This window comes from Verruconatronum alginivorum, from assembly GCF_056590205.1.
Genome location: NZ_JBWPVQ010000001.1, coordinates 1,499,454 through 1,960,826 on the forward strand (window position 1 = coordinate 1,499,454; position 461,373 = coordinate 1,960,826).

General features: G+C 60.4%; 297 protein-coding genes, 3 tRNA genes, 4 pseudogenes and 1 riboswitch (1 of these 305 cut by a window edge). Of the genes and pseudogenes, 163 read left to right on the top strand and 141 right to left on the bottom strand.

The features are described 5' to 3' along the window. Positions 1–272: 272 nt before the first annotated feature. From rpmH to ACWUI2_RS05355, 7 genes are all read left to right on the top strand, one after another. On the top strand, positions 273–413 hold the full coding sequence (gene rpmH / locus ACWUI2_RS05325; protein WP_486981825.1) for a 50S ribosomal protein L34: 141 nt from the start codon (positions 273–275) through the stop codon (positions 411–413). A gap of 32 nt (positions 414–445) precedes the next feature. Then, on the top strand, positions 446–811 hold the full coding sequence (gene rnpA / locus ACWUI2_RS05330) for a ribonuclease P protein component (protein ID WP_486981826.1): 366 nt from the start codon (positions 446–448) through the stop codon (positions 809–811). Then, positions 808–1,155: a membrane protein insertion efficiency factor YidD gene (gene yidD, locus ACWUI2_RS05335; protein WP_486981827.1), complete on the top strand. Its 348-nt coding sequence runs from the start codon at positions 808–810 to the stop codon at positions 1,153–1,155. The genes rnpA and yidD overlap by 4 nt, the downstream gene beginning before the upstream one ends. Before the next feature lie 10 nt (positions 1,156–1,165). Beyond that, positions 1,166–2,986, top strand: a complete 1,821-nt coding sequence (gene yidC / locus ACWUI2_RS05340) for a membrane protein insertase YidC (protein ID WP_486981828.1) — start codon at positions 1,166–1,168, stop codon at positions 2,984–2,986. Between the two features lie 123 nt (positions 2,987–3,109). After that, positions 3,110–3,868 (top strand): YebC/PmpR family DNA-binding transcriptional regulator, encoded by a 759-nt coding sequence (locus tag ACWUI2_RS05345; RefSeq protein WP_486981829.1) that lies wholly within the window; start codon positions 3,110–3,112, stop codon positions 3,866–3,868. 50 nt (positions 3,869–3,918) lie between these two features. Beyond that, complete coding sequence (gene metX, locus ACWUI2_RS05350) at positions 3,919–5,070, top strand: homoserine O-acetyltransferase MetX (protein WP_486981830.1); 1,152 nt, start codon at positions 3,919–3,921, stop codon at positions 5,068–5,070. Continuing rightward, on the top strand, positions 5,067–5,732 hold the full coding sequence (locus tag ACWUI2_RS05355) for a methionine biosynthesis protein MetW (RefSeq protein ID WP_486981831.1): 666 nt from the start codon (positions 5,067–5,069) through the stop codon (positions 5,730–5,732). The genes metX and ACWUI2_RS05355 overlap by 4 nt, the downstream gene beginning before the upstream one ends. An 888-nt stretch (positions 5,733–6,620) precedes the next feature. Here the strand turns inward: ACWUI2_RS05355 and ACWUI2_RS05360 are convergent. Beyond that, complete coding sequence (locus ACWUI2_RS05360; protein ID WP_486981832.1) at positions 6,621–7,502, bottom strand: hypothetical protein; 882 nt, start codon at positions 7,500–7,502, stop codon at positions 6,621–6,623. A 166-nt stretch (positions 7,503–7,668) separates the two neighbouring features. Here ACWUI2_RS05360 and ACWUI2_RS05365 point away from each other — a divergent pair, with 166 nt between their 5' ends. The 7 genes from ACWUI2_RS05365 to gndA all read left to right on the top strand — a co-directional run bounded on the left by ACWUI2_RS05365 (position 7,669) and on the right by gndA (position 14,732). Further along, on the top strand, positions 7,669–8,727 hold the full coding sequence (locus tag ACWUI2_RS05365; protein WP_486981833.1) for an MBL fold metallo-hydrolase: 1,059 nt from the start codon (positions 7,669–7,671) through the stop codon (positions 8,725–8,727). A gap of 190 nt (positions 8,728–8,917) precedes the next feature. Next, positions 8,918–9,274 carry a hypothetical protein gene (locus ACWUI2_RS05370; protein ID WP_486981834.1) on the top strand — a complete coding sequence of 119 codons (357 nt, stop codon included), beginning with the start codon at positions 8,918–8,920 and terminating at the stop codon, positions 9,272–9,274. 71 nt (positions 9,275–9,345) lie between these two features. Continuing rightward, positions 9,346–9,699 (top strand): type II toxin-antitoxin system RelE family toxin, encoded by a 354-nt coding sequence (locus tag ACWUI2_RS05375; RefSeq protein ID WP_486981835.1) that lies wholly within the window; start codon positions 9,346–9,348, stop codon positions 9,697–9,699. A gap of 103 nt (positions 9,700–9,802) precedes the next feature. Next, positions 9,803–10,690, top strand: a complete 888-nt coding sequence (pssA, locus tag ACWUI2_RS05380) for a CDP-diacylglycerol--serine O-phosphatidyltransferase (RefSeq protein ID WP_486981836.1) — start codon at positions 9,803–9,805, stop codon at positions 10,688–10,690. Positions 10,691–10,912: 222 nt separating this feature from the next. Continuing rightward, complete coding sequence (dnaN, locus tag ACWUI2_RS05385; RefSeq protein ID WP_486981837.1) at positions 10,913–12,037, top strand: DNA polymerase III subunit beta; 1,125 nt, start codon at positions 10,913–10,915, stop codon at positions 12,035–12,037. Positions 12,038–12,113: 76 nt separating this feature from the next. Beyond that, the gene (locus ACWUI2_RS05390; protein ID WP_486981838.1) at positions 12,114–13,022 is read left to right on the top strand and encodes a hypothetical protein; all 909 of its coding nucleotides are present in this window, start codon (positions 12,114–12,116) and stop codon (positions 13,020–13,022) included. Between the two features lie 207 nt (positions 13,023–13,229). Next, positions 13,230–14,732 (top strand): NADP-dependent phosphogluconate dehydrogenase, encoded by a 1,503-nt coding sequence (gndA, locus tag ACWUI2_RS05395; RefSeq protein ID WP_486981839.1) that lies wholly within the window; start codon positions 13,230–13,232, stop codon positions 14,730–14,732. A 496-nt stretch (positions 14,733–15,228) separates the two neighbouring features. Here gndA and gmk read toward each other — a convergent pair whose 3' ends face one another. The 7 genes from gmk to ACWUI2_RS05430 form a co-directional block, all read right to left on the bottom strand. After that, positions 15,229–15,849, bottom strand: coding sequence for a guanylate kinase (gene gmk / locus ACWUI2_RS05400; protein ID WP_486981840.1), 621 nt, complete (start codon positions 15,847–15,849; stop codon positions 15,229–15,231). Between the two features lie 7 nt (positions 15,850–15,856). Then, positions 15,857–16,399 (bottom strand): hypothetical protein, encoded by a 543-nt coding sequence (locus ACWUI2_RS05405; RefSeq protein ID WP_486981841.1) that lies wholly within the window; start codon positions 16,397–16,399, stop codon positions 15,857–15,859. Between the two features lie 64 nt (positions 16,400–16,463). Continuing rightward, positions 16,464–17,858 (bottom strand): tRNA (N6-isopentenyl adenosine(37)-C2)-methylthiotransferase MiaB, encoded by a 1,395-nt coding sequence (gene miaB / locus ACWUI2_RS05410; protein ID WP_486981842.1) that lies wholly within the window; start codon positions 17,856–17,858, stop codon positions 16,464–16,466. Between the two features lie 180 nt (positions 17,859–18,038). Continuing rightward, positions 18,039–18,983: a GDP-L-fucose synthase gene (fcl, locus tag ACWUI2_RS05415; protein WP_486981843.1), complete on the bottom strand. Its 945-nt coding sequence runs from the start codon at positions 18,981–18,983 to the stop codon at positions 18,039–18,041. Then, complete coding sequence (gmd, locus tag ACWUI2_RS05420) at positions 18,980–20,014, bottom strand: GDP-mannose 4,6-dehydratase (RefSeq protein ID WP_486981844.1); 1,035 nt, start codon at positions 20,012–20,014, stop codon at positions 18,980–18,982. Before gmd ends, fcl begins: the two co-directional genes overlap by 4 nt. A gap of 70 nt (positions 20,015–20,084) precedes the next feature. Next, on the bottom strand, positions 20,085–20,456 hold the full coding sequence (locus tag ACWUI2_RS05425; RefSeq protein WP_486981845.1) for a dUTPase: 372 nt from the start codon (positions 20,454–20,456) through the stop codon (positions 20,085–20,087). A gap of 922 nt (positions 20,457–21,378) precedes the next feature. Then, positions 21,379–22,161 carry a hypothetical protein gene (locus ACWUI2_RS05430; protein ID WP_486981846.1) on the bottom strand — a complete coding sequence of 261 codons (783 nt, stop codon included), beginning with the start codon at positions 22,159–22,161 and terminating at the stop codon, positions 21,379–21,381. A 45-nt stretch (positions 22,162–22,206) separates the two neighbouring features. Between ACWUI2_RS05430 and ACWUI2_RS05435 the strand changes: the two genes are divergently transcribed. From ACWUI2_RS05435 to ACWUI2_RS05445, 3 genes are read left to right on the top strand one after another with little or no spacing between them, the layout of a single operon-like run. Next, complete coding sequence (locus ACWUI2_RS05435) at positions 22,207–22,410, top strand: hypothetical protein (protein WP_486981847.1); 204 nt, start codon at positions 22,207–22,209, stop codon at positions 22,408–22,410. 36 nt (positions 22,411–22,446) lie between these two features. Continuing rightward, on the top strand, positions 22,447–23,763 hold the full coding sequence (gene murA / locus ACWUI2_RS05440; RefSeq protein WP_486981848.1) for a UDP-N-acetylglucosamine 1-carboxyvinyltransferase: 1,317 nt from the start codon (positions 22,447–22,449) through the stop codon (positions 23,761–23,763). Between the two features lie 11 nt (positions 23,764–23,774). After that, positions 23,775–24,491, top strand: a complete 717-nt coding sequence (locus ACWUI2_RS05445; RefSeq protein WP_486981849.1) for a hypothetical protein — start codon at positions 23,775–23,777, stop codon at positions 24,489–24,491. 1,014 nt (positions 24,492–25,505) lie between these two features. Here ACWUI2_RS05445 and atpC read toward each other — a convergent pair. From atpC to ACWUI2_RS05485, 8 genes are all read right to left on the bottom strand, one after another. After that, complete coding sequence (atpC, locus tag ACWUI2_RS05450) at positions 25,506–25,913, bottom strand: ATP synthase F1 subunit epsilon (protein WP_486981850.1); 408 nt, start codon at positions 25,911–25,913, stop codon at positions 25,506–25,508. 5 nt (positions 25,914–25,918) lie between these two features. Further along, positions 25,919–27,352 carry a F0F1 ATP synthase subunit beta gene (gene atpD, locus ACWUI2_RS05455; RefSeq protein ID WP_486981851.1) on the bottom strand — a complete coding sequence of 478 codons (1,434 nt, stop codon included), beginning with the start codon at positions 27,350–27,352 and terminating at the stop codon, positions 25,919–25,921. Between the two features lie 37 nt (positions 27,353–27,389). Then, positions 27,390–28,274, bottom strand: coding sequence for an ATP synthase F1 subunit gamma (gene atpG, locus ACWUI2_RS05460; RefSeq protein WP_486981852.1), 885 nt, complete (start codon positions 28,272–28,274; stop codon positions 27,390–27,392). Between the two features lie 34 nt (positions 28,275–28,308). Continuing rightward, on the bottom strand, positions 28,309–29,844 hold the full coding sequence (gene atpA, locus ACWUI2_RS05465; RefSeq protein ID WP_486981853.1) for a F0F1 ATP synthase subunit alpha: 1,536 nt from the start codon (positions 29,842–29,844) through the stop codon (positions 28,309–28,311). 19 nt (positions 29,845–29,863) lie between these two features. Continuing rightward, positions 29,864–30,262 (bottom strand): F0F1 ATP synthase subunit delta, encoded by a 399-nt coding sequence (locus ACWUI2_RS05470; RefSeq protein ID WP_486981854.1) that lies wholly within the window; start codon positions 30,260–30,262, stop codon positions 29,864–29,866. A gap of 9 nt (positions 30,263–30,271) precedes the next feature. Further along, positions 30,272–30,814 carry a F0F1 ATP synthase subunit B gene (gene atpF / locus ACWUI2_RS05475; RefSeq protein WP_486981855.1) on the bottom strand — a complete coding sequence of 181 codons (543 nt, stop codon included), beginning with the start codon at positions 30,812–30,814 and terminating at the stop codon, positions 30,272–30,274. Between the two features lie 75 nt (positions 30,815–30,889). Beyond that, complete coding sequence (locus tag ACWUI2_RS05480) at positions 30,890–31,102, bottom strand: ATP synthase F0 subunit C (RefSeq protein WP_486981856.1); 213 nt, start codon at positions 31,100–31,102, stop codon at positions 30,890–30,892. 81 nt (positions 31,103–31,183) lie between these two features. Continuing rightward, a complete protein-coding gene (locus ACWUI2_RS05485; RefSeq protein ID WP_486981857.1) occupies positions 31,184–31,999 on the bottom strand; it encodes a F0F1 ATP synthase subunit A in 816 nt (271 codons plus the stop codon). A 189-nt stretch (positions 32,000–32,188) separates the two neighbouring features. On the opposite strand from ACWUI2_RS05485, the gene ACWUI2_RS05490 reads away from it, so the two are divergent. Next, positions 32,189–32,434 carry a hypothetical protein gene (locus ACWUI2_RS05490; protein WP_486981858.1) on the top strand — a complete coding sequence of 82 codons (246 nt, stop codon included), beginning with the start codon at positions 32,189–32,191 and terminating at the stop codon, positions 32,432–32,434. 17 nt (positions 32,435–32,451) lie between these two features. Here ACWUI2_RS05490 and trmB read toward each other — a convergent pair whose 3' ends face one another. The 4 genes from trmB to recA form a co-directional block, all read right to left on the bottom strand. After that, positions 32,452–33,069, bottom strand: coding sequence for a tRNA (guanine(46)-N(7))-methyltransferase TrmB (gene trmB / locus ACWUI2_RS05495; protein ID WP_486981859.1), 618 nt, complete (start codon positions 33,067–33,069; stop codon positions 32,452–32,454). Positions 33,070–33,076: 7 nt separating this feature from the next. Beyond that, the gene (mnmG, locus tag ACWUI2_RS05500; protein WP_486981860.1) at positions 33,077–34,957 is read right to left on the bottom strand and encodes a tRNA uridine-5-carboxymethylaminomethyl(34) synthesis enzyme MnmG; all 1,881 of its coding nucleotides are present in this window, start codon (positions 34,955–34,957) and stop codon (positions 33,077–33,079) included. 308 nt (positions 34,958–35,265) lie between these two features. After that, complete coding sequence (gene mnmE / locus ACWUI2_RS05505) at positions 35,266–36,633, bottom strand: tRNA uridine-5-carboxymethylaminomethyl(34) synthesis GTPase MnmE (protein WP_486981861.1); 1,368 nt, start codon at positions 36,631–36,633, stop codon at positions 35,266–35,268. 178 nt (positions 36,634–36,811) lie between these two features. Beyond that, complete coding sequence (recA, locus tag ACWUI2_RS05510) at positions 36,812–37,894, bottom strand: recombinase RecA (RefSeq protein WP_486981862.1); 1,083 nt, start codon at positions 37,892–37,894, stop codon at positions 36,812–36,814. 355 nt (positions 37,895–38,249) lie between these two features. On the opposite strand from recA, the gene ACWUI2_RS05515 reads away from it, so the two are divergent. The 14 genes from ACWUI2_RS05515 to ACWUI2_RS05580 all read left to right on the top strand — a co-directional run bounded on the left by ACWUI2_RS05515 (position 38,250) and on the right by ACWUI2_RS05580 (position 57,857). Then, positions 38,250–38,888 (top strand): hypothetical protein, encoded by a 639-nt coding sequence (locus ACWUI2_RS05515; RefSeq protein WP_486981863.1) that lies wholly within the window; start codon positions 38,250–38,252, stop codon positions 38,886–38,888. Between the two features lie 600 nt (positions 38,889–39,488). Further along, entirely contained in the window at positions 39,489–39,824 is a 336-nt protein-coding gene (locus ACWUI2_RS05520; RefSeq protein WP_486981864.1) for a glutaredoxin family protein, read from the top strand. A gap of 115 nt (positions 39,825–39,939) precedes the next feature. Beyond that, on the top strand, positions 39,940–44,478 hold the full coding sequence (gltB, locus tag ACWUI2_RS05525; protein ID WP_486981865.1) for a glutamate synthase large subunit: 4,539 nt from the start codon (positions 39,940–39,942) through the stop codon (positions 44,476–44,478). A 635-nt stretch (positions 44,479–45,113) separates the two neighbouring features. Then, positions 45,114–47,627 carry an ABC transporter substrate-binding protein gene (locus ACWUI2_RS05530; RefSeq protein ID WP_486981866.1) on the top strand — a complete coding sequence of 838 codons (2,514 nt, stop codon included), beginning with the start codon at positions 45,114–45,116 and terminating at the stop codon, positions 47,625–47,627. A 22-nt stretch (positions 47,628–47,649) separates the two neighbouring features. Further along, complete coding sequence (locus tag ACWUI2_RS05535; protein ID WP_486981867.1) at positions 47,650–48,783, top strand: ABC transporter permease; 1,134 nt, start codon at positions 47,650–47,652, stop codon at positions 48,781–48,783. Then, positions 48,780–50,111 (top strand): ABC transporter permease, encoded by a 1,332-nt coding sequence (locus ACWUI2_RS05540; RefSeq protein ID WP_486981868.1) that lies wholly within the window; start codon positions 48,780–48,782, stop codon positions 50,109–50,111. Before ACWUI2_RS05535 ends, ACWUI2_RS05540 begins: the two co-directional genes overlap by 4 nt. Before the next feature lie 3 nt (positions 50,112–50,114). Continuing rightward, positions 50,115–51,104: an ABC transporter ATP-binding protein gene (locus ACWUI2_RS05545; protein WP_486981869.1), complete on the top strand. Its 990-nt coding sequence runs from the start codon at positions 50,115–50,117 to the stop codon at positions 51,102–51,104. Then, positions 51,101–52,135: an ABC transporter ATP-binding protein gene (locus ACWUI2_RS05550; protein ID WP_486981870.1), complete on the top strand. Its 1,035-nt coding sequence runs from the start codon at positions 51,101–51,103 to the stop codon at positions 52,133–52,135. The genes ACWUI2_RS05545 and ACWUI2_RS05550 overlap by 4 nt, the downstream gene beginning before the upstream one ends. A 54-nt stretch (positions 52,136–52,189) precedes the next feature. Beyond that, a complete protein-coding gene (locus tag ACWUI2_RS05555) occupies positions 52,190–52,372 on the top strand; it encodes a hypothetical protein (RefSeq protein ID WP_486981871.1) in 183 nt (60 codons plus the stop codon). A 257-nt stretch (positions 52,373–52,629) separates the two neighbouring features. Continuing rightward, on the top strand, positions 52,630–53,490 hold the full coding sequence (locus ACWUI2_RS05560; protein ID WP_486981872.1) for an oligopeptide/dipeptide ABC transporter ATP-binding protein: 861 nt from the start codon (positions 52,630–52,632) through the stop codon (positions 53,488–53,490). 36 nt (positions 53,491–53,526) lie between these two features. Then, positions 53,527–53,901: a GxxExxY protein gene (locus tag ACWUI2_RS05565; RefSeq protein ID WP_486981873.1), complete on the top strand. Its 375-nt coding sequence runs from the start codon at positions 53,527–53,529 to the stop codon at positions 53,899–53,901. Positions 53,902–53,950: 49 nt separating this feature from the next. Then, positions 53,951–54,760, top strand: a complete 810-nt coding sequence (locus ACWUI2_RS05570; RefSeq protein ID WP_486981874.1) for an ABC transporter ATP-binding protein — start codon at positions 53,951–53,953, stop codon at positions 54,758–54,760. 108 nt (positions 54,761–54,868) lie between these two features. Then, on the top strand, positions 54,869–56,815 hold the full coding sequence (locus ACWUI2_RS05575; protein WP_486981875.1) for an AMP-dependent synthetase/ligase: 1,947 nt from the start codon (positions 54,869–54,871) through the stop codon (positions 56,813–56,815). After that, on the top strand, positions 56,805–57,857 hold the full coding sequence (locus ACWUI2_RS05580) for a bile acid:sodium symporter family protein (RefSeq protein ID WP_486981876.1): 1,053 nt from the start codon (positions 56,805–56,807) through the stop codon (positions 57,855–57,857). The genes ACWUI2_RS05575 and ACWUI2_RS05580 overlap by 11 nt, the downstream gene beginning before the upstream one ends. 279 nt (positions 57,858–58,136) lie before the next feature. Here the strand turns inward: ACWUI2_RS05580 and ACWUI2_RS05585 are convergent, their stop codons facing one another. Continuing rightward, positions 58,137–58,379, bottom strand: a complete 243-nt coding sequence (locus ACWUI2_RS05585; protein WP_486981877.1) for a hypothetical protein — start codon at positions 58,377–58,379, stop codon at positions 58,137–58,139. Between the two features lie 117 nt (positions 58,380–58,496). Here ACWUI2_RS05585 and ACWUI2_RS05590 point away from each other — a divergent pair, with 117 nt between their 5' ends. The 6 genes and pseudogenes from ACWUI2_RS05590 (at position 58,497) to ACWUI2_RS05615 (ending at position 66,220) form a co-directional block, all read left to right on the top strand. Then, the gene (locus tag ACWUI2_RS05590) at positions 58,497–59,480 is read left to right on the top strand and encodes an IS630 family transposase (RefSeq protein ID WP_486985042.1); all 984 of its coding nucleotides are present in this window, start codon (positions 58,497–58,499) and stop codon (positions 59,478–59,480) included. A 470-nt stretch (positions 59,481–59,950) separates the two neighbouring features. Continuing rightward, positions 59,951–62,413, top strand: a complete 2,463-nt coding sequence (hsdR, locus tag ACWUI2_RS05595; protein WP_486985043.1) for an EcoAI/FtnUII family type I restriction enzme subunit R — start codon at positions 59,951–59,953, stop codon at positions 62,411–62,413. Continuing rightward, positions 62,403–63,206 carry a transposase gene (locus tag ACWUI2_RS05600; protein WP_486981878.1) on the top strand — a complete coding sequence of 268 codons (804 nt, stop codon included), beginning with the start codon at positions 62,403–62,405 and terminating at the stop codon, positions 63,204–63,206. The genes hsdR and ACWUI2_RS05600 overlap by 11 nt, the downstream gene beginning before the upstream one ends. Continuing rightward, a pseudogene (locus tag ACWUI2_RS05605) lies at positions 63,203–63,508 on the top strand (KilA-N domain-containing protein); the annotation flags it as partial. The gene ACWUI2_RS05600 and the pseudogene ACWUI2_RS05605, both read left to right, overlap by 4 nt. Before the next feature lie 174 nt (positions 63,509–63,682). Beyond that, a complete protein-coding gene (locus ACWUI2_RS05610; protein ID WP_486981879.1) occupies positions 63,683–65,134 on the top strand; it encodes a type I restriction-modification system subunit M in 1,452 nt (483 codons plus the stop codon). Positions 65,135–65,395: 261 nt separating this feature from the next. Next, positions 65,396–66,220, top strand: coding sequence for a DUF3800 domain-containing protein (locus tag ACWUI2_RS05615; RefSeq protein ID WP_486981880.1), 825 nt, complete (start codon positions 65,396–65,398; stop codon positions 66,218–66,220). A 111-nt stretch (positions 66,221–66,331) separates the two neighbouring features. On the opposite strand, the gene ACWUI2_RS05620 is transcribed toward ACWUI2_RS05615, so the two are convergent. Then, entirely contained in the window at positions 66,332–66,469 is a 138-nt protein-coding gene (locus ACWUI2_RS05620; protein ID WP_486981881.1) for a hypothetical protein, read from the bottom strand. Positions 66,470–66,493: 24 nt separating this feature from the next. Between ACWUI2_RS05620 and ACWUI2_RS05625 the strand changes: the two genes are divergently transcribed. From ACWUI2_RS05625 to ACWUI2_RS05665, 9 genes and pseudogenes are all read left to right on the top strand, one after another. Continuing rightward, a complete protein-coding gene (locus ACWUI2_RS05625; protein WP_486981882.1) occupies positions 66,494–68,155 on the top strand; it encodes a restriction endonuclease subunit S in 1,662 nt (553 codons plus the stop codon). Position 68,156: 1 nt separating this feature from the next. Then, positions 68,157–69,119, top strand: coding sequence for an SIR2 family protein (locus tag ACWUI2_RS05630; protein WP_486981883.1), 963 nt, complete (start codon positions 68,157–68,159; stop codon positions 69,117–69,119). After that, a complete protein-coding gene (locus ACWUI2_RS05635) occupies positions 69,119–72,091 on the top strand; it encodes a hypothetical protein (RefSeq protein ID WP_486981884.1) in 2,973 nt (990 codons plus the stop codon). The genes ACWUI2_RS05630 and ACWUI2_RS05635 overlap by 1 nt, the downstream gene beginning before the upstream one ends. Before the next feature lie 11 nt (positions 72,092–72,102). After that, positions 72,103–72,384: pseudogene (locus tag ACWUI2_RS05640) on the top strand (DUF262 domain-containing protein); the annotation flags it as partial. A 329-nt stretch (positions 72,385–72,713) separates the two neighbouring features. Next, positions 72,714–73,574: a hypothetical protein gene (locus ACWUI2_RS05645; protein WP_486981885.1), complete on the top strand. Its 861-nt coding sequence runs from the start codon at positions 72,714–72,716 to the stop codon at positions 73,572–73,574. After that, positions 73,558–74,328 carry a hypothetical protein gene (locus ACWUI2_RS05650; protein WP_486981886.1) on the top strand — a complete coding sequence of 257 codons (771 nt, stop codon included), beginning with the start codon at positions 73,558–73,560 and terminating at the stop codon, positions 74,326–74,328. The genes ACWUI2_RS05645 and ACWUI2_RS05650 overlap by 17 nt, the downstream gene beginning before the upstream one ends. Positions 74,329–74,820: 492 nt before the next feature. Continuing rightward, a complete protein-coding gene (locus ACWUI2_RS05655; protein ID WP_486981887.1) occupies positions 74,821–75,141 on the top strand; it encodes a hypothetical protein in 321 nt (106 codons plus the stop codon). A 59-nt stretch (positions 75,142–75,200) separates the two neighbouring features. Next, a complete protein-coding gene (locus ACWUI2_RS05660; RefSeq protein ID WP_486981888.1) occupies positions 75,201–75,941 on the top strand; it encodes a PQLLE family protein in 741 nt (246 codons plus the stop codon). A 1,079-nt stretch (positions 75,942–77,020) separates the two neighbouring features. Further along, positions 77,021–79,927, top strand: coding sequence for a DEAD/DEAH box helicase (locus tag ACWUI2_RS05665; RefSeq protein WP_486981889.1), 2,907 nt, complete (start codon positions 77,021–77,023; stop codon positions 79,925–79,927). Between the two features lie 491 nt (positions 79,928–80,418). Here ACWUI2_RS05665 and ACWUI2_RS05670 read toward each other — a convergent pair whose 3' ends face one another. The 4 genes from ACWUI2_RS05670 to ACWUI2_RS05685 all read right to left on the bottom strand — a co-directional run bounded on the left by ACWUI2_RS05670 (position 80,419) and on the right by ACWUI2_RS05685 (position 86,379). Next, positions 80,419–81,609 (bottom strand): aminotransferase class I/II-fold pyridoxal phosphate-dependent enzyme, encoded by a 1,191-nt coding sequence (locus ACWUI2_RS05670; RefSeq protein ID WP_486981890.1) that lies wholly within the window; start codon positions 81,607–81,609, stop codon positions 80,419–80,421. 513 nt (positions 81,610–82,122) lie between these two features. After that, entirely contained in the window at positions 82,123–83,346 is a 1,224-nt protein-coding gene (locus ACWUI2_RS05675; protein WP_486981891.1) for an aminotransferase class III-fold pyridoxal phosphate-dependent enzyme, read from the bottom strand. Positions 83,347–83,398: 52 nt separating this feature from the next. Further along, the gene (locus ACWUI2_RS05680; RefSeq protein WP_486981892.1) at positions 83,399–84,199 is read right to left on the bottom strand and encodes a hypothetical protein; all 801 of its coding nucleotides are present in this window, start codon (positions 84,197–84,199) and stop codon (positions 83,399–83,401) included. A gap of 116 nt (positions 84,200–84,315) precedes the next feature. Then, on the bottom strand, positions 84,316–86,379 hold the full coding sequence (locus ACWUI2_RS05685) for a glycosyltransferase (protein ID WP_486981893.1): 2,064 nt from the start codon (positions 86,377–86,379) through the stop codon (positions 84,316–84,318). A gap of 238 nt (positions 86,380–86,617) precedes the next feature. On the opposite strand from ACWUI2_RS05685, the gene ACWUI2_RS05690 reads away from it, so the two are divergent. From ACWUI2_RS05690 to ACWUI2_RS05715, 6 genes are all read left to right on the top strand, one after another. Then, entirely contained in the window at positions 86,618–87,565 is a 948-nt protein-coding gene (locus ACWUI2_RS05690) for an SDR family oxidoreductase (RefSeq protein WP_486981894.1), read from the top strand. Further along, positions 87,562–88,647 (top strand): dTDP-glucose 4,6-dehydratase, encoded by a 1,086-nt coding sequence (gene rfbB, locus ACWUI2_RS05695; protein ID WP_486981895.1) that lies wholly within the window; start codon positions 87,562–87,564, stop codon positions 88,645–88,647. The genes ACWUI2_RS05690 and rfbB overlap by 4 nt, the downstream gene beginning before the upstream one ends. After that, on the top strand, positions 88,644–89,591 hold the full coding sequence (gene rfbA, locus ACWUI2_RS05700; RefSeq protein ID WP_486981896.1) for a glucose-1-phosphate thymidylyltransferase RfbA: 948 nt from the start codon (positions 88,644–88,646) through the stop codon (positions 89,589–89,591). Before rfbB ends, rfbA begins: the two co-directional genes overlap by 4 nt. A gap of 16 nt (positions 89,592–89,607) precedes the next feature. Next, a complete protein-coding gene (locus ACWUI2_RS05705; RefSeq protein ID WP_486981897.1) occupies positions 89,608–91,422 on the top strand; it encodes a glycosyltransferase in 1,815 nt (604 codons plus the stop codon). 8 nt (positions 91,423–91,430) lie between these two features. Continuing rightward, positions 91,431–92,741, top strand: a complete 1,311-nt coding sequence (locus ACWUI2_RS05710) for a glycosyltransferase family 4 protein (protein ID WP_486981898.1) — start codon at positions 91,431–91,433, stop codon at positions 92,739–92,741. 61 nt (positions 92,742–92,802) lie between these two features. Then, the gene (locus ACWUI2_RS05715; protein ID WP_486981899.1) at positions 92,803–93,351 is read left to right on the top strand and encodes a hypothetical protein; all 549 of its coding nucleotides are present in this window, start codon (positions 92,803–92,805) and stop codon (positions 93,349–93,351) included. Between the two features lie 227 nt (positions 93,352–93,578). Here ACWUI2_RS05715 and ACWUI2_RS05720 read toward each other — a convergent pair whose 3' ends face one another. Next, a complete protein-coding gene (locus ACWUI2_RS05720) occupies positions 93,579–95,414 on the bottom strand; it encodes a phosphotransferase (RefSeq protein WP_486985089.1) in 1,836 nt (611 codons plus the stop codon). Between the two features lie 69 nt (positions 95,415–95,483). Between ACWUI2_RS05720 and ACWUI2_RS05725 the strand changes: the two genes are divergently transcribed. Beyond that, the gene (locus ACWUI2_RS05725; RefSeq protein ID WP_486985090.1) at positions 95,484–96,128 is read left to right on the top strand and encodes a hypothetical protein; all 645 of its coding nucleotides are present in this window, start codon (positions 95,484–95,486) and stop codon (positions 96,126–96,128) included. Between the two features lie 39 nt (positions 96,129–96,167). Here the strand turns inward: ACWUI2_RS05725 and ACWUI2_RS05730 are convergent. From ACWUI2_RS05730 to ACWUI2_RS05760, 7 genes and pseudogenes are all read right to left on the bottom strand, one after another. Further along, positions 96,168–97,253 (bottom strand): annotated as a pseudogene (locus tag ACWUI2_RS05730) (glycosyltransferase family 2 protein); the annotation flags it as partial. Further along, positions 97,250–98,929 carry a polysaccharide biosynthesis/export family protein gene (locus ACWUI2_RS05735; protein WP_486981900.1) on the bottom strand — a complete coding sequence of 560 codons (1,680 nt, stop codon included), beginning with the start codon at positions 98,927–98,929 and terminating at the stop codon, positions 97,250–97,252. The gene ACWUI2_RS05735 and the pseudogene ACWUI2_RS05730, both read right to left, overlap by 4 nt. Positions 98,930–98,960: 31 nt before the next feature. Next, positions 98,961–100,058 (bottom strand): KpsE/RkpR family capsule polysaccharide export protein, encoded by a 1,098-nt coding sequence (locus tag ACWUI2_RS05740; RefSeq protein WP_486981901.1) that lies wholly within the window; start codon positions 100,056–100,058, stop codon positions 98,961–98,963. A gap of 35 nt (positions 100,059–100,093) precedes the next feature. Continuing rightward, positions 100,094–101,503: a tetratricopeptide repeat protein gene (locus ACWUI2_RS05745; protein WP_486981902.1), complete on the bottom strand. Its 1,410-nt coding sequence runs from the start codon at positions 101,501–101,503 to the stop codon at positions 100,094–100,096. Positions 101,504–101,612: 109 nt separating this feature from the next. Further along, a complete protein-coding gene (locus ACWUI2_RS05750; RefSeq protein WP_486981903.1) occupies positions 101,613–102,065 on the bottom strand; it encodes a GxxExxY protein in 453 nt (150 codons plus the stop codon). Between the two features lie 49 nt (positions 102,066–102,114). Next, on the bottom strand, positions 102,115–102,915 hold the full coding sequence (locus ACWUI2_RS05755) for an ABC transporter permease (RefSeq protein WP_486981904.1): 801 nt from the start codon (positions 102,913–102,915) through the stop codon (positions 102,115–102,117). A 28-nt stretch (positions 102,916–102,943) separates the two neighbouring features. Then, on the bottom strand, positions 102,944–103,423 hold the full coding sequence (locus ACWUI2_RS05760) for a GbsR/MarR family transcriptional regulator (RefSeq protein WP_486981905.1): 480 nt from the start codon (positions 103,421–103,423) through the stop codon (positions 102,944–102,946). A gap of 171 nt (positions 103,424–103,594) precedes the next feature. Between ACWUI2_RS05760 and ACWUI2_RS05765 the strand changes: the two genes are divergently transcribed. After that, positions 103,595–106,531 carry a glycosyltransferase gene (locus tag ACWUI2_RS05765; protein ID WP_486981906.1) on the top strand — a complete coding sequence of 979 codons (2,937 nt, stop codon included), beginning with the start codon at positions 103,595–103,597 and terminating at the stop codon, positions 106,529–106,531. A gap of 6 nt (positions 106,532–106,537) precedes the next feature. Here the strand turns inward: ACWUI2_RS05765 and ACWUI2_RS05770 are convergent, their stop codons facing one another. From ACWUI2_RS05770 to ACWUI2_RS05785, 4 genes are all read right to left on the bottom strand, one after another. After that, the gene (locus ACWUI2_RS05770) at positions 106,538–107,398 is read right to left on the bottom strand and encodes a hypothetical protein (protein WP_486981907.1); all 861 of its coding nucleotides are present in this window, start codon (positions 107,396–107,398) and stop codon (positions 106,538–106,540) included. 9 nt (positions 107,399–107,407) lie between these two features. Next, on the bottom strand, positions 107,408–108,169 hold the full coding sequence (locus ACWUI2_RS05775) for a class I SAM-dependent methyltransferase (RefSeq protein ID WP_486981908.1): 762 nt from the start codon (positions 108,167–108,169) through the stop codon (positions 107,408–107,410). Positions 108,170–108,302: 133 nt separating this feature from the next. Next, positions 108,303–109,343: a hypothetical protein gene (locus ACWUI2_RS05780; protein ID WP_486981909.1), complete on the bottom strand. Its 1,041-nt coding sequence runs from the start codon at positions 109,341–109,343 to the stop codon at positions 108,303–108,305. Between the two features lie 159 nt (positions 109,344–109,502). After that, a complete protein-coding gene (locus tag ACWUI2_RS05785) occupies positions 109,503–110,570 on the bottom strand; it encodes a glycosyltransferase family 4 protein (RefSeq protein ID WP_486981910.1) in 1,068 nt (355 codons plus the stop codon). 104 nt (positions 110,571–110,674) lie between these two features. Here ACWUI2_RS05785 and ACWUI2_RS05790 point away from each other — a divergent pair, with 104 nt between their 5' ends. Beyond that, positions 110,675–111,838: a glycosyltransferase family 4 protein gene (locus tag ACWUI2_RS05790; protein ID WP_486981911.1), complete on the top strand. Its 1,164-nt coding sequence runs from the start codon at positions 110,675–110,677 to the stop codon at positions 111,836–111,838. A 48-nt stretch (positions 111,839–111,886) separates the two neighbouring features. Here ACWUI2_RS05790 and ACWUI2_RS05795 read toward each other — a convergent pair whose 3' ends face one another. After that, positions 111,887–112,984, bottom strand: coding sequence for a glycosyltransferase (locus tag ACWUI2_RS05795; RefSeq protein WP_486981912.1), 1,098 nt, complete (start codon positions 112,982–112,984; stop codon positions 111,887–111,889). 151 nt (positions 112,985–113,135) lie between these two features. On the opposite strand from ACWUI2_RS05795, the gene ACWUI2_RS05800 reads away from it, so the two are divergent. From ACWUI2_RS05800 to ACWUI2_RS05825, 6 genes are all read left to right on the top strand, one after another. Next, the gene (locus ACWUI2_RS05800; RefSeq protein WP_486981913.1) at positions 113,136–113,504 is read left to right on the top strand and encodes an acyl carrier protein; all 369 of its coding nucleotides are present in this window, start codon (positions 113,136–113,138) and stop codon (positions 113,502–113,504) included. After that, complete coding sequence (locus tag ACWUI2_RS05805; RefSeq protein ID WP_486981914.1) at positions 113,474–113,944, top strand: 3-hydroxyacyl-ACP dehydratase FabZ family protein; 471 nt, start codon at positions 113,474–113,476, stop codon at positions 113,942–113,944. Before ACWUI2_RS05800 ends, ACWUI2_RS05805 begins: the two co-directional genes overlap by 31 nt. A gap of 17 nt (positions 113,945–113,961) precedes the next feature. Then, positions 113,962–115,233 carry a beta-ketoacyl-[acyl-carrier-protein] synthase family protein gene (locus ACWUI2_RS05810; protein WP_486981915.1) on the top strand — a complete coding sequence of 424 codons (1,272 nt, stop codon included), beginning with the start codon at positions 113,962–113,964 and terminating at the stop codon, positions 115,231–115,233. Beyond that, on the top strand, positions 115,221–116,066 hold the full coding sequence (locus ACWUI2_RS05815; protein WP_486981916.1) for an SDR family NAD(P)-dependent oxidoreductase: 846 nt from the start codon (positions 115,221–115,223) through the stop codon (positions 116,064–116,066). The genes ACWUI2_RS05810 and ACWUI2_RS05815 overlap by 13 nt, the downstream gene beginning before the upstream one ends. Next, on the top strand, positions 116,063–117,292 hold the full coding sequence (locus tag ACWUI2_RS05820; protein WP_486981917.1) for a glycosyltransferase family 4 protein: 1,230 nt from the start codon (positions 116,063–116,065) through the stop codon (positions 117,290–117,292). Before ACWUI2_RS05815 ends, ACWUI2_RS05820 begins: the two co-directional genes overlap by 4 nt. Before the next feature lie 178 nt (positions 117,293–117,470). Next, entirely contained in the window at positions 117,471–117,878 is a 408-nt protein-coding gene (locus tag ACWUI2_RS05825; RefSeq protein ID WP_486981918.1) for an endonuclease domain-containing protein, read from the top strand. Positions 117,879–118,125: 247 nt separating this feature from the next. On the opposite strand, the gene typA is transcribed toward ACWUI2_RS05825, so the two are convergent. Both typA and ACWUI2_RS05835 read right to left on the bottom strand, forming a co-directional pair. Further along, positions 118,126–119,949 carry a translational GTPase TypA gene (gene typA, locus ACWUI2_RS05830; protein ID WP_486981919.1) on the bottom strand — a complete coding sequence of 608 codons (1,824 nt, stop codon included), beginning with the start codon at positions 119,947–119,949 and terminating at the stop codon, positions 118,126–118,128. Positions 119,950–120,049: 100 nt separating this feature from the next. Continuing rightward, complete coding sequence (locus ACWUI2_RS05835) at positions 120,050–120,580, bottom strand: glycine cleavage system transcriptional repressor (RefSeq protein WP_486981920.1); 531 nt, start codon at positions 120,578–120,580, stop codon at positions 120,050–120,052. A 273-nt stretch (positions 120,581–120,853) separates the two neighbouring features. On the opposite strand from ACWUI2_RS05835, the gene ACWUI2_RS05840 reads away from it, so the two are divergent. Next, positions 120,854–121,243, top strand: a complete 390-nt coding sequence (locus ACWUI2_RS05840; protein ID WP_486981921.1) for a hypothetical protein — start codon at positions 120,854–120,856, stop codon at positions 121,241–121,243. A gap of 342 nt (positions 121,244–121,585) precedes the next feature. Further along, on the top strand, positions 121,586–122,851 hold the full coding sequence (locus ACWUI2_RS05845) for a glycosyltransferase family 4 protein (RefSeq protein ID WP_486981922.1): 1,266 nt from the start codon (positions 121,586–121,588) through the stop codon (positions 122,849–122,851). A gap of 37 nt (positions 122,852–122,888) precedes the next feature. Here the strand turns inward: ACWUI2_RS05845 and ACWUI2_RS05850 are convergent, their stop codons facing one another. Beyond that, on the bottom strand, positions 122,889–123,536 hold the full coding sequence (locus ACWUI2_RS05850) for a lysophospholipid acyltransferase family protein (protein WP_486981923.1): 648 nt from the start codon (positions 123,534–123,536) through the stop codon (positions 122,889–122,891). Positions 123,537–123,705: 169 nt separating this feature from the next. Between ACWUI2_RS05850 and ACWUI2_RS05855 the strand changes: the two genes are divergently transcribed. From ACWUI2_RS05855 to ACWUI2_RS05885, 7 genes are all read left to right on the top strand, one after another. Further along, positions 123,706–123,837, top strand: a complete 132-nt coding sequence (locus tag ACWUI2_RS05855; protein WP_486981924.1) for a hypothetical protein — start codon at positions 123,706–123,708, stop codon at positions 123,835–123,837. Between the two features lie 244 nt (positions 123,838–124,081). Further along, the gene (locus ACWUI2_RS05860) at positions 124,082–125,023 is read left to right on the top strand and encodes a vWA domain-containing protein (RefSeq protein WP_486981925.1); all 942 of its coding nucleotides are present in this window, start codon (positions 124,082–124,084) and stop codon (positions 125,021–125,023) included. An 801-nt stretch (positions 125,024–125,824) separates the two neighbouring features. Beyond that, positions 125,825–127,186: a replication-associated recombination protein A gene (locus tag ACWUI2_RS05865; RefSeq protein ID WP_486981926.1), complete on the top strand. Its 1,362-nt coding sequence runs from the start codon at positions 125,825–125,827 to the stop codon at positions 127,184–127,186. 131 nt (positions 127,187–127,317) lie between these two features. Then, complete coding sequence (locus tag ACWUI2_RS05870) at positions 127,318–128,007, top strand: DUF4412 domain-containing protein (RefSeq protein WP_486981927.1); 690 nt, start codon at positions 127,318–127,320, stop codon at positions 128,005–128,007. 314 nt (positions 128,008–128,321) lie between these two features. Beyond that, positions 128,322–128,397 (top strand) — tRNA-Ala (locus tag ACWUI2_RS05875). 91 nt (positions 128,398–128,488) lie between these two features. Next, a tRNA-Ile gene (locus ACWUI2_RS05880) sits at positions 128,489–128,564 on the top strand. A 291-nt stretch (positions 128,565–128,855) separates the two neighbouring features. Continuing rightward, the gene (locus ACWUI2_RS05885) at positions 128,856–129,587 is read left to right on the top strand and encodes an SDR family oxidoreductase (RefSeq protein ID WP_486981928.1); all 732 of its coding nucleotides are present in this window, start codon (positions 128,856–128,858) and stop codon (positions 129,585–129,587) included. Between the two features lie 24 nt (positions 129,588–129,611). Here ACWUI2_RS05885 and ACWUI2_RS05890 read toward each other — a convergent pair whose 3' ends face one another. From ACWUI2_RS05890 to ACWUI2_RS05905, 4 genes are all read right to left on the bottom strand, one after another. Beyond that, complete coding sequence (locus ACWUI2_RS05890; RefSeq protein ID WP_486981929.1) at positions 129,612–131,090, bottom strand: DUF7305 domain-containing protein; 1,479 nt, start codon at positions 131,088–131,090, stop codon at positions 129,612–129,614. Continuing rightward, positions 131,087–131,689, bottom strand: coding sequence for a PilW family protein (locus ACWUI2_RS05895; protein ID WP_486981930.1), 603 nt, complete (start codon positions 131,687–131,689; stop codon positions 131,087–131,089). The genes ACWUI2_RS05890 and ACWUI2_RS05895 overlap by 4 nt, the downstream gene beginning before the upstream one ends. Then, the gene (locus ACWUI2_RS05900) at positions 131,646–132,125 is read right to left on the bottom strand and encodes a type IV pilus modification PilV family protein (RefSeq protein WP_486981931.1); all 480 of its coding nucleotides are present in this window, start codon (positions 132,123–132,125) and stop codon (positions 131,646–131,648) included. Before ACWUI2_RS05900 ends, ACWUI2_RS05895 begins: the two co-directional genes overlap by 44 nt. A 90-nt stretch (positions 132,126–132,215) precedes the next feature. After that, positions 132,216–132,545, bottom strand: a complete 330-nt coding sequence (locus ACWUI2_RS05905; protein WP_486981932.1) for an FtsB family cell division protein — start codon at positions 132,543–132,545, stop codon at positions 132,216–132,218. Positions 132,546–132,604: 59 nt separating this feature from the next. On the opposite strand from ACWUI2_RS05905, the gene ACWUI2_RS05910 reads away from it, so the two are divergent. After that, positions 132,605–134,065, top strand: a complete 1,461-nt coding sequence (locus ACWUI2_RS05910) for a UTP--glucose-1-phosphate uridylyltransferase (protein ID WP_486981933.1) — start codon at positions 132,605–132,607, stop codon at positions 134,063–134,065. Between the two features lie 48 nt (positions 134,066–134,113). Then, positions 134,114–136,075, top strand: a complete 1,962-nt coding sequence (locus tag ACWUI2_RS05915; protein ID WP_486981934.1) for a phospho-sugar mutase — start codon at positions 134,114–134,116, stop codon at positions 136,073–136,075. 139 nt (positions 136,076–136,214) lie between these two features. Here the strand turns inward: ACWUI2_RS05915 and ACWUI2_RS05920 are convergent, their stop codons facing one another. Next, a complete protein-coding gene (locus ACWUI2_RS05920; protein WP_486981935.1) occupies positions 136,215–136,517 on the bottom strand; it encodes a P-II family nitrogen regulator in 303 nt (100 codons plus the stop codon). Beyond that, entirely contained in the window at positions 136,514–137,479 is a 966-nt protein-coding gene (locus tag ACWUI2_RS05925) for a sodium-dependent bicarbonate transport family permease (protein WP_486985044.1), read from the bottom strand. Before ACWUI2_RS05925 ends, ACWUI2_RS05920 begins: the two co-directional genes overlap by 4 nt. A gap of 129 nt (positions 137,480–137,608) precedes the next feature. On the opposite strand from ACWUI2_RS05925, the gene ACWUI2_RS05930 reads away from it, so the two are divergent. After that, a complete protein-coding gene (locus tag ACWUI2_RS05930) occupies positions 137,609–140,935 on the top strand; it encodes a PAS domain S-box protein (RefSeq protein ID WP_486981936.1) in 3,327 nt (1,108 codons plus the stop codon). A 16-nt stretch (positions 140,936–140,951) separates the two neighbouring features. Here ACWUI2_RS05930 and ACWUI2_RS05935 read toward each other — a convergent pair whose 3' ends face one another. Next, positions 140,952–142,358 carry a CCA tRNA nucleotidyltransferase gene (locus ACWUI2_RS05935; RefSeq protein WP_486981937.1) on the bottom strand — a complete coding sequence of 469 codons (1,407 nt, stop codon included), beginning with the start codon at positions 142,356–142,358 and terminating at the stop codon, positions 140,952–140,954. A 79-nt stretch (positions 142,359–142,437) separates the two neighbouring features. Continuing rightward, the gene (locus tag ACWUI2_RS05940; protein WP_486981938.1) at positions 142,438–142,824 is read right to left on the bottom strand and encodes a DUF423 domain-containing protein; all 387 of its coding nucleotides are present in this window, start codon (positions 142,822–142,824) and stop codon (positions 142,438–142,440) included. A 165-nt stretch (positions 142,825–142,989) separates the two neighbouring features. Between ACWUI2_RS05940 and ACWUI2_RS05945 the strand changes: the two genes are divergently transcribed. Then, a complete protein-coding gene (locus tag ACWUI2_RS05945; RefSeq protein WP_486981939.1) occupies positions 142,990–143,730 on the top strand; it encodes a TorF family putative porin in 741 nt (246 codons plus the stop codon). Positions 143,731–144,043: 313 nt separating this feature from the next. Here the strand turns inward: ACWUI2_RS05945 and ACWUI2_RS05950 are convergent, their stop codons facing one another. After that, positions 144,044–144,439 (bottom strand): DUF3568 family protein, encoded by a 396-nt coding sequence (locus tag ACWUI2_RS05950; protein WP_486981940.1) that lies wholly within the window; start codon positions 144,437–144,439, stop codon positions 144,044–144,046. Between the two features lie 236 nt (positions 144,440–144,675). Between ACWUI2_RS05950 and ACWUI2_RS05955 the strand changes: the two genes are divergently transcribed. The 13 genes from ACWUI2_RS05955 to ACWUI2_RS06015 all read left to right on the top strand — a co-directional run bounded on the left by ACWUI2_RS05955 (position 144,676) and on the right by ACWUI2_RS06015 (position 259,094). Next, a complete protein-coding gene (locus ACWUI2_RS05955) occupies positions 144,676–205,893 on the top strand; it encodes a proprotein convertase P-domain-containing protein (protein ID WP_486981941.1) in 61,218 nt (20,405 codons plus the stop codon). A 17-nt stretch (positions 205,894–205,910) separates the two neighbouring features. Then, positions 205,911–206,084, top strand: coding sequence for a hypothetical protein (locus ACWUI2_RS05960; protein WP_486981942.1), 174 nt, complete (start codon positions 205,911–205,913; stop codon positions 206,082–206,084). Further along, entirely contained in the window at positions 206,084–224,515 is an 18,432-nt protein-coding gene (locus ACWUI2_RS05965) for an LEPR-XLL domain-containing protein (protein ID WP_486981943.1), read from the top strand. Before ACWUI2_RS05960 ends, ACWUI2_RS05965 begins: the two co-directional genes overlap by 1 nt. Next, positions 224,515–226,176: a chitobiase/beta-hexosaminidase C-terminal domain-containing protein gene (locus tag ACWUI2_RS05970; protein ID WP_486981944.1), complete on the top strand. Its 1,662-nt coding sequence runs from the start codon at positions 224,515–224,517 to the stop codon at positions 226,174–226,176. The genes ACWUI2_RS05965 and ACWUI2_RS05970 overlap by 1 nt, the downstream gene beginning before the upstream one ends. A gap of 99 nt (positions 226,177–226,275) precedes the next feature. Continuing rightward, the gene (locus tag ACWUI2_RS05975; protein ID WP_486981945.1) at positions 226,276–246,633 is read left to right on the top strand and encodes an LEPR-XLL domain-containing protein; all 20,358 of its coding nucleotides are present in this window, start codon (positions 226,276–226,278) and stop codon (positions 246,631–246,633) included. Beyond that, a complete protein-coding gene (locus ACWUI2_RS05980) occupies positions 246,633–248,540 on the top strand; it encodes a hypothetical protein (protein ID WP_486981946.1) in 1,908 nt (635 codons plus the stop codon). Before ACWUI2_RS05975 ends, ACWUI2_RS05980 begins: the two co-directional genes overlap by 1 nt. Before the next feature lie 197 nt (positions 248,541–248,737). Beyond that, positions 248,738–249,733 (top strand): autotransporter outer membrane beta-barrel domain-containing protein, encoded by a 996-nt coding sequence (locus tag ACWUI2_RS05985; protein ID WP_486981947.1) that lies wholly within the window; start codon positions 248,738–248,740, stop codon positions 249,731–249,733. A gap of 205 nt (positions 249,734–249,938) precedes the next feature. Beyond that, positions 249,939–251,465: a TolC family protein gene (locus ACWUI2_RS05990; protein WP_486981948.1), complete on the top strand. Its 1,527-nt coding sequence runs from the start codon at positions 249,939–249,941 to the stop codon at positions 251,463–251,465. Positions 251,466–251,475: 10 nt separating this feature from the next. Further along, entirely contained in the window at positions 251,476–252,270 is a 795-nt protein-coding gene (locus ACWUI2_RS05995; protein WP_486981949.1) for an efflux RND transporter periplasmic adaptor subunit, read from the top strand. 64 nt (positions 252,271–252,334) lie between these two features. Further along, positions 252,335–254,158 carry a GAF domain-containing protein gene (locus tag ACWUI2_RS06000; protein WP_486981950.1) on the top strand — a complete coding sequence of 608 codons (1,824 nt, stop codon included), beginning with the start codon at positions 252,335–252,337 and terminating at the stop codon, positions 254,156–254,158. A gap of 22 nt (positions 254,159–254,180) precedes the next feature. Then, positions 254,181–256,328: a hypothetical protein gene (locus ACWUI2_RS06005; protein ID WP_486981951.1), complete on the top strand. Its 2,148-nt coding sequence runs from the start codon at positions 254,181–254,183 to the stop codon at positions 256,326–256,328. 100 nt (positions 256,329–256,428) lie between these two features. Then, a complete protein-coding gene (locus ACWUI2_RS06010) occupies positions 256,429–258,435 on the top strand; it encodes a preprotein translocase subunit SecA (RefSeq protein WP_486981952.1) in 2,007 nt (668 codons plus the stop codon). A gap of 203 nt (positions 258,436–258,638) precedes the next feature. Continuing rightward, positions 258,639–259,094, top strand: coding sequence for a nucleotidyltransferase (locus ACWUI2_RS06015; protein WP_486981953.1), 456 nt, complete (start codon positions 258,639–258,641; stop codon positions 259,092–259,094). A 290-nt stretch (positions 259,095–259,384) separates the two neighbouring features. Here the strand turns inward: ACWUI2_RS06015 and fabV are convergent, their stop codons facing one another. The 8 genes from fabV to ACWUI2_RS06055 form a co-directional block, all read right to left on the bottom strand. Next, positions 259,385–260,560 carry an enoyl-ACP reductase FabV gene (fabV, locus tag ACWUI2_RS06020; RefSeq protein WP_486981954.1) on the bottom strand — a complete coding sequence of 392 codons (1,176 nt, stop codon included), beginning with the start codon at positions 260,558–260,560 and terminating at the stop codon, positions 259,385–259,387. A 175-nt stretch (positions 260,561–260,735) separates the two neighbouring features. Next, complete coding sequence (locus ACWUI2_RS06025; RefSeq protein WP_486981955.1) at positions 260,736–262,169, bottom strand: nitronate monooxygenase; 1,434 nt, start codon at positions 262,167–262,169, stop codon at positions 260,736–260,738. A gap of 163 nt (positions 262,170–262,332) precedes the next feature. Next, positions 262,333–263,661 (bottom strand): NnrS family protein, encoded by a 1,329-nt coding sequence (locus ACWUI2_RS06030; protein ID WP_486981956.1) that lies wholly within the window; start codon positions 263,659–263,661, stop codon positions 262,333–262,335. Between the two features lie 286 nt (positions 263,662–263,947). Then, complete coding sequence (locus ACWUI2_RS06035) at positions 263,948–264,397, bottom strand: cupredoxin domain-containing protein (protein WP_486981957.1); 450 nt, start codon at positions 264,395–264,397, stop codon at positions 263,948–263,950. 68 nt (positions 264,398–264,465) lie between these two features. Next, positions 264,466–265,404: a heme o synthase gene (gene cyoE, locus ACWUI2_RS06040; protein WP_486981958.1), complete on the bottom strand. Its 939-nt coding sequence runs from the start codon at positions 265,402–265,404 to the stop codon at positions 264,466–264,468. Positions 265,405–265,797: 393 nt separating this feature from the next. After that, positions 265,798–266,187 carry a ribosome hibernation-promoting factor, HPF/YfiA family gene (hpf, locus tag ACWUI2_RS06045; protein ID WP_486981959.1) on the bottom strand — a complete coding sequence of 130 codons (390 nt, stop codon included), beginning with the start codon at positions 266,185–266,187 and terminating at the stop codon, positions 265,798–265,800. 949 nt (positions 266,188–267,136) lie between these two features. After that, positions 267,137–267,712: a DNA-binding protein gene (locus tag ACWUI2_RS06050; RefSeq protein WP_486981961.1), complete on the bottom strand. Its 576-nt coding sequence runs from the start codon at positions 267,710–267,712 to the stop codon at positions 267,137–267,139. Between the two features lie 8 nt (positions 267,713–267,720). After that, complete coding sequence (locus ACWUI2_RS06055) at positions 267,721–268,878, bottom strand: helix-turn-helix domain-containing protein (RefSeq protein ID WP_486981962.1); 1,158 nt, start codon at positions 268,876–268,878, stop codon at positions 267,721–267,723. A 1,378-nt stretch (positions 268,879–270,256) separates the two neighbouring features. On the opposite strand from ACWUI2_RS06055, the gene ACWUI2_RS06060 reads away from it, so the two are divergent. Beyond that, positions 270,257–270,547, top strand: coding sequence for a hypothetical protein (locus ACWUI2_RS06060; RefSeq protein ID WP_486981963.1), 291 nt, complete (start codon positions 270,257–270,259; stop codon positions 270,545–270,547). Between the two features lie 408 nt (positions 270,548–270,955). Here the strand turns inward: ACWUI2_RS06060 and ACWUI2_RS06065 are convergent, their stop codons facing one another. Further along, positions 270,956–271,306, bottom strand: a complete 351-nt coding sequence (locus ACWUI2_RS06065) for a MerR family transcriptional regulator (protein WP_486981964.1) — start codon at positions 271,304–271,306, stop codon at positions 270,956–270,958. A 190-nt stretch (positions 271,307–271,496) separates the two neighbouring features. Next, a complete protein-coding gene (locus ACWUI2_RS06070; protein ID WP_486981965.1) occupies positions 271,497–273,734 on the bottom strand; it encodes an MEDS domain-containing protein in 2,238 nt (745 codons plus the stop codon). Between the two features lie 769 nt (positions 273,735–274,503). On the opposite strand from ACWUI2_RS06070, the gene ACWUI2_RS06075 reads away from it, so the two are divergent. From ACWUI2_RS06075 to phnE, 3 genes are all read left to right on the top strand, one after another. Continuing rightward, the gene (locus ACWUI2_RS06075; RefSeq protein ID WP_486985045.1) at positions 274,504–275,232 is read left to right on the top strand and encodes a phosphate/phosphite/phosphonate ABC transporter substrate-binding protein; all 729 of its coding nucleotides are present in this window, start codon (positions 274,504–274,506) and stop codon (positions 275,230–275,232) included. A 67-nt stretch (positions 275,233–275,299) separates the two neighbouring features. Continuing rightward, positions 275,300–276,157: a phosphonate ABC transporter ATP-binding protein gene (gene phnC, locus ACWUI2_RS06080; protein ID WP_486981966.1), complete on the top strand. Its 858-nt coding sequence runs from the start codon at positions 275,300–275,302 to the stop codon at positions 276,155–276,157. 51 nt (positions 276,158–276,208) lie between these two features. Then, positions 276,209–277,009, top strand: a complete 801-nt coding sequence (gene phnE / locus ACWUI2_RS06085) for a phosphonate ABC transporter, permease protein PhnE (protein WP_486981967.1) — start codon at positions 276,209–276,211, stop codon at positions 277,007–277,009. A gap of 399 nt (positions 277,010–277,408) precedes the next feature. Here phnE and ACWUI2_RS06090 read toward each other — a convergent pair whose 3' ends face one another. The 5 genes from ACWUI2_RS06090 to ACWUI2_RS06110 all read right to left on the bottom strand — a co-directional run bounded on the left by ACWUI2_RS06090 (position 277,409) and on the right by ACWUI2_RS06110 (position 286,154). Further along, positions 277,409–277,837 carry a PIN domain-containing protein gene (locus tag ACWUI2_RS06090; RefSeq protein ID WP_486981968.1) on the bottom strand — a complete coding sequence of 143 codons (429 nt, stop codon included), beginning with the start codon at positions 277,835–277,837 and terminating at the stop codon, positions 277,409–277,411. Further along, on the bottom strand, positions 277,834–278,091 hold the full coding sequence (locus ACWUI2_RS06095; RefSeq protein ID WP_486981969.1) for a type II toxin-antitoxin system Phd/YefM family antitoxin: 258 nt from the start codon (positions 278,089–278,091) through the stop codon (positions 277,834–277,836). The genes ACWUI2_RS06090 and ACWUI2_RS06095 overlap by 4 nt, the downstream gene beginning before the upstream one ends. A gap of 267 nt (positions 278,092–278,358) precedes the next feature. Further along, positions 278,359–278,529 (bottom strand): hypothetical protein, encoded by a 171-nt coding sequence (locus ACWUI2_RS06100; RefSeq protein ID WP_486981970.1) that lies wholly within the window; start codon positions 278,527–278,529, stop codon positions 278,359–278,361. Between the two features lie 194 nt (positions 278,530–278,723). Next, complete coding sequence (locus ACWUI2_RS06105) at positions 278,724–285,716, bottom strand: putative Ig domain-containing protein (protein WP_486981971.1); 6,993 nt, start codon at positions 285,714–285,716, stop codon at positions 278,724–278,726. 141 nt (positions 285,717–285,857) lie between these two features. Then, complete coding sequence (locus tag ACWUI2_RS06110; protein ID WP_486981972.1) at positions 285,858–286,154, bottom strand: MFS transporter; 297 nt, start codon at positions 286,152–286,154, stop codon at positions 285,858–285,860. A gap of 372 nt (positions 286,155–286,526) precedes the next feature. On the opposite strand from ACWUI2_RS06110, the pseudogene ACWUI2_RS06115 reads away from it, so the two are divergent. The 4 genes and pseudogenes from ACWUI2_RS06115 to ACWUI2_RS06130 all read left to right on the top strand — a co-directional run. Beyond that, positions 286,527–286,646 (top strand): annotated as a pseudogene (locus ACWUI2_RS06115) (topoisomerase DNA-binding C4 zinc finger domain-containing protein); the annotation flags it as partial. Positions 286,647–287,655: 1,009 nt separating this feature from the next. Further along, positions 287,656–289,503, top strand: a complete 1,848-nt coding sequence (ilvD, locus tag ACWUI2_RS06120) for a dihydroxy-acid dehydratase (RefSeq protein WP_486981973.1) — start codon at positions 287,656–287,658, stop codon at positions 289,501–289,503. A gap of 144 nt (positions 289,504–289,647) precedes the next feature. After that, positions 289,648–291,108, top strand: a complete 1,461-nt coding sequence (cls, locus tag ACWUI2_RS06125) for a cardiolipin synthase (RefSeq protein WP_486981974.1) — start codon at positions 289,648–289,650, stop codon at positions 291,106–291,108. An 89-nt stretch (positions 291,109–291,197) separates the two neighbouring features. Further along, positions 291,198–293,120, top strand: a complete 1,923-nt coding sequence (locus tag ACWUI2_RS06130; RefSeq protein WP_486981975.1) for a M48 family metalloprotease — start codon at positions 291,198–291,200, stop codon at positions 293,118–293,120. Positions 293,121–293,535: 415 nt separating this feature from the next. On the opposite strand, the gene ACWUI2_RS06135 is transcribed toward ACWUI2_RS06130, so the two are convergent. Then, positions 293,536–294,348 carry a hypothetical protein gene (locus ACWUI2_RS06135; RefSeq protein ID WP_486981976.1) on the bottom strand — a complete coding sequence of 271 codons (813 nt, stop codon included), beginning with the start codon at positions 294,346–294,348 and terminating at the stop codon, positions 293,536–293,538. A gap of 182 nt (positions 294,349–294,530) precedes the next feature. Here ACWUI2_RS06135 and ACWUI2_RS06140 point away from each other — a divergent pair, with 182 nt between their 5' ends. Then, the gene (locus tag ACWUI2_RS06140) at positions 294,531–295,487 is read left to right on the top strand and encodes a hypothetical protein (RefSeq protein ID WP_486981977.1); all 957 of its coding nucleotides are present in this window, start codon (positions 294,531–294,533) and stop codon (positions 295,485–295,487) included. Here the strand turns inward: ACWUI2_RS06140 and ACWUI2_RS06145 are convergent. Next, positions 295,424–296,842 carry a glycoside hydrolase family 140 protein gene (locus tag ACWUI2_RS06145; protein WP_486981978.1) on the bottom strand — a complete coding sequence of 473 codons (1,419 nt, stop codon included), beginning with the start codon at positions 296,840–296,842 and terminating at the stop codon, positions 295,424–295,426. The genes ACWUI2_RS06140 and ACWUI2_RS06145 overlap by 64 nt on opposite strands. A 161-nt stretch (positions 296,843–297,003) precedes the next feature. Here ACWUI2_RS06145 and ycaC point away from each other — a divergent pair, with 161 nt between their 5' ends. The 6 genes from ycaC (at position 297,004) to ACWUI2_RS06175 (ending at position 302,802) form a co-directional block, all read left to right on the top strand. After that, a complete protein-coding gene (ycaC, locus tag ACWUI2_RS06150) occupies positions 297,004–297,645 on the top strand; it encodes an isochorismate family cysteine hydrolase YcaC (protein ID WP_486981979.1) in 642 nt (213 codons plus the stop codon). Further along, positions 297,642–298,571 carry a YceI family protein gene (locus tag ACWUI2_RS06155; protein ID WP_486981980.1) on the top strand — a complete coding sequence of 310 codons (930 nt, stop codon included), beginning with the start codon at positions 297,642–297,644 and terminating at the stop codon, positions 298,569–298,571. The genes ycaC and ACWUI2_RS06155 overlap by 4 nt, the downstream gene beginning before the upstream one ends. 26 nt (positions 298,572–298,597) lie before the next feature. Next, entirely contained in the window at positions 298,598–299,491 is an 894-nt protein-coding gene (locus ACWUI2_RS06160) for a LysR family transcriptional regulator (RefSeq protein ID WP_486981981.1), read from the top strand. 127 nt (positions 299,492–299,618) lie between these two features. Further along, positions 299,619–301,187, top strand: a complete 1,569-nt coding sequence (locus ACWUI2_RS06165) for a tetratricopeptide repeat protein (protein ID WP_486981982.1) — start codon at positions 299,619–299,621, stop codon at positions 301,185–301,187. Between the two features lie 406 nt (positions 301,188–301,593). Further along, positions 301,594–302,127, top strand: a complete 534-nt coding sequence (locus ACWUI2_RS06170) for an LA_2272 family surface repeat-containing protein (RefSeq protein WP_486981983.1) — start codon at positions 301,594–301,596, stop codon at positions 302,125–302,127. A 231-nt stretch (positions 302,128–302,358) separates the two neighbouring features. Continuing rightward, entirely contained in the window at positions 302,359–302,802 is a 444-nt protein-coding gene (locus tag ACWUI2_RS06175) for a DoxX family protein (protein WP_486981984.1), read from the top strand. Positions 302,803–302,847: 45 nt separating this feature from the next. On the opposite strand, the gene ACWUI2_RS06180 is transcribed toward ACWUI2_RS06175, so the two are convergent. The 3 genes from ACWUI2_RS06180 to ACWUI2_RS06190 form a co-directional block, all read right to left on the bottom strand. Beyond that, positions 302,848–304,029, bottom strand: a complete 1,182-nt coding sequence (locus ACWUI2_RS06180; protein ID WP_486981985.1) for a hypothetical protein — start codon at positions 304,027–304,029, stop codon at positions 302,848–302,850. A 90-nt stretch (positions 304,030–304,119) separates the two neighbouring features. Further along, on the bottom strand, positions 304,120–304,617 hold the full coding sequence (locus ACWUI2_RS06185; protein ID WP_486981986.1) for a response regulator: 498 nt from the start codon (positions 304,615–304,617) through the stop codon (positions 304,120–304,122). A 12-nt stretch (positions 304,618–304,629) separates the two neighbouring features. Next, the gene (locus tag ACWUI2_RS06190) at positions 304,630–305,808 is read right to left on the bottom strand and encodes a sensor histidine kinase (RefSeq protein WP_486981987.1); all 1,179 of its coding nucleotides are present in this window, start codon (positions 305,806–305,808) and stop codon (positions 304,630–304,632) included. Positions 305,809–305,970: 162 nt separating this feature from the next. On the opposite strand from ACWUI2_RS06190, the gene deoC reads away from it, so the two are divergent. After that, a complete protein-coding gene (gene deoC / locus ACWUI2_RS06195; RefSeq protein ID WP_486981988.1) occupies positions 305,971–306,669 on the top strand; it encodes a deoxyribose-phosphate aldolase in 699 nt (232 codons plus the stop codon). A gap of 79 nt (positions 306,670–306,748) precedes the next feature. On the opposite strand, the gene ACWUI2_RS06200 is transcribed toward deoC, so the two are convergent. The 11 genes from ACWUI2_RS06200 to ACWUI2_RS06250 all read right to left on the bottom strand — a co-directional run bounded on the left by ACWUI2_RS06200 (position 306,749) and on the right by ACWUI2_RS06250 (position 321,033). Further along, positions 306,749–308,899 carry a hydrogenase iron-sulfur subunit gene (locus tag ACWUI2_RS06200; protein WP_486981989.1) on the bottom strand — a complete coding sequence of 717 codons (2,151 nt, stop codon included), beginning with the start codon at positions 308,897–308,899 and terminating at the stop codon, positions 306,749–306,751. Between the two features lie 1,476 nt (positions 308,900–310,375). Further along, complete coding sequence (locus tag ACWUI2_RS06205; RefSeq protein WP_486981990.1) at positions 310,376–311,320, bottom strand: SCO family protein; 945 nt, start codon at positions 311,318–311,320, stop codon at positions 310,376–310,378. A gap of 187 nt (positions 311,321–311,507) precedes the next feature. Beyond that, positions 311,508–313,301: a cbb3-type cytochrome c oxidase subunit I gene (locus ACWUI2_RS06210; RefSeq protein ID WP_486981991.1), complete on the bottom strand. Its 1,794-nt coding sequence runs from the start codon at positions 313,299–313,301 to the stop codon at positions 311,508–311,510. 11 nt (positions 313,302–313,312) lie between these two features. Continuing rightward, complete coding sequence (locus ACWUI2_RS06215; RefSeq protein WP_486981992.1) at positions 313,313–313,837, bottom strand: cytochrome C oxidase subunit II; 525 nt, start codon at positions 313,835–313,837, stop codon at positions 313,313–313,315. Between the two features lie 13 nt (positions 313,838–313,850). Beyond that, a complete protein-coding gene (locus tag ACWUI2_RS06220; protein ID WP_486981993.1) occupies positions 313,851–313,997 on the bottom strand; it encodes a hypothetical protein in 147 nt (48 codons plus the stop codon). 10 nt (positions 313,998–314,007) lie between these two features. Continuing rightward, entirely contained in the window at positions 314,008–315,531 is a 1,524-nt protein-coding gene (locus ACWUI2_RS06225; RefSeq protein ID WP_486981994.1) for a heme-copper oxidase family protein, read from the bottom strand. 786 nt (positions 315,532–316,317) lie between these two features. After that, positions 316,318–316,932: a DUF445 domain-containing protein gene (locus ACWUI2_RS06230; RefSeq protein ID WP_486981995.1), complete on the bottom strand. Its 615-nt coding sequence runs from the start codon at positions 316,930–316,932 to the stop codon at positions 316,318–316,320. A 19-nt stretch (positions 316,933–316,951) separates the two neighbouring features. Next, positions 316,952–318,331, bottom strand: coding sequence for a protoporphyrinogen oxidase (gene hemG / locus ACWUI2_RS06235; RefSeq protein ID WP_486981996.1), 1,380 nt, complete (start codon positions 318,329–318,331; stop codon positions 316,952–316,954). A gap of 110 nt (positions 318,332–318,441) precedes the next feature. Continuing rightward, positions 318,442–319,467, bottom strand: a complete 1,026-nt coding sequence (gene hemE / locus ACWUI2_RS06240; RefSeq protein WP_486981997.1) for a uroporphyrinogen decarboxylase — start codon at positions 319,465–319,467, stop codon at positions 318,442–318,444. A 30-nt stretch (positions 319,468–319,497) separates the two neighbouring features. Beyond that, positions 319,498–320,457 carry an oxygen-dependent coproporphyrinogen oxidase gene (gene hemF / locus ACWUI2_RS06245; RefSeq protein ID WP_486981998.1) on the bottom strand — a complete coding sequence of 320 codons (960 nt, stop codon included), beginning with the start codon at positions 320,455–320,457 and terminating at the stop codon, positions 319,498–319,500. A gap of 126 nt (positions 320,458–320,583) precedes the next feature. Then, complete coding sequence (locus ACWUI2_RS06250) at positions 320,584–321,033, bottom strand: response regulator (RefSeq protein WP_486981999.1); 450 nt, start codon at positions 321,031–321,033, stop codon at positions 320,584–320,586. Between the two features lie 590 nt (positions 321,034–321,623). On the opposite strand from ACWUI2_RS06250, the gene ACWUI2_RS06255 reads away from it, so the two are divergent. Both ACWUI2_RS06255 and ACWUI2_RS06260 read left to right on the top strand, forming a co-directional pair. Continuing rightward, positions 321,624–322,340, top strand: coding sequence for a Bax inhibitor-1/YccA family protein (locus ACWUI2_RS06255; protein WP_486982000.1), 717 nt, complete (start codon positions 321,624–321,626; stop codon positions 322,338–322,340). A 284-nt stretch (positions 322,341–322,624) separates the two neighbouring features. Further along, the gene (locus ACWUI2_RS06260) at positions 322,625–323,233 is read left to right on the top strand and encodes a YajG family lipoprotein (protein ID WP_486982001.1); all 609 of its coding nucleotides are present in this window, start codon (positions 322,625–322,627) and stop codon (positions 323,231–323,233) included. A 376-nt stretch (positions 323,234–323,609) separates the two neighbouring features. Here ACWUI2_RS06260 and ACWUI2_RS06265 read toward each other — a convergent pair whose 3' ends face one another. From ACWUI2_RS06265 to ACWUI2_RS06275, 3 genes are all read right to left on the bottom strand, one after another. Further along, positions 323,610–324,479, bottom strand: a complete 870-nt coding sequence (locus ACWUI2_RS06265) for a hypothetical protein (protein WP_486982002.1) — start codon at positions 324,477–324,479, stop codon at positions 323,610–323,612. 84 nt (positions 324,480–324,563) lie between these two features. Next, complete coding sequence (locus ACWUI2_RS06270) at positions 324,564–325,223, bottom strand: RloB family protein (protein ID WP_486982003.1); 660 nt, start codon at positions 325,221–325,223, stop codon at positions 324,564–324,566. 3 nt (positions 325,224–325,226) lie between these two features. Beyond that, positions 325,227–326,597, bottom strand: coding sequence for an AAA family ATPase (locus ACWUI2_RS06275; RefSeq protein ID WP_486982004.1), 1,371 nt, complete (start codon positions 326,595–326,597; stop codon positions 325,227–325,229). A 95-nt stretch (positions 326,598–326,692) separates the two neighbouring features. Between ACWUI2_RS06275 and ACWUI2_RS06280 the strand changes: the two genes are divergently transcribed. From ACWUI2_RS06280 to ACWUI2_RS06290, 3 genes are all read left to right on the top strand, one after another. Next, a complete protein-coding gene (locus ACWUI2_RS06280) occupies positions 326,693–326,968 on the top strand; it encodes a hypothetical protein (RefSeq protein ID WP_486985091.1) in 276 nt (91 codons plus the stop codon). Further along, the gene (locus tag ACWUI2_RS06285; protein WP_486985046.1) at positions 326,880–327,284 is read left to right on the top strand and encodes a Cap15 family cyclic dinucleotide receptor domain-containing protein; all 405 of its coding nucleotides are present in this window, start codon (positions 326,880–326,882) and stop codon (positions 327,282–327,284) included. The genes ACWUI2_RS06280 and ACWUI2_RS06285 overlap by 89 nt, the downstream gene beginning before the upstream one ends. 69 nt (positions 327,285–327,353) lie before the next feature. After that, on the top strand, positions 327,354–328,313 hold the full coding sequence (locus tag ACWUI2_RS06290) for a nucleotidyltransferase family protein (RefSeq protein ID WP_486982005.1): 960 nt from the start codon (positions 327,354–327,356) through the stop codon (positions 328,311–328,313). A gap of 400 nt (positions 328,314–328,713) precedes the next feature. Here ACWUI2_RS06290 and ACWUI2_RS06295 read toward each other — a convergent pair whose 3' ends face one another. The 5 genes from ACWUI2_RS06295 to ACWUI2_RS06315 form a co-directional block, all read right to left on the bottom strand. After that, complete coding sequence (locus ACWUI2_RS06295) at positions 328,714–328,932, bottom strand: NAD(P)H-dependent oxidoreductase (protein WP_486985047.1); 219 nt, start codon at positions 328,930–328,932, stop codon at positions 328,714–328,716. 58 nt (positions 328,933–328,990) lie between these two features. Continuing rightward, positions 328,991–329,896, bottom strand: coding sequence for a thioredoxin-like domain-containing protein (locus tag ACWUI2_RS06300; RefSeq protein WP_486982006.1), 906 nt, complete (start codon positions 329,894–329,896; stop codon positions 328,991–328,993). Positions 329,897–330,076: 180 nt separating this feature from the next. Beyond that, entirely contained in the window at positions 330,077–330,514 is a 438-nt protein-coding gene (locus tag ACWUI2_RS06305) for an SEC-C metal-binding domain-containing protein (protein ID WP_486982007.1), read from the bottom strand. 114 nt (positions 330,515–330,628) lie between these two features. Next, the gene (locus ACWUI2_RS06310) at positions 330,629–331,570 is read right to left on the bottom strand and encodes a 1-phosphofructokinase family hexose kinase (protein WP_486982008.1); all 942 of its coding nucleotides are present in this window, start codon (positions 331,568–331,570) and stop codon (positions 330,629–330,631) included. 169 nt (positions 331,571–331,739) lie between these two features. Continuing rightward, a complete protein-coding gene (locus tag ACWUI2_RS06315) occupies positions 331,740–333,053 on the bottom strand; it encodes a hypothetical protein (protein ID WP_486982009.1) in 1,314 nt (437 codons plus the stop codon). A gap of 501 nt (positions 333,054–333,554) precedes the next feature. On the opposite strand from ACWUI2_RS06315, the gene ACWUI2_RS06320 reads away from it, so the two are divergent. Further along, positions 333,555–334,160 (top strand): inorganic pyrophosphatase, encoded by a 606-nt coding sequence (locus ACWUI2_RS06320; protein WP_486982010.1) that lies wholly within the window; start codon positions 333,555–333,557, stop codon positions 334,158–334,160. A gap of 30 nt (positions 334,161–334,190) precedes the next feature. Here the strand turns inward: ACWUI2_RS06320 and ACWUI2_RS06325 are convergent, their stop codons facing one another. The 5 genes from ACWUI2_RS06325 to ACWUI2_RS06345 all read right to left on the bottom strand — a co-directional run bounded on the left by ACWUI2_RS06325 (position 334,191) and on the right by ACWUI2_RS06345 (position 339,368). Beyond that, complete coding sequence (locus ACWUI2_RS06325; RefSeq protein ID WP_486982011.1) at positions 334,191–335,795, bottom strand: PP2C family protein-serine/threonine phosphatase; 1,605 nt, start codon at positions 335,793–335,795, stop codon at positions 334,191–334,193. Between the two features lie 79 nt (positions 335,796–335,874). Further along, positions 335,875–336,660: an NUDIX hydrolase gene (locus tag ACWUI2_RS06330; protein WP_486982012.1), complete on the bottom strand. Its 786-nt coding sequence runs from the start codon at positions 336,658–336,660 to the stop codon at positions 335,875–335,877. Between the two features lie 284 nt (positions 336,661–336,944). Then, the gene (locus ACWUI2_RS06335; RefSeq protein ID WP_486982013.1) at positions 336,945–337,679 is read right to left on the bottom strand and encodes an SIMPL domain-containing protein; all 735 of its coding nucleotides are present in this window, start codon (positions 337,677–337,679) and stop codon (positions 336,945–336,947) included. A gap of 46 nt (positions 337,680–337,725) precedes the next feature. Then, positions 337,726–337,959 (bottom strand): hypothetical protein, encoded by a 234-nt coding sequence (locus tag ACWUI2_RS06340; protein ID WP_486982014.1) that lies wholly within the window; start codon positions 337,957–337,959, stop codon positions 337,726–337,728. 74 nt (positions 337,960–338,033) lie between these two features. After that, complete coding sequence (locus tag ACWUI2_RS06345; protein WP_486982015.1) at positions 338,034–339,368, bottom strand: mechanosensitive ion channel family protein; 1,335 nt, start codon at positions 339,366–339,368, stop codon at positions 338,034–338,036. A 191-nt stretch (positions 339,369–339,559) separates the two neighbouring features. On the opposite strand from ACWUI2_RS06345, the gene ACWUI2_RS06350 reads away from it, so the two are divergent. The 4 genes from ACWUI2_RS06350 (at position 339,560) to ACWUI2_RS06365 (ending at position 342,878) form a co-directional block, all read left to right on the top strand. Then, positions 339,560–339,820, top strand: coding sequence for an AbrB/MazE/SpoVT family DNA-binding domain-containing protein (locus ACWUI2_RS06350; protein ID WP_486982016.1), 261 nt, complete (start codon positions 339,560–339,562; stop codon positions 339,818–339,820). Continuing rightward, complete coding sequence (locus ACWUI2_RS06355) at positions 339,817–340,227, top strand: putative toxin-antitoxin system toxin component, PIN family (RefSeq protein ID WP_486982017.1); 411 nt, start codon at positions 339,817–339,819, stop codon at positions 340,225–340,227. Before ACWUI2_RS06350 ends, ACWUI2_RS06355 begins: the two co-directional genes overlap by 4 nt. A gap of 174 nt (positions 340,228–340,401) precedes the next feature. Beyond that, the gene (gene recD2 / locus ACWUI2_RS06360; protein ID WP_486982018.1) at positions 340,402–342,603 is read left to right on the top strand and encodes an SF1B family DNA helicase RecD2; all 2,202 of its coding nucleotides are present in this window, start codon (positions 340,402–340,404) and stop codon (positions 342,601–342,603) included. After that, on the top strand, positions 342,600–342,878 hold the full coding sequence (locus ACWUI2_RS06365; RefSeq protein ID WP_486982019.1) for an Rdx family protein: 279 nt from the start codon (positions 342,600–342,602) through the stop codon (positions 342,876–342,878). Before recD2 ends, ACWUI2_RS06365 begins: the two co-directional genes overlap by 4 nt. A gap of 231 nt (positions 342,879–343,109) precedes the next feature. Here ACWUI2_RS06365 and ACWUI2_RS06370 read toward each other — a convergent pair whose 3' ends face one another. Beyond that, positions 343,110–343,442: a hypothetical protein gene (locus tag ACWUI2_RS06370; protein WP_486982020.1), complete on the bottom strand. Its 333-nt coding sequence runs from the start codon at positions 343,440–343,442 to the stop codon at positions 343,110–343,112. Between ACWUI2_RS06370 and ACWUI2_RS06375 the strand changes: the two genes are divergently transcribed. From ACWUI2_RS06375 to argS, 4 genes are all read left to right on the top strand, one after another. Further along, positions 343,441–344,577, top strand: a complete 1,137-nt coding sequence (locus tag ACWUI2_RS06375) for a transposase (protein ID WP_486980878.1) — start codon at positions 343,441–343,443, stop codon at positions 344,575–344,577. The genes ACWUI2_RS06370 and ACWUI2_RS06375 overlap by 2 nt on opposite strands. A gap of 180 nt (positions 344,578–344,757) precedes the next feature. Continuing rightward, positions 344,758–345,849: an NADH-quinone oxidoreductase subunit NuoH gene (nuoH, locus tag ACWUI2_RS06380; RefSeq protein WP_486982021.1), complete on the top strand. Its 1,092-nt coding sequence runs from the start codon at positions 344,758–344,760 to the stop codon at positions 345,847–345,849. Between the two features lie 12 nt (positions 345,850–345,861). Beyond that, on the top strand, positions 345,862–346,398 hold the full coding sequence (locus tag ACWUI2_RS06385) for a NuoI/complex I 23 kDa subunit family protein (RefSeq protein WP_486982022.1): 537 nt from the start codon (positions 345,862–345,864) through the stop codon (positions 346,396–346,398). Positions 346,399–346,591: 193 nt separating this feature from the next. Further along, positions 346,592–348,349: an arginine--tRNA ligase gene (argS, locus tag ACWUI2_RS06390; protein ID WP_486982023.1), complete on the top strand. Its 1,758-nt coding sequence runs from the start codon at positions 346,592–346,594 to the stop codon at positions 348,347–348,349. A gap of 1,621 nt (positions 348,350–349,970) precedes the next feature. On the opposite strand, the gene ACWUI2_RS06395 is transcribed toward argS, so the two are convergent. The 5 genes from ACWUI2_RS06395 to bcp all read right to left on the bottom strand — a co-directional run bounded on the left by ACWUI2_RS06395 (position 349,971) and on the right by bcp (position 352,900). After that, a complete protein-coding gene (locus tag ACWUI2_RS06395; RefSeq protein WP_486982024.1) occupies positions 349,971–350,651 on the bottom strand; it encodes a Uma2 family endonuclease in 681 nt (226 codons plus the stop codon). Positions 350,652–350,662: 11 nt separating this feature from the next. Next, positions 350,663–351,109 carry an ExbD/TolR family protein gene (locus tag ACWUI2_RS06400; RefSeq protein WP_486982025.1) on the bottom strand — a complete coding sequence of 149 codons (447 nt, stop codon included), beginning with the start codon at positions 351,107–351,109 and terminating at the stop codon, positions 350,663–350,665. Between the two features lie 43 nt (positions 351,110–351,152). After that, positions 351,153–351,563, bottom strand: coding sequence for an ExbD/TolR family protein (locus ACWUI2_RS06405; protein ID WP_486982026.1), 411 nt, complete (start codon positions 351,561–351,563; stop codon positions 351,153–351,155). 117 nt (positions 351,564–351,680) lie between these two features. Continuing rightward, complete coding sequence (locus ACWUI2_RS06410) at positions 351,681–352,424, bottom strand: response regulator transcription factor (RefSeq protein WP_486982027.1); 744 nt, start codon at positions 352,422–352,424, stop codon at positions 351,681–351,683. Between the two features lie 2 nt (positions 352,425–352,426). Next, positions 352,427–352,900, bottom strand: a complete 474-nt coding sequence (bcp, locus tag ACWUI2_RS06415; RefSeq protein WP_486982028.1) for a thioredoxin-dependent thiol peroxidase — start codon at positions 352,898–352,900, stop codon at positions 352,427–352,429. Positions 352,901–353,011: 111 nt separating this feature from the next. Between bcp and hisG the strand changes: the two genes are divergently transcribed. The 8 genes from hisG to ACWUI2_RS06455 all read left to right on the top strand — a co-directional run bounded on the left by hisG (position 353,012) and on the right by ACWUI2_RS06455 (position 360,210). After that, positions 353,012–353,872 carry an ATP phosphoribosyltransferase gene (gene hisG, locus ACWUI2_RS06420; protein WP_486982029.1) on the top strand — a complete coding sequence of 287 codons (861 nt, stop codon included), beginning with the start codon at positions 353,012–353,014 and terminating at the stop codon, positions 353,870–353,872. Between the two features lie 15 nt (positions 353,873–353,887). Beyond that, positions 353,888–354,748, top strand: coding sequence for a carbon-nitrogen hydrolase (locus ACWUI2_RS06425; RefSeq protein WP_486982030.1), 861 nt, complete (start codon positions 353,888–353,890; stop codon positions 354,746–354,748). A gap of 30 nt (positions 354,749–354,778) precedes the next feature. Then, a complete protein-coding gene (locus tag ACWUI2_RS06430) occupies positions 354,779–355,822 on the top strand; it encodes an agmatine deiminase family protein (protein WP_486982031.1) in 1,044 nt (347 codons plus the stop codon). 147 nt (positions 355,823–355,969) lie between these two features. Further along, positions 355,970–357,313 (top strand): thymidine phosphorylase, encoded by a 1,344-nt coding sequence (locus ACWUI2_RS06435; RefSeq protein ID WP_486982032.1) that lies wholly within the window; start codon positions 355,970–355,972, stop codon positions 357,311–357,313. Between the two features lie 58 nt (positions 357,314–357,371). Then, a complete protein-coding gene (gene nadC, locus ACWUI2_RS06440) occupies positions 357,372–358,307 on the top strand; it encodes a carboxylating nicotinate-nucleotide diphosphorylase (RefSeq protein ID WP_486982033.1) in 936 nt (311 codons plus the stop codon). A gap of 35 nt (positions 358,308–358,342) precedes the next feature. After that, positions 358,343–359,176: a histidinol-phosphatase gene (locus ACWUI2_RS06445; RefSeq protein ID WP_486982034.1), complete on the top strand. Its 834-nt coding sequence runs from the start codon at positions 358,343–358,345 to the stop codon at positions 359,174–359,176. Positions 359,177–359,216: 40 nt separating this feature from the next. Beyond that, positions 359,217–359,699, top strand: coding sequence for a hypothetical protein (locus ACWUI2_RS06450; protein ID WP_486982035.1), 483 nt, complete (start codon positions 359,217–359,219; stop codon positions 359,697–359,699). Positions 359,700–359,718: 19 nt separating this feature from the next. Beyond that, positions 359,719–360,210: a gluconokinase gene (locus ACWUI2_RS06455; protein ID WP_486982036.1), complete on the top strand. Its 492-nt coding sequence runs from the start codon at positions 359,719–359,721 to the stop codon at positions 360,208–360,210. 685 nt (positions 360,211–360,895) lie between these two features. On the opposite strand, the gene ACWUI2_RS06460 is transcribed toward ACWUI2_RS06455, so the two are convergent. The 3 genes from ACWUI2_RS06460 to ACWUI2_RS06470 all read right to left on the bottom strand — a co-directional run bounded on the left by ACWUI2_RS06460 (position 360,896) and on the right by ACWUI2_RS06470 (position 363,846). Next, the gene (locus ACWUI2_RS06460) at positions 360,896–361,840 is read right to left on the bottom strand and encodes a shikimate dehydrogenase family protein (RefSeq protein ID WP_486982037.1); all 945 of its coding nucleotides are present in this window, start codon (positions 361,838–361,840) and stop codon (positions 360,896–360,898) included. Beyond that, positions 361,800–362,669: a transglutaminase-like domain-containing protein gene (locus tag ACWUI2_RS06465; RefSeq protein WP_486982038.1), complete on the bottom strand. Its 870-nt coding sequence runs from the start codon at positions 362,667–362,669 to the stop codon at positions 361,800–361,802. Before ACWUI2_RS06465 ends, ACWUI2_RS06460 begins: the two co-directional genes overlap by 41 nt. Positions 362,670–363,123: 454 nt before the next feature. Then, positions 363,124–363,846 carry a YggS family pyridoxal phosphate-dependent enzyme gene (locus ACWUI2_RS06470; RefSeq protein WP_486982039.1) on the bottom strand — a complete coding sequence of 241 codons (723 nt, stop codon included), beginning with the start codon at positions 363,844–363,846 and terminating at the stop codon, positions 363,124–363,126. A gap of 34 nt (positions 363,847–363,880) precedes the next feature. Between ACWUI2_RS06470 and ACWUI2_RS06475 the strand changes: the two genes are divergently transcribed. From ACWUI2_RS06475 to ACWUI2_RS06490, 4 genes are all read left to right on the top strand, one after another. Further along, positions 363,881–364,789 (top strand): LysR family transcriptional regulator, encoded by a 909-nt coding sequence (locus tag ACWUI2_RS06475; RefSeq protein WP_486982040.1) that lies wholly within the window; start codon positions 363,881–363,883, stop codon positions 364,787–364,789. Between the two features lie 586 nt (positions 364,790–365,375). Further along, positions 365,376–366,044: an adenylate kinase family protein gene (locus ACWUI2_RS06480; protein WP_486982041.1), complete on the top strand. Its 669-nt coding sequence runs from the start codon at positions 365,376–365,378 to the stop codon at positions 366,042–366,044. A 150-nt stretch (positions 366,045–366,194) separates the two neighbouring features. Then, positions 366,195–366,368 carry a DUF1328 domain-containing protein gene (locus ACWUI2_RS06485; RefSeq protein WP_486982042.1) on the top strand — a complete coding sequence of 58 codons (174 nt, stop codon included), beginning with the start codon at positions 366,195–366,197 and terminating at the stop codon, positions 366,366–366,368. 235 nt (positions 366,369–366,603) lie between these two features. Continuing rightward, positions 366,604–368,406, top strand: coding sequence for a protein-disulfide reductase DsbD family protein (locus ACWUI2_RS06490; RefSeq protein ID WP_486982043.1), 1,803 nt, complete (start codon positions 366,604–366,606; stop codon positions 368,404–368,406). A 3,648-nt stretch (positions 368,407–372,054) separates the two neighbouring features. Here the strand turns inward: ACWUI2_RS06490 and ade are convergent. Together ade and ACWUI2_RS06500 are read right to left on the bottom strand one after the other, a co-directional pair. Next, positions 372,055–373,695 carry an adenine deaminase gene (gene ade, locus ACWUI2_RS06495; protein ID WP_486982044.1) on the bottom strand — a complete coding sequence of 547 codons (1,641 nt, stop codon included), beginning with the start codon at positions 373,693–373,695 and terminating at the stop codon, positions 372,055–372,057. A gap of 44 nt (positions 373,696–373,739) precedes the next feature. Next, on the bottom strand, positions 373,740–374,741 hold the full coding sequence (locus ACWUI2_RS06500; protein ID WP_486982045.1) for an MDR family NADPH-dependent oxidoreductase: 1,002 nt from the start codon (positions 374,739–374,741) through the stop codon (positions 373,740–373,742). A 187-nt stretch (positions 374,742–374,928) separates the two neighbouring features. On the opposite strand from ACWUI2_RS06500, the gene gspG reads away from it, so the two are divergent. Together gspG and ACWUI2_RS06510 are read left to right on the top strand one after the other, a co-directional pair. Next, positions 374,929–375,387 (top strand): type II secretion system major pseudopilin GspG, encoded by a 459-nt coding sequence (gspG, locus tag ACWUI2_RS06505; protein ID WP_486982046.1) that lies wholly within the window; start codon positions 374,929–374,931, stop codon positions 375,385–375,387. Beyond that, on the top strand, positions 375,329–375,892 hold the full coding sequence (locus tag ACWUI2_RS06510) for a GspH/FimT family pseudopilin (protein WP_486982047.1): 564 nt from the start codon (positions 375,329–375,331) through the stop codon (positions 375,890–375,892). Before gspG ends, ACWUI2_RS06510 begins: the two co-directional genes overlap by 59 nt. Before the next feature lie 35 nt (positions 375,893–375,927). Here ACWUI2_RS06510 and ACWUI2_RS06515 read toward each other — a convergent pair whose 3' ends face one another. Further along, entirely contained in the window at positions 375,928–376,713 is a 786-nt protein-coding gene (locus ACWUI2_RS06515) for a M14 family metallopeptidase (protein ID WP_486982048.1), read from the bottom strand. 323 nt (positions 376,714–377,036) lie between these two features. Between ACWUI2_RS06515 and ACWUI2_RS06520 the strand changes: the two genes are divergently transcribed. Continuing rightward, positions 377,037–377,519, top strand: a complete 483-nt coding sequence (locus ACWUI2_RS06520; RefSeq protein ID WP_486982049.1) for a hypothetical protein — start codon at positions 377,037–377,039, stop codon at positions 377,517–377,519. Between the two features lie 101 nt (positions 377,520–377,620). Here the strand turns inward: ACWUI2_RS06520 and ACWUI2_RS06525 are convergent, their stop codons facing one another. The 3 genes from ACWUI2_RS06525 to ACWUI2_RS06535 form a co-directional block, all read right to left on the bottom strand. Beyond that, complete coding sequence (locus ACWUI2_RS06525) at positions 377,621–378,424, bottom strand: MotA/TolQ/ExbB proton channel family protein (RefSeq protein ID WP_486982050.1); 804 nt, start codon at positions 378,422–378,424, stop codon at positions 377,621–377,623. Between the two features lie 184 nt (positions 378,425–378,608). Continuing rightward, positions 378,609–379,601, bottom strand: a complete 993-nt coding sequence (locus ACWUI2_RS06530) for a hypothetical protein (RefSeq protein WP_486982051.1) — start codon at positions 379,599–379,601, stop codon at positions 378,609–378,611. Further along, positions 379,598–382,450, bottom strand: a complete 2,853-nt coding sequence (locus tag ACWUI2_RS06535; RefSeq protein ID WP_486982052.1) for a tetratricopeptide repeat protein — start codon at positions 382,448–382,450, stop codon at positions 379,598–379,600. Before ACWUI2_RS06535 ends, ACWUI2_RS06530 begins: the two co-directional genes overlap by 4 nt. 240 nt (positions 382,451–382,690) lie before the next feature. Here ACWUI2_RS06535 and ACWUI2_RS06540 point away from each other — a divergent pair, with 240 nt between their 5' ends. From ACWUI2_RS06540 to ACWUI2_RS06555, 4 genes are all read left to right on the top strand, one after another. After that, entirely contained in the window at positions 382,691–384,226 is a 1,536-nt protein-coding gene (locus ACWUI2_RS06540) for a right-handed parallel beta-helix repeat-containing protein (RefSeq protein ID WP_486985048.1), read from the top strand. A gap of 84 nt (positions 384,227–384,310) precedes the next feature. Further along, positions 384,311–384,387 (top strand) — tRNA-Pro (locus ACWUI2_RS06545). A 130-nt stretch (positions 384,388–384,517) separates the two neighbouring features. Further along, positions 384,518–385,117: a LysM peptidoglycan-binding domain-containing protein gene (locus ACWUI2_RS06550; RefSeq protein WP_486982053.1), complete on the top strand. Its 600-nt coding sequence runs from the start codon at positions 384,518–384,520 to the stop codon at positions 385,115–385,117. Further along, entirely contained in the window at positions 385,117–385,695 is a 579-nt protein-coding gene (locus ACWUI2_RS06555; RefSeq protein WP_486982054.1) for an NUDIX hydrolase, read from the top strand. The genes ACWUI2_RS06550 and ACWUI2_RS06555 overlap by 1 nt, the downstream gene beginning before the upstream one ends. Positions 385,696–385,820: 125 nt before the next feature. On the opposite strand, the gene ACWUI2_RS06560 is transcribed toward ACWUI2_RS06555, so the two are convergent. From ACWUI2_RS06560 to ACWUI2_RS06575, 4 genes are all read right to left on the bottom strand, one after another. Further along, entirely contained in the window at positions 385,821–386,492 is a 672-nt protein-coding gene (locus ACWUI2_RS06560; protein ID WP_486982055.1) for a type II secretion system protein, read from the bottom strand. A gap of 41 nt (positions 386,493–386,533) precedes the next feature. Continuing rightward, positions 386,534–389,083, bottom strand: coding sequence for a DUF4838 domain-containing protein (locus ACWUI2_RS06565; protein WP_486982056.1), 2,550 nt, complete (start codon positions 389,081–389,083; stop codon positions 386,534–386,536). A 632-nt stretch (positions 389,084–389,715) separates the two neighbouring features. Further along, a complete protein-coding gene (locus tag ACWUI2_RS06570) occupies positions 389,716–389,874 on the bottom strand; it encodes a hypothetical protein (RefSeq protein WP_486982057.1) in 159 nt (52 codons plus the stop codon). A 16-nt stretch (positions 389,875–389,890) separates the two neighbouring features. Further along, positions 389,891–392,191, bottom strand: coding sequence for a hypothetical protein (locus tag ACWUI2_RS06575; RefSeq protein WP_486982058.1), 2,301 nt, complete (start codon positions 392,189–392,191; stop codon positions 389,891–389,893). A 153-nt stretch (positions 392,192–392,344) separates the two neighbouring features. On the opposite strand from ACWUI2_RS06575, the gene ACWUI2_RS06580 reads away from it, so the two are divergent. From ACWUI2_RS06580 to ACWUI2_RS06635, 12 genes are all read left to right on the top strand, one after another. Next, positions 392,345–393,418, top strand: a complete 1,074-nt coding sequence (locus ACWUI2_RS06580; RefSeq protein ID WP_486982059.1) for a LacI family DNA-binding transcriptional regulator — start codon at positions 392,345–392,347, stop codon at positions 393,416–393,418. Positions 393,419–393,696: 278 nt separating this feature from the next. Then, entirely contained in the window at positions 393,697–394,686 is a 990-nt protein-coding gene (locus tag ACWUI2_RS06585) for a PEP-CTERM sorting domain-containing protein (protein WP_486982060.1), read from the top strand. Positions 394,687–394,943: 257 nt separating this feature from the next. Then, positions 394,944–396,938, top strand: coding sequence for a hypothetical protein (locus ACWUI2_RS06590; protein WP_486982061.1), 1,995 nt, complete (start codon positions 394,944–394,946; stop codon positions 396,936–396,938). Between the two features lie 238 nt (positions 396,939–397,176). Beyond that, positions 397,177–400,341, top strand: a complete 3,165-nt coding sequence (locus tag ACWUI2_RS06595; RefSeq protein WP_486982062.1) for a DUF4838 domain-containing protein — start codon at positions 397,177–397,179, stop codon at positions 400,339–400,341. 195 nt (positions 400,342–400,536) lie between these two features. After that, on the top strand, positions 400,537–401,550 hold the full coding sequence (locus tag ACWUI2_RS06600) for a glycoside hydrolase family 130 protein (protein WP_486982063.1): 1,014 nt from the start codon (positions 400,537–400,539) through the stop codon (positions 401,548–401,550). 363 nt (positions 401,551–401,913) lie between these two features. Further along, the gene (locus ACWUI2_RS06605) at positions 401,914–402,594 is read left to right on the top strand and encodes a succinate dehydrogenase cytochrome b subunit (RefSeq protein ID WP_486982064.1); all 681 of its coding nucleotides are present in this window, start codon (positions 401,914–401,916) and stop codon (positions 402,592–402,594) included. A 146-nt stretch (positions 402,595–402,740) separates the two neighbouring features. Further along, positions 402,741–404,654: a fumarate reductase/succinate dehydrogenase flavoprotein subunit gene (locus tag ACWUI2_RS06610; protein ID WP_486982065.1), complete on the top strand. Its 1,914-nt coding sequence runs from the start codon at positions 402,741–402,743 to the stop codon at positions 404,652–404,654. After that, entirely contained in the window at positions 404,654–405,433 is a 780-nt protein-coding gene (locus tag ACWUI2_RS06615) for a succinate dehydrogenase/fumarate reductase iron-sulfur subunit (protein WP_486985049.1), read from the top strand. Before ACWUI2_RS06610 ends, ACWUI2_RS06615 begins: the two co-directional genes overlap by 1 nt. 43 nt (positions 405,434–405,476) lie before the next feature. Further along, the gene (locus ACWUI2_RS06620) at positions 405,477–405,965 is read left to right on the top strand and encodes a cupin domain-containing protein (protein WP_486982066.1); all 489 of its coding nucleotides are present in this window, start codon (positions 405,477–405,479) and stop codon (positions 405,963–405,965) included. A 97-nt stretch (positions 405,966–406,062) separates the two neighbouring features. Next, positions 406,063–406,326: a type II toxin-antitoxin system RelB/DinJ family antitoxin gene (locus ACWUI2_RS06625; protein ID WP_486985050.1), complete on the top strand. Its 264-nt coding sequence runs from the start codon at positions 406,063–406,065 to the stop codon at positions 406,324–406,326. A gap of 4 nt (positions 406,327–406,330) precedes the next feature. Next, positions 406,331–406,594 (top strand): type II toxin-antitoxin system YafQ family toxin, encoded by a 264-nt coding sequence (locus ACWUI2_RS06630; protein ID WP_486982067.1) that lies wholly within the window; start codon positions 406,331–406,333, stop codon positions 406,592–406,594. Between the two features lie 42 nt (positions 406,595–406,636). Then, positions 406,637–407,107 carry a hypothetical protein gene (locus tag ACWUI2_RS06635; RefSeq protein ID WP_486982068.1) on the top strand — a complete coding sequence of 157 codons (471 nt, stop codon included), beginning with the start codon at positions 406,637–406,639 and terminating at the stop codon, positions 407,105–407,107. 380 nt (positions 407,108–407,487) lie between these two features. Here the strand turns inward: ACWUI2_RS06635 and ACWUI2_RS06640 are convergent, their stop codons facing one another. Continuing rightward, complete coding sequence (locus ACWUI2_RS06640) at positions 407,488–409,323, bottom strand: PRC-barrel domain-containing protein (protein ID WP_486982069.1); 1,836 nt, start codon at positions 409,321–409,323, stop codon at positions 407,488–407,490. Positions 409,324–409,685: 362 nt separating this feature from the next. Here ACWUI2_RS06640 and ACWUI2_RS06645 point away from each other — a divergent pair, with 362 nt between their 5' ends. Further along, a complete protein-coding gene (locus ACWUI2_RS06645) occupies positions 409,686–410,996 on the top strand; it encodes an AMP-binding protein (protein ID WP_486982070.1) in 1,311 nt (436 codons plus the stop codon). A gap of 70 nt (positions 410,997–411,066) precedes the next feature. Next, positions 411,067–412,833 (top strand): DNA polymerase/3'-5' exonuclease PolX, encoded by a 1,767-nt coding sequence (gene polX, locus ACWUI2_RS06650; RefSeq protein ID WP_486982071.1) that lies wholly within the window; start codon positions 411,067–411,069, stop codon positions 412,831–412,833. A 159-nt stretch (positions 412,834–412,992) separates the two neighbouring features. Here the strand turns inward: polX and moeB are convergent, their stop codons facing one another. Then, positions 412,993–414,150, bottom strand: coding sequence for a molybdopterin-synthase adenylyltransferase MoeB (gene moeB, locus ACWUI2_RS06655; RefSeq protein WP_486982072.1), 1,158 nt, complete (start codon positions 414,148–414,150; stop codon positions 412,993–412,995). A 497-nt stretch (positions 414,151–414,647) separates the two neighbouring features. Here moeB and ACWUI2_RS06660 point away from each other — a divergent pair, with 497 nt between their 5' ends. From ACWUI2_RS06660 to ACWUI2_RS06690, 7 genes are all read left to right on the top strand, one after another. Beyond that, positions 414,648–415,730 (top strand): mannose-1-phosphate guanylyltransferase, encoded by a 1,083-nt coding sequence (locus tag ACWUI2_RS06660; RefSeq protein WP_486982073.1) that lies wholly within the window; start codon positions 414,648–414,650, stop codon positions 415,728–415,730. A gap of 19 nt (positions 415,731–415,749) precedes the next feature. Beyond that, positions 415,750–416,208, top strand: coding sequence for a Holliday junction resolvase RuvX (ruvX, locus tag ACWUI2_RS06665; RefSeq protein ID WP_486982074.1), 459 nt, complete (start codon positions 415,750–415,752; stop codon positions 416,206–416,208). Further along, positions 416,171–416,968 carry a tRNA pseudouridine(38-40) synthase TruA gene (truA, locus tag ACWUI2_RS06670; RefSeq protein WP_486982075.1) on the top strand — a complete coding sequence of 266 codons (798 nt, stop codon included), beginning with the start codon at positions 416,171–416,173 and terminating at the stop codon, positions 416,966–416,968. The genes ruvX and truA overlap by 38 nt, the downstream gene beginning before the upstream one ends. A gap of 492 nt (positions 416,969–417,460) precedes the next feature. After that, positions 417,461–418,408 (top strand): ABC transporter ATP-binding protein, encoded by a 948-nt coding sequence (locus tag ACWUI2_RS06675; protein ID WP_486982076.1) that lies wholly within the window; start codon positions 417,461–417,463, stop codon positions 418,406–418,408. Then, positions 418,401–419,261 (top strand): ABC transporter permease, encoded by an 861-nt coding sequence (locus ACWUI2_RS06680; RefSeq protein WP_486982077.1) that lies wholly within the window; start codon positions 418,401–418,403, stop codon positions 419,259–419,261. The genes ACWUI2_RS06675 and ACWUI2_RS06680 overlap by 8 nt, the downstream gene beginning before the upstream one ends. Positions 419,262–419,265: 4 nt before the next feature. Continuing rightward, positions 419,266–420,882 carry a S8 family peptidase gene (locus tag ACWUI2_RS06685; RefSeq protein ID WP_486982078.1) on the top strand — a complete coding sequence of 539 codons (1,617 nt, stop codon included), beginning with the start codon at positions 419,266–419,268 and terminating at the stop codon, positions 420,880–420,882. Between the two features lie 378 nt (positions 420,883–421,260). After that, positions 421,261–421,401: a hypothetical protein gene (locus ACWUI2_RS06690; protein ID WP_486982079.1), complete on the top strand. Its 141-nt coding sequence runs from the start codon at positions 421,261–421,263 to the stop codon at positions 421,399–421,401. A gap of 98 nt (positions 421,402–421,499) precedes the next feature. On the opposite strand, the gene ACWUI2_RS06695 is transcribed toward ACWUI2_RS06690, so the two are convergent. From ACWUI2_RS06695 to ACWUI2_RS06770, 16 genes are all read right to left on the bottom strand, one after another. Next, positions 421,500–422,876, bottom strand: coding sequence for a dynamin family protein (locus ACWUI2_RS06695; RefSeq protein WP_486982080.1), 1,377 nt, complete (start codon positions 422,874–422,876; stop codon positions 421,500–421,502). A 236-nt stretch (positions 422,877–423,112) separates the two neighbouring features. Then, a complete protein-coding gene (locus ACWUI2_RS06700) occupies positions 423,113–423,364 on the bottom strand; it encodes a hypothetical protein (RefSeq protein ID WP_486982081.1) in 252 nt (83 codons plus the stop codon). 276 nt (positions 423,365–423,640) lie between these two features. Continuing rightward, positions 423,641–424,225 carry a superoxide dismutase family protein gene (locus ACWUI2_RS06705; RefSeq protein ID WP_486982082.1) on the bottom strand — a complete coding sequence of 195 codons (585 nt, stop codon included), beginning with the start codon at positions 424,223–424,225 and terminating at the stop codon, positions 423,641–423,643. A gap of 184 nt (positions 424,226–424,409) precedes the next feature. Further along, complete coding sequence (locus ACWUI2_RS06710) at positions 424,410–425,279, bottom strand: deoxyribonuclease IV (RefSeq protein WP_486982083.1); 870 nt, start codon at positions 425,277–425,279, stop codon at positions 424,410–424,412. 55 nt (positions 425,280–425,334) lie between these two features. After that, positions 425,335–428,049 carry a hypothetical protein gene (locus ACWUI2_RS06715; RefSeq protein WP_486982084.1) on the bottom strand — a complete coding sequence of 905 codons (2,715 nt, stop codon included), beginning with the start codon at positions 428,047–428,049 and terminating at the stop codon, positions 425,335–425,337. 27 nt (positions 428,050–428,076) lie between these two features. Further along, complete coding sequence (locus ACWUI2_RS06720) at positions 428,077–429,963, bottom strand: DUF4340 domain-containing protein (protein WP_486982085.1); 1,887 nt, start codon at positions 429,961–429,963, stop codon at positions 428,077–428,079. A 2-nt stretch (positions 429,964–429,965) separates the two neighbouring features. After that, positions 429,966–431,444, bottom strand: coding sequence for a GldG family protein (locus ACWUI2_RS06725; RefSeq protein WP_486982086.1), 1,479 nt, complete (start codon positions 431,442–431,444; stop codon positions 429,966–429,968). Positions 431,445–431,448: 4 nt separating this feature from the next. Continuing rightward, positions 431,449–432,210: an ABC transporter permease gene (locus ACWUI2_RS06730; protein WP_486982087.1), complete on the bottom strand. Its 762-nt coding sequence runs from the start codon at positions 432,208–432,210 to the stop codon at positions 431,449–431,451. Positions 432,211–432,259: 49 nt separating this feature from the next. After that, positions 432,260–433,300 (bottom strand): ABC transporter ATP-binding protein, encoded by a 1,041-nt coding sequence (locus tag ACWUI2_RS06735; RefSeq protein WP_486982088.1) that lies wholly within the window; start codon positions 433,298–433,300, stop codon positions 432,260–432,262. A 272-nt stretch (positions 433,301–433,572) separates the two neighbouring features. Then, on the bottom strand, positions 433,573–435,204 hold the full coding sequence (gene ligD / locus ACWUI2_RS06740) for a non-homologous end-joining DNA ligase (RefSeq protein WP_486982089.1): 1,632 nt from the start codon (positions 435,202–435,204) through the stop codon (positions 433,573–433,575). A 149-nt stretch (positions 435,205–435,353) separates the two neighbouring features. Next, positions 435,354–436,190: a non-homologous end joining protein Ku gene (gene ku, locus ACWUI2_RS06745; protein ID WP_486982090.1), complete on the bottom strand. Its 837-nt coding sequence runs from the start codon at positions 436,188–436,190 to the stop codon at positions 435,354–435,356. Positions 436,191–436,193: 3 nt separating this feature from the next. Beyond that, on the bottom strand, positions 436,194–436,319 hold the full coding sequence (locus tag ACWUI2_RS06750) for a hypothetical protein (RefSeq protein ID WP_486982091.1): 126 nt from the start codon (positions 436,317–436,319) through the stop codon (positions 436,194–436,196). A gap of 1,046 nt (positions 436,320–437,365) precedes the next feature. Continuing rightward, positions 437,366–438,502 (bottom strand): IS110 family RNA-guided transposase, encoded by a 1,137-nt coding sequence (locus ACWUI2_RS06755; RefSeq protein WP_486981276.1) that lies wholly within the window; start codon positions 438,500–438,502, stop codon positions 437,366–437,368. Between the two features lie 218 nt (positions 438,503–438,720). Then, positions 438,721–440,319 (bottom strand): transposase, encoded by a 1,599-nt coding sequence (locus ACWUI2_RS06760; protein WP_486982092.1) that lies wholly within the window; start codon positions 440,317–440,319, stop codon positions 438,721–438,723. A gap of 189 nt (positions 440,320–440,508) precedes the next feature. After that, entirely contained in the window at positions 440,509–441,174 is a 666-nt protein-coding gene (locus ACWUI2_RS06765) for a hypothetical protein (protein WP_486982093.1), read from the bottom strand. A gap of 145 nt (positions 441,175–441,319) precedes the next feature. Continuing rightward, positions 441,320–441,820: a ferritin-like domain-containing protein gene (locus ACWUI2_RS06770; RefSeq protein ID WP_486982094.1), complete on the bottom strand. Its 501-nt coding sequence runs from the start codon at positions 441,818–441,820 to the stop codon at positions 441,320–441,322. 251 nt (positions 441,821–442,071) lie between these two features. Between ACWUI2_RS06770 and ACWUI2_RS06775 the strand changes: the two genes are divergently transcribed. The 5 genes from ACWUI2_RS06775 to ACWUI2_RS06795 all read left to right on the top strand — a co-directional run bounded on the left by ACWUI2_RS06775 (position 442,072) and on the right by ACWUI2_RS06795 (position 445,771). After that, positions 442,072–443,658 (top strand): FAD-dependent oxidoreductase, encoded by a 1,587-nt coding sequence (locus ACWUI2_RS06775; protein ID WP_486982095.1) that lies wholly within the window; start codon positions 442,072–442,074, stop codon positions 443,656–443,658. A 207-nt stretch (positions 443,659–443,865) separates the two neighbouring features. Beyond that, entirely contained in the window at positions 443,866–444,216 is a 351-nt protein-coding gene (locus ACWUI2_RS06780) for a type II toxin-antitoxin system Phd/YefM family antitoxin (protein WP_486982096.1), read from the top strand. Beyond that, on the top strand, positions 444,213–444,599 hold the full coding sequence (locus tag ACWUI2_RS06785) for a type II toxin-antitoxin system VapC family toxin (protein WP_486982097.1): 387 nt from the start codon (positions 444,213–444,215) through the stop codon (positions 444,597–444,599). The genes ACWUI2_RS06780 and ACWUI2_RS06785 overlap by 4 nt, the downstream gene beginning before the upstream one ends. A 99-nt stretch (positions 444,600–444,698) precedes the next feature. After that, positions 444,699–445,034 (top strand): hypothetical protein, encoded by a 336-nt coding sequence (locus ACWUI2_RS06790; protein ID WP_486982098.1) that lies wholly within the window; start codon positions 444,699–444,701, stop codon positions 445,032–445,034. Then, the gene (locus ACWUI2_RS06795) at positions 444,998–445,771 is read left to right on the top strand and encodes a BPL-N domain-containing protein (RefSeq protein WP_486982099.1); all 774 of its coding nucleotides are present in this window, start codon (positions 444,998–445,000) and stop codon (positions 445,769–445,771) included. The genes ACWUI2_RS06790 and ACWUI2_RS06795 overlap by 37 nt, the downstream gene beginning before the upstream one ends. A 479-nt stretch (positions 445,772–446,250) precedes the next feature. On the opposite strand, the gene ACWUI2_RS06800 is transcribed toward ACWUI2_RS06795, so the two are convergent. The 9 genes from ACWUI2_RS06800 to ACWUI2_RS06840 form a co-directional block, all read right to left on the bottom strand. Continuing rightward, entirely contained in the window at positions 446,251–447,513 is a 1,263-nt protein-coding gene (locus ACWUI2_RS06800; protein ID WP_486982100.1) for an L-lactate MFS transporter, read from the bottom strand. A 31-nt stretch (positions 447,514–447,544) separates the two neighbouring features. After that, entirely contained in the window at positions 447,545–448,327 is a 783-nt protein-coding gene (pflA, locus tag ACWUI2_RS06805) for a pyruvate formate-lyase-activating protein (RefSeq protein ID WP_486982101.1), read from the bottom strand. Positions 448,328–448,339: 12 nt separating this feature from the next. Next, complete coding sequence (pflB, locus tag ACWUI2_RS06810) at positions 448,340–450,625, bottom strand: formate C-acetyltransferase (RefSeq protein WP_486982102.1); 2,286 nt, start codon at positions 450,623–450,625, stop codon at positions 448,340–448,342. 582 nt (positions 450,626–451,207) lie between these two features. Further along, on the bottom strand, positions 451,208–453,124 hold the full coding sequence (thiC, locus tag ACWUI2_RS06815) for a phosphomethylpyrimidine synthase ThiC (protein WP_486982103.1): 1,917 nt from the start codon (positions 453,122–453,124) through the stop codon (positions 451,208–451,210). Between the two features lie 55 nt (positions 453,125–453,179). Further along, positions 453,180–453,294: riboswitch (TPP riboswitch) on the bottom strand. Between the two features lie 192 nt (positions 453,295–453,486). Then, the gene (locus ACWUI2_RS06820; protein ID WP_486982104.1) at positions 453,487–454,707 is read right to left on the bottom strand and encodes a sensor histidine kinase; all 1,221 of its coding nucleotides are present in this window, start codon (positions 454,705–454,707) and stop codon (positions 453,487–453,489) included. Positions 454,708–454,720: 13 nt separating this feature from the next. Then, on the bottom strand, positions 454,721–456,373 hold the full coding sequence (locus ACWUI2_RS06825) for an ATP-binding protein (protein WP_486982105.1): 1,653 nt from the start codon (positions 456,371–456,373) through the stop codon (positions 454,721–454,723). A gap of 356 nt (positions 456,374–456,729) precedes the next feature. After that, positions 456,730–458,610 (bottom strand): ATP-binding protein, encoded by a 1,881-nt coding sequence (locus ACWUI2_RS06830; RefSeq protein WP_486982106.1) that lies wholly within the window; start codon positions 458,608–458,610, stop codon positions 456,730–456,732. A gap of 116 nt (positions 458,611–458,726) precedes the next feature. After that, the gene (locus ACWUI2_RS06835; RefSeq protein WP_486982107.1) at positions 458,727–460,892 is read right to left on the bottom strand and encodes an ATP-binding protein; all 2,166 of its coding nucleotides are present in this window, start codon (positions 460,890–460,892) and stop codon (positions 458,727–458,729) included. A 2-nt stretch (positions 460,893–460,894) separates the two neighbouring features. Next, positions 460,895–461,373, bottom strand: the final stretch of a protein-coding gene (locus tag ACWUI2_RS06840) for a beta-ketoacyl-[acyl-carrier-protein] synthase family protein (protein WP_486982108.1). 769 nt of this gene lie beyond the right edge of the window; the window shows 479 of its 1,248 coding nt (coding positions 770–1,248); the start codon falls outside the window, past its right edge; its stop codon occupies positions 460,895–460,897.

Consider the following 461,373-nt stretch of genomic DNA (forward strand, 5'->3'; position numbering starts at 1 on the left):
CTCCGATTGTCGGATGGCTGCCGGGCGCGCGGCCATCACTGAGCGTTCGAAAGCGGTGCGGGGACGGACCGCACTTGCTCCAAAGTGCTTCGCGCGAAAATAAACAACGAGGTTTCATAAATAACGCCTGGGTTGTGGCATGGCCACTGCCCGAAGCCGGGACGGCCTCGCCACTTTGGGGGAGTTTTTCTTAATGCCCTTACGGCTTGACAGGGAAACCGCCGATCCTAATGTTCTTTCCTTTTTCATCATCTCAGCGAGGTAAATAGACAATGCAACCAACATACAGACCTTCCAAATTGAAGCGCGCCCGCAAGTTCGGTTTCCGCGCCCGCATGGCCACCCGGGGCGGCCGCGCCATCATCAACGCCCGCCGCCGCAAAGGTCGCAAGCGTCTTTCCGCTTCCGTCTGACCGGGGGCGCGAACTCCCGCCTTCATGGGCTCATGCGCTTCACCTCCCGCCAGCGCTTGCGCCGTACGGCAGAATACGAGGCGGTGCGAAAGGACGGCCGCGGAATTGACTGCGGCTCGTTTCTTTTCAACATCCTGCTTAAACCGGGCGGCGAGGCGCCCCTTCGTCGCGTGGGCGTGATCGCTTCCAGAAGAACCGGCCACGCCGTCCTTCGCAACCGAGCCAAACGCCGGTTGCGCGAACTTTTCCGGATCCACCAGGACCAGCTGCCGCCGCAGTGCGACGTGGTCCTGATCGCCCGCCGCTCCCTCCCCCACGAAGCTTTCGCCAAAACGGAGGAACGGTTTCTCAAGGCCTGCCGCCGGGTGAGCGGATGGTCCCAATCTTCCGCCAAATGAGCGCGCCGTCCCTCTTCTTCCACCGGGTGATCCGGTTGCCGGCATCGGGAGCGGTCCTCCTGATCCGGTTTTACCAGCTGGTCCTTTCGCCGATGAAGGTGGCGATTTTCGGTCCGGGCGGGGCCTGCCGGTTTCATCCGACTTGCTCCGAATACGGGATCGAAACAATCCGCCGCCATGGTTTGCTTTTGGGTCTCGGCCGCACAACATGGCGGATTTTGAAGTGCCATCCGTTCCATCCGGGGGGATACGATCCCGTTCCTCCCCGGCGGTGCTCCCACGGAACGGCTCCCGACTCCGCCGCGCGCGGCGACCACCGTCAGTTTTCTCCTTTTTCCCACTAGATAGATCGTAATGGACAAAAAAAACACAGTGATCGGGGTTTTGCTGCTGATGGCGGCTTTTACCCTCATGGTCTTTCAGCAACAGCCGCAACCGGTTGTTGAGCCGCCGGAAGCGCCCGACGCCCCGGAGGCTACCCGTCCGGCCCCCGCCGAACAGCAGCCGCGCACCGCCGCCCCGGCCACCCCGGCTCTGCCGGAGGCCACCGAGCCGGATCCGGAGATCGAAGAGGAGATCGTCCGGCTGGAGAACGAATATTTCATCGTCGAGTTCACCAACATCGGCGGCGCGATCCATCGGGTGAAACTGAAGGATTACGCGCTGACCAAGGGGAGCGAGGAGCGCTACGTCCTGAACGATCCGGCCACCTTGCCGGCGCTCAGCCTCGATGGACTGCCGGGGGCAGACGCCAACGCCGGTTACCGGTTGGTGAGCCACAGCGACACCGAAGTCGTTTTCGCCGTATCGATCGGCGGGAATCTGGAGGTTGTCCGTCGTTACGGCATCCAGACCGGCGCGGGCCGCCGCGATCCGGGCGCCTACCTGATCACCCACTCCACCGCTTTCCGCAACCTCACCGACGACCAATACATCCCGCTGAACCAGTTCGGCGTCCATCTCGGCACCGCGATTCCGACCGGCCGCCAGATGATCGGGATGGAGCACCTCAATTTCAATTACCACGACGGCAACCGGTTCCGCCACCTCGCCCCCCGGAAATTCCGCGGCGGCGGCTTCCTCGCCTGGATCGGAATGGCTTCCGGCGAACCGAAGGAATTCATCCAGGAACAACGTCCGGTGGTCTGGGGCTCGGTCAAGAACCAGTTTTTCACCAACATCTTCACCCCCGACCAGCGCGCCGTCGGTTTCATCGCCCAACCGGTCGATCTGCCCGGCGAGGAAGGCCAGCGCCGTCCGTTGCAGGGAATGACCGGCAACCTCCTTTTCGATCTCCGCGGGATCGACCCGAACGCCACCCAGGAATTGACCGGCAGTTTCTACGCCGGACCGAAGGAATTCCGCCGGTTGGAGGCGATGGGGCAGGAGCAGGACCGGGTCATGCAGTTCGGCTGGCGACCGATCGCCTTCATCAGCAAGCTCTTGCTCAGCATGATGGTCGGGATCCACGGCTGGGTGCCGAACTTCGGCCTCGCGATCATTTTTGTCACCATCATCATTAAAACCATCCTTTGGCCGCTGACCGCAACCGCCGCCCGTTCCTCGAAACGGATGGCGAAAATCCAGCAGCCGATGAAGGAGTTGCGGGAGAAATACAAGGACGACCCGCGGAAGATGCAGATGGAGACGATGAAGCTCTTCCGGGAAAACAAGGTGAACCCGGTCGGCGGCTGTCTGCCGATGTTGGTCCAGATCCCGATCTTCTTCGCCCTCTTCCGGATGATCATGAGCGCCTCGGAACTCCGGTTCGCCGAGTTCCTCTGGGTCACCGACCTCTCCGCGCCCGACACGATCGGTCATGTTTTCGGCCTGCCGATCAACATCCTGCCGGTGTTCATGGGAATCACCATGTATTACCAGATGCGGATGATGCCGATGGCGATGGACAGCACCCAGCAGAAGATCTTCCGCCTGATGCCGTTCATTTTCTTCATCTTCTGTTACAGCTTCTCCTCGGGACTGGTCCTTTACTGGACGGTTCAGAATTTGCTCACCATCTTGCAGCAATACCTGACCAACCGTAAGTTCGACGACGATTCTCCGGCCGTCGCCACCGCCAACGGGGCCGACGACCGGCCGGTTTCTCCTTACCTGAACAAAGGAAAAGGCAAAGCGGCGCGGGCGAAGGCGGCGAAGGAAAAGAAGAAAAAGTAAATCGCTCCGCTCCCGGCCGCCGGACCGCGGGGGAACGTGCGGGATTGATTCCCGCCCGGCTTTCCCTACAGTATCGGTTTTTGCGCCGGGAACCGGCAAACCTACCAAACGAAAGAACCGACCATGGCTGGACATAGTAAATGGGCTACGACCAAACGGCACAAAGCCGCCGTTGACGCGAAACGCGGCAAGCTTTTCAGCAACATCAGCAAGGAAATCACCATCGCCGCCAAAGAGGGCGGAGGCGCCCCCGACATGAATCCCCGCCTGCGCACCGCCTTGTTGAAGGCGAAAGGCGCGAACATGCCGAGCGACAACATCGATCGGGCCATCAAGAAGGGCACCGGCGAACTCCCCGGCGTCAGTTACGAGGAAATCGTTTACGAAGGATACGGGCCGGGCGGCGTGGCGCTCATCATCGAAACCACCACCGACAACAAAAACCGCTCCGCCTCCGAGGTCCGGAGCACCTTGTCGAAAAACGGCGGCAACCTCGCCGGCACCGGCGCGGTCGCCTTCCAATTCACCCATGTCGGCCAATTCCTCATCGCCCGGGAGAAAATTTCCGAAGAGGAACTGATGGAGGTCACCCTCGAAGCCGGCGCCGAGGACATCAAATCGGAATCCGACCATTACGAAGTGCTCTGCCCAATCTCTTCGTTTTATTCGGTCAGCCAGGCGTTGGAAAAGAAAAACGTCGAGCCCGACTCGGCCGAACTCGCCTACGTCCCGACCAACACCGTGCCGGTGAGCGATCCGGAGACCGCCAAACAGGTGCTGCGGTTGATCGACATCCTCGAAGAACTTGACGACGTGAACAACGTGCATTCCAACTTCGAAATGGAGGACGGGTTGCTCGAAGCGGTCGAAGCCGAGGGCTGAGGAGACGCCGGGACAACCGGTCCGCCCTCCGGGTTCCCGGTCGAATTCCGATGAACGACGCCTCCAGCACATGTTTCCAGACCGGCTCCGGGGAAGTGGGGCTGGTCGAATACAAGGATTTCGTCTGCGACGAACCGTTCCGGTTCGAATGCGGCCGGAGCATTCCGTCGTTTCAACTCCGCTACGAAACCTACGGTCGTCTTAACAAGACCCGGACCAACGCCATCCTGATCTGCCACGCCCTCAGCGGCGACCACCATTGCGCCGGCATCCATTCGCTCGACGACCGGAAACCGGGTTGGTGGAACAACATGATCGGTCCCGGCAAGGCGATCGACACCAACCGCTACTTCGTCGTTTGCTCCAATTGCCTCGGCGGTTGCCAGGGCTCCACCGGTCCGTCGTCGATCAATCCGGCCACCGGCAAACCGTACAACCTCGATTTCCCGTTCGTCACCATCCGCGACATGGTGCTGGCCCAGAAACGCCTGCTCGACCATCTCGAACTGCCCGAACTCTACGCGGTGGTCGGCGGATCGATGGGCGGAATGCAGGTCCTGCAATGGGCGGTGGAGTTTCCCGGTTTCGTCAAACGGATCCTCCCGATGGCGACCACCGCCCGGCAAGGTCCCCAAACCATCGCCTTCAACGAGGTCGGCCGTCGGGCGATCATGCAGGATCCCGAATGGCGCGGAGGCGATTACCAGGATGGTGAGGGTCCGCGGGTCGGACTGAGCATCGCCCGGATGATGGCCCACATCACCTATCTCTCCGACAAAGGGATGGACCGCAAATTCGGCCGTCGCCGCCGCAAAGGGAGCGAGAACGATTTCAGCCTCGATGTCGCCTTCGAAGTGGAAGGTTACCTTCGCTATCAGGGACAAAGCTTCATCAACCGCTTCGACGCCAACACCTACCTTTATTTCACCCGCGCCCTCGATTATTTCGATCTCGGCGACCAAACCGATTCGCTCGAGGAGGCGTTCCATCCGGTCCAGGCCCGGACGCTGGTGGTTGGTTTCACCTCCGATTGGCTCTTCCCGCCCGAGCAAAACCGCGAGATCGTCCATGCGATGCTCAAGGCCGGCAAATACGCCAGCTACGCCGAGGTCGCGATGGATTTCGGCCACGATTCCTTTTTGGTCGATTCGCCGTTTCTCTACGATCTGGTGCGGGCCTTCTTGAAACAAGATTTCTCATGAGCGACGCGGAAACGATTGCATCTCCGGAAACCGACGAAGAACGCCGCGATCTCCCGCGGCGGACCACCGAGAAACGTTCGGTCGACATGCAGATTATCAGTGAATGGGTGGAGCCGCGAAGCCGGGTGCTCGACCTGGGTTGCGGCCGTGGCATCCTGCTCGAATACCTGACCCGGAAAAAATCGGTTTTCGGAGTCGGGGTCGACATCGACGCCCGCAAAGTCCTCGGTTGCATTCGCCGCGGCGTGAACGCCTATCATGGCGACCTGCTGGAATTGATGCGGCAATTTCCCGACAATTTCTTCGACCGCACCATCTGCTCCCGCACCCTCCAGGAGTTGAACAACCCCGCCGCCACCGTCCTGGAAGCGCTGCGGGTCTCCCGCTTCGTCACGGTCGGATTCATCAACTACGCGTATTGGAAAAACCGATTCAGCCTGTTGAAAACCGGCAGCCGGATCCGCAACGAAGTGTATCCGCAGGAGTGGTACCAAGCTCGCACCACCCACCCGGTTTCGGTGGCCGAGTTCGAACATTTCTGTCTGGTCCAGAACATCCGTATCGTCCGCAAAGTCTATCTCCGCGGCGACTGGAAAACCCGCTGCCGCTATATGCCCAACCTCCTCTGCGGTCACGCCGTTTACGACCTGCAGAAAGATTAGGAGCGACGCGTCGGACGACGATGCCCATCCGGCGAAAGCCGGGATGCTACGGATTGCTCGATAAGTAGTGGGGTTGGCTCCGCCGCCCCATTTTGTGGCGTTCGGCCGACGCCGACGCTACATCCCGTCCGGATCCCGGGCCCCAGCCGGGAGCTTTGTGCTTTAGCCGAAGACCGTCGGCCACGGAGATCGTCCGCAAACTCCGCCTATCCAACGACGGCGGCTGAAGCGCGCCGCTCCTAAATCCGGCACGCAACATCGGAAAGCATTCACCTCACCCGCACCGGCCGACGTCAAACTTCAAGCCGACGGTCCCGGCCGCTGCTGTCGGGCGGCAAAGCCAACCCGACCACGGCTAGGTTAACGCTACGTCCCGTCCGGCTTCGGAGGCCCAGCCCGGAGCTTCGTGCTTTAGCCGAAGACCGTCGGCCACGGAGATCGTCCGCAAACTCCGCCTATCCAGCGACGGCGGCTGAAGCGCGCCGCTCCTAAATCCGGCACGCAACATCGGAAAGCATTCACCTCACCCGCACCGGCCGACGCCAAACTTCAAGCCGACGGTCCCGGCCGCTGCTGTCGGGCGGCAGAGCCAACCCGACCACGGCTAGGTTAACGCTACGTCCCGTCCGGCTTCGGAGGCCCCGCCGGGAGCTTCGTGCTTTAGCCGAAGACCGTCGGCCACGCGGGTCGTCCGCAAACTTCGCCCGTCCAACGACGGCGGCTGAAGCGCGCCGCTCCTTCAGTCGACTCGGTGAGTAGTGGGATTGGCTCCGCCGCACCATTTTCTGCGACGGCTGAAATCAAACTTCAAGCCGACGGTCCCGGCCGCTCCTGTCGGGCGGCGAAGCCAACCCGACTACGGCCGGACCTCCTCGCCACCATGAACCATCACTCTTCGTCCGCGTTCTCCTTGGACGGCGATTCCTTCGACTTCAATGCCGTCAATTGCTTTTCCAAGGCCGCCTTGTTCGCCGCCAACACCGGTTGATTTACCTTCGCCAGCAGTGTCTCCGCTTCTTCGATACGTCCGCGTTTGATCGCGATGTTCGCCCGGTGGAGGGTCACGGTTTCTCTTTCCACCGCCGAGGTCGCTTGGCGCTCGACGCGATCCCAGGCTTCCAAGGCTTGGTCCCATCGCGGTTCTTCCAAATCATAGAACGCCTCGGCGAAGCGGTAGGCGAAAGCCGGCTCTCCCGGGGCCAATGACGCGGCCCGGCCGAATGCTTCCAACATCGTTTTGTCCAGAACCGTCCGGGTGAAAATGTTTTCGTCCAGGAAACCGTCCCGAAATTCGTGCAGGAGTTCGCCGAGTTGATAGTGATAGACCGGCTCGCCCGGTTCCAACTCGGTCGCGGCCAGATAATATGGAAGCGCCTCGGCGAACCGTTCTTCTTCCACCAGAAAGTTGCCCAACTGATTTTTCACGAGCGGTATGTTCGGGTCCAACCGGTTCGCTTGCATGTACAATGCCCGGGCCGCGCGGTCCTCCCCCACCCGTTCCAGCAGGCGCGCATAGGCCACGTAACCGACCGCGAAATCGGGATTCGCCTGAATGAACCCGTCGTAGCGGTGGATCAACCGCTGGAAACGGCGCTCCAGGATTTCGGTGTCGTGAGTCCCGTCCGGCCGCTCCGCCGCGCGCAAAATCCGTTGCTCCTCCTCGACCATCTGCCGAAGCTGACGCTCGGCCATGTTTTCCTGTCCGACCACCACAACCGGCGACAGCCATACCCACCCCATCAAAACGAGGACCCAACTTTGGAATTTCATCTTTTCATGCCTTCGTGTTAATTCGTCGGTGGTTTGTCACCAGCGAAATGGACCAATCGACCAATTTTTTTGAAATTTTCCCTTCGTGCGGGATAGTAAGGCCCCAATGACTCGAAAACGCAAACAAGGTTCCAGCCTGAAACGTCTCATTTCCTTGCCTCGCCGGATGGTTACAGGATTTCTCGTCGGCTGGGGTTACGCCTTCCGCAACAACGACGGCCCCACCCTCGATGAAGAGAAGCCCCACCATGGCGAAAACGGTTTCCGCAATCTCCATCCCCATGCCCGTCACAATTTCCGCGACTTCTTCCGCTGGCAATTCCGCCTGGGCGAAAAAGACCCGGTGGTCGTCAGCAAACGCGAACTTCCCCGCCGCTACGTCCCGCGCCGAGCGCGACCGAATGTCGAAGCGGTCCGCAACCCCGATCCGGATGTGCTCCAAATCACCTGGATCGGCCACACCACCTTCCTGATCCAAGCCGCCGGACTCAACATCCTGACCGACCCGATTTTCAGCAAACGGTGTTCGCCGGTCCGTTTCGCCGGTCCCCGCCGCAAAGCCGAACCCGGCCTCCACCCTTCCCAACTTCCACCGATCGACGCGGTGGTGATCAGCCACGACCATTACGACCACCTCGACAAACATTCGATCCGGCTCCTCGGCGACGTTCCCCGTTATTTCGTTCCCCTCGGACTCTCCCGCTGGTTTGAGAAACGAGGGCTTTCGAATTTTGAGGAAAAGGATTGGGGCGAAACCGCCAGTTTTGGGCCAATGACCTTGTATTGCCTTCCGGCCCAGCATTTCTCCGGACGGACCTTGTTCGACCGCAACAAGACTCTCTGGTGCAGTTGGATGCTCCAGATCGCCGACAAGCGGGTTTATTTCCTCGGCGACACCGGTTACGCCCCTTTCTTTAAAGACGCCGGCGAGTCGTTCGGTCCGATCGATTGCGCCTTGATCCCAATCGGCGCCTATCGGCCGCGCTGGTACATGCATCCGGTCCATGTCGACGTCGAGGAAGCGGTCCAGATCCACAAGGACATCCGCTCCCGCTTCTCGATCGCTTCCCATTGGGGCACCTTCGCTCTCGCCGACGAACCGGCTCACGAACCGCCCCTGTATTTGGATAAAGTGATGGCGAAGGAAGGCCTCCCCCCCGACACCTTCCGCGCCGTCCACTTCGGCGAAACCGTGCGCCTGGTGCCGACGGAGGTCGAGTCCTAGTAGGTGACACGGACATTCCTGTCTGTGGAGAAAGACAGGCAGGAATGCCTGTGCCACAGCAGCACGTGACACGGACATTCCTGTCTGTGGGAAGAAACAGGCAGGAATGCCTGTCCCACGGATATTCCACTGATACCGCCCGCTCGGAAATTGGCTTGGCGTTTTATTTAGAACGGGCTATCCTATCTTGATGAAAAAAATCAGCTTACTGGTTCTTCCCTTGATCGCTTTCACCGGTTGCGACGTCAATACCAGCGGCAACAACAACGGTGGCGGCGGCGCCCGCCAGGCGGCCGAAGAGGCCGCTACTGCTCCTTCCCGTTACGTCGGAGCCAACATCCAGGCCCGCAATCAAGCTCAAGTGACCTCCGCGTTGAGCACCGTCAACAACGCGATTCGTATGTACAACGTTTCCGAAGGACAAAACCCTTCGAGCTTGAGCGACCTGACCCAGAAGGGATACTTGGCCCAGTTGCCGGATCTCCCGAGCGGTGTCTCTTACAACTACAACTCCCGAACCGGGGAAGTCACCGTCACCGGCTACTGATACTCTTTCCCGTCCGCCACCGCAACGGCGCGCGCACTTACCGACACCGCTATCCGTTCCACACGGTCTCCATGTACCAAGTAACCTTCAGCGAACAGGCGATGCACGAGTTGAGCAAACTCGGCACCCGCGAGCAAATGCAGTTGATCGAACCGGTCAGCAATCTTACCGCGACCGATCTCGCCAATCCCCGCGAACCGATCGGTCGTTTCAATCGGGGCAACAAGGTCTTCTACCGGCTCCGTTGCGGCGAGTTCCGGGTCTACTTCGAAGTCACCGACGCCGAAACCCTCTATTGCGAATATATCCTCCACAAGAACAGCCTGACCGATTTCGTCTTCCGGACGAAACTTCCGGTGTCGGAAGAGCAACTTCTGGAGCAACACCACTCCTTCTGGAAATATCTCGAAAGCCTGAAACGCTGATCCGCGAGGACCAAACCAACCCGCCGCCTCTCCCCGCCACCCCGCGGCCGGCGGATTTTCCACCGATCTCCTTCCTTCACCGCTTCCCCCACCATCCTTTCCCATGTCGAACCACGACCTAAAGAAAGACATCTTCGAAAGCACCCGGGCCAGCCGGATCTACGTCCTGCCCAACCTGATGACGGCCGGAAATCTGTTTTGCGGGTTCGTCGCGGTGATCAAGTGCATCCAGGCCCACATCGCCACCCAGACCGGCCAGGACGCGCTCTCGATGGAGCTCTACACTCACGCCGTCCTCTTCATCCTGGCGGCGGTCATCTTCGACGCCCTCGACGGAGCCCTCGCCCGGATTGGCGGCCGGGAGTCGTTGTTCGGCAAGGAATTCGATTCGCTCGCCGACGTGGTCTCCTTCGGGATCGCCCCGGCCTTGATGGTGTTTTTCCTCATTCTCTCTCCGACCGAACAATATCCCTACTTCCTCTGGATCGGTTGGTTCATCGGGTTCATCTACCTGCTTTGCGCGGCGATCCGTCTCGCCCGCTTCAACGTGCTGACGCATCCCGCCGTTTACACGGTCAAACAAACCGACATCGGCAAGGACTTCATCGGACTGCCGGTTCCGGCCGCCGCCGGGTCGATCACCAGCCTGGTCTTCTTCCTCAACACCTACGATCTCCAGCGTTGGGCGATCCTGCTGCCGCTGCTGATGCTGTTGATCGCCTACCTGATGGTGAGCGTCATTCGCTACCCGAGCCTCAAGGGCGTCAATTGGAAGGCCCGGATCCGTTTCCGCTCCTTCATCCTGCTCTTGATCGCCGCCGGACTTCTCTGGCGTTTCTGGGGCGTCGGACTGGCGATCGTATTCCATGGATACATCTTCTACGGAATCTTCCGCCATATCCAAAAAGTGAACCGCCGGACCAAGCGCCTGATGGAGCTCCGGGAACAGCGTCCAAACCTTGTGAAAAACGCCCGGAAAAACAGCGAATAAAATGGGGAATAAAACCGGCTTGGGAAAAAGTCAGGGATTTCCCTAGGTTATTGGATGGTTTTTCACACCATTCAAACCATCGGGGAATCCCCTAGAATCTCGGGTTCCGCCTAGTTGTTTCACTTCTCCCCATACCATAATAATAAGAATACTCTTTTTAAAATAATCTTCTATTCTTAATGGATTGTCAGCAGTCTCGAAATTTCCCTAACTAGTATCTCCATGAAGTTCAAAATCAACCGCGACCATTTCAGCAGCGGCCTGCAGCAGGTTCTTAACGTGGTCAGCCCTCGGGCGACCATGCCGATCCTGGGCAACGTTCTCATCGAAGCCGAAGACGACCGCATTTTTCTGACCACCACGAATCTCGATCTCGGGATCCGGTGCTCGATCAAGGCGCAGGTTTCGGAGAGCGGCGCGGTCACCCTCCCGGTCCGGCGTCTGGCCACCATCGTCCGCGAACTTCCGAACACCGACGTTTCCGTCGAAACCGCCGAAGACCACAACACCAAGGTTGCTTCCGGCGGATCCACCTTCCGCATCATGGGGATCGGCAAGGAGGAGTTTCCCCCGCTGCCGACGTTCAGCAAAGACCGCACCTTCGTCATCGACCAGGACCAGTTGGCGACCATGCTCCGCAGCGTCTCCTACGCCCAGTCTTCCGACGAAGCCCGCTACATCCTCAACGGGGTCTATTTCAATTTCGACGACGGCAAACTCTCCCTCGTGGCCACCGACGGCCGTCGTCTCGCCTTGATCAGCAAGGAACTCGAGTTCCCGCCGGAACAAAGTGGCAAGATCATCATCCCGGCCAAGACCGCCGGGGAATTGCTCCGTCTGCTGGATCTCGGACGGCAGGTCACCATTTCCTTCAGCGACCGGCAGGTCGCGTTCGACATCGAAACCAATGACGAAGCGGGCGGGATGACCGGTAGCGTCAACCTGATTTCCAAGATCGTCGAAGGGAATTATCCGAATTACCAACAAGTTATTCCCAAAGAAACCCACCAGAGGATCAAGCTCGAACGGGAACTCCTCCTCCAGTGCGTCCACCGCGCCGCCTTGGTTTCGAGCGACAAGAGCAACACCGTCCGCCTGAAGGTTTCGCCCAATCTTCTCGAAATCACCGCCTCCAGCCCCGACTTCGGGGAAGCCCACGAATCGATGGCTATTTCGTATGAGGGCCCGGAAATCGAGGTCGCTTTCAACCCGTATTTCCTGATGGATCCGCTCAAGGCGTTGACCAAGGACGACGTTTATTTCGAGTTGAAGGACGAGCTCAGCCCGGGGGTGTTCAAGTCGCTCGAAAGCTTCATCTGCGTGATCATGCCGCTCCGGTTGAACTGACGCCGTTTTTGCGGCAAGTTTTTCACAGGATTTTCCGGTTGGCCGTTTTTCCTCGAAACCGGCCGATCTTTCCCCCATGCAAGGAGGGAGGATGATGGACACCCAGCCGTCAATTTTGATCAATATCGTGGTGGCGTTGGCCATCGCATCGGTGGCGCTCGCCTACGGCAACAACCGTTGGGGCCTTCCCCAGGTTGGCATCCTCAATCGTTGGCTCCGCTGGTTTGTCTTCGCCTTCGGTTTGGCCCTGGTCGCCCGGGAACTTGGCTGGACGGAACGGCCCTTCTGGGTGCTTTCGCTTAGCGCCTTCCTTCTCTGGTTTCTCGGAGAAACGATGGTCAACTGGATGGCGATCGGAGCGCTCAGCCAAAGTTCGATTCCGCTGTTTCCCCGGTTTTCCGACAATTCTCACACCCAGGAATGGCCGGCCCAGAAGAAGTTCCTCAGCCTGCGCGACTGGTTGCGCAACGAAGGCTTTAATCAGGTCCAATCACTGAAATCGGATCTTGGAATGGGCCTGGTGATTCGGAGCATCGTGTTCCAAAGCCAGGATCAGTTGACTCGTTTGCAGGTGATTTTCGTTCCCCAACGCTCGGGGACAGTGAACGAGTGTTTCAGTTTTCACTCGATGACCGACGACGGCCTTCGAGTAATCACCGACAACCTTTACATTCCGTTCGGTGGTTTTTATCCGGAAAATTGGCGGGTAGTCCGCAAGACCCTGATTCGCAACGTGGCCCGGCTCCACCGTCTCCATCTTCGGCGGATCGAGCGGGAAGGTCTTCGGTTGGAAGCGTGGGATTCGGATCCGTTGGAAGATCTCAACGGTCAACAAGCGGTCCTCGAACGCCTCAATACCGACCTCGGGTTTCTTTATCCTCAACACATGCGCGACGAACACGGGAAAATGACCTCCGAAGGCCGTTATCGCGTCTGGAAGGAAGTCTGGTTCCTCAACTACTTCGGCAAATCGACCTCCGCCTGAAGACTTTGGTTTTTTGTGTCACGCATCAGGTGGAACAGGCATTCCTGCCTGTTTTTTATTACAGACAAGAATGTCCGTGTCACGTTTGCCTCTCTTCCGCAAAACCCGAAATTTCTTTGTCGCCAGCGATCGTCTATTTCCGCTAGAACTTTGCCTTTGCAGTTCCGACCAACGGACTGCGGGTTCACAATCAAACCCACCGAAACTATGGCAGAGAAGCAATCAGACATCGGACTCATTGGATTGGCCGTTATGGGGCAGAATCTGGCCCTCAACGTGGCCGACCATGGCTTTCAAATCTCGGTTTACAACCGAACGACCTCCACCATGGAGAAGTTCGTGGAGAAAAACCCCGATACCCCGGGCGGCTTGGTCGGTTGCGCCACGCTGGAAGAGTTCGTCTCCTCGCTGGCCCGTCCCCGCCGGGTGATCATTCTGGTGAAAGCCGGTCGGCCGACCGACGCTGTCATCGAGAGCCTCCTGCCGCTCCTCGAGAAGGACGATATCATCATCGACGGCGGCAACGCCCATTGGCTCGACACCATCCGCCGCGAGAAGGAATTGAAGGAAAAGGGTTTCCGTTTCGTCGGATCCGGCGTGTCCGGCGGCGAGGAAGGGGCCCGTTTCGGTCCTTCCCTCATGCCGGGCGGCGATGCGGGAGCCTGGAAAGAGATCGAACCGATCTGGAAAGCTATCGCCGCCAAGGTCGACGGCAAGACCGGCCGTCCGCTCGAAGGAGCCGAACCGGGCAAACCGGTCGAAGGCGGGGTGCCCTGCACCGCCCACATCGGTCCCGACGGCGCCGGCCACTACGTGAAGATGGTCCATAACGGCATCGAATACGGCGACATGCAGATGATCTGCGAAGCCTACGAGCTGATGAAGGACGTTCTCGGTATGAGCGCCGACGAAATGGGCGAGGTGTTCGCCGACTGGAACAAAGGGGCCCTCGACTCCTTCCTGATCGAGATCACCGCCGACATCCTCAAACAAAAGGACCCGGCCACTGGAAAGCCGTTCGTCGACATCGTCCTCGACACCGCCGGACAAAAGGGAACCGGCAAATGGACCTCCGTCAGCGCCCTCGACCTCGGTTGCCCGGCCCCGACCATCGCGGAAGCGGTCTTCGCCCGGTTGATCAGCGCGGTCAAGGACGAGCGGGTCGCCGCCTCCAAGATCCTCCCCCGTCCGAAGAAAGCCTACGACGGCGACCGGGCGGAGTTCATCGAAGCGGTCCGTGACGCGCTCTATTGTTCCAAGATCTGTTCGTATGCCCAAGGTTTCCAGCTGATGCGGGCCGCCCAGGAGGAATACAACTGGAAGCTGAATTTCGGTGAAATCGCCCAGATCTTCCGCGGCGGTTGCATCATCCGTGCCGTTTTCCTGCAAAAGATCACCGAAGCCTACGAACGCGATCCGAACCTCGCCAACCTCCTGCTTGACCCGTATTTCCGCGAAACCGTGGAAAAAGCGGAGAGCAACTGGCGCAAAGTGATCGCCACCGGTGCTTCCCATGGCGTTGCGATTCCGACCTTTTACTCGTCGCTCGCATACTTCGACGCTTATCGGTCGGAACGTCTTCCCGCCAACCTCCTCCAGGCCCAGCGCGACTACTTCGGCGCCCACACCTACGAGCGAGTCGACCAACCGCGCGGCAAGTTCTATCACATCGATTGGCCCGCCAAGGACCGTCCGCAAATCGAGTCCTGAAGCGGAAAACCGTCGAGTTGGACGTTTCCATCAAACGACCGCGGTCTAACCGGCCGCGGTCGTTTTTTTTCGCTTAATCGAGCCGACCTTCTTCTGACGCCGAAGGCGGACGGCAGGATGCCATCCCTCCCAGTGACGGGCATGCGCCGCTCGCCGTAGTCGGGTTGGCTCCGCCGCCCGACAGCAGCGGCCCAAACCGTCCGCACTAATGATGTCCAGCGTCGAACCAGGCTCCAGAGCCCCGGGCCTTTCGACCATCGTGGAGAATGGGGCGGCAAAGCCAACCCTACTACTCACACACCCCACCATGCTGGCGCATGGTCCCCCCCTCTCAAGAGGGGAACTTTTCACGTAGATCCCCTCTTTGAGAGGGGGGGACCGCTCGCTAGAGCGGTGGGGTGTGTCGTCGTGCAGATTCGGCGAGCGTTTATGCGGGTTGCAGAGCGACCAAATCGGGGGGTTGTCTTCCAGCGGTGGAAGTTAACGCCCTGTTCCCTCAGACCAACCGGCTCACGCGGCGGCGTTCGGCGGTCACGATGCTGAGGAGTTGGTGGAAATCCTCCTCCCGCGAACCGCTGCGGATGCAGTAATCGTATTCGGGCCATTGGCGCATTTCGATCTCCGCGTTGCGAAGGCGGCGGTCGATCGAGGCGTCGTCGTCCGCTCCCCGGGTAAGCATCCGTTCCCGCAACACCTCCAAACTGGGAGGAAGGATAAAGATCGAAACCAGGCGTCCTTGGAAAAAACGATCCGATTCCGCCACCGCCCGCATCGAGGCCGCGCCTTGGACGTCGATGTTGAGCACCACGCTGATGTTGCGCTCCAATTTGCCGAGCACTTCCCGTTTCAACGTTCCGTAACGGGCCCCGTGTACTCCGGCGTGCTCCAGGAACTCTCCGTTGGCGACCGCTTTCTCGAATCCCGATTCGTCGAAAAAGTAATAATCCTCCCCATGCGTCTCTCCCGGGCGTGGCGCGCGGGTGGTGCAGGTGACCGCCCGCTGGATCGAAACATCGCTGACAACCAACGTTTCACACAGAGTCGTTTTCCCGCAACCGGCCGGGCCGGATACGATCAGGAGAAGCGCGGTTTCCTCTTTGGGAACGGGATACGACATCTGAATCTCAACTCGGATACTTGAACGCGACCACGCTCAACAAGATTCCGTAAGCCACCAAGCAGCCGCCCAGGATTTGGGGGCGCCGGTCGGTGGCGAAAAGCCAGTTAAAGAAATCGCGCAGACGGAATGGCGAAACTCCGAGGTAAAGGGCGATGACGATCGCCACATAAACCAAACTAACCAGGAAAAGCCGACTCGCCGGTTCCTGCAAATAGGCGGGAGTCAACAAGGTCCAGGCGACGAGCAGAATCAGCACCGCCAAACCGCGGACCGCGAGGAAATCTTTGACGTATACAAACGAGAGAACCGCAATCGCCGCGAATCCGAGGAAGAGGTAATGTCGGAAGTCCCCGAAATCGGCCTCGCCCAACTGTAGGACATGATAAAGGAACCATATGGTAGCGATTCCCATCGTCAGATAGGTCGCCCGTTCCGACCGGGGAAAAGCTTGGGCGATCGCCGCCGTCGCTTTCGGTTTTCCCAGCAGCAATCCGCCCGTGACGATCAGGACCAGGCCGGTGAGAAATGTGGCGAAAAACAAGGACATCGAGTGAGAAAAAGAGGATGAGTATCGGCGATCCGGGACGAATTGCAAAAGGAAAGCGGCGGGCTCATCGCGCGCCCGTCGCCACCGCCATCTCCGGAGTTTCGACTCCCTCCAGGACGATCGAGCCGTAGAGGGAACTTGAGGTGACGCGTTCGATCCGGACCGGAACCATCTCGCCGACCAGCCGCTCCGAAGCTTCGAACAACACCACCCGGTTGCCCCGGTTGCGGCCGGTGAAAAGCCGGCCTTTTTTGCTCGGCCCTTCGATCAAGACCTCCTGGTTGGTTCCGAGCAATGACTGGTTTCGTCTCTTCGAACTTTCGGTCAACATCCTGAGCAGCACTTGGTTGCGGGCTTCCTTCACTTCGTCGGGAATCTGGTCCGGCATCGATTCCGCCGGGGTGCCGCTGCGGATGCTGTATTTGAAAATGTAGGCCATGTCGTATTCGACCCGCGCGAACATCTCCCGCGTTTGCTCGAAATCTTCCTCGGTCTCTCCGGGGAAACCGACGATGACATCGGTCGAAAAATACATCCCGGGAGCCGCGTCCCGCAGCATGTCGACGATTTCGAGGTATTTTTCGCGGGAGTACGGACGGTTCATCGCCTTCAAGATCCGGTTGGATCCGGACTGGAGCGGCAGATGGACGTATTCGCACAATTTCGGCAAATCGCGGTAAGCCTGGGCGAGATCCTTGTTGAAACCGCGCGGATGGGGTGAGGTGAAGCGGATCCGGGAAATGCCGTCGATCTCGTGCAACCGCTCCAGCAATTGGACGAAGGCGCTTTTGCCGTGAGCCACCGGAATCATGCCGCGCCCGTAACTGGTGACGATTTGTCCGAGCAAAGTGACCTCGCGGGTGCCGTTCGCCGCCAACTCCTCGACCTCGCGCGCGATTTCCTCGATCGGCCGCGACCGTTCCGCCCCACGGGTTTTCGGCACGATGCAGAAGGCGCAACTCATGTTGCAACCCTGCATGATCGACACGAAAGCCGAAACCTGCCGTCCGTTTTCGAGGTGGTGGTCCTTGATGGTGTTCTGGGAATCCGGCTCCTCGTCGAGATCGACGATGGTGGAAGGAACCGGGGTCTCTTCCGCCCGGTCCCGTCGCAGGCGGTCGAGGTAATCCGGCACATGGTGGAACCGCTGGGTGCCGACCACCAAATCGAGATCGGGCAGACGGTCGATCAATTCCGCTCCCCGGTTTTGGGCCATGCAGCCCATGATTCCGAGAATGAAACGCGGATTTCTCTTCTTTCGCGCCGCCAGGTGGCCGCCCTTGCTGATCGCCTTTTGTTCCGCCAGATCCCGGACGCTGCACGTGTTCAGCAGGACGATGTCGGCCGTTTTCTCATCCTCCACGATCCGATAACCCCGGTCGCGCAACATCGCCGCGACTGCTTCGGAGTCGCGCACATTCATCTGGCAACCGTAGGTTTTGATGTATACGCGGTTCATGGACAAGAGGAACAAAAAGAAGCACTCTTATGAAACGCCGTGACCAGGTCAAACGGTTATCCGCTTTTATCGAGGAACCGTAGGCTTGGAAAGGAGAACGGACATTCCTGTCCGTTTCCCAGCAGGTCAAGAGATGCCGTCGGCTCTGAAACGGGCTGGAAAACCCGTTCTCCTTTGCTTTTACAACCGCGCGACTTGCTCGCGGGAGGTTTTCAAAAAATCCTGGTAGGCGGCGGCGATGCCGTCGCGGAGCGGGATGCGGGCGGTCCAGCCGAGGTCCTTGGCTTTTGAAACGTCGAGCAACTTGCGCGGAGTTCCGTCGGGCTTCGTCGTGTCGAAGGTCAGTTGACCGGAGAATCCGACGACTTCTTTCACCAACTCCGCCAGTTCGCGGATGGTGACGTCGGTGCCGGTGCCGAGATTCACCCAATCGGGCGGGCTGTCGGTTTGGACCAAATGGAAACAGGCGTCGGCGAGATCGTCGACATGGAGGAACTCGCGGCGGGGGGTGCCGGTTCCCCAGACCACCACTTCCGAGGCGCCGGCTTCCTTTGCTTCATGGAAGCGGCGGATCAGGCCGGGCAACACGTGGGAATTCTCCGGGTGGTAGTTGTCGCCGGGACCGTAGAGATTGGTCGGCATGGCGGAGTGGAAGAGGACGCCGTATTGGCGACGGTAATACTGGCAGAGCTTCAAACCGGCGATCTTGGCGATGGCGTAGGCCTCGTTGGTCGGCTCCAAGGGACTGGTGAGGAGGCAATCCTCCGGCATCGGCTGGGGAGCGAACTTCGGGTAGATGCAGGAACTGCCGAGGAACAACAGCCGGCCGACCCCGTGTCGCCAGGCGGCGTGGATGGTGTTGGCGGCAATCTGGAGGTTGTCGTGGATGAATTCCGCCGGGTAGGTATTGTTGGCGTGGATACCACCGACTTTGGCGGCCGCCACGATGATCAAATCGGGCTTCTCGTCGCGGATGAAACGGTCGACGTCGGCTTGGGAAATAAGGTCGAGCTCCTGCCGGGTCCGAAGAAGCAGCCGTTCGCAACCGGCCGCCCGGAAATGACGGACCAGGGCCGACCCGACCATGCCGCGGTGGCCGGAGATGAAGATCTTCTGCTCCTTCACGGTTGGGAAGGGATTTTCGATGACATGTATTCCTTCAAGCCGGCTTCCTGTTCGGCCAGCGCCAAGTCGGACTCGACCATCAGGCGGACCAGTTCCTTGAAGCGAACCTTCGGTTCCCAGTTGAGCTGTTTCTTGGCTTTGGCCGGGTTGCCGATCAAAAGATCAACCTCCGCCGGGCGTTCGTAGCGTTTGTCGTATTTGACGTATTTCTCCCAGTCGAGGTCGAGGATCGCAAAGGTTTCCTGAATGAACTCCCGGACGCTGTGGGTCTCGTTGGTAGCGATCACGTAGTCGTCGGGTTGGTCCTGTTGGAGCATCAGCCACATCATTTCGACGTATTCCTTGGCGTAACCCCAGTCGCGCTTGGCGTCGATGTTGCCGAGGTAAAGGTGTTCCTGGAGACCGAGTTTGATGCGGGTCGCGGCGCGGGTGATCTTGCGGGTGACGAAGGTTTCGCCCCGGCGCGGCGATTCGTGGTTGAAGAGGATGCCGCTGCTGGCGTGGAGATCGTAGGACTCGCGGTAATTGACGGTGAGCCAGTGGGCGTAAACTTTCGCGCAGGCGTAGGGCGAACGCGGCCATAACGGCGTGGTTTCGACTTGGGGAACCTCCTGCACCTTGCCGAACATTTCGGAAGAGGAGGCTTGATAATAGCGGACCTTTCCAACCAAACCGGCCTCCCGGATCGCTTCGAGGATCCGAAGGGCGCCCAGACCGTCGACGTCGCCGGTGTATTCGGGCACGTCGAACGAGACCCGGACATGGCTTTGCGCGCCGAGATTGTAAACTTCGTCCGGCTGGAGCGCGTAAAGAAGCTTCACCATCTGGACCGAATCTGCCAAGTCGCCGTAATGCAGGAAGAGCCGCACCCCATTGACGTGCGGATCGCGGTAAAGGTGGTCGATGCGACTGGTGTTGAAGGTCGAAGCCCGGCGGATCACGCCATGCACTTCGTAGCCCTTTTCCAAGAGCAATTCCGCCAGATAGGATCCATCCTGACCGGTGATGCCGGTGATCAATGCTTTTTTCATACTACTTCAATCTCCCTCCGTCCGGTCGATCCGCAAACCGATCGACGAATCCATGCAAGGGCCGGGCCGATCAGATGTGCCGGGAATCTTCGTGGTCTTTGGCGATGTAGCCGGCTTCCTGGCGGCTGTGGTTCACTTTGTTCTTTTTCTCGTAGGCGTCGAAAACGTCCTGGGCGCTCATGCCGAGGGCTTGGGCGAGCGAGACGAGGAAATGGAACAGATCGATGACCTCCACCCGGGCGTTTTGCTTGTCGAATTCCTGGTATTTGGCCCACCATTTCCACGGCACGGAGTCGACCAGTTCAGCCAACTCCTGTTGCATGGCTCGGGTGTAATTAAGGACCCATTGGATTTGCTCCTCCTCGGTCCGGTCTTTCAGGGTAACGCCGATGCGGGCGTTCAAAGCTTCCTGTAGGTCAAAGATGCGTTCAAGTTTGTCCATTAGGGAAAAGTTTCCTAGGCCTCGCCCCGGTCCATAGCAAGCTTCAAAACGGGACCGGATCGTGACGCGGACATTCCTGTCCGTTCCCGTTCCGGCAGCGCCGCCGCCCTTCCTTTACAGCTAGGTCCCGTCCGAAAAGGTTTTCAGCGACCGGATCGGCCCGGAAACACACCCCACCGCTCTAGCGAGCGGTCCCCCCCTCTCAAGAGGGGATCTTTTTGTAAGCAATTCCCCTCTTGAGAGGGGGGGACCATGCGCGAGCATGGTGGGGTGTGTCACCGCTGTTTCAGCCAGCGAACGTCCGAAACCTTTTTCGGATACCCTCTAGCTTATCTCTTCTCCCACAACGGCTGGGATCCGCTCATTTCTAAGGAGATACCAATTTAATGATTGTATTTCCTGGTTCGATGATTTGAATATCGAGGATTAACCGGTAGGTTGATTTTTCCGCGGTGCCATCAAGAGCACATACGGCCGCCAAGGCTCGGTGTTCCCGGTCGCGATCGAAAACGCGAACCGGTGAAAACCGCAGAAAAGCAGTCGATGTATAGGGCAACCTCCGATCGCTTCGGATGAGTATTACCCGAAGCCCTTGCCAGAAAGGGGGATCCGCAAACGCCGCCACCATGGCCGACTCGGGTTCTGGAAAGCCTCACGGCTTCGTCCCCCTCCCCTATACATTACCCAACATCGGGTCCTATGGGACCACAGTCATCAAACACTAATGGAAGATACGAATAGAAACAGAGAGCAAGATTCCGCGAAAAACGAAGGCGGTGCCGCATCCGAGGCCGCAGCCGATTCGTCCGCGAATTCTCAGAACCGGTCTGCGCAACGCAGACGTCCCCCCCGCAACAACCCTCCCCTCCCCCACGAAGCAGGCGCCTCCGCGTCCGCCGACCGCCCGTCGGAGACCACCGGATCATTCGCCGAGAAGCCGACCGCCCCAGCGCCGTCGGCCCGTGGCGAAACCGGAGGGGGATCGAACGCTTCCTCCACCGGCGACCGTCCGAGCCGGGCCCGTCGCAGCCGGGCCCGCCGTCCTGCGGGCGAGCGGCCGTCGGCCGGTGCCGCGCCGGAGACTACCGGCGGCGGAGAGGCTTCGGCCGCTCCGTCGGAGGAAACCCGCCAACCGCGCGCCGAACGCGAAGAATCCTCCCGGGAGGATCGTCGGGAAGACCGTCCCCGCAGGGAACGCGGCGAACGCCGTCCCCGCGGAGAGCGTGGCGAACATGGCGAGCGCGGAGAGCGTGGCGAGCGCGAGGGGCGTGAAGCCTCCGGCGAATCGGGAGACGAAGAAGGTTCCCGTCCACGTCGGCGTCGGCGCCGCGGAGGTCGCGGCGGTCAACGCGGGGGCGAAGGGGGACAACCCGACGCAGAAGATACCGGCGGGGATCGTCAGGACGGCCAGGAGGGCGAACGCCGTCCCCGGGGCGAGCGTCGTCCCCGCGGTGAACGTCAACAAGGCGGCGAACGCGGCGAACAAGGCGGCGGCGAGCGCGGACAGCGCGGCGGTCGCGGGGGTCGCGGCGGCCGTGGGGGTCAACGAGGGCCCCGCGGCGAGCGCGGCGGTCAGCGTGGTCAAAGTGGCCAAGGCGGCCAAGGCGGCCAAGGCGGCAACCAGCGCGGTGGACGCGGTGGCGACCGTCGTCAGCGGGACGACCGTCAGCGCGGCCCCCGGAGCGAACAGCCGGAGCGGATTCATCACGAGCCGCAAGCCGAGACCCCGGTCAAGAAGGTTGTCGGCTGGGTGAAATCCCTTTTTGGGGGCGACAAGGAGAAATCCGCCACCCGCAATGAACCGGCCCGCCAACCGTATTCCGGGTCCGAACCTTACGAGGGACGGCCGGAAAAGGGGCAAAGCGCTCGGGGCCAGCGCAATAGCGGAAACCGTTCGGGATCGCGCCGGGAAAATATTCCCGCTTCGGGCGACGAATGGCGTCCGGGTGATTGACACCCTTCCTTGGATTGTCTCTCCTGACGGCAACTTATGGACGTTGTTCGCATCAGGGGAGGCAATCCCCTTCAAGGAATCGTCGGAATCAGCGGCGCGAAAAACGCCGCTCTTCCGATATTTGCCGCGACTCTTTTAACCGAAGAGCCGTGTATCATCGAGAATGTCCCGGATTTGAGCGACATTCGATTCATGGGCGAGCTGCTTGCCCATTTGGGTGCTCACGTGGAGCGCCTCGACCCGCACACCTGGCGCATCCAAGCCGGTGAAATCTCCCACACCGCCCCCTACGAATTGATGCGCAAAATGCGCGCTTCGGTCTGTTTGATGGGACCATTGGTCGGCCGGTTGAAACGCTCAGTCACCTCGCTCCCCGGCGGATGCGTGATCGGTCCCCGCCCGATCGATCTCCACTTGAAGGGCTTCGCCAAACTCGGCTGCCGGATCGATATCGAAGGCGGCTATGTGAAGATGGATGGTTCCGGCATGAAGGGAGCCGACGTCTTCCTCGGAGGACGCCACGGCAGCACCGTGTTGGGAACCGACAACATCTTGATGGCCGCCGTCCTGACCCCCGGTGTTACCCGGATCGACAGCGCCGCATGCGAGCCGGAAGTGGTCGATCTGTGCAACATGCTGGTGGCGATGGGGGCCAAAATCAGCGGGATCGGAAGCCACGCCCTTGAGATCGAAGGAGTCGAGCGCTTGGGTGGATGCAACTACCGGATCATTCCGGACCGGATCGAAGCCGGGACGTTTGTGATCGGCGCGGCCCTGACGAAAGGGAAGATCGCCTTGGAAGGCGCCCGGTTCGACCATTTGACCGCCCTGTTCGACAAGTTGGAAGAAGCCGGGTTGGGCATCACGCGCAATGGATCGGACACAATCCATGTCGACGCCACCGGACTCCGGCTATCGCCGGTCGATGTGATCACCCTCCCCCACCCCGGCTTCCCGACCGATTTGCAGGCGCAGATGTGCACCCTGATGGCCTTGACGCCCGGGTTGAGCATCGTGACGGAAAAGGTTTATCCCCACCGCTTCATGCATGTGCCGGAACTCCAGCGAATGGGAGCCGACATCGCCATGGAAGGCGCCAGTGCGATCATCAAAGGGGTTCCCCGTTTGTCGGGCGCGCCGGTGATGGCCTCGGATCTCCGGGCCAGCGCGGCGTTATTCCTCGCCGGAGTGGCCGCCAAAGGGGAAACCTGGGTGCAACGGATTTACCACATCGACCGCGGATACGAGCGGATTGACGAGAAACTCCGCGCCCTCGGGGTCGACATCACCCGCATGCCCGACAGCGAAATGCCCGCCCACTTCCTCGACGAAGCGGCGATGGCCACGATTTGATCGGCGGACCGATGACGGAGACACCGGCGGTCGCATTCACCATCCGTGGGTTTACGGTCGGCCGGGTCAAGGACTTGTCGGGATTCGCCCGTTTTCACCAGGAGCCGGAAGATTATTCAGCGGCGGCGTTGCGTTTCGTGGAGACGGCGGGCGGTCAGGAAGTGGCCGCCCGGGCGGAAGCGATTTTCGGGGCGATCCGGAAGGAGTATCGGTTCAAACGGAAGGAAGTGACGGTCGTCTGCGAAGACGGCGGGGCCTCGATCAGGACGCCCCGTTTTCAGGTGGCGCTCAACATCGAGCAGGATCCGGAGACGGTGGCGAATTACCGGATGGTCACGGAAGTGGCGGTGAATGCTCGAGGCGATGAGGCGTTGACGGATCCGCGATTCGCCGCGGTTTTTTCCCCGTATTGCGATACGGTGGTGTTGCGTTTCCCGGGACGGCTCGATTTGGAGGAGCGGATCGACCACATTGAAGAGAACGGGGAATTGGCCGATTACCTCGATTATGATTCGGCCTGCACGTGGTTTACCCTGAAGTTACCAACCTTGGTGGTGAACGTTACCGCGACCGAAATGGTCTGCCGCCTTCCCGGCGAGCGACGACTCGCGGACCTGATCGAACAGACCCAAGCGGTGCTGGCCAAACTGGGAACGACGATGGGGAAAGCGCCCCCGCACCCGGCCGGAAGTTCCGGGACGAGCGGCGCGCTTCAGCCGCCGTCGTAATCGTTCGAAGTTTTCTGAGGTCCGCCGTGTCGATGTCTGGTTTGGCCGTAGTCGGGTTGGCTTCGCCGCCCGACAGCAGCGGCCGGGACCGTCGCCTGAAGTATTACGTCGCGCGTCGCGGGTCGCGGGTGAGGTGAATGTTTCCCGGTGTTTCCGAACGCCACAAAATGGGGCGGCAAAGCCAACCCCACTACTCTTCGATGCCGGATTCAGGAGCGGCGCGCTTCGGTCGCCGTTGTGCGTTCGGAGTTCTCGGATGTCCGGCATGTTCGACGTCAGTCTGGCCGTAGTCGGGTTGGCTTTGCCGCCCGACAGCAGCGGCCGGGGACCGTCGCTTGAAGTTTGACGTCGCGCGTCGCGGGTGAGGTGAATGTTTCCCGGTGTTTCCGAACGCCACAAAATGGGGCGGCAAAGGCCAACCCCACTACTCAGAGCGGCGCGCTTCAGCCGCCGTTGTGCCGCTCGGAGTTTTTGGAGGTGAGCCGTGTCGATGTCTGGTCTGGCCGTAGTCGGGTTGGCTTCGCCGCCCGACAGCAGCGGCCGGGACCGTCGCCTGAAGTTTGACGTCGCGCGTCGCGGGTCGCGGGTGAGGTGAATGTTTCCCGGTGTTTCCGAACGCCACAAAATGGGGCGGCAAAGCCAACCCCACTACTCTTCGATGCCGGATTCAGGAGCGGCGCACTTCGGCCGCCGTTGTGCCGCTCGGAGTTTTTGGAGGTGAGCCGTGTCGATGTCTGGTCTGGCCGTAGTCGGGTTGGCTTTGCCGCCCGACAGCAGCGGCCGGGACCGTCGCCTGGTGTTTGACGTCGCGCGTCGCGGGTCGCGGGTGAGGTGAATGTTTCCCGGTGTTTCCGAACGCCACAAAATGGGGCGGCAAAGCCAACCCCACTACTCAGAGCGGCGCGCTTCAGCCGCCGTTGTGCCGCTCGGAGCCGTTTGGTCCTTGGACGTTCCCCGTTTCCGACGGTCTTCGGCTAAAGCACGAGGCTCCGGACCGATGTCGGGTCGCTCCGCTTACCGCTTCTTCCGTTTGACCAGAAGCTGGGCGGTGGCGAAACGGACCACTTTTTCCAGGCGCTCCAATTCGGCGGGATCGAGGGTCTCCTCGCCGGCGAGAGCGTCCTGGGCACGTTTCATCGCGGCCTCCACGGCGGATTCGTCGATCTGCTCTTCGCTGATTGCCGATTCCGCCAGGACCGAGACCTTGTCACCCGAGATCTGGGCGAAGCCGCGGCCGACGGCGAGATACTCGGTCTTGCCGTCGCGTTGGAGGCGCACTTCGCCCGGGGCCACTTGGGTGAGCAAAGGAAGGTGCCCCGGCAGGATGCCGATCTCGCCGGCGGTGGTCGGGATGACCACGTTGTCGGCGGTATCGCTGTAGGCCCGGTTTTCCGGTGTGACAATTTCCAGGACGAGTGGCATGGCGGTTAGGCGGTCGCGGTCTGCTTCTCGGAAGCGGCGATCGCTTCGTCGATGCCGCCCTTCATGTAGAAGTCGTTTTCGGCGACATGGTCGAGCTCGCCGTCGAGGATCATCTTGAAACCGCGGAGGGTGTCCTTGACGGAGACGATCTTGCCCGGGAAGCCGGTGAAGACCTCGGCCACGTTGAACGGCTGGGAGAGGAACTTCTGGATTTTGCGGGCGCGATAGACGAGCTGCTTGTCTTCCGGCGAAAGTTCGTCGAGACCGAGAATCGCGATGATGTCCTGGAGGTCCTTGTAACGTTGGAGGACGTTCTGGACTCCGCGGGCGATGTTGTAGTGCTCTTCGCCGACGATCGCCGGATCGAGCGCCTTCGAGAAGGAGGCGAGCGGATCGACGGCCGGGTAAATCCCGAGCTCGGCGATGGAACGCTCCAACACGATGGTGGAGTCGAGGTGGGCGAAGGTGTTGGCCGGGGCCGGATCGGTCAAGTCGTCGGCCGGCACGTAAACCGCCTGGAACGAGGTGATCGAACCCTTTTTGGTCGAAGTGATCCGTTCCTGCAGGTTGCCCATTTCGGCGGCGAGGGTCGGCTGGTAACCGACGGCCGAAGGCGAGCGGCCGAGGAGCGCGGAGACCTCGGAGCCGGCTTGGGAGAAGCGGAAGATGTTGTCGACGAAGAGGAGCACGTCCTGGTTCTTTTCGTCGCGGAAGTATTCCGCCATCGAAAGGCCGGTGAGAGCGACGCGCATCCGGGCGCCGGGAGGCTCGTTCATCTGGCCGTAGCAAAGGGCCACCTTCGACTTGGAGAGGTCGTTTTGGTCGATGACCCCGGCGTCGGACATTTCGTGGTAAAGGTCGTTCCCCTCGCGGCTGCGCTCCCCTACCCCGGCGAAAACCGAGAAACCGCCGTGGGTTTTGGCGATGTTGTTGATGAGCTCCATGATGACGACGGTCTTGCCGACACCGGCTCCCCCGAAGGCGCCGACTTTACCGCCCTTGATGAAGGGGCAGATGAGGTCGATAACCTTGATGCCGGTTTCGAGAATGGTCGCCTTGGTGTCCTGGTCGACCAATGGCGGCGGCATGCGGTGGATCGAGTATTTCTTCTCGTGCTTGACGGGACCGCGCTCGTCGACGGCGTCGCCGGTGACGTTGAAAATGCGCCCGAGCACGCCTTCGCCGACCGGGACGGAGATCGGGTTGCCGGTGTCGGTTACTTCGTAACCGCGGACGAGACCTTCGGTGGAGGTCATGGCGATGGTGCGGACGAGGCCGCCACCGAGGTGTTGTTGCACCTCCAGGGTGATGAGGTTCTTTTGTCCTCCCACCTCGAAATCAATCGTCAGCGCCTGGTAGACATCCGGGGTCTGGTTTTCCGGGAATTGGACGTCGACCACGGGGCCGATGATTTGAACGATTTTTCCTTTGTTGCTCATTGTCTTTAAAACAGTTGGTTCGGTCTGGCGGATGGGATCAGGCGTTGGCGGCGGCGGAGGCGGAGATTTCCAGGATTTCCTGAGTGATCGCCGCCTGGCGGGCCTTGTTGTATTCGAGAGTCAGGTCTTCCAGCAGGTTCGAAGCGTTGTCGGAAGCGGTTTTCATCGCCACCATCCGGGCGCTGTGCTCGGAAGCCTTGGCGTCGAGGATGAAGTGGTAAATCTGTTGGTTGATGTAAAGCGGAAGCAATTCCGACAACACTTCGGCCGGAGTCGGTTCGAAGAGCATATCGCGCGGATCGTGGGCGACGGGGCTTTTCTCCCCTTTCGCCTGCTCGTTGCGCAGGTCTTCGATGACCTTTTGCAGGTTCTTCAACGGCAGGAGCGGATGAAGAGTCGTCTGCTGGACCAAGGTGTTGACGAATTTCGGGTAGAGAATCTCGATGGTGTCGATCGTCCCTTCCAGATATTGCTTGGTCATGAACTCGGAGATCACCTTCGTTTCGGCGAAGGGGACCTTATCGCTAACCCCGAAGTCGGCGACCATGTCGCGCTTGATCCGGCCGAGGAACTGGGCTCCCTTGCGGCCGATCGCGGTGTATTTGACCGGGTCCTTGATCTCGGTGACGATCCGGAACAGGTTGCTATTCAAGGGACCGCAAAGCCCCTTGTCGGTCGTGATCATCAGAATCCCCCGGGTTTTGACCTCCCGCTCGGCGAGGAACGGGTGCTTGCTGACGTCGGCCCGTCCGCTGAGTGTGGCCAGCATTTCGGCCATCAGCGCGGCGTAGGCGTGACCCGCCAGAGCCGACTGTTGGGCGCGCTTCATCTTGGAAGCGGCCACCAGCTCCATGGCTTTGGTGATCTGCTTGGTGTTTTTGACCGACTTGATGCGGCGCCGGATGTCTCTTGTGCTGGGCATGGTTCAGTGCTGCCGGAGGATCTGGTGGATCGGATCAGCCTTTGAAGGCAATCTTCCACTCGTCGAAGGCGGCCTTCAATTCCTGGGTGAGCTCGTCCTTGATTTGCTTCTCCTTGAGGATTTTCCCGAGGAGACTGATCTTCCGGGTGGAAAGAAACTCCCTGAGGTGGGCGTTGGCGGCGACGATCTTCTTGACGTCGATGTCGTCGAAGTAGCCGTTCTGGATACCCCAGAGGACGGAGACCTGTTGCTCGACGGGGATCGGGCTGAAGGCCGGCTGTTTGAAGATTTCCACGATCCGCGCTCCGCGATCGAGCTGGGCTTTGGTGCGGGCGTCGAGGTCGGATCCGAATTGGGCGAAGGCGGCGAGTTCGCGGTATTGGGCGAGCTCGAGCTTGATCTTGCCGGCGACCTGCTTAATCGCCTTGATCTGGGCGGCGGAGCCGACCCGCGAGACTGAGAGACCGACCGAGATGGCGGGACGAATCCCTTGGTTGAACAAGTCGGTTTCGAGATAGATCTGCCCGTCGGTGATCGAAATGACGTTGGTCGGAATGTAGGCCGAGACGTCGCCCGCTTGCGTTTCGATGATCGGGAGAGCGGTCAATGAACCGCCGCCATTCTTTTCGTCGACGCGGGCGGAACGTTCGAGGAGACGGGAGTGCAGGTAGAAAACGTCGCCAGGATACGCTTCACGGCCGGAGGGGCGTTTCAGAATCAGGGAGATCTGACGGTAGGCGACGGCGTGCTTGGAAAGGTCGTCGTAAACGATCAACGCATCCATGCCGTTGTCCATGAACCATTCCCCGATCGCCGCTCCGGCGTAGGGGGCGAGGTATTGGTCGGAGGCGTTGTCGGCCGAGGAGGCGGAAACGATGATGGTGTAGTCGAGGGCTCCGGCCGCTTCCAGGGCGTCGATGGTGCGGGCGACGTTGGCGTTCTTTTGTCCGACCGCGACGTAGATCGAATAGACCGGGCGGAAATCCGCGTCGCCCGACTCCAAGCCGGCCTTGTTGATCTTGGCCTGGTTGATGATGGTGTCGATGGCGATGGTCGTTTTGCCGGTCGAGCGGTCGCCGATGATCAACTCGCGTTGGCCGCGGCCGATCGGAATCATCGAGTCGACCGACATGATCCCGGTCTGGAGCGGTTGGCTGACCGACTTCCGGGCGATGATCCCGGGGGCCACTTTCTCGACCGGATAATAGGTGTCGGTTTCGATCGGGCCCTTGCCGTCGATCGGACGGCCGATGGCGTCGACCACGCGTCCGAGCAGAGCTTTGCCGACCGGCACCTGAAGGAGGCGTCCGGTGGTCTGGGCTTCGTCGCCCTCCTTCAATCCGGTCGGATCGCCGACGATGATGCAGCCGACTTCGTCCTCTTCGAGGTTCAGCGCGATGCCGAAAATGCCGCCGGGGAATTCGATCATCTCGTTGTACATGACGTCCGAAAGGCCGTCGACGCGGGCGACGGCGTCGGCGTAGGAGACGATCTTGCCGGTGTTCTTCTTGACCGTTTTGGTCTCGAGCTGGGCGATCTGCTGTTCGATTTCTTCGATGATAGAGCTCATTGCTGGATTGTTTTAAAAATTAGCGGACGGTGGTTTTGTTGAGTTGCCGGAGGCGGGTGGAGACCGACGAGTCGTAGAGGTCGGAACCGACGCGGATTTTCCATCCGGCGATCAGGCTCTTGTTTTCCTTGAGGACGGCGGTGATCGGACGGCCGTATTGGGCGGAAAGATTGGCTTCGATCGAATTGACCAGATCGGATGGCAAGGCGCCGGCGTATTCGACGATGGCTTGGTTGCGCTCGATCTGTTTCCGGACCAGCCGGAGGTATTCGCGGAGGACCTGCCGATAGTTGCGGGGAGGCCGGTTCTTCAAAGCCTGGAGGACGGCGTTCACCCGTTCGGATGAGACCTCGTCCCCCTTCATGCTCAGTTGGAGAAGCGTCTTTCCGGTTTCCCGGATCTGTTTGTTGACGGCCATCGGTGGAGGTTAGGCGTTGACGAGTTCGCGTCCGGCGGAAGCGCTGTAGCGGCTCCGTTCTTCCTCGGTCAGTTCGCGGGAAAGGACTTGGGCGGAAGTGGCGACCACCAACCGGGCGATCTCCTCGCGGGCTTCGGCCATGATCTTTTTGCGGTCCATTTCGGAAGCCTGTTGGGCCTTGCGGAGCATTTCTTCGCTGCGCTCGGCGGCTTCGCGGGTTTGGCGTTCGACTAGTTCCTTCGCGGTGGCGCGGGCCTCGTCGATCATTTTCTGCGCTTGGAGCGAGGCGTTGCGGAGAGTTTCCTCCTGCTTCTTCTCGGCTTCCGCGAGTTTCAGCTTCATGTCCTCGGCATACTTGAGCCCATCGGCGATCTTCTGCTGGCGCTCGTCAATGGTCGCGATGACCGGTTTGAAGGCCACCTTATAAAGCAGAAAGGCGACGAGGGCGAAGCTGACGATTTGGGCGAAAAGGAATTCCCACTGAACGCCGAATTGTTCGGCGACGTTCGTGATCGGATTGGTGGCGGCCAGAATCAGATATTGTTGGATCATGTGTCGCTGGTGAAAGTTTCAGGGGATGCCGTCGATCGAAACCGAACGGCATCCCCTTTCAGGAATCGTTTGTTCTTAGAGGAAGAGCGCGTAGAACGCGACCGCTTCCGCCAACGCCATCCCGATGATGGATTGAACGAGGATTTTACCGGAGGCACCCGGGTTGCGCCCGACGGCTTCGACGGCCTTGGTGCCGACCATGCCGACCGCGAAGGCCGCTGCGAGACAGCCGACGCCGCCTTGGATGGCGCGCAAGTCGCCGGTGATTTGTGCGAATAGTTCGATCATTTTCTTATCTTTTTGGATTTATCCAGTTGGTTCATCCCGCCGCCCACACTCTTTTTGGCAATGGTCCCGGCGGGAAAATTCTTAATGGTGGCCCTCGCCGTGCTCCGATTCGTGGTTGCAGATCAGCCCGATATAAACCGCGACGAGCAAGGTGAAGACCAGAGCCTGCACCGCGCCGATCAACAGTTCGAGCACATAAAAGGGAATCGGCAGACCCCATGGGAAAAGGTAGAACATCGAGTGGAGGAGGTTCTCTCCCCCGAAGACGTTTCCGAACAAACGGAAGGAAAGCGAAACCGGGCGGAACATGATCGAGACGATTTCGATCAACCCGACCACGAAGAAGACCCCGAAGAGGGGGAGGAAGATCAACAGGGGGACTTCGGCCTTGTCGGCCTTGTTGCCGAAGAGGTCGTAGGCGATCACCTTGATGCCGGCGTAACGGAAAATAAAATAGAGCCAGGCTACGAACGAAATCAACGCGAGGGCCAAAGTGGTATTCAAATCGGCATGACCCGGGCGGATCAGTTCGCGCATGACGTAGAATCCGGATTCCCGTTCTTCGCCCCATCCGACGGTGCCGACACCGGGCATTAGCCCGCTCCAGTTTTGGATGAGGATATAAACGAAGAGCGCGGCGAGCAGCGGCAGGGTCACCCCGACCATCCGCTTCCCGACGATCGGTTCGATCATTCCCCGGACTCCTTCAAGCAGACCTTCGACGACCGCTTGTCCGCGGGACGGAACGGCGGTCGGTTTCTTTACCGCGAGGCGGATGACAATGATCAGGATACCGGCGATGACCCAACTAGTGACCATGCTGTTGGTGATGGGAAATCCCAAGGGGCGCCAGAGAACCTCGGCATAGGGAGCGGCGGCGCTGGCCAACGGAGCCATACCGAAGAATCCCAGGATGAAAACGGGCCAGATGGCGGATAATCTGAAATTGAACATTAGTCCTCTCACGTCTGTTTAGTGGTGAAAGGGAAGTTCTTTGCATTATTGTGGCGGCTTCGTCAACCGCCGAAATCAAGAAAGTGTGCGGGAGGCTTATAGATCCACTGAACGCAAGACTCTGATTATCAGATGGATAGGTATATCTTGACTGGCTTGGTTCGATCGCTCAATTTTCGATTGACTACCCGGGCGAATTCCCGACCCTCCGGATGGATGAAGATCAGCGGCGCAGGCAACATTCGAGCGGGCTCCCCTCCCCTGCCCCTTCGCGGGCGGAGGCAGGCGCTCGATTTGTTTTTCGTGTTCACCTACGCCTTGCTGGCCTTGGCCGGATTGATCCAGTTCGCCATCATTGTTTGGATGGATCTTTTCTGAATCGGTTCGCCGCGAGATCAGGTTCGTTCCAGGATCAGCGACGAAAACGATTCCGCTCGTTGCTGAAAGACAGTCTCGTGTTCGAAGGGCCATTCGCCGGCCGGGACCCGGGTCCAATCGTGGTGACCTGCCACCGTCGACTCCACTTCATCGAAATAGGGGCGGTGGTCCGTCCGGAAGTGGAAACGCGCGCCGGGACGGCAGCGGCGCGCCAATCGGCCGAAGAATTCGTTCCCCAACAACCGGTTTTTGTGATGTCGCTTTTTCGGCCATGGATCGGGGAAAAGGACGAAAACCCGGTCGAACACCGCCCCATCGGGAAGGGATTCGAGAAAGTCGGTCGCCTCGGACAGGATGAATGCGAGGTTCTTCAGCCCGGCGCGGTCGCGCTTCCGGGTCGCCCGAGCCACCCGGTCGCGGATGATATCGAGCCCCAGGCACCACTGATCGGAATGGGCGGCGGCATAGGAGGCAAGGAAATGCCCGTGACCGGAACCGATTTCCAAGGTCGTGAACGGGAGCGCGGGTTTGTCCCGGAAAACCTCGGTCAGGTTCTCCCGGAGTGCGGCCAGACGGGCTTGGATGGCGGCCTGGTGAGCGGCGCGGCGGGCGGATTGGTCGATTGTGGTATCCATGGTTTAACTACACGGAAGCGGGTGCCGCTCCCCTCCCCTTCCCGGCTTGGATTGTGACCATTAGAATGTGAATATCGGCCGGATTGACTCCGCTGATCCGGCTGGCTTGCCCTAAAGTCAGCGGCCGGATTTCCGAAAGTTTCACCGCGCACTCGCGTTTCAGGCCCCTCACCTCATGATAATCGATTCCGGAAGGGATCTGAAGGTCTTCCAGGGAGGCCATTTTCTCGATCTGGTGCAGTTCCCGGGCCAAGTAGCCTTGATAACCGACCCGGTAGAGAACCTCGTCGCGGACGGCGGGCGATTCGGCTTCAAATTCGGCGGGAAGAGGAAGATCCGCTTCGCGACGACGAATCCGGTCGCCCCAACTGCCAGCGGCAGTTCGTTCGTTGTTCAATCTTTTCACCCAGGCCTCGACCGCCTCCTTTTTCCGTTCGATGCGCGTCAGACGGTCGGCGGGAACTAAATCATGCTTCCGGGCGTGGTGGAGTAGCCGGAGTTCGGCGCTGCCATGATTGAACAAAAGCCGGTATTCCGCCCGGCTGGTGAACATTCGATACGGTTCGGAGGTCCCTTTGGTGACCAAATCGTCGATAAGGACCCCGATGTAGGCCTCGTGGCGCTTGATCACGAACGGTTCCTCTCCCCTCACCTTCAACACCGCGTTGACTCCCGCCACCAAGCCTTGCGAGGCCGCCTCTTCGTAGCCGGAAGTTCCGTTGATTTGTCCAGCGAAGAACAGGTTTTCGACCTTTTTGCTCTCCAAGGATGGGAAAAGCTGGGTCGGCGGGGCGAAATCGTATTCGACCGCGTAGGCGGGGCGCAAAATCACCGCTTTCTCTAGTCCGGGGATGCTCTGGGTCATTTTCACCTGAACATCGAACGGAAGACTGGTGGAAAAACCGTTGATGTAATATTCGTTGGTGTTCCTCCCCTCCGGTTCGAGGAAAAGCCGGTGGCGCGGTTTGTCGGCGAAACGGACGAATTTGTCCTCGATGCTCGGGCAATACCGGGGACCGGTCCCCTCGATCTCGCCGGAATACATCGCGGAGAGATGGAGGTTGTCGCGGACCAGTGCGGCGGTCTCCTCGCTCGTGTAGGTGATCCAGCACGGCATTTGGTCGGAGGAATCGGTCCATCCGAGACGTTTTTCCGCGAATTGTTCCACGTGGAACAATTCCTCGTCCCCCCGGGTGTCGTAAAAGGCGAACCGCACCGGTTCCGCGTCCCCGTCCTGGCGTTCCATGCCGGAAAAGTCGATCGTCCGACCCAGGAGACGCGGGGGCGTGCCGGTTTTGAGTCTCTGCAGTTCGATTCCGGCTTCGGTGAAGCTGGCGGAAAGCGTTTTGGCGCTGTAGTCCCCCATCCGTCCCCCTTCGTTCCGGTTCTTTCCGATGTGCATCAGGCCCCGAAGGAAGGTTCCGGTGGTGACCACCACGGTCTTTCCGAAAAATTCGAGATCGAGATTGGTCCGGCAGCCGACCACCGCGCCGTTCCGGAAGATCAGTCCGGTGACCGTCGCCTGAAAGAGGGTGAGGTTCTCCTGCAGTTCCAGGGTGTGCTTCATCCGGAACTGGTAGGCCTTCTTGTCGTTCTGCACCCGGGGAGCCTGGACCGCCGGTCCCTTGGATCGGTTGAGCAATTTGAATTGGATTCCGGTCAGATCGGCGTTCACGGCCATTTCGCCCCCGAGCGCGTCGATTTCCCGGACCATATGGCCTTTGGCCTGTCCCCCGATGGCCGGGTTGCAGCTCATCTGGGCGATGGTGTCGATGTTACCGCTCAGGACGAGGGTGCACGCCCCCATCCGGGCGGCCGCCAAGGCGGCTTCGCAGCCGGCATGGCCCGCTCCGCAAACGATGACGTCATAATGGGTGGAGGGAGTCATAAGTCAAAGAAGGGGAAGGTTAACCACGGATGGGCACGAATAAACACGAATAATAGGCAAAAGGGGGCATGGGGACTGTTTCTTTCACAGAAGGAAGCGAAGGTAAGGAAGGGAGAGTGCATTGTCTGGAGGTTAACCACGAATGGAGACGAATGGACACGAATAAGAGGGAGATGGGGCTTGGGCACTGTTCTTTTCACAGAAGGAAGCGAAGGGAAGGAAGAGAGAGTGCATTGTCTGGAGGTTAACCATGAGCGGGTATTCTTCTGTATTCTTCGCTTCCTTCTGTGAAAATCTGCCTTCTCGCGTCACTTTCCGATACAAAACGTGGCAAAGAGCTTGTCGAGCATCGCTTCGTTGTCCACTTTGCCGGTGATTTGACCGAGGGCGTGGAGCGCGCCGCGAAGATGGCTCGCGACGAGTTCGGCCGGTTCCTCGTCGGCCAAGCGGAGGAGGGCTTCGTCAAGTGCGGCGGCCGCTTCCTGCAGGGCTTCGGCGTGACGGGCGCTGACCGCCACGAAGTCTTCTCCGGAAAGCGGGTTCAATCTGTCGATCATCCCTTCGAGGCGGCTTTCGAGTTGCTCGATCCCGTCCCCCCGGAGCGCGGAGATCCGGACTTCCGGCAAACCTTTCCATGCGGGGAGAAAGGCGTCGGTGCCAACCAGATCGATCTTGTTGTGCACCACCAACGCATTCTCCGCATGCAAACGCTCGATCAATTCGGCGGGAAAGGCGGGGTGGGGGAGGGTGGCGTCGAAAATCAACAGAAAAAGGTCGGCTTGGTCGAGCTGTTCCATCGTCTTCCCGATGCTCATCACTTCCAAGCGGCTCTCCGACGATCGAATTCCAGCTGTATCCAAAATTCGAATACAATGCTTGCCAATGGTCACTCTTTCCTCGACGGCGTCGCGGGTGGTGCCGGGTTCGTCGCTGACCAACACCCGTTCATGGCCGACTAACCGGTTGAGGAGGCTGCTCTTGCCGGCGTTCGGGGCTCCGAGAATGACGGTTTTCACCCCTTCGCGCAGCAGAGCGCCGTAGCGGCTGGTCGCGGCGAGGCGGCGGATGTCGGACAGCAGGGTGCGGATATCGCGCACCGGTCCGGCTTCGTCCTCCGGCGGCAGGTCCTCTTCGGGGAAATCGATGTAGGCTTCCAGGGCGGCGATGACTTGGAGAAGGGAATCGACGATTCGGGTGACCCGTGATCCGAGGGCGCCTTGCAATTGGTGGTGGGCGGCGGCGAGGGCCCGGTCGCTCCGGGCGCGAATCAGATCGCTGACCGCTTCGGCCTGGCTCAGGTCCATGCGCCCGTTCATGAAGGCCAAACGGGTGAATTCTCCCGGTTCGGCGAGGCGGCAACCGCGATGAACGAGGTCTTGCAGGATCTTCTGCACGATCAACGGGTTGCCGTGACACGAAATCTCGACTAAATCGTCTCCGGTGTAGGATCGCGGCTTGGGAAACAAGGTGAAAAGGACGTCGTCGACCAGTTCGCCATCGCGGTCGCGGTAATCGCCTCGATGGGCTTTTCGCGGCTTGATCCGGGAGTTGTCGAAAATGGTCGCGGTCAGTTCAGGCGCGCGCGGACCGCTGATGCGGATCAGCGAGATCGCGGCTTCGCCGTTCGCGGTGGCCGGAGCGGCGATCGTTTCCTGCATGTGATGTCTGGAGGCCATGGACCGAAGTTTATAAAAGCGGGTAACCTAGCACACCGAAGCGCAGGTTCCACTTCATTTTCGGCAAAATGCGAAGCCGGATCCTGGATGATCGGGAAGAGGTGGGGAGTCGGGGAAAAGAAAAACGGCGCGATCCGAGTTGGGTCGCGCCGTTTCGTAAGTTGTTTGTGACGGGCAACTACTCCATTTCGGAATCGTCGCTGTCGCCGTTTTTGCCGCCCGCGAGGACTTGTCCGGCGGTCGGTTGGACCTTTTCCATGATGGCGGCCTTGATTCGTTCGGCTACGTCCGGATTGTCGGCGAGATGCTGTTTGGCGGCTTCCCGGCCTTGGCCGATCAGGTCACCCTCGAACGAGATCCAAGCCCCCTTCTTTTCCAGGATCTTGTTTTCGACGCCGAGGTCGATGATCGAGCCGTTCTTGGAGACCCCTTCGTTGTACATGATGTCGAACTCGCATTCGGTGAAGGGTGGGGCGACCTTGTTTTTCACCACTTTCAGGCGGGTCCGGTTGCCGATCACCTTGCCGCCGCTGTCCTTGATCTGGCCGATGCGGCGGATATCCATCCGGACCGAACAGAAAAATTTGAGGGCGCGTCCGCCCGGCGTGGTTTCGGGGCTGCCGAACATGACCCCGATCTTTTCGCGGATCTGGTTGGTGAAGAGGCAGACGCACTTCGTTTTATTGATGATCGCGGTGAGGCGGCGCATCGCCTGGCTCATCAGTCGGGCTTGGGCGCCGACGCTGGCATCGCCCATCTGGCCGTCGAGTTCGGCCCGGGAGACGAGAGCGGCGACCGAGTCGATGACGATCACCTCGATCGCGTTGGAGCGGATCAAAGCTTCGGCGATGTTGAGGGCGTCTTCCCCGGAGTCCGGTTGGGAGACGAGAAGATCGTCGAGATTCACACCGAGAACCTTGGCGTAGCGGGGGTCGAGCGCGTGTTCCACGTCAATGAAGGCCGCGAGGCCGCCCCGCCGTTGCACTTCGGCGATCAAGCTGAGAGCGACGGTGGTTTTACCGGACGATTCGGGCCCGTAGATTTCGACGATCCGACCGACCGGAAGACCGCCGATGCCGAGGGCCAGGTCGATGGCGAGGGAACCGGTGGAGACGGCGGCGACATCCATCTTGTCGGCCGAGCCGAGCCGCATGACGCTCCCTTCGCCGAACTGTTTGGTGATGGCGGAAAGGGCGAGATTCAAGTTCTTGTCCCGGTCCGATCCGGTTGGTGTCAGGTGCTTTACGGTTTCTTTAGGCATTGCTCGGTATTGGTGAATGTAGTAAACGTGTTGCCTCGAATCCAAAGGTCAAGACGGAGGCGGGCAACACTAAAGGATCGCCGGAGATTGAGAGATTCCCGTTGGAAATGCAATCCCATAGGTGAAATAATTTTCACGTAATGCCATTCCCTGTGGTGTCGGGTCGGTTTCCGGGCGTCGCCTCCGATGCTTCGTCGGTTGGTTGCTCCATTATTTTTCCTTTTCACCGTTTTCGGCGTAGCTTATAACTGGAACCGTTGGCTTTAGTGCCATCTCTCTCAACCTCAATACGACAGCCATGATTGTGATTCGACCGACTAGTAGAAACCGTTTCACGAACGCTGATTTCGATTTTATGTTGTCCGTCCTCGGGGAGGGCGGAGGTTCCGGGCAGGAGGAGAGTTTGAGGCGACTGTTTCAGGATCCCGGGAGTCTCGACCTGTTGCTCGACCAAGAGGCGCTGTTTCACGCCTTGTTGGAGGACCGGGGATTATTGGGGGTTTCGGCGCCGTTTTATTTTTACGTCCTGGTGCGGCACGCGTTGTTGCGGGTCGATTTCGACGACCGGGAGGTGGCCGACTATGTGGCGGCCCTTTTGGCGGGATTCTCTTCGAGCCGTCGGATGCGCCATCCGGTGGAGGGAATGGACGAACCGGCCGATTATCTGATCAACCTCGTCGAGGCGATGAAGGAAGCGGACGAGTCGACGCGGTTCCTGCTGACGTTGCACATGGGCAATTACGCCCTGTTTCTCTCGGGGATCTTTCCGGAATACATCGAACATCGCGCCCGTCGTCGGGCCGCGCCGGGGATTTCTTATTATGAGGCGATGGGGAGCAGTCATTTCCGCGCCGCCCGGGGACATCGTTTGGCGGGAAAATACGCGTTGGGCCCGGTTTTGCGGACGCTCTCGGCGGAATTCAGGACCGCCCGCCACGCGTTGAACGATTTGTCGGAACGGTTGTTGATCTGGCGGGAGGCGACCTTGTTTTAGGGGGAACCGGCGGTGCATATTCGGCGAGCGTCGATGCGACGACCGGAGGGGAATGAAAACTGGGCGGAACCGCGTTGCGGTTCATACGCCTTGGTGTTGGTGTCCCAAGGTAGAGGGTATCCGAAAAGGGTTTCGGGCGCAGCTGGCTGAAACAGCGGTGACACACCCCACCATGCTCGCGCATGGTCCCCCCCTCTCAAGAGGGGAATTGCTTACAAAAAGATCCCCTCTTGAGAGGGGTGGGGTGTGTTTTCAGGCCGGTCCGGTCGCTGCAAACCCTTTTCGGACGGGACCAAGGTAGGCCTCGTTTCACTCGGTCCAACCTTGGGCTGAAGGGCGAAAGCCCGTTGGGCTAGGGCTAGGGGCCCGTCGCCTAATGCGGCCCGGCGGAGAACGGGCGGGGGCGAAGCGAAGATGGCGAAGCGATGTCTGTGTCACACGCGTTCTGTGCCGTCTCCCTTCGCGGCGAAGAGAGAATGGCGTTGGCGGGTTGCGAAATCGGCGGGACTTATTACTTGTTTGACTGCAACGGGTTCTTTGTCGGATAAGAGTTCCTTTTTGCAAAGTCCGCGCAATTTCCCTTAAATTCCTTTTCAAAACATGAAGATCAAAGCCTATTTGAAACCGACCTGTGGATGGAGCAACGGCGTCCGCGCCATTTTGGCGAAGTACCAGCTTCCGTACGAGGACATCGATATCATCAACAATCCGGCCAACTACGCCGAGATGGTGAAAAAATCGGGGCAACAGCTTTCCCCTTGCGTCGAAATCGACGGGGTGATGTTGGCGGATGTAAGCGGCGAGGAAGTCGAGAAATACATGTTGGCCAACGAATTGGTCGAGGCCAACGACTCCGCGCCTGCGGCCCCGATCGACCGTTCCTGCACCGACGAGGAACACGCCCGGATGGCGTCGAAGACGATCCGGTTCTTCTGAGGCCGGTCGCCAGGGGAGCCGCCGTCGCGCTCCTTGTCTTTCCGAAAAGGCCGGTTTTAGGACCGGCCTTTTTTGGCCCCGGATTTCGCTCCATCACACTTTTCCACCCACACCTATGTCCAGTCCGATCCCATCTCCCTTATACCGTCCCGAATTCGAGCATGACGCCTGCGGCGTCGGTTTCATCGCCCGCCTCGGCGGCGAACGTTCCTATGATATCGTCGACGGGGCGGTGGCCGCCTTGAAAAACCTGGCCCATCGCGGGGCGATCGACGCCGACGCGATCACCGGCGATGGCGCGGGGATCATGACCCAGATCCCGGTGGAATTATTCCGGGAGTATTTGGCGAGCGTGAAGAAGCCGTTGTTCAACGACTCCGATCTCGGGGTCGGAATGCTTTTCCTGCCCCGCGAGGACAATTACGCCCAATCCCATGGCAAACATATCGTCGAACAGGCGGTCAAGGAAGAGGGCCTCGCCTTCCTCGCCTGGCGGGAAGTGCCGGTCGATCCGAATTGCCTCGGGCAAAAGGCGCAGGCGACCCGCCCGTTGATCGTCCAGGCGCTGGTCGCCCGGATCGGCGGAATCTCCAGCGACGAATTCGAGCGGAAACTGCTCCTCGTCCGAAAAATCAGCGAACGCCGGGCGGAGGAAGCCGGGATCCGCGGCTTTTACGTCTGCAGCTTTTCCTGCCGCACGGTCGTTTACAAAGGCCTGCTCAACGCCCCGCAGATCCGGAAGTTTTTCCATGACCTGAAATCGAAGAACTACCGGACCGCCTTCGCCATTTTCCACCAGCGGTATTCGACCAACACCTTTCCGACCTGGCATCTCGCCCAACCGTTTCATCGGATGGCCCACAACGGCGAGATCAACACCGTCCGCGGCAACCGCAATCTGATGCAGGCCCGCGAATTCTCCGATTCGCACGGACTTTGGGGGAGCCGTTTCCACGATCTCCGCCCTTTGGTCCAGCGCGGGATGTCGGACTCCGCCAGTTTCGACAACTGCCTCGAAGTCTCGATGCTCAGCGGCCGTTCGGCCCTCCACGCCGCCACGATGATGATGCCGCCCGCCTGGGAGAGCGATCCGTTGATGCCGCCGAAGGTCCGCGATTTTTACCATTATCATTCCAGCATCATGGAGCCGTGGGACGGACCGGCGGCGATCGTCCTCACCGACGGCCGTTACGTCGCCGCCACCCTCGACCGGAACGGACTCCGCCCGGCCCGTTACAAAATCTACGACAACGGCCTGGTGGTCCTCGCTTCCGAAACCGGCCTGTTGCGCAGTCACGGGGCCAACATCGTCGCCGCCGGACGTCTCGGGCCGGGCCGGATGTTGGCGGTCGACCTCCAGGAGCACAAGATTCTGGAGGATGCGGAAATCAAAGCCAAGGTCGCCGCGGAGGCCGATTACGGCGGTTGGTGCCGCAAACACCTGATCAACCTGGGCGAGATCCCCGGTTCCCAGACCATTTCCCCGACCCGGACCGTTCCCGAGGAGGAGCTGCTCCCGCTCCAGCTGGCCTTCGGTTACGATCTCGATGAATTGAGCATGGTTCTCACCCCGATGGCCGAAACCGGCTACGAGGCGATCGGATCGATGGGAGACGACACTCCGCTGGCGGTCCTTTCGCGGCGGCCCCGGTTGCTCTACACTTACTTCAAGCAACTCTTCGCCCAGGTCACCAATCCCGCCATCGATTCGATCCGGGAGCGTTCGGTGATGTCGCTCACGATGTATCTCGGGGGCAAGATCGAGCTGTTCGAGCACGGTTTTCCCGAAGGATCGCTGGTCGAACTCGCCTCGCCGGTGCTCTTCAACAGCGAGTTGGCCGCGCTCCACGACGCCGAGCCGGTGAAGGGGAAAATCGTCACTCTGGAGGCGGTGTTCGACAGATCCGAGGGCCCGGGCGGACTCGCCCCTGCGCTGCGCCGGTTGGAAAATGAAGCGGTGGAGGCGGTCGAAACACAAGGTGCCCGGGTCATCATCGTCTCCGACCGCGGGGTCTGCCGCGAGAAGGCGGGAATCCCGATGCTGCTCGCGACCGGCGCGGTCAACCAGGCGTTGGTCAAGGCGGGGGTCCGCTTGAAAACCAGCATCGTCTGCCGGACCGGCGAAGCGCGTGAAGTCCATCAGATCGCGACCTTGCTCGGCTTCGGGGCCAACGCGGTCAATCCCTACCTGGCCCTCGACATCCTCCGCGACCTCTTGGCCGAAGGAAAGTTGGGCGAGGTCCACGATTTCGAGATCGCCCGCCGGAATTACCGGAAGGCGATCGACGCCGGCCTCCTCAAAATCATGGCGAAGATGGGGATCAGCACCCTTTTCAGTTACCAGGGCGGGGAATTGTTCGAAGCGGTCGGCGTCAGCCGCGAGGTGGTCGACGAATGTTTCATGGGGACTCCCGCTCCGATCGGCGGCATCGGTTTCGAGGAGATCGCCGAGGAGACGCTGCGCCGTCACGACCGGGCGTTTCCGTCCGAAGGGAATCCGGAGTTGGAAAACGAAGGGTATTATTGGCCGACCCGCAAAGGAGGGGAGTTCCACGGCTGGAACCCGAAAGTGGTCGGCGGCATGCACAAGTTTCTCCGGTCGGAGGGCAAAGAGGATTTCGAGAAATTCGTCGCTGCCAGTGACGACCACCCGCCGGTCGCCTTGAAGGACCTGCTCCGGTTCCGGTTCCCCAACGAACCGGTTCCGCTTGCCCAGGTGGAGCCGGTCGAGGAGATCCGCCGCCGGTTCACCACCGCCGGGATGTCGCTCGGGGCGATTTCACCTGAAACCCACGAATGCCTCGCGATCGCCCTCAACCGGATCGGCGGCAAGTCCAACTCCGGCGAAGGGGGCGAGGATCCGGCCCGGTTTTCGGTCCGCCTCAACGGCGACAACGCCAACAGCGCGATCAAACAGATCGCCTCCGGCCGGTTCGGCGTCACCGCCGAATACCTCGCCTCGGCCAAGGAGATCGAGATCAAGATCGCCCAGGGCGCGAAACCGGGCGAGGGGGGACAGCTTCCCGGCCACAAGGTTTCCCCGCTGATCGCCAGTCTCCGTTTCAGTGTGCCGGGGGTGACCTTGATTTCCCCGCCGCCGCACCACGACATTTATTCGATCGAGGATCTGGCCCAGCTCATTTTCGACCTGAAGGAGGTCAATCCCCGGGCCAAGGTTTGCGTGAAACTGGTCTCGTCCTCGGGCGTCGGCACCGTCGCCGCCGGAGTGGCCAAGGCCTACGCCGACGTCATTCTCGTTTCCGGTCACGAAGGGGGGACCGGCGCCTCGCCGATTTCGTCGATCAAAAACGCCGGGTCCGCCTGGGAAATCGGTTTGGCCGAAGCCCACCAGGTCCTGATGATGAACAACCTCCGCGGCCGGGTCACGCTTCGCACCGACGGCGGGATGAAGACTGGCCGCGACATCGTGATCGCCGCGATCCTCGGCGCGGAGGAGTTCAACTTCGGAACCGCCGCCCTGATCGCCGCCGGATGCGCGATGTTCCGGGTCTGCCATTTGAACAGTTGTCCGGTCGGCGTCGCCACCCAGCGGGAAGACCTCCGGGCGAAATTCCGGGGCAAACCGGAAAACATCATCAACTACTTCAACGGCGTCGCCGAAGATGTCCGCGGCTACCTGGCCCGTCTCGGCTACCGGACCCTCGATGAAATCATCGGCCGCACCGAGTTGCTGGAGCAGATCGACGATCCCGACAATCCGAAGACCAAAACCATCGATCTCTCCGGTCTCCTCCACGACCCCGACCCGAGCGGCGATCTCGACCGGATCCACACCCGCGAGCGAAACGACCGCTTCGGCAACGAAGGTTCGATCGACGACACCATCCTCCAGGACGCCAAGGATGTGATCAGCAACCGTTCCCCCCGTTTCACCGGCAAATACAAGGTCCGCAACACCAACCGTTGCATCGGCACCCACCTTTCCGGGGAAATCGCCTTCGCCCGCGGCAACACCGGACTCCTCCCCGGCGCCATCGACGTCACCTTGTCGGGGAGCGCCGGACAAAGCCTCGGCACCTTCCTGGTCCAGGGGGTCCGGCTCCGCCTCTTCGGCGAAGCCAACGACTACGTCGGCAAAGGAATGAACGGCGGCGAAATCATTGTCCGCCCGAAAGTCCGCGAAACGTTCGCCTGGCACGAAAACACCATCATCGGCAACACTTGCCTCTACGGCGCAACCGGCGGACTCCTTTTCGCAGCCGGCCAGGCCGGGGAACGTTTCGCCGTCCGCAACTCCGGCGCCACCGCCGTCGTCGAAGGAGTCGGCGACCACGCCTGCGAGTATATGACCCGCGGCACGGTGATCGTCCTCGGAAAGACCGGGGTCAATTTCAGCGCCGGGATGAGCGGCGGTCTCGCCTTTGTTTACGATGAAGACGGCCTGTTCGAACGCCGCTGCAACCCGGCGATGGTCGCCCCCGAGCGATTGAAGGAGGAAGAGGAAATCGAATCCCTCCGCCGGATCCTCCAGCTTCACCGGCAACTGACCGAAAGCCCGCGTGCCGCCGCTCTCTTGCAAGACTGGGAAGCGACCGTCGCCAAGTTCTGGAAAGTCGTCCCGCATCCGCCCGATCACGAAACCCCGCCCGAATTCTTCCGTTTCGAACCCCACGGGTCGTTGGTCGGAGTTTGACGCGTGGGGGGTGGTGGATTCCTCAAGATCCCCAAGGATTATCGGTCGCGACTTGCTGGCCGGGGTCTGCCGCGTGGGCGTCGGTATTTCACCAAACGATTGGCAACCATGCCTGAGGAGATATGACATCCCGCCTGCGTCAGATTTGACCATTTTCCCGTGAACGCCAACGGTGTTCCATCCTTCAGCCCAGGGTTGCGCGGCACGCGCTACCCTGGGAACATGCCCCAGTGCAACTCAACCCCGAAGGTGGTTGCGCCCGGGTGGCGGAAGGACTCCGGGGAGGGGCGGAACCGCGTTGCGGTTCATTGTTCGCCCGCGGATCCCAGGGTAGCCCTCATTTCATTCGGCCAACCCTGGGCTGGAGGGCGAAAGCCCGTTGGGCTAAGAACGACCGGCCGGTGCCGTCGCTCAACAAATGTCGCTCCGTCGTTATTCGCCGAGCCTCCGGCGCGACCGCTTGACAAACGGGCGCATCGGCATTCCGTGAGGACTTCCAACGGGCAAATCAACCAAATGAATTGCCAGCCGATGGGTTTTTCCTGTAAACTAATTCCTTAGTAAGTCCGTGAGGGATCTGCGTTTAGCCTTCCGCTCTCTTCCCGGACTCTCGAAGTTTACTTCAGCCGACAATCATGACCAAACAACTCAAATGGATGGCCGGCGCCATCGTTCTCCTCGCCCTCATCGTCGTTGCAGTCGTTGTGATCCGTCCCGATCCCGCCGGTCCGGCGGCCACCGGTCCGATGGAGGAAGTCGACGTTGGCGACCGTCGGGGTGCGTTGGTCGATGAAATCGTTTTCACCCAGGAAGCCGATATCAACAAGGTGGCTGAATTGATCGAAGGAGGGTCGCACCAGGTATTCGCTCTCGGCATCACCAACGCCGCGACCTTCCGTCGTATCCGCGATTCCCAGCAGACCGATCATTCGATCTCCTACGGCTCTTCGGCGGAAATGACCTTCAATCCGGCCGGACCGACCTTCGCCGACGGCCGGATCAACCCGTTCCATGTCCGCGAAATCCGCGAGGCGATGAACTGGTTGGTCGACCGCCGATATGTGGCCGAGGAACTTTACGGCGGTCTCGCCGTGCCCCGGACGTTGGCGGTCAGCACCGCGTTTCCCGACTACGCCCGCCTGGCCGATGTCGCCCGGGCGATCGAGTTGCAATATCCTTACGATCCGGAACGGGCCCGCCGGGTGATCCATGCGGAAATGGAAAATCTCGGGGCAACCTTGCAGCGTGGCCGGTGGACCCATGACGGCAGTCCGGTCCGGTTGACCATTCTCATCCGCACCGAAGACGAACGCCGCCGGGTCGGCGACTATTTCGCGAGCCTCCTCGAAGACATCGGCTTTCAGGTCGAACGGCTCTACCGAAGCGCGGAGGAGGCGTCCCGGATTTGGATCCTCGGCGATCCCAACGACGGGCGTTGGCATTTGTACACCGGCAGTTGGGTTTCGACCCTGATCGCCCGTGACCAGGCGGACCAATTCACCGCCTTTTACACTCCGCGCGGACGTCCGGAACCGCTCTGGCAGGTTTACGAGCCGGAGCCGGAGTTCGACGACTTGGCCGACCGACTGCAGCGGCGCGATTACACCACGTGGGAGGAACGGCAGGAAATGATGGCCCGGGCGATGGAGTTGGCGATGAAGGATTCCGTCCGGATCTGGCTGGTCGACCAAATCAATGTCTGGCCCCGGTCGCGGGCGGTCAGTTTGGCCAGCGATCTCGCCGGCGGAGTCTCGGCCTCGGCGCTTTGGCCTTACACCATTCGTTACCGCGACGGGGTAGGGGGGCGGGTGATTTTCGGCACGCCGAGTCTCTTGACCGAACCATGGAATCCGATCGCCGGAAGTAATTGGTTGTTTGATACAATGATCATGCGGGCGTTGCAGGACTCGCCGCTGATTCCGGATCCGTTCACCGGACTCCATTGGCCGCAACGAATCGTTTCGGCGGAGGTTGCCGTGCAAGAAGGCGTACCCGTAATCCGGACACACGATTGGGTGACCGTCGAGCAGGAGGAGGAAATCGCGGTGCCGGAGGATGTCTGGATCGATTGGAACTCCGAGGAGCAGCGTTTCACCACCGTCGGCGAACGGTTTCCCGAGGGCGTCACCGCCAGGACCCGGACCACCATCCGTTACGAAGACGGATACTTCGAGCGCCGCTGGCACGACGGGTCGCAAATTTCCCCGGCCGACATGATCATCGGGTGGATCCTGCTGTTCGAGCGCGGCAAGGAATCGAGCCGATTGTTCGACGCCGCCCATGCGTTGCCGTTGGAGGCATTTCAACGGAGTTACCGGGGGTGGCGGATCGTTTCGGAGAGCCCGCTGGAGATCGAAGTTTACAGCGACCAGATTTTCCCCGACGCCGAAACCATCGTGAACAACCGGGCGCTGTCGGTGACGCCGTGGCACACGATCGCCTTGGGGATCCGCGCGGAACACACCGGGGAGTTGGCGTTCTCCTCGAACAAGGCCGACCGGTTGCGGGTCGATTGGATGAGCTTCGTGGCGGGACCGAGCCTCCCGATCTTGGAGCGGCATCTCCGGGCGGCGAGCGCCGACGGATACGTTCCCTTCGCCAATGTGTTGGGGGATTTTATGCGCGATGGAGAAGTGGAGGAGCGCTACGATGCCTTGAACCGCTGGTACCGGGAGCGCCGTCATTTCTGGGTGAACGCCGGGCCGTTTTATTTGCACTCCGCCCACCCGGTGGAACGGAGCGTGGTGATCCGGCGGTTCGAAGATTTTCCCGACCGGGGCGACAAATGGCTCCGTTTCACCCGCGCGGAAATCCCGGCCCTCGATCTCGACGGACCGATGATGGTGGAGTTGGGCGAGGGGGCGGAGTTCGACCTTCACATTTCGTTCGACGGCGAGCCCTACGACCCGGAAGCGATCGACATGGCCCGCTACATGGTCTTCGACGGAACCGGCCAACTGGTGCATCAAGGGGACATCGAGCCTGTGGAGGAAGGCGCGTGGAGGATCGTTTTGTCAGCGGAGCAACTCACCGAACTCGGCTCCGGGGCCAACAGTCTGGAGGTCGCGGTTTCGTCGGAACGCGTCGCGATGCCGATCTTCGCCACCCACGTGTTCGCCACGGTGCCGGCCCGGACCGCCGCCAATTGAGAATCATGACTGTTTGAAACGAATGACCAACGACGCCAAACCCAACGCTCCCCCGGAAGCCCCCCCGCCGTCGCGGGGAGTTTTGAAAGATCTCCGCCGCATCGCGACGTTCACCTTGGTCCGGGTGTTCGCGTTGTTCGTCACCGTCCTGATCGGCGTCTATCTCGCCATCCTGATCGCCAACATGGGAGGCCAGGTCGACGAACTGCGACTGGCCCAAATCCGGTCCAACGTCGCCGAGGTGATCCGGGCCGATCCGACTTTCTTCGACATGCCGGTGGAGGAGCGCAATCGGCTGATCGAGCGGCAGGTCCAGATGGAGGAAGAACGCCTCGGACTCGACCGACCCTTTATCGCCCGCAGCTTCGAATACCTTTACCAGGCGATGCGGCTCAACCTCGGACGCGCCGAACAGATGCACAGCGACGCCGGATCGCGGGAGGTCTACGACATCATTGTCGAACGGTTGCCGGCGACCCTTCTTTTGTTCGGAACCGCCAACATCCTCATCTTCTTCACGTCGCTGCTGGCGGCGTTGTATTTGTCGCGTCGATACGGAAGCGGACTTGACCGGGCGGTGATCGGACTCGCCCCGAGTTCGGCGGCGCCGGGATGGTTTTACGGATACTTCTTGATTTTGATCTTCGCCTTCCTGATTCCGATCCTTCCGCCCGGGGGGATGGTCGACGCTCCGCCGCCGGAGCGGGGACTTGATTACGCGCTGAGCGTGCTCCGTCACATGGTCCTGCCGGTGGGGGCGATGTTCATCTCGTCGATCTTCATTTCGATCTACTCCTGGCGGACCTTCTTCCTGATTTATTCCAGTGAAGACTATGTGGAGATGGCGCGGGCGAAGGGACTTCCCTCCGGCGCGATCGAACGGCGTTACGTCTTGCGCCCGACGCTCCCTCCGATCGTCACCAGCTTCGCCTTGATGTTGATCGGACTCTGGGGCGGAGCGATTATTTTGGAGCGGGTCTTCAACTGGCCGGGGCTCGGTTCGCTGATGTTTCAGGCGATCGGCCACCGGGATAGTCCGGTGATCATCGCCTCGGTTGTGATCTTTGCCTATCTTCTGGCACTCACCGTTTTCCTTCTCGATTTTGTTTATTCCATGCTCGATCCACGGGTGAAACTTCAGGGGGGCGGCCGATGAACCGGTGGTCCGAAGCCTTCAAACAACTCCGCCGCTACCCGTCCGCGGTAGCCGGGATGGCGATCATCGCCTTCCTCATCGGCGTCTCGATTTACACCGTCTTCGCCATTCCCTACAACCAGGCGCTCGACCAATGGCGGGGCGGCGCCCAATGGCAGGAGTATCCGCTGAACGCCCGTCCGGCCTGGGTCAACTGGTTTCCCGGCACCAGCCTGCCGCCGACGATTATTGTCTCCAGTGAAGGGGTTCAAACCGAAGAAGAACATTTTGAAGGGGGCCGTCGGGTGCGGATTCCGCTGGAAATCGATTACCCTTACGCCGGTTTTCCGTCGGAAATGAACCTCTTTTTCCGCGCCACGTTCCAGGAGCGAGAGCCGTTTGTCCGGATGACTTGGCACACCCCGGACGGACGGGAAGTCCGGATGGGAGGCCGTCGTGTAACCAGTGAAGACCGGTATTCGATTTCTCAGGACTGGGCTTTGGAGCGGAGATTGGGTGAAATCCCCCACGCCGGACTGTTCCGGAGTCCGGACGAAAACGACGGCGGCCAGGCGAAAGCCGGACGCTACATCCTCGAACTCGACGCGATCTTTTTCGAAGAGGAGGCCGAATTGGAAGCGCGGCTCGTATCCTACGGTCAAGTACACGGGATGGCCGGGACCGATCACCAGCGCCGCGATTTGATGGTTGCCCTCCTGTGGGGGACTCCGATCGCGCTGGCCTTTGGGTTGATCGCCGCGGTCGGGACGACGGTTACCACCCTGGTGATCGCGGCGGTCGGGGTTTGGTTCGGCGGTTGGGTCGATGCGGTGATCCAGCGGCTGACCGAGATCAACATGATTCTTCCGATGTTGCCGATTCTGGTGATGGTCGGCACTCTTTACTCGACCAGCATCTGGCTGATGCTGGCGGTGGTGGTGGCGCTCGGAATCTTCAGCGCCGGGATCAAGATGTATCGGTCGATGCTGCTGCCGGTTCGGTCGGCCCCCTATATCGAGGCGGCCCGCGCCTACGGGGTCGGACATACCCGGATTGTCATGCGATATATGATACCACGTATTCTCCCGGTGTTGATCCCAAGCTTCGTCACCCTGATCCCGACCTACGTTTTTCTCGAAGCCTCTCTGGCGGTGCTCGGACTCGGCGACCCGGTCCTGCCGACGTGGGGGAAGATTCTCAACGACGCCCAGGCGCAGGGAGCGTTGTATCAAGGATATTATTACTGGGTGTTGGAGCCGGCGGTCTTGTTGATGTTGACCGGACTCGGCTTCGCCATGGTCGGCTTCGCGCTCGACCGGATTTTCAATCCCCGCTTGCGGGCAATCTGAGTTATGGTGGAAACGCAAAACGATACCTTGTTGAAAGTGGAGGATCTGACCCTGCACTACCGGACCGGTCGCGGACCGGTGCGGGCGGTCGACGGCGTCAGTTTCGAGATCCGCCGCAACGAAGCCACCGTGGTGCTCGGCGAATCCGGTTGCGGCAAAACCTCGCTGACCAAGGCGCTGCTGCGGATGTTGCCCCGCAACGTCGAGCGATTCTCCGGCCGGGTGCTCCTCGACGGGGAAGACGTGATGGCGATGAGCGAAGAGCGATTCCGGAGGGAAGTCCGCTGGACGAAAATCTCGATGGTGATGCAGGCGGCGATGAACGCGCTCAACCCGGTGGTGCGGGTCGGCCAGCAGGTGGCGGAGCCATTGCAAGTCCATCGCGGCTGGTCGAAAGGAAAATCCCTCGACCGGGCGGCGGAGGTTTTCGAGATGGTTGGACTCTCCACCGATTTTCTCCAACGTTACCCATTCGAACTTTCCGGCGGAATGCGGCAGCGGGCCGTCCTGGCGATGGCGTTGGTGACCGAGCCGCGGCTGGTGATCCTCGACGAACCAACCTCGGCGCTCGATGTGCTGACCCAGGCGAACATCATGAACGTGCTGAAGCGGATCAAGCGAGATCTCGGGACCAGCTTCCTGTTGATCACCCATGACGTCGGCACCTCCAGCGAACTCGCCGACCGCGTGGCGTTGATGTATGCCGGGCAAATCGCGGAATGGAGCACCGCCCGGGATTTCTTCCTCAACCCCTCCCATCCCTACGCCCGCTTGTTGATGGCGAGCGTGCCGCGCCTCCGGGAAATCCGGCAACCCGATTTCATTCCCGGGCAGCCCCCGAATCTGTTGAACCCGCCGGCCGGTTGCCGCTTCGCCGACCGCTGTCCGCACCGGTTTGACAAATGTATCCAAAATCCTCCGTTGATTCCTGTTCCGGAGGAGCGGAATGTCCGCTGTTGGTTGTACGAAGAAGGCGGAAAGGAGGCGAAATGAAAACCGAAACCGCCGGTATCGATCCGACCCTGCCCGTCGAAGCGAAGGAGACGGTGCTCTCCGTCCGGAGGCTCCGCACCTGGTTCGAACTCCGACGCTGGGGAGTGATGCACGTAGGCAACGTTCGGGCCGTCGATGACGTCACTTTCGAACTCGCCCGCGGCGAAGCGGTGGCGTTTGTCGGCGAAAGCGGATGCGGCAAAAGTTCCTTGGCCAAAACGTTGCTCGGGATCAACCGTCCAACCGGGGGAGAGGTCGTTTTCGAAGGACGCAATGTCGCCGAACTCGACCGGGCCGGATTGAAATGGTACCGCCAGATGGTCGGCTACGTGCAGCAAGATCCGTATGGCGCACTGCCGCCGTTCATGGATGTGCGGCGGATTCTCAGCGAGCCGTTGATCGTCAACGGGGTGAAGAGTCGCAAGGAACGGGAAGAGCGGGTGCGGGCCGCGCTGGAGGAGGTTCGGCTTTCTCCGCCCGACGATTTCTTGAGCAAGTTTCCCCACATGTTGAGCGGCGGGCAGCAGCAGCGGGTGGTGATCGCCCGGGCGCTGATTTTGAAACCGAGCATGATCATCGCGGACGAACCGGTCTCGATGCTCGATGCCTCGGTGCGGGTGGAGATTCTCAACCTGTTGCGCAATATTCAGAAGTCGCGCAACCTCACACTCGCGTTCATTACCCACGACCTTTCGACCGTCCGGTATTTCGCGGAACGGATCTTCGTGATGTATGCCGGGAAGATCGTCGAGAAAGCGCAAGTCGACGAGTTGTTGGAGGCCCCGCAACATCCCTACACCCAGGCGCTGATCGGCGCGATCTCCGATCCCGATCCGGAGAACGCCCGTCACATCAGCGACATTCCGTCGGGCGAACCGCCGAGTTTGATTCATCCCCCTCCGGCCTGCCGGTTCCATCCCCGTTGTCCGAAATTCATGAAAGGGCTGTGCGACGTCGAGGAACCGCCGGAATTCCATCCGCGTCCGGGTCACCTCTCGGCTTGCTGGCTGCAAAAACCGGACGAAAAGTAGGACGTTAACCACGAATAAACACTAATTCACACGAATAATGAACTCCCGAAAGTCATGGGACTGCTGTTGCTCGGTTTCGTTCTGATGCTCGGGGGCGTGGCCGCGCTATTTGGGATGATGACCGGAGCGATTCCGAGCGGACTCTTTCTTTCTCTCGCGGCGTTCGTGGCGACGGTTGCCGGAATCGCCTGCGGCCTTGCGGGAATTCTGCGGCGGTTTCAACCCCCGCCCGGATGATTGACCTCGGTTGCCGAGTCGACCAAGCTCTTTTTCCTCTATGACACTTTACTGTTCATGCGGATTGCGGGCGATCAGGTTTTCGCGCGAAGCGCTTTGGAGTGCGGTGCGTCCCCGCACCGCTTTCGAATGGTCGGCGATGGCCGCACGCCCGACAGTCATTCGACGGCCGGAACTCTTCCGCGCACACGAAAGCTCCGCGGGGACGCGGAGCACTCCAAAGAGGCTCCGCCTCGAAGACCAGTTTCATTCCACCTATGACTCCGTTGCTCGACGTCCGTAACCTGCAGATCGATTTTCATGGACGCGACGCCGTGAGCCCGGCGGTGCGGGGGATATCGTTTTCGGTCGCCAAAGGAGAAACCGTCGCGGTGGTCGGGGAGAGTGGGAGCGGAAAGAGTGTCACCGCTCTCTCGATGACCCGGTTGTTGCCCGCCCCGCCGGTCTGCCGAATCGGCGGGGAAATCTTCTTCGAAGGACGTGATCTGTTGAAGCTTTCGTCGCCGGCCTTGCGCAAGGTCCGGGGAAAAGAAATCGCCTACGTGTTTCAGGAACCGTCGACCTCGCTGAATCCGGTTTTTACCGTGGGAAACCAGATCGCCGAGGTAATCCGGCTTCACCGTCCGGAAGTGAAGAACGTCCGCGAGGAAATCATCCGGGTGCTCGACCTGGTGAAGATCCGCGACGCGGCGAAGCGGTATAAAGATTACCCCCATCAACTCAGCGGCGGCATGCAGCAACGGGTGATGATTGCGATGGCCCTGGCCTGTCAGCCGAAGTTATTGATTGCCGATGAACCGACCACAGCCCTCGATGTGACGATCCAGGCCCGCATCATGGAACTCCTCGCCGAGTTGAAGGAGCGGTTCGACATGTCGATTCTGTTGATCACCCACAATTTCGGCATCGTGAACGGCTTCGCCGGAAAAGTGGTGGTGATGTTCCGCGGCCGCATCGTCGAATCCGGCGACACCCAGGAAGTCCTCCGCAATCCCCAACACCCCTACACCCGCGCCCTGATCGCCTGCATCCCCCGCTTGGGCAAGAAGCAAACCCGCCTCACGACCATCGACCACGAAGCTTTGCGGACGGAAGGAAATAACCACGGAAGAAATTAAACACGGAAGACACGGAATACACGGAAAGGAAGAACTATGGGTTTGGTTTATGAAGATGAGACGTATTCTCTACTGGGAGCCTGTTTCGAGGTTTATAAAGAAAAGGGGTGCGGCTTTCTTGAAGCGGTCTATCAGGAATGCATGGAACTGGAACTGACCTTGCAAGGGATTCCTTTCGTTGCTCAGCCGGGCTTGCAGTTTTCTTATAAAGGACAGCCCCTTAAGCAGACCTATAGCCCCGATCTGCTGTGCTTCGGTCGGGTCGTGGTCGAGTTGAAAGCACTCAAGACACTGGCGGACGAGCATCGGTCCCAAGTTTATAATTACCTTCGCGCCACCGGCCTGCGTGTCGGGCTACGGGTAAACTTCGGACATTATCCGAAAGTCGAATACGAAAGAATCGTTCTTTAATCTCTTTTTTCCGTGTATTCCGAGTTTTCCGTGGTCTCCTTCTTCTTCTATGTCTGAGTCTTTGAAACAACCGCAGTCTCTCCTCGAAGTGAAAGACCTGCACGTGCATTTTCCGGTGTACGGAGGTGTCTTTCGGCGGGTGGTCGACCATGTGCGGGCGGTCGATGGGGTGTCGTTCTCGGTGCCCCGGGGAAAGACGGTCGGATTGGTGGGCGAAAGCGGGAGCGGCAAAACCACCATCGGGCGCTCCATCGTTCGGCTAAATTCGATCACTTCCGGATCCATTATCTACGAGGGCCGGGAGATCGGCGGGCTCGACCGGGCCGGATTCTTCCCCTACCGGAAACGTATCCAAATGATCTTTCAGGATCCGTTCCATTCCCTCAATCCCAGAATGACCGTCGAGTCGATCATCGGCGAAGCTCTGGCGATTCACTTTCCCGATATGAACCGGGCCGCCCGGCGCGAACGGGCCGCCGGACTGTTGCGGCAGGTCGGTCTCCTGGAGGACCATCTCGAGCGCTACCCGCACGAGTTCTCCGGGGGGCAGCGTCAACGGATCGGGATCGCCCGGGCGCTAGCGGTCGAGCCGGAATTCATTGTCTGCGACGAGGCGGTGAGTGCCCTCGACGTATCGGTCCAGGCCGCCATCGTGAACCTTCTCCAGGACTTGCAGGAACAGCTCAATTTGACGTATCTTTTCATCGCCCATGATTTGGCGGTGGTCGAACACATCAGTGACTACGTCCTGGTAATGACCGAAGGAAAAATCGTGGAGCAGGCGACCGCGGATGAAATTTACGAGAACCCAAAACATGAATACACCCGGAAATTACTGGAGGCAGTGCCTCGGTTCTGAAACACCCCCCACCATGCTCGCGCTTGAGAAAGTTCCCCTCTTGAGAGGGGGGGACCGCTCGCGAGAGCGGTGGGGTGTGTCGTCCCGTCTCCCTCGACGAAGTATTTCATGAAGGATCGAATTTTCGCCCCCAATCTGGCCGCGTTGTATCGCGGCGCCGCCGAACGCTGGGACCGCTTGCCGGCGTTCGCGACGCGCCGTCGGGCGTTGGAGTGGGAGCCGGTCTCGTTTCGTGAATTGTATGAACGCGGGTTGGCCTTGGCGACGGCGTTGATCGATTTGGGGCTCGAGGCGCGGGGGCATGTCGGCCTGTTTGGCGACAATCGTCAGGAATGGATTCTCGCCGACTACGGTATCCAACTTTCTGGGGCGGCGAATGTTCCCCGGGGAAGAGACGTCACCGACGCGGAATTGATTTATATCGTCAATCACGCCGGCATCCGAATCGCGTTCGTCGAAACGGCGACGCTGCAAAAAAAGATTCTCCGGTTGCGATCGGAGATGCCGGAGTTGCGTGAGATCGTGTTGCTCGATCCCACCGCCGAAGCCGCACCGGGAGTGAGGCGGCTGGAGGCATTGCTCGAACGTGGCCGTCAACTCCGGGCGGAAGGCGACCGTCGGGCGGAGGAGCGGATCGAGGGGGTGCGCCCGGATGACCTGTTTACTTTGATCTACACTTCCGGAACCACCGGGCATCCGAAGGGCGTGATGCTGACCCATGCCAACGCGATGCATCAAGTCCGGACGGTGCCGGTCCCGATCGGTTGCACCGACCGGGTCTTATCGATCCTGCCGGTCTGGCACATCTTCGAGAGGGTTTTCGAGACGCTCGCGATCAGTTGCGGCGGATGCACGTACTATTCGAGCATTCGCACGTTGGCCGAAGATTTGAAGAACGTGGAGCCCACCTTCATGGGGTCGGCTCCACGGTTGTGGGAAAACCTGCACGACCGGATTTTGCGCAACGTCCGAAGTTCCCATCCGGTGCGCCGGGGGCTCTTCCACATCGCCTATTTTCTCGCCAGCCAATATCAGGAGTCGCTCTTCTTTCTGCGGGGCCGTCGGTTGAAATTGCGGCCGATCCACGGGTGGCTCACCGTTCTTGAAACCATCGCCCATGCCGCGCGATGGTTGGTGTTGCTGGCTCCCTATGGATTCTTCAACGCCGCCGTTCTGGAGCGAATCCGACTGGCCGCGGGCGGATCGCTCAAGGCAACCGTTTCGGGGGGAGGCGCCTTGCCGATCGATATTGATCGGTTCTTCAACTACATCGGCATCCCCGTTTTGGAAGGATACGGGTTGACCGAGACCGCACCGGTCCTGGCGGTGCGGACGGATAAAAAACTGGTGGTCGGGACGGTCGGCCCGTTGGTGGACGAGACTGAAGTCCGTATCGTCGATATCGATACAGGGCGCGTTCTTTATCCCGATCCCGAACACCCGGAAGGTGGACGGGGTTGCCGGGGCGAGATCTGCGTGCGGGGTCCGCAAGTGATGAAAGGTTATTACCGCGACCCGGAGACGACGGAGCGGGCGATGCGGGACGGATGGTTTCACACCGGCGATCTCGGGATGATCACCTTCAACGATTGCCTGAAGATCCTCGGGCGCTGCAAGGAAACGATCGTCTTATCGAGCGGGGAAAATCTGGAGCCGGGACCGATCGAGATGCGGTTGCGGCAAAGTCCGTTGATCGACCAATGCATGGTCGTCGGCCAGGACCGAAAGTTTATTGGAGCACTGGTGGTGCCGAGCCTGGAAGGCTTCCGGGAAAAGGGAATCGAGGCCGCCAACCTAGGAGACCTCGCGGAAAACGGAGAGGCGGAGCGAATGATCCGGGAGGAGATCCGGAGGACGATTTCGACGGCGAACGGATTCAAGCCGTTCGAGTTGATCCACGAATTCCGGTTGATGGGAGATGCGTTCACGGTCGGGACGGAGTTGACCAATCTTTTTAAATTGAAGCGTCACGTGGTCGAAGAAAAGCACGCGGATTTAATCGACGGAATGTTCGAGCACACGGATCGCAAAGGAAAGGGGCGTCATGGAGATTGAGCGTCAACTGCTGCACGCCGTCGACCAGCTGTTGTTGGCGGTGATGATCTTCATCATCATGTTCGGCATGGGGGCGAGTCTGACGCCGGGGGATTTCCGCACGGCGCTGCGGCGCCCCCGGGCGATTTTGATCGGGTTTCTCTCGCAATTCGGCGTGATGCCGTTGGCGGCGCTCGGGTTGGCGTTGCTCCTCCGGTTTCCGCCGGAGTTGGCGCTCGCCCTGATTTTGATCGGCTGTTTGCCGGGAGGAACCACCTCCAACATGTTCACCTACTTCTCGCGGGGATCGGTGGCGCTCAGTATTTCGATGACCACCGCTTCGACCCTGTTGGCGCTGGTGATGCTCCCGTTCCTGCTGGGGGTTTACGGAGCCGATTTCGCCCGGCAGATCGACGAGGCGATGCGGGCGGAAGGCGCGGAAACCGGGTTCGTCATACCGCATTTGAATATCATTGTTTCGCTTTTGTTGGTCCTGGTTCCGGTGCTGTTGGGGATGGTGTTGCGGTGGCGGTCGCCGGGATGGGCCAAGGCGGCGGAGGACACCGCCGGTTTTACGGCGATCATTGTGATCCTTTATTTGATCGGATCGGTGCTGGTCCGGCATGGCGATTTGTTCTGGCGCACCTCCTGGACCTATTATTTCGCCGCGATCTGCCTGGGGCTCCTCGGATTTTTCTTCGGACTGCTGTTGGCCCGGGCCTTTGGTTTGGCCCCGCGTTTCCAGCGGGCTATCTCGTTGGAGACCGGAATCCAAAACGGCCCGATCGCCTTTGGCATCATTTTGTTGAGTTTCGAGGAGCCGCTGCGTAGCCAAATGCTCTGGCTCTGCATCTTGTATTCGACCTTCATTGTCATGACCTCCTCCGGGATCACGCTCTATTTCCGGCGAGTCGGGAAGTTCGATTGGGAGGTGTATCGCAACACGGTGATTCACAACCGCCTCTTCGGGAAAGACTACGTGACCCATTACCCGAAAGGCTTCCTGCCCAAACGAATCGCCGCCGATCCCAGCCAGGAATCCTCTCCTGCCCAGAAGCGGTAACGAGGTGTCGCGAAGCCGATCGGGGCGAGGGCTGTTGGTGAATCGACATCCGGGGATTGTTCGGTCAATGATTGACCGTTTTTTCTTCGCTAAACGGATTTTACCCCTTGTGTTTATGCGGGTATCGGCTTGAAACCCGCCTGCGAAGCTGGCCCCCGGACTCACATTAATTCAAATGTAGCCACAAATATGAATATTTGATATTGACAGGGAAAGGAACTGGTTCTTCATCTCGAAATCCAGCGCCGGGGCAAACAGGTTTACGGCGTCATCCGCTCCTCATTCCGGCAGGAAGGCAAGGTCCGCCACACTGACCACGGACGGCTCACCGGCTTGCCTCTCGACCAACTCAAGCTCATCCAAGCCGCCTTTCGGGGCGATGTCGTTCCCAAAGACGATGCTCTGGAGAGGGGGCGGACCCGAAGGGTGGGGTGTGTTCAAGCACGGGAGGAGGGTGAAATCGCCCAGGACCCCACCCACTGGATCTTCCAATCGGACAACCCCGCCTAGAGCGATTCTCACAAATTTCCTGAAAAAAAGCTTGTACTTTTGAGATTGAGTCTCAATTGTTTATGTATCGGGAGATCACTTACAGTTCCAAATTTTGAGAACGCCAGCTTGGACGAGTTGGAGGTTGCGATGGTTAGTACCCCGAGCAGGCAAGCGGCCCTTCGCATTCGCGGCCTCTGGGCCTTGGGCAGGGGAATGAGCCGGGACGCGGTGGCGTTGTTCTGCAACGTGCATGAACATACTTTGATTGAGTGGATAAACCGCTTTAACGAGGAGGGGATCGACGGATTGATCGATCGGGAACGGCGGGGAGCGCCGCGCAAGATCAGCCGCGAACAAATGCAAAGGGAGGTCATTCCTCTGCTTAATAAACCGGCCCAGGCTGGCCAGGAACACTGGACCGCGATCAAGCTTCATGGCTACCTCACGAGGGAACTGGCGTTGGAGCTCTCTTACCCAACGCTTACGCGTTACCTCCATGAGCATGGGTTCGTGACCCGAATTCCGCGCCCCATGCCTGAACCATCTGATCGCCAACAATGGGATCTTCAACGACAGGACTTTGCTCAAAAGCTCACGCAATGGCTCAAGGATGACTCAGTGGAGCTGTGGTTCGCCGACGAATGCGGCATCGAAGGCGATCCGCGCCCCCGCAAGCGCTGGGTGGAAAAGGGTTCCAAGCCAACGATCCCTTATGCGGGCACCCATCTGCGAAGAAACATTATCGGCGCGGTCTGCCCCCAAAGCGGATGCCTGAGTGCATTGATTTGTTCTCACTGCAACACCGAAATCTTCCAGATCTTCCTCGATAACCTCGCAACCGAAGCGCCCCCGCAGCCGGGCAGGCGCCAGCTGCTCATTCTCGACAACGCCAGTTGGCACAAAGCAAAAGCGCTCAATTGGCACCACTTCGAACCGGTTTACCTCCCGCCATACTCCCCCGACTTCAATCCCATCGAGCGCTTCTGGCTCCGACTCAAGTCAGACTATTTTACCGATTTCTTTGCCAAGAAACCCACCCAGCTCGAGGACAGAATCGTTCAGGCACTTCAGGCTTTCTTTGCCAAACCCGAAAAGGTCGTATCCAACTGTGCAATTTCAGGAAACTTTTGAGAAACGCTCTAAACCCAGTCCGCTTCCCCAAAAACGAAATCGCCCACCCGATCCTCGGAACGATGGTGGAGAGGCTCTTCCAGCCTGGTCGATGAAGACGTGGCATCATCGCTACAAGGCGAGCCAAAACCCGTAGCGAATCTTCCCCGAAGATTCGACCTTCCTCCATCGATTCGTGTTTATTCGTGTCCATTAGTGGTTCAATCTCTTCGCCATGGCTGCCGGAAAGCGCTGGACGCTCGAGGAGTTACTGGTCCTTCCAATCCTTTAGTCCAACTGCCATTTAGGCTGAACCTGCTTACCAAGGGGTGCGGCTTCCAGCCCGCGCTACAGGTCAAAAGATGATGTTTCCAGCATATCATAAAAGATTGATGCAATCGGAAAACTTTACCTAAATGTGGGTTCGCGAAGGAGGCGGCGCCGAGCGAACGCTACTAACTCCCTCCCTAGTAAGCATGATGAGCAACCTGTTGAACAAAGCTGACCTCTCCGAACGCGATATTTGCACGAAGTTCATTACCCTGGCTATCGAAGGCGCGGGTTGGGATGTGATGGCACAGATTCGCGAGGAAGTCAGCTTCACGAAAGGTCGCATCATTGTTCGTGGCAGACTGGTCACCCGGGGCAAGGCCAAGCGCGCCGATTACATCCTCTACTACAAGCCGAACCTGCCGATAGCCTTGATCGAGGCCAAGATAAACAGCGAGCCCGTCGGTGCCGGCATGCAACAGGCTCTTGAATACGCCCAGACCCTCGACATCCCCTTCGTTTTTTCGTCCAATGGCGACGGCTTCGTCTTTCACGACCGCACCGGACAGGCAAGCCCGGTCGAGACGAACCTCGCCCTTGATGCCTTTCCATCTCCCGTCGACCTCTGGAACCGCTACTGCGCCTGGAAGGGCCTTGCGGCCGAAGAGGAGCAGATCGTCCTTCAGGATTACTTCGACGACGGCAGCGGGAAGGAGCCGCGTTACTACCAGCGCGTTGCTATCAACAAGGCGATCGAAGCCATTGCGAAAGGACAGGATCGCATCCTGCTCGTTATGGCCACTGGCACGGGCAAGACCTATACCGCCTTCCAGATAATCTGGCGTCTTTGGAAGGCCGGGCGCAAGAAACGCATTCTTTTTCTCGCCGACCGAAACGTCCTCGTCGACCAGACCATGGTCAATGACTTCCGCCCCTTCGGTCAGGCGATGGCCAAGCTCAGCACCGGCTCCAAGACTATCGAGCGGGACGACGGGCGGGAGGTGAACCTGCCCACTGCGGTTGATAAGAAAACCCGCCGCATCGACACCTCCTACGAGATTTACCTTAGTCTCTACCAAGCCATCACCGGCCCCGAGGAGCGTCAGAAACTGTTCCGCGAGCTCTCTCCCGATTTCTTCGACCTGATCGTGATCGACGAGTGTCACCGAGGCAGTGCCGCCGAGGATTCCGCTTGGCGCGAGATCCTCGAGTATTTCTCCGGCGCCACCCAGATCGGTCTTACTGCCACGCCCAAGGAAACCAAATACGTTTCGAACATCGATTACTTCGGCGCTCCAATTCACAGCTATTCGCTGAAACAAGGCATTCGCGACGGCTTCCTCGCTCCCTACAAGGTCGTCAAGGTTCACATCGATAAGGATGTGGAGGGCTACCGTCCCGAGCCGGGAAAACTTGATCGCGAAGGCAAGGAGGTCGATGACCGGATCTACAATCAGAAAGATTTTGACCGCAACATCGTCCTCGACGACCGCACCAAACTTGTTGCGAAGAAAATTTCCGACTTCCTCAAGGAGAGCGGCGACCGTTTCCAGAAAACCATCGTCTTCTGTATCGACACGGAGCACGCCGCCCGCATGCGGCAGGCCTTTATTAACGAAAATGCCGACCTCGTCCAGGAGAACAGCCGCTACGTCATGCGGATCACCGGCGACGATTCCGACGGCTGCGCCCAGATAGGCAACTTCATCGACCCGGAAGCAAAATACCCGGTCATTGTCACCACCTCCCGCCTTCTCTCGACCGGCGTCGATGCCCAGACCTGCCGCCTCATTGTTCTCGATCGCGAAGTCGGCTCCATGACCGAGTTCAAGCAGATCGTGGGGCGCGGAACCCGCGTCCACGAGGACACGAAGAAATACTACTTCACCCTGGTTGATTTCCGAAAAGCCACCAACCATTTCGCCGATCCCGAATTCGATGGCGAACCGGTGCAGATCTACGAGCCAGGCGAGGATGATCCAGTTACCCCTCCCGAAAACGAGGAGGACGGCGGGCTGGTGGAAGAGGATCCCGATACCTATGGGGACCCGACTAAAGAAGAGGTCCTGATCGATCCCAAGCCGCCGGATGTCAGCATTCCTCCCGGCGACGCGCCACGCAATAAAGTTTACGTTGATGGCGTGCCGGTCACCGTCGTCGCCGAGCGCGTCGAGTATCTCGACGAAAACGGCAAGCTCGTCACCGAAAGTTTGCGCGACTTTACCCGCAAGGCGCTCCGCAAACGGTTCACCAGCCTGGACGATTTCCTCAATTGCTGGAACAGCGCGGAGCGCAAACAGGCGATCATCGAGCAACTTGAAGAGGAAGGGCTCCTTCTCGATCCGCTCGCCGAGGAGGTCGGCAAGGAACTCGATCCGTTCGACCTGATCTGCCACGTCGCCTTCGATCAGCCTCCGCTCACCCGCAAGGACCGCGCCGAAAACGTTCGCAAGAACGACGTCTTCACTAAATACGGCGAGCAGGCCCGCGCCGTCCTTGAAGCGCTCCTGGCCAAGTATCAGGACGAAGGCGTCACGGCCCTCGACGATCCCAAGCTCCTCCGAGTCGCTCCCTTCAACCAGCTCGGCACCCCTGTGCAGATCGTCAAACAATTCGGCGGCCGTCCAGGCTATGAAAAGGCCGTCCATAAACTCCAATCCGCGCTGTATGACGATGTCGCGTGAAGGCAAAGTAGCCCACGCTTCCAGCGTGGAAAACGTACCGCACGCTTCCAGCGTGCCCCCGGAAACAAAGAACACGCAAGATGCGTGTGATACATTCTTCGATCCCCGCGCGCCAATCGACCATTCCCGGCGTTACCTTCCACACTGGTATCAGGATGGCGCCGCGTATTTCGTAACTTTCCACCTGGCCGACTCCATTCCGCAAGAGAAGCTCAAGCAATGGACGGAGGAGCGGGAGCTGTGGCTTCGGCGGAACCCCGAACCGCTCTCTCCAGAGCAACAGCGGCAATACGCGGAACGTTTCCCGGACCGCCTTAACGACTGGCTCGACGCCGGTATGGGCAGTTGTCTCCTCCGCAATCCGGAAAATGGTCAACTCGTCGCCGATGCGATGCGGTTTTTCGACGGCCAGCGCTATCACCTCGACGATTGGGTGGTCATGCCGAATCACGTCCACGCGATCTTCCAAGCAATTCCGCCCTATGACCCCAAAAAGATCCTGCATTCCTGGAAGTCCTATACCGCCAACGAGATCAACAAGCTGGAGGACCGCTCGGGCCCCCTTTGGCAGAAGGAATCCTACGACCACCTCATCCGCTCACCCGCCCAGCTTCATCACTATCGGCGCTACATCGCCGAAAACCCGGCCAAAGCCGGAATCAACGTATCGCACGCTTCCAGCGTGCATCTCCATGCTGAAAACACGCAAGATGCGTGTGCTACTTTGCGCAAATTACCCCACGCTACCAGCGTGCCGCCAGCGGCTCCACCGGACACGGGGAGGTCATCATGAAGCCGAAGAGATCGACCATTGACGTTCAGGGAACAAGCGTCGCAGTCCTGTCGGAGAAGAGCGACGACTACATCTGCCTGACCGATATCGCACGATTCAAAAATCCCGAGGGTACCGACGACCTCGTCCGCAACTGGATTCGCAATCGCAACACCGTCGAATTCCTCGGGATCTGGGAGCGCCTCAACAATGATTTTAATCCCGTCGAATTCGACGGGATTAAAATGCAGGCAGGTCTGAACAGCTTCACGCTAACTCCAAAACAATGGATCGAAAAAACCGGCGCGATCGGGATCGTCTCGATCGGGAACACGCAGGATGCGTGTGATACATTCCCCAACGTAGCGCGCGCTTCCAGCGTGCCGCCCCCTTTTTCCACTGACACGCAGGATGCGTGTCCTACTTTGAAGCCTTCCAGACCGACAACGGCTCCTTTTCGAACAACGTAACCCACGCTTCCAGCGTGGAAATTCCTCATGTCCATTCGCTCTACCGTAAAATCCATTCAAGACATCATGCGCCAGGACCATGGCGTGGATGGAGACGCGCAACGCATTTCCCAGCTTTGCTGGATGTTCTTCCTGAAAATTATCGACGATCAGGACCAGGAACTCGAGCTCCTCAACGACGACTACAAGTCACCGATCCCGCGCGCATTCCAATGGCGCAACTGGGCCGCCGATCCCGAAGGCATCACCGGCGAGGAATTGCTCGACTTCATCAACAACGACCTCTTTCCCGAGCTGAAAAGCCTCGTCGTCACCGGCTCCAATCGCCGCCGCGTCGTCCGCGACGTTTTTGAGGATGCCTACAATTACATGAAATCCGGCCAGTTGATGCGGCAGGTCATCAACAAAATTAACCAGGTCGATTTCAACAACCTCAGCGAACGCCAGCACTTCGGCGACATTTACGAGCAGATCCTCAACGACCTCCAGAGCGCCGGCAACGCGGGCGAATATTACACCCCCCGCGCCGTCACCGCCTTCATGGCCGAGCGCATCGACCCGAAACCCGGCGAAATCCTTCTCGATCCCGCCTGCGGCACCGGCGGCATGGTGACCTGCGCCATCCGCCACATGCGCGACCGCTACGTCAAGACGGCCAAAGACGAGGAGCGGATGCAGCAGCACCTCCGCGCCGTGGAGAAGAAGCAGCTCCCGCACATGCTCTGCGTCACGAACATGCTCCTCCACGGCATCGAAAACCCGAGCTTCGTCCGCCACGACAACACCCTCGCCCGCCCCTACATCAGCTACACCCAGTCCGACCGCGTGGACATCGTTCTGACCAATCCACCCTTCGGCGGACGCGAGGAGGACGGTATCGAAAGCAACTTCCCCCAGCACTTCCGCACCAAGGAAACCGCCGATCTATTCCTCGCCCTGATCGTGCGCCTCCTCCGTACCGGCGGACGCGCCGCCGTGGTCCTGCCCGACGGCTCCCTTTTCGGCGAAGGCGTGAAAACCCGCCTCAAGGAACACCTCCTGGAGGAATGCAACCTCCACACCATCGTCCGCCTGCCCAACTCCGTCTTCAAGCCCTACGCCTCCATCGGCACCAACCTCCTCTTTTTCGAAAAAGGAGAGCCGACCAAGGAAGTCTGGTATTACGAGCACCGCGTCCCGGAAGGCCAGAAAGCCTATTCGATGACCAAGCCGATCCGCCTCGAACACTTCGAGCCATGCGTCAAATGGTGGGGCGGGGCGAAACGGAAAGGCCGCAAGGAAACCGAAGTCGCCTGGCGCGTCGCCATCGACGACATCAAGGCCCGCAACTTCAACCTCGATTTCAAGAACCCGCACACCGAGGCCGAAGACCACGGTGATCCGGAAGAAATCCTGGCCAAGCTCCAGGAATCGGAAAACGAAGTCGCCCGCCTGCGCGACCAACTCCGCAGCCAGCTGGAGGAAGCCCTTCTAAAGTAAAAGTACCGCACGCTTCCAGCGTGCCCCTCTCCGCAATGAACAAGGCTCTCCTCTTCCAACATTTCGACTGCATCGCCGAGGCCCCCGACGCGATCCCGCGCCTCCGCCGCTTCATCCTCGAAGCCGAAAGAGTAACGCATGCTTCCAGCGTGCATCGAATCAATGTAGCTCACGCTTCCAGCGTGAAGATGCCCATCCGCAGGATGCGTGTGCTACGTGGCTCCCCGCCCAAAATAGCTTTGGAATGGGAAATATAAGCAAATGAGCGAGAGGCCCGTCACTTACTACGTCGACGAGGCGGGCGACGGCGTGTTGTTCGGCCGCAAGGGGCGCAACCGCCTGGAAGATCCCGGGGCGCAACGATTTTTTATGCTCGGGATGGTCAGCTGTGCGGATGATGAGCAGGTGGGGAACACGTTGGATCGACTGCGCACGGAGCTATTGGCCGATCCGCTTTACAGCGGCATCCCATCGATGGATGAAAAACAGGGAAAGACAGCGCGGGCCTTCCACGCCAAGGACGATCATTCCGAAATCCGGGCCAGGGTCTTTCAGGCGATCATTCAACTGGATTTTCAATTCTTCGCCGTCGTCAAAGACATGCGCCAGATTTTGGCCTACGTGAAAAGCCGAAACCAGATGGACCGGAACTACCGGTATCACCCGAACGAGCTCTACGATCTGACGACGAGGATGCTCTTCAAGCACCGCCTGCACAAGGCGCCTTCCTACAGAATTACCTTCGCTCGGCGCGGAAATTCTGACCGAACTGCGGCCCTCCGGCAGCAGCTGGAATTGACACGCGAACGATTCCTCCGCGAGCAGGAATCCCTTCAACCTGACGTGACGCTGGAGATCGTCCCCGAATATCCATGGAATGCCGCCTGTCTCCAAGTTGCCGACTACGCGCTTTGGGCGCTCCAGCGTTGTTACGAAAAAGGCGAAGCCCGGTTTCTACGTGCCATTTGGCCTAAAGTGTCGCTCATCCACGACGTGGATGATCCCGACGGGAAAAAATACGGAACCTACCTGACCCGGAAATCGGCAGTACCAGAACCACAAAAAATAAGAAACCGATGGATATAGGACCCGCTTGCCCAAGGGCATGGATCACACGGCATGGAGCCGATTTTCTTCCACCGGTATGGCAGGAAGGTCGGAGTGCCCCATGAAAATGTCAAGACATTCGCCCATCACTCAATGAACAAAGCTCTCCTCTTCCAACATTTCGACCGCATCGCCGAGGCCCCCGACGCGATCCCGCGTCTCCGCCGCTTCATCCTCGACCTCGCCGTCCGCGGCAAACTCGTCCCCACCGAAGCCGAGCTGGCCCACGCTTCGCAGCGTAGCTCGCGCATCTTGCGTGAGAATGCCTCCCCAAAGGTACCGCACGCTTCTAGCGTGCATGGCGTAAAGGGAAGCACGCAAGATGCGTGCGCTACTCTGGCCAAAGTATCGCACGCTTCCAGCGTGCACCCCGCCTCCTTCGAACCCGCCTCCGAACTCCTCAAACGCATCGAAGCCGAGAAAGCCCGGCTCGTGAAGGAGGGTAAAATCCGCAAACCAAAGCCACTCCCGCCGATCGATCCGGAAGAAGTGCCGTTTGAGATCCCGGAGGGATGGGAGTGGGTGAGACCGACGGAGATCGCTACATTGATCTCAGATTTGGGTCGAAAAGTGCCGACCAAAGATATCTTGGATAAAGGTCGCTTCCCTGTAGTAGATCAAGGGAAGGTCTTCATTCGTGGCTATACTAATGAGGAGGCAAGGGTTATCCGGGAGATTCCACTGGTATTGTTTGGAGACCATACACGGGAAGCGAAGCTCATTGATTTTGAATTCGTGGTAGGTGCGGATGGCGTCAAACTTCTGCGCCCGCTCTTGGTTAATCCACCGTTTTACTTTCTCCTAATGCAATGGGTGCCCTTGGAGAACCGAGGGTATGGTCGCCATTTTAAATTACTCAGAGAGGCGGTTACCCCCCTCCCACCCCTCGCCGAACAACACCGCATCGTCGCCAAGGTCGACGAGCTGATGGCGATCTGCGACGACCTGGAGCGGGCGAAGCAGGAACGGGAGGCGCGCAAAGACCGCTTTGTCGCGGCCACGCATCACCGGCTGAACAATCCCGAAGCGGCCAACGGCGACCCCGCCACCAACGGCGATGGCCGCCCCCACGCCCGTTTCTTCCTCCGCAAGGACACTTTCGAGCGCCTGACCACCCGCCCCCAGGACATCAAGCAACTCCGCCAGACCATCCTCAACCTCGCCGTCCGCGGGAAACTCGTCCCCCAGGACCCCAACGAAGAACCCGCCTCCGAACTCCTCAAACGCATCGAAGCCGAAAACGCTCGACTCGTGAAGGAGGGGAAGATCCGCAAACCGAAACCGTTGCCGCCGATCAAGACGGATGAGGTCCCGTTTGAGCTTCCAAAGGAATGGGAGTGGGTGAGACTCGGCGATTTGGCCAACGATATCCAATACGGCTACACCGCGTCCGCGAACCCGCACCTGAAGGACATCCGCCTGCTGAGGATCACCGATATCCAAGACAATCGGGTCGACTGGCCATCTGTTCCGGGCTGCGACATTCGTCCAGACGAGGTAGAGAACTATTTATTACAGGAGAACGACATCCTGATTGCCCGGACGGGCGGAACCATTGGCAAGAGCTTTCTTGTGAAGAATCTTGAGGTTCGATCGGTCTTTGCTTCTTACCTTATCCGAATTCAATCAACAGCTGTCATTCATGTCCCTTACCTCAAGAAGTTCCTCGAATCGTCATTCTATTGGGTTCAATTAGAGGAAGGCGCAAGAGGAGCTGGCCAACCGAATGTTAATGGAAAGACACTCGGCAAAATGCGGGTGGCTCTGCCTCCAGAGGCCGAGCAAAAACGAATCGTCGAGTCGGTTGCCAGCTTTTCAAAAACAATAGAAGCGTGGAGTTCTAGTCTTGAGCGGCAGCTACTCTGGGAAAGCGAAATTATGAATTGCGCCCTTCGGAAGGGAACCGAGGATTGAGGTGAAGGCTTTCGTCGAATCGGTTAATCAACGCTGCGGCGACGTGCTGCGGGATTTTGTCGTTGATTCGCCTGCGTTTTTCTTGGGTTCGGGTGTTTCGATGCACAATTATCCCAGTTGGATCGGGCTGCCGGGGCGTTTAAAAGCAATTTATGAGCTCAATGGCTGGGCTTGGAATTCATCCTGGGAAACGGACAAGCACACCCTTGCCCGATTTTCGCCCCAAGACCTCCAACGTCTTTTCCAATCGATCTGCGACGGAAACACCGATTCTTATTTCGAGGGCCTTTCTTCAATCTTCAACGAGATGCCAACGTCACACAGGGAGGCCCTATTCAAGATTATTAGGTTTAACCCCAAGCTAATTGTCACTCTTAACTTTGATTCCTCCATTCAGGCGGCCTACCACGCGTTGGGTCGTGGGAACGATTATACGCAACGGGCATTCCCGAAAGACCTTTATCTAAGTCAAGAGCGCAAGAATGCGACGGTGATTATGCACCTTCATGGGAAATGTCACAACGGATTAGTGAGGAATCCAGACTGGCTCGTATTGCATAAAAGTGGGTACGATTTGGCTTATCACGGTCACCTCAGACTCTTGCGAAGTGCTTTGAAAATGCTCTTCCTGGATCACGACGTTCTTTTTATCGGCTTGGGATTCAAAGAGCCTGAGATGGCTGATTTCTTACGTGATTTGATGGACCGCGTTAAAACGGGAGCCATTTGCAGGGGCCGTATTGCACTTCTTCACACGGAGGCAGACCGTGGCGCGAGAAACCTCGACGAACTCAAAAAAAAATATGATCAGGAACGTAGCGAGGATGACAGTTTATTTTCGCCGCTTGGCGTTCAGTGCCTCCGGTATTTTAAAAAGGATGAGAATTTTAGCGGCTTGGACCAGGTTCTAGCTAAAGCTTTTGGTGAAGCACCTTTACCAATTCCGGAGGATATTTCTTGGTGATGAAGACGTTTAAAGAGATTCTTGAGGAGATCTTGGCCATTGCGGGTATTGACGAACCCACTCCAGCCGACGCTTCGGTGGTTCGCAGCGTAATTTACTCTAATGAGGGCGATTTGTCCACGCGGGAGCGAGAACCATTAGAGGAGGGGTTTTGGAAGGCGGCGGCGTCGCCTAGTTGGCTCGATCATCTGTCCGCGGAGATTCACCAATGCCCTAGCGTTGTCATTTCGGAAAACGGCTTCACGGTGGCGCGTTGGTATCCCGAGCCTTACCTCCGAAGGATGCTCAAAAGTCGCCCACAAGATGTAATGAATGTACTCTTGGAGGTTCGCACCAATAACCCACGATATTATGAGGTATTATGTGAGCTTGTCGCTCGGGATTCCGGCCACGTGGATGAATGGGTAATCTCGAAGTTGGAGGAATATATTCAGTCTAGATACCGCTTTTCGGCGAGTGGCGTTGTGGAGGCCCTGAGTGCTTTGGTGGCGACTAAGCGCGTGGATCTCGCCTCTATTCTGGTAGAATCTTTGGTTTCGTTTGAGCCTGACCCGCAAGCGGAGGAAAAACTGTCTCGAAAACAGGATCAATCGGATGACGTGTTTGTCGTTCTCGAGCCCCGATCACGTTTCGACAGCTGGGAGTACCACGAAATTATGGAGAAGGGTGTTCGCCCTTTCGCGGAAATAGCTCCTTTAAGGTGCAGTCGAATTCTAGTTGCGGCATTAGCAGAGATGCTCCATCTCAAACATCCTCTTCGAGAGGCTGAAAGTAGCCGAATCGAGGATTGGTCAGAAGTATGGGCTCAGCGGGTTGATGGGAAGACGCGGCGCTATCCCGATGCGAAAGAGGAACTGGTCAACGCCACTACTTATGCGTGTGAGCAAGTCTTTACGGGAGAATCTGGAGAAATTGCCGAGCTGAATGAATGTCTTCGAGACCAGAAGTGGAAGGTCTTCGATCGGATTCGCCAACACCTCTACGCGTATTTCCCAACCGATCTTACGAAACCGTGGATTCGGTCGATGATCCTTGAGCATAACGTGTATGGCCGGAAGGAGTACGGTTACGAGTTTCATCGCATGGTAAGGGCGGCGAGCGAGCACTTTGGGGAAACCCTGCTGAACAGGGAGGAACGTGAAGCGATCTTTACCGCCATCTTGGAAGGGCCTTCAAAGGAGGACTTTCGGAAATTTGTGGGAAAGGATTTTTCTGAGGAGCTGTTTGAGAAGCGCAGAAGGTATTTCCATCTGAAGCATCTCTCACCCTTTCGAGTCCTGGTTTTTGGCAAGTATCAAACCTACGCTGACGAATTGGTGGCTGCGGAGGGTGGCTGGCCATCGGACGAGGAGTTCTTCTTTTTCAGGTCGAGTGACGTCAAAGAAGGACAGGAGAAGAGTCCCAAGGATCTCGAGGAACTTGAACGAATGGCGGACGAGGAGTTGCTGCGTTTTATCAATGATTGGGAAGACGTGCATCGGGATTCGGAGGAGTGGTGGATAGACATCAGCTTTGAGGGCTTGGGGCGCGATTTTCAGAAGATCTTTCGAGGGAAGATCGTTCCGGATTCGGAACGTTTGGCTTTTTGGCTTGGCAATGTTACTCGCATTGAACGGCCCTTCTATGTGCGGCGGATTTTGTTTGCCCTTACCGAGGTGGTGAAGGGGAAAGATTTTTCTCAATTGGAGGGCATTTTTGATTTGTGCGATTGGGTTCTATCCCATCCAGACGTGCCGAAGCCGGACGAGAAGATGAATGAGGTTTCACGAGTCCTCCCTTGTTGGCGGTCGTGCAGGAGAGCGGTGTGTGACTTTATAGGCACTTGCTTGGGCAAGGAGGTCGCCATTCCGATTGAATGGCGCGATAGGTGTGCGGCGATGCTCACACAGCTATGCACGGACTACGATCGACGCCTCGATGGAGATGAGCCTGTCTTCTTGAACCGCGAAGACCAACTGACCGAGGCGATCAATCAGACCCGTGGACGGGCTCTGGAAAACCTTGTCGACTTCGGTCGATGGGTTCGGCGGCACAAGGGAGAGAATGCGCCGGTTCCAGAGATTTTTGAGGTGCTCGATCAACGGTTCGAAACAGGTCCCTCCGTTACTCTCCCGGAGTATGCTTTGCTGGGACTTCAATTCGGTGGGTTATTCTGGCTCAATGCTGAGTGGGCGAAGATGAACAAGAGCAAGATCTTCCCCCAGGGCCGGGAGGCATGGATTGAAGCCTTCGGAAATTTTCTAAGATTCAATCAACCCTTTCGAGACATCTATCCGCTCATCGAACCCGAGTTCCGGTTTGCATTGCGAGACATCGAACCTTTGCGGACGGAAAAGCATCAGCGGAAAGAGATCCTCGACAGCATCGGCGAGCATCTTTTCAGCTACTACGTCTGGGGGATCATTCCATTGGAAGGAGAGGAGAGCCTTCTGGAACGGTTTTACTCGATGACAGGTCCGTATCCGGAGTATTGGGCTCGTTTGTTCGATCACGTGGGGCGGGTGCTGCGAAACAGCGGCTCAGAAGTGGATGCAGAAATCACCGGCCGAATCACAGCGTTTTTCGAGGAGCGACTCAGCGCTGGGAACAGGGAAGAACTGAGCGAATTCACCTTCTGGCTCGAAGCTGTATCTCTACCGGCCGAATGGCGCTTGACAGCACTTTCGCGCATCCTGGATTTGGCTCCTACCAAGGGAGTCGGCAAGTCGCTGCAGCTTGACGCTCTTAAGGGTCTTTTGATCGAACATCCGGATCTGGTTGTCGACTGTTTCGCAAAAATGACCGAAACGGGCAACGTCGAGGAGTATTTCTACTTTCAGTCGAAGAATGTAAAGCCGATCCTTCGAACGGGATTGTTGAGTGATAACCCAGAAACGAAGGCGGCTGCCGAACGAGCCCGGGAGAATCTTCTCAAAGCCGGTCGCTTCGAATTTCTTCATGTGGAGGAGGAAGATCCCGAGGAAAAAGAATAACCCAAAGAACCATGTCCGAAACCGTATTCAAAAAAGTAGACTACCCCCTTAAAGACCTTGTCGACTACGTCGGCCTTCCCGATATCCAGCGTCCGTTCGTCTGGAAGAACGCGAAGGTGCGCGACCTGTTCGACTCGATGTATCGCGGCTATCCGGTCGGATACCTCCTGCTCTGGCAGAATGCCCTGACGGAGGATTCCCGCACCATCGGGGATGAAAAGAAGCAGAAGGCACCGCGGCTTCTGATCGTGGACGGACAGCAGCGGCTGACCTCCCTTTATGCGGTCGTGAAGGATGGGAAGCACGCTGGAAGCGTGCGCTATGTTGGCCCGCTGCAAAGTGGCGGATGCACACTGGCGTCGCGCGTTCCTTTGGCGGATTCGTGGACGATGAAGACCACGAGGACCACCGCGTCCTGGTTGTGCAGGGCCACAAATCTGGAAAGCCCGTCTTCGTGAAAGACGGCGACAACAAACACTTCTACATCCGCACCGGCCCCTCGACCACGCAGCTCAGCCCGAGCCAAACCCAGGATTACATCCGGCAACGGTGGAGGTAAAGTAGCTCACGCTTCCAGCGCGAATGGTGGAAGCACGCTGGAAGCGTGCGATACATTTTTATCATGAATCTCAACAACCTTAACGTCAAAGAGTGGCTCGAGAATCTTCTGCTCGGAGCTGAGGTCATTGCTCTGCTGAAAGGCTTGGCCGCTCTTCGGCGGAAAAATGCCGTAGCCCTCGTCGGAGAACGCTTCTTGCAGGTCTTCATCGAGCATGGCGTTCCGCCAACGCAAATTCCTCGCTTGCTTCCGTCGATTAGTCTGAGCGCCTTGGCCTCGCCGGAGAGCCTGCTCGCGGCGTTAACCCCGAAAGTGCTGAACGAGACGACGGAGTTTTGGGGAATTAAGACTGAGTGGCTGGAGGGCGTCACCGACCAGGTTTATCTGCGGCATTTTTGTTACAAGAAGCCACGGACCTTTCTGGAGTTTCTGGAAAAGATCCCTCAGGAGCTCGCCTCCTTTCCGGTGCGTGCCTTCACCTGCGTTGAACACCTCGATTACACGGACGGCAGCGAGCAACCGATCGCATTGGTGATGGTGGAAGAGATCGAGGAGGCAAAGGACCTCGGTGACGTGGAGCCGATCGCTCGGTATCATATCTGGGGAGACGGCTGGGATTGGAGCCATCCGCCCTGCAGAATTCAGCTTAAGGCCATGGCTCGACTCGTGGATCGCGAGATCGTCCATCAGCCGGTGCCACTTTACCGCGTGAAGCGCCGAGACTTGATCGCGATTCGCGAAGGCCGAATGGTTCCGCACGGTTTATTCAATAGGTCCCCCCTGACGAACCCGTCCCTGGAAGACTACGCCTGCAGCGAGCGGGAACACGCACGCGCCAAAGAGACGAACGAGCTGCCGTTCGTGATTGAATACATCGAAAGCATCGTGCGACAAAATAACGACACACATGGCCTCGACCGATAAAGGATATTCTTCGAAGAAGGCGGAGGATTTGGTTAAGCAGATTGGCCAAGATCTCTCTTTTGTTTCCTTCAGAAAAGGGGGCTTCACTTTGACCTACGGGGAGACGGAAAAAGGGCGTTACTTTCGAATGTCAGTGGCTGCTCCGGGCGTTCCCATGATTGCCGGGCAGATCGGGGATGAACACAAGGCCGTTAAAGCATTCGAACTATTTCGGAAAAACGGGTTTTCTCCGCAACTCCGCTCCATGTTCAGGTGGCGGGATGGAGAGGTGCGCTTTCACAAGGAGCCTGGCCGTTCGAAGACGAGTCGCCCGAAGGCAACGAGGAAGCCGTCGAGATCGAGCCAATCGGAAGCTACCGATTTGGAGCTTTCAGACGTGAAGGCGGAACCCGCGACCGTCCTTGGACAGACTGAAGATCGTTTCGAACTTGTTGACGTTCCCGCCAAAGGTTCGAGTGGGCACTCCGGGGATTTTCCGCCGCCTTCGCTATTTTGGTGGGCAGTTGTGCCAGGGGCGATAGCTGGTTTTCTTGAGCTGAAAACGAGCCTATTTCTTCTGGTTTGCGGGGTAATAGCTCTTTTCTGGGGATGGCGAAACGCCGTGGCATTTGGCCACCGGAATGGTTTTACGCTTGAAGACTTGAAGCAGAAGAATGCAAGCAACGCATTCGTGGCGGCATTCGTAAACGGGATCGTTGTCGCCGGAATTTCTGCCCTTCTTTCGGGTCTTTTCCTCAGATGGTTAATGAGCTGAAAAGATTTGCGGCCCACCATACGGGCGGCGCACGAATCTGGAACTCGAAGCCCAGAAGGACGTGCCCGAATGCCGAATGGCGAAGTGCGAATGTCGAATTCGAAGGGCAAAAGGTTGCCGGATCGATCCCCTGCAAGGAGATTAGCGAAAATGAGCGGTTTGGCGTTTGCCTGCCTAATCTTCGTCTTTGTGCTCTTTGCGATCTTTGCGGTTAAGATTCTTTTGTGATCCGGCAAGTAGGGGCGTTTTCAATACATTTTCTTGAAAAAGTCATTGACGGGCTTGGAAATGTTGGCTGAATCAGGCTCACATTCTACCCTATGACCCCGATACCCGCACAAGCTGTTGATATCTATTTGCTTCGCGAACCGCGTTCTTGCGCAAAACCTCCGTTTGCCTCCGGCAAGGAACGAAAGCACGTCAGGGTGTGGCGCTGCCGGGAAGGTCAGGATCTTACCGAAATGAGCCCGTGCCGGACCGAGCTTCATCCTGATGGGCCCGAGCTTCACCGAGCCGTGTCCCAAGGCCGCCCAGGCGGGGACCAACCTCGTCAAGAAGTGTATCAACTTCATCAAGGCGTGTCCCGCGGTCATCCAGACGGGTACCTGTCTCATCAAGACGTGTCCCAACCCCATCAAGACGGATACCAAGGTCATCAAGGCGGGTATCAACCTCATCGAGAGGTGTATCCACGTCTTCAACATCTGTCCCATCCTCATCAAGGAGTATCCCGGGAAGATCGTGGCGGGACGCGGGTCCGTTCGGGCATCTCGGAGGGGGTGGGTCGGTGGATTGTTCCGGCGCGGTCAGTAACTCTTAACGATGGTTGAATCGACCATCTCAAAGCAAAAAACCAAAACCAAAGGAATGAAATGGCTATCGTAGGCCAAAAGATAAACGACCGCCTGATGAGCGCGTTCAAGGCGATCGACAATACCCTGAAAACCCTGGATATCCTCGATGGCGTCACGCCTTACGGATATGGTCCGGACCACATGGAGGTCGGTCTGGCTCTCTACGAGTCGGCCCGGTCGGCGGTCACCGCCAACCAGGCGGCGGACGGCGCCCAGGGGCGGGCGAGCGCCAGGGCCAAGACGACCCAGAAAGAGGCGATCGATGCCTACCAGGCCTTGGCGAAGGTGGCCCGCGCTATCTACCGCAAGAATCCGGAAATGTTGATCGCTCTCGGGCTCAACCAGAAGAGACCCCGTGCCATCAGCGACTTCATTGCGGTGGCGATTGCGCTTTTCGATAACGCCCCGTTGAAGGAAAAGCTGGCGACTCGCGGGTACGACGAGGCGAAAATTCAGCAGGAACGGGCGAAGATCATCGCGTATCAGCAGGCAAACCATGAGCACACCATCGCCATGGGAGCCGCCGCACGGGCTACCAAGCATCAAGAGGCCGCCCTGGACGCCATGACCGATTGGACCGCCGAGTACCTGCACATCGCGCGCGTCGCGCTGAGAAAGGATCCGAAGCTTCTCACGAAGCTGGGCCTTCTGGTCCGCTCCGGCAAGACCGCCGCCCAGCGGCAGGGACCAAAGAAAGCCGCCGCCACCCGCGCCGCGAACAAGGCCGCCAAAGCAGAACCGGAGCCGGCGCTGGTGTAATCTCCGGAGGTCCATGGTATTCTCGATTTGAACCGACCGGGCCGGCACCTTCGCCGGTCCGGTTTTTTATTTTTACTCATGGGCGAACGAACAGGGTGAACAACATGGATGAAAATGGCCCACTGGGAGGGATGGCATCCTGCCGTCCGCCGTTTGCGTCGGCTCCGGCGTGAACGGCGGATTTGGTCGCCTGGAAGGCAACCCTTCGAATTGGCCCGGCAATTGGCATGGGCCCCCGCAGTGCTGATACGCCAACGGCGTTTCGCCCTCCAGCCCAGGGTTGCCGCGCGGAGCGGGGCTACCTTGGGTCTTGATCCCATAGATCGATCTACCCTGAAAGGGTTGTGCCCGGGACTACGCGCGATGGTAGAATGAACGCGGGCGGAACCGCGTTGCGGTTCGTGGCATCGGGTATCGGTCCCCAGGGTAGGCCTCGTTTCACGCGGCACAACCCTGGGCTGGAGGACGAAAGCCCGTTGGGCTATATGGAACTCTGGTTCCGGCGGGAGAATCTTTTTCGGATGAAACTTTCGTGTCGCCGGGAGGGATGGCATCCCGCCATCCGCCGTCTGCGTCGGCTCCGGCGTGATCGGGCGGATTTGGTCGCCTGGAAGGCAACCCTCCGATTTGGCCCGCAGTAGTGGGGTTGGCTTTGCCGCCCCAGCGTTTGGTGTCCGAAATGCGGGAGCCAGCCGAACCCATCGGCGACGCGTGACATCGAATTTTCGGCCCTTCGGCTTCGGCCGCTGTTGTCGGGCGGCGGAGCCAACCCGACTACGGGAATGACGTTGGTTGGAAGCCAACTGGGAGGGATGGCATCCTGCCGTCCGCCGTTTGCGTCGGTTTCAGAAGAAGGTCGCCTGGGAAGGCAACCCTCCCAGTGCCCTCGGAATGTTAATTACCCGGTGGAGAGGATGGTTGACGACGGATGGTCTGGCGCGGCGAGGGTGCAACCGGGAAGAAAAGGCTTAACCGCAAAGGCCGCGAAGAGCGTAAAGGAAAGAATAGAGGTACTCCTCGTTTGGTCACTTCTCTTGACTCGACCGGATCGGGTTGGGAGGCTTCGGGGCTTTACCGAGATGAATGAAGTGGGGCGATCTGAGAGGTTGATCTATTTGTTGGATGTGGAGGAGAACCGGCACCTTCGGTGCGAGTTTCTGCTGACGCGACTTTTGAATTGGAAGGCGTTTCAACCGGCTCCGATCCTGCGGTTGCAGGAGATCATGCAGGGGAAATACCGCGACTATTTGCGGGAGGTCGATCGGGGGATCGTGATGCGGTTGCTCTACTGGGAAAGCAAGCAGGGGCCGTTCGCGCGGGTGGCGGGGGCTGAGGCGTATGCGCTGTTGCGGGATATGGTCGCGACGGGTCGGGCTTTCTTGCAGAACGGGAACCAACTGGCGTTGAAGTGGGGCGCCGAACGACCGGGAAAACCGGGTTGGTCGGCCGACGGGGAACGGTGGCGACCGGAGTTTTCGGTCGAGCCGAACACCGTCGCGGTGGTGGCGGCGGAGCCTCCGTGCTATCTGTGCCGGACCGGAAATGTCGCCGGGGAAATTCGGTCGGAATTGTCGCCGGGATTGGCCGCGGGCTGGCTCGGATCCGCCGCGATGACCGAGGAGCAGGCGCGGGCGTTTTGCCTCCGGTTGTTGAACCGGTTTCCGTCGGAAAAAGTGCCGTTGCCGGGAGACGAGGAGGGCGACGCGGAAGAACGGATCCGTCCGACGACGTTGATCCGGGTGCTTCGGTCCGATTCGGACCAACCGGTCAGTCAGGGGCAAGCCTACCGGTTGCGGGATCTCGCGCTGGTGGAACTCCGTTTCGGATATGGTCCGAGAAAGATCGAGTGGAATTCGGAGGCGGAGACGATTTCGTTCGAAGAAGAAGGAAAGGTGCGGCGATGCGTCCGCGACAAGGAGTATGAACGGGCGGCGTTGGATCGGTTGGAAGGGTTCGGCTTCGCGCCGGTGACGGCGGCGGCCGACGGGTTTTTCCAATTCGACGCCTCCCGGTTTCAATTGGCCGAAGAAAGCTCCGTTTCATGGGATGAGATTTTGAATACGGAGTTCCCCCGATGTCGGCGGGAGTTGAATTGGAAGGTCGAGTTCGACCGGAGCTTTACGTTGATCGGGTCGTCGCGGACGGAATGGTACGAGCGGGCGACGCAGCGGGGAGGATCGTGGTTCGAGTTCGAGGCGGGACTGGTTTACGGGAAGAAGCGGTTCTCGGTGGTCAACGTCCTCTGCGCGCTGTTGCGGAATAACCGTCACCTGGGCGAAGCCGAGTTGCTGGAGCAGTGCCGCCGTTCCTCTTACACGGTGCCGGTGGACGGAGGGAAATACCTCCTGTTGCCGGGCGAGCGCCTGGCCGGTCTGCTGCGGTTGTTGCTGGAGCAAGGCGTGGCCGCGGAAGGAAACGGAGAGATGCGGATCGGGGCGTGGGCCGCGGCCGCGTTGGCCGAGGAGGGGGTGGCGGAAGTCGAGGAAAACGAACTGGTGAAACGGCTGCGGCGGTTGCGGAAAGAACGGCCGGACGGATTGGAGTTGGCGCCGTTGACCGATCTGCCGGAGTTGCCGGTGGTTCCCCGGGAGTATCAATTGCAGGGATTGGCGTGGCTCGATTTCCTGCGGACTTATGGCTTCGGCGGAGTGTTGGCCGACGACATGGGGTTGGGGAAAACCATGCAAGTGCTCGTCCATCTGTTGCGGGAAAAGGAAGCGGGGCGTTTGAGCGGACCATGCCTGATCGTCGCTCCGACCAGCGTGATCGATTCGTGGGAAAACGAAGCGACGCGGTTCACCCCGGGATTGCGGATGTTGCGTTACCATGGGGCGCGGCGGGAGATTCCGGAAGAGGGGTTCGGGGCGTGCGATCTGGTGATCACCTCCTACGATCTTGTCCGGATCGACGCGGAACGGATCAACGGGACGGAATGGGAAGTCGTCGTCCTGGACGAAGCGCAACGTATCAAAAATCCGGATGCGGAAACGACGCGGGCGCTCTGTCAGGTCCCGGCGAAGCGGCGGCTCTGTTTGACCGGCACTCCGCTGGAGAACCATCTCGGCGAGCTCTGGTCGTTGTTCCACTTTTTGATGCCCGGTTTTCTGGGAGACCGGAAAGCGTTCGCGGAGGATTTCCGCAAGCCGGTGGAAGGGTCCGATCCGGAGGCGGCCCGGGCGGCGGCGGAGGTTTTGTCGATGCGGTTGCGCCCGTTTGTGTTGCGGCGGAAGAAAGAGGAAGTGGCGAAGGAGTTGCCGCCTCGGACCGAGGTGACCCGGAAGATATTCCTGGGAGCGCGTCAGGCGGAATTGTATGAATCGGTGCGACTTCGACTCCACCGGGAGTTGAGCGCGGAATTGGAGCAACGCGGGCTGACGGCGTCGCAGATCAAGATTTTCGACGCGCTCACCAAGTTGCGGCAGATCTGCTGCGATCCGCGATTGCATCGGGAAATGGGCGCGGACTTCGGAACGGAGGATTCGGCGAAACTCGCCTGGTTGATGGAGACGTTGGAGACGCTGTTGGAGGAAGGACGGACGGTATTGATTTTCTCGCAATTCGTCCGGATGTTGAAACTGATTGGCGCGGAGTTGGACCAACGGGGTTGGGGTTATCTCGAATTGACCGGGGAGACGACCGACCGGGGACGTTTGGTCGAGCGGTTTCAAGCGGGGGAAGCCCGGATCTTTCTGTTGAGTCTGAAAGCCGGCGGAGCTGGCTTGAACCTGACCGCAGCCGACACGGTGATCCAATACGATCCGTGGTGGAATCCGGCGGTGGAGCGGCAGGCGGCCGACCGGGTGTATCGAATCGGTCAGGACAAGCCGGTGTTTCATTACCGGCTGATCGCCCGGGACACGGTAGAGGAAAAGATTCTCGGCTTGCAGGAAAAGAAGCAGGCGATGATCGACGGATTGCTCGACGGAATCCCATCCGGCGGCGCGCTCCTCGACCGCGAGACCTTCGAGGCGTTATTGGGCGGATAGCCGCTCGGCTGGAAGGGGAGAGTTTAACCGCAAAGATCACGAAGATCGCAAAGGAATTTATCCTAAACTCGGCAGTTGGATTAGCCGCAAAAAAGCGCAAAATACGCAAAACCATGGGATAGCTACCAGTCAGCCGTTCGGTGATTCGGCTCTTTCGTTTAAGTTCCTGCCTTTGCGCCTTTTGTGCTTTCTCGCGGCTAAATAGAGGGTATCCGAAAAGTTTTTCGGTCGATCCCTGGCTGTAGCACCGGGGAAGACAACACACCCCACCATGCTTGCGCATGGTCCCCCCTCTCAAGAGGGGAATTGCTTACAAAAAGATCCCCTCTTGAGAGGGGGGACCGCTCGCTAGAGCGGTGGGGTGTGTTTCCAGGCCGGTCCGGTCGCTGCAAACCCTTTTCGGACGGGGTCTAAATACTGCTGTTTTAAGGCTTATCCGCCTCTTCGCGATCTTTGCGCCCTTCGCCGGTTAAGTCTCTTTTCTTCTGTGCCTACAGCCGCGCGGCGGCGGCCATGGCGGTGGCGATGCGGGCGAGATCGTCGTCGGTGTGAGCGGCGGTGATGGAGGTGCGGATCAGGTCCTTTTTCGGAGGGACCGCCGGGGGGATTGCCATGACGGTGAAGACCCCTTTCTCAATCAGCTTTTGCCAGAAGAAATAGACCTTCCGTTTGTCGCCGAGGACCACCGGGATCAAGGGAGTCGTTGATTCCCAGGTGTCGACTTCGAGGTCGGTGAGGATTCGGCGGTATTCGGCGGTGTTTTGCCAAAGGCGATCGATCAGTTCGGAGCTTCGCTCCATGATGTCGAGCGCCTTCACCGCGCAGGCGGCATGCACTGGGGAGATGGCGGCGCTGAACAACGTTTGTTTGGAGTGGGAACGGAGAAACTCGACGGCGGCCCGGCTGCCGGCGACGAATCCGCCGATGCTGCCGAGAGCCTTGGAAAAACTGCCGCAGATGATGTCGATTTCGTCGGTGAGGCCGAAATGGTCGGCAGTGCCGCGTCCGTTTTGGCCGAGAATGCCGAGCCCGTGGGCGTCGTCCATGACGATGAAGCAATTCGCCTCGCGGGCGACCCGAACCAATTCGGGAATCGGGGCGATGTGTCCCTCCATGGAGTAGATTCCTTCGAAGACCACCATTTTTGGGGTCTCCGGATCGTAGCGATCGAGGAGGCGTTTGAGATCGGCCGGGTTGTTGTGGGCGAATTTTTCGTATTTGGCCCGGGAGGTGAGCAAGCCCGACCAAAGGGAAGAGTGGATGTTGCGGTCGAGGAAGACGACGTCGTCCTTTTGGGCGAACGCCTGGATCGCGGCCATGCAACTCAGGTAACCGGCGGAGTGGGTGTGGCAGGCCGGTTTCCCGAGGAAACCGGCGAGGCGGCTTTCGAGGATCTCGTGGTAGGCGCGGGAGCCGTTGGAGACCCGGGCGCCGCTGGTGCTCGACCCCCATTCGCCGAGGGCGGCGCGGCCGGCTTCCAGGACTTCGGGATGGAAACTGAGGCCGAGGTAGTCGTTGCTGGAGAGCATCACCAGTTCCCGGCCATCGAGCCAGACGCGGGTGCCCTGTTGCTTTTCGAACTGTTTGTAATAGGGGGCGTATTTGAGCCGCAGTTTGGTGTCGGCGCAGGCGTCGATCCGTTCCCGGATCGTTTTTGGAGTTGTTTTGGTGAATAGTCCCACGATTTCTGCGAAATTTGTTAAACGTGGAACAATCACGGGAAAATCGGCATGAGTCAAAACCGAAGGAAGGTGAAACGCGGCCTGCGGCGGATCTAAACCTTTGTTTGGCAATTGGAATAGCCGCGAAAAGGCACAAGAGGCTCAAAAGAAGGAAATAAGTTCAACCAGGTATGAGAAAACCGATTTCTCAATCAGTGAAGCAAGCTCCTTCGATTAACGCTCTTTTTTGACTATTTTGTGCCTTTTCGTGGCTATCAATTGGAGTCTTCCAAGCTAGAGGGTATCCGAAAAGGTTTCCGGTCGTTCCCTGGCTGAAACAGCGGGGAAGGCAACACACCCCACCATGCTCGCGCATGGTCCCCCCCTCTCAAGAGGGGAATTGCTCACAAACAGGTTCCCTCTCGAGAGGGGAGAATTGCTCGCAAGAGCGGTGAAGTGTGTAGTGGAGCCGATCCGGTGAACGCTAACCCTTTTCGGACGGGGTCTAGCAAAGAGTCGTCGCGAAGATTCCGCCTATGTGAATCGTCCGCAGGCGCGGGTGAAGCGGGCGACGGTTTCTTCGATGATTGAGGGAGTGTGGGCCAAGCCGAGGAACCAGTTGTGGTGGGGGTGGAGGAAAACGCCTTCTTCGGCGGCCAGGGAGCAAAGGCGTTGTTGTTTTTGGAAGGAAGGATCGTCGGCGATCCGGAGAAACGGGGCGGCGGGTGGGCCGGAGGCGACCAACTGGATGCCGTGTTGGTCGGCGGCGGCGGTCATCTCGTTGATGAAAGCGGTGCCGCGGGCGGCGAGCGTGGCTGGGGCGTCTTCCCGTTCGAGGATTTCGATGGTTTTCAGGGCGGCGGTAAGCGCGATGGCCCCGGTCCAAAAACTGCCGGTGGCGAAGACCCGGCTGGCAGGAATTTTCAGCGACTGGCGTCCGACGCAGGCGGAGAGGGGGTAGCCGTTGGCGATCGCTTTGCTGAGACAGACCAGGTCGGGTTCCCAGCCGGTGGTCCGATGGGAGCCGCCGAGGTCGAGGCGGAATCCAGCGCGAATATCGTCCAGCATTAGAAGGCAACCGGTCTCGGTCCGGATCCCATGGACGGCGGCGAGGAATTCGTCGGTGGCGAATACCGAGTCGGCGTAGCTTGGATGATGGTAAGGGGTGATGACGATCGCGGCGAGGTCGGAGCCCGCCTCACGGACGGCCGCGCGCAGTCCGTCGGGGTCGTTCCAGTGGAAAGTGCGGATGTGGCGGCGGTCGTCGCGGATGACTCCGGCGAGGGAATCGCTGCTCCAGGCGTCGGTTCCGTGGTAGGCGTGGTCGACCCGGAGAATGATTCGGCGACGGGTGGCTTCGCGGGCGACCCGGATCGCCCAGCGGGTGGTGTCGGCTCCGTTCTTGGCGAACCAGGCCCAGTCGGCGACGTCGATGAGCTCCACTAGTTTTTCGGCGAGGCGGACGAAATGTTCGGTCGGGTGGTTGAAACAGTCTCCCTGCTTGCTCTGTTGGCGGACCGCTTCTTCGACCTCCGGGTGGGCCGCCCCGAGAATGAGCGGACCGTAACCGCACATGTAGTCGATGTAACGGTTGCCGTCGACGTCCCAGTAAAAGGGGCCCTCGGCCCGGGCGGCGAAGGCGGGGAAGGCGCCGGGAACGGTCAGGACCGGGCTTTGGTGACCGTAAATGCCGCCGGGAACTACCCGGGCCGCGCGGTCGAAAAGGGCGTTGGACTGGGAGAGGGAAAAGTCGGGCATGGGATTTTCAACCACTAATAAACACTAATGGAGAGTTTTTGGCTCGGGTTCATCAGTGGACCTTGAGATAGGCGGGGACGCGTTCGAAGAGGATGCCGAGGGCGTCGGCGAAGGGGAGGTAGCCTTCGACCCGGACCCGGCCGGCTCCGACCTCGGCGGCGAGATCGATCCGGTCGTCGAGGGCGTCGAGGGCGGTTTCGGCGTCGGGGAAAACGATGCGGACCAACGGAGGTTCCGGGGGCGTGCCTCCGCCGGCGGCGAGTTTGCCGCCGGTGCAGCGGATCCAGCCGCCGTTCTGGTGGTCGCCGATGCGGAATTCCGCGCAGCCGTCGGGAAGGTGGCGGGTGAACTCGCGGGAAAATTTCTCATGCCGGGAGAGTTGGGCGGCGGCGCGGAGGCAGACGCCGAGCATGAGCCAGGATTGGGTGGAGCGGGAGGCGGGGTCGTCGTCGGGGAGGTCCGGACCGCCGTTGAGGGAATTTTCGAGAAGTTTGCTGAGCCGGGAAAAGCTGCGGATCTGTTTCCAGAGCCGGATGCCGCGGACCGGAACGGGAGTGGCGAACGGACGGCCTCGCAGGTGGGGGCGGACGAGGCGATCGGAGAGAAAATGGAGGATGATGTCGGCCCGGACCCGTTGTTCGCCGAGGTAATGGCAGACGCCGTTCTCGAACGACAAGGTGGAGCGGAGTCCGGACCCGGTTTGGAGGCGGAGGCGGAGATTGGCCGTTTCGAGTCCTTCGCGGGCGGCGGGGGAGGCGTTGAAGAGATCGGCGAACGCGGGAAAGATCGCCTTGAGGAGGAGGCGGGCGTGCAGTTGCGGATTACGCTCGGCGCTGGAATAGCAGAGACTCACGGGTCTGGATTTTCCGAAACAACAGGATTCTAACCACTAATGGACACTAATGAACACTAATCTGGGAAGCTTCAGTTGGATCATGGGACTTATGACTAAAAGCGGGTTCAACGGTGTCAAGTGGGGGATGGGATGGAGGGGCGGGCTGGCAAGAGTTGGAGGATGGTTTGGGGAGTGAGGGTGGGGTTGATTTGGCGCATTCGGGTTCGGATGGTTTGGAGGTGCTCGTCCTGGAGAGAGGCGACGGCTTCGGCGAGGCGGGCGGGGCGGCGGACGGTGGCGAGCCAGATTTGGCGGGAGCGGGCGAAGCGGACGGTGATTTGTTCCTGGGGCATGATGCCGCCGATCGCGTTGAAGAGGATCGGGCAGCCGCTGACGATCGCTTCGCTGGTGGTGCCGGTGCCGGGCCGGGCGAAAACCGCCGAGACCGATCGAAGAAGCCGGGGCATGCGGTCGGTGTAGCCGAGGGGACGCACGGTCAGGCCGGAGGTTCGCGGGGTGAAACCGGCGAGGATTTGGCGGGTTTGCTCGTCTCTGCCGCAGAGGGCGACGACCTGGATGACGAGGTTGGCGCGGTCGAGGGCCTCCAGGCAAGGGAGATGGTTGTTGGCTCCATTGGCTCCGGTGGCGAGCAGGAGGGTGAAACGGGCCGGATCGAGATCGAGTTCGGCGAAGAGCGTTTCTTTTTCGTCCGGGGCGGGAGGGGCGAAGAAATCGGGATGGAGGAGGAAGCCGCCGAGGTGGTTGCGTTCCGGGGGCATGCCGAGGCGGCGGGCGGCGTGGCAACACTCCTCGACGGCGCCGATGAAGGCGTCGGCTTGCGGGTTGACCCAGCCGCGGGCGAAACCGTAGCCGCCGAAAAGTTCGCCGCAATAGGTGACACAGCGAACCCGGTCGGCCCCGAGGGTTTGTCGGGCGAGATCGAAGAAGGCGTGGTTGAGGTGGCCGTGGGTGCTGACGATAACCTCGGGTTGGAAATCGCGGAGGAAGCTGGTGAACCGCTCGCGGCCGAGGAGACGGCGGCTCCGGCGGGTGGCGCCGAGGAGTTCGAGGACATTGAAATAGATATGGTGGAGGCCGGGGCGGGTCCGTTGAATCCAGTTGTAAAGCCCGACGCCGAAACGGTAGAGGCCGTGGGTCGATTCGAGGGCCTGGTGGATGCGGCAATCCCAGAGTTCGGCGTTCTCGGGAAGTTCGGTCCATTGCTGAAGACTCCGGGCCCGCATGTCGTGCCCCCCCCCGGTGCTGGAGGTGAGGATGAGGAGCCGGGTCGGGCCGTCGCCGTTGCCTGAAGGGAGGCGATTGGTCGGGGGTCGATACTCGGGGAACGGCTTGGGGCAGAGTTCGGCGAAGGCGCGGAGGGCCTTGCCGGGGTTGAGGCGCCATGGCCGCCGGGAGTAGCGGATCAGATATTCGCGCGCCCACTCGTCGCGGGCCCATTGGCGGGTGACGGAGCCCCACCGGTGGAGGAAAAGTGTTTCGTTGGCCGAATTGTGCCGGTGGCGTTGGGGAGAAGATCCGCCGATGTGGATGATTCGGCTGCGGTTGGCGACCAGCAATCGGAGATCTTTCCGGCGGAGTCGGACGGAGAGATCGGCGTCTTCGCAACCGTTGCGGTAGGTCTCGTCGAACCCGTTGAAATCGAGGAAGGTTTGCCGACGCATCGCGAGACAGGCGGCGGAAAGGCAGTTCCATTCGCGGTAATCTCCTCGCGGAATCCGGCGGGTGTTCTTGCGGGCTTGTTTCGGCATGCCGTTACGGTCGAAAAACATCCCGGCGTGGTCGATTAGTCCGGTGGCGGGGTCGAACTGGATGTTCCCGACCGCTCCGACGGAAGGATCGGCGAGGGGGGCCAGCAGGGGATCGAGCCAGGGCTGGTCGAAGAGGAGATCGTTGTTGAGGAAAACCAGGAGCTCGCCTCGGGCGGCGCGGGCTCCCCGGTTATTGGCTCCGGCGAAACCGAGGGAACGGTCGTTGACCAAGAGGCGGAACGGGTCGGGCAGGGCCGAGAGGAACGCTCGGGAATCGTCGGTGCTGGCGTCGTCGATGAAAATGAACTCGAAGTCGGACCGCCGGACCGTTGCGGCGAAGGTGCGGAGCATTTCGCGGGTGTCGGCGAGGCCGTTGTGGACCGCGGTGATGAAGGAGACGCGGGGGACGGTCCGGTCGGAGGCCGGCATATGGGGGGTTGGGTTGGATGTGGGTGGATTCTCCATTCGATGGTCAAAGATCATGTTAAAAAGGGAGGATGATCTTCTGGCGAGGGAGAAGCGCGGGAAATGCGCCCGGAGCCGGGATGGCCCGGCCACTTTGTTGGGTTGAAAAGCCTTGAATTGTTGAGGCAGGTGGTTGTTCTGGATGGGTGGTATTTTTGGTTCAGAGTCAGGGTGAGGCAGTGGTAAGGCGGAGGGAGGAAGCGTGATCGCGATCCTGGGAGGAACGGGGTACGTCGGGACGGCCTTTCGACGGCATTTCGAGGAGCGGGGGATTCCGTTTCGGAGTTTCTCGAGGACGGAAATCGATTACACCGATCCCGGTCGGCTGGAAGCTGCGTTGCGGGAGTCCCGTCCGGATTTTCTGATCAATTGCGCCGGTTACACCGGAAAGCCGAACGTCGACGCCTGCGAGGACGACAAGGCCAATTGCCTCAATGGCAACGCGGTGTTGCCGGGCAGGATCGATGCGGTCTGCGCCCAGCTCGGGTTGCGGTGGGGCCATGTTTCGAGCGGGTGCATCTTCTCGGGGCGGCGGTCCGACGGAAACGGTTTCGCGGAAACCGACGTGCCCAATTTTTCCTTCCGGCGGGGCCCCTGCAGTTTTTATAGCGGAACGAAGGCGCTGGGAGAGGAGGTCCTCGGTTATGGCGAACGCGAGGGTCCGGACGGGAAAATGGGGTGGCATCACTCCGGGACGCCGTCGGCTTATGTCTGGCGGCTGCGGATTCCGTTCGATCATCGCGACAACCCGCGGAATTACCTGACGAAACTCATGCGATACCGTCGGTTGTTGGAGGCGGAGAATTCGATCAGCCAGCTCGACGAATTTGTCGCGGCCTGTTTCGCTTGCTTTGAAAAGGATGTGCCGCTCGGAATTTACAATGTCACCAACCCCGGCGCGGTGACCACCAGCCAGGTGGTGGAACTGATCCGGGAGCGCGGGAAACGGTTGCGTAAATCGGGGGCGGGCAATCCGTTTCCGGAGGAATTCGACTTTTTCGAAGACGAGGGAGTTTTTATGAAAGAAGCCGCGCGGACCCCGCGGTCGAATTGCGTGATGGATCCATCGAAGCTGGCCGCCCATGGAATTCGGTTGCGGCCCGTGGAAGTAGCGGTGCGGGAATCGCTGGAGGTTTGGGAGACGACATGAAAAACAAACGCATTCTGGTGACCGGCGGCTGCGGCTTCATTGGGTCGAATTTCATCCGGCATCTCTTGACCGGCGGCCCGGAGCTTCGTCCGGAGTTGTTGGTCAACGTCGACGCGCTCACCTACGCTGGCAACTGTGAAAACCTCGCCGATCTCGCCGACGACCCCGCCTACCGGTTCGAGCAACTCGACATCGCCGACGAGGAGGCGATGACCCGGGTGCTGCGCGACGACCGGATCGACGCGGTGGTCAACTTCGCGGCGGAGTCGCACGTCGACCGCTCGATCGATTCGCCGGAGCCGTTTTTCGCGACCAACGTCATCGGCACCCTCCGATTGTTGAACGCTTTTCGCAGAGTCTGGACCGAGGCCGGTCGTCCGGACGGGCAGCGGTTTCTCCACGTCTCGACCGACGAAGTCTACGGGACCCTCGGCGAGAACGATCCGGCCTTCACCGAGACCACGCCGTTCGCCCCCAACAGTCCCTATGCCGCGTCCAAGGCGGCGAGCGACCACGCGGTCCGGGCCTACCACCACACCTACGGCCTGCCGGTGGTGACCACCAATTGCTCCAACAACTACGGCCCGCGTCAATTCCCGGAGAAGCTGATCCCGCTGGTGATCCTGAACGCCCTGGAAGGCCGTCCGCTGCCGATCTATGGCGACGGCCGCCAGATCCGGGACTGGCTTTACGTCGAGGACCATGCCGAAGCGATCTGCCGGGTGTTGGAAAAAGGCCGGATTGGCGAGACCTACAACGTCGGCGGATTGAACGAGATGCCGAACCTCGAAATCGTTCGGCAAATCTGCGGGCTGCTCGACCGGAAGGCGCCCCGCCCCGACGGCATCGGTTACGCGACACAAATCACCCATGTGGCGGACCGGCCCGGCCATGACCGGCGATACGCCATCGACTGCGGCAAGATCCGGCGCGAACTCGGTTGGTCGCCGCGCGAATCGTTCGCGAGCGGATTGGAGAAAACGGTCGACTGGTATCTGGCCAACCGGCAATGGGCCGACGACATCACCCGGCGGAAATACGCCCGCGAGCGCCTCGGCGCCGAACCGGCTTCCCAGCGATGAAAACTCGAAAAGGAATCATACTCGCCGGCGGATCCGGGACGCGGCTCTATCCGTTGACCCTGGCGACCAGCAAGCAGCTGATGCCGGTTTACGACAAACCGATGATCTATTATCCGCTCTCGGTTTTGATGCTGGCCGACATCCGGGAAATTCTGGTGATCTCCACTCCCCGTGATCTCCCGGCTTTCCGCGGATTGCTCGGCGACGGCGGACAATTTGGGCTCCGGATCTCCTACGCCGAGCAACCCTCGCCGGACGGCCTCGCCCAGGCGTTTTTGATCGGTGAAGAATTTCTCGCGGGCAGTCCGGCCGCCCTGGTCTTGGGGGACAACCTCTTTTACGGTCACGACTTCTCCCGGATCGTCGGCGAAGCGACCGCCCGGGAGCGTGGCGCGACGATCTTCGGGTATTACGTGGCCAACCCCCGGGCTTACGGGGTGGTGGAAATCGGTGCCGACGGCACAGCCCGGTCGATCGAAGAAAAGCCGGCGAATCCAAAATCTCATTACGCGGTGCCCGGCCTCTATTTTTACGACGAGACGGTGGTGGACCGCGCCCGCACGCTCCGTCCCTCGGCCCGCGGGGAACTCGAGATCACCGATCTCAACCGCCTTTACATGGAGGAAGGCCAGCTCCACGTCGCCCCTCTCGGCCGCGGCACCGCCTGGCTCGACACCGGCAGCCACGACAGCCTCCTCGACGCCGCCAATTTCGTGAAAGTCATCGAAACCCGCCAGGGCCTGAAGATCGCCTGTCTGGAGGAGATCGCGTTTTCGAAAGGATGGATCGGCTCGGTCGAGATGGCGGGGCAGATTGCGGCATTGGGTAAGTCGGGATATGCCGCCTATTTGGCGCAAATTCTCGCGCGAGTCGGTAGCGCCGGGCTTGTCGAGACTGATTTCTCTTGCCCGCCGGGCGCCCTGGATCAGGATGCCCGTCATTAACCAACGGTTGAAAACGGTGAAAACAGAGATTCAAAGTGGATTCCGGCGTTTGATAACGAAATGGGGGGGCGAGAAACGGACGGATGAGACGGTGGTATCGACTTGCCATATTGAAACGGCTTTCGTCAAGGATGGCTTGGGGTATATCGCCGGATGGGGGAGGGGGCTCCGGGAAGTGGCGCTGGAAAGAGACGGCCGCCGGATCGCCGCACGAGTTTCGGTCAGTCCGCGCAGTGATGTCGCTCAACTCTTGGGCGATACCGATCCTGCGGGATTGGGGTTTCAAGTCGTCGGCACGATCACTCCCGGGCCGGTTGAATTAAAGTTCACGACCCCCGATGGCCGCCCGCGAACAGTCGGTTTGCAATTGGAACAGGTGGAGTCATTGGAGGGCATCAACTTGAAAGCATTGGGGGGGCAAGCCGGTCGGTTGATCGATGGAGTTGAGCCATTTTCCGCCGAATGGATTTCGTTGATTCGGTTGATCCCTGATGCGAGCGGGGGCTGTGAATTCGGAGAAGGGTCGATCGACTTCGCTGCGTCGAGCCGGATATCCGGTCAGACGGTGGTTTTTGGCTGGGTGATGTGTGAACCAGGTTCGACCGTCTGGATAGAAGACGGTTGCGGAGGCGTTCACTCCCTAGGAAAAGGAGTGCGTTTTCCCAGGGTCGACGTCAGCCGTCACGTGGAATGGAAATCGTTCGCCGAATCGGACGCCGAACCGGCATTTATGATTCGGTTGGATCGACCGCTGGAAGGAAGGGAACTTTGGTTGAAAGTGATCGGGCCGCGAGGGAAGTTTACCTTGGGTAGGAAGAATTGCGGGGAATTGCCGGTGCACCCGGTGCAGGCGGCAAAATGGCTTTTCGGCATCGACACGCCGAAATCTTATTTCCGGAAGAGAGTCGAACAGGTGGACCGGCATCTGCTGGGGCCATTGAATTTGGCTTTCCACCAGCGCCTCAAGGAGTCGGAAGTGATTGATCGCGTCCTTGGAAGTTTGCCGGAGAAGCCGGAGGTCAGCGTAATTGTTCCCCTTTACGGGCGATCGGATTTCGTCGAACACCAGTTGATCGAGTTTTCCGGCGATCCGGAATTTTTGGAAAAGGCGGAGCTTATTTATGTGGTCAACGATGACCGCCTGTATCCGGATTTTGTCTCGGAGGCGGAGCAATTGTTTGAACTCTACCGCGTGCCATTCCGCTGGCTCTTTGGCGGACCGAACCGGGGCTATTCCGCAGCGAACAACCTGGCCGCCGAATACGCCCGAGGGGAGAAACTATTGTTCCTAAACAGCGATGTTTTTCCCCAGCAGGCGGGCTGGCTGGGACTTCTGACCGAGGCATTGGAGGCCAGGCCGAATTTAGGTGTGATCGCCCCCCGTCTAGTGTTCGCGGATGGTTCCATCCAGCATGCTGGAATGATGTTTCTCCGGATGAATGATTTGGATCTGTGGATCAATCACCATCCCAAGATGGGATTGGACCCGGCTTGGGATGAGGAGAAAGAGTTGACCTTGGTTCCGGCGGTGACGGGAGCATGCATGCTGATGAGACGGGCGGAATTTGATTTGGTCGGCGGATGGGACACGGGTTATCTGATCGGTGATTTTGAAGATTCGGACCTTTGCTTGAAATTACGAAAGGCCGGTTTCGAGATCGGCTATCTGCCGTCGGTCCAGTTGACCCACTTGGAGCGTCAATCCTATCGAATGCATGGCGGCATGGAATTCCGGAGTCGAGTGACTTTGTACAACGCGACTCGGCATGAAGAGCGTTGGGGAGAGATGATCGATGAACTGACGCGATGCGGAAACCACCGGCCGGAGTAGGACGACGAATGAATAGAACCGAAAGAATTCTTGTAATCTCACACGGCCATCCGGATTTCGCTCCGGGTGGGGGGGAAATCGCGGCTTACAATCTTTATCAAGGATACAAGCGAAACCGAAAGGTTGAGGCGGCTTGGTTTCTTGCGCGGGTAGACCGTGGTCGGGGGGCCACCGGGTTGCTGAGCATGCATCGTCCGGGGGAATACCTTTGGGAGCAGGCGGTGAAGGATTGGCATCGGCTAAAAGCGGCCCGCCCTCGCTCAATGACCACTTGGTTTGCGGATCTATTGCGTGCGCTAAAGCCAACCGTGATTCATGCCCATCATTACATGCATCTTGGCGTGGAGTATTTGCGGGTAATCAAACAGGTGGATCCGTCGGTCCGGATCATTTTAACGCTTCATGAGTATATTGCCATCTGCATGAATCAGGGGCAGATGATCAAGAAGCCGTCCGGAAAGCTCTGTGAATCCGAGTCGATCGCCGAGTGCCATCGCTGTTTTCCCGAGTTCAGCCCGGAGGATTTTTGGCTGCGGAAGCATTATTTTCATCGCCAGTTCGAATTTGTCGATATGTTCGTCGCCCCTTCGGAGTTCCTTCGTCGACGCTATATCGCCTGGGGATTACATCCGGAGCGGATCGTGACGATAGAGAATGGTCATTCCTCCGAACCGATGTTGCCTCCACGGCCGTTACTGAAGGGGGAGGGGCGGACCCGGTTTGGGTACTTCGGTCAAGTCACGCCATTCAAAGGGCTCGATATTCTGCTGGAAGCCCTTCACGAAATTCCGAAAGCGAAACGAAGCCGGATTGTTCTCGAAATCCACGCGGCTAACTTCGAGCATCAACCGGAAGACTTGCGCGTAAAGATCGAGGGATTGATGAAACCGCTGGTGGAATTGGGTGTCGTGCGCTGGATTGGCCCGTATCGTGCGTCGGAGTTGGCTCGACGAATGAGCGGAATCGATTGGACGGTAGTTCCCTCGAAATGGTGGGAGAATTCCCCAATGGTGATTCAGGAGTCATTTGTTTACGGGCGACCGGTGATCTGCTCCGACATAGGCGGCATGGCCGAGAAAGTAAAAGATGGAGTCAACGGTCTGCACGTCCCCGTTGGCAGCAAGGAGAGCTGGGCCCAAGCCCTGATGTCAGCCAGCGACGGTGAAGACCTTTGGAATCGCTTGCGGAACGGGATTCTCGCCCCTTTGACGGTCGATCAATGTGTCGAAACCCACCTGGGACATCTGTCTCTGGATGGTTCTTCGGAAAAATGTTTAGTCGAACCCGGATTGGGTTCGATGTCGGCTATGATCGAATAGGAGAAGATAAACGTTTGTTGTTGGTGAATCAACCTTAGTCCATCCCTGGCGCTCATAGTAAATGAAAAAAATATACTATATTACTGCTCCAACTTCATCCGGGAAAACCACTACAGCCTTTAGGCTTTCCGAAGCCCTTCATCTCCCTGTTGTTCATGCGGATTCAGTTTATCACATGCTTCGAGATAAATATAATCCCTCTTGTGATCCTGGAAAGTTGACCGACTACAGATATTGGGATGATCCTACAAAGTTTGGTCTTAAATCCTGGGGAGAGTTTTCTCATATTAACGATGCAAAATTCGAAATGTATGAAAAGCTTCTAGAGAAATATACCAGTGATTTTATAATCGAAGGGTTCACTCTTTCTTTTCCATGTGAACGGGAAATAATAGAAGGAATAATTGGTTCGCATGTCGCAATTATTATTCGGATCCAACCAAGTTTTACCCGGTGGACGGAACTCTACATCAAACGAAATAAAGATGAATCTGTCAGAGAAAGATCAGCTGATTATAATCGGCTTTGCTCATGCTTTACCCCTCGCCCGTCGGATAAGGTTTACCTTTTCACCGACCCGGAGGCGGTGACGGCGGATTTACTGCAGTAATGCTACTGCCGTTCTCTGAAATCTCCTGCGAATATCCCACCGGTAAAGGAAAGACCGCATAAATGCGGGCTTCAATTTTCCAGGCGATTGAAGGTTGGAGTTCCGGCTTCAGCCGGTCTTCTCGCTGGTTCCTCCCGGCGGCTGCATACGCCACTCGCGGATTTCCGGGTTAATCTCATTTTAATCCGCTGTTATTTTCGAATTTGGCCGTCAAATCAGGTTCACTTTCAGGCGAATGCTGCCTCGGTGGCAGGTGTGCCTTCATCGAACGCCTGGACCAACTGTTGAACGAGAGAATGGCCTCTTCTTAGGCCGGGTCGGTTGCCTCTCTTCGCATGATGTTGGAGCTCTCGTAGGACTCGGTGAAGGGCATAAAGACACCCCGAACGCCAAATCGATTCCGGGGTTGAGCCGATGAGGGAGGCGTATGATTCGATCACACTTGCAAGAAATGGCAAGGTCACCATGCCTTCGAAGTAGTAGGTGATAAAATGATGGATTTCGGCCCCGGCTGTGTTCATACCCGCCATTCCGAAATCGAAAAATTGGACACGCTCAATACGCCGCCCTTGGTCGAGCGTCAGGGCAAAATTATGGAACCAGACGTCATTGTGGCAGACGCGGATCTCCGATTCGGAGAAGGATGCCTCGACTCGATCCGCATTCGCCTTGATCCACTCGAACGTTGATACTTCATCTTCGTTGAATCCAAATTGGCCGTTCAGCATGGGGGCGAAATCGGCCAGGATAGTATTCAGTGAAGGTCGCCGGCTGGGTAGTCCCGGGCACGCGCTCAACGTGGTTTGCATTTCAATGATCGCGCGAGCCATCGGTTCTCCGTCTTTGAGGTCGGAAATATGGGTAGGTTGGCCGGGAGCGTATTCCATGAAAACGCGGGATAGTCGCCCGAAGGTTTGAACTGAATATACTGCGGGGAAAGTCGTGATCGCCTGCTTGCCTTGGCGGGACAGATGCAGGTAAACCTCCGTTTCGGCCCCGTGATCAGATAATTTTTCAATGACGCCGGGATGTTTTTTTCCAGTCTTGAATTGGTGGAGGTAAATGCCGTGATTGGCCAACCCTCGGGTCAGCCGCTGGGTCGAGAGGGGTTTCGATTCCTTTTCATCGAAATCAGCAAGCGTTCCTTCGACGATGGCTCGGATGGGCTGTGGACGTGAACCGTTTGGTGAGAAAAATATCTTTCTCAAGATCCGGTCCTTCTCCTCAAAGCGCTTATGGGTGTCATAAGCTTTAATCAGGCGTAACACTTCTGCTTTCGATGGGCGTTTGTCGGTCGCGATCGCGGCGCCCCAGCTGTCCAATGTGCGATTGAGATCCTCGTCCGATAGAACAAGCGGGCGCGGACCCTCCGTGCTCGCTGTTGGGTGTGTGGTTTGGGCTTCGCTGGCCAGGCACATCAGGTGATAATTGATTTCGCCGGGGAGGACGTCCCACGGAACCACTCGCGACAACGGACGGTCTTTAATCCGTTCTTCGAACGCGCCGAGATTTGGAACGACCACGGGGAAGCGTCGCGCTAAGACCACGCTTAAGGTGTAGGAGTAGCTTTCCGGCCATTGTGCAGGAAACCAGAAAACGTGCGGTTTGTGGATGGTGAACAGTTCGTCAATTTGCTCGTTTCGATATGGGCCGGTAATCGTCAGGTTGCATTCCGGTTCGCGAACCAGTGTCCGATACGCATGTCCGAACAAAACGAAACGGATGGGCAAATTTTGTTTCGCGGCCTCCCTTGCGGCGGCTTCCAGGAGGTCGGCTCCCTTCTCGCGACTCATCGCCCCGAGGACGCCGACCACCAATGGCCCACCTTCTCTCTTTTGCCAAAGCGGGGACTCCGCCATAATCGCGCGGTCGCGTTCCGGATGGGGGCGGACTTTGAGGTTTGCTTGGGGGAAATGGCGACGCAGGTGTGCGGCGGTGGCTGCCGACGGACATGTAACCTCTATGGCGTCGGCAAGGAGCGCACCGTTTGCATCACGCCATTCCCGAACACTCTTGATTCCCGGAACAGGTCGCCTCTTCAGACAAGCTTCGCATTCGGTCAAGTCAGGTTCTCCGCAATATCGGCCATCCGGTCGAGTCAGGGTGATTTGCGGACAATAGCTATAATAGTCATGAGCGATGAATCGGTAGGGTACGCCCAATTTCTCGGGAAGATCGGTCGTTTTTCGGGATTGGTCCGCGAGATGGTGAATTTCAATTTCGCTGATTTTCCATACCCGGCAAAACGCCACGACCTCCTCCAGTTCCAAACCGCCGTCCGGATGGTTGATGCGGCTCAAATCCGGGAGGATCAGTATTTCGTAACGATCCGAGTTCCGGTTTGCGGGGCGGAGGAGAAGATAGGTTTTTGTCGGAGCGTTTCGGCTTGCCTGGTCGACGATGTGCTGGAGGGTGCCCCCGGATCGTGCGTGGCTGATGGCAAGAACACGGGTCTTAGGCAGATTCGCGAGTCGGTGAAGATCGACCTTGAGACGTTCCGCAGCGGCGGGGTCCCGATGAAGAAAGTAGCGAATACGTTCGTCATAGCCGGGGAAGAACTCGTTGAGAATGGCGATCGCTCGATCGACCTTTGGATTCTTCGAATCTTGGAAACTGACCGCGCCCTTGTGGAATACAAAGGTGTCGCAGAGGTGGAGGTTCTTCCATTTTCCAAGGTTCGCCCGCAGGCAAAAATCGTTTTCTTCGCCGTATCCCTTGCCGAACACATCCAGATCGAAGTAGCCGAAACGGTCGAGTGCCCGTCGCGTCACATATAGGCAGAACCCGACACCAGTTGGTATTTCGTGGACGATCCCCTTGTTTGCTTCCCGAAAAAACAAATCGAGTTCTTTCGCGGAGTGACGACTCGGCAGGGCGTTGTCTTTCGCGCACGCCGGATAGCTGCACAAAGTGGCGTTGTTCGAGAATGGTGTGACAGTGGCGATCCGGTCGGTTTCACTGGCGGCATTCCGAAGACGGTCTAGCCAATCGTGGTAGACTTCGGTGTCGCTGTTTAACAGGATGACGTCCCTTTCTGGATGGAGGGACATACCGCGATTGACGGTCCCGACGAAGCCGAGATTCGTCTCGTTCCGAAGCAGGGAGATCCTTCCCTCCAGCGATTCACCGAGCAAGTAATCCACCAGAGGAGCTTCCGGGCTACAGTCTTCAATGACCACGATTTCAAAGGCCGTTCGGTTCTCCCTTTGGGACAGATAAAGACTATCTAAACAGGCGCGGGTTTCTTCCAAACCTCGATAAACCGGAATGATGACGTCTACCTTTTCCGCAGCCGGCACCCGCTCTGGGATCGAATTCCGGCGTATCTCCTCTTGATAAAGGGCGAGTAATTTTTCGTTGCGGCTATCGTGAAAACGGAGGGTCTGTGTCCGTATTCGGGGATTGGAGGGTTTGGTCGATCTACGAATCCAGTAAAAGGATGTTCCCAGTTGGAAACGGGAGCCATCGGCCCATTCGGCAATGAGAGTGATTTGTTTAAGGCCGGGGCGGGTTCGGAAGGTTCCATCGAATCCGGGCGGAGTCTTGTCGGAGTGTAAGCCGAGCGCGATCTTCACGTCTTCCCGGATGAGACCTGACTGCAAGTGGACGGTTCGGTCGCCTAGGATCGCGAATACCTTTTTTGGGCCTTCTCCCCTTTCGTCGATGATCCACCCAGCGATGCGAATCGGATTGGTCTGGCCTTGAAAAAGATGGAATCCGGCAACATCGAAATGAAATTTCACTCTTTCCGCTTTAATCCTCCCATTCAACGGATGGGGTAAAGGATGGGTTTGGCGGCAGAATCGAGCGATCCGCTTCGCGGTTTTACGGAAAGCGAATGCGGGTGCGTGCAACGGCGCCAACCAGCCGCCCGCGCTGGGAACTTTATGTTGCCGACTCATAGTCCGATGACCACCCGGGCGGAGATGGCGGTTTGGTAGAGGATTTGGGAGATGTCTTTGGCGAACTGGAGAGTTTTGCGGTCCGGTTCGGGGAGGACGATGATCTCGTCGCCGGGGGCGAGACGGACCCGGCGACCGCGGCCGACCGAGTCGATCGAGCCGTTGGTCCGGATCACCAGGAGTTCGGTGCGGTTGGCGTTCGGGGTGAAACCGCCGGCGCGGTCGATGTAGTCGAGCAACGTTTCCCGGTCGCGATGAGTCTGGGTGTTCGGGAAATTCACTTCGCCGTGGACCGTCACCAACATCGTTTTGGCCGGAACGAAAAGGATGTCCCCGTCTTCCAGATGAATTCGGGCGGCATCCTCCGGCCCCTTCAGCAAGACTTGTCCCTTCGGAGTGACTTCGCGAGCCCGCTCGATGAATGTCAGGATCATCTCCGACTCGGCCAACCGCAGCTGCGCCTCTTCCAGGGAAGCGGAGCGGGCGTTGAGGACGGCCCGTTCGAGGTTTTCGAGGGATTGCAGCAACAGGGTCCGCTGGCGGATCGCGACTGATTCCCGAAAGAGCTGGAGCGAGTCCAGGTGGGAGCGGGGGCTCGGCACGATTTGTTCGATGGCATCGGCCAATGTGGCGCCGTAGGGGAGGGCGATCCGGTTGGGCCCGACGTGTTCCCCGGTGATGGTGACCGCGACCGTTTCCGGAATGTTGCGGCTGGTGATTTCGACCTGGTCGTTTGGTTCGAGCCGGAGGTCGGCGGCGTCCGCGAGCGTGTGGACGGAAGCGCGCGCGGCGCCTGCGCGGGCCCGGCGGAGGCTGAGTCCGGTCGCGGAGCCCTTGGGGGACGCGAGTCGGAGCAGATCCTGCAGGGGGACCGAATCGCCTTTGAACTCGAAACGGGCCGGATTCACCACGTCGCCGGAGATGATGGCGGTGTTGGCCCGCGGCCCGACCAGGATGACGTCGCCGTCGCGGAACTGGGTGATCGGTAACGTCCCTTCGCGGAGAAAATCGTAGAGATTGATCGTCGCGATTCGTTGGTCGCGCCGCAGGACCGCGACGTCGAGATAGCTCCCGCGCTCGGGATCGATGCCGTTGGCCCGGTCGAGGAAATAGAGAACGGAGTCGGATGCGAAACCCTCGAAGAGTCCAGGGCTGCGGACGAAACCGCTGACGAAGACCTTGACCGTTTGGGTCGAGCGGAGGTTGGCGTAGGCGTCGACGTTATCCCGGTAGACCTCGCGGATGCGGTCGTTGAGGAGGCGGTTGATGTCGGCATTGCGCACGCCGAGGACCGGGATAGGACCCACGCGGGGAATGAAGATGTTTCCCTGGGCGTCGACGGTAAGGTCGAGGACGTGGTCGAGAGCGCCCCAGAGCATGACTTGGATCTCGTCGCCGAGATTGATTTGGTAGTCGGGATTGAAACCACTAAAAGAGAGGTCGCGGAAATCGCCTTGGAAAAGTTGGGAGCCGAAGATCGGAACCCCATCAAGGCTCATGCGGAAACCCTCATGGATCTCCGGGCGGATGGTTCCTCGGGCCTCCTGGCGGGTGGCGTCGACGGCGGCCGTATCGGGAGCGGTGGCGACCTGTCCGAAGAGCGTGGCCGGCATCAGGGGAACGAGCAGGAGGAAGAGGCGCGCGATTCCGTTATGATAATATGGATACGTTTTCATGATGAAGAGATTGAGCGGATGCCGAGGGAGATCAGATGGTGTGGTCGCGGATGGTGGCGAGGACGAGACGTCCGATTCCGTAGGCGACCACCAGCAACAGGAAAAAGGTGACCGTTCCCTGGATCGGCCGGGGGAAGACCGGTTCTTCCGGGGTGTGAGGAGGTGCGATGACGAGGAGGAACTTCTCCTGCCGGGAGGCTTCCATGGTGGTTTGCTCCGCCAAGGCGAAGGCTGCGGAATAGGCGGCGAGGGCGAATTCCTGTTGCAACTTCAGTCCTTCGTAGGCTTGCAACGTCGTGGCCATACTGCCGTCGCCGGCGGTTACCAGCATCCGGGTTTCCTCCTGGCGTTGTTCTTCCAGCGCGCGGATTTCCTGGCGGAGGCGACGGAGTTCGAACGCGTCATCCTGGAGGTATTGGGACTTGGTCCGCAGCTCGGTCCGTTTCTCGATTAGCCGCGCATCGAGGGCGGCGACGTTGCTGAAATAAGCCGAGGTCTCGTTCACCGGATCGACCATCGCATGGTCGATTTGGAAGGCGAGCAGCCGCTCCCGGATGTCCACCAGCCGGGAGCGACTCTTTTCGAGTTCCCGTTGGACCAGGTTGATTTGGGAGGAGGTCATCCGGTCGTTGAGGTCGTTGATCATCGTCTCGCTCTTATCGATGATGAATCGGGCCAACTCTTGGGCGACCTCCGGAGAAAACGCCCGGACGGCGATGGTGACGATGCTCGATTCGGGAACGACCCGAATGGAGATATTCTGGCGGAAGAACTTGTGGAAATCCTCGGCTGAGGCCTCTGTCGACAACCGCCGGAACGGATCGGAGGGGGCGGTTTGAAAATGATGCCGGAGGTTGAAGCGCTGGTCGGCGACTGCGATGAAGGCGGCGCTGTGGAGATACTCCTCCAGGATCAAGGCGTCTTCGAGGGAACTCTTGGAGGCCATCCCGAGAAGTGCCGAGGCGAAGCCCGGGATAGCGGGTCCGGAGCCGCCTTGGTTTTCGCGCACGATCAGTTTGACCTCGGTCTCGTAGGTCGGCTGGGCGAAAACGGTCAAGTAGATTGCCAGTATGAGGGCGGGACCCGCGGTGAAAAACAGGAATCCGTTCTTGAATATTCGTGGAAGCATTTGCTGCGGTTTCGACATTGGAAAAAAGATCGGGCTCAGACCGTGGCTTGATCGTCGAGCGACTTAAGAATTCGACTGATTTCCCGGTAGCGTTTCAACGGGGAAGAAGGTTGATGAATGGATGCTTTGTAGGCCACGAAAACAGAGGACTCGGCCTCGCCCGAGGCCGCCAGGACCTTGCTGAGCTGGCGTTGGATATCGGGATTGTTCGGAGCGCTTCGCACCGCTTTTACAGCGGCGTCGAGAGCCTTGTCGATTCGGCCGAGATCGTGGAAAAGCATGGAACGCTGATGCCAGCCGTTTGGATCGCCGGGGCGTTGTTTGAGCAACTTTTCGAGAATCTGCATCGCTTGTTCGGGTGATCCGGTTCGGGCGAGAAAGTGGGCGCGATTCAACAGAACGATCCGATGGAGCGGGTCGATTTCCTCGGCTGCATCGAGGGCTTGTCGTTCCGCCGTCACGTCGTTTCGGCGGCGGGCGAGAACGGCAAGTTGGCATTGGCTGCGAAAGTTGTAGGGGTCTTCGCTTACCGCCTTTTGATGATATTTTTCGGCTTCCACGTGGTCTCCCAATTGCTGGATCGCCATGGCGAGACGCGAGTAGAAATCGGCTTCGCTGCCGGCGATGGCGCAGCCGGGCGTATTCAGTTTGGCGCGGATCGATTTCAGGTAAGCGGCGATCTCTCCGGCGGTCTCCTTCAGTTCCTTCGGGACAGAGGTATCGCTAATGCCCAATTCGTCCAAACTGGCTTCCCGGAGAAGCTCCGTCGCGTCTTCCGTCGTCTCCTTTGTTTGAGGCAAATATTCCCGGATGGCGTCATCCAGATCCTGATACACAGTCAGGCGGCCGCCTTTGACCACCACGCCGACATCGCAGAATTTTTTGATGTCGCCCATGTTGTGCGAGACCATGATGACGCGGGAGCGCTGGGCTTTTTCGACCAGTGCCTGTTTGGCGAGCTCTTTAAATTGGGCGTCGCCGACCGCGGTGATTTCGTCGATGAGGAAGTAGTCGAAATCGAACGACATACTGAGGGCGAAACCGAGTCGGCTTCCCATGCCGGAAGAATAGTGTTTCACCGGTTCCTCGAAGTATTCACCGATCCCTGACAGCTCCTTGATTTTCCCGAGTTGCCGCTTGGTGTTTCGGGGGTGGAGCCCGTAGAGGTTGCAGATCATCCGGCAGTTCTCTCGGCCGCTGAGGTGGGAGACGAATCCGCCCTTCAGGCCGAGTGGCCAGGAAAAGCTGCGGTCGCTGAGGATCGCGCCGGAGTCGGGATGATCGATGCCGCCGAGGATCCGCAGAAACGTCGATTTTCCGCCCCCGTTCGGACCGATGATCCCGATGTTCGCTCCTTCGGGGAACACGGCGTTGACCTCCCGGAAGACATAATGCCGTCCGGTTTTGACCCGGTAGGATTTGGTTAAATTCCGAACCTCGATCATGGGAGAAACAGAAGGGTTTGGCCACGAAAAGGCGCAGAAGACACAAAAGGAAGGAAGGAACGAATGTTGTGCATGGATTTCGGCTTTGTGCTTCTTCGTGGTTGATTTCTCAGTGTCGAAAGAGGGGGAAGGACGCGAGAAGGGACAGAAATACCCCGGCGATTCCGGGGAGGCCAGGGCCGGTGGAGTTGGGGGTGAGGATGTATTTTTTGATTTGGAATTTTGGAGCGCCGAAGTTGAGCAAAAGTCCGTGTTCCATTTGAGCTGCCCTGAGATAACCGAGCAATTGTGCGACGTGTTCGTCGCAGATGTTCTTGGCAGCTTTCAATTCGATGATCAGACGGTCCTCGATGACGAGGTCGGCTGTGTAGTCGCCGATCGGCGTGCCGTCTTCATCGAAGACTCGAAGAGGATGTTGTTGTTTTACGTCAAGCCCGGCTTTCCGCAGTCGATTGGCCAAGGCGTTTTCATAGACCTTTTCGAGATGGCCGTTCTTGTGGTAACAATGGATCGCATAGCCAGTTTCCCGAATCACATCGCAGAGGTGGAGTATATCTTTCATGGATTAGTTCAAGTTTTGTGTTTTCTGTGCTTTTTCGTGGCCACTCTCTTCATCGGATGTTTCCGGAGGTGACGACGGTGACGCGGAAGATGCGGTAGAGGCAGAGGCCGAAAAGGAGGGAGCCGAGGGCCCAGCAGAAGAGATAGAAAAGACTCCCTTCGTGGCTTTGATAATCGAGGAACATCGCGCCGCGGAGGAGTTCGATGACGTGAAGCAGCGGGTTGATGAGGGCGTAATCGCGCACCGCTTCTGGAAGGGCGTTGGCGGGGAAGAAGACGCCGGAGATGAAAAAGAGCGGACGAATCATCACCGGCACGACCTTCTTCGATTCCTGCCAAAGAGGACCGAGGATCGAGACCGCCAGCCCGAGGCCGCAAGAAAAGAGAAATAGGCATCCGACCACCGCCAACACCATCAGGCTGGAGTTCCAGGAAAAGGTGAAACCAAGGTAATAGAGTCCCGGAAAAATCACCAGGGCGGTGCCGAGGGCGATCAGCAGTTCGAGCAAGGCGCGGGCGGCGAATACGTCGGCCGGTTTGACCCGTTGATAATTGAATAAACCGAGGTTTGATTCCACCGCGCTGAGCGAACTGGTGACGATGTGGTTGAACAGGAGATAGGCGATGACCCCGGCGGCGAAGAAAACCGGAAAGGAGAGCCCGGCGATGTCGGCGGCTCCGAACAATACCCGCACCGAAGACAAAACCGCGACCATGGCCAGCGGTTCCAGGATCGCCCAGAGGTATCCGAGTCGGTAGCGCCCGAAACGCGTGTTGAGTTCCCGGATGAAAATCGAGAAGACCACGGCCTTCTGGATCTCCCACGGAGTTTGTTTGGTGATGGTGGCCATCGGGGGACGAACGAATCAATCCTTGGAATCAACTGCCGAAAAGAAACCGGGCCTCGTTTAACTTCCGGTTCCAACGGCGCAGCTTGCCGATCCGGTCGAGGATAAAGGCATCCTGGCGGGCGGAGGCGGCCTCCTCGATGGAACCAAGTTGGGAAAAAAACGCTTCGAAAGCCGGGAAGAGTTTCCCTTCCAGAATCCCTTTGATCAGGTTGCCGAGGTCCGGCTCGATGGTGAACGTCTCCCGGCGGGCTCCGAGTTGGAAATCGGCTCGAATCGCCCCGACATCCTTCAGGGTTTTCAATCCTTGCCCCGCCGAACTCCGACTGATTTTCAAGCAATCGACGCAATCCTGGGCCGAAATCGGTTTCGCCGAAACGAAAGCCAAGGCGTAGATTTGAGCCAGCGACTTCGGAATGCCCAAACCGTCGGCCAAGCGGACCCAGCTCTCGATCAGACTCAATTCCGTTTCCCGCAACTCCCGGGGCGCCGGGGCGGACGTGGAACTCATTTCCTTTGATTCCATGGATTACAGAAAAAACTGTAATAGCCGGAATGTCAATAATCCTTGGGTTTGGTTCCGTTGCGGCGCTTCGGTTTTCCGAATGGGCGGTGGCGGTCTGGCGCGGCTTCCATTAGAATAAAACCGAGTCCGACGCTTTCGACCGACCATGCTTTTGCCGTGAGAACGAACAAATCGCCATACTTCACCGGCCACATCGACCATTGCCGACCTGTGGGAGCCGGGTGTTTCCGTCTGTCGGGGTGGCTGATCGACGAAGCGGGCGACGAAATGGCGGAGGTTTGGCTGGAGATCGGCGGAGCGGTTCACGCCGCCCGTTTTCAGGAGCGTCAGGATGTGTTCGACGCTTTGGGATTGAGCGGAGACCGGCGGAAGCCGGTTGGCTTTTCGCTCTCGGTTCGGTCCTCGGAACAAACCTGCCAGGCGAAACTCCGCTGCCGTTCCCGGGCTGGGCGAACGAGCCTGGTGGCGGAAGTTCGTTTGAGACCGCGATGGCGCGACCGGGTCGCCGCGTTTTTCCGCAGTTGGAACCGGCCGAAGATCGTGCGTTCTACGGGAGAGCGGTCGCTCGACGATTTCAGGTGGCACTGGGAGTCGCCCGAACCCCGGCTGTGGCGTTGCACCGCCGGGCCGGTGGCGTTCACCGGATGGATTTTCTCGAAAGACGGTCAAGCACCAGTCCGGATTCGGGCCCGTCTGGGGCGGCGGGAGGTCATCGCGCATCGGAACCTCCCCCGGCGGGACGTGGTCGAGTGTTTCGCGGCCAAGGGACCGGTTCCGGAGGATTGCGGGTTCGACCTGCGGTTCCGTTGCGGCGGGGGCTTCAAGTGGATCCGCCTGGAGGCGGACTTCTCCGATGGGACCACCTTGTGTCTTGGCGGCCGCCTTTTCTGGGTCGGCCGATGGAGATTGCCGGTATTCCGCTTGTTTTCGAGGTTTCGGCTGACACGGTTCCATGGACGGCGGAACGTTCTTTTGCGGGAAAGATATCGGCGGGCGTTGGTTTCTGATCCGCCGGTGCGGAGAGAAACGGACTCTGGCGTGGCGGTCGATGTGGTGATCCCCGTTTACCGGGGGTGGGAGGAGACGCGGGCTTGTTTGGAGTCGGTCTATGCGTCGCGGGCGGCCAACCGGATTTCCTTCGAGATCGTGGTGATCGATGACGCCGGTCCGGAGCCGGAGCTCTCGGCGTACTTGGCCGCCGAAGGAAAGGCGGGGCGCATCACCTACCTGCGAAACGACCGGAATCTCGGGTTCGTCGGCACCGTCAACCGGGGAATGACCCTGAATCCATGGCGTGATTGCATTTTGCTCAACAGCGACACCGAAGTCTTCCACGACTGGGTCGACCGACTCCACGCGTGCGCCCGCCGTGACCGGCGGATCGCGACGGTAACTCCCTTTTCGAACAACGCCACCCTTTGCAGTTACCCGTGCATCGCGGAGGACAATGAACTGCCCGCCGGATGGAGCGCGGCGGATTTGGACCGGGCCTTCGCGGCCGCGAACGGTGGAGTCTTCCACGACATTCCGACGGGCGTCGGGTTTTGCTTGTACATCCGTCGTGATTCCTTGGAGGCCGTCGGCTTCTTCGATCAGGAAACTTTTGGCAAAGGATATGGGGAGGAAAACGATTTCTGCTTCCGCGCCGCCTTGGCCGGGTGGCGCAACGTCCACCTCTGTGACACGTTCGTTTACCACAAGGGGGCGGTCAGTTTCGCGGAGGGGAGCGGCCCGCGGGTCCTTCAGGCGATCGCCACCCTGAACCACTTGTTTCCGGGCTACGACGCGACGATCCGAAAGGCACTCGAGCTTGATCCTGCCCGTCTCCAGCGGGCCGCTGTCGATCGTGCCCTCGTCACGGCCAGCCGGAGCCCTCGTCTTCTTTTTGTCAGCAACAACCGGGGCGGAGGCACCCTCAAACACATCAAGGAGGTCGCACGATTATTAACGGGGAAAGCGACTGTCTTCCTGCTTCGGCCCGACTCATCCGGCGGCTATCGGGTGGCGGTCCTCCCGGAAGACCGAATCCTCAATTTCGAGGAGAAGAGGCTCGAATTCCCGGACTTGCTGGAATTCTGCCGGAGTGCGGGAATCGAGCGGATTCATTTCCATCAACTGGTCGACCATCGCGACGAGATCTTTCTGCTGGCCGACCACCTCGAGTTGCCTTTCGACGTGACGGTCCACGATTACTATTGGTTTTGTCCCCACATCACTTTGACCAACGACAAGAACCGTTATTGCGGCCAACCTTCCCTCTCCGAATGCGAGCGATGCCTGCGGAAGCGTCCGATCCGTGGTGTCCCGTCGGTCGCCGAGTTCCGCCGCAAGACCGGGGCTCTCTTGAACCGTGCCGACCGGGTGATTTGCCCCAGCCGTTGGACCGCAACCGCCATTGAACGCCACTTTCCCGGGGCCAATTGCCTCACGGTCTCTCATCCCGAGGAATCGCCTTCGCGCTTCCGCTCACCCGTCCAGCGAAGGTCCGGCCAAACCGGAGAGCGCCGCGTCGGCATTCTGGGAGCGCTGAGTCCCGAGAAAGGGGCCGACCTCCTGGAGGCCGCCGTTCTCGATGCCATCCGCCGAAACCTTCCGTTGAGTTTCGTGCTGATCGGATACGCCTACCGAAGATTTTCGGCCCGTTGCCAGTCGAGGCTGCACATCACCGGTGAATATTCGGAGGAGGAAATCGATGACCTTCTCACCGAACTCAATCCTGACCTGATCTGGTTCCCCGCACTCTGGCCTGAGACCTATTCCTACACCTTGAGCCTCGCCCTCAACCGCGAACTGCCAGTCCTCGCACCCAATTTTGGTGCCTTTCCGGAACGACTGAAGAAGAGAGCCAACAGTTGGACGATCCCATGGGATCATCCGGTCTCCGCCACCAATGAAATCCTCACCCGCCTTCCATTGTCAGCTCTGCCGAACAGCATTCCGGCCCCCGCGAGACCAAACTTCTACCCCGATGAATATCTCCGAGGTCTCGATGTCGATTTAGGCAATGGTTCCGCCCGGGGGCGCAAGCGCCGTTGGGAAAGGCGGTCGCGGGCCGCACCCCGGTCGATCGCCGCCCGGGAAAAGCGGACATGAACCCGATCAACTTGAAAACAACGGGCCGTCACGGGAAAAATACTTTCGGGCGATCGCCCGGTTTCCATCCTCGAATTCGCGCAACAATGCATCGCGTTCGGCCTCCGTCAGGGAATCATGAATACTAAAGGGCGGAGCTTCGCACGCGGCCACCACTTCCTGGCGGAAAGCTTCAAGGCCGGCGGGATCCCCGCGAAGTCGGCGATTTCCCTCCAACATCAGCCGCAGGCCTTCCCCCGACAAGCTGGCGTTCAGGATCTCGTCTGGTTTGACTATCGCGGACGAATCCGTGACGCCGACAGCCGCCAGAAAATCATCAATGACATCTCCTTGTAGAGCCTCTTTTTCGTAGAGCCTCACATCCAGCGCATCCCGTCCGCACGTCGTCGCCAAAGTCTCGAGATATTGCCCGTAGCTCAGGCGATGCCGGATTTTAGCCGCAAATGTCATGAGCGAATCCGTTTCACCCAATGACTTGACATGGTGGTTGTAAATCGAGGCGAGAAGCTGATCCTGCCGACGCAAGTAGCAAATCACTCGAATCCTCCACCCATCAAACGCCTCCACGATCGGGGTATATTCGTCGGGCGTCAGCAAGAGCGAAAACTCTTCCGAAGAAACTATGACTGCCGGCCAGCCCTTCGCCTCAAGGCGAACCGCCTTCCATAACCGATGTTCATCCCCTTCCCGGAGCGCCCAAGCCAGGGCATGATGCCCCCAGGTAGTGGAATCAGCCGGAAGCAGCCCGGTGGTCGGACGATAGAGGCCGCGCCTCCGCAATTCTTTCGCATTGTCGGCCAATGTCTTTTGGATGGCGGTTGTGCCAGTTTTATGGATACCGACGTGCAAGAACAGAGTCGGGATCATCGGGATGACCTAAGAGAGAAGGACTTTATGTCCGTGGAATTCCTGTTCGACGTGATGTCTTCCCTGGAGAATCTTCTCCCGAAAGTTCGCGCTTTGTGGCTCCTCCCCGTCCCGGATCATCTCCTCAATCGCCTGCCGGTAATCGTCTTCCATCGACCGGTGAGCGAGGAAGAGTTTATTTGAAATGTAGGCGACCGGAACGACGGCCCGGGGGGAGTCCAGGAACCGGTTGATCGCGGCATTGACGCCCAAAGCCTGAGGATTGAGAAAATCATCGGCCGCGATGATTCCGTCAGGCGCCAGCACTTGCTCCGAGAGAACCAAATCGCGAAAAACATTCTCGTAATCATGGGCTCCATCGATGCTGATGAAGCGCAGGCGACCCATCTTTCCGGTGATTTCATTTGGGAGGACGGTTGATGATGACTTCGGCCAAAGCGTCAAATAGTCGGCGGTATTGGTATTCAAAGCTGTGTCGAGTTCCGCGAATACTCTTTCTTCCGGCGCAAACTCAAACGTATCGATTCCAAGCACCGATCCGCCGTCGCGAATCGCGGAATGCACCAGCAGTGATAAATACCGTCCGCAGAAGACGCCGATCTCCATCAAGTTGCCGCGGATTCCCTGCCGGGCCTGCCATTCCAGAATATCAATCGTCCGGAAAGCGGTGACCTCGTGCAACCAACCGGGAATTGATTTCACGCTCTCGTAGAGCGAATAGTCCCGGATTGGTGGCGGCGCGGCGTCTGGTTTTCTCGGAGATTCGTTCATGGTTGTCCCGCGATTTGGGGAAATACTCTACCGGTTTCCCGTTTCGAACGGAAAAAGAGAATGCCATTTCGTCTGCGAAACAGGGTTCCCTTCACTCGCGCGACAGGGGTTTCCCCGGGGGTTCCCAAGAGAATCATCCGGCCTTCGCCTCGGACGCCGTGTTTCCAAGGTCCCGGCCGAGAAGTCTTCCATCCAAACGTTGGATCGCACGAATGGCTTCGACCGCCAGCGTCTCCAGTTCGTCGTAGCTCAGCTTCTCCGGTCCGGCGGCTTCGGGTTGCCGGTCATGATACGGGGTCGCGTCCCACCATTTCGGGTCAAACAGCATCTGTTCCCGGAGTCCCGAGGGTAAAGTATCCGCCAACGCTCGATTCCCGGAGCGGTAATGCTCGATGAGCTCGACCACCCGTTCCCGGGAGAGAACCCAGGGAGCCCTCTTCCCCTTTGGCAGGTTTCTGGCCAAAACGAAATCGATCAGCGAATCATGAGGCCCCGGACGAAGTTCCCGCCGCGCTTGCATCAATCGCAGTACGTTGGCTGAAAGGCTTTGGTTAGTGCGGACTTCTGACTGTATTGTGAATCCAATGACACCCATAAAATCCTGGACAACCTCCCTCCCGAGAGGTCGCAGTTGGACGTCGCGAACCCATGGAATCGATTTCCATTGTTGGAGAAAATCGAACCATGATATCTCCTTTTTGTGGGTGTCGAACCATCGTTCGAAGGAGGATTTGGTCCACGCTCCCCATTGCCACCATGCTGAATTAAACCAATCCGCCTGGGGACGAATGTAGCCGATGACGTCGATCACGAACTCTTCATCCCCGAAGATTGGAGACCCCTTCATCTCCCCCGGTTTTATTCCCCAGCCTTCGCACGAAAGGATCAACGTGGAGTATTTCCGGCCCAATTCCTTGAGTTGCCGCACGATTAACTTCACCGCATCCGGGCTCAAGCTGCTTAGGTCGTGAATATCCAGGCAACTACTGTAGCCAAAAGGCGAGTGGCTGGCCCGGTGGCGGAGTTGCGCCCCGCTCAGCACTTCTCCGCCGCCGGCGATGGCGACGTAGGCGTAACGGGTCCCCGCCAGTTCGGCGAACGCCTGGCCGCTGAGGTATGCTTGAAGGGCGCTGGATCCGCACTTCGGCATTCCTACATGCAGGAGCAATCTCATGGGCTGGGAACACTCGCCGGAATACCCTTTTCGTCAGTAGGTTGGAGGAAGAGAAGGGTCATCGGTGGAATGTAGGTTCAGGTTTGGTTGTTCCTTCTCTTCAATAATTTGGAATTGAAGCCGTGTCAAACGGCACGCCGGCAACGGCAGAATTCGCCCTCAGATCTCTTTTTTGCAAAGAGTGAGGATCGCGGAAGCGGTTTCCCGCCAGAGGGGAAGGATCCGCTGGCGAGCGCCTCTTTTGAGCCGGGCCAGGGTGGCCGGGGCGCCCAAGAGGTGGCGGAGTTCGGTGAGGAGGGCGGTCTTGTCGCCGGAAGAGAAGAAGCGAACCCCTTTTCCGGCGGATTCCTGGTGACTCGGAAGGTCGCTGGCGAGGACCGGGCTTCCGGCCCAGAGGGCTTCCAGGACCGGGAGGCCGAATCCTTCCGCGATCGATGGGCAGAGGGTGAGCGACGCTTGTCGGTAAAGCAGGTCCAAGGTCGCGTCGTCGACCGATGGCAAGTGCCGGATCGGGACGCCCCGGCGCCTCAGTTGCCGGACCCTTTTGACGATTTCTTTGCCGAAGTGCGGGTTGATCCTTCCAGCGAGCACCAACTCGAATGCGACTCCGTCGGCGTGCAACACCTCGGCCGCGTCGAGGGTCGCCGTTTGGTTCTTGCGGGGCTCAAGGATTCCGACTTGGAGCAGTAACGGCGGATCGGCGGCCGGGGGTGTGCTTTCGCTCGGGCGTTCCCCTGGTCGGAAATCGGCGCCGAGTTGAATGACTGCGGGTGAGGGACGATCAATTTCGAGCCATTTCCAGTAACCGGCCAACTCCTCGGCGCTGGTTTTCGACACCGCCGCCACTTGATCGAATCCGGCCAGGTCCTTCATGTAGGAGGGGTGTCGGGCGACCGCTTGCGGCCAGGTGATCTCCGGAAACCGCAACGGGATCGCATCGTGGAAAAGTGCCACCGTCCGGGCCGGAGTTTCCCGAATGAAGGCGCGGAATCCGGGACGCTCCTCTTCCGAAAACAGTTCGGTGGTCAGAAAGACGTCGTCGGGACGGAGCGTCAGCGGCTTGCCCCGGCGGTCGTGGAGCCGTTGTTTGCCTGAGTTCCAGGTCGCTTCGGCAAACGACGCTCCGGCCAACCGGGCGAGCTCCTCGGCGATCCGGGCGGAGACCCGCAGAAGGCCGGATCGATGCCGCGACCGGGCGGCTTTGGTGACGTCGAACAAGATCCGCATTTCCGTGATGAAAAGGCCCGAAAGCGTTCGGCGCGACGGAATTCGACGCCGGTCCGGGCGAAAATTTGCTGGCCCCCCGATACCGGCGAGGCATGGTTGGAGGGGTGTCCCGCATCTTTTTGGCCACCCATGAATTTCATCCCCGGAAGGGAGGTATTGCCACCTTCACGGAGGAGTTGGCGGGCGCCCTGGCGCGGGGCGGAAAGGCGGTGACGGTGCTCGCGCCGCGGGCGGAGGCGCCGTCAGGAACGTCGGGGGATTACGAGGTGGCGTCGCTTCCTTTCGCCGGCGACCATGGATGGCGGGCCGTTTTAGGAATGGCCCGGGAGTTGCAACGGCGTCAGGCGGAGATGGAGGCTGCCGTGCTTTGTCTGACGGAACCGGGACCGATCTGGGCGCTGCGGGCGGCGGTGCGGTGGTTCGGATTTCGGCCGCCCCGGTTGTGGGTGGTGGTGCATGGATCGGAGATCCAGCGGGGGATCCGTTTCCGAAGTTGGCGAAGAGTTTTGGCATTTGCTTTCAATCGGGCGGAGTGGATCGCGACCGTTTCCGAATACAACCGGGAAATGCTGGTGGAGCATTTCGGGCTGGCTCCCGAGCGGGTGGTGGTGCTGCCGCTCGGACCACCCGACCGGATCCGCCGGGCCGCCGGCGGGCGAGCCGTGGCACGCCGGAAGCAGGAGGCGCGGGAGCGGCTGGTGGTGTTGACGGTTGCCCGACTGCATCCCCGGAAGGGACAGGATCTGTTACTGGAGGCGTTGGGGCGGTTGGAACCGGAATTGCTGGCGCGGTTGGAATGCCGGATCGTCGGCGGGGGGAGGCGGGCCGGGTTTGGGAAACGGTTGAAACGGATGGCCGCCGAACGGAAGTTGCCGGTGGTGTTCACCGGTCCCTTGGAGGACGATGGTCTTCTTGAGGAATACGCCGGGGCGGATCTGTTCGTTTTGACCAGCCGGTTTCATCGCCAAAGCGTCGAAGGGTTCGGGTTGGTCTATTTGGAGGCGGGGTGTTTCGGATTGCCGGTGGTGGGAAGCCGGACCGGTGGAACCGCCGACGCGATCCGCCACGGGGAGACAGGATTGCTGGTCGAGGAAGGAAATGTGGCGGAGATCGCGGCGGCGCTGGAGCTCCTGTTGCGGGATGACGCGTTGCGCCGCAACCTCGGTTCCGGCAACCGGGAGTTCGCCATGGGTCGATCCTGGGACCAAGTCGCGGCGGTGCTCGAAAGTGGCGGAGGCGTTTCGCCTCCGGACGGTTCGTCGGGATGATGGGACGGAGGAGTCTCGGGCGTTGGTACTGCGCTGAGGCGGGACGCCTCACCCACTTTGGCAGAAAAGGTTGCGGTAGAGGGCGGCGATTTTGGCGGGGGCGAATCGCTTCCGGACGTGGGCGCGGGCGGTTTCGGCCAGGCGCCGCCGCTCGTCGAGGGACCGGTTGAGGGCGTCGTCAATCGCTTGGGCGAAACCGGCTTCGTCGGCGGGCGGAATCGGCCAGCCGGTCTGGCCGGGGAGAAAGGTTTCGGCGGTACCGGCGACGTTATAGGCGATCACTGGGAGCCCGGCCGCTTGGGCTTCGACCAGGGCGTTGGGCAGGCCGTCGCGAAGGGCGGTCGAAACGAAAAGATCGCTCGCTTGAAGGACGGGCTCGATCGATTCGAGGTGGCCGAGAAATCGGACTCGTTCGTCGAGACCGAGTTTTGCCGCCATCCGCCGGCAGGCCGGGAGTTCGGGGCCGTCGCCCGCCAGAACCAGACTGGCCCGATGGCGCGCTTCGGAACGGGCGAAGGCTCGGAGCAGTCCCTGCTTGTTCTTGCCGGGGACGAAACTGGCGATGTTGCAGAGAACCGGGCGATCCGGCGGGAGTCCCAAGTTGCCGCGGGCGGAGGCGATGGCGGCGGGAGAGCGGTCGAGTTCGAGGAGATCCGGGCGGAGGAGGGCGTTGGGGATGGCCGAAATTTCTTCGGCCGGTTTCAGCCCTTGGGCGACCAGTTGGTCGGCGGACCATTGGGAATTGGTGACGCAATGGTGGGAGCGGGAGATGCCGAGACGGTAGGGAAGGGGAAGGTGGCGGTTGGTGCGGCAGGTGGTGATGACCCGGACCTCCGGGAGGCGGCGTCGGATCCAGGCGGCGTAGCAATTGGCGTTGCGTCCCATGCAGACCACGGCTTCGGCCCGGACGCCCCGCAGGCGGGCGATCAGGCCGGGGGCGAACCATGGGAACGGGATTCGGTGTCGTTGCAAAACCTCAATGGGCGGAAAGTCGTCCGGGAGCATTCCCGGGGCGGCGGGTTGGAACAGCAGCAAACGGGCGGAAAGGTCGTCGCCGTCGAGTTGGCGGGTCAGCCAAACGCTTTGACGTTCGGTTCCTCCGAAGCGGAGACGATCCTGGACGATGATGATGCGGCGGCGGTTCACGGCGTGGCGCGGCCGGGGGCTAAAATCCGGCCGCAGGCTCTTTGGAGTTGATTCCCCACCGGCCATTTGAATGCTTGGCTTCGCTTTCGCAAGGCAGAAGAAGTCTTGGCAGGCCGCGCATTTGTCGGCTAGCTTGATTCCTGGCCCGATTATGAACACAGAAGAATTGAAGGAAACTTTGAAGCATTGTCCGGAGGGGACGATGGAGGCGCTTCTCGATTTCCGCGCGACCCGTAGCGCGGAAAGCCTCGCCACATTCGTAAAGGGCGCGATGGTCCGGCACCTCGATCTCGAACAGGTGGCGGCATTGGAGGCGGCGACGCCGGAGTCGAAATTGATCGACGACGTCGGGATCGATTCCCTGACCCTGACCGAAATCGTCATCATGATCGAGGAATGTTTGGAGATCACGATTCCGAACGAGGATTTGATGCAATTGGAAACCCTGGGGGCGTTGCGCGCCTACCTTGAAGAGAAAGCCGGAGGTTCATGCGATTCGACTTCGACCGAAACGGCCTGATTCAGCTGTTGCCCCAGAACCCACCTTTTTTGTTTCTCGATGCAGCTACCGTCGAGGGAGGCCGGGCGGAGGCGACTTATCGTATCAGCGGCGAGGAAGCGCCGGGGCATTTCGTCGGAAATCCCGTTTTTCCCGCCGCCCTGATGATCGAGGCGCTCGGCCAACTCGCCTGCGCCTGGTTGCTTTGTCATCGTGAATCGGAGCGAGGCGAGGAAGCCCGGCGGCGGACGCAGATGTTTTTCGTCGGCTTGGAACGGGTGCGGTGCCGCCGCGTTTGCTTGCCCGGAGATGTTTTGACGTTGTCGGTTCAATCCGAAAAACTTCGCGAACCGTTGGCTTATTTCACCGGGAAGATCATGGTCGGAGAGGAGAAGACCGCCACCTGCGAAGGTCTGACCCTTTCTTTCGGTGAGCTGCCGACGGCCGCTCCGCGGAAGTAACAACGACACGGAATACCATGGAACGGCACAAAGTCTGCATTACCGGCATGGGGGTGGTTTCCTCGATCGGGAATTCGTTGGAAGCGGTTTGCGAAAGCCTTCGAGCGACCCGGCACGGCATTGAGCCGTATCCGCCGTTCGGCGACGCGATCGCTTGTCCGGTGTTTCTCGCCGGGACGATCAAGGAAATGAATACGTCTTCCGGCGATCCGGAAGAATGGACCTTTCCCGACCGTTACAAGATGCCCCGGGTGCAACTCAAAGGAATGTCGCCCCATGTCTTTTACGCCTACCGTTCCGTCCTCGACGCGATCGAGGACGCGGGGTTGACGCGGGAGGAGATCAGTTCGCCCGAGACCGGTTTTTACTCCGGTTCGTCGGGATCGACCTCGACCGTGTATCACCAGATGAAACGGATGCATGAGCGGGGTGTCGGCCGGGTTTCGCCGCTCGGGATCATTCGGTCGGTCGTCGGCGCGGTGAATTTCAATCTCTGCACGCTTTTCAAAATCAAAGGGAACAGCTGCGGTTTCGCCTCGGCCTGTTCCTCGTCGGCCCACGCCCTCGGCGCGGCCTTTCAGGAAATCGCCGCGGGTCGCCAGGAGCGGATGATCGTGGTCGGCACCGAAGACGGGGATCTGGAAAGCATTCTGCCGTTCGCCGGGATGCGGGCGCTCTCGACCAGCCGGGATCCGGACCGGGCGAGCCAGCCGTTTGACCGGCGCCGGTCCGGCTTCGTCGGGAGCGGCGGCGCGGGAGCCCTGATTTTGGAGCGGGGGGATCTGGTGGAAAAGCGCGGGGCGCAGCCGTATGCCGAGGTGCTCGGCTGGGGGCAGTCGACCGACGGCTACAACCCCTCCAGTCCACATCCGGAAGGGGAGGGCCTGGCCCGGGCCATGCGGCAGGCGTTGCGCGACGCGGGCCTCGAACCCGACGCGGTCGATTACATCAACGCCCATGCCACCGGCACATTGACCGGCGACATCGCCGAAGCGAAGGCGATCCGGACGGTGTTCGGCGAGCAACCGCGGGTGGCGATCAGTTCGACCAAAGGTTTGACCGGACACTCCTTGTCGGCCGCCGGGGCGATGGAAAGCGTGTTCACCGCCTTGGCGCTCAAGCACGGATTTGTGCCGGGGAACGCCGGTCTTTACGAACCCGATCCGGCTTGCGAAGGACTTCGGCTCCCGACGGCGACCGAGTCCTCTCAACCGACGGTGGCGCTCTCCAACAGCGCGGGCTTCGGCGGCGCCAACGTCTCCCTGGCGTTTCGGTCATGCCGCGGGTGATCGGGCAGGGAAGCGTCGCGCTGGTCACCGGGTGTTCCTCCGGGCTCGGCCTGGCGCTGGTGCGACTTCTGTTGGACCAGGGGTTGACCGTCTGGGGCATCAGTCGGAGGAAGCCGCCGTTGGAGGAGAAGGGGCGGTTCCATTGGCGGAAATTCGATTTGGCGGATCAGTCGGCCTTGCCCGCGGAGTTGGAGTCGATTGTCCGAGAATCGGGCGGAATCGATCTGGTGGTCAACAACGCCGGTTTTGGGCATGTCGGAACCTTGGTGGAACGTCCACTCGAAGAGTTGGAGGAAACCTTGCGGGTCCTGTTGTGGGCACCGGCCGCGACCACCCGGTTCTTTTTGGCCGAAGTCACGCGTCCCGGCGGGCGGGCGCCAACGGTGATCGTCAACACCTCGTCGCTGGCGGCCGAGCTGCCGATCCCGTTGATGGCGGCATACAACGCGGTGAAAGCCGGATTGAGCGGATTCACCTTGAGTCTGGCGCTTGATCGGGCGGCGTATCCGAAGACTCGATTCATTGACTTTCGGCCGGGCGATTTCCGTACCCCGTTCGTTGATACGTTCGACGCCGGGGATGGAGATTCCGGGCGGCGGGCCTACGTCGAGCGGTTGGCCCGCCATCACGAGCGGGCGCCGGGTCCGGACCGGGCGGCGGCCGATCTCTGGCGGGCGATGGTCCGGGGGAAAGAAGGAACGGTCCGAAGCGGAATCTTTTTCCAAACCGTGGTGGCCTCGCTCGCCGTCAGACTTCTGCCCGGATCGTGGCTGCGCGCGGCGATTCGACGGTATTACGGATTGAAGGAAACCGGGGAAAGGGACGGCGGGTGAAGATCACGTATCTCTTCACCACGTTTCCATTGTTGAGCGAACGGTTTCTGCAGAGGGAGATCGAGGCGATGCGGGAACTCGGGGTGGAGTTGGAGTTGTTTTCTCTGTTTGGCGGGGAAAACGAATTCCAAGGAGTACCGGTGAAACGGTTTCGGGTGTGGCAATGGGCGGCGGTCCCGTTCGCGGCGTGGCGGGAGTATCGGCGGCGCCCCGAAGTATTTCGTCGATTGGCGCGTGATCTGCGGGCCGGGCGTCCGGCCGGGACGATCAACCGCTTGGAGAACCTGCTCGGATTCGCCTTCGCGGTGGTTTGGGCGCAGCATTTTCGGCGGACCGGCGAAGGGCGGAGTCAGCTGCATGCGGTCTGGGCGACCGCTCCGGCGGCGGCCGCGTTGTTGATCGGCGAGTTGACCGGAAGCCGTTTCACGATGGGGGCGCACGCGTATGATGTTTTTCGTGACGGCGGCGATTGGTTGCTCGAACGCAAGCTCGGTGCGGCCCGGATGATCCATACCTCGACCGACGCGACCCGGCGGGAATTGTTGCGGCGCGGGGCGGACGAAGATCGGGTGGTGATGATCCGGCGGGGGTTGATGGAGTTTCCGGAAGTCCGGGGAGTCCGGAGAATCGAAGCCGGGGGGGCGGTCCGTTTGTTGACCGTCGGGCGGTTGGTGGAAAAGAAGGGATTCGACGATCTGTTGCGGATTTGCGCCGCGTTGAAGGAAGCGGGAGTTCCGTTCGAATGCCGGGTGGTCGGCGGCGGGGCGTTGCGCGGCCGGCTTTTGCGTTTGCGGCGGGAGTTGGGCTTGGAGAAGGAAGTCGAGTTTGTCGGACCGCAACCGTATGAAGCGGTGGCCGAACTCTATCGCTGGGCCGACCTGTTTTGCTTCACCGGCCGGGTGGCGCGGAGCAACGACCGGGACGGTTTGCCGAATGTGCTCGGGGAGGCGATGGCTTACGGATTGCCGGTATTGTCCGCCCTGGTTTCAGGCACCGTGGAAGCGGTGGCGGACGGGGAAACCGGTTTTCTGCTCGATCCGGCAGAACCGAAGAAATGGGTCGAAACCATCGCCGCGCTTCGTCTCGACGAGGTCCGAAGGGAGACCCTCGGTCGGTCCGGTCGATCTTGGGTGGAAACGCACTTCGACGCTCGCGAAAACGCGAAACGGCTTCGAGCGGTCTTCTTGCAAAAGATCCCCTCTGGAGAGGGGGGGACCGCTCGCTAGAGCGGTGGGGTGTGTCCGTCTTTCGTGGATCCCTTGGAAGACTTTGAAAAGGAAGGAATGCGGAGAACACACCCCACCATGCTCGCGCATGGTCCCCCCCTCTCAAGAGGGGATCGATGATTGCTCCCCGCGCGGTTCGTAATTGCCGTCGAGTGACCATCAGCTCAAAGTGAACAGCATGATCTACCCCTACAATCCCCGCTTAGCCAAGCTGGCGCGCGAACTTCGAAAGAAAAGTACTCTTGGAGAGGTTCTCCTATGGAAGGCTTTGAAGCGGAAGCAATGCCTCGGCTTTGATTTTCACAGGCAGAAGCCCATCGATGAATTCATCGTCGATTTCTTCTGTCCCGATGTTGGTCTGGCGATCGAGGTGGACGGGATGTCGCACGACTTTCGCGCTGCGGACGACAGGAGAAAGGAACAAGCGTTGCTCCGGCTTGGCATTACCGTGCTTCGCTTTGGCGAGAAGGAGGTGCGGGCGAATTGCGATGGAGTGGTCGATGAGATTAAGGCGTGGATCGCTCGTAGAACACACCCCACCATGCTCGCGCATGGTCCCCCCCTCTCAAGAGGGGATCCGCCGTGAAAAAATTCCCCTCTTGAGAGGGGGGGACCGCTCGCCAGAGTGGTGGGGTGTGTTCCCCGGGGAATACGACCGCGGAGGCAAACTTGAAGCGTGCCGACGTCCAGTGATAAAGCGGGAAACCGGAGGGAAAAACCGTCAGCGGGTCGGCTTTTTCGAACCGAATACAGCCACCATGCTTTCGCATGGTCCCCCCCTCTCCAGAGGGGAACGATGAGATCAGGTTGCGCCATAAACTAGTGTCTCGGCACTAGACGCTCGCCTTGGCGGCTTTGGTTTGTTTGCGGCGTTCGTTGGTGTCGAGAATGCGTTTGCGGAGGCGGAGGCTTTTGGGGGTGGCTTCCACGTATTCGTCGTTCGCGATGTATTCGATGGCGCGCTCGAGAGAGAATTGGATCGGCGGGGCGAGTTGGATTCCTTTGCCTTCGCCTTGGGAGCGGACGTTGGAGAGTTGCTTCGCTTTGGTCGGGTTGACCGGGAGGTCTTCGCTCCGCGGATTCTCCCCGACGATCATTCCTTCGTAAACCGGTTCGCCGGCCCCGATGAAAAGTTTGCCGCGGCTTTCGAGGTTGAAGAGGGCGAAGGCGGTCGCTTCGCCCTGGTCGGTCGAAACCAAGGTGCCGCTTTGGCGGGTTTGGATCTCGCCGGTCAACGGAGCGTAGCTGTGGAACAAGTGCGACATCACGCCCTGACCGCTGGTGAGATTGACGAGATCGGTTTCAAAACCGATCAGTCCGCGGGTCGGAATGAGTGCCTCCACGGTGACCCCGAGGTTGTGGTGGGTCATGTTGGTGATCTGCCCCTTCCGGTTGGACAGGTTCTGCATGATCGAACCGAGGCAATCGTCGGGAGCTTCCACCCAGAGGTTTTCCAGCGGTTCGAGGACGGTCCCGTCGGCTTCGATTTTGTTGATCACGGTCGGGCGGGATACCAGCACCTCGAATCCTTCGCGGCGCATTTGCTCGACCAATACCGCGATCTGCATCGCCCCGCGGGCGCTGACCCGGAAAGCGGCGGACGAATCGGTGTCCTCGACCTGGATGGAAATATTGGTCTTCGCCTCCTTGTAAAGACGATCGCGGACCTGGCGGGAGGTGACGAATTTTCCTTCGCGGCCGACCAGCGGGCCGTCGTTGATGCAGAAATTCATCTGGATGGTCGGCGGATCGAGCTCGACGAACGGAAGCGGCTCCGATTTTTCGTCGGCGCTCAAGGTGACGCCGATTTCGATCTCGTTGAACCCGGCGAGGCCGACGATGCCGCCGGCTTCGGCGGTTTCGGTTTCGACCGTGCCGAGGCCGGAGAACTCGAAAACCTTGGCGATCTTGCAACGCTCGCGGCTGCCGTCCTTGTGTTGGACGTAGACATTATCGCCCGGTTTCACCCGGCCGGAGAGGATTTTGCCGATGGCGATGCGGCCGACGTAGTCGCTCCAGTCGATGTTGCTGACCAGCATCTTGAACGGTTCGTCGGGGTGGGCCTCCGGGGCCGGGATCGCTTCGAAAATGGTTTCAAGGAGCGGGGCCATGCCGTTGCGCTCGTCCTTGATGTCGCGGAGAGCAAAACCGTTTTTGGCGCTGGCATAGATGAAGGGGGCGTTGAACTGCTCTTCGGTCGCTTCGAGTTCGAGGAAAAGTTCGAGGACCTTGTCGTGGACTTTCTCCGGGTCGGCGTGGTCGCGGTCGATCTTGTTGATGACGACGATCGGTTTCAGACCGTGTTGCATCGCCTTACGGAGAACGAAGCGTGTTTGAGCCTGCGGGCCCTCCCAGGCGTCGACGATCAGGAGGACGCCGTCGACCATCTTCAAGACCCGCTCGACCTCGCCCCCGAAATCGGCGTGGCCGGGGGTGTCGACGATGTTGATGGTGGTATCGCGCCAATGGACCGAAGTGTTCTTGGCTTTGATGGTGATTCCCTTCTCGCGTTCGAGGTCCATCGAGTCCATGGCTCGTTCCTGGACGGCCTGGTTGGCCCGGTAGACACCCCCTTCTTTAAGGAGGCAGTCCACCAGCGTGGTTTTGCCGTGGTCGACGTGGGCGATGATGGCGATGTTGCGGATCTTGCGGCTCATGAAACTCTTCCCGGTTGAATGAAAAAACCGGAGAACTTGGCATGTTCCCGCAGAATAGCAAGCGGGAAGGTGAGGCAACGGGCGGGTGGAGGGGATGGGATCAGCCGCCGCGTTCTCCGAAAAGGAGGTCGACCATCATGTCGCCGGCGATCTTTTCGAGATCTTCCCGGAGGGCGCCGAGCCGGGTGTCGGGCGGGACGTGGACGACGGCCGAGGCTTGGAAAAGGGCTTCGCCCGACATCGGGGCGGCGCGGCGTTCGGTGGAGAGTTCCTCGATGTTGACCTGATGTTTGGCGAGGACCTGCGAGATCGCTTTAAGGATGCCGGGGCGGTCTGAACCGATCAACTCGAGCTTCACCAGGCGGGAGTCGCGTTCCGGTTGGACCGGGGTCGATTCGCTCCCGCAGAGGGAGCGGAGGCCGGCGTTTTCCAGGCGCCGGACCGCCTCCGCCAAGGATTCGGCTTGGTCTTCCGCGACCTCCACCCTCAGCACGCCGGCAAATTGACCCCCGAGGCGGACCAGGCGGCTTTCCACCCAGTTTCCGCCGGAGTCGGCCACGGCGGCGGTGAGTTGGGAAACGAGACCGGGGCGGTCGGCCCCCATGATGGTGAAAACGAGTGTATTGGCCATAGGATTACAAATCGTGCTGATCGTTGTGCCTTATTATTCAAACCGCCGCGAAGGGAGGTGCCAACCACTTTCTGAGGTGGACCGGCGGGGACGCCGGCTTCCCGGGAAACGATGTTGGAAATTTGTGAAACTCTCGCGTGTTATCGGATTGACCCCGTCAGGTTTTACTTCTATTCGTTAGAGGCTAGTTCCATGAATTGATTCGAAAAGCCAATGACCAACAGCAGCAAGAAAACATCGGGCGGCGCCAAGAAGGCCGCGAAAACAACATCTGTGAAATCGGCGCCCGTCAAGGCCGCCAAGAAGGCCGTTGCCGCGAAGACACCCGCTGCGGTCCAGGCTGCTCCGGAGCCGAAGGCGGCCGCAAAAGCCCCGGCGAAGCGGGCTCCGGCCAAACGGAATGGGGCGAAGAGCACCACGGTGACGGTGGAGGCCGACGTCGGGTTCGGCAACCAACTGTTCATCCGCGGCGAGGGAGCGGGATTGAATTGGGAGAGCGGCGTGCCGATGAACTGTTCCGAGGCATCCCGCTGGGAGTGGAGCACCAAGGCCGCCAAGGAGAAGGTCTCTTTCAAGGTTCTCATCAACGATCAGATTTGGTCGCAAGGGGAGAACTTCGAAGTGGCTCCGGGCGAGTCCCAGGTGATCCATCCGGAATTCTAGATTTGCCGACTAGCGCCGGCGTTCTGACGCCGTCGCGATTCGGTTTGCGCCTCGGACTTCATCGCTTCCGGATTTCGCGAATAATCCAGGCCGGCAACTCCCGCGACCGATCATGCGGGACGGGTGTTGATGGCGTTTTTGTTCGAAAAGTCGCCTTTCCGACTATACAAGCGGACCGGTAGGGGGTATGATTCCCGTTAAACCGCGAAACATCCCTCTGCAATCACACCCTGTTCGTCGGGCGGCGATCGTCCCGGGGTGTTGGTAGGGAACGAGAGCCAAGCAGCGCCGGGGAGCCGCCCGCCGCCAGGGTTTCAAACCTTGGAAAGGACCCCTTGTGCGATGCGACTGTTAATCCTGAGCAATTACTACCCGCCCCATTCCTTCGGCAGTTATGAGCTGCAGTGTTACCAGATTTGCCATGAATTGGCCAGTCGCGGACACCAGATCCGGGTGTTGACGTCACGGATCGGCGCCGATCGACCGGGTGAAAACCAGCGGCACGTTTTTCGCGAGTTGGAGCTTTACGATGAGGAAGGAACCGAGCCTCCGCCATTCCACCGGCTTTTTGCCCTGGTGCGGAGCAATCGCCGGATTCTGGAACGGCATCTCGAGACCTTTTTACCGGAAGCGGTGATGGTTTGGGGGATGGACCGCATGCCGACCGCCCTTTTGGAAATCATCGAGAACAGCGGCATCCCGTGCCTTTACGGCGTCTACGACTATTGGTTGGCGGGCGCGTGCGAGAACGACCGGTGGAGCAACTATTGGAACGAGGAATCGCTGACCGACACGGCAGTGATGCGTCCGATCTTGAGGGCGTTGGGCCTCGACAAATTGGTCCTGCGGCAGGCCGCGCTCGGGAAGATCGACAGTTTGCGTTTCGAGAACATTTACTTCTGCTCCGAATCTCTCAAAGAGGAAACATCCAAAGCCTGCGGACTCACCTTTCCGGAAGCTCGGGTGGTGCCGTGCGCCGTTTCGCCGACAGAAATCAGGCCGAGGCGGGGGCAGCAGTCATCGGTCAGCTGTCAACTCGTCTATGTCGCGCGGTTGAGTGACGAGAAGGATCCGTTGACCGCGATCCGGGCCATCCAGGAGTTGCGCCATCGGGGGGATGATCGTTTTTCCCTCGATATCTATGGAAAGGGAACTCCCGAATTCGAGGCGTTGTTGCACGACTACGTCCGTCGCTATCAGCTCGGCGGGGCAGTTAGTTTCAAGCCGGCCTTCGAGGAGCAGGTCCGCAACCGGATCCATTTGTACGATGCCCTGATTTTCACGTCGCGTTATCCGGAACCGTTCCCGTTGGTCCACTTGAAGGCGATGGCGGCTCGGGTTCCGGTCGTTTCCACTCCGAACGGCGGCTCGGGGGAAGTCATCCGCGATGGTGAAAACGGGGTCACGTTCGAAGCGGGCAATCATTACGAACTCGCCGATAAGATCATTCAGCTGGCCGAGGAGCCGGAGTTTGGGGAGCAGTTGGCCGATACCGCCTACGAGGAGGTGACCCGGCATTATTCGATGCACCGGATCAGCTGCCGGGTTGAAACGCTCCTGTATCAAGCCACCAAGGTTGAAGGACTGCTGGAAGAAGAAGCGGTATGATGAATCGGCGCTTCCGCTGCGCCTTCACCCGCTTGCATCAATCCGGATTCAATGTGAGAAGGGCTTCGCGGAGGAAATCGGTGCATTCTTTCAGGTCAGAGGGAAGATCCTCGGGAGGCAAGGCACGGGTGCGAACGGTGACGACGGAAAATGGCCGGGGCAGGAAAAAGCGGTCCCAGCTTTTGACGCGCCATCCGGCGGTCGGGACGAATCCGAATAACAAAACGGTGGCCCGGTTCCTTCGGATCAGGATCGAGGCCCCCGGCTTGAAACTGTAAAGCGGTCCGCGGGGTCCATCCGGGGTGAGGGCGACATCGTCGCCCCCGGCGAGCTTTTGAGTCAACTCTGTCAACGCCTCGCGGCCCCCTTTGCTGCTGGAGCCCCGGACGCTGCGGAGTCCGGCCAAATTGAAAAACGCCGACAGCCAGGCGCCGTCTTTGCTTGCGCTCACCAGCCCCCACGTCGGACGGGGATGGCGGTAACGCCGGTAGATGGATTCGGCGAAAAAAAGCCGGTTGTGCCAAAGGAGGAGGACGGTCGGGCGGGAGGCGTCGCGAAGCCGGATTTCGTCTTCCGGCGCGATTCGCAAACGCAAGGTCAGGGCCCAGAGACGCATCACTCCCCAGAGCGGGAAGAGCATCAGGCGATGGCGTTGACGCAGGATGTTGACCTTGAAATTCGGCACGATGCGCAAGGTTCGAAGGTCGCGGGGAAAAGTTCAAGGCCCAAGCGGAGGTTGGTTAGAGATGTCCCCATGATCCGGTTCGGGAAATTTTACCCCCGCCGGTCGGGGCTTCCCCCGATGGTCCGGGTTTCGGAAGAATGTTACGATCTTGGTAAGGAGGAAACGCTGGATGGAAACAAATCAGAGGGAAACCCTGCATCGATTCGGGCATCACGACGATCGGATATCGTTGCCGGAGCAGGTGGTGCGGGTGTTGTTGATGGTATTGGGAATCGCATACGCCTGGTTCCTGTTGAGCTGAGCCGCGATGGCTCGGGTGAGTCGACTGGTTGGATTTCCGCATTTATGCGGTCTTTCCGTCGACGTAAGTGCCTGTTTGGAGCCGGGGCTCCGCCTAGGCGTTCCGCTGAGGTTCGCGCGATTTTTTGCTTCTGCTTTCGCGGATGGGGCGTATGCTGGATCGAAAAATGTCCCTCCTCGCTACCCCGATGCCGAATGAAATTCCGCAACCGCGTACTCGCCGGATTCGCCGGACGGGTCCACTAATGCTCGCTCTGGCCGTGCAAGCCGGCTTGTTGGCGGTCACCGCTTTCGTGATCGTCGCGATCCCGTCGCCCAAGGCCGAGCCGGAATTTGTTGCAGCCCCGACGATCCATTTGCCGCAAAAGGAACTCGAGCACCGGGTGGCTTTGGCGGAGTTCCAACAGGCGACCGCGAAACCGCCGATGATGGAGCGGCTGACTTCGGCGGCGATGTTGCCCGACGGTTTGCCCCCGCTCCCCGCGATGATGTCGCCGGACGCGAATTCGATCGATACCGAATTGACGTCCGTCCCCGATGCTAACGCCTTGTTGGCTCAGTCAGGGTTGCTCGGTTTCGGTGGCTCGGCCGCGGGGAAATCGGCCGCCTCGTTTTTCGGGATCGAGGACAGCGGCGACCGGATTGTGATCGTGGTGAACACTTCGGTTTCGGTGGTCAACAAAGCCGAACGCCGCGGAGTATCGATCGACCGGATACAGCAGGAGATGATCGGTCTGGTCGAGGGATTGCAGTCGAGCGCCTTGTTTGGGATCGTGCAATTCAGTCAAGGGGTCCGGTCGTTTGAAAATTTTCTCGCTCCGGCGACCCGGGCCAACAAGGAGGCGGTTACCCGGTGGGTGCCGGCGAATCTCCGGGGGAACCCGCGGGCGCGGGCCGACCAGGAATATTACGGGCACGAGGCGGCGTTCCAGGCGGCGTTCGCCTTGGAACCTGATGTGGTGTTCGTCCTGACCGATGGGCAATTGAATCGCCGGGAAGGGTCGCCGGGGAATTACAGTTACCCGGAAATCCCGTATTCCGTATTGATGGGGGCGATCGATCGATTCGGGCGGGAGGCTGGACGGACGGTCCGGATTCACGTAATCGGATTCGAGATGAAGCGGTCCGACGCGGAAGGGATGCGTCGGTTGACGCGGGCCTACGGAGGTGAATTGCGGGAGTTCTAAAGGGCGTCGCGCGCCGTGATCGACACCGGACGAAAGGGATGGCATCCTGCCGTCCGCCGTCCGCGTAAGAAGAGGGTCTCCAATTTCCCCTGGCTACCCGCATTGAACGTAGCGGGGTTGGCTTTGCCGCCCCATTTTTGGATGCGTCGAAATGCTTGGAACTGTGGAGCCTGATCGTGACGCTGGCCATCAATGGAGGCCGGACAGTTTTGGCCGCTGCGGTCGGGCGGCGGAGCCAACCCGACCACGGGAAATGTCGCTCGATTGGAGGCTAAGATCCGGCCCCCCCGGGAAACCATATGGATGAACTTTTTCGCCACTGGGAGGGATGGCATCCTGCCGTCCGCCGTCGCCGTCGGTCTCCGAAGAAGGTCGGGCTGGAACCCTCCGATTTGGCCTGGCTACCCGCATTGAACGTAGTGGGGTTGGCTTCGCCGCCCCATTTTCGGATGTGGTCGAAATGCCCGAGGCTGTAGAGCGTGACCTCGACGCTGGTTATCAATGGAGGGCGGACAGTTTTGGCCGCTGCGGTCGGGCGGCGGAGCCAACCCGACTACGGAAATGACATTCGCCTGGAAGCCAAGATCCGGAATGAAACTTTTTCGCCACTGGGAGGGATGGCATCCTGCCTTCCGCCGTCGGCGTCGGTCTCCGAAGAAGGTCGGCCGGGAACCAATCCTTCGATTTGGCGTCGCCAGGTCGCATGAGTCGTTAAGGTTACCCCGAAAGCTCGACCCGGAAGATCCGACCGCGTCGGGGGGCTTGCGCCGGAGCCATGATGGCTTTACCTAATTCGGCATCGTGCATCCTCCCGACCAATTCGATTTGTTTTCCGGCGCGGAAAGTCCGGCCCCGGATCCCCCCCGGTCACCAGGGGTCCCGGCTCATCGGCCTCTTGCCGCGCGGATGCGTCCGCGCGGGCTCGACGAAGTGATCGGTCAGCGCCATCTGCTCCATGAAAACGGCCTCTTGATTAAACTCATCCGGTCTGACCGTTTCGGCAGCCTTCTTTTTTACGGTCCGCCCGGATGCGGGAAGACCAGTCTGGCCGAAGTAATCGCGCGAGAGACCCACGGGCGGTTCGTTCGGGTGAACGCGGTCCAGTCCAATGTCGCCGAGCTGCGGCAGGTCTTGCAGGCCGCGAGGGCGCGGCCCGATTTGAAGACGATTTTGTTCATCGACGAGATCCACCGGTTCAACAAGGCCCAGCAGGACTTGTTGTTACCGGACGTGGAGGAGGGATTCATCCGGTTGATCGGAGCCACCACCCATAATCCAGGGTTTTATATCATCGCTCCTCTGGTCAGCCGGAGTCATTTGTTCCGGTTGGAACCGCTGAGTCCGGCCGACGTCGGCGAGGCATTGGCCCGCGCCCTGGTTGACGAGGAGCGTGGTCTCGGCCGACATGGTTGCACGGCTCCGGGCGATGTCCTTTCCGGTTTGGCGAAACTCTGCGATGGCGATTTGCGGCGGGCGTTGAATGCGTTGGAGGTGGTAGTCGCCGGGCTGCCGGATGGAAGCGAAATCACCTCGGAGCATTTGCGGGCCTTCGCGGCCGAACGCCAGATCCGTTACGATGCGGACGAGGACGAGCATTACGATACGATTTCGGCTTTCATCAAGAGCATGCGGGGAGGTGATCCGGACGCCGCGCTTTATTGGTTGGCGAAGATGTTGGCCGGCGGAGAAGATCCTCGATTCATCGCCCGGCGATTGGTGATTCTCGCCTCGGAAGACATTGGGTTGGCCAATTCCCACGCTCTCCCGGTGGCGGTGGCGGCCCACCAGGCCTGCGATTTCGTCGGGCTTCCGGAGTGCGAACTGACCCTCGCCCATGCGGTGGTCTTTCTGGCGACCTCCCCGAAGAGCAATTCGACCACGGAAGCATTGGGCAAAGCGAAACGGGAGATTCGGGAAAAGCCGGTCCAGGCGGTTCCGTTGGCATTGCGTGACTCCCATAGTTCCTCGGGGAAGGAAGCCGGGCACGGGAAAGAGTATCTTTACAATCACGAATTCCCCGAAGCAATTTCCGGGCAGGATTATTTGGAGCGACCGGTTCGGTTCTATGAACCCAAGCTCAACGGAGCGGAAAAGGCGGTGGCCGAACGCTTGGAGCGCTGGCGCGATTTGAAGCAGGAGCGCCAGTCGAAGGGCGGAAGATAGGGGGAAGTGGACGTCGCAACCTTTCGCGACCTTCCCTCGGGGTGTCTGCGGGAATCCCCGGCCCCAGCGACGGGGAATACCCGGGCGGTCCGGGATGGCCGGGGCGAGGCGGGCGTGTTACTGTTTTTCCTATGAACCAGTCACCAACATCCCTACTCGTTCGCATCATTCCGGCGCTTCTTTTGGTCGGTTTCTTATTTCTCGGCTCGTCCGGGGCGGCCTCTGCTTCCGACGACGTTTTTGAAGGCCGGGTGAAAATGAAGATGACCGAAGGAACCACTGAGCAAACCATCGATTACTATGTCAAAGGGGAGCGGATGCGGGTCGAGACCGGGGAGGCCCGGGCTCGTGGAGGAGTGATGATCATCGATATGTCGGCGAAGGAAATCCTGATGTTGATGCCCGAACAGCGGATGTACATGACGATGCCGGTGCCCGACATTGGGACTGACGCGGAAGACGTCGATGAAGACAAGAAGCCGGAAGCGACCGGAGAGACCCGGACGATCCTCGGGCATACCGCCGAAAAATATGTGGTCCGCGACGGAGCGACTGAATATGAAATCTGGGCCACCGATGAACTGGGGAATTTCGGCGGATTGCACATTCCTGATCCGGAAGATCCCCGGGCAGGAACGGCTCCTGGCCGGGCGATGGCGGGAGAAAGCTTTTTCCCGCTTCTGATCGTGGAACACCGCAACGGACGGGAAGCGAGTCGGGTTGAAGTGGTGGAAGTCGAGCGGGAAGAATTGTCAGAATCGCTCTTCGAAGCCCCCTCCGGCTACCGTGGGATGAGTTCGCCCTTCCAGCTTCCCCGGTGATCATACAGCTCCGTAGGAGCGATGGATGCCCGCTCATCGATCTCTGCCCGGCAAATATCTTGGAATGAAACTTCCTCGCCACTGGGAGCGATGGCATCCTGCCGTCCGCCGTCGGCGTCGTTTCAGGGTGAGGTCGGCTGGAAGCCAACCCTCCGATTTCGTCGCCCTCCAAGCCGCATAAACAGTGAAGTTTCTCAATAGGGGATCTATGATAATGTGCCCATCTTGGGGGCGCCTATCCGCTTCGAGCGGAAGAGCAAGAAATTGATTTGCAATCCTTGGCTTGATGGTTTCCATGGGATCTTGTTGACCATGGGGCCGTAGCTCAGTTGGAAGAGCGCGTCGTTCGCAATGACGAGGTCGTCGGTTCGATCCCGATCGGCTCCACCATTTTCGATTCTTACCCTTCGCTTTAGTTGGCACCCTAATTTTTGTTTGCTCTTCCGCCCCATCCGCGCATCTTCAAACCACCCGGAAAAGCGGGCCCTTAGCTCAGCGGTTAGAGCAGGGGACTCATAATCCCTTGGTCCAGGGTTCGAATCCCTGAGGGCCCACCAGCCTTGGCTGGAACGTCAGTGGAGGCGACGGCTACCGCGCCAAAGCTCGGTACGAGTGCAGACGGGCCGATGATCCCGGGACCTCTCTGGCTCGTCCTGCCAGAAAACTTCAACTCGCCAAAGTCCTGAGCCAATCCGTTTGTTGGCATGCGGTTAACATAGATCGCCCTCATCGTTTTCCAGGATCCGCCCCCGGTCGTGCGAAGCGAGTTTCGACATCCTGCTCTACGATTTGAGGTTTTCCGTCGCTCAGTCGCTTGACGTGAGGTGGGGGGACGGTGTTACTGGGGGATGGATTGTGCGGGCGGGGCAAATGCGGATGCGGAGAGGCTGGTGGTGGTGGTCACCGGGGGGAGCCAGGGGATCGGGGCGGCGGTGGCGCGGGAGTTCGCGAGGCGGGGGAATTGTTATTTGGCGTTGCTGGCCCGGCGCGAAGGGCCGTTGCGGGAGGTGGCGGCGGAGTGCCGGAAGTTTCCCCGGGTCGACGCGGAGGGGTTTCCGTGCGACGTCACCGACGAAGGGGCGGTCGGGCGAACAATCGAGGCGGTGGCGAAGAAAGCCGGGCGCATCGACGTTTTGGTGAACAACGCCGGGGAGTTCGTTCCAGGTTCCTTCTTGGAATATTCGCTGGCGGATTTCGACCAGCAGGTCGCGGTGAATCTGCGGAGCGTTTTCCTGGTGTCGCAGGCAGTGGCCCGGGGAATGGCGGAGCGGGGCCGGGGGGATATCGTCAACATCGGATCGATCGCCGGGCTCCAGGCGCATCCGGGAGGGACCGGGTATTGCGCGGCGAAAGCGGGGTTGCACGGGTTGACCCGGGTCATGCGCGAGGAGTTGAAGGGGCATGGGATCCGGGTGACCGCGGTGATACCCGGCGCGACCTGGACGCCGTCATGGGAGGGAAGCGGGGTTGATCCCAAAACCTTGATGCCGGCGGAGGACGTCGCCCGGGCGGTGGTCGAGGCGACCCGTTTGTCACGCGGGTCGGTGATCGAAGAGATTGTCTTGCGGCCGTTGCAGTAGGGGCGGTCGGAAGGCGCGGGGCACTCAGTGGAAGGAAATTCGTTCGATTTGGGGAAGTTCCCGCCAGGAGCTCATGGCGAAGCCGAAACCTTTGAGGAAACTTTCGGTGTCCTCGTCGTAGTGGAAGCGGCTGCCGCCGTTGATGTCGACGCTCATGCCGACGACCGCTCCGGCCATGTAGCCGCTGTTGCCGCCACCGTTTAAGGTGATGTCGGCGTTTGGGGCGTAGACCAGGGCCTCCCAGCTGGCGTTGCCGCCGAGGCCGAAGGTCTGGGAGCGGCTGCATTCGTCGACCTCCGCCCCCATTCCGAAGATCGCCAGGTTGTTGGGGATGCGAGTCCGGTTTTCCATGCCGCCGTTTCCTTGAAAGGTCACGTTTCCAGCGGTGTAAAGGAGCAGGGAGGCGTTTTCCCTGTTTTGTTGATCGAATCCGACGATAAGGCGGCCACCCCCTCCGACGGTGATGCTACCACTGGAGCGAACCACCAGGATGACCGGGCCGACGATGTGGAGGTTGGGGCCGTTCAGATTGAGCGATTCCATTTCGACGACCATGGGGAACAAGGCGCCGGGAATGCCGAGGTAGGTGGTTGTCGAGATATTGCCGTAATTGGTCCGGTAGGTGCTGCGCCCGATATTGGAGGAGTCGAGGTAATGATGGACGGTGCGGGGAATATTGTTGGCTGCGATCCAGGCTTCGATCGCCGGGATACTGACAGCGGGTTCCGGGAGGGTGCGGGAAGGAGGAGGGAGGGCGCGAGGGAAAATGGCCGAGAAATCCCGAGCTACCCGCTTGGGATCGACGAGGGGAAGGAGAGGGCTGTCGGCCCCCTTGACGGTGCCGTGGGGGCCGACCCGAACATCACTACCTCCAGTGAAAGCGTAACCCCAGATAAACCCGTTGCCGATGTCGAGCGCCCGTTGTTCGAAAAAGGTGGTGGCGACGGCGGCGCGGTCGCGGCGGACGTATTGGGCGGAGCCGACCACACCCTCGGAGGATCGGTAACTTTCGACATGACTGTTTCCTCCGCTGAAGGTGATCCGGCAGCGGGAAGTGATGCCGTTGGCGAAGTAGGAGCGGGGGCGGAGGGTGATCCGCAGTTGTTTGCTGGAGGTGAAACCAGTCCCGGCGGTGACCCGGCCTTCGGCGGTGACGACAGGATCGCCGAGCCAATCTTCCACCAGGACGTCGAAACCGCCGGTGGCGCCCCGGCCGAGCGGGATGTCGTCGGCGCTGAAGCGGGCGTCGTTCCCGGTGACGGTCCAGCCGTTGTCGTTTTCGAAATTGAGCAAATGCATCGCCTCGTCCAACCCGGCCTCGGCCATGTTGAGGCTTTGGTTCATGTAGAAAGTGCTGTTGGAGAGGCGGAGTTCGTGGTTGGTCAGCTTGAGGAAGCTGGCGACCGTCACCATGCTGACGGTGGAGAAAATGATCGCCGTCATGAGAGCGCTGCCTTTCTCGCTGGCGAACGGCGACTGGAGAGAAGTGACGCGTGTTTTCATAAGCCGTGCAATTTGTTCCGCATGATGTAGCGGGCAGAGACGATTCGTTTGGTATGTTCCTGGGTTCTCGCTTCCCGGACCATCTGGAGTTCCAATTGAATCAGGCGTGTTTCCAGACTGTTGATCGCTGGTTCGCCGGTGGTTTGGAAAAACGAAAGTTTCAAATCCTCCACGTCCTTGAAAACCGTTTGGGGATTCCCCCAGACCTCATTGGAGGCGTTGGCGGCTCTGGAGCCGGTTTGGCGTTTGAAGGCCTGGGCCGTGGGGTCGTAGTAGTAGTTGACGAGGGAACGGTTGCCGTCTTCGTCTTCTTCGAGGATCAGGACCATTTCGGAGTCGTTGAAGTCCTCGTAGATGTCGCGGGCCTGCCGGACATCGCGGGCGAACGTCTCCAATCCGATCCGGCCGATGGTGTTCATCTCGGTGTAGTTGGCCATCCCGACGGAGCTTCTGCCGACGAATCCCCAAGAGGAGAGGACACCGGCGAGGAGGAGCGTCGCGACGGTGGCGGCGACCATGATCTCGGCGATGGTGTATCCGCTCTTCGAGGACCGTTTATTCCGGGGGCAACGTGCGGTAGTAGTAGTCGTTGATTCCATTTTTGGAAATGCGGGTTTCGTAGATCAGTTCGCGGGAGACGCCGTTGCGGGAAGTCCAAGTCGCTTCGACGGTGACGATCTTGATTTCGACGCCGGGCCGGGCGTCGCGGATGCGGCGGACGCAACGGAAACGCTGGGCCACCTCCTGGCCGAACTCTCCGTGGACCACGAATTCCTCCTCGGCCGGCATGTCGGTCAGCTCGGCCCAGTTTTTCAGGCGGAGGGTCTCGATCTCGGCTTGGAGAAATTGAGTGGCCATGGTTTGGTCGCGGGACTGCTCGACCATCCCAAAAGCCATTTGCAGACTGATGAGACTGCCGGCGATGCATAGCCCGAGGACGAAGGTGGCAACGACCACTTCGATCAGAGAGAAGCCCGACTTTCGCCGAAGCGGAAGCCGTGCCTGAAGGCGTTGTTTATGGTGGAGCAGATGCATCGGGAGAAGAATGTTCCGGTCAGCAATCCTAGGAACCGGGCCGAACGGGGCAATCTTCAAGGGGGTAAAGAAAGGGTAAATCGACAGCGTTCAGCGATCGCCCGGAGCGGGAGAGGGAGGGGGCTCCTCGTACTCTTCGAAGCGGAAGACCAATTCATCCGGCTTCGCGTAACCAAGACGTTGGCGGATCGCGCGTTCGATGAAGACGGGGTCGTGGCGGAGGCGGTGGAGCGTTTCCTCTTTTTCCTTCAACTGCGCCTCCATCTCTGCTAGTTTTTCCTGGTAGTACGCCTCTCGGGATTTGACGGTGGTATACTCGCGGTAGGTTTGACCGAACAAGACGAAAAAAACCGCTCCTGCGGCCATGAACAACCCGCAGAAGAGGAAAAGGATGTATTTTTCCAGCTTTCGGTTTTTCATGGCGCGGCCGTTGTGTCAGAATCTTCGATAGGCAGACATTCAACACGATGGATCGTTCAATGACAAGTTCTCCGCAATCTTCAAATGCCCGGCCGGACGCCGGCGCCGTTAAAAAAGCCTTTGAGCAGGCCGGTCAGGGACAGGTTTTCCGTTTCTGGGAAAAGCTGTCGTCCGCCGAGCGGGATTCGCTTTTGGCGGAGGCGGGCGAGATTGATTTGGCCGAAGTCGCCGAGTTGGTCCGGATTCATCTCGAAGGAAACGGCGAGGTCGGCGTCGATTTTTCAGCTTTAAAGCCGGCTCCGTTTCTCGGATTGCCTTCGACCGCCGAGGACAAAAAACATTGGGAATCCGCCCGGACCGTTGGCGAGGAGGCCCTGCGGAAAGGGAAAGTGGCGGCATTCACGGTCGCGGGAGGTCAAGGGACCCGCTTGGGATACGATGGTCCGAAGGGAACGTTCAAGGTGACGCCGGTGAGGGAAAAACCTTTGTTCCAGGTTTTCGCCGAGAAGATTCTGGCCGCGCGTCGTCGTTTCCAAGCGGCGATTCCATGGTTTGTCATGACCAGTCACGCCAATCATGAGGCGACCGAACGGTTTTTCCGCGAGCATAGATTCTTCGGTTTGCCGGAGAACGAGGTAATGTTTTTCCGTCAGGGACGGATGCCGGCGGTCGGGTTCGACGGCAAGATCCTGTTGGAAGCCCCCGGCCGGATCGCGATGTCTCCCGATGGTCACGGCGGTTCCCTGCGCGCTCTCTGCCGCAGCGGCGCGGTGGCCAAGATGGAGGAACTGGGGGTCGAAGCGATTTCCTATTTCCAGGTCGACAATCCATTGATTCAGGCGATCGACCCGACCTTCATCGGTCTTCATCTCCAGGAAAGGTCGGAGATGTCGAGCAAGATGTTGCCCAAGGCCTATCCAGGGGAAAAGGTCGGCGTCTTCGTGGTGTCCGAAGGGAAAATGATGGTGGTGGAATACAGCGACCTCCCCGATGAGTTGGCGGAGAAGCGGGACGCGGCGGGCGAACTGGTTTTCCGCAGCGGCAGCATCGCAATCCATTTGTTGGCGACGTCGTTTGTGAAGAAACTCGGCGGTGGATCGAAGGAAAAATCCCCTCTGCCCTTCCATCGGGCCAACAAGAAAATCCCGACGGTCGACGACGCCGGGCGACCGGTGAAACCGGAGGCTCCGAACGGGGTGAAGTTCGAGATGTTTGTCTTCGACGCGCTCCCTTTCGCGAATCGGCCGGTGGTGATCGAAACCCGCCGGGAGGATGAGTTTTCGCCGGTAAAAAATGCCGAAGGCCTCGATTCGCCCGAGACTTGCCGAAGAGATCAGTTGAAACAATTCGCCCGCTGGTTGAAAGCTGCCGGGGTGCCGGTGGAAACCGACGCCGACGGAGTCCCGGGAATCGACTTGGAGGTCGGGCCGCTTTTCGCGACCGACGAACGGAGTTTCGCTGAATCGTGGGCGAAGCTCGATATAAAGCCGGCACTTCGCGACGGCCTGGTTCTCGAATAAGCCGGCATAACTCTGCCCGGCTGGACAAAAAACGATACCATTTTGATCATGAACATCCTCGAAACTGTCGAACAAGCGAGAAGCGAAAAGAAGCTGCTGGATTCAGCTGCCCGGAATCTGAGCGATTGGCTCGAAGGCGACTTCCTCCCGGAGTGGGGGGAGGCAAGCGTGCGCGAACTAGTGGAGGCCGGAGCGTTCGAGGAGTTGAACGACCGGTTTTATCAATACCTGGAGTTCGGTACCGGTGGCATGCGCGGCCGAACCATTGGACGGGTGATGACCGCCGCGGAAAAAGGCCATGCTCCCGAGGGCGGACACCCGGCGCATCCGGCGGTCGGTAGCAATGCCTTGAACGACTTCAATGTCATCCGGGGAACCATCGGTCTTTTCCGCTACACCCGGGAGTTCCTGGAGCAGCAGCGGCGGTTCGAGCAACCCCGGTTGGTGATCGCCCACGACGTGCGGTATTTCTCCCGGCACTTCTGCGAATTGGCCGCGTCGACCTGGGCGCGCCTCGGCGGTTTGGCTTTCGTCTTCGACGGACCCCGTTCCACCCCGGAGCTCAGCTTTGCGGTGCGGCAATTGAAGGCGACCGCCGGCATCGTCATCACCGCCAGCCACAATCCACCCCATGACAATGGATTCAAAGTCTACTTTGAAGACGGCGGCCAGGTGGTGGAACCGCAGGCGAGCGGAATTATCGATGAAGTGCAAAAGGTGGAGTTGAAGGATCTCCCGCCGTTTCTGGAAGTCGATTTGAAGGAGGTGGTCAACCTGCCGGACTGGGCCGGAGACGCTTATTCGCGCGAGGTCGCCTCGGTCGTCCTCGATCCGGCCGTCTTCGCCAAGAGCGATTTGAAAGTGGTCTTCACGCCGATCCATGGCACCGGTGGAATCGCCTCGGTGCCGTTGATGAAACATTTCGGCATCCGGTTCAAGACCGTCGAGGAGCAAATGGTGCAGGATCCCGCGTTCTCCACGGTGAAAAGCCCCAACCCGGAAAACGCGGAAGCCCTCACCCTGGCGATCGATCTGGCCCGCCGCGAGGAGGCTGACATCGTCCTGGCCACCGATCCCGACGCCGACCGGATGGGCGTCGCGGTGCGCGACGATCAAGGGGAGTTGGTCCTTTTGACCGGAAATCAAATCGGAGCCCTCCTGGCTGAGTATCGAATCACCAAATACAAAGAGCTCGGGTGGTTGCCTCAGGAAGGAGGCGCGTCGGCTGCGTTGATCAAGACCTTCGTCACCTCGGAGCTGCAGGCGGCGATCGCTGAAAAACATGGGTTGAAGGTGATCAACACCCTGACCGGTTTCAAATGGATCGCGGCGAAGATTGGCAATTGGGAGCGAAATCTGGTCCGCAAATATCGGGATCGCTTCGGCATTGCCATCGACTACGACCGGACAGACCGGCGGAAACGGGCGGAGTTGTTGCAGGCTCACAGCACGTTCTACGTCTTTGGCGGGGAGGAGAGCTACGGATATCTCGCCAGTGACACGGTGCGGGACAAAGACGCCAACGCGGCGGTGCTGATGTTCTGCGAATTGGCCGCGGCGGTGAAGAAGCAGGGAAAGACGATCCCCGGCCATCTCGATGATCTGTATCGAAAATACGGCTACTACTCGGAGATGCTCGGGCAGATTTATTACGAAGGGGCGGCCGGGGCGGCTAAGATCAAGCGGATCCTTGATTCCTATCGGAGCGAGACTCCGAAAGAAATCGGCGGAGTCAAGGTGGAGAAGTTCACCGACTTCGGTCGTCATGAGATTCACGATACGGACGGAATGAAGATTCCCGCGCAGGATTTCTACGAGTTGCGCCTGGCCAACGGTTATTCGTATGCGGTGCGCGGCAGCGGGACGGAGCCGAAGATCAAATTTTACCTGTTCGCCCGGGAGGAAGTCGGAAGCGGGTCGTTGGAGGAACTGAAGAAAACCACCCGGCAACGCCTCGAATCGCTTCGCGCGGCGATTGAAAAAGACGCCGACGCGCGAGCCGGAGGATAATTCATTCGAGCATCAAGATAAGCTGGGATTAGCGCGAAGCGCTTTGGAGTGCGGGTGCGTCCCCGCACCGCTTTCGAATGGCCGCCGATGGCCGCACGCTCGGCAGTCATCCGGCGGTCGAAGAACTTTCGGGCGTTCTTTAGATATACTTGGCTCCGCGAACCACCGAGACCTCATGCATGTAGGCGACTACGGCGTAATTGGGAAAGTAATACTCGGAAAGGAGTTTTAAAATTTTTTCCGCGACCGGTTCGGTTACGAGGACCTCGATTCGGAGGTTCTTGCCTTCCCACTCGCTGGCTCGGACTCCGCGCGAACCGCGGCCTTCGGCCGCCGTGGACGTGTAGCCGGTGGCGCCGAGGTCGAGGACGTCCCGGATGATTTTGTCGGCGATGACTGCTTCGGCGACGACGGTGACGAGTTTGAGCGGTTTGAGGTTCATGAGCCGTAGATCAATTGCGCCAAAGTATAATAAAGCGGGATACCGACGGCGAGATTAAATGGAAAAGTGATCGCGAGCGACGTCGTGAGGTAATAAGTCGGATTCGCCTGGGGCAAAGAGAGACGGATCGCTGCCGGGGCCGCGATATACGAGGCGCTGGCGGCGAGAGTTCCCAGGATCACGCCGCCTCCCATGGAGAGGCCAGCCAGTTTGGCCGCATAAATGCCGACCGCACCGTTGATCAACGGCATGACTACGGCGAACGATACGAGGAACCATCCCGCTTTCTTGAAATCGCCTAATCGCCGGGCGGCGACCATCCCCATTTCCAACAGGAATAACGCCAGCACGCCGTAAAAGGGCGCGACGAAAAACGGCTCCACTTTGGAAAACCCTTCCCGTCCGACGATCCAGCCGATCATCAGACCGCCCAGAAGGAGAATGATGCTTTTGCCGGTAAAGATCTCCTGGAAGATCTCACCCCATGAGGTTCGCCCCGGGAGCCGCGACCGGGCGATCAGCAAACCAACCACGATGGCCGGCACCTCCATGATCGCCAGCAGAGCGGGGACGAACCCTTCATGCGGTACCCCGACGGCCGCGAGGAACGCCAGGGTCGCCAGGAAAGTCACCGCCGAGACCGACCCGTAATGGGCGGCGATCGCGGCAGCGTCGGCGACCCCCAGCTTGCCGACCCGCAGCAAGAGATAACACCAGATCGGAATTGCAACCCCCAGGAGCAGCGCGGCGATCGAGGGAAGCAGGAATTCGGCGGGGGAGCTGGCGGATAGTTCTACCCCCCCCTTCATGCCGATCGCCAGTAGCAGATAGATGGTCAACGCTTGGTACAGTTCTTCCGGCATCTTCAAGTCGCTCCGGACAAGGGTCGCGAAGGCGCCGAGGAAGAAGGCCAGCACCACCGGCGAAAGAAGATTGATCTGAATGAGTTCGAGCGCGGTCATGGTCGGAAGATATTTTCGCGGCAAAACCATGGAAATGTAAATACCGGAGGTGGGGATTTCGGTCTGCCTCGGAATCCTGCTTTATCGCCGGTTGCGAAACCGGAGAGTCGAGGCGAGATTATCGGACATGTGAGTTTCAAACGAACATCCAAATACTGCTGGTTCGCCCCTTTTTTGGTTTTGTCGCTCGGATTGGTTTCAACACTCCTGGCGGTCCTTCATTTGGGAAGGTTGACGGAAACCGTGGATCAGGAGCGATTCGACGGCGTCGTGTCGCGGTCCTCGCTGGCGATCGAGAATCAGTTGCGCCATTATACCTCCGTCCTGCGGGCCGGTGCCGGGCTCTTCCTTTTGGACCGGGGGATCACCGACGACGGACTCCGGGAATTCATGCGGCGTCTCCGGCTCGATCCCGATTACCGGGGGATTTCCGGGATCGGGTTTGTTGTGCCGGGCGAGTCTGAGGGGGAGAGGCGTTATCCGATCGTGTTCTTCGAGCCGGCCAGACCGGAGCCGGATCTGGCGGTCGGTTATGATCTCGGGGCCCATCCGGTCTTGGTCGAGGCGATCACGCGGGCCCGGAGGGAGGGGAGCGCCGCCGCCTCCGGGCCGGTTCGCTCCAACGGAGGGGGAATCGACTTTTATATCTTCCTTCCTTCCTATGAAGGGGAAATTGGAACGGACGCCGAACCGGATGACACCCGGTTCGTGGGATATTTGTTCAGTCCCTTTCGGGTCGGAGGGCTGATGGCGGAGAGCTTCGAATACGGCGGACCGTGGCAGTTCCATCTACGGGTCTTCGACGCTTCCACCGGAGATGAGAACCTGATTTACGAAACCCCTGGGTCCCGGGATGAACGGTCGCGTTACGCCCGGACCGAGGAGCTTGAAGTGGCAGGGCGCGTTTGGCGGTTGGAGTTTCGATCCACCCACTTCTTCGAAGCGGCCTCGCGGAGGGAATGGATCCCGTGGATCGCCGGTGTGGGAACCGCGTTCTCGTTTCTCCTGTTTGGAATAACCTGGAGTTTGACTGCCGCTACGGCCCGGGCCGGGGCGAGTCAACGGGAGGAAGCAGAGCAACGGGAACGTCTGCGGGTCACCTTGGCGAGTATTGGAGACGCCGTGGTGGCGACCGACCGGGACGGACGGATCGCCTTCTTGAATCCGGTGGCGGAAGAATTGACCGGCTGGAGTTTGGAGGAAGCGCGCGGGCGGCCCCATCAGGAAGTGATTCGATTGTTGGTGGAGGCGACTGGACAGCAGGCCGATGATCCAGTCGGCCGGGTGCTTCGCGGGAAACCCGTGGAGGCACCTCCTCCCTTGTTGATCGAAGCCCGGGATGGAACCCGCCGACCAGTTGGGGACAGTGTCGCTCCGATCCGGAACGAAGCGGGAGGCATGACCGGGACGGTGTTGGTTTTCCAGGATGTCACGGAAAAGCGGGAAGCGGACCGAGCGGTGCGGGTGCTTGCCGGGAAACTGCACAATACGTTGGAGAGCATTAGTGATGGGTTCGTTTCATTCGACCATGAAGGGAAATTTGCCTACCTAAACTCCCGGGCCGTCGAACTCCTGGGCAAGCCGGAGGAGGAGCTTTTGGGTCATTCTTTGGGTGAGGTTTACCCTCCGCCCACGGGCTCGGAGATCGGCGAAGTGTTGCGGGAGGCGGTGCGGAGCGGGGAGAAGCGTGAATTCGAGGTCTATTCCGCGCAACTGGGAATCTGGCTGGAGATCCACGCGTATCCGTCCGGTGAGGCGCTATCGGTCTATTTCAAGGATATTTCCGAGCGGAAGCGAAACGAGGAGCATCTGGAGCGGCGAAACCGCCGCATGGTATTGCGGGGCGAAGTCGGATTGGCGATGAGCCGGGAACAAGGGGTGGCGGAAATTCTCCGTGATTGCGCCAAGGCGGCGGCCCGCGTGCTCCCGGGTGGAACAATGGTCTGCGTTTGGGTGAAGGATTCCGAAAATCCGGGCGAATGGGTTCCGTATTGTTCCGATGGGTACGTTGATGCAGACGGCCGAACCTGCGGCTGGGAGGAGATGGCGGAAGTGATCGCGAGCCGGACGCCGAAGATTATGGAGGATCTGGAGGCGGAAGGCCGGACCACGGAGGATGCCGTGGTTTTTCGGTTTTTCGCCGGGTATCCCTTGATGATCGAGAGCCGGTTGATTGGCGTGTTTACCATCCTTTCGGAGGAAACCATTGAGGAGGAGTTGTTGGAGGCGGCGGCATCGGTCACCGAGTTGATCGCGCTCGGGTTGGAGCGTCGTCGCGCGGAAGAGGCGTTGGCCCGTAGCGAAGAGAAATTTCGGACAATCGTCGAGAGCGCGACAGATTATGCCATCATCACCATCGCCAAGGATGGAATTGTCACCTCATGGAATCCGGGAGCCCAGTCAATCATGGGGTATCGAGAGGAGGAGATCGTGGGTCGGCACAGCCGATTATTCTGGACTGCTGCCGAGAGAGAGGCGGGCGCTCCGGAAAAAGAAATTGAAGAAGCGCGGGCGAAAGGACGGGCCTTAGACGACCGTTGGCACCAGTGCAAAGACGGGCGCCTGTTTTGGGCCTCCGGGGTATTGGTGCCATTGCGGGACGCGGATGGGGAGGTCTACGGATTCTTGAAAATCCTCCGGGATCTGACGGAGAGGAAGCAAATGGAGGAAGCATTGAACCAAGCCCGGGAAGAACTCAGTCGTCACGCCGGACACCTGGAAGAAGCGGTGGCCGAACGGACGGTGAAGCTCAGCGAACTCGTCGGGGAACTTGAAGCGTTTTCGTATAGCATTTCCCATGACATGCGGGCGCCGTTGAGGGCGATTCACGGAATGGGACAGGTTTTGCTGGAGGATTATGGGGAAAGAATCGGATCCGAAGGGAGCGACTACTTGCGGCGACTCGTTTCCGCCGCGACCCGGCTTGATACGCTGATCCAGGACGTGCTTTCCTATAGCCGGTTGATTCGGGCGGAAATCAAATTGGAGCCGGTTGAGCTGGAGAAGCTGCTGGAGGAGGTGGTGCAGGATTATCCTGAGTTCCACGCACCAGGGGTGGAGATCCGTATTCGAAAACCGGTGCATTCAGTGATGGGACAGGATGCGTCGCTGGTGCAATGTCTCACCAATTTGTTGAGCAATGCGGTTAAGTTCGTATCGGCCGGGGCGAAACCCGAAGTCGACGTTTGGACGGAACGGTCCGGGGATTGGGTCCGGCTCTCGATCCGGGATAACGGTATCGGGATCGAGTCCCGGCACCAGCAGCGGATTTTCAATATCTTCGAACGGGTTCATCCGGAGAAGATGTTCGCGGGGACGGGCATCGGTCTTGCGATCGTGCGCAAAGCAGTCGAACGGATGCGCGGCCGCGTCGGGGTCGATTCCGAACCAGGGCGGGGCAGCACCTTTTGGATCGAGTTGCCGGCGGCCGATGCCGCTCGAAATTCCGAAGATTAGGCCGGGGTCGAGTCGGTCAACGGTCCGCCTCGTCTCCTGTTCGGCGTTTTAGATATTGCTCCAGGTAAGCCGCCGCCTCCGTCTCGTTGGAAAACACGCCTTCGAGCTGGGCCTCGAACAATTCATCCAAAATAGGTTTGAAACCTGGCCCCGGCGTCAAGCCCCGGGCGATCAAGTGACGGCCGAGGATCAACGGGCGAGGAGGTTTCCTTTCCACCTGCAATGCGCGGGCTCCGTCGAGAAGCGCCTTCACTCCCGGATGGGCTTGATTGGCGCCGGGCGCCCGTCCGCGGACATCGGCGGTCATGACGATCGCGAGATCTTCGATGCTGGCCGGTGCGAGACGCCGCGCCAGCCGCCGGATGGTGTTTGGCTTCGGGGTCAACTGGGCCGACACGTGGTACATGTGATTCTCGACCAAGGGCCGGACGTATTGGGAAAAGTATTTCGGCGCCCCGATTCCGTCGAGAAATGTTTCCGCCATCAATCCGCTCTCGCGATCGTGGCCCGGACTGATCCACCGCTCGCGCCCTCTCCGTTCCGCCCGGCGGGTAGTGGTTGCTTTTCCGAAATCATGGCTCAGCACCGCGAAAGTCAAAATTGCCTTCATCTGGCGGGCCGATCCATGCCATTCGGGAATTCGCACCAAGGCGTCGAGGCAGAGCCGGGTATGGGTTAAGACATCTCCTTCCGGGTGCCATTCCGGTTCCTGTGGACATTCTTCCAGGGCCGCGATTTCGGGAAAATGCCGGATCCAGCCGGTCGCGGTGAGAATTTCGATTCCGCGCGATGGGACCACCGATCGGGTGGCCCATTTCTCCCACTCGTTCCAGAGTCTTTCCTTGGGCAATTCGTGAAATGCACCCGCGATACTTTGGCAAAGGTCGACCGTCTCGGGAACCATCCGGAGGTCGAATCGCGACGCCAATTGGAACCCTCGGAGGACCCGCAACGGGTCTTCCGAGAAAGCCGGGCCGACATGCCGGAGCCATCCTGCCTCCAGGTCCCGTTTGCCGTCGAAAGGGTCGATGACTTCGCGCGAAATCGGGTCGAAACCGATCGCGTTGATGGTAAAATCGCGGCGGGCCGCGGCCTCGGCGAAGGTCAGGGTAGGGTCCGGATTGGTCTCGAAGCCACGATGGCCGGACCCGGTCTTGGTTTCGCGGCGCGGCAGAGAAAAATCGTAATCGCGGTTGTGTAACCGGACTTTGACGACACCGAAGCTCTTGCCCACCACATCGGTCGGGCCGAACCCCGCGAGAACCGTGCGCAATGTCTCGTAGTCGGTGCCGAAAACCTCCACATCGAAATCATGGGCGGGATGGCCGAGAAGATGGTCGCGGACACAACCGCCGACCAGATAGGGCCTCCCCACCTGTCGAATCGCCGCGATCGCGTGCCCGAGCTCTTCCGGTATCTCCATGTCCGCCAAACTAATTCCCCGAGACTCCGTCGTCAAAGCGACTGTTCGCCGAAGGATGGAGCCCGGGCCGGAGTCCGATTCATTCCGCGTTGCAAGCGGCGACCAGAACCATTGCCCAACTCGCGATAAAGAGAACTCCGCCGATCGGGGTCATCGGCCCGAGCAAGCTCGGCCCCCCGAGCGCAAGGCCGTAAATCGAGCCGGAAAAGAGCAGGATTCCCCCGGCCATCAATCCCGACGCCCAACGGACGGTGGGACTGGCCCTGCCGGAGACGCTCCAAATCGCCAGGCAAAGCAGGGCGACCGTATGGCTCAAGTGATAGACTACCGCCGTCTCCCAGGCCGCCGTCATATTGCGTTCCGCCAGAATGTCAGTCAGCGCGTGGGCCCCGAGTGCTCCGGCCGCCACGGCGGTCATCCCGAATACCGCGGCGCAAGAAAACTGAATACGTGTGGCTCTGTCCATGAACGACAGCCTGCGCTCGGGCGCGCAGGAGGAAAGAAGAAAGCGAAAAATCGAAGATTTTTGTATTTTTTTCCTTGATATGCTTCAGGGAATCCCCTCAACTGACGCTGCCGTACTGCTACTACGGCACGCAAACAAACAACAAACGCACAAACTACAGAAATTATGAAAAAGACAATCGCGTCTCTTACGGCGGCTGTCGTCGCTGGCGGTTCGAGCCTTTCGGCTTTCGTTCCCGCTGCGGCTGACTTGAGTGTTACCAGCGACTTGACCTTCGCTTCGGAATATGTGTTCCGCGGTGTCGAGTTCGCCGATAACTCCTTCCAGCCCTCCATCGAAGTCGGCCTCGGCGATTTCTATGTCGGTCTCTTCTCGAACCTGCCTCTCGATGCCCAGCAGAGCGAAATCCACTACTACGGTGGACTTTCCCTGGTGATCCCGGGTCTTGAAATGGCTGTGTTCGACGTCGGAGCCACCGTGTATCACTGGCCGAACGCCAGCTTGAACCGGACTCACGAAGGTTACATCGGCACCAAGTTCGAAGACGTCGGCATGCCCGGAGTCAGCGCCGCCGCTTATTACTTCTACGATGTTGATCGCCGCACGCACGCCGTCGAAGGCAGCATCGGCTACAGCTTCGCGATGGATGCCGCCGCTCAGTTCTCCTTGGACGTGTCGGCCTTCTACGGCAACCAGTTCGGCGGAAGCATCCGTCAAGGTTCGCCCCGCGTGAACGAGAACTACCACTACTGGGGTGGTTCGGCTGAAGTGCCGTTCCGCTTGAACGAGTTCTCGACCATCACCGCCGGAGCTCACTTCCAGACCGCCGAGCGCGCCAGCCTCACCGCTTTGGGCCTCCGCGATCAGAACTTCTTCTGGACGGTTTCCTACACCGCCGGCTTCTAAGCCCCGGTTGGAATCGTTAGAGAAAACTTATTCAAGCCCGCGGGTTATGCGCCCGCGGGCTTTTTCGTATCCGGATTGTTGACGCCCGGATGGCGAACTTCAGTAGGACGGGTGATCGGCTACGCTTGGTTCCTATGAGATGAACCCCTCCTATGAGATGAACCCCTCCTATGAGATGAACCCCAGAAGCGGCATCGATCGATAGCTCAAGCGGGTTGATTGTTGGAGTTCCGCATTTATGCGGTCCCCCATGTCGACTCAAGGATCGGCTGAAGCCGGGACTCCAACAGGGCAGACGACACCGCGAACGCCCTTAGCGAAGTTGGTTGCGGATCGCTTCGTGAATCTGCACCGACAATTCCTGGTCACCGAAGGTGCCGACCCGAATCCCCGCTTTCGTGAGATTGTCGCCTTTCGGTTCGAGGATGATCTGAATACGTTGGTCACGGGCCGTCCGCGCGATGATCTCTCCACCGGTACGGTCTCCGCGGTCACTGATCAGCGAGAAACCGAGTTCGCGCACTGCCGCCACGCTCGCGTCTTGAACGACTTCGAGCCGATGCTCGTAGGTCGTTTCCAACTCGCCCCGGACGTAGGCCACCGTCCCACCGGCCGCCGCGGCTCCCACGACTGCGATACAGCCGGTCGCGAGCAGCAAGGGTGCTGAAATAAGAGGGATCAATAGAAGGTTTCTCAGGCGTTTTTTCATGATGAATTGAACAAGGATGATGTAAAAGCGGAGGATCGAATCATAGAAAACACTACCCGCTCGGTCAATGATCCCATTATTGAAACAACGTAAAAAAATAAGAAAACGTAATTGACTTGGGATGACGGATTTCAAAGATGAACCGACCTTCTTTTCTAACCTGATCTCCGCAACCCGGAAATTTGAGCGCTTCACGGCCAGTCAATTTTAGCGTCGAAAACCTGGAGTCCCGCATTTTGTTGTCGGCGACCCCGGTGGAATTCGGCTCGGACGACGCCGAACTTCTTTCCCCCCTCGACGCTACTATTCTGGAGGTGTCGATCGACGAAGACATCGCGGGCGAACCAAAGAGCGCATTGGCGGATGATGATGATTTGTTCGCCGGAGGGGCGCGAATCGAACCGATACTGGGCGTCGTATCCGAGTTCGAAGAGAGTATGATGGCCTTTGCGGCCTCCGCCGAACCGAGCGCCGCCGAACCAGTTTCACTGTTGACCCACTCGTATCCGGATTTCGCTTCGATTTCCCCCGAGACCCATCCGGTGCTTTATCTCATTCCCGCCGATCCGTCCGCTTCCATCGGCATTGGCGACGGCGCACCCGGCGACTACGTGCTGACCCAGGCTGATCTCGATCTGCTGGCCGGATTCGAGAAGGTCGTCATCGGCAGCGCGGACGGAAGTCATCGGATCGTCATTGGCAATCCCGACGATGCTTCCGCGCCGGTGGTGATCCGCAGTTCCTTTGTTTTGATGACTCCCCAAGAGGGAGGCGGAGTTTTCCAGCACGGTGACTTGATCGGCGACGGTGAGGCCGGGCTTGAAATCATCGGTTCCGGAAATACCACCGTCTTGAACGGCAGCGTCACCGTTCCGGGCGACCTCACTTACTCCGACACCGTTGTCATCAACGGAGATGTCACCCTGAACGTCGGCGGAAATTTCACGTTGAGCGTGGGTGCCAGCATCCGGGGCAACGGTGATTCCACTCCGGATACGCTGACCATCAACGCTGGTTCGGTCGATGGAGATGGATACGTCATCGGCGGTTCGGTCCGCATCTCCGGCGACATCGGCGGTTATGGTCTGACGGATGTTACCATCAATGCCGGAGTCGACGTGGTGATCGATTCGGGAGCCACCATCTCCACCCGGCAGGTGGCCGACGGCGCCGATCCGGCGACCGCACCGTCGATCGGTGATTCGGGAGATCTGGTTATTAAAGGAACGCAAATCGACGCGAACGACGGCGCCCGACTGTTCGCCCATGTGGAAGACGGTAGCTCTTTCGCGGCGGGCGACATCAAACTGACCGCCAGCATGACGGTCTATAGTCTCTTGATCCGTGCGGGCGGTGCCCTCACCGGAGCGGCCGTCAACCTGAACGGCGTCACCATCCGGGGCGGCGACATTTCGATCTCGGCCGAGGCGGGGGACAAGAATTTGATCGACGGTGCCGCCAGCATCATCGAAACCCAAGTGATCGATCGGTTGACCCGGATGTTCGAAGATCTCCTTGAGATCCCGATGATGGTAATGATCAAACGGGCCTCGGCGGAGGTGATCCTGGCGGGCAATACCGAACTGACCGCGAGCGGCGATCTCCTTTTACAATCCAATGCCGTCGCCGACGCGACCGCCAAAGCGGTCAGCCGTCTGTTCAGCGCCGGCTTCAGTCATGCCCACAGCTCCGCCGAAACCATCGTCGGGGAGGGTGTGAAAATTGTCGCGCTCGGAACGGTGACGATCCGGTCCTCCGCCGAGTCGACCGCCGACATGACCACCCGCACCGCCAAGAACCTCGGCGGTTTCCCGGAGAACCAGCAAGACATCGCCATCTCCTTCGCGGTCGCTCATTCCGAAACCTATTCTTTGGCCCGGGTCGCCGCCGGGGCGATGATCACCGCTGGCGGAAATCTTTACGTCCATGCCCTCGGAAAAGCGGCCACCTCCGGAAGCGCCGAGGCCGGAGTCTATAAAGACGGACGCGCGGGCTTGACCATGGGCATCGCGATCGCCGACGCCGACATCCGGGCTGAAGTCGACGGAACCCTCGAGGCCGCGGGCAAGAATGTCGTCCAGGAATTCGTTCCGGCTTCCGACGCCGATCCCGCCGCCAACACCATTCAGATTGTCAACCATGGTTTCGCCCACAACGAGCAGGTCGTTTACTCGACCGGCGATGGCCTGAGCATCGGGGGTCTCGAGGATGGCGAAACCTATTACGTCCTGGTTGACGGAAACCACCGGGTGCGACTCGCCCTCGGACCGGCGATCAATCTCGACAACAACGGTTCCAGTGGCATCCACCACCTGACGCTCCTCGACCTGAAGGAGTTCGACGGTGTTTCCGGAGTCGACGGCATCGCCAACACCATCACCTTTCCGGCTCCCCATGGATTCAACCACGGCGAACTGGTCACCTATTTCGAACTCGACGCCGCCGCCATCGGCGGTTTGATCCGGGGGCACAATTACTACGTCTCCGTGGTCGACGCCCACACAATCCGGTTGCATGACGCCGGATTGAGCGTCGAATTGGATGCGACCTACGCCACCGGCAACGACCATTCGCTCGGCGGCCGGGCCGTTGATCCGGTCACTCAAGTTGACACCCTTCGCGACGCGATTCTTTTCGGAACCGCCCACGGCTGGACCACTGGCATGAGCGTGGTCTATTCTTCCGGCGCTGGAACTCCAATCGGCGGTCTGGAAGACGGGGTCACTTATTATGTGATCGTGCTGGATGCGACGACGGTCCGTCTCGCCGAAACCGAGGCCGAAGCGATCGCTGGCGCCGCGCCGGTCAATTTGGAGCCGGTTTTTGAATTTGATCCGAACCAGGTGGTGAGCAACGAAGACGGTTCGCTCACTTTCGCTCTTCCCCATAATCTGGTCAACGGACAGGAGTTGCTCTATCAAACCGGCGGCGGAAGCCCGATTGGGGGACTGATTCCCGGACAGGTTTACTTCGCGATCGTCGAGGACGATTACACCATTCGTTTGGCCGCCTCGTTTGAAAATACCCAAGGCGAAGAGCCAGTCGCCATCGCCTTGGATGCCGATGCCGCTTCGGGTTCCGAGCACGCGTTGACCGTCGGGCCGGGTTCCGGAACGCACCTCCTTTTATATGAGTCGGAAGTCCGGAGTTTCGATTCGATCACCGGAGTCGACAGTGCCCTCGACACGATCACCTTCGATTCCGCCCATGGCTTCGCCACCGGTGACGCCGTGATTTACCGAAGCGATTTCGGAACGCGACTCCGCGGACTCGACGACAACGCCGTCTATTTCGTGACCGTCGTTGACGCCTACACCATCCGTTTGGGCGCGACCGAAGATCAGGCGATTCGCGCCGAAGCCATCGATCTCGATCCGTCGGTCGCCACCGGCGCCGGACATTCCCTCACCGCCGTCACCGCCGTGGAGGGCATCGGCATTTTGGCTTCCTTGGACGCATCCGAATCCGCCGACTCGTCGGCCGGCACCGGAGGTTCTCCATCGAAAATGGATGCTCTCACCAAGGGAGATTTTACGGTGAGTCTCTTCTCGTCGATTAAGGAGAAAATCCAAGCCAAATTCGGCTCCCAGGAAAAAGCGGAAGAAACTTCCGGCTCGACCTCCAATTTCAGTGCCGCCGGTGCGCTCGCGTTTATCTACGGTGAGAACACCGTCGAAACGGTTATCGGTTCGACCGCGACCCTCCGCTCCGAAGTCGATCTCGACGTGGCCGCCACCTTGACTCATCGGGTGAACATCGAAGTCGAAGCGAGCATCGAAAAAGCCGAGGGAGCCAAAAAGGCCGGAGCGGCCTCCGCCGCCGTCGGCGTCGCCGTCCTTAATAATAAGGCTCGGGTGAATATCGCTTCCGACGCCTCGCTCGACGCCTCCGGCGACCTGCGTCTCCATTCTCTCGTGACGGACCCATTCGCTCCGGATTCGGTGATGAAGGTCATCGATAAGATTCTTGGATTGGTCGACCTTTTCTCCGATCTGGAAGGCCAATCCTTCATGGACGTTCTTTCGGATGCCGGAAGCGGCGCCGGAGGAGTTATCTCCGGTTTGCTCGGAATCCTCGGATTCAAGACCGGCATTTTGAATTCCTGGGTCCGGAGCAGTTCTCAAGCCGACAGTCTCTCCCTCGCCGGTGCGATCGATGTTTTTGTCGTTACCACCGTTTCCGAAGTCGTCGTCGGGGAGAACGTCCAAATCAATCAGGATCCACTTTTCCAAACTTCCGAGCAGTCCGTCGAAATTTCCGCGGAAACCATTTTCACCGGTATTTATATGACCGGGATTTTCGAATTCGATCTGGCCGGGATTTTGGAGATCAAAGAGATGATCAAGAAGAAGGATCCGTGGGCCGGTCCCTACAGTCCGTTTGGTGCTTCCAGCGGAAAGGCCGGTGTCGGCGGAGCGTTCTTCGTGCTCGTTCTGAACCAGACCACTCAAGCGATCGTCAAGGAGGGAACGAAAATTCACAGCGGGGTCGACGGCGGAATCAAGATCGATGCCCAAGCCACCAACCTGATCATCTCGCTCGGGCAAAGCGGTGGAAAAGCTGGACAATTCGGAGTGGCTGGAACGGTGACTTTTGTCATGCAGGACGCCGTCGTCTTGGCCCATCTGGAGAACGGGGTGGAAGTCACCGGCGGTTCTCTCGACGTCTCCGCCTTCGACCGCAGCATCCACGTCAATCTCGTCGGCTCCGTCACCAGCGGGAATGGCGCCGGTATTGGAATGTCGATCGCCATCAATATCGTCGACCGCGATGTGGCTGCCGTGATCGGCCGTCTCGACGGCGAATCAACCGCTGAATCCCTCATCGACATCGAGGGGGATCTGAACGTATCCGCCAAAGCCGATGGGTGGGTCTTCGCTTTCTCGGCCGCCGCCGCGATCATCACCCCCGAATCGCAGAAGCCGCCCGAATCCGGTTCCGGCCCGGCGGAGAAGGGGAGCAGCGAACCGCTCGACCTGATCGATGTCGATATGTCGGAGTATCTCGACTTGGCCGGTGACACGGCATCCGACGACGCCACCAAACAAGGAAAGGCCGGTATCGGGATTTCCGGAGATGTTTCCATTAACTTGGTTTTCGACAAGGTCCGCGCCATCATCGCCGATCCGGGTAAACTGATCGCCGAGAACATCGCAGTTTCGGCTTCCAACGATACTTACCTTGTGGCCGCCTCCGGTTCCGCTTCCTTCGCCAAGTCCGAAAAGACTTCCATCGGGATCGCCGGTTCGTTCAGCTTCAATTTGATCGAAGGCGAAACCCTCGCCTCGATCTCGCTCGCGACCATCGAAACCGACGGCGACCTTTCGGTCACCGCCACCCGGTCCGGTATGATCATCGCCCTCTCCGCCGGAGGCGCCGGCGCGGTAGGTAGCAGCGGATTCGGCATTGCCGGTTCGGTTTCCTCCAACGTGATCACCGACCGAACCGTTGCGTCCCTGCAGGACGTCGACGCCAAGATCGGTGGCGATCTGATTGTCGACGCCAAGAATTCTGCGATCATCGTCGCGATCGGCGGAGCGGGCGCGTTTGGCAGCAAGGCCGGACTCGGGGCCGCCGTCGCGGTCAATGTGATTTCCGCCGACACCGTCGCCGCAGTCACCGAGTCGGTTCTCACCACGGACGGATCGATCCAAGTCTCCGCCGACAATCTTTCGGTGATCGTATCCGTGGCAAATTCCGCCGGCGCTTCCAAATCGGTCGGCGCATCCGGGACTGTCGCGGTGAACGTGATCGCCAACACCACGGAAGCCTACATCGAGGAGGTTGGGCAACATCCGGGTGCTCCCGCCACCGCCGGGCCCATTTCGGTCAAGTCGAGCGACGCCTCCAGCATCTGGTCCCAATCCGGCTCGGTCGGCGCCGGAGGAGCGGTGGGTCTCGGTGCCGCGATCGCCATCGGCGTCATCAGCAACACCACGTCCAGCCGGGTCCGCTCCACCCAACTTCGCACTGCTTCCACCCTTTCCCTGAACGCCGAATCGGCGACTTCGATCAACACCCTCTCCCTCGGCATCGCCGGGGCCAAGAAAACCGGTCTGGCCGGATCGGTTTCGGTCAACGTCCTCCACGGCACCACTGAAGTGATTGTCGCGGATTCGATTCTCCAAGCCGATGGCACGGTCGATCTTCGGTCCGTTGACCGCAGCGTGATCAATTCCGTGAGCGGTGGTTTCGCCGGAGCGGGCAAAGCGGCCATTGGCGCGGCGATGTCGGTCAACGACCTGGCCAACACGACGCAAGTCATTGTCGAGGGGTCCACCATCCAAACCACTTCCGAGGACATCGATCTTTTCGCCATCTCCAGTGCGATGATCAACAGCGCCGCGATCGGTGGAAGCGGTGCCGGTACGTTCGCCTTGGGTGGCTCCGTTTCGGTCAACTTGATCCGCAACACCACTGAGGCCGGTGTCACCCGGTTCTCCTCGCTTACGGCCGCCGGATCGGTGACCATCGTCGCCCGCGAACTTTCTCCTGAGATTCTCGACGTTCTGAACATTCCGGGCGCGGATACCGAAACCCTCGATGTCGGCGAGGCGGTTCTCGGAAACATCAACGCCCTGGCCGGAGGAATCGCGGGAGCGGGCAAGACCGCCATCGGCGCCGCCGTCGCGACCAACGACATTTTGAATACGGTTCGCGCGACCGTCGACCGTTCCACTGTGACCGCCGCTTCCGGCGACGTCACCGTCGCGACGCTCTCCACCTCCGGCATCCGCTCCCTCTCGATCGGCGGTTCCGGCGCCGGGACTTTCGCATTGGGCGGTTCCGTCACCGTCAACCTGATCCACGGCGACAATGTCGCGGCCATTCGCAACGGTTCGGTCCTTGCCGCCGGGGAGGGGCTGAAGGTCCTGGCCGCCGACCGGAGCACCATCTTCGGTTTCGCCGGGGGAATCGCCGGGGCCGGCTCCACCGCGATCGGGGCATCGGTTTCCACCAATGTCATCGCCAATTCCGTGAAGGCGACCGTCGAAGCTTCGACGCTGGAAGCCGCCAGTGGAAACGCCGAAATCACCGCCGAGTCGGCCGCCGACATCGCCACGGTCACCGCCGGGGGAGCGGGCGCGGGTAAGTTTGCCTTGGGTGGAGCGGTCTCCGTCAATGTCACCGCCCAGCACGTCGAGTCTTCCATCATCGGCGGCGCCGATTCGCAGGGCCGTTTCTTCAACCCGACCGGTCCGGTTTCAGGTTCTTCCCACACGATCCATTTCGGCTACGAACACGGATTCCAAACCGGTCAGGCCGTTATTTACAGCAACGGCGGCGGCGCCAGCATCGGCGGCCTTGTCGACGGCGAAGTTTATTATGTGATCCGGGTCGACGCCACCAGCATCCAGTTGGCCGCCACCCGCGAGGATGCTTTCGACGCCGAACCGACCGAGATCGTCGAACTCGATCCGTCCGTCGCCGGGGGCGGCGTCCACACACTTCGCCCGGTGGTCGATCTCGCCCACGACCTCAACGGATGGGGCAGCACTATCGACCTTGGTTACGAGCACGGATTCGTCAGCGGTCAACCGGTCCTTTATCTAAGCGCCAACGGTGCGACGATCCCCGGCTTGGTCCACAACACGGTCTATTATGTGATCGTGGTCGGCCCGACCGGTATTCAACTCGCCGCCACCCCGGAAGATGCCGACCCGGCCGATCCGAACCCGATCACGCTCAACCCACCGTTTATTTTCGATCCTACCGCCGCCGTAAACGCCGGTACCGGCATCATCGACCTCGGCGTCGAGCATGGTCTCCAAACCGGCGATACGGTCGTTTATCTTCCTGAGTTCGACGAGGAGGGCGAACCTCTTGGTGTGATCGGCGGACTCTCGGCCAACGGCACGTATTATGTGATCCGGGTCAGCGCCACAGCGTTCCGCCTCGCGGCTTCGGAGGAAGCCCTGGCCGAGAACGAAACTATCGAACTCGACCTCACCGATACCACCGGTTCCCTCCACCGTTTCACCCCGGTTCTCTCCGGAGCCGGAGCGAGTATCGTTCCGGTCTTTGAAAGCGGCCTCGCGGTCGACACGAACAACAACACGATCACCTTTACTTCCGATCACGGGTTCGTCAGCGGCCAACTCCTCGCCTATCAACTCGGAACCGGCACCGCCATCGGCGGGTTGCAGGGCGGCTCCTCGTATTATGCGGTCGTGGTCGACGCCAAGACCATTCGCTTGGCCGCCACCCGCGCCGACGCCTTGAAGGAAGCCGTGATCGATCTGACATCGGCGGGTTCCGGCGAACTTCACCAATTCGTCCCGGCTCTCGATTTCACGACCGACCTCGCCGGAAACGAAATTGTCTTCGCCCGTCCCCACGGTTTCACCCACGGGCAAGCCGTCCTCTACCGGAACAACGGCGGGGAGAACGTCGGCGGCTTGATCGATGGCGCCACCTATTTCGTCATCGTCGTCGACGACCAGACCATCTCGCTCGCCGCCACCCATCAAGGCGCCCTCGATGGGACTTCGCTCAACCTCGCCGCCAGCCTTGAGGGCCGTCAGCATTCCCTCCTGCCGGTTTTCGTGCCGGGTGCCGCCGTCGATTCGTCCGAAAACACCATCGATCTCGGCTACGAGCACGGCTTTGTCACCGGCCAACCCATCCTTTACGGCAACGGCGGCGGTGCCAGCATCGGCGGGCTGACTTCCGGCACCACCTACTTTGCCATCGTGGTCGATGGGACGACAATCCGGTTGGCCGCAAGCCGAGCCGACGCCATCGCTTCCAGCCCGGCCGCGATCAACCTCGATGCCTCGGTGGCGACCGGCCAGGCGCACACGCTCCTCTCCGCTTCCGAGGTTTCCGCTTCCGGCGACATTGTCGTCAGCAGCGAGAACCGCTCGAGCATCAGTTCCCTGACCGGTGGAGCCGCCGGAGCCGGAGTAGCTGCGATCGGGGCTTCGGTTTCGATCAACACCATTGTCAATCACGTCGCGGCCAAGGTCGAGGCTTCCAACCTCCGGGCCGGTGGCGCGGTCCTCGTTTCCGCCAAGTCTTTGGTTCATATCGGTTCGATCTCCGCTTCCGGTGCCCTCGCGGTCGCCGTCAACGCGGCGGGTGGCGCGGGCAAGGCGGTCGCCGGATCCCTGTCGATCAACACCGTCGCCAATCTCATCGAAGCTTTCATCGCTAACGGCAGCGTCGTTTCCAGCGGCGGCGGCCAAGGTGTTTCGGTCACCGCCGAGGATCTGACCATCATCACCGGTCTCGCCGGAGCGTTGGTCGGTTCCGGCGCGGGCGGTTCCGGTGGCGGCAGTGCCGGCGCCGTCGGTCCGGCGTTGGCGGTAAACATTGTTTTCAGCACCACCCAGGCTTACATCGAGGATTCGATCATCGAGGCCGATGGTTCGGTCGAGGTCGTAGCCGAATCCGAACTGATCGCCGTCACCGTTGCGATCGCTGGAGCCGGTGCGGGCGCTGGTGGTGCGGGTGGAGGAACCGGACTAGCGGTCGCCGGAGCCGGTGCCGTGACGATCGGCGGGAAAACCGTCCGTGCCTACATCGGCGAGAACGCCGTCATCACCGCCGGAAATGGGGGCGCCGTCCGCGTCATCGCCACCGATTCTTCCTTTATCAATAGCGACGCCGGTGGAGCGGCCGCCGCCGGAGCCGGTGGAGCGGGTGGCGGAGCCGCCGCGTCCGTCGGCATGTCGGTCGCGGTCAATCTGATCATCAACACCGTCGAGGCGGTGATTCGTTCCGCGACCGTTTCCTCTTCCGATACCGTCGATGTGGTCGCGACTTCGGCGATCATCATCATTGCCATCACCATCGGCGGGGCCGGAGCCGGAGCCGGTGGAGCGGGTGGCGGCAAGGCTGTCGCCGTAGCCGGTTCTTTCTCCACCAATACTGTCGCGTCGAAGGTTCGGGCCGCGATCCGCGGCGGCAGTTCGGTCAGCGCCCCGGGCAGCGTCACGGTCCGCGCGGACGATGAAACTTCCGTTTACGCTTTCGGCGGCGGCGCGACCGGCGCGGGCGCGGGTGGTGCCGGAGGTGGTGCCGCGGTTGCGGTCGGTGCCTCGGTCACGGTCAACGTGATCGCCGGTTCCGTGGAAGCCGTCATTGACGCCTCTTCCGTTGAAACGCCGGGAGCGGTTTTGGTTGAAGCCACTTCCGCGGGAGAAATCATTGGCGCCTCGATCGCCTTCGGTGGCGGCGGGGCCGGTGGAGCCGGAGGCGGAGTCGCCTTGTCCGGCGCCGGTGCCGGCACCATCAATGTTCTCACCCGGACCGTCCGGGCCGAGATCTCCGGTGAGAGCGAAGTTTCGGGTGCCGATGTCACCGTTCGCGCCCTGGATTCAGCCCGCATCATTTCCGCCGCCGGCGCGGCCGCGGCTTCCGGAGCCGGTGGAGCCGGAGGCGGGGTTGCCGGACAGATGGGCGCCTCGGTCGCCACCAACACCATTGCCAACACCGTTCGTGCCGCGATCAGCGATTCCACGGTGACCGCCGCCGGAGCGGTGACCGTCAATTCCGAATCGGTCGCCGAAATCATTACAGTTGCCATCGGTTTCGCCGCGGGCGGCGCAGGCGGCGCCGGAGGAGGCGTCCGCATCGGAGCCGCCGGCTCGGCCGCCGGATCCGGAATCGGGGTGACGGTCCAGGCCGTGATCGAAGGCAGCGATGTCACGGCCGGCGGAACCGTCACCGTGATCGCCGCCGACAGTTCCCGGATCTATTCTTTGGTTGGTGGCGCATCCGCCGGTGGCGCGGGTGGCGCGGGCGGCGGCGTCGCCGGAGCGGTGGGAGCTTCCCTGTCGGTCAATGCGATCACCAGTAACCTCGAAGCCGCCATCGACAATTCGACCGTGACGGCTGCCGACGTTGTGGTCCGGGCTCTGTCGAGCAGCTACGATTACAATGTCCAATTGGTGACCGTCACCGATTTCGCTCAGTTGCCGAACGAAGGCGTGGCCCAGATCATCGTCGGCCGCCATGCCACCGACGGAACCTTGCACATCCGGATCTTCGATGCCTCCGGCGCGCGGGTGGTCGATGTTTCCGAAGCCGATCTGGCCGCTTTGAACGCCGAGAGCGCCGCGATGGTCGCGGAGTTGAAAACTTATTTGGCCAATCTCTGGGATCGCGCCGAATTGTCGGACGAAGAGCGCACCGAAATCATCAACACCCTCAGCACGCTGACGGATCAGCCGATCTTCGACGGCGGCATCATCAGTGTCGCCATCGGTTTCGCCGCCGGTGGAGCGGGAGGGGCCGGAGGCGGGATCGCCTTGAACGCCGCCGGAGCCGGATCGGTCAATGTGATCGCGAAAACTCTCCTGGCGGAGATCCGCAACAACTCCCGCATCGAGATCACCGGCGCGGGCGAAGTGCGGGTCGAAGCGATCGATTCTTCGAATGTATATGCCATCGCCGGTGGCGCGGCGGCCGGCGGTGCCGGGGGCGCCGGAGGCGGAGTGGCCGGTCAGGCCGGTGCCTCGCTGGTCACCAACGCGATCGCCAACACCGTCCGGGCCGCTATCCTGGATTCGACGGTGACCACCGACGGATCGGTTGTGGTCAACGCCGAGTCGAGCGCTCAAACCTTGGCCATCGGTATCGGATTCGGCGGTGGCGGAGCCGGTGGCGCCGGTGGTGGCGTCGCGATTTCCATTGGCGGCTCGGTGAGCGGCAGCGGAATTGGGAATACCGTCCAGGCCGTGATTGAGGGAAGCACCATCGTCGCCGGAGGATCGGTCGCGGTGACCGCGACCGACCGGTCGAGGCTCCTCGCGTTCGTCGGCGGTGCCGCCGGTGGTGGCGCGGGCGGAGCCGGTGGGGGCGGAGCCGGAGCGATCGGCGCCTCCATCGCGATCAACGCCATCACCAACACGGTCGAAGCAATCATCGAAGGCTCGACTGTCACCGCGTCGGACGATGTGACCGTGCGGGCCGTTTCCACCGGAGAGATCATCACCGCCGCGATCGGATTCGCCGGCGGTGGCGCGGGTGGTGCCGGAGGCGGAGTCGCCCTTTCCGGCGCTGGCGCCGGAACGATCAATGTCATGACCAAGACGGTCGCCGCCGAGATTCGGGGCGGGAGCGATGTGACCTCGACAAATGGGGATCTGTTGGTCGAAGCGGTCGACACTTCAAAAATTTACGCGGTCTCCGGTGCGGTGGCGGCTTCCGGTGCCGGGGGAGCTGGCGGCGGTGTCGCCGGACAGTTGGGCGCTTCGATCGCGACCAACGCGATTGCCAACACCATCCGGGCGGCGGTGATCGATTCCGTGGTGAATGCCGCCGGGTCGGTCACGGTGAACGCGGAGTCCACCGCTGAAATGCTCGCGGTCGGCATCGGGTTCGCCGCCGGTGGTTCGGGGGGCGCGGGAGGTGGCGTGCAGATTTCCGCCGCGGCCTCGGCGACCGGCAGTGGAATCGGTAACGATCTTCAAGCTTTGATTCAAGGCAGCGACGTGACCGCTGGAACGACGGTATCGGTCACCGCCACCGATCAATCCCAAGTGCTCGCCTTCGTCGGCGGCGCGACCGGGGGCGGTTCGGGCGGTGCGGGTGGCGGCGTCGCCGGTGCGGTCGGAGCCTCGGTGGCGGTCAACGCCATTACCAACACCGTCGAAGCGATCATCGACAGCTCAAGCGTCACCGCGGGCGGAGACGTCACCGTCCGGGCGGTTTCCAGCGGCGAAATCATCACCGCCGCGATCGGCTTTGCCGGAGCTGGCGCGGGTGGCGCCGGAGGCGGGGTCGGGCTGGCGGCCGCCGGAGCCGGAACGATCAACACTGTCGTCAAGACCGTCGCCGCCGAGATTCGCGACGGCAGCGACGTCGTCACCACCGCAGGGGGTTCGGTGGTGGTCGAGGCCATCGACACGTCAAAAATCTACGCGGTTTCCGGAGCGGTTGCCGCCTCGGGGGCCGGTGGAGCGGGCGGCGGCGTCTCGGGTCAAGCGGGGGCTTCTGTTGCCACCAACACGATCGCCAACACGATCCGCGCTGAAATCGCCGATTCCGTGGTCGATGCCGCCGGGTTGGTCCGGGTCCAGGCCGAGTCTTCGGCCGAAATGCTGGCAGTGGCGATTGGTTTCGCCGCAGGCGGATCCGGCGGGGCCGGAGGCGGAGTGAACATTTCGGCGGCTGGATCGGCCGCGGGCAGCGGAATCGGCAATGATGTGATCGCCGGGATTTCCGGAAGCGAAGTCACTTCCGCTTCGACCGTCGAGGTGCTCGCCGACAACAACGCCCAGATTTATTCCTTCGTAGGAGGAGCCTCCGGTGGAGGCGCGGGTGGCGCGGGTGGCGGCGGCGCCGGTTCGGTTGCGGCCTCGATGTCGGCAGCCGCGATCACCGGAACCACCCATGCGTTTGTTTCCGCTTCCACGGTGACTGCCGCCGGAGATATCGATGTCCTGGCGACCGCCGAAGGGGAAATCATCGCCGCTGCGATCGGTTTTGCCGGAAATGGCGCGGGCGGTGCCGGCGGGGGAGCGACCCTGAGCGGCACGGGCGCCGGAATCGTGAATGTCGTGGTGAATTCGGTGATCGCCGAGGTCGAGGATGGAAGCGCTTTGGTTTCTAACGCCGGAGAAGTCGTGGTCCGCGCGACGGATAATTCGACTATCTACGGAGTGGCCGGCGCGGCCGCGGTCGGCGGATCCGGCGGGGCCGGTGGTGGCGTCTCCGGCCAGGCCGGAGCTTCGGTCGCCACCAATGTCATTACCAATACCGTCCGCGCCGCTGTGACCGATTCCACCGTCGACGCTTCTGGTCGGATCACGATTGAAGCTCTTTCGCAGGCGGACATTCTGGCGGTAACCATCGGGTTCGCCGCGGGCGGGGCCGGAGGTGCCGGTGGCGGTTTCGCCGCATCGGCGGCCGGGGCAATCTCGACTAACACCGTGGTCAACACCGTCGAGAGTTCGATCGAAGGGGCGGATTTGATTCGGTCCCGGAGCGCGGCTTTGGTCAGCGTGTTGGCGACCGACGCGTCCAGTATCCGGGCGGATGGCGGGGGCGCCGCCTTCACCATCGCCGGTGGATCCGCCGCCGGAGCGGGCAGCGTCGGGGCCGGGGCTTCGGTGAACGTCATCACCAATGCGACCCGGGCGTTCGTCATCGACACTCAGTTTGTCACCGACGGCGACGTCGAAGTCCGCGCCCTCTCGAACGCCCGGATCGCCGGAGTCACCTTGGGCGGCGCGGTCGCCGGAGCCGGGGGTATGGGTGCCGTCAGCGCGGCGGCGGCCGGTGCGGTTTCGGTCAATCAAATCGACAACCAAGTCGAAGCTTTCGTTGAAGGGAAAGGTCCCTCCACCTCGACCATCGGCGGCGATCTCACCGTGACCGCCCAGGATCGGGCCGAAATCGAAGCCCATGCCATGGGGGCGAGCGTCAGTTTGTCCGGCGGAGCGAGCGGTTCGATCGGGATGGCGGTCGTGATCGGGGTCAACGAGATTTCCAATACCGTGAACGCCTTCATCGATGCGGCCGATCTCGACGTCGGGGGCGAAATCGAAGTGCGGGCCGAATCGACCGCCGATATCGAAGTTTTGGCCGTGGCGGCGTCGATTGCCGGTGACGTCGGTGCGTTCAGTTTCTCGGCGGGCGGCGCGGTCGCGGAAAACCACATCGGCAACTCCATCGAGGCCGCGATCCGGAACAACAGCGTCGCGGTCGCCGGTGGGAAAGTCGCGGTGCTCGCTCTCGATAAATCGTCGGTGGTCGCCGACATCGCCTCCGGCGCTTTGGCGATCGGATTGGGAGCCGGCGCTTCCATTGGTCTTTCGATCACCAACAATTCCGTCGAGAATTCGGTTCGGGCGGCGATCGATGACTCCGAGGTGACGTCTACCACCGCCGGTATCGAAGTCCGCGCGACTTCGGAGGGATCGGTCAAGGTTCTTTCCTTGGCCACTTCGATCGCGGCTTCCTTGAGCGGCGGGGCAGCCGGTGCCGGTGCCCAGGCTTCGGCCAAGGTCAACCCGACGATCGAGGCGGCGGTCACCGAAGGATCCCGGCTCCGTTCCGCCGCCGACATTACCATTTACGCTTTGGCCAAGGGAACCGCCGAAGCCGAAACTCTCGGGTTGGCGTTGGGTAGCGGGGTAGCCCTTGGAATCAGCGTGGCCGAGGTCGAAGCCGGAGGAAGTGTCACCGCCCGGATGGATGGAGATGTCATCGACGCGGATTCGCTGACTGTCGAATCCGAAACCGACCAGAGCGCGACCGCCACCGCCACCGCGATTGCTGGCGGACTTCTCGCGGCCGGTTCCGGTGCCGTGGCCATCGCCTCTTCCTCGCCGGAAATCAACTCCATTATCGGCTCGACCGGATCGGCTACCTTGAACGGCGACTTGGTGTTGCGCTCCCTCTTGGCCAGCGACGCCCGGGCGGAAGCGCTCGGCGTGTCGGTCGCCCTCGGACTTTCCGGTGGCGCCTCGGTCGCCACCGCCACTGTTGCTCCGGTCATCACCACCGCCGTCGAGGCGGGCGCCACGGTGACGGTTTCCGGCGACGCCCGGATCGAGTCGTTGCACAATGTCGACGTCAATGGCGACCAACTCGACCGCGGGGCCGTCGCCCGGGCCAGCGCTTCCGGGGGAGCTTTGCTCACCGCCCAAGGCGCGGCGGCCACTGCCTCGGCCGCGCCGGTGGTAAAAACTTTGGCCGGCGGCGCCGGTTCGGAAATCGGCGCCCGCAACGTCACGGTTCGCAGCCTCGTGAACAACTCGGCCGATGCCTTCACCGACGGATTGACCATCGGCGGGGTCAGCTTGGGTATCCGGGTGGCGACCGCGGAGATCGATGGTTCGGTCGAAACGATCCTGGACGGATCGGTCACCGCCAGTGGCGATCTGCTGGTGACAGGTTTTATCTGGAACACCGCCACCGCCGAAGGTTATGCGCCGAGCGGCGGAGGATTCGTCGGCAATGGGGTGATCGCCACCGCGACCATCGCTGGAGATTTGATCACGGAGGTGGCCGAAGGTGCCGTTCTGACCGTAACGGGCAATATCGAGGTTTCGTCCAACGCCGAGAACCGGGCGAACGCCAATGCCCGGGCTCTTTCGATCGGGGCCGGAGCACTCGGCGCCACCGACGCCACCGCGACCATCGAAGGCATTGTTTCGGCCGCGATGGATGGAACGGTGACCGACGCCGGAGACCTCACCGTCCGGGCGGATGCCGTCAATCTCGCCAGCGCGATCGCCGAAGCCTCCGGCGGAGGTTTGATTGGGGCCAACGGCGCCCTTTCCCATGCGGCGGTGACGGAGCATTCGAAGGTGAGCGCCCGGATCGGGGCGAACGCCGATGTGACCGTCGGCGGCAACATTTTGGTTGAAGCCGTTTCCCATGCCGACGCGGAGGCGATCAGCCAAGGATTGACGATCGGTGCGGCGGCGGTGGGTGCCATGGCGGCGACCGCCGCGGTGACTCCGGTTTTGGCCGCTTTCATCGGAGTTGGCGCGAACGTCCGCAGCACCGGTGGATCGGTGCGTCTCTCCGCCCGCCATAACCAGGGACCGGACGGTTCGCTGACCGATATCGGGGCTCGGGCCCGGGCGGACGCCTCGGGGGGAGGATTGATCGCGGCGACCGGCGCCTTCACTGCGGCAAACGCCGTGGCCGTGGTGGAAGCTTCTGTCGAGGAAGGGGCCAGCGTCACGGCCGCGGATGCCATTTTGATCGAAGCTCTGGCCAGTAATGTCGCTTTGGCCGATTCGCGCGAAGCGGGCGGATTGATCAGCGTCGGGGCCAGCATCGCAGTCTCCCATGCCCGGAACGTCACCCGGAGCTTCGCCGACGGCGCGAACCTCACCGGACAAACCGTCGATTTCATCGCCGAAGGTTACGCCAACGCCAACACCACCGTGGATGACGGCAGATCGACCGGCGATGTCTTCGAAGGCGCGGTCGGTAACCTGGTGGCGATTTCGGTCAAGGCCCTTGGCTTCGACATCCTGAATTACGTTTTCTCCTCTAGCGAAAACTTCGGTTTTGGCATGGAAGGATCCAGCGTGGTAATCGTCGGCGTCGACCTGACCGCCAGGTTGGAGGTGGGTCCGGTATTCGCCGAGATCAAGGACGCCAGTTTCGCGTTGATCGCCGGAGTGGAGGAATTCGCCTTCGAAGTAACCCACGCCAGCTTCAGCGGATCGCTCGCCGGACTTGCCAACATCAAGGCCGACGTGATGACCGCGCAATACACCGATGCTAACACCACGATCCAAGCCGGGCGGACGATCGACCTGGGCAATGTCAGTTACACGTTCGCCAACGACATTGAATCGAGCGTCGCCGCCTTCTCGTTGGTCGGGTTTGAAGCCGACGTGCTGAATTTCGTCACCCTGAGCGGCGATCTCGGATTCCGGCACGACGGATCCGGAGTGCTGGCCGCCGGTCAAGGCATCACCGCCCGGATGGGCTTCGGCACGGTGGTCTATGTCGGATTGTTCGATGCCGATTTCGGGATGATCGCCCGCGATGGCGAGTTCGCTTTTGAAATGTCCGGCGGAAGCTTCGGCGGGGCTCTCGGACCGATCGCCGACATCGGCGCGGAGTCGGCCTTCATCCAATTCACCAACTCGGCCACGACCGTCGAGGGCGGCACGTTGATCGAGGCGTCGGGGGTCAGCTACACCTTTGCCAACGACATCGATCCGGACCAAGCCGTATTCTCGGTGACCGGTTTCTCGGCGAACGTGATCGGATTTGTTTCGCTCTCCGGCGACCTTGGTTTCCGCCGCGACGGGGATTCTGTTTACGCGATCGGTTCGGATCTCGACGCCACGCTGGGTTCGGCGCTCGCTTATGTCAGCGTGACCGAAGCGGAATTCGGGTTGGTCTTCGGTGAAGATCAGTTGGCCTTCGAATTGAAGAATGGTTCGTTTGACGCCTCCTTGCTGGGATTGGCCAACGCCGGGGCGGACAAGGTGACGGTCCGGTTTACCAATTCCGCAACGGAAATCGCGGTCGGCCACGAAATCACCGCCGGCGAGGTCACTTACAAGTTTGAAGAAGGTATCGACGCCGATACGGTCGAGTTCACGGTCGAAGGATTCTCGGCCGACGTGCTCGGCTTCGTTTCCCTGAGCGGCAGCCTCGGCTTCAGCAAGATCGGCGACGAAATCGTGGCAATCGGCGACGACATGACTGCCTGGCTCGGGATCGGCCCGCTGATCTACGTGGAACTATCGAAAGCCGACTTCGGTTTGATCGCCGGGGACGGAAAGTTCGCCTTCGAGTTGAAGAACGGTGAGTTCGACGCCTCCCTGCTCGGGTTGGCCGACGTCTCGGCCGAGTCGATCCTGGTCCGTTTCACCAACGCCGACACCGAAGTCGCAGCGGGCGAAAAGCTGGAGATCGGCAATCTTGAATACATTTTCGTCGACGGCATCGACGCCGACACCGCCCTCTTCACCATCGAAGGGTTTTCGGCCGACGTGCTCGGCTTCGTTTCTCTGAGCGGCAGCCTCGGCTTCAGCAAAATCGGCGACGAAATCGTGGCGATCGGCGACGACATGACCGCCTGGCTCGGGGTCGGACCGCTGATTTACGTGGAACTTTCGAAAGCCGACTTCGGTTTGATCGCCGGGGACGGTAAGTTCGCCTTCGAGTTGAAGAACGGCGAGTTCGACGCCTCGCTGCTCGGGTTGGCCAACGCCTCGGCCGAATCGGTCCTGGTCCGTTTCACCAACGCCGACACCGAAGTGGCGGCAGGCAAGAAGCTGGAGATCGGCGAGCTCGAATACACCTTCGCCGACGACATCGACGCGGACACGGCCCTCTTCACCATCGAAGGCTTCGCGGCCGATGTGCTCAATTTCGTATCGCTGAGCGGCAGCCTCGGTTTCAGTAAGGTCGGCGAAGAGATCGTGGCGATCGGTCAAAATATGGGTGCCCGGCTGGGGGTCGGTTCGCTGATTTATGTGGAAGTTTCGAAAGCCGACTTCGGTTTGATCGCCGGTGACGGCAAGTTTGCTTTTGAGTTGAAGAACGGCGAGTTCGATGCCTCCTTGCTCGGTTTGGCCAACGCCTCGGCCGAGTCGGTCCTGGTCCGTTTCACCAACGCCGACACCGAAGTTGCGGCGGGCAAGAAGCTGGAGATCAGCGAGCTCGAATACACCTTCGCCGACGACATCGACGCGGACACGGCCCTCTTCACCATCGAAGGCTTCGCGGCCGATGTGCTCAATTTCGTATCGCTGAGCGGCAGCCTCGGCTTCAGCAAGGTCGGCGAAGAGATCGTGGCGATCGGCCAAGGTATGGGTGCCCGGCTGGGGGTCGGTTCGCTGATTTATGTAGAAGTTTCGAAAGCTGACTTCGGCTTGATCGCCGGGGATGGCAAGTTCGCCTTCGAGTTGAAGAACGGTGAGTTCGATGCCTCCTTGCTTGGCTTGGCCAACGCTTCGGCCGAATCGGTCCTGGTCCGTTTCACCAACGCTGACACGGAAGTGGCGGCAGGCAAGAAGCTGGAGATCGGCGAGCTCGAATACACCTTCGCCGACGACATCGACGCGGACACGGCCCTCTTCACGATCGAAGGCTTCGCGGCCGATGTGCTCAATTTCGTATCGCTGAGCGGCAGCCTCGGCTTCAGCAAGGTCGGCGAAGAGATCGTGGCGATCGGCCAAGGTATGGGTGCCCGGCTGGGGGTCGGTTCGCTGATCTATGTGGAAGTTTCGAAAGCCGACTTCGGCTTGATCGCCGGGGATGGCAAGTTCGCCTTTGAGTTGAAGAACGGTGAGTTTGATGCCTCCTTGCTTGGCTTGGCCAACGCTTCGGCCGAATCGGTCCTGGTCCGTTTCACCAACGCCGACACGGAAGTGGCGGCGGGCAAGAAGCTGGAAATCGGCGAGCTCGAATACACCTTCGCCGACGACATCGACGCGGACACGGCCCTCTTCACCATCGAAGGCTTCGCGGCCGATGTGCTCAATTTCGTATCGTTGAGCGGCAGTCTCGGTTTCAGCAAGGTCGGCGAGGAGATCGTGGCGATCGGCCAAGGTATGGGTGCCCGGCTGGGGGTCGGTTCGCTGATTTATGTGGAAGTTTCGAAAGCCGACTTCGGCTTGATTGCCGGTGCGGGTAAGTTCGCCTTCGAGTTGAAGAACGGCGAGTTCGACGCCTCGTTGCTCGGGTTGGCCAACGCCTCGGCCGAATCGGTCCTGGTGCGTTTCACCAACGCCGACACCGAAGTGGCGGCGGGCAAGAAGCTGGAAATCGGCGAGCTCGAATACACCTTCGCCGACGACATCGACGCGGACACGGCTCTTTTCACCATCGAAGGCTTCGCGGCCGATGTGCTCAATTTCGTATCGCTGAGCGGCAGCCTCGGCTTCAGCAAGGTCGGCGAGGAGATCGTGGCGATCGGCCAAGGTATGGGTGCCCGGCTGGGGGTCGGTTCGCTGATTTATGTGGAAGTTTCGAAAGCCGACTTCGGCTTGATCGCTGGGGATGGCAAGTTCGCTTTTGAGTTGAAGAACGGCGAGTTCGACGCCTCGCTGCTCGGCTTGGCCAACGCCTCGGCCGAGTCGGTCCTGGTCCGCTTCACCAACGCCGACACGGAAGTGGCGGCGGGCAAGAAGTTGGAGATCGGCGAGCTCGAATACACCTTCGCCGACGACATCGACGCGGACACGGCCCTCTTCACCATCGAAGGCTTCGCGGCCGATGTGCTCAATTTCGTATCGCTGAGCGGCAGCCTCGGCTTCAGCAAGGTCGGCGAAGAGATCGTGGCGATCGGCCAAGGTATGGGTGCCCGGCTGGGGGTCGGTTCGCTGATCTACGTGGAGGTTTCGAAAGCCGACTTCGGCTTGATCGCCGGTGACGGCAAGTTTGCTTTTGAGTTGAAGAACGGCGAGTTCGACGCCTCGCTGCTCGGCTTGGCCAACGCTTCGGCCGAATCGGTCCTGGTCCGTTTCACCAACGCCGACACCGAAGTTGCGGCGGGCAAGAAGCTGGAGATCGGCGAGCTCGAATACACCTTCGCCGACGACATCGACGCGGACACGGCCCTCTTCACCATCGAAGGCTTCGCGGCCGATGTGCTCAATTTCGTATCGCTGAGTGGCAGCCTCGGTTTCAGCAAGGTCGGCGAAGAGATCGTGGCGATCGGCCAAGGTATGGGTGCCCGGCTGGGGGTCGGTTCGCTGATTTATGTGGAAGTTTCGAAAGCCGACTTCGGCTTGATCGCTGGGGATGGCAAGTTCGCTTTTGAGTTGAAGAACGGTGAGTTCGATGCCTCCTTGCTTGGCTTGGCCAACGCTTCGGCCGAATCGGTCCTGGTCCGTTTCACCAACGCCGACACGGAAGTTGCTGCGGGCAAGAAGCTGGAGATCGGCGAGCTCGAATACACCTTCGCGGACGACATCGACGCGGACACGGCCCTCTTCACGATCGAAGGCTTCGCGGCCGATGTGCTCAATTTCGTATCGTTGAGCGGCAGTCTCGGTTTCAGCAAGGTCGGCGAGGAGATCGTGGCGATCGGCCAAGGTATGGGTGCCCGGCTGGGGGTCGGTTCGCTGATCTACGTGGAAGTTTCGAAAGCCGACTTCGGCTTGATCGCCGGGGATGGCAAGTTCGCCTTCGAGTTGAAGAACGGCGAGTTCGACGCCTCGCTGCTCGGCTTGGCCAACGCCTCGGCCGAATCGGTCCTGGTCCGTTTCACCAACGCCGACACGGAAGTTGCGGCGGGCAAGAAGCTGGAGATCGGCGAGCTCGAATACACCTTCGCCGACGACATCGACGCGGACACGGCCCTCTTCACCATCGAAGGCTTCGCGGCCGATGTGCTCAATTTCGTATCGCTGAGCGGCAGCCTCGGTTTCAGCAAGGTCGGCGAGGAGATCGTGGCGATCGGCCAAGGTATGGGTGCCCGGCTGGGGGTCGGTTCGCTGATTTATGTGGAAGTTTCGAAAGCCGACTTCGGCTTGATCGCCGGGGATGGCAAGTTCGCCTTCGAGTTGAAGAACGGCGAGTTCGACGCCTCGCTGCTCGGCTTGGCCAACGCCTCGGCCGAATCGGTCCTGGTCCGTTTCACCAACGCCGACACCGAGATCGCGGCGGGCGAGAAACTGGAAATCGGCAATCTCGAATACACCTTCGTCGACGGCATCGAGAAGGATGTCGCTGCGTTTGCGGTGGAAGGGTTCCATGCCGATGTCCTTGAATTTGTTTCGCTGACCGGCAGCCTCGGTTTCCAATTGAGCGGATCAGACATCCTTGCGGTCGGCAATGGAATGGGCGCCCGTCTCGGCGCCGGAGAGTTCGCCTATTTCGAATTGAGCGGAGCCGATTTCGGATTGATCGCCAGCGGGACGGAGTTCGCGTTCGAGTTGAAGAACGGTTCCTTTCGCTCGGAAATCGCGGGATTGAACATTGCTTCGGTCGATGCGGTATTCGTTCAATACACCAACTCCGCCACTACCGTTGCGAAGGGCCACAAAATCGAAGTTGGCGGAGTCGAATATACCTTTGAAGAGGGGATCATGCCGAATACTATCGCCTTCGCGGTCGAAGGTTTCTCGGCCGGAATCGAAGGATTTGTCTCGCTCGAAGGGAACCTCGGTTTCCGCAAGGAAGGGGAGACCATCATGGCCGCGGGCGACAAGGTCACCGCAACCTTGGGGATTGGAATCGCCTATGTGAAATTGGCCGACGCCAGCTTCGGGTTGTTGGTCGGGGTGGACAGCTTGGCCTTCGAGTTGAAGAACGGAACCTTCACCGGCAACGTCGCCGGATTGGAAGCGATCCGGGCGGACGAGATTTTTGTCCAATATAATAGTGGGGACGAGGCCATCGACGAAGGAACGAACATCCGGATCGGATCCGTTGAATACACGTTCGCCGACGGCATCGACGCGGACACGGTGGCGTTCGCGGTCGTTGGATTCTCTGCTGACGTGCTCGGGTTCGTCAGTCTGCGGGGTGATTTCGGATTCCGGATGTCGGGCGACGACGTGATTGCGGTCGGTCGGGCTCAAGCCTCGCTGAACGCCGGATCGGTTGCCCACGTCCGGTTGAACAATGCCGAGTTTGCCTTGATTTTCGGGGAAACCGATGACGGCGAAACCAAGCTCGGGTTCGAGTTGAAGAACGGTTCCTTCTCCGCCGCGATCGCCGGCCTCGAAGGAGTTACCGCCACCGACGTCTTTGTCCGTTATACCAACGAACATACTTCGATCGCGGCACAGACCTTAAAGGTTGGACCCGTCAGCTACATTTTCGCCGATGATATCGGCCCGGGAGCGATCGCTTTCTCGGGGACGTTGACTTTGAATTTTGGCGACTTCCTTTACGCTACCGCGACCTTCACTTTCGAGCAGGGCGAAGCCGACGTGACGTTGAACGACGGCACCACGGTGGCGGTCAACACGATCTTCTTCGCCGCCACCGATATCCAAGCGTTCGCCGGGTTCAATGGAACCAGTCCGAACCGGGTCGGGTTTGTGATCGAAGAGCTGAACATCGCCTTCATCACGATGGCGGAGAAGGACGGGGACCGTAATTGGACCGCCTTGAGCGCCAGCGTGGAGGAAGCAGGGTTCACCGGTATCGACGATCTGGTGATCAAAGGATACGGCAGCCTTAAAATGAACTTCGCCGCCGCCGACGGCACGGTGGTTGATTTCGGCGAGTCGGATTTCGAAATCACCGGGCTCCCGGATCAGGTCCTCTTCGACTTCCCGAAATCGAACGGAACCTTGGTGGTCCTGGATGGAACCTTCGAATTGAACATCTTCAATTTCGTTTCCTTCACCCAGTCGATTCGCCTTGAGCAGACCTTCCCGACCATGAAGGTGACCGACCGCTACGGGAACACCAGCGCGGTGACGGTGTCGGCCCTCAGCTTCAGCGTGACCGGCATCGATTTCTTCGCCGGAATCGACGATGTCGGATTCAACATCGAGAACGCCGGATTCGGGTTCCTGCTCGCGGTCGACATCGCCGATCCGCGCAACGTCTATGTGGCCGCCGCGGCGACCGCGAACGAAGTTTCCTTCCGCGGCATCGACATCCTGACGGTCGCTGCGACCGACATCGACCTGTTCATTAACTTCGCCGACCGGAACGGCCGGGCTCTCGATTTCTCGGAAAACCCGTATTCGATCGGCGACGGCCTGACGCTCTCGATGCGTGGGGAAGGGATGGGCGTCCGGGGCGCGCTCGAAATCAATCTGTTGAACGTCCTGGTCCTCGAAGGAACGTTCGCCTTCGAAGTCGGCGTCCGTACCGTTACCCTCTCCAATGGAGAGAGTGTCGGAGTCAACGCCCTGATTTTCGCCGGAGAGAACATCGACGCGTTCGTCGGGTTCGGCTACGGCACCAGTTACGAGTTCGGCTTGAAGATCACCGGACTGACGTTGGGACTCGGCATCTTCACCTCCGAAGATGGGGACGAATGGTTGGCGATCCAAGGAAATGCGGACTTCGTCGGATTCGTCGGCGTTCCCGGAGTCACCATCCAAGCGACCGGACTCGACTTCGCGATGAACCTGGATTCGGGCGGCGAGGTGATCGACTTCAAGAAGATGCAGGAAGACGACGAGCCGTTCGGTGTCGGCGGGCTCGATTTCGTATTCGATCTGGACGGACAACGGGGTGGTTTATTCGCTTTCTCCGCGAATTTCGAAATCGACTTCTTCGGTTTGCTCCAGTTCGAGACCGATATCGACATCGACCTGAAGTCCGAGACGGTGAAGGTTTGGGATGGCGAAACCCATGTCGAAGAAAGCGTCTTCTACTTCTCGCTCGCTTACGACGGGATCGACATCTTCGCCGGCTTGAACGAGGGAACCGACTCGGAAGTCGGATTGCGGGTGGACAACCTTGGGTTCGCCGCCGCCCTGATCTTCAGCCCGACAAGCGGCTCGACTTGGTTGACGGTCCAAGGCCGGAGCGAGTTCGCCGGTTTGGTCGGAATTCCCGGGTTCCAGCTTAAAGTCGACAGCGTGGTGCTCGCCATCAATACCGCCGACGGCGACGGCCGGATGATCAATTACAATCCCGAGAGCGGAGGCTTGGAGTTGGTGGTGCCGATTGGCATCGGTTCGTCCGGATCCAGCACCGACGGCGAGACCTTCACCATCGACCTCGACGGAACGAGCGGGGCCGCCCTGGTGATCGAATTGCGCGGGGCCTTGCTCGCGATCGACGGGTTCCTGCATATCAGTGGAAACCTGGCCTTCACCTTGGGGACTGGCGCCGAGCTCACGGTTGGCGGACTGCCATTCGGGATGGGGGCCGACTACGTGTTCGACAGTTTCACCATTGGCGCGTCCGACGTGAATGTGTTTGTCGGCTTCAACGGCCCTTATTTCGGAGAAGGACCGGCGGGCGACGCGGTCGGATTGTATGTTCGAAACGCCGACTTCGGGTTGGTGCATTTCGCCCAGCAGCGTGGGACGGGACCGGAAGGAATCAAGATCACCGCCTTGCATTTGGACGTGGAGGAAGCCGCTTTGGTTGGCTTTGGCGATGTCTTGGTGGCGAGCCTCTCCGGTGTGTCCGTCTCTTACAACGCCGGCACGGCGAGCAACCCGCTTCTGCAGCCATATCTCGATTTCCAGGAGAACTTCGGCGAAGAAGGATTCCTGGTGAACACCGCCGGGGAACCGGTGGCGTTGACCTTCACTTCATCGTTTATCGGCGCGCGGGTTCAATCTGCAGTCATCCAGGTTTCGGAATTCCTCATGCTCAAAGGTTCGCTCGCCTTCACCAAGGGCGCGGGAGCCGACAATGTATCCGCGAATCCGGGGCTCTTGAGTGGGTTCGGCGTGCCGGATCTCGTGCACGATGTCGAGATCATGACGATCGGCGGGGCAAACCTGTCCGGATTCGCCGGCATCGGCGGGGTGATGAAGGATGGGGAAATCGACATCAGTGACGCGGTCGGCTTGAGCATCCAGGACGTCAATTTCGGGATCGCGGTGATCACTCCGACCGGCATCGCCGGAATCACGATCCCCGGCATCGAGAGCATGGTGCCGAAATACATCGCGGTCAAAGCGACCGTTGGCTTCGCCGGACTGGTCGGTTTCGGGGGTGAAGACGATTCCGCCGATATTCTGACCGCCCAGTTGGAGGACGTTTCGGTGAATATCAACACCAGTATCATTCCGGGGCTGCCCCCGGCGATGATGTTGTTGCCGATGCCTTACATCGATTTGATTCAAACTTTTGGGGAAGACGGTTTGGTCATCGATACAGGAGACGATGAAAACCCGGTTAAACTCAAATTTGATAACGAGATCATCCAGGCCAAGATCGGGTATTTCGAAGGGAATCTAGCCGGCATCGTTCAATTGAGCGGTTCGATGGCCTTCACCAAACGCGGGGGAGAAGAGGTAACTCTGTCGAACGGCGACAAGATCACCGTGACCTCCCTTTCCATCGGCATCACCAACGTCTTCGGTTTCGTCGGTATCGGCGGCTACTGGCAGGACACCGACGGCGACGGGCGGATTACGAAACATGACACACCGAATCCGGACGCGTTCGGCGTGGCGATTGAAGATTTGAACCTCGGTCTTCTAGTGATGCTCAACACCGATCTGGAAAACCACGGCCCCGGGGTATACTTCGCCGCCCAAGCCGACCTCACTTCAGCCGGTTTGGTTGGAATCAACGGGGTGACTCTAACAGCCCGCGACTTCTCGTTTAGCTTGAACCAAGCGATCAGTTCCACCGGTCACGTGATCAACTTCGCCGCGTTTAACGAATCAGAAAAGGACGCGAACGACGGTTATTATCCGATCGAGACCGGTGATCCCGAGAATCCGATCAAGATCGCCTTCGACGGCCGTTTGGTCCGGATCGCCGGAGCCGTGGAAATCGATCTCTTCGGAGTCTTGGTCGCCAACGGTGTCGTCGAGCTGAAGTTGACCGATCACGAGTTTTCCCTCTTCGTCGACGCCTCCGCCCGGATCGGCGCGAGTGGCTTCACTTTTGAAACCAACGTCCAAGGATTGATCGTTATTAACGGATCCGGGGCGGCGATCAAGATGGAGGTGAAAGATACCGGCATCTCTCTGGGCGACGCCCTCGAGTTGAACGTCAACTTCGAACTTTTGATGAACACCACGGGTCAAGAAGTCGTTTATCATGTTCCCCGGGAGTTCTGGGACGATGTGGACGGGGTCGACGAAAACAACCCGACCATCACCATTTCCAATATTCCCCCTGGCGGCGACTCCGCGGTTGAGTTCTACATTTCGTTGGCGGGCGACGGCGAGTTGAGCCTGCTCGGTGGCATTCTGGTGCTCGAAGGAGATCTTGGGCTGTTGATCACCAAAGACGGTGAGAATTATGAAATGGTGATGAGTGTCGGTGCCACGTTGATTCTCGGCGTGCCCGGCATCAAGCCCCTCCGGGCGGTCGGCACCCTCGGATTCACTAACGAGGGGCTTTACGGCAGCTTGACCGTCGGCGGAAATCAACCGGCGACGCTGATGGACATGGGTGCCTTCAAGATCACCGGCATGATGATACTCCAGATCAACACCACTGGTTCCAGCCAGACCGTCCGCAGCATCGAGGTCGATACCACCACCGGCGCTTCGGTTGGCTTCATCGATGTGCAGATTCCGAAGGAGTCGCTCTACATCCTGGTGGCGGGCACCATCGAAATTGCTGGATTCATCGACATGCGCGGACGGGTCGAGATGGAGATCAATGAAAATGGTTTCCGCCTCGAAATCGCCGCCGGGATCGAGTTGGGCGGATTCGGCCGGGTCAATATCGCCGGTGGGGCGATCATCACCAGTGCCGGCGATTTGGTTCTCTTGATCGATTTCGACGCCGGACTCTCCCTCGGACCGATCACCATCGAAGGGGCGTTCACCTTGTCGATCAACACCAGCGGCACGGCCCACGTGATCGACGGCCGCACTATCGCCGCCAACAGTTTCTTCATCAAGATCCGGGCCGAGGTCTCCCTGATGCTGTTCAAGGGAGTGGGGGATCTGACCATCCGGAGCGAAGGCGGCATTTTCGAAGTCCGGATCGACCAGCTCTCGATCAATTTCTTCAACATCATCAACATCAGCGTCCACGGGTTCTTCCGTTCGGACGGAACCTTCAGCGTGACCGGCACCGCTTCGTTCACCATTCCGATGGGACCGTTCCAACTGTTCGGGGGCGTATCGGTCACCTTCAGCCACAATGGCTTCTCCGGCGAGATCTGGGGCGGCGTCCGCTTCTCCATCAACCTCGGCCTCTTCAAAATCAAGTTCAACCTGGCCTCCCTCCACGCCGGGTTGACCATCACCACCACCTCGGCATCCGGCCGCCTCAGCATCACCGTCGCTGGTATCACGATGACCGGTGCTATCGCCTGGTCATGGGGACCACCGCCCGTGCTCGCCTCCCAATCCGGTGGCACTCTCACTTTGAACACCGGACCGCGCGGCCACCTGCGGGGCAATCTTTACAAAGACATCATCGACGAAGCGTATTCGGTCACTCAGGAGGGCAACAAGGTCACCGTCAGCGCCCTCGGCCACAGCCAAACGTTCACCGGCGTCAACCACATCGTCGCCGATATGGGCAGCGGCAACAATTTCCTCTACATTGACGAGAACGTCACCGCCACCGCCAACATCCGCGGCGGCACCGGCGACGACATCCTCATCTATGCCGGTTTGGCCCACGCCATCATCGACGGTGTCGCCGGAAACAATCAAATCTATGGCGGCCCGGGTCCCGACGTTCTCCGGGGCGGCACCGGCGACGACATCATCCACGGCGGTTCTGGTGACACCACGATTTACGGCACCGCCGGCCGGAACGAACTCCATGGCGGCAGCGGCAACAACACTATTTACGCCGGCATCCACACCGACGTGATCTTCGCCGGTGACGGCGGCGACTTCATCGATCTCCGCTTGGGCGGCACCAATACCGTCACTGGCGGAGTCGGCAATGACACCATCTGGGGTGGGCCGGGCGACGATGTCATCGACGGTGTCGCCGGGAATAACACCATCAAAGGCGGCGGCGGCAACAACACCATCACCGGCGGTTCCGGCAACGACACCATTTACGCCGCTTGGAACGGAGCCCTCCCGTCCGACCGCGGCACCGCGGGCAACAACCGGGTCGAAGGCGGCGCCGGAAACGACACGATTTACGGCGGCCCCGGCAACGACATCCTGAATGGGGGCGACGGCAACGACACCATCCATGGGGTCGCGGGCAACAATTGGATCTTTGGCGGAGCCGGCAGCGACACCATCCATGGCGGCACCGGAAACGATGTGATCTACGGCGACTTCGGCCACGAGGGAATCGCCGAGACCAAAACCGGCCCCGGTGGAAACAACACAATCTACGCGACAGCCGGCAACAACATCGTCTTCGGCGGCGCCGGCAACGACACCATCACCGGCGGCACCGGCAACGATATCCTGATCGGTGGTTACGGCCGGGTTTCCGGCGGTATCGTCACCGTCGATTCGCTGGTCGGCGGCGACGACGAAATTTACGGCAACGCCGGCACCAACCTCATCATCGGCGGCGCGGGCAGCGATCGTCTCGAATCCGGCTCCGGCCGCGACGTGATCATCGGCGACAACGCCATCGTCACCATGGCGGGCGGTTTCGTCACCAAGGTCGAATCACTCGCCGGGGCCGCCGGCAACGACACCATCGTCGGCGGTCCGTCCAACAACTTCATCGTCGGCGGCGGCGGCGACGACAAGATCACCGGCGGCGGTGGCGACAATTACATCTTCGGCGACCATGCCACCCTTTATCTTAATCAGGCGACCGGAGTTCTGACCTCCTTCCAAACCACCAACCGCCAGATCGGCGGCAAGAACGACATCACCGGAAGTCCGGGCAACGATTTGATCGTCGGCGGTTCCGGCTCCAACGTGATCCGCGCCAACGGCGGCAACAACGTGATCTTCGGCGACCATGGCTCCGCCGATCTCGTCAATGGCCGGGTGGTCCGCGCCCAGACCGTCGACACCACCGATGGCAACTGGACCGGCGGCAACGATACGATCGAGGGCGGTTCCGGCAACGACATCATCTTCGGCGGCCCCGGCAACGACAACATCACCGTTTCGGGCGGAAACAACGTCATCATCGGCAACAGCGGGGTCGTGGTCCTCGATAACGGCGGCGCCGACGCCCACACCGTTTCCACCACCCATCCCGACCGCGGCGGCGACAACAAGATCACCACCGGCTCGGGCGACGACATCATCTTCGGCGGCAGCGGATCCGATACGATCACCTCTTCCGGCGGTTTCAACATCATCGTCGGCGACCACGGCCGCTTGATCCGCAATGCCGCCGGTGTCATCCAACGCGTCTGGACCACCGAGCCGGGCGTCGGCGGCGTCGACACCATCACCGGCGGCACCGGGACCGACGTCATCTTCGGCGGTTTCGGCAACGATGTCATCTCGGTTGCCGGCGGAAACAACGTGATCATCGGCAACAACGGCATGGTCGTCTTCAACGACGGATCGCCCGAAGCCAATACCATCCGCACCACCAACCCGGAAATTTTCGCGAACAACAAGATCACCGTCCAATCGGGCAACGACATCATCTTCGGCGGTTCCGGCGGCCACCTCATCACGGCCGTCGGCGGTTTCAACATCATCGTCGGCGACAACGGCCGGCTCAATCGCAATGCCGCCGGAGTCGTCCAACGCGTTTGGACGACCGATCCGGGCGTCGGCGGGGCCGACACCATTACCGGCGGCACCGGCGTCGACGTCATCCTCGGCGGTTTCGGAGCCGACACCATCGACGCTGGCGAAGCGAACAACGTCGTCATCGGCAACAACGGCCTGGTGGTCTTTGACGACGGTTCGTCCGATGCCAACACCATCCGGACCACCGATCCTGCGATCACCAGCGGCAACACCATCGCCGTCGGTTCCGGCGACGACATCGTGCTCGGCGGTTCCGGCAACGACACCATCACCGCCGCGGGCGGCAGCAACGTCCTGCTCGGCGACAACGGTGTCGTCCGCCGTACCGCCCAAGGCTTGGTCTTCGACATCGAGTCGATCGACCCGAACTTCGGCGGCAACGACACCATCACTTCCGGCAACGGCCACGACGTCATCATCGGCGGCCGCGGTAACGACACCATCCGCAGCGGCAACGGCAACAATGTCGTCTTCGGCGACAACGCCCGGATCCTCCGCGACGCCGCCGGGGTCACCGAAGCCCGCTCGATTCACTTCACCTCCGGAGGTTCCAACCAAATCACCGGCGGTTCCGGCCAGGATGTCATTTCGGGCGGTCTCGGCACCGCCACCATCAACATCCCGGGCGGCAACAACGTCGTCTTCGGCAACCACGGCTACTTCGTCCGCGGCGGCACCGTCGCCACCATGGCGCCTTCCAACGGAGCGATTTCCAACATCACCACCGGCTCCGGTCACGACATCATTTTCGGCGGCTTCGGCGGCGACACCATCCAATCCTCCGGCGGCAACAACGTCGTCTTCGGCGACCAGGGCCGGGTGATGCGCAACAACGGCGTGATCACCGGGATGGTTTCCGGCGAGGTCTTCGACGGTTCCGGCTTTGTCCGCGCCACCGCCCACGGCGGCAACGACACCATCACTCTCGGCAACGGCAACAACACCGTCTTCGGTGGCGAAGGGTCCGACACCATCACCACCGGCAATGGCGACGATATTATCCTTGGCGACCACGGTGTCGTCGGCCGCGGTTTCCAATGGACCGGCGCCCCGGCCACCTGGAACGGTCAGCCCTACAACTGGACCGGCTTCGACATCATCACCACCTACGACGACGCCCATGGCAACAATACCATCCGCAGCGGCAACGGCACCGATATCGTTCTCGGCGGCGGCGGCCATGACCTGATCCACGGTGGTTCCGGCCAGGACTTCATCCTCGGCGACCATGGCCGGGTGGCCCGCAACTCCAGCTACGCTATTCTCCGGATCGAAACCAAGATCAACGACACCTACGCCGGCGACGACACCATCCACGCCGGAAACGGCGGACACAACTACGTCTTCGGCGGCCCCGGCGCGAACGTCATCCACGGCGGCCCGAGCCGCGATGTCCTCTTCGGCAACAATGGTGTCGCCGCCTTCGCCGACGGCACTTCCCAGGCGTTCGATCTCTGGTCGACCGACCCGGCCAACGGCGGGCCGGCCATCATTCACGGCGGCGACGGAGACGACATCATTGTCGGCGGCGCCACCAGCTACGCCCGCCCGGGCAGCCAGATCCCCGGCAACATCCTGAACGGCGACCGCGGCGACGATATCATCGTCGGCGCCAGCGGCTATATCACCCGCGACGCCAATAAGAACGTCCTCCGGATCGAAACCATCCATCCGGAATTCGGCGCCGACAACATCATCAACGTCGGCCAGGGCGAGCGCCCGGTTCAAAGCCGCGGCAGCGACATCATCCTCGGCGGCACCGGCAACGACATCATCCACGCCGGATGGGAAAATCTCTCCAACTTCATCATCGGCAACAACGGCGTGGTCGTCCGTGCCGACGGCTCCTCCCAGGCCAACGACATGTTCAGCACCCATCCGACCCATGGCGGCGTCAACGTCATCATCGGCGGTCCGGGCAACGACATCATCATCGGCGGCACCGGCGGCACCAACCATTTCAACACCCCCAACCTCAACGGCGTTTACGAGTTCAAGAACAACCAGCTGACCGTCACTGCCGCCGGACACGGCTACGTCCCGGGCCGGATGATTTACCTCGATTTCCTCAGCGGCTCCGCTTCCGGCGGCCTCTATGAAGTCCTCTCCGTCGATGGCGACCGCTTCACCGTCCGCCCGCCGGCCTGGTTCGTCACCGGTCTTCCCTTCATGCCGCAATCCGACACCGGCGGCGACGTCATCATCCGCCGCGGCGGCAACGTGATCAGCGGCGGCGCCGGCGACGACATCATCATGGGTGCGGGCGGTTACATCCAGCGCAACGCCGCCGACGAGGTCCTCGTCATCCGTTCGCAGGATCCATCCTTCGGCGGCAACAACTTGATCGACCTTTTCGGCAACGAGGGCAACGACATCATCATCGGCGGACGCGGCCACAACATCATCCACGGCGGCGTCCTCGACGATGGCCGCGACATTATCTTCGGCGACTGGGGCTTGGTCGATTTTACCGCCTACCGCGCTGTCTCCCAAAACGTCACCATGCCGAGCGAGCGGCTGCTTTTCGCCAACGCCATCGCCACCGACCCGCAGTATGGCGGCAACGACTACATCGACGGCGGCACCGGCAACAACCTGATCTCCGGCGGTCCGGGCAACGACACCATCCGGGTCGGCGCCGGGCACAACGTCGTCGGGGGCGACAGCCTCTTCTTCGAGCGCAACAGCTTCAACAAGCTCTCGATGGTCCACTCGGTCAACCCCGGCTTCGGCGGCAACAACACCATCTACGGCGGTTCCGGCAACGACATCCTGATCGGGGGCTCGGGCAACAGCGTGATCTACGGCGGCAGCGGCGAGGACATTATCTTCGGCGACCACGGCGCGGTGATCTTCTACCGCGAAAGCGCCCGCGACGGCGACATCTTCTCGGTCTATGCCGACCACGGCGGGCGCAACACCATCATCGGCGGCATCGGCCGGACCATCATCGTCGGCGGTGCCGGCGGCCAACAGGTCGCTCAGGAGCTTCTCCAGAACCGGGTCGTCACCCTCGACGCTAACGGCTACATGACCCGCGCCGGCGGCTGGGCCGCCAACGGCAACATCATCTACGGCAGCCCGCTCGACGCCACGGGTGCCTTCGACGACATCATTTTCGGGGCGAGCGGCTACATCCAGCGCGACCTGCAGGGGAACATCATGTTCCTCACCACCCGCGTCTTCATCGCCGAACTCGACACCCGCGATTACGTCGGTTACGCCGGATTGACCGGTCACTTCGCCAACGCCCTGACCAGCGGCATGCCGGAAGCGGCCGGTTACGTCGATTGGGAGAATTACGGCGGCAACAACGTCATCAACTTCCAGACTCGGAATCCCGGCAACACCATCGTCTTCGGTGGCGCGGGCAACGACCTGATCCATGGCGGCCGCGGCAACAACATCCTCCTCGGCGACAACGGCGAGGTCCGCCCGATCGGCGGCCAGTTCATCGTCGAAGGCGTCCGTTCCACCCATCCGGGTTCGGGCGGCAACGACCTGATCTACGGCGGCCCCGGCAACGACATCATCATGGGCGGTCCGGGAGACGACCTCCTGGTCGGCAACCAAGGCAACGACCATGTCTGGGGCGACAGCGGCAACAACATCATTTGGGGCGGCATCGAGGGTATCCATTGGACCAACTTCCGCGTCCTCGACGGCGAAACTTGGGACGACAAGTTCGATCTGCCTCCGGGCTGGGCCGCCGCCGAAGCCGACTTCCCGACCGGCTACCAACCGCCGCGCATCACCCCGAAGGTCCTCAACGGCCAGGTCTGGGAAGGCACCGTCAACGACGGCGACAACATCCTGCGCGGCGGCATGGGGAACAATATCATCTTCGGTGGCGGCCGCAACGCCGACATCAACGGCGGCCCGGGCAACGACTACATCGACGGCGGCGCGGGCAACAACATGATTACCGGCGGCGGCGGCGAAAACGTCATCCGCGGCGGGCCGGGCGACGACACCATCCGGGGCGACTTCCCGTTTGTCGGCACCTACGACGCCCTCTTCCCATGGTTGAAGGTCGGCGATCCGGGCACTCCGTCCGACCCGCTCGAATACTTCTACTTCCGCGGCTTCTACACCGGGCGCGACCAGATCTACGGCGACGCCGGCAACGACTTGCTCTTCGGCGACGGCGGCGCCAGCGACCCCTTGACCTTCACCGGTTCCTTCATCACCAGTCCGGTCCTGGTGAAGCAGCAGAACCCCGGCAACGGTTACGCCGCCGCCCTCTTCAACTTCCCGGGAGGCAACAACGACATCGAATTCCGCGCGGTCAGCGCCGACGACTCGTTCGCCCACTGGACCATCCGGATCCACCAATGGACGGAGCGGGAAAACTTCGGCATCGAGGTCGATGAAGAGGCCGACGAAAAGAAGCGGGTCGACATCCTGTTCGACGAAGAGGAGCAGACGCTCGACATCTTCATCAAGGTCGGCATCACCACCGCGCCGGAGGTCCAGATGGCCCTCTACCATACGGCCAACGCTCCGTTCCACGCCCATTCCTACTATCGGGGACCGACCGCGATGCCGTTCGCCGACTACGCCGACGGACCGACTTCCCAGCTCGGCCAACGGGTCTGGGGTGTCTCCGGCGAAAACATCCTTTACGCTTGGGCTCCCTCCGACGGACCGGAGCAATACGAATTCCACGGCAGCGAGCTCCGCGGCGGCACCGGCAACGACCAAATCTTCGGTAACATTCGGAAAGACCGTCTCTTCGGCACCGGCGGCAACAACTTCATCCAAGGCGCCCGCCTGATCGGACCGAATTACGCGCCGAACGAACGGGCTCCGGGCTATGGTCCGCTGGAAGTCGGCGGCGACAACCTCATCTACGGCGGCCCTGGCGACGACATTATCTACGGCGGCGGCGGCAACGACATCATTTGGGGCGGCGGCGGCAGCGACCGGATCGAAGGGGGCGACGGCTTCGACACCATTTACGGTGGCGGCGGCATCGACATCATCGTCCTCGACGTCAGCCAACACTACCGCGTCTTCGGCGGCATCATCGACGGCCACTATGGCAACGCCTTCCGCGGCGACGTCCTCGACGACAACGCCACCGACATCCTCCTGATCCAAGGCACCGACTTCGACGACCGGATTCTGATCTCCGAAGAAACCGCTCTTCTCAGCTCCAAGGTCCGGGCCGTCACCAGCGACACCTTCTCCTTCGAGCAAACCTTCACTCTGACCCTCCAGCACAAGGACGGCGGACCGGTTTACTCCAGCCGCATCACGGTGAAGAGCGACGGCGGACTGGACTCCCTGGTCGCCGCCTTCAACGAGGCCATCGCTTCCGCCCTCGGTCTGCACGGGGCGCAGTCCATCTCCGGTGTGGTCGAGGTAGTCGCCCGCGGCGAAACGATCGCCTTCATGACCCGCGGCTTCGGCGCCGGATCGATGTTCACCATCTCCGACTTCTCCAATGCCGGCGAAAACGGTCTACGCGAACTCGGCTTCACTGAAAACCAAATGGGCGTCGGCCAAATGGTCGTCGACTACGGCCGCTTGGTGAACGGCGAATTGGTCCCGGGCAGCAACCGGGTCCACCTCGTCACCTGGAAGGACGCCCAAGGCAATCCGCTGATCCAGCAATTCCGGATCGACGGCCTCGGCGGCAACGACGTCCTCGGCTTCGTTTCGGGACGCAATGCCCTCGACATCTCTGTTCTCACCGAACGGAGCCGCGACTGGGTCAGCGTCATCGACGGCGGCCCCGGCGACGACATTATCTTCGGCTCCGAAGGCCGCGATCTGATCTACGGCAATTACGGCAACGACATCATCTTCGGCAACGGCGGCGACGACCAGATCTGGGGCGACGGGCCGGGCCTCGGTTCGCCGGACGACATCAACATCATCTACGGTGGCCAAGGAAACGACGACATCATCGGCGGCGCGGGGCAGAACTTCCTCTTCACCTGGTCCGACAACCCGAACCGCGGTGGTCCGAACGATCCGGCCATTTACCAGCTCCATTTCGTCGACGGCACCCACCACTCGGTGATTCCGAAGCCGCAGGAACTCCACTTCCCGGAAGACCTCCGCAAGGTCACTTCCTTCACCTTCGGCAACGACCTCCTCCGCTTGGTCGGCACCGCGGATCTCCCCGAGAACGGCCGTCTCCAACACGATTCCCGTTTCGCCATCATCCTCGGACCGAACTCGATCCCGGTCGAAGTCGTCGTCCTCGCGGAAAACACCGCCGACAACACCACCGTTGCCGACCTGATTGCCGATATCAACGCCGCCCTCAAGTCCGCCAAACTGCCGGATGGTCGCACGGTCGACCTCACCCGCGGCGTCACCGCCTTGCGCGAGGGCAACCGTCTCGTCTTCCGCACCACCGGCACCTTGGTCGAAATGACCCCGGCATCGACCGGTTCCGCCACGGCGATCGGATTGACCGGCTTCTCCATCGGCCGTCCCGCCGCCACCGCGCAAACCACGTTGGAACTCGATGCCAGCGGACGGTTTAGCCTCTCCGCCGACGTCAGCTTCCGCATCCGGATCAACAACGGCGTCCAATACACCGTCTCCCTCTTCGCGGCCGACAACCAAAACCTCGATCCCGCCGCCTTCGTCCGCAACCTCAACGCCGCCTTGGCCCAAGTCAACGAACAGAACGGCCTCCCGGCCCGTCTCGACCAGTTCGTTTACTTCACCTTGATCGACGACGAACACAGCTTCGACCACGGCAAGATCCAACTGCGGTCCCGGATGGAGAGCATCCAAGTGGTCGACCGCAACGACATCCTCCGGGTCGTCCCGACCGACGACGCTCCGCTGACCGGCCGCCTCGACAGCGACGCCCACTTCAGTCTCATCATCGGGGCCAACGGCCAGCCGGTGAACGTGCGGGTGCCGTTCACCGCCACCCGCGCCAATCTCACCATCGACATGTTGGTGACCGACATCAACGCCGCGATCAACGCCGCCACCTTTGCCGACGGCACCTACGCCAACCTCGGCATGGCGGTCGTCGCCGTCCGCGAAGGCAACCGCATCGTCCTCCAAACCCGCGGCACCCTCCTCGAAGTGACCCGCGGCCAAGGCGATCCTTCCGGAAGCGTGCTCGGTCTCCCAAGCTCGATGATCGGCCGGGGCGAACTGATCGCCGGTCAGGCGCCGACCTCGTTCGTGCTCGATACCGACGCCAAGTTCACCGTCCGGATGAACGGCGGCACCGCCTACAACGTGGTGGTCACCGCCGAGGCGACCCAGGGCAACCAGTCGATCGGCGATCTGGTCAAGGACCTCAACGACGCTCTCGCCCAGGTCCGCAAGTCCGACGGTTCCCTGGCTCGCCTCGAACAATACATCGTCTTCAGCGCCAACGACGGAAAGATCGCCGTCGCGGCCACCACCGATTCGATCAAGTTCGTGTCCCAGTTCGGTATCTACGTCGATCCTGAAACCGGCCTCCGCCATGACAACGACGGCGGCGGAATCTTCAAACCGGAAGACACTGGTCTCAACCGGGTCCTCGGCGGCGATCAAGACGACAACCTCTACGGCGGCACCGGCCTCGATTTCCTCTATGGCGGCGGCGGCAACAACACCCTCTGGCGCGCCGACGGCACCACCTTGGATTCGGCCGACGGCGGACTCGCCGGAAACGAGTGGCTCGAATACGCCAAGGGCACCGACAAAGTCTGGTACTATCGCGGCACCAACGCCGACGACGTCATCTCGGTCGATTACGTGACCGAGCCCGGCCTCCTTGGCGGCAGCCACATCATCACCCGCCTGACCAACAACAACGGCAACTTCACCTTCGACGCCCAGGTCAACCTGAGCTTCAGCGCCACCGACTCGAAGGGGAATCCGATCTACGAGGATCTCGGCAGCGGAATCCTCCCGCCGGAAAACGACTTCCTGGCCATCATCATCGATTCACTCGACGGCAACGACATCATCAACATCGGACCGACCGTCCAAACCTCCGTCTGGACCGTCGTCGGCACCGGCGACAACGTGGTCAACACGATGTCCGGCACCGCGATCCTCCCGGACAAGACCGACCAGGGCGGCCGCAACGACACGCCGGAAACCGCGTACTCCTTCGGACGCGCCTGGCTGGTCGCCGACAACGAACCGAACGCGGTCAACTACCGTCTCGCTCCGGCCGACAACGGTGGCACCCCATCGATCCGTCTCCGGGTAAACGGCGGCGACTTGATCACCTTGCTCTTGTCGGGCACCCAAAACAACCAGACCGAGACCGATCTGATCGACGACATCAACCGCGCCTTGAACCAGGCCGGCTTGAGCAATCGTCTCGTCGCCGTCATGCTCGGAGGCCGCATGGCGATCGGCCCGACCCCGGGCAGCGACGTGGTCGCCCTCGAAATTTACGCCGGCGAAGGCAGCGCCACCGCCCTCGGCCAACTCGGATTCCGCGAAGGCGCCTTCATCGGCCTCGCCGCCCTGACCGGGATGGACACCGCCGCGATGTTGACCGCGCCGAATGCCATTTCCTCCTCCACCATCGGCGGCGAGCTTTCGCTCACGGTCAACGGAGTGGCTTACCTCCTGACGATTCCGGTGGCCGAGCGGACTCCGTTCCAGTTGATCGCGGCCCTCAACCAGGCTCTCAAGGACGCGGGCGATGCCGAAACCGATCTCTCCAAGCTCCTCGAGTTCTCTCTCGCCGGAAACGTCGTCCGCCTGGCGCCGAAGATCGTTTCCCAAGTCGAAACCATCTCCATCGCCCAAACCACTTTCGCCACCGCCCTCGGGTTCGCCTTCGACAACGGCGCGATCGGAGCGGAACTGATCATCGGACTGGCTCCGGCGAATGGCCGGTTGAGCGGCGACGCGATCTTCGAAGTCAGCGTCAACGGCCGCACCTTCCGCGAAGTCGTTCTCCCCGCTTCGGCCACCGAGGAAAACACCTCCGTCCACGATCTGGTCAAGAATCTCCAGGACGCACTCGTCGCCGCCAAACTCGACGTTTACCTCCGGGCCGACGTCCTCGACGGCCGCCTCCGGTTGGTCACTCTCGACGGCGGGGCCCGGGCTTCCATCGTGGTCGCGGTCGATCCGGCCAACCCGGCCCGGACGGAAATGCATTTCCAAAACAACCAGACCGCGCTCTCCAGTCTCCTGATTTCTTCGAATCTGGTGATCACCGGCCTGACCATCGACAGCCCGACCGACGTCGATTGGTATAGCTTCACCTTGGCGGAGGATCCGGGTCCGAACGCCATGATCTATCTTTCCAGCGCCTCCCCGCTCGACGGCCTCGGCTTGGCCCTCTTCCCGGCGGGCGGAGCGGAACCGTTCGACATCGAGCAGGAGCCGGAAGGAATCAGTCCGGACCGGGCCGACCTCGAAGGGGGCAACGACACCGCCGACCAGGCTTTCTACCTGGCCAACATCCAGGCTTACTCGAAGGTCTTCGGCCTGACCCTCCATAATAAGGACGACGTCGATTGGTTCAGCTTCACGCTGACCGAGCGGGGCCGCGCGGCCGATCAGATCAGCGTCCTCTTGACCGACGGCGGAGCCATTCAGTTCGAACTCTACGACGCCAACGGCGAGCCGGTTCTCGGCAGCGACGGCCGGATGGTGACCAAGTCGGACGGCGAAACCTACCGCTACCTCGGCGTCACCTATCCGCAGAAGTTCGTCACCTTCTCCCTCGAAGGCCTCGAAGAGGGCGAATACACCATCAAGATTTCCTCCGCCGCCGGCGAGGCCGCCCGTTACGAAATCTTCACCTCGATCGGCGATCCGGGTCACACCCAGCGCAATCTCTCCGGTCAATCCGAAGGGGCGATCAGCATCTCCGGTCTGCGGGCGGGCGTTCCGTATCTCCTCCGGGTCGACACCCCGCGGGAAGTTCCGACCATTTACAGTCTCCGCTTCGACCTCGACCTCGGAAGCAGCGACGAGATCGTGATGGATATGGCCACCCGTCCCGACCAGGGACGTCGCGACGTGATCGTCGGCGGTCCGGGCAACGACCGTCTGATGGGCGGCCCGGGCTCCACCTGGATCTTCGGCGTCGGCGGAAACAACGTCATCTCCGGCGGCCCCGATCGCGGCGAAGCCAACCTCCTATTCGGCGGCACCGGCAACGACACCTTCCAGATCATCCCCGGTCCGCTGCCGACCCTCGAAGGTTCGGACAAGCCGTTCATTCCGACCTTCAACGACATCATCATCGGTGGCGGCGGCCAAAACCGTATCCTCTTCCTCGGCGGCGATCTCGACCATCTCGGCCGGGACGTCCCGGATTACGCTTCGATCCGTTACAACCCGACGCTTCACCGGTGGGAGTTCACCGCGTTGGTCTGGGATACCGCCAACCAGGAATTCGTCACCGAGGTGATCCCGGGCTCGGTCGTCACCGCGGGCGGCAGCGGTCCTGTCGACGGCCGTCTGCAAGGCGACTTCACCTTCGAAGTGGTGATCGGCGGGGTGGCTTACGAAGTGACCGTGCCCGCCTTCGAAACCGATGGCGTGGTCGAGTCCGGCATCGAGTTCGGCGATCTCAACCTCCCGTCGTCGCTCTCCTTCTCGATCAGCTTCGGCCCGGGCGACAAGGCGACCGTGAACGTCGACTTGAGCACGCCGCCGGCCAACATCGGAGCCTTGCTCAAGGCCCTCAACGACGCGATCCGCGCCACCACGATGAGCGGCAAGGTCCATTTCGTCCTCGCCGAGGAAGATGGCGAGACGGTCGACCGGATCCGCTTCGAGCCGGCCGCGATCCTCACCACCAACGAAATCACGCTCGAAGACGTCACGGCCGGAGCTCTCGCCGCCCTCGGGTTGGTTGCCGACAACGAGCCGTCGGTGATCGCCAAGGTGAACAACGGTCCCCGCGACCTCGCCGCCGACATCGAAGCCGCTTTCCGCACCGCGGTGAATCCCTCCGGCGACATCGTCAACATCACCGAACTGGTCACCGTCGGCGTCCGCGACGGCCGCTTCCTGTTCCTCAACACCGAGCTGACCCTCACCCAAAGCCTGAAAATCGACCGGGCCGGTCTCCTCGGCTTCAGTGAAGCAGTCGACGGCGGTCAACGGTCCGATCCGGCCCGGACCGTCTACACCCAGCACTTCTATTTCTTCCAGGCCCACGGCGTCCAAACCATGGTGATCGATCTCCAGCGGGGCGACGACGTCTTCCGCGGCGATCCGGGCTTCACCTTCCCGAACCAGACCGACGAGTGGGGCATTAAGCCGGGTTCCAAGCAACAGGGCGGCGGGTCCTTGGTGAACCTCGTGATCTACGGCCGCGCGGGCAACAACATGCTGTATGGCGGCGCCTACGACGACCGGATCTACGGCGGTCCGGGCAACGACTTCATCGCCGGCGGCGGCGGCAACGACGTTCTTCATGGCGGCGGCGGCAACAACTTGATTGCCGGTCACACCACCACGCCCTACGACCGCTTCGAGCTGATCAACAAGGGGAAGATCACCGGTCCGAACAACATCCCGGAATTCGCCGCCTTGCTGCCGGAAATCTCGGCCGATAAGGGATTGGTGGTCGACGGGCTCACCTTCCACGAAGGCGACCGGGCCGACTGGTACATCATCCGGACCCCGCAGAGCTTGAAGCAGTTCTCCTCGTCGGTCTCCGCACTGCTCCTGCTCGACATGATCGAAGTCGTCTTCGACCATCCGTCGGCCCAGGCCCGTTTTGACGTCTTCGGCGGCGCCGGAGGCAGCAACATCGGTCTTTATGCCGCCCGCGACCTCGATCCGAGCAGCCGACTCGAGATCATTCCGATCGAGCAATACGCCGGGGTGCCGGAATATTACCTGCTCCGGATCCAGAACGTCGCCGGTTATTCGGTGGCCGCCGAAAACGCTCCGGCCCTGAACGGTCAGCTCGGCGGAACAGCGCAGTTTGGCATCTCCATCGAAGGGGCGGCGCCGGTGATGGTCACCATCCCGCAAGCCTGGACCCACAGCAACAATGGCATCAACGACTTGGCCCAGGATCTCGCCGACGCCCTCGCCAACGCCAAGCTCGATCACAAGCTCGCCGTCGAAGTGGTCGCGACCGCCCTCGGACCCCGGTTGGCGCTGACCGGTGCCTATGATTTCACCTACTCGATTATCTTCGAGGCGGGCAACGCCGCCGCCGGACTCGGTTTCCGCAGCGGCCAAAACAACGTGGTCCGCGCGCCGGAAATGGGCCGTTACCAGATCCACTTCTCGCCCGACCTCGGCTCGACCACGCTGGTCGGCGGCCGTCACGCCGAAGCCGCCTTGCGGGTGGTCGGCAGCGACGAAGATCCGACCCTCTCCTCCTTCCGCCCGATCGCCATCTCGCTCGGCGACTTCACCGGAAACGGGGTGGGGGATTACATCGCCGCCGTCGCCGACGACCTCGCCCGGGGCACTTCCACGTTGTTGATTCTCCCCGGTGTGGGCGACTTCTCGAACCTCGGCCTAGGATCGGAGACCGGACGGATCTTCATCACCCTCCCGGCACCGCTGTTGACGGCCGACTCCGCCGGACGCCAGGCGACCATCCTCCAACCGGCCGATTACAATGGCGACGGCACCGCGGATTTCGCGGTCAGCGTCACCGGTCCGGAATCCGCCGTTTACATCGTGGCCGGTGGAAAGGGAATTTCGACCGACACCCTGCTCGATCTCCGCGCGCTGTCCGACGTGATTATCCCTGGAGTCGACCGAACCGTCGGATTCGGCGCGGAAAGCGTCCGCAATCCGAACGGCGGCGACGGGTTGATCGTTTGGGAAGGCAAGACCGTTTACCATTTCAACGGCCAATCCCTCCTCGGAGCGGAGCAGGCCTCCACTTCCGTCGACTTCAACATCGTCACCTTCAGCTCGGCCAACCGGGTCTCCTTCGCTTCCATGACTGGCGTGCCCGAAGGCGGAAACCTCTGGAAAGTGGTCGACGGGCTCCAAGCCGGACGCGGCACCGGTCATGCCCTTTATTTCGGAGTTGACGAAGATTGGCATTATGGAATCGGACAACGGGCGGGCGGATACGCTGTCGTCGACGGATTCCGGGTCGCGGGTAACGGCGCTTATCTGAGGTTCGACTCCTTCCTCGACATCGGAGCCCAGGACGTCGCCCGGGTCGAGGCCCGGGTGGTCGACGGCAACGGCAACGGAACCTGGATTGTGGTCGCTTCGAACGATTCGGGCACGGGAGTGGCCGTTCTCGAGGAAGCGGATGGCAATCAGGGCGAACAACATGCAATTTGGCTCGATGGCGCGACCTTCGCGGGGAACGTCGAAATCCGCTTCGTCTTCGATTCTCTCCCCGCAAATGGCCAGAACGGCGAAGGCTGGTACATTGACAACCTTGAAGTCGCTCCTCCGGTAACCGTCACCTACGTCGACATGACCGGCGCTCCCGGGGCCTCCAACCTCTGGAATATCGTCGATGGCCTTCGTCCGGGCCGCGGCGATGGACATGCCCTCTACTTCGGTATCCGCGAACCGACCAGCGAACCGGGAGTGTTCCGCTGGCACTACGATTCGACCGGACGGTCCGCCGGCCATGCCGTTCTCGGAAACCTCTTCGTCCCGGAAGGTGGCGCCTTGCTCAGTTTCGATTCGTTCCTAATCACCGAGGGAATGGCGCCCGACTATGACAAGGCCAGTGTGGAAGTCCGCAGGGTTCTGGAAGACGGCACCAAGACCGCGTGGACCACCGTGGCCTCGAACGGCGGCACCGGCGTGACCCTCCAGGATCCGACGCTCGATTTGCCGCAACGGGTCGGCATCGCGCTGGGGGCCGCTTTCCATGGCGAGATCGAAATCCGCTTCACCTTCGACACGATCGATGGAGAAGAAAACCGCTTCGAGGGTTGGTATGTCGACAATCTCAACCTGACCAATTACGTCCTCCTGAGCGAAGCCTCGTTTGAACACACCTTCGCCGATTCGGTCACCGCCGCGGGCGGCCCCGGGAAATTGCAGTCGACCCATGACAACGGCAGCCTCGTGGTCGCCACCACGACTGGAACGTGGGTAGCAGGCATCGGCGTCGGCGCGACCTTTGGCAAGATCGTCGTCCCTGGCCTGAACGGTCCGATCACCGGCACCCGCGTCGTGACACTCGGCGACATCACCGGGGACGGATTGGCCGATTTCGCCTTGAACGGTCGCAACACCAGTTTCCTCGCCAGCTATCACGGTGGTTCCTGGAAGGCATTGGAAACCCAAGGCGGCCACTTCATCGCCCTTGGCGACGTGAATGGCGACGGGTTCGACGACTTCGCCCGGGTGACCGCCCACCGCAGCCAAACGCTCACCAATGCGGCGACATGGGTTTACGACGGGGAGGAAGACGCTCCGGAAAACATCATCGGCGTCACCTCCGGCGGGCTCTATCACAACGTCGTCCAGGTCTTCCTGTCGGATGGTCCGGGTAAGCCCGCTTGGAGCGCCGGCGAGGGCCTCGGCGCCCCCGCTCTCCAATTCGAACTCGACAATCCGGGCTACCGGAGCACCCCGGGCGTCGCTCCGACCCAATTCCTCTTCGCCTCCTTCACCTACGACGAGGGGAACGGAGTCACCTTCGTGTTGGCCGAAATGCTCGGCAGCAAGTTGCACTTTTACGACGCCGGCAGCCTGCGCGACGCACCGGAACCGGTCGACCTCTCCTTCGAACGCCTCTTCCCGCGGCCTTACGTCTATCCGCTCGCCTTCCCGAACCTCGAAGGCGACGACTCCACCGCTTACGAAGGCATCGATCTCGGCGACGCCATCGCCGAGCCGGATCTGAGCGACGCGATCGTGATCGAAGGCGACAAGCCGGGGATGAACCTCTCGCTCGCGCAGCAACTCGGCGACTTCGACGGCGACGGCCACGCCGACCTCCTCATCTCCGGACCGAAATACGCCTTCCTGATCAACGGCCCGGTGAACACCGTCGGCCTCCAACAAGGCTCGATCCTGGCCGACCATCAATTCGACCTCGCCAGCCTCGGACGTCCGGCCGAGCGGATGGGCGACCTCAACGCCGACGGCCTCACCGACCTCGTCTTCTTCTATTACGACGCGGAAAGCGCCACGACCATCATCACCGTCATCTTCGGCGGGCGGGTCCTGCCGCGGTTCATCTCCGTCGATTCGCTCGACCCGGATTACGCGCGGCAGATTGTCCTGACCAACGACGAGTTGGTCGCCTTCACCGGCCAGGACGGAGCCCTCGACATCCAGGTCATGGTCGCGCGCTGGAGCGGCAACTTCAACGCCCAGTCCGGTCATTTCTACGACGATCTCGTGGTGGTCAGCCCGGTGGCCAACGCCTTCCACTCCTACGGTTATATCTTCGGTGGGGAAACCATCCGTCGCGCAGGCGATATCGACAACCGGATCACCGCCACCGACGCGTTGGCCGATCTCCAGCTCTTCGCCAATGAGGTCACCACCGGCCAGATCGACAAGTCCTTTCCGGAACGGCAGACCTTCACCAACACCGCTGTGCAGTCGTTCGTACGCAACGTGGTGACCGTCACCGGCGCCACTGTCGACGACGCGACCTTCTCGCCGGGACCGACCGGCGAGGATCGGCAGTTCGAAACCAGCCATGCCATTGGAAACGGATTGAACTTCTCCTATTATCCGAACGCCAACCTCAGCGGCACGGCGACCGAGACCGGTGTCTCGCCCACCATCAATTTCAACTGGGGATCGGGCGGACCGTTTGGCCAATTCGACAACTTCTCGTTCAGCTGGAGCGGATATATCATCCCGCAGATCACCGGATATTATCAATTCCAGACGATCACCGACGACGGTGTCCAACTGCGCCTCGATCAGAACCTCGACGGCACCGCCACGCCGATCATCTCCGCATGGTGGGATCAGTCGCCGACCAGCCATTACAGCGGAGGCATCCTCCTCGAAGCCGGAAAGGCCTACAAGATCGAGATGGATTACTATGAGCGCAGCGGCGGGGCGATGGCTCAACTCCTCTGGGCCACGCCGAATACCGGTTTCCACATCGTTCCGCAAAAGGTCCTCTATTCGGAGCTGCCCGATGCCGAAGAAATGCCGGTCTATATCGAGGATCACCGCCGGGTGGAATCGGTCATCGACGTCAGCGGTTTGGAGCAGCAGACGACCTGGATCGAAGTCTCGGTCAACCTGACCCACACTTGGATCGGCGATCTGATGATCTACCTGCAGTCCCCCTCGGGTCATGTTGAGATCCTGCACAACCGCGCCGGAGGTTCTTCCCAGAATATCCCGAATTTGACCGCCGGAATCAGCGGCGTCTACCGGATCAACACCGGTTCCATGATCGGGACCGATCCAAACGGAAAATGGACCTTGATTATCGAAGACCGCGCCTGGGCCGATCAAGGTCACTTGAACAGCTGGTCGATCGAGATCGGGTCGGAACTGCTTGTTCCGTCGGAGAAGGCGATCGAATTCGAAGTTGGTGGAGAGGTCGGCGATCCGAACCGCTTGAGCGGTGATCTGACCAACCTCCAGTTCGTCATCAACAATTTGACCACCGGGGCGCTCCGCGACTTGGAATTGATTTTGATTTCGCCGAACGACACCGAAGTGCGGCTCTTCAATGCAGTCGGGGGTGGAAACACCCGCATGATCGACCTGATCCTCGATCAAAGCGCGACGGCTTCCGTCGACCAGGGTTCCGGAACTTTCTCGGGTCGCTTCCGCCCGCTCGAATCCTTCGAGGCCTTCAACGGCGAAGATCCGAACGGCACCTGGACCTTGGTCGTCATCGATCGGGGCGGCCAGGGCGTCGATACCCACCTCGATTTCGAAATGCGTCTGCGGACCGACGAACCATTGGTCTCCACCCAGAATCTTAGCGGGTTGACCGGTGAGGTGAGCAACGTCGTTCTCGACATCCGCCTCTCCCACCTCTCCGGAATGGACCTAGAGGTGACGCTCGTCGCTCCGGACGACACCCGGATCACCCTCGACCGCCGGGCAGACTGGATGAACGTGGTGCTCGACTCGGAATTGGCTGATTTCCAAGGCTTGGAGAATCCGAATGGTGTCTGGAGGCTCGAAATCGTCGACGACGTAGGCAACCACGTCGGCCGCCTCCAACGCTGGTCGCTGGAAATCGCCACCACGCCGACCGAGATTCCGCTCGAAGTCTCCGGCGTCCCGACCGGCGTGGTCGACCTCAGCGTCTCGGTTCACCTCAAACAGGATACTTCCGGTCGTCCGCTGAACCTCAACGGACTCGGCATGGAACTGGTCGGTCCGAACAACAAACGGGTGACATTGTTCAACCCCGGCGACTTGCTCGACGGCATCGCTGATCCGAATTCCACGCTCGGCACATTCCTCCGCTCCACCACCTTCAGCGCGGGCGCCGCCACCCGGATCTCGGAAGCGAACGCTCCGTTCAGCGGCACCTTCCTTCCTGAAGGGGATTTGGCAGCCTTCATCGCGGAGCTGACCAACCCGAAGGGGGTTTGGAAACTGGTAATCACCGACGCCGACGGCGATATCTCCGGCCTGGTCGATTCATGGTCGCTCCAATTCATCTACGAACCGGCCGACGCCGGCGCTCTCCGCGCTTCGGTGGTGGGCGACGTCAACGGCGACGGCCTCGACGACCTCGGTTTCGTCGTCCGGGAATTCGCCCGCGAACAACGCGACCCCGCCTTCGGTCACGCTTTCATTCTGCCGGGTCGCTACCTTCCGGCCAATTCGGCTGCCGGGACCATCCTGGCCTCGGTTTCCGGCCTGACCAACGGAGATACCATCATCGGCGCCGTCACCGGCGGAGGCAGCGTGACCGGTCATTCTCAGGCCGTCCTCGATCTCCCAGGTCCGAACAACAATATTCTTATCCGCGCCACCTCCGCCGGTGCCGACAAGGACGGTTACGTGATCGAACTGGTCTACGGCAACCCGCAGGCCGAATCGGTTCTGGTGACTTCGGATGCGAATCGCCTTGTGATCAGCATCCGGGACGCCCAAGTCACCGCGGACGACGTGCTCAGCGCGCTGCGGTTGAGCACTGGGGCTAATGCGTTCCGGGCGAATTACGAAGCGGTTGCCTACGCCGAAGGCAACGGACGGCTCTTCCACGAATCGATCTGGCACGCCACCGCCACCTCCATCGGCGGACGTCTCCAGCCACTCGGCGACATCAACCACGACGGCGCCCACGATTTCGCCCTCGTCCGCCTCCGCGAAGATTCCGGCAGCGCCCAGGGCGGCGTCCTGGTCTTCCTTGGCTCTGAAGCTTGGCGGGCCCCCGTCGAAGCTCCGATCAACGCCCACGCCAACGCTTACGTGCGGCTCCTCCAAGCCTCCGGAGGTGAACTCGGTTCGACCTCGATCTTCAGTGATCTCCATGTGACGGCGGGCGATTTCAACGGCGATGGCCGGATCGATCTGGTGGTCGGCCGTCCGGAATACGTCCGCGTCCCCGGCCAGAGCGACGCCTACCTCCACAATCCGGAGGATATCGACGTGCTCACCGCCAGCACTCGAGGTAACGTCTTCGTCTTCTACTCGATCACCACCCGGACCTCGCCGAACGTCTATTTCCGCGACGCTCACATCATTTTCGAGGGCCAGACCGGAACCGACCGCCTGGGAAGCCTCCCGAGTTCGCCGTTCATTGACATCAACCAGGACGGGCTGAGCGATCTCCTCCTCGGCGCGGCCACCGCCAACAGCACCGTCGGCGGCACCCGCCAGGACGCCGGACGAATCTACCTCATTTACGGCAACCGGACCATCGAGGCAATGCCGAGAACCGGTTACAACATCCTCACCAACCGAACCATCGCCGGCAGCGGCAACTACCTGGTCGACACCGGCATCGGCCGTCCGGACGTCTTCTATGATGCCGATCACACTGGTGACGGGCAACTCGACAGCTCGCGCTACACCCTCCTTCCGGGAGAGGCGAGCAAATGGTATCGCTTTACCACCCTGGGCGACGGTTCTCTCGGAACGATGATCCGCCTCGACCCGGTTGGCGGCGCCCTCACCGAGGCGATCATCGGCGGAGTTTCCGGCGCTCTAAAGGACACAACGCCGGGAGGCGCGGTGCCGACCCATGCGCTCGACCTCGGCGGCGCGGCGCTCCAGTTGCAGCATCCGGGCGATCAGATCATCCTCGAGTTCGATCTCTCCGCTTATCTCGGCTCGCTCGACAATCCGAACCACCTGCAACGCGTCCTGCTCCGTCTTGGCGGCGCCTCTCTCGGAGGCGGCGAAGTGCCGGGCAACGTCAAGGCCGTGGTTTCCACCGGCACCCGCTTCTACTTCACCGCCGGTAGCGAGGAAACCGGATACGGGCTCTATCGCAGTGACGGCACCGCGGCCGGCACCCAATTGCTCGGCAATCTCGCCGCCCAGCCGTCCGATCTGATGGTGCGCAACGGCCAGGTTTTCGTGGTCACCGATACCGGAGCCGGCGCCCAACGCTTCGGCCTGCATGTGGTCGATGGCAACGAGGTGGCCCCGGTAGCCACCGGTCTCGCCGCCGCGCCGGTCGCCGTCGCCGCCGTCGACGGAGCGGTTTATTTTGTGGCGGGCGGATCGCTCTACCACCGCACCGGGTCCGGCCCGGCAACCACTATTTCCGAGGTCAGCGGAGTGCGGAACGTCGTCTGGAATGGAGAGGTCTTCTACGCCCTGGGTGAAAACCAGATTTGGGCCATCGACGGAACGACTGTCACCGAAATCACCCGCGCCGGAGACTTTGATCACACCAGCCAATTGCGCCAGGCCGGAAACTACCTCTTCTTCGTCGCGCCGTTCGAGACCGGCGGCGAAGGAGTATGGATGGTTTACCTCGGCTCCGGCGGGGGCATCGCGGCTCCGCTGGTCGGTCCGAACGGCACCGCTCTGCTCGACCTGCGCGAAGTCGTGGCCGTCGGCAACCAGGTCTACCTGGCCGGCACCTCCTCGGCCTCCTCCAACGCCGATCGACTCTGGGTCCTCGTGGAGGGCGGCCCGGAATTCGCCGCCGCCCCCGGTAATCTCGCGTCCCCGTCGCAGCTGACGAAAATGGCCGACGGACGGGTGGCGGTCGTTTACGCCAATGGTGCCTCGATTGCTATTTACGATCCGGCGACTCCGGCCGCCGCCCCGATAACCAATGCGGTGGCCGGTGCCGCCTCCATCACCCATTTGACCCCGGTCGGCACTCTCTTCGGCGGCGATTTCGGCTTCATCTTCGCCGCCAGCGGAACCGGCGGGGTCGAGCCGTGGAAATTGACCTTCACCGGCACCAATGGAACCGCCCAGCGGATCGCTGACCTCAATCCCTCGGGCAATTCCAACCCGTCCGGATTCACTCTGTTCGACGGCAAGGTTTACTTCGCCGCCACCCATCCGGACCTCGGCCGCGAGCTCTGGGCGACCGATGGAACCACCGCGACCGTGATGCTCGACATCTTCCCGGGTGAAAGCAGCAATCCGCACGGATTCGTGGTCCACGACGGCAAGTTGTTCTTCGTGGCCGACGACGGAAAGGGCGAGCGTGTCTTCCACTTCGATGGAACGGTCAAGCCGATCAAGGTCGATCCTCCAGGGGCCAACAACGCCTTGCTCTTCAGCCGCGTCGGGATGTCGATCACGGCGCGGGTCGAATTCGAGATGGTCACCTCCCTCGATTCGCCCCCGGCGGTTAGCGCCCGGGTGCAAGGGGACGCGTTGATCATCAGCGTCACCGGCGCTGCCACCGCTCAAGACGTGGTCAATTATTTCGCAAACCTCGCTCCGGCGCACGAAGCGGCCGCCTGGACGGCGACACTTTACGAGCCGAGCGAAAACAATGGTTCCGGGACCATTCTGGCCGGCACGGTGGTCATCGACGGCGGGGAGGACGGACTGGCTCCGCATATTCCGCTGCAAATCCCGGGCAGCAGCACCGTGATCCGCCTCACCATCGTGGACGACACCAGTGTTCCGGAAGCGGAGCGCCTCAAATTGGAGGACCTCAAGATTGTTCTGATCGCCACCTTTGACACCGGCGGTTGGGATCGATTCGGAGAAAGTCCTTTCCATGCCCGTGCCAATTTGAATGACGGCGTTCTGACCATTCAATACGAGCCAGGCGTCACGACCATCGGCGATATCACCACCGCCATCGCCACCCAAGCCTATCCGGTCCGCGCCGAGGTCGTCGGAACTCCCGATCATTATCATCCGGCGCCATACGCCGCCTTGGCCGGTGGCGGGGGAACCAACAATGCGACTCACACGTTCGACTTCGGAAACGGGGTTTCGATCACGGTTCAGAAGAATACCACCAACGCGCGCTCCTTCCACTTCATGTCAGTCCCTTCGCTGCCGGACGACGCCAAGGTGGCTGTCAGTTATACAACCAGCGGTAGCGGCAGTGCCGCCCAAGGCGCGTTGGTGATCCGGATCGTCAACGGCGAGGCCACCCTCGCCATGATCCAGACCGCCATTCAAGCGGCTGGCGCAAGCATCACGGTCACCTACACCGGAAACGCTGCCAACACCATCCATGTTCCCCCGGCGCTGGCCATTCCGAGCGGAGCCTTCTCCGGCGGAGCCCCGGCGGTCGAAGCGAGCGCGGACCTGGTCGTCCCGACCCAAGGTGGAGGAACGGCCACGATCAAGATCACCGCGGCTTCCACCGGAATAGCCTACAATGGCATCGTCTTCCGTTTGGTCGGATCGGTGTTGGCCGAGTCGGAAGGTCCGGTGAAAATCGTCGGGACCGGCTCCGGGCCTTACACGATTTACGCCGATCCGTTCGAGGCGACCGTCGAGGACATCCGGGCGGCGATCCATGGGCTCGCCGGATTCACCGCGGCGATCACCTCCGGCAGCGGCGATGTCGACCTGCCTGCGATGGATGTCGACGGCGGCATCACCTACCAGTCGCACCAGGGATCCTTCCAGCTCGGCGGTATCACTTTCACCCTCACCGGGGCTGGAGCCCATGCCCTGGTGAATGGGCATGCCCCGTCCGTTTCCTTCGATTTGACCGGCGGCGCCGCGGCATCGGTCGTCGACAACCGTCTGGTGATCCGTCTGAGCAAGACCGTTCCGACCAGTGCGAAAGACCTGGTCGACGCTCTCGATGAATTGGAGAATTTCTCCGCGACCAGCGATGCCACCGATCCGGCGACTCAGACGATCCCTCCGATCGCCGCTTCCTACAGCCATACCGGCGAACTCGTCATCGACGGCCACAAGTTCCTCTTCAGCGCGACCGGCGCCACCCTCTTCAGTTCGCACACGGTGACTTTGATCTTTGACCTGGAGGATTCGGATGATCCGGCCAAGGTCATCCTCGAGGATGGCGAACTCACCATTCACCTCCGGGAGGACGGCGCCGATGACGCGTCGACCCTCGCCGACATCCTGGCCGCCCTGGAGGATGAACTCGGAAGCCTGTTCGAAATCACCGCTCCGGCCGCCACGGGAACGGTCGAAGAGGGAGCCACCGCTGCCTACACCCAGACGGTGACGGTCAGTGTCGACGGTGTGACCGTCGTCCTCGCCCCTGCCGCCGAAACGAATGTCCACAGTGTCCATACGCCGAACCTCCATTTTACCCTCGGTTCCGGATCGCCGACCGCCGTCTTTGATTCCAGCGTGTTAAGTCTCGCCCTCCGGAAGGATCAAGCGACCACGGCCGCGGCCTTGGCCACCGCCCTGGGCGGACTGACCGGCTTCACCGTCCATCAAGGCGGCACCGGCTCGATCGATTCACCGGTCGGAGTGTACACGGAATCCCGCCAGCACGTGGCCGCGGTGGCCGCCGAGGGCTCTTACGAATTCCCCTCGGGCACTTTGACCGTGAAGGGTCTCGCGTCCGACGGAGCCGCCAGCAATATTCGGTTGTTCCTCACCGGGGATCTCGCATCGGGCGACCCGGTTGTCGTCTGGGATGCTGTGGAAAAGACCCTGACCGTCCGCTTCGTGGCGGGCACCGCTGAAATCGCCGATCTCATCGAAGCGATCAACGAGAACGAATATGTTTCCCTGACCGCCGAGTTCGACGAAGACGATGACGTCATAGTGTCCACGCCGACCGCCACCACCGACGACGGTTTCGACGGCACGAAGGCCACCGCCACCGTCTCGTTGCCGGGCGGACGCGAACTCACCGTGACGGCCAGCGCCGTCGGCACCGCGATTCACGGCAAGTCCGTCGCCGTCTTCGGCGGTGCCTCGGTTTCCGTGACGGAACGGGGAGACATTTTCGTTATCATCGTCGAGGAAGATGAGACTTTGATCGACGACGCGGCTCTCATTGCTGCCCTGGCCGCCAAGGGCTTGACCGCCGCCATCGACGGCGACGAGGAAGATCCGATCTGGGTGTGGGACGGGGTAGGCGAGATCGCCGACGCCGAGGGTGGTGTCGACGCCGAAGCCGTGGTCACCTTCCCGGGCACCAACAACAATATCGAAATCACCGCGAGCGGCGCTCGCTACAACACCGCCCGAATCTTCTTCAGCAACGGTTTGACGGCCGCCGAAGTGGCTTCCGCCGTCGCCGGCAATGACGCGGCCGGTGGCGTCACCGTATCCATCGGAGGCGGCACGATCATCATCAACATCGCGTTCGGTCACACCACTGCCGCCCACGTGGTCGCCGCCATCAATGCCTTGAACGAAGACCAGGGATTGAGCGCCGCGCTGCACGGGGTCGGGAACGACGGCTCTGGCGTCATCCATCCGGCGCCTGGGGTGGCTGATACCATCTCGTCGATCGAGATGGATGATCCGACCCTCCGGTCCGGCCTGTTCCTCTTCGATGATGCGGTGCATTTTGTCGCGCAAAGTGTGGTCGAAGGTTCCGCCAAGGGTCTTGGCATTTGGAAAATCAATGTCGGCACGGGTGGCGCGCTGTCGGTGGTCTGGACCGGCATCAAATTGGCGGCGGCTGACCTCTTTGAAGTGGTCGACGACCGGATCTTCTTCGTCGATGACGGCCAGAAATTGGCGTTCTACGACGATGGAGAAGTCGCACGGATCGCCGGACTCGAAGGGCGCAACACCGTCGCGTTCTTCGCCGTCGACCGGGACGTCGTAGTCAGCCGCTCGAGCAATGGCGTCATTACCCGGACGGTGTTGACCGAGGTCGTCGAGGACGAAGAAACGACGATCCGGGTCACCAACTTCAGCATCGGCCGCCCGGTTCCTTGGAACGATTTGGAAGGTGCGATCATCCACGATGGGGCGCTCCATGTCATCGAGCGGGGATCCGTTTCCGACATTATTTGGCGGATCGATCCGGAGAATGGCGAGGCTTCCTACCTGGTCGTCGGCGAAAGCGGCGAACGTTTCCGCCAACTCTTCTCCGCCGTGGCTGGCAGTGAGTCCGTCCTCTTCTTCGTATCCATCCTCGGCGGAGATCACTATCTCCGGGCCGTCGGTGCCGACGAACCGGTCCATGGACCTGCCGAAGGGTTCAAATCGCTGACGATGGTTGGAACCACGCTGGCATACTTTGTCGACTCGGGGGCGGCCGATTCCCTCTACAAGGTCGCCTTGGACGACTTGGAGAATGCCACCCGCGTCATGGCCTTCAGCCTCCGGGTATTTGAAGCGGTGGTGGTCACCGACGACGCCGACTCCACGCTCTTCTTCCGCTTGGGCAGCGCCCGCGGCACGGCTCTCTGGCGCAGCGATCTCACCCGCGAAACCACCGTGCGGGTCCTCCGCGCCGGCGGCGACGGCGTTCCGGTCTCCGGTCCGCAAAACTTGGTCGCGGCCAACGGCAACCTGTTCTTCACCGCTCCCAACGGCACCGATCCGGCCACCGTCTGGCAAGTCGACCGGACTTCCCCGGCTCTCGAACCGACCGCCGCTCCGTTGGCCGAATTCTCCCTGGCCCGGGTCCCGGCGGTGAAGGTTTCCGTCCTCCACGGAACGGGCGATGGCATTGTCTCCCTCGATGACGGCCAAACCGCCGCCACCCATCTCGTGACCACCGCCGAACGCGACAACGAAACGTTCGTCGACGTCACCGAGCTGATCCGCTCGCTGCTGGAGCAGGGAATTATCCGGGTCACGTTCCGCATCGAATTGCCGGATGGAACCGAATCCCTCGACGAGCCGGTTCAGATTGCCCACGCTCATTCGCCGAATGGCACCGCATTGCTGGTGACCACCGGTCAGGCCGCGGTCGTGACCGGTTCCCTCTACAGTGCCGACGGCCGTCTCCTCCAGTCGAACCAATCGGTCATCGATCTCAGCCAGTTGAAGGCCGGCAGCTACTTCCTCCGCGTCCATGGGTCGACCGACGGTATTTCGCTGGTGAATACCGGCGCCGCCGACCATTCGGGCAACAGCACTCCGAGCCTCGGTTCCGCCAAGGATTACACCTATTACCTCCACACCGTCGAAAACGAACGTCAGCTCTGGCGGACCAACACCCAGTCCAACGGTCCGGTCCGCTTCGCCGGTGGTGCGATCGTCAAGGACGCCACCTTGATCGGCGGCAGCGGCGACACCTTCTACTTCACTCTGGGTCAAGGCGCGGCCACGACTCTCTGGCAGGTCAGCGGTCAATTCGCCCATCAGGTCACCGGTGTCGCCATCTCGGGCACGGTCGGGGCGTCCACCGCCGTCGGCGACAGCTTAATCTTCAATATCGGCGGCAAACTTTATGCGGCGAACGAAACGAATGTCATCCTTCTGACCGAGTATCAGCAACCTGTCACCGATCTCGCCACTGTCGGCGGCCGGGCGGTCTTCCTGGTCGACGGTCTCTGGCACGCCAGCGACGGCACCGTCGCCGGAACCAAGACACTTGATAAGATCGACGCGGGCGAACAACAGGCCGGTTCGTTGGTGGCGATGAACGGCAACCTCTTCTACTTCACTCAGAAGAACAAGACCCTCACTCTCTGGCGCGCCACTCCGGGCGAGGGCGACGCTTTCGGGGCCGAACCGCTTCGGATCGCCCGTCTCGCCGCCCTCCAGGTCGACTCCTGGCAGATCCTTGGCGTGGTCGATGGCAACTTGGTCTTCACTGTCACCACCGGCGCCGGCACCCCGGCGGAACGGACCCAACTCTGGACCAGCAACGGCCGCGGCGACGGACAACTCGGCGGACAAACCAACGGCACGGTCGCCGTCGTTCCGGGCCTCGACATGCGGGCCGTCGCTCCGGGCGCCGCCGCCAATGGTATCACCGTTCAGTTCGACCACACCGGAGCGGTCGAGTCGATCACATGGAACGAGACCACCCGCGTTCTCCAGATTCCGTATGTCGCCGGGGTCACCACCTACGCGGAGTTGGCGGCGGCGGTCAACGGCGCGGGGGTCGGCATCCAAGCTCTCGTCCTCGGCGCCACCAGCGCCACCGTCGAAGCGGGTCTGCCGAGCGTGATCTTCTCCGGCGGCACCGACCTCAACGCCAGCGCCGGCACCGTAACCTTCGGCGAGTTCGGGTTCGTCGTCGAAGCGGTCGAGCCATCCCTCGCCACCGCCCTCGAGTCGCACTCCATCGAATTGGTGTTTGACCTCGCTTCCGACTCGGAGACACCGGCCGTGGCCATTCACCATCCGGCCACCCATAGTCTTACCTTGCGCCTCCGCGCGGACGGCTCCACCACATTGGCCGATGCCGCTGCCGCGATCCACGCCCTGAAGGATTTCAAGGTCTCCGAGGTCCCGGAAGAGGCCGATACCTTGTTCCTGGAAATCGGCGAAACCAATCTCGACTTCGTCGCCGACACCGGCGCGACCGTCGAAGTCCCGGCCTTTGCCTTCGCCCGGGTGGTCGGCACCCAGGCGATGGATGTCGGCCAGGTGATCGGATTCGTCGCCAACTACGACAACCGTCTCTTCTTCACCTCGGTGACCGCCGACGGATCGACCGCCCTCTGGTCGACCCGCGGGGCCGCCATCAACACCCGGGTGGAAGTCGCTTCGCTGCCGGGCAACGTCTCCTCCCATACCGAATGGAACGGAGCCACCTGGTTCATCGCCGGCTCGGTCAATTATCCGATGCTGTGGAAACTGACCGACGACGGCGTCGAGTTCGCCGCCTTCCTCCCGCGTTTCGCCGCCAATCTCACCGCCGCAGGCAACCAACTCGCTTTCACTGGCGCGCCGTTCGGGGCCACCACCGGCGAAGCGCTCTGGGTCACCGACGGCTCCACCTCCGGCACCCGGATGGTGATCGACCTCTCGCCGGTCCATCCGGGCATCATCAGCGGTCTCACTTACACCGGAGGCGGATTGGTTTTCTTCGTGGAGAACCACGACGCTTTGGCCGACGGCCGGATCGATTACAGCCTCTGGATTTCCAACGGCTACGCCGACGGCACCTATCCGCTCTTAAGCAGCAACGCGGGCAACCTGCCTTTCGGCCGTTTCGCTTCGTCGGAAGGCGGCCGCGTCGAGCCGACCCATCTGCGCACCGTCGGATCGGTCGCCTTCTTCGAGTTCGACAAGCAGATCATCGCCACCGACGGCACCGTCAAGGGAACCTCGATCCTCGCCCAGAACCTGGTGCCGGTCGAAACCATCGAAAGCGACGGCCGCTTGATCATTCTCTCCGACAATGGCCGCCTCTGGATCAGCGAAGGCAATCTCGTCGGAGTGCCGTTCAAGATCGAGGTGAAGGCCCCGATCCCGGGCAATTCCCATCCTTCCTCCGACCGCGACATCATCGTCGGCGGCACCGGCAACGACGTGTTGATCGGCAACGGCGACCATGACATGATCTTCGGTGGCGGCGGCATCAATTTCTTCGTCGCCGAGAGCAAGGAAATCCGCGACCTGCGTCCGGACGACAACTTCGTCCTTCCGCCGACCTCCGAGTTCAGCGTCCAACAACCGCGGCCGACCGACTTCGTGGTCAACATCCCCGATATGGCCCTCCGCGCCGGCATCGCCCGTGCGCTCGGCATTCCGGTCACCCTCGGCTTCGACGGCAACCCGGTCATCCACGGCAAGATCATGGCCAGCGACATGGCGACCCTCGTCGAACTCCAGCTGGACAATCTCGGCATCCAAAGCGTGGTCGGCCTCCAATTCGCCCGGAACCTGCAAGTGCTCAACTTGAACGGCAACCGGATCGCCGATATCGGCATCCTGGTCCCGGCGACCGACCCGGCCACCGGAGCCCACACCGGTCTCTCGAACCTCCGGGTCTTCAGCATCGCCAACAACGGCAACGGAGCTCTCCATTTCGACGGCGTCGACGATTACGTCCACATCGACGCCACACTCTCCGGCATCCAAATGACCGTCACCTTCTGGTTCCGGACCGACGGCCCGGCCATCGAGGGTCAAGCGATGGGTCTCTTCTCGATGGACTCCGGCACCCTCGGTTCCGGCGGTCTCGACCGGAGCATCTTCCTTACCGCCGATGGCAACATCGGAGCCCGCATTTTCAACACCGGCGAGTATGAAACGATCGTCAGTTCCGAGAAGAATTTCTTCGATGGCAATTGGCACCATGTCGCCTACGTGTTCAGCTCGAACACCGGTCATGTCCAGACCCTTTATGTCGACGGGGTCAACGTCGCTGCGGGCTTGGCGACGTCCTCCAGCCTCTCCACCCAGACCGGCATCAACATCGGTTTCGGCCACGACGCCGACGGCAATCCGGTCTATTTCAAGGGCGACATCGACGAAGTCCGCATCTGGGATACGCCGTTCGCGCCGAACCTGGTCCGGGCCGACATGATCGAGCCGTATCCGGCCGAGCGGGTCTACCTGGTCGGTTACTGGAGTTTCGACGGACCGAACACCGGTTTCGTGATCGACCACTCCCTCCACGGTCGCAACGGCGTCCTCGGCGGCGGCGACGTCTCCCGCGCCCCAGCCCATGTCCGCTTCCTGCCGGATGTCTCCTCGCGGCCGACTCCGCCTCCGACCCAGCAGCAGATCGACAACCCGGCCCTGCCGCGCCTCGGACCCGCCGACACGCTCTTCCCGACCAATCTCCGCGATTTGGCCCGCCTCAACGTCCCAGGTCCGCTCGAACAACTCAACATCGCCAACAACCGGGTGCTCGACCTCAACCCGCTCTCCGCTTTGCCGGCGCTCTCCTTCATCGACCTCACCGGCATCGCGGGGGACCCGAAGATGGGCCACCTGATCGATCATGTCGGCGACAACGTCTCGCACCTGATTCAGACCAAGGACGGCATCCGTTTCGCGGTGGTCGAAGACAACACCTTGGTCATCAGCGCGGGGACTTGGGCCTGGCGGAGACTCACGGTCGGCGGCGGCGTCGACAACGACGAAACCTTCACTCTCCGCCTCGAGGTCGCCGACGGCGTCCACCTGCTCAAGGTGATCTACCACGACGGGGAGGAAGAACATGAGACCCCGTTCGATATCTCCGACTTCTACGAACCGGGTTCCGATCCAGATGATGGCGATTACCGCTTGCAGGTCGTGTTCGACGGCGGACGCGGCAACGACCAGCTCTTCATCGACGGTCTCTTCCCGATCCGGATTTACGCGGCCGGCGGCGACGGCGACGACTACCTCGAAGGGGGCGACTTCTTCACGTATCTCTTCGGCGGCGCGGGCAACGACACCTTGGTCATCGGCTCCGGCGAAACCGTCCTCACCGGCGGCGCGGGCAACGACACCTATGTCTTCACCAACGGGTGGGGCAACGCCATCGTCAACGAACTGCCGGGCGGCGGTCATGACACCTTCGACTTCTCGCGGGTCACCGCACCGTTGAACATCAACGTCCGCGGCGTTTCCGCCACCGCCGACGGCGTGAACACCGTCCGCCACCTCGGCAACACCATCGAACACTTCATCGGCGGCCAGAGCGGGCAGGACATGCTCAATCTCCACCGCGACAGCGGCGGCGTCCTCGAACTCGGCGCCGGTTGGCTCCGGTGGGATGGCGTCACCATCACCCACGAAGGAATCGAGGGAGTCGACGTCCGCTTCCGCAACAGCGCCACCAACGCCCTCACCGGGGTGGTCCGCGTCGTCGAGGATCTCGACTACAGCGGCCGCGACCTGATCCTGGAAGCCCGCTCGATCGACATCCGTGCTTCCATCAAGGCCGACGGACTCGCGCTCCTCTCGCAAACCATCATTTCCATCGCGCAAAACCTGAACGTCCACAACGGCCTCGGCCGCCTGATCGTCCTCGAAGCCGACCGCCTCCGGATCGAGTCGGCCAACGGCATCGGAGACGTCGCCATGCCGTTGTTCATCCGCAGCGGAACGGTCGAAGCGGTCTCGCGCGGCGCGGCCGGCATCTACCTGGTCGAACTCGAAAGCGCCGTGGTCGGCGACGTCGTCGTCGGCAGCCATGGCGTCGGCACCTCCGGTCTCTTCACGACCGGCGGCGGCAACATCAGCCTCACCAATCTCGTCGGCACCCTCCGCATCACCTCGCCGATCGAGGCGTCGGGCGGCCGGGTCATCCTCACCACGGAGGCGATCCAAATCGAAGCGCCGATTTCCAGCACCCGGACCATCGGCAGCCAGTCTTTCCGCGGTTCCCTGGTCCTGCAACCACTCTCGATCGCCACCGCCATCGGCATGGCGACCGAGGATGCGGACGGATACGCTAGCCAGCCGTTCCACCTGTCGGCCATCGAAATCGGACTCTTCCTCAACGAGTTCGCCCAAGCCGAATCCGGCAGCTACTTCTCGAACGGCAAACTGGTGACCCATACCGCGCCTTACGGCATCACCATCGGTCGCGCCGATGGCCGCCACCACATCAGCCTCGGCGCCTTCACCTACACCGAAACCGTCGTCTTCCGCGCGCCGGCCGTCGGCGGCAAATTCGATATCCTCGGCACCATCCGCCTCGGCGCTTCGCCGGTCGACGGCACCGTGGCCGAATTGATCTTCCTCGGGTGGCTCAAATGATGAACGGGACGTCATCCATGACCAAAACTCGCATCCAGTTCCCGGAAATCGTTCATTTCGCGGAAAAGAAGCCGGACTTCTTTCTTCTGACAAAAATTTTACTTGCTCCCTTGACTCAACCGATTTCTAACTTTTCAGCGCTCAGGTTTTCTCCCACCGCCTGTGCGCTGGGAAAACGCCGCATCTTCTAATGTCCAAGCACTCCTCAAAGAGCTTCCGGGTTGAAGCTTTGGAAAGCCGAATCCTCTTGTCCGCGACCCCGCTGGACGCCTCGGCGGCCGAAGACGCGTTGCAGCTCGAAATCGAGGTCCCCCTCTTGCAGGTCGAAGAATCTGCCGCCCAGGAGGCGGTCCCGGTCGTCGACGAAGATCTTTTCGAATCCGGCTCCTCCCTCGCCGAATGGACCGGCGTCGGGACCGCCGACTTCCGCGGACTCGGCTCGCTCACCGCCACCGCCGACGGAGCGTTGCTCGACGCGGCCGGGCAGATACTCTTGGAGCAACTCTCCGCGACCACGCTTTTCGCCGACGAGGTGGTGCTGGCCGACGGTTTCGCCGCCGCGGATCTCCGCGTCTTCGCCGACCGGATCGAAGTCGGAGCGATCACTTGGGCCGGGGAAAACCTCCTCGCCGCGGGCTCGCTCCAATTCTGCGGCTCAATGAGCGCCGTCGAGGGCGCGACTCTCGCCTTGCAACCGCTCGATGAGGCCGCCCCCATCGCCGTCGGGGCAGGGGAGGCCGCCTTCTTGATCACTTCGGACGAACTCACCGAGCTTTCCCGTGCCGGGCTGGATCGTTTGATTCTCGGGAGCGACTTCGGAAGCCACCTTTTCCTGATCGACGGTCTCACCTACCACGGAAATCTCCTCCTTCAAGCTCCCGGCGAGGGAGGCCGTTTCGACGTCGTCAGCGCCATCCGCCATTCCGGCGGCGAGCTGCGCTTCTTCGGACCGGGCCAAACCCAAGAGGTCGGAGCCGACACCTTGAGCCAAGGCAGCCCGATCCATGTCGACGACAGCATCGTCATCAAGGCCGGAGCCGTTAGTGAGACCTTCGGTCCGAACGCCGTCTATTTCAATACCACCGAACCGAGTCCCGGAGCTACCCCCCAGGATCCGCTCATCCCGAATCCCCAGGGAGCCGACATCACCATCTCCGGTTCGATTTCCGGGTCCACCGGAAACGAGACGATCTATCTGAACGCCGGCACCAACGGGGTCATCACCATCGCCGGCACGGTCGGAGTCGAGGAACTGCTGAAGCGGATCGTCATCGTCAACGCTAAGGATGTCCGGTTCATGACCGAAGTCCGGGCGGAGGAGTTCATCCAGCAGGCCGGAACCGGTAACACCACTTTCGGGCACGTCACCAACGGCGGCGACCTCACCCTCACCGGCGACCTTTCCATCCGGACCGCCGGAAACATCACGTTCAACGGCGACCTTATCTCCGAGGAGGGCGATGTTTTCCTCCGCTCCAACAACGGAAGAATCCTGGTCCGGGGCGACACGTCGGTGGAGGAAGGAAACTTCCAAATCGAACACGCCGCTGATGTCGAATTCCGCCGCGGAGTCGTCTTGGGCGGATATTTCCTTCAAGAGTCCGGCACCAACCGAACCACTTTCGACGCCGCGCTCCAGGCCTCCGCGATCGAAATCCACGCCGACAACGGCGTCCGGTTCCGCAGCACCGTTCAAGTCACGGCCGGAGACATCCGGTTATTCGCCGATCGAGTCGATTTCAACGGCCCCGCCGGCAGCGTCCACGGAGCCATCGGCCAAAACGACGTCCCGCTCAGCACCTTGCTGATCCGTCCGACTTCCCCGAACGTCTCCATCGACATCGGCACCCCCACCGGCGGCACCGGAACGCTCGATCTTTCCAGCAATGATATCAACGCGATCGCCAACGGTTTCGCCGCGATTATCATCGGGTACGAACAAAACGCCTCCCACACGATCCGGATCGGCGCCACCACCTTTCTCGATCCGGTTTTCATTTACGGCGGTTCCATCCTGGTCACCGGCAACTTGAACGGACATTCCGAACTCCGGCTCGACGCCCGCACCGGAGAGATCGAAGTCCGCGCCAGCCAAGTCCGGGTCAGCAACGAACAGATCGGCTCCGTCTGGGGATCGAGCCAACTCTCGCTGATCGCCCAAACCGGCAACATCCGGTTCACCGAAGGCGGTTCTCTCCGGATCACCAACCAGAATCCGAATTCCCTTTCGCAAGGTTCCTCCATTTCGTTGAATGCGGGCGGGTCGATCCTCAATCAGGCAAACTCCTTCGGACGCATCCACGCCCGCGACTTGATCGCCACCGCCACCGGAGAGATCGACATCCGGACCAACGTGGCGAATCTGACCGCCGCCTCGACCCAATCCGGCGATGTTTCGGTCGACGAACTCGATGGGCTCAACGTCCATTCGTTGGTCGCCGCCGACGGTGCGATCTCCCTTCTCACCGGCGATCTGACCACCGTCACCCTCATCGAGTCCCAGACCGACCACGTCGACAATGCGGTTTCCATCTGGGTTTACAACGGCCAGTTGCGGGTCGAGCGGGTGATCGCCGGCGAAAACGCCGATCTCACGATCGAGGTCGAAATGGGCGGAGTGATCGGACTTCCGAATAACGGCATGGCCCACTTGGTCGCCGACAGCTTGACCATCGATACCGCCGGAGGAGTCGGCGAGTCGGCCAATCCGTTGCGGATCGAAGCCAACGTCCTAGAGGCGACCAATGTTTCGAGCGGAGCCGTCAGCGTGATCCAGGATGGTCGGGCCACCTTCGGCGTCAGCGTCGACAACCAGGCTACCGGGGGGAATGCGCCGGTCACGGTGATCGTCCAGCCCGGGCAAACCGCCGTCACGGTTCTCGAAAACGGCATCCACAGCGGGTCGAATGCCGGGGTGCTGCTGAGCGTGCCGGGTCCCTTGACCATTGAGGGGAATATAACCTCCGGCGGCGGGGCGGTCACTTTATATGGCGGAGGAAACATTGAGTTTCTCGATCACTCCGTGATCAATTCCACCGGCGGCGACGTTCGGATCGCCGGTGTCGATCTCCAGATGGATGCCACCGCGGCGATCCTTTCGGGAGGCGGCAACATCTTCCTGCAGAGCTTCGGCGACGTTTGGATCGGGATGATCGACGCCCGCAACGGATCGAGCGACCAGACCGCTTGGGGCCAGGTTGCCATCCACGCCGACGGTGCGATTCACGCCCGCGCACTCGACCGCGATCCCCAAGCAGCGGAGGATCCGGCCAATATTTATGCGTCCGAATTGAGCCTCGTCGCCGGTCTAGGCATCGGCGCCCTTCCTGGTTCGGGCGTGGGCACCGAACAAACCTTGATCGTCGACGTCGGAACACTTTCCGCTTACGCCGCCGCAGGCGCCATCGTCATCCACGATCTCAACGGCATGGCGATCGGAACCGTCGACGGTTTTGCTCCGGCGATCGCCCAACCCGACGGCACCACCGGGACCGGTCCCGCCACTGGCGTTCTTTCCGCCGTGCTCAACGACGATGCCAACGGAGACATCGTCCTGAGCGCCGATGGCGCTCTCTCCCTTTCCGGGGCCAACGCGATCGCGGTGGCCACCTCCGGAACGGGCCGAGTGGTTATCGTCGGCGAAAGCGTCGGCATCCATGGCGCGATCCGCTCCGAGGGTGGAGCCGTTTCGATCTCTTCCGCCGGGACCATCCAAGTGACCGATGGCGCGAACGTCGAAACCTCCGCCGACGCGACGATCGCGATCAAGAGCGCCGACGGGGCGATCGATTTTTCAGCCGCAAGCGAAGTGTTGACCGATTCCGGCGCGATCGTGATCGCCGCCGCGGCCGGCATCACCCTCGGCGCGGTCCGGACGTCCGGGTCCGTCGGTCTGCGCGCGGGCGGGGCCATCCGCGCCGCTGCCGGTGGCGACGTCGAGCGGATCGTGGTCCGGGGCGAAAGCCTCACCTTGGAAGCCGGCGATGATATCGGCGGATCGGGCGAAGGCACCGCCTTGCGGACGGAAATCGCCTCCATCAGTCTCTCGGCCGGGGAGGGCGACGAACACCGTATTCACAACATCGGCACCCTCACGGTTGAAACGACCTCGGCGACCGCCGTTCTTTTCTCCCGTCTGATGGTCGGCTCCGACCTGACCTCGGGCCCCCAAGGCAATTTGACCGTGACCGGTTCGGGTGATCTGGAACTGGTCGTTCTCCCGGGCGAGGGGAATCTGGTCTTCTCGGCCGCGGCCGGTGCCGTCACTCTCGGCGGCGGCGACCTGATCCTCGGCGGTGCCGACATCGAAGTTTATTCGCACCTCGCCGCCAATGGCGGGTCGATCGAAATCAACGCCGGGGGAGATTTCCTCCTGGCGGAGTCGATGACGATCGCGACCGACGACGCGGGAACCATCACGATCCAAGCCGTCGGCGCTTTGACCATGGAAGCCGGTTCCAAAATCGAATCGGAAGATGGAGACATCCTTCTCGACGCCGGGTCGACCGTCGCGGTCGCCCGAGTGGTTTCGGTCGACGGCGATATCTCGGTTCGCTCGGAGAGCGGTTCCATCATCGACTCCGATCCGGCTGCGGAACTCCCCGATTTCGCCACCGGCGGCCATCTCGATCTCGAAGCCGCCACCGGTATCGGAATGGAGAACGGCCAGCTCGACACCCTGACCGTAACCGCCGCCACCCTGCGGGCCGTGACCGGCAGCGGAGGAATTTATCTCTTTTCGCCGGGATCGCTCATCACCACCGGTCTCGCCTCCACCGAGGGCGACGCCCCGATCGCGCTCGAAGTCGACGGGTCGTTGCAGGTGACCGCCACCGGAGAGAATCCCGCGGTGACCTCCGCCGGACACCTCGTTTTGACCGCCGGCGGCGATCTGACCGTGGCCGGACCGGTCACCCCGGTTCAAGGCTCGATCACTTTCACTTCGGGAGGCGACCTGGTTCTGACCGGTGCGGTCGACTTGTTCGCCACCGGATCGATCCTCGCCGTCGCCCAAGGAGTTTTGCATCAACAAGCGGGCGGCACGATGAAGGCCGAAGGCGACATTGTCTGGAACGCCGGCGGCGACTTGGGCATTTCGCGGGTCGAAACCGATGGGACGTTCGCCCTCACCGGGGTCAATCTCATCGATCTGTTCCCCGCTTCGACCGAAGCCCGCATCGAAGCGGCCGCCTTGCTCTTGGCCGGAGTCGGTTCGGTTGCGACGGTCGCGAACCCCCTCGCGGTTTCGGTCGGCCGCCTGGCTGGTGAAGTCACATTGACGGGTGGCGCGTTCGCTCTCGACAACGACCGCGATTTGATCGTCGGACCGGTCGGGTTCGTCGTCTCGCCGGTTCATCCGCAAACCGGTTTATTGCTCCCGGATCAAACCGGTTCGGCCGACGCGTTGACCATCTCCGGTCCGGGTGCGGGTGTTTTTCTCGATGTGACGGGCGACCTCACGGTCGAAGAGGTGACGGGCGCGACCTTCGCCGTGCAATCGAACATCCCCGTTCTTCTCGAGACCACCGGTTCCCAAACCTGGAGCGGCCGATACTCGTTCGGAGGCGGCGACCTGACCATTCGTTCCGGCGGCGATTTCCAAGTCGACGCGCCCGGTGTTCTTTCCAACGCGGGAGGGGATTTCTTCCTGCGGGTCTTCGGTCAAATGCTGGTCGCGACCGGATCGGTCCTGCAAAACGAGTCCGGTTCGTTCCTCGCCCGGGTCGACGGCGCTATTCTTTTGGACGGCAGCATCGTCAGCGAGGCCGACGTCGCCTTGATCTCCCAGGATGTGATCTCGCCGACCGCGGCCGGAGAGACTCCCCACATCGCCGCTGAAACCGCTATTCTTCGTTCCCCGGTCCGCGTTGGGTCGGTCGACGCCCCCTTCTTGACCGCCGTCGCCGGACTCTCCGTGCAAAGCGGACCGCAAGGGGTTTATCTCCACAATGCGGGAGATCTCCGAGTCACCAATCTTGGTTTCGCGATCCCGGCCATTCATCGCGGCGGATCCTTGACCGTGGCATTCTCCGGTTATCAAGGGGGCATTTACACCACCATGGGCGGGGTGATCCACCTTTCGGTCGACGGAACCCTGACGATCGATCCGGTCACCGCCCGGGCCATCGCCTTCCCGCTCGGACCGAATTCCATCGCCCTCCTCGCCGATGTCGCGGGGGCCGCCGGCAACGATTTCAGCGTATCGATCGAATACAACCAGCGGGATGATTCGAACAACCTGCTGCCGTCGCTCTCCACTCAATACAATGAAGCGGGCAAGCAACTCCGGTTGTTCCTCCAGACCGGCGTCGCCGTGACTTGGACCCAAGTGGTCAATGCGATCAATGACAACCCCGCGTTCCCGGTCACCGCAATCTTGTCGGCGGGCGGGTTGGACGGTTCCGCCACCTTCTCGCCCGATCCGACAGAAGAATTTGTAATCGTCACCGAGAACGGATCGGAAGACGGCATCCTCGCCGCCGTCGCCTCCATTTTCACCGGTGGCGCCGAGCCGACTCCGGGGGCCGCCGAGTTGGAATTACCCGGTGTTTTCTACGCCCTGCTGATTTCTTCGACCAATCCCGGGATCGCCGCCAACGGCATTCAAGTCCGGTTGCTCGACGATGGTCCGGGCGGCCGCCTCGCGAACGGCGCGAACGCGGTGAAGATCGAGTGGATCGAAGGCGACGGCGAAGGATTCGCCGGCCGACTCGATCTCTACGTGAACTTCGGGTTCACCACCGTCGGAACGTTGCTCGATGCGATCGAAACCGCCCGGGTGGAAGAGGCTCTGCCGTTCTCCGCTTCCTTGACCGGAGCGGTTGAGCCGGGCTCCTTGACCGACACAATCGGCGCGGCGCCGGTGATGCTTGAGTCCGATTTGCACGCATGGACCACCTTGAGCCCGCTCGGGGCCAACAACAACATGCGGTTGGTCGCCACCCAGCACGGGTCCCTTTACAACGGAATCCGGGTGATCATGATCGACGACGCCTCCGTCCCCGATTACGGAGTGCGGGCCTCGTTCAATGCGGTGACCAACATCCTGAGCGTTTTCATCGCTTCCGGCCAGACCACCGCCAATCAAGTGATCACGGCCGTCAACGCCGAGGGCACGTTCACCGCCAGCTTGGAACCGCAGACCGGCGGCAACACCGGGGAGGGGACCATTCAGGCCCATCGGTTCATGAGCAGCGGAGGCACTTCCGGCGCGAGGGCGACCGTCCATGTCAATTTGAGCGGTCCGGCGAACGATTTTGTGCTGACCGCCGTCGCCAACGGAGACGGCTACAACAATATCCGGGTGGTTTTCGTCCATGACGAGACGTTGGCGGCCGGAAGTGCCAAGGCCAGTTACAACTCCGAAACCAAGATCCTGACTCTCACGGTGAATTCCATGTTCACCGCCGCCGAGCTGGTTATCCAGGCAATTAACTCCGGTCCGAACGTCGCCTCCATGCCTTTCACCGCGGCGGTCGCCGAAGGAAGTTCCGGTTTGGGACCGATCTCGGTCTGGACCGCGCAGCCGACTTCCGGCGGGGTTTCCGGTCCGGCCCGCGCCACCTTTGTCGCTCCCGGCACCCACAACGACTTTGTGGTGATCGCCGACGAGGATTCCGAAGTCTATCAAAACGTGCCGGTCTTCCTGTTCGACGACGGTACCATCACCAACGGTGGCGCCACCGCGATGTTCGACCATGTCGCCCGGCGCTTGGTGATCAATGTCCAAAGCGGGGTCACCACCGCGAACACCGTGATCGCCGCGATCAATTCCGGACCGAACAGCGGCAACATTCCTTACACGGCAAGTCTCGCCCCCGAGAACAACGGGAGCGGTGTTTTCAACGTCCTGCCGCAAGATGTCGCGGGCGGAACCGATCCGGTCCCGGCGCGCGCTACCACCGTTCTTCCTTCCGGCGCCACCGTCGTCATCGAAGCCGCCGTGCTGGAATTCCTCCTCGGCGGAGTTCCGAGCAACGGCATTAAAGTCACGTTTGCGATCGATCCCGGACTCGCCTCCGGCTCCAATCCGGTTCCGGCCGCCGCCGATCTTTTCGAAGGAGAGGATGGTTACCGCTTGCTCCGGTTGCGCGGCGCCTCCTCCGGCACCACTATCGCCGAACTGGCCGCCGCGCTCGCCGACGCCGATCTGCCGTTCTCGATCGCCAATCTCGCGGCCGTCGGTCATCTGCCTCTCGGAGCTTTGGCGGTTCTAACCCCGACCACTTCGGAAGGTCGTATCGAAATCAATGCCACCGGCGACGTGAGCCTGATCGGTTCCATCCGGTCGGAAACCGGTGGTCTCGGCCTCGAGATCGATGGCAACCTTCTGTTTGACGATCCGCACTCCCGGATCGACGTAATCACCCGCGCCAACCTCGACATCGGCGGCGCCCTCGCGAATCTCGCCTCCACCGCTCCGGAGACCATCACCGTTTCGGGACGCGGCGGACTGACCATCGAGACCGGCGACTCCGCCCTCGCGTCGGTCGAGGATCTTGTTTTGGTCAGCGGTGGAAGCATCACCCTCCGGGGAGCCGGATTGGCCGTCGGCGAAGCGGATCTTCTTCTGCAAGCCGGAACGGATGTCGCCATCGAAGGGCCGATCACCGTCGCCGACGGGTTGATTGGAATCGACGCCGGAAAGGTGATCGTGGTCGACGCCGATTTGACCGCTCCGGTGATTCAACTTTCCGCCGGGACCACCGCCGCTCTCCATTTCGTCATCACCGCCACCGATTCGGTGCAAATCGTGGCGGGCACCGGCATCACCCAAACCGGTCGAATCACCGCCCTCGCGGCCGCGACGGTCGACGTGACCGCCACCACCGGTTCGATTCTGATGTCGGGCACGGCTCTCACTTCGACCGTTTCCGGCCTGATCCGTTACACCGCCGGCGGCGATATTGAGCTGACCACCCTTTCGTCGGATTCCGGAAACATCCGTGTCATTGCGGGTGGCGCGGTCATCGACGCCGATCCGGCCGATCTTTCCGCCAATCTGATCACCGGCGGCACCGTTACCATCGAGGCTCAAAACGGAATCGGCGACCTCGAAGAGGCCGACATCCGGACCGCCGCAGGCGAAGTGATCCTCCGCAATCTCGGCGCCGCCGGAAACATCGTCGTCACCGAAATCGCCGCCGGAAACGACCTGGTCGTCGCCGGGTTGACCAACGATGCCGTCGGCGGTTGGTCGGTGTTGCGTAGCGAAGGGGGGAACGTTCATTTAACCGGTCCGGTGACCCATTCTTCCAACGGGGCGCTGGTCGTGACTTCCTCCGCCGGCATCATCCTCGACGGCGCGGCCACTTTGGCGGGCGGCGCGGTGAATCTCCACGCCGCATCCGCGGTCTCTTTGAACGCCGATTTGAAGACATCCGGCGGTGCGGTTTTCATCACCGCCGGAGATGGTGCGATCCAGATGGCCCCCGCTTCCATTCTCGATGCGGAAGGCGGCACCGTTGTTCTGGCCGCCGCCGGTCCGATCCTGGTTTCCCGGATCATTTCCCAGGGAGCCCAGGTCCGCCTCGCCACGTCGGCCGGGGGATCCATCTTGCGGACGGCAGGATTGTCGGCGAACGCGGTGAACGTCACCGCCGCCGGATTGCAACTTTCGGCCTCCTCCTCGATCGGTTCGTTCGCTTCGGCCAGCGCCGCGTTGCTGCTTGAAGTCGACCGTCTGTCCGCCGAAGCGGCGACCGGGATCATCGCGGTGCGCGACGTTTCCGGTCTGACCCTCGGTGCGGTCGATGTGTCGCTCGACGTTCCCCAGACCGACGGCGGAACCATCGCTTTCGCCGAATCGCTCTCCGGGTTCCGGTCGGGCCAAGCCGCCGTGTTGACGGTGGGCGGTTCGCTCGTGATTGAAGAAGAAACCGGCGGTCCCGCCGTTTTCGCCGCCGGACATCTCCGCATTTCCGCCGGGGGCAGCCAGACCGTCGCGGGCGACATCGAGGTCTCGGCCGGTTCCTCGGTCCATTTGATCTCCGGAGCCGGTTTCACTTTGGCGGGTTCTGTCACCACCGATGGCGGCTCTCTCTTGATCGAATCGACCGGAAGCTTCACCCAAGTGGACGGTTCCTCGATTGTGACTGGGGGAGGGGATGCGGTCGTCGACGCCGGGTCCTCCATCGTCGTCACCCGGATCGACGCCGGCACCGGAAACATCGTTTTGATCGGCGCCAGCACGATCCAACCGGCCGGATCGGTCGCCGGGCCGCACTTGGTGGCCGCCGGAGTCCGCCTGTCCGCCAATGGCGCGATCGGATCGACCGCCGAGCCGCTGCAAATCGATGCCGACCGCCTTTCCGCCCGGACCACCGGTTCGATCCGGATCGATGCCGTCGGTTCCCTGACGGTCGACGCCGTCGAAGCCGCCGCCGAACGCGTCTCGGTTCTCGGGCAGACCGACTCCACCACTACCCGGATCGTCACACCGTTGGCCGATCTGACTTCTCTGGAAGGTGGAAACATCCTGCTGACCGTCGCAGACGAGTTGACCCTGCTCGACGGCAACGCCAATACGCTCGCGATTTCGACCACCGGCGCCGGCAACATTTTCGTTTCGGCGGCGACCTTGACCGCCCAAGCCGACATCCGGACCATCGACGGCCATATTACCCTCGACATCGGCGGGAACGCCCACTGGGTTACCGTCGAAGGGGTGGGGGCGAATCTCCGTTCTCAAACCGGCGCGGTCCATGTGTCGGCCGGCGGATCGGTGATCATGGACGACCGGTCGTTCTTCCGTTCCGTCAGCGGTAACATTCGGGTGGCGGCCGAGGGCGACATTCTGGTCGCGAGCATCCGCGCCCCGGCCGGATTGGTTTCCCTCGAAACGGGCGGCGTCGTCCTCGACAACGGCGACACCGACATCGACATCCAGGCCAACACCTTGCATGTTGTCGCGGCCGCTGGATTCGGTTCCTTGGCGACGTTGAATCCCTTGGAAACTCAGATCGGTCGCCTCGCCGCCCGCATCAACGAGGGACCGTTCGCCCTGAACGAAACCGACGCCTTGGAAATCGGCTCGGTCGCCGGAGCGGTTTCCCGGATCGATGTCAACGGCACCGCCACGAGCACCATTCTCGACCCGTTGTTCGGTCTCGCCTCCCTCGGCGGCGGATCGGTTTCGATCACCGCCAACGGCTCCGTCACCTTGCTCTCCAGCGGAAGTCCGACCGACGGGGTGCCGGTTCTCCGGTTGACCGGCTCCGGCAACCTTCACTTGCGGGCAAACGGCGCCTCGGCCAACTTGACCGTCAACGATACCATCGAGGCCGGTGTCGGCCATCTGACCCTTTCCGCCCAGGGGAACCTCGTCTTCGCCGCCGGGGTCGCGGTGACCACCGGAAATGCCGGTTCGCTGACCATCGAGTCGACTGCCGGGTCGCTCACCCAAGGCGCGGGCGCTCTCTTGAAGAGCGGATCCGGCGACATCGTCGTGACCGCTTCCGGAACCGTCCGGATCGCCGGAATCCAAACCGGCGGATCGGTCGCGATCACCTCTGCCACCGGTTCGATCTTCGACAACGATCCGAACGCGGTCAACGTCGCCGCCGCCTTCCTCCGCCTCCGGGCCGCCACGTCCGTCGGGGAATCGTCGAATCCGATCGAGACCTCCGTCGGGACGATCTCCGCCTTGGCCTCGAACGGCAGCATTTACCTGCTGGAAACCGATGGAGTCACCGTCGGCCAGACTTCCGCCTCCACCTTCCGGGTGTTGGTCGACGGCACCCTCGACGCAGCTTCGGTGGCCGCCCAGTCCGACCTGACCACCGCCGCCGGAAACGGCAACATCGTCTTGGTGACCGTCGACGGAACGATCGTTCTGACCGACGGCGGCAATGCCAACAACCGGGCGGTGACCGCCCATGGCACCGGACGGATCCTCATCGCCTCCGGCGCCGAATCCTCGCTGGCGGTTGAATCCGGCATCCGGAGTTCCGGCGGACACGTTTCCCTCCTCGCGGGCGGTTCCATCACCGTGACCCCGGGGGTCATCGTCGCCACCTCGTTCGGTGGAAATATTGACGTCGAAGCCTCCGGCGGCGCGTTGCACACCGGAGCGAATTCGCGCTTCGAAACCCAGTCCGGCAATGTCCGGCTCGCCGCCCGCGACGACCTCACTCTCGGCGGTCTTACCACCACCGGACAGGCGAGCTTGATCAGTCTGACCGGATCGATCCTCCGTGCCGGTTCCACCGCCTGGACGGAGGATGTGATCGCCAACCAACTCCGGGCCACGGCCGCCGTCGGCATCGGAAAACTCGGTTCGGACTCCGAGCCGTTGACCACCCGGATCGGCCGTCTGGCCGCCACCGCCACCAGCGGCGGTATCAATATTTTGGAGTCGACCAACCTCACCATCAATTCGGTGGAGGTCGCCGTGCAACGGGTCGGCGCGAACGCCCAATTGACCGTCGTCACCGACGCGAATCTCTCCGATCTGACCACCACCGCGGGCAACGGCGGCATCGTGGTCCGCACCTTGGATGGTTCGATCACTTTGGTGGATGGCGTCAACGCCGACGGTGTGGCGGTCGCCGCCCATGGCTCCGGCAACGTCCTCCTCGAATCCAACGGGGCGACCCGCAACATCACCGTCAACGCCGACGTCCGCAGCGCGACCGGTCACCTCACTCTCCGCGCCAGCGATTCTCTCCTGATCGGAACCAACGTCCGGATCGAGACCGCCGGCACCGGCAGCATCCTTCTTCAAGCGACGGCCGGGGTTTTCCAAGCGGCCGACGCCAGCCGGGTGGTCGCCGAAAACGGCAACATCCACGTCTCCTCGCAAGGCAATCTCACGGTCGGGGGCTTCACCACCGGCGGCGATGTTTCCTTGGTTTCCGTCGCCGGAGCGATTCTCGACGCCGGCGACATCGGGGGTGCCGATATCGTCGCGACCAGCCTCCGGCTTTCCGCCGCCAACGGCATCGGTTGGGGAACCAGCCTCAATTCGCTGGAAACCGATGTCTCCACCATTGCGGCCCGCAGCGCCACCGGCAACATCGCTCTCACCGATTCCTCCGGCTTCGCCGTCGACCGGGTCGAAACCATCACCGTGCAGCGAGTGAACGCGAACGGCGGCGTGGTCGCCCTCGACGTCGCACCGATGAGCGACGTCGAAGCCTTCGGTCTGGTGATTCTCCGCGCTCTCGGGGGCGATATCACCGTCCGCGACGGCGCCGATGGCAACGGCTCGGGAGTCCGGTCGTTGACTTCCGCCGACATCCTCCTCGCCGCCGAGGCCGCCTCCGGTAATTTGATCCTGGAAGCATCGGTTGTCTCGCAAGGCGGACATATCACCTTGAGCGCAGGGGGCAACTTGAGTCTGACGGGATCGGCTGCAACCGCCACTTCCGGCACCGGCAGCATTCTCGCCGAGGCGCTTTCCGGAAACATCCAACTGGCTCCGGCGGCTTCAATCATCGCCGGCACCGGCAGCATCCGGCTCCACGCCGCCGCCGACATTCTTCTTGGTCGGATTCAAACCGGCGGGCACGTCAGTTTGACCGCCGTCGCCGGTTCGGTCCTCAACGGCGGAGTCGCCGGCGGCCTCCGCAACGTGGTCGCCGACCGCCTCGCCATCCGCGCCGCCGATTCGGTCGGTCAGCTCGGGGCTAACGCCGAAAGTCTCAACACCCAGGTCAACCGAATCGCCATCCGGAGCGGAGCGGGCGGAATCAACATCACCGAGTCGACCGCCCTTCGCATCGACTCCGTGAGTGCTAGCGTCGAGCGGGTTCTCGCGAACGCCACCCGCCAAGCGGTCACCGAGACGGCGATCGCCAACGTCACCACCACCGACGGCGGCGGCATCGTCATCACCACGTTGACCGGCGAGATGATTTTGGCGGCCTCCGGGCAAACCGCCGCGGTTCACGCCGCCGGAGCCGGGAACATCCTGCTCGATGTCCGGAGCGGCACCGCCAATCTCGACCTTCTCCGTTCCGTCGTCTCGGGCGGAGGCCACATCACCTTGAAAGCCGGTCAAACCTTGTTCCTCCGCGCCGGGGTCGAGGTCCGGACCGAAGGATCGGGTTCGCTTTACTTCAACGCCGCGACCGGCGGGATTCAGGCGCATGACGATTCGCGGATGATCGCCCAAAACGGCGACGTCGTTTTGATCGCCAACGGATCGGTCCTGGTCGGTGGGATCACCACCGGAGCCCGGGTCTCGATCGAGTCAGTCAACGGCTCGATCCTCGACGCCGGTTCCCAATTCGGCGGAGCCGATATTATCGCCGACTCGGTCCGCTTGGTGGCCGGAGGAAGCATCGGCGTTCTCGGCGCCGCGGCCGATCATCTGGAGATTTCCGTCAACACCGTCGCCGCTTGGGCCAAGAACGGTCCCATCGCCTTGATCGAAAGCAACGGGATCACCGTCGGGGCAGCCGGAGCCGCCGTCGCCGAAGTGCAGGCCGACGGAACTACCGCCGCCATGGCGGTCGACGATCTCCGGTCATTGAAGGCCGATGCCGGGTCGGTCGTCCTTCAAGTTCTCCAAGGCCATTTGACGGTGGAAGCCGGACAGGCCGGGGCTCCCGGAGTCGAAGCCGGAACCGGCGGACATGTTCTTTTGCATGCACCCGTAGCGGGAGCCGACATCATCACCGAGGGTTCGGTCGTTTCGGCCGGGGGACATGTCACCTTGGTCGCCGCCCGCTCCCTGGAGTTGAACGCCAATGTGCAAACCGCTTCGCTCGGCGCCATCGACCTCGAAGCGACCGCTGGCTCGATCACCATCGCCGACGGCGCGCGGATTTTGGGTGGCTCGGGGGCGATCCGAATGGTCGCCCAACAGAATGTCCGCTTGGGTGGCGTTTCGACCCTCGGCAATGTCGCGATCACCGCGACCGCCGGTTCGATCCTCGACAACGGCGATACCCACGTCGATGTGATCGCCAACGGTCTTCGCTTGGTCGCCGGGGTCGGCATCGGCACGCTTGGAACCGGGGCGAATCCGATCGACACCCGAGTCGCCACCGTCTCGGCCCGCGCCGGAGCCGGTGGAATTCACCTCTTGGAAGAAAACGGCATCGCGGTGGGTGACGTCGCCGTCAATCTGCATCGGGTCAATCTTTCCGGCATCGCTTCCGCCGTCGCGGTCGCCACCCAGTCCGACCTCCGCACCACTTCCGGAAATGGGTCCATCGTGTTGCGGGTCGCCAATGGGGACGTGGTCTTGCATCGCGGCACCGCGCCGGACGGCAACGTGGCGATCTCCGCGAACGGTTCCGGCAACGTTTTGGTTGAGACCGAGGGTTCCGGTCAGAATATCACCATTCTCGGCAACATCCTTTCCGGCTCCGGTCACCTCAGTGTGATCGCCTCGGGCGGAATCGTCCTCGGCACCGCTCCCCTTCCGGCGACAGTCCAAACCGGCGCCGCCGGAACCGTCGACCTCCGGGCCGCCGACGGAGCGGTCACCATGGCCGCCGCCTCGCGGGTGATCTCCGGGTCCGGCGATCTCCGGATCCATGCCGAAGGAAACATCGTTCTCGGCGGAGTCCAAACTTCCGGCAATGTTTCGCTTGTCTCCGACGCCGGTTCGGTCCTAGACGGAGGCGCCGCCGTCACCAACATCCAGGCTGCCGGACTCCGGATCGAAGCATTCGGCGGGGCCGGCCGGTCCGCCCCCGATGCCGGATTACCCGGTTCCCATCTGATCACCACCACGGTCGCCACTTTGAGCGTCCATGTGGGCTCCGGAAGTATCAACATTCTGGAAACGACCGCTGTGACGGTTGGCAGCGTCTCCGCCACAGTGAACCGGGTCACCGCGACCGCCGGGGCGACTTCGGTCGTCGACGCGGCCCAAGCCGATCTCCGGACGTTGGGAGCCGACGGTTCGATCGTTCTCCGCTCGACCGGCGGTAACATCACGTTGACCGATGGCATTCCGGGAGGCGACGGGCTCGCCGTTTCGGCAAACGGTGGGGGCAACATCCGGATCGAAGCCAGCCAAACCGGCCGGAACGTTCTGGTGGAGGCCGGTGTTCTTTCCGGGACCGGTCATATTGCGATTCTCGGGGCCGCCGGCATTCTGTTCAGCGGAACCGGAAACGTGACCACCGGCGGAAGCGGCACCGTGTTGGTCGAAGCCGCCACCGGTTCCATTCAGCAAACGACCGGACTGCAAATCGTCGCGGGCGACGGCAACGTCCGATTGGCGGCCGGCGGAACGATTCACCTGAGCGGAATCGCCACCGGCGGCGCGGTCTCCCTGGTCGCGGGCGGTTCGATTCTCGACATTGGTTCGCCGGTGGGAGCCGAGAACGTCGCCGCTGCCGCCCTCCGGTTGCAGGCCGGTGGCTCCATCGGCGCCGCGAACCAGCCGTTGAACACCCAGGTCGGAACTCTTTCGGCAACTGCGGTCTCCGGCGGAATCTACCTGTTGGAAAGCGACGACCTCCGGATCGACACCGTCGCGGTGACGGTGCAGCGGTTCGGATCGAACGGTTCGTTGACGGCGGTGGTCGACGCGGCCCAAGGCGGATTGAACGCCGGCGGCAACCTCCGGGTCGAAGCGAACGGAACCGTGACCTTCGCGACCGGCGGCCAGGCGGCGGGTTGGATCGAAATCGAGTCGATTTCCGGGTCGATCACGATGGTCAATTCGACTCTCCTCAGTTCTAATTCGTCCACCCTTGATTTAACCGCGCAAGGATCGGTCACGATCAGTGGGTTGGTGGCTCCGGGATCGATCACTGTTGAAGCCGCGACCGGCGGTATTTTGAGCGCCGGGACGGCCCACCGTTCGATCACCTCCGGCGACGCGGTGACGTTGTCCGCCGCCACCGGCATCGGGCGCACCGGGGCGATGGCCTTGGTCGTCAGCGCGGAAGAGATCAATTTCACGAATACGGTCGGCGGGGCGGTTTACCTCTTGGTCGAAGGCTCGATCGAAGTCACCGGTGGCTCGCTGGCAGGGGCGGGGGCACTCTACCTGACCGTGACCGGGGGCGGACTCAATGTAATCGGTTCGCTCGAACTGGCGGGCGGTCCGGCGATTATCCGGGTCGACGATGGTTTGGTCCTGGCGGCTGGAATCACGGCGGACCGCGATATCCGGATCAACGCCGCCTCTCTGGAGATATCCGGACAGTTCGACTTGGCGGAGTCGGTCCTTTGGAGCGAGCGCGGCAATATCCAAGTCCGGACCGTGGGTGAATTGATGTTGCCTGCCGGAAGTTTCGTCGGAGCGGTCACCGGCGCGGTTCTCCTGCAGTCCGGCGAGGGGATGGTGGTCGGCCTGGTCCAGGCCGGGCAACTGATCGATCTTCGCGGTGGCGCGGATGTGTCGGCCGCCTCGCTTCTGCGGTCGCAGCACGAATTGCGCGCCCCGGCGGTGCAATTGTCGGCGGCGGGCGATCTGGGCAAGTCCGGCGCGCCGATCCTGTTGGTCACCGACCGTCTCGACCTCGTGGCCGGGGGCAACGCTGAAGTTTACGAGCTGAACGATCTTGAAATCGGCCGCTTCGGCCTCCGTTTGACCGACGCCGAAGCCGGAGCCGAGTTGCTCCTGCGGATGGGTGGCGGCGAGCTGACTTCCGTCGCCGGAGTGACCGAGATTCCGGGATTGGGCGACTTCATTCTCAAATCGACCGGAACCATTACGCTCGGCACCCGTTTGGTCGCCCCCGATGGCAACTTGATCATCGACACCTACGGGTTGGAGCTCGATGCCACCTTGCCGGCCACGATTATCGTGGCGCCGAACGGTTCCGTTTATCTCCTGATCGGAGAAGGCGAGATCGGTCCGGGACTGAGCGTGACTGCCGACACCTTCGAAGCGGTGATCGAGGCAGGAGATTTCTCTGTCGAATTCATCGGCACGGTTCGAATCGGGCCGGACGGGATCGAATTGATCGGCGAGGACAACTCGATCGATCTCGACGTGATCGGCGGAGATCTGGAAATCTCCGGTCCGATTGTTGGCGGCGGCGGTATCGATGTGAAGATTCCGGACGGCGGGATCATCGTCTTGCCGGACGCGCCGACGGGACCGCTTTTCGACGCTGAGAAAGCTGGCCTCCGCTTGGAGCTTGGAACCGGAGTCACCGTCGGGACCGGAGATCGGGTTGAGATTAGTGCGAGTGAATTCAGCGCGGTGACCAACTTCGGCGACCTCCGTTTCGGTTTCAATGGTCCCTCTACCACCATCGTCGGCGCCGGAATCCGGATTCTCGGCGGTTCGGGAACGATCAACTTGAGCGGTACGGGAAGCCTGCAAATGAACGGCGACATCCGGAACCTCGGAAACGGGAATGTGAATCTTCGCTTCAACAACGGCGCGTTCCTGATGGAGGCCGGAAGCCAGATGGAGATCGCCAGCGGCAACCTGACGATGGAGGTGCGCGATATTATCGTGATCTCGCGAATCTTCAATCTCTCCGGGGCGACCAGCATCGTCAGCACCCACAGTTCGATCACCCGCAACACCGACCTGGCCGCCGGAATTCCGAATCTGATGGTTACCGTGCCTCCGGTGATCGCGATGCTCGGAACCATCAATCTCCTCCTCGACGCCGATTCGGCCCAAGTGAACGACATGAACGTTTTCCGGTCCCCGACTGCGACCTATCTCCTTCTCTCCGGAAGTTACCGATAATGCGACGACTGCGACAGAGTTCCATTTCTTCCCTTCGGGTCCTTGTTGCGGCCATCTGCCTGATGGCGTGCGCCGGTTTGCCGACAATCCAGGCGCAGCAGTTGCAAGGCTTGGGGGAGTCCATTCGCACGGCAGTCGCGGTCGGCGGGGAAATCGTCGGATTGAACGCCGACGGGGCGATTGTCCGGACCGCCGACGGTGGGGCGACCTTCGAGGAACTGCGGGAGCCGACGCCGTCCGACGAGTTGTTGGCCTTGGCTGCGGCGGGTGACGTGGTCGTGGCTGGAGGCAGCACCGGCCTTCTGTTGAGGGCGGATTTTTCGGTCGATGCGACGGTTTGGACCGAAGTGGCCGGCGGAAGCATGCTCGGTTCGGTTCGCGGCATCGCCCAGGATGGCACCAGCAACTGGATCGCGGTCGGCGATCACGGATTCGGAGGAGCGGTTTTACGCTCGACCAATAATGCCTCCACTTGGAGTGCGGTCGGAACGCCGCCAAACAGCGCCTTGTATGCGGTCGCTTGGAACGCGGCGACGGGCGAATGGATTGCGGTTGGCGGCGACGGATTCGACGGCGCGGTCTATCGCTCGACCGACGGGCTGAGTTGGACTTCGGTCGACGTTCCGTTTGGAACGCCCAATCTCCTGGCGGTCGCGGTCGACGCTGAGGGAAACATTTTGGCCACTGGAGAAATGGGGGCGATGTTGCTTTCGACCGACGGAGGTTCGACTTTCGACGCGCCTGCCGGTGAGGCGGTTTGGGAAGATCTGGGGGCGGTTGTTTCGGTTGGACCGAACCAATGGATCGTGGCCGGGTTCGACGGGGTGGTGATTTCCATCGTCGACGGAACCGGATCGATTTTGCTGGAACCCGATCCGTTGGCCCCGGCGATTCAGAGTTTGGTGCTGGTTGATGGAACCATCCTGTTATCCGGCGGCGCTTTTCTCGCTCCTCCCGTGATTTCCCCGGGGGCCGGTTCGTTCGAGGAACCGGTCGCGGTGACCTTGAGCGCTGAAGGGGGAGCGGTGATCCATTACACCTTGGATGGGACCACGCCCACTACCGATTCGGCTGTTTATGCGGAACCGCTTTCGATCACTGAAACGACGACCGTGAAGGCGGTGGTGATCGCCGGGGGACTGTCGAGTTCGGTGGCGTCCGCCCATTTTGTGATCGCTGCTTCCGACCCCCCCCCGGAACCGCTTCGGTTGAAGGTGGTTTTGATCTCGGGAAATCTTTTCCGGGTGGAACTCTCAGGGTCGGTCGTCGGCAGTTTTTACCAACTTCAAACCTCCGCGAACCTGGTCTCTTGGACCTCCTTGCAAGCTCCCCGGGAAGGGGTCGGTCCGGGCGAATTGGTGGTCTGGGAGGTGTCGACCTCCGACGCCAAGTCTTTCTTCCGGGTGGTCACCGTCGAAGCCCCCCAGCCATTGGAAACCCTACGCCTCGGCATCGAGCGACGGTCGTCAAGCGAACTCCGGTTGACCCTCACCGGCGTTACCGAAGGACGCTTGTATCAATTGGAAACCTCCACCGACCTGCAATTTTGGAGCGACTTGGGCGTCGCGCAACAGACCACTGCCGCCGAAATCATCTGGGATGTTCCTAACGACGGCCCCGCCCGTTTTTACCGGGTCACTGCCTCCAGCCCGCAACCGTAACTTTCCGATGAGTCCGATCCTGCCACATTTTTGTCAAAGTTTCGCCGCGCCAATTTCGGGTTTGTAAATTTTCCGTAACCTCCTACCACCTTTCTCACCATGTCGAATCCTCGAAAAACCAGCTTTAATGTAGAGGCATTGGAGTCTCGCATTCTGCTGTCGGCCGCACCGATGGACGCCGGTTTGACCGATTCGACGGAGAACGACGCGCAGCTCGACACCCCCGTTTGGGAAGTCGGCCAGGCGGCCGAGAACCAGCCCGCCCCGGTCGCTCCTCCGACGGAAGAAATCTTCCATGGACCGATGCTTCCGCTGGCGGAGGGGGAATCGAGCCCGGAGGCCTTGTCCACGACGTCCTACGGCGACGGGTTGACCCAGGAACCGGCGATTTTCATCAACGGATTCACCGTGATCGAGTCGGGGGCGACTCGTGTTTTCCAATCGACCACCGGCGGCATCTTCTTCTCCGGTCCCGGGGCGATCGACGGAACCGCTCCCGCCGGCACCCACGAAAACGTCCACCTCATTTCGGCGGGCGAGATCTCCATCGACGGGCCGATCGGCGGAACCAGTCCGATCCACAACCTGGTTGTTTCAGCCGGTTCCAATATCTTCTTCGGCGGCAGTATCAACCTCACCGGCGACTTGATCATCGAAGCCGGGGCGCAAGTCACGTTCGACCGCGACGTCACGGTGGCCGGCGATATCATCATCGGTGACAGCGCGAATCCCGGCGACATCGCTCGGGTGGTTTTCACTTCCCGGAGTGCAGTCAACGTGGGAGGGGAGATTGAGATTTTCACTTCCGGGACGGTCGATTTCCGCAACGAGGTGGGTGTATCGGTCCAGCCGTCATCCGTCACCATCGTCGCCGGACAATCGATCAACGCCGAGCAGGATTTCTTCGCCGGGGTATTGGATTTGACCGCTCAGAATGTGACCTTCCACCGCGCCTTGCGGGTTGCCGGTATTGATCCGGCGGGAGTCGCGGTCCGAATCACCGCGGCGGATCTGCTGAATTTCCGCGGGATTGTCGAAGTCGGCAACGGCGACGCCTTGTTGACGGCGAACCGGATGAGTTTCACCGGCGGTTCGGGAGCGGTTCAATCCAAGGCCGCGTCGTCCGATCTGATCCTTCGCCCCTTCAACCCGGCCCGTCCGATCGGCATCGGCGATCCCTCCGGCGGCGACTTCAACCGGTTGCAGATTTCCCACATCGAGCTGAACGCGATCCACAACAGTTTCGCCCAGTTGATCATTGGCGACCTGACGGCCGGCACCGGAGAGGTTCGGATCGGAAACATCGGGCTCGCCCAACCGACCGCCATCGCCCAGATCCAAAACACCGCCACCTTCGTCGGCGGATCGGTCCTTGTCGAAAGCCGGATCGACGTCGATGCCCAATCCGATTACCTGCGGTTGATTGCCCGGACCGGAAACATCGTGGTCAACGGTGCCATCAACCAATCCGTCACCGAACGGAATAATTGGGTGCGTCTCGAAGCCCAGGGCGACATTTACGTCAATCAGCCGATCTTCGCCCGCGACCGCATTTCCCTGGCCGCTGGTTACGAAGACGGAACCGGCAGCGTGTTCGTTCAATCGACCGGGGCGAATTCCGGTCAGCTTTTCACTACGAACACCACCGCCGCTGACCGCCGCATCGAAATCTCGGCGGGCGCGATCTCCGGAAACATTTCAATCGTCGACGGAGTCGGCCAGACCACTTTGTCGGCCGCCGGGGTCGGCAGTTCCATCGCCTTGCAGGCGCCGGGAGGAACGATCACCCAAGTCGGCGGTCTTCTCCGGGCCGAAGTGCTGGCGATGCTCGCCGACGGGAACATCACCGCCACCGCCGACATCGCCCGTTTGGGCGAAGTGACCATCGCCGGCGAATCGCTTTTCTCGGGAGCCGAAGTCGCGATCGATGGTATCCGGATCACGGGTACCGGTTCGCTCGATTTGACGGTGTTGCACGACTTGGTGATCGACCGGATCGAAACCGCCGGGGGCGACATTTCCATCGACGGCGGCAACGACCTTTTCCTGGCCGAACTCGACGCCTTGGGCGGAGCGATCAACCTGACCGCCGCCGGAGCGATCATCGATCATTTGGCCGGGACCGGAGTGGTGAACCTGACCACCGCCGGACATGTCACCTTGATCGCCCGCAACGGAATCGGTGGTCCCGGCGATCTCGACATCGACACCGAAGTCGGCACGTTGTCGGCCCGGAACGAAGTGAGCGGCGGGATTTTCGTGCAGAACCGGGGGTCGTTGACGCTCGCCGGATTCCTCGAAACCGAACAAGGCGACGGATCGATCGCGATCGTCGTCGACACCGGAAACCTGACCGTCGACACCGCCGTCTTCGCCCATGGCGCCGGGAGCGTTTTGTTGCGGGCCTCCGCCGGTGACTTGATTCTGGACGGGGCTGTCACGTCGGCCACCGGACACGTGGCCTTGATCGCGCAGAGCGATCTGGTCTTGTTGGAAGACGCCTCGGTCGCCACCGCCCTCGATGGCACGGTTTTGCTCCGCGCGGAAACCGGATCGGTCGAGATGGATGGCACTGTGCAGATCTCGGCGGTTGATTCCAATCTCCGGATCGAAGCCGGCGCCGGTATTGTTTTAGGAAACCTCACCGCTTCAGAAGTCTCCCTGGTCGCCGGCAATGGATCGATTCGCAATGCGGCGGACTCGATCTTGAACGTGACCGCCTCGATTTTGCGGATGGAAGCCGGTCAAGAGATCGGCGACGCGGTTCGTCACCTGACTTTGGCCGTCGAACGTTTGGCCGTCCATGCCGCCGACGGCATTTACCTCGCCCAGAACGGCGCGGTCGTTGTCACCGAAATCGACCCGATCGCGGTGGAAGTCTTCGCCGCCGACGGAACGTTCGGCACCGCGACCGATGGAGCCGCGTTGGCCGGTTTGGTTACCGCAAATACCGGAAACATCGTTCTTATCGCCACCGACGGAGCCATCGAGATCGAGTCGCCGGTGAACGCGGGCGGGGTCGGCAACATTCGCCTTGAAGCGGGCGACGTCGATGGCAACCTCTCGGTCGCCGCCGATGTGGGTGGCAACGGCGGAAGTGTTTCGTTGATTTCGGCGGGGGGGCTTGTCTTCGCGCCGGATGTCACCGTGCAGGCTTTGTTGGCCGGATCGATCTACCTGCGGGCACTCGGTGGTTCGGTGGTGATGGATGCTTCGAACCGGCTCATCGCCCCCGGTGGCGGAGTTCGGGTTGTAGCATCAGACGACCTCACCCTCGGCCAAATCGAGGCGGTGGATGCTTCCGTGATTTCCGAGTCGGGTTCGATTTTCTCGGCCGATGGTTCCTCGGTTAACATCACCGCGACCACTCTCCGGATGGAGGCCGAGAAGGCGATCGGGACCGCCGCTGGTTCCATCTTGACCGCCGTCGCCTTGGTTTCGGCGAATGCCCGGGGAGCCAGCGCTACTGAAAAAGGGATTTATTTGTCCGATTCGGGCGGCATCACCATCGGTTCGGTCGCTTTCGCTGGGGACGAGGTTTTGGGCGACGGCTCGATTTCCGCCGCGAACGACGCGGAGCAGTCCGGTTTGGTCGCCGGAGGCGAAGGCGATGTGGTTATGGTCGCCGTCGATGATCTGGCGATCGCCGCCACCGCCTCGGTCGACGCCGAAGGGGAGGGGACCGTTTTCCTCCAATCGGTGAACGGGGCCTTCACCATGATCGACGGCGCCACCGTCTCCACCGAAGCGGGAGAGATCACGATTTCCGCCGAGGAGGACATCCGTCTCGCCACGGTTTCCAGTCTCTCCGGCGCTCTCAAGATCGAAAGCGCGACCGGCGCGATCCTCGACAACCTGGCCGCTTCGACGCCGAATCTGGCAACGGGCGGATTCGCCGAACTCCATGCCGCGGCCGGCATCGGCGCGGCGGCCGGGGCCTTGGTCACCAGCGTCGGCGAACTCGCCGCCAGCAACACGACCTCCGGTTTGATCGCGATCCGTCAGATCGGCGATGTCGTGATCACCGTCGACGGGATCACCAATCAAGCCCTCAACGGATCAGTCCTGTTTGAAACAGTCGATGGTTCGATCGAGCTCAACGGACCCGTCTTCGCCGCTTCTGGCGGAAAGCTGTTGGTCCGGGCGGGCGGAGCCGATTCCGATTTGACCGTCAATGCCTCGGTCACCGCCGAAGCGGGGCCGATCTCCCTTTTGGCCGGTCGCGGACTGGCGATCGCCGCCGCCGTCCTGACCGAAAACGGCGGGACCATCGATCTCTGGGCGGAAAACGGGGATGTCGCAATCGCCGCCGCCGCGAGCGTGATCGCCCTCGATTCCGATATTCGGATCCGGGCCGGCAACGACCTTTATGTCACCGGCGTGGACGCGGGCACCGGAAACGTCCATCTCTCCGCCCTCAACGGGTCGGTGATCGACGGCGGAGACGTTCATGACCGCGACGTCATTGCCGCCAGCTTGAGAATCTTCGCCTTCGGCGGCGTCGGAGCGGATGCTCCGCTCGCCATCGATGTCTCGGTGATCGCCGCGACCGCCGTCAATGGTTCGATCCGACTTTCCGAGCTGGACGATATCATCGTCGGCACCGTTTCGATTGTTACGGTCGAGCGGGTCGGGATGGACGACACCGTCGCCCCGGTTGCCGATCCGGCCCTCGCCAGCGACTTGGTCGCGGAGGAAGCGGGTGACATTTCCCTGATCAGCGAGACCGGTTCGATCACGATCGAAGACGGGGTGAGCGCCGACGGCATTGGGGTCCGCTCCGCCGGGGGCGACCTGTTGCTCCAAGCCGCCGTCGCCGTCGCCCAGAACGCTCATCTGCAAACCACCGGCTCCGGAAACATCATCGTGATCGCCGAAGCGGGCGACATCACCATGGCCGTGGTCGCCAGGACTTCGACCGTCTCGGGGAACGTATCGTATTCGACCGATGGCGACATTTTCCTTTCGCTTATCACTTCGGTCGACGGTGACTTTACCATCGAAGCCGGTGACCGGATCGTCGACAACATCCCGGCCGAAACACCTAATCTCGTCACCCTCGGACACGCCGCGCTGATCGCGGTTAATGGCATCGGGGATCTCGGCGGGGCGGACATCGACACCAGCGTCGGATCGTTGAGCGCCCGAAACACCGAAAGCGGACGGATCGTCATCGACGAGGTCGACGGATTGATCGTTTCCGGCACCGGAATCGCCAACCTCGGCGGCGGCGAAGTCATCGTCACGGTGAGAAACGGCGACCTGCGGGTCGAAGCTCCGATTCAGACCGAAGCCACCGGAGCAATCCTCCTCCGGGCCATCGGCACGGGAGCCGATCTTTTCGCCAGCGCCGCGATCATCTCGGCCGGTGGTCACATTACCGTGCACGCCGCCCGGACGATCGATCTGTTGGCCGGAGCCGGAATCACCAGCGGCGCGAGCGGCACCGTCACCCTGCAAGCGGTCGCCGGATCGATCGCGATGGAAGGAACGGTTTTGGTCGACGGCGGCAGCGGCGACATGCGGGTCACCGCCGCCAACCAGGTTTCCCTGGGAGGATTGACTACCACCGGGAATGTAATCGTCGCCGCCACCGCCGGATCGATTCTCAACAACAGCGCCACCCTGGTGAACGTGACCGCCACCGGCGCCCGGTTGAACGCGAACATCGGCATCGGCCTGCTCGGCGGGGGAGCGACCCCGGTCACGACCGACGTGGCGGTGATCACCGCCCGCGCGACCAGCGGCGGTATCAATATTTTGGAGTCGAGCACGGTAGCTACCGGCAACGTGATCGTCCTCACCCAGCGGGTGAACGTCGACGGCACCCTCACCGCCGTCACCGAAGCCGCCCAATCCGATCTCCGGACCACCGGCAGCAATGGATCGATCGTCTTCCGAACCATCGACGGTGGAATAACCTTGAACGAAGGCTCGGCCCCGGCGGGCAACATCGCAGTCCTGGCGCACGGCAGCGGCAACATCCTGATCGAAGCCGCCGGAACCGGTGCCTCGATCACCGCCCACGCCGACGTCCGCACCACCTCCGGCAACGTGACCGTGATCGCCGCCGGTACGATCACTTTCCTCCCCGGCGCCGATATTCTCACCGGCACGACCGGAAACATCGTCGTCGAGGCGACCGCCGGTTCGGTCGTGATGCACGACACCGCCCGTTTCAACACCGGCTCGGGTAGCATTCGCGTGGTGGCCGGCACCGACATCCTCGTGGCGAACATCGTCACCACCGGAAACGCCGCCCTGATCGCCGGGGGTTCCATTTTAGACAACGGCGACAGCGCCATCGACATTAACGTCCACAGTCTGCTGATCAACGCCGGCGACGGCGTCGGTAGCCTTGGGTCCGGAACCTCGAACGCCCTCGAAGTGATCACCCGCCGATTGACCGCCCGCGCTGGTGAAGGTGGAGTCAATCTGGAAATCCGGAATACTTTGGGCAATGATCTGGCGATCGGCGACGTCACCGTGAGCGTGAACCGAGTGGCCGCCGACGGTACGGTTTCCCCGCAAGTCGCGGGAGCCCAGTCGGATGTCCGGACCGTCGAAGGAAATGGGTCAATCGTCCTGCGTTTGCCAAATGGCGCCTCGCTCCGCCTCGAACCCGGAACGGCTCCGGGCGAAGCGGTCGCGGTCTCCGCCCATGGCTCCGGAAACATCCTGATCGAAACGCTCCATGTCTTGGCCAGTATCATCGCCGACGGCGGGATCGAATCCGGGACCGGGCACATCACCTTAAGTTCGTCGCTGGGCATCGCGTTTGGCGGGTCGGCCGATATTCGGACCGGCGGAACGGGTGGAATCGATCTTCGCGTTCAAATCGGTTTCATCGAAATGGCCAACGGCAGCCGTTTCGTCGCCGAGGATGGCGATATCCGCTTAGCCGCCTCGACCGACGTCCTCCTGGGCGGCGTCCAGACCGGTGGCAACGTATCCATTATTTCCAATCTCGGTTCGATTCTCGACAATGGCAGCGCCCACATCGACGTGATCGCTTCCGGTCTGCGATTGTTCGCCCACACCGACATCGGCATCCTCGTGCCGATCGGCGTCGGAGGCGGGCCGAACCCGCTCGATATCGATGTCGACACTTTGTCGGCCCGGGCCCTCGTCGGTGACATCAATATTCTCGAACAAACTTCGCTGGCGGTCGGCGATGTGGCGGTGACGATTCATCGAGTCGGGGCCGACGGCACCACCACCCTCGTGACCGATGCCGCGCAGTCGGATCTTCGCACCGGCGACAACGGCTCGATTGTCCTGCGCTCGCTCGACGGCGATATCGTTCTCAACGGTGGTTCGGATTCGCCCGAGACCGCGGTCTCCGCCGACGGCACCGGAAACATCTTGATCGAAACCGTCGGTGCGGGCCGGGGCATCCAGTCCAATGCCGACATCCATTCCGGAGTCGGGCACGTCACGTTAACCGCGGCCGGTTCGGTCGCCTTCGCCGGACACGCCAACATCACCATCGGCGGCACCGGAACCATCGTGATCTCCACCGCCACTGGTGATGTGGTCCAGTCCGGTCTCAGCCGGTTCACCGCGACCGATGGCGATATCCGCATTTCGGCCGGCGCCTCGATCGAACTCGGCGGCGTCACCACCGGCGGAAACGTCTCCCTGATCGCGTCAGGAGGTTCCATCGTCAACCGGGCCGATCCTATCGGCGGCGAAAATGTCATCGCCGACCAACTGCGGATGGTGGCGAATGTCGGTATTGGAGAATCGGATACTCACCTCTCCACTCACGTGTCCACTCTTTCGGCCCGAGCCGCATCCGGCGGGGTTTTCGTCCTGGAAACCGACGCGCTGACCATCGGCGATACGAGCGCTTCCGTCTGGCGGGTCAACCCGGACAACACTCTCGAGCAAATCATCGACTCGACGCTCAGCGATGTGGCGACCACCGGCGGCAATGGTTCGATCGTTCTGCGCACGCTCGCCGGGGATATTGTTCTCAACGACGGCACCGCGCCGACGGACAATACCGCGGTCAGCGCCGATGGCAGCGGGAACATCTTGATCCAGGCTCTCGGGGCCGGGACCAACATCCAGGTCAACGCCGACGTCCGCAGTGGCATCGGCCACGTGACGATCTTCGCGTTTCAAAACTTGACCATCGCCAGCCAGGTGACGGTCGCGACCGCCGGAGATGGCGCGGTCTTGCTGACCGCCGAGTCAGGCACGTTGATCATGGCCGGAGACGCTCACGCCGTCGCCGCCGGAAACACGCTTCGCTTGGCCGCGGCCGGTGACGTGATCGTCGGCAACCTGTTGGCCGTCGATGCCTCCATTGTCTCCGAAAATGGATCGATCATCAACGCCGCCGGAAGCACCAGGAACGTCACGGCGACCCGCCTGCATCTTTCCGCCGCCCAGGCGATCGCAACGGCGGATCGCCATCTGACCACCGCGGTCGCCCACATCGCCGCGTCCGCCAATGGAGCAGGGGAGACCGGGATCTACGTTACCGAGGATACCGCCGTCACCATTTCCACGGTCGACATCCTCTTTCTCCAGGTGACCTCCAACGCCGATGTCATCTCCGCCTCCGAATCTCAGTCCGGGCTGGTCGCGGGCAACAACGGAAACATCGTCCTGGTGGCGCTGGCTGGCAGCATCACGGCCGAGCAGATTGTCGATGCCGACGGCAGCGGCAATATTCTCCTCGATGCCCGGGGAACGGACAGCAACCTGACCGTCAACGCCGACGTCCGCAGTGGCATCGGCCATATCACTTTGAAGGCCGCCGCGGATATCGCCGTCGAGCCTGGTGCGATGATTTCCACGGCCGCCGCCGGAAGCATCTCGGTGGACGCCATCGCCGGATCGCTGACCATGGCCGGGACCGCGAGCATCATCGCCTTCGGCGGCAGCCTCCGTCTCCATGCGCTCGAAGACGTGACCCTCGGCAATCTCACCGCCGCCGATGTTTCGATAATCGCCGCGACCGGGTCCATCTTGAACGCCGCCGGAAGCGCGAAGAACGTCACCGCCGACAACCTCCGGCTCGAAGCCGATCAAGCGATCGGGCAACCCGGCCGTCATTTGTCCACCGCCGTCGCCCACCTGACCGCCCGGGCCGCCGGTGCGGGTGAGGCCGGGATATATATCACCGAGGACGACGCCGTCACGGTCACCACCGTCGGTGTGACCGTCACCGAATTCCACGCCGACGCCACCACTTCCACGGTCACCGATGCCGACCAATCCGACTTGGTGACCGGTAACAACGGCAACATCATCCTGATCGCGCTCGACGGCAGCATCACGCTTACCGATGGGGACAACGTCGATGGCATCGCCGTTCACGCCGATGGTTCCGGAAACATCCTGATTGATGCCCGCGGCTCGGGAAGCTCCTTGGTCGTCGACGCCAACGTCCAGAGCGCGACCGGACATCTCACTTTGATGGCCGCCGCCGACATGACGGTCGCCGGTAATGTCCAGATCACGACCGCCGCGCCGGGCACAATTTCACTGGTTGCAGTCGATGGATCGATGACGCTGGCCGGAACGTCGCAAATCACCGCCACCGCCGCCAGTTTGCGGTTGGCGGCCAACGGCGATATCCTGGTCAGCAACCTCACCGCCGCCGATGTTTCGATCGTCTCAACCGAAGGGTCGATTTTCAACGCCACCGGCAGCATCCGGAATGTCACCGCGACCAATCTCCGTCTCGAAGCAGGCGGATCGGTCGGAGTCGCTGGCCGCCATCTGACCACCGCCATCACCAACATTACGGCCAACGCCGCCGGTTCGATCGTTTCCGGTATCTATGTAACCGAAGAGACCGGGGCGACGATCGCCGCGATCAGTGTTTCGGTCAGCGAGGTCGGCGCCGATGCCTCCACGACCGTTCTCACCGACGCCACCCAAGCGGGTCTCACCACCGGCTCGTCCGGCAATATTGTCCTGGTCGCTCTCGCGGGTGGAATCGTGGGCGCCGAAGCCGTCGATGCCGATGGCTCCGGGAGCATTCTCCTCGATGCCCGGGGTGTCGGCAGCGATCTGATTCTTAACGCCAACGTCGCCAGCGCCACCGGTCACGTCACCCTGAAGGCCGCCGATGCGATTACCATCGCCGCTGCGGTGAACATCGCCACTGCCGCGCCCGGAACGGTCTCCCTTTCCGCCGCCGCGGGAGCGATCACCATGGATGGCACCGCCACCATCACCGCTCTCGATGGCAGCCTCCGGATCGATGCGGAAGGCGACGTCATTCTCGGCAATCTTACCGGCGCCGGCGTTTCCGTTCTTTCGGCAACCGGTTCGATCCTCAATGCCGCCGGGAGCGTGAAGAACGTCACTGCGACCGATCTCCGTCTCGACGCCGCCGGTGCGATCGGCGAATCCGCCCGTCACCTGACCACTGCCGTCGCGATTCTCACCGCCCGGGCGAACGGCGCAAATGCCACCGGCATCTATATCACCGAGGATGACAACGTCGCGGTCGGAGCGGTCACCGTGACCGTTATCGACTTCAACTCCGACGCCACCACTTCGGCCGTCACGGATGTCGAGCAATCCGACCTCGTGACCGGCAATGACGGTAACATCGTCCTGATCGCCCTCAATGGAGCGATCGACCTCACCGATGGCGCCAACGCCGATGGTATCGCCGTCCAGGCCGACGGCACCGGCCGCATTCTCATCGACGCCCGCGGGACCAACGGCCATCTTGCCATCGCGGCCGACGTGGTCAGTTTCACCGGCCATATCACAATGAAGGCCGCTGCCTCCATCGTGGTCGACCCTGGGATCGGTGTCGTTACCGCGCATTCAGGGACGGTTTCCATCGCCGCCGAGAACGGAACGCTGATCATGGCGGGAACCGCTTATGTCACGGCGACCGACAGCAGCTTGCGTCTCTTCGCGAGCGGTCAGATTTCGGTCGGCAATCTCCTGGCCGAAAACGTCTCGATTGTTTCCGCGAGCGATTCGATCCTCAATGCGATTGGCAGCACCCGCAACGTGACCGCCCTCAACCTCCGTCTCGAAGCCGGTCAGGCCATCGCCGCTTCCGACCGGCATTTGACCACCGAGGTTTCCACCGTGACCGCCTCGGCCGCCGGAACCGGAGGGGTTGACGGAATCTATCTCTCCGAAGCGAACGCGATCACCGTGGGGACAGTGGAGGTGACCGTGACCGAGTTCAACGGCGACGCCACCGAGTCGACCCTCACCGACGCGACCCAATCGGGCCTGGTAACCGGAGCCGACGGCAATATCGTCCTGGCCACCCTCGCCGGAAGTGTGACTGTCGACGACGATGTCGCCGCCGACGGGGCCGGGAACATTCTCCTGGAGGCGAATGGAGCGGGCAGCGATTTTACCTCGAACGCTGACGTATTGAGCGGCTCAGGTCACGTCACAATCCGGGCCGCCGCTTCCATCGTGCTGGCCGCCGGTATTCAGGTTTCCACTTCGGCCGATGGAACGGTCTCGGTGACCGCTCTCGGCGGATCGCTTGAAATGGACGGAACGGCTGCCATTTCGGGCACTGATAGTTCAGTCCGCCTCGCCGCCACCGGCGACGTTCTTCTGGGAAATGTGTCGGGAGCCAATGTTTCGATCGTCTCGACGACTGGTTCGATTTTGAATGCCGACGGCAGCACCCGGAATGTGACCGCGATTCAGTTGCGTCTCGAAGCCGGTGAGGCGATCGGGGCGGCCGACCGCCATTTGACCACGCGGGTGGCCAACGTCGCGGCCCATGCCGGTGGGGTGGTTTATCTCGCGGAGGAGACGAGCATCACGGTCACGACCGTGGCGGTCACCGTCACCGAATTCTTCGGGGATGCGACTCTCGCCGATGTTACGGACGCCGCCCAAGCCGGACTCGTTTCAGGGAACAATGGGAACATCGTTCTTACCGCTTCGGATGGCAGTATCACTGTCGACAACGACGTGGTGGCCGACGGCAGTGGCAATATCCTGCTCGACGCCCGGGGCGATGGCAACTTGCTCACGACAAACGCCGACATCCTGAGCAGTACCGGCCACATTACGTTGATGGCCGAGTTCCGGATCATCCTCGCGGACGATGTCGCCGTCGCGACCGCCGGGGGAGGCACGGTTTATCTGAACGCGCAGACGAGCTCCATTCAGATGAGCGGCAGTTCCTCCGTCGCGGCTGTCGATGGGGCGATCCGCCTGCGGGCGCAGGGAGATGTCAGCGTTGGTAATTTGACCGCGGTCGACGTATCCATTCTCTCGAACGCCGGGAATATTCTGAACAGCGCCGGAAGCAGCCTGAATGTCGCCGCGGAAAATCTCCGGCTCGAAGCGGAAGGCTCGATCGGCGAGGCGAACCGTCATCTCACCACGGCGGTCGCGAAGATCACCGCCCGCACGAACAGCCCGATTTTCGGCGGTAACATCTACCTGACCGAAGCCGATGCGGTTATTGTCACCACCGTCGGCGTCATCGTAGTCGAGGTCCATGCCGGCGGCTCCACGAGCTTTGTCACAGATGCGGATCAATCGGATTTGGTGACCTCCGCAGGCGGGAATATCGCTCTGGTGACTCTCGCAGGAAGTATCACTCTCGAGGACGGATTGGACAACAACGGGATCGCGGTTAATGCCGGTGGAGCCGGAAGCATCCTGCTCGACGCCAGGGGAGCGGGCAGCGAGTTGATCGTCGACGCGGACATTCTCAGCGGTTCCGGACACGTCACCTTGAAGGCTGCCGCCAACATCGTCATCAACGCTTCGGTTTCGATCACCACTTCCGCCTTCGGCTCGGTTTCCCTCAATGCCGCCACTGGTCATTTGACCATGGCCGGAAACGCTCACATCGGGGCCCCCGGGGGCGAGATCCGCTTGGCCGCCGAGGGAAATATCGTGGTGGGCAATGTTGGCGATCTTCCCGCCGCGAATGTCTCCCTCGTTTCCCGGACTGCCTCGGTCCTGAATGCGGCGGGCAGCAACATGAATGTCACCGCGATTAACCTGCGCATCGAGGCGGATCAAGCCGTCGGCCGGGCGGATCGCCATCTCACGACCGAAGTTTCCAATCTGACCGTCTTCGCGGCCGGCAATGGCCTCACCGGTATCTTCCTGACTGAAGCGACGGCGGTCACGGTTTCCACCGTCGGAGTGACCGTAGTGGAATTCAATGCGGATAACACCACCACGGATGTCACGGATCCCCAGCAGTCCGGTCTGGTGACCGGCAACGGCGGCGACATCGTCCTGGTTTCCCTGGACGGCACCATCACCACCGAGACCGTCACTTCTGCGAATGGGGAAGGCCGGATCCTCCTCGATGCCGGTGGAGCCAACAGCTCCCTCATGGTAAATTCTGGAATTCTCAGCGACACCGGCCATATCACCCTCCGGGCGGCCTTCTCGGTCTCTGTCGCGGGCGGAGTGACGATCGCTACCGCCGCTGGCGGAATGGTCTCCGTCGAAGCGGTGACCGGCACCGTGACGATGGCCGGATCGGCGAACATCGTGGCCGCGGACAGCAACCTCCTCATCCGGGGAGCGGAGACGGTGACCCTTGGAAAACTGACCGCAGCCAGTGTGGCGGTGGTTTCGACTTCCGGCTCGATCTTCAATGCAGCTAACAGCACCTTGAATGTCATCGCTACTCATCTCCGCCTCGAAGCCGGGGTGGCGATCGGTGTTCCGGACCGGCATCTCACCACGGCGGTCGCCCTTCTCGGCGCCACCGCTCCCGACGGTATTTATATCACTGAAACGGACGGCGTAACCGTCTCCACCATCGGCGCATTCGCGACGGAGTTCCGAGCCGACGGTACGACCGCCGACGTGACGCTTCCGGGTCTGTCCGGTTTGGTCACCACCGGAAATGGTCCCATCGTCCTGCTCGCTCTCGACGGGGATATCACAGTCGCCCAGGAAGTCACGGCCACTGGCTCCGGCAACATCCTGCTGCAAGCGGGAGGAGCGTCCGGTGAATTGACCGCCCTTGCCGACATCACCAGCGGAAGCGGTGACATCAGCGTGGTGACGGCTTCCGGGGCTTTCTTCGGGGACGTCACGGTCTCCACCACCGGCGGAACCATCGACATCCGCTCCGGTGCCTCCGCGACTTTCGTTGATGGCGCCCTGGTGTCGACCTCCGGCGGAAACGTTCGGATCTTCGCCGCCCTGAACATCTTGGTCGCCGGGATCGACGCTGCCTCCGGGAAAGTCAGTTTGATCGCGGCAGCCGGATCGATCCTGGACGGGGGCAACGCCCATCTGGATATCCTCGCCGCCGCCGCCCGCCTCGTGGCCGGAACCGCGATCGGCCAGCCCGGCGATCCGCTCGACATCAACGTTGACGTCCTGACCGCCCTGGCCGGGACCGGTGGAATCAGCTTGAGCGAAGTCGATGGCCTTACCGTCGATACCGTCGCGGTGACCGTCCGCCAGGTCGGCACGGATGGCGAATCGACCGATTGGACCGATGCGGAACAATCGGACCTTCTGACCGCCGGAAGTCTCGCCTTGGTTTCGGGCGGCGACGTCGTGTTAAACGACGGCGTCAGCGACAACGGCGCCGCGGTGGGTGCCGGCCAAAATCTGCTCCTCGACGTGGACGGCGACTTGCTCGGCAACGCTTCAGTCGGCGCGGGCGGTCATCTCAGTCTGCTCGCGACCGGCACGATCCAATTCGCCGCCGGAACCATCGTCGGGGCCGCCACCGGAACGGTCGACTTGGAATCGGGTGCGGCGATCACTTTCGCCGATGGAGCCAGAATTCTGACCGACGGCGGCAACGTCCGGCTCCTGGCCGTCGATGACATCGTTCTCGGAGGCATCGACGCCGGAACCGGAAAGATTAGTCTGATCAGCACCGGCGGTTCGATTCTCGACGGCGGCGATCTCCATCTCGATCTGGTCGCCTCGGCCGCCCGCTTGTTTGCCGCGGTCGGGATCGGACAACCGACGAACCCGCTCGACATCGATGTGGCGTTGGTGACCGCTCACTCCGGCACGGGCGGAATCAGTCTCAATGTCATCGGCGACGTCACTTTCGGCACCGTCTCCGTGACGGTCAACCGGGTCGCCGCCGACTTTACCACCAGCGAGATCTTCGATTCGGCCCAAAGCGGATTGGTCACCACCGGCAGCTTGGCCTTGGTTCTCGGCGGGGACGTCATTCTGGAAGCCGATCTGATCGCGGGGGGCAATGTCCTCCTGCAAGTGGGAGGCGATCTGACGGTTCACGGCGAAGTGCGCAGCTTGAGCGGCCACATCAGTCTGGTGGCGGGCGGTTCGATCTATGCGACCGCCGGGGCTCTGATCGCGGCCGACGAGGGCACCCTCGATCTGGAGGCCGGATCGGCCATCCATTTCACCGACACCGCCAAAGTGGTGACCGGGGGCGGTAACGTCCGTTTCCTCGCCGGAACCGATATCACGTTGGGCGGCATCGACGCCGGAAACGGCAGCGTCAGCCTGATCGCCACCGGAGGATCGATCCTCGATGGCGGCGACACCGATCTGGAGGTGATCGCCTCCGCGCTCCGCCTCTGGGCGGGCACTGGAATCGGCACCCCGACCAACCCGCTCGACATCGACGTCGCGATCTTGACCGCCCACGCCGGAACCGGCGGCATCAGCTTGAACGCTCTCTCCGGGCTCACCATCGATACGGTCTCGGTCGCGGTCAACCGAGTCGGCACCGATCACGAGTCGGCTGGTTTGATCGACGCCGACCAGGAAGGGTTGACGAGCGGAGGCGGCTTGGCCGTGGCCGTCGCGGGAGATTTCACCTTGAACGCCACTCTTCCGGACGCCGTCGATGCCGCTGGCAATATCCGCTTCGATGTCGCCGGACATTTCGCCGCGAACGCCGGGATCCTCTCCGGGGGGGACGTCAGCATCCTGACCGGTGGCTCGATCCAATTCGCCTCCGTCGCCAATCTGACCACCACCGGCGGAACGGTCGACTTCGACGCCGGGGCTTCGGTGCTCCTGTCGGACGGAACTTTGGTTGCCACGAACGGAGGAAATGTCCGCTTCGTCGCCGAAATTAACCTCACTCTCGGCGGAGTCGACGCCGGAAGCGGCGCGGTCAGCCTGACCGCCCGGACCGGCACGATCCTGACGTTGGGCACGAGCCATCTCGACGTGGTCGCTTCGGCGGTCCGCTTGACCTCCGCACTGGCCATCGGCCAAACGACCGCACCGCTCCATATTGAAGCGGGAACCCTGACCGCCCACACCGGTGACGGCGGAATCAGTTTGCGATCGGTCGCCGGATTGACGGTCGATTCGGTCGCGGTGACGGTGAATCGGGTCGGAGCCGACTTCGAAACCAGTCAGATCGCCGAAACCGCTCAAGCCGACTTGGTGACCACCGGCAGCGTGGCCCTGGTCGCCGGAGGCGCGGTGGTCCTGAATTCGGCCACGGTCGCGGTTCAAGCCTACGGGCGCCTCCTGCTCGATGTCGACGGAACTCTGACCGCCAACGCGCCGATCCATGCCGGGTTCGATATCTCGCTCCTGGTCGCGGGCAACATTCAATTCGCGTCCGCTGCCCATCTCGTCACCACTGCCGGCACCATCGACCTCGAATCGAATGGTTCGGTCATTTTCGCCGATCAGTCGCTGGTCGACTCCAACGGCGGCAACGTCCGGATCCACGCCGCCCAATCGATCACCCTCGGGGGGATCGCGGCGGGCGCGGGTAAGGTCAGCTTGATCGCGGTGGCCGGTTCGATCCTCGACGGCGGCGATCATCACACCGACGTCGTTGCCGCCGAACTGCGCCTGGTCGCGGGCAACGGAATCGGCGAGTCCTCCAATGCCCTCGACATCCAGGTTGCCCGACTCACCGCGCACGCCGGATCGGGCGGGATTTATCTGAACGAGGCGAACGGCTTCGAAGTCGGATCGGTTTCCGTGACCGTCGCCCGGGTTTCGACCAGCTTCTCGGTGACCGATCTGGTCGACGCGGAGCAAGCGGACTTGGTCAGCGGCGGCCATCTGGTAGTGGTTTCCGGCGGAAACGTCACCTTAAATTCCGCGGCAAACGCCGTCGACGCCGCTGGCAACGTCCGGTTCGACGTGACCGGTGCTTTGATCGCCAACGCCAGCCTGGTTTCGGGCGGACATGTTTCGCTGATTTCCACCGGAACCCTTCAGTTCAATACCGGGGCCGACTTGGTCACCGGCGGCGGCACGGCGGATTTGGAGTCCGGTGCTTCGATCCTGTTTGCCGATCAGTCCCGGATCGTCACCGACGGCGGAAACGTTCGACTGTTGGCCGCCAACAATATCGTGATCGGCGGGATCGCCGCCGGGTCCGGGGACGTCAGCCTGGTCGCCTCCGCCGGATCGATTCTCGATGGCGGAGACCATTATCTCGACATCGCCGCCCGCGCCCTCCGGCTCCAAGCCGGAAACGGAATCGGTCAGCCGACCAACCCGCTTGACATCCGGGTATCGACGTTGAGCGCCGTCGCAGGTGCCGGAGGAATCAGCTTGAACGAGGTCGACGGCCTGACCGTCGGAGCGGTGGCTGTCGCCGTCCAGCGGGTCGCCGTCGACGGAACCATCGCCTCCACCGGCGATGCGAGCCAGGCCGGATTGGTTTCCGGCGGAATTTTGGTCCTGACGTCCGGGGGCGCGGTCACGCTCTCCGAGTCCGCGTCCGCCACCGGCAACATCCTTTTCGCCATCACCGGCGGATTGCTCGCCGATGCCGATCTCTCGACCGCCGGCGGAAATCTCAGCTTGCTGGCCACCGGCTCGATCGGTTTGGAGAGCGGAGTCGCCCTCACCACGGCGGGAGGCAGCGTCGATCTTCAGTCCGGCGCGTCGATCCTTTTCGCGCCGACTGCCCGGATCGCGAGCGCGAATGGAAACGTCCGGCTCCAGGCCGCGACCGACGTCCAACTCGGCCAGATCGACGCCGGGACCGGCAGCGTGGCGGTCACCGCCACCACCGGCTCCATTCTTACCGGCGGTCATTTCTCGCGGGACGTGATCGCGACTACCTTGCTGCTGCTCGCCGGAAACGGCGTCGGCGAAGCCGGGCAGCCGTTGCGGATCGAAGTCGACATCGTTTCGGCCCACGCCGGGACGGGTGGGGTGAGTTTGAACGAATCGAACGCTCTGCGGGTCGCCTCCGGATCGGTCTCCGTCAACCGGATCGGGTCGGACGGCGCCGTTGATGGATCGGTCTCCTCCGCTCAAACGGGCGTGCAATCCGGCGGCAGCATCGCGCTGGTGACGGGCGGCGATCTCACGCTCGACGCCGCGACCACCGCCGCCACTCACATTCTCCTGGCGACTCCCGCCGGTCTGACCGCGAATTCCTCGGTGGCCACCACCGGAGGGCATCTATCCCTCGTAGTCGGTGCTTTGATCGAGCTCGCGGCGGGATCGACTTTGAACACCGCGGGAGGCACGGTCGACATCGACGCCGGTTCGTCGGTCGCGATGGCTGACACCGCCCGGATCGAAACTTCCGGCGGCAACGTCCGGGTTTGGGCGGGCAGCAACATCACCGTCGGCGGAATCGACGCCGCCAGTGGAACCGTCGGTTTGACCGCCGCCTCCGGATCGATCCTCGACGGCGGAAATGCCCATCTCGATGTCTCCGCCGGAGCTCTCCGGATGTTTGCCGGAACGGCGATCGGGGCTTCCGGGACTCCGCTCGACATCCGGGCCGGGAGCCTGGCCGCTTATGCCGTCGCCTCCGGAATTTACCTGAACATTACCGGTAACACCACCGTGGACCAGGTCAGTCTCGCGGTGAATCGGGTCGCGGCGGACTTCGGTCTGAGCGCGGTGACCGACGCTGGGCTCGCCGGTCTGCACGCTCCGGTCGGACCAATTGTCGTCGAATCCGATGGCAACCTCCGGCTGCGGGAAACCGTTGAAAGCTCCGGGACGATCTCCCTGGACCTCGACGGCTGGCTGCGTCACGACCGCTCCGGAACCGGGGCGGTGATCGCCACCGATTCGAATCTGACGATTCGCACCGGCGCTGGCGTCGGCACCACCGGGGCCGGTTCGATGCGGGTCGCCGCCGACACGTTGGCGGTGACGAACACCGGTGCCGGATCGGTTTACCTGACCGCCCGCGAAACGATCGAACTGACCGGAGCCACCTTGAACGGTCCGGGAAGCCTGGTCTTCCAACAACCGTCCGGCAATCTTCGGATCACCGGAAACGTCACGATTTCCAAAGGACACCTGAGTTTGGTGGTGGCTGAGGAGTTGCATCTCGACCACGCCTCGATCCAGGTCGGCGGCCATGCCGACATTCTGACACCGACCCTGACGGCGGTCGCGACTCCGATCAGCACGGTCGGAGGATCGATCGATCTCCGGGTGACGAACAGTTTGACCCTAAACGTGGAGTCGCCGGTATCCGCTTCGGGCGGCGACGTATCTCTCCGCACCGGCGGTGATCTGACCGTTGGGCTGGTGAAAGCCGGCGGTTTGGTAAACCTGATCGCGGCGGGCGATATCGCCACCTCGGCCCCGAATGACAAGACGAATGGATTTGTCGCCAGCCATCTCCGGATACGGGCGGGTGGTTCGATTGGTTCGGTAGTGGCTCCGGTTTGGGTCGACACCGACCGGATCGACCTCGATGCGGCGGGCGAAGTTTACCTCCGATCCGCGGGCGGACTGAGCATCGGACGTTTCGGATTGGCCATTGAAACCAAACCCGGCGACGAATTTGTCCTGCAACTGGCGGGCGGAGTGATCAGTTCCGCCGGCGGTGCGATCATCGACCGGGGGACCGGGACCTTAGTCTTCCAAAGCCCCGGGGCGATTGTGATCGGAGCGTTGATCCGGAGCGAAGGGGGCAACATCCGGATCGAAGCGGTGCGGGTCGAGTCGGGCTACGACTCGGAGACCGGCCGGATCGAAACGCCGGAAGGCTGGGTGACGATCATCGCGGAGCGGGGCATCGGCTCGGCGAACGACGCGATCCATTTCGACGCCCGCTGGATCGAAGCGATGACTCTGCGGGGACCGATCCATTTGAACGCGCTCGGGACGACCACCATCTCCGGCCTCGGGATCGTGGCCCGCGGCGGAAACGCTCCGTTGATCTTGACCGGTCGCCACGGGGACCTGCGGATCGATTCGTCGATCCGTCACCTCGGCGGCGGAAGCGTCCGGGTCGATTCGTTCGAAGGGAACGTGTCGATCGCCCGCGACGCCCGGATCACGACTCTCTCCGGCGGATTGCACGTGAAGGCCTATCTCGACATCTCGGTCTCGCGGGTCGAAAGCGGGCGTGGACTGATCCACCTGGAAAGCACCAACGGCTCGATCCAGCGGTTGCTGAACTTCGGTTCGACCCACGTGTTGGCGACGGTGCCGCCGGTGATCGACGTCGCTTCGGTCGTCGACCTGCGGGTTTCGGCCGACAAAGTCATCGTGAACGGAGTGGAAATTTTCCGCCGCAACGACCCGATGATCACCCTCTACCTGGTTTATTGATGAAGGCCTTTTCGAACAAATCCCGCATCTTCGCCGGCCTGCTCTGTTTCCTGGCCGGGACCCTTCCGCTCGCCGGGCAAAACTTGACCACGCATTTCGTGGAGGAGGACCTGCACGCGATTCTGGCGACTGGCGGTTCCTCGGTGGTGGCGGCGGACGCGAAAGGGAATCTTCTGCGCTCGACCGACGGCGGGCAGAGTTTCGCTCCGGTGGACGTCGGGAACGCGGCCGAACCGTATTTGGCGCTCGGACTTGCCGGGACCCGGGTGGTCGCGGTGGGACGCAATGGGGTGGTTCGTCGGTCTTCCGATTCCGGGCAAACCTGGACTGGCGGGAACGCTCCGGCGATCCTTGGCGATCTGAGCGGGGTGGCGGGCAACGGGGCCGGCACTTGGGTGGCGGTCGGATCGGGCGACGACACCGCCGCCGTATTGGTTTCGAACGACGATGGCGCCAACTGGACCGCCCTGGCGCCTGCGGCGGTTCCGGCGGAGGAACTCTTTGGGGTCGTTTGGCACGCCGGGAGCGGCCGTTTCGTGGCGGTCGGTAGTGACGGATTTTTTGATGGCAAGGCGATCGTCTCGACCGACGGCTCGACCTGGACGGCGCTCGCGCTGCCGGCGGGGACCGGGGCGTTGCGCTTCATCGCCTCGGATGGAGCGAATGGCCTGTTGGCCGGGGGCGACCAAGGGACATTGATTCATTCGACCGGCTCGGAGATCGCCTTTTCGGCGGTCGCCGGGACGCCGGTGAGCGAGCGTTTGACCGCGGGAACGGCCTTCGCGGGCGCTTCCTACGATTGGGTCGCCGGCGGAGCCGGAGGAGTGTTGGTGACGATCGCGGGCGGATCGGCCTCGATTTCGGCCGAACCTGACCCGGAGCGCAATCCGGTGGAAGGCTTGGCGAATCCGTCGGGGGTCACCGTACTGGTGGCGGGCCGCTATTCAGGGGAAGCCCCGGTCGATCCCGTCCAACCGGCTCCGTCGATCACCCAAAATCCGGAGGACTTGACGGTTTATGCCGGGGAGGATGCGACCTTTTATGTTGGAGTGGTCGGATCGAACCTCGATTTCCAATGGCAACGCTCGCTGGACGGGGGCGCCAACTGGAACACGGTTTCAGGCCCCGGCGGGGTGACGTTGACCGTGGCCAATGTCACGACGGCGATGAACGGTCACCGCTACCGGGTGCGAGTGAGCAATCCGTCGGGAACGGCGACCAGCGCGGCGGCGGTTTTGACGGTGAAACCGCGGACGGCGCCGTCGGACGCGGAGTTCAACGATTTGGTGACCGGTTTTGAGGCGGCCGGGTATCTCTTTTTGCCGAACGGACGTTACCGCCGGTTGAATCCGGCCGGTCAATGGGTGGAAGGGGACTGGTATTACCAGCGCTCGGAAACCGACGGAACCCGCGGGACAATCACTTTCTTTGACGACGAGGGGAATCCCCATCCGCGTTTGCGCAATCTGGACCTGACTTTTGACGGGCCGACGATGGCAAACTTTCAAGATGAACAAACCGGTGCGGTCGGCGGATTCGCTCTCGACTTTGATTTTTTCGGTCTGGCGCGTTCTCCGGGAACAACTGCGCGGGAATCGATCTGGTTCGGCCGGTTCGACGATCGCAATTTCGATCATGAAGGAAGCCAAGCCGGCTGGATCAATCACGTCGAACACGGCTGGCTTTACGCGGCTGGAAACGGATTTGGTAGTGGAATTTGGTTCTGGGACCATATTCAGCGTGATTGGCTTTGGACCCGTAACGATCTGTATCCGTTTTTCTTCAGTCATGGCCGGCAGCAATGGGCGTATTACGAACGGGGAGGGACGCCCGCGTCGCGCCGGTTCCATTTCCACGACGCCGGTTCTGGCGAATGGACCGAGGAACGGGTGCCGCCGGCACAGTGACAACCGAGCGGTGAAGCGGGCGTCGGGCGTAAGCACTGTTTTTTTTAACCACTAATAGACACTAATAAACACTAATGAGGAGTTTTTCGAAATCAGCGTCTGGGTTGATGGCCAACCGGAATGGCGGAAAGAAAAAAGGCGTCTGTTCATTTGTGTTCGTTCGTGTCCATTCGTGGTTTATGGACCGGCGAATCAGGATGAATGTTTTCAAACAGAACTTTGCCGTCATTGCGGGTCTGGTGGTTTCGTCCGTGGGATACGGGCAGGTGCAGAATTTCGACAGCCTCAACGGCTATGCCGCCGGTCCGGACAACCGGCTGATGGTGGTGCGGGACCGGGCTCTGGACGCCCTTCCGGGGACGACCCGCAGCGGGATTGAGTTGCGGGGACGTTACGTGGACCGGGAAATCGACCCGGGGACGGAGCGATTCCGGCGGACGACCGACGGATACGGAGCGCGGCTCGGTCTGTTCGGCGGCCAAGGCGCTTGGCGGTTCGGTTTGGATTTCGATTACGAAGAGCTTGAAACGGACTACCGGGAATTGAGTCCGCCTCCCGGGGCGACGGCGAGTCGGGGGAGAGTCGACACGGAAGGATATCAGTTGGCTTTGCATTTGGTCAGACACCAGGGTGATTGGCGGTTTGGGTTCCAAGGCGGATTCGGTCATTCGGACCATGAAGCGACCCGGCGAAGCGACGCGGAGACCTCCCGGGCCGACTATGACTCGCAGGCCTATTTTGGGGTGGTGCGGATCGAACGGGTGATCCGGTTCGAAAACGGCACGGAGTTGGCGCCGTTCGGCGCCTTGTCGGCGGCACGGGTGAAGACCGACGGTTTCGCGGAACGCGGTTCCCCCGACAGCCGGATCATTGAGGATTTCACCTTGCGCGAGCATTTGGGGATCGTCGGCGTGCGGGTGAGTCGCGCGTGGGACCGGGTGGAGCCGTCGTTGTCGGTGGCTTGGGTACGCCGGTTGAACCGCGACAATTTCGAATTCGCCAGCACGGCGACGGACGGCCTCGATCGTCGGACCGGCGAAGTGGAAGCGCCGTATTCCAATTTGGCCTCGGCCAGCCTTTCGATCGACTTCGACCTGACCCGAGGCTGGTGGTTGCGTCCGGAAGGACGCTACACGGAAGGCGGCGACGACCGGCAGTGGAGCGCCGGCGCGGCCCTCGGGAAAAACTTCTGAGCGGAGTCCGGCGCGACCCTTGGCCGACGAGCCTTCGCCTGAAGGCGGAAGCTCCTGTTGATCTCCGCGGATCGGGGCGGATGATCCGCGTATTTTGTTCTTTCACGTTTTTTTTCGATTTTCACCAGTTTTCTCTCGCACCGTAGCGCGGTTTTAGCTCTCTCTAGGGAAGAATCCTATTAGGCCCGTCGTGGATTTCCTTAGTATGAGACATCTATTTTTGTTCGGTTTTTGTGTTTCGGTTGCCGGTTTTTCGCCGCTGATGGCTGAGGAGGAGAATCCTCTTCATACGGCTGAGCAAACGGTTCTCACCCCGGGGGAGTTGGTAGCGAGGGCTTTGCAATACAACTTCGATATTCAGGTGAGCCGGCTCGATGTGGACATCAGTCGCGACCGGGTGCAGGCGGCGCGGGGTGAGTTCGACCCGGTTTTCACCGTCAACGTCGGCTACGATCAAATCGAACGCGCCCAGAACGCCCGGGACTTTTTCACCGGCGCTCAGCTCGATGTGTTAAAGGAACGGGCTTACCGCGGGACCGTTGGCGTCGGAGGTCTCTTGCCGACTGGAACGCGGTATGAGGTGACCACCGGGACGGTTCGCCGCCGCAATAGTTACACCGAGCGGCCGACGGCCCAGTTTCGTCCGAGAGAATACCAGTCGACCTCGCAGGTGACGGTCATTCAGCCGTTGACCCGGGGGTTCGGTCAAGATGTGAACCTCGCGCAGATCCGTTTGCTGCAGTCGGAATCGCTCGGAGCCAAATACGAGACCCAACTCGGGATTGAGAGCGTGATGGGACAAGTTTTGGCGGTTTGTTTCGATTTGGAGTTCGCGGTGGAGAACATCCGAGTGAAGGAAGAGGCATTGCGGTTGGCCGAAAATCTTTTAAACGACAATCGGCGGCGGGTCGAGGAAGGCCGGATGTCTCCGATCGATGTCACCCAGGCTGAAGTCCGGGTCTCGGAGGCGCAGGAGGAATTGATCGAAGCAAAGAATTTCTACGCCCGCCGGCAGAATCTCCTGCGGGAATTGACTGGCAGTGAATACGATTTCGACGCTCCCTACGTAACAGTTTCCGGAGTTGAAGCGGTTTTGCCGGAACTGGAATTGCATCGCGACGCGCTGGCCGCCGGGATGTTCAATCAGAGTCCGATCTACAAATCCGCTATCGAAGCGGTCGAAGGAGAGCGGATCCGGTTGATGTTTGCGAAAAACCAGCGATATCCCCAAGTGGATCTTCAGTTGACCGCTGGATATAACGGACTCGGTGGAACGTTCGCCGATTCCTACCGTGACTACGACGAGCGGACGCATCCGGACTGGGGAGTCGGTCTGGTGGTTTCCTTTCCGATCGGCGACCGGACCTCCCGGGCTCGGGTGAGCGAGGCGAACCGGCGGCGGACTCAAGCATTGCTCCGGGTGAAACAAGCGGAAGTCCAATTGTTGGCCGCTCTCGACAATGCGGTCCGCGAAGTAGAAACCGGAATTGAGCGCCGGACGTTGATCGAAGACTCGGTGCGTCTCGCTCAGGAGGCTTTGACTGCGGAAGAGCGTCGCTTGGACGCCGGCCGGACCACCAGCTACAATGTTTTGAGCCATCAGCGCGAACTTTCCTTCGTCCAGAGCCGGGCGTTGGCCGCCGATGCGGAGATCCGCCGGGCCAAGGCTCAGTTGCTGCTGATTCAGGGAGGCCTGGCGCAGTCACTCGGGTTTGAAATTAACTTCAATTGAGGATTCACGTATGATCAAGCTGCACCATCTTTCTTCTACCACTTTCTCCGCCGCATCGGCAGTTGTCGCCATCGTCGTCGCCGCAGGATTGCATGCCGACACCCCGCGGGCCACCGGATTGGTGTTACCGTATCTGGAGGTGACGGTGAGCAGCTCGGTGCAGAGCCACGTCGAGGAACACCTGGTCCGCGAGGGGGACTTGGTGGAGCAAGGGGAGGTGTTGGCCCATTTGTTCGCCCGGATCGAGCAGTTGAACATGCAGCGGGCCAAGGCGGCGCTGGAAAAGCGGGAGTTCGATTATCAGGGAATTCAGAATCTTTTCAAAGAGCGACTGATCAGCGAGGACGAAGCTTTGGCCAGTCGGATCGAGCGCGATCTCGCCCGGCTTCAATACGAGATCGCCGCCGAAAACGTCGCCCAACGGGTGGTCAAGGCTCCGATTGGCGGGGTGGTCGTCGAGCGCCGGGTCGAAGCCGGCGAAACCGTGCGCCCGAACGATCCGATCTTCGTGATCGTCGATATCGACCAGGTTTACGTGCAGGTCTTCCTGGAGGCGGAGCAACTCCGTCGCCTGTATCCGGGGCAAAACGTGCTGGTCACCTTTCCCGAGCTCGACATCTCCGAGCCGCGGACCGGGGTAGTCGATTTCATCGATCCCCGGGTCGATCCGGCGAGCGGACTGCTCCGGGTGAAGGTCCTGGTGCAAAATCCGGACCGGGAAATCAAAGTCGGGGTGCGAGCCACCACGGAGTTCCTGAAAGAAGTCGCCCAGGTCGAGGAGGCCGAGGCGCCGATCGTCGAATGAACCAGGGCCGCGAAGTTCCGGCCGGTCAAGCAATCAAGTAGTTAACCATAAACCACTGACGGATATGTCTCTAGAGCAACCCTATCAGTCTCCCTCACCCACGGCGTTGGAATTATTGGAGTCATGCCGCTTGTTCAATGGTTCGCCCCCGCAGTTTTGGGAGAACTTCGCGGGCGCTTTCCGGGAACTGCTCCAGGCCCGCCGGGTGCGGATGTTGGTGCGGTCCGCCGAAGGGTGGAAGGTTTTGGCGGTGGTTCCCGAGGAACGTCCGGCCGCCCTCCCATTGAGCGAGGCGCAATTCCAGGCGTTGAGCGACACCGCCTTGGCCGAGGGTTGGGCGCAAATGCCGTTGACCGGCGTTTTGGGAAGCCAACTTCTCTTGGTGAATCTGAAAACCGACGACCAAGGGACCGCATGTTTCGCGGAAGTGGTCCTCGACCATGAGGACACCACTCCTCCCGGATTTTTGCGGATGGTCGCCGACACCCCGAGGATGTATCAGCGAAACCGGGAGACACTGCGGTTGCAGGAACGGTTCGATCACTACGCCCGGGCGTTGGACATCCTGGCGATCGTCAACGGCCACAAAAAGTTTTCCCCGGCCTCGATGGCGTTGGTCAACGAATTGGCCGCCCGTTTTCAAGCGAGCCGGGTGACGCTCGGTTGGGTCGCCCAACCGTATGTCAAGGTGGTCACCGTCAGCGGCACCGAGAAGTTCGACCGAAAGATGGCGGTGCTGCAGGAACTGGAGGCGGCGATGGAAGAGTGCCGCGATCAGGATGAGGAACTGGTTTGGCCGGCGAATCTCGGAACCGACTCGGTTTTGCGGGATCATCAGGCGTATGTGAAAAGCAGCGGTGCGGGCGCCGTAGTTTCGATTCCGCTACGTTACGACAACGAAGTGGTCGGGGTGGTGACACTGGAGCGGGAGACGGAGATTTTCGATGAAATGGAAGTCCGCGGCTTGCGGGTGATCGCCGATCAAGTCGCTCCGCATTTGGCCTCGGTCCGGAAGAGCAGCCGCTGGTTCGGTTGGCGCTGGGCTCAGGCTTGGCGGGCCGGATTCGCCAAAGTTTTGAGTCCCCGCCACACATGGTGGAAGGTGGCGGCGATCGCCGGGTGCGTCTTCATGTTGTTCGCCATCTTGGTTCCGTTCAACTACCGGGTTTCGGCGACGTTCATCATCCGTCCCGACAGTCTCGCCCACATGCCGGCTCCATTTGATGGATACATTTCCGCGGTGCATGTCCGCCCGGGGGATATGGTCCATGCCGGGATGCCGTTGTTCGAACTCGAAGACCGCAGCCTGCGCATCGAAGAGGCGGAGGTGTTGTCGGAACTCCGCCGTCATGAAGCCGAAGCCGAATTGGCGGAGGCCGAAGGTCGGTTGGCGGAACTGCGGGTCTCTCGCGCGGCCCGGCAACAGGCGCAAGCCCGGTTGGATATGATCCAGCATCGGCTTTCCCGGGTCCGGGTGCTCGCTCCGTTCGACGGGGTGGTGGTCCAGGGCGATTTGCGCGACCGCCTCGGCGCTCCGGTAAATCAAGGGGAGGTGTTGATGCAGGTCTCGGAACTGGAAGGACTTTACCTTGAAGTGCGGTTGCCGGAGCGGGATATCGACCTGATGGCCGATCGCCGGACGGGCGCGGTGATTTTCGCCAGCCGTCCCGATCTGCAATTCCCGATGAACATCGAAATGGTGGCACCGATGGCGGTCGCCGACGAGGAGGGGAACGCCTTTCTGCTACGCGCTCAACTGGAAGATGAAGCCGATTGGTTGCGCCCCGGGATGACGGGAGTGGCCAAGATCGAAGGCGGGGAACGCACCTTGTGGTGGCGGGCCACCCATCGGATCGTCGATTTCATCCGGATGAAACTTTGGATCTAACCCAGGGAACCTGCTGAAGCTTATGGCCGCCGAACGTCGATTATTCAGCGAATCCTGGCACCGGGTCGCCGGTCAGAAAATCCGCCTCCGTCCTTCGGTGCGGGTGCGCAAACAGTTTTTTCGGGGACAAAACTGGTTCGTCGCGAACGACCTTTACGCCGACCAATATTTCCGGTTCCGTCCGGAGTCGTGGGATTTCATCGCCCGGCTCGACGGCACCCGGACGGTCGACGAGGTCTGGCGGAGTTGCCTCGACCGTAACAAGGACGAGGCGCCGAGTCAGAACGAGGTGATCCAGATGTTGGCGGAATTGTATCAGGGAAACCTGATCATCTCCGATTTCCCGGCCGACGTCGCCCGCCTGTTCGAACGGCAGAAGAAACGTCACGCCCGGGAATGGAAGGCGCGCCTCTTCGGCATCTTTTTCCTGCGGATTCCGTTGTGGGATCCCGACATGTTCCTCAACCGGACTATCCGCTGGGTCCGTCCGCTGTTGTCGCCGTTCGGAGCGCTGTTGTGGCTCGCCTTGATCGGCACCGCCCTCGGGGTGATCGTGTCGAACTGGGAAGCGCTGTTCCAACGCACCCAAGGCGTCCTTGACCCGGGGAACCTGCCTCTGCTCCTCTTGGCGTTTGTCATTGCAAAGTTGTTACACGAGTTCGGTCACGGTTACGCGGTGAAACGGTTCGGCGGGGAAGTCCACCGGATGGGGATCACTTTCCTCGTGTTCACCCCGATTCCGTATGTCGACGCAACGGCCGCCTGGGCCTTCCGGGAACGGTGGAAGCGGGTCTGGGTCGGTTCGGCCGGGATGATCGTCGAATTGGCAATCGCCGCGGTGGCGACCTTTATCTGGGCCGCGACCGGACCGGGATTGTTGAACGCGTGGTGTTTCAACCTGATGGTGGTCGCCTCGGTTTCGACGATCCTGTTTAACATCAATCCGCTGCTCCGGTTCGACGGTTATTACATTTTGTCAGATTTGACGGATACGCCGAATCTGCAACCTCGGTCGGGGAAGCAGATGAAACACCTGGTCGAGGAGTATGCCTTCGGCGGACGCCATTCCCAAAGTCCGGCCGAGAGCAACGCCGACGCGGTTTGGCTGACTTCGTTCGGGGTGGCGAGTTATTGCTATCGGGTTTTCATCACCTTCACGATCATCATGTTTGTGGCCGACCGATACCTCGGGCTCGGCTTTATCGCGACGGTGTTGACCATTCTCGGATTCTTCGTGATCCCGTTTTTCAAGGGAATCAAATACCTGATCTCGGAACCGCGCATCGAGCAAGTCCGTTCCCGGGCCTGGATGGTGACCGGTGGGACGTTGGCGGTGTTGTTCGTGCTCCTCGGGGTCTTGCCCGCGCCGCGCCATGTCCGCGCCCCGGGGGTGATTCAAGCCAGCGGCGCCGAGTATTTGGTGGTCCGGACCAATGGACAAGTCGAAGAGTATGCCGCCGGAAGTGATGTGGCGGCGGGCCAACCGATCCTCCGCCTCAGCAACCCGGAGTTGGCTTTGTTGCGTCGGCAATTCGAAGCGGAAGCGGCTCGTCTCGACGCGGTCGAGCGACGCCTGATGTCGAGAGGCGGCGCCGGACGGGAGGTTTTGGAAGAGCGGAAGCGGGTCAATGACATTCGTTTGGCGGAGCTCCGCCGGGAAGAAGAGTCGCTGGAACTCCATGCGCCGATCAGTGGCCGGTGGGGCGGACCGCAACCGGCGGCGTTGAACAATCGCTGGTTGAAAAAAGGGCAGGTGCTTGGGGAAGTGGTGCCGGATGGAAATTGGCGATTCTTCGCGGTCGTGGGCCAGCAGTCGGCGGGGCCGTTGTTCGAGCAGGAGATCCACCGGTCGGAGATCCGTTTCCGGGGATCGGCGGACCAGGTTTTCCGCGCGTCGTCAGTTCATCTCGTCCCCGGTCGTCAGGAGCGGCTTCCGAGTCCCGCGTTGGGTTGGCCCGCCAAAGGGAAAGTCCGGACTCGCGCCGACGACTCGACCGGAATGCGGGCAGCGGAACCCTTTTTCCTGGTGATTCTTGAAGTGGAAGACGGGACGGCTCCGTTGCATCACGGACGGGTCGGCGAAGTTCGCTTCCGCCTCGATTCGGAGCCTTTGTTCCAGCAAGGGTACCGTTGGCTCCGCCAGCTTCTCCAACAACGATTCCAACTCTAGTGGACCGACGAATGAAATATTTTCGCGCCACGGAATGCGGGGTAGGAGTGATGGGAAGACCGGCTGAAGCCGGAACTCCAACGGATGGAGGAGGCGTGCGATGAGCGCCCCGGCGACTCGGAGATTTTTGCCGCCCCGGGTAGAGGCGAGACAGACCGAAGTTCCCACGGTCGAAGAAGTGCCGCGCGGCTTGGACGGCTGGGTGCACGACATGATCGGACGGTGGCGATCGCGGCCTTCCGAGGGACGGCGTCTATGGGAGTTGTCCGGTCGCATTGAAACGGAAGTCGACGAGTTGCGGAAGTATTCCGAGCGTCGGTTGCGTTCGCAGATGCACAAGCAGCGGGAAGCGGTCCGCCGCCGGGGATCCGCATGGGCGGAGGAATTGCCCGCCTGTCTGCCTTTGGTGGTGGAAGCGGCGCGGCGAACCGTTGGGTTGCGCGCCTACCGTACCCAGATTATGGGGGCGTTGGCCATCGGAGAAGGTTTCCTGGCGGAGATGGCGACCGGGGAAGGGAAGACCTTGACGATCGCCCTGGCGGCGGCGGTGGCGGGTTGGACCGGCCGGCCGTGTCACGTCATCACCGCCAACGATTACCTGGCGGAACGCGACTCGAAACAGTTCGCCCTCTTTTTCGAATTGTGCGGACTTCAGACCGCCTTCGTGGTCGGGGCGGTCGAAGGGGCCGACCGGGGGAAGCGTTACGAAGCCGACGTGGTCTATTGCACCGGCAAGGAATTGGTCGCCGACTTCTTGCGCGATCAAATCGTCCTCGGGCCTTTGGCCGATTCCACCCGGCGGGCGGCCGTCCGGCTTTCGGGTCGTATCCAGCGAATCCCTACGGTGTTGCGTGGATTGCACACCGCCATTGTCGACGAAGCGGACAACCAGTTGATCGACGAGGCGGTGACGCCGTTGATCATCAGCCGGAAGGAAGAGAACTCGGTGTTGACCGAAGCTTGCGGCGAAGCCGAGAAGTGTGCGGCCGCGTTATTGCCGGGGGAGCATTACGACGTCAACGAACGTCATAAGGAGGTCCGGTTGAATAGCGCGGGACGGGAGCGGATCCGCGAATGGTGTTCGACGCGACAAGGTTTTCTTTCGGCCACGGATTGGATGGCCGATCTGGTGACTCAATCGCTCCAGGCGCGGCATTTTTTCCTGCGGGACAAGCAATACGTGATGGTCGACGGAAAGGTGGTCATCGTCGACGAGTTCACCGGACGTTTGATGCCGGGACGCAGTTGGCGACTCGGTTTGCACCAGGCGGTCGAGGCGAAGGAAGAGGCGGAGCTTTCGGCTCCTTCGGAGACCTTGGCCCGGTTGAGTTTTCAGAAGTTCTACCGATTGTTTCCGCACTTGGCCGGAATCACCGGAACCGCCCGGGAGTCGGCGCGGGAGTTTTGGCGGATCTACGAATTGCCGATGGTGGAGGTGCCGCGTCACCGTCCGAATATCCGCTCGGATTGGCCGAGTGGATTTTTCTTCCGCGAGGATGACAAATGGGAAGCGATCGCCGCGGAGATCGAGGCGTTGCATGCGGAAGGACGTCCGGTCCTGATCGGCACCCGGAGTGTGGCGGCCAGCGAACAGTTGGCCCGCACTCTCTCCCAACGCGGATTGGTGCACTCGCTTTTGAACGCGGTGCGCAACAACCAGGAAGCGGCGATCATTGCCGAAGCCGGGGAGAGAGGGGCGATCACCATCGCCACCAACATGGCTGGTCGGGGAACGGACATCATGATCAAGAACAGCATCCGGGAATTGGGTGGATTGCATGTGATCGTGACTGAAGCGCATGAGTCGGGCCGGATCGACCGTCAGTTGCGGGGCCGGGCTGGACGTCAGGGCGACCCCGGGAGCAGCCGCTTGTTCGTCAGTTTCGACGATGAATTGCTCCAGCGTTTTCTCGGGCCGGTGACGGCTTGGGTTGTCCGCGGATGGTATCATTCGGCGTTGCCATGCCGTCGTTCGGTCTTGCGGGCGGCCGCCTGGTGGGCTCAATTCCGAGCCGAGCGCAAAGCCCGCCGCCAACGATTCCTGGTGATGCGCCAAGACGCCGAGATGGCGAAAACGGTTATCGGCGGCGGTCCCCGGCAGTTTTAGGCAAGGGGGTTGGAAGTATTCGCGGGCTTTAGGCGAACAAATTTCCTGTTGTCCAGACGGGATTGCTCGATAAAGTGAATCCATGATTCGGGTGGTTAAACGAAAACTCAGGGAGTCGAAATCCAGCCGGGATTGGTTGAAGGCAACCGCCGCCGAACGCATTGAAGCGATAGAGGCAATCAACGGTCTGCGGGAGAAAGAGTATGCTGAACAGGCATTTCCGAGAGTTCATCGAGTTACTCGAAAGCCACGGCGTTAGGTATCTGATTGTCGGGGGTTACGCCGTGGGATTCCATGGATTCCCCCGATATACTGGCGACCTTGATGTATTCATTGCTATCAGCGAAGAAAATGCCGGAAGAATGATGGCGGTATTTTCGAGCTTCGGGTTCCCAAACCTGGGGTTGAGCGAACAGGATTTTCTCGAAGAAGAGATTGTGGTCGAAATCGGCCGGGAACCGCTGAAGATTCAGGTATTGACCGGGATTGATGGGGTCACTTTTGACGAATGTTTCCAGAGTAAAACCGATTTGGTGATCGGCAATCAAAAGGTGCCCGTCATCGGGTTTGATCAGCTCTTGAAAAACAAGGCAGCATCTCCCCGATCCAAGGACAAGATCGATTTGGAAGAACTTAAACGGATCCGGGGTACCCAGTAGCAGCAGGCTTGGGAAGCGCCGCCGGCTCGGCGCGGTAATTTTGGCGGATCTATGAGTGGCTGATGGTGGAGGTGCCGCGTCACCGTCCGAACATCCGGTCGGATTGGCCGAGTGGATGTTTCTTCCGCGAAGACCAAGCCAAAAGTAGTGGGGTTGGCTCTGCCGCCCCATTTCCGTGACGCGGTAGACCGGGGTCGTTTGATCGTCCTTGGCCGCTGCGGTCGGGCGGCGGAGCCAACCCGACTACGGGGATGCGGGCTGAATGGACGCCCCCAGCCACTATGGGGTTGCTACACGAAGAGATTGCTTTCCTCGCTGTAGTTGATTTCCGGATATTCGAAGCCGAAGAGGCGGAGGAAGTCGCGGCGATAGCCGTCGAGATCGGAGATTTGGTGGATGTTTTCGGTGGTGACTTCTTGCCAGCGGCGGACGACTTCTTCTTGCACGTCGGCGCGCATTTCGAGCTCGTCCACGCGGATTCTCCCTTGGGAGTCGAGTTCGATGGGACCGCCGTGGTAGAGGCGGTCGGCGAAGAGGCGTTGGGCTTGTTCGATGCAACCTTCGTGGAGGTGCTTTTCTTTCATCACCCGAAAAAGGAGGGCGATGTAGAGCGGGACCACCGGAATGGCGGAGCTCGCCTGGGTGACGACGGCTTTGTTGATGGAAACGAAGGCGCGGACGTTGGCGGCGCTGAAATGGTCGGTGATTTGACGGGCCTTTTGTTCAAGGTCGGCTTTGGCCCGGCCGATGGTGCCGTTGTGGTAGATCGGCCAGGTGACTTCGGGGCCGATGTAGGAGTAAGCGACGGTGATGGCGCCGGGAGCGAGCAGTTTGGCTTTCGCCAGTGCGTGTATCCACATTTCCCAGTCTTCGCCGCCCATGACGGCGACGGTGTCGGCGATTTCCTCTTCATTGGCCGGATCCAGGGTGACCTCATGGACGATTCCTTTTTCCACGTCGACGCTCTTGTCAGTGAACGATCCCTGGATCGGTTTAATCACCGATCTGTGGAGAGCGCCGGTTTCCGGATGGGTGCGGCGGGGGGAGGCGAGACTGTAGACAACGAGGTCGATCGGGCCGAGATCGTTGGCGATCCGGTCGATGGTTTCCGCTTTGATGGAGTGGGAAAAGGCGTCGCCGTTGATGCTGGTGGCGTAGAGTCCTTCCTCACGGGCGAACCGTTCGAAAGCAGCGGTGTTGTACCAACCGGCGCTGGCCGGTTTTCCTTCGGCGGGCGGGCGTTCCAGGGAGACGCCGATCGTCCGCGCCCGCGATCCGAAGGCGGCGACAATTCGGGAGGAAAGGCCGTAACCGGCCGAGGCGCCGATCACCAGGACATTGCGGGGACCGCCGGAGATGCGCTCGGTTCCGCGGACGTAATCGATTTCCTCTTGGACATGGGCGGCGCAACCTTCCGGGTGGGCGGTGACGCAGACGAAGCCGCGGACTTTCGGTTGAATGATCATTGGGTGCTGGATACTGGATGCTGGATACTGGTGGCTGGATGCTGGTGGCTGGATGCTGGGTGCTGGGTGCTGGTGGCTGGATGCTGGTGGCTGGATGCTGGTGGCTGGATACTGGATGCCGGATTTTGGATACTGGTGGCTGGATGGCTGGATGGCTATGTGCTGGATGGGTGGCTCAGGCGGGGGCGACGGTGTCGCGGAGGAGAAGGTTGATCACGTCGACTGCGGAATAGGAGTCCTGGCCGGGCGGGATGAATTCGGCGATGCGGGAAGTGTCGTCGCCGGCGGTCACCAGGGGTGGTTCCTCCGTGCCGTCTTTTTGGATCTGGGCGAGGCCGACCGTGGCGAGTAGTCCGTTGCAGACGCATTTGCGTCCGGTGGTTTCCTCCGGAGAACCACCCTTGCGGATGAAGTCCTCTTCGGGTTCGCCCGGACAGCGGTAGCCGACCGTGCCGTCGGCTTGCCGGAAGGCCCGGCGGAGGTAGCCGAGGTCGCAGATTTTCGACCGTTTCTCGAAGACGGCGGGCTCGGAAACGGTGCCTTCCAATTCGACGACTTTCAGTGGAAAGCCGGTCGGGGAGGCGAGGGGATCGGTGAAGACGCTGGTTTCTCCGCGGCGGCTTTGGTCGATGATCTTTCGGCGGATTTCCGGTTTGATGCCGGAGTCGTCGCAAAAGGCGAACGCGGTGCCGACTTGGATACCGGCGGCGCCGAGGTCGAGGGCCTCCTGGAGTTTGCCGGGTCGTCCGTAGGAACCGGCGAGCCAGAACGGAAGTCCGAGCGCTTGAATTTTGTCGAGTTCCGGAATGTCGCGTTCGCCGTAGATCGGTTGTCCGGACGAATTCAATTGCATCGGCCCTCGGGGTGGGGCGTTGTGCCCCCCGGCGGTCGGGCCTTCGATGATGAAGCCGTCGACCCGTCCGCTCGCTTTCCGGGCGAGGGTGGTCGCCAAGGCGGAGGAACTGATGATGCCGAGAAATTTCGGGCGGACGAGCGGCGGGGGAGCGCCTTCGAAAAACTCGACCGGGTCGAAGGTGGAGGAGAACTTTTCACCCGGGAGGGCGCCGGCGACGTCGATGTTCATTTCGACCGGTTGATGGTCGGCCAAGCGGTCGAGGATACCCGGGATGGCCCGGGGGATGCCGGCCCCCATCAGGACGTAGTCGACTCCCGCCAGCATCGCGCCGAAGAGGGAACCGAGCGTGGGGAATTGGATCTTTTCCAACAGATTCAGACCGACCACTCCGGAGTGGTTTTCCTTCGCGAGGAAAATCTCGGTGAAGTTCGCCACCACGGTCAGTTCGAGCAGGCTGCGCGAAAAGCGGAGATTGGGAAGCGAGTTCAGTTTGAACGAAGCCTGGTCCGCTTTTCCCTCCGGCAGGAAATATTTCTGCAACACCCGGAGCGCCATCTCGGGATGGGGGAAGGCGTCCAACGCCCGGCGGATGTGTCCGCCCTGGTCGCCCAACTGGAGGCGTCGGGCGAAGATGGTGGCCAGCGCGGTGCCGGCGACGACTCCGAGTTGCCCTTCCCGGGAGACGGCTCGGGCGAGCGGCCAACTGGACACGCCGGCCCCCATGCCGCCTTGAATTATCAGTGGAAGTGCCATTATGTGAGCCTTTCTGGCTTTGCCGCCGGAGCGATGAAGAAGACCGGCGAAACTTGATCTATATCAACTAATTGAAGTGGGTGGACCCAGGGTGTCCGACGCTTCGGGCAACCATTGCGGCGTCCCGGGCAACGGGCGACGAGGTGGACTTGGCGGCGAAGGTTCAACGTGGTTGAATCATCGTCGGCCGGAATCCGGCGAGTGACATCGGACCCGAAGGATTCGGAGCGGAACTCGGGGTTTCCTCCTCGTCCTCCATCGGCGCGAAAATTTTCGGCAGGGCGAGCCATCCCCAGTAGAGGTGGGCGACCAACAACATGACCGCCGAAACCACCAGCGCCGGAACCCAGACCGACGGCGCGATCTCTCCGGCGAGACGGACGACCAATCCGCCGAGATAGAGCCCGACGATGATCCCGACCGGGCGAAGTTTGCTCTTGAACAAATGGGAGTAGCCGCTGTGACCGTAAACCACCCGGGTGCCGACGATCAGCGTGAGGAGCCCGAAACCGCCGAGCAGCAGGATGTGGATGGTGGCGATCCGCGCTTCGGGAAAAACCAGTCGGGCCCACGGAGCGGCGAGACTGCAAAGCAGCGCGATGCGCACGCCGTCGGCCATCCAGCTTTTTACGTTGAGGTTTTTCCACATCGGAACCTGGTAGAAAACGTAGGCGGTCAGCGGGAGGGCGACGACCAAGGCGCCGGTCCGGATGAAGCCGGCCGCCTGGAGAACGGCGCCGAGGATGATGACCGCCCCGGTGATCCCGGCGAAGCGGGCTTGGCGTTTCCAGGCCGGGGTCGGATTGCGTCCGTCGGGCATGCTTTGCTTCGACGGCATTTTCAGCAACCGGGGGGCCAAAAACGCCGCCACCCCGAGCACCAGGAAGAGAAGGAAAATTTCGACGAGGAAAAGTTGTCCCAATCGGTAAGCGAAGCCGTAGGCCATCGCGGCCTCGCCGGTCGCGACCAAAATCGTGCCGAGAGCTCCGAGGCCCAAGCCGGAAACCACCAGCACGAACGACGGCGGCGGAAGATCGCGGCGGGCCGGAAACCGGGTCAGCCCGAACGTGGCCGCCAAGCCGAGGAGCAGGAGGAAACAGAGGTGACCGGCCAGATGCAGTCCGGCGAGATGGAACACGGTGTTGGCCGCGACCGCCGCCAAACCGGTGACGACCCAACGCGGACCGGGTCCCGGGACTTCGAGGATCCGCGGGAGGGCGGTCCAGAGAAATCCGATCGCAAACGCTCCGAAGAATCCCTGGATCATCAGGAAGGCGTGGGGCCGCGCGGGAAACCCGACGGCGCCCATGAAGAAGAGCGGCCAGACCGCGAGGGCGATCAGGCTGATCAACCAGCCGAGGATGAAGAAGGGCCGGAACGGTTCCGCCCGGAAGTGATGCCAGCGCCCCGCCGGCGGGACCGGCGGCTCGTTGAAGAGGCGGATCGGTTGGAGCGGGCGGGGGCCGTTTTCGGGTGGTTGCGAGGATGTCATCGGATGAAGGGCGGAGTTTTTAACCGCGGATAATCACTAATTAGAGGGTATCCGAAAAGGGTTTCGGACGTTCTGCTTGGCTGAAACAGCGGTGACACACCCCACCATGCTCGCGCATGGTCCCCCCCTCTGAAGAGGGGAATTGCTTACAAAAAGATCCCCTCTTGAGAGGGGGGGACCGCTCGCTAGAGCGGTGGGGTGTGTTTCCGGGCCGGTCCGGTCACTGCAAATCCTTTTCGGACTGGACCTAATTAAACACGAACGACGAGCGGCGCCGGCCGGGAAATCACTCCGTGCTTTGCGCCACGTCGATCGGATCGCCGATCAGGCGGAAGTCGCCGATCATGCCGGTTTGGACGTGTCCGGGAATGGTGCAGTAATAGGTGTCGTCGCGTTCCGCCCGGAAAGTGACGCTGGTGCGTTCGTCCACGCGGATGATTTGTCCGCTCTTGGCGCCGTGTTCGCGGAGGGCGATGTCGTGCGGCATCACTTCGCCGTTGACGATGGTGATCCGGACGATCTCGCCTTTGCGGGCGGTGAGGACGGGGTTTTTCACTCCGTCGAATTCGCCGCCGATGCCGTAGTAACCGGTCATCATGGCCTTCAGGAGGTATTCACGATCCGCGGACTCACCCTCGGCGAGTTGGAGACCGGAGTCGCTTTGGTTGCAGCCGGCGAGCAGGAAAGCCAGCAAGGCGGCGGTGAAAACTTTGAGGAAGGATGATGTCTTTTTCATGATGGTTGTATTCTATACTGGATACGGGCAATGAAGGTTGATGCGGATCAAAAAGCCCGGTGTTTTGATCAGCCGATGAGGAAAAAGGCCCGTTCGGCGGCGAAGGCGGCCAGGACGACGGGAAGATAAACGAGGGAAGTCCGGAAGAGCGCCCGGGCGGCGACATCGCGTTCGGAAATCCGACGGAACCGGATGGCGGCGCGGAGATAAACGGTTCCCATGACGGCGGCGGTCAGAAAGCCCGCGACGCCGATCTCGCCGAGGGCGAGAAAGATGGCCGGAAAGAGGATCAGGACGATGGAATAACCGATGGCGTGGTTGGCGGCCTGGTTGCCGGTCGGTTCGGTGAGGATCCGCATTCGGAGGCCGCCGTCGGCGTAGTCGCGGCGGTAGCGCCAGGCGATCGGATGGAAGTGGGGCATTTGCCAGAAAAACAGAATCGCGAACAGGAACCAGGCGAAGAGCGAAAGGGAGTCGTGGGCGGCGGCCCATCCGATCAGTGGCGGAAGAGCGCCGGAGATCGCGCCGATCTCGGTGCACCAGGGGGTGATCCGTTTGAGGGGAGTGTAGATCAACCAATAGACCACGGCGGCGGTGAGGGCGAGCAGGGCGGTGAAGAGGTTGAATACGACGCCGAGAAGGAGCACTCCGCCGAGGGCCATCGAGAGGCCCGATACGAGAACGGCGGCGGAGGAGAGTTTGCCGGCCGGCAGGGGCCGGGCGCGGGTCCGGTTCATCCGGGCGTCGATGGCCCCCTCCGACCATTGGTTGAGGGCGGCGGCGCCGCTGGCCGAGGCGAAAACCCCGAGGATGAGGAGGAAAAGTTGGAGGATGGAGACCTCGACCCCGGCGGCGAGAAAGGCGAGCACGGCGGGGACGGTGGCCATCGAGGTTAGCTTGAGCTTGGTCAGTTCGCGAAGCATCGAGGCGGTCGCGGCGAAGCTTCCCGTGCCGGCGGGAAGGACCGCGATGACCTGCGGATTCGATTCTGTCGAGGGTGTGCGCATGATGGCGTTATTCTCGCCTCTGTCGGCCTGACGCGGCATGATTCAAATCAAGAAACGGGTGCGATCGGTGGATTTGGGACGGTTTTAGGCCTGAACCTGCCTTCCGCAATTGAGATAGCCGCGAAAAAGCACAGAAGGCCCCATCCGGGCCGCGCCCGGGGAACAACATGGAATGAAATTTCCTTTCCACTGGGAGGGATGGCATCCTGCCGTCCGCCGTCGGCGTCGTTTCAAGATAAGGTCGGCTGGAAGCCAACCCTCCGATTTGGCCCTGCAACCCGCATTTGCGCCTCTTCGCGGCTAATCAACGGGCTCTAATGAATAAAAAAGCGCGCGGCCGGAAGAAAGCTTCGCGGACCGCGCGCGAATCAGGTGCGGAAGGTGGCCCGGAGGTCAGACCTTGGGCAGTTCCGCGGGAATTTCGACGGCGTGCGGGTGGTTCCGTTTTTCCCGTTGGTGACGGGCCCGGTTGCGGAGCATCCGGTCGAGTTTCTGGGTCAAGGCGTCGATCGAGAGGTGCATGTCCGGGGAGGTGTGGGAAGCGACCAGATCGGGGCCGTTGACGGAAATGATTCCCCGGGCGGTGAAGAGGCGGTCGCTATGCTTCGGATGTTCGAAATCGAGTTCGACCCTGAGCCGGATGATGCGGTTTTCGTGACGGAAGAGCTTTTCGGTTTTTTCGCTCACGTAGGCCTTCAAGGCTTCGGTGAGTTCGATATGGTGTCCGGAGATAATCAGGTCGTGTTGTTCCATGTTTTGGTTGGGATTAATTGTGCCATTCATTTGGCGGGGGAAGTATCCCACAAACCGGTCAAAACGGCTTTGCGTTTATTGGACTATCCTCCGCGTCTGTTGGGAATCCGGAAGGGAAGAATTGAACCGCAGATTTCGCGGATAGGCGCAGATGAGGAAGCCGCGTGCTTTAGCCGCCGGAGCTGGATGTAGCGTCGAGCTTTCGCTCGATGAACCGTGCCGCAGTCCCAGTCGAAGGGGGAGAATCGAACCGCAGATTTCGCGGATAGGCGCAGATAAAGGAGCCGCGTGCTTTAGCCGCGGTGCTGGATGTAGCGTCGAGCTTTCGCTCGATGAACCGCCGCGACCCCCGTAGAAGGGGAAGAATTGAACCGCAGATTTCACAGATAGGCGCAGATAAAGGAGCCGCGTGCTTTAGCCGGCGGTGTTGGATGTAGCGTCGAGCTTTCGCTCGATGACCCGCCGTGGTCCCCGTAGAAGGGGGGAGAATTGAACCGCAGATTTCGCGGATAAGCGCAGATGAGGGAGTCGCGTGCTTTAGCCGCGGTGCTGGATGTAGCGTTGAGCTTTCGCTCGATGAACCGTGCCGCAGTCCTCGTTGATGGGGGAGAATTGACCGCAGATTTCGCAGATAGGCGCAGATAAAGGAGCCGCGTGCTTTAGCCGCCGGTTTTGGATGTAGCGTCGAGCTTTCGCTCGATGAACCGCAGCGGTCCCCGTAGATGGGGGAGAATTGAACCGCAGATTTCGCAGATAGGCGCGGATGGGGGAGCGGCGTGCTTTAGCCGGCGGTGTTGGATGTAGCGTCGAGCTTTCGCTCGATGAACCGTGCCGCAGTCCCCGTAGAAGGGGGGAGAATTGAACCGCAGATTTACAACAGCGGCTTTTCCAATCCAGTTCAGTTCAGGCATCGTGATGATGGTCGGGTACGGCCACCATTTCGCCAACAGGACAGGGGGCGCGCAAGTCTTTTAGGCAGCTAGACTTCCCCGGTGGGGAACTCTTCTCCGAATAACTCCCGGTAAGAATCCGCGAAGCCATGAAAAGGCAGGTCGTTCTCGTAAGCCCAATACGCCACCACGGACCGCACCTTCTCCATTTTGATGTGGCCTTCATCGACCATCAGCTTCAGGAGCTCAATGGTCTTCATCGTCCAAATCCCATACATTTCGGCAAAAGCGATCATGTCCTGATCATCGGTCACCACCGTCAGACCCACTTCAGAAGCCGTCGCAAGAATCTTCACGTCGACCTTGGACGGGCCGAGGCCTTCCTCCTTCACCCATCCCCACATGTATTCGAAAGTCTGTTCGATCCCCTTTTTGTCGGCAGCACTGAACTGTAGCGGCCGTCTCCGATTCTCCACATACTCCGGATCATTAACCCAATGGAACTTGTTCTGAAGCCGGGAGCTGCGCTGAAACTCGCGCATCAGATCCCCGTGGACATACAGGGTGTAATCTTTCTCTCCGAAGGTTTGGAAGAGCAGGGGGTGAACATCCTGCGCCAGCCGGAAATAACTGGTGGAGTCCAGGAGTATTTTCGTCTGCGCCATGGCGACGGTTACTTGTCGCCACCCGCTGTTAGTGCCTCATGAAACGCCCGGGCGTCCATCAACGACACGTCCATAATGCGACTTACGGCGCTGGGCGCAGCCTGCTTATCTTTCAAAAACGCCTTTAGCGCATGGAAGAAATCCGTGCCGAATAGCCCTTGGGTGACCTGCACGAACCGATCCGCGCTTGGTCGTTCATCATTGAAAAGCCCTTCGCTGACCATCTTGTAGCCGCGGTTAAACTGGGCGATCGCAATGTGGAGCGCCTTCTCGGAAACTTTGGGGAAATTCAGTGAGTGTGCTCCCGAATATTTCTCCAACTCCATGTAAATCGAATAAGGTGAGACCCTGTAGGCTTCAGCAGCGTCCACCAGAACATGAATCCGTCCTCTGTCGGAACGGGCCGTGCGGTATTCCGGCCAAAACTTTTCGGCCGCTGGTTCAGGAAAGATCAGAGCGCCGGCGAACGCATCCGCGAAATCTTCAGCTTCCTCCAGTTTTCCAGCCTCCAGCAGGTTCGCGCTTAGAACATGTCCCAGTTCATGAGCCATCCAGAATTTAAAGTCATGTGCCTCGACGTCCAGGTTCAGGAAAATCCAGGTAGTCTTGGATTTCGGCAGAAAGATATGAAGGGCATTCTCATGCCGCTCTTTCTTCCCCTGCATGGCAGGGACGATCACCGCCTGGTGTTCTTGAAACTTTTTTATCAGGACCTCAAAGTCGATGGGGGCATCGCCGGATAATTGAAGTTCACGCCGCAGCCGACGCACCAGGGCTTGGAGGTAACGATAGTCGGTCGACGGATCTTTTAGGCGCGGAGGGGCTACAAATTTGTCAAAGTCGAGATAAGCGACCAGCGGCGCTAAAAAATGGCCAATGTTCTTCGCGTGCTCAATGTGCTTTGGCGTGGTCACCGATGCGCCGCGCTTGCGAAAGGCCACGAGTGGTTCCGAAGCCGCTTCCTCCTGCTGCACCAGTTCTTTGTAAGAAAGCCCCAGGAGCTTTCCGAGCTTTAGTAGTTCAGGCGGGCGGGGATACGATTTGCCGGTGAACCATTTCGAGACAGCGGCCCGGGTCAAATTGAGCTTTTCGGCAATGGCTGTTTGATTCAGCCCCTTCGCAGATGCTCTTTCTTCGAGCAGGGACAGGTTCAGCTGCTTATTCATAAAAGCGGTAAGGAGATAGTGAGGACGTCAACTACTGTCAACTAGATTGCCTCCCCTCCCGCCTTTTTGCAAGTTCTTCTCGATTTTATTCCGCCCTTGCGGCGAAGCCCCCGACGGTCGGGGACTTTCGGGCCTGGTTGTAAAAAAGGCGGGCCGCCTCCCCCTAACCTGAACTATTCACGGGCAGGCACAAACCCCGGATTCTAGTGAATATTTGATCACCAAGGTCGATAGGCGGGCCTTGCCTTTCAGCGGTTTCCGCGGGTTTTTGGAGATATCCGAGTGTTGGGTATACACCTCACCTTACCTACCCGGGTTTTGGGCGGGGGAGACCGCCCGTCGGGCATCAAGGGGCATAGGCAAGGGGCATAGGTAAGGGGCAGAGGCAAGGGGTCAGTCCACGCATTCTGCCACATGAGAGGGCCTAGGGGTTATGTCGTGACTCTGGTCAAACTCTCTTCCCTGAGCCTCAAAAAAGCCGCCGCCGATGGCACAGGTGTCCGGTTGGCTTCAGGCCGACCTTACCCTGAACTGAAATGAGGCCGACGGCGGACGGCAGGATGCCATCCCTCCCAGTGACAGGAGAGCATGTCGCCGTAGTCGGGTTGGCTCCGCCGCCCGACCGCAGCGGCCGAACCGGTCCGCCCTCCTTTGACATCCAGCGTTGCGATCAGGCCCCAAAGTATCGGGCATTTCTACCGCCTCGGAAAACGGGGCGGCGAAGCCAACCCCACTACGTAAATACGGGCTGTCGGCCCAAATCGGAGAGTTGGTCATGCGTATTGGCGTCGCAAGCTCTTGCCGCGTGGATTCGCCCGCAAGCCGAAAGACGTCAGGTCTTGACTCTTGACAGATTCGCATGGAATTGGATCTTTTCCCGGTAATTTGTCAAAGATCAAGACCTGACGTCTTTTGCGTTCAGATGAGGGAGCCGCGTGCTTTAGCCGCCGGTGTTGGATGTAGCGTCGAGCTTTCGCTCGATGAATCGCCGCGTCGCCCGTATGATCGAATCGACACGAATTGATTAAGGCCACGCTCAAAAAAACGGGAGATCGCACACCTTTGGAGACAAATCGACCTGATAGGGGAGAAGAGGTTTAACCGCTAAGGCCGCGAAGAGAGCGCAAAGGAAGGTGGTAACGTCCGCTCGGCTATCTTCTCTTATTTTCGCGATCTTGGCGACCTTGAGCGAAGCGGGTGGTTTGGAATTCCGGATGAAAGAGACTGGATGAGGGAGCCGCGTGCTTTAGCCGCCGGGGTTGGATGTAGATAGAGCGTGTCCGAAAAGGTGATTGGCTATCGAAAATCGGCCAGGAAAACGGGAATATTAACCGTATTTAAGCTTGAAATACAAGCGGCCTCAAGCTGTTGTGGTTAAATGACTAAACCTAACCATAGTTCAACAACTGAGGCCAACGGCAATCCTGCACATTTCACGCCCTGTTTCAATAACTTTTATTACGCCGCGAGCACGGATTTCAGCGAGTTCTTGGCCGAAAGTGCCGATTTATTCGATTCGAGGCCCGATTTGGTGGTGAAAATCGAGGCCGATCTCGACCGGCACGGCTTGGAGAAAAAGAAGCTCCGGCGGGCCGACCGTCTTTTTCTCCAGAGCCAAAACGGTGCGTTGGCCGGGGCAAGCCGAAAGACGTCAGGTCTTGACTCTTGACAGATTCGCATGGAATTGGATCTTTTCCCGGTAATTTGTCAAAGATCAAGACCTGACGTCTTTTGCGTTTCTCCAGGCAGGCAAATCTTTGGAGCAACTGGAGGAGGCAACCAAACCGGATGACTGGAAGGTGGAAGTGGCACGAAGACTACGTGAGATCAGCATTCCCTACTCCTGGATCTCCCCAAAACTCCATCTGGGAATGTCGATGAGCTCCGGGCTCGGATCTACCGTCAGCACAAACGTCAGGCGTCACCTCGTTCGCCCTGATGCCACCCGTCCTGCATCTACGCCATGCGCCAGGCCGGCTCTCGCCGCTGCCCTCGACTGGCTCGCGAAAAACCCGGGCTGGCTGAAGTGGCTGCATCGGCCATCCGAGTAGTCAAAGAACTCTGAAACACGGGATATTTAATGCTTCGGCGGTTTGTCAGCCAAGTGACTTTGCCTTGCCTGTAGTCGTTCTACTTCAAGGGTTAGCTCGATAATTTTCCAAATGCCTCCCATGTTTATGCCATACATGCGATAAAGATAATCTATCTTGCGCAGGGTGCGGATCGCATTGACGTCAAACCAGAAGCCCTCTGCATGCGGATCTCCGGAGGGGGAAATGAACCCGTGCTGGCAGTACTTCACGATCCTTCTTCGCGGGACATTCGCTCTCCGCTCAGTTAATTCGATGGACCACAATTCATGCGGACGCGGTTCGTAGAGCTGAATCGCATGCTCACTAATGAGTGAGATCTCCTTGCCGCTGTTCATCCCCGATCCACCTCTCCTTCTTCCCTTAGATCAATCATAGACGAGTCTACTTCGGAGTTGGCGCCGGGTCGACTTGATACCCCAAAATAGGGGAAAACCCCGCGCTCCCCTACAATGCAACCGCGGACGCTTCCGGTCCGGGAATTGTAACATGTTTCGCCCTGACCCCATTCCCCGTTCGGACACTTTGTCACTTCGCAAGCACTTCCCGGACTTTATGAGCCAGTGAATTCGGGGAAAACGGCTTCTGCAAAAAGTTCACTTTTTCGTGGAGAATGCCGTGCCGAACGACTGCGTCGTCGGTGTAGCCAGAAAGATAGAGTACCTTCATCTCGGGATGGAGGGCCAGCAACCGCTCGGCGAGGACTCTTCCACCCATACCGGGCATCACGACGTCTGTGACGAGCAAGTGAATCTTCTCCCGGTGCTTCGTGGCGACCCGAATGGCTTCCTCGCCGTGGCTCGCTTCCAGAACGGTGTAGCCGCACTGCTGCAAGGTGACGCGGATCAGTGCCCGAACGGCGTCCTCATCTTCAACCAGCAGCAAGGTTTCCGTCCCGCGCGGGGCGGAACCGAGGCCGGGCTCGGACTTTTCGGTTGTCGCGGTCTGGTCCACGCGTGGGAGGTAGATCTTGAACGAGGTTCCCATGCCCGGTTCGCTGTAAACCTCAATCGTCCCGTCACTCTGCTTGACGATGCCGTAAACCACCGCCAGTCCCAGACCCGTACCCTTTCCAGTCCCCTTGGTGGTGAAAAACGGCTCGAACAAGCGATTTTTGACCTCCTCGGTCATGCTGATTCCCGTGTCCGTGACCGCCAACATCACATAACGACCGGGCCGAACCTCCGCGTGGGACCGGGCGTAGTCCTCGCCGAGGACGACGTTGTTGGTTTCGATGGTGAGTTTACCTCCTTGCGGCATGGCCTCGCGGGCGTTCACCGCCAGGTTCAGAAGAACTTGTTCCAGTTGTCCCGGATCGGCTTTCACGCTTCCGAGTTTAGGGTGCAAGGTGGTTGTCAACTGGATGTCCTCGCCGAGGACGCGACAAAGCATTTTCTCCGTGTCCCGAATGACTTCGTTCAGGTCCAACACTTTTGGAACCAGAACCTGCTTCCGGCTGAAGGCCAACAATTGCCGAGTCAAAGATGTCGACCGCTCCCCGGCCTTGCGAATTTCCTCCAGCAACTCCCGGTTAGGATCATCTGGAGGTATCGATTGAAGTAAGAGTTCGCTGTATCCCGTGATGATGGTCAGCAGGTTGTTGAAGTCGTGCGCCACGCCGCCGGCCAACTGTCCGATGGTCTCCATCTTCTGCGCCTGCTGCAATTGATCCTCAAGTTTCTTCTGGTGGCTGATGTCGAGGAATGTCACCACTGCACCGATAAGCTCCGTGCCCCGCCACATCGGGTAAGACCAATACTCGACGTCGAACCTGGTCCCGTCGGCACGCCAGAACACCTCGTCCTTTACGTGAGTCCCTTGCCGTGCTTGAATCGTCCAAACGATCGGGCATTCTTCCTCGGGGTACGGACGACCATCCGGACGGTGATGGTGGATCAGGATGTGCATGTTCCGACCATTCAGTTGCTCGGGGTTTGCATAGCCGAGGAGCCGGGCGCAAGTCGGGTTCGCCAACATACAGTTGCCGTGGAGGTCGATTCCGTAAATGGCCTCGGCCGTGGAATCGAGCAACAACTGGACGAGCTCTTCCCGCTCGCGGACCATTTCCGTGGCCTTCTTGCGGTCCAACTCACCCGCCATCACCGCGCGCAGACGCTCGAGCCACCAGTCGAGCCGCTGCCGCTTGAATTCCGAAACCGACATCGGTTCGGGTCGCAGGACGAGTTCGGGCGGCTGGTAGTAGGGATTGGGACAGACCAGATCGGCGATGGCCACCAAAGGGTGAGTGACGAGCAGGTCGTGGATGAGCGCGGGATCGAAACGCGACCGTAAGTAGTGGCACGCGATAACCGCTCGGTGGTTGGCCAGGAATTCGTTGAGCATCGCCTCATATTCGATCAACCGATCGCCTTCCAGGTTTGCGTCGAGCGCCCAGGTCATCTCCCCCTGGAACCGCAAGCCGGCGTAGCCGTCGGCAACTGCCGCAGACTCGCACTCCGCCAGATAGTCGAGCATCCTACGGGCGTCGAATTTTCCCTCTCGCAGGTAGACGTCGCGTTTGGTCAGGATCTTGAGCGAGCCTTTTTCGGTTCCCTGGGCAACATTCACGCCCAGGGCAGCAAATCTCTGGACGAGATCCTCGAACGGCGAATCGTTGGCGACATAGAGGCAGCGCTCGCCACTTCGCAATCCGGCGGCGATGAACGCCACCGCACTGGCGGTCTGGTCCAGCAAGTTATCGTGAATCGGGCAGAGGTGATCGCCTTGCCGAAGTTTCGCTAATTCGTGGTCCAGTTTAGTTATCATGACCTCCCTTTTTAGGTTACGACCGTAGCGGTCCAACGTCGAGCTGACTCGCGAGATAGGCGCCAGGGGAAGGCGTACAAAGGGGTCAGGTTTCTGTTTTCCGTAGAAGGCTGCCAAGGAGTCAGGCCGAGTATTTCGATGTTTCTTCACCTGTTCCTCTTTTCTTCCCCGGGAGCCGGCAGCGTTGTGGTTCATGCTAAAGAAGGCTCAAGGCGGGCCCCTCGACGGGCTCATGGCAGGGCGAAGACCGCATGAATGCGGGACCCCAACCTTTGGCCCTGGAATCGACGAAAAGAGAAAAGGGGTCAGAAAAAGGGAGGGGTCAAAAGGGGTCGCGTCTTGTGGTTTGTGGTTGACGAGCGGAGGAGCCCGAAAGGGCGCGAACAGTGGGCAGCCGAAAGACGTCAGGTCTTGACTCTTGACAGATTCGCATGGAATTGGATCTTTTCCCGGTAATTTGTTAAAGATCAAGACCTGACGTCTTTTACGTTTCTTGACGTCTTTTGCGTTTCTTGAACCCGTTCCGAAACAAGCTCGTGACCATCCCGTAACTTGTTGCAAAAACGTTACATTACAAGTCTTGAAACGTTCCTGTTAATGCCTGTTCTATGGGTGGGTCATGAAGAAAATCATCCTTCTCAAATCTATTTGCGCCCTCGGGTGGGTTGTTGCAACGAGCCTCTTTTCCGGTTGCGGATCGGACCCCGTGGACCGAAGCCGTCCCGATGTGATTCGATTCGCGGACACGGGAATTGACGGCCTGGAGGAAATGCGCCGGGCCTTTCATCAGTTCGTGGATACCATGAACGAAAAGACCGGCCTAAAAGTCGATTTCTATCCCGTCTCCGACCGAACCATCGCCGCCGCCGCTTTGGAAGCCGGCGATGTGGATGTGGTCCTCGCGGGCCCCACGGAGTACCTTTTCATCAAGTCCCGGCTCGACGTCCAACCGGTGGCCGCGATCGAACGGGCGGAGTATTACTCCGTAGTCGTGGTCCCAGCCAACAGCTCCTATCGCAACCTGACCGATCTCCGGGGCAAACAGATCGCGTTCAAGGACGCCGGCTCAACCAGCGGCCATGTCGTTCCGACCGCGATGTTCCTGTCCGCCGGCATGAACGAAGGTCGCGATTACCATGGACCGCTGGTCGACCGTCTCCGGTTCGAGATGCTCTACGCGGGAGACGTCTCCGCCATGGTCGGCGGGATCCGGGACTTCCGCAGAATCGAGGAACAGCGTCCCGGCCAATACCGGGTTCTCGCCCAAAGCGATTCCCTGCCGCGCGACATCATCGTCGCCCGTCCTGGCTTGCACCCGGAAATCGTCGAACAATTGCGGAAAGCCATGATCGAGCACGGCGAAGAAATCATGAATGCCATCCTCGCCCCCGGCGAAAGAAACAAATACGTCGGCGCCCGTATCGTTGCCGCCGATGACCGCGACTACGACGAAATGCGCCAAACACACCTCCTCCTGAATCTTCCCTTTGACCAGTAATCGAACCTCGAAAACCAATCGGCCATTTGCATCCCAGGAGAACTCGACCGCGCCATTTACCCGAAAAATGAATACACAGCCCTCCGCTTCGAACCAGCCTCACTACCTCCAAGGGAAGAACGTCTGCAAAACGTTCCCCGGAGGCACTCAGGCTCTGCGGGGAGTTGACTTCGAGATCACTCGGGGAGAAGGCGTGATCCTCCTGGGACACAATGGGTCGGGTAAATCCACCCTCCTGCGTTGCCTCAACCGTTTGGAAAAGCCGACCGACGGCTCCCTCCACTTCGACGGAATTTCCCTCGCCGACGCCAACGCAAACGCCATTCGGCGAGTCCGCCGTCGGATCGGGGTCGTCTTTCAACGGTTCAATCTCGTCGGCAGTCTTACCGCTTTCCAAAACGTTCTGTTCGGGGCAATGGGCCACCACGGCTTTTGGAAAACTCTCGCCCCGATCGCCCGGTCCGGGCTGCGGGATGAAGCCATGGCCGCACTCGACCGAGTCGGTCTCTCCCACAAAGCCAATCAACGCGCCGACCGGCTTTCCGGCGGGCAACAACAGCGCGTCGCGATCGCCCGCACCCTGATGCAAAACGCGGAAGTCCTTCTCGCCGACGAACCCATCGCCAGTCTCGATCCCCGTGCCGCTCGAGGTGTCATGGAATTGCTTTGGGAGGTCGGAAGAGAACGCAAGTTCACCGTGATCTGCACCCTCCATCAACTCGATATCGCGCTCGACTACGGCGAACGCCTGATCGGACTGAAGGCCGGAAAGAAGGTCCTCGATTCTCCCGCCAAAGGCCTGACCAGTCCAGAGCTTTCATGGCTGTATGAGAATCATCATGACGAGGAGAATGAGGACGAGGATTTCTCCCGCGCCGCGATCGAACGCCGCGCGCGACAAACCACCAAACCGGTTCACGCCTGAGATTCCGGGCCCATACTCAGACCCGCAAACACCCAGTCAGTCCTAATCTCTATGAATCAATCCGCATCCCTCAACGGCGCCCCGCCCCGCTTCTCCCGTCCCTCCTCACTGGCCTTCGTGCTCTGGGTAGTCGTCGCGGCAATCTTGATCGGCGGCATGTCCCAGGTCGATGTCACCGCCGACCGGGCCCTCCGGGGTTTTACTCAATTCGGCGCATTCATCAGCCAGGCGGTTCCGCCTGACTTTTCACGCTGGTGGCCGATCACTCGCTACATGGGGCAAACCCTGCAAATGGCGACCGTCGGGGTCTTTTTTGGCGTCCTGCTCAGCCTCCCGGTCGCCCTCCTGGCCTCCGCCAATACAAGTCCCCACGTGATCGTTCGTCACGTGACCCGGATCTTCGTCGCCACCGTGCGAACGGTCCCCGATCTCATCTGGGCATTGATTTTCGTCATCTGCGTCGGTCCAGGCGTCCTCGCCGGAATCCTCGCCATCATTCTGGATACGATCGGGTTCTGCGGCCGCTTCTTCAGTGAACGGATCGAAGAAGCCCAGAACGGACCCGTCGAGGCCCTCTCATCGACAGGGGCGCGGAAGATCCCTGTTATCCTTGGGTCAATCATCCCCGAATGCTTTCCTTCATTCACCGCGACCGGGCTCTTCGCGGTGGAAAAAGCGATCCGTTCCGCCGTCATTCTCGGTCTCGTCGGAGCCGGAGGCATCGGAGTTGAACTCAAAGCCTCAATGGACCTCTGGCGTTATGACCAGGCAATGGCAATCATCATTGTTATCCTTGTCGTAGTCATTACTGCCGAACAGATCTCCTTCGCCATCCGCCGCCGATTCCTCTGATCGGGGGCCTGCCGTTTTAAGCGGCCTGGAGGGCGAAACCGCCTAAAGCCTGCCCAGAAAGCCGCCAAGGGGTCAGGCCTAGTATTAGAGTGTTTTTGCAGGGAAGAAGACCGGGTCAGGGCGAAACCTGTCGCAAAATGGAATGGTGCATAAAGTGTGACAGGTTTCGCCCTGACCCCGTATCTCCGTAGCGTTTTTTTGGCCGGAGATGTAACCCAAGACGTTTTCGATCAAAGGGGTCAAAAGGGGTCGCGTCTTGTGGTTTGTGGTTGACGAGCGGAGGAGCCCGAAAGGGCGCGAACAAGGGGGGCAGGGTTACGTGATTAAGCATATCCTTCTTGAGGCTCCCCCGCGCGAGTCCCGCTTCTTTTCGGCCCTCCCGGAAAATCGGCGAGAGGCTCAAGCGGGATGCCAGGGGTTTACCACCGCGACGCCTGTGGAGGTGAAGTCGTTCTCGTTGCGGGTGGCGACGCAGAGGTTATGAAGGTCGGCTGTCGCGGCAATGAACAGGTCAGGTTGGCTGAAAGTATGGCCGCTCTCGCGTCCGCGCTCGACCATTTCCCGCCAGCGCAGGATGACATCCTCGGTAATTTCGAGAATGCGTCCGCTAAACCAGGGCCTAAGGTCGGCATCCAGCCAATGGTCGAGCTCGTGCCGTCGCGCGGGGTCAGGCAAACGGGCGATGCCAAAACGAATCTCCGCGAAAGTGACGGTGCTCAGAAACAGCTCTCCCGGACGCCTGGAATCGACCCATCGGCGGACAGATGGTTTGCAATGCGTTTTTCGCAGCTCAGACAGGACGTTGGTGTCGAGGAGCCAGCCCCTCATAGATCGACCTCCCGCACCGGCATGGGCTTGCCGGGTTGACCGAAGTCCACTTCCTTCAGGGGTGACTCCCGCACCAATACGGAGAGCGGAGTCTTTGATTCCGGGCGCAGTTTTTCGTAAAGCTCCTCGGAAAGGATGACAGCCGATTTTCGCCCGCGCACGGTAACATGCTGAGGCGCATTCCGGGCAAGGCGCACAACCTCGCTAAAACGCGCCTTCGCCTCCTCCAGCTTCCATGTTCTCTCCGAGGCCATATCTGACTAGTCTGGTCAGATTGCTGGGCTTGTCAAGAAAGCACCTTGATCCTCGCCCCGACCTGCTTTTGCAGTCTGCCGTGGGAATCCAGAAGGGGAATCCAGAAGGGGGCAGCCGGAAGACGTCAGGGTCTGTTGGAAGACCTGCCAGAGTGAAGAGGGTCAGAGGGGTTATGTCGGGACTCTGGTCAAAAGCTCTTCCCTGAGCCTCAAAAACGCCGACGCCGATGGCACAGGTGTCCGGTTGGCTTCCAGACGACCGGACCCTTAGATGAAACGACGCCGACGGCGGACGGCAGGATGCCATTCCTCCCAGTGACAGGAGAGCATGTCGCCGTAGTCGGGTTGGCTCCGCCGCCCGACCGCAGCGGCCGAACCGGTCCGTCCTCCTTTGACATCCAGCGTTGCGATCAGGCCCCAAAGTATCGGGCATTTCAACCGTCTCGGAAAACGGGGCGGCGAAGCGAACCCCACTACGTAGTCTAAACGGAATCGTCTGAAGAACTGTGGATATGCAAAGCGACTGGAGAAAATATCGAAATGCTCAGCCTGACCCCTTGCCTGTTGCGGATGAGCTGGATCTGTTACCGATGTCCTCGGATCGACGCCCCATCCAAAATGCGGGGTGGTTTTTAAAAAGCTGGCTCAAGTCGAATCCGGAAAAATCGCCACGGCGTTCCTTGAGTAACAGGAAAAGCCCAATTCTCCGAAAGTGAGTTTGTGCCGTTTGTGCTCCCTTTCTCCACGCCTTCGCTTAGAGGATACCAATCCACAAGGTCGGGTGATCCTTCCACGATCACGACTGCATCCGTTGCCCACCGTGCGAGCTGGAAGGCGAAAAAGAGGCTGTCACCATCCCGCCGCATCCCCGGCAGCGCGCCGCGAAACTCCCCGCCCGGCATCAGGCCAATGGCATATGCGAGCAGGTTTGGAATCGTGCCGTCAGAGCGAAAATCGATTTCCCGTTCTTTACCTGTCAGTCCGAAGGCATCGGCCCAAGCCTCGAAGGAGAGCACAATGAGCACGGACATATCCCCACTTGTCGCGGTGCCGAAGGGATTCGAGAAGACGGCTGAATAAGACCCGGTATCGGTCAGCTGGGCTTCTCCCAGGGAAAGGGAGAGGGTGCTCATCTCAAACCTTTCGTCACGTAATTCGACCCCATTGCGCAACCATTGCGACCTTCCCTCCCCCATTCCAGTGACGGCAACCGTAATTTGAAGCGGATCTCCCTCATGCACCAGGAGTTTTTCGGGAAGCGCAGTGATCGAAGGCGGACTGCCGGCCACCTTAATAGGAATGGAAAACAGCGACACCCCCTGAGCGTTCGTGGCTTCGATCACAGCAACATGGTGGCCATGATCCTCCGGGATTCCGTAAATCGCGGCGGTTTCGGGGTCGAAGCTTAAACCTTCCGGTAAATGCAAAGCTGAGAGCTGCAGCGATTGTTCAGGCAGAAAAAGGGAATAGCTGAAGAGAACGCCGACCTGGCCGGTCGCTTCAGGTGCCTGCTCGAATCCATCGTCGACGACGTGCAATTCGAGTGCGAAGGAGCGGATGCCATAGACATTGCTCACAGAAAGCGGGATAAAATGGATTCCGGGATCAACGGGGGTCCCGAGGAGTGTTCCCGTCGAAGCGTCAAATTCCCAGCCCGAAGCGATCTCTGCGGTATAGACCGTCGCCAGGTCGATACCCTCGGCTTGGATCTGGTATTCGAATGGTTGCCCGACTGCCGTAATCGCCGCATTGGCACTGGTTACGAGTGGGGGCCAACCCGCCGCCGGATATACGACAATTGTCAGGAGAAAGGGCGAAGAAACGTTGTCTTCATGCCCGGCCAGGACGGTTATAGGATAGGAGCCGGCTTCGGTCGGTGTTCCTGAGATCAGGCCTGTCAGCGGATCGATGCTCATTCCCGGCGGGAGGCCTTCGGCCGATATGACCTGCGAAGGCACGTCTGTTTTAACAAGGTATTCCAAGTGTTCTCCGGCGATGCCAAAGGTAGTTGGAGGGCTGATAATTAATGGGGGCCAATTGCGCGAAGCGATAGCGACGGCGCCAACATCGAGAACCACGATCGCCTCCTCATTCGCGGTCACCGAACGAAACTGACGCGCCCAGTCGGATGAGCTTCCTGTCGGGTTTCGCCACATTTCCCGCCATTCAATCCCATCCCGGGAACGCAGAATCATCGACCGGGTGCCGACCACGATAAACTCCTCACCCGTCCAGTAAAGGTCGTTGAAGTCGGGGATGTGCGTTCCAGGGTTCTGGGTCGGTTCGACCAGGGAACCCGGCCAATTCCGGCGTTCCCAGTTCAAACCATCGAGCGATCGGGCGATGATCCCCCGGGGACCAACGGCGACAAATACGCCGTCACCATAACCAATTGTGTCAGCAACCGACCACGTCCAGTCCGGATGCCGCAACGGTTCCGGCCAGGGATGGTTCGTCCATTCCCCTCCATCTTCCAAAATGGCAAGCCGCTGGGAACCGGAATCCAGGGACACGATCTTTCCGTTACCGGAGGCAAGGCTTGCCGCATCATGAGAAAAAGAAAGGTGCCCCTCGCTCCACTCGTCGCCATTTTCGGAAGTGATAACCCGGGAGCCTGCGATCGTGACGAGTCTGTCGTCCGCCCTTGTCAGGCTTAGGATCCAGCTTGGAGTCTGATGGACAATGGTCCAGTCGTCCCCCGTCTCCGAGGTAAAAATCCTGTTGCCCCCAACTGCGAAAAAACGATCCCAGGCGAAAACCACCTGCCTGAGTTCCTCCTGGGATGAAATCACATTCGTGGTCCAGGTCTTCCCATCCAGGGAAACCCCAACGTGTCCGAAAAGGCCAACCGCCACAAACCGACCGTTTCCGAAGGCGACGCTGTTGCGGGGGTGGGTGGTGCCAAGGCTGTGCCGAGTCCACAGCGGAGCATAAACGTGCAGCGAAATCGTCGTCTCTGTTACTCCGAAGAAGTTTTCGACGGAAATCGACACCTCGTAACGGCCGGGTTCCGACAACGATCCGGTTAGACGTCCCGAGTCCGGATCAATAACCAGGCCTTCAGGCAGATCGTCAGCAAAATAACGGGTGACCGGGTCTTTGTGATACGCGTCCATTTGGATGTCGATCAACTTGCCCGTGTCAAAAATCCGCACGGTGGGAAATTCGGCGAACTCCGGTGCAGGTCCCTCCTCCGGGAAAATCAGCACTTGTATTTCCGCGCTTTCCGAAGAACCAAGTGCATTGATCGCCTGGATGGAGAATGAAAACTCACCAGCCTTGAGGGGCGTCCCGAAGAGACTCCCCGTCCCGAGGTCAGCAGAGAGGCCGGGGGGAAGAGCTCCCTCGACAACAAAATACAGGGGATTGTAGTGGGCCTCGATAACTTCGAAAAACGACTCGCCCACCTGACCCAGGAAGTGGTGCGGGCTTCCAACAATGGAGGGTGGCCATTCGCCACTGGCGGCGACAAGCTTGCTCCCGCCCCCCGTTGCGATAAATTGCTCACTTCGGGGGTCCCAGATCACGTTGCTGACATCCGCTCCCGTACTGCGCTCGACCCAGTGCAATCCATCCTGAGATGTGAACAATACGGTACCCGAGGCGCCGACAAATTGTCCTGCCGCATAGACAACATTCAAAAGAGAAAGAGGCGATTCCCCGGCCCGCGTCCAATCGGCGGCGTCCGAGGAACGGAGGATAATGCCGCCCACCCCACTCACCAGGAAAACGCCGTCCCCGTAAGCCACCGAATAAAACTCAACGGACGCCGGAGAACTCTGCTGGCTCCACGAAAGAGCGTCACTGGAGGTAAGGATCAACCCATTCCGTCCGACCGCGATAAAGAGCCCCCCACCAAAACGAACCCGATTGGTTATGCCGGTGGCCGATGTCAGCACGAGCGTCCAGTCAAGGCCATCGATGGAAACAGCAAACTGTCCGGTTCCGCCTGCGGCGACATAAAGGCCGTTGCCAAACGTGACCGTGGTCGCGGAGAAAGACCCCGGGAAGGTGCCGGAGGTCCACCCCTCCTTATCGCTCCCGTCACCGGTCGCAAAGCGCCTTCCGGCCACGGCAACAAACCCGGCGTCACCAAAGACAATGTCGTTGTATTGAACGATCGCGGCGTCAGGTTCGACAATACCAGTTTCGTAATCATCGGTGATCAGGATCCGCCCGGAAAGACCAACCGCGGCGATCCGTTCCGGGCTTGCCGCGAGCGCCCGCAGGGCAAAATCGGCCGCCACTCCGGTTCTTTGAAAATCGCTGGGGCGAACGTTCAGATTGAATGTCTCGGAACGTTCGCCATAAATGCCGGACACGTGAACCGTGACGGCGTGCGTTCCAAAGCTTTCCGGCCTACCCCACAGCAAGGCGCGCCACGGATCGAAAAAGACGCCTTCGGGCAGCCCGTCAAAGACATAACCCCCCAGGGGATCATACGGCAAGGAAAGCTCGATGAACAGATCCTGCCATTGGTCGCCGGTAAAAACCAGGTCAGGCTCCGGAAAGCCGGGAGGTTGCCCGTCGGCCGGAAAAATTTCAAAGCGCATCACGACCGGATCGGCCGGCATCCCCCCTCGGAGCGCAACGACGTTCGCCGCGAAGGTTCCCGCTTGAGTCGGGACACCGGAAATCTGGCCGGTCGCTGGGTTCAGCGACAACCCGGGGGGCAGTCCGGCAGCAACAAATTCGGCCGCCCCGAAAGCGGCTTTCACTTCAGTCTCCAACGGGTGCCCGACGCGTCCGTGAGTCTTGTGGGGAACGATGGCCACAGGAGCAACCGTCGCAGGCAAGGAAAGAACCGCCCCGTTAATGGTGAACACACCCGCCATCTGGCCGCCTCCCATGGCCATTCGTTGCGGGTCGACGCGGAATCGCGGGCGAAGGGGCGACCAATGTTGACCATCAAGGGAGAAAGAGACGTGGCTTTGACTTGAAACCAGCGCGAAGACCCCCTCCGCAAAGAGAATGCGGTCAATCGAGTCATTGGAGCTTAATGGTTCGGGACGAGGCAAATGAGACCAGTTAACCCCGTCCTTTGTGATCATCAGCCAGGAACCTGTCCAACCGAGGTGGACCCCGTTGCCGTACACAACATCCCAGGCGCGTTGCTGGCCCTCCGGGGCAAGAAGTTCCCAGTCGTTCAAAGTAGCTGAAGACCATGCCCGCTGCCCGTCCTGAAGAAAATACCGGCCGCCCCCGTAGGAAATGCCGCGGATTTCCCTGGTGGTAACAGGTGGCAGATTCGTCCAGGTGACACCATCGGGAGAGGCGGCCATCCACCCATTGGTTCCCGCCGCGAGATAGCCCTGGCTGCCCCAGGTGAAGCGCCGGACGGCTGCATTCGGCGGGAAAGTCCACTCTTGCCACTTCTCTCCGTCCTGCGAATATACGACCCTGCCTGCGTTCACTCGGGCGACAAACTTTCCGTTGATAAACTGAACCCCCGCCGGAAAAGCGCCCAGCGTGTGTGCGACGCCAGTCCAGGAGAATCCGTCGGTGGAGACCTGGAACTCATCCTGGTTCGTCGACAAAATAAAGCGGCCGTTTCCATAGGCCATTGTCCCCAAGGATGTACCCGAAAGATCAGTACGCTCCCAATCCTCATCCTCTCTATGAGGAATCACCAGGTTGAGAGTCCGCTCATCTGTTCCGCCGCTGTTCTCAGCCATCAGATGGAAGGAATACACTCCCGGATCCGGGGCGATGCCGGCCAGATTCAACTGCATTGAACCGCTTGCATTGAGGTAGGGATCAAGTCTGGTCCCCGGAGGCAAATCATCGCCGAGCCACCTCACAACCGGGAGGGCCGATTCCGCAATTACTTCGAGAACCAAATTTGCGCCCGTTTCGGCGGTCAGCATCCTTTCTGAAATAACCGGAGGCCCGGCTTCTTCTTCGTCCGCGACGACGACTAGGCGAAACTTCACAGGGTCGGTCATTCGCCCGCCGACCCGGGCCGCGAACAAAACGTCGTAGGAGCCGACTGCATCCACTGCCCCTGTCACCTCGCCGGTCTGAGAGTCCAACGTCAGCCCTTCGGGCAGGTTTAAGGAGAAGAACTCTTCCGCGTCGCCCTGGACATCGATGAGGAAGGAAACCGTTTCTCCCGCGGTAAACCCATGAGCTCCCGGCAGCACGATCCCTGGTGCCCACTCGCCGGTGGAGCGGAGAATTCGCCCATTCGTGCCGCCCAGTATCACCGTTTGCTGGCTGGCAGCGCCGCTTCGCACGTCCGCGGTGGCCCCCGCAGACTGGAGGATCCAGTGCTCCCCATTGATGGAAGTCAGGATGGTTCCCTGGGCGGTCACAGCCACGAAGCGGCCGTCACCGTAAAAAATTCTTTGGAAATTCTCAGAGGTCCCGGCTGATCGGCGGCTCCAACTGGTGCCGGTATCCGAAATCCAAATCCGCCCGTTCCTGCCGGCGGCCACAAATCGCCCGTTGCCCGCCGCCAGGTGCTGGGAATGGTCCCACGACCCAGGCCAGGACGTGGCATTCCATGGCCCGCGCGGATCGGTCGCCCATGCTGCCTCGCCGCCGCTGCCGAGTGCCAGGAAGCGCCCGTTGTCGAACGCCAGCCCCATCGGTCCCTCGAACGGCCTTGGGTGGGCCTGCCAGCTGATACCGTCGGTCGACACGTCGAATTGTGGTTCGGCCATCAGCGAGTAACTTCGAACAAAATGCCCGTTGCCGAACGTGAGCGAGGTCAGTTGCGCCCCGGAAAGCGATGCGTGACGTTGGGTCCATGCTGAGCCCGTGGGGGACGTATACACGATTCCGTCCTGTCCCTGGGCAACGAATGTATGGTTGCCGAAAGCCAATGAATAGAACCGGCGAACCTGGCTGGGGCTTCGATCAACCCAGCTCTTCCCATCGTCGGTCGATTGGAGAACCAGGGCGCCATTGGGTTTTCCTCCCGCCAAAACGAAGTTCCCATTGCCGAAAGCTGCCGCTGCAAGAGTGTTCCCGCTCCCCGTCTCGATCACTTCCCAAACCCGGTCCATGACGACCAGCGCGAACACTGCGGAGGCTCCGCCATACACGTTGGTCACCTCGATCGATATTTTGTGGAAGCCCGGTTCGGCCACGGCGCCGATAAGGTGAATTCCATTCCCAGGCGTCCATTCAACCGCCGCCCCAGCCGGCAGGCCGTTTACCGAAATGGAAGATCCCCAAAGGTCCCGAAATACCGGCACAACGAATGAAAATGGTTCTTCCCTGTAAACGACCTGATACTCCGGGGGGCGGATACTCGGAACGTTTCCAGTTGCAGGATAGATCCCAATACCGAGCTCAACCGGTGTTGAGGAGCCGTGCTCATTCGTCGCTCCAACCCGGACCGAGAAGATGCCTTCGCTTCCAGGCGTCCCGGAAATCAACCCTGTCGCCGGATCGAGGAAGAGACCTGTCGGCAGGGGCGCGGCACTGAAATAAAGAACCGGTCCATCCGCTTCGAGGTGAAATGCAAATGGCTCGTTAACGATGCCGCCGGCCCACGGCGCGCTCGTGATTTGTGGCGGTGTGTCCGACGCGGCTCCTGATGTCTGTTGGCCGGCAACGGCCTGAAACAAGACGACGCAAGCGACAAGGACGCAGGTAAAGGTATGGCATTTATTCATCAGAAAGACAGAGGTACCAAGGCAATCGCAGGCTACAGCAAATCAACCTCCCTCGTCAATCAGAAGCTCCTTACCAACGCGAAGGCGAACAAAGCATTGCCATGAGAATCTATCGGACAACCAACCTCGAAAATGCGACGATTACCGGCGACACCCTACTTGGCGAAAACCGTGGCACGGAGCGGGCTCCGACGAACTGTTGGACGAAAGCCGCGGTGAGCGATGATCCGCTACTATGACACCGGCTTGCTTCTCAAGCTGTACACGGAGGAGCGGGAATCCGATGCGGTCCGGGCCTTCTTTGAGCGGACGGCTCGTCGTTTCCGGCACCATGAACCTGACCCAGACCAGTTGCAGGCACATCATGAAGCAGAAGAAGAGGAAGACGAACCCGGGCGCGAAGGCGGTTACTATCGTCGGGAAGAACAAGGTCAACAAGGCGGCGAAAATCCAGTGGGGGGGAAGGGGACGGGGCTAGTACTGCCCTCGCCCCGTTCTCTCCTCTTTCGATTGCCGATCCAGGCACAAGCCGACCCCTTTCCTCACTGGATTCCGGGTGAGTCATTAAAATAATAATTTAACAACAGGTGTCGGGTTGCGCCATTTGCAGATCCTTGGACGGGATCCGGGCGAGCAGGAACGTTTTGGGTTTTGCAGCGCGGCAGACGGGGTCAGTCATTAACGTAATACTTAAGGGCTGAGGCGGCCTGACCCCGTCCGCACACCTCCCAACGCCGTCGAGAGGGTACCCGACCACATCATGGTGTGACCCACCTTCGCTCGCTTGATGATCGCCACAATTCGACGACGGCCTGCCCAAAATGCGGATCGCCGCTTGTGGAGCGAGTCGCCCGAACCGGGCGAAATGCTGGTGGTTCCTTTCTCGGCTGCACCGGGTTTCCTAAATGTCGCTTTACGAGACCGCTCTGATTTGGGAGCAGAGGTAAGGGGTCAGTCCACGCATTCTAACACATGAGAGGGCCTAGGGGTTATGTCGTGACTCTGGTCAAAAGCTCTTCCCTGAGCCTCAAAAAAGCCGACGCCGATGGCACAGGTGTCCGGTTGGCTTCCAGCCGACCGGACCCTGAACTGAAACGACGCCGACGGCGGACGGCAGGATGCCATCCCTCCCAGTGACAGGAGAGCATGTCGCCGTAGTCGGGTTGGCTCCGCCGCCCGACCGCAGCGGCCGAACCGGTCCGCCCTCCTTTGACATCCAGCGTCGCGATCAGGCTCCAAAGTATCGGGCATTTCAACCGCCTCGGAAAACGGGGCGGCGAAGCCAACCCCACTACGTAAATACGGAGCAGAGGTAAGGGGTCAGTCCACGCATTCTAATACTTGAGAGGGCCAGAGGGGTCATGTCGTGAGGTTTGTCAAAATTCCTTCCCTGAGTCTCAAAAAAGCCGACGCCGATGGCACAGGTGTCCGGTTGGCTTCAGGCCGACCTTACCCTGAACTGAAACGACGCCGACGGCGGACGGCAGGATGCCATTCCTCCCAGTGACAGGAGAGCATGTCGCCGTAGGCGGGTTGGCTCCGCCGCCCGACCGCAGCGGCCGAACCGGTCCGTCCTCCTTTGACATCCAGCGTTGCGATCAGGCCCCAAAGTATCGGGCATTTTAACCGCCTCGGAAAACGGGGCGGCGAAGCCAACCCCACTACGTAAATACGGGCTGTCGGCCCAAATCGGAGAGTTGGCCATGCGTATTGGCGTCGCAAGCTCTTGCCGCGTGGATTCGCCCGGAGGGAATCGGACCGCAGATTTCGCGGATAGGCGCAGATGGGGAAGCGACGGTCTTCGGCTGAAGCACGAAGCTCCGGTTTGGGAGGGCCTCCGGGGTTTGGCGCGGATTCTCCGGCGCCCCTCTCCCCTTGCATTCTCCCTTGACCCCCCTGCATTCTCCATCTCCATTCATTCTCCAGACAAGAAACGACTATGCCCGCTTACCGATCTCGAACAACGACTCATGGCAGAAACATGGCAGGTGCGCGTGCGCTCTGGCGCGCCACCGGCATGCAAAATTCGGATTTTGGTAAACCGATCATCGCGATCGCCAATTCCTTTACTCAGTTCGTGCCGGGGCATGTCCACCTGAAGGATCTGGGGCAACTCGTCGCTGAGGAAATCCGCGCGGCGGGAGGCATTGGCCGCGAGTTCAGCACGATCGCGGTCGATGATGGTATCGCCATGGGTCACGGCGGCATGTTGTATTCCCTGCCGAGCCGTGAGGTGATTGCCGATGCGGTCGAGTATATGTGCAATGCTCATTGCGCGGACGCGCTGGTCTGCATTTCAAACTGCGACAAAATCACCCCCGGCATGCTCAACGCGGCCCTGCGCTTGAATATCCCGACCATTTTCGTCTCGGGCGGTCCCATGGAAGCGGGGAAAGTCGTGATCAATGGGGTCATCCATAAGGCCGACCTGGTTGATTCGATGGTGAAGGCGGCCGACGAAAATGTGTCGGACGAAGAGAGCGCCGCTTTCGAAGCGAATGCCTGCCCGACCTGCGGCTCCTGTTCCGGCATGTTTACCGCCAACTCGATGAACTGTCTGACGGAGGCGCTGGGGTTGTCGCTTCCGGGAAATGGCTCGACCCTCGCCACGCACAAATTCCGCGAGCGTCTTTTTCGGGAGGCGGGCCGGCGTATCGTCGACCTGACCAGGCGATATTACGAGCAGGACGATCTCTCGGTGCTGCCGCGCAGCATCGCCTCGTTTGAAGCGTTTCAGAATGCGATGAGCCTTGATATCGCCATGGGCGGGTCCACCAACACGGTCCTGCACCTCCTGGCGGCGGCGCACAGTGCGGAAGTCGATTTCACGATGAAGGACATCGATGTCCTTTCGCGCAAGGTTCCCTGCTTGAGCAAGGTGGCGCCCAATTCGCCGATCTACCACATGGAGGATGTTCACCGGGCGGGGGGCATTTTTCGCCTCCTGGGTGAACTCGACCGGGGCGGGCTGATTCACCGGGGCTGCCCGACGGTGCATAGCGCGACGATCGGAGAGGCCATCGATGCCTGGGATATCCGGCGGGAAGTCAAAGCCGAGCACCGCGAGCTCTACCATGCGGCGCCTGGCGGCAAATACTCGATCACGGCCTTTTCGCAGGCCTCCCGCTGGGAAACTCTGGATACCGATCACGAGGGCGGGTGTATTCGCAGTGTGGAGCATGCCTATAGCAAGGATGGTGGTCTGGCGGTGCTCTTTGGGAACATCGCGCCCAAGGGTTGCATCGTGAAAACCGCCGGGGTCGACGAATCGATTCTGAAGTTCCGCGGCCGGGCACGTATTTTCGAAAGCCAGGAGAGCGCGGTGCAGGCGATTTTGCTGGGTCAAATTGTGGCCGGCGATGTGGTGGTCATCCGCTACGAAGGCCCCAAAGGTGGACCAGGTATGCAGGAAATGCTTTATCCCACCTCCTACCTGAAATCAAAGGGGCTGGGCAAGGAGTGCGCCCTTATCACGGACGGACGGTTTTCCGGCGGCACCTCCGGTCTCTCGATCGGGCATGTTTCTCCGGAGGCCGCGGCCAAAGGCCCGATCGCTCTGATCGAAGAAGGCGATACGGTGGTGATCGACATCCCTGAGCGTGCCATCTCGATAGCGGTGGAGGATGCGGAATTGGCACGCCGCCGCGAAGCTATGGTGGCCAAGGGTAGTGGAGCCTGGAAGCCCAACCGGGTGCGCCAGGTGACCCCGGCGCTGAAGGCCTACGCGTTGCTCGTCACCAGCGCGGATACGGGTGCGGTGCGGGACCTGTCGCTCCTTGATTCCTGAGCGGCGGATCGGCGGTGCGAGGCAGTCGAAAAGGAAATTGAACCGCAGATTTCGCGGATAGGCGCAGCAAGGGAAGGGGGGGTGGTTAACCGCTCGTTCTTTAGCCTTTATTTTTGGGGAAGACCTGTCAGACACGCAGGTCGGATGCCGAGCTGGATACAGTGGTTCTATGATCCCGTGGTGTATGTTCTCGGGACGGTTTTGCTTCTGATGCAAATCGGGGGGATCATCGCCGCGGGCCACGCGGTGATGACCAACCGGACTCCGCAGGGAACGATCGCCTGGGTGTTGTTTTTATTGGTGTTCCCGACCTTGGGTTTGCCCATGTACATGCTGTTCGGGGGGCATCGCTTTCGAGGTTACATCCGAGCCCGCCGCACCGAGGATCAGGCGTTGATGGGGGTCGTCGCCAGTTTTACGAAAGGGCTCAAGGCCTTTCGATCCGGCAAATCTTCGGAGCGGAACGGGCTCGATGTGCTCGAGCGTCTCGCCCATTTTCCGGTTACGTCCGGCAACACCACTGAATTGCTCATTGATGGGGAAGCCACATTCAGTTCGATCTTCGTGGGGATTGAGGCGGCTCGCGACTACGTGATCATCCAATTTTACCTTGTGCGGTCGGACCGTATCGGCCGGGAGTTGCGTGACCGGCTGCTCGAGAAGCTTCGCGAAGGGGTTCGGGTTTATTTCCTCTATGACGAAATCGGCAGTTACAGTCTTCCCCGGGCCTATTTGAAGACGCTCCGGAAGGCGGGGGCGGAAATTCAGCCATTCAACTCCTCGGCGGGATGGAGGCATCCGCTCCGGTTGAATTTCCGAAACCACCGCAAGATCGTCATCGTCGATGGCAAGAATGCCTGGGTCGGCGGGCATAATGTCGGGGATGAATACCTCGGACGCAGCGGGCGCTTCGGGCATTGGCGCGACACCCATCTCAGGATTTCCGGTCCTTCCGTCCAGTGTGTTCAGCTGATATTTCTCGAAGACTGGTATTGGGCGACCGAGACGATTCCTCGTTTCCGGTGGGAACCTCCCGCACCCGGGGAGGGCGTGGAGACCCGTCATGTCGCCGTGTTGCCGGGGGGGCCGGCGGATGATGTGGAGTCCATTAACTTGACCTTTCTTCACGTCATTCAGAGCGCGCGTCGCCGGGTTTGGATTCAAAGTCCTTATTTCGTCCCGGACGAACAAATTGTGTCGGCGTTGCAATTGGCGACGCTCCGCGGGGTTGACGTGCGCATTTTGCTACCGGAAAGGTCGGATCATCTTCTGGTCTGGTTGAGTTCTTTTTATTATACCGGTCAAGAGAAGCTGCGGGATGTTCGGATCTTCCGGTATCTTCCCGGATTCCTGCACAGCAAGATGATGCTGATCGACGATCAGATCGCCTTTATCGGGACCGCGAATTTGGATAACCGCTCCTTTCATATCAACTTTGAGATCATGATCGGGGTGGTCGATCCGCGATTCGTCGCTGAGGTCGAGGAGGCGATGGAACGGGATTTCGGCAATGCCCGGGAAGTCGGGTTCGAGGATTATACCGAACGGCCCCTGTGGTTCCGGGTTGCTGCCCGCACCGCTCGTCTTCTCGCGCCCATTCAGTGACCTTGGGGGAGAGCGGTGAACGCCGTATTCAGCGGATGGGTGCGGTTGGGAGTTGATGGGGCGGGGCGGATCGGAGAAGATCTCCGGCGATGGATTTTTTCGAGCGGCAGGATTGGGCGAAGCGACGGGCGTGGGTTTTCCTTGCCCTGTTCTTCCTGGCGTTTCTGGGGAGCGCGACCGGAATTTATCTGTTGGTCGCATTGTTCATGCAGATTGTGGGGAGCGTCTTCTTTGGTTGGGATCGTCCGTTTTGGGATGCGGCATTGTTCGGGGTCACCTCGGTCGGGGTGGCGGTCTTTGTCGGAGCGGAGGTCGTGCGGCGTTATGGGTGGTTGCGGGACGGCGGACCGGCGGTGGCGGAATTGTTGCGGGGGGATCTGCTGCCGGATGAAGCGGGGAATCCGGAGGCGCGGCGGTTGCACAACGTCGTTGAGGAGATGGCGATCGCCGCCGGGATCCCGAAACCGGGAGTCTATGTGTTCGAGCGGGAGTCGGGAATCAACGCGCTGGCGGCGGGGTTTTCCTTCGACGACGCTATCGTTGGGGTGACGCGGGGGGCGCTGACGCATCTCGACCGGGACGAATTGCAGGGAGTGGTCGCGCATGAGTTCAGCCATATCTTGAACGGGGACATGCGGTTGAACGTGTGGATGATTTGTTATTTGCACGGGTTGGTGTCGATCCATGAACTCGGCACGAAAATGATCCGGTCGGTTTGGGACGAGGATCATGGCGGAATGGATTGGGGGAATTCGAGAAACGGACCGGGTGGCCAGGTCGTTGGATACTTTCTCGCGCTGGTGGTCGGATTTTGCCTGATCGTGACCGGCTATACCTCTTATTTGTTCGCCCGCTTGGTGCAATGTGCCGTGTCGCGTCGCCGGGAACATTTGGCCGATGCGGCGGCGGTGCAGTTCACCCGCAATCCGCGCGGGCTGGCCGGGGCTTTAAAGAAGGTGGCGGGGTGGTCGCGGCACGGGTTGATCGACCATCACCGGGTGGAAGAGACGGCCCATGTTTTCTTCGTCGACGGAATCGGGGGAACGCTGGAACGGATTCTCTCGACCCATCCCGATCTGGCGACCCGGGTGCGGTGGCTGGAGCCCGATTTCGACGGGCATTTTCCGGTGATCCTCGACGAGCGGGCGGCGCGGCGTTCGCAAGTGATACGGATTCCCGAGGTGGAGTTGCCGACTCCGGTTCGGCCGCCGACGTTAAGGGAGGAGTTGGGGATGGACCGGATGGAGTTGCGGGAGTTGTTGGTGACGATCGGGGCGCTGGAGGCGTCGCGGCTGGAACGGGCCCGACAGATCCTCGAGGCGATTCCGCCGGAAATCCGGGAGGCGGTCCGGACCGGCGAGGGTGCCGGGACTTTGGTTTGGCATCTTCTATTTCCCGGGGAAGAGCCTGGTTCGACGGACGAGTTGAAAGACCAGTGCGAACGACTCGGGCCCGAGCAACGGCTGGCGGTCGCGGAGTTGGCTGCCGCGTCGCTGACCAAAATGACACCGGAGTCGTACGCGGAATGGCACGCGGGGTTGGAACGAGTCATGGAGGGGGTTAAGCTCTCCTTGTTTCAGGTCTGTATTTACATTGTGGCGACGCGGGCCGCCGCGTTGCGTGCGGGAGAGGCGGATCAGGCTGCCCGGCAAGTGTATGGGTTGGGGAGTGTTTGGGACGAAGTTTCGGTGGTATTGACGGCGTTGGCCCGCGAATCGAGCAAGGAAACGGAGCAAGCGTGGAAGGCCGCGTTGTTCGCTCTTCCGGCGGCCTATCGGAAGAAGCCGTTGGGATCGCCGGTGACGGCGAAGGAACTGCGGCGAGCGCTGGAGACACTCCATTGCCTCGGTCCCGGGCTGATGCGGCGATTGATGACCGCCGCCGTTTATTGCGCCGCCGCCGACGGGAAGATTGAATCGAGCGAAGCCCATCTCCTCCGCGCCTTGGCGGCGGCCTTGGGTTGTCCGGTTCCTCCGGTATTGCCGTGCGTGGCGGAATCCGCGGAAGTCTGATCGCGGAGGCTGTTATTCAACCGCGGATTTCCTGGCGCTCATGGAGCCTAATTGCCCTGATAGGGAAGAAGAGGCTTATAGCGATTCTCGAAAATTCCTTAAGAAATCCCGTCGATGAATCTCGGTTTCCAATATGCTTCTCCCGGGGGGCTCCCGCTTTGTGAAGATCGCATAAATGCGGAACTCCAACCTGACAAGCCGTTCAAGGTTGGAGTCCCGGCTTCAGCCGGTCTTCGCGCTAGCCCTTCCAGCGCAATTTCAGAAAACTTTTGAGAATCGCTCTAACCGCAAAGGCCGCGAAGAGCGCAAAGGAAAGAAAAGAGGTAACTTCTGCTCGGCTTTCTTCTCTTGCCTTCGCGATCTTGGCGACCTTGAGCAAAGCGGGCGGCGCGACGGCGGCGTATCCGTCTGCCTATTACTCGGCGATCAAGCGATAGAAACGCCGGGAAAAATCGTGTGGATCGCGCCACTCCATTCGGTCTTCGACCAGTTGGGGTTCGCCTTCCACCGGTTCCCAATTCACCAGGTCATCCGAAGAGACCAAAGCCCAACCCTCTGAGGGGGCCGACCAGGAGATCAGGGCGCGGTCATCGTCCCAGTCGATCCGGAGTCGGGGCGGTTCGGGAGAATGATCGGGGGACTGGATGACGACCGCTTTTCCCGCCTCGGTTTCGATGGCCCATCGGTGCAGGGTAAAGATGCCGTCGCCGTCATTATGGAAAGTGATGTCGGCCCACCCGTAGTAGTAGGAGGTAGTGTCTCCCGATTTTTTGGCGAGACGCAATCCAATATACCCGCGTTGCCCGTGATAAAAGCTCAAAAACGTGGCGGTGGTTTCCCATCCCGCTCCCGGATTCTGCCAATCATCGTAGCCGCCCCAGATGCCGTTTGAATCGACGGTGTCTCCGACAGACAACCGTCGGACGGTGGTGGAAATTTCCGTGGCGCTCTGGATCATGACAGCAGCTTGGGAGTCTGGATAACCATAGCCTCTGATTCTGGGCCAGTCGATATCGCCCGGCCACATTTCAAAGTCGGCGCCGGGGAAATGTGCGGCCGCCACTTGATCCGACTCCATGTCGAAGAAGATGACATGGCTGCGGAAATCGCCTCCATCATGGACAATGAGTTCAGCCGTCGCCGGGTGGGCAAGACTGATCGCTGCGGCGACGAAGCCACAGCGCAGGAGGGGAGAGATGAAAGAAAGAAGCGGATTAGTCGTTTTCATAAGTGATTACATGGAAGGACCATTTGATACATGGAATCGAATCCGTCGTCAATTTGGTTTTTCACCGGGATTTACGACATAATAGAAACTTATAAATACGTCGCTGAATCGTTGAAGATTATCCTGCGGTGCGAGCGTTTTTTGGTCTTTCCAGAGAGGGTTCCGCGACATAGATTTCGCGTATGGCTGCATTCCCTGTTACTATCAAGCAATCCGGAATCCTGATGAGAATCGCGATGGTGGTGTTGATTCCGTTTTGGCTCCTGGGAGCGATCATCTTTTCTTTCGATTTATTTGAGACTGGCCAGGAATTCCGTGAAGCGGGGGATCTTTTCCGGTTTTATATTGTTTCGGCCACGAGCGTCGGCTCTCTTTTTTTCGGGATCGGTCTTATTGTTTTGAGTCTCTATCTGGCGATGAAGCGGATCATATTGACCGAGGAAGGAGTTCGAGAAGAAGGGCTCTGGAACCGGTACTTCGCTTGGGACGAGTTTCAATCGGCCGAAGCGGAGGGATCCACTCTTGTTCTCCGAACCTTTGGGGGGAATCGTATCGAAATTTCGGTGACGGATCGGGACGGAGAGCTTTATTGCAATGCCATCTTAGGGAAGGTAAGCGAGCGGGCGGCGGAAAGACAAAGGGAAGCCAGACCACGAGGGGACCGGACATTTTCGGGTCGACGGCAACGTGGAATGCTTTGGGTGGGAGCGCCGTTTTTCCTATGCATGGCGGGTTCCGTGTTGGCCGGGAGTATTGGAGTGGTTTGGAAGAGCGTGGAAGATGTCTTGGGGGGAGAGGCTGCCACTCAATCCTGGCTTTGGATTGGAACGGGCACGGTCTTATCCATTTTAATCGTTTGGTTTTTTCAGCGAATGATCGGCAGTTTTTGGATTCTTGCCGGAAAGTTCACCATTGAATTTGAGGAAAATGGCTTGGTTGTGGCGCGAGAAGGAGGGAGAAGGATGTGGTTTCGGATCCCAGAGGATGTCGAGCAGGTCGTGGTCAGCGAGGGGACCTTGAAGGTGTTTTTGAAGAATGAACGAGGTGAGCACTTCGTTTTAACTCCGTTTCAGATTCACGATGGCGAATTGGCCTGGGAAGAGCTGAGGGCGCTCGGGAGGTTGCCGGGGGGAGGATAATTTTTGGAGGCGTCGTCGATGACCAGCACCCAGTCTTTGTCTGGGGACTTCGTGGGTGGGACGAACGACATCGCCGGTTCGTTGCTCTGCGTGCCGATGCATTCGACTTTGCCCGTCCGGGGATCGAACCACCACGCGCGAATCGTCGAGGCCGGGAGGCAGTCGGTCCTGATTGTCACGGATCGTGGGTTGGGAAGATAGATCATCAGGTACGTCGCGTCGTTTTGGCCGAGGGTTCCGTCGCGGGTCGCTGGCATGGGGCCGAGGGCATTCTTCTGTCCGACTACGATCAGGCTCTGGTCGGGAATGCGTGAAAGAAACGGCCGACTGAGCATCAGGGCTTTCAGGTGATGCAGTTGGCGGGCCCCCGGCAAGTCCAACGCCTCGTGCCAAGGGGTGATCGCATGCCACATCGGGTCGCGTCCTTCTTCCTGGAACTGCCAGACCGGATGTGTCCCGTAGACGTGGCCGAACGCCCCGGAGAAGACCGCCCAATAGGCGTTCCGGCGAACCTCCCGTTCGCCGATCCGGCGACGTTGCCACTCCGGGTCGTCGGGCAGGTTTGTTTCGACCGGATATTCGTAGGCGGGCTCGCCGTCGATAATCGGTTTGGCCGGGGGCAGGCTGTAATCGCGGGAAACGGCACGGTAGTTGGTGGTGGTTCGATCATGGCCGCTTTGGGTCAGATTAAAATCGAGCCATTCGTCGTCATGAAACCACATCGACGAGCTCTGGCCGCCGGCCGGATGGAAGGTTTTAAGATAGCGGCCGCCATCGCCCTCGGTCAGACCGCGTGCCATAGCCAGGGTGATTTGACGATGGAGATCCTGTTCGATTGGGCGGTCGCCTCCCAGGATCCAGATAATATTCCCCGTCTCTCGATAGCGGCGCCCGATCCAATGCCCATAGATTTCGGCGTTGGCCGGAGTGAAAATTTCCGGCCCGACGCCCCATTTTTTATTCCATTTGTCCCCCCAGGTCGGTAGGAATCCGATATACATCCCCAGCTCTCCGGCTGTGTTCACAATGAAGTCGACGTGATCCCAGTAATCATAATCTCCGTCCATTTCATGAGGCCGGGTGGGGTCATTCTCGATCAGCGGTGTCCGGCCATAGGCGTTCGGCGCGACGAGTCCGAACAGTTCGGCGAGCGCGACCGCCAGGATAACGGTAAACCCTTGTTCGGATCGGTGCGTGAGATAGCGTCTCGCCTGATCGCGATCCAGGCGGTGGAAGAGTTCCCACGCTGTGTCACCCAGCCAGAAGAACGGGCGATCATTTCCGGTGACAAGGTAGCGTCGATTGGCGCTCAGCTTGAGTTGGGGCAAGAGTCCGGACGTGGGTGGCTTAGGCATTGTCGATCAAAACTCTTCGGGTGACGACCCGTCGCTGCCATACCGGATGAGTATGGTAGGCGGACTGACAAAGTATTTCCTGAAAAGGGAAAACTGCGCGATAGTGGTGGGCGTTCACCGTAAGTGAACACTCAAAAATAACACTCAATTCTATTCGCATCATGAAAAACTTCGAATACCGCCGCCTCGACAAAAATAATGCCGCCGTTCTTCTGGTCGACCACCAGACCGGGCTCACCAATCTCGTGCATGACTTTTCGCCCGACGATTTCAAGAACAACGTACTGGCTCTGGCGGACTGCGCCAAATATTTCAATCTTCCGACGATTCTGACCACGAGCTTCGAAGATGGTCCCAATGGACCGTTGGTCCCGGAGTTGAAGGAGATGTTTCCGGACGCTCCGTTCATTGCAAGGCCTGGCAACATCAACGCGTGGGACAACGAAGAATTCGTCGCCGCGGTCAAGGCGACGGGGAAGAAGCAATTGATCATTGCCGGAATCGTGACCGAGGTTTGCGTCGCCTTTCCCGCTCTTTCGGCATTGGAGGAAGGGTATGACGTCTTCGTGGTCACCGACGCCTCGGGCACGTTCAACAAGGTCACCCGGGAAGCGGCGTGGAATCGGATGAGCGCGGCCGGGGCGCAACTGATGACTTGGTTTGCGGCCGCGTGCGAGCTGCATCGCGACTGGCGAAATGACGTCGAGGGCCTGGGGACGCTCTTTTCCAATCACCTGCCGATCTACCGCTGCCTGATCAACAGTTATCTTTCCCAGCAAAAGCCACAGCCCGCGAAAGCATGAACGATCGACCGGAGATCGTGTCCCCCGCTGCCCTCAAATCCCTGCTTTCGCGGGGAAATGAGGAGGTGGTGGTGGTAGACGTGCGCGGCGAGGCGGACTTCAAGCGATGTCATCTACGCGGTGCCGTAAGCAATTGCGTCTACGAAGTCGCTTTCGTTGAACGGATGACGATCCTTGCCCCTGGCAAATCGATTCCGGTTTGTGTGTATGGAGAAAATCGTGAAACGTTCGAGGGGCGGATGGCCGCCGAAAAGTTGGTCCGGGCTGGATACGCGCAAGTGATGGAGCTGCGGGAAGGATTGGCCGGTGGGATCGATGCGGGGCTGCCGGTGGAGGAAAGCGCCGCGGACTCCGCGCCCTCGGTGTCACGACCGGACGGACGGCTGGATCTCGATTTGGGCGAATGTCGGTTGGAATGGACCGGGCGCAATTTGCTGGGCCGCCACCGGGGAACGCTCGGGATCAAGTCGGGTCATCTCGACTTCCGGGAAGGAACCATGGTGGGTGGAGAGGTCGTTTTCGATATGAACGCGATCGTTTGCGAGGATCTCAAAGGGGACAAACTCCACGATGTGTTGGTCGACCATCTGTTGAGTCATGATTTCTTTGATACGGAGATTTATCCGGAGGCTTTGTTCCGGATCGTGCGAGCGGATCTGATTGGGGGAGGGGGCGATGGATTACCCAACATGCGGATCGAGGGCGAGCTTTCACTCAAAGATCGAGTCGGGCCGGTCGTATTCGACGCGGTGACCGGTTTTACCGGAGAGGGCCGGTTTGGCGCGCAAGCGGTGCTGATGTTGGATCGCACCCGATGGAATGTCCTCTACGGGTCGGGTCGGTTTTTTCATAACCTGGGGATGCATTTGGTGAACGACCTCATCGAGGTGGAGCTTCGAATCGTGACGAGGAACGCCTTGCTCTGAACGTGAGGATTGCGTAGCCTGTCGAAATGGAGCTGCGCCATCTGCGTTACTTCGTTGCTGTCGCGAAGGAAGAAAATGTCACCCGGGCTGCCGCGCGGCTTCATGTTTCGCAACCGCCCCTGAGCCGGCAAATCCGTGATCTGGAAGACGAGATGGGAGTGGCGTTGTTCGAGCGGAAGGCGAAGAGCGTTCACTTGACCGCCGCGGGCCGGGTTTTCCTCAAGGAGATCCTTCCGGTGCTGGAACGGATCGACGGGGCCGTGCGGATCGCCAAGGCGGTGGCGAATGGTGAAGGGGGAGAGCTTCACGTCGGCTTCGCGCCGTCGTTGACCGTTGAGATTCTTCCGCGGACCTTACGCTATTTTCAGGAGACCAATTCCGGGGCGAACGTCCGGTTGCACGATTTATCCACCCAGGAGATGTTGACCGGTTTGCGGGAAGCGACCTTGGATGTCGCGTTGATGATTCGGGCGCCGAAGGCGGCGATGAACGGATTGGTTTTCGAAGAATTGCGACGTTACGCGGTATGTTTGGCGACTCATCCCGCTCATCCGTTGGCGCGGGCGAAGCGGGTCGGCCTCAGCCAACTCGTCGACGAACGTTTGATCGTTTATGCGCTCGCCGATTTTCCGGAGTATCATCAGTGGTTGAAGGGCTTGTTCAAGCGGCAAAACCGATCGCCGCGAATCGCCGAGGAGCATGAAAGTTCAACGAGTTTGATCGCCTCCGTGGAAGCGGGAAGGGGAGTCGCCCTGGTGCAACAAGGATTCGAGTGTCTCGCTGGCCCGCGGCTGAAAATCCGTCCGTTGGTCCCGGCCCCGCCCCCCTTTGTTGCCGGAGTCGCCTGCCGAAAGGGACCTCTATCGGTCGGGGTGGCGGATTTCATTTCCGCCGCCCGGCGGACCAATCCGGGAGGCTGAACGGTCCGGTCGCCATCGGCGAAAACAGTACAATTCAGGCGTGGCCTGGACTGATGGGAAATCATTGGGAGGGCAATTAGGGTAATGGTGGTTATCAAAATTATTATCCCTATGGAGGAGGCGGATCATGAGATTTTTCCCAGCAGCAGTTCGAACTTTTGTCAGTATTGCAGTCATCCTTTCCGCCGTGGAATTGTCGGGGGAGAGGGTGGGTCACCCATCGGCGGAAAACCCGGTCCATGAGCACGGGGCGGTGAGTTTTCCGGTTTCGTGTAATGAGGAAGCCCGGGAGGCGATCGAGGCAGGCTTGGGGCGCTTGCACCACATGATGTACGAGCAGGCGAGGCCGTATTTTGAGGCGGCGGCGGAGGCCGATCCGGAGTGCGCGATGGCCTATTGGGGAATCGCGATGACGAGCTTTCAGCCCCTTTGGCATCCGACCAGCGAGGAGGGACTGGAGCGGGGGAAGGAGGCCTTGGAACAGGCGCGTCGACTAGGGGCGGCAACGGATCGGGAAGAAGGGTTTATTGCTGCCGCGGAGGCGTTTTTCCGGGATCCGGAATTGGCTGAGGAGAGCCGTGCCTTGGATCACGCCGCCCGGGTGGAGGCTTGGAAGACGGTTCAACGGGAGTTGCATGAGAATTATCCGGACGACGTCGACGCCGCGGCGTTTTACGCGTTGGCGGAGGTTTCCTATGCCATGACCCAGTTCTCTCCCGATGAGGAGCGCGATTACACCCGCCAGCGGCGGGCGGGCGCGTTGATGGAAAAGTTTCTTGAAGAGCACCCGAACCACCCGGGGCTTTTCCACTATCTGATCCATGCGTATGACAGTCCTGAATTGGCGCCGAAAGCGGAGGAGATCGCCCGGGATTACGCCCGTTTGGCTCCGGGCACCGTCCATGCGCTACACATGCCGAGCCATATTTTCGTCCGGCTGGGTCTTTGGGAGGAAACGGTGGAGTGGGACGAGCGTGCCGCCGAGGCCGCCGAACGCGAAATGGCGGAAGATCCGCATGCCAGCGCCCACTTTGTTCACTCCTTGGACTATATGATGTATGGTTACTTGCAACTCGGCGATGTGGAGAAGGCCCGTGAGACGCTGGAGCGGGCGCGGGAGATCGAGGAGCTGTATCAAGCTCCTTTCGCCGCGTACAATGTCGCCGCTCTGCAGGCGCGCTATTTTCTGGAGCAGCAGAAATGGGAGGAAGCGGCGGAGTTGGAACCGAGGGTGCCCGACGCACTCGATTGGGAGGAGTATCCGGCCGCCGAGGCGCTCTTTTATTACGCGCGCGGTCTCGGTGCCGCCCGCAGCGGCGAGCTGGAGCAAGCCGAGGAGGAGCGAGAGCGCATCGGGGAATTGTTGGAGGAATTGCGGGCGGAGGATGACACCTACTGGGCTCACATGACTGAAGCGATGGAAAAGGCTGTGGAAGGTTGGATCCGTTATGAACGTGGAGAGATCGAAGAGGCGCTGGTAGTGATGCGGGATGCGGCCGATTTGGAGGATTCGATGGACAAGCATCCGACCACCCCGGGCGAGATCTTGCCGGTGCGCGAACTTTACGGGGAGATGCTCCTGAAAGAAGGGCGCCGCGAAGAAGGCCGCGAAGCTTTCGAGACCTCATTGGAGAGGACCCCCAATCGGCGGAACGCTTTGGCCGGTGTCCGGGGGGAGCAGCCTCGGTTTCAGTGAAAGAGCGGTGCCAGGGTTATTTCATTTAGGCGCGTTGGAGTTCCGCCTTTTAGGCGGTGTTCTTTGCCGGGAAAAACCGGCTGTCTAAGGCCGGGAATCGCGCGTCACGTGGGAAAAATCAGACAACCATCTGTCATTGCGAGGAAGGAGGAACGACTGACGCGGCAATCTACGTTCCGGTAAAGGGGGCGCGGGTCGCTGTTTTGTGGATTGCTTCGTCGGCGGAGCCTCCTCGCAATGACACGACGGTAATCCCCTGATTACCCCCTCGGTGTAAGGTCTGCAAGAATACGAATTGCGTTTGGCGAAGCGGTCGGTATTTCTCCAAGGGTAAGCTCGGGTGTGTCGGGGGTTCCGGCAGCCCGGGGGACTACAAACCTGATAACTGAAATAACCGAATCGAATCATGAGAAAATCTCTTCTTGCTCTCTCCTTCCTTCTCGTCACGCAGGTGGCGTTCGCGGATCGTCCGTTCCAAGTGGCGCTGACGCCTGATATCGCGATCGTTCCTCGTGGCGACACCGTCCGCGGCTTGGCGTTGAACGTCTGGGGCGAAAACGAGGTGCGTGGCGTCAGCCTCGGCTTCGTCAACGGCCATGTCGGTGAAAGCGTCGGTTTCAGCTGGTCCTACATCGGCACCTACGCCGAGGATTACCGCGGGGTGATCTGGGGCGGCCTCTTCTCCTACACCACCGGCGAAGTGGTGGGGTGGCAGTCCGGGTTGGTGAATATTTCCCGGGGGAACTTCACCGGTTTGCAAACCGGCTTGGTCAACTGGGGTGAGGACGTGAAGGGTCTCCAATGGGGGCTCGTCAACTACTCCCGCAATCTGCACGGGGTTCAGCTCGGCTTGGTCAACGTCGCGGCCAACAACCCCTGGTTCACCGAATTCCCGAGCAAATTGGCGACCGGCTTCCCGATCGTCAACTGGTCGTTCTAATTTTACTACCGTCGGCCCCCGATAGATGGGGAGCCCAGGGGGAGCCTCGCGAAATGGTTGGAAGACCATGTCGCGGGGCTCTTTTTGTTTCAGGAGTGGTGGACGACTTAACTTAACGGCCCTTCGTCTGACCGATTTGTTGGAGTCCCGGCGGTCCCCACCTCGCGCACGGGGATCGCGCTTGAACCGAGCCGGGCGGATCTGCTAACCTGTTGGTTCCAGCGAAAAGGTATGGGCAAACTCTTCTCTTTCTTCACCGAATCCTCTCCGTCCAAAGCATGGGGCGGTATTTTGATCATCCGGATTTTAGTCGGGTGGGTGTTTATTCTGGCCGGTTTGCGCAAATTTTTCGATCCGGAGGGAATGGGGAGCGGGCGCTTTGCGGAAATGGGACTTCCCTGGCCCGGCTTTCTCGGACCTTGGGTCGGATTTTGGGAAATCGCGGGCGGAATCCTGGTGTTGCTCGGGCTCTTCACCCGGGCGGGAGCGATTCCGCTCATCGTCGTCATGATCGTGGCGATCTTGACCACCAAGGTATCGAACTTCGTCGACGACGGGCTGATCCAGGGATTGCACGCGGCCCGGTTGGATGTCTCCCTGTTGTTGGGATCGATCTATTTGTTGATCGCGGGCGGAGGGAAGTTTGCCCTCGACCGTTTGCTCAAGAGGAAGTGAGCGAATGGCGGCGGCGGGTGGCGATCGATGAAGTTTTGGGGATCGTCAGTAGAATGCCGAGAGGTCGATGAAGAGAGAATCGCGGTCTTCCTGGAACCGGTATTGAACCTGCAAGAGATAGGAGTAAGTGGTGTTTGGACCGCTCACTACCAGGTAGGGGATGGCTGCGGTCGGTTGGCGGGAGATTCGTTCGGTCCGAAGGCCGATTCCCGGTCGGACGTGGCTGAAGTGAGACAGCAGGTATTCGATTTCGGCGCTCGCCCTTCGCCGGGAAGCCTGGTGCTCGGCATTATCCAAACCGAGCCCGCCGGTGAGGTGGACGTCTCCTCGATTCAGGGTGCCGACCCCCGTCATGAGCCAACGCCCGCTGTCGACGAAACCATGGAAGCCGATGGTGTCGAGGTCGCGGCGGTAGTAGTTTTCAAAATAGACCCCTTTCAATGACGGTTCGAGTTCGAAGCTGGCTTCGGTCCGGGCTTCTCGGGTCAACGGAGCGGAAATCTCCCCGACAAACGGAAGGGTGACGTGATGGAATAAACCGTCCGCTGGTTTTTCCCCGTGAACCGAGTGGAAAGTGTATCCGATTCCCGGTGACCGGCCAGCCGGGGCGAATCCCCGCAACGATTCGATCCGGGGATCGGTAGAGGGACGGCCCGGCAAGCCGGCGCTAAACAAAAGCGGTTCGCTGATTGAGAGCCGCCGGGATACATCAACCTGGTTGACGGCCCGGAACTGGCCGATCGTGACGGCGTGGCGGTCGTCGATTTCCCAGTCGATCAACAAGTCCTCGAAGCGGCCGCTTCGGTCGCGCAAGGTCCCGTCGGCGCGGGTTTCCAAGCTGACCACCCGCCATTCCACGAAGTAGGAGGCGGGAAGATCGCCCACCGGTCCGGCCGCGATCAATTCGACCTTCGGCACATATCCACGCCGGGTGTCGCTTCCCTTTTGTTCTTCGTAGCGGCCCGTGACCCAAAGTGCGAGAGGGATGGGCTGACGCCGTTCCGCCATCAATTCGTCGGGCAAACGAAACCCCCGGGCGAGAAATTGTTCGCCGCGCACGTTCAATTTCGGGGGAACGGAATGGCAGGCGGTGCAACTCAAGGCTTGGCCCCCGATCTGGTAACGGCGGGCGAATTCGGGTGTGGCGGTCGCTTCTCCCGGGAGGCCGAGCAGGATGCCGCCAAGGAGGAAGATTGGAAGCACGGGGGATCGTTTGGTCTTGGACATGGGGACGAATCCTTAAGACCGCGGTAATAGTGTCAACAATCTTTTTTAGTCTGCACTAACTTTTGGAAAGCTTCTCGTGGGGGCTCGCGGTTAGCGCTCCAGGTTGGGAAACCGGTGTTTTTTGATTTCGTTGGTGTCGTGGGGGTTTTGGCTGATGGTCGGGAGTTCGTTCACATCGAGCCAGAACTCGCGGATCAATCGGAAGATGTGTTCCAAATTATGAATACCGGAGGGTTTCACCAGAAACGAGTTGGCTCCCAGTTCGTAGGCGGTGTCGACGTCGCCGGCGACGGGGGAGGAACTCAGGATGATGACGATCAGGGAGCGGAGGCTCGGTTCGGAACGGATCCATCGGAGCACCTCCATGCCGTTGACCCGTGGCATCTTCATGTCGAGAAGCACCAGGGAGGGGAAAGGATATTTCTGGCGGTCGGCGAATTCGCCTGTCCCCGACAGGTAATCCATCGCTTCTTTCCCGTCGCGCGCCCGCAGGATCTTTTCGTTTAACCCGACGCTGGTCGCGGCGATTTTCACGAACAGTGCGTCATTGTCGTCGTCTTCTACGTGGAGGATTGAATAGTGATGCACCGGGAGCCTTTCTTAATCGTGTTCAGCAACTGCGTCCAATTCCAACCAAAACCGGGAGCCATCGCCAGGTGTCGACGCCACCCCGACTTTTCCATTCATTCGCTCGACGGCCTTCCGGACGATGGAGAGTCCGACTCCGGTTCCCGAGTAGGTTTTCCCCTCGTTCAGTCTTTCGAACAGATTGAAAATCCGGTCCTGGTTTTCCTTCGAAATCCCAATGCCATTGTCCTCAACGTAAATCCGGACGCGGTCGCCGCGCCTTTCGTCAAAGACGCGGATTTTCGGCGTTTCCCCTTTTCGGACAAATTTGCAGGCGTTAGTCAACAAATTGGTGAGGCATTGGGAGAGCAGAGTGTCGTTGGCCATCACTGGGTTGAAGGGTGAATCGGTGGTCACTTCGGCTTGGGGTGATTGGAGATCGGGACTGGACAAAATCACATCGGAGAGGAGTTGTTCCACATTCACTTCGTTGAGCGGCATCCGGTCATGGGCGACCCGGCTGTAGACGAGTAGATCCCGAATAAAAGCGTCCAAGCGATCGGCGGCCTTCGCGATTCGTTCGAGGTAGTCCTGGGCTTCCCCGGGTAGCTCGCCGGAATAGTCGCGGATGAGGATTTGCGAAAAGTTGGTCAATGCCCGGCAGGGAGCCCGCATATCGTGGGCGAGACTGTAGGCGAAAGCCTCCAGTTGGGTGATCGTATCCTGGAGGCGTTGGGTTCGCGCGGCGACCTCATGTTCGATTTCTTCCTGCGAAGCCCCATCCCGCCCGGTGTTCGTCGCGGAAGTCGGGATCTTGCCTGGGTTCTTTTGAGGTTCGATTTCGGACAGGACGGCGAGCCAGCGGACGACGGTGTCGGAATCATTGAGGGGAACCGCCTTCAAGCGGAACCAGTGGTCCCGGCCATCCTTCCCGCGGATGTGGCAATCCACTTCGTAACCGGTCTGCCGTTCCCGGGCGGTTTTCCAGCGGGAAAGAGCCTCGTCGGGGTGTAAGGGAACAATGAGTTCATGCCATTCGCGGCCGATCGAATCGCCGGATCCGGTAAGATCAAGCCATCCGCGATTGACGAAATCGCATCGACCATCGGAATTAAAGCTCCAAACCGGTTGAGGAATCGCCTCGGCCAATGCCCGGAAGGCATCGGCCAGTCGACGCGAATCGCCGGCTTCGAACAGATCTTCAAATGGCATTGCGGGTGACATAAACGGCGGAGAACTCCTTTTTAGCTCCTTCCACCTTTCGAAGATATTCCGGGTTTGGAAGAGAGCAAGGGATTTCGGGCCGGAAGGCGGGACCGGGCGGATGATCTTTGGATTGCGGGAAAAAGCGGAATAAACTGGTATGGCGGGACGATGAATGCAGAAGGAAAAATTGCCCGTTATTTGGACCATGCGGTGTTGCAACCGGGGATGACCCGGGAAGAGGCCGTTCGGGAAATGGAGGTCGGAATCCGCTACGGGGTGCGGACGATTTGCGTGCGGCCGGCGGATATTCCGGTCGCCCTGGAAATTTGTCAAGGGACGGACACGGAGGTCTCGTGCGTCCTTGGTTTTCCCCATGGAACGGGGTTGTCGGAAAGCAAGGCGGACGAGGCGCGGCGCTACGTCGCGGCGGGGGTCGCCGAGATCGACATGGTGGTCAATTACGGTTGGGTGCGGAGCGGGATTTGGGCGGAGGTGGAGGCCGATATCCAGGCGGTCACCGAAGTGGCTCGCCCGGCGGGGGTGTTGGTGAAAACCATTTTTGAAACGACCGCCCTGACCGTGGAGGAGATCCGCCGGGCAACGGAAGCGGCGGTTGCGGCCGGAGCCGATTTCGTGAAAACCTCGACCGGGTTTGGCGGCGGCGGAGCGACCGAGGAAGCGGTGGCCGCGATGTTGAAGGCCGCGGGCGGCCGAATCGCGGTGAAAGCTTCCGGCGGCATCCGGGACCGAGCGACTGCGGAACGCTTCATCGCCATGGGGGTCACCCGGCTCGGCGTCGGCTCAACTTCGACTCCGGCGATTTGCGACGGCGAACCGAGCGGTCAGAAGTTTTTGGGAGCGTATTGAATGTCTGTGCGACGTGAGACAGGGATTCCTGCCTGTTCGTTTCATCCGAATCCACAGACAGGAATGTCTGTGTCACGGTCTACTCCAGCTGGAAGCCGTGGAGGGCGTCGAAGAGGATGACGCGGCGGCCGTTCGGAGAAATCTCGACTTCGCCGGTCCATTGGTAGGGCCAGGCGTCCGGGTCGGCGGTGTCTCCGACTTTGATTTCTACCGCATGGGTGCCGACCGGGAGCGGGATGCGTTCCAGGATGAAACTGGGACCGTCGGAGCGGAGGCCGCGGGGAGCGTAGCTTTCGGCGAGGATTTGTTCGCCGTTGGCGGTCACTTCCATTCGGACCGGGACCCGGCGGCGGTCGACGACTACGTCGTGCCGCATGTGGGGCGGAAGACGCTCCAATTCTTCGGCGCTCATTCTCGCGGTCGCTTCGACCCGTTCGCTGAGGTGGCGGAACGAAATGATCAGTTCCGGTTCGGCCGGGGGCGTCACATAAGGGAGGTTGCTGCCGACCGCCACGATGGTGGCGAGCACCGCGGCAAGGGTGGCTCCGGCGAAGGCGCCGACGATTTTCGAACGGCGTCGTTCCCGGGTCAGACGTCCGGCCCGGAAGTCGGCGGCGGCTTCGACGAGTTTTCGCGGTTCGGTGCGGTCGAATTGAACGAACCGGACCAGCGACGGATCGGCGCGACGTTTGCGGAGAATCGGGCGGCGGGTCGCGTTCAGTCGTCCGCTCAACCATTGAGAGCCTTCCCGGAAAACTTGTTCCCCGGGACCGCAGCCGGAAATGAGGATACCTGTCGCCCCGTTTTGGATACAATGCTCGATCAGTCGGGGGGAAACCCAGCCGGCGCACGGAACCTTTTTGACCATGAATCCGGGGAGATCCGGACATTCGCCGGTGACCGAATTTACCCGGAACGGACGTCCGGCGGATTCCGAGCAGAGGAAGGCGAGCATCGGTTTTTTTTGGCGGGCGAGGGCGCTGTCGACCCATTGGTCGAGTTGTCCCTTGACCGCGGCGATATCGAGCCAAGGGAGGGAAATCGCGTCGGAGTCGCACGCCCCCGTGCAGATCCCGCAGCCGACGCAGCGGTCGGGATCGACTTCGGCCTGCACCGGGATGCGGGAGTCGTCCGTCCGGTTGACCATGGCGATGGCGTCGAACGGGCAATCCTTGGCGCAAAGCGTGCAGCCATGGCAGGCGTTGAGATCGACCACCGCTTTCGGGGCGGGGGTGGAGGTCCGTTTCTTCATCCACCAAGGGACGGAAACGAAAGCGAGGGTGCCGAGGAAAAAGAGGGTCCAAAGCATGCCTCCGGTGAGGCGGTCGGAAAAGATAATCGGCCAGAGGTACCACCAATCCATGGTAAACCGCTCGGCGACGGCGGCCATGTCGGCCCGGTCGGCGCTGGTGGCCGGGAAGACGATGGAGAGAAGAACCATCGTGCCGATGATCCATGCGGTAAGCGCGCGGTTGGTCAGAAGTTTGGCGCGATTGAGGCGCGAAAGGTGTATCCAAAGTCCAATGCCAATCATCAGCGGCAGAAGCATGTGGGCGAAGAAGACCAGGAAAAACAGGAGGGAGGGAACGCTCTCATTGGTGAGAAACGTGCTTGCCAGTGGTTGTCCGAAGAAGGGAAGGACGTCGAGAAAGCGGGCCGAACCCTCTGCGACATGTTGGGCGCGGACATCCCAGACCAGCAGATAACCGCTCCAGCCGATCACCCACATCAAAGCGAGCAGACCGACTCCGGAAACCCAGGCGAGCCAGCGGGCGCCGACGATTCGGCGGGAGACGAAGATCCGGATCGCGTGGACCAGGATGAAAAACATACAGACGTCGGAGCTGTAGCGGTGGAGAGAGCGCATCAGTTGCCCGAACCAGGAATCGGTGCGGACGGCGTCGAGCGAGTCGTAGGCCTGGTACACGCTGGGGGAGTACCAGAAGAGAAGAAGGATGCCGGTGACGGTGGCGATCAGGATGGCGGTATTGGCGATCGCACCGCTTTGGGTGAGCGGATTGAGAGACTCGGGAATCGCCCGATGGATCCAGCGATCGAGTCGGAGAAACAGGTTCTCGACGCGGCGGAGCGCGGAAGCTCCCCGGACTTCCTCGTCGGGCGGCGGCGGGATCGGTGTGGCGGCATTCGGACGGTTCGGAGTGGGTGCCGAAGGGATTTCGGGCGGCACCGACGACTCGTTCGAATGGTTCTGGGAAATCGACAAACTCATGTGTGGAAGAAGTGTAAACCGAGACGGTTTCGGATGACTTGAGCTGCATCAATTTCGGGGCAAAGTGCGATGGCAAAGGGCTTATGCACTGCACTGTGGCGGGACGCCTCACCCACTTTGTTGGCTCGGTGTAGTGGCTAAGGGCTTATATACTGCACTGTGCCTTCCGGATCGTAGGCCAGAACCAGAGTTCCATAGCCCAAAGGGCTTACGCCCTCCAGCCCAAGGTTGAGCCGAGGGAAACGAGGCCTACCTTGGGGACCGATCCCCGACGTCACGAACCGCAACGCGGTTCCGCCCGCGTTCGATGCACCATCGCGCGAAAACCAGGGCGCAACCTCTTCGAGGTAGATCGTCTCGCGACCGAGACCCAGGGTAGCCCCGCATTCGCGCGGCAACCCTGGGCTGGAGGACGAAACGCCGTTGGCGTATTAGCCCCAAAGTGGCGGGACCGTCCCGGCTCCGTGTGTTTCCTGCAGTCCCCTGGTCCGCAGTCGCTGAACCGACGCACTGAGGCGGGACGCCTCACCCTCTTTGTTGGCTCGGTGTGGTGGCAAAGGGCTTACGCACTGCACTGTGCCTTCCGGATCGTGAGCCGGAACCAGGGTTCCATAGCCCAACGGGCTTACGCCCTCCAGCCCAAGGTTGAGCCGAGGGAAACGAGGCCTACCTTGGGACCGATCCCCGACGTCACGAACCGCAACGCGGTTCCGCCCGCGTCGATCCACCATCGCGCGAAAACCAAGGCGCAACCTCTTCGAGGTAGATCGTCTCGCGACCGAGACCCAGGGTAGCCTCGCATTCGCGGGGCAACCCTGGGCTGGAGGACGAAACGCCGTTGGCGTATCAGCCCCAAAGTGGCGGGACCGTCCCGGCTCCGTGTGTTTCCTGCAGCCCCCTGGGCCGCAGTCGCTGAACCGACGCACTGAGGCGGGACGCCTCACCCACTGTTGGCTCGGTGCGATGGCTTATGCACTGCACTGAGCCGGGACGCCCCACCCACTTTGTTGGCTCGGTGTGGTGGCAAAGGGCTTACGCACTGCACTGTGCCTTCCGGATCGTGAGCCGGAACCAGGGTTCCATAGCCCAACGGGCTTACGCCCTCCAGCCCAAGGTTGAGCCGAGGGAAACGAGGCCTACCTTGGGGACCGATCCCCGACGTCACGAACCGCAACGCGGTTCCGCCCGCGTTCGATGCACCATCGCGCGAAAACCATGGCGCAACCTCTTCGAGGTAGATCGTCTCGCGACCGAGACCCAGGGTAGCCCCGCATTCGCGCGGCAACCCTGGGCTAGAGGACGAAACGCCGTTGGCGTATAAGCCCCAAAGTGGCGGGGCCGTCCCGGCTCCGTGTGGTTCTCAAGGCTCCGTATGCTGAACCGACGCACTGAGGCGGGACGCTTCAGCCACATTGTTGGCTCGGTGCGATGGCTTATGCACTGCACTGAGGCGGGACGCCTCGGCCACTTTTTTGCTCAGGACTTGCGGGGCGGTTCGTTCACCAGTTCGCGGAGGGCGTCGACGAGCCAGACTTGGTGGCGGTCGCTGAGGGTGAGGCGGTAGGCGATCTTGCCGTCGCGGTCGATCAGGAAATACATGTTCACGTGGTCGATCTCGCCGGTTTGACGGTTGCGGACGCGGGAGACGTTCAGGCGGTCGAGGATGGCGTTCACTTTGCCGGCTTCGCCGTTGAGGAACTGGAACTTCGGGGCCGACATGCCATAAATGGCGGCGGCTTCGGCCATCAGTTCCAAGCTGTCGTTTTCCGGATCGAGGGAGATCGCCATGATGGTGAGATCGGCCTGTTCCTCCGGAGTGAGTTCGGCCACCGAACGCTGGGCCTGGATCAGGAGCATCGGGCAGGCGGTGCTGCAAGTGGAATAGATTGCGGTCAACAGAACCACCTGTCCGCGGTAATCGGCGAGGTTGATCGGGTCGCCGTGTTGGTTGTGCAGTTTGATCTCGGGAAGTTCGAGGGCCGTCCGGATCCGTTCCCCCGGGAAGGGCGGAATCTCTTCGGCGGCTTTGGCGTCGGCGGCCCCCATCCAGAGGAGGCTGGCGGCGACCAGGGCGATGACGCCGAAGGCGGCGGAGACTTGGGGAATCAATTGCCGGCGTTCGTGGCGGATGCCGTTCCACAGCGATTTGCGCCACATGTAGAGGATGATCCCTTGAAGGAGGACCGGTTCGCCGATCATCATCCACGCTTTGCTCCATTGCATCCAACCGGAACTCTGGTCGTATCCAAAACACCAGACACGGAAGTCGACCACGAATTGGCCCCAGGTGCTTCCGAAGGGAGGGGCGAAGATCATGATCGCCAAAAAGATTTGGTAAAACACGCTGGCCGCGAGCATGAACACCGGGAATTTCGCTCCGGTGAAGAAGGCGGAAAGTTTTTGCAGGAAGGTCCGTTTCATTGTGGGTGAAGGTTTCGGATTTGCGGTTGTCGTTGGTTTTGTTTCAGCCGGTCGAGGGCTCAGGATCCGGTTCCGGAGGAGCGGAGCCGGATCCTGAAAACTCGAAGGAGGCTGATGTTGTTTTTGCGGGGGGGAGTTGGCGGCGTCGCAGTGCCACGCGACGCCGCCGTGTCCTCTCGTGTGTCGCCTACCGGACCGGCCAAACGTCGGCCAGTGCTTTCCAGTTGGCGAAATAGTAGACCGCGAAGCAGGCCAGGAAGATGATGACCAAGGTCATCGTTCCCGACGTGACGTGGCTGTGTTGATCGTCGTCGTCATGCTCCACCGGTTTGGCGGTGGCCAAGGCTTTGGCTTCGCCCCATGACTCCATCGGACGGCCCTTGTTCGATTTGCCGAACAGGAGGGTGCCGACCGTGGTCAGGACGAACATCATCAGGCCGATGAAGGCGACGGTTCCGCCGATGCCGGCGAGACCGAGCATCAGGTGGGGAGCCGCGCCGAAGATCCCGGCCGGTTCGATGTCATACATGCGGCGGGAGACGCCCATCGATCCGGCGAAGGACATGCCGAACGACATCATGGTGATACCGCTGGCGAACACCCACGGTTGGAGTCGGACGACCTTCTTCAGGATGTAATCCTTTTGGAAGAGCAACGGCACCACGTAGTAGGCGAGACCCATGAAGGCGAGCGTCGTTCCACCCACGACGGTGGCGTGGAAGTGACCCGGAATCCGCATGGTATTGTGGGCGATGATGTTGATCTGCTGCGTGCCGAGGGTGACCCCGGTGATGCCGCCGATGAACCCGAAGATGACCAGCGAAAGAACGAAGGCCGAGAAGGCCGGGTTTCTCCAAGGGAGACCCGCGACCCAGCCGAAGAATCCTTTCGTGTAACCCTTGTTGCGCATCGCGACTTCGACGCCGGCCGGAACGGTGAAGGCGTGGATCATCGAGGCGAGGACAGCGAGATACATCGCGTAGGAAGTGTTCCAGATCTTCCAGGTGGCGCCGACGCCCGGGTCGACCAGCAAGTGGTGGGCCGAGGCGAGGTTGATGAACAGGATGTAGAGGACGAAGGCTCCGCGGCAGACCGCTTCGTTCAACGGCTTGGCTCCGACCGCCATGTAGGCGATGAAGTACCAGACCGCGACCATCGCGGTGACGTTCACCTGCTGGGATTGGTGGCCGAGGCCCCACCAGATCATCCGGTACCACATCGGGTCGGGTTGACCGATCAAGCCGAGCGAGTGGAGGAAGGTCGGAATCATCACGATCGCCCCGTGGAGCAAAGTGACCACGGCGATGATCGCGGCGGCGGTCGCCCCGAAGGTGACCAACGGGACCGACCCTTCGTAGGTTTTCATCTTTTTCGCCATGTAGAGGGTGGCGAAGAAGTTGAAGACCGCGATCAGGGTGCCGACCGCCATCAGGATGATCCCGAGATAAAAGGCGGGATGGGCCAGTAGCGGCAGGTAGGAGGTGAGAAGTACGTCGGCCTTTCCGGCGAAGATGGTGACGTTGGTCATCAGCGCGCCGGTGAACATCATGACGAGCGACGTCCAGGCCACCTTTCGCGAGAAGAGCCTGGCTTTCAACAACGACGTGCTGGCGAAGTAGAGGATCGCGACTTCGAAGAAGAGGATCCAGAAGATCAACATGTTGAAGCCGTGCAGCGTCAGGACCCGGTAGAACCAGTCCATTCGCAGCAGGTGGACTTCCTGCCAGCGGGTGAGGGCGAGCAACACCGCCGCGACGCCGCCGATCAGGAGGCAGACGACCGCGAGAACCGCGTTGATCCGGATGAAGAACTGGGCGTCGAGACAGACCTTGAGACCGGTGGTGTCGCAGGTGCGGAAGCCCCCGGACGCCGTCTTGGGCGTCTCGTCGACCGGCCGCGTCGGCGTGAGCGGAAGCACCGGGTCGAGTGGAACCCCATCGGCGCCGACGGCTGGCTTATGTAGTGGTTTTCTGAATTTCATGGGATGGTTTCCTATTCAACGATGATTTTGCCGATCATGTAGTCGTGCCCGAGTCCGCAGAACTCGTTGCAGATGATGGTGAATTCGCCGGTGGTGGTCGGCGTGATGGTCAACACGTGATCGTAGCCGGGGAGAACCTGGAAGTTCATGTTCATCGGCTGAAGCGAAAACCCGTGTTGCAGATCGAGGGAGGACATGTGGAGACGGTAGGTTTCGCCGACCTGCAGTTTCAGGGTCGGGTACCAGCTCCACATTTGCGCCAGCAGGTAGGCGTCGCCGCCCGGAGGAGGCGCGACCAGCGGTCTGCCGTCGTGCTCGCCGACCTGGTTCGTTTCGACGAAACGGTTGACCCGCTCCATGAAAGCCTCGGGGGTGACCGCGTAGGCCTCGCCGGTGCTGTTCTGTTTCCCCCGGAAATGCCAGTAAGGCATCATGATCGAGAGAACCAGACACCACACCAGGGCGAGTCCGATCCATGTTTTCTCATTGCCCACCGGGGCCTTGAACCAACCGTCTTTCGGTGAATGTACGCTCATTGTGGATACTGGGTTAGAGTAACGGTGCCGGCGGGACCATTAGCAGTTCGATCCAGCCCCACACCGTGTAGGACAGGAAAGGAATCAGGACTCCGAGGACCAGCAGAAGCCAGGGATTGTCCATCAACCTTTGGATGATGTGTTTTTTCTTTTCTTTCATGAACGACTCCTTACGCGGATGGTTTGAGTTTGATGGTTGTGAGAAAATTCCGGATCGGGCGACGGCCCCAGGCGGCGATCATCAGGGCGAGGAAGAGTCCTCCGCCAGCCACCGCGACCAAACCACCGATCCCCATGATCGCCAGACCGAGGTGTTCTCCGAGCGAGGCGACGTGTTGGTCCGATCCGTAGGCTTTCCGGTCGAGGCCGTAAACCCCGCCGACGGCGAACCCGAGGGCGAAAATCAGTTGGCCGATTCCGAACAAGGCGAGTTGCCAGGGAATCAGCTTTTGCAGGCGCGGGGAGCGGATCCCGTAGCCGAACGGGACGAGCAGGACGAAGGCCATCGCCATGAAGGCGACGGTGACCGCGCCGATCGAGGCGTGGTAATGGGCCGGGATCATCGTGTTGGAACTCCGGATCATCGCGCCGAGAATGAAACCGATCACCGTCATCGCGGCGCTCAAAGAGAATCCCGCGAACGCCGAAGTTTTCCAGAAACCGGCCGGGAGCCGACCGTTGCTGCGGGCCTCGACCAGACGACGGATGCAGAGTATCAAAAAGATGGTGACGACCGGGAAGATGCCGAAGCGCATCAGTTGGGTTGAACCGCGGTGGTAGAGGAGGGTCAGTGTTCCTTCAACCGTCAGAAGTGGGGCGACCATGTGGGGGGCGACGAGAAGGGCGAAGAGAATGGCGACCGTTTTGGTCGACGCGACCGGACGGCCCTGCAAATTGTGAAGGAGGATCAGCCAGATGGTGACCATCGCGGCGACGTTGGCTACCTGGAGGACGTGTCCGCCTCCCCAGGCGACCAGTTCGTAGAACGCTTCCGGACCGAGGGTGGAAGGCGTGGCGGCCCAGGCGGCGCCGAAAGTGACCACGGCAATCAAGGTCGCGATGGCGCAGGCGCGAAGTCCCGGAGCGGTTTCGGTGCGGAGGGGGGAATCCGGGGCGGCCGGGTGGTGGACCCAGAGGCGGCGGTCGAGGTAGGCGAGGACGAGGCCCGCGAGGAAAAGGATGACGCCGACGGCGAAAAGCGGATGGTCGATGAACGGGATGTAATTGGAGAGGATCGGCGGCGCGTGGGGAAGGAAGGCGGCGGCCATCATCGCGAGAACGCCACCGACCGCCGCAGGCAGGGCGAGGATTCCGAAGCGGGGGCGGTGGGCCGGGGTGACCGGCAGGAAGCGGAACATCGCGACGGCGAAGGCGCTAAACCAGACCAGGAGGGAGAGATTGACGTGGACCACCAGGCAGCGTTGGAAGAAGCCGGGGTCGGTGATGAACGGGGCGGCGGCGGGAATGCGTCCGACGACCAGGAGCAGGGCGAAGACGCCGGCGAGCAGGAGACTGGCGACGGAAAGGAGGAACCAACCCCGGGCGCTTTGGAGATCGGGGCGGGCTTGATCGGTCGAAACGGGTAGGGGAAGGGGTTGGGATTGAAACGACCGCGGAGCGACCGGCGGGAGGCCGACCGGAAGCGGACCGAGCGGGTTCGCCTGAAAGTTGTGGTTCTGTGCGGATGGAATCATTGCGCTCCGACGATACGGGTCGGAGGCGTTTTCCGAATTGACGTGGGTCAATTTCGGTTTCCCAACCGAGTGGTTTCGGAGCCCCCGGTTGACCTAGGTCAAGAATTGCGGAGGGGAAGGTTCCGGCCGCGTTCGATCCACCATCGCGCGAAAACCAGGGCGCAACCTCTTCGAGGTAGATCGTCTCTCGACCAAGACCCAGGGTAGCCCCGCATTCGCGCGGCAACCCTGGGCTAGAGGGCGAAACGCCGTTGGCGTATATCCCCGAAGTGGCGGGTCCCAAAGTGGCGTGGCCGTTCCGGCTCCGTGTGGTTCCCAAGGCTCCGTAGGCTGAACCGCCGCGCTGAGGCGGGACGTCTCACCCACTTTGTGCCTTCCGGATCGTGAGCCAGAACCAGAGTTCCCTAGCCCAACGGGCTTACGCCCTCCAGCCCAAGGTTGTGCCGAGGGAAACGAGGCCTACCTTGGGGACCGATCCCCGATGCCACGAACCGCAACGCGGTTCCGGCCGCGTTCGATCCACCATCGCGGGAGGGCGCAACCCCTTCGAGGTAGATCGTCTCGCGACCGAGACCCAGGGTAGCCCCGCATTCGCGCGGCAACCCTGGGCTAGAGGACGAAACGCCGTTGGCGTATATTCCTGAAGTGGCGGGTCCCAAAGTGGCGGGACCGTCCCGGCTCCGTGCGGTTCCTGCGCCTCACCGGACCAGACGGAGCTGGTTCCTCCCCCGAAACCGACGCACTGAGGCGGGACGCCTCACCCACGTTGGGGCCTTCGGCTTCGACCTACAAGTAGCCGGCGAGAAGAAGGATGGCGAGTTGGCCGAGGCCGACGAGGAAGCCGAGGAGGGCGCCGAGGAGTTCGATGGTGCGAAATTCCTTTTGCGCGACGCTGTTGACCAATTCTTCGAGTTTGCGGGCGTCGAACGAAATAATACGGGATTCGATCAGCTCGCGGATCGGGAGGCGTTCCTCCATTTCGGTCGAGATCCGGCGCTTGAGGTAGGGGGCCTGCTTTTTCATTTCCTGTCCGGCCATCATGGCCAGGCGGCTCAGGGTCGCTTCATTCAGAAAGGGGCCGATGAACGGAATCGTGCGCAATTTGTCGCCGAGCTTGTCGTGGATGACGCGCCGGGTGAAGGTTTCGATGTAGTCTTCGAAATCGATCGATTCGAGCTGGTCGCGCAGGAAATGTTGGCTCAACACTTCCCGTTCGATGATTTCGGCGGATCGGCGGGCGAGATCGACTTGGCGTTTCGGAATCAACCCTTGCCACTTGTAACCGAGGATATGGATCGGTTGGCGCGGGCGGAAAAGCATCCGGATCGCGACGCGGTTGGTCATCCAGCCGATGAAGGCGGTGATGACGGGAATGCTCAGGAGAATGATCCACTGGGTCATGATCCGGGATGCGGTGAAATCATGTCAGGTATTCCTTGGCCCGGACCGCGTGGCGGAAACCGGAGGCGATGCATTGGCCGAGGGCGATGCCGTCGCGGGAGGAACCGGCGACGAAGATGCCGGGATGGGTGCTTTCGAAAGCATCCACCATTTGCACGAATCGGCCGTGCCCGACTTCGTATTGGGGAATGGAATACGGCCAGGCGCGGACCGATGAAAAGCGTGGTTCGCCGCGGATGTCGAGGATCGGGGCGAGATCGCGGACGGCGAGTTGGACCAGTTCGTTTTCCGGAAGGCGGGCCAAGTCCGGTTGGCGGGTGCCGCCGACGAAGGCGGTCAGGAGAATTTGGCCTTCCGGGGCTCGGCCGGGGAAAAGGGTGGAAGGAAACAAGACCCCGAGAATCCTGCGTCCCTCTTTCTCCGGGAAAAGCGCGCCGAAACCGTCGAGCGGGTGGCCGATCTGATCGCGGTCGAACCCGAGCGAAACGCTGGCCACCGGCGGGTGGGAGATCTGATCGAGCGGACGGAGGGCGTCCGACGGTTCCCCGGCCTCCTCATGAATGGCGACCGCGGCCAACGTCTTCGGCGGCAGAGCCAGGACCACGGCGTCGAAGTTGTCGCGGATGCGTCGTCCGTAGCGGGAGGCGATCACTTCCCATTTTCCCTCGCGGGCGGTGATTGATTCGACAGTGGTTTCCAAATAGATGTTTTTCCGGAGCCGGTTCGCAAGCTCGTCGGTCAGGGAGGCGAGACCGTGGCGAAACGAAATCAGCCGGGGCATTCCCCGTTTTCCGCCCTCCGCTTTTCTCTTCTTCGCGGCGGCCCGCATTCCGCCGAAAAGGGAACCGTGGTCCCTCTCCAGTTGGAAGAGTTTTGGCATGGCGTATTGGACCGAAAGCTGTTCCGGGTCGCCGGCGTAGATTCCGCCGATGAACGGATTGACCAAGTAGTCGAGCACCTCCGGACCGAGGCGCCGACGGGTAAAATCGGCGAGACTCTCCTCTTTGCCCTCGGGGGGACGCCCGACGAACGGCTCGCGGAAAAGGCGGAGCTTGGCGGGCCAGGAAAGAACCTTGGAACGAAGCAACGCCGGGGGCGAAGTCGGGAGCGCCACCAGATTTCCACTACGGAGAATGTAACGGTTTTTGGCGGCGGGTGCGGCTTCGATGACCTCCCCCTCGAGTCCGAGGAGTCGGATCAGTTCGGCGACATCGGCCGGACTGTCCTGGAGACTGTTTGGTCCGGCCTCGATTTGAAAACCTTCGCTCCGGCTGGTTTGGACCGAGCCGCCGGCTTGTTCGCCCTTCTCGAAAAGAAGCGGGTGGAAACCGTCTTGCGACAAACGAAACGCGGCGGTGAGTCCGGTGATTCCGCCGCCGATCACGGCGATCTTCTTCATTTCGGATTCGGTTTTTGCACTGAAATTTTCAACCACGACGTAACGAAGTGAAGATGGCGAAGCAATGGACGCGAATAGACACGAATGACAGATCGACGGGAGAGCGCGGTTTATCGGTATTCGCGCACGGTTTCGATCAGGGCCTCGACGCAATCGATCCGGGCTTGGGGGGAAATGCCGTGGCCGAGATTGAAGATGTGTCCGGGCCGCTTGCCCACGCCATCGAGGATCACCTTGGCTTCGCGGCGGACCAAGTCCGGTTCGATGTTGAGGAGGACCGGGTCAAGGTTGCCTTGGAGGGCGAGCGATTCCGGAGCGGACGTGCGGAGTTTGCCGAGATCGGCGGTCCAGTCGACGCTCACCGCCTGGACCCCGGTCGAGGCGAGGTCGTCGATCCGGTGGTGGAGTCCCTTGGCGAACAAGATGACCGGCACCCGGCCATTTATGGCGTCGACGATTCGGCGGATCCATTGGAGGGAGCAGGTCTCGTAGGAAGCTCCCGAGCAGATGCCGCCCCAGGAATCGAAAATCTGGATCGCTTCGGCACCGGCTTCGAGTTGCATTTCGACATAGTCGACGACGGCGGCGGTGATCTTTTCCAGCAAGGCGTGGAACAAGCCGGGTTCGGTGAAGAAGAACTCCTTCACTTTCTGGAACTGGACCGCGCTCCCGCCTTCGACCATGTAGGTGGCGAGGGTCCAGGGGGAACCGGCGAAACCGATCAAGGCGTGTTCGCCGTTGAGTTCCCGTTTCAGCAGGCGGATCGCGTCGGCGACGTATTGGAGGTGGTCGCGGACGCGGGTCGGGTCGAGGACGTCGATCTGTTTTTCGGATTCGATGGCGAAGGCCATGGAGATGCCGCCGGTGTTGCGGAACTCGTAGGGCTGGCCCATCGCCTCGGGGATGACCAGGATGTCGGAAAATAGAATGGCGGCATCGAAGCCGAAGCGGCGGATCGGTTGCAAGGTGACCTCGGTGGCGAGCTCGGGGGTTTTGACCATCGTGAGGAAACCGTGCTGTTCCTTCAGCGCCCGGTATTCCGGGAGGTAGCGGCCTGCTTGGCGCATCAGCCAGATGGGAGTTTGGTCGACCGGCTGGCAACGGCAGGCGGCGAGAAATCTTTCGCGTTTCGTCATGATAATCTGATTACGGTAGGCGTAGTCGGTTCAAGCGGACCCGGGGCCGGAGGTCGCGGTGGTGTTGGTTGGTTCCTGGTAGTTGATCCAGTCGCGTGGATGGAGAAAAAGTTCGGTGAGACGGGCTTCGGGGGAGCCGGGTTCCGGTTGCCAATTGTATTCCCAACGGGCGAGGGGCGGCATCGAGACCAGGATCGATTCCGTGCGACCGCCGCTTTGCAGTCCGAAAAGGGTGCCGCGGTCGAAAACCAAATTGAATTCGACGTATCGGCCGCGTCGATACAATTGGAACGACCGCTCCCTTTCGCCCCAAGGGGTCGGGTGGCGGCGGGCGACGATCGGTTTGTAGGCCGGGATGAAACCGTCGCCGACGGCGCGGGCGAATTCGAAGGAGCGGTCAAATCCCCACTCGTTGAGATCGTCGAAGAAGATGCCGCCGACTCCGCGGGTTTCACCCCGGTGCTTGAGGAAAAAGTAGTTGTCGCATTCCCGTTTCAGCCGGGGATAGACGTCGGCCCCGAAGCGGTCGCAGATCGATTTCGCCCGGCGGTGCCATGCGGTGGCATCCTCGGCGAAGCCGTAGATCGGAGTGAGGTCGAATCCGCCGCCGAACCACCAGACGGGAGGTTCGTTTTCGTGGGTGGCGAGGAAAAAGCGGACGTTGAGATGGGAAGTCGGGGCGAACGGATTGCGCGGATGAATGACGACGGACACGCCCATGGCATGGAAGCCGCGGTCGGTCAACTCCGGGCGGCTGGCGCTGGCGGACGGAGGGAGACGTGTGCCGGAGACATGGGAGAAATTGACGCCGGCCCGCTCGAGGACCTCCCCTTCGGAAAGGACGCGGGAAATGCCGCCGCCCCCTTCCGGGCGGGTCCAGGAGTCCCTCAGAAACCGGGACGACGGTTCCAAATCCTCCAACTCCCGGCAAATATTGGCCTGGAGGTTGAGGAGGAAATCCTTCACCCCTGCAATGTCTGGTTGTTCCATCGGGACCGATTTAAAGGAAAGAACCGGCGGTTGGCCAGTCCCGAGTTCGTGCGGCGGCGGGTCGAGGCGCCGTCGTGTCGAGTAGGTTGAAACCTAGCATTCAGGCGGTTCCGCCTCGACGCGGAATCAACCGTTGGGGGCGGACGGTTTGATGTCGGACGTGTATTGGTCGAGGGCGTCGATCAGCACTTTGACGCTGTCGACCGTGGGAGGCTTGACCAAGTAGGAATTCGCGCCGATCGCGTAGGCGGTGGCGATGGAGGCTTCCTCCTTCGAGGCGGTCAGGAGGATGACGACGATCGAGGCGAGTCCGGTTTGGCGGCGCATCCACGTGAGGACTTCGAGCCCCGACTTTCCTGGAAGGTGCAGATCGAGGAACATCAACGAAGGAAGCGGATAGGCGGCCCGGTCGGCGTATTTGCCCTTTCCGGCCAAATAGTCGATCGCCTCGCTTCCGCTGGTCACAATCTGCATCGGGTTTTCCACACCGGCTTTGCGAACGGTCCGTTGCAGGAAAAAGACGTCGTTTTCCTCGTCTTCCACGACGAGAAAGGTGGTGGAAGGATCGTGTCTCATTCTGGCGCTCTACTGGTCATCTGAAAAATTCGAGTCGGTGCCGCCGTGGTCAGGATTGGCGGAAACCGGTCGAAGAAACCTGATAGCCGATGCCGGGAAAGTCAAGAGGAGAGGGAGGGGTAAGGTCGCAAGGATTGGCCGTCCGGCAGTTGTCGTAGTCGGGTTGACTCGCCGCCCGATTTCCGGTCGGGCGGCAAAGCCAACCTGACCACGATAGGCGGACGCCGACGGACATCCGGCGAAAGCCGGAATGCTACACCGGTGTGTATGTGGAGCAACGCCGTCGTCGTGGGAATTCCCAGATCATAAGCCGGAGCTTCGTGCTTCAGCCGAAGACCGTCGGCCACCGGGATCGTCCGCAGACTCCGCCGGTCCAACGACGGCGCCTGAAGCGCGCCGCTCCTTCATCTTTGCGGAACCCCGTTCATCCCGTCGGCGACGCCCGACATCACACTTGTGTCCTCCTGCCGAACAAGAACTTTTGATCCGTGGAAAAAGTTTTCTCGCCTGTGTCTTCGCCTTGGGCATGCTGGATGAAACGAACTTTCCGGGTTCCTTTTCATACCTCCTAAATCAAACGTGTTTCGCTTATGAATTCATTTCAGTCGTATTCGGGAAATCCTTTTGTTGTTGCTGACGCCGAGCCGATTGCGCGGGCGACCTTTATTCGCCGGACCTATGCGCATCTGGCCCTCGCCATCGCGGCCTTTATCGTGGTGGAGGCGTTGCTCCTGAGTTGGTCCGGAGCGGAGCAACTGGCGATGACGATGACCACCGGTTACAATTGGCTGTTGGTGCTGGCCGCTTTCATGGCGGTTTCGTGGGTCGCCGACAAGTTGGCGCGGTCGGAGGCATCCCAGGCGATCCAATACGCGGGCCTTTTGGGTTTTATCATCGCGCAGGCGGTGATCTTTCTGCCCCTCCTTTTTATCGCGATGAATTTCAGCTCGCCGGATTTGATCGTGAACGCGGGGATCATCACCGGTCTGTTGTTCGCCGGTTTGACGGTCACGGCCTTCATCACCCGGAAGGACTTCTCCTTTCTCAAGGGCATTCTGACGATCACCTTTTTCGTCGCGATGGGGATCATTGTCGCGAGCATCGTGATGGGTTTCAGCTTGGGTCTGCTCTTTTCGGCGGCAATGGTGCTCTTCGCCGCCGGAAGCATTCTCTACACGACCTCGAACATCATTCACGAATACAACCCCTCGCAGCACGTGGCCGCTTCGCTTGCCCTTTTCGCGGGAGTGGCGCTTCTCTTCTGGTATGTATTGCAAGTGTTGATGGCGCTCGCCAGTCGCGAGTAATCGAGAAACCGACTGATTTGCGCGATGCGCTTTGGTTGATGGACAAGGCAGCCGCCTCACATAACAGGGAAAGACAACCTTGTCCCGGTGCGGTTGGGTTCGATCTTTAAAACGAGGAGCACGCGATGGCGGTACCCTTTGAGTTCGGAGCGCATCGACTGGAGTCCGTCGGTAGGGAGTTCGAAGTCTTTTCTCTCCAGGTGAGCACCTCTGTTTGGACTTTTTCCCATTGACCTTGCCTTCCCGTATCGGCTTGGCGATCTTGCTTGGCGAGCCCTCTAACTATGATGCAAAACCAACCTGTTTCTTTCCTCCGCCTCGCGGGTCTTTTTCTGGCCGCCCTGTTCATGGGCAGTCTTTTCAGCGGGTGCGCATTCACTCCGCAGCAGGCAAACCTGAACCCGACGGTGGCCGTGGTCGGCAGTGACATCGGCCAGGGCAAAACGATTTCCGTTCACGTGACCGACGAACGCCCGACCCGAGAACTGGGCCGTCGGGGGAGCGCCTACGGTCCCGCCGCTTCCATCAATACCGAGCAGGACCTTCAACAACTCATCTATGGGGAACTTGCGCGCGGTTTAACAGAGAATGGTTTTCAGGTGGTCCCCGCCGCCAGTCGGCCCCAAGCGATCCTCCGGGCTGAACTGCGGCATCTGGAATACTCCACCTCCACTGGTTTTTGGACCGGTGGGGTGCATGTGAATGGGGCCATGAAGGCGGTCGGCGAAGTCGGCGGCGAGCGCTTTGAAAACTTTTACCGAGTGGGGGAGGAAAAGCGGGTGATGTTCGTGCCTGCCGCAGGCCAGAATGAGCAATTCATCAGTGCTGGCTTGGCGGAACTGATCGGTGACGTTTTGAACGACACGGAACTCCTGCGCTTCCTCGCGAGATAGAGCCGCCGGGCGGCTCGGTTTGCGCGGATAGAGAGCGTCGCGGGGCCACAGCGGAGCGTTCAGCCTGTTCCAGAGAGGGACGACCGGCCTCCGCCTGAGATCCACGCCACCGAGAGGCCAGCCGTTTGAGACGCCGGACAGTGGCCTCATCCAAAGCAAAGGTTGTTCGATGGGACACCCTGCTCATACCATCACCCATACCGTAACTCATTTGTCAGTCAAGGCGCGGGTTTCCATTGATCACCCGGCAGTTTGTCCCGGAAACAGGAATTGCATCATTTCTCGTCGCGAAATCCTCTACCCGCCCCCTTCCGGCCCGCCGGCCCGGGCAGCGACGCGGACGGACAACAGCCCGTCACGCGTGAACTCTGGCTCTTTACTCCCCGTTGGCGCGAGCGAATGCTTCGGCGATGATCTGCTCAAGGACCGGCTTGTTTTTGGCAAAATCGCTCGGTTGGAGACGTATGCGATAACGCCCCCACCGCTTATCGTAGTCCATCACGTCGAGTCCGGACGATTCAAGACGCTCTTGCATCTCCGGAGAGTCTTCAAGACGTGGTTCCAAGCGCATGAATCCCTTCTTCGGTCTGAGAATGATGAAATTTGACGGTTGGCCGTCTTTAGCGAGGCCGATGTAAAACTTGTTGTATTTCAGCTCAAGGTCACGGTCATGGGCCTTTGCAATTTCGAGTAGTTGGTCGGCCAGGGCGACTGTTTTCTTAGAGCCTCGCTGTTCCCAGTAGGCTCGGTCCGTCGTCTCGGAAACCTCCTCATCCTCATCAATCAACCCAAGGGGCATGTGATCCAGGACTGTGGTAAAGACGAGCCCAACATTGTTTGCGAGCGAAAGCGCGTTCATCTGAATCGCCACAAGTGGAATCATGCCATTAAACAGGCTGATCACATTGAGGAAACGACTGGTAATATCCTCGGCTACAATGACCGCGGTGTGTTCATACTGCGGATACCGTTTACGTTCGATATCCCAATACTCAATCGTGCGGATGATGTGGTTCTCGTCTGTGGAGCCGAGCTGAATCTCCACTTCGTAGCGCCTATTTCCTTCTGTCTCCTGCAAGAGCAGATCAAGCCGCCCGGCCCTGGGCTGGATTCGTTCCTTATCCTTCAAAACAACATCGCCAAGTCCAAGGATGGAAGGATCCTCCGCTATCCGGTCCTGAACCCATTTCTCGCGCAGAACCGGATGCGATTTTAGGCTGAGTTTCTGAAACTTCGAGTAGTTCATGGCTATGGCGTAAGCGGGTGGACTTAAATTAAAGATTCTATGCCCAAAGGAAGAAGGGATCCGCGGGTCAAGGCAAGCGATAGATCACCGTGATGGTTCCATCAGCACAAGCCCTGCCTTCTTCAGCTCCTCCATCAATAAATAGACTCTGGTTCCCGGTCCGGCTGGCCATAGCTTTTGCTCTGGATTCTTTCCGGACCGTTCGAGGTCTTTTGCGCGCCTTATCGCCGATTCAATTGACGTAAGCGGGTAATCCTGGGGCTTCAACCGTGTCTTGTTAAACGCGCCGGCCACGTCTCGAATCCGTTTGGCGACATCGTCGCATCGTTCGAAGACAGCCTTGCTCGAAACGTCCTCGAAATGCAGCAGCAACCAGAGGTCAAAGCAAGGATTGCTCATGGCTACGTGACATCCTTTCAGCTTCGCCTTGCGAATGGCATTCTTCAGCTCCCGCACATGGTTCCGATCGGTCCAGTGATCGGTGTCGAGTAACGCCCAAAGCTGATCGTCTTTCCCGACTTGGTACTGCTCCATATAAGCGAGCAGCCTTTCGACGACCGCTGCCGGGCTCGACCTGGTGTCGGTCGTTTCGAGAACCTCGACGTGAATCCGGTTGTGGTGGAGAAACCCGAAATACTGTTTAGGTGCGTATCTGTCTTCCGTCGCGACCACGAAAAGGCGCGTGTCGCGCAGCTTTCCTTCATCCCGCGCAATCGGGCGGCGCTTTCTTGAAGTCAGGCTCATCGCTTAATCCTGTTCCTGCCGCAGGCGCTCCATTAGGCGATCGAGATTGCCCAGAAACGGGATCGCGCCGAAGCGGCCTTGCAGATAACCGCGGCTCACTTTTAAATCGGTTCGAATCGAAAAATCCGAGAGTGAATAAAGCGATGTTGCGCCTTCGTCGTTCTTCTCGGTAAACCAAAGCTCATCCCTGCGAAGGAGGTCGAGGTCCATCAGGTGAGACTCATGGGTAGTCGCGATCAACTGACTTCGCGAATGTCCGCAGGCGCTTAGAAAGAATTCAACAAATTTTCGGGCAAGAACCGGGTGAAGGCTCCTCTCCAGCTCGTCAATAAAGAAAACACAGTTTTGCTTGCGCAGACTGTATAGAGCCGGAATAAGGTGTGCCATCCGTTGGGTGCCGTCTGATTCCTCCTGCAAGGGAAGGAAGATGTCTTCTCCGGTATTCGCGGAATGTTTCATTCGGATCGTGCGCAACTTGATCTTAGGTTCCTCCAGGCGCTCCGCGATCACGTCGCCCATCGGCCCAAGCGGCATCGTGGTTACCTCCCCGGGTTTGGTATCCTCGATCAACCGCTGGAGCAACTGCTTTGGGAAACCCGAACTTTCATCAACCTCGATGGTCATGACATCCAGGTCCATGACTCCGGTCGCGGCGTCGCGAAGAAACTCACCGGCAAACCTACTGAATTCGTCATCCTTGGAAATCCATTCTGCCAATTGGAGAAAGGGAGCATCCGCCGGAATGTAAGTCGCGTTTTCGATCCACGTCAGAACGCTCCTCAGCAACGGCCCGTAATCGTCCGGCTCCAGGTTTTCCCGGATCGCAGTAAGGAAGAGCTGATTGCTTCGGACGCCAACCTTGGTCAGCGCGGCAATCTTCTCGTATTTCTTCGAACGGTTCGCGAGCGCTCCTCCTGTCTCAATCTGGACCTTACCGTCGGCCTGGGCGACCCGTTCGAACAATTCGGTCTCCCGCGAACCACGGATCAAGACCAGCCATTCCTCCTTAACCTCCTTTTCGGTGACCTTAAATCCGTAGCTGAAGACCTTTTCGTCGGCGAGGAACCGAAATTCGACCATGGTCGGTTTCTCGAGATATGGTTTTGAGAACCGGAAAGCTTCCCTCCGGATAGTCTTCCCGGGTTCAGTGCCGTCGATTACAAGATCGCGGGCAAAGGAAAAAGCCCTCATCAGGTTCGATTTTCCCGCTCCGTTGGCCCCGTAAATAACGGCCCCACGCAGCAGGGATTCTTCGGTCCCCGGAATCGGGGCCAAATGATCGTCATGATCCTTATAGCGGCGACTGGCCACCAGGTTGAGCGTCTGCTCCTCCCGGAAGGAGCGAAAGTTTTCGACTGAGAGCGAGATGAGCATAGATCTTGCGATGAAAACGCATTTAAGCGGGATTTACGAGAAAAATTTTGAAGAATAAACTTGCTTTTTGTGATTTTTTCACAAAATATTGAGGAATGCACGATTATTCTTTCGATACGCCGGTTCGCCGCTATGTCGATGTGGCAATTGCGGTCATCGCTCTGTCACTTCCCACTTTTCTATCTTGGGCGGCTGCCCAAGCAGGATTCCCTGCGGGAATCACATTCCCACTCACCTTCGGTATGACTTTTGCGGCCTTCCATTTTCTTTTTGACCGCTTCTTTGTGGCGCCATCTCTGCCGTTTTCACGGGATTCCCTATCTTGCAGGGAGCTGGCAAGCAGAGGGATCGAGCTCCTACAAGAATCCTGAAACCGGGGAGCCCTTTGAATTCGTTATGAATATCCGCATTCGGCAGACTTTTTCGCGAATGGAGGTGTTCACGGAAACCGATTCGTCCACATCCAAGAGCTTTATGGCGTCCATCGAGAGCCAACACGCGGTGCCGGTGTTTCGTTACGCCTTTGAGAATACACCCAAGAATATGGCTCATGAAGAACTTCACCGACACGCCGGCATGATGGACCTTAGAATCTCAGACACTGGTCGGCTGGAGGGCGATTATTTCTCAGGAAAGCACCGTTTGCGCTTTGGGGAACTCAAATTAACTCGAATCAATAAACAATGAGAATATCTGACCGTTATACCCGTTTAGTTGAACGGCGTTTACCAATAGAAGATCGTGGTTTGATTAAGTATGCAGAGGCGTACCAGCATCACCTTGGCGAAGGGACAAAATACCTGTTGGGTGGCAATGGCCCCAATTGCCTCACGTTATACGGAACGTCTTATCGAGCAGGGCGACAGAATTGAAAACCAGCTGGCGAAACGCTTATCCGAGGCTCACCAAGGGATTGAATTCAAGCGACAAGGATCCGTATCGAACGGGACTCACATTCGACACTTCAGCGACGTCGACGTTTTGGCTATTCTCGCCAAATTCACGACCCTTGAACACCCTCAGAGGCCCACAAATCCTTACACTGGAAGTCCGGTAGATGACCTATTGGAGCTAAAGAAGGATTGCGTTGATCATCTACGAGACGCTTTCCCCAAAACGGACGTCAGCTCCGGAGCAACGGCCGTGTCTATCATAGGAGGCAGCTTAGCTTGCCAGGTGGATGTTGTTCCTTCGAATTGGTTCGATACGATCGCCTTCAATCAAGGGAAGGGTTCTCATGTGCGCGGGATCATGGTCCTCAATGGAGAATCAGGGAAGAGAATCAAAAATTTCCCTTTTCTTTTCAATCACCGTATCCGACTGTTTGACGCGGCAAATCAGGGAATTCCTCGAATGCTGATCCGTCTTCTCAAGACGGTGAAGGCCGATCATGAAGAAGCGAGCGGAAATAATGACCTTGCCTTGTCGAGTTTCGATATTTGCTCGGTTATATACCGGATGCCTCAGGATCGTTTGCTGGAGCCACTCGATAGTCCGCTCGAAATCATCCGCCAGCTCTTGCGGTGGCTGCATTTCGTCCTGACAAATTCGACGCTTAGAAACACTCTTATGGTGGTTGATGATTCTCGAGCAATCTTCAATGAGAAGGAAAAAGTCGGCGCACTTCGACTCCTTTACGACGACCTTCTGGCGACCTACAGGCTTGCTGTTGAGGAGAATCGCCAAACCCTCGTTACGGAAGCACATTTGGGGTAATTCGCGAGAACAGGTTCAAAAATCGTCGAACGGTCCCCAGCCTTCAACGTTGTTTTCGGCTTCCCAGTTGAAGGTGAATTGGCAACTTCAAAAGTGGAGGGGCAGCAGGTCAACGCGGGAGTCGGACTGGCTCCAAGAAACCCTGCCGGCGCTACGAACCCGGCGGCTTCCTACGCGCCGCCCCCCGTGTGGCAGTTAGCGCGGTCACTCATGCTCTCACGGCGGTAGTGACCGGTGCAAGCCGGTCCGCGAGGCGGTCCACTTCGCCTTCGGCCTTTGCTAGCAATCGTTTCGCCCGGTCGTCCTAGAACTCATCGTAGCCGGCGCGGATGAAGTGGAGTTCGGTTAATCCGATAAACCCGAGGACCGTTTGGAGGTGCGGTTCCAGATGGTTCATCGGTCAGAGCGATCCGCCGGGGTGCATCGCGCCGTCGCCGGCGGAGGTGATGATGACGACCGGTTTGTTTTCGAGCAAAGGTTGATACGCCTCTTCCGCCTCGGGGTCGAAGGCAACGGTCTTCCCCATTCGCACCACCTGGTCGAACCAGGCTTTCAATTGCGCGGGCATTCCGAAGTTATAGATTGGCGCCCCGATCACGATGAGATCGGCCTCGACGATTCCTCAATACCGCAATTGCCTCGGCGAGTCGAAGGGACGGATTGGCCTGTTTGCCGGTCTATCCGCGTTGAGATTGATAGAATGCGCCCAGCAGTTCTTCCCATGTCGGGGAGCGGCCGAGATCGCCGGGGTGGTGGGCGGTTCGTTCGCGCAGGCGTTCGGCTTCTTGGATCTGCGTGGCGAATGTCGAGCGAAGCCGTTGGAGGTAGGCTTCTTCCTCGGCCTCGGTCGTGCGTTCTCCACGTTGTTCCTGTTCCGCGCGAAATTGGGTGCGGGCGTTCTCGTAGTTGAAATTCTCCAGGCGGCGGATGTTCTCTTCGGGCAGGTACTCGATCGTCATCCGGGCTTGGCGATCGATTATTTCTCCTTCCGGAGAAAACACGACGATCGTCGGGATTCCCCAACCGTTGTAGCGTGAAACGAATTCCCGGATCGCTTTTTCGTCGGTATTTCGAATATCGGTCCATTCGACCGCCGGCCATTTCATCCCGCTTTCCCTCATGTGTCGCAGTTTGTCCGACCGGCTTCGGTCCTGGCTGATTAGGACGACTTCAACGTGGCCGTTTGAGCGATCGCGGAATTCCTTGAGTTTGGGGGTGATAAGCTGACACGGCCCGCACCCCGCCGAGGAGAAAAAAAGGATCACGTATTTGCCCGCCAAAATGCGGGGAGAAACCTCCTCGCCGGCCGCGTTCACCAAAGCGTTGGGGAAAAAGTCGTCCCAATGGCTGGGCGGGAGGGCTCGGATCCGGAACGTTTCCCCCACCTTTTGCTGGGATTGGTCCGAGAGGAGGTCGAGAGGGGTGGCGAAAAGTCGCCCGTCTTCCCGCCGGAGGGTCAGGTTTCCGGCCTCAAGTTCCAACAGCTCGGCTCGGATGACCCGGTCCTGACGATCTTTCAATTCGACGACGGCGGCATGAAGGGTGGTGGAGAAAAGAAGAGCAAGGACGATGAGGTATTTCATTCCTTGAAAGGATGTCGCCGCCGAAGGGAAAGGCAATGTGAAACAAAGCGCGGGGGCGGACGCAAAATTTAGATGTGGAGGAGGTGACGAGATGAACCGGCCGCATGAATGCGGGACTCCAACCTCGGGAGGAGGGCGGGAAGTAAGAGGGGCGGACATTGTCCTTCGCCTTCGCCCGGCTTAGTTCAGGCAACAGCGCTTATATTTCTTCCCACTGCCGCATGGGCATTGTTCGTTGCGTCCCGTGCCGGGGAATTTTTCCATGGATATTCGCGTAATCGTCTTTTTGGCAGGAGGTCGAGGAGGCTTCGAGAACATCTCATGATGCCGGACAATCATGGGGGTGATGATGTTCTCGCAAAATCCGCGAAACTCGGCGTCGCTCATTTCGAGCGACGATTGCATTTCGGCTAACTCCTCTTCTCGTTCCGTCTCCGGCAGGATGGCGAGGTTCCAGCACATTTGAGCGATTGAAAACGCTTTCTGAAGCTCCTCTTGAGATCCGTTCGTCTTATCGATCAGCGGTTGCGCGTACTCGACCAGTGCGTTTGCAAACATTCCCATAAATTCAGGCGCGGTTTTTGCGGCCCCCGTTTGTGTTTGAGTCTTCCGTGGCATCCGGTTTTCTCTGGCAGGGATTCCGTCATACGCACGAAACCTTGCGGGACTTCGGGGAAAACGCGAACCTCTTTTGCGGCTGCATCAATGCCCGGACTCCTTTGGAGAGGAAAGTTATTCGAGGCGATGGAAGAGTTTCTCGGTCTCTTCGCGGCGGCAGAGTTCGGTGCCGGGGGACATTACGGCGGAGCTGCCGGCGGCGATGCCGAAGCGGACCGCCCGTTCGAGGTTTTCGCCGCGGGAGAGGGCGAGCGCCATGCCGCCGACCATGCTGTCGCCCGCGCCGACCGAGCTACGGCGGCGGACCGATGGGGCGTGGACCCGTCCGGAGGCTTCCGGGCCGTGGTAGACCGCTCCGCCGCCCCCGAGCGACAGGACCACGTGGCCGGCGTGGCCGCGTCCGACGAGTTCGGCGACGGCTTCCTCCTGTTGTTCCTCGCCGTCGATTTCGATTTCCAGGAGGTCGGCGAGTTCCCGCAGGTTGGGTTTAATGAGGAAAACATTCTCGTCGAGCGCCTGCTTCAGGGCCGGTCCGGAGGCGTCGAGAATCAGGCGGGCGTTCGCCTGGTCGGCGATTTTTGCGGCGCGGGCGTAGAAGTCGTCGGGGACGCCGGGGGGGAGGCTGCCGCTGGCGACGATGTAATCAACTTTTTCGGCGCAGAGTTTGAATTCGTCGAGGAATCCGCGCCATTCCTGTTCGGTCAGAGTGGGACCCGGCAGGCCGAAGCGGAACTGGCGTTCGTTGGCGGCTTCGAAGACGATGAAGTTCTGGCGGGTCGAATCTTCGATGCGGATCGGGCGGTGGTCGATTTTTTCCGCGTCCAGGAGGCTTTCCAGCATGGTGCCGCCCGCGCCACCGCAGGAGTAGAGGGCGATCGCTTCGCCGCCGAGGCGGGTGACGGCGCGGGCGACGTTGAGGCCGCCTCCGCCCGGGTCGAAACGGGAGTCGTGGCAGCGGAGTTTCCGTTCGTCCACGACATGTTCGGTTTTGGCGCTGACGTCGATCGTCGGATTGAGCGTCAGCGTGACGATGGTCGAATCGGTCGCCGTTTTCACCCGTTTACCTTTCCCAAGAAGCGGGGAAAAGGCAAACGGGCGGGCCGGTGGGAGGGATTGGGTTAACCACTAATGGACACCAATGAACACTAATTAAAGAGCTCGGGAGGTGAGCTCCGAGGAGAATTCGTGTCCATTCGTGTTTATTGGTGGTTGGATTCTTTTGCCGTCAGAAGTTCAGGTAAGCTCCGGTGACGACGGAGTTGGAGGTGCGGGTGCCGTTTTGGATCCAATCGAGGCGGGTGCGTTCGAAGCCGATCTTGAAGTTGAGATTCTGGCCGCGGGCGAAGTAGGTGAGGCCGACCCGCATGTTGTTGAATGATCCGGTGTCGCCAGCGTCGCTGCTCCATTCTTCGTAACCGACCCATGGCTGGAGGCGGAGTTCCGGGAAGTAGTAGCCGGTTTGGACGTAGAATCCGTCGCCCTGGGCCTGGAGTCCGGAGACGGCGGAACCGAGTAACGGGGTTCCGGCCCGGTCGACCAGGATGCCGGCGTCGTCGAGGTCGAGTTGACCGTAGGCTGCTTCGAAGGTGAGGGTGCCGGGGCCGATCGGCTGTTCGGCGAAGAAGTCGACCGACCAGAACCGGTAATCGACGTTGTTGCCGGTGCCCTGTTCGAAGGCGACCCGATTTTGGGCGTCGAAGGAAACGCCGACTCCGACGGTCCGTTTCGCTCCGAGATAGGTAGAGGAATTATAAAAACCGCTTTCGTCGTCGCCGAAGTTGACCGAGGCGCGGCCGCTATAACGCAGGTCGCCTTCGCCCCGGGCGGGACTGCGGCCCCAACCGTCGTAGACGCCGAGGTAGTATTTGAAATGGAGGTTTTCGGTGCGGGAGTGATCGCCCCAGAAAGTGACCCCTTCGTCGCGGACCTGGGCGTCCATCCGGAGGCCGGCGTCGGTGCCCGGCAAAGTGGAGGTGGCGAAACCGGTCATGGCGCGGGTGCCGTAGCTCAGGTTTTTGTAGGCGAAGGCGGGACGGTCGATCGCCATCAAAGCGGCGGCCGACGTGACACCCGCTTGGCGGCCGGTGCCAGGGGAGAGGTGGCGGCCGACGAAGAACTGGGTTTCGGGTTGGGGTTTGAAATGGAGGTGAGCGTCGACCAGAATCACGTTTGAGCCGGAGACCTCGGTGGCGGTGGAGAAGGCCGCCCATTCCACGACTTCGCCTCGGACAAACACGCGGGCGCGGCGAAGGCGGAATTCCGCATCGTCGGTCACCAGATCGCTGTCGTTGTAAATGAAGATTGGTTGGAGGCGGGCGCCGACGCTGACCCAACCTGTTTCGCCGACCCGGAGCCGGGTGGGGAGGGCGGGGGCGGCGGCCGGTTCGACCGGGCGGGGTTCAGTGACGGGGGTCTCGGACGGGGCGGTTTCGGAGATCGGCGCCTCCTGGGTCCGTTCGGTTTCCGCGAAACCGGTCTGGGCCACGGTCAACCCGAGGACGATGCCACTTGCTACGAGAAATCGGAATGCATGACTCATCTGGACGTTGTAGCTGAAATTCGCCGGACCGAAAACGATTTTTCCCTGCCAGAACACATTGAACGGAAACTTATGCGGAGTATTCGGCGAAGTGCGGACCGAAGCCGAAACCTGTCCGAAAAATCTCTTGATGCGCGGACAATCCCTGACTCGATCGGGTCAGGGATTGTCCGCGGGAGGGTGAGACGTGAGATTAATTCGGAATGGGTTTGGCGCTCGGCGACTCGAGTGGGGACGCACCTCATCGCTCTCAAGAGACAGGCGATAGCTGACAGCTGGTTGCGGATTGCGGGCGCTGGGCGCGACTCCGCACGGAAAACACACCCCACCGCTCTGGCGAGCGGTCCCCCCCCTCTCAAGAGGGGATTTGTTATATTATTGTTTTCCTCGCGCCGGGGGACCATGTGCCAACATGGTGGGGTGTGTTGGTTCCTCTGGTCGGTTGCGGGTCGGAGCCGGCTGGGTCTTGATCTTGAGTGTCAGGAACTGTAAGGTCGGCGGATGGATTTCTATCGTTGGAGGCCGCATCCGTGGCATGGATTGGAGGTGGGAGTCAATCCACCGGAGTTGATCAACGTTTATTTGGAGATCACGCCGTTCGACTCGATGAAATACGAAGTCGACAAGGCGACCGGCTATCTCCGGATTGACCGGCCGCAGATCGGGTCGTCGTTGCCGCCGTGCGCGTATGGTTTCATCCCCCGGACTTATTGCGCGGAGCGGGTCGCGGCGTTGGCGGTTTCGGCGAAGGAAGGGGACGGCGATCCGCTCGACGTCTTTTTGCTGTCGGCGAGCCCGATCACGCGGGCGGAGATTTTGGTGACGGCCCGTGTGGTCGGCGGGGTCCGCACCATCGACGGGGGGAAGGCGGACGATAAGTTGATCGCGGTGTTGGAGAACGATCCGGCGTGGGACGAGGCGGCCGACGTGAAGGATGTGCCCGAGGGTATGATCTCACGTATCCGTCATTACCTGACAACGTATAAATTGACCCCGGGCAACGATTCGCCGGTGACGGTGGAGGAGATTTACGGGGCGGTCCACGCCCGGCGGGTGTTGGAGGCGGGGATCGCGGATTATGCGGAGCATTTTAGCGAAGAGGCATAGTTGCAAAGACGCATAGACGATAGGCGACGGTCAGGTGCGGAAGTCGATGGCGAGGAGGCAGACGTCGTCCATGAAACCGGGGGTGGAGGCGTGGCGGGTGGCAGCTTCCATCACCCGGTCGAGGAGGGGTTCGGAATCCAAGGGGAGGCCGCTTTCCAGGGCTTCGCGGAGGCCGTGTTCGCCGAAAAACACGCCGCCGGCGTTTTCGATTTCCCAAAGCCCGTCGGTGAATAGGAGGACGAGATCTCCCTGGCTGAGTGGTTCGCGGGCGACGGAGTAGGTGAAGTCGGGGACCAGTCCGGCGGCCGGTTCGGAACCGTCGGCGGGCGGGTGGATGCGTTCGACTTGCCGGCGGCTGCGGCGGAGCAGGAAGGGTAGCGGGTGACCGGCGTTGGCGTAGCGGAATTCGCGCCGGGTGACGTCGGCGACGCCGTAAAACAAAGTGACGAACATCAGCGATCCCGATTGGCGGAGGACTGGAATGAGGGCGCGGTTGATTTCGGCGACCAATTTTTCGGGCTCTCTCCAGCTCGTTTGCAGTTCCCCCATCAGGCCGCGCAGAAAAGCGGTCACCAGGGCGGCGCGAACGCCGTGGCCCATGACGTCGCAGATCAGGACGCCCGATTCCGTATCCGAAATCTGGACGATTTCGAAGAAATCGCCTCCCAATGTGGCGACCGGGAGGTAGCGGTGGCCGAAGCCGATGGTCGCTTTGCCGGTGAGGGCGCCGCGGGGGAAGTCCGGATATTCGAGGGTGAGAAAGGCCTTTTGGATTTCGTAGGCCATTTTGAGATCGGCCTGCATTTCGGCGTTCTTGCGGCGGACCTCTTCTTCGGCCCGTTTGCGGTCGGTGATGTCGCGGGAAATGCCGAAAAGGCCGATCACCCGGTTCTCGGAATCGCGCAAAGGGACCTTGGTGGTGCTCGCCCAGAGTTCCCGTCCGTCGGTCAGAGTGATTTTCTCTTCTTTGCCGATCAAGGGCCGTTCCGATTCCATGATCTCCCGTTCTTCGGCCCGGGCGGTTTCGGCGTGGGATTTGACGAAAAAGTCGAAATCGGTTTTGCCGATCGCTTCCGCCGGATCCCGAAGACCGAATTGGCGGGCTTGGGTGAGGCTGATGGCGAGGAACCGGCTGTCGCGGTCCTTGAAGTAGATTTTGTCGGGCAGTGTCATCATCAGTTGCCCGAACCACGAGCGGTTCCGTCTTCGCTCTTCGCTGGCCCGATCGCGGGCGGCGTCTTCGTCCAAGTCCACCGGTTGGAGAAACAGGGTGGCGGTCTTGGTTTCCTGATCGGAAAACGACAGGGTGATCTGCAGCGCTCGTATCGACCAATCGGGGTGGTCGAAAGGACTATTGACGGTGAAGGTACGGTCTTCGCCGACTTGCAGATGGCGTTGGATTTGGTCGACCAAGCGGCTCACGGGGGGAAGGCCGAGCACTTGTTGCCAGGGCGTGGGTTGGCCGGTTTTCTTCAGTCGGAAAAGGTCGACCGCCGCTTGGTTGGCGTCGATCAGGAGTCCGGAGCGGTCGAGGAGCCAGACGGCTAACGGCATGGATTCGATGAATGCCTTCGGGTGGGTCTGAAGGTGGCGAATCAGTTGCGTCTGGTTTGAATCCTCGGAGGGCGAATTCATGGAACGGTGTGTCGATGGACCCAAGGAGGTCGTGCGTAATGAATGAATCGTTTTCCCGTTGGCGGAGGTTTGCAAGCCTTCAAACCAGTTCGCCGTCGGCCGGTCGGCTCAAGTAGAGAAGAGCGACGGCGTCGGGGAGAAATTCCCGGGCGACGCAAAGGGCGGTGTGGCGGGCTTCGCGTTCCCTGCCAAAGAAGGTTCGTCCGCCTTGGGGGGCGAGCCAATGTTCGTCGGCGTCGACCCGGGCGGGCAGGCCGGCGCTTTCGAGGAAACTGCGTCGGACCTGGAGTTCGTCGGCGTTTCCGTCGGCGATGCCGTACCAATTGCCGTGCCGTTTTTCGGGAATGAGGAAGCCGGTTTCGCGCCAGAGGAAAAACAAGGTCCGCATCACCGGGGTGAATTCGTCGGGGCGATTGACCAGGGCCTCGACCAGTTCGGCTTCCGGCCACCAGCGGAGAGCTTGGACCTCCTTGGGGTCGGCTTTCAGGGCGGGTTCGGAGGTGACTTGTTCGACGTAAAACTGGACCCATTCCTGATCGGTTTCGGGACTGGCGTCGAGGAGGAGAAGCGGGATCGGGTGGGTGGTTTGGTAGCCGATCTCCTCTTCGGCCTCGCGGACGACGGTCGGGTCGTAACCGGAACCGGCGGCCACGTGCCCGGCGGCGGAGGAATCCCAGCGGCCCGGATTGGTCGGCATGGAATCCGTCCGTTGTTGCAGGAGAAAATGGCCGTTGCCGGTGGTGAGGATCAGGTGGATCGAGCGATGCGGCAGGCCCTGATCGTGAATTTCCTGCCGGGTTGCGGTCCCGACCACTTCGTTTTCATCGTCGACGATGTCGAGCAGTTCGTGCGGATGTTTCGCCATTGATTTAGAAACAACAAGTTAGAGGGTATCCGAAAAGGGTTTCGGGCGTTCGCTTGGCTGAAACAGCGGTGACACACCCCACCATGCTCGCGCATGGTCCCCCCCTCTCAAGAGGGGAATTGCTGACAAAAAGATCTCCTTTTGAGAGGGGGGGACCGCTCGCTAGAGCGGTGGGGTGTGTTTCCGGGCCGATCCGGTCGCTGCAATCCCTTTTCGGGCGGGACCAAGTTAAAAACCACGAATGGACACGAATAAACACAAATCGAATCAGGGGGCGACGCAGTTCAATAGCCGATTTCGAGGGTGACGGAGGCGCTGATCTCGGGTTGTCCGGCTTCGAGGTCGGTCTGGGTGCGGTCGGCGGCGAGGGTGCGGGCTTCCATGCGGGGGAAGGGGACCGGGGGACCGTTTTCGATATCGGTCACGTGAACCCGGACGATTCGTTTGCGTTCGAGGCCGAGTTCGGAAAGCACGGCGTCGCCCCGGCGGAGGGCGAGGCGGGTGGCGGTCTGAAGGGCTTTTTGACGGGCTTCTTCGATTTTCTCCTCCGGGGCGGTGAAAACGAGGTCCTGCACCTGGTTGGCTCCGCGGGCGATGGCTTCGTCGACGATGTGGGCGACATTGGCGGCTTCGCTGCGGAACTCGATTACGCTCATCGCCTGGAAGCCGACCACTTCGCGGGTTCCTTGGGTGTAGTCGTAAATCGGATGCAGCCGGAGCGAGGTGGTTTTGAGACGTTCGACGTTCTGTTTGCGGAGGAAGTCGAGCAAGGTGTTGGAGCGGACCGCCATTCGCTCGCGGGCTTCCTCGTCGGTGGCGCCCCGTTCCTCGATGGCGAGGCGGATGTCGGCGACGGTCGCCTCGATCCGTTCGATGCCGGTGGCGGAGACGGTGAGGATCTGGCGTTCCGGTTGCAGCAACCCGAGGCGCGGGTCGGCTTGCAGGGCGGATGCGGCCAAGACGGCGATGGTGAAGGGAGCGAGGAAGAAAAACGGTTGGATCGAATGAAACGGTCTCATTGGGCGGGAGCGAAAAAGGAATGGCACGGAAAAGGAATGGAGGGCGTCAACGGCCGCCGCCGAGCGCCCAGCCGAGGATCATCAGTAAAATCACGAGGGCGGCGAGCCATGCGAGGATTCGGATGCCGGGAGGGGCGGTGACGCTTCCGGCTCCGCCGGTTTGGTCTTCGTCTTCCAACCGGGTGTGCGGCTGAGGGGAATGTTTCGGGCTCCCGGCGGGAATCTGGTCTTCCCGCTTGCCGCGATCGGGCTGCCCGGAACTCGAGTCTGTTTGGGACATGCCGATAATCTAATGCGATCCCGGGGTTTCCTGCAAGCCGAAGCGCACGATGCCGCTCACGGTTTTCGGGTAGGTCAATTCCGAATGACGGGGGATGCCGGGGCGGCGGCGGCCGGTTTGACCGGGTCGTTGGGGAGCGGGAGAGGAACCGGGCGGGAATCGATCAGGAGGTGACCGAGGTCGACCACGTCGCTGCCGCTCGGCTGCTGGAAGACGCGGAGGCCGAAATGCGGAATGATGGCGAGCAAGTGGTCGAAGATATCGGCTTGGATTCCCTCGTAGGCGACCCATGCGGTGTCGTTGGTGAAAAGGTAGATTTCGAGCGGAAGGCCGGTTGGGCCAGGTTCGAGTTGGCGGACGATTTGGATCATCTCCTGGTGAACCTTGGAGTGTTGCCGGATGTAGGCGGCGCAGTAGGCGCGGAAGGTGCCGATGTTGGTGAGGTGGCGGCCGTTGAGCAGGTCGTTGAGTTCGAGTTTGGCCTCGGTGTTGTGTTTTTGGATATCAGCGAGGGCTCGGTCGAGATAGGGGCGGAGGAGTTGGATCTTCCGGCAGCGGTTGAGTAACTCCTGGTCGAGGAAGCGGACGGTCCGCATGTCGATGTGGATCGCCCGTTTTACCCGGCGGCCGCCGGATTCGACCATGCCGCGCCAGTTCTTGAAGGAGTCGGCGATCAGCAGGTAGGACGGAATGGTGGTGATGGTGCGGTCCCAGTTCTGGACCTTCACGGTGGTGAGGGAAACGTCGATCACGTCGCCGTCGGCTCCCTGTTTCGGCATCTCGATCCAATCGCCCGGTTTGACCATGTCGTTGACCGAAAGCTGGATACCGGCGACGAAGCCGAGGATGGCGTCCTTGAAGACCAAAAGAAGGATGGCGGTGAGGGCGCCGAGACCGGACATCAGGATCAGGGGAGACCGGTCGAGCAGGACGGAGATGGTCAGGATGAGGCCGACCAGGAAGAGGACCAGTTTGAAGGCCTGGACGAAGCCCTTGATCGGCATTCGCTGGCCGCCGCCGGTCTGGTTGTAGGCGGTGAGCAGGACGTTGAGGAGGGCGTAGAAGACGACGATGCCGACGCCGATCAAGTAGACGGTGACACAGGTCTGGGCGAAATCGGCGACGCCGGGGCGATCGGTGAAGGAGGCCGGGGCGAGGATCTGGATGACGACCGCCGGGGCGACGTGAGAGAGTTTGTGCAGGACCTTGTGTTGCTGGAGGAGGAGCAGCAGTTTCACCCGGGTGCGTGAAATGATGCTGTTGAGGATTCGGACGATCACCTTTTTTCCGACCCAGTTGGCGGCGAAAGCCAGCGCGGCGATGACGAGCACGGCGAGGACGAGTCCCGCCGCTTCGGCGACGGCGACGGAAAGGCCGGTTTGGAGCAACCAATCGGTAAAGATATTCACGGCAAAACAGTGAGGATGAAATGGTGGACGATGACAATCTCCGACACCGGGTTCGGGAAAAGGATGCTAAAAGGGGGAGGATTTTCAGGGGCGCCTAGGGGGCGCCGACGTCGAACGTCGAATCTTTGGGAAAGATCCGCTACGAGGGGGGATGGGTTGACAGACGGGCGAGGTAAGGCGAATCTTACATCATGCTTACAAAGGTTTCCAGCAAGGGGCAGACGGTGATTCCGTCCAGTGTACGAAAGATGGCGCGGATCGAGGCGGGGGACGAATTGGATGTCGGATATGTCGGAGGGTTGGTGGTGATGCGGAAACGAAAGCCGTTGACGGAGGAACGGGTCAACGAGTTGATGCGAGAGGGACGGAAACTGCCGGACCTCACGGGTAGCGACGAGGAGATCGTTGCCACGGCGGTGCAGCGGGTTCGTCGCCGGGCCTCGGGCCGATGAAGGTCGTTTTCGACACCAATGTCGTGGTCAGCGCCTGTTTCTGGCGAGGCCCGCCGTTCGAGTCGCTGACGTTGTGGGGACGGGGTAAGGTTTCGGCGGCGGTCAGTCCGCCGTTGCTGTCGGAGTATTCGGAGACGTTCGAGGAGCTGCGTTTGGATTACCCGGACCGCGAGTGCGTGGATTGGGTTGCGGCATTGCGGGATGCGGCGGAATTGGTTTTTCCGGTGGAACGGACGACCGGCGCCACACCGGATCCGTTCGATGAAATGGTGCTGGAATGCGCGTTGGCCGCCGGGGCGGATGCCATCGTCAGCGGAGACAGGAAACATCTGCTTCCGCTCCGGCGTTTCCGTGACATCGCGATTCTCCCGCCCGCGGAATTCCTTCGGCGATTCCGGTCAAGGTGAGTCAGGCATAAGTGGAGAGACAGGTTCGTGAAAGGCCGCGATCGCTCACCGGGTTCGGCTTGCCATCCGCGGACGGATCGGGAACGATGCGGGGGATTGGCGCGTTTTCGGCTCCTTCATCTACCTCTTCCTTCCTCGTTCATAATTCATCATTCGTAATCATAATTCTCTTCCGTGTCTGGCGATAATTCCAAGGGAGCGGCGGTTTCCGAGAGCAACGGCTTGGTCGGGGTGCTCGAGCGGATCATTTTCTTCAACGAGGAAAACCATTTCTGCATCGCGGAATTGCGGCCCGACCGTCAGCAGGCGGCGGTGACGGTGACCGGGGCGTTGCCGGGCGTGCAGTGCGGCGAGACGCTGCGGTTGGAAGGGGAATGGGTGCGGCACCCGCAGCATGGGCGTCAGTTCAAGATCCGCGGGTTTTCTTCGCAGTTGCCGGCTACGGTGTATGGAATTCGCAAATACCTCGGGAGCGGTCTGGTGCCGGGGATCGGGAAGGTTTACGCCGACAAGATCGTCGATCAGTTCGGGACCGATACCTTCCGGGTGATCACCGAGGAGTCGGCGTTGTTGCGGAAGGTCCCGGGGATCGGCAAGACCCGGGCGGTGGCGATCAAGAAGGCCTGGGACGACCAGCAGGCGGTGCGGGAAGTGATGATGTTTCTCCAAACCTACGGGGTTTCGACCGGGCAATGCGTCCGGCTGGTGAAGCGCTATGGGAACGAGGCGCAGCAGATTTTGCGCAACGACCCCTACCGGATCGCCCGGGAAATCGATGGGATCGGGTTCAAGACCGCCGACCGCATCGCGATCAACCTCGGGTATGCCAACGACAGCCCCCCCCGGCTCGACGCCGGGATTCTTTACGCGCTCGGGGAACTGGAGGGGGAAGGCCACACCTGTTACCCGAGGAAGGAATTCGCCGATCACGCGGCCGGACTCCTGGAGGCGCCGCATGACAAGATCTGCGCCCGGATCGACGCGTTGCTGGAGGGCCGGACTCTGGTGGCGAACCCCGGTCCCGAGGAGGAGCCGATGTTGCAAACCGTGAGCCTCGACCGGGCGGAGCGCAAAATCGCCGCTTCGGTGGAGGCGATCCTGGGCGGCGCTTCCTCTCTGCCGCCGATCAAAGTGGAAAAGGCGTTGGAATGGGCGCAGGACAAGGCCGGGTTCGCCTTCGCCCCGGAGCAGACGATGGCGTTGCGCAACGCCCTGACCCATAAGTTCTCGATCATAACCGGCGGTCCGGGCACCGGGAAAACGACGATTTTGCGGGCCTTGGTGGCTATTTTGAAGGTGAAAAAAGTCCGGATCCAGATGGCGGCCCCGACCGGCCGGGCGGCCCAGCGGATGGCGGAGACGGCCGGATCCTACGCCCAGACCATCCACCGGTTGCTCAAATTCGACCCGGCGGAAGGCGGGTTCACGGTGAACGAGGAGCATCCGATGAAGGCCGATTTCGTCATCGTCGACGAAAGCAGCATGCTCGACACCCGGTTGGCGGCAAACCTCCTGCAGGCGATCCCCGACCGGGCCCACTTGGTGCTGGTCGGCGACATCGACCAGTTGCCCTCGGTCGGACCGGGGAACGTCCTGCGCGATTTGATTCAAAGCGGTCGCCCCCGGGTGACGCGGTTGGAGTCGGTTTTCCGTCAGCGGCAGGAAAGCCACATCGTCCGCACCGCCCATGCGATCAATCGCGGTCAGGTCGGAGTGCCGGCGATCGTGAAAAATCCGTCGGAGTTGGACCCGGAGGCCGATCTCGGGTTCGTCTATTCGGCCGACCCGGCGGACTGTTTGGAAAAAGTCCTGGAAATCTGCCTCGAACTCCTGCCCCGCAAGTGGGGGATCGATCCCCGGTCGGAGGCGCAGGTGCTGGCCCCGATGCACCGCGGGGTGGCCGGGGTCGGCAACCTCAACGCCGCCCTGCAGCAGGCGATTAACGGCAAGAGCCGCGGCCTGAACACCGCGGCGGGGATGTTCCGGGAAGGGGACAAGCTGATCCAGTTGAAGAACAACTACGACAAAGGGATTTTCAACGGCGACCTCGGGACGGTGGTCGGGGTGGCTCCCGAAAGCGGGCAATTGACGGCGGAATTCGACGGAGCCCGGCATGTGTTCGAGCGGTCGGAGCTGGGAGACCTCAGCCTCGCTTACGCGATCAGCATCCACAAATCCCAAGGAAGCGAATACCCGGTGGTGATCGTGCCGCTGTTGAAGCAGCATTACATGATGTTGCAGCGCAATCTCCTCTACACCGCCGTCACCCGCGGCCGGAAGAAAGTGATCCTCGTCGGCGACCCGGCGGCCTACGCCATGGCGGTCAGCAATTTCACGACGAAGGAGCGCCACACGAACCTGGGAAGAAAATTATGAAACCACGAGTGGAAGTTGAATATTGCACCCAATGCCGCTGGTTGTTGCGGGCGGCCTGGCTGGCGCAGGAGTTGTTGACCACGTTTGTCGACGACCTGCGGGAAGTGGCGTTGATGCCGGGAAAAGGAGGGGTCTTTGCGGTCCGGATCGAGGGGCAAACGATCTTTTCCCGGGCGGAGAAAGGACGTTTCCCGGAAGCCAAGGAGCTGAAGCAGTTGGTCCGCGACGTCGTCGCTCCGGACCGCGACCTCGGCCACAGCGACCGAAGAGAATGATGAATTGGGAATGATGAGAAAGAGCCGGGGACACCTCGGTGGATTTTTTTGCGCAAGTTCCGGTTCAGCCGCTCTTTTCCGGATGTCCGGGACCGCATGAATGCGGGACTCCAACTCGCCTCCGCGTCTTTGATCGACAACGGAGGCTGGGCGAATTCATCCGGCCGGTTTTGTTGGAGCAAGTTCCGGCTTTAGCCTAATGCCATTGCCTAATTACCGGGAAATTTTTTCTCAAAGTTTGAAGAAAAAGGTGTACAAAATTGTACACTTTTGCTTTTGAATGGAAATGGCACAGTCATTTCCTTTCTCATTTCTATTTTCATCGGACCATCTCGCCGGGCTTTCGGCGCTGGGCAATGGTTTGCGCAGCGTGCTGGAGTCGAAGGCTTCCGAGCGCAGGCGCGGGCGTCCGCCTTTGAACCCGTTGGCGAATCTGCTGTGCGCGCAGACCCTGCGTATGATGAAACGCTTCGGAAGCGTGGCCGATTGCCATGCCGCCGCGACGGGCCGCGAGCTTGCCGGGAGTTGCATCTCGCGCAGGCTCAGACGGGTGGACCAAGCCATGTTGAAACAAATCAATGAGGTGGTGCTGCAGCCGAAGGCCGATCCGGAAAGCCACCCGGAGAGCTTTTACAAAGGCTGGAGGTTGGCCGGACTCGACGGGACGGCCTTCACGCTTCAGAACTGCGAAAAGATCCTCGAGACATTCCCCAAGGGAAGCAATAAACCCCGGAAGGCAGCCGGGAAATCCGGAGCTTCCCGGGGCGGCGAATACGGGTTTTCAAAAATCAACGCCTGCGCGCTGGTGGAATTGGGGACGCACGCTCCATTGGCCGCCGAAATCGGCCTGGATCGGGAAGGGGAACTGACGCTGGCCTACCGGTTGATCGCGAAGATAGGGCGAAAGATGCTGCTGCTGGCCGATTCCCTCTACGGGTGCGGAGCGTTTCTCCAGCCCCTCCACCATCATTGCCAAGGGGAGGGAGCGGCGTTTGCCATTCGGGTGCTTCCCTCACAGACGAGCGTCCCTGTGCGCGAACTCGGCGACGGCTCCCGGTTGGTCAAAGTGAAGATCCGCAGCCGCAAGCGTGCCGAAGACATCGTCGAAGAAATCATCGTGCGCGAGATCACTTACACCGTCGAATCGACCGACGAAAACGGGAAAACGACACGCAAGAGTTGCCGGTTGTGGACCAACCTGCTCGATCCCGAAATCTATCCCGCGTTGGAGTTGGCCACGCTGCTCACGCGCCGCTGGGAACACGAGATCTATTACGGCGAAGCCAAGGGGATGCTCCGCCACAAATACCTCGAAAGCCAATTGCCGGAAACCGCGGCCGTCGAAATCACGGCCCTGTTGTGGGCGAGTTCGATCCTGGCCGACGCAAGGGCCCAGGCCGCCAAAGAGGGACCGGAGCCGACCGATGTCGTTTCTATCAGTTTTTCAAAGACGCACCAGGCTGTGGAGAACGCAATCTGGCTGATATCCGTCGGACAGGAAATCCTCTCCGGAAACCAAATCGACGAAATAATCTCTAACGAGTTCAACGCCTTACGTGAACGCATCCTCAAACCCAGGCGGCAAAGACGCTGCCCCAGAAAGGTGAGGCGAAAACAGACCCACTGGAAGAAACTCGTCAAACGAACCGAATCGAAGCCCAACCCAGTCATAACACTGGCCGACCAAACCAAAACCTGATTTAGGCAATGGCATTAGGCTTTAGCCGGTCTTTCCCGGATGTCCGGACCGCATGAATGCGGGACTTGCTCCAACTCGCCTTCGCATTCTTCCCTCACTTCCTGATTCATAACTCATAATTCATAATTTTCTTCCCTCGACACCGTCGAGGGGGTGACTCTATGGTTTAGGATTCTCCTTATGGACGTGACGTATGTAATTCTCACCGTGGCGAAGGCGGTCGCCGTCGTGGTGGTTCTGATGAGTTTTTGCGCCTACGCGGTATTGGCCGAACGTAAGGTTTCGGCGTGGATCCAAGGCCGGGTCGGGCCGAACCGGACCTCCTTGCCGCTGATCGGTTCGATCCCGGTGCTCGGTCCGTTTCTGACCCGCCTGGGGATTTTCCAACCGACAGCCGACGGTTTGAAGTTCCTCTTCAAGGAAGACGTGGTTCCGGCCCACGTGAACAAGTTTTACTACATTCTCGCTCCGATCCTGGCTTTGGTGCCGGCGTTGACGACGGTGGCGGTGCTTCCGTTCGGGCAATTCATCGATGCGGCGGGGCAGGTGCAACCGTTGGTGTTGGCCCACGTCGATATCGGGATTCTCTTTATTTTGGCGGTCTCGTCGCTCGGGGTTTACGGGATCGTGTTGGCCGGATGGGCTTCCAACAGCAAATACCCGTTTCTCGGCGGGGTCCGGGCTTCGGCGCAGCTGATCTCCTACGAGCTGGCGATGGGCCTGTCGATTTTGCCGGTGTTCATGTGGTCGGCGGGGGTCGGGGGACTCGGGTTGAGCCTGTTCCAGGTGGTCGAGTCGCAGCAGATGCTATGGATCGGGATCTGGCAGCCGTTGTCGGCGTTGATTTTCATGGTGGCCCTTTTCGCGGAGACGAACCGTTTGCCGTTCGACATGCCGGAAGCGGAGACGGAGCTCGTCGGCGGTTTCCACACCGAATACAGCAGTTTCAAGTTCGGCCTCTTTTTCGTGGCGGAGTATGCCCATATCATCATCGGCTCGGCGGTGATGGTGGTTCTTTTCCTCGGCGGCTGGCATCCGTTGCCGTTCGTGCCGTTGAATGTCGAAGGGATTTTGGGCGGGGTACTTTCGGTGCTGATCTTCCTCGCGAAGGTCTTCGCCCTGGTATTCTTCTTCATCTGGGTGCGCTGGACGCTGCCACGGTTCCGTTACGACCAAGTGATGAACCTCGGCTGGAAAATTCTGTTGCCGCTCGCCCTGGCGAATCTGGTGTTTAACGCCATCCTGATTGCCTTGTGGGATACGGTATTCTAAGTTTGTTCGCTTATGGCATTGGTTATAGAAAGAAAGCCGCTTTCCTGGCTTGAAAGAACCTATCTTCCGCAGATCTTCGGTGGGCTGAGGATCACTTTTCGCCATCTGTGGAAGAAGCCGGTCACCCTCCAGTATCCGGAGGAACGGCCGACCTTGCCGCGCGGTTACCGCGGGGTGCCGACGTTGGTCCAGGATCCGAACGGCCGGACCAAATGCGTCTCGTGCCAGCTTTGCGAATTCGTTTGCCCTCCGAAGGCGATTCGGATCATCCCGGGGGAAATCCCGCAGGACGCGCCGACCGCCCACGTCGAAAAGGCTCCCCAGGAGTTCGAAATCGACATGCTCCGCTGCATTTATTGCGGCTTCTGCCAGGAGGTTTGCCCGGAGGAGGCGATTTTCCTCCAGAACGTTTTTTCGGTTACGGGCTACACCCGCGACGAGTTCAAATACAAGAAGGAAAAACTCCTGGAGCTCGGCGGCACCTTGCCGGACCAGCATTTTAAGTGGGACAAAAAGCGCCGGGCCGAAGAAGCGGGCAACGCCCACTGAGGCGGGTCGGCTTTCCGTATTCGTTGGAGCAAGTTCCGGCTTCAGCCGGTCTTTTCCGAACATCCGGACCGCATAAATGCGGAACTCCAACGTGCGTCCGTATCTTTGGCCCAACGCCGAGATGCGCGGGTCGTGTATTCGATTCGCGAACTTCGCCCTTGCAGATGGCGGCGCAGTCTTTTCGATTGCTGGGATGGATATCTGGTTCAATCTCGCTGAAGGAATCGATGGGCGCGTCCGGGCCGCCGCCGCGACGGTCGATGGTTTCGATGACACCTTCTCGCCCGACGTGCGCCTGGCCGATCCGCGGTTTGGCGATTTTCAGGTGAACGGTGTTTTGCCGTTCGCGAAAAAGAACCGGAAGAATCCCCGCGAACTCGCCCAGCGGTTGGTCGCCGCCCTCGCAGAGACCGATATCGATCCGGATCTGCTGACCCTCGAGATCGCCGGTCCGGGGTTCATCAATTTCACCTTCACTCCGCGTTTTCTGATCGAGTGGTTGAAGAAGTTCCGCAGCCGCGACGATCTTCACCAGGCGGCCTCGGCGATTTACCGGGGGAAACGGGTGGTGGTCGACTACGCCGGCCCCAACACCGCGAAGCAGATGCACGTCGGCCATCTTCGGTCGATGATCGTCGGGGAGAGCGTCTGCCGGTTGCTCGAATTCTGCGGGGCCGAAGTGGTGCGCGACAACCACATCGGCGACTGGGGGACGCAGTTCGGGAAGTTGATTTACGCGTATAAACGGTTCCTCGATCCGGAAGCGCTGGAGCGGGAGCCGCTGGAGGAGTTGGAACGTCTTTATAAGAAAGGGGACGCCGAAACCAAGGCGAGCGAGGAGGCGTTGGAGGAGGCCCGCCAGGAATTGGTGAAACTACAAGGGGGCGACGAGGAAAACCTCGGTCTTTGGGAGCGGATCACCGAAATCAGCGCGCGTGCGTTCAATGACATCTACGAAAAGCTCGGGCTGCGGTTCGATTCGCAACTCGGCGAAAGTTTTTACCGCGACAAAGTCGACGAAGTTTACCGGGAATTGACCGACGCCAAACTGGCCGAAACCAGCGAAGGGGCGTTGGTGGTGTTTCATCCGGAGCACCCGCGGTTCGCCACCCAACCGTTCATCATCCGGAAGCGGGACGGGGCGAGCAACTACGCCTCGACCGACCTCGCCACCGTGCTTTACCGGGTGCGGGAGTCGTCGGCCGAAAGTATCATTTACGTCACCGATTCCCGGCAGCAGGACCATTTTCAGCAGCTCTTCCTGACCGTGACCAAATGGTTCGAAAAGACCGGTCGCCCGGTGCCGGAGTTGCGTCACATCTGGTTCGGCACGGTGCTTGGGGAGGATGGAAAGGCGATCAAGACCCGGTCGGGCGATCCGATCAAACTGAAGGACCTCCTGCGCGAAGCCGAAGAGCGGGCGTTTGAGATCGTGACCGAGAAAAATCCGTCGTTGCCGGAGGAGGAGCGTCGGGAAATCGCCTCGACGGTCGGAATCGGGGCGGTCCGTTACGGGGATTTGAGTCAAAACCGGACCGGCGACTATGTATTCGCCTGGGACCGCTTGCTCAGTTTCGACGGAAACACCGCGCCGTATCTCCTGTATGCGGTGGCCCGGATCAACAGCATTTTCGCCAAGCTCGGCGACGAAGCGGGCGGAAGCGACGAGGCGGCTAGTCCGTTCGAGACGGAGACTGAGATCGCCCTTGCCCGAAAGTTGCTCGGCTTCGTGTCGGTGCTGAACATGGCAATCGACGATTTGCGTCCGCACTACGTCTGCACTTATCTCTTCGAATTGGCGGGAAGTTTCAGCAGTTTTTACAACGCCGACCGGGTAATCGCCGACGACCCGGCGGTCCGGGCTCGCCGCCTGGTGCTGTGCCGGAGAACCCAAGTGATCCTGGAGACGGGCTTGCAGCTGTTGGGGATCCAGCCACTGAAGCGGATGTAGTCGGAGAGAAAAGTGGGAGAGGCGTCCCGCCTCTGCGCAGAGTAAGAGTTGCGGCTGCAAAGGCTGGCGGATGAGAAGGCTTGGGGACCGAACGGAGCCGGGACGGCCCCGTCACTTTGGGGCTCATACGCCAACGGCGTTTCGTCCTTCAGCCCAGGGTTGCCGCGCGAAAGCGGGGCTACCCTGGGCTTGGTCGCGAGATGATCTACCTCGAAGAGGTTGCGCCCTTGCCCCGATGGTGGACCGAATGCGGGCGGAACCGCGTTGCGGTTCGTGGCCGCGGGAATCGTTTCCCAGGGTAGGCTTCATTTCCCAGGGTAGTACCTCGTTTCACTCGGCTCAACCCTGGGCTGGAGGGCGTAAGCCCGTTGGGCTATGGGACTCTGGTTCTGCTGTAAGATCCAAAGGCCTCAAAGTGGGGGAGGCGTCCAGCCTCAGCGCGTGGGTTTCGGGGGAGGGACCAGCTCCGTCTGGTCCGATGGGGCGCGGGAACCGCACGGAGCCGGGACGGCCCCGTCACTTTGGGGCTCATACGCCAACGGCGTTTCGTCCTCCAGCCCAGGGTTGCCGCGCGAATGCGGGGCTACCCTGGGTCTTGGTCGCGAGACGATCTACCTCGAAGAGGTTGCGCCTTTGCCTCGATGGTGGACCGAATGCGGGCGGAACCGCGTTGCGGTTCGTGGCCGCAGGAATCGGTCCCCAGGGTAGGCTTCGTTTCCCAGGGTAGGACCTCGTTTCACTCGGCTCAACCCTGGGCTGGAGGGCGTAAGCCCGTTGGGCTATGGGACTCTGGTTCTTGCCGTAAGATCCAAAAAAGGCCCCAAAGTGGGGGAGGCGTCCCTTGGGGATGAGAAGGCTTGGGAACCGCACGGAGCCGGAACGGCCCCGTCACTTTGGGGCTCATACGCCAACGGCGTTTCGTCCTCCAGCCCAGGGTTGCCGCGCGAATGCGGGGCTACCCTGGGTCTTGGTCGCGAGACGATCTACCTCGAAGAGGTTGCGCCCTTGCCCCGATGGTGGACCGAATGCGGGCGGAACCGCGTTGCGGTTCGTGGCCGCAGGAATCGGTCCCCAGGGTAGGCTTCGTTTCCCAGGGTAGGACCTCGTTTCACTCGGCTCAACCCTGGGCTGGAGGGCGTAAGCCCGTTGGGCTATGGAACTCTGGTTCTTGCCGTAAGATCCCAAAAAGGCCCCAAAGTGGGGGAGGCGTCCCTTGGGGATGAGAAGGCTTGGGAACCGAACGGAGCCGGGACGGCCCCGTCACTTTGGGGCTCATACGCCAACGGCGTTTCGTCCTTCAGCCCAGGGTTGCCGCGCGAAAGCGGGGCTACCCTGGGCTTGGTCGCGAGATGATCTACCTCGAAGAGGTTGCGCCCTTGCCCCGATGGTGGACCGAATGCGGGCGGAACCGCGTTGCGGTTCGTGGCCGCGGGAATCGTTTCCCAGGGTAGGCTTCATTTCCCAGGGTAGAACCTCGTTTCACTCGGCTCAACCCTGGGCTGGAGGGCGTAAGCCCGTTGGGCTATGGGACTCTGGTTCTGCCGTAAGATCCAAAGGCCCCAAAGTGGGGGAGGCGTCAAGCCTTGGCGCAGAGCAAGAGGCTGAGGGTGAGGTCAGATAGCTAGGTCCGGCGGGTGACGCCGGCGTAGAGGTCGGCGAAGGAGAGGACGAATTGAAGGAGGGGCAATTCCAGTTTGGCTTCGGGGCCGTCGGCGGCGGTGACGACGGTCGGTTTCCAGTCGGCGGAGCGGCGGTAGATTTCCACCCGGGGAACGCTTTGGGCGATCAAGACGTAGGAATCGAGGCTCGGAAGTTGACGGTAGGCGAAGAACTTTTCGCCGCGGTCGATCCGTTCCGTGCCGGGAGACAACACTTCGACGATGACGCTTGGTTTCGTGATGAAAAACCGGTCGCGGTCGGAGGGATCGCAGGCGACCACGATGTCGGGATAGTAAAAAACGTCGTCGCTCGCTCCTTCGATCCGGACCTTCATGTCCGCCATGAAGGCTTCGCAGGGCCGGCCGCGTAAGTGGACGTTGAGGGCGGCAGCGAGATTGAGGGCGATTCGATTATGCTCGCGACTGCCGCCCCCCATGGCGAAGGTTCGGCCACGGACGTATTCATGGCGCAGATGCGAGCCTTCTTCCCGCTTGAGATAATCCTCGACGCTGAGCGCTGGGGCGATGTCTCCGCCGGTTCCCATGGTATCACTATCGGTGATCGGATCGATCGGATCAACCAGGAAAAGTGGTCGAGTTTCGTCCGGATCTTCGTTCCATTGTCTTGGTTGGGCGTTTTCCATAATTGTGTTTTTTATTCCCCTCCCTCCAACGCAAAGTTGACGGCGGAGATTCCGGCGGCGGAGCAGGCGTCCATTACCCGGACGATCGCTTGATGGGTGGCGCGGGGGTCCGGTTGGATCGTCACCGACGCGTCGACCCGGTTGGCTTCGCTCGCTTGGCGGAAGCGGGTCAGCATTGCGGTCAATTGCATCAGGCGCCCGGAGCCGGAGGTGTCGTATTCGAAGTCGTTCACCACGACGCCGCCGTCGGCCCGGATTTCGATGATTTGTTCGTCGGGCATGGTGATGGGGTCCGTTTGCTCGACGACTCCGGGGAGTTGGAAGGAGATGTCGGCTTCCTGTCGGTCGAGGGTGGAGCTCACCATGAAGTAGATCAGCATCAGGAAGACGCAATCGATCATTGGGGCGATCGCCATCTCGGGTTTCTTCGATTTCCGTTTGCGAAGGAGGACGGCCATGGGATTAAAAAGGGGTTCAGCCGAGAGGTTGGAATTGCCCCGCTCAGCGCGACTGGTGGGTGGAATAGATGACGTCGACCGCCCCGGCTTCGGCGCAGGCGCGGAGAACCGGTTGAATCTGTTCGAAACGGGTGGCGCGGTCGGCCCGGACCTGGACCCGGAGGCGGGGTGTTTCCCGGAGTTCGCGGGCGAGTTCCTCTTTCAGTTGGGCGGAGTCGACCGGGCGCGCCCCGAGAAACACGGAACCGTCGGCTTGGATCGAGACGACCCGGCGGTCGGCCAGGTCGCGGGGGACTTTGCTTTCGTCGGATTCGGCGAGGTCGACCTCAACGCTTTTGTCGGCTTGGGCGAGGGAGCTGACGCACATGAAGAAGACGAGCAACAGGAAGACCATGTCGATCATCGGGGCCATTTGGAAGTCTTCGGTTTCTCGCTTGCGGCGGGGAATTTTCATGGGGCGGCGGAGGGGATAAAACAGATCAGGGCATCACGAATGAAGAAAAACCGGAATCGAGGCAAACCTCAAATTCCGGTTTTATTTCAAACCGTGGGGCGGATTTCGCGGGGGGGCTTAGCCGTTGTTGGCCACGTTCTCGGGGTCGTAGATGTAGCCGACACCGTGGATGGTGTTGAACGGGCGTAAATCGCAACCGTTTTGGGTAAACCGGTCGCGGATCTTGACGATGTATTGGTCGAGAGAGCGGCTGCGGACGTCGGCATGAATTCCCCAGACGGAATGGATCAGACTCTTGCGGGTGAGGACCACGCCTTTGTTGCTCCAAAGATAAGTGAGAATGCCGAGATCTTTGCGGCCGATTTTGCCGGAGGTTCCGTTGGGGAAATGGACTTCCATCCGTTGCGGATTGATAGTCGCGCCGCAGAAATCGAACGGGTCCTCGGTCAGGCTGGCGTTTTTCGTGACCTTATGATCGCCGACGGTTTCGGCTCGCCGGAGGACGGCTTGAACCCGGGCGATGAGTTCGGCGAAGCTGAACGGTTTGGTGATGTAGTCGTCGCCTCCCATGGTGAGGCCTTTGACGATGTCCATTTCCGAGCTGCTTCCGGTGACGAAGATCGTCGGGACGTTGATGTCGTGCTGCTTCAATTCTTCGACCAGGGAGAAGCCGTTGCGGTCGGGGAGTCCGAGGTCAAGCAGCAGCAGGTTGGCGAAGTTGTTGCGGAGGAAGCGCAGGGCATGGGCGCCGTCGTGGCAGACCATGGTGTTCATGTCGGCTGCTTCCAGTCGTTCGGCGGTGAGGGCGGCGAGTTCTTTTTCGTCTTCGACAATGACGATTAAAGGTTTGGGCGAGCTCATCGTTAAACTCCGACGTCCTCCAAGATCTCCTGCGCGTGTTCTTCCGGTTTCACTTTGGGATACACCCGGGCGATCTTCCCCTCGGGATCGACGACAAACGTCACCCGGTGGACCCCTTCGAAATCGCGGCCCATAAAACTTTTCGAGCCCCAGACTCCGAACGCTTTAGCGATTTCGTGTTTTTCGTCGGAGGCCAGTGGAAATGGCAGATGGAACTTTTGCCGGAACCGTTGGTGCGAGTCTTCGTTGTCGGGACTGACCCCGATCACGGTGACGCCACGTTTCTCGTACTCGGAGTGGTGGTCGCGGAAACCGCAGGCCTCTTTGGTGCAGCCGGGGGTATCGTCCTTGGGGTAAAAGTAAACAACGTAATACCCTCCCGCGAGCTCCCGGGTGTGGCGGGCAGTGCCGTCGACTTCCTGAAAAGAGAATCCTGGAGCGGGATCTCCCTCGCGTAGTAATGATAAACTGGACATAGTTATTTTGGCGTAGCTTAGCCGGACTGAACGAGTTGTCAAAAAAAATGGCTTGTCCCGATCCGGCTTTGGCACTGTCCTGATCGGGTGCTGGAGACGCAACCATTTCTGATGATCGGACTTCCCAAGGGAAGTCTGCAGGAGGCTACTTTGAAGCTGTTCGAGAAGGCGGGATTCAATATCACCACCAGTTCTCGTTCCTATAAGCCGGCGATCGACGATCCCGATCTTGACGGGCGGTTTGTCCGGGCCCAGGAAGTGAGCCGGTATGTGGAGCATGGTTACTTCGATTGCGGTCTGACCGGTCACGATTGGATCGTGGAGAACGACTCCGATGTCGTCGAGGTCTGCGACCTGATTTACAGCCGCGCTTCTTCGGTGGTTTCACGTTGGGTGCTGGCGGTGCCGGAAAATTCGGAAATCCGCACGGTGGAGGATCTCGCGGGAAAGCGGATCGCCACGGAAGTGGTGAACATCACCCGGAGATTCCTGGCCGAGCGAAACGTCCAGGCGGAGGTCGAGTTTTCCTGGGGGGCGACGGAGGTGAAGGTGCCGGATTTGGTCGACGCGATCGTGGATTTGACGGAGACGGGCGGGTCGTTGCGCGCCAACAAACTCCGGATCGTCGACACGCTTTTGAAGACCAACACCAAGTTCGTCGCCAACAAAGCCAGTTGGGAGGATCCGAGGAAACGGAAGAAAATCGAAAACATCGCTCTGTTGTTGACCGCGGCTCTGGAAGCTCAGGATAAAGTCGGTTTGAAGTTGAACGCCCCCAAGGATCAGGTGGATAAGCTGCTGGAACGGTTGCCGTCGTTGCGCAATCCGACCATATCCCCCTTGAGCACCCCCGATTGGGTGGCGCTCGAAACGATCATCGACGAACGGGTGGTGCGCGAAATCATCCCGATGTTGAAGGAACTTGGTGCCGAAGGAATCATCGAGTATCCCTTGAATAAAGTGGTGTATTGATCCTTCTTTGACCGAATGAAAGTCCAAACCGCTCTCATCCAGTTGCGTTGCACCTGGGACAAAGAACAAAACCTCGCACGGACGATTGAGAAAATCCGGGAGGCCGCCGCCGCGGGTGCCCAGGTAATTTGTCTCCAGGAGTTGTTTTTGACTCCGTATTTTTGCCAGAAGGAGGATGCGAGTCTCTTCGCCCTGGCGGAAGCCGTTCCGGGGCCGACCACCGAAGTTTTGTCGAAGGTGGCAGCGGAAAACAACTGCGTGATTATCGCCTCCCTCTTCGAGAAGCGGGCGCCGGGGCTCTATCATAATACGGCGGCCGTGCTCGACGCCGACGGGACCTACCTCGGGAAATACCGGAAAATGCATATTCCGGACGATCCGTATTTCTACGAGAAATTCTATTTCACCCCCGGCGACCTGGGGTATCGCACGTGGGAAACGCGTTTCGGCAAGATCGGAGTCTGTGTTTGCTGGGATCAATGGTATCCCGAGGCGGCCCGACTGACCGCTTTATCGGGAGCCCAAATGCTCTTTTACCCCACGGCGATCGCATGGATCCCGCCGGAAAAAGCAAAATACGGCGAGGCCCAGCACACTGCCTGGGAGACCGTGCAACGGGGCCATGCCGTCGCCAACGGTTGTTATGTTTTCGCCGCCAACCGGGTCGGATTGGAGGACAACCTCGAATTTTGGGGCCAGTCTTTCGCGGTCAATCCCTATGGCCAGATCATGAAAAAGGGGTCGGTCGACCAAGAGGAAATCCTCCACATCGAGTGCGACCTTGCCTTGTTGGACGAAGTCCGCTGCAACTGGCCGTTTTTCCGGGACCGCCGGATCGAGACCTATGCGCCGATCCAACAACGGTTCATTGATTGACGGTGGTCCGGTAGAATTTTTTCGACGCGCATGAGCAACGACAATACGCCCGCCGCCCACGGCTTTCGCCTTCCCGCCGAATGGGAACCGCAGGAAGCGGTCTGGCTTTCCTGGCCGGTCAACCGCAATAGTTGGCCCGGTCACTTCGAACCGGTGCCGGAAAAATTCGCCGAAATCGCCGCCGCCATATCCCGGTATCAAAAGGTCCGGATCAATTGCTCGCGCGATCTCCAAAAGGAAGCCCGCCGCCTCCTCGAGCGGGCCAAGGCCGACGACGCTCGGGTGGAGTTTTTCGATCACCCGACCAACGACGCCTGGTGCCGCGACCACGGGCCGATCTTTATCAAGAACGACCGGACGGGCGAAGTGGCGCTGACGGACTGGCAATACAATGCCTGGGGCGGCAAGTATCCGCCTTACGACAAGGACAACCAGATTCCCCGCCTGATCGCCGAGGCGCTGGGCTTGCGGCGGTTCGAGATTCCCATGGTCCTGGAAGGAGGGTCGATCGAGACCGACGGCGCCGGCCAGTTGTTGACCACCGAGGCCTGTTTGCTCAACGAAAACCGCAACCCCTCGTTCTCCCGGGAGCAAATCGAAGAACAATTGCGCCTCAATTTCGGCGTCGACCGAATCCTCTGGTTGAACGATGGGATCGTCGGTGACGACACCGACGGCCACATCGACGACCTCTCGCGGTTTTATCGGCCGGACGCGATCGTCACGGTTCGGGAGAACGATAAGAAGGATCCGAACCATTTGATTCTGGAGGAAAACTGGGAGCGCCTCGGGGAGTTGCGCACCCGGGAGGGACGCCCGTTCGAGTTGACCGCCCTTCCGATGCCGGACCCGGTTTATTGCGATGGGGAGCGGTTGCCCGCCAGTTACGCGAATTACCTCATCGTCAATGAGGCGGTTCTCCTGCCGGTGTTTCGACAACCCCGCAAGGACGGCGAGGCGATTGAAATCCTCCGGGGCTGTTTTCCGAAACGGGAAATCGTGCCAATTGATTGCGTCGAGCTGGTCCTCGGGCTTGGAGCGCTTCATTGTATCTCCCAGCAGCAGCCTGCTTAAACGGTGCAAGCCGCTGCCATTATTACACTTTTAATGCCCGGGCAAGCCGCCTTTTAAAAAAAAACTCGACTTTTGAAATGCAATAGGCTTATGATAAGCGGCTTACGTTTAGGGGGGCTGAGCCACTTATTGTAAAACCACTATTGTATGAGAAAGAAAGCAATTGCCGGGCGTAAATTTATCAAGCCGTCGTATTCTTATCTGATTGAGAAGAAACGGGATGGCGGCGAGTTCAGCCAGGAGGAGATCCGTTACATCGTCGATTCGATGTTGGATGGCGAGATGCCTCGCTTCCAAATGGCCGCCTTGGCCATGGCCATCTATTTCCAGGGAATGTCCGCCCAGGAAACGGCGACGCTCACAGAGGAGATGATGTTGTCGGGGGAGGTGATTGACCTTTCCCGGATCGCCAAGCCGAAGATCGATAAATATTCGACGGGTGGCGTCGGCGATAAGTCGTCGATGGTCCTCGTGCCGCTGGCCGCGGTGAGTGGCGTGGTGATGCCGATGATGTGCGGCGTCGACGAGGATTTTGTCATCAGCACGTTGGACAAATTGAGCGCGATCCCCGGTTTCAACACCACGCTGTCGATCGACAAGTTCTCCCGCCAACTGAACGACTTGAACTGCGCAATCATCAAGCAGAGCAAAGAGATTTCGCCCGCCGAGGCGGTTCTTTACGAGTTGCGCAACGCCACCGCCACCATCCAGAGCCTTCCGCTGATCACCGGCGGGGTGTTGAGCAAAAAGTTGGCCGAAGGGGCGGAAGGTCTGGTGATCGACGTCAAGTGGGGCAACGGTTCCTTCGTCCGCGATCTGGAGCAGGCGAAACAACTCGCCCGCTCGATGACCCGGGTCGGCCGTTCCATGAAACGCCGCTGCGTCGCCTTGGTCACCGATATGAACCAACCGCTCGGCGACACCGTCGGGACCGGGTTGGAAGTGCGCGAGGCAATCCAATTGCTGAAGGGAGAAGGCCCGGAGGATTTGCAGGAACTGGTCTTGAAACTCGGTATGGAGATCGTTCGTTTGGCCGGCGTGGCCGGATCGACTTTGTCGGCCAAGCAAACCGTCCAACGGCACCTGACCGACGGCACCGCCCTCGAACGTTTCAAGGAAATGGTCGCCGCCCAAGGGGGGGACACCAGTTATATCGACAATCCCGACAAATTCCCGGTTGCCAAACACGTTCGGAAACTGCCCGCCCCGAAACGGGGTTACGTCCATACCATCAATGCGGCGATGATCGCCCGTGGGGTCAGCCTTCTGGGCGCCGGACGAGACGGGGGCGCGGCCAACATCGACCATGCCGTCGGCGTGTCGGAAATCAAGAAGGTGGGAGCCCAAGTCAAGCAGGGCGAACCGCTGATGATGATCCATTACAACGACGAAGCGAAGTTGGAGAGCGCCTTGGAATATTTCAAAGCGGCTTACCGGTTGGCTCCGAAACGGCCGAATCCGACCCAACTGATCGTCGAACGGGTGGCGTAAAACGCCCCCGCGACCTTTCGGCTTTCCAGCTTTTTCCTTCCATGTCAGGTTGGGGGCCATGAAGCGAACCGACGCCGCGACCACGGCCCACATTTTCAGGCGATTGAATTGGGAGGATCTGGATCCTGCCTATTTGAAACAACTGGTGGCTTTGGCGCGGGCGGAGGATCTCGCCGGGGCGGGATTGCGGAATCGTCCCGGCGAAAACGAGGCGGTCGACATCACCACGGCCGCCATTCCGGTCGGTGGGCGGGTCTCCGCTTGTTTGGTGGCGCGGGAACCGCTGGTGGTCTGCGGCTTGCCGTTGGTCGGGCTGGTGTTGGAACAATACGGGGCTGGCGCCGAGGTGGAGTTGGCCGTCGCCGACGGCGACCGGGTGGAACGGGGGGATTGCCTCGCCACGGTGCGCGGACCGGCGAGTTTGTTGTTGGAAGCGGAACGGGTGATCCTGAACTTCCTGCAACACCTGAGCGGGATCGCCTCGGAGACGGCGGCGTATGTCACCGCCTTGGAAGGGGCGCCGACCCGGTTGCTCGATACCCGGAAAACGACCCCGGGTTGGCGGGTTTTGGAGAAATACGCGGTGGCGCGGGGAGGAGGTTGGAATCACCGGATCGGACTTTTCGACCGAGTGATGTTAAAAGACAACCATCTCGCCTTCGATGGGGCGACCGTCGGGGGACGGCTGGCCGGGGCGGTCCGGCGCGCCCGCGAAAAGGCCCCCGGGCGGGTCATCGAAGTTGAGGTCGATCGGTTGGACCAGATTCCGCCGGTGCTGGAAGCCGGGGCGGATGTCATTCTCCTCGACAACTTTTCCCTCGCCGGATTGGCCGATGCGGTTTCGCTGATCGGCGACCGCGCCTACACCGAAGCGAGTGGCGGGGTGACCTTGGCGAGTTTGCCCGCCCTCGGGCGGATCGGGGTCGATTTCGTCTCGTGCGGGGCGATCACCCATCAGAGCCGCTGGAAAGACATCGCCCTCGACGTTGAATAAACGCCGGAAGTGTGAAAGATGGGAGGTTGAATTCCATGAAGCGACTCTTGTACGAATCTCACATGCACACTCCCCTGTGCAAACACGCGGAAGGCGAGCCGGAGGAATACGCGGCGGTGGCGGAACAGCGCGGTTTGAAAGGGATCATTGTCACCTGCCACAACCCGATCCCGGGCGGTTGGTCGGCCGGGGTCCGGATGGCTCCGGACGAACTCGATACCTACGTGGCAATGGTTGACCGGGCCCGCCGGGAGTGGGAAGGACGGGTGGACGTCCGGCTCGGGCTCGAAAGCGATTTCGTGCCGGGGATGGAGACGTATTTGGAAGAGTTGCACGCCAGTTTGCCGTTGAACCACGTGCTCGGCTCGATCCATCCGCAGGTCGGGGAATACCGCAAGCGGTTCTTCAACGGGGATTGGTTCGAGTATCAGCAAACCTATTTCGACCACCTCGGGCAAGCCGCCGAGACGGGGCTGTTCGATACGTTGGCCCATCCCGATCTGGTGAAAAACATGTCGCCGGAGCATTGGGATCTGGACCGGATCTGGCCCGCTATCGAACGGGCGCTCGACCGGATCGCCGACAGCGGGGTGGCGATGGAGTTGAACACCTCGGGGGTCAACAAGCTTCTTCCGGAAATGAATCCGGGCCTGCGGATCCTCCGGGCGATGTCCGAGCGGGAAATTCCGGTGGTGGTCGGGGCCGACGCTCATGTGCCGACTCGGGTTGCCGACGGTTATGAAGAGGCGATCGACCTGTTGGGGGAGGCGGGCTACCGCAAAGTTTGCTATTTCCTGGAGCGGGTCCGTCAGGAAATCGACCTCGAAACCGCTCGTTCCAGTTTAAAAAAAAGCGAGGCAACTCAGTAGAGGCTGGCCTTTTAGGGAAAATCGTTGGTATAGTAAGTGCATGAATGCGCAACTCTCGTTTAACGCACTTTTTGTCCTGTATTCCGCCATCGCCGGCATTGTCGGCGCGATCGGAATGAGTTTGATTCTGGGATTGTTCGGCCGGGTCGGTTGGACCCGCGCCAACCTGGTGGTTGCGCTGGGCCATTTGTTCGTCCGCTCCGACAAGCAGGCGATCTTGGTCGGGGGACTGGTCCACTGTTTGGCGGGCGTGGTGTTCGCCCTGATTTACACCACGATCTTCATGCTCCTCGACCTGAGCACCTTCACCGGCATCCTCTTCGTCGGCCTCGGCCTCGGCTGGGGACATGGGATCGTGGCCAGCCTGATTTTCGTGGTTTCGACCGTGATTTCGAATCCGGACGGCGAATTCAAAAAAGTCCAATTCGCGGGCGGTCCGGCCTATTTCGTCGCCCATATGGTCTATGGCCTTTTGGTGGGCATGGTGATTGGTTTGACCCCGCTTTTGACCAACGGAGCCTGAGAATGGAGAACGGACGCCGATGATCGTCGTTTTGATGGGGGTGGCCGGATCGGGCAAGACCACCATTGGCGAATTGCTTTCCGCAAAACTGGAATGGCCGTTCTTCGACGCCGACGATTTCCATCTGGATGAGAACGTGGCCAAAATGGCCGCCGGGGTGGCGTTGACCGACGAAGACCGCTGGCCTTGGCTGGAGAAGATCCGGGAAAAGATGCGGACGGAGCAAGCGGCCGGCCGGAGCGCGATTTTCGCCTGTTCCGCCTTGAAGGAATCCTATCGGAGTTTTTTGCAGGAAGCCGGTCCGGACGTGAAGTTAGTTTATCTGAAAGGAGGCGCCGAGTTGATCGGAACCCGGATCGCCGGGCGGAAAAACCATTTCATGAAGCCCGAAATGCTGGCCGGTCAGTTGGAAGCCCTGGAAGAGCCCTCTGCAGAAATCGCCGTGGACGTCGCCCTTCCCGCCGAAGAAGTGGCGGACGAAATCATCCGGCGACTCGGGATCGGAGCCTGAGTTCAAGGCAAGAGAAAGTGGGGGAGGCGTCCCGCCTCTGCGCGGAGCAAAAGGCTGTGGCTGGTGAGAAAAGGAGCGGCGCGCTTCAGCCGCCGTCGTTGGCCGGGTGGAGTTTGGGGACGATCCTTGTGGCCGACGGGTCTTCGGAATCAGTCTGACTGTAGTCGGGTTTGGCTCCGCCGCCCGACGGCAGCGGCCGAAAACGTTCGAGTCGAAGTGTGATGTCGGTCGTCGCGATTGGGGTGAATGATTTCCGGTGTTGCGAGCACCACATGATGGGGCGGCAAAGCCAACCCCACAACTCATGGAGCTATCGTTGGGTGGGGAGCGGCGCGCTTCAGCCGCCGTGGTTGGCCGGATGGAGCTCGGGGACGATCCTCGTGGCCGCCGGCCTTCGGAGTCAGTCTGGCTGTAGTCGGGTTGGCTCCGCCGCCCGACGGCAGCGGCCGAAAACGTTCGAGTCGAAGTGTGATGTCGGTCGTCGCGATTGGGGTGAATGATTTCCGGTGTTGCGAGCACCACATGGTGGGGCGGCAAAGCCAACCCCACTACTCATGGAGCTATCGTCGGGTGGAGAGTGGCGCGCTTCAGCCGCCGTCGTTGGCCGGATGGAGTTTGGGGACGATCCCTTGGGCCGACGGTCTTCGGCTAAAGCACGAAGCTCCGGCTGGGGGGACGGCCCGGCTCAATCCAAGGCCGCCGCCGCCGCTTTTTCCATGACATCGGCGGGGACGGGGGCGTTGGACCAGATCTCCAGGGCGCGGACTCCTTGGTAAACCAGCATCGAAAGGCCGTTGGCGGACGGAAGTCCCCGGGAGCGGGCGGCGCGGATCAAGACCGGTTCGGCCGGGTTGTAGATCATGTCGTAAACCACAGTTTCGGCCGGAAAGGCGGTCAAGTCGACCGGCGCTTCATCCTCCGGGCGAAGGCCGGCCGAAGTGGCATTGACGATGATCGGAGCCGATTGAGGTTTCCAGGTTGAAGGAGGGCGCCGGAGGTCGAAGATTTCGATTTCGGTCGTTCCTCCAAGGCGTTCGAGGTCGCGCCGCAACGGTTCCAGTTTTTCCGGGGTCCGGTTGCCGAGGAAAAGTTTGCGGCAACCCTCCTGCACCGCCAAGACGGCGGCGGCGCGGGCCGCGCCTCCGGCGCCGAGCAGAACGAGGTCGGCCCCGCGCAGCATTTTGCCGAAGGCGTTTTCGATCCCTTGGGCCAGGCCGAAGCCGTCGGTGTTGAATCCATGGTAGCCGTCGGGGGTCCAGAGGAGGGTGTTGATGGCGCCGGTCGCCTCCGCCGCCGGGTCGATTCGATGGACCAGATCGACCGCGAGGATCTTGTGGGGAATGGTGAGATTGACCCCGAGGAATCGCTTTTCGTGGAGCAGGGGGAGAGCCCGGGAGAGATCCTCCGGGGGCACGGCGAACTTGAAATACCGCCAATCGGAAAACTTGGGGTCATTTTCCGCCATTCGCCGGAGAGCGGCGTTGTGCATCGGCGGACTGATCGAGTGCTTCACCGGAAACCCGAGGACCGCGAGCGAGGTTCCGGGAAAATCCCAGTGTTGCAGGTCGTCGAGGGTGAAGACGGTGGATTCAGGAGCGGACGTTGCGCTGGTGGGTGGCTTCGAACTCATGCACAAAGCTGGCAAACAGACGGGCTCGCTCAAGATTTTTCGCGATCGAATAATGGTTGGCCAGATTGCGGCAACACCGGCAAAGGACTTCGCGCACCGGGGTCGGGGTCAGGTAGCTCAGTTTCGGCGGCGTCTTGTTTTTCCGAAGTTGGGCGAAAATCTCCTCGCCGGTGCGGAAGGCTCCGCGGGCGAACGGATCGATGAAAAACGGCGGCGAATCCTCGTAGCAACCGATCATGAAATGTCCCGGCACCCCGACCGGTTCCAGAGTGAACCCGCAGCGCTGCGCCACCAAAATGTAAATGAGCGAAAGAGTGATCGGCAGGCCGCGCCGCTTGGCCAGCACTTCGCTGATGAAACTGTTGTTCGGGTCGGTGTAGTTTTCGACGTTGCCGCGAAATCCGTATTCGTGGAACAGTACCCGGTTGATCACCCGGCACCGCTCCTTGGCCGGCATCGGTGGAAACATCAACTCCCGGCAGCGGGCCGCCATTTCGTCGAGCTGACGGCAGGCCCCGCCGATGTCGAGGTCGGGGGCGACGGTCCGGTTTAGAAGAAGGGCTCCCGTCTCCAGTTCGTATTGCAGGGAGCGAATGAAAACTCGAAATTCCGCCACGGGATCGGAGAAATTGAGTTGGCGCAAAAACCAGGAAGCATGGAGCCCGAGGATCCGGTTGTCCCCTTGGTAAATCGCGCTTAAAAAGGAGATCCCCTCCTGGCCCAAGGCGGAAAATTCGTCGATCATCGCCTTGCGCACGGCCGGGGAGGAATCGTCCAGCAGGCGCGTCAGCGCCTCCTCCAACTGCGGCGTTAACCTCTTTGCGTCCACAAAAAGAGGATCGCGGAGAACGGTGTTCGACGCAACCAGAAACGGGACCCGCTTCCTCCGATTCCATCCAATTGGGGGAGTTCCCCATCGGGTGAATTCGGGAAATACCGGGCGGGTCGCGCTTTCCGTCGAGCTTGGAAGCATCGGTGCCGCGGCGTTTGCAAAGGGGAGTCACGCTTCGTATGTTGAAGCCGGACCGATCAAGAAAACGGCAGCAAGAAGAAACCGAAGATCGGAAACACGAACAAACTTAAGGGAGAACATCGATGAGTAAGACGACCACGATACTTTTGACTGTGGCGGTGGCCGGGGTGGCCTATCGCTTCCGCGGAGCCAAGGCGATCCTGCCCGCGGTGGCGTTGCTTCGCAAACTGACCCCTCGCTGATTCCCCGTAGGCTGAGGCCACTGGGGAATCCGCCCCCCGCCATGCCCGCAAACATGGCCGGGGATCGCTTACCGTTCCCGGGTGCCGTAGAGGGCGGTGCCGATGCGGACCAGAGTGGAGCCTTCGGCGATCGCCTCTTCGAGGTCGCCGGTCATGCCCATCGAGAGTTCCGGGAGAGGATGGCCGACGCGGGCTTGTAACTCGTCGCGCAATTGGCGGAGCCTGGCGAAGGCGGCCCGGGCCACATCGCGCGATTCGTCGAGGGGGGCGATCGTCATCAGGCCTTCGACCCGGAGGTGGTCGGACGCCATGGCCGCTTCGAGCAGGGAGGGGGCCTCCTCCACGGACTCGCCGAATTTGGCGGGGTCTTCCCCGGAGTTGACCTGCAGGAGAATCGGAAGAATTCGCCCCGCCTCCGCCGCGTGGCGGTCCAGGGCGTGCACCAATTTGATCCGGTCTACGCTTTGGATCCGGGCGAAGGTGCGGGCGGCGATCTTGGCCTTGTTCGATTGGAGATGCCCGATCAATTCCCATGGAATGGAGAGGTCCGCCGGGGCGCGGGCGATCTTGTCGACCGCCTCCTGTATCCGATTTTCCCCGACGCACGGGAGACCGGCGCGGGCGGCGTAGAGCGCGGCATCCACCGGATGGGTCTTGGTGACCGCCATCAGTTTGACATCCGCCGGATCGCGGCCGACCTCGCGGCACGCCGCGGCGATCCGCTCGCGGAGGGTGGCGACGCGCTCCAGGAAGCGCTCAAAGGGGAGCATTAGATTTTCTTCTTTAGTCATTGAATTCCGATAAGGATATTTTATCTTCCGCCTCATGCACGTGGAAAACTTCAAAATTTTCGCGGATTTGGTGGAAAGTGAAAGCTTTTCCAAGGCGGCGCGGTTGAATGGGATCACCCAGTCGGCGGTCAGCCAGCAACTCCGGGCCATGGAGCGCAACTTCAACGTTTTGGTCATCGACCGGAGCCAGAAGGGATTTCATCTGACCCGCGAGGGGCAGCGTCTCTACGAGGCGGCGAAAGACATCCTGCACGAATACGAGAAGCTCAGCAGCGAGTTGCAGGAAATGAAGAAGGTGATCAGCGGCACGATCCGTCTCGCCACGATCTACAGCATCGGGCTCCACGAGTTGCCCCCTTACATCAAACGCTTTTTGCAGGAGTTTCCGGCGGTGAACGTTCGGGTGGAATACCGCCGCTCGAACCTGGTTTACGAAGATATTCTGCACAATTCGGTCGATCTCGGATTGGTGGCGTTTCCGAACAAGACGCGGCAGATCCAAGTGGTGCCGTTTCGGGAGGACGAGTTGGTGCTGATTTGCCCGCCGCAGCATGCGTTGGCCGAGGCGAAATCGGTCAAAGTCGAGGATCTGGCCGGACATCGGTTCATCGGATTCGATCCGGACATCCCGACCCGGAAGGCGGTCGACGGCATTCTGCGGCAGCACAAGATCGAGATCGAGCCGGTGATGGAGTTCGACAACATCGAAACGGTGAAGCGGGCGGTTGAGATCGACGCCGGCGTGGCGATCGTCCCGCGAGTGACGGTTTCCCAGGAGGTGAAGCAGGGGAGTTTGGTCGCCGTCAACCTCCGCGGCGGCACATATACCCGCCCGTTGGCGATTTTGTATCGGAAGAACCGGACCCTCACTCCGGCGATCAAGAAGTTCATCGAGATCCTGACCTCGAAGGCGCCGGAAACGGACGTCATCGCCGTCGGTTGACGGGGAATAAGGAACAATTCGGCTCTGGTCGGGGTGGGGGCGGATTTCTCGCGACAGGACACAATGCGCGCTGCCTTCCCGCACGACAATCCCTGACCCGATCGGGTCAGGGATTGTCGTGCGGGAAGGCGGGACTTCCTCTTTCTTATGAACTTCACTGTTCATGCGAGTTGGGAGGCGATCCGGTTTTCGCGCGAAGCGCTTTGGAGTGCGGTGCGTCCCTGCACCGCTTTCCGAATGACCAACGATGGCCGCACGCCCGGCAGCCATTCGACGGCCGGAGCCCTTCCGCGCGCTCGAAAGCTCCGCGGGGACGCGGAGCACTCCAAAGAGGCTTCGCCTCGAAAAGCAGTTTCATTCCATGGTGTTCATCGGGCGCGGCCCGGACCCTGGCTTATATGGGGATAGAAGTTTTCTCCGGGAGCGGGTGCAATCGACGCCCGAAGGTGGGCAACTCGCGGTGAGTGTGTGCGGTTTTGGCGCGGTATGCTGGAGGCGAATCCGCAAATCCATTACGCCGATGACACTCGCTCATGATCGCGCCGCCTGGTTGAAGGGTGGCATAGCCAGATGCAGCAAACCGCCGATGAGGGTGTCCGATCCGAAGCGACTGATTCTCCTCGGAGCCCCCGGGGCGGGCAAAGGGACCCAGGCCGAGCTCTTGAGTCGCGGACTCGGGGCTTGTCAGCTTTCGACCGGCGATATTTTCCGGGCGGCCAAGACGCTGTCCGCCACCGATCATACCTCCGCGGTCCGGTCCGCCTTGGAGGTGATGGCCCAAGGGGGATTAGTCAGCGACGGGACAGTTTTGGAAATGGTGCGGGAACGTGTCCGTTGCCTCCGGTGTCGCGGCGGAATTCTCCTCGATGGTTTTCCCCGGACGGTGGCGCAGGCGACCGCCCTGGAAGCGTTGTTCGCCGAGGAGAAGATCAAGCTCGATGCGGTGCTCTGTTACGAAATGCCGTTGGAAGCGATCGCCAAGCGGCTCGGGGGGCGGCGGACCTGCGTGGCGTGCAAGGCGGTTTACCATGTGGAGACCAATCCTCCGGCGGTCGCGGGAGTGTGCGACGGCTGCGGGGAGGAGTTGATCATCCGTCAGGACGACGCTCCGGAAGCGATCCGGGTCCGGATGGAGGCTTATCGGAAGAGCACCGCGCCGTTGATCGATTTTTACCGGGAGCGGGGTTTGCTGCGGGAGATTTCGGCGCTCGGGACGCCGGAAGAAATCTATCGGCGGACGCTGCGGTTGTTGTAGGCGGTTTTCCGTCGGAGGGTTTCGGGGAAACCCGGAGTCGAGGGGTTGGCTCTTACATTTGGGCCAGTTCCGAGTAAGTTCCTCTATAAGCAAAGGGAATCGTGGAGATGCGACTTCCCGCAACGAATTAACATACGAAAGGAGGAACATATGCTTGGATGGGCACTGACATTTTTGGTAATCGCGATCATCGCCGGCGTGCTCGGCTTCACAGGAATCGCGGGAGCGGCGGCGACGATCGCCCAAGTGCTTTTCTTCCTGTTCCTGGCGGTTTTCATTGTGATGCTGATCGCCGGAGTGGTGACAGGGAAAAAGCTATTTTAGCGACTGTGCTAGGTTAGGGAAACGGGTAGCCGCCGGGCCGAGCTGTGGTCCGGCGGTTCCGATAGGTTGAGGGCGTGGCCGCATGATTGCGGAACTCCAACGCTCCGACAAATCGGTTGATCGAAATAGCCGATTGACCGAGTGACCCTTGGATCGTTTTGTTTTCCCAAGGGTTTTTCCGTGTACGGTGTTATTACTCTCTTCGATGTGGTCGCTTAAGTCTCTCAGATTCTCGTTGTTGTTCTTATTGCCATGGGTCGCCTTCCTCCCGGGGGCCGGGGCGGAGGAGGAGTTGGTGCGGGTGGAAGTCGTTTCGGAGGCGGTGGAGGTGCGTCCGGGGGAAACGTTCCGGGCGGGAGTCCTCATCACCATCGCTGAGGGTTGGTATATCTACGGCGAGGATCCGGGGTTGAGCGGATTGCCGACGGAGGTGGAATGGGATTTGCCGCCGGGAGTCACCGCCGGGCCCGTCCGGTATCCGCCGACGACTGAATTCGTCTTCATGGGCGAGGATAGCGAGGGTTACCGGGGAACGGTGGTCCTTTGGAGCGAGATCGAGGTCGGCGATGAAGTCGAAGGAACGGTCGAGTTGAACGCCACGGTTTCCTGGTTGGTCTGCCGGGAGATCTGCATGCCGGGGGAAACGACGGTCGCCGGAGCGGTGCCGGTCGGCGGGGAGACCCGGCTGGATCCGGAGGTCACGGAGCTGATGGGGGAATGGACTCCAGCGGTCGTCGAAGCGGATGAAGGCGAGGCTGGGAAGGTTGAAGGGCGGGCGGAAGGGCCGTCGCTTCCATATTTTTTGCTGATCGGATTCATCGGCGGGTTGATTTTGAACCTGATGCCGTGCGTCTTTCCGATCCTCGGGCTGAAGATCATGGGTTTCGTCAACCAAGCCGGAGAGGCCCGGGGGAAGGTGGTGGCCCATGGACTGGTTTTTACTGGTGGGGTTCTGTTGAGTTTCTGGATTTTGGCCGGGATTTTGATCGCATTGCGGGCGGGGGGGCAGGAGCTCGGCTGGGGATTCCAGTTGCAGGAACCGGGGTTTGTGTTGGCGTTGACGGCGATCCTGCTGTTGTTCGGGTTGAACATGAGCGGGGTGTTCGAGTTCGGCCTTTCGGCGGTCGGGGTCGGGAGTAAGTTGACCGGAAAAGGCGGCCTGAGCGGATCGTTTTTCTCCGGGGTGTTGGCCACCGTGGTGGCGACTCCGTGCGCGGCGCCGTTTTTGGCTCCGGCGTTGGGAACCGCCCTGATTTTGCCGCCGGTCGATTCGATTTTGGTTTTCACGGCGATCGCCGTCGGGTTGGCGCTGCCGTATCTGACGCTGTCGGCATTTCCGGCTTTGGTGAAGATGTTGCCGCGGCCGGGCGGATGGATGGAAACCTTCAAGCAGTTCATGTCGTTTCTGTTGTATGGGACGGTCGCTTATTTGGTGTGGGTTTTGGCCGGGCAGTTGGAGGCGACGCTTTTGTTGGAGATCTTTTTCGCGCTGGTGGTGGTGGCGATGGGTTGTTGGGTGTATGGACGCTGGGGGGCGTTTCACCGGAAACGGCGCACCCAGTGGGTGGCGCGTTTGATGGCGTTGGCGTTGATTGTCGGGCCGCTCGGGTATGCCTGGAGCGGGATCAACGAGCAGGAGCGGCGGCAGGCGATGCTGGCCGCAGGGGATGCGGGGGAGCGGGATTTCCTAGTCTGGGAGCCGTGGTCGCCCGAGCGTGAAGCGGCTTTGCGGGAAGAGGGGAGATTTGTTTACATCGACTTCACCGCCCGCTGGTGCGCCACCTGTCAGGTCAACAAACGGGCTTACGACAATCCGGAAGTGATCGAGGCGTTTTTGCGCAACGACGTGGCGTTGTTGATCGCCGACTGGACCAGTCGGGATCCGGTGATCACCCGGGCGTTGGCGGCGTTTGGACGTTCGGCGATTCCTTTTAACCTTATTTATTCTCCGGTGCGCGACGAACCGGTTATTTTGCCGGAACTGTTCGGTCCCGGGACGGTACTGGAAAAATTGCGCGAAGCCGGAGCGGATTTGTAAGTCATCAAAGTGACGGGGCCGTCCCGGCTCCGTGTGTTTCTCACGCCTTACCGGACCAGATGGAGCTGGTCCCTCCCCCGAAATGCGCGCGCTGAGGCGGGACGCCTCACCCACGTTGGGACCTTCGGATCGTATTACTTCAGGACCAAGGGTTCCATAGTCCAACGGGCTTACGCCCTTCAGCCCAGGGTTGAGCCGAGTGAAACGAGGCCTACCCTGGAGACCGATGCTCGACGCCACGAACCGCAACGCGGTTCCGCCCGCGTTCGATCCATCATCGCACGGGGGGCAAGGGCGCAACCTCTTCGAGGTAGATCATCGTCTCCGGAATCAAGAACCCAGGTAGCCCCGCATTCGCGCGGCAACCTGGGGCTGGAGGGCGAAACGCCGTTGGCGTATATGCCGCAAAGTGGCGGGACCGTCCCGGCTCTGTGTGCTTCCTGTGCCTCACCGGACCAGACGGAGTTGATCCCTCCCCGAAACCCACGCGCTGAGGCGGGACGCCTCACCCACGTTGGGGCCTTCGGATCGTAGTAATTCAGAACCAAGGTTCCATAGCCCAACGGGCTTACGCCCTTCAGCCCAGGGTTGAGCCGAGTGAAACGAGGCCTACCCTGGGGACCGATGCTCGACGCCACGAACCGCAACGCGGTTCCGCCCGCGTTCGATCCACCATCGCACGGGGGGCAAGGGCGCAACCTCTTCGAGGTAGATCATCGTCTCCGGAACCAAGACCCAAGGTAGCCCCGCATTCGCGCGGCAACCTTGGGCTGGAGGACGAAACGCCGTTGGCGTATATGCCGCAAAGTGGCGGGGTCGTCCCAGCTCCGTGTGTTTCTCGCGGGTTCCTGATCCGTGGCCGCTGGACCCATGCGCTGAGGCGGGACGTCTCACCCACTTTGGGGGCCTTCGGATCGTATTACTTCAGCACCAAGGGTTCCATAGCCCAACGGGCTTACGCCCTTCAGCCCAGGGTTGAGCCGAGTCAAACGAGGCCTACCCTGGGGACCGATGCCCGACGCCACGAACCGCAACGCGGTTCCGCCCGCGTTCGATCCACCATCGCACGGGGGGCAAGGGCGCAACCTCTTCGAGGTAGATCATCGTCTCCGGAGCCAAGACCCAAGGTAGCCCCGCATTTTCGCGCGGCAACCTTGGGCTGGAGGACGAAACGCCGTTGGCGTATATGCCGCAAAGTGGCGGGGCCGTCCCGGCTCCGTGTGTTTCTCGCGGGTTCCTGATCCGTGGCCGCTGGACCCATGCGCTGAGGCGGGACGCCTCACCCACTTTTGGGGCCTTCGGATCGTATTACTTCAGCACCAAGGGTTCCATAGCCCAACGGGCTTACGCCCTTCAGCCCAGGGTTGAGCCGAGTGAAACGAGGCTTACCCTGGGGACCGATGCCCGACGCCACGAACCGCAACGCGGTTCCGCCCGCGTTCGATCCAACATCGCACGGGGGCAAGGGCGCAACCTCTTCGAGGTAGATCATCCTCTCCGGAACCAAGACCCAAGGTAGCCCCGCATTTTCGCGCGGCAACCTTGGGCTGGAGGACGAAACGCCGTTGGCGTATATGCCACAAAGTGGCGGGGTCGTCCCAGCCGTGTGTTTCTCGCGGGTTCCTGATCCGTGGCCGCTGGACCCATGCGCTGAGGCGGGACGCCTCACCTACTTTTGGGGCCTTCGGATCGTATTACGTCAAAACCAAGGTTCCATAGCCCAACGGGCTTACGCCCTTCAGCCCAGGGTTGAGCCGAGTCAAACGAGGCTTACCCTGGGGACCGATGCCCGACGCCACGAACCGCAACGCGGTTCCGCCCGCGTTCGATCCACCATCGCACGGGGGGCAAGGGCGCAACCTCTTCGAGGTAGATCATCGTCTCCGGAACCAAGACCCAAGGTAGCCCCGCATTCGCGCGGCAACCTTGGGCTGGAGGACGAAACGCCGTTGGCGTATATGCCGCAAAGTGGCGGGGTCGTCCCGGCTCCGTGTGTTTCCTTCGTCTCACCGGACCAGACGGAGCTGATCCCTCCCCGGAACCCACGCGCTGAGGCGGGACGCCTCACCCACTTTTGAGGCCTTCGGATCGTATTACTTCAGCACCAAGGGTTCCATAGCCCAACGGGCTTACGCCCTTCAGCCCAGGGTTGAGCCGAGTGAAACGAGGCCTACCCTGGGGACCGATGCCCGACGCCACGAACCGCAACGCGGTTCCGCCCGCGTTCGATCCACCATCGCACGGGGGGCAAGGGCGCAACCTCTTCGAGGTAGATCATCGTCTCCGGAACCAAGACCCAAGGTAGCCCCGCATTCGCGCGGCAACCTTGGGCTGGAGGACGAAACGCCGTTGGCGTATATGCCACAAAGTGGCGGGGTCGTCCCAGCCGTGTGTTTCTCGCGGGTTCCTGATCCGTGGCCGCTGGACCCATGCGCTGAGGCGGGACGTCTCACCCACGTTGGGGGCCTTCGGATCGTATTACTTCAGCACCAAGGGTTCCATAGCCCAACGGGCTTACGCCCTTCAGCCCAGGGTTGAGCCGAGTGAAACGAGGCCTACCCTGGGGACCGATGCCCGACGCCACGAACCGCAACGCGGTTCCGCCCGCGTTCGATCCACCATCGCACGGGGGGCAAGGGCGCAACCTCTTCGAGGTAGATCATCGTCTCCGGAACCAAGACCCAAGGTAGCCCGCATTCGCGCGGCAACCTCGGGCTGGAGGACGAAACGCCGTTGACGTATATGCCACAAAGTGGCGGGGTCGTCCCAGCCGTGTGTTTCTCGCGGGTTCCTGATCCGTGGCCGCTGGACCCATGCGCTGAGGCGGGACGCCTCACCCACTTTTGAGGCCTTCGGATCGTATTACTTCAGCACCAAGGGTTCCATAGCCCAACGGGCTTACGCCCTTCAGCCCAGGGTTGAGCCGAGTGAAACGAGGCCTACCCTGGGGACCGATGCTCGACGCCACGAACCGCAACGCGGTTCCGCCCGCGTTCGATCCACCATCGCACGGGGGGCAAGGGCGCAACCTCTTCGAGGTAGATCATCGTCTCCGGAACCAAGACCCAAGGTAGCCCCGCATTCGCGCGGCAACCTTGGGCTGGAGGACGAAACGCCGTTGGCGTATATGCCGCAAAGTGGCGGGGTCGTCCCGGCTCCGTATGTTTCTCACGCCTTACCGGATCAGACGGAGCTGGTCTCTCTCGCGAAACCCACGCGCTGAGGCGGGACGCCTCACCCACTTTTGAGGCCTTCGATCGTATTACTTCAGCACCAAGGGTTCCATAGTCCAACGGGCTTACGCCCTTCAGCCCAGGGTTGAGCCGAGTGAAACGAGGCCTACCCTGGAGACCGATGCTCGACGCCACGAACCGCAACGCGGTTCCGCCCGCGTTCGATCCACCATCGCACGGGGGGCAAGGGCGCAACCTCTTCGAGGTAGATCATCGTCTCCGGAACCAAGACCCAAGGTAGCCCCGCATTCGCGCGGCAACCTTGGGCTGGAGGACGAAACGCCGTTGGCGTATATGCCGAAAGTGGCGGGACCGTCCCGGCTCCGTGTGTTTCTCACGCCTTACCGGACCAGACGGAGCTGGTTCCTCCCCCGAAACCCACGCGCTGAGGCGGGACGCCTCACCCACGTTGGCGTCAGGAACCCTCCTCGAACAGCGGGGCGAAGGCGAACGACTCTCCGTCGAAGAGCCCTTGGTCGCTCAATTTCAAGGCCGGGATGACCAACAGCGCCATGAACGATAACGTCATGAAGGGAGCGTCCAGGCGGCAACCGAGCTCTTTCGCCAATTTTTCCAACCGCAGGTAGCGTTCGCCCGTGGCGTAGCCATCCTCCGGACTCATCAGGCCGGCGACCGGCAGCGGCAGGACTTCGGCGGCTCGTTCTCCGTCGGTGACCGAGAGTCCGCCGCCGTGCTCCACGATCCGATTGACCGCTTCGGCGAGGGCCTCGTCGGTGACCCCGACGGCGATGATGTTGTGGGAGTCGTGGGCGACCGAGGAAGCGAGGGCGCCGCGGCGCAAACCGAAATTTTTCACGAAACCGACGGCGGGCGGGGCGGGCCGGTAGCGGTTGAGGACGGCCAGCTTCAGGAGATCACGTCCGGGGTCGGCCACGGCGAGATCGCCCGAGGTGGTGGGTTCCATCCGGAGCCGACGGGTGACCAATTGGTGGTCGATCGCCTCGATGACGTTCAGGCTGCCGGGGCTCCGGCGGATCCGGAAGTTCTCCGGAGCGACCGGTTTTGCAGCGAAGCGGTTGATGATGCCGGAGGGCACGCGGGGAATGTGGGTTTGGCCATCTTCGGCGACGAGGCGGCCGTCGATGAAGGTTTTCCGCACGCGCAAGTCGGTGAGATTGTCGACCTCGATAAAATCGGCGGGATCGCCCGGTTGCAGGAGGCCGACCGGCACGCCGTAGTGACGGACCGGATTCAACGAGGCGCACCGGAGGACCTGGATCGGATCGTGGCCGGCGCGGATGGCGCGTCGGACGAGGTCGTCGATGTGGCTGACCATCAGGCTGTCGACGTGTTTGTCGTCGGTGCAGAACATGCAGCGGTCGGCGTGGCTGCCGAGGAGATCGACCAAGTCGTCGAAGTTCCGGGCGGCCGAACCCTCGCGGATGGCGATCTTCATCCCCGCTGCCAATTTGTCCAATGCCTCTTCCCGGGTGAAACACTCGTGATCGGTCGAAATCCCGGCGGCCGCGTAGCGGGCGGCGGCCTCGCCGCGCAGTCCGGGGGCGTGGCCGTCGACCGGTTTGCCGGCTTCGCGGGCGGCGGTGAGTTTTTCCATCACTTCCGGATCGGCGTGGAGGACGCCGGGGAAGTTCATCATTTCGCTCAAATACCAGATATCCTTCCGGGCCAGCAGCGCACGGACGTCGGCTGGAGTCACGGTGGCCCCGGCGGTTTCGAAGGGGGTGGCGGGGACGCAGGAAGGGGCGCCGAAGAAGAATTTGAAGGGGGTTTGCCGTCCGTTCTCGATCATGTAATTGACCCCCTCGACTCCGAGGATATTGGCGATCTCGTGGGGATCGGAAATGGTGGCGACCGTTCCGTGGACCACCGCCAGGCGCGCGAATTCCGCCGGGGTGAGGAGGGAGCTCTCGACATGGACATGGGCGTCGACGAATCCGGGGAGCAGGTAGGTCGAATGGACGCCGGGCTCGCGGCGGACCGACTCGATGCGCCCATCGCGCACCGCCAGGGTTCCTTCGAAGATTTCGCCGCCGACGAGGTCGACGATATTGCCGGAAAGGGTGAATGAGGACATTGGGAGAATAAAAAAACGTCTATCTATCGTCTATTGTCTATCAGCTATCGTCTATCCCTTTTTCCCATGGCGAACCCGACCTTCCCACTCCGGCCGGAGCGGGAGGCGTGGGCGACCGCTTCCTGGAAACGGTCGAGCGGATAAAAGGTGTCGACCGGGGCGCGGAGCACGCCGGAGGCCATGAGGTCGAAGATTTGGGCGCGGACCGCGGCCTGTTCGTCGGCGGAATGGTTTTGTTTCCAGCGGTGGAGCCAGAAGCCGCGTAGCCGGATATCGTGGAAAATCAGGTAACGGGTGGGGAAGCGCACCGGTTCGGCGGTCATGCCGCCGAAGGTGACCAACGTTCCGCCGTCGCCGAGCGTCTTGATCAAGGAGATCGCGCTCGGACCGCCGACCGAGTTGAGCGCGAGTCGGGAAGGGCGCTCGCCGGTGATTTCGCGGGCTTGGGCGGCGGTGTCCGGGCCTTCGAGGAGGACTTCCTCGGCGCCGGCTTGTTTCAAGCGGTCAATCCAGCGCGCCTCCCGGACGATATTGAGGGTGCGGAGACCCCGGTGGCGGCAAAGTTGGATGACATGGTGGCCGACCGCGGAATTAGCGGCGTTTTGAATCACCCAGTCGCCCGGTTTGAGATCGACGAACTCGTCGAGCAGGAGGAGGGCGGTCGGGGGATTGATCGTCGCCATGGCCGCTTGTTCGACCGGGACATCCTCCGGGACTCGGACCAGCGCCGCCGCTTCCGCTACGAGCCGATCCCGCCAGCAACCGCATCCCTCCGGCAGCAAGACCCGGTCACCGACGTCGAGCCCGGCGACGTCCGGGCCGGTTTCGAGGATCTCGCCGACTCCCTCCCGGCCGGGCACCGCCGGGAGTTCCGGCAGTTCCCCGTAAGTGCCGCCGATCGAGCCGAGGTCGGACGGATGGATCGGGGAGCGGAGCATTTGGACTAAGACCTGGCCTCGCCCCGGGGCGGGCGTATCGACCGCTTGCCGGCGCAAAACCTCCGTCGGCTTGCCAAATCGGGAAAACCGGATAACGCTCGCTTTCATCTCGAATCGGGGAATCCGCATTCCTTCTCGTCAAATGCGGAACCGTTGTCCAAAGAAATGGTCAATAGCGTATTGCACTTTTCAACGTTCGTCATTTATTCATGCCCTCGGTAACTTTGGCCTCCGGCGGGAGTTTAAACAATTAATTCGAATTCCGTAAACCAGTCTGCTTTACTCTTTTCTTCGTATGATGTTACAAAATCCAGCGGCAAACAAGCTTCGGCTCGGCAAAGCCGGCAATTCCCGCCAGGCATTCACCATTTTGGAGGTGCTGGTGGTTCTCTTCATTCTCGGCATGTTGGTGACCGTGTTGTTCCGCAACGCCGACCGGATCATCGGGCAAGGTTCCGAATCGGTCGCCCGGATCTTTGTCACCGAGTCGATCCGGACCCCGCTCGTCACCTACCGGATGCACATGGGGACCTATCCGACCACGGAGCAAGGGCTTCAGGCGTTGATCACCGCTCCGTCGAATAACTCCGACCGTTGGCGCGGACCTTATCTCGAAGGGGGCAAGATTCCGCTCGATCCGTGGAACAATCCCTACCAGTACCGTTTCCCGGGCCAGCGGAATCCGGATAGCTACGATGTCTTCTCCTTCGGCCCGGACGGCGTCGACAGTGACAAAAACATCGGCAACTGGTAAGCGGGCGAGGGCCGGCTTCACCATCCTCGAAGTTCTCCTCGTCCTCTTCCTGATCGGAATGATCGGGACCCTCATGGTCGTCAACATCGACAGCGCGTTGCGCGACCAGGAGGAATCGACGGTGGAAAACGCGTTTTGGGAGGCGACCCGCGAGGGACGCCTCCAAGCGTTGATGACCCGTCGGCCAGTGACCTTGTATTATGACGCGGAGGCGTCGACCTTTCGGCTGATCAGCGGCGGGACCAACACCGCCAGTTTCGAGGCCGTCGGCGTCACCCGCACCGGTGCCCCGATCACCGTCGAATTCGTCCAGGAACGCCCGACGACGGAGCTGGTGCTCATTCGGGGCGAACTGATCAACACCCGTCCGATCGAACAAGTGGTTTTTTACCCGGACGGCTCCTCCACCTCGTTTTCGGTGGAATTCCTGTTCGGTGGCGAGCGGCGACAGATCCGGATCGATCCCTGGACCGGCGCCGAAATGCTCCCGCAACCCCGGCGCTGAGGCGCGACTCTCCCTCTTTTCCCTTTCCCCATTTTTTAGCGCGAATCGGCTGACCGGTCTTCGCGGAACGCTCGCACCGCGGCTTCCACGGCGGCGATTTGGGCGGCGATTCGCTTTTCCATTGGGGCCGACGACGGCGTTTCAAAGGTGTAGGAGAGGTGGGGGTAAATCTTGCAGTGGTAGATCGCCTCCGGCCAGTTCCCCGGTTCGTCCGGCTCGGGGGAATGGGAGATGTACCCGGGGGCCGCCACCGCGTGATTGTCGATCTGGGGTAACGGTTCGATCGGCAGGACCGTCGCGGCCGCCTCGAGTATCTGCCGGGCCACCGACGGATATCCCGACGTGTTGATCTCGTAGAGGTAGAAACCGGTGGCTTCCCAATCCTCATGAAGCGAGAGGTAAAGATCCGGGCGCGGCATGTGGTCGATCCAGGCGCAATGGGCCTGGGCCTCAATGCTGCGGCGCGAGAGGTAGTCGCGGTTCAGGTCGACACCCGCCGGAGTCTCCCGGGTGCCCGCCGCCCAGCCCGCCGGATTCAGGGCGGGACAAACCGTCCAGGAAATCTCCGGATCCAAGCGATCTTCTCGCAACAGACACTCGATGGCGAGCGGTCCCGCCGGTTCGTCTCCATGGATGCCGGCGGAAAGGTAGACCCGGGGCGTTGTTTTTCCATCCTGTTGCCGGGCGTCGCGTGAGAAAGCCAGTAGCGGAAACTGATCGGTGAAACCCCACCTCGAGCAGGTGAAACCGCGGGAAGCGGCCAATTGCTCCAGGAAATCCAGCCATTCGGCGAGCTTTTTGCGAGGGATCGGACCGGTCATGAAACCTCGGATTTTCGACGACGGTTTTCAGCAGGTCAATCCTGCGCGGAAGATCTTTCCCGGGGCTTTGGGCCCGCTATTTGACAAACCGAGGCACCCTGAGTTCCTTAACCTTAGTCAGAAAGTGACGAAGTCTTACAGGAGGCAATCATTCACGGCGGCTTCCGGATGGAGAGGGGGACCGTGGTGGGTGACGGAAAGTTTTTCAGAGTAATTTTTTTGAAAAACTGGCTTGTCCCCTTAAGTTTAGGATGTTACAAACGTTCCGTTACCCGGCCGGACTAAGTCGGGTTGACTAAACAAACAACGAACAAACTACGGCTATGAAAAAACTAACTACGCTCTTGTTGACCGGAGCTTTCGCACTCGGTCTTGTGACGGCAGCAAACGCCCAGATTCGCACTGGCACCCATGAAACCGGGTTTTCCGGGAACTTCACCGACAGTGATGGTCGGTCTTGGGGATTCCAAGGTTACTACGGCTATTTCTATAACCAGAACCTCCAACTTCTCGCCATCGGCGAATTGCGCGGCGGTTCGAACGCCAGCACCACGGGCCTGATCGGACCGGGGGTCGATTGGCATTTCCGGGGAGCCGCTCAAGATGATTTCCTCCCGTATGTGGGGGCCAGCTACCTGTTCGGGATCGGCAGCGATATCGCCGATGCTCTCGGAGTGCATGTCGGTTTGAAGCAGTTCGTCGCCCGGAATGTGGCGATCAAGTATCAAGTCGGATACGGATTCGATCCGAGTGATACCAGTGACACCACCTTCCGCGCGACGGTTGGTTTGTCCTATTTCTTCTGATTGAGGAAGCGAGAAGCACGGACTCTTCGCTTTACGGAGTCCATTGCGGAAAGAGAAACCCGGCCGGATTTCGGCCGGGTTTCTTCGTGTTTGGAGCGTGCCTACTGTTGGCTTTCGAATAGCGGTTCCGGTTGGAAAGAGGGGGATTCTTCGGTTTCGGGGGCGCTGGGTGTCACTCCGATTTCTCCGGCGAGGCGGTCGACTAAAAGGGAGGCGGTTTGGCCGACCGCGAGCATCATGTTGTCGAGGCGGTTGCGAAGGACGAAGTAGGCGATCATCGCCGGGATGCCGATGACGAGGCCGGTGGCGGTCGTAATGAGAGCTTCGCCGATGTCCCCCGCGAGCAACTCCGGACGGCCCATGCCGCCGCGGGCGATGGTTTGGAATGCCCCGATCATGCCGCTTACCGTGCCAAGGAGGCCGACCATCGGAGAAACCGTCGCCACTACGTTGAGGTAGTTGATCCATTGTCCGACCAGGTTCTCCTCGTGTTCCAATGACTCCGCCAGCGAAGCTTCGACCCGGAGCTTGTTTGCATCGGGCCAATCCGGTCGGGCGCGGGCCAGAGCCGATTCGAGGGAGCGGGAAAGGACGGTCGGATGGGCTTGCAACAGTTGATGGGCGGGGCGGAGGTCGCGGGAGGCGAGGTGATCCGACAATGGAGAGAGGATTGTATCCGGGATGAATTTTTTTCGATTCGTTTCACGGTAACCATAAAAAATCAGGAAGAACATTACCAGCGAAGCCAGGCCGAGCGGATACATCGCCCACCCGCCTTGCTGGAGCATATTCCAAAGATTGAGTCCGCCTTCGCTGGCGAGCGCGTCATCGCCCCCGCCGAACGCGGTCGCCGGAGCGCCGAGGGAGAGAGTCAGAAAGATGATTGGTCGTAGGATCTTTGTCATAGCAGTTAAAATTTGGGCTGGGCTTGGGGAACGACATGCAATGAAGCTTTCGTGTCACTGGGAGGGATGGCATCCTGCCGTCCGCCGTCGGCACTGGTTTGAGACGAAGGTCGGCTGGAAGCCAACCCTCCGATTTGGCCCTGCAACCCGCATGAACAGCGAGGTTTCATGAGAGGGAGTGTTTTCATGAGTCGGTGAGAAGCTTGCGGACCTGGCGAATCGGGAGATTGAGGTCGTCTTCGGGTGGGCGGAGATCGAGATCGGGGGCGGCTTGGGGAAGGGGCGTTCGTTTGGTCTCCTCCGCCAAGGTGGCGTAGCGGGCGCCGGTTTCGGCCAATTTTTGGGAGGGCGGCCAGTTTAACCGCCTACTTTGCATCTCCTTGTAGAGGCGGACGGCTCCATCGGTTTCGTGGCGGCGATCGGCGGCATGGATGGCCATGGCGTAACATTCCGCCAAATAGGGAATCGGCTCCGGCCCGGCGAAGGCGACCGGGTGGAGCGCTCTCCAGGAAACCTGGTCGAAGTCGTCCTCTTGCAGGGCGAGTGCGGCAAGAATTTTCCAGCCGAGGGCGGAGTCCGGAAAAGGGGGTTGCCGTCGGATCCAGTCCCGGGCCATTTCCTCGACGAGGTCGTAGTATTCGAGCTGATAGTGACCGAGCAGCAAGGCTTCCTGGAGGCGGGCGGCGGCCGGTGGGGTGGCCGCATGCGGCGTGAGGCTCCGGGCCAAGCCGATGGCGCGGAACGGGTCGCCGACGTTGAGATGGGCGACTGGGAGCCGGGTGAGCAGATCGATCGTTTCCGGTTCGAGCAGGGCGAGGAAGGGGGCCCGTTGCCGCCAAATCGACTCGAGGGGAACGAGAGCTTGAGCGAGATCGCCGGCTTCCAGCGCTTCCAGAGCTTCCTCCACGGTCTCCTCGCCGGGAAAGTGAAGTCGAACGATCCGATCGCGGGGAAATCCCCGGTCCACTTCGCCTCCATCAATACGGGACCGCAGGAGAAGGATATCGTCGCGGAACGACACCGGGCGTCCGGTGTAGGAACGGCCGTCGGCAAGTTCTACCCGGATCAATCCCGGAGCGATGGGGGGAATCGACTCGGCCGACCCGTGAGTAATTGTTCCGAAGGCGACGAGGAGACCGAGTAAGGAAAAACGGAAAAGGCGTGGGAGTCGTTTCATTCGGGGATTCGTTCCGGAGTTAAAGAGTCGTCGATGTGGGCCGCCAGGAGGGGTTCCCGACGCCGGGCTTTTTCGAAAAACGGGGAAGTGGCGAGTTCGGCGAGCGAGAGCATTTCGGCCAGACTCCGGTGGGCGGCGCCGGGATCGTTGAGTTGCTCGAACAAAAGGCTGCTTTGGTAATAAGCCTCGGCGGTGAGGTCGGGTTGAGCGCGGTGGACCGTGTAGACCCGTTGATAGTAGGCGATCGCCCTGGCTGGATCTCCCGCGGCGGCGGCGTTGCGGGCGAGACCGAGCAATGCGTTGGCATGGGGGCGCCCGCGCATCGAGCGGAGACTGAGGATCTCTTCAAACTGTTCGTCGGCTTCGGAGTATCGACCAAGGGCGGCCAAGCTTTCGCCCGCGAGTTGCAAGGCGTCGCCGATCAGCGGATGGGTCGGTGTTTCGTGCGTGAATCGCCGCAACCAAAGGAGTGCCTGTTCGTGGTCGCCCGAGCGCTGGGCCTGTTTGCCGAGGCCGTGGAAGGCGAAGGCCCGTTCCGGAGCATTGGGGAAGCGGGTGAGCAGCGATTTGAAAAACTCGTCGGCGCTTTGGAGATCGAGCGTGGTCAACATGTGGCCGACCTCACCGAGGGCGTCGGGTCCGAGAAGATCGAGCGGAACGAGGTCGGCGATTTCGAACAGGTGGTTGTCCGCGTGGACGGCGGCGCCGCTGCGGCGCTTTTGCCGGGCCAGGTGGAGGGTCAGCCGGGAGAAATAAGTCAGCCGTCCTTCGCTCAGAGCCCGTGGCCGCTCGTCCGCGATCCAGGAGGAAAAGCCGTTGTTATCGATGCCGTCGGCGGGTGGCTCGAGACGTTCGAGCAGCGACAGGATCGAAGCGATTTCACCGGCGTCGGGATCGTTGCCATGGGCCGCAAGGGCGTCGTGGAAGAGTGGCAGTGCCTCCGCCGGACGATCCAGCGCGTTGTAAGCCCAGCCGATCCAGTAGAGCGCTTCGCTCAGGCGAGGTTTTTCAACGATGTCGTCGCGGCGCGAATACGCGGAAAAGAGCGCGACCATTTCTTCGTATTTCTCTTGGGCGCGAAATATTTTCCCTTGTTGGAAGAGAGCATAAACGAATCCGTGACCGGCCTCCGGCTGGATTTTCGCGAAGGTCCGCAGCGCATCGTCAAGGGCTCCGGCCCCCATTTGGATGTCGCCCAGAAGGACCAACGCTTCGTCATGCCGCGGATGATACGGGAAGCGTTCGATGAACTCGGAGGCCGCGCTTGCCGCCCGTGGGTAATCGCGCATGGCGTAAAGGGTGGCGGCGCGGCGATACTGGATCTCGCCGGAGAGCGGGTGGCGCGCGTAGCGGTTGGCCAGTGCGTCGAATTCCTGCAGCGCGGTCGGGTAATCGCGGGCGAAAAAGAAGGTCAATCCGTGCCAGAGTTCGGCGTTGGCGGTCAATTGGGTCGCCTCATGGTCGGCGGCCGCTTGGGCGAAATGGATCCGTGCCTCAGGGAAATCCTCGAGCAAGGCGTGGTTGAAGCCGAGGTTGAAGCGCCAGCGTTGGGCAAGGGGGTGCCCGGGGAAATCGGCTAGCAGGCCCGCTAGGATTTCGGCTGATTCGTGATAGCGGCGTTGTTCCTCGTGGGCTTGGGCGATCAGGTAGAGGGCGTGGGGGGCGAGTTCGGCGCTGGGATACCGGGAGAGAAAGTTGCGGGCGATGGCGAGCGATTCTTCCCAGGATTCGAGCCCGTTGGCGGCGAGGATCCAGCGGTAATGGGCTTCTTCGCGAAAAGCCGGGTCCAGCGACTCGTCGAGAGCGAGGCGCTCGAACAGAAGCCAGGCTTCGCGGAATCGGTCGGCGAACAGGAACGCCTGGCCGCGGCGCAGCAGCAGAGAGGGCGTGTAATCGTCGGCGGATTCGAGGCCGCGGAGTTGTGTATTCGTTTTTTGGAGTAATCGGCGGTGGAATCCGCTCCAGAAGAGGTTCGCTTGGGCGGCCGGAGGATTTTGGAGGAGTCTTTCCAATTCTTCGTTGCGCGATTGTTGGAGATGGATCAGGCGGGGGCGGGGGAGAACCAGTTGGTAGGCCCGCAGGGCGTCGGCCGGGATTTCCGCCTCCAGCAGGCGGTCGCCGAGATCGAGGGCGGCCATGGAGAGAGTGATGATTTCGGCAAGCGAGCCGATCTCCCATGGATGATCAAGGAGGAGCTCGACCGCCGGAGCGAGGTCGCCGCGGTCGAGGGCGCGCCGTCCGGCTTGCAGACGGGCTTGCTCGCGGAGGAGTTGAGGGGCGTCGCTTGCGAGGAGATCGGCCAGCAGGGCGGCGGCCTCGGCGGATTTACCCAGTTCGGAGAGGAGTCCGGCGCGTTGCAATTCGGTCAGCCACGTTTCGGGGCGGTTGGCGTAATGACGTTTGAAGTCCGCGAGGCGGTCGTGGGCTTCTTGCAGGCGACCGGCGTGGTGGAGGGCGGAGGCGAGGGATTGGAGCGCGGCCGGATGCTGGGGGTCGCGGGGGTGGGCGGCGACGAAGCGGGTCAAGGTGTCGGCCGCGGCGTGCGGTTGTCCGGCCGCCAGTTCGGCGTAGCCCCGGATCGGGAGCAAACGGCGTTGGAATTGCGGGTCGAGGTATTCGGGTTCCGCGCCGAACTCTTGCTGGAGGCGGGAAAAGAGCGAGGCGGCGGCAATGAAATCCTGGGAGGAAAACGCTTGCAGTGCCTGGTCGAGCAGTGAGTGGAGCGAATCGGCCGACAGGCGTGGGGACGGGGATGAGGGGGAGCCGTGGAGGTCGGGAAGTGAGGCGGGAATCCAAACGGCAAGGAGCGCGGCGAGGATAAGCGATTGGGGCGAACGGGGACGCTGCATGGGGTATTGAGGAAATAAAGTTGGAAAACGAAAGATGTGGTGGTTGGGATCTCAAATGTCAAATACTTCTAAACAGCGTTTTCCTGAACGATCGGGATTTTGCTAATTATTGGAGGCGGGCTGGGCCTGGAAGATCGAAATCGCTGGCTTGACCCGGGGCTGCTCTTGGGGCTCTCTGGGTAGGAATTTACCCAAAGAAGGTTTTTGATGGCGGGAAAGATTTGTATGACTGCGGCTATAATGGCAATGAGCCTTGGCGGTTTGATTTTATCAACGGATGCTGAAGTGCCAGCGGATGGGGTGGTCCGGTATAGCCAATTCGGGGCCGTGGGTGACGGCAAGACCGACGATATCGAGGCGATTGTCAAAGCCCACGAATTTGCCAACCGGCACGGCCTCCCGGTAAAGGCCGACGAAGGGGCGACCTACTACATCGGCGGGAGAGATCGCACTGCGATCATCCAAACCGATACCGACTTCGGCACCGCTTCTTTCATCATCGACGACACGGCGGTGGAAAACCGGGGATCCCACGTTTTCCTGGTGGCTTCGAACTTGAAAACCTTCGAGCTGGAAGGGGTCTCCTCCCTGAGAAGAAATCAGGAGAAACTCGAGGTTTCGTTGCCCGCCCCGAGTCTGATCACCGTCACGGATTCCAATGTGAGGCGCTATATCCGATTCGGGCCGAACCAGAATAGCGGCGTGAGTCAGACGGATATTTTCATCGTTGATAAAGAGGGCAATGTGGATACGGATGCGCCGATCATCTGGGATTTCGATCAGATCACGGAGATAACCGCCCGCCCCATCGACGAAACGACCCTGACCCTCACCGGAGGACGCTTTACCACCATCGCCAACGGCGCTGAATCGAGATACACCTACTACAATCGCGGCATCAGCATTCAGCGGTCCAACGTGCTGGTGGATGGCCTGGAGCACCGCGTCACCGGCGAAGGAGACCAAGGCGCCCCCTACAACGGGTTCCTCATTATCAGCGATGCCGCCTATGTGACGGTCCGCAACACCATCCTGACCGGCCGTAAGACCTACCGGACGATCGGGTCGGCCGGCACCACTGTCTCTATGGGGAGTTACGGGCTCCTGCTCAACCGCGCCCTGAACGTCTCCTTCATAAACTGCAGCCAGACGAACGACATCAATGACACCCGCTACTGGGGGATCATGGGTTCGAACTACTGTAAGAATCTGGTCTTCGATAACTGTACCTTCTCTCGATTCGACGCCCACATGGGCGTGGCCAATGTCACCATCCGCAATTCGACCCTCGGACACCAGGGCATCAACGCCATCGGCAGCGGCACCTTCCTCGTGGAGAACTCCACCATCTACGGGAGGAGCCTGATCAATTTGCGTTCCGATTACGGCAGCACATGGGAGGGCGAGTTCATCATTCGCGACTCCGTCTTTGTCCCCTCGGGCGGCAGGCCGGTCAGCGCCAGTCTGATCAACGGGTCCTATTCCGGCCGACACGATTTCGGCTACACCTGTTACATGCCGAAACGGATCACCATCGACACGCTGCATATCGACGACTCGCGGCATCCGGCGAACTACCGGGGCCCGGCGATCTTCGCCAACTTCAATCCAAGTTTCACGGATGCTTCCTACGTGGAAGAGTTCCCGTATGTAAGAACGGAGGAAGCGATCCTGAGAAACGTGACCACCGCCAGTGGCAAGCCCCTTCGCTTGAGCGACAACCAGTTTATGTTTAAAGGCATTCAAGTGATCGGCCTCGATGCTTCCGAAGAGTAGCCGTGTCCGAGGCGAATTCTGGCGATAACCGAGAAAAAATTTGACAGAGGGGGTGGGGGCGGGCGATTGTCGTTTCTTTGTTGTCGGGGCGTAGCTTAGCCTGGTAGAGCGCCTGCTTTGGGAGCAGGAGGTCGGGAGTTCGAATCTCTCCGCCCCGACCATTTTTCGCCTTTCTTTCTTCTTTTCCCACCGCTTTTTCGCCGCGTTCTATTACTCGTCGCGCGAGCTTCCGTTTTGGAGGCTTGAGTTTCCGTATCGCAGCGGGTAGGAAGGGCAAAATCAAAAACGGCGATGGAAAGTAATTTCAAGTTGGTGATGGGGGCGGCGGTGGTCGGGATCTTTCTCGGGATCGCCGGTCTGGTGTTCGGGATTTTGTCCAAGAATCAGGCGGACGAGCTCCGAACCGATTTTCTCCAGGTCCACGGATTGTTCGAGAAGGTCAGTCAAGTGGAGGAAAGTTCGTCGGGCCTTTCGGCGAACGCGGCCCGGATCAAACGGGAGGTCGACGCGCTGCGCAGCGGCACCCAAGGGGCGCTCGACCAGGTGAGCGAGGAATTGACCCGGTTGCGGCGTGACCTGAACAACAGCATCGCGCAGGCACGGGGATTGGAGGAACGGATCGCGGAATTGTCGCGGCCTCCCGCGCCGACCGCGCTGGCACCGGTGGCGGATCGTCCGTCGGATGCGGGTCAATCGGCGTCGGCAGCAGCGACGGTTGAAAACGGAGGGCCCGCCGAGGAGGAGCAATTTTACGTCATCCGCGGCGGCGACACGTTATCGCGGGTCGCCGCGAACCATGGGGTGTCCCTGACGAGTCTGACCGAGGCGAATCCCGGCATCGACCCGTTGCGGCTCCAGGTCGGGCAGCGCATCCGTCTTCCGGCGCGCTGATGAGCCAGATGCCGGAATCCGGACCGTGCGATTGGACGGTCGACGCGGTGCACCCGCACGCCGATTGCCGGGTGTTCACGGTTTCGCGGAAGCGATGCCGCCATCCGGTGCGGGGAAGCGAGCGCGATTTCTTTTCGATCGAATCCTCCCCCTGGGTGAATGTGTTGGCGGTGACGCCTCGAAAGGAACTGGTGTTGGTGAAGCAGTTTCGCTTCGGGGTGGAGCAGTGTTCGCTGGAAATCCCGGGAGGGATGGTCGACGGGGGGGAAGATCCATTGGAAGCCGGATTGCGGGAGTTGGCGGAGGAAACTGGATACGTCGGCAAGCGCGCCCGAACCATCGGCAATGTCTGGCCGAATCCCGCCATCATGGGGAATGAATGTTCCTTCGTCTTGGTGGAGGATGTCGTTTTGGAGAAGGAGTTGAAGTGGGATCAGGACGAGGAAATTGAAGTGACCCTCGCGCCGGTGGAGCAAGTTTTCGCATGGGCTCGAGCCGGACGGATCCGTCATGCGCTGGTGTTGAACGCCTTGTTCTTTTTCGAGCCGATTTGGGCGAAGTTGAGCGGCAGGGAATGAGGGGGTAACACACCCCACCATGCTTGCGCATGGTCCCCCTCGCGCCGGGGGACCGCTCGCCAGAGCGGTGGGGTGTGTCGGTGTAGGGATTCGTCGTTGCGGATTCGGCGAGCGCTAACCGTTTTTTAGGGGGTCGGCGGATTTTCCGGGTCCCAGTAGTATGGGGGCGGATCATTCGGGTCGTGTTGGGAGGCGCTGTAAACGGCTCCGCCGAGCAATACCATGTTGGCCTTTCCGGCGTGGCGATAGTTGAGGACCCGGGGATTGGTGCCGAGGTGCCAGTTGGCGAGACTGTCAGCAAAGACGATCGTGGTTGGTTCGACCTGGGTGATGATCTTCCGATTGGAGGGATCTCGCGAAGAGGTGAACTCAGCGCCGAAGTAGGTGTTCATGCCGTAGCTGATGTAATTCGGGCCGTGGGGATGATCATCTTCATGGGAAGGACAGGTCCCGATGGTGTCGTTTCGCCCCTGGGAGTGGCTGGTGACGCGGGTGCCATGGTATTCACTGAGGATCGCGTTCCAAGCGATGTTGGTGCCTGTGGGTCGGTCCCCGCCCTGGAAGCGGTCCATGGCCAACGGGATTCGATCATTGTTGTCGTTGACGTACAGAAGAAGCGCGGCGTGCCATTGGCGGAGGTTGCTTTGGCAACTGGCGGAACGGGCGGACTCCCGGACCTTGCCGACCACGGGAATCAGGATGGCGGCCAAGATGCCGATGATGGCGATGACCGTGAGGAGTTCGATCAAGGTGAACCCCCGGGTGCGGAATGGACGGATTGAATCGTTGTTTTTCATGGGAAACCTTTTGATGAAACTGGATGAGTGCATGTCACTGGTTATTCCCCGAGATAGATGCGGACGGGTTGGTGGATGCCGGAGTTGTTCTCGGACGCGTGCATTCGCACGAAGAGGGAGTTTTGTCCCGGTTTCAACTGTTCCGCGGGGACCTTGATGGCGAAGGGACGGTTCCATAAATCATGGACTGTGATGTCGTCGCCTTCGAGGAATTCGGATTCAAGGGTGTGTTCCCCGGTGTATCGGCCGTTGACAAAAATCCAAGCCTGCTCGTCGACGCCGTCGAACTGGATTTCGACCGGGCGCTCAGCCTGTTCTTCGGTGAGGGTGAAACCGGTTCGATACCAACCGTAGCCGAGATAGCGTCCGATTTCGGTTTCGCTCAGGAAGGCGGGGACCTCCACTTCGGTCCAGGAGGTTGCCGCCTCGTCCGCCATGGTGAACCATTCGGCTTCTAACCCGATGTTATCCGGGTCTTTTCGGAAAACCCATGGTTCCCAAGCGGTGCGGTCGAGGAAGTTTTCGTCGAGGCGAACCCGGGCGACGCGTTCGTATTCGGCGAGATAGTCTTCCGTCGTGGCCAACAAGCTTTCGAACTCGTCGTAGAAGCGGATGACGTCGACGTCGAGTCTGCGGGCGAGGTCTCTGACCTCCTGGCCGACCTTTTTATACCGGTCGCGATCGGGGGGCGTTTCGCCGCGGCGCATCTCGGCCATCAGGAGGACGCTATCGACGTAGGCGACCCCGAAAATCAGGTCTTCCACCCGGCGGCGAATTTCTTCGCGGTCATCGGCGCGGAGAGCGTGGTCCAAAATCTCCCGGGCTCTTTCGACAAACCCGTGCTGAAACATTCCCTCGTCGTGAATGGCGTAGATCCAATCGCGGCGTTTGCTGAAATCGGTGTGTTGGACAGCATGGTCCCAGAGCAGTTCGTGGTAACGAACCACGTCCGGAGCGGCGTCGCCGTAATACCCCCAGATGAAATCGAGCATCAGTTCCTCGATGTCGAGGGTCGGGTCCCACAACAGTTTCGAGTAAATCCAGAACCGCATCGCGTCGCGTCCGTGATCGTATCCCTCGTTTCCTTGGATGTAGGCATTTTCCACCCCCTCTTCGGCAAAGAAACGGAGGTTCTCGGCCAAGGGTCGCAGGCTCGGCATCGGCGCCGGGTAGTGACGGTATTGGTGCGGGTAGATCCAGGCCCACATCCTTTCCGACATCCCTTTCCAGCGATCGAAGCTCGGGCGTTGCGCGACCCAGCGGTCGTTGATTTCTTCCGGATCCTCCGAGAGCTTTGCGTCATAGAAAGAATGATACGGCCAGGAGAAGTTGGCGCCCCAATCGGCGGCGAAACGGATGACGACATTGTCGGGGATCTCCATATCAACCGCGGGCGGGCGGTTGGTGTCCCAGTAAATCAACGTGGTCAAAGTGGCGTCGGGAACCTCCTCCGCGACCCGCTCGGCGATGCGGTTGACGAACTGGAGAACGAGCCCGCTGCGGGAACCGAGTTCCTTCATGATCCGAAGTGAATCCTCGTCTTCGCTGTGTCCCCGCCAATCCATGGCGCTGATTTCGAGGAACCGGCGGTGGGGCGGGGCGCTTTTCAACGCTTCAATCGCCCGGCGGGAAGCGATTTCCGCTACCTCCGGATTCGAGAGATCGAGCTGAGCTCGTCTCCAGCGGCGTTCGCCATTGATCAGCGAATAATACTCCGGGTTGCTCTCAAAATATTTCTCGGGCGGAACCAGCCAATGAAACGTGTGGGAAGTCAGCGAGCCGTTAATGTAATAATATTGTTGATACTGATTGGCCCATCCGAAGTTGATCCGGTTGCGGAGACCCCACGGACTGACGGCGCGAAGCACCCGGACCTGACGCATCTTGAACGCCGGTTCCACGCTCCGGGGAACCACAGAAAGTTCGAGCGTTTCGTGAGAGGGAGCGCGGTAGAAACCTTCGGCCCACTGGTCGGCGTTGAGCCCTTCGTTCTGCTCGTTAACGACCATGGTCCAGGTGCGGCCGATCGCCGGATTGTTGGCCGGGACCATCGGCTCGCTATACCAGCGGACGCCGAGATCTTCTTCCAGAAGAGCGAAGGCGGCGTTCATCGGACTGCTCGGATGATTGCCGAAGAGGAAAAGCCGTTCGTCGCTGACGTGGATGGTGTATCCGTCCGGGCCGGCTTTGGATAGAAGTTCGGTTTCCTCGGAACCAACCCGGTTGGTCGATCCGACGCTGATTTCGCGGTCTCGCCGCTCCTCGGAGTCCTTGACGATCGGAAAATTGGCTCCGGTGATCTTTTCGAGCCAAAGCGCGACCTCGCTGGCGGCCCGGCGTTCCTGGCGCGTCGCCTCGGCGGGAATGACGATGACGTAATCCGTTTCTCCGTCCGTAGCCAAGGGAAGTGGTCGGGCCTTTTCTCCCTTGGGAGCGAGTGAATTCTGCCATTCGTTCCACTCGGGACGCGGTTCGTTCAAATAACGCTCGACCCACCCCGGGCGATCCGTCGCGGCGCTGGACGCCAGCATCAGACAGGCGGGAATACTGAGAAGGCTTAGAGGGAGAAGAAACTGTTTCTTGAACTGCATCGTTTGTTAGGAACTACCTGGTCTTCGGAGTGTGAGTTGGACGGGGGGTCGAATCTGGACTCAAATTTCCTCGCCCGGACGGCAGACCGCAATTTGATTCCCCCGCTACCCCTTCGTTTTGGCTTTACCCGTAAATGGAGGAGCCTTTGTAGCGATGAAGCCACGCTTCATCGAGTCTTCGGGGAAGCTGACTTCGACATACGTGCCGGCTGGAAGCCAAATCGGAGGATTGGCTTATAGCCGACCTTCTTTTGGAGCCGACGGCGGACGGCAGGATGCCATCCCTCCCAGTGGGGCAACGTCATTCCCGTGGTCGGGTTGGCTCCGCCGCCCGACAGCAGCGGCCGGAGCCGAATGGCCGAATGCTCGATGTCATGCGTCGCCGATGGGATCGATTGGCTCCCGCGTTTCGGATACGAAACGGTGGGGCGGCAAAGCCAACCCCACTACGTGAATGGCTTCTGCGCGGGCCAAATCGGAGGGTTGTCTTCCAGCCGACCTTCTCTTGATGCCGACGGCGGACGGCAGGATGCCATCCCTCCCAGTCGCTTTCAGGCAACGTGATTCCCGTGGTCGGGTTGGCTCCGCCGCCCGACAGCAGCGGCCGGAGCCTAGTGGCCGAAAGTTCGATGTCATGCGTCGCCGGTGGGATCGATTGGCTCCCGCGTTTCGGATACCAAACGGTGGGGCGGCAAAGCCAACCCCACTACGGGAAACGGATTCTGCGCGGCCATATCGGAGGGTTCTTCCAGTTTAATGCCGACGGCGATGGCGGACGGGCAGGATGCCATCCCTCCCAGTGGGCGTTTATTCGAGGACGAAAAGCGCTCCCTGGTGAGCGGCAAGGGTGACTGTCCACGTGTTCTTCGTCGGCGAGATGCGGGCATGGGTGACCAGGTTGCGCAATGCTTTTCCGGCTCGGCCGACGGGGATGGCGAGGGTGACATCCTGTCTGGTCGCGAGCAGGTTGTGGACTGCGAGGTAGGTCTTGCCATCGACGCCGTCCGCCATCGCGGCACGAAATCCGTTACCTTGGAAGTGGATCCCGGGCGAATTTGCGGCGGTGGATCGGGTTTCCTCTCCGGTGACGCCGACCTGGACGGCGAACGCGAGGTCGAGGATCGGGGCGTCGGGATCGAAGGATCTGGTTTTGTTGCTGCAGGGAGCACAGATCTCATCGACGTAGAGCGAGGGAACCGCGAAAGGTTTGTCCCGGAGGGCGACCTGGCGACCGGATTCGCGGTTCATGTGGAGACTTCCGGGAGCCTCGCCGAGAAGGTGGATGCCAACCGCATCATCGACGTTGATCCAGCGGGAGTCGAGGTTTACGCAGTCGGCTTCCTCGGCTGGGCCGGGCAGAGACTGGGCGCCCGTTTCCGTGTGGTAGGTTCGGCGGCCGTGATTGAAGAGATCGTTGGGGATCTGGTAAAAAAGCCCCTTGATCGAGCGGACGAAACTGCGGTTGATGCTGCTGGCGTATTGGAGGCAGATGACGGTGGCATCGTCGGGGAGGGCGGCGAAGAGGATATGTTGGCGGGCGATGGCTCGATCGGCTTCGCCTTCCGCAAGTTGTTGGCCGCTGTTTAAAAGACCCACGCCCGCGTTGACGAAACCGCCCTCGAAATTCTCGGCATGAAACGTCTGGCATTGGGTCAGGTTCCGGGCGCCGGTGCCGAGAATCCTGCCGGTGAGGTTCCAGCGCCATTCGGCGAGGTCGCTTCGGTCGGTCGGCACACAAAGTCCCTGGGGAGGCTCCGCCGCCCGCCAGGTGAACGAGGCGATCCGGCGTTTGCTGTGATGCAAAGTCGCTCCGTGGTAGTCGTCGTGCCAGCCGCCATAGGCGGGTGCCTGGTCCGGGGCGGGTTCGACTGACTGGAAATCGTCGTAACGACGGCGCCAGGCAAGGGCCATGGAAAAGGCGGCGGCGCGGTCGGACTCCAAACGGGTGTAGTAGGTCGGGGAGACATCGGCCATGGAAGCGAGGCGCGTGCCGAGAAAGGTTTCACCATCGCCGGTGGAAATCTCGTGGGTCACGGTCTTCATCCAGGCCTCTTCAAACGCCAGGCAATCGGTCTCGCCGAAATGGTCGAGCATGAAGAGCCAGGTGGGAATGGCGTAGTCCTGGCAGTAGCAATAACGGACCCGGGTGTCGCCGCCGATCCGGCATAGGCGTCCATCCGGGAAGATCATCCGCTTAACGGTCTTCCAGAGTTCGTAGGCGTGAAGATAAAGAGCTTTCGGCGCCTCCAGTCCGCGGCTTTTCCAGGAAAAGTGTCCGATAGCCAGCTGGGAAAGAGTAATCACCATGTATCCGACATTCAGATACGCATGATGATTTAGGGCATAAGAAGGGAAAAAGTTAGCGCCGACGTGCCATTCGGAGAGCGGTCTTCCGTCGTAGAGGGTGTCGTCTGCGGCGTCTTTTTCAATCGATATGCCGTTGAGCAAAAACCGGGTGCCTTGTTCGCGGTATTCGGTCGCGCGTGGGGCGTCCGGAAACATCATGGCGGTTCGGTGGAGGAAGACGCCGTTCCAGATGTTGCTTTCCGGATCGTTGTTTTTGACCAGCCCGGCTTGAACGACGCCCGGGATTTGGCCCGGGCCGCGGCAGTAGCCGTCGACCAGCCAGTCGCTTTCGGAAATCATCACCTGGCGCAACAGGGCCAGGTCGCGGTCGTCGAGGTGCTCCATCAGCAGATCGACCGCGTGCATCATCCGTTCGGTGCCGAGCGCGCTGATCCAGGTGTGTCCCCATGCGGAACCGTCGAGACAGGTGAAACCGCCCGCGTGATGGCTTTCGAGATTGAAGCGCAACATCCGCAGGGCGCGGTCGAGCAGGATTTCGCGGGAAAGGCCGGTGCGGGTGGAATCGAGATCCGGGTCGATCGCCAGGACCGCGTAGGCGGTGAAGGCCTTTTGATGGGTTTGGACGCCCCAACTATTGAAGCCGCTGCCATAAACCAGAAATTCGGGGTAACCCGGCGGAGTGTGCAGTTCGCGTTCGGCCCCTCTTACCCACGGTTCCAAGAGGCGGAGGTAGGCGGACGCATCGACTCCGGGTGCGTTCCGATCGAGCAGACCGGATCGTGTTTCGGATAAAGTTTGCATGTTCTTGTGAATCTCGAACCCGCCGAAGAAACCTTCAATCGCATTTGGGCGGAGCGATCATTAAGATTACTTTACCTGTAAGGAACCGGGTCAATTGCCGTTGACTTTACTTGTAAAACCAGTGCCATTTTCTTTGTGCAAAGGAATGTCACGATGCAGATGATCGCCGAGGTGGCGGGGGTGTCGCGAATGAGTGTTTCCCTGGCTTTGCGGAACAGTCCAGAAATCTCCGCCGCAACCCGGAAACGTATCCAGGAATTGGCGACGGAAATGGGGTATCGGCCGAACCCGCTCGTCTCGACATTGATGGCCCAACGTTCCGGAAAAAAGAAACCAGGCGAACTGTTGCCGTTGGCGGTGGTCAATGTCGTCAGCAAGGGGGGGAGTCCGGAGAAGATTCCGTTGTATCGCGGGATGTTGGACGGGATCGGTTCCCGATGCGAGACCTTCGGGTATTATGCGCAGCGTTTCAATTTGGAAAACGAACCGGGCTCGGTTCGCCGGATGCACCGGACCTTTCAGGCGCGAGGGATCCGGGGAATCGTTTTGATGCCGGTCAGCGATCAGGATCCGGAGGTCGATTTTCCGTGGGAGCATTACTGTGCTTCCACGATCGGCTATTCGCTGGAAGAGCCGGATCTTTTCCGGGTAAGTTCCGATCAATACCGCAACACCTGGAACTCTTTGGAAAGTCTGATGGCGCTCGGTTACCGGCGCCCCGGTTTTCTGTTGAATCCCTACACCAACGAACGGACCCATTTCTTATGTGAAAGCGCCTATCTGGCGTTTTACCGTCACGTGCTTCAAACGGAGCCGCCGCCGATTGCCCCGTTTATTCTTGGGGCCGATAATGCGAAGATCGCCCGGTGGTTAAAAGAGGTGAATCCCGACGTGCTGCTTTGCCACAAAGATCCGCGGCCTCACTTGCAGGGAATGGGATGGAACGTGCCGGCCGACATCGCGGTGGCCAATCTGAATCTGATCAGCACCGATAGCCGGCTATCGGGGTTGGATGTGTTGCCGAGTTTGTTGGGGCGGATCGCGGTGGATTTGGTGATCGCCCAGTTGCACCGGAATGAATTCGGACTGCCGGATTTTCCGCGCTCGACGATGGTGTTGGGAAAGTGGCACACCGATGAAACGACGCCCCCGCTTCCCGGGGCCGAGACCGATCGTCCGGAGTTGGGTCGTTACGAGTATTTTAAATCGCGGAAGGTCGGCGGGTAAGGTCGATGGGAAAGTGGGGGAGGCGTCCCGCCTCCTTTCAGATCCTGAGTGGAGCTTCGTCCTCAGGCGAAGACCATCGGCCCTTGCGGCCTCCCCGAACTCCGTGTATCCAGCGACAGCAGCTGAAGCGTTCTGCTCCTCTTCTTTACAGGTAAAACGCGAGGTGCATTGCGAAGGCTGAGCGAGGGACTTAAGGCTCTTCGGTTAATCAATCAGGACGCGGTGTGGCCCGAAAGATCATCCAAACCCTGAATACAAATAAACCCAAATATGATGCTATGAAAAAGAATCTGACACCCTGTCTTCTTTGCCTGAGTGGACTCATTTTATTCACCTCCAATTATCACCTTCACGGCGCTGATGTATTCAGTACGGGAACAGACGGAGGAAGCACGGGCTGGAACCTGTCCACGGTATGGTCCAATGGAGAGGCCCCGTCGGCCGGTAACGATTATTTTATTCAAAGTGGCTCGATTCACGTCGTCAGGACTCCCCAGATAGCCGCGCACCAAAAGATTTCTCATGGAACCTTCGCCGGAAATTCGCTGACGGTGAATGCCGGGGGAAGGCTTTTGGCCAAGGGGAGTTTTGTTGTTGAAAATCTGATCCTCAATGGCGGGACGGTCCGGCATGGTGAAGCGAACAGCAATACCAGCGCGACTTGGCATATTGTCGAATGGGATGGTGCCATCGAGGTGGCGGCAGATTCAACCATCGACAGCCTGAATAGTGTTCGCAGGTTCGAAGTGACAGGAGAAATCGGAGGAGCGGGCAATCTGAATATGAACTTTGCGGTTTCGTCGGTCTCCACCGCCAGTTTCACGGCCGCGGAGCAAAGCGCCAATACCGGCGGCGTTTATCTCCAGGCGGCTAATCCGAACTACTTCGGGACACTCAACGTCACTAACGGCATTTTGAAGGCGCAGGCCGTCGGGTCCCTGGGGGATGCCAGCGTCGTTCTCAACGGGACTTCCGGTTTCGATGTCGACTACGCCTGGACGAACGCCCTCGCGTCGCTCACGATCAACAGCGGCAGCATGATGCTTCTCGACCAGCATATTTCGATCGGCGCGCTCACCTTGGGGGGAGTTGCTCTGGCCGAAGGGAATACCTATGACTACGATTATTTTGTGAGCAATGGGTTTGGTTCCTTTTTCGCCGACACGAGCACCGGCAGCATCTCGGTGATCCCCGAGCCGTCCACTTATGCGCTGATCGCAGGTAGCCTAGCGCTGCTGGTGTTTTTCCGTCGCCGCGAAGGTTTTTAAGAAAGGGTAGAGGAACTGGGAGCAATGGAACGGGTCGTGGTCGAAATAAACACGGCCCGTTTTTCGTTTTGGAATTTGGCCCGCGCGAAGGGGATAGGCGTCATCTTTACGTGTAAATCCGCAAACCCTTTGAAGTTGAGGAATCAAGCAGAAACAATCAGCGGCAATGAAGAATGGCGACTGACATAAAAGCGCCATTTCACCCGATTCGGCTTTCGGCATTCTTTCAACACAGCCGGCAAAAAAGGACAATTATCATGATTACTAAGAGTTTGACCCTATCCCTGATTTTTATCTCCGCCTGCGGCTACCTCCACGGGACTGATGTGTCCAGCACCGGCGAACAGGGTGGGAGTACGGGGTGGAACCTGCCTGCGGTTTGGTCGAACGGGGAGGCTCCCTCAAATGCGAATGATTACTTCATCCTCAATGGGCACCTGGTGAGGAGTCCGCAAATCGCGGCTCATCGTCAGGTGCAGGATGGGACGTTCGCGGGCAATTCGCTGACGATCCAAGGCGGAGGAACCTTGCTGCCCAAAGGGAGTTTCGTCGTGAACGATCTCATCCTGAATGGTGGGAAGGTGAGGCACGGGGAAGCCAGCAGCAATACGGTGGCGACGAGGCACATCATTGTCTGGACTGGCGAAACGTATGTGGCGACTCCGTCCATCATCGAAGGGAGCACCAATAACCGTCGGTTCGAGATGACGGGGCCGATCTCCGGTTCGGCAGACTTGAATCTCGATTTTCTCAACAGCTCGATTTCCGCCGCTCATTTCGAAGCGGCGGAGCAGAGTGCCCACACCGGAGGCGTCTATCTGCAAGGCAGCAGTCCGTTATATTCCGGCGTTTTCAACGTGACCAACGGGATGTTGAAAGCCCAAGGGTTCATGTCTCTTGGGAGCGGTAGCGTGGTTCTCAATGGCAATTCCGGGCTCCAGGTCGAATACCCGTGGTATAACCCGGGCGCGACGTTGACCATCAACGGCAACTCGATGGTCCGCCTGGATAACGACATCTGGATCGGCGGGCTGACGATCGACGGCACCCCTCTCGCGGAGGGGGAGACGTATAATTATGCTTGGTTTGCCGCCAATGGTTATGGGGCTCACTTCGCAGAAGAGAGCACCGGCAGCGTGACGGTTTTGAGTGATGCCCATCTCTACGATGGTTTTGTTTTCAGCACCCGCCTCGATCCTCTCGGGTCTAACTGGACGAATCCGAATAATTGGTCCGATGATTCCGAACTCTCGGCGGACAAGGATTATTTTGTCCTCGATGGACATCGGGTCCGGACGCCCCAAAGCCATCTCGCGGCTGATCTCGAGGACAACTTGTTTGCGGGAAATTCGTTGACCCTCCTTCCGGGTGGCGAACTTCTCGGCAAGGGCGATTTCACGGTTCACAGCCTAGTGCTGGCGGGAGGGAGTATCACCCACGGCGAAGCCAACAATAAGATCAACGAGGAAAAACACATCATCGAATGGGCCGGCGACGCGTTGGTGTATGAAAACTCCATTGTCAGGGCGAGCGATGATCCCGGCAAACGCCGGTTCGACGTCACGGCTACGCTTGCCGGAGACGGGCAATTGGATCTTCGATTCAACAACCTGGAGCTGACGACCCAACACTTCTTTTACGACGACGATGCTCCATTCGATATCGGAGGCGTCTATCTTTTGGGCGCAAATCCCGATTATCACGGTACCTTCCGGATCACCCGAGGCTTTCTCAAGGCTCTCGCTCCTGGATCATTGGGGAACGCGAGTGTCATCGTGCGCGACCGTGCCGGGTTGCAGCTTGGGTATCGCTGGGCAAACGTCGACGCAACCCTTACCATGCAAGCTGGAGCGATGTTTCTGATGGATCAGGATATCATCATCGGCGGGTTGACGATCGGCGGGGACGCCTTTGCCGAGGGAACCTACGACTACGATTACTTCATAAATAATGGTTACGGCGCCTATTTCACCGGAAACGGCACCAGCACCGGAAGCATCACCATCGCGTCGGAATTGCCAGCCGGCGACGCTCCTTTCCGGGCATGGATCGAGCGGGTCGAAGGGGAGCCGGAATCCGCGATTCTTACCTGGACAAGCTCGGTGGGCAAAACTTACGAGGTTTATTTTTCCGCGACCTTGGAGGACGGATTCAATACCTTGGTGGACACTGTCCCATCCGAGGGTGAGACGACCTCGCTGACGGTTCCTCTAACCGGCGACCGCGGATTCTATATCGTCAAGGAACTTTGATACAAGCGGCAGCGGCGCCGGGCACGTCCTGCGAACAACATGGAATGGCACTTCCGCTTCACTGGGAGGGATGGCATCCTGCCGTCCGCCGTAGGCATCGGTTTCAGAGAAGGTCGGCTGGAAGCCAACCCTCCGATTTAGGCCTCCCAACCCGCATGAACAGATGGAATCCTGAATTACCGGATCTCGAAACAATTGCTCTGTTCGAGCTCATGCGATTCTTAGCTACATACTCAATATGATGTCACGATTGATTGCTTTCTTTTCACTTCTCCTGGTTTTGGGCGTTTCCCTCCCGTCGTTGGTGTGCTCGCCCAGCGATTTGCCGGGATGGGCGGAACGTTATTTGAACGAGCCGCGTCCGGAGTGGACGGGTTGGCAAAACTCCCTCGCTCCGTCGGGAACACCGTCCGTTCCGCTGATGCTGGCCACCAACGGGCAGACGGATTACGTGATCGTGACCCCGGTGAGAATGAGCCGTCAGGTCGAGCGGGCGGCCAAGGAGTTGGCCCAATGGTTGCACGAGATCACCGGCGCGACCTTTCCGATCGTCGATCACAACACGGCACCCCAGGCCCGCGAAATCAGCGTTGGCATCACCAATCGAATTAGCACTCCCGAAACCGCCGCTCTCGCCGCGGCCGGACCGGAGGGATACGTCATTCATGTCCGCGACGAACGGCTGTTTCTTTTCGGCAATCATCCGACCAGTCCGTTGCACGCGGCCTTCGCACTGCTGGAGGAGGACCTGGGTGTGCGCTGGTACCATGCCCCGGTCGTCCCGGGAACCGATCCGGAGACGGGACGCAATTGGACCCAGATCATGGCCGAGCTCAATGCGAATCTGGACCAGAATCAATGGGACAAACATGATTACCGGGCTCCCTCCCTGCCGACTCTTCACTTGGAAGTCATTCCCCGAAGCGTCGAGCCGGCCTACGTTCACCGGCAGGTCACAAACCGTCGGGCCTCGAGTCCGTGGGCTTTACGCAATCGCCTTAATTTTGGTTTGGCCGATCAATATGAACAATATTATTTCGCCAGCGGTTCGGCCACCTCTCACACGTTTCATTGGCTGGTCCCCCCCGAGATTTATTTCGAAACCAACCCGGAGTATTATTCGCTGATCAACGGGGTGCGCCGGTGGCAAAACGCTCAGCTCGATCTATCAAATCCCGAAGTGGCAGAAGTCGCGGCCCAGACCGCGATCGAAGCGCTGCAAAAGGTGCCAACGCGCAAGCGCTTCATCGAAGTCAGCGCCATGGACTGGCGCGGACACAGCGAAGACTCCGAGTCGATGGCCATCATCCAAGAGATGGGCGCACGCAGCGGACTCCATTTGCAATTCGTCAATCGTGTCGCGGAACTCGTCGAAGCCGTGGTTCCCGATGCCACCATTACCACCCTCATTTATTGGGACACCAACCGGCCTCCCACCGCCGATATCCAGGCGCGCGACAATGTCATCATCCGTTACGCCACCGATTGGGGTGCGAGCTTCACCTGGCCGTATCATTCTTTTTATGACAATAAACTCGCCGAGCCGCCGGAGGTGGAGGATGATCGATACGTCGCCCAAATCCCCGCGTTCGAACGCTGGAAAGAAATCGGCGACCGGTTCTGGACCTGGAAGTATCCGCACCAATACCGTCACACACTCGCGCCGCAACCGACCTTGCGGGCATTGGCGGAGAACCTCCGCTTCTTTGCCGAGGAGGGTGTGAACGGCTCCTACATCCAAGGAAATGACGGGTATGACTTTGGACGCGACCGGATGCGTTTTTGGATTTATTCGAAGCTGTTGTGGGATCCGACCCTTGATGTCGACGCGCTGATGCTCGATTTTATCTGGGGTTACTACGGGGATGCCGCCGCCGACGTGGTGCGCTTCCACGAACTTCTCTGGGACCACGCTGTCGCCTACACCGACTTCGGCGAACCGCGGAATTGGATCTATCCGATTCACAACGACGGCATGTATCAACACGGTTTTGTCGATGCCGCCCGCGCCATTTTGGCCGACGCGCTCCAGGCCGACACCGATCCGGTGATCCAGGGCCGCGTCAAAGATCTGCTCCTCGGAGTGGTCTACGTGGAAAGCGTGCAGTTGATGATGCAGATGCGCCAAGGCGCCACCGCCCCGTACATCGGTCACTACAACGCCGTCCATGACGAACTCGAAACTCTCGCCGGCGAGTTGGAGGTCACAACCGTCCGCTTTTATGATGGAGTGAATACCATCCTTGGGCTCGATGATTACCTGGAACAATACCGACAGGAGTTGTTCTTGCGGGGCAACTTCTTCAGCACCCGGCTGGATCCGCTCGGATCGGATTGGACGAATCCAGCCAATTGGACCAGCGAAGCTTCCCCATCCAGCGGCAATCACTATTTCATTCTCGATAATCACCGTGTCCGCACACCGCAAAGCCACCAGTTGCCGCACCAGGGCAACAATACCTTTGCTGGAGGATCATTGACGATTCTCTCCGGAGGGGAGTTGCTTGGAAAAGGTGATTTCGCGGTTCACGGTTTGATCCTGGACGGAGGAGAAATCGCGCACGGGGAAGCGAACAACAAGGTAACCCGGAACAGACACCGCATCGAATGGGCCGGAAGCGCCGAAGTGACTCGTCCCTCTTTTGTGACCGCGAGCGATTCCGTCGCCCGGCGGAGGTTTGAGGTCACGGCCGAGCTTTCCGGTCCCGGTGACCTGCATCTGAATTTTGCGAACAGCGCCATTTCAACCGAGACCTTTTTCGCGGACGACAGCGTCTGGCACAACGATCCTGAACTTGATCCGCGCGATATCGGAGGAGTTTACCTGCTGTCGGCGAACCCGAACTACACCGGCACGATTTACGTCACTCGCGGCATTCTCAAAGCCCAGGCCGCCGGTTCCCTCGGCGCGGCCGACGTGGTTTTGGGCGACCGATCCGGTTTGGTCCTCGGCTACGACTGGAACAACCCCGACGCTTCGCTCACGCTCCACCCGACCGCGATGTTCCTGATGGACCGTAACATTACCGTGGATACGCTCACCATCGGAGGCCATACTTTCGCCGGAGGCGAAACCTACGATTACGACTATTTTGTCGCCGAAGGATTCGGACAAAATTTTGCCGGCAATGGGGCCAGCACCGGAAGTATCACGGTTCTTTCCGGGCCCTCGATTACCACACCTTTCCGGGCGAAACTCGAACGAATTGAAGGGGAACCCGGGTCGGCTCTTCTTACCTGGGACAGCTCGGCGGGACGGGAGTATGAGGTCTATTTCTCGCCGTCGCTCGAAGAACCCTTCACTACGTTGCTGGATACCGTTCTATCCGCTGGGGACGGTACCACCTCGTTGCCGGTTACTCTGACCGGCGACCGCGGTTTTTTTATCGTGAAGGAGTTATAGCGATTCTCGAAAATTCCCTAAGAAATCCCGTCGATGAATCTCGGTTTCCAATATACTTCTCTCGGGGGGCTCCCGCTCTGTGAAGACCGCATAAATGCGGGACTCCAACCTGACAAGCCGTTCAAGGTTGCAGTCCCGGCTTCAGCCGGTCTTCGATTTATAACAACCGCTCCTTTCGCTTGACTCCGCCGACTTATGCTCACTCGCCATTCTGCCAATCCCGTCCTCCGTCACACCGATTGCCCGTTCCCGGCCACTCTCGTCTTCAATGCCGGTGTGGCCAAATACGAAGGGCGGTACGTGATGCTTTTTCGCAATGACCACGGACGTTGGGGCGACGCCAAACTCGACGGCACCAATCTCGGTTTCGCGACCAGTGCCGACGGGATAAAATGGGAGGTTGCTCCTAAGCCGCTGCTTGACGCCGAGGAGACTCGCGCCGCCCTGCGCGGACTTTACAACGAGCGGTTCGGTCCGGAGGAGATCCAGCGGGTTTATGATCCGCGGATCACCATCATCGAAGGAAAACCGTATCTCTGTTTCGCCGTCGATACCCGTCACGGCGTTTTGGGGGCGATCGCCTCCACCGAGGATTTCCAAAGTTTTGAGTTTCTCAGTCTGTCCGCCCCCGACAACCGGAACATGGTTCTTTTCCCGGAAAAGATCGGCGGCCAGTTTTTCCGGCTTGAGCGTCCCTTTCCGATTTATGGCCGTGGGGCACCGGAGGCCTTCGAGATCTGGAGCAGTCGCTCGCCTGATTTGCGTTACTGGGGCGACACCCGGTTGGTGCTCGGCAGTGAAGAAGTTCGTTTCACCAACAGCAAGATCGGCCCTGCCGCTCCACCGATTCGGACCCGTGCCGGATGGCTCACCACGATTCATGCCGTGGACAAAAACCCGGAGAAGCCGCTGAAAGGGTGGGAGCCGCACGGTTGGACTAAGACCTACCATGCCGGGTTGATGTTACTCGATCTCGACGATCCGAGCAAAGTCATCGGCCTGATGCGTCGGCCGTTATTGCCGCCGGAAACCGAATATGAACTCGACGGGTTTCGCGGCAGCGTGATTTTTCCGTGCGGACTCATCCAGGAAGCATCCGGTGAAGTCCGGATGTATTACGGCGCCGCCGACACCGTGGTCGCGATGGCCTCCGCCCACGTCGACGACCTGATCGCCGCCTGCGAGCCACATTCCGATTGGATGGCGTAGGCGGAGGGTTAGGAGCGAAATCGGAGGGTTGGCTTCCAGCCGACCTTCTTTTATAAGCGGCGACGGACGGCAGGATGATTCGATGTCGTTCACCGGGCGCGGTCCGGACATGCGCGCCGTCCCGTTCAGCCTATTAGAAATAGTTTCCATCCTTTGGTTTTTTTCTAATAGGCGAAATCGTGCGTTGACCGTGCTTCCGCAACTGCGCTAGTTTCGCCTCCGGTCTTTTGTGGGAGTGGCGTGCAGGCTCGTTTCCCGTCTTTGAAAAGCGGATAAATGGACTGCTGGGCGTCTCCGGCGGAGGCCGTGCGGGCGGGCCTTCCGGTTCGTCCGTCGATCATAAAAACGCGAGAGAAAAGTTCGATGCCATCAGGAGCCACTTTATTCACGTCATCCATCGGGAGGAAGATCATCATGGCCGTCACCGGCCTGGTTTTGCTCGGCTTTGTGATTGGTCACATGCTCGGGAATCTGCAGATTTTCGTCGGGCAAGACCAATTGAACGCATACGCCGCCGGCCTCCAGGGAATGCCGCCTCCGTTGTTGTGGACGGCTCGGCTGGGCCTCTTGGTTTTCGTCGGACTGCACATCTGGGCGGCCACGGTGCTGACCTTGGAAAACCGGCGGGCCCGGCCGGAAAACTATCGGCGTCCGGGGACGATCCAGGCGAGTTACGCCTCGCGGACGATGCGTTGGAGCGGGGTGATCGTCCTGGCTTTCATTATTTACCACATCCTCCATTTCACCGCGCAGGTGACGAACACCGAATACCGCGACCTGGTCGACCATGCCGGACGGCACGACATTTACGGGATGGTGATCATGGGATTCAGCAGTCCGCTCGTATCCGGATTTTACATTCTTTCGATGTTGTTGCTGGCGATGCACCTGAGCCACGGGATCGCGAGCATGTTGCAGACGGTCGGACTGCGCAACTCCGGCACCCGCGCGGGCATCGCGGCGGTCTCCTGGATGTTCGCGGCGGTGATTTTCGTCGGCAACATCTCGATTCCGCTCGCCGTCTTGTTCGGCTATTTCAATTAACGCCGCGGACGGATTCGCATTTTTGACGCATCGCCGAGGTCCATGTTTTCCAACCAATCACGAATGATTCCGCACCAGACAGCCTTCCAAGCCATCGGGGGAGTCGTTCGCGTTTCCCGCCGGCGGTGGAGTCCGGCCATTTATCGATGAAACTAGACGCCAAAATTCCGTCGGGCCCGCTTTCCGAAAAGTGGGACAATCATCTGAAGAGCATCAAGCTCGTCGCGCCCAACAACCGCCGCAAATACGAGATCATCGTAGTCGGTTCGGGTTTGGCGGGGGGCGCCGCCGCCGCCACGCTCGGCGAGCTCGGCTACAATGTGAAGTGCTTTTGTTACCAGGACAGCCCCCGGCGCGCCCACAGTATCGCCGCCCAGGGGGGGATCAACGCCGCCAAGAACTACCAGAACGACGGCGACAGCGTGTATCGGCTTTTCCACGACACGCTGAAAGGAGGAGACTTCCGGGCCCGTGAGGCCAACGTTTACCGGTTGGCCCTCCTGAGCCGGAACATCATCGACCAGTCGGTTTCGCAGGGAGTGCCGTTCGCCCGCGAATACGGCGGCACCCTGGCCAACCGCTCCTTCGGGGGCGCGCAGGTTTCCCGGACGTTTTACGCCCGGGGCCAGACCGGACAACAGTTGTTGCTCGGTTGCTATTCCGCTCTCTCCCGCCAAATCGCGGCCGGTACGGTGAAGATGTATCCGCGCACCGAAATGCTCGAACTGGTCCTGGTCGACGGCCACGCCAAGGGAATCGTGGTGCGCGACATGGTGACCGGTGAGATCAGCTCCCACTCCGCCGATGCGGTGGTGCTCGCGACCGGCGGTTACGGCAACGTCTTTTACCTCTCCACCAACGCCCGGGGTTGCAACGTCACTGCCGCCTATCGGGCTTATAAGAAGGGGGCGCTTTTCGCCAACCCCTGCTACACCCAGATTCACCCGACCTGCATTCCGGTCAGCGGCGAGCATCAGTCGAAATTGACCCTGATGAGCGAGTCGCTCCGTAACGACGGACGGGTCTGGGTGCCGAAGGCAAAAGGGGACAAACGGCATCCGAGCGAGATTCCGGATTCGGAGCGCGATTATTTCCTCGAGCGGAAGTATCCGAGTTACGGCAACCTGGCGCCGCGCGACATCTCTTCCCGCAGCGCCAAGGAAGTCTGCGACGAAGGCCGCGGGGTCGGCCCGGGCGGGCTCGGGGTTTACCTCGATTTCGCCGACGCGATCAAACGTTTCGGCGAGCCGACGATCCGGGAGCGTTACGGCAACCTCTTCGAGATGTATGAAAGCATCACCGGAGAGAACGCCTACGATATCCCGATGCGAATTTATCCGGCCGTCCACTACACGATGGGCGGCCTCTGGGTCGACTACAACCTGATGAGCAACATCGAAGGGCTTTACGTCCTCGGCGAGGCGAACTTCTCCGACCACGGCGCCAATCGCCTCGGGGCGAGTGCACTGATGCAAGGCCTGGCCGACGGTTACTTCGTGTTGCCGGCGACGATCGGCGATTATCTCGCGAACCGCCGGGGGAGCCGTCCGGACGTCAACCATCCGGAGTTCAAGAAAGCCGAGGCGGCGGTTGCCGACCGGACCAAACGCTTCCTCTCGATCAACGGCAAGCGGACCGTCACCGAGTTCCACCGCGAGCTCGGCAAGATCCTTTGGGAGTATTGCGGCATGGCCCGGAACGACGCCGGTTTGCGGAAGGCGCTGAAGATGATCCCGGAGTTGCGCAAGGAATTCTGGAGCGATCTCAAGGTGCCCGGCAAGGACGGGGAACTCAACCAGGAGTTGGAGCGGGCCGGACGGGTCGCCGACTACATGGAGTTCGCCGAGCTCCTCTGCGAGGACGCCCTGCACCGGAGCGAATCGTGCGGCGGCCACTTCCGCGAGGAGAGCCAGACCGAGGACGGGGAAGCCCTCCGCGACGACGAGAACTTTTCTTTCGTATCCGCCTGGGAATACAAAGGCGACGACCAGCGGCCGGAGTTGCACAAGGAGTCCCTGGAGTATGAGGAAGTGAAAATGGCAACGAGGAGTTACAAATGATGCATCTGAAACTCAAAGTCTGGAGACAGAAGGACGGCAAGAGCGCCGGGCAGTTGGTCGATTACGACGCTCCGGAGATTTCGCCGGACATGTCCTTTCTGGAGATGCTCGACGTCGTCAACGAGCGGCTCATCGCGAAGGGCGAAGAACCGATCGCTTTCGACAGCGATTGCCGCGAAGGGATTTGCGGCGCCTGCTCGTGCATGATCAACGGCATCCCCCACGGTCCTCAACGGGCCACCGCCACCTGCCAGCTCCACATGCGGCACTTCAACGACGGCGACGAGATCGTCATCGAACCGTTCCGCGCCACCGCCTTCCCGGTGGTGAAGGACCTGGTGGTCAACCGCGAGTCGTTCGACAAGATCATGCAGGCCGGCGGGTATATTTCGGTGCGGGCCGGAAGTGCCCCGGAGGCGAATTCGATTCTCATTCCGAAGGAAGACGCCGACCTCTCGATGGACGCCGCCGCCTGTATCGGTTGCGGCGCCTGCGTGGCGGCCTGTAAGAATGCTTCGGCGATGTTGTTCGTGGCGGCCAAGGCGGCCCACCTGAATGTGCTTCCCCAAGGGAAACCGGAGAAGGACAAGCGTGTCTTGAAGATGGTCGCCGCGATGGACGAAGCCGGTTTCGGCAGTTGCACGAACTATTTCGAATGTTCGGCCGCCTGTCCGAAGAGCATCAGCGAGGACTTCATCGCGATGTTGAACCGCCATTACATGAAGGCCTCGATTAAGAGCCGGATTTTGGCGAAACCGACTGGCGGGAAGAAGGATTGAGTTTCGAAGAGGGTGAAGGCGGTTTCGTCCGGTCCGATTTGGCATGAATGACCGGGCCTCCCAACTGATCCTCGAACTCGGTCTCGAACCGCATCCCGAAGGGGGTCGTTTTCGACGGGTCCACCGGTCGGGGACTTTCGTGCAACCCTTGCAGGATCCACGGCCGGAGCGCGCGGCGCTCACCACCATCTACTTTTTGCTGGTGGCGGGAGAGTGCAGCCGTTGGCACCGGGTGATGTCGGACGAGATCTGGCATTTTTACGAAGGGGCGCCGCTCGAGCTCTTTTCCATGGGGAACGACTTCGCCCAGGTTGGCCGGGAAGTTCTGGGCCCGGTCGGTGGAGAGGCCCGCCCGACGCGGGTGGTTCCGGCCGGGGAATGGCAGGCGGCCCGCTCCTTGGGGGAGTATACCTTGGCGGGATGCACCGTGGGTCCCGGTTTCGAGTTCGAGGATTTTTCTCTTCTGGGAGAGATTCCGGATGAAGTCGTCCGTTTTCGGAGCGTGCAACCGCAGTGGGCGATTTTTTTGTAGCGGGCACAGACATGTCTGCTGAGCGCTGGCATTCCGCGGTAGCAAGTTTGGGCGTTTGTCAGGTTGACCTGTGATGCCATCGTGCTACGTTTCAAGTATGAGTCAATCTGCCACAGTTCACGCGCGTCTGGATCGGGAAACCAAGGAGAAGTCGGAGTCCGTGCTGAGGGAAATTGGGATGAGTCCTTCGGATGCCGTTCGTCTGCTCTACCGCCAGATTGCGATGAGAGGCGAGTTCCCGGTGGAGTTGAGAGTTCCGAATGCGACGACGGCGAAGACCTTGGAAATGAGCGACCGTGATGAAGAGATAGAGTCGTTTGATTCCATTGACGACCTGCGCCGCAATTGGATTCGGGAGTAATGGGATGATGCTGTCCCAAACCTCGCAATTCAAGCGGGACCTCCGACGGCAGATCAAACGCGGCAAAGATCCGGAGAAAGTTCTCGAAATTGTCAGCATCTTGATGGATGGCCGAGAGCTTCCGGAGAAGGACCGGGACCCCCCGTTAAAAGGAAAATGGATCGATCGAAGGGATTGTCATATCGAACCGGATTGGATATTGATTTATCGGATCACCGAAGAAGAGCTCCGGTTGGAAAGAACCGGCAGCCATAGCGATTTGTTTTAGGGCGGGACTTTTTTAAACCGAAAGCGGAAATATATCGAACCCATGGAAAAAAGCGCGGTAGTGGATGCTTTGGAGGCGTCGTTGAACGCGGAATTGAAGAACTCGATCCTCGCGTCGAAGGATGCGGCGGATTACGCGACCGACGAGGAGTCTCGGGCTGAATCGCAATGGGACACCCAAGGGTTGGAAGCCTCCTACCTCGCCGCCGGACAGGCGGATCAGGCGCGGCAATGGGCCGAAGCCCTCGAGGTGGTGCAACGCAGCCGCGCGTCGCTGCTGGTGGAGAAGAAGGAAGTGACTATCGGCGCCTTGCTCGTCATTGATTTCGGCGGGACGGTGGAACGTTTCTTTCTTGCCCCGGTGGCGGGCGGTCATGTCCTGACGATCGACGAAACCGAAGTGACCGTGATCACGCCTCAATCGCCGATCGCGAAACGGATCATCGGAAAGCGCGCCGGAGAAGGGGTGACGCTGGCCAATGGCGCGGCCGCCAGTTTGTTGTCGGTGGAGTGAGGCGGGGAGGGGATTTGGGATTTTGGATTGCGGACTGGGGATTGGGGATTTTTTCGGGGGAGAAGAGAGCGTGAGGCAACGCATGTAAGTAGACCCCGTCCGAAAAGGGTTTGCAGCGGCCGGATCGGCCCGGAAACACACCCCACCGCTCTGGCGAGCGGTCCCCCCCTCTCAAGAGGGGATCTTTTTGTAAGCAGTTCCCCTTTGAGAGGGGAGGACCATGCGCGAGCATGGTGGGGTGTGTCGTCTTCACTGCTGTTTAAGCCAAGCAAAGAACGCCCGAAGCCCTTTTCGGATACCCCCTAAGTAGAAAACCCATTCCGCGCGGAGGCGGAATGAGTTTTCTGTGAGATCAGACCTGCCGGTTTAGGTGAGGCGCGTTACAGCGACTCGTCCTGACGATCGGCGGGTTGTCCGGTTTCCAGACCGGTTTGCGGCCGGTCTTCGATTTCATTCTCCTCTGTTTCGTCCTCATCCCGCTCTGTCTCTTCCCGTTCCGGCGCTCCGAAGAGACCGGTGGTCGCTTCGTCGTCTTCGTAGCGGAAAATTTCGGGCGATTGGCGGGCTTCGTCCGCATCCACCAATTCCTGCTCCCGAGCTTCGCGCTGCAGGTCGTTCCGGGACAAGCTTTCAGCCTGGTCCAGTTCGTCCTTCGACACGTTCAAGCTAAAGCGGTCTTCGTCATCGGCTTCCAACGCCTTCAACGACACCAGATACTGGTCTCCGTTTTCGGCGTCTTCGATCAACACGAAGGAGACGCGTCCTTCCTGGAGGTCGACCATCAGGTCGGCGATCTCGCCCAACTCCTCGTCGTCCTGGCCGATCACGCTGGAACCGGTAAGGTCGCGGCCGAGCTTCGTTGACTTCTTGTCATCGTCGGCGTGGTCGCGCATGCCGAATTCGGTTTCCTGCTCGTCGTCCTGTTGGCCGACGGCTCCGACTTGAGCTCCTTGCTGCTGCTGCTGCTGTTGGTCTTGTGCTCCGATACCGGTTTCGCGCTCTTGTCCGGCTTGACCGAGACCGTCTTGCTGACCGTTCTCATCATCGCGTTCGCGAGCGCCGAATTCGGTGGCGTCGTCTTGCTGCTGCTGTTGTCCGGCTCCTACTTCGGCTCCGGCTCCTTGCTGCTGCTGATGTTGTTGGCCTTGAGCCCCGACACCGGTTTCGCGTTCTTGTCCGGCTTGACCGAGACCGTCTTGCTGACCGTTCTCGTCATCTTGTTCGCGAGCGCCGAATTCGGTGGCGTCGTCTTGCTGCTGCTGTTGTCCGGCTCCTACTTCGGCTCCGGCTCCTTGCTGCTGCTGATGTTGTTGGCCTTGAGCCCCGACACCGGTTTCGCGTTCTTGTCCGGCTTGACCGAGACCGTCTTGCTGACCGTTCTCATCATCTTGTTCGCGAGCCCCAAATTCGGTGGCGTCGTCTTGCTCTCCTTCGCGTTCAATCGCGCCAAACTCAGTGGCGGTCGGTTGCTGACCGGCCCCGGCTTGAGGGGAGTGGTCTTGCTGATCGTCCTGGATGCCCCCTTCGAGTCCGTTTCGCTCTTCGTCGCCTTCCAGTCCGTTCTGCCGATCTTCACCGCCCGGAGGGGCGCCGAATTCGAGTCCGGTTTCCTGTTGTTCGCCGAAGTGCTGGTGGATTTCCTGGGCGCGGTCTTCCTGGCCGAGCTCGGTGACTTCGTCGCGTTCGACCGAAGGAGCGCTTTCCCATTGTTGTTGGTCGATGTTGACGGTCAGTTCCAGATCCTCCCCTTGTCCCGAGACTTGCACAAGATCCGCTGGGATCGGGCGGCGCTGATCGTCTTGTCCGGCGACAATAATAAACGAAATCTCGCCGGTTTCGACATCCACCAGGATGTCTTCGAAGCGGCCGATCCGTTGGCCGTCCTGGGTCGTAACTTCCGCGTCTTCGAAGTCGGTTAGTTTGTTCGGTTGATCGCCCTCGCGGTCAAAGGCGGCTCCAAATTCCTCCTGTTCATCGTCGGTTTCCCGGGCGGCTTGATCCTCTTTGTGATCGTCGCGGTCGGGCCGCGCGCCGAATTCCTGGGTCTCCTGACCGTTGTCCATCTCAAGCCCGGTCGCTTCCTGCTGTTCCTGCTGCTGCTCGGTTTCCTGTCCGAGCGAAGGGGACTGGGCGGATTCGCCCTGATCCAGCCCAAGGGCCAGACTCAGACCGAACGCGGTAATGGCACCTGCCGTGATTGTTTTTTTAATCAACATGTTATGCTTTTTAGTTCCGATTCGTATTTATAATTGGGCGTCACCCGGCCAAACCTCTACATAGGTTCGTTCCGGGGTCTGCCATGTGAACGGCCTCTCATGAGCAACGGTCGTGCCAATCCGTTCCGGGACATAGGTGGAAACGGTGGCCGAAGCCCGCTAGTCGGCTTGAGGAGGGGGATCGGGGCCGTGTCGTATTTGGAACTGCGTCGGGCGTCGCAAAGTGGGGGACGTGCATGCCGCAAGGGGCGGGATGCATAATGCGGTTTTTGGCTGTGGGAAGTGAAGCGGAAGTGCGCGACGCCCGGTGCTTGTGTCGGCGACCGGGGAAATGGTAAGACCATGGTCGGAAAACTTGCCGGATGACAAAGGACGAATTGGAGGTCGAGTTAAGGAAAGGGCGATGGCTTCGCGAGGACGCCGGAGGCTTTGTGGAGGAGTTCGACCGCGCCCGCGCCAAAGGTGGTCGATCCGGGGAGCGGGAAGTGGTGGCGGAAAAGGATCCGGTGATCTTCCTGGCCCGGTTTTTCGCGGCGGTGGCCGATGGTCGAACCGTGGCGTTGGGCAATCCGCGATGGGGAAAAGAGGAGTGGAAGCAAGTCGAGGCGGCGGGCGCTGCGGCGGAGGCGGAGAAGGGGAAGGGGAAGGGGAATTGGGAAGGGGAAATTTGGGTACCGACCGGCGGCAGTGGCGGTCGGTTGCGTTTCGCCCGGCACACTTGGGAAACGTTGGCGGCCTCGGTCGAAGGGTTTATCCAAGGCTTCGGCGGGGGGGGCGTCCGAAGCCAATGCGTATTGCCATTGTTTCACGTGAGCGGCCTCATGCAGGCCATCCGGGCGGTGGTAAGCGGAGGAGACTTCGAGTGGGTCGATTGGGAATCGCTGGTGGCCGGGAAAACGCCGGTCAGACCGGGGGCGTTTTTGTCGCTGGTGCCGACCCAGTTACGACGGTTGCTGGCGGTTCCCGACTTGCATCCGGCGATGCGGAAACTGACGGCGATTCCGCTGGGAGGGGCGGGGGCGCCGACGGGGTTGCTGGATGAAGCGGCGGCGGCGAGGTTGCCGTTGGCGTTTAGTTACGGGGCCACGGAAACGGCGGCGATGGCGACGGTCCAAAGGCCGGCGGAATTCGTGCGCGGGCTACGTAGCAGCGGGTCGGCTTTGCCCCATGTGACGCTGCGGATCGCCGGACCGGCGGGAGAGAGTTTGGCGTCCGGAGAGATCGGGCGGATTCGCGTATCCGGTAGGTCTTTGTTTCATGGATACGAGCCTGGAGGTGCGCGACCGGAAAACGAGTGGCACTCCGGCGATCTCGGGTGGCTCGATGTTGAAGGCCGATTGCACGTGGCGGGGCGGGAGGACCGGTTGATCAACACCGGCGGGGAGAAAGTTTCGCCGGAGGAAGTGGAGCGGGTGTTGCTCGACGCAGGGCTGGTGGCGGATGTCTGGGTATTCGGGAGTTCGGACCGGGAGTGGGGGGAGGCGGTGACGGCGGTTTATGTGCCGGGGGACCGTGAAGTCGCGGCGGTTGAAATGGAGGCGGTCTTGCGGGAACGGCTGGCTTTATACAAGATTCCGAAACGGTGGGTCCGGTTGGCGGCCATCCCGCGGACGCCGCAAGGAAAAGTCGACGGGCGGCGGTTGCGGGAAGAAGTGGAGAAGCTGGGGATTTGAAGATTTACTTCGAGGTTTAAAGCATAGGAGTTGCGTGTCAGCGCAGGAAAATTGGAAACGAGGCGAAGAAATGGATAAAAGCAAAGTGTCGCGGATTCTCGATGAGATCGCGGTTTTTCTGGAGTTGCAGGGGGAGAATCCGTTCAAGATCCGGGCGTATCAGACCGGAGCGCGGGCGATCGACGCGTTGGAGCGGGACATCGGCGAACTGGTGGCCAGCGGCGAAATCAACCGGGTGCCAGGTCTCGGGAAGGCATTGGCCGAGAAGGTGACGGCGCTGGTCGAAACCGGGGAGTTGAAATTTTACGACGACCTGAAGGCGAGCATTCCGCCGGGTTTGATCGAAATGCTGGAGATTCCCGGGATGGGACCGAAGAAAATCAAGGCGGTGTACGAGGTGCTGGGAATCTCGACTCTGGCGGAATTGGTGAAAGCTTGCGAAGAGGAGAAGGTGCGGGAGTTGCCCCGGTTCGGCGCGAAGACCGAGGAGAAAATTCTGGCCGGAATCCGCAACCGGGAAGCGTATGCTCGGCGGCATCTTTGGTTCGAGGCGAAGAAGGTGGCGGACGTGATCACGGAGGGGTTGAAGGCATTGCCGGAAGTCGACCGGGTGGAACCGGCGGGCAGTTTGCGGCGGGGATTGGAGACGGTGGGGGACCTCGATTTCATTGTCGGGTCGGCCTCTCCGGGGCCGATCATGGATTGGTTCACGACGATGGCCGAGGTCCAGGAAGTCACGGCCAAAGGGGAAACTAAATCAAGCGTCCGGTTGGCCGGGGGATTGCAGGCCGATCTCCGGGTGGTGCCGCCGGAGCAGTTCGTTTTCGCCCTCCATCATTTCACCGGATCGAAGGACCACAACGTTTTAATGCGGCAGCGGGCGTTACATCGTGGATACAGTTTGAGCGAGTGGGGGATCACTCCGAAAGCCGAGTCGGAGGAGTCGGTGGAGGCAGCGAAACCGTCGGAGGAAATCGCCCGAAAGGTTCACTCGGAGGAGGATCTATTTCGTTTTCTCGGACTTCATTATATCCCGCCCGAGCTGCGTGAAGGAATCGAGGAAATCGCCTATGCCGAGAAGAGCGAACTACCCGGATTGCTGGAGCCGGAAGATATTCGCGGGGTGTTCCACAATCACACCATCGCTTCCGACGGTCATAATACCTTGACGGAAATGGCCCACGCGGCGGCGGCGCTTGGGTGGGAGTATCTCGGGATCGCCGATCATTCCAAAGCGAGTTTCCAAGCCAACGGGATGGACGAAGGCCGGGTGTTGAAGCAGTTGGAGGAGATCCGGAAGCTGAACGCGGGTGGGGAACTGCCGTTGCATCTGTTCGCCGGGATCGAGTGTGACATCCTGCCCGACGGACGGTTGGATCTGGCGGATGAGGTCCTGGAGAAGTTGGACTACGTGGTAGTCTCGGTCCATTCGGTATTCAATCAAAGCGAGGAGACGATGACCGCCCGCATCATTCGGGCGATCGAGCATCCGTGCGCGACGATGCTTGGGCACGTGACCGGCCGATTGCTGTTGATGCGGGAAGCGTATCAGGTCAATCACCACAAAGTGATCGACGCGGCGATCGCGAACAACGTGATCATCGAAATCAACGCCCATCCACGGCGTCTCGACATGGATTGGCGGTTTTGGCGGCGGGCGGCGGAAAAAGGATTGATGACCAGCATCAATCCCGACGCCCACAGCACCGATGGCCTGAGACTCTTCCGGGCCGGCGTGACGGTCGCCCGCAAAGGGTGGCTGACCCGTGATGCCGTTTTGAATACGCGGTCGTTGGAAGAGGTGAAGGCGTATTTGGCGAAGCGGCGTCGGGGATAGGCGACGAGAGGAGAAGCCGGTAACACACCCCACCGCTCTGGCGAGCGGTCCCCCCCTCTCAAGAGGGGATCGGCGTGAAAAAGTTCCCCTCTTGAGAGGGGGGGACCATGCGCCAGCATGGTGGGGTGTGTCGCTCCATCGGCCAGAAAAACAGATCGCTCAATATCGCTGCATGCCCGGGTCGAAGTGGACGGCCCAGGCGTCGATGCCGCCGTCTACGTTGGTCGCTTGGGCGAATCCTTGGGCGCGGAGGAATTCGGTGACGCGTCGGCTGCGGCCGCCGTGGTGGCAGTGAACTAGAATTGGTTGGTCGCGGGGAAGGCGGTCGAGGTTGTCCGGGACGGTGTTCATCGGCATCGGCAGGCTGCGGTCGATGCGACAGATGTCGAATTCGAACGGTTCGCGGACATCGAGCAGGACCGCGTCCGGGTTAACGTCGAGAATCCGTTTGGTTTCTTCGATATCTATTTCGAGAGGAGTTTCGTGGTCGTTCATAGAAGTCTGTTTCGTTTCTTCCGGCGCGGCGCAGGCATGGTCGTAGAGGGCCGGATCGATGCGGTTGATCGATGGGTTGGATCCGCAGAGCGGGCAATTGGGATCCTTTTTCAGATTGATCGTGCGGAAACGGGAGGAAAGGGCGTCGATCACCAGGAGCCGTCCGGCCATCGATTCGCCGGTGCCGAGGAAAAACTTGATTGCTTCCATCGCCTGCATGCTGCCGACCATCCCGCACAAGGCGCCGAAAACACCGGCTTCGGCGCAGTTTGGCACCGTTCCGGGAGCGGGTGGGGAAGGGAAGAGGCAGCGGTAGCAGGGAGTGCCGGCGGCCGGATGGAAAAAAGAGACCTGCCCCTCGAACCGGAAAATGCTCCCGTAAACCAAGGGTCGTTGCGCGAGAAAGGCGGCGTCGGTATTGAGGTAGCGGGTGCCGAAATTGTCGGAGCCGTCGAGGACGAGATCGTATTGGCGGAAGAGTTCGACGGCGTTTGCGGGGGTGACGCCTTCTTCGTGGAGTTCGACTTGCACCTCGGGATTGAGTTGGCGGATCCGGTCGCGGGCGGAAGTCGTTTTCGGGGAGCCGACGGAGGCGGTGTCGTGGATGATTTGACGTTGGAGGTTATGCTCCTCGACCCGGTCGAAATCGGCGATGCCGAGCGTGCCTACGCCGGCCGCCGCCAAGTAGAGACCGGCGGGACTGCCGAGCCCTCCCGCCCCGATGAGCAAGACCCGCGCGGCCGCGAGCTTTTCCTGACCGGCAACTCCGACCTCGGGCAGGAGAATGTGACGACTGTAGCGGGCGATCTGACTCGGAACCATGAAGAGAAGTATGAATTAGGAATGATGAATTACGAAGGGGGAATTTTGGCGAAAACGGGCGGTTTCTCAAGGAAACAGGACCGTTTTCACTGATCGGCCGCTTGCGCAGCGCCCTGCCATGAGCTTTCCCTGCCATCGGTCTCTGGATTTTGTTCATCCGCTCTCAGGAGCTGGAATAGAGCCTGTCGACCAAGCTTTCCCTGGAGCCTCTACTCGCGACAATCCCTGACCCGATCGGGTCAGGGATTGTCGCGGAAAGGGAGGGGGAGTTTGAGAGGTTCTGGGTGGCGTTATCGGCGAGGGGGGCTGGGTTTTGAGGGTTTCGGAAGGCGTCGGGGAGTGTGTCGGGGCGTGTCGGCTGGAGTGTCGGGGTTTGCGTTAGGCGGGTGGGGGAGGGGGGGAGCGCCGGTTGGTTTGCGTTGGCGTGAACGATGGGGGAACATGCGGAGCCATTTTTCTTTCATAATTCATCATTCCTAATTCATACTTCTCTTCCAATGCGTAATCGATTTTTGGTGATCATGGCCGGGGGACGGGGGGAGCGGTTTTGGCCGCAAAGCCGGTTGCGGCGGCCGAAGCATTTGTTGCCGATCGTCGGGGAGAAACCGATGTTGACCCAGACGGTGGAGCGGCTCGATGGGCTGGTTCCGCTGGAGAATGTTTTCGTCATCACCAATCGGGAACAGCGGGCGGCGGTGCTGGAGGTGGTTCCGGGATTGCCTTCGGAGAACGTCGTCGCGGAGCCGGTCGGGAGGAACACGGCGGCGGCGGTTGGATTGGCGGCGATTTTGGTGGGGCGACGGGATCCCACGGCGACCTTCGCCGTTTTGCCGTCGGACCATGTGATTCACGATCAGGCCGGCTACCGGGAGGTGATGCGGGAGGCGTTCGAGACGGCCGAGGCCGAACCGGTGCTGGTGACGCTTGGGATGCGGCCGACCGCCCCGGCCACCGGCTATGGTTATATCCAGCGGGGCGAGCCGTTGAAGGAAGGGGCGGCGGCTTGCAAGGTCCGACGGTTCGTCGAGAAGCCGGATCTGGAAAAAGCCAAGGAGTACCTGGCCAGCGGCGATTATTTATGGAACGCCGGAATGTTCGTTTGGACGGTCGGCGCGATCGAGGAGGCTTTCGCGAAACATGCGCCGGAGTTGCGGGAAGGGCTGGAGCGGATCCGGTCCGGATTGGAGCAGGGTGAGGAACTCGACGCCGTGTTGGACGTGGTTTACCCGCAGCTGATCAGCGATTCGATCGATTATGCGGTGATGGAAAAAGCCGGCAACGTCGTCACCTTGCCGGCCACCTTCGATTGGGACGACGTCGGCGAGTGGCCGGCGGTGGGGCGGCATTTCGAGCCGGATGCGAACGGCAACGTCATCCGGGGCGAGGTTGTTCTGGAAGGCGGGTCCGGCAATATCGTGATCTCGGAGGGCAAGCATTTGATCGCGGCGGTCGGCGTGGAGGATCTGATCATCATTCACACCGGCGATGCGACCCTGGTTTGCCGGAAGGACCAGGCGCAGGAAATCAAGAAGGTGGTCGCTGCTCTCGGGCGCGATCCGGACCGGCGACACTTGGTTTGAGGAAAGGAAAACGGTGCGGGTGCTCGGGATAGATTACGGGGAGAAGCGGATCGGCTTGAGTTACGGGGACGATCTCGGATTGGCCTCGCCGATTCCGGCGGCGGTGGAGCCGGGCCGGGAAGGACGGATCCAGCATATCGGGAAAGTGATCGCGGAACGCGGAGTGACGGAGATCGTGATCGGGCATCCGTTGAACATGGACGGCACGGTCGGGTTCAAGGCCCGCGAAGTCGAAAAGTTCGTCGGCTTATTGAAGGAACGGTTCGGGCTGCCGGTGCATTTGGTCGACGAACGGTTGACCTCCTACGAGGTGGAAACGCGGCTTCAGGAGAAAAAGAAGAAGGTCACCCGGGCTTCGGGGGTGGTCGATTCGTTGGCGGCGACCCTCATTCTGCAGGACTATCTCGACCGCCGGTTTCCGCCGATGGAGCCGAATCCGGATGGAGATGAAGAGGATGGGGAAGAAGGCGAGTATTGAAATGAAGGATACGCCGCCTCCAGGGGAGACGCGGTGGAAATGCGTCTGCGCCTTCGACGGGCGGGAGTTCAAAGGATGGCAAAGTCAGGCTGGGGGAGGGACGGTGCAGGACGTCATCGAAACCGGTTTGGAGCGAATTTTCGGGCGGGCGATTCGGGTGGACGGGAGTTCGCGGACTGACGCCGGGGTGCATGCCCGGGCGATGGTTTTCCATTTCGACGCGGCGTGGAAACTGCCTCCGGCCCGGCTGGAGGCCGCCTTGGGGACGGTTTTGCCTCCGACGATTTTGGTGAGTCCGATCCGGCGGGCGCCCTCCGGATTTCACTCCCGCTATTCGGCGAGCGGGAAACGTTACCGGTATTACATCTATCAAGGCCGGGCCGACCCGTTTTCGATGCATTATTGTTGGTCGCTGCCGTATCCACTCGACTTGGACGCGATGGCGGCGGCGGCGGAAGTTCTTCGTGGGGAACACGATTTTGCCTCCTTCACGGCGTATGCCGGGCGGGAGATGGAGACCACGGTGCGCGACGTGCGGACCCTGGCGGTGCGGCGGACCGGACGGCGAATCGTGATCACGGCGGAAGCCGACGGGTTTTTGTACAAGATGGTCCGGAGTTTGGTTGGGGCGATGGTGAAAGCCGGACGTGGCCGTCTGACGCCCGAGCAGTTGGTGGAAATCCGCGAGCAGCGGAAGCGGACCGCCTTGGTGGAGACGGCCCCGGCCCATGGATTGTTTCTGGAGAAGGTGTTTTATTGACGAAATGGCGTTCCTGCGGACCGGACAAGAATGTCGGGAATTCTTATGCGGGATCGGGAGGCCAAATCGGAGGGTTGGCTTCCAGCCGACCTCTTCTGAGCCTGACGCCGATGGCGGACGGCAGGATGCCATCCCTCCCAGTGGCGAGGACGTTTCATTCGCTTCCAAGGAGCGGCATTCCCGTAATCGGGTTGGCTCCGCCGCCCGACAGTAGCGGCCGGAGCCGAATGCCCGAAAGTTCGAGGTCACGCGTCGCCGATGGGATCGATTGTCTCCCGCGTTTCGGACACCAAACGGTGGGGCGGCAAATCCAACCCCGCTACGTTAAACGGCTTCTGTGTGGACCAAATCGGAGGGTTGGCTCCAGCCGACCTCTTCTGAGCCTGACGCCGACGGCGGACGGCAGGATGCCATCCCTCCCAGTGGCGGGGAAGTTCATACCGTTCCGAGAAGGTGTTTGCCGGGGGCGGTGGGGAATCGTAGATTGGCGGGATGTCTCGGTTTGAAGATCCGTCCCTCCTGTCGGTCCGGGGAGTGACCAAGCGCTTTGGTTCTTTCACGGCGGTGAACGATGTCTCGCTGGAGATCGCGCCCGGCGAGATTTTCGCGTTGCTCGGGGCGAACGGGGCTGGGAAGACGACGTTGATCGAGTGCGTTTGCGGGTTGATGACGGGTTTCGAAGGAGAAATCCGGGTGGCGGGGTTCGATGTCGGGCGGGATTACCGGGTGACCCGTCAATTGGTCGGATTGGTGCCCCAGGAGTTGAATTTCGACGCGTTTTTCAAAACCGGGGAGGCGTTGCGGTATCAAGGCGGTTACTTCGGGCGGACCGACGCGGAAGGGCGGGTCCGGGATTTGTTGCGGATTTTCCGGTTGGAGGAAAAGGAGGCGGCGAACACGCGGAGTCTGTCGGGCGGGATGAAGCGCCGTTTGATGGTTTGCAAAGCCCTGATGCACGAGCCGGTGCTGCTGTTTTTGGACGAACCGACCGCCGGGGTCGACGTCGATTTGCGGGAAGAGTTGTGGGAATACATCGAAGAATTGCGGGCCGGGGGGACGACGATCGTGTTGACGACCCATTATCTGGAAGAAGCGGAGCGTTTGGCGGATCGGATCGGGATCATCCATAAGGGCCGGTTGTTGCGGGTGGCTCCGCGCGAGCAATTGTTGCTGGAGTTCGGTCGCCGGTGGTTGGAGGTGACCTTGTCCGGGGCGGTGTCGGAAGGGTTGCTCGCGCGACTGAAGGGGCTGAGTCCCCGCCGGATCGGGACGCGCGGGTTGCGGATCGAGTTTGCGGAAACCGAAGCCGCGGCGGAGGCGAATCCGGTGCATCGCCTGCAGGAGGCGGTGGCGGCGGAAGGATTGGTCATCGACAACATCGAAGGGGGGCGGACCCGTTTGGAGGAAGTTTTTCGGGAGGTGGTCAATGCGGATGGTTGAGGAAGAGGAACAAGCCCGGCGGGAGGCTGCCGGGGAAAGCGCCCGGGAGAGCATCGCCGCGGCGATCGGGCGGGCGAAAGGCGAAAGCGGCTGGCGGGGCGCGGGAGTCCTGTTCAAGCGGGAAACCAAACGCTTCATGAAGATGGCCGGGCACACGTTGGTCAGTCCGGTGCTGACGACGATGCTTTATTTCGTGGTGTTCGGGTTCACGCTCGGAGCCCGCTTGCAGGAAGTGCAAGGGATTCCGTATGTGGAGTTTTTGGTGCCGGGCTTGATCATGATGAACCTGATCACCAGCGCCTACATGAACTCGGCTTTTTCGCTGTTTCTTTCGAAGATGCACGGCTCGGTGGTCGACGTCTTGCTGACGCCGTTGACGCCGTTGCAGATCATGGCCGGATATTTGGGGGCCTCGGTCTTGCGGGCGATCTTGACGGGCGGAATCATTTGGGCGGTGGCGGCGATGATGGGGGCGCAAACCCTGCACAACATCGGAATCACGCTGATCTTCATGGTGTTGACCTCGTTGGCCTTCGCGCTACTCGGGTTGATGGTGGCAATCTGGGCCCATGATTTCGACCAAGTGAACTTCCTCCCGAGTTTTCTGCTGATGCCACTAATCTTTTTGGGCGGGGTTTTCTATTCGATTGAAATGCTTCCGGACCGATGGGCGACGATTTCCGCATTCAACCCGATCCTTTACATGGTCAACGGCCTGCGTTACGGCATGACCGGCGTGACCGACGTTCCGGTCGGCCAAGGATTGTTGATCATCCTCCTTCTTGTGGTAATGTTCGGGGCGATCGCGGCCTGGCTGCTGGCATCGGGCCGGAAATTGCGGGACGGATCCTGAATCGATGGGTAAACGAATAAAAACGGCGCACTGGTGCCTCGGCGGATTTTTCGCGCTGGTGATCAGTCTCGCGGGCGGCGGACTCTGGTATCTCTATAAAGAGGAAAACCTTCCGGAGCCGGTTTCGTTGGGGGATCTGGCGTGGGGGCAATCGTCGCCGGTGGATCTGTGGGATGACGCGGACCTGGAGTTGGTGGAGTTCGGTCCCTTGGAGGAAGCCGACCTCGATGCGGAAATTTCCTGGCCGGAAGGAGCGGTGCGGGGAGAAATGATTTTTCAATTCGGATCGCGGTCCGAGATGGAAGCCTTCCTGCGGGAAGCCCGCCGCGCCGGGTTGGAAGTGGAGGCGATCGCGGCCTTGAACATGGTTCGGGTGCGGGCCGGAGCGGACGCCGAACTCCGCCGGGCGATGAGGATGGCCGGGAACGCGACGGCGAACTTCAATCCAGTGGTCGCCGCGCCGGGGGTGCCGCCCCTCGACGGCATGCCCGATGCGTTCATGCCCTTCGGCGACACCGCGCTCTCATGGTTGGGTGTGGCGGACAACGCCGATTGGGGCCGGGGCGTTCGTATCGCCGTATTGGATACGGGAGTCGGGGATCATCCCTCGTTGGCCAATGCCTCGATCACTCATCTGAGCATGTTGGACGGCAACCCGGAGCGCGGGGGGCACGGAACAGCGGTGACATCGCTCTTGGTCGGGCAAGGAGAGGTCCAGGGGATCGTGCCGGGGGCCGATGTTTTGAGTATTCAAGTTTTGGATGTGAACGGTGTCGGCGACGGATTCAATCTGGCTCGGGGGATCATCGAGGCGGTGGATCGCAACGCCGGTTTTATCCAGTTGTCCCTCGGGACGGAGACCCACAGCAACGCGTTGTGGGAAGCGGTGAAATACGCCCAGGAACGCGGGGTGGTGTTGGTGGCCTCGGGCGGGAACGACGGCGGCGGCGCCTTGATGTATCCGGCGGCGTATCCCGGGGTGGTCGCGGTTGGTTCGGTCGACGCCCATGGCCAGCAAATGCCGTTTTCGAATCGAGGGGACAATCTGTCGGTGACCGCGCCCGGCTTCGGCCTGGTGACGGCGGGTCCGGACGGCGGCCTGATGTTTTCCACCGGCACCTCGTTTTCAAGTCCGTTGGTGACCGGTGCGATGGCCTCGTTGGTGCCGGAGTTGACGCCCGCCGAGGCGGCGAGGGTAGTGACCTCTTATACGACGGATGCCGGACCGCCCGGAACCGATCCGTATTACGGCAAAGGGATCTTGGATTTGGAACGGGTGGAGTGGCGGTCGACTCCGGGAATTCACGACCTCACGGTTACCGGGCACGTGCTAAATTCGGCCAGTGCGGTTCCGGCGATGACGATCACGGTGCAAAACCGCGGGACGGAGTCGGTCGGAGGAATCGCTTTGAACGTCAAGGTCGGAGGCGAGTTGCGAACGATACCGATCGGAGCTTTGGGGGCGGGGGAGTCAGCCGCCGGCACGGTTTCGTTGGCGGAACATTTGGCCGCGGGAGAACCGGTGGAGATTATTTCGTGGGTCGCGGCGCCGGGAATCACCGATGTCCGCCCGGAAAACGACTTGCGAGCGAGCACGTTGGTGTTGCAGCCGGAGGAGTAGCGCTTCCGCTTGGATTGCAACACCGTTCAGAGGGGGCTCTTTTCATTCTTGCGGATTTCGAGAGTCTGTTCGGCAGTCATGATTATGAAAACGCCGATTACAGATTTTCAACGCTCGTTTCGGAAAGCCCCGGAGGCGGCGGACCGGGGTGAGAGTGTCATTATTGAATCTGACGGACGGCGTTACGTTTTTGAGGTGATGGGCGAGTCGGCCAATCCGTTCGCGGGCCTGGAGGATGTCTTTGGTCAGGTGCGTTTGGGAAAAAAGAAAGGCATCCACCGTGAGCGACTCCGGAGAAAAACTGGCGGCGAAGCATCGTAGTTGGTACCGGAGTGCTTGTCGCGGCCATCGACGAGGACGGACCGCCTTGTTGAACCGATGACGGTCGTTAGTTTCGCGCAGGATGACTGGAAAGCCGCCCTGACCGAAATTGCGCTGTGTGTGCCGAAGATGGATTATGCGGACGCCTGTGTGTTTCTGCTTGTCGTGAATCGGCGAAACGCCTTTGCCCTGACCTAGGATGATCGGGACTTTTCCAGCTACCGGATCCCGTTTGCCTCTCCCTCGGGCGTTTTTTATGGATGATCCAAGGTTTCGGTTTGGTTTGTTGGGCGGATTTATCCGACCAAGCCTCGGTTGATCTGGGAGGCGGGGGCCCGTTTCTCCAGGGTGCGGTGGAGTTGGGCGCGGAGTTCCGGGATCTCCTCGTTGAGGCATTGGTTGAGGCGGCGTAGGTCGCGGCCGCGGAGGCCGGGGAGGGAGAGGAGTCCGAGTTTTTTGATGGTGCGCCGGGTGACGGGGCGGACGTCTTCCCACCGGAGCAAGAGGTCTTCCGGCCGGTTCTTGACCACGAGGTCGCGGTGGTAAACTTCCTCGAAAACCGAATCGAGGTCGTCGACGATGCGGCCCTCGCGCTTCCGGGAGAGAGCCCGGATGCCGAAGTGCCCGCCGACTCCGACCAGGATGGCTGCGACGAGGATGCCGGTCATCGTCAGCCAGTTTTCGGCGCGGGCGTAGAATCCGGCCACGACGAAGGCGATGAGGATCAGTCCGGCGAGGCCGCCGTAGAGGCCGTAGCGGAAGCGTTGCAACCAGTTGCGGGCTCGGTCGGCGATGCGGGCGTGCATGCGGAGGCGTTCAGCGTGGTGGGCGGCGTGGGTGATCATGTTGTCGACGCGCCGGATCGGAGAACGTTTGATTTCTTCCATCAATTCGCCCCGGGCGGTTTCGAAGTCGTCGAGAGGAAGGACCGATTCGGCCGCGCCGGGAACCGGGACGAAGGTGGTGTAAATCTGGGGGATGTCCTTCTTTTTGATCACCTTGCCGAGGTTCCAGCAGAGGGTGCCGTAGCAGCGGGCGAAGTCGCGCATGCTGCGGAAGTTGTCCATTTTGTTCATCACCACCAGGAGTTTGTGGTCCATGCCGCTCAGCGATTCGGTGAGGATCTTGAGCGATTCGGCGGTGGTGCCGGGCCGGTCCGGGTCGAAGAAGAGCAAGACCACATCGGCCCGTTCGGCGAACCAGCGGACAACGGCGGCGAAGTCGTAGCCGCGACCGGCTTCCTGGTCGGCGGCGTCGATCATGCCGGGAGTGTCGACCAAGGTGACGTCTTTGAGGAACTTGGCCGGAAGGAGTTTCATCCGGAAGTGGGAGAGGAAATCGGGACCGAACTTGCTGAGACCGGAGAAGGGGAGTTCCGGGTTGGTGACGATCGCGTTGCCGTCGCGTTCCTCCCGTTTCTCGCTGCCGCGCAGGAGGGTGAAGCTGTCGTCGGTCGGGGCCATGCCGGTCCGTTGGATTTCCTCGCCGAGCATGTAGTTGAGGAAAGTCGATTTGCCGGACGAGTGGTTGCCGACGACGAGGACGAGGGGGCCGCCGACGATTTCGCCGTCGGAGGGGCGTTTCTCGAAGGCGAAGCGGGTTTCGACCGGGTCGAGCACCTCGTGGTAAAGCTTTTTTACGGAGTTGGCGATCTCATCTAAAACCTCTTTCACGAGGCTATTGTCGCAGGTGGGATGGGGCTTGGCAAGCCCGGGAACGGGCCGACTGTCGCATTAGGCGCGATTGAAAGTGGTGGGAAAAACAGACAACCGTCGGTCATTGCGAGGAAGGAGGAACGACTGACGCGGCAATCCACGTTCCGGGAAAAGGGGGCGCGTCTCGCTGTTTCGTGGATTGCTTCGTCGGCGGAGCCTCCTCGCAATGACACGACGGTGCTCCCACCACCGGGCTACGAAAGGAGCGTGGAAACGACATTGACCACCGGGGTCATGAAGTCGGGCTCGTTGCCGTGGTGGGCCCAATGGACGAGCCGTAGCACGGTGGCCATAATGCAGACGATCGGAATGAAATAGCGGTTGAACGGGGAGGAGCTACGGAAAAACATCACCAGGGCAAGGATGAGAAGGACGAAAACCGCAGTGTTCTCAACCATCTGGATCGGGGGCATGGCTTGGAGGTTACTGGAAAATTTTTCGATCATGGCATTGTCCGTTTTAGTAGCTATTATCCTAGGCCCTTCTAGGGAGAAATCCAGTGCAACTTTAGGGGTTTCTGTTAAAAAAGAATCAAACGTTCAGGTTTGGCTCGGGCAAATCGTTGGACTCAGGATTTGATTCCGGGAAACCGTTACCACAGGGTTATGGCGCCGGTATTGAGCCGGTGATTCCCGCTTGTTTTACCAAGTCGAGTTCAAAGGCGGGGGAAGATCGCCGAATTGTGGAATCGGCGATCCTCGCCGGGGTGGCCGCTATTAGGTTTATTCTTCGATCGGCATGATGACCCCGCACGCGACGCGGTCGCCGGCGTCGCCGGTCGGTTGGGTTTCCAGGTCATCCTCCTGGGCATGGATGATGACGGAACGTTGAAGGATGGAATTGGGACCGCTGAACGAAATGTGGGTGTCGATGAAGTCGGCTCGGGCGACTCCATCGGGGCCGACGGTGATGTTGCCGAAATCGCCCGCGTGGCGGGTGGCGTCGGCGGGGCCACCATGGGGCATTCCGGTCGGGTTGAAGTGGCCGCCGGCGGAGGATGCGTCGGGAGCCCCGCAATCGCCGTATTCGTGAATATGGAAGCCACGGTTGGGGACGCTCGGGTCGAGGCCGAACACTTCGGCGACCACCCGGATGCCGTTTTCTTCCCGGGTGAAAGTGACGGTGCCGTGGGCTTCGTGTCCTTCGGTCGGCCGCAGATGGGCGATCGCTATATCGACTTCGGGTTCGTCCGGCAATGGATCAAAGGTTTGTTGGCCGCCTTGGGGGCCGCAGCCGGTGTGGGCGAGGATGACGAGGAGGCCGGCGATCACACCGAGTGTGTTTCGAGAGAGCTGTTTTATGTTCATGATCCAGAGAGTTGTAACGAAGGAGTCGGCCGAAGGCAAACTTTGATGAAGGCTCGATCGAGCCTTGGTCGATGTTCACCGGCGGGAATGCCGGTGTCACCGTGAAACAGACATTCCTGTCTGTGAAAAAACAGGTACGAATGCCTGTTTCACAGCGGGAAGGACAGGCAGGATGCAGCGAAGCTCAATTCGCCCGGTCGGCTTTCAATTTGGCGAGGGTCTCGCGGTCGTTGATGTTGTCTTTGCCTTTCGGGGTTTCGAGGCAGAGGGGGATTTTGGCGAAGGCGGGGTGGTGGAGGATGGTGTGGAAACATTCCCAGCCGATTTTGCCTTTGCCGAGGAGTTCGTGGCGGTCGAGGCGGGAGCCGAGGTCCCCTTTGCTGTCATTGATGTGGGCGCAGACGACTTCCTTCCATGGAAGGTGGCGTTTGAACTCCTTGACGAACCCGTCCACGTCCGCGGCGGTCCGGAGGTCGTAACCGGCCGCGAAGAGGTGGCAGGTGTCGAGGCAGACGGCGAGGCGTTCGGGGGCGCTCACTTTCAAATACAGGTAAGCGAGATGCTCGAGGCGGTTGCCGAGGCAACTCCCTTGGCCGGCGGTGACCTCGAGGGCGATCCGGGTGTCGCCGGTATAGCGGGCGAAGATCCATTCGAGGGATTCTGCGATGAGATTCAAGCCGGCTTCCTCCCCCGCTCCGAGGTGGGCCCCGGGGTGGAGGACGATGAAGGGGAGTTGCAATTGGGTGCAGCGCTCAAGTTCCAGCAGGAGCGATTGACGGGATTTTTCGAGATTGGCCGGGTTGGTGGCGGCGAGGTTGATCAGGTAGCCGGAATGGGCGAAGACGCTGGCGTAGCCGATCTCGTCGCGGACCTGGAGGTAGCGGTTGACGGCGTCGGCCTTGAGTGGGGGGGCGAGCCATTGCATGTTGTTCTTGGTGAAGATCTGGACGATCTCGCAGCCGAGGTCGACTCCTTGCTCCAGGGCTTTATGGTGTCCCCCGGCGATCGAGAGATGGGCGCCGACGCGGAAAGGCTCTTTGGTCTTTTTTGCCATATATATCGGAGGATTGAAATGGAAAGATTTGGAAGAATGAACCCTAAAAACGAGGTCACCGTTCAAAGGTGGCGTTGCCGAAGCCGGTCAGAATGTTGCGGGGGCCGAGGAGGAATTTCCAATCGGGGTCGGAAGGGGAGCCGGTGAGGTGGATTTCGAGCATGTGGGCGAGCGGTTGCATGACCGGGGTAAGGAGAAGGGAGAGAAAGGGGACCCGGCTTTCGCGCATCAGGTGAAGTCGGACCGCGAAATCGAGGGTGTCGGATGGGATGAGGTAATCTCCGGAGGCACGGATTTCCGCGGTGGCGCCGGTCAGGAGCAACTCCTGGAACCGGAGGCGTTCGAGATCGATCAGGAAATCGCCTTTCGCTTCCTTGAACTGTAGTGAAGTAAACCCAAGCGGGGTCGAGTTTAGAATCCGGGAAAGTAGGCCGAGCAAATGGACTTGGGCGAGGTCGGCGTCGTGGATCCGGAAATTTCCGCTTCCGGTGAAACTGTGGGGGTCATGGAACAGACCCGCCGCCTGGATCTGAAGGTCGGCCCGTCCCCCCACGTCTTTGGGAAGGTTCGCAGGGGAAACGGAGGGCGCGTTGTGTATCCGCCATTCGGTGACGGCCCTCAGGCCCGCGGACATGTCGAGGTCGTTGACAAGGAGGGAGAAATTCAGCATCTCTTCGCCGTCCGCATCCCATTTGCTGGCTTCACCCGCGAGCGAGCCCCCGGCCAAACCGGCGTCGATCCGGCGAAGGTGGAGATTACTGCCTTCGAGCGAGGCATCGATCGACAATCGATCGAGCGGTAAGCCGTGGAAGGAGAGCGGAGCGTCGGAATGGCCGGAAACCGTGATGTGGTCGGTCGGGGCCTGGTCGCCCGGATAAATGGTTCCGTGGACTTGCAGGGCGGGTGGTTTCGAGAATCGAAAGTGCGAGGTGATGTAATTGTCGCCCTCTCCAAAGGCGCGGGCCACTTCCACCGGATCCATTCGGGAGTCGGCATGGAAATCAAGTTTGCTGTCACTGCCGTCGGAGGCAAAAGCGTATTGGAACCAGCCATTGGCCTCCCCTTCCGGGCGGTTCACGGTGAGGTCGCGCATTTCGACCCATCCATGGCGGACGGTAAGCTCGCCATCGAGCGAATCGAAAGGAACGCCCCGTAACAGAAAATCGTGGACGAGGATTCGTCCGAATAGTTCGGTTTGATCGGCATGGCCATGGACGCTCCGGATGTCGATGTCGCCCCGGACAGGCGTATTCAGAATAGTGAGATTGCTCCACAGGGCGGGCCACCATTCGCGGAACCATGCGCTGATGTGCAAGGGACGGACGGTTCCGAGAAAGCGCAGGCGGTAGGCTTTCGATTCGAAATCGACCTCGTAGGAGCCGATGGTTTCAAAATCGCCCTGGCGGAGGACCATTTCCGGCACATGGAAGCGTTCCCCGGGGTGGAATTCCGCCCGGGCGGTGGCGTGGTCGAGGAAGACCCCGTCGATGTTGGCCTGACGCGCGATGGCGTATCCGTGGATATGAGACGGCTGCCATCCCCGCAACTCTCCTTCGAGTCGGACGAAGGGAGTTTCGGCAAAACCGATCTCCTGGTTGAGGCCGAGGTTTTTCACGAACTCGCTTCTTAAGACCACCTCCGGGCGGGCGCGTGAGATCAAACGGAAACGACCGTCGCCCGTCTCCCAATCGATTCGGCCGTCGGCTTCAACCGGCGCTTCGCTCAGGAGAGCGAAGAGTCGCCAGGAGAGAAGGCTGGCTCCATCCAGACTGCCTCGGATCTGCACGCCTTCGACGGTGGCGGCGGGGTGGAGCAGGCGGTCGATGGAGAAGGTGGCGCGGTCGGGGAAGAGATTGGTCCTATTCTGAGAGGGCGTCCAATCGAAGGAAGCCGAAACCATTTCGGCAGAGGCATAAGGCGTGGCGTCGACGCGGGCGGCCTCGACGTGAGAGGAGAGGCCTTGCCAGTGGCGACCGTCGAACTGCCACGTGGCGGTGAGGCGGGGTTGGCGGATAAGGATGGAATGGGGGACGGGACTTCGCACGGAGTCGGCCCACGCGTCGGCAACGACCAGGAGTTTGCCGGCCGCGGGGGCGAAATCGAGGCGCAATCCGGGGTTTCGGGCGAGGGCGAATGTTTCGCGTTGGCGGACCAATTCGGGCAGGAACGAGAGGAAGGCCAACGGAGAGAGCGGCTCCTCGGTTCGCTCTCGCTCGGGAAATTCCGGAAATGAACCGCTCGCGGTGAAGGCGAGGTTATGCATCCGCCCGTTCAAATTGTGCAGATGCCATTGGTGCTCTCGTTGGCGGATGACGGCGTGGAGACGGTCGACGACTCGTTCCCGGATACCGGTGGGAGAGTGGGGAGCCGGACAAAACAACGTGCCTCCGTAGAGCGTCGCTTCGTCGATCCGAACTCTTCCGACGAAGAGGGGAAGCAAGGCGAAATCGACCCGGCCGTAGTCCGCCTCAACGAGTGGTTCGTGGAGTTCGGCCGGGGTGAGGCGGACGGCGGTGATCTCGACCGTGGCGGGAAGTCGGTAGCGAAGATTGCGGTATTCAACACGCCAACCGTGTTGGTGTAATTCCTGTTCCAGACGGGCGGTGAGGAAGCCCGGGAGGTCGGTCGAGCCGACGACAAGCAGAACGGTTTGGGCGAGAAGAAGCAGCGAAAGAAAGAGGATCGTGCAGACGGAAAAGAGCGCCAGGCCGACCCGGATCAGGAACGGTCGCCGGGGGCGGTTGTCGTTGTCGATCGGGCGGTCGGGCATTGTGGGAAAGCCGGCCGGGGGGCGGCGTCAATCGTTGTTCGAGGACAACGTCACGTCCTCACTCGCCGGTTCCTTTTGCGGCTCGTTTTTCGGCCGTTCGAAAAGGAGCGGAGTGAGAGCGTCGATCAGGTCCTGGCGGAGAGAGAAGACGACGTTCAATTGACGGGAACCGCCGAGGACGGTCTGGCCGCCGAGCCGGTTGGTGAGGAGGAGGTCGAGGCTGGAGCGCCGGGGGGATTCTCCGCCGACCAGGAGGAGATCGGCTTCGAGACGGTAGCTGAATTCGATGGCTCGCCCGTTCATTTCGATGATCGGGGAAAAGTCGTCGCCGATGTAGCGGTCGACCCGGAGATTACGAAGCTCCGGCAGCAAGGCGAGCACCGCTTTTTGTTCGGACTCGGACAACGGGGCGATGGCGGTTTGCCAGTCGGATTCGCCGGACGGCAGAGCCGTTTCGAAGACTACGTCTCTTGTCTTGAGATCGCGGATACGAATGGATGTGATGGTGGAACCGGCGGGTTGGGGGAGGAGAAGGCGGTCGCGGAAATGTTCGGTGCTGGAGGGGATTTCCCGCAGGATCGAGGCGTCAACGGTATGGACGAAACGGGAGCGTTCCAGTTTGGCGTAAACGGCGGTGCCTTGGGAATCGGGGACGTGTCCTCCGAGGAGGAGGGTGACGCCGCCAGTGCCGCCCAAGGTGATGACCCGCTGCGGTTCGTCGAATCCGAAACGGATCAAATCACCGTCGGAGGGAGCGTCGTTTTCGAACCGGAGAACATAGGTTTCGTCGAGCACGGTGAGGAGGCGTTCGATCAGTTGGGTATCCGCTGGAAGGATACGGACGGACTGGTCGGCGTAGCGGCTGACGATCTGCCAGTCGCCGGTCTCGAGTTTTTGGAGAAGGACTTCGCCGCTGCCGGATGCTTTGACGTTGATCGACGAGATTTCGGCGCGGTCGAATTGGAGGAGTTTCCGGTCGCGCAGGAGGTCCTGGGCGTTTTCGAGAATTTGGAGCGGCTCGGTGTTGAGGGTGAAGATGGTTGGGTTGTCGGCGAGTTTGGCGAACGAGCGACCGGAGGCGCCTGGGACGGGATTACCGACCAGGAGGGTTTCGCGGCGGGAGTTGCCGTCGAGGGTGATCCGCATCCGCGGGTTTTCGAGTCCGATTTCGGAGGCGTTGGCGTTTGGTTCGAAACGGCTGATGCGAAGGCCGTTGAGGCGGCCGACGACCGACTCGACCGCTTTCGCGTCGGCGCGGGTTTGGAACGGGGTTTCGAAGGCCCAGCGGTTTTCGTCGCGGGCGAGACGGATTTTGCTATGTGAGCCGAGTTGGAGGTTGAGGGAGCGGACCTCGAAGAGCGGGATGTGGAAGATGGTTTCGCTCTGGAGTTCGTTGAGTTGGACGGAAAGGGTTTGGGCGAATTCGCTGTGGACGACGTGGATCCATTCGCCGGACGGGTCGAGGATGTAGAGACGGTTGCCGATGTCGGTCGGGGCGCCGACGCGGATCTCGTGGCGTTGGCTGCCGCGGCCGAAGATCAGGACGGCCTGGGGGTCTTCGAGGCCGTAGTGGGCGAGGTCCTGGGAGTTGCGGCCGAGGTCGCTGGTGCGGAAGCTCGTCTTTTTTTCGAGGAACTCCAGTTGCTGGAGGATGCGGTTGACGGCGAAGAAATTGGCGGGCCAGTTGAGGGGGGCCTTGATGTTCCATTTGCCGGCTTCGAGGCGGAGGACGCGGGGCTCGTTGTCGCCGAGGCGGATCTCGAGGTAGTCGAGATTGGTCGCTTCCGGGCCGAAGATCTTGCGGGTGTTTTCGCGGGCGGCGCGGTCGGGATGACCGCTGTGGTTGAGGAAAAGGATGAATCCGAAAAGGACCAGATTGGCCGCCACCAAGGCGATGGTGATTCGAGTGCGCATGATTATTTTCTCCGTATCCAGTAAACAACGATTCCGCAAAGGGCGGCGGCGCCCGGGAAGAGGGCGAGCAAGGAGAGCCGCAGGCGGGTCGTTTCCTGTTGGCTGAGGACGAGTTGGATCGAGTCGACCGGGCGGGGCGGGATGTTGACCACGGCGTCGCGGTCGGTCGCCCAGTTGATGGTGTTGAGGAAAAGGGTGAGGTTGCCGAGGGCCCCGATCCGGTTGTTGGTGATGAAGTCGGCGGTGCCGAAGACGATCAGTCGGCCTCCCGGGATGTTGATGGCCATCTGGGAGGAGACGGTCCGTTCGGAAACGGTCGCGATGCTGAGGGGGCCGGGGATGTCGACGCCCTCGTCGAAGCGGGCCTCGCCGGGACGGTTGTAGCTGCGTTCGCCCCAGCTCGCCTCGGAGGTGCCGATCAACGGTTGGACCTGGAGGGCGTCGGTGATCGGGCGGCCCGGATCGGGGCGGACGGAGCGGCAGAGGCCGACCATGACCGGGATCTGGTTGTCGATCAAGGTGCGGGTGATCGGGTGGTCGCCGAAACGGCGCAGGAGAAGATCGCCGCCGGTGGCGAGGAAGTCGGGGCCGGAGTCGAGAATGACGACGTCGTCGACCATGATGCCCCAGTCGAAGAAAAGATCTTCCATCCCGTGGGGACGGCCCGGCTCCAGCATGATGAGGAGGCGGCCGGCCTGGTTGGAAAGATATTGGCGGAGCACCTCCTCCTCTTGCGGGAGGATGGGCCCTTGGGGGGCGATGATCAGGACCATGTCGGCGTCGTCGGGGACCCGGGAGACGGTGCTGAGGTCGAGGGTGCGGAGGTTGAAATTGCGGTAGCGTAAGGCGTCGCCGAGTTGGGAAAGCCCCCGGACGGAGTCGACGTTGGAGGTCCGCATTTGGCCGTGGCCGGTGACGAAGTAGAGTTGTTTTTGTTCGTCGCTGGAGACGTCGAGGATGGCGCCGGTGAAGACCTTTTCGCCCTGGAAGTGTTTCCGTTCGCGGCCCTTGGTCAGATACAAGTCGTTGGGGAAAACGATTCGCCGTTCGTTGCCGGAGACGAGGAGGACGATGTCGGATTCCTGGACCCCATAGCGTTCGGCGAGGAGGCTGGCTTTGCCGCGCTGTTGGTAGATGTTGACGAATTCGACCTCGATTCGCCCGTGGGGCGAGGAACGGGTGGCGTATTCATATTCTCGCAACAACCCCCGGACATCGCGGAAGAGACCGCCCATGTCTTTGTCGTCGTGGTCGTCGGTGATGGTGACGTAGATCTTGACCGAACGCTCCAGTTGGCCGAGGTAGGCCATGGTTTCGGGGGAAAGCGAGAAACGGTGTTGCCGGGTGAGGTCGGTGCGTTGGAAGTATTGGGAGGCGAGGTAATTGGCGCCGACGAAAAGGAGCAGGAAAAGAACGACCTGGACGGCGAAATTGGAGCTGGCGACCCAGCGGGCGTATTTGAAATCGGTGAGATTGGCCATGCGTTTAGCTTCTCCAAATTTTGCTGTCGATGGTGAGCGTGCTCAGGGCGATGAAGAGCGCGCTGCTGCTCAAGTAGAAGAAAATCGGGCGGGTGTCGATGACGCCCCGGCTGAAATCCTCCACGTGCTGGAAGACCTGAAGGTAATCGATCCAGGCCTTCGAGAGCGGAAGGTATTGGGGACCGACGGTTGCGAAGTCGGCCAGGTAACGGCTGCCGACGATCAGGCCGAAGAGGAGGGAAAACGAGAGGATGCCGGCGACCAGTTGGTTGCGGGTCACCGAGCTGGCGAAAATCCCGATGGCGATGAAGAGCAGTCCGCTCAGGATGACGAAGAGGTAGCCGCCGAGGAGCGGGGCGAATTCGACAAGGCGGGCGTCGTTGGTGAAGCGGAACAACATCAGGTTGAACCCGATCGTCAGGACCCAGAAGGTCATGTAAAGGAGGTAGGAGGCGAAAAACTTGGCTGCGACCACCTCCATCGGCGAGACCGGGGCGGTCAGGAGCGTTTCGAGGGTGCCCTGCCGTTTTTCTTCGGCGAAGCTTTTCATGGTCAGCAGAGGGACCATGAAAAAGACCGGGAGCCAGAAGAGTTGGAAGAAGATGACCATCGGCAAGTCTTCCTGGGCGGTCGTCTTGAACGATTCGACCACGCTTTGGAAGATGAACCCCATCACCAGCAAAAACAGGAAGGCGGCCACGTAGGTGGCGGGGGCCAGGCAAAGGTTTTTGAGCTCGTGCCGTATCAGTGTGAAAAAATGCCTCATTTGGTGGATGATTTGGCGTTACAAAATGAAAGAACCGTTGCGGCGGGCGTCAATTGTCGGCTTTTCGGTCGTTTGGCCGGTCGTTTTTTGGTTCGGAGCCGATCGGCATCAATACCTCCCAACTGCGGCGGGTGGCGGCCATGAAAACTTCTTCGAGAGTCGGCTTGATCCGGTGGACGGACCGAAGGGAAAGATCGGGCTGGCGGATCAGGGTCTTTAGCAAATCCTCGCCGACTTCCACGCCATGGGGGCAACTGAGGGTGACGGTGCGAAACCCGTCGACGGTCCCGTTGGCGCTGGCCTCGATCTTCAGTTCGGGGTGGGCCTCGCCGACGGCGGCGGCGATCCGGTCCTCGGGGCCGCGGACCTCCAATTGGTAGGTGTTTTGGTTGATGAATTCCTGACGCAACCGTTCGGGGGTGTCGGCGGCGACGATCCGGCCGCTGTTGATGATGATCACCCGGTCGCAGGTCATTTCGATCTCGGGGAGGATGTGGCTGGAAATGATGATGCTCATCCGCCCCCGCAGGCTGGCGATCAGGTCGCGGATCAAGACGATCTGGTGGGGGTCGAGTCCGATGGTCGGTTCGTCCATGATGATGACCCGCGGTTCGGCGATGATCGAATCGGCGATGCCGACCCGTTGGCGGTAACCTTTGGACAACGCCCCGATGATCCGGGTGCGGGCGCGGGTGAGGTCACACATCTCCATAACCTCATCCATCCGCGATTTCAACCGCTGGCGGCCGAGTCCCTTCAGTTTGCCCCGGAGGCGGAGGTATTCCCCGACCCGCATTTCCTCCGGCAGCGGGTTGTTCTCCGGCATGTAGCCGATCAATTTGTGGACCTGACGGGTTTCGGTGGCGACGCAGTGGCCGCAGATGCTGGCCCGGCCGGAGGTGGCGGGGACGAAACCGGTAAGGATCCGCATCGTGGTGCTCTTGCCCGCCCCGTTCGGACCGAGAAACCCGATGATTTCCCCCTTTGCCACAGAAAAGGTAACCTCGTTGACGGCGGTGACGCCGGCATAGGCCTTGACGAGTTTTTCCACTTGGATGGTGGTTTCTGGCACTTCTGAAACTTCTGGCACGGTGATCGATTCCTCAAAAACGGGTGAACTCCCCTTTAGTGATAACGAATCCCGTTTTGGTTCCAGCCTTTTATGAAAGAACCGCTTGATTTACGGTATTTTTTGGCGTCGTGACCGAGGTCCGACCCTTTGAATTGGAGTTGGCTACGTTCGATTACGGGTCTCGGGGCCGGGCTCCCTGTTTTCGGGTTGGCTGGCCGCTCGACAACAGCGTCAGCGCGACGACGCGCGAGTGAGTTGCCGACTCGGCTGGTTCGGTTGAGGAAACGAAGTCATTCCCGGCGGACCTCGCGCGGGGATTTGTCGTCGCGGAAGGCGATGAAAACCGGGTGGCGGATCGATTCGTCGGAAGTCCATTCGGAGAAGCGGACCTGGCAGACCAATCGCGGCTTCAGCCAGACGCAACGCTTCATCTCGGAGGCGGTCAGGCCGGTGCCGAAGGAACTCCGGCGGGGGGCGGGGAGATTGACGAACGGAGGCTCGGCGGTGCGGAGCGGTTGGAAGGTGTCGAAGGCCTTTTGCAAGGAACGCTCGTCGAAACCGGTCCCGGCGCGGCCGACGTAGTGGAGTTGTTTCCCTTTGTAAACGCCGAGCAGCAGGGAGCCGAAGTGGGAGCGGCTTCCTTTGGGTTCGGTGTAACCGCCGACCACGAATTCCTGCTCGTGGTGAAGTTTGATCTTGAGCCAGGAACGGGAGCGGCGGCCGACCTGGTAGCGGGAACCGGCCTCCTTCGCGATCAGCCCCTCAAGTCCGACCTCGCGGGCATGGGCGAGCAACGCCTCGGGGTCGGTGTCGATGCCGGCGGAAAAACGGAGCGGGTAGGGGACGCCGTCGAGCAACTCCCGGAGGAGTTCCTTGCGTTGTTCCAGCGGAAGGCCGGTGGTGTCGCGGCCGTCGAGATGAAGCAGGTCGAAAAAATAGCCATACAAGGGCGGGGCGTCCGGACCGCCGGGGCGACCGCGGTTTTGGAGGAGTTGGAAGGAGGAAAGGCCTGATTCGAGGAGGGCGACCACCTCGCCGTCGAGCACCGCCCGGTCGACCGGCAACGCGGCGACGGCGTCGCGGATATCGGTAAAGTCTGCGGAAATCTCCTTGTGGTTGCGGCTGTAAAGGGTGGTTTCGCCGCCCTCTTTGATCGCAATCATCCGGTAGCCGTCGAATTTGATCTCGTAAATCCAGTCGCCGCGTGTGGGAAGCCCTTGGCTGAGATGGGGTTTCATCGGGGAAACGAAACCGGGTGCGGCGGAAGGGAGGTCGGCGAGGGAAGGGTGGTTTTCGAATTTGGATCGGACCGAGCCGGCAGCCGAACCGGCCGACGCCGTCCGGCCTTCGGCGATCTCGGCGAGGCTGCGGCCCGAGGCGACGGAGCGGTCGTCTTCCTCGGGGGTGATTTTGTGTTCGTTCGCCTTACCCTTGAGCAGAAGCCAATGTTCCTTATCGTTCCCGGAGCGGGTGCGGGTGAGGATCCAATCGCCCGTCAGTTTCTCCCCGGCGAAGACGAGGGAAAGGCGCCCCTTTTCGAGAGCGGCGGCCGGGTCGTTTTCCCGCACCTCGTAAAGACCGCGGTCCCAGAGCATCACGGTCCCGGCGCCGTAGTTGCCGGGCGGAATCGTTCCCTCGAAATCGGCGTAATCGAGCGGGTGGTCCTCGACCTTGATCGCGAGATGTTTGGCGCCATGCTCCATCGGGATCCCCTTGGGGACCGCCCAGGAGGCGAGGGCGCCGTTTATTTCGAGTCGGAGATCGTAATGGAGCCGGGTGGCGTCGTGTTTCTGGATGACGAACAGACGGCCCTTGGCGGATTTCTTTCGGATGGACTCGGAGGATGTGGCTCGCCGCCATTTCGGTTCCGGAGACGAGCGAAAATTCCTTTTGGCCTGGTAGGACGTTTGCTTCGGAGCCATGGAAAAAAGGATTCAACCACTAATAAACACTAATGAACACTAATGAAGAGCTGGTTCTGCCGTTTCACCGGAACTGCTTGGACAGGAAACATTTTATTAGTGTCCATTAGTGTCCATTAGTGTTTATTAGTGGTTAAAAAATTAGAGCCTCAGGCCGTTTTGCGTTTGCGCGGAGCGGACCGTTTTTTGGGAGCGGATTTATTCCCGCTTCCTTTCTTGGCACTGGCCAGACTCTCCTGGAGGACCTTGACCAAATCGACCACGTCGGTGGTCGGACGGCGGCCCTTGGACGGGATCGCGGCGTGGTCTCCTCCGGCGGCCTTTTCTTCGACCAGTTCCAGGATGGCGGTCTTGTAGTCGTCGGTGTAACGCTCGGGTTCCCAGTCGACGGTCAAGCTGTCGACGAGGGCCTTGGCCGTGTCGATCTCCTTCTTCGCGACTTTTTGTTCGCGCGGAAGGTTGAGTCCGCCGGCCCCGACCAGTTCGTCGGCGAAGTGGAGTAGTTCGAGGATGAGGAGTTCATCCTTTGGTTTGACGGCGGCCAAATATTCCCGGGTTTTGATCACCACCTTGGCGATGCCGATTTTGTGGGTGTCCTTCAAGGTGTCGCGCAGGAGGACATAGGCTTTTTCGCCTCCCTTCTGCGGTTCGAGGTAATACGGTTTCTGGAAAAACATCGGGTCGATCTGTTCCAATTCGACGAAGTCGAGAATATCGACCGTTTGGGTGGCGGCCACGTCGACCTTCTCGAAATCCTCGTCCTTGAGGACGACGAATCTGCCCTTTTCGTATTCGAACCCCTTGACGATTTGATCGTAAGGCACCTCTTCGCCGTCGGCCTCGGCGACCCGTTTGTATTGGATCGGGCTAAGATCCTTTTCCCGCAATTGCCGGAATTTCAGGTCCTCCCTCCGGGTGGCCGAGTAAAGGGCGACCGGAATGTTGACCAACCCGAAACTCACGGAACCTTTCCATACGGCACGCATGGTTCAAAGATAACGGAGATTCGCCCGATTTTCAAAGTGGCGGAGGCGTCCCCCCGCGTCCCGGGCCGAGCTCCGGACTTGTAGCATCCCGGCTTTCGCCGGATGACCGTCGCGGGAGGGGAAATTCATCGAGTGAAAACGCGATGCTACGCGGCCAAGCTCCGGGCTTGTAGCATCCCGGCTTTCGCCGGATGACCGCCGCGGCGAGGGAATTCATCGAGTGAAAACTCGATCCTACGGGCCGAGCTTCGGGCTTGTAGCATCCCGGCTTTCGTCGGATGACCGTCGCGGGAAGGGAACCCATCGAGTGAAAACTCGATGCTACGAGCCGAGCTCCGGGCTTGTAGCATCCCGGCTTTCGCCGGATGACCGCCGCGGCGAGGGAATTCATCGAGTGAAAACTCGATCCTACGGGCCGAGCTCCGGACTTGTAGCATCCCGGCTTTCGCCGGATGACCGTCGCGGGAAGGAAAAATTCATCGAGTGAAAAAAACGCGATGCTACGAGGCCAAGCTCCGGGCTTGTAGCATCCCGGCTTTCGCCGGATGACCGTCGCGGGAGGGAAAAATTCATCGAGTGAAAACTCGATGCTACGCGGCCAAGCTCCGGGCTTGTAGCATCCCGGCTTTCGCCGGATGACCGCCGCGGCGAGGGAATTCATCGAGTGGAAACTCGATCCTACGGGCCGGGCTCCGGACTTGTAGCATCCCGGCTTTCGCCGGATGACCGTCGCGGTGAGGGAATTCATCGAGTAAAAACTCGATGCTGCTATGAGGGTTTCGTGACAAGCGGAAAATGAAACCGTTGTTTGATTTATTTTTCTTAGGACATTCTTAAGATCTGCTTTCTTACCTTAGTTCCCCTAGCGGGGGTTTGGGGGCGGCAATGAGCCCCAATCTTTTGGCCTTTGGAGTTGCCCCCGGAAAGGAATGTCTCTCGTCCCCGGTCCCCTCGAACTGGCCGGGGGGACAAACTGCTATCCGCGCGTGCCTTAGAGGCAGCGCATTATAATTTATGCGACCCCCGGCGAGGCCGGAGGAAAAGAGGGACGGAGCAAGCGGCACAATCTACAGGAACGGATGAAAGTCCAAGCATCGAAACGTGCGCGCTCCACTCCGAAATCGGGTTCGCTTCAGGCAAAAAGATCAAAGAACAAAAAGGGAAGTTGGTTGCCCTCAGCCGACTGCAACCTCGGGCATCCTCAGGCCGAGCTTCTCAGGCGTGGTTTGACCGGTGGCCAACCGCCACAGATCGATGGCGAGCTTGCGGGCGGCCGCGACCGCGATCTTGCGCCGAGACCGGCCGCTGACAAGCTTCTCGACCAACTCGCGCACGGGCGGGTAATCGGGTTGCCATCGCACCATGCGCCAGACCGCTTCGATTAACAGGGCGCGTATTCGCGGATTGCCGTGCTTGTTTATACTCAGATCCCGGGAGGATCCTCCGCTTTGGTGAACCCCGGCACATAATCCGACGAAGCCGGCCACTTGACGCCGGTTCTTAAACCGTCCCCAGTCGCAGATCTCCCGCAGGAGCATCACCCAGGTCAGGGCTCCGATTCCGACCGGCAGAGGCTGTTTAACCTCCTCGACCAGTTCCTTTTTGATGGCCCTTTCCTTCTCGTCGAGCTTCAGCAGAATCTCACGCATTACCTCAAGTTGCTGGACCAGATACTCGGGTAATTCGAGACAGAGATCCTTCCATTTGCGCGGCCCCCACCAACGGCCTTTCACGTGGAATCCCTGCGCCAGCAACGCGCTTCGACCACGTGCCTCCCATCCACTCCGGCTCTTCTTGATCTGATCGCGCAGACGTGATCTCGCCCGCGCCTGTTCTTCCTCCTGGCTTGGCACACGAATGACCGTGAAGGCCTTCTTGTTGCCTCGCAAATAGCGGTCGAGTTGGTCGACCAGCCCCCGCGCATCAAGGTTATCCGTCTTTTGGTTGCGTCCGCCCGCCAGGCTCACCGGGGCAACCACGAAAACGGTGGCTCCCAATTCGGTGAGCTGGCGGTATAATCCATAGCCGCAAGGACCAGCCTCATAACAGGCATAAACCTTCAGGTCGGCGGCCACTAACTTGCCAACGAGGCGAACCAGTTCCTCGTGCTTCAAGCGCAACGGGCGTTGCGGCAAGCTGCCGTCCACCTGTAGGCAAGCCACGCCATCGCGGGCATGAAGATCGATCCCGAGCTTGACCTCCTGCCCATTGGACGAGACGATTCCGTTAATCAATTTGGAGAAGTTATTTTTCGATTGGTTATTCATATCGGGCGACATGTTGGAGAATTCTTTCCCACTTGTCGCCCTCATGTTATCTAGATTCCATCCGAAAAGGGTTTTTACGAGCGGCGATTGTTTGATTGAAGATGGATGTTTGGTGGATGGGTGGAATCCGGCACCCCCAAAGGCAGTAACCAAACAGTGAATACGGTCCGAATCGTCGTTTTGGAACCAAATTGAGCAGGATCGGTACAGGACCGATCCTCCGTCTTCGACGTTCTTTGTTTGGAATGACGGGGGGACCTCGCTCAAGCGACTTGGCACCGTCGTTTTCGCTTTCGCAGCAGGATCGTCCGACACGCATTGTAGGCCAGGCACTTCTCCAAAAATTCCTCGCGGGCTGCCGCAATGCCTGTCCGGCTGAGTTGGCCGAAGTCGAAGCCATACTTCAGGCAAAACATTAAAGACTCCACGGCCGAACGGCCGGCCCGGGCCAGGCGATACTCCTCCCCGTCCCAGTCCTCGCCAAGGAGCTTCTTTCCCTTCGATCCACTGATGCTGACGATCTCCACTCCCAACTCCCTGACCCGATCATGGCCCTCCCGCGAAGAATAGCCGTCGTCCACGCTGGTCAGGTGCGGTATGACTCCAGTGTTGGCGATCGCTCTTTCCACCATCGGCACCAGGTTGGAGGAATCGGAGGTGTTGCCTGAATCGACCTTCAGCGCGACGACATATCCATTGGCGCTTCGGGCCAATTGCGGCTTGTAGCCGATGACCGGCTGGCGACCTCCCTTTTGGATGTAAGCCGCCGAGCGGTCGTGAACGCTCAAGACGCGCTCGGTCGAAGGAAAGGTTTTTTCTTCGAAAATGCGTTGGCGCATTTGTTCGAGCGACTTCGTGGCGAGGTGCAGACTCTCGACAAACAGATCGACACGCGCTTTGGCCTGTTGGCGCAAGCTGGGCAGGATCCGCCCGTTGTCGAGTCGTTCGTTCCAGCTTGCCTCCACGCGCTTGAACTCGTTATCCGCATGGCAAAGAAGTTTGGCCGCCAACTCAATGAACTCCCGGCAAAACTTCTGGAACTTCTTCTTTTTCTTAGCGTTAAGATTGATTTGAAAAGGCTTTTTCGAGAGCTCTTCGAGGTAGCTCTCCATGCGTCCCGGGCGGATATTTGCCAAACCGAAAAGCTCGAACTTGCGGCCGATCTCATAAAGGCGCCGGGCCAGGACGAAGATGGTCTTGGCATCGGTCGGCCAGCACGAATTGGCCTTGGTCGCGGTACTATCGATCAGGACCTGATCGAAGCTGTCGAGCTCTTCCCGGCTGGCCCGGTTTAACTGGGCGGAAAGGATCGCCTCACGCGTTTCAAGGCTGATCGCATTGAGCAACTCGCTCATGGTCGAACGCCCCGGCAGGCTCAGCCCGCGTCCGACCAGAAAAGCTTCCAGGCTTTTGGACTCGCCCATGAAATCCAGCGCTTCCTTGTTGGTGCAGGAGCCGTGATAGCCGCGCGTCAACAGCAAAACCCCCGCTACCGCGCCAGGCATCCGTGGCCGCCCTTGTTCGAGCACCTCCAGTTTACCCGGCAGTTTCCGGCCCTTGGCATCGAAGCGTGGCGGCGGAAAACTCTCGGGAAGGTTTTCGAGCCCGGCCAACGCACCGTTTTGGCTCTGGAGAAAAAGACGGTCGGCCCGCCGGAGCTTCTTTTTCTCCAAGCCGTGCCGGTCGAGATCGGCCTCGATTTTCACCACCAAATCGCGCCTCGAATCGAATAAATCGGCACTTTCGGCCAAGAACTCGCTGAAATCCGTGCTCGCGGCGTAATAAAAGTTATTGAAACAGGGCGTGAAATGTGCAGGATTGCCGTTGGCCTCAGTTGTTGAACTATGGTTAGGTTTAGTCATTTAACCACAACAGCTTGAGGCCGCTTGTATTTTAAGCTTAAATACGGTTAATATTCCCGTTTTCCTGGCCGATTTTCGATAGCCAATCACCTTTTCGGACACGCTCTATCTACGGGCCGAGAGAAAACCCATCGAGTGAAAACTCGATCCTACGGGCCGAGAGAAAACCCATCGAGTGAAAACTCGATCCTACGCGGAGACTTCGGCCGCTTCGAGGAAGCGGGGCCAGTCGGTGTCGGTGATGATGCGGCAAGTGTTGATCAGGTCTTGAAGGAGACGGGGGATCAATTCCGCATGGCTCGATTTGCCGGGCGAAGGAAGGATCAGGCACTTTTCGGCGACCGCAAGGCGGAGGGCGGTCGGAATGAGGCGGATTTCGTTCGGCGCCAACGGGGTTTCCTCCTGGTAGGCGCGGAGGAATTGCTGGAACTCCTGCGGACGGCGGGGAGCACGGGAAACCAACAGCCACTCCCGGGTGACGGCGGCGATCCGGAGGCGCAGCCGGAGATGTTTGCCGTTCGGTAAAAACGGCAGCGACCGCGGCACGATGCGGTCCAGATCGCGGCAGGCATAGCGCAATTGATCAAAGAGAAGACCGGCCGCCTCGTCCTCGTCGTGGTCGATGATCTCGCAAAGGTGGCCGAGCGCTTGATAAAGCAACTGCAGGCGTTCCGCGCGGTAGTCGTGGGTCGGACGCAGTTCTGCGGGACCGTGGGCGACCGCCGCGGAACGGCCGAACCACGCGGGATCGAGCTCCGGGGGCCGGTAAATTGAGTTCGCGGGACGGGAATCGCCTCCCCGGACAACGGAGGTCCGGGCGGAGGACGGTTTCGTTCTTATTTGGTGATCCGGCATAGAGTTTCGGAGAGAAGTCGAAAAGGTTGTTTAATGTGGAAGAGAGCCGGGGCGGGGGAATGCAGCAATTTGCACTCGTCCGTCCCTCGGGATCGTGCAGGATGCGGGATCGGTCGGGCGACCGATCCCGCGCGTTCCTTAAAAATCACTCGCGCAGGGCATCGCGGTTGACGCCGCCTTTGCGGGCGATCTTGGTCAGCAAACCGTCGGCTTTCTCCTCTTCGTCGAGAGTCTTGCCGAGGATTTTGCCGATTTCTTTTTCGCCGAGGGACTTGGCCCATTCGGTGACTGTGCCGTAACTGGCGATTTCGTAGTGTTCCGCCTTTTGGGCGGCTCCGATCAAGGCGGCATCCATCACCGGGCCTTCTTCGTCCATGGAAAGGAGTTCCTCGGCTTCCTCGATGATCCCTTTCATGGCGTGGCACTCGTGCGCGGAAGCCTTTTCGCCCATCTTCTTGAAGCATTCCTCCAAGCGGTGAACATGTTCTTCCGTCTCCTCCTGATGCTCTGTCAAAGCGATCTTCAGGTCGTCGGAAGAGGCGCGCTCGGCGATCTTGGGCAGAGCTTTCAGCAATTGCTGTTCGGCGTGGTAAAGGTCGCCAAGCTCGTGCAGGAACAGTTCTTTCATCGATTTAAGTGGTTTCATACGTGATCTGTTTTTATCGGTCTTTCGTAGTTGTGTTCTTCGTCATACCGGCGCGACCAGAGCGGCGCGCCTCACCGTCCCTTTAAAGCTAGAACCGTACCGGGGAAGAGAATTAGGAATTAGGAATGAGGAGTTATGAAGTCGTTTAGAAGTTTGAAGGGGACGACTTCCTCTCTTCCTCCCTTCTTAATTCATAATTCGTCATTCATAATTCTCTCCTCTGGCACGTCCGTTGCTGGGGGATGAAAGGCATGCGTGACAAAAACGAACGGAGGGCGGTCGCGGGACCGGAGGGGAAAGTGAATGTGTCGGCTTGGGAGGGATATGCCCCGTTGCCGGAACCGCCGCCGTTGCACCGGGATTTGGATACGGAGGTATGCGTGGTGGGAGCGGGGATATCGGGCCTGACCACCGCCTATTTGCTGGCCCGGGAGGGGAAACAAGTCACGGTGATCGACCGGGGGGCGTTGATTCGGGGGGAAAGCAAACACACCACCGCCCACCTCTCGAACGCGATCGACGACCGGTTCGCCGAGGTCGGGAAAATCCGGGGCGAAGAGGTGGCCCGGATGGCGGCGGAAAGCCATGGCGCGGCGATCGATTGGATCGAACGGATCATCCTGGAGGAAGAGATCGAGTGCGATTTCGAGCGATTGGATGGCTACCTGTTTCTGGGGGAAGGCCATGAGGTCACCCTGTTGGACGACGAACTGGAGGCGGCCCACCGGGCTGGACTCGGAAGCGTGGAGAAATTGGCCGTGGCGCCGGTGGAAGGATTCGTTTCGGGACCTTGCCTCCGGTGTCCGGGGCAGGCCCAATTTCATCCGCTTAAATACCTGATCGGGCTGGCCCAACGGGCGGAAAAACTCGGGGTCCGCTTCTTCGGCCGGACTCCCGCGCTCGACATCGAAGGTGGCGCCGTGGCGACGGTCAAGACCGGGACCGGGCACACCATCCGGGCGCAGGCGGTGGTGGTGGCGACGAATACACCGGTTAACCACCGTTTCGCGATGCACACCAAGGTGTATCCGTATCGTAGTTACGCCATCGGGTTTGCGGTGAAGAAAGGGGCGGTCAGCCGGAATTTGTATTGGGATACCTTGGACGCATACCATTACGTCCGGCTGCAGGATTGGCCTTCGGGTGGAGAAAACGGCACGTCGGCGGCGGACGATTACGAAATGTTGATCGTCGGCGGGGAAGACCACAAGACCGGTCACGCCGACGACTGGTCCGAGCGATTCGCCCGTTTGGAGGATTGGACCCGGGCGAAATTTCCGGCGGTCGAAAAAGCCGCCTATCATTGGAGCGGGCAGGTGATGGAGACGCTGGACGGACTCGCCTACATCGGCCGCGATCCGGCGGGAGACGAGAACGTCTATGTGATCACCGGGGACTCGGGGATGGGGCTGACCCATGGAACGATCGGCGGGCGGTTGGTGACCGACCTGATCATGGGGCGGGAAAACCGGTGGGCGGAAGCTTACGATCCGTCGCGCAAACCGGCGGGGGCGTTGGCGATGTTCGCCGAGGAGAACCTGAATGTAGCCGGAGCCTATGCCCGTTGGCTGGCTCCCGGGAGCGTCCGTTCGCCGGAGGAAATTCCGGCCGGAGGCGGCGCGGTGGTCGGGGCGGGAATGAAGAAAAAAGCGGTTTACCGCGACCCGGAAGGACGCCTGCACACCCGCTCGGCGGTCTGTCCCCACCTGGGATGCGTGGTCGGATGGAACGCCAGCACCGGAACCTGGGACTGCCCCTGCCACGGTTCCCGCTTCGACCCCTACGGCAAAGTCCTCACCGGCCCATCGACCCAGGATCTCTCCGAAGAGGAGGAATAAGAAAAACGTAGATATCGATAGGCGCGGATGAGGAGTGGAAGAGCGGCGGCTGGGGAAGCTTTATGAACGGGTTCCGCCTGGGACCGGAGCCCGAAATCTTGTCCGAAGTGGCGGAGGCGTCCCGCCTCAGTGCCGTGCCTAAGTCTGACCCCGCATAAGACTCAAAGGGCTCTGCCCAGAGCCGCTACGAATGCATGGTATCAAAAGGTGAAAGTCCATTCCCTCCGGAGGCGAGTTACGGGAGAGCAGCTGAAAGCAACCACGTCGCTGGAAATCGCGCTTGACCCAAAGCTTGCCTGGACTAACTTAGCTAAGATGATTACGGTGAATATGCACGAAGCTAAGACCCAGCTTTCCCGGTTGGTTAAATCGGTGGAAAAGGGCGAGCATGTGTTGATTTGCCGGAAGGGAAAACCGGTTGCGGAGATTCGTGCGCCGTCAACCCCCGCCATTGAACGGCTTGCATCGCATCCGGATCTGAAGCCTCTGTGGGTGGAACCTGACTTCGATCCGGCCGCTCCGGCTACCGACGATGAATGGCCCGCTGAAGCGAGATGATTCTCCTCGATACTTGCGTCCTGTTTTGGCTGGAGCATGACCCTGATCGAATCTCCCATCCTGCGGTGGAGGCGATTCGGACACCAACAACCGCCTGTTTTGCCTCCTCGATCAGCGCACTGGAACTGGGTTTGAAGGTCGCCCGCGGGAAATTGAAACTTCCCTTACCTCCGGGCGACTGGCTCCGGGAGGTCTGTCAGCGTCGTGGCATCGGAGAAATTCAGGCGGATTTTTCGATTGCCGGCGAAAGCGCACTACTCCCCCGCATCCACGACGATCCCTTTGATCGTATCCTCATTGCTACCGCGATGCAGCGATCTCTCCGTCTTGTAACGCCGGACGGCCATATTTCCCGATATCCGGGCCTCGACGTGCTTTGGTGATGCGATTAGCCGGAAGCTGGCCCGCATGAATGCGGCACTCCAGTGGAAGCCGGTTTCTTTAGGTCGTGTAGAGGGACAAGAGAATTCCGCAAGGCGGTGGTGGCGGATTTGAATGATGAGGTATCCAAAAGGGTGGTGGAAGCAGAAGCGGAAGAATTGCGGGAACCGCTCTGGGAACGGCAGTTGATGCGGGGACTGGAAGTTTTGGGAAAGACGGAGATGGACCTGTTGTCCGCACGGAAGGGAGATTCGTGGAAGGTGGCATTGGCCCGCTACCTGCGTGAAACCAGCCTGACCCCAAACCGCTGGCTGGCAAAACGCCTGAGTATGGGGACGGCAAATTCGGCGAGCAGTCGAATCAGCACTCATCGGAAGACGGTCGATAGCGCTGATAAAACATGGAGAAAACTTCAAATGTTAGAATGCGTGGACTGACCCCTTTTGTTGGCTCTGTTGGCACGGACACCGTGGAGCACCAGCTTCTTTCCGCTGGCAAGGAGGTGGTTCGCGTCAGTGGCGAGGAGATTGCCTCCGGGATTCTTGCGTCCAATTTCGATGGAATCGTGTTTGCCGGAGGGAGTGGAAGCCGACAAGCGGGTTCTCTGGGGCATCGCGGCAGGGAGGAAGTGCGGCGTTTTGTCGGAGAGGGCGGCGGCTACGTGGGCATCTGCGCTGGAGCGTATCTGGCCTGTTCGGGGTTTCAGTGGGGAGTTGGCGTACTAAATGCCCGGACCGTTTCGCCTCAATGGCGCCGTGGGCGCGGGATCGTCTCCGTTGAGGTGACGGAGGAGGGATTCTCGATCACCGGCATTCCCGCGGGCCTGTGTGAGATTCGATACGCGAACGGCCCGATCCTTATGCCAGATGATCGGGAAGACATTCCTCCATATGAGGTCGTTGCCTATTATAGGTCAGAGATCGCCGAAAACAACACACCAGCCGGAGTAATGGGAAACAGTCCGGCTATTGTCTGGGGAACCTTTGGCAAGGGCCGGGTGGTTGTTTCCAGTCCTCACCCGGAAAGCACAGAGGGACTCGATCCAGGTTTTGTTCCTTCGGCGGTCCGCTGGGTGGCAGGAGGAGGGAAGGTTGCATCTGAAAACTCGGAGATTGCAGGCCATGAGTATGACAGTCGACCGGGCAAAGAGCAGAACGGGCAGGTTACGCGCTAAGGATTGAAACTAAGCGGCATGGACGATATGACTCAGGACCGAGGGAAGAAAGGAGAACGGGCTTTCCAGCCCGCTTAGATCTAATCCCCGGACAGGACGGAGCGAAGCGGCGATGGCGAAGCAATATCCGGGTTCTTTCGGGCTCCAGCAACTGAGGAAATCTTCGTCGAAGTAGGGAGAAGCCAAAATGGGGTTCAGGTAAGGTCCGTCATTGAATTAAGATTCTGCTGGGAAGGTGTTTTTTTTGCAGGGAGTTTAGCCGTATATTCATTACCGAACGGGCCGCAAAATTTTCCGCGATTATCTGGATTGCTGCGAGGCGCGAAGATATGATCGATGTGGCAATGCAGCGCTTTTCGAGGAGCCGTTATTGAGGGCGCTGTTTGAGGCGGTGGAAGAGCTTGGGCACTGGTGGATTGTTGAAAGGATTTCCGGGGCGGCTTCAATTGGGATAACCGCACCCGGGGTGCGCGGAACCATTAGGCGGCCGTGGGCTGGAGCGCGGCGCGTTTGCGGAGGGAGCGGATGTTGCCTTGGATCAGGAGGGAGACGACCAGGGCGACCAGGAAAAGGCCGGCAAAGATTTGAAGGGTCTGCTCGTAGCTGCCGGTGGTCTCACGGACCTGGGCGGCCAGAAGGGGGCCGGCGAGGCCGGCGGCGGCCCAGGCTGTGAGAATATTTCCATGAATCGCCGACAGGCGTTTTGTTCCGAAAATGTCTCCGATGTAGGCCGGGATTGAGGCGAATCCTCCGCCGTAACAGGTCAGGATCAGGCAGACGACGACCTGAAAGACGATCGGGTTGGTGCAGTAGGGGAGCGCGAAAAACGCGATGGCCTGGATTACGAAGAACGTGGTGTAGGTCATCGGCCGCCCGAGATAATCGGAAATCGAGGCCCAGCCGATCCGGCCCAGTCCGTTGAAGAGTCCCATCAGTCCGACCATGGTGGCGGCGGCCGCTGGAGTGAGGCGGGCGATTTCCTGCGACATCGGCGACGCGACCGAAATGATCGCTATCCCGCAGGTGACATTGATGAAAAGCATCACCCAAAGATAATAAAAGCGGATCGTTCCCAAGGCTTCGAGTGACGAGAGTTGCGCGAGGTCTTCGACCGGGCGCCGACGAGTTTTCTGACTCGGCTTGGGCGTCTTAGCCTCGAGTTTCCAGTCGGACGGGGGAGGCTCCAGGTATTGGGCCGAGGCCATCATGAGTAGAAAATACACACCCGCGAGAAGATAGAAGGTGATGGCAACCCCAATTCCTTCGATCAGAACTTGAATGACACGGCTGGCGAGAAGGGCGCCAAAACCAAACCCCATAATGGCCAAGCCGGTAGCGAGTCCCCGGCGATCGGGGAACCATTTGACGAGGGTCGAAACCGGGGCGATGTAGCCGACTCCGAGTCCGATACCGCTGATGATTCCGTAGCCGAGGTAAAAGAGCCAGAGGTTGCCAATCGATACCGCCAGGCCGCCAATGGCGAGGCCGGAGCAATAGAAAGTCGCCGACAACATCCCGCTCTTACGCGGTCCGAGGCGTTCGACCGTCGGTCCGAGAAACGAGGCCGACAACCCCAGGGCGAGGATTGCCAGGCTGAACGCCCAAGCGGTCTGGCTCTGGTCCCAGCCGAGAGATTCTCGTAATGGTTGTTTAAATACGCTATAGGCGTAAACAGCGCCGATTGAGACGTGGACTCCGACAGCGGAGGCGGCGATTAGCCAACGATTTTTGATCCGTTTCACAGGAGAATAACGATAGTAATTGGATCTCTATTCAGATCGCATTGACGCCATGGGAAGCAAAGATTTCTCGGGCATGTTCCACTTGTTTCGCCGTCGGCACGGGGGTGTTGCCAAGGTGATAGGGAATACCGCGGGCGGCGTATTTGGTCTCGCCCATTTTGTGGAAAGGGAGAACCTCGACCCGGTCGACATTGCCGAGGGTGGCGACGAAGGTGGCCAGGCCGTGGATGTTTTCGTCGGCATCGGTCAGGCCCGGCACCAGGACGAAGCGGATCCAGACCGGCTTGTGCAACGCGTCGAGTCTGCGGGCGAAGGCGATGGTCGGCTCGATGTGACAACCGGTGGTGTGTCGATAGGTGGCGGGGAGCCAGCTTTTGATGTCGAGCAATACCAGATCCACTTCGGCCAGGAGGGCGTCGCTTGCTTTGGCTCCGAGAAAACCGGAGGTATCGAGTGCGGTGTGAATCCCTTCCGCCCGGGCTCCCGCAAGGATCGCGTGGACGAACTCAGGTTGCATCAGCGGCTCGCCGCCGCTGATGGTGAGCCCGCCGTTGCGAATGAAGTTCCGGTAGCGCAGAATGTCGGCCAATATTTCACCCGCGCTCTGCTCCTCCCCGCAAGGACGCCCCTGGGTGTCGGGGTTGTGGCAATACAGGCAACGCATCGGGCACCCGGAAGTGAAGAGCACATATCGAAGGCCGGGGCCGTCGACGGTGCCGCATGTCTCCACCGAATGGATATGTCCGCGCGTCTCCAGTGAGGGAGGTGGCGCGGCGGCGGGCGGCCGTTGGTGTTCTGTGAGGATGCAGGACATCTTCGGGTGTTGCTAGAACCGGTCGTGGAAGGTTCGCTCGATCACCTCGTGTTGTTGTTCGCGAGTGAGTCGGATGAAATTGACCGCGTATCCGGAAACCCGGACGGTGAGCTGGGGATATTTCTCCGGGTGTTCAATCGCGTCGAGCAAGGTCGCGCGTTCAAAGACATTGACGTTGATGTGGTGCCCCCCTTCGCGGAAGTAGCCGTCGAGCAGATTGACCAGGTTGCCGACTTGGTCTTCGCTCGTTCGCCCAAGTGCTTTCGGGACGATGGAGAAGGTGTAGGAAATACCGTCCTGAGAATACTCATACGGGAGTTTTGCGACCGAGGCCATCGAGGCCACGGCGCCCTTGCGGTCCCGTCCATGCATCGGGTTTGCTCCGGGCGCAAACGGTTCACCGGCCTTGCGTCCATCCGGGGTGTTGCCCGTTTTCTTTCCATACACCACGTTGGAGGTGATGGTGAGGACGGATTGAGTGGGGACGGAGTTCCGGTAGGTCGGTTGACTGCGGATCTTGCTCATGAAGCGTTCGACTACCTCGCAGGCGATCGAGTCGGGGGCGTCGTCGTTGTTGCCGTATGAAGGATAATCACCTTCGACCGCATAGTCGACCGCGAGTCCCTCCTCGTTGCGGATCACGCGAACCCGGGCGTGTTTCACCGCGGAGAGCGAATCGGTGACCACTGAGAGTCCGGCGATGCCACAAGCCAATGTCCGATAGATCTCACGATCGTGGAGCGACATCATGAGGTGCTCCGGCGAGTACTTATCGTGCATGTAATGGATGATGTTGAGCGCCTTGACGTAGGTTTCGGCCAGCCAGCCCATCATTCGGTCGAACCGCTCCATCAAGTCCTCGTATTCGAGATATTCCCCGGTGAACGAATCCGAAACCGGTGCGACCTGCTCGCCGGTCTTTTCATCGCGCCCGCCATTGATGGCATAAAGCATGGCCTTGGCGAGGTTGGCGCGGGCGCCGAAAAACTGCATTTGTTTCCCGATGCGCATCGCGGATACGCAGCAGGCGATCCCGTAATCGTCACCCCAGAAGGGCCGCATCAAGTCGTCGTTCTCGTATTGGATCGAGCTGGTTTCCGCGGAGACCTTGGCGCAGAAATTCTTGAAACCGCGCGGCAGGTTTTCCGACCAGAGGATGGTGAGATTGGGTTCGGGCGCCGGTCCGAGGTTGAAGAGGGTCTGGAGAATGCGGAAGCTGCTCTTCGTGACCAAGGTGCGACCATCTTCGCTCATGCCGCCGATGCTTTCGGTCACCCAGGTCGGGTCGCCCGAAAAAAGCTCATCGTAGTCTTCGGTCCGGATGAACCGAACGATGCGCATTTTCATCACCAGGTGGTCGAAAATCTCCTGGATTTCATCCTCATCGATCGTCCCTTCGGCAAGATCGCGTTCGAAGTAGATATCGAAGAAGCTGGCGGTGCGTCCGAACGACATGGCCGCCCCGTTTTGTTCTTTGACGGCACCGAGGTAAGCGAAATAGGTCCATTGGACCGCTTCTTTGCCATTGCTGGCGGGACCGGAGATATCGAAACCGTAGGCGGCGGCCATTTTCTTGAGATCCTGGAGGGCTCGGATTTGATCGGCCATTTCCTCCCGTTCGCGAATCCAGCCTTCGGAGAATGCCTCGGACTCGCCGGCTGCCATTTGCTCCTTTTTATCAACGATCAAGCGATCCACCCCGTAGAGGGCGACCCGACGATAGTCGCCAATGATGCGCCCCCGGCCGTAACCATCGGGCAGACCCGTGACGAGGCCGGCCTTCCGCACCTTGCGGATCTCGTCGGTGTAGACGTCGAACACCCCGTCGTTGTGGGTCTTGCGGTGGTTTTCAAAGGTTGCCACGGTTTCCGGATCCATCTCGCGGCCATGGGCTTGCAGAGCCTTCATGGCGATCCGTAACCCGCCGTAGGGGAGGAGCGCTCGCTTGAGGGGGGCATCCGTCTGGACTCCGACGATCTGTTCCAGATCCGCATCAATGTAGCCCGGGCCGTGGGAGGCCACGCGCCCGACGACTTTGGTGTCGGCATCGAGAACGCCGCCCAATGACCGCTCTTTGGCCAATAAAACCGTCAATTTTTCCCAAAGTTTGTTGGTCCGTGCGCTCGGGCCCCGGAGAAAACCGGCGTCTTCCTTATAAGGCGAGACATTGCGCTGAATAAAGTCCCGGACATCGATGGCATCGGTCCAGTTTCCTTCCTGAAATCCACGCCATGGCTGGGAGGCCGGAGAGCCGGCCGTTATCTTTGGAAGGGAGGGAAAATCGATTACTGCGTTCATAAAAACTCCTCGTTATCCGATCCTCTCAAGCTGCCTGGTGGAAGCTGGACGCGGACCGTTGTTAATTAGGAATACGCATACTGGAAAAACGCAAATAAAGCTAATCTAATAGGACGGAAATTCGGCCGCGAGGGGCATTTCAAAGCGCCGCTTATGGCAGGCAGTAGATTTGGATGGAGCGGAAACGTAAAGGAGGGGTTCTGCTGTGGCATGAGCCTGATCGCATCTCCCGCCCGCTCTGGCGAGCGGTCCCCTCGGCATCCGGGCTGCGCCCTGGGGAACAATATAGAATGAAACTTGGTTATGAGGCGGAGCCTCTTTGGAGTGCTCCGCGTCCCCGCGGAGCTTTCGAGCGTGCGGAAGAGCTCCGGCCAGTCGAATGATTGCCGGGCGTGCGGTTGTTGCGGATTGTTCGAAAGCGGTGCGAGGACGCACCGCACTCCAAAGCGCTTCGCGCGAAAACCGGATCGCCCTGTAACTCGCATGAACAGTGAGGTTTCATACGAGGGGAACATTATGGTAGATCCGCTCTTGAGAGAGGGGGGCGCATGAATGCGGCACTCCAACGGCAGCCGGTTTGCTTCAGGTCGTGTAGATTTCGGCGCCTTTTTCTCGGAATTCTTCGGACTTGGTTTTCATCCCTTCTGCAAGGGCTTCTTCATCCGTGAGGCCTTTTTCGGCGGCGTAGCGGCGGACGTCTTCGGTGATTTTCATCGAACAGAAGTTGGGGCCGCACATCGAACAGAAATGGGCGGTCTTGGAGCCTTCCTGCGGGAGAGTCTCGTCGTGGAATTCGCGGGCCGTTTCCGGGTCGAGGGAGAGGTTGAATTGGTCTTCCCAGCGGAATTCGAAACGGGCTTTACTGAGGGCGTTGTCGCGGTATTGGGCGGCGGGGTGCCCTTTGGCGAGGTCGGCGGCGTGGGCGGCGATCTTGTAGGTGATGACTCCGTCTTTGACGTCTTTTTTGTTGGGGAGGCCGAGGTGTTCCTTGGGAGTGACGTAACAGAGCATGGCACAGCCGTACCAGCCGATCATCGCGGCGCCGATGCCGGAGGTGATGTGGTCGTAGCCGGGGGCGATGTCGGTGGTGAGTGGTCCGAGGGTGTAGAAGGGGGCTTCGTGGCACCACTCGATTTGCTTCTCCATGTTTTCCTGGATCATGTGCATCGGCACGTGGCCGGGGCCTTCGTTCATCACCTGGACGCCGTGTTCCCAGGCGCGGGTGGTGAGTTCGCCCTGGGTTTTGAGTTCGCCGAATTGGGCTTCGTCGTTGGCGTCGGCGATGGAGCCGGGGCGGAGGCCGTCGCCGATCGAGAAGGATACGTCGTAGGCGGCCATGATCTCGCAGATTTCGTCCCAGTGGGTGTAGAGGAAGTTTTCCTTGTGGTGGGCGAGGCACCATTTGGCGAGGATGGAGCCGCCGCGGGAGACGATGCCGGTCATGCGCCGGGCGGTGAGGGGGATGTAGCGGAGGAGGACGCCGGCGTGGATGGTGAAATAGTCGACCCCTTGTTCGCATTGTTCGATGAGGGTGTCGCGGTAGATGTCCCAGGTGAGCTCCTCGGCTTTGCCGTTGACCTTTTCGAGGGCCTGGTAGATCGGGACGGTTCCGATCGGGACGGGGGAATTGCGGAGGATCCATTCCCGGGTCTGGTGGATGTTTTTCCCGGTGGAGAGATCCATGACGGTGTCGGCTCCCCAGCGGATGGCCCAGCGCATTTTCTCGACCTCTTCCTCGATGGAGGAGGTGACGGCGGAGTTGCCGATGTTGGCGTTGATTTTGACGAGGAAGTTTCGTCCGATGATCATCGGCTCCAGTTCGGGGTGGTTGATGTTGGAGGGGATGATGGCCCGGCCGCGGGCGACCTCGGATCGGACGAATTCGGGGGTGATTTCCTTGGGGATGGCGGCGCCGAAGGATTGTCCGGGGTGTTGTTTGAGGAGGCTGTTGGAGGGGGCGGAGGCGCTCATTTCGACCTCGCGGGCGGCCTGGAGCTTGGTGTTTTCGCGGATGGCGATGAACTCCATTTCGGGGGTGACGACGCCGGCGCGGGCGTATTGGAGCTGGGTGACGATTTTGCCCGGTTTGGCGCGGAGGGGTTTGCGTTGGAGTCCGGGGAAGCGTTTGAGGCGACCCTTGCCGGCGGCCTGTTCGGCGTGGGTGGCGGAGAGGTAACCGTCGTCGGTGGGGAGGGTTTCGCGGCCGTCGTATTCTTCGACGTCGGCACGTTCGAGGATCCAGTCTTTGCGGAGGGCGGGGAGTCCGCGGGTGACGTCGCCGTCGAACTCGGGTTCGCCCCAAGGGCCGGCGGTGTCGTAGACGCGGACCGGGTCGTTTTGTTCGAGGTCGCCGGTGATGAAGTTTTTGGTGGGGGCGAGGGAGATTTCGCGCATCGGCACCCGGAGGTCGGGGCGGGAGCCGGTGACGTAGATGCGACGGGAGTTGGGCAGCGGCGCGTAGGGTGCCGTGGCGGCGGTGGTGTGATCGGACGATGACATTGGCAGTTGTTTCTTTTGTGAAAAAGGATCCCTGCGCTTTCAGTCGACGATCGGGCCCCGGGGGGAGATCATTTTCCTACGGCGGCATGACCCGCATCAGGTTCGAAGGGTTCGCGGAACGGTCGGATCCGCATCTCAGCCTCGCGCGGGAGGCTCCCCGGTTATGAGTTAAAGGAGATAAGAATAGGGAAACGGGGGCGGGAGGCAAGCGCGCTTCGCGCGCATAGACGATAGACGATGGGAGGGAGAAACGTTCAAGGTTCAAGGTTCAAGGTTCGAGGTTCGAGGTCCGTAGTTCTTAGTTCTTAGTTCGAAGCTCTCGTGCTCTGGAAATCCGAAATCCGCAATCCGCAATCCAAAATTCACTCGGCGATCGGGAGGAAAATGGTGAAGGCGGAGCCGGTTCCGAGTTTGGTTTTGAGGTGGAGGGCTCCCTGGCGGTTGCGGAGGAGGCGGGAGACCATGGAGAGGCCGAGGCCGGTTCCCTTGTCGCGGGGCTTGGTGGTGAAGTAGGGTTCGAAAATTTCCTGGATGATGTCGGAGGGGATTCCGCCGGCCTGGTCGCGGACGGTGACCGAGACGAAGGGCGGTTTGTTTTCGAAGACATCGGCGTGGAGGACAACGGTGCCTTCGCCGGATTTTAAGGCGGGTATGTCCAGGGGGGTCTCGATTTGGCGGGCTTCGACCGAAATGCCTTGGATGTCGCCGTTGCTGCCCTGGAGGGCGTTGATCATCAGGTTCAGGAGCATTTGGGTGAGTTCGGCTTCGCTGAGGCGGACGCGGGTGTCGGGTTCGAGCAGTTGGACCTCGATGGCGTTGCCGCGGATGACGGGGTGGACTTTGATGAGGCTTCTCAGGTCGTTGAGGATGAGATTGACGGAGCAGGAGGAGGAATGGGAGGGGCGTTGGAGGAAATCGAGATGGCGGCTGGAGATCTCGGAGCAGATTTTGATTTGCCGGGAAATGGTGGCGAGTTGTTGCCGCATTTCGTCGAGTTGATCTTCCTCGATGGCGCGGGAGTTGGCGACGCGGTCCATCATCAGGTCGAGGAAGCAATTGATGATGGTGAGGGGGTTATTGATGTCGTGGAGGACGCCGGCGTAGACCTCGTTGATGGTGGCGGCCATGTCGGCGCGGGTCATGGTTTCGGCGAGTTCGGAGGAGATCCGGTGGAGTTCGCGTTCGGCGTTGGCGATTTTGAGGGAGACGCGGCGGTGGACGAGGGCGTCGGAGACGGACCGGCGGAGGGATTCGACGTCGAATGGTTTGCCGATGTAGTCGCGGGCGCCGAGGCGGAGGGCTTGGCGGGCGGTTTCGAGGGTTTCGTAGGCGGTGAGCATGATGACCTCGGTGCTGGAATCGACCTCTTTGAGGGCGCGGAGGACGGCGATGCCGGACATGCCGGACATGCGGATGTCGAGGACGGCGACGTCGATTGGAATTCGTTTGGCAATTTCGAGGGCTTCGTCTCCGTTATGGGCGAGATGGATGTTGTAGTCGTTCCGGAAGACCATCCGGATGGATTGGCGCGGACCTTCTTCGTCATCGACGACCAGCAAGTGGTGTTTGGCGGGAGCTTTCATAGTCGGGAGATCTTTAGAGACGGTGTTGTTCATGAGTTTCCTGTGCCGGGAAATACATGGCGACATCGGGATGGTCGCCCTTGGATCGCGGTGAAATTTGGAGCCAGCCATTGTGTTCGTTGGCGGCGCGGCTGGCAACCGTCAATCCGAGGCCGATGCCGCTGGTGCGAGAGGTGAAGAACGGTTCGCAGGCGGTGCGGGAAGTTTCCTCGGTGAAGCCGGGGCCTTCGTCGAGGAATCCGATCCGGAGGAAGCTCCGGTCGTCGCGGATGACGAGGTCGAGTTGGACGGTGAGGGTCGGCGGTTTGGAGTGGGATTGGAGGCCGTTGATGAAAATTTCCTGGAAGGCTTGGGTGAGGGCGGCGGGGTTGCAGCGGAGGGAGGAGATGTTGCTGCGGTTTTGGACGGTGAGAATGCCGGTGAGCCGGCTGGCGGTTTGGGCTTTGGCGAAGGCCTCGCGGAGCAATTTTTCGATGCCGGTGAGGACGGAAGGGGGTGGGCGGGTTTCGGCGAGGAAGAGAATTTGTTCGGTGAATCGGGCGATGCGGGCGGTTTCGGAGGCGAGGGCTTGCTTGAGGGAGTCCTGGAAGGAGGATTCGTGGTAGCGGTCGTCGATCAGTTGGAGGTGGGAGTTGAGGGGGACGAGGGAGTTGCGGATTTCGTGGGCGAAACGTTTGGCGACGAGGCTGGTCAGTTTGGTGTTTTCGGCTTCGGCGGCGAGTTGGCGGGCGTGTTCGATTTCGCTGACGTCCTCCATGAGGACCATGGCGGATTGGGGGAGGCGGCGGGTTTTGTTTTGGAAAGGGATGACGGTGACGCGGAATGTCCTGGGTTCCGGTCCGGTCGGGCGGTAGGAGAAGGGAGGCACCTCTTCGCCCTTTTCGACGACCTCATGAATCCGTTCGGCGAGGGGGGCGGGGAGGTCGCCGAAGGTCAGGGGAGGTTTGCCGGGTTCCGGTTGCGGGGCGCCGATGAAGCGGAGCATGGCGGGGTTGACGTGGAGCACCTCCAGGTCGGGCCCGGCCACGAGGCTGCCGTTTGTCATAGAGGCGAGGACGTCTCCAAAGAGTTTGTGATTGGCGGCCAGTTCGCTGTGGAGCCAGTTGTTGCGGACCGACATGCCGAGTTCCTCCAGCAGGTGGAACATGAGTTGGAGTTCTTCATCGGTGAAGGCGGCGCGGGTCAGGTGGCCGCCGAGCATGGCGACGCCGATGGTCCGTTCCCGGTCGTTGATCGGAATGGCGAATTGGCAGCCGAGGAGGTTGAATTCGTTTTGGACCCGGGAGTGGAGGGTGGGGGAAAGCAAGGCTCCGGTTTGGTCGGCGCGGAGGATTTGTCCGGATTGGATGATCCAGTGCCCGATCCCGCTGGTGGCGGAGAGTTCGACGCAAGTCTGGACGTCGGCGGGGATTCCGATCGAGCAGACGCAGTGGAGGCGGGATTCCGGTGGCCGGGGGGGATGGGACGAGGAGAAGCGGGGGGATTGGAGGAAGAGGGCGATGCGGTTGACGCCGAAACTTTCGCGGACCCGGAGGATGAAGTGGCGGACCAGGCTGGGGAGGTCGAGCGAGTGGCTGAGGATCCGGGAAAAGTCGCGGATAATCTCAAAATTGGCCGGAACGGGGGGGCGCTGTTCGGAGGCCGGCGATGTCGGGTCGGAAGGCATGGGGAAATGGTTGGATTGGGGTAGGGGATGAGCGCGCTCGTCGGGCGTCGTCATCGAAACCGGCAATCGCCGGGGCCGGGTGAGGGCCGGTGCGGTGGGTTGGAGGCGGGGACGCGTGGGTGTGTTGCCGCGCAGCCTTTTCGGTCCGCCCGGGAAAGGTGGGGATCGGAATAACTGGGGGGGATGGTCGTCACGAACGTCTGGAAGGAGAGAATGGTTGAAACCGAAGGCGTTTACGATTGCGATAATGCCCCATCAGACACTGATTTTGCGGTGTATTGCAAGCCCTCGGCGTTTGAAAAATTTGCGAAAATCCGGGCAAAGGAATGTAAAAAGGCTGGGGCGGGGGCTCGGGGTCAGGAGGGGGTGAAGGAATTGGCGAAGACCGGGAGGGAGATCGCGATGTTGCCCTGTTTAGCTTCTTTCACTTCGAGGACACCCTCGTGGTCGGCGATGATTTTGCGGGTGACGCTCAGGCCTAGACCGACTCCGACATTGCGGGTGGTGAAGAAAGGTTGGACGGCCTGGGCGGCCAACTCTCGGGTCATTCCGGGACCTTGGTCGGAGAATTCGAGGACAAGGGTGCCGGTCCCGTTGTTGCCGGGGGTGAAGTGAGGGGAGACGGTCACTACGGGATTTTGCGGGTCGGCTTGGAATCCGTTGAGGAGAAGTTCGACGAAGGCGTGGGTGAGGCTTGGTTGGTCGCACTGGACCTGGAGCCCGGAGAGGCCGCTTTTCTGTTTGAGTTGAGCCTCTTTGGGCGCCAGGGCTTTGACTTTTTCGAAGGCGTCGTCGATCAAGGTGGCGACGGAGACTCGATTCGAGCGTGGGACGTCTTGTCGGGAGAGGTATAGTAATTGGTCGGTGAGGCGGGCGATCCGGCGTGTTTCCTGGGCGAGGGTTTCTTCGAGGTTCGCGATGAAGTCGCGGTCCTCGTGGCGTTCGGGGAGGAGTTGGCGGCAAGTGTTGATCGGGAGCAGGGAATTGCGGATCTCGTGGGCGAATTTCTCGGCGATCAAGGCCACGAGGCGGAGGTTGGAGGCTTCGAGTTCGGCTTTGCGGGCGGCTTCGAGAATGGTTGTGTCTTCGATCACCAGCATGGCGCCGGCGTTGTTGTCATCTCCGTTGAATGGTTTGATCGAGACTCTGAAGCACCGACCGGGGCGGGAGGACTCTTGATGGGTGAAAGGATCGTGATCCTTGCCGTGGTGGGCCGATTCGTAGAGAAGGCCGGCCAGTTTTCGGGGGAGGTTGGCGAATTGGACCGGGTGAGGGAGTCCGAGGCATTCGGCGAGGGTCTTGTTGGCGTGCAGGACATTAAGGTCGCGGTCGACCACCAGGCAGCCGTGGCTCATTTGGCAAAAGATGCCTGAGACCAGTTTGTGGCTGGAAAGGAGTTGTTCGTGCAGCAGGTTGTTTTTGATCGCGATTCCAAGTTCTTCCATCAGGTGGAAGAGCAACTGGAGTTCCTCGTTGAGGAAGCGTTGGCCGGTGAGTCGGTCTCCCAGGACGGCTACGCCGATGGCCCGTTCGCGATCGAGGATGGGGATGGCGATTTGTCCTCCGATGAGGTCGAACTCCCGTTGGATTTCGGCATCCGGCGGGAACAGGCCGTCGAATGACGGGCCGTCGGAACGCAGGATCCGGCCGGATTTCAGGACCGCCTGTCCGATGCCGGAGTCGGTCGAGAGCGTCAGGTAGTCGAAAAGTTGGGGGTCGATGCCGACCGAGCAGAGGCAGCGGAGGCGGCGGGCTTGTTCATTGGCCGGGGGGGAGAAGGGAATCGCGGGTGGTTGTTCGAGGAAGATGGCGATGCGGTTGACGCTGATGATCTCCCGTAATTTGAGGGCGAACTGGTAGGCGAAGGTTTTCAGGTTGAGGGAGAAGGAGAGGATCCGGGAGAAGTCGCGGAGAATCTCCAAAGCCGGAAGCGGCGTCGGGGGAGGGAGAGGAGCGGGGGGCGGGAGTGGAGTTGGTTTCGGGAGGTCACGGGCGCGGGTCTGCAAGAATCTTGCGACAAAGTTTCTAAAAAGGATTCCCCGTAACGGCTTTTCGAAAATGAAGTCGACCCCCTTTAGGGCCGCCTCTTCCGCCCACTCCCGAGAGGTCTCACCGGAAAGGGTGACCAACAAGATTTGTGCGTCAATCGAGCGAATTCGCTCGACCTCACGGATAGGGGTGATGTTCGTCAAATCGGAGTCCATCACGCAGATGTCGAAGAAGCCTCGTGAGAGCATCCGGGAAGCGTCCTCAATCTTTGCAAAGCGATGAAATTCGTAAAGAGCGGGGCCGGAGAGAACCTCCCTTAAAGAACCAACGATGCATGGATCTTCCGATAGAATAAGAATCTGAATCATGACGGAGTGCTCTCCTGCATGTTGCCGGATCGGACATGCGCAGGGTTACTTGGTAGGTCGATTTCTACGCGGGTTCCCTCCCCTGGTTTGCTATGAATCGAGATTGAACCATAATGAAGTTCGACGATCCGGCGGCAGATCGAGAGGCCCAGGCCAGATCCGCGCTTCGTGTCGCCGGTGTCTTTGGTCGTGAAATAAGGCGTAAAAACTCTCTCGATTTCTTCTGGCGGGATCCCGGTACCTTGGTCGCTAACCGCAAATCGGACCCATTTTAATCTTTGAAAAGGTCGATTGAGTTCGTTCACCGAAATGTCGATTCTGGAATAATCGTTGGATGCGTCGACCGCATTATGAATCAAATTCGACAGCAGCCTCTGCATTAGAACATCATCGACAGTCATTTCAAGATTCTCGCCCCCGGCGATGTTGAGGTCAATGTTTCTCGCGGCTAACGTCGCGCCGTGGAGAGTGCGGATGTCGTTGAGAAGCTTTGGGATACGAACTCTACTTGCCTGTAGTCTTTGATTCGTTGAAAAAAACAGTCCTTCGTTAATGTATGACCTCATTGCGTTAAGGTTCTTCTGGGCAATCGTCGCAAAGCTTTTCAGTGAATCGTTGTCTGTGAGCGAGTCTTTTGACAATTGGCAGTAAGTGGAAATAGGGGTGATTAGATTGTTTAGGTCATGAACCAATCCACGAGAAATATTTCCGAGTAGTTCCATTTCCTGTGCTTCAGCAACGCGTCTCTTCAGGCTCGTTTGAACAATGAACAATCCCATGTTCGATGCCATTTGAGACCATAGTTCAACGTCCAGTGAAGTTGTTGGTCTCCCGGAAGTTTTTTCCCCGAGCATTAAGAATCCGACCAGATCGATGCCGCTTCTCAGTGGGAAGCATAACTTAAGGGGGAGGTCTGAGAAATCGCGGCGTTGAATGTCGCTAAGGTTTTCCAGGTTGAGCAGGTCTCTACTGTTCGCAACAGTTAAAAAATTCTTTGAATCTGACAGAAAGTGTTTGGCAATGTAACTGCTCTTGGGAATCGAAAAGGCAGGGTCTTCCCTCTCGATGAGAGGATAAGCTTCCAGAATGGAATAGGAATCCGTGATCGCGTCAAAGGTGTAAAGTGCAAACCGGCTGATCCCAAAGCCATCGAGCAGCATTGGGCGAAGGTCGGCGATCAATTCTTTTTCGCTGGGGTAAAGTGGAATCTGATTGATGAAGTGTTTTGCACGATCCTGATATTCGAAGTGATCCCCAAGGATTCTCTTCTCCAGAAACTCTTCTCCCATGCCAATTAATTTTGGAAAAAAAATTGAGCCAATAAGAATTGTGATAATAAAAGCGAATAATGAGCTAAACAGTCCAAAATAGGTAAACTCATCAGGGTAGGCCACGGCGATCAACAAGATGGATAGGAAGTAAAATAACAGCAATAAAAGGATTCTGACAAGCGTCGCCGCAATTCGGCCAAGGCTGGTATGAATGTTAAGAATCTGATGCTGCAATACGCTGTAACCTACAAGAAGCCCGTATATGGTTGAGCCGATTGTAAAGAGGGGATAGACCGTCCCACCAAAAACAGGATACTCATAGACACCAAATACCGGTAGTGAATCGTGGAGGCCGAAAGCAAGCAGATTGTATTTCGCGCAAAGGAGATAGTTTATCTTTTTTCGATCAAATGAGGACGCGCTTTTTTTCTTCTTATAGACAATGATTGAGAATATAACGATTATTACAAAATAAGCCGACATGAACACGTGGAAAGCCGGCCCGCCAATGCCATACCAAGAGTACCCAACATGAATCACGTCTTTGATGAACAGATCGGAAAAATTCGTTATACAGAGTGCAACGGGAATGCTATAGGCTATGAGGAACGATTTTTTGATTTGGACCTTCAGGACGAGGAAAGCCACATGAATAAAAAGGTATGGTGAGAAGATTACTCCGAAGTGGAGCGATCGGGAGATGATGAGGGCTGTATGCGAGTCTTCCGTGGAAAACATCAAGAAGATGCCGAAGTTCCATATCACCAGACTTAGTGCGAACAGGCTGAAAATCTGGTTCAGGATGGCTTTCGGGTTTCGGGTGAAAACGAAAATCCCAAGCACAAGACTGACAACGGTTGCGAGAAGCGGTGCTATCGCAAAGAAGCTCATCGTCACTCAAAACATCTGAGAATGAGGCAGGCGTTCTTTCCGCCAAATCCGGCGTTCATATTGATGGCGACTTTGACGGGAAAAGGTCGGGCTTCTCCGGGGACGTAATCTAAATCGCATTCCGGATCGGGATCCACCAGATTCATGGTGGGTGGTATTGTCTTATTCTTGATCGCCAACGCGCAGATCACCGATTCCAGCCCTCCGGACGCCCCCGCCAAATGACCGGTCACGGGTTTGGTGGCGCTTATTTGAAGTTTTCGCGCGTAATCTTTGAACACGTGCTTGATCGCCTTGGTTTCGATGACGTCGTTGCTGGGAGTCGCGGAGCCGTGGACATTGATATAATCGACTTCGCTGGGATGAAGTCGGGCTTTTCGCATGGCTTTTTCCAATGATCGATATGCGCCCCGACCCTCGGGATGCTGCGCCACTGAGTGATATGAATCACAACTTCGCCCGTAACCGAGAATTTCCGCAT

What these genes read in the sequence shown, in the direction of transcription:
- ACWUI2_RS06410 (WP_486982027.1), bottom strand. Translation starts at nt 352,424, where the DNA reads ATGAGCTCGCCCAAACCTTTAATCGTCATTGTCGAAGACGAAAAAGAA.
- ACWUI2_RS05885 (WP_486981928.1), top strand. Translation starts at nt 128,856, where the DNA reads ATGGATTGTGCGGGCGGGGCAAATGCGGATGCGGAGAGGCTGGTGGTG.
- typA (WP_486981919.1), bottom strand. Translation starts at nt 119,949, where the DNA reads ATGAGCCGCAAGATCCGCAACATCGCCATCATCGCCCACGTCGACCAC.
- ACWUI2_RS05810 (WP_486981915.1), top strand. Translation starts at nt 113,962, where the DNA reads ATGGAACGGCACAAAGTCTGCATTACCGGCATGGGGGTGGTTTCCTCG.
- ACWUI2_RS05470 (WP_486981854.1), bottom strand. Translation starts at nt 30,262, where the DNA reads ATGGCCGTCAACAAACAGATCCGGGAAACCGGAAAGACGCTTCTCCAA.
- ACWUI2_RS05675 (WP_486981891.1), bottom strand. Translation starts at nt 83,346, where the DNA reads ATGCCCGACTTTTCCCTCTCCCAGTCCAACGCCCTTTTCGACCGCGCG.
- atpA (WP_486981853.1), bottom strand. Translation starts at nt 29,844, where the DNA reads ATGAGCTCTATCATCGAAGAAATCGAACAGCAGATCGCCCAGCTCGAG.
- bcp (WP_486982028.1), bottom strand. Translation starts at nt 352,900, where the DNA reads ATGTCCAGTTTATCATTACTACGCGAGGGAGATCCCGCTCCAGGATTC.
- ACWUI2_RS06765 (WP_486982093.1), bottom strand. Translation starts at nt 441,174, where the DNA reads ATGCCGGATCACCAAATAAGAACGAAACCGTCCTCCGCCCGGACCTCC.
- ACWUI2_RS06755 (WP_486981276.1), bottom strand. Translation starts at nt 438,502, where the DNA reads ATGAGGGCGACAAGTGGGAAAGAATTCTCCAACATGTCGCCCGATATG.
- ACWUI2_RS06060 (WP_486981963.1), top strand. Translation starts at nt 270,257, where the DNA reads ATGACTAAACCTAACCATAGTTCAACAACTGAGGCCAACGGCAATCCT.
- ACWUI2_RS05650 (WP_486981886.1), top strand. Translation starts at nt 73,558, where the DNA reads ATGGCCTCGACCGATAAAGGATATTCTTCGAAGAAGGCGGAGGATTTG.
- ACWUI2_RS05905 (WP_486981932.1), bottom strand. Translation starts at nt 132,545, where the DNA reads ATGAAAAACCGAAAGCTGGAAAAATACATCCTTTTCCTCTTCTGCGGG.
- ACWUI2_RS06055 (WP_486981962.1), bottom strand. Translation starts at nt 268,878, where the DNA reads ATGAATAAGCAGCTGAACCTGTCCCTGCTCGAAGAAAGAGCATCTGCG.
- atpC (WP_486981850.1), bottom strand. Translation starts at nt 25,913, where the DNA reads ATGCCACTCGTCCTGGAAATTGTCACACCGGAAAACCGGGCCTACAGC.
- ACWUI2_RS06190 (WP_486981987.1), bottom strand. Translation starts at nt 305,808, where the DNA reads ATGCCATTTGAAGATCTGTTCGAAGCCGGCGATTCGCGTCGACTGGCC.
- ACWUI2_RS06535 (WP_486982052.1), bottom strand. Translation starts at nt 382,450, where the DNA reads ATGCAGCGTCCCCGTTCGCCCCAATCGCTTATCCTCGCCGCGCTCCTT.
- ACWUI2_RS05635 (WP_486981884.1), top strand. Translation starts at nt 69,119, where the DNA reads ATGAAGACGTTTAAAGAGATTCTTGAGGAGATCTTGGCCATTGCGGGT.
- ACWUI2_RS05980 (WP_486981946.1), top strand. Translation starts at nt 246,633, where the DNA reads ATGAAGGCCTTTTCGAACAAATCCCGCATCTTCGCCGGCCTGCTCTGT.
- ACWUI2_RS05530 (WP_486981866.1), top strand. Translation starts at nt 45,114, where the DNA reads ATGACCAAACAACTCAAATGGATGGCCGGCGCCATCGTTCTCCTCGCC.
- gndA (WP_486981839.1), top strand. Translation starts at nt 13,230, where the DNA reads ATGGCAGAGAAGCAATCAGACATCGGACTCATTGGATTGGCCGTTATG.
- ACWUI2_RS06230 (WP_486981995.1), bottom strand. Translation starts at nt 316,932, where the DNA reads ATGACCCAGTGGATCATTCTCCTGAGCATTCCCGTCATCACCGCCTTC.
- ACWUI2_RS06530 (WP_486982051.1), bottom strand. Translation starts at nt 379,601, where the DNA reads ATGAAACGACTCCCACGCCTTTTCCGTTTTTCCTTACTCGGTCTCCTC.
- ACWUI2_RS06175 (WP_486981984.1), top strand. Translation starts at nt 302,359, where the DNA reads ATGGGCAAACTCTTCTCTTTCTTCACCGAATCCTCTCCGTCCAAAGCA.
- ACWUI2_RS06340 (WP_486982014.1), bottom strand. Translation starts at nt 337,959, where the DNA reads ATGTCCCAAACAGACTCGAGTTCCGGGCAGCCCGATCGCGGCAAGCGG.
- ACWUI2_RS05845 (WP_486981922.1), top strand. Translation starts at nt 121,586, where the DNA reads ATGCGACTGTTAATCCTGAGCAATTACTACCCGCCCCATTCCTTCGGC.
- atpD (WP_486981851.1), bottom strand. Translation starts at nt 27,352, where the DNA reads ATGAGCAACAAAGGAAAAATCGTTCAAATCATCGGCCCCGTGGTCGAC.
- ACWUI2_RS06315 (WP_486982009.1), bottom strand. Translation starts at nt 333,053, where the DNA reads ATGAGTCATGCATTCCGATTTCTCGTAGCAAGTGGCATCGTCCTCGGG.
- ACWUI2_RS06690 (WP_486982079.1), top strand. Translation starts at nt 421,261, where the DNA reads ATGACGGTCGTTAGTTTCGCGCAGGATGACTGGAAAGCCGCCCTGACC.
- ACWUI2_RS06265 (WP_486982002.1), bottom strand. Translation starts at nt 324,479, where the DNA reads ATGAACTACTCGAAGTTTCAGAAACTCAGCCTAAAATCGCATCCGGTT.
- ACWUI2_RS06525 (WP_486982050.1), bottom strand. Translation starts at nt 378,424, where the DNA reads ATGACAAAGATCCTACGACCAATCATCTTTCTGACTCTCTCCCTCGGC.
- ACWUI2_RS06010 (WP_486981952.1), top strand. Translation starts at nt 256,429, where the DNA reads ATGAGCGCCCCGGCGACTCGGAGATTTTTGCCGCCCCGGGTAGAGGCG.
- ACWUI2_RS06520 (WP_486982049.1), top strand. Translation starts at nt 377,037, where the DNA reads ATGAAAAAACTAACTACGCTCTTGTTGACCGGAGCTTTCGCACTCGGT.
- ACWUI2_RS05590 (WP_486985042.1), top strand. Translation starts at nt 58,497, where the DNA reads ATGGTTAGTACCCCGAGCAGGCAAGCGGCCCTTCGCATTCGCGGCCTC.
- ACWUI2_RS05815 (WP_486981916.1), top strand. Translation starts at nt 115,221, where the DNA reads ATGCCGCGGGTGATCGGGCAGGGAAGCGTCGCGCTGGTCACCGGGTGT.
- ACWUI2_RS06205 (WP_486981990.1), bottom strand. Translation starts at nt 311,320, where the DNA reads ATGAAACGGACCTTCCTGCAAAAACTTTCCGCCTTCTTCACCGGAGCG.
- ACWUI2_RS05870 (WP_486981927.1), top strand. Translation starts at nt 127,318, where the DNA reads ATGAACCAGTCACCAACATCCCTACTCGTTCGCATCATTCCGGCGCTT.
- ACWUI2_RS06825 (WP_486982105.1), bottom strand. Translation starts at nt 456,373, where the DNA reads ATGCCTTCCGACCCGACATCGCCGGCCTCCGAACAGCGCCCCCCCGTT.
- ACWUI2_RS06350 (WP_486982016.1), top strand. Translation starts at nt 339,560, where the DNA reads ATGCTTACAAAGGTTTCCAGCAAGGGGCAGACGGTGATTCCGTCCAGT.
- ACWUI2_RS06320 (WP_486982010.1), top strand. Translation starts at nt 333,555, where the DNA reads ATGGATTTCTATCGTTGGAGGCCGCATCCGTGGCATGGATTGGAGGTG.
- ACWUI2_RS06560 (WP_486982055.1), bottom strand. Translation starts at nt 386,492, where the DNA reads ATGAAAAACAACGATTCAATCCGTCCATTCCGCACCCGGGGGTTCACC.
- ACWUI2_RS06165 (WP_486981982.1), top strand. Translation starts at nt 299,619, where the DNA reads ATGAGATTTTTCCCAGCAGCAGTTCGAACTTTTGTCAGTATTGCAGTC.
- ACWUI2_RS05610 (WP_486981879.1), top strand. Translation starts at nt 63,683, where the DNA reads ATGTCCATTCGCTCTACCGTAAAATCCATTCAAGACATCATGCGCCAG.
- ACWUI2_RS05535 (WP_486981867.1), top strand. Translation starts at nt 47,650, where the DNA reads ATGACCAACGACGCCAAACCCAACGCTCCCCCGGAAGCCCCCCCGCCG.
- ACWUI2_RS06200 (WP_486981989.1), bottom strand. Translation starts at nt 308,899, where the DNA reads ATGAGTTTGTCGATTTCCCAGAACCATTCGAACGAGTCGTCGGTGCCG.
- ACWUI2_RS06280 (WP_486985091.1), top strand. Translation starts at nt 326,693, where the DNA reads ATGCACGATTATTCTTTCGATACGCCGGTTCGCCGCTATGTCGATGTG.
- ACWUI2_RS06580 (WP_486982059.1), top strand. Translation starts at nt 392,345, where the DNA reads ATGCAGATGATCGCCGAGGTGGCGGGGGTGTCGCGAATGAGTGTTTCC.
- argS (WP_486982023.1), top strand. Translation starts at nt 346,592, where the DNA reads ATGGATATCTGGTTCAATCTCGCTGAAGGAATCGATGGGCGCGTCCGG.
- ACWUI2_RS06785 (WP_486982097.1), top strand. Translation starts at nt 444,213, where the DNA reads ATGATTCTCCTCGATACTTGCGTCCTGTTTTGGCTGGAGCATGACCCT.
- ACWUI2_RS06145 (WP_486981978.1), bottom strand. Translation starts at nt 296,842, where the DNA reads ATGCCTAAGCCACCCACGTCCGGACTCTTGCCCCAACTCAAGCTGAGC.
- ACWUI2_RS05370 (WP_486981834.1), top strand. Translation starts at nt 8,918, where the DNA reads ATGAAAAAAATCAGCTTACTGGTTCTTCCCTTGATCGCTTTCACCGGT.
- ACWUI2_RS06050 (WP_486981961.1), bottom strand. Translation starts at nt 267,712, where the DNA reads ATGGCGCAGACGAAAATACTCCTGGACTCCACCAGTTATTTCCGGCTG.
- ACWUI2_RS05925 (WP_486985044.1), bottom strand. Translation starts at nt 137,479, where the DNA reads ATGACCGCGCTCGAACTCATTCAGATCAATCTTCTTTCGCCGGTGGTG.
- ACWUI2_RS05405 (WP_486981841.1), bottom strand. Translation starts at nt 16,399, where the DNA reads ATGTCCTTGTTTTTCGCCACATTTCTCACCGGCCTGGTCCTGATCGTC.
- cls (WP_486981974.1), top strand. Translation starts at nt 289,648, where the DNA reads ATGCCGAGCTGGATACAGTGGTTCTATGATCCCGTGGTGTATGTTCTC.
- ACWUI2_RS05555 (WP_486981871.1), top strand. Translation starts at nt 52,190, where the DNA reads ATGGGACTGCTGTTGCTCGGTTTCGTTCTGATGCTCGGGGGCGTGGCC.
- gltB (WP_486981865.1), top strand. Translation starts at nt 39,940, where the DNA reads ATGTCCAGTCCGATCCCATCTCCCTTATACCGTCCCGAATTCGAGCAT.
- ACWUI2_RS05915 (WP_486981934.1), top strand. Translation starts at nt 134,114, where the DNA reads ATGAACATCCTCGAAACTGTCGAACAAGCGAGAAGCGAAAAGAAGCTG.
- ACWUI2_RS05975 (WP_486981945.1), top strand. Translation starts at nt 226,276, where the DNA reads ATGTCGAATCCTCGAAAAACCAGCTTTAATGTAGAGGCATTGGAGTCT.
- ACWUI2_RS06275 (WP_486982004.1), bottom strand. Translation starts at nt 326,597, where the DNA reads ATGCTCATCTCGCTCTCAGTCGAAAACTTTCGCTCCTTCCGGGAGGAG.
- ACWUI2_RS06630 (WP_486982067.1), top strand. Translation starts at nt 406,331, where the DNA reads ATGATGCTGTCCCAAACCTCGCAATTCAAGCGGGACCTCCGACGGCAG.
- ACWUI2_RS06140 (WP_486981977.1), top strand. Translation starts at nt 294,531, where the DNA reads ATGGCTGCATTCCCTGTTACTATCAAGCAATCCGGAATCCTGATGAGA.
- ACWUI2_RS06510 (WP_486982047.1), top strand. Translation starts at nt 375,329, where the DNA reads ATGTCTTCTCCTTCGGCCCGGACGGCGTCGACAGTGACAAAAACATCG.
- truA (WP_486982075.1), top strand. Translation starts at nt 416,171, where the DNA reads ATGGAGATGAAGAGGATGGGGAAGAAGGCGAGTATTGAAATGAAGGAT.
- ACWUI2_RS05735 (WP_486981900.1), bottom strand. Translation starts at nt 98,929, where the DNA reads ATGAAAACGTATCCATATTATCATAACGGAATCGCGCGCCTCTTCCTC.
- ACWUI2_RS05520 (WP_486981864.1), top strand. Translation starts at nt 39,489, where the DNA reads ATGAAGATCAAAGCCTATTTGAAACCGACCTGTGGATGGAGCAACGGC.
- ACWUI2_RS06305 (WP_486982007.1), bottom strand. Translation starts at nt 330,514, where the DNA reads ATGCCACGGAAGACTCAAACACAAACGGGGGCCGCAAAAACCGCGCCT.
- ACWUI2_RS06105 (WP_486981971.1), bottom strand. Translation starts at nt 285,716, where the DNA reads ATGAATAAATGCCATACCTTTACCTGCGTCCTTGTCGCTTGCGTCGTC.
- ACWUI2_RS06225 (WP_486981994.1), bottom strand. Translation starts at nt 315,531, where the DNA reads ATGATTCCATCCGCACAGAACCACAACTTTCAGGCGAACCCGCTCGGT.
- ACWUI2_RS06635 (WP_486982068.1), top strand. Translation starts at nt 406,637, where the DNA reads ATGGAAAAAAGCGCGGTAGTGGATGCTTTGGAGGCGTCGTTGAACGCG.
- ACWUI2_RS06575 (WP_486982058.1), bottom strand. Translation starts at nt 392,191, where the DNA reads ATGCAAACTTTATCCGAAACACGATCCGGTCTGCTCGATCGGAACGCA.
- ilvD (WP_486981973.1), top strand. Translation starts at nt 287,656, where the DNA reads ATGCCCGCTTACCGATCTCGAACAACGACTCATGGCAGAAACATGGCA.
- ACWUI2_RS06455 (WP_486982036.1), top strand. Translation starts at nt 359,719, where the DNA reads ATGATCGTCGTTTTGATGGGGGTGGCCGGATCGGGCAAGACCACCATT.
- ACWUI2_RS05600 (WP_486981878.1), top strand. Translation starts at nt 62,403, where the DNA reads ATGTCGCGTGAAGGCAAAGTAGCCCACGCTTCCAGCGTGGAAAACGTA.
- ACWUI2_RS06715 (WP_486982084.1), bottom strand. Translation starts at nt 428,049, where the DNA reads ATGCCCGACCGCCCGATCGACAACGACAACCGCCCCCGGCGACCGTTC.
- ACWUI2_RS05540 (WP_486981868.1), top strand. Translation starts at nt 48,780, where the DNA reads ATGAACCGGTGGTCCGAAGCCTTCAAACAACTCCGCCGCTACCCGTCC.
- ACWUI2_RS06180 (WP_486981985.1), bottom strand. Translation starts at nt 304,029, where the DNA reads ATGTCCAAGACCAAACGATCCCCCGTGCTTCCAATCTTCCTCCTTGGC.
- ACWUI2_RS06590 (WP_486982061.1), top strand. Translation starts at nt 394,944, where the DNA reads ATGATTACTAAGAGTTTGACCCTATCCCTGATTTTTATCTCCGCCTGC.
- ACWUI2_RS06710 (WP_486982083.1), bottom strand. Translation starts at nt 425,279, where the DNA reads ATGGCAAAAAAGACCAAAGAGCCTTTCCGCGTCGGCGCCCATCTCTCG.
- mnmE (WP_486981861.1), bottom strand. Translation starts at nt 36,633, where the DNA reads ATGGCCTCCAGACATCACATGCAGGAAACGATCGCCGCTCCGGCCACC.
- ACWUI2_RS06540 (WP_486985048.1), top strand. Translation starts at nt 382,691, where the DNA reads ATGGCAATGAGCCTTGGCGGTTTGATTTTATCAACGGATGCTGAAGTG.
- ACWUI2_RS06595 (WP_486982062.1), top strand. Translation starts at nt 397,177, where the DNA reads ATGATGTCACGATTGATTGCTTTCTTTTCACTTCTCCTGGTTTTGGGC.
- ACWUI2_RS06330 (WP_486982012.1), bottom strand. Translation starts at nt 336,660, where the DNA reads ATGGCGAAACATCCGCACGAACTGCTCGACATCGTCGACGATGAAAAC.
- ACWUI2_RS06605 (WP_486982064.1), top strand. Translation starts at nt 401,914, where the DNA reads ATGCCATCAGGAGCCACTTTATTCACGTCATCCATCGGGAGGAAGATC.
- ACWUI2_RS06680 (WP_486982077.1), top strand. Translation starts at nt 418,401, where the DNA reads ATGGTTGAGGAAGAGGAACAAGCCCGGCGGGAGGCTGCCGGGGAAAGC.
- ACWUI2_RS06485 (WP_486982042.1), top strand. Translation starts at nt 366,195, where the DNA reads ATGCTTGGATGGGCACTGACATTTTTGGTAATCGCGATCATCGCCGGC.
- yidD (WP_486981827.1), top strand. Translation starts at nt 808, where the DNA reads ATGAGCGCGCCGTCCCTCTTCTTCCACCGGGTGATCCGGTTGCCGGCA.
- ACWUI2_RS06015 (WP_486981953.1), top strand. Translation starts at nt 258,639, where the DNA reads ATGCTGAACAGGCATTTCCGAGAGTTCATCGAGTTACTCGAAAGCCAC.
- pflA (WP_486982101.1), bottom strand. Translation starts at nt 448,327, where the DNA reads ATGTCCTGCATCCTCACAGAACACCAACGGCCGCCCGCCGCCGCGCCA.
- ade (WP_486982044.1), bottom strand. Translation starts at nt 373,695, where the DNA reads ATGTCCTCATTCACCCTTTCCGGCAATATCGTCGACCTCGTCGGCGGC.
- miaB (WP_486981842.1), bottom strand. Translation starts at nt 17,858, where the DNA reads ATGAACCGCGTATACATCAAAACCTACGGTTGCCAGATGAATGTGCGC.
- hisG (WP_486982029.1), top strand. Translation starts at nt 353,012, where the DNA reads ATGATCGGACTTCCCAAGGGAAGTCTGCAGGAGGCTACTTTGAAGCTG.
- moeB (WP_486982072.1), bottom strand. Translation starts at nt 414,150, where the DNA reads ATGGTTCCGAGTCAGATCGCCCGCTACAGTCGTCACATTCTCCTGCCC.
- ACWUI2_RS06730 (WP_486982087.1), bottom strand. Translation starts at nt 432,210, where the DNA reads ATGAGGCATTTTTTCACACTGATACGGCACGAGCTCAAAAACCTTTGC.
- ACWUI2_RS05970 (WP_486981944.1), top strand. Translation starts at nt 224,515, where the DNA reads ATGCGACGACTGCGACAGAGTTCCATTTCTTCCCTTCGGGTCCTTGTT.
- ACWUI2_RS06130 (WP_486981975.1), top strand. Translation starts at nt 291,198, where the DNA reads ATGGATTTTTTCGAGCGGCAGGATTGGGCGAAGCGACGGGCGTGGGTT.
- ACWUI2_RS05940 (WP_486981938.1), bottom strand. Translation starts at nt 142,824, where the DNA reads ATGGACAGAGCCACACGTATTCAGTTTTCTTGCGCCGCGGTATTCGGG.
- ACWUI2_RS06355 (WP_486982017.1), top strand. Translation starts at nt 339,817, where the DNA reads ATGAAGGTCGTTTTCGACACCAATGTCGTGGTCAGCGCCTGTTTCTGG.
- ACWUI2_RS05345 (WP_486981829.1), top strand. Translation starts at nt 3,110, where the DNA reads ATGGCTGGACATAGTAAATGGGCTACGACCAAACGGCACAAAGCCGCC.
- deoC (WP_486981988.1), top strand. Translation starts at nt 305,971, where the DNA reads ATGAATGCAGAAGGAAAAATTGCCCGTTATTTGGACCATGCGGTGTTG.
- ACWUI2_RS05910 (WP_486981933.1), top strand. Translation starts at nt 132,605, where the DNA reads ATGACAAGTTCTCCGCAATCTTCAAATGCCCGGCCGGACGCCGGCGCC.
- ACWUI2_RS06610 (WP_486982065.1), top strand. Translation starts at nt 402,741, where the DNA reads ATGAAACTAGACGCCAAAATTCCGTCGGGCCCGCTTTCCGAAAAGTGG.
- ACWUI2_RS06300 (WP_486982006.1), bottom strand. Translation starts at nt 329,896, where the DNA reads ATGAAATACCTCATCGTCCTTGCTCTTCTTTTCTCCACCACCCTTCAT.
- ACWUI2_RS06795 (WP_486982099.1), top strand. Translation starts at nt 444,998, where the DNA reads ATGGAGAAAACTTCAAATGTTAGAATGCGTGGACTGACCCCTTTTGTT.
- ACWUI2_RS06435 (WP_486982032.1), top strand. Translation starts at nt 355,970, where the DNA reads ATGAGAAAGAAAGCAATTGCCGGGCGTAAATTTATCAAGCCGTCGTAT.
- ACWUI2_RS05655 (WP_486981887.1), top strand. Translation starts at nt 74,821, where the DNA reads ATGGGCCCGAGCTTCACCGAGCCGTGTCCCAAGGCCGCCCAGGCGGGG.
- ACWUI2_RS06375 (WP_486980878.1), top strand. Translation starts at nt 343,441, where the DNA reads ATGTTGAAACAAATCAATGAGGTGGTGCTGCAGCCGAAGGCCGATCCG.
- ACWUI2_RS06470 (WP_486982039.1), bottom strand. Translation starts at nt 363,846, where the DNA reads ATGACTAAAGAAGAAAATCTAATGCTCCCCTTTGAGCGCTTCCTGGAG.
- ACWUI2_RS05920 (WP_486981935.1), bottom strand. Translation starts at nt 136,517, where the DNA reads ATGAACCTCAAACCGCTCAAACTCGTCACCGTCGTCGCCGAAGCAGTC.
- ACWUI2_RS05715 (WP_486981899.1), top strand. Translation starts at nt 92,803, where the DNA reads ATGAAAAAAATATACTATATTACTGCTCCAACTTCATCCGGGAAAACC.
- ACWUI2_RS05490 (WP_486981858.1), top strand. Translation starts at nt 32,189, where the DNA reads ATGGATAGGTATATCTTGACTGGCTTGGTTCGATCGCTCAATTTTCGA.
- ku (WP_486982090.1), bottom strand. Translation starts at nt 436,190, where the DNA reads ATGCGTGCCGTATGGAAAGGTTCCGTGAGTTTCGGGTTGGTCAACATT.
- ACWUI2_RS05805 (WP_486981914.1), top strand. Translation starts at nt 113,474, where the DNA reads ATGCGATTCGACTTCGACCGAAACGGCCTGATTCAGCTGTTGCCCCAG.
- ACWUI2_RS06830 (WP_486982106.1), bottom strand. Translation starts at nt 458,610, where the DNA reads ATGCTCTCACGAGGCTTCTTCGACATCTGCGTGATGGACTCCGATTTG.
- ACWUI2_RS06035 (WP_486981957.1), bottom strand. Translation starts at nt 264,397, where the DNA reads ATGAAAAAGACATCATCCTTCCTCAAAGTTTTCACCGCCGCCTTGCTG.
- ACWUI2_RS06000 (WP_486981950.1), top strand. Translation starts at nt 252,335, where the DNA reads ATGTCTCTAGAGCAACCCTATCAGTCTCCCTCACCCACGGCGTTGGAA.
- ACWUI2_RS05575 (WP_486981875.1), top strand. Translation starts at nt 54,869, where the DNA reads ATGAAGGATCGAATTTTCGCCCCCAATCTGGCCGCGTTGTATCGCGGC.
- ACWUI2_RS06070 (WP_486981965.1), bottom strand. Translation starts at nt 273,734, where the DNA reads ATGATAACTAAACTGGACCACGAATTAGCGAAACTTCGGCAAGGCGAT.
- ACWUI2_RS06600 (WP_486982063.1), top strand. Translation starts at nt 400,537, where the DNA reads ATGCTCACTCGCCATTCTGCCAATCCCGTCCTCCGTCACACCGATTGC.
- ACWUI2_RS05545 (WP_486981869.1), top strand. Translation starts at nt 50,115, where the DNA reads ATGGTGGAAACGCAAAACGATACCTTGTTGAAAGTGGAGGATCTGACC.
- nuoH (WP_486982021.1), top strand. Translation starts at nt 344,758, where the DNA reads ATGGACGTGACGTATGTAATTCTCACCGTGGCGAAGGCGGTCGCCGTC.
- hemE (WP_486981997.1), bottom strand. Translation starts at nt 319,467, where the DNA reads ATGACGAAACGCGAAAGATTTCTCGCCGCCTGCCGTTGCCAGCCGGTC.
- ACWUI2_RS05360 (WP_486981832.1), bottom strand. Translation starts at nt 7,502, where the DNA reads ATGAAATTCCAAAGTTGGGTCCTCGTTTTGATGGGGTGGGTATGGCTG.
- ACWUI2_RS06395 (WP_486982024.1), bottom strand. Translation starts at nt 350,651, where the DNA reads ATGGAAAACGCCCAACCAAGACAATGGAACGAAGATCCGGACGAAACT.
- ACWUI2_RS05685 (WP_486981893.1), bottom strand. Translation starts at nt 86,379, where the DNA reads ATGCCGGCCTCCGACCGGACCGTCCCCCGCGTCTCCTTCATCACCGCG.
- ACWUI2_RS06700 (WP_486982081.1), bottom strand. Translation starts at nt 423,364, where the DNA reads ATGATCGAAAAATTTTCCAGTAACCTCCAAGCCATGCCCCCGATCCAG.
- ACWUI2_RS05760 (WP_486981905.1), bottom strand. Translation starts at nt 103,423, where the DNA reads ATGAGTTCCACGTCCGCCCCGGCGCCCCGGGAGTTGCGGGAAACGGAA.
- ACWUI2_RS06615 (WP_486985049.1), top strand. Translation starts at nt 404,654, where the DNA reads ATGCATCTGAAACTCAAAGTCTGGAGACAGAAGGACGGCAAGAGCGCC.
- ACWUI2_RS06075 (WP_486985045.1), top strand. Translation starts at nt 274,504, where the DNA reads ATGCGCCGGGCCTTTCATCAGTTCGTGGATACCATGAACGAAAAGACC.
- ACWUI2_RS06705 (WP_486982082.1), bottom strand. Translation starts at nt 424,225, where the DNA reads ATGAACATAAAACAGCTCTCTCGAAACACACTCGGTGTGATCGCCGGC.
- dnaN (WP_486981837.1), top strand. Translation starts at nt 10,913, where the DNA reads ATGAAGTTCAAAATCAACCGCGACCATTTCAGCAGCGGCCTGCAGCAG.
- ACWUI2_RS05425 (WP_486981845.1), bottom strand. Translation starts at nt 20,456, where the DNA reads ATGGACAAACTTGAACGCATCTTTGACCTACAGGAAGCTTTGAACGCC.
- ACWUI2_RS06570 (WP_486982057.1), bottom strand. Translation starts at nt 389,874, where the DNA reads ATGGCATCCTGCCCGTCCGCCATCGCCGTCGGCATTAAACTGGAAGAA.
- ACWUI2_RS05390 (WP_486981838.1), top strand. Translation starts at nt 12,114, where the DNA reads ATGCAAGGAGGGAGGATGATGGACACCCAGCCGTCAATTTTGATCAAT.
- ACWUI2_RS06820 (WP_486982104.1), bottom strand. Translation starts at nt 454,707, where the DNA reads ATGAAAGCTCCCGCCAAACACCACTTGCTGGTCGTCGATGACGAAGAA.
- ACWUI2_RS06250 (WP_486981999.1), bottom strand. Translation starts at nt 321,033, where the DNA reads ATGAGACACGATCCTTCCACCACCTTTCTCGTCGTGGAAGACGAGGAA.
- ACWUI2_RS06270 (WP_486982003.1), bottom strand. Translation starts at nt 325,223, where the DNA reads ATGAGCCTGACTTCAAGAAAGCGCCGCCCGATTGCGCGGGATGAAGGA.
- thiC (WP_486982103.1), bottom strand. Translation starts at nt 453,124, where the DNA reads ATGTCATCGTCCGATCACACCACCGCCGCCACGGCACCCTACGCGCCG.
- ACWUI2_RS06370 (WP_486982020.1), bottom strand. Translation starts at nt 343,442, where the DNA reads ATGGCTTGGTCCACCCGTCTGAGCCTGCGCGAGATGCAACTCCCGGCA.
- rfbB (WP_486981895.1), top strand. Translation starts at nt 87,562, where the DNA reads ATGAAAAACAAACGCATTCTGGTGACCGGCGGCTGCGGCTTCATTGGG.
- nadC (WP_486982033.1), top strand. Translation starts at nt 357,372, where the DNA reads ATGAAGCGAACCGACGCCGCGACCACGGCCCACATTTTCAGGCGATTG.
- ACWUI2_RS05960 (WP_486981942.1), top strand. Translation starts at nt 205,911, where the DNA reads ATGACCAAAACTCGCATCCAGTTCCCGGAAATCGTTCATTTCGCGGAA.
- ACWUI2_RS06210 (WP_486981991.1), bottom strand. Translation starts at nt 313,301, where the DNA reads ATGAAATTCAGAAAACCACTACATAAGCCAGCCGTCGGCGCCGATGGG.
- ACWUI2_RS05710 (WP_486981898.1), top strand. Translation starts at nt 91,431, where the DNA reads ATGAATAGAACCGAAAGAATTCTTGTAATCTCACACGGCCATCCGGAT.
- ACWUI2_RS06260 (WP_486982001.1), top strand. Translation starts at nt 322,625, where the DNA reads ATGATGCAAAACCAACCTGTTTCTTTCCTCCGCCTCGCGGGTCTTTTT.
- atpG (WP_486981852.1), bottom strand. Translation starts at nt 28,274, where the DNA reads ATGCCCAGCACAAGAGACATCCGGCGCCGCATCAAGTCGGTCAAAAAC.
- ACWUI2_RS06065 (WP_486981964.1), bottom strand. Translation starts at nt 271,306, where the DNA reads ATGAACAGCGGCAAGGAGATCTCACTCATTAGTGAGCATGCGATTCAG.
- hpf (WP_486981959.1), bottom strand. Translation starts at nt 266,187, where the DNA reads ATGAATGGCACAATTAATCCCAACCAAAACATGGAACAACACGACCTG.
- ACWUI2_RS06325 (WP_486982011.1), bottom strand. Translation starts at nt 335,795, where the DNA reads ATGAATTCGCCCTCCGAGGATTCAAACCAGACGCAACTGATTCGCCAC.
- ACWUI2_RS05560 (WP_486981872.1), top strand. Translation starts at nt 52,630, where the DNA reads ATGACTCCGTTGCTCGACGTCCGTAACCTGCAGATCGATTTTCATGGA.
- ACWUI2_RS05860 (WP_486981925.1), top strand. Translation starts at nt 124,082, where the DNA reads ATGCTCGCTCTGGCCGTGCAAGCCGGCTTGTTGGCGGTCACCGCTTTC.
- ACWUI2_RS05890 (WP_486981929.1), bottom strand. Translation starts at nt 131,090, where the DNA reads ATGAAAACACGCGTCACTTCTCTCCAGTCGCCGTTCGCCAGCGAGAAA.
- ACWUI2_RS05855 (WP_486981924.1), top strand. Translation starts at nt 123,706, where the DNA reads ATGGAAACAAATCAGAGGGAAACCCTGCATCGATTCGGGCATCACGAC.
- ACWUI2_RS05615 (WP_486981880.1), top strand. Translation starts at nt 65,396, where the DNA reads ATGAGCGAGAGGCCCGTCACTTACTACGTCGACGAGGCGGGCGACGGC.
- ACWUI2_RS05355 (WP_486981831.1), top strand. Translation starts at nt 5,067, where the DNA reads ATGAGCGACGCGGAAACGATTGCATCTCCGGAAACCGACGAAGAACGC.
- ACWUI2_RS06160 (WP_486981981.1), top strand. Translation starts at nt 298,598, where the DNA reads ATGGAGCTGCGCCATCTGCGTTACTTCGTTGCTGTCGCGAAGGAAGAA.
- ACWUI2_RS06500 (WP_486982045.1), bottom strand. Translation starts at nt 374,741, where the DNA reads ATGAAAGCGAGCGTTATCCGGTTTTCCCGATTTGGCAAGCCGACGGAG.
- ycaC (WP_486981979.1), top strand. Translation starts at nt 297,004, where the DNA reads ATGAAAAACTTCGAATACCGCCGCCTCGACAAAAATAATGCCGCCGTT.
- yidC (WP_486981828.1), top strand. Translation starts at nt 1,166, where the DNA reads ATGGACAAAAAAAACACAGTGATCGGGGTTTTGCTGCTGATGGCGGCT.
- ACWUI2_RS06405 (WP_486982026.1), bottom strand. Translation starts at nt 351,563, where the DNA reads ATGAAAATTCCCCGCCGCAAGCGAGAAACCGAAGACTTCCAAATGGCC.
- rfbA (WP_486981896.1), top strand. Translation starts at nt 88,644, where the DNA reads ATGAAAACTCGAAAAGGAATCATACTCGCCGGCGGATCCGGGACGCGG.
- ACWUI2_RS06660 (WP_486982073.1), top strand. Translation starts at nt 414,648, where the DNA reads ATGCGTAATCGATTTTTGGTGATCATGGCCGGGGGACGGGGGGAGCGG.
- ACWUI2_RS05800 (WP_486981913.1), top strand. Translation starts at nt 113,136, where the DNA reads ATGAACACAGAAGAATTGAAGGAAACTTTGAAGCATTGTCCGGAGGGG.
- ACWUI2_RS06475 (WP_486982040.1), top strand. Translation starts at nt 363,881, where the DNA reads ATGCACGTGGAAAACTTCAAAATTTTCGCGGATTTGGTGGAAAGTGAA.
- ACWUI2_RS06460 (WP_486982037.1), bottom strand. Translation starts at nt 361,840, where the DNA reads ATGAGTTCGAAGCCACCCACCAGCGCAACGTCCGCTCCTGAATCCACC.
- ACWUI2_RS06550 (WP_486982053.1), top strand. Translation starts at nt 384,518, where the DNA reads ATGGAAAGTAATTTCAAGTTGGTGATGGGGGCGGCGGTGGTCGGGATC.
- phnC (WP_486981966.1), top strand. Translation starts at nt 275,300, where the DNA reads ATGAATACACAGCCCTCCGCTTCGAACCAGCCTCACTACCTCCAAGGG.
- ACWUI2_RS06385 (WP_486982022.1), top strand. Translation starts at nt 345,862, where the DNA reads ATGGCATTGGTTATAGAAAGAAAGCCGCTTTCCTGGCTTGAAAGAACC.
- ACWUI2_RS06090 (WP_486981968.1), bottom strand. Translation starts at nt 277,837, where the DNA reads ATGAGGGGCTGGCTCCTCGACACCAACGTCCTGTCTGAGCTGCGAAAA.
- ACWUI2_RS05825 (WP_486981918.1), top strand. Translation starts at nt 117,471, where the DNA reads ATGATCTACCCCTACAATCCCCGCTTAGCCAAGCTGGCGCGCGAACTT.
- ACWUI2_RS05770 (WP_486981907.1), bottom strand. Translation starts at nt 107,398, where the DNA reads ATGATCCCGACTCTGTTCTTGCACGTCGGTATCCATAAAACTGGCACA.
- ACWUI2_RS05485 (WP_486981857.1), bottom strand. Translation starts at nt 31,999, where the DNA reads ATGGCTCCGTTGGCCAGCGCCGCCGCTCCCTATGCCGAGGTTCTCTGG.
- cyoE (WP_486981958.1), bottom strand. Translation starts at nt 265,404, where the DNA reads ATGCGCACACCCTCGACAGAATCGAATCCGCAGGTCATCGCGGTCCTT.
- rnpA (WP_486981826.1), top strand. Translation starts at nt 446, where the DNA reads ATGCGCTTCACCTCCCGCCAGCGCTTGCGCCGTACGGCAGAATACGAG.
- ACWUI2_RS06720 (WP_486982085.1), bottom strand. Translation starts at nt 429,963, where the DNA reads ATGCGCACTCGAATCACCATCGCCTTGGTGGCGGCCAATCTGGTCCTT.
- ACWUI2_RS06760 (WP_486982092.1), bottom strand. Translation starts at nt 440,319, where the DNA reads ATGACTAAACCTAACCATAGTTCAACAACTGAGGCCAACGGCAATCCT.
- ACWUI2_RS06445 (WP_486982034.1), top strand. Translation starts at nt 358,343, where the DNA reads ATGAAGCGACTCTTGTACGAATCTCACATGCACACTCCCCTGTGCAAA.
- ACWUI2_RS05750 (WP_486981903.1), bottom strand. Translation starts at nt 102,065, where the DNA reads ATGAAAGATATACTCCACCTCTGCGATGTGATTCGGGAAACTGGCTAT.
- ACWUI2_RS06450 (WP_486982035.1), top strand. Translation starts at nt 359,217, where the DNA reads ATGAATGCGCAACTCTCGTTTAACGCACTTTTTGTCCTGTATTCCGCC.
- ACWUI2_RS06725 (WP_486982086.1), bottom strand. Translation starts at nt 431,444, where the DNA reads ATGGCCAATCTCACCGATTTCAAATACGCCCGCTGGGTCGCCAGCTCC.
- hemG (WP_486981996.1), bottom strand. Translation starts at nt 318,331, where the DNA reads ATGAAGAAGATCGCCGTGATCGGCGGCGGAATCACCGGACTCACCGCC.
- ACWUI2_RS06425 (WP_486982030.1), top strand. Translation starts at nt 353,888, where the DNA reads ATGAAAGTCCAAACCGCTCTCATCCAGTTGCGTTGCACCTGGGACAAA.
- phnE (WP_486981967.1), top strand. Translation starts at nt 276,209, where the DNA reads ATGAATCAATCCGCATCCCTCAACGGCGCCCCGCCCCGCTTCTCCCGT.
- ACWUI2_RS06255 (WP_486982000.1), top strand. Translation starts at nt 321,624, where the DNA reads ATGAATTCATTTCAGTCGTATTCGGGAAATCCTTTTGTTGTTGCTGAC.
- ACWUI2_RS06565 (WP_486982056.1), bottom strand. Translation starts at nt 389,083, where the DNA reads ATGCAGTTCAAGAAACAGTTTCTTCTCCCTCTAAGCCTTCTCAGTATT.
- ACWUI2_RS05785 (WP_486981910.1), bottom strand. Translation starts at nt 110,570, where the DNA reads ATGCGGATCTTGTTCGACGTCACCAAAGCCGCCCGGTCGCGGCATCGA.
- ACWUI2_RS05775 (WP_486981908.1), bottom strand. Translation starts at nt 108,169, where the DNA reads ATGAACGAATCTCCGAGAAAACCAGACGCCGCGCCGCCACCAATCCGG.
- ACWUI2_RS06685 (WP_486982078.1), top strand. Translation starts at nt 419,266, where the DNA reads ATGGGTAAACGAATAAAAACGGCGCACTGGTGCCTCGGCGGATTTTTC.
- gmd (WP_486981844.1), bottom strand. Translation starts at nt 20,014, where the DNA reads ATGAAAAAAGCATTGATCACCGGCATCACCGGTCAGGATGGATCCTAT.
- ACWUI2_RS06365 (WP_486982019.1), top strand. Translation starts at nt 342,600, where the DNA reads ATGAAACCACGAGTGGAAGTTGAATATTGCACCCAATGCCGCTGGTTG.
- trmB (WP_486981859.1), bottom strand. Translation starts at nt 33,069, where the DNA reads ATGGATACCACAATCGACCAATCCGCCCGCCGCGCCGCTCACCAGGCC.
- gspG (WP_486982046.1), top strand. Translation starts at nt 374,929, where the DNA reads ATGATGTTACAAAATCCAGCGGCAAACAAGCTTCGGCTCGGCAAAGCC.
- ACWUI2_RS05900 (WP_486981931.1), bottom strand. Translation starts at nt 132,125, where the DNA reads ATGCATCTGCTCCACCATAAACAACGCCTTCAGGCACGGCTTCCGCTT.
- atpF (WP_486981855.1), bottom strand. Translation starts at nt 30,814, where the DNA reads ATGATCCAACAATATCTGATTCTGGCCGCCACCAATCCGATCACGAAC.
- ACWUI2_RS05745 (WP_486981902.1), bottom strand. Translation starts at nt 101,503, where the DNA reads ATGATCGAGGTTCGGAATTTAACCAAATCCTACCGGGTCAAAACCGGA.
- ACWUI2_RS06215 (WP_486981992.1), bottom strand. Translation starts at nt 313,837, where the DNA reads ATGAGCGTACATTCACCGAAAGACGGTTGGTTCAAGGCCCCGGTGGGC.
- ACWUI2_RS06135 (WP_486981976.1), bottom strand. Translation starts at nt 294,348, where the DNA reads ATGAAAACGACTAATCCGCTTCTTTCTTTCATCTCTCCCCTCCTGCGC.
- ACWUI2_RS05780 (WP_486981909.1), bottom strand. Translation starts at nt 109,343, where the DNA reads ATGAGATTGCTCCTGCATGTAGGAATGCCGAAGTGCGGATCCAGCGCC.
- ACWUI2_RS05550 (WP_486981870.1), top strand. Translation starts at nt 51,101, where the DNA reads ATGAAAACCGAAACCGCCGGTATCGATCCGACCCTGCCCGTCGAAGCG.
- ACWUI2_RS06515 (WP_486982048.1), bottom strand. Translation starts at nt 376,713, where the DNA reads ATGACCGGTCCGATCCCTCGCAAAAAGCTCGCCGAATGGCTGGATTTC.
- ACWUI2_RS06430 (WP_486982031.1), top strand. Translation starts at nt 354,779, where the DNA reads ATGAGCAACGACAATACGCCCGCCGCCCACGGCTTTCGCCTTCCCGCC.
- recA (WP_486981862.1), bottom strand. Translation starts at nt 37,894, where the DNA reads ATGCCTAAAGAAACCGTAAAGCACCTGACACCAACCGGATCGGACCGG.
- ACWUI2_RS05740 (WP_486981901.1), bottom strand. Translation starts at nt 100,058, where the DNA reads ATGCTTCCACGAATATTCAAGAACGGATTCCTGTTTTTCACCGCGGGT.
- ACWUI2_RS06290 (WP_486982005.1), top strand. Translation starts at nt 327,354, where the DNA reads ATGCAGAGGCGTACCAGCATCACCTTGGCGAAGGGACAAAATACCTGT.
- ACWUI2_RS06775 (WP_486982095.1), top strand. Translation starts at nt 442,072, where the DNA reads ATGCGTGACAAAAACGAACGGAGGGCGGTCGCGGGACCGGAGGGGAAA.
- ACWUI2_RS06625 (WP_486985050.1), top strand. Translation starts at nt 406,063, where the DNA reads ATGAGTCAATCTGCCACAGTTCACGCGCGTCTGGATCGGGAAACCAAG.
- ACWUI2_RS05985 (WP_486981947.1), top strand. Translation starts at nt 248,738, where the DNA reads ATGAATGTTTTCAAACAGAACTTTGCCGTCATTGCGGGTCTGGTGGTT.
- pflB (WP_486982102.1), bottom strand. Translation starts at nt 450,625, where the DNA reads ATGAACGCAGTAATCGATTTTCCCTCCCTTCCAAAGATAACGGCCGGC.
- ACWUI2_RS05935 (WP_486981937.1), bottom strand. Translation starts at nt 142,358, where the DNA reads ATGGAGATACCGGAAGAGCTCGGGCACGCGATCGCGGCGATTCGACAG.
- ACWUI2_RS05945 (WP_486981939.1), top strand. Translation starts at nt 142,990, where the DNA reads ATGAAAAAGACAATCGCGTCTCTTACGGCGGCTGTCGTCGCTGGCGGT.
- ACWUI2_RS05445 (WP_486981849.1), top strand. Translation starts at nt 23,775, where the DNA reads ATGACGGAGACACCGGCGGTCGCATTCACCATCCGTGGGTTTACGGTC.
- ACWUI2_RS06555 (WP_486982054.1), top strand. Translation starts at nt 385,117, where the DNA reads ATGAGCCAGATGCCGGAATCCGGACCGTGCGATTGGACGGTCGACGCG.
- pssA (WP_486981836.1), top strand. Translation starts at nt 9,803, where the DNA reads ATGTCGAACCACGACCTAAAGAAAGACATCTTCGAAAGCACCCGGGCC.
- rpmH (WP_486981825.1), top strand. Translation starts at nt 273, where the DNA reads ATGCAACCAACATACAGACCTTCCAAATTGAAGCGCGCCCGCAAGTTC.
- gmk (WP_486981840.1), bottom strand. Translation starts at nt 15,849, where the DNA reads ATGTCGTATCCCGTTCCCAAAGAGGAAACCGCGCTTCTCCTGATCGTA.
- polX (WP_486982071.1), top strand. Translation starts at nt 411,067, where the DNA reads ATGGATAAAAGCAAAGTGTCGCGGATTCTCGATGAGATCGCGGTTTTT.
- fabV (WP_486981954.1), bottom strand. Translation starts at nt 260,560, where the DNA reads ATGATCATTCAACCGAAAGTCCGCGGCTTCGTCTGCGTCACCGCCCAC.
- murA (WP_486981848.1), top strand. Translation starts at nt 22,447, where the DNA reads ATGGACGTTGTTCGCATCAGGGGAGGCAATCCCCTTCAAGGAATCGTC.
- ACWUI2_RS06480 (WP_486982041.1), top strand. Translation starts at nt 365,376, where the DNA reads ATGAGGGTGTCCGATCCGAAGCGACTGATTCTCCTCGGAGCCCCCGGG.
- ACWUI2_RS05570 (WP_486981874.1), top strand. Translation starts at nt 53,951, where the DNA reads ATGTCTGAGTCTTTGAAACAACCGCAGTCTCTCCTCGAAGTGAAAGAC.
- ACWUI2_RS06400 (WP_486982025.1), bottom strand. Translation starts at nt 351,109, where the DNA reads ATGGCCGTCCTCCTTCGCAAACGGAAATCGAAGAAACCCGAGATGGCG.
- metX (WP_486981830.1), top strand. Translation starts at nt 3,919, where the DNA reads ATGAACGACGCCTCCAGCACATGTTTCCAGACCGGCTCCGGGGAAGTG.
- ACWUI2_RS05480 (WP_486981856.1), bottom strand. Translation starts at nt 31,102, where the DNA reads ATGATCGAACTATTCGCACAAATCACCGGCGACTTGCGCGCCATCCAA.
- ACWUI2_RS05950 (WP_486981940.1), bottom strand. Translation starts at nt 144,439, where the DNA reads ATGAAAAAACGCCTGAGAAACCTTCTATTGATCCCTCTTATTTCAGCA.
- ACWUI2_RS05375 (WP_486981835.1), top strand. Translation starts at nt 9,346, where the DNA reads ATGTACCAAGTAACCTTCAGCGAACAGGCGATGCACGAGTTGAGCAAA.
- ACWUI2_RS06005 (WP_486981951.1), top strand. Translation starts at nt 254,181, where the DNA reads ATGGCCGCCGAACGTCGATTATTCAGCGAATCCTGGCACCGGGTCGCC.
- ACWUI2_RS06220 (WP_486981993.1), bottom strand. Translation starts at nt 313,997, where the DNA reads ATGAAAGAAAAGAAAAAACACATCATCCAAAGGTTGATGGACAATCCC.
- ACWUI2_RS06585 (WP_486982060.1), top strand. Translation starts at nt 393,697, where the DNA reads ATGAAAAAGAATCTGACACCCTGTCTTCTTTGCCTGAGTGGACTCATT.
- ACWUI2_RS06030 (WP_486981956.1), bottom strand. Translation starts at nt 263,661, where the DNA reads ATGACATCCTCGCAACCACCCGAAAACGGCCCCCGCCCGCTCCAACCG.
- ACWUI2_RS06645 (WP_486982070.1), top strand. Translation starts at nt 409,686, where the DNA reads ATGACAAAGGACGAATTGGAGGTCGAGTTAAGGAAAGGGCGATGGCTT.
- ligD (WP_486982089.1), bottom strand. Translation starts at nt 435,204, where the DNA reads ATGGCTCCGAAGCAAACGTCCTACCAGGCCAAAAGGAATTTTCGCTCG.
- hemF (WP_486981998.1), bottom strand. Translation starts at nt 320,457, where the DNA reads ATGGAACAACCAGACATTGCAGGGGTGAAGGATTTCCTCCTCAACCTC.
- ACWUI2_RS05660 (WP_486981888.1), top strand. Translation starts at nt 75,201, where the DNA reads ATGGCTATCGTAGGCCAAAAGATAAACGACCGCCTGATGAGCGCGTTC.
- ACWUI2_RS05430 (WP_486981846.1), bottom strand. Translation starts at nt 22,161, where the DNA reads ATGAATCCGCTCCGGCTGTTCGCTCCGGGGGCCGCGCTGACGGTCGTC.
- ACWUI2_RS05755 (WP_486981904.1), bottom strand. Translation starts at nt 102,915, where the DNA reads ATGGCCACCATCACCAAACAAACTCCGTGGGAGATCCAGAAGGCCGTG.
- ACWUI2_RS05990 (WP_486981948.1), top strand. Translation starts at nt 249,939, where the DNA reads ATGAGACATCTATTTTTGTTCGGTTTTTGTGTTTCGGTTGCCGGTTTT.
- ACWUI2_RS05515 (WP_486981863.1), top strand. Translation starts at nt 38,250, where the DNA reads ATGTTGTCCGTCCTCGGGGAGGGCGGAGGTTCCGGGCAGGAGGAGAGT.
- ACWUI2_RS05665 (WP_486981889.1), top strand. Translation starts at nt 77,021, where the DNA reads ATGAATGAAGTGGGGCGATCTGAGAGGTTGATCTATTTGTTGGATGTG.
- ACWUI2_RS06095 (WP_486981969.1), bottom strand. Translation starts at nt 278,091, where the DNA reads ATGGCCTCGGAGAGAACATGGAAGCTGGAGGAGGCGAAGGCGCGTTTT.
- ACWUI2_RS05895 (WP_486981930.1), bottom strand. Translation starts at nt 131,689, where the DNA reads ATGGAATCAACGACTACTACTACCGCACGTTGCCCCCGGAATAAACGG.
- ACWUI2_RS06835 (WP_486982107.1), bottom strand. Translation starts at nt 460,892, where the DNA reads ATGAGCTTCTTTGCGATAGCACCGCTTCTCGCAACCGTTGTCAGTCTT.
- ACWUI2_RS05580 (WP_486981876.1), top strand. Translation starts at nt 56,805, where the DNA reads ATGGAGATTGAGCGTCAACTGCTGCACGCCGTCGACCAGCTGTTGTTG.
- ACWUI2_RS06155 (WP_486981980.1), top strand. Translation starts at nt 297,642, where the DNA reads ATGAACGATCGACCGGAGATCGTGTCCCCCGCTGCCCTCAAATCCCTG.
- ACWUI2_RS06640 (WP_486982069.1), bottom strand. Translation starts at nt 409,323, where the DNA reads ATGTTGATTAAAAAAACAATCACGGCAGGTGCCATTACCGCGTTCGGT.
- ACWUI2_RS05365 (WP_486981833.1), top strand. Translation starts at nt 7,669, where the DNA reads ATGGTTACAGGATTTCTCGTCGGCTGGGGTTACGCCTTCCGCAACAAC.
- ACWUI2_RS05835 (WP_486981920.1), bottom strand. Translation starts at nt 120,580, where the DNA reads ATGGCCAATACACTCGTTTTCACCATCATGGGGGCCGACCGCCCCGGT.
- ACWUI2_RS06025 (WP_486981955.1), bottom strand. Translation starts at nt 262,169, where the DNA reads ATGGCACTTCCACTGATAATTCAAGGCGGCATGGGGGCCGGCGTGTCC.
- ACWUI2_RS05725 (WP_486985090.1), top strand. Translation starts at nt 95,484, where the DNA reads ATGAGCGATGAATCGGTAGGGTACGCCCAATTTCTCGGGAAGATCGGT.
- ACWUI2_RS06620 (WP_486982066.1), top strand. Translation starts at nt 405,477, where the DNA reads ATGAATGACCGGGCCTCCCAACTGATCCTCGAACTCGGTCTCGAACCG.
- mnmG (WP_486981860.1), bottom strand. Translation starts at nt 34,957, where the DNA reads ATGACTCCCTCCACCCATTATGACGTCATCGTTTGCGGAGCGGGCCAT.
- ACWUI2_RS05965 (WP_486981943.1), top strand. Translation starts at nt 206,084, where the DNA reads ATGTCCAAGCACTCCTCAAAGAGCTTCCGGGTTGAAGCTTTGGAAAGC.
- ACWUI2_RS05565 (WP_486981873.1), top strand. Translation starts at nt 53,527, where the DNA reads ATGGGTTTGGTTTATGAAGATGAGACGTATTCTCTACTGGGAGCCTGT.
- ACWUI2_RS06675 (WP_486982076.1), top strand. Translation starts at nt 417,461, where the DNA reads ATGTCTCGGTTTGAAGATCCGTCCCTCCTGTCGGTCCGGGGAGTGACC.
- ACWUI2_RS05645 (WP_486981885.1), top strand. Translation starts at nt 72,714, where the DNA reads ATGAATCTCAACAACCTTAACGTCAAAGAGTGGCTCGAGAATCTTCTG.
- ACWUI2_RS06335 (WP_486982013.1), bottom strand. Translation starts at nt 337,679, where the DNA reads ATGAGACCGTTTCATTCGATCCAACCGTTTTTCTTCCTCGCTCCCTTC.
- ACWUI2_RS06170 (WP_486981983.1), top strand. Translation starts at nt 301,594, where the DNA reads ATGAGAAAATCTCTTCTTGCTCTCTCCTTCCTTCTCGTCACGCAGGTG.
- ACWUI2_RS06750 (WP_486982091.1), bottom strand. Translation starts at nt 436,319, where the DNA reads ATGAATTTCCCCTCCCGCGACGGTCATCCGGCGAAAGCCGGGATGCTA.
- ACWUI2_RS06770 (WP_486982094.1), bottom strand. Translation starts at nt 441,820, where the DNA reads ATGAAACCACTTAAATCGATGAAAGAACTGTTCCTGCACGAGCTTGGC.
- ACWUI2_RS05995 (WP_486981949.1), top strand. Translation starts at nt 251,476, where the DNA reads ATGATCAAGCTGCACCATCTTTCTTCTACCACTTTCTCCGCCGCATCG.